Annotated in this window: 420 protein-coding genes, 16 pseudogenes and 1 riboswitch (1 of these 437 cut by a window edge); of the genes and pseudogenes, 225 read left to right on the forward strand and 211 right to left on the reverse strand. The window is 69.1% G+C overall.

The window, feature by feature from the left end; translation table 11 throughout:
• The 4 genes from OG587_RS29180 to OG587_RS29195 form a co-directional block, all read right to left on the reverse strand.
• On the reverse strand, positions 1-436 hold the 5' portion of the coding sequence (locus OG587_RS29180; protein ID WP_329080758.1) for a carbohydrate ABC transporter permease. It extends 404 nt beyond the left edge of the window; 436 of the gene's 840 nt are visible here — the first part of the coding sequence; it begins with the start codon at positions 434-436; the stop codon falls past the left edge of the window.
• The gene (locus tag OG587_RS29185) at positions 433-1,341 is read right to left on the reverse strand and encodes a carbohydrate ABC transporter permease (RefSeq protein WP_329080759.1); all 909 of its coding nucleotides are present in this window, start codon (positions 1,339-1,341) and stop codon (positions 433-435) included. The genes OG587_RS29180 and OG587_RS29185 overlap by 4 nt, the downstream gene beginning before the upstream one ends.
• Positions 1,338-1,511: a hypothetical protein gene (locus tag OG587_RS29190; protein ID WP_329080761.1), complete on the reverse strand. Its 174-nt coding sequence runs from the start codon at positions 1,509-1,511 to the stop codon at positions 1,338-1,340. The genes OG587_RS29185 and OG587_RS29190 overlap by 4 nt, the downstream gene beginning before the upstream one ends.
• A 365-nt stretch (positions 1,512-1,876) precedes the next feature.
• Positions 1,877-2,629 carry a hypothetical protein gene (locus OG587_RS29195; RefSeq protein ID WP_329080762.1) on the reverse strand — a complete coding sequence of 251 codons (753 nt, stop codon included), beginning with the start codon at positions 2,627-2,629 and terminating at the stop codon, positions 1,877-1,879.
• 133 nt (positions 2,630-2,762) lie between these two features.
• Here OG587_RS29195 and OG587_RS29200 point away from each other — a divergent pair, with 133 nt between their 5' ends.
• Entirely contained in the window at positions 2,763-2,900 is a 138-nt protein-coding gene (locus OG587_RS29200) for a hypothetical protein (protein ID WP_329080763.1), read from the forward strand.
• 3 nt (positions 2,901-2,903) lie between these two features.
• On the opposite strand, the pseudogene OG587_RS29205 reads toward OG587_RS29200, so the two are convergent.
• From OG587_RS29205 to OG587_RS29240, 8 genes and pseudogenes are all read right to left on the reverse strand, one after another.
• Positions 2,904-3,038: pseudogene (locus OG587_RS29205) on the reverse strand (IS982 family transposase); the annotation flags it as partial.
• Positions 3,039-3,374: 336 nt separating this feature from the next.
• On the reverse strand, positions 3,375-4,382 hold the full coding sequence (locus OG587_RS29210) for a small ribosomal subunit Rsm22 family protein (protein ID WP_329080764.1): 1,008 nt from the start codon (positions 4,380-4,382) through the stop codon (positions 3,375-3,377).
• Positions 4,383-4,446: 64 nt separating this feature from the next.
• A complete protein-coding gene (locus tag OG587_RS29215) occupies positions 4,447-5,451 on the reverse strand; it encodes a CPBP family intramembrane glutamic endopeptidase (protein WP_329080766.1) in 1,005 nt (334 codons plus the stop codon).
• Between the two features lie 281 nt (positions 5,452-5,732).
• Entirely contained in the window at positions 5,733-6,338 is a 606-nt protein-coding gene (locus OG587_RS29220; protein WP_329080767.1) for a response regulator transcription factor, read from the reverse strand.
• Complete coding sequence (locus tag OG587_RS29225; RefSeq protein WP_329080769.1) at positions 6,335-7,540, reverse strand: sensor histidine kinase; 1,206 nt, start codon at positions 7,538-7,540, stop codon at positions 6,335-6,337. The genes OG587_RS29220 and OG587_RS29225 overlap by 4 nt, the downstream gene beginning before the upstream one ends.
• A 498-nt stretch (positions 7,541-8,038) precedes the next feature.
• Entirely contained in the window at positions 8,039-8,884 is an 846-nt protein-coding gene (locus OG587_RS29230) for a cupin domain-containing protein (protein WP_329080771.1), read from the reverse strand.
• A 30-nt stretch (positions 8,885-8,914) separates the two neighbouring features.
• Positions 8,915-9,163, reverse strand: a complete 249-nt coding sequence (locus tag OG587_RS29235) for a hypothetical protein (protein ID WP_329080772.1) — start codon at positions 9,161-9,163, stop codon at positions 8,915-8,917.
• Between the two features lie 746 nt (positions 9,164-9,909).
• Positions 9,910-11,037 (reverse strand): serine/threonine protein phosphatase, encoded by a 1,128-nt coding sequence (locus OG587_RS29240; protein ID WP_329080773.1) that lies wholly within the window; start codon positions 11,035-11,037, stop codon positions 9,910-9,912.
• Positions 11,038-11,568: 531 nt separating this feature from the next.
• Here OG587_RS29240 and OG587_RS29245 point away from each other — a divergent pair.
• The 5 genes from OG587_RS29245 (at position 11,569) to OG587_RS29265 (ending at position 15,678) form a co-directional block, all read left to right on the forward strand.
• Complete coding sequence (locus tag OG587_RS29245) at positions 11,569-12,018, forward strand: HAD-IA family hydrolase (RefSeq protein WP_329080774.1); 450 nt, start codon at positions 11,569-11,571, stop codon at positions 12,016-12,018.
• Positions 12,019-12,294: 276 nt separating this feature from the next.
• Positions 12,295-12,795, forward strand: coding sequence for a hypothetical protein (locus OG587_RS29250; RefSeq protein WP_329080776.1), 501 nt, complete (start codon positions 12,295-12,297; stop codon positions 12,793-12,795).
• A complete protein-coding gene (locus OG587_RS29255) occupies positions 12,792-13,814 on the forward strand; it encodes a peptidoglycan-binding domain-containing protein (protein WP_329080777.1) in 1,023 nt (340 codons plus the stop codon). Before OG587_RS29250 ends, OG587_RS29255 begins: the two co-directional genes overlap by 4 nt.
• Complete coding sequence (locus tag OG587_RS29260; RefSeq protein WP_329080779.1) at positions 13,811-14,476, forward strand: ABC transporter ATP-binding protein; 666 nt, start codon at positions 13,811-13,813, stop codon at positions 14,474-14,476. The genes OG587_RS29255 and OG587_RS29260 overlap by 4 nt, the downstream gene beginning before the upstream one ends.
• Positions 14,473-15,678, forward strand: a complete 1,206-nt coding sequence (locus OG587_RS29265; RefSeq protein WP_329080781.1) for an ABC transporter permease — start codon at positions 14,473-14,475, stop codon at positions 15,676-15,678. The genes OG587_RS29260 and OG587_RS29265 overlap by 4 nt, the downstream gene beginning before the upstream one ends.
• Here the strand turns inward: OG587_RS29265 and OG587_RS29270 are convergent.
• Both OG587_RS29270 and OG587_RS29275 read right to left on the reverse strand, forming a co-directional pair.
• Positions 15,675-16,319 (reverse strand): response regulator transcription factor, encoded by a 645-nt coding sequence (locus tag OG587_RS29270; RefSeq protein WP_329080783.1) that lies wholly within the window; start codon positions 16,317-16,319, stop codon positions 15,675-15,677. The two genes, OG587_RS29265 and OG587_RS29270, sit on opposite strands and share 4 nt — an antisense overlap.
• Positions 16,316-17,782, reverse strand: coding sequence for a HAMP domain-containing sensor histidine kinase (locus OG587_RS29275; RefSeq protein ID WP_329080785.1), 1,467 nt, complete (start codon positions 17,780-17,782; stop codon positions 16,316-16,318). The genes OG587_RS29270 and OG587_RS29275 overlap by 4 nt, the downstream gene beginning before the upstream one ends.
• A gap of 328 nt (positions 17,783-18,110) precedes the next feature.
• Here OG587_RS29275 and OG587_RS29280 point away from each other — a divergent pair, with 328 nt between their 5' ends.
• Both OG587_RS29280 and OG587_RS29285 read left to right on the forward strand, forming a co-directional pair.
• Entirely contained in the window at positions 18,111-18,518 is a 408-nt protein-coding gene (locus OG587_RS29280) for a YciI family protein (RefSeq protein WP_329080787.1), read from the forward strand.
• Positions 18,515-19,660 carry an RNA polymerase sigma factor gene (locus OG587_RS29285; protein ID WP_329080789.1) on the forward strand — a complete coding sequence of 382 codons (1,146 nt, stop codon included), beginning with the start codon at positions 18,515-18,517 and terminating at the stop codon, positions 19,658-19,660. The genes OG587_RS29280 and OG587_RS29285 overlap by 4 nt, the downstream gene beginning before the upstream one ends.
• A 127-nt stretch (positions 19,661-19,787) precedes the next feature.
• Here the strand turns inward: OG587_RS29285 and OG587_RS29290 are convergent, their stop codons facing one another.
• From OG587_RS29290 to OG587_RS29320, 7 genes are all read right to left on the reverse strand, one after another.
• Positions 19,788-20,693 (reverse strand): NADP-dependent oxidoreductase, encoded by a 906-nt coding sequence (locus tag OG587_RS29290; RefSeq protein ID WP_329080790.1) that lies wholly within the window; start codon positions 20,691-20,693, stop codon positions 19,788-19,790.
• 256 nt (positions 20,694-20,949) lie between these two features.
• Entirely contained in the window at positions 20,950-22,017 is a 1,068-nt protein-coding gene (locus OG587_RS29295; RefSeq protein WP_329080792.1) for an ABC transporter ATP-binding protein, read from the reverse strand.
• Positions 22,014-23,504 (reverse strand): ABC transporter permease, encoded by a 1,491-nt coding sequence (locus tag OG587_RS29300; protein ID WP_329080793.1) that lies wholly within the window; start codon positions 23,502-23,504, stop codon positions 22,014-22,016. Before OG587_RS29300 ends, OG587_RS29295 begins: the two co-directional genes overlap by 4 nt.
• A gap of 149 nt (positions 23,505-23,653) precedes the next feature.
• Entirely contained in the window at positions 23,654-24,718 is a 1,065-nt protein-coding gene (locus tag OG587_RS29305; protein WP_329080795.1) for an extracellular solute-binding protein, read from the reverse strand.
• Between the two features lie 143 nt (positions 24,719-24,861).
• Positions 24,862-25,758: a M56 family metallopeptidase gene (locus OG587_RS29310; RefSeq protein WP_329080796.1), complete on the reverse strand. Its 897-nt coding sequence runs from the start codon at positions 25,756-25,758 to the stop codon at positions 24,862-24,864.
• The gene (locus OG587_RS29315; protein ID WP_329080797.1) at positions 25,755-26,138 is read right to left on the reverse strand and encodes a BlaI/MecI/CopY family transcriptional regulator; all 384 of its coding nucleotides are present in this window, start codon (positions 26,136-26,138) and stop codon (positions 25,755-25,757) included. Before OG587_RS29315 ends, OG587_RS29310 begins: the two co-directional genes overlap by 4 nt.
• Positions 26,139-26,230: 92 nt before the next feature.
• Positions 26,231-26,356 (reverse strand): FTR1 family protein, encoded by a 126-nt coding sequence (locus tag OG587_RS29320; protein WP_329080799.1) that lies wholly within the window; start codon positions 26,354-26,356, stop codon positions 26,231-26,233.
• Positions 26,357-26,615: 259 nt separating this feature from the next.
• Between OG587_RS29320 and OG587_RS47275 the strand changes: the two are divergent.
• A pseudogene (locus OG587_RS47275) lies at positions 26,616-26,861 on the forward strand (sensor histidine kinase); the annotation flags it as partial.
• A gap of 168 nt (positions 26,862-27,029) precedes the next feature.
• Here OG587_RS47275 and OG587_RS29325 read toward each other — a convergent pair.
• Both OG587_RS29325 and OG587_RS29330 read right to left on the reverse strand, forming a co-directional pair.
• Positions 27,030-28,349 (reverse strand): sensor histidine kinase, encoded by a 1,320-nt coding sequence (locus OG587_RS29325; RefSeq protein ID WP_329080801.1) that lies wholly within the window; start codon positions 28,347-28,349, stop codon positions 27,030-27,032.
• Entirely contained in the window at positions 28,346-29,011 is a 666-nt protein-coding gene (locus tag OG587_RS29330; protein WP_329080802.1) for a response regulator transcription factor, read from the reverse strand. Before OG587_RS29330 ends, OG587_RS29325 begins: the two co-directional genes overlap by 4 nt.
• 163 nt (positions 29,012-29,174) lie before the next feature.
• On the opposite strand from OG587_RS29330, the gene OG587_RS29335 reads away from it, so the two are divergent.
• Together OG587_RS29335 and OG587_RS29340 are read left to right on the forward strand one after the other, a co-directional pair.
• Positions 29,175-29,990, forward strand: a complete 816-nt coding sequence (locus tag OG587_RS29335; RefSeq protein ID WP_329080804.1) for a COG4705 family protein — start codon at positions 29,175-29,177, stop codon at positions 29,988-29,990.
• Positions 29,987-31,111 (forward strand): AbrB family transcriptional regulator, encoded by a 1,125-nt coding sequence (locus OG587_RS29340; RefSeq protein WP_329080806.1) that lies wholly within the window; start codon positions 29,987-29,989, stop codon positions 31,109-31,111. Before OG587_RS29335 ends, OG587_RS29340 begins: the two co-directional genes overlap by 4 nt.
• A gap of 364 nt (positions 31,112-31,475) precedes the next feature.
• Here the strand turns inward: OG587_RS29340 and OG587_RS29345 are convergent, their stop codons facing one another.
• The 4 genes from OG587_RS29345 to OG587_RS29360 form a co-directional block, all read right to left on the reverse strand.
• Complete coding sequence (locus tag OG587_RS29345) at positions 31,476-31,802, reverse strand: hypothetical protein (protein WP_329080808.1); 327 nt, start codon at positions 31,800-31,802, stop codon at positions 31,476-31,478.
• Between the two features lie 321 nt (positions 31,803-32,123).
• Positions 32,124-33,518 (reverse strand): serine hydrolase domain-containing protein, encoded by a 1,395-nt coding sequence (locus tag OG587_RS29350; RefSeq protein WP_329080810.1) that lies wholly within the window; start codon positions 33,516-33,518, stop codon positions 32,124-32,126.
• Positions 33,519-33,706: 188 nt separating this feature from the next.
• Entirely contained in the window at positions 33,707-34,855 is a 1,149-nt protein-coding gene (locus OG587_RS29355; protein WP_329080813.1) for a serine hydrolase domain-containing protein, read from the reverse strand.
• Positions 34,856-35,149: 294 nt separating this feature from the next.
• Positions 35,150-38,239 carry a BTAD domain-containing putative transcriptional regulator gene (locus OG587_RS29360; protein ID WP_329080815.1) on the reverse strand — a complete coding sequence of 1,030 codons (3,090 nt, stop codon included), beginning with the start codon at positions 38,237-38,239 and terminating at the stop codon, positions 35,150-35,152.
• Positions 38,240-38,844: 605 nt separating this feature from the next.
• Here OG587_RS29360 and rph point away from each other — a divergent pair.
• Positions 38,845-41,472 (forward strand): rifamycin-inactivating phosphotransferase, encoded by a 2,628-nt coding sequence (gene rph, locus OG587_RS29365; protein ID WP_329080817.1) that lies wholly within the window; start codon positions 38,845-38,847, stop codon positions 41,470-41,472.
• An 83-nt stretch (positions 41,473-41,555) separates the two neighbouring features.
• Here the strand turns inward: rph and OG587_RS29370 are convergent, their stop codons facing one another.
• The 3 genes from OG587_RS29370 to OG587_RS29380 form a co-directional block, all read right to left on the reverse strand.
• Complete coding sequence (locus OG587_RS29370) at positions 41,556-42,560, reverse strand: HEAT repeat domain-containing protein (RefSeq protein WP_329080819.1); 1,005 nt, start codon at positions 42,558-42,560, stop codon at positions 41,556-41,558.
• Between the two features lie 6 nt (positions 42,561-42,566).
• Complete coding sequence (locus OG587_RS29375) at positions 42,567-43,229, reverse strand: HEAT repeat domain-containing protein (protein WP_329080821.1); 663 nt, start codon at positions 43,227-43,229, stop codon at positions 42,567-42,569.
• Positions 43,230-43,583: 354 nt separating this feature from the next.
• Complete coding sequence (locus OG587_RS29380) at positions 43,584-45,506, reverse strand: hypothetical protein (protein WP_329080823.1); 1,923 nt, start codon at positions 45,504-45,506, stop codon at positions 43,584-43,586.
• A gap of 992 nt (positions 45,507-46,498) precedes the next feature.
• Between OG587_RS29380 and OG587_RS29385 the strand changes: the two genes are divergently transcribed.
• The 3 genes from OG587_RS29385 (at position 46,499) to OG587_RS29395 (ending at position 50,388) form a co-directional block, all read left to right on the forward strand.
• Complete coding sequence (locus tag OG587_RS29385; RefSeq protein WP_329080825.1) at positions 46,499-46,678, forward strand: hypothetical protein; 180 nt, start codon at positions 46,499-46,501, stop codon at positions 46,676-46,678.
• A 192-nt stretch (positions 46,679-46,870) separates the two neighbouring features.
• The gene (locus OG587_RS29390) at positions 46,871-49,351 is read left to right on the forward strand and encodes a hypothetical protein (protein WP_329080827.1); all 2,481 of its coding nucleotides are present in this window, start codon (positions 46,871-46,873) and stop codon (positions 49,349-49,351) included.
• A gap of 77 nt (positions 49,352-49,428) precedes the next feature.
• Positions 49,429-50,388, forward strand: coding sequence for a C39 family peptidase (locus OG587_RS29395; RefSeq protein WP_329094052.1), 960 nt, complete (start codon positions 49,429-49,431; stop codon positions 50,386-50,388).
• A gap of 162 nt (positions 50,389-50,550) precedes the next feature.
• On the opposite strand, the gene OG587_RS29400 is transcribed toward OG587_RS29395, so the two are convergent.
• Positions 50,551-52,593 (reverse strand): hypothetical protein, encoded by a 2,043-nt coding sequence (locus OG587_RS29400; RefSeq protein WP_329080830.1) that lies wholly within the window; start codon positions 52,591-52,593, stop codon positions 50,551-50,553.
• A gap of 173 nt (positions 52,594-52,766) precedes the next feature.
• Here OG587_RS29400 and OG587_RS29405 point away from each other — a divergent pair, with 173 nt between their 5' ends.
• Positions 52,767-53,573 (forward strand): amidohydrolase family protein, encoded by an 807-nt coding sequence (locus OG587_RS29405; protein ID WP_329080831.1) that lies wholly within the window; start codon positions 52,767-52,769, stop codon positions 53,571-53,573.
• Entirely contained in the window at positions 53,570-54,304 is a 735-nt protein-coding gene (locus tag OG587_RS29410; RefSeq protein ID WP_329080832.1) for an amidohydrolase family protein, read from the forward strand. The genes OG587_RS29405 and OG587_RS29410 overlap by 4 nt, the downstream gene beginning before the upstream one ends.
• Before the next feature lie 21 nt (positions 54,305-54,325).
• Here the strand turns inward: OG587_RS29410 and OG587_RS29415 are convergent, their stop codons facing one another.
• From OG587_RS29415 to OG587_RS29435, 5 genes are all read right to left on the reverse strand, one after another.
• On the reverse strand, positions 54,326-55,306 hold the full coding sequence (locus OG587_RS29415; protein WP_329080834.1) for a dihydrodipicolinate synthase family protein: 981 nt from the start codon (positions 55,304-55,306) through the stop codon (positions 54,326-54,328).
• Between the two features lie 10 nt (positions 55,307-55,316).
• On the reverse strand, positions 55,317-56,180 hold the full coding sequence (locus tag OG587_RS29420; protein WP_329080836.1) for a carbohydrate ABC transporter permease: 864 nt from the start codon (positions 56,178-56,180) through the stop codon (positions 55,317-55,319).
• Entirely contained in the window at positions 56,177-57,043 is an 867-nt protein-coding gene (locus tag OG587_RS29425) for a carbohydrate ABC transporter permease (protein ID WP_329080838.1), read from the reverse strand. The genes OG587_RS29420 and OG587_RS29425 overlap by 4 nt, the downstream gene beginning before the upstream one ends.
• A gap of 55 nt (positions 57,044-57,098) precedes the next feature.
• On the reverse strand, positions 57,099-58,346 hold the full coding sequence (locus OG587_RS29430) for an extracellular solute-binding protein (RefSeq protein ID WP_329080840.1): 1,248 nt from the start codon (positions 58,344-58,346) through the stop codon (positions 57,099-57,101).
• Positions 58,347-58,416: 70 nt separating this feature from the next.
• On the reverse strand, positions 58,417-59,586 hold the full coding sequence (locus OG587_RS29435) for a DegT/DnrJ/EryC1/StrS family aminotransferase (protein WP_329080842.1): 1,170 nt from the start codon (positions 59,584-59,586) through the stop codon (positions 58,417-58,419).
• Positions 59,587-59,648: 62 nt separating this feature from the next.
• On the opposite strand from OG587_RS29435, the gene OG587_RS29440 reads away from it, so the two are divergent.
• Positions 59,649-60,854 (forward strand): hypothetical protein, encoded by a 1,206-nt coding sequence (locus OG587_RS29440; RefSeq protein ID WP_329080843.1) that lies wholly within the window; start codon positions 59,649-59,651, stop codon positions 60,852-60,854.
• Here OG587_RS29440 and OG587_RS29445 read toward each other — a convergent pair.
• From OG587_RS29445 to OG587_RS29460, 4 genes are all read right to left on the reverse strand, one after another.
• Positions 60,851-61,906, reverse strand: coding sequence for a dihydrodipicolinate synthase family protein (locus OG587_RS29445; protein WP_329080845.1), 1,056 nt, complete (start codon positions 61,904-61,906; stop codon positions 60,851-60,853). The two genes, OG587_RS29440 and OG587_RS29445, sit on opposite strands and share 4 nt — an antisense overlap.
• 31 nt (positions 61,907-61,937) lie before the next feature.
• Positions 61,938-62,954 (reverse strand): NAD-dependent epimerase/dehydratase family protein, encoded by a 1,017-nt coding sequence (locus tag OG587_RS29450; protein ID WP_329080846.1) that lies wholly within the window; start codon positions 62,952-62,954, stop codon positions 61,938-61,940.
• Between the two features lie 234 nt (positions 62,955-63,188).
• The gene (locus OG587_RS29455; RefSeq protein ID WP_329080848.1) at positions 63,189-64,103 is read right to left on the reverse strand and encodes a Gfo/Idh/MocA family protein; all 915 of its coding nucleotides are present in this window, start codon (positions 64,101-64,103) and stop codon (positions 63,189-63,191) included.
• 142 nt (positions 64,104-64,245) lie between these two features.
• Complete coding sequence (locus OG587_RS29460) at positions 64,246-65,016, reverse strand: GntR family transcriptional regulator (RefSeq protein ID WP_329080850.1); 771 nt, start codon at positions 65,014-65,016, stop codon at positions 64,246-64,248.
• Between the two features lie 122 nt (positions 65,017-65,138).
• On the opposite strand from OG587_RS29460, the gene OG587_RS29465 reads away from it, so the two are divergent.
• Entirely contained in the window at positions 65,139-66,434 is a 1,296-nt protein-coding gene (locus OG587_RS29465) for a D-tagatose-bisphosphate aldolase, class II, non-catalytic subunit (protein ID WP_329080851.1), read from the forward strand.
• Positions 66,431-67,585, forward strand: a complete 1,155-nt coding sequence (locus OG587_RS29470; RefSeq protein WP_329080853.1) for an SIS domain-containing protein — start codon at positions 66,431-66,433, stop codon at positions 67,583-67,585. The genes OG587_RS29465 and OG587_RS29470 overlap by 4 nt, the downstream gene beginning before the upstream one ends.
• 109 nt (positions 67,586-67,694) lie before the next feature.
• On the opposite strand, the gene OG587_RS47280 is transcribed toward OG587_RS29470, so the two are convergent.
• The 9 genes and pseudogenes from OG587_RS47280 to OG587_RS29510 form a co-directional block, all read right to left on the reverse strand.
• Positions 67,695-68,087 carry an AMP-binding enzyme gene (locus OG587_RS47280; protein ID WP_443075636.1) on the reverse strand — a complete coding sequence of 131 codons (393 nt, stop codon included), beginning with the start codon at positions 68,085-68,087 and terminating at the stop codon, positions 67,695-67,697.
• Positions 68,070-69,461, reverse strand: a pseudogene (locus tag OG587_RS29475) (amino acid adenylation domain-containing protein); the annotation flags it as partial. The gene OG587_RS47280 and the pseudogene OG587_RS29475, both read right to left, overlap by 18 nt.
• A 56-nt stretch (positions 69,462-69,517) precedes the next feature.
• Positions 69,518-70,909, reverse strand: a complete 1,392-nt coding sequence (locus OG587_RS29480) for a class I adenylate-forming enzyme family protein (protein ID WP_329080856.1) — start codon at positions 70,907-70,909, stop codon at positions 69,518-69,520.
• Positions 70,910-70,914: 5 nt separating this feature from the next.
• Positions 70,915-71,493: a hypothetical protein gene (locus OG587_RS29485; RefSeq protein ID WP_329080857.1), complete on the reverse strand. Its 579-nt coding sequence runs from the start codon at positions 71,491-71,493 to the stop codon at positions 70,915-70,917.
• Complete coding sequence (locus OG587_RS29490; RefSeq protein WP_329080859.1) at positions 71,490-72,692, reverse strand: beta-ketoacyl-[acyl-carrier-protein] synthase family protein; 1,203 nt, start codon at positions 72,690-72,692, stop codon at positions 71,490-71,492. The genes OG587_RS29485 and OG587_RS29490 overlap by 4 nt, the downstream gene beginning before the upstream one ends.
• On the reverse strand, positions 72,689-73,255 hold the full coding sequence (locus OG587_RS29495; protein ID WP_329080860.1) for a 3-hydroxyacyl-ACP dehydratase FabZ family protein: 567 nt from the start codon (positions 73,253-73,255) through the stop codon (positions 72,689-72,691). Before OG587_RS29495 ends, OG587_RS29490 begins: the two co-directional genes overlap by 4 nt.
• Positions 73,242-73,706, reverse strand: coding sequence for an acyl-CoA thioesterase (locus OG587_RS29500; protein ID WP_329080862.1), 465 nt, complete (start codon positions 73,704-73,706; stop codon positions 73,242-73,244). The genes OG587_RS29495 and OG587_RS29500 overlap by 14 nt, the downstream gene beginning before the upstream one ends.
• Entirely contained in the window at positions 73,703-75,091 is a 1,389-nt protein-coding gene (locus OG587_RS29505) for an aminotransferase class III-fold pyridoxal phosphate-dependent enzyme (RefSeq protein ID WP_329080864.1), read from the reverse strand. The genes OG587_RS29500 and OG587_RS29505 overlap by 4 nt, the downstream gene beginning before the upstream one ends.
• Complete coding sequence (locus OG587_RS29510; RefSeq protein ID WP_329080866.1) at positions 75,081-75,413, reverse strand: acyl carrier protein; 333 nt, start codon at positions 75,411-75,413, stop codon at positions 75,081-75,083. The genes OG587_RS29505 and OG587_RS29510 overlap by 11 nt, the downstream gene beginning before the upstream one ends.
• 950 nt (positions 75,414-76,363) lie before the next feature.
• Between OG587_RS29510 and OG587_RS29515 the strand changes: the two genes are divergently transcribed.
• From OG587_RS29515 to OG587_RS29540, 6 genes are all read left to right on the forward strand, one after another.
• Positions 76,364-79,948, forward strand: a complete 3,585-nt coding sequence (locus tag OG587_RS29515; RefSeq protein ID WP_329080868.1) for a non-ribosomal peptide synthetase — start codon at positions 76,364-76,366, stop codon at positions 79,946-79,948.
• A 187-nt stretch (positions 79,949-80,135) separates the two neighbouring features.
• The gene (locus OG587_RS29520; protein ID WP_329080870.1) at positions 80,136-81,434 is read left to right on the forward strand and encodes an MFS transporter; all 1,299 of its coding nucleotides are present in this window, start codon (positions 80,136-80,138) and stop codon (positions 81,432-81,434) included.
• Positions 81,431-84,409 carry a type I polyketide synthase gene (locus OG587_RS29525; protein ID WP_329080871.1) on the forward strand — a complete coding sequence of 993 codons (2,979 nt, stop codon included), beginning with the start codon at positions 81,431-81,433 and terminating at the stop codon, positions 84,407-84,409. Before OG587_RS29520 ends, OG587_RS29525 begins: the two co-directional genes overlap by 4 nt.
• Entirely contained in the window at positions 84,406-85,200 is a 795-nt protein-coding gene (locus tag OG587_RS29530) for a thioesterase II family protein (protein WP_329080873.1), read from the forward strand. Before OG587_RS29525 ends, OG587_RS29530 begins: the two co-directional genes overlap by 4 nt.
• On the forward strand, positions 85,103-86,920 hold the full coding sequence (locus OG587_RS29535) for an acyl-CoA dehydrogenase family protein (protein ID WP_329080875.1): 1,818 nt from the start codon (positions 85,103-85,105) through the stop codon (positions 86,918-86,920). Before OG587_RS29530 ends, OG587_RS29535 begins: the two co-directional genes overlap by 98 nt.
• Positions 86,921-86,972: 52 nt before the next feature.
• The gene (locus tag OG587_RS29540) at positions 86,973-87,224 is read left to right on the forward strand and encodes a phosphopantetheine-binding protein (protein ID WP_329080876.1); all 252 of its coding nucleotides are present in this window, start codon (positions 86,973-86,975) and stop codon (positions 87,222-87,224) included.
• A gap of 177 nt (positions 87,225-87,401) precedes the next feature.
• Here the strand turns inward: OG587_RS29540 and OG587_RS29545 are convergent, their stop codons facing one another.
• Positions 87,402-88,307 (reverse strand): LysR family transcriptional regulator, encoded by a 906-nt coding sequence (locus OG587_RS29545; RefSeq protein ID WP_329080877.1) that lies wholly within the window; start codon positions 88,305-88,307, stop codon positions 87,402-87,404.
• Between the two features lie 252 nt (positions 88,308-88,559).
• Between OG587_RS29545 and OG587_RS29550 the strand changes: the two genes are divergently transcribed.
• The 4 genes from OG587_RS29550 (at position 88,560) to OG587_RS29565 (ending at position 92,625) form a co-directional block, all read left to right on the forward strand.
• On the forward strand, positions 88,560-89,090 hold the full coding sequence (locus OG587_RS29550) for a hypothetical protein (RefSeq protein WP_329080878.1): 531 nt from the start codon (positions 88,560-88,562) through the stop codon (positions 89,088-89,090).
• A 191-nt stretch (positions 89,091-89,281) separates the two neighbouring features.
• Positions 89,282-90,100, forward strand: coding sequence for a helix-turn-helix transcriptional regulator (locus tag OG587_RS29555; RefSeq protein ID WP_329080880.1), 819 nt, complete (start codon positions 89,282-89,284; stop codon positions 90,098-90,100).
• A 26-nt stretch (positions 90,101-90,126) separates the two neighbouring features.
• Positions 90,127-90,879, forward strand: coding sequence for an SDR family NAD(P)-dependent oxidoreductase (locus OG587_RS29560; RefSeq protein WP_329080882.1), 753 nt, complete (start codon positions 90,127-90,129; stop codon positions 90,877-90,879).
• 756 nt (positions 90,880-91,635) lie between these two features.
• Positions 91,636-92,625 carry a hypothetical protein gene (locus OG587_RS29565; RefSeq protein WP_329080883.1) on the forward strand — a complete coding sequence of 330 codons (990 nt, stop codon included), beginning with the start codon at positions 91,636-91,638 and terminating at the stop codon, positions 92,623-92,625.
• Between the two features lie 193 nt (positions 92,626-92,818).
• Here OG587_RS29565 and OG587_RS29570 read toward each other — a convergent pair whose 3' ends face one another.
• Positions 92,819-93,661 carry a LysR family transcriptional regulator gene (locus tag OG587_RS29570; protein WP_329080884.1) on the reverse strand — a complete coding sequence of 281 codons (843 nt, stop codon included), beginning with the start codon at positions 93,659-93,661 and terminating at the stop codon, positions 92,819-92,821.
• 72 nt (positions 93,662-93,733) lie between these two features.
• Between OG587_RS29570 and OG587_RS29575 the strand changes: the two genes are divergently transcribed.
• The 14 genes and pseudogenes from OG587_RS29575 (at position 93,734) to OG587_RS29645 (ending at position 110,044) form a co-directional block, all read left to right on the forward strand.
• Positions 93,734-94,912 carry an MFS transporter gene (locus OG587_RS29575; RefSeq protein ID WP_329080885.1) on the forward strand — a complete coding sequence of 393 codons (1,179 nt, stop codon included), beginning with the start codon at positions 93,734-93,736 and terminating at the stop codon, positions 94,910-94,912.
• Positions 94,913-94,958: 46 nt separating this feature from the next.
• Positions 94,959-95,153: riboswitch (cobalamin riboswitch) on the forward strand.
• 131 nt (positions 95,154-95,284) lie between these two features.
• Entirely contained in the window at positions 95,285-96,280 is a 996-nt protein-coding gene (locus OG587_RS29580) for an ABC transporter substrate-binding protein (RefSeq protein ID WP_329080887.1), read from the forward strand.
• Positions 96,277-97,338, forward strand: coding sequence for a FecCD family ABC transporter permease (locus OG587_RS29585; RefSeq protein ID WP_329080889.1), 1,062 nt, complete (start codon positions 96,277-96,279; stop codon positions 97,336-97,338). Before OG587_RS29580 ends, OG587_RS29585 begins: the two co-directional genes overlap by 4 nt.
• Complete coding sequence (locus tag OG587_RS29590) at positions 97,335-98,117, forward strand: ABC transporter ATP-binding protein (RefSeq protein ID WP_329080890.1); 783 nt, start codon at positions 97,335-97,337, stop codon at positions 98,115-98,117. The genes OG587_RS29585 and OG587_RS29590 overlap by 4 nt, the downstream gene beginning before the upstream one ends.
• Before the next feature lie 186 nt (positions 98,118-98,303).
• A complete protein-coding gene (locus tag OG587_RS29595) occupies positions 98,304-98,867 on the forward strand; it encodes a (2Fe-2S)-binding protein (protein WP_329080893.1) in 564 nt (187 codons plus the stop codon).
• 251 nt (positions 98,868-99,118) lie between these two features.
• On the forward strand, positions 99,119-100,321 hold the full coding sequence (locus OG587_RS29600; protein WP_329080895.1) for a YcaO-like family protein: 1,203 nt from the start codon (positions 99,119-99,121) through the stop codon (positions 100,319-100,321).
• Between the two features lie 55 nt (positions 100,322-100,376).
• A pseudogene (locus OG587_RS47285) lies at positions 100,377-101,358 on the forward strand (LLM class flavin-dependent oxidoreductase).
• Positions 101,359-101,363: 5 nt separating this feature from the next.
• Positions 101,364-102,665 carry an MATE family efflux transporter gene (locus OG587_RS29615; RefSeq protein WP_329080900.1) on the forward strand — a complete coding sequence of 434 codons (1,302 nt, stop codon included), beginning with the start codon at positions 101,364-101,366 and terminating at the stop codon, positions 102,663-102,665.
• 377 nt (positions 102,666-103,042) lie between these two features.
• Complete coding sequence (locus tag OG587_RS29620) at positions 103,043-104,608, forward strand: ABC transporter substrate-binding protein (protein WP_329080902.1); 1,566 nt, start codon at positions 103,043-103,045, stop codon at positions 104,606-104,608.
• Entirely contained in the window at positions 104,605-105,669 is a 1,065-nt protein-coding gene (locus OG587_RS29625) for an ABC transporter permease (protein ID WP_329080904.1), read from the forward strand. The genes OG587_RS29620 and OG587_RS29625 overlap by 4 nt, the downstream gene beginning before the upstream one ends.
• Positions 105,666-107,639, forward strand: a complete 1,974-nt coding sequence (locus tag OG587_RS29630) for a dipeptide/oligopeptide/nickel ABC transporter permease/ATP-binding protein (RefSeq protein WP_329080906.1) — start codon at positions 105,666-105,668, stop codon at positions 107,637-107,639. Before OG587_RS29625 ends, OG587_RS29630 begins: the two co-directional genes overlap by 4 nt.
• On the forward strand, positions 107,633-108,433 hold the full coding sequence (locus OG587_RS29635) for an ATP-binding cassette domain-containing protein (protein ID WP_329080908.1): 801 nt from the start codon (positions 107,633-107,635) through the stop codon (positions 108,431-108,433). The genes OG587_RS29630 and OG587_RS29635 overlap by 7 nt, the downstream gene beginning before the upstream one ends.
• Entirely contained in the window at positions 108,417-108,830 is a 414-nt protein-coding gene (locus tag OG587_RS29640) for a hypothetical protein (protein ID WP_329080910.1), read from the forward strand. The genes OG587_RS29635 and OG587_RS29640 overlap by 17 nt, the downstream gene beginning before the upstream one ends.
• Entirely contained in the window at positions 108,827-110,044 is a 1,218-nt protein-coding gene (locus OG587_RS29645) for an MFS transporter (protein ID WP_329080912.1), read from the forward strand. The genes OG587_RS29640 and OG587_RS29645 overlap by 4 nt, the downstream gene beginning before the upstream one ends.
• Positions 110,045-110,121: 77 nt before the next feature.
• Here the strand turns inward: OG587_RS29645 and OG587_RS29650 are convergent, their stop codons facing one another.
• The 3 genes from OG587_RS29650 to OG587_RS29660 all read right to left on the reverse strand — a co-directional run bounded on the left by OG587_RS29650 (position 110,122) and on the right by OG587_RS29660 (position 112,612).
• The gene (locus OG587_RS29650) at positions 110,122-110,871 is read right to left on the reverse strand and encodes a helical backbone metal receptor (protein WP_329080913.1); all 750 of its coding nucleotides are present in this window, start codon (positions 110,869-110,871) and stop codon (positions 110,122-110,124) included.
• On the reverse strand, positions 110,864-111,079 hold the full coding sequence (locus OG587_RS29655; RefSeq protein WP_329080915.1) for a hypothetical protein: 216 nt from the start codon (positions 111,077-111,079) through the stop codon (positions 110,864-110,866). The genes OG587_RS29650 and OG587_RS29655 overlap by 8 nt, the downstream gene beginning before the upstream one ends.
• A 297-nt stretch (positions 111,080-111,376) precedes the next feature.
• A complete protein-coding gene (locus OG587_RS29660) occupies positions 111,377-112,612 on the reverse strand; it encodes a hypothetical protein (RefSeq protein WP_329080916.1) in 1,236 nt (411 codons plus the stop codon).
• Between the two features lie 128 nt (positions 112,613-112,740).
• Here OG587_RS29660 and OG587_RS29665 point away from each other — a divergent pair, with 128 nt between their 5' ends.
• On the forward strand, positions 112,741-113,253 hold the full coding sequence (locus OG587_RS29665; RefSeq protein ID WP_329080918.1) for a hypothetical protein: 513 nt from the start codon (positions 112,741-112,743) through the stop codon (positions 113,251-113,253).
• 129 nt (positions 113,254-113,382) lie between these two features.
• On the opposite strand, the gene def is transcribed toward OG587_RS29665, so the two are convergent.
• From def to OG587_RS29680, 3 genes are all read right to left on the reverse strand, one after another.
• Positions 113,383-113,919, reverse strand: a complete 537-nt coding sequence (gene def / locus OG587_RS29670; protein WP_329080919.1) for a peptide deformylase — start codon at positions 113,917-113,919, stop codon at positions 113,383-113,385.
• Positions 113,920-113,983: 64 nt separating this feature from the next.
• Entirely contained in the window at positions 113,984-114,520 is a 537-nt protein-coding gene (locus OG587_RS29675) for a GNAT family N-acetyltransferase (protein ID WP_329080921.1), read from the reverse strand.
• Between the two features lie 4 nt (positions 114,521-114,524).
• The gene (locus OG587_RS29680) at positions 114,525-115,058 is read right to left on the reverse strand and encodes a Fe-Mn family superoxide dismutase (RefSeq protein ID WP_329080923.1); all 534 of its coding nucleotides are present in this window, start codon (positions 115,056-115,058) and stop codon (positions 114,525-114,527) included.
• A 472-nt stretch (positions 115,059-115,530) separates the two neighbouring features.
• Here OG587_RS29680 and OG587_RS29685 point away from each other — a divergent pair, with 472 nt between their 5' ends.
• From OG587_RS29685 to OG587_RS29715, 7 genes are all read left to right on the forward strand, one after another.
• Positions 115,531-116,550, forward strand: coding sequence for an ABC transporter substrate-binding protein (locus tag OG587_RS29685; protein ID WP_329080925.1), 1,020 nt, complete (start codon positions 115,531-115,533; stop codon positions 116,548-116,550).
• A gap of 38 nt (positions 116,551-116,588) precedes the next feature.
• Positions 116,589-117,653 carry a FecCD family ABC transporter permease gene (locus OG587_RS29690; RefSeq protein WP_329080927.1) on the forward strand — a complete coding sequence of 355 codons (1,065 nt, stop codon included), beginning with the start codon at positions 116,589-116,591 and terminating at the stop codon, positions 117,651-117,653.
• The gene (locus OG587_RS29695) at positions 117,650-118,393 is read left to right on the forward strand and encodes an ABC transporter ATP-binding protein (RefSeq protein WP_329080929.1); all 744 of its coding nucleotides are present in this window, start codon (positions 117,650-117,652) and stop codon (positions 118,391-118,393) included. The genes OG587_RS29690 and OG587_RS29695 overlap by 4 nt, the downstream gene beginning before the upstream one ends.
• Entirely contained in the window at positions 118,390-120,117 is a 1,728-nt protein-coding gene (locus OG587_RS29700) for an ABC transporter ATP-binding protein/permease (protein WP_329080931.1), read from the forward strand. The genes OG587_RS29695 and OG587_RS29700 overlap by 4 nt, the downstream gene beginning before the upstream one ends.
• Positions 120,114-121,883, forward strand: a complete 1,770-nt coding sequence (cydC, locus tag OG587_RS29705; protein WP_329080933.1) for a thiol reductant ABC exporter subunit CydC — start codon at positions 120,114-120,116, stop codon at positions 121,881-121,883. The genes OG587_RS29700 and cydC overlap by 4 nt, the downstream gene beginning before the upstream one ends.
• Before the next feature lie 476 nt (positions 121,884-122,359).
• A complete protein-coding gene (locus OG587_RS29710) occupies positions 122,360-122,878 on the forward strand; it encodes a hypothetical protein (protein ID WP_329080935.1) in 519 nt (172 codons plus the stop codon).
• Positions 122,802-123,110 (forward strand): hypothetical protein, encoded by a 309-nt coding sequence (locus OG587_RS29715; protein ID WP_329080937.1) that lies wholly within the window; start codon positions 122,802-122,804, stop codon positions 123,108-123,110. The genes OG587_RS29710 and OG587_RS29715 overlap by 77 nt, the downstream gene beginning before the upstream one ends.
• Positions 123,111-123,306: 196 nt before the next feature.
• Here OG587_RS29715 and OG587_RS29720 read toward each other — a convergent pair whose 3' ends face one another.
• Entirely contained in the window at positions 123,307-124,542 is a 1,236-nt protein-coding gene (locus OG587_RS29720) for a beta-ketoacyl-[acyl-carrier-protein] synthase family protein (RefSeq protein WP_329080938.1), read from the reverse strand.
• A gap of 69 nt (positions 124,543-124,611) precedes the next feature.
• On the opposite strand from OG587_RS29720, the gene OG587_RS29725 reads away from it, so the two are divergent.
• Positions 124,612-125,205, forward strand: coding sequence for a TetR/AcrR family transcriptional regulator C-terminal domain-containing protein (locus tag OG587_RS29725; RefSeq protein WP_329080940.1), 594 nt, complete (start codon positions 124,612-124,614; stop codon positions 125,203-125,205).
• A 228-nt stretch (positions 125,206-125,433) separates the two neighbouring features.
• Here the strand turns inward: OG587_RS29725 and OG587_RS47290 are convergent.
• Positions 125,434-125,577, reverse strand: a pseudogene (locus OG587_RS47290) (Tn3 family transposase); the annotation flags it as partial.
• Positions 125,578-125,643: 66 nt separating this feature from the next.
• A pseudogene (locus tag OG587_RS29730) lies at positions 125,644-126,282 on the reverse strand (DUF4158 domain-containing protein); the annotation flags it as partial.
• A 195-nt stretch (positions 126,283-126,477) separates the two neighbouring features.
• Between OG587_RS29730 and OG587_RS29735 the strand changes: the two are divergent.
• On the forward strand, positions 126,478-126,846 hold the full coding sequence (locus OG587_RS29735; RefSeq protein ID WP_329080942.1) for a nuclear transport factor 2 family protein: 369 nt from the start codon (positions 126,478-126,480) through the stop codon (positions 126,844-126,846).
• A gap of 55 nt (positions 126,847-126,901) precedes the next feature.
• Complete coding sequence (locus OG587_RS29740; RefSeq protein WP_329080945.1) at positions 126,902-127,249, forward strand: DUF1330 domain-containing protein; 348 nt, start codon at positions 126,902-126,904, stop codon at positions 127,247-127,249.
• An 8-nt stretch (positions 127,250-127,257) separates the two neighbouring features.
• Here the strand turns inward: OG587_RS29740 and OG587_RS29745 are convergent, their stop codons facing one another.
• From OG587_RS29745 to OG587_RS29765, 5 genes are all read right to left on the reverse strand, one after another.
• A complete protein-coding gene (locus OG587_RS29745; protein WP_329080946.1) occupies positions 127,258-127,557 on the reverse strand; it encodes a cupin domain-containing protein in 300 nt (99 codons plus the stop codon).
• Positions 127,558-127,605: 48 nt separating this feature from the next.
• Positions 127,606-130,344, reverse strand: a complete 2,739-nt coding sequence (locus tag OG587_RS29750) for a helix-turn-helix transcriptional regulator (protein WP_329080947.1) — start codon at positions 130,342-130,344, stop codon at positions 127,606-127,608.
• 795 nt (positions 130,345-131,139) lie between these two features.
• Positions 131,140-131,955: a MerR family transcriptional regulator gene (locus OG587_RS29755; protein WP_329080948.1), complete on the reverse strand. Its 816-nt coding sequence runs from the start codon at positions 131,953-131,955 to the stop codon at positions 131,140-131,142.
• Between the two features lie 164 nt (positions 131,956-132,119).
• Entirely contained in the window at positions 132,120-133,685 is a 1,566-nt protein-coding gene (locus tag OG587_RS29760; RefSeq protein WP_329080950.1) for a serine hydrolase domain-containing protein, read from the reverse strand.
• A 918-nt stretch (positions 133,686-134,603) separates the two neighbouring features.
• Positions 134,604-134,987 carry a MerR family transcriptional regulator gene (locus OG587_RS29765; protein ID WP_329080951.1) on the reverse strand — a complete coding sequence of 128 codons (384 nt, stop codon included), beginning with the start codon at positions 134,985-134,987 and terminating at the stop codon, positions 134,604-134,606.
• Positions 134,988-135,057: 70 nt separating this feature from the next.
• Here OG587_RS29765 and OG587_RS29770 point away from each other — a divergent pair, with 70 nt between their 5' ends.
• The 3 genes from OG587_RS29770 to OG587_RS29780 all read left to right on the forward strand — a co-directional run bounded on the left by OG587_RS29770 (position 135,058) and on the right by OG587_RS29780 (position 139,729).
• A complete protein-coding gene (locus OG587_RS29770; protein WP_329094053.1) occupies positions 135,058-135,867 on the forward strand; it encodes an alpha/beta fold hydrolase in 810 nt (269 codons plus the stop codon).
• Between the two features lie 643 nt (positions 135,868-136,510).
• Positions 136,511-137,038 carry a pyridoxamine 5'-phosphate oxidase family protein gene (locus OG587_RS29775; RefSeq protein ID WP_329080953.1) on the forward strand — a complete coding sequence of 176 codons (528 nt, stop codon included), beginning with the start codon at positions 136,511-136,513 and terminating at the stop codon, positions 137,036-137,038.
• 171 nt (positions 137,039-137,209) lie between these two features.
• On the forward strand, positions 137,210-139,729 hold the full coding sequence (locus OG587_RS29780; RefSeq protein WP_329080955.1) for an excinuclease ABC subunit UvrA: 2,520 nt from the start codon (positions 137,210-137,212) through the stop codon (positions 139,727-139,729).
• Between the two features lie 179 nt (positions 139,730-139,908).
• Here OG587_RS29780 and OG587_RS29785 read toward each other — a convergent pair whose 3' ends face one another.
• From OG587_RS29785 to OG587_RS29795, 3 genes are all read right to left on the reverse strand, one after another.
• Positions 139,909-140,862 carry a hypothetical protein gene (locus OG587_RS29785; protein ID WP_329080957.1) on the reverse strand — a complete coding sequence of 318 codons (954 nt, stop codon included), beginning with the start codon at positions 140,860-140,862 and terminating at the stop codon, positions 139,909-139,911.
• The gene (locus OG587_RS29790; protein ID WP_329080959.1) at positions 140,859-141,191 is read right to left on the reverse strand and encodes a PadR family transcriptional regulator; all 333 of its coding nucleotides are present in this window, start codon (positions 141,189-141,191) and stop codon (positions 140,859-140,861) included. The genes OG587_RS29785 and OG587_RS29790 overlap by 4 nt, the downstream gene beginning before the upstream one ends.
• A 406-nt stretch (positions 141,192-141,597) precedes the next feature.
• Entirely contained in the window at positions 141,598-141,969 is a 372-nt protein-coding gene (locus OG587_RS29795; RefSeq protein ID WP_329094054.1) for a VOC family protein, read from the reverse strand.
• A 455-nt stretch (positions 141,970-142,424) separates the two neighbouring features.
• On the opposite strand from OG587_RS29795, the gene OG587_RS29800 reads away from it, so the two are divergent.
• Positions 142,425-143,324, forward strand: coding sequence for a tetratricopeptide repeat protein (locus OG587_RS29800; protein ID WP_329080961.1), 900 nt, complete (start codon positions 142,425-142,427; stop codon positions 143,322-143,324).
• Positions 143,325-143,656: 332 nt separating this feature from the next.
• Here OG587_RS29800 and OG587_RS29805 read toward each other — a convergent pair whose 3' ends face one another.
• Positions 143,657-145,219: an FAD-dependent oxidoreductase gene (locus OG587_RS29805; RefSeq protein ID WP_329080963.1), complete on the reverse strand. Its 1,563-nt coding sequence runs from the start codon at positions 145,217-145,219 to the stop codon at positions 143,657-143,659.
• A 106-nt stretch (positions 145,220-145,325) separates the two neighbouring features.
• Positions 145,326-146,348 (reverse strand): hypothetical protein, encoded by a 1,023-nt coding sequence (locus tag OG587_RS29810; protein ID WP_329080965.1) that lies wholly within the window; start codon positions 146,346-146,348, stop codon positions 145,326-145,328.
• A 48-nt stretch (positions 146,349-146,396) separates the two neighbouring features.
• Between OG587_RS29810 and OG587_RS29815 the strand changes: the two genes are divergently transcribed.
• Positions 146,397-147,101, forward strand: a complete 705-nt coding sequence (locus OG587_RS29815) for a TetR/AcrR family transcriptional regulator (protein ID WP_329080966.1) — start codon at positions 146,397-146,399, stop codon at positions 147,099-147,101.
• Positions 147,102-147,690: 589 nt separating this feature from the next.
• Here the strand turns inward: OG587_RS29815 and OG587_RS29820 are convergent.
• On the reverse strand, positions 147,691-148,305 hold the full coding sequence (locus OG587_RS29820; protein ID WP_329080968.1) for a histidine phosphatase family protein: 615 nt from the start codon (positions 148,303-148,305) through the stop codon (positions 147,691-147,693).
• Here OG587_RS29820 and OG587_RS29825 point away from each other — a divergent pair.
• Together OG587_RS29825 and OG587_RS29830 are read left to right on the forward strand one after the other, a co-directional pair.
• Positions 148,304-148,756, forward strand: a complete 453-nt coding sequence (locus OG587_RS29825) for a DNA-binding protein (protein WP_329080970.1) — start codon at positions 148,304-148,306, stop codon at positions 148,754-148,756. The two genes, OG587_RS29820 and OG587_RS29825, sit on opposite strands and share 2 nt — an antisense overlap.
• Before the next feature lie 5 nt (positions 148,757-148,761).
• Complete coding sequence (locus OG587_RS29830) at positions 148,762-148,926, forward strand: hypothetical protein (RefSeq protein WP_329080972.1); 165 nt, start codon at positions 148,762-148,764, stop codon at positions 148,924-148,926.
• Positions 148,927-149,061: 135 nt separating this feature from the next.
• On the opposite strand, the gene OG587_RS29835 is transcribed toward OG587_RS29830, so the two are convergent.
• Positions 149,062-149,976 carry a LysR family transcriptional regulator gene (locus OG587_RS29835; RefSeq protein ID WP_329080973.1) on the reverse strand — a complete coding sequence of 305 codons (915 nt, stop codon included), beginning with the start codon at positions 149,974-149,976 and terminating at the stop codon, positions 149,062-149,064.
• A gap of 111 nt (positions 149,977-150,087) precedes the next feature.
• Here OG587_RS29835 and OG587_RS29840 point away from each other — a divergent pair, with 111 nt between their 5' ends.
• From OG587_RS29840 to OG587_RS47300, 6 genes and pseudogenes are all read left to right on the forward strand, one after another.
• A complete protein-coding gene (locus OG587_RS29840) occupies positions 150,088-150,264 on the forward strand; it encodes a hypothetical protein (RefSeq protein WP_329080974.1) in 177 nt (58 codons plus the stop codon).
• A 32-nt stretch (positions 150,265-150,296) separates the two neighbouring features.
• Positions 150,297-150,995 (forward strand): alpha/beta hydrolase, encoded by a 699-nt coding sequence (locus OG587_RS29845; RefSeq protein ID WP_329080976.1) that lies wholly within the window; start codon positions 150,297-150,299, stop codon positions 150,993-150,995.
• Between the two features lie 106 nt (positions 150,996-151,101).
• Positions 151,102-151,695, forward strand: a complete 594-nt coding sequence (locus OG587_RS29850; protein WP_329080978.1) for a hypothetical protein — start codon at positions 151,102-151,104, stop codon at positions 151,693-151,695.
• Positions 151,696-151,764: 69 nt separating this feature from the next.
• Positions 151,765-152,847 carry a ribosome small subunit-dependent GTPase A gene (gene rsgA / locus OG587_RS29855; protein WP_329080980.1) on the forward strand — a complete coding sequence of 361 codons (1,083 nt, stop codon included), beginning with the start codon at positions 151,765-151,767 and terminating at the stop codon, positions 152,845-152,847.
• A pseudogene (locus OG587_RS47295) lies at positions 152,844-153,494 on the forward strand (class I SAM-dependent methyltransferase); the annotation flags it as partial. The gene rsgA and the pseudogene OG587_RS47295, both read left to right, overlap by 4 nt.
• Positions 153,495-153,728: 234 nt before the next feature.
• A complete protein-coding gene (locus OG587_RS47300) occupies positions 153,729-154,241 on the forward strand; it encodes a GNAT family N-acetyltransferase (RefSeq protein WP_443075637.1) in 513 nt (170 codons plus the stop codon).
• A 454-nt stretch (positions 154,242-154,695) separates the two neighbouring features.
• Here OG587_RS47300 and OG587_RS29865 read toward each other — a convergent pair whose 3' ends face one another.
• The 6 genes from OG587_RS29865 to OG587_RS29890 all read right to left on the reverse strand — a co-directional run bounded on the left by OG587_RS29865 (position 154,696) and on the right by OG587_RS29890 (position 157,973).
• Positions 154,696-155,301 (reverse strand): ABC transporter permease, encoded by a 606-nt coding sequence (locus OG587_RS29865; RefSeq protein ID WP_329080984.1) that lies wholly within the window; start codon positions 155,299-155,301, stop codon positions 154,696-154,698.
• A gap of 179 nt (positions 155,302-155,480) precedes the next feature.
• Positions 155,481-155,807: a DUF1048 domain-containing protein gene (locus OG587_RS29870; protein WP_329080986.1), complete on the reverse strand. Its 327-nt coding sequence runs from the start codon at positions 155,805-155,807 to the stop codon at positions 155,481-155,483.
• 1 nt (position 155,808) lies between these two features.
• Positions 155,809-156,165 carry a DUF1048 domain-containing protein gene (locus OG587_RS29875; protein ID WP_329080988.1) on the reverse strand — a complete coding sequence of 119 codons (357 nt, stop codon included), beginning with the start codon at positions 156,163-156,165 and terminating at the stop codon, positions 155,809-155,811.
• Positions 156,162-156,488: a PadR family transcriptional regulator gene (locus tag OG587_RS29880; protein ID WP_329080990.1), complete on the reverse strand. Its 327-nt coding sequence runs from the start codon at positions 156,486-156,488 to the stop codon at positions 156,162-156,164. The genes OG587_RS29875 and OG587_RS29880 overlap by 4 nt, the downstream gene beginning before the upstream one ends.
• A gap of 205 nt (positions 156,489-156,693) precedes the next feature.
• Positions 156,694-157,464: a hypothetical protein gene (locus tag OG587_RS29885; protein WP_329080992.1), complete on the reverse strand. Its 771-nt coding sequence runs from the start codon at positions 157,462-157,464 to the stop codon at positions 156,694-156,696.
• Positions 157,464-157,973 carry a SigE family RNA polymerase sigma factor gene (locus OG587_RS29890; RefSeq protein WP_329080993.1) on the reverse strand — a complete coding sequence of 170 codons (510 nt, stop codon included), beginning with the start codon at positions 157,971-157,973 and terminating at the stop codon, positions 157,464-157,466. Before OG587_RS29890 ends, OG587_RS29885 begins: the two co-directional genes overlap by 1 nt.
• Positions 157,974-158,153: 180 nt before the next feature.
• Here OG587_RS29890 and OG587_RS29895 point away from each other — a divergent pair, with 180 nt between their 5' ends.
• From OG587_RS29895 to OG587_RS29915, 5 genes are all read left to right on the forward strand, one after another.
• A complete protein-coding gene (locus tag OG587_RS29895) occupies positions 158,154-158,642 on the forward strand; it encodes a transposase (protein ID WP_329080994.1) in 489 nt (162 codons plus the stop codon).
• 282 nt (positions 158,643-158,924) lie between these two features.
• On the forward strand, positions 158,925-160,472 hold the full coding sequence (rox, locus tag OG587_RS29900; RefSeq protein WP_329080995.1) for a rifampin monooxygenase: 1,548 nt from the start codon (positions 158,925-158,927) through the stop codon (positions 160,470-160,472).
• 870 nt (positions 160,473-161,342) lie between these two features.
• On the forward strand, positions 161,343-161,912 hold the full coding sequence (locus tag OG587_RS29905; RefSeq protein ID WP_329080996.1) for a methyltransferase domain-containing protein: 570 nt from the start codon (positions 161,343-161,345) through the stop codon (positions 161,910-161,912).
• Positions 161,909-163,096, forward strand: a complete 1,188-nt coding sequence (locus OG587_RS29910; RefSeq protein ID WP_329080998.1) for a molybdopterin-dependent oxidoreductase — start codon at positions 161,909-161,911, stop codon at positions 163,094-163,096. Before OG587_RS29905 ends, OG587_RS29910 begins: the two co-directional genes overlap by 4 nt.
• Positions 163,093-163,740 (forward strand): hypothetical protein, encoded by a 648-nt coding sequence (locus tag OG587_RS29915; protein ID WP_329080999.1) that lies wholly within the window; start codon positions 163,093-163,095, stop codon positions 163,738-163,740. The genes OG587_RS29910 and OG587_RS29915 overlap by 4 nt, the downstream gene beginning before the upstream one ends.
• An 8-nt stretch (positions 163,741-163,748) precedes the next feature.
• Here OG587_RS29915 and OG587_RS29920 read toward each other — a convergent pair whose 3' ends face one another.
• Positions 163,749-164,711: a CU044_5270 family protein gene (locus OG587_RS29920; RefSeq protein ID WP_329081002.1), complete on the reverse strand. Its 963-nt coding sequence runs from the start codon at positions 164,709-164,711 to the stop codon at positions 163,749-163,751.
• A complete protein-coding gene (locus OG587_RS29925; RefSeq protein WP_184753533.1) occupies positions 164,708-165,286 on the reverse strand; it encodes an RNA polymerase sigma factor in 579 nt (192 codons plus the stop codon). The genes OG587_RS29920 and OG587_RS29925 overlap by 4 nt, the downstream gene beginning before the upstream one ends.
• Before the next feature lie 285 nt (positions 165,287-165,571).
• Here OG587_RS29925 and OG587_RS47305 point away from each other — a divergent pair.
• A pseudogene (locus OG587_RS47305) lies at positions 165,572-165,799 on the forward strand (hypothetical protein); the annotation flags it as partial.
• On the opposite strand, the gene OG587_RS29930 reads toward OG587_RS47305, so the two are convergent.
• The gene (locus tag OG587_RS29930; RefSeq protein ID WP_329081007.1) at positions 165,780-166,643 is read right to left on the reverse strand and encodes a TIGR04282 family arsenosugar biosynthesis glycosyltransferase; all 864 of its coding nucleotides are present in this window, start codon (positions 166,641-166,643) and stop codon (positions 165,780-165,782) included. The pseudogene OG587_RS47305 and the gene OG587_RS29930 overlap by 20 nt on opposite strands.
• Positions 166,640-167,305 (reverse strand): glycosyltransferase family 2 protein, encoded by a 666-nt coding sequence (locus tag OG587_RS29935; protein ID WP_329081008.1) that lies wholly within the window; start codon positions 167,303-167,305, stop codon positions 166,640-166,642. The genes OG587_RS29930 and OG587_RS29935 overlap by 4 nt, the downstream gene beginning before the upstream one ends.
• 91 nt (positions 167,306-167,396) lie before the next feature.
• Here OG587_RS29935 and OG587_RS29940 point away from each other — a divergent pair, with 91 nt between their 5' ends.
• Positions 167,397-168,824: a hypothetical protein gene (locus OG587_RS29940; RefSeq protein ID WP_329081009.1), complete on the forward strand. Its 1,428-nt coding sequence runs from the start codon at positions 167,397-167,399 to the stop codon at positions 168,822-168,824.
• A gap of 125 nt (positions 168,825-168,949) precedes the next feature.
• Here the strand turns inward: OG587_RS29940 and OG587_RS29945 are convergent, their stop codons facing one another.
• On the reverse strand, positions 168,950-169,954 hold the full coding sequence (locus tag OG587_RS29945) for an NAD-dependent epimerase/dehydratase family protein (protein WP_329081010.1): 1,005 nt from the start codon (positions 169,952-169,954) through the stop codon (positions 168,950-168,952).
• 362 nt (positions 169,955-170,316) lie between these two features.
• Here OG587_RS29945 and OG587_RS29950 point away from each other — a divergent pair, with 362 nt between their 5' ends.
• Together OG587_RS29950 and OG587_RS29955 are read left to right on the forward strand one after the other, a co-directional pair.
• Positions 170,317-171,672, forward strand: coding sequence for a molybdopterin-dependent oxidoreductase (locus OG587_RS29950; protein WP_329081011.1), 1,356 nt, complete (start codon positions 170,317-170,319; stop codon positions 171,670-171,672).
• On the forward strand, positions 171,669-172,286 hold the full coding sequence (locus OG587_RS29955; protein ID WP_329081012.1) for a hypothetical protein: 618 nt from the start codon (positions 171,669-171,671) through the stop codon (positions 172,284-172,286). The genes OG587_RS29950 and OG587_RS29955 overlap by 4 nt, the downstream gene beginning before the upstream one ends.
• A 70-nt stretch (positions 172,287-172,356) precedes the next feature.
• Here OG587_RS29955 and OG587_RS29960 read toward each other — a convergent pair whose 3' ends face one another.
• Positions 172,357-172,545 (reverse strand): hypothetical protein, encoded by a 189-nt coding sequence (locus tag OG587_RS29960; RefSeq protein ID WP_329081014.1) that lies wholly within the window; start codon positions 172,543-172,545, stop codon positions 172,357-172,359.
• A gap of 109 nt (positions 172,546-172,654) precedes the next feature.
• Between OG587_RS29960 and OG587_RS29965 the strand changes: the two genes are divergently transcribed.
• The 4 genes from OG587_RS29965 to OG587_RS29980 all read left to right on the forward strand — a co-directional run bounded on the left by OG587_RS29965 (position 172,655) and on the right by OG587_RS29980 (position 183,683).
• Complete coding sequence (locus tag OG587_RS29965; protein ID WP_329081015.1) at positions 172,655-175,492, forward strand: ATP-binding protein; 2,838 nt, start codon at positions 172,655-172,657, stop codon at positions 175,490-175,492.
• Between the two features lie 245 nt (positions 175,493-175,737).
• Complete coding sequence (locus OG587_RS29970) at positions 175,738-176,457, forward strand: hypothetical protein (protein WP_329081017.1); 720 nt, start codon at positions 175,738-175,740, stop codon at positions 176,455-176,457.
• A 133-nt stretch (positions 176,458-176,590) separates the two neighbouring features.
• On the forward strand, positions 176,591-182,920 hold the full coding sequence (locus OG587_RS29975; protein ID WP_329081019.1) for a LamG domain-containing protein: 6,330 nt from the start codon (positions 176,591-176,593) through the stop codon (positions 182,918-182,920).
• A 502-nt stretch (positions 182,921-183,422) separates the two neighbouring features.
• A complete protein-coding gene (locus OG587_RS29980) occupies positions 183,423-183,683 on the forward strand; it encodes a hypothetical protein (RefSeq protein ID WP_329081021.1) in 261 nt (86 codons plus the stop codon).
• Positions 183,684-184,241: 558 nt separating this feature from the next.
• Here the strand turns inward: OG587_RS29980 and OG587_RS29985 are convergent.
• Positions 184,242-184,646 carry a RidA family protein gene (locus OG587_RS29985; RefSeq protein ID WP_329081023.1) on the reverse strand — a complete coding sequence of 135 codons (405 nt, stop codon included), beginning with the start codon at positions 184,644-184,646 and terminating at the stop codon, positions 184,242-184,244.
• 130 nt (positions 184,647-184,776) lie between these two features.
• Here OG587_RS29985 and OG587_RS29990 point away from each other — a divergent pair, with 130 nt between their 5' ends.
• Positions 184,777-185,157, forward strand: a complete 381-nt coding sequence (locus tag OG587_RS29990; RefSeq protein WP_329081024.1) for a winged helix-turn-helix transcriptional regulator — start codon at positions 184,777-184,779, stop codon at positions 185,155-185,157.
• Between the two features lie 4 nt (positions 185,158-185,161).
• On the opposite strand, the gene OG587_RS29995 is transcribed toward OG587_RS29990, so the two are convergent.
• Positions 185,162-185,392 (reverse strand): hypothetical protein, encoded by a 231-nt coding sequence (locus OG587_RS29995; RefSeq protein WP_329081026.1) that lies wholly within the window; start codon positions 185,390-185,392, stop codon positions 185,162-185,164.
• Positions 185,393-185,572: 180 nt separating this feature from the next.
• Between OG587_RS29995 and OG587_RS30000 the strand changes: the two genes are divergently transcribed.
• A complete protein-coding gene (locus OG587_RS30000; protein ID WP_329081028.1) occupies positions 185,573-186,745 on the forward strand; it encodes an AAA family ATPase in 1,173 nt (390 codons plus the stop codon).
• On the opposite strand, the gene OG587_RS47310 is transcribed toward OG587_RS30000, so the two are convergent.
• Positions 186,716-187,021, reverse strand: coding sequence for a hypothetical protein (locus tag OG587_RS47310; RefSeq protein ID WP_443075260.1), 306 nt, complete (start codon positions 187,019-187,021; stop codon positions 186,716-186,718). The genes OG587_RS30000 and OG587_RS47310 overlap by 30 nt on opposite strands.
• Positions 187,022-187,133: 112 nt before the next feature.
• On the opposite strand from OG587_RS47310, the gene OG587_RS30010 reads away from it, so the two are divergent.
• From OG587_RS30010 to OG587_RS30040, 7 genes are all read left to right on the forward strand, one after another.
• On the forward strand, positions 187,134-187,742 hold the full coding sequence (locus tag OG587_RS30010; protein ID WP_329081029.1) for a TetR/AcrR family transcriptional regulator: 609 nt from the start codon (positions 187,134-187,136) through the stop codon (positions 187,740-187,742).
• Between the two features lie 408 nt (positions 187,743-188,150).
• Entirely contained in the window at positions 188,151-188,543 is a 393-nt protein-coding gene (locus tag OG587_RS30015; protein ID WP_329081031.1) for an ester cyclase, read from the forward strand.
• Positions 188,544-188,624: 81 nt separating this feature from the next.
• The gene (locus OG587_RS30020) at positions 188,625-189,311 is read left to right on the forward strand and encodes an SDR family NAD(P)-dependent oxidoreductase (protein ID WP_329081033.1); all 687 of its coding nucleotides are present in this window, start codon (positions 188,625-188,627) and stop codon (positions 189,309-189,311) included.
• Positions 189,312-189,652: 341 nt separating this feature from the next.
• Entirely contained in the window at positions 189,653-190,405 is a 753-nt protein-coding gene (locus OG587_RS30025) for a MerR family transcriptional regulator (protein WP_329081035.1), read from the forward strand.
• An 85-nt stretch (positions 190,406-190,490) separates the two neighbouring features.
• Positions 190,491-190,640 carry a hypothetical protein gene (locus tag OG587_RS30030; RefSeq protein WP_329081036.1) on the forward strand — a complete coding sequence of 50 codons (150 nt, stop codon included), beginning with the start codon at positions 190,491-190,493 and terminating at the stop codon, positions 190,638-190,640.
• Complete coding sequence (locus OG587_RS30035; RefSeq protein ID WP_329081038.1) at positions 190,637-191,359, forward strand: GOLPH3/VPS74 family protein; 723 nt, start codon at positions 190,637-190,639, stop codon at positions 191,357-191,359. The genes OG587_RS30030 and OG587_RS30035 overlap by 4 nt, the downstream gene beginning before the upstream one ends.
• Positions 191,360-191,384: 25 nt before the next feature.
• The gene (locus OG587_RS30040) at positions 191,385-192,308 is read left to right on the forward strand and encodes an SDR family oxidoreductase (protein ID WP_329081040.1); all 924 of its coding nucleotides are present in this window, start codon (positions 191,385-191,387) and stop codon (positions 192,306-192,308) included.
• A 272-nt stretch (positions 192,309-192,580) separates the two neighbouring features.
• Here the strand turns inward: OG587_RS30040 and OG587_RS30045 are convergent, their stop codons facing one another.
• Positions 192,581-193,252 (reverse strand): response regulator transcription factor, encoded by a 672-nt coding sequence (locus OG587_RS30045; RefSeq protein WP_329081042.1) that lies wholly within the window; start codon positions 193,250-193,252, stop codon positions 192,581-192,583.
• A gap of 22 nt (positions 193,253-193,274) precedes the next feature.
• Complete coding sequence (locus OG587_RS30050; RefSeq protein WP_329081044.1) at positions 193,275-194,474, reverse strand: sensor histidine kinase; 1,200 nt, start codon at positions 194,472-194,474, stop codon at positions 193,275-193,277.
• A 414-nt stretch (positions 194,475-194,888) separates the two neighbouring features.
• Between OG587_RS30050 and OG587_RS30055 the strand changes: the two genes are divergently transcribed.
• From OG587_RS30055 to OG587_RS30070, 4 genes are all read left to right on the forward strand, one after another.
• On the forward strand, positions 194,889-196,325 hold the full coding sequence (locus OG587_RS30055) for an alpha/beta fold hydrolase (protein ID WP_329081046.1): 1,437 nt from the start codon (positions 194,889-194,891) through the stop codon (positions 196,323-196,325).
• A gap of 135 nt (positions 196,326-196,460) precedes the next feature.
• Complete coding sequence (locus OG587_RS30060) at positions 196,461-196,943, forward strand: SigE family RNA polymerase sigma factor (RefSeq protein ID WP_329081048.1); 483 nt, start codon at positions 196,461-196,463, stop codon at positions 196,941-196,943.
• The gene (locus OG587_RS30065) at positions 196,940-197,956 is read left to right on the forward strand and encodes a hypothetical protein (protein ID WP_329081050.1); all 1,017 of its coding nucleotides are present in this window, start codon (positions 196,940-196,942) and stop codon (positions 197,954-197,956) included. Before OG587_RS30060 ends, OG587_RS30065 begins: the two co-directional genes overlap by 4 nt.
• Positions 197,957-198,401: 445 nt before the next feature.
• Entirely contained in the window at positions 198,402-199,754 is a 1,353-nt protein-coding gene (locus OG587_RS30070) for a serine hydrolase domain-containing protein (protein ID WP_329081052.1), read from the forward strand.
• Positions 199,755-200,018: 264 nt separating this feature from the next.
• On the opposite strand, the gene OG587_RS30075 is transcribed toward OG587_RS30070, so the two are convergent.
• Positions 200,019-200,501, reverse strand: a complete 483-nt coding sequence (locus tag OG587_RS30075; RefSeq protein ID WP_329081054.1) for a hypothetical protein — start codon at positions 200,499-200,501, stop codon at positions 200,019-200,021.
• Positions 200,502-200,669: 168 nt separating this feature from the next.
• Between OG587_RS30075 and OG587_RS30080 the strand changes: the two genes are divergently transcribed.
• Positions 200,670-203,903, forward strand: coding sequence for an ATP-binding protein (locus OG587_RS30080; protein ID WP_329081056.1), 3,234 nt, complete (start codon positions 200,670-200,672; stop codon positions 203,901-203,903).
• Between the two features lie 662 nt (positions 203,904-204,565).
• On the opposite strand, the gene OG587_RS30085 is transcribed toward OG587_RS30080, so the two are convergent.
• Positions 204,566-205,710 (reverse strand): IS3 family transposase gene (locus OG587_RS30085; protein WP_329083762.1). Its coding sequence is split into 2 segments (ribosomal slippage): positions 204,566-205,497 and positions 205,497-205,710, totalling 1,146 coding nucleotides; the frame shifts between segments, so codons are not numbered across the junction.
• Positions 205,711-205,817: 107 nt separating this feature from the next.
• On the opposite strand from OG587_RS30085, the gene OG587_RS30090 reads away from it, so the two are divergent.
• The 4 genes from OG587_RS30090 to OG587_RS30105 all read left to right on the forward strand — a co-directional run bounded on the left by OG587_RS30090 (position 205,818) and on the right by OG587_RS30105 (position 210,265).
• Positions 205,818-206,177, forward strand: coding sequence for a hypothetical protein (locus tag OG587_RS30090; protein WP_329081058.1), 360 nt, complete (start codon positions 205,818-205,820; stop codon positions 206,175-206,177).
• A 158-nt stretch (positions 206,178-206,335) separates the two neighbouring features.
• Positions 206,336-207,754 carry a xylulokinase gene (locus tag OG587_RS30095; protein WP_329081060.1) on the forward strand — a complete coding sequence of 473 codons (1,419 nt, stop codon included), beginning with the start codon at positions 206,336-206,338 and terminating at the stop codon, positions 207,752-207,754.
• A gap of 592 nt (positions 207,755-208,346) precedes the next feature.
• Positions 208,347-209,408, forward strand: coding sequence for a sensor histidine kinase (locus OG587_RS30100; RefSeq protein WP_329081062.1), 1,062 nt, complete (start codon positions 208,347-208,349; stop codon positions 209,406-209,408).
• A 164-nt stretch (positions 209,409-209,572) separates the two neighbouring features.
• A complete protein-coding gene (locus OG587_RS30105) occupies positions 209,573-210,265 on the forward strand; it encodes a DUF2306 domain-containing protein (RefSeq protein ID WP_329081064.1) in 693 nt (230 codons plus the stop codon).
• On the opposite strand, the gene OG587_RS30110 is transcribed toward OG587_RS30105, so the two are convergent.
• Genes OG587_RS30110 through OG587_RS30120 form a run of 3 tightly spaced genes read right to left on the reverse strand, consistent with a single transcriptional unit; the run spans position 210,223 to position 212,649 of the window.
• Positions 210,223-210,597 carry a hypothetical protein gene (locus OG587_RS30110; RefSeq protein WP_329081066.1) on the reverse strand — a complete coding sequence of 125 codons (375 nt, stop codon included), beginning with the start codon at positions 210,595-210,597 and terminating at the stop codon, positions 210,223-210,225. The two genes, OG587_RS30105 and OG587_RS30110, sit on opposite strands and share 43 nt — an antisense overlap.
• The gene (locus OG587_RS30115) at positions 210,572-210,949 is read right to left on the reverse strand and encodes a hypothetical protein (protein WP_329081068.1); all 378 of its coding nucleotides are present in this window, start codon (positions 210,947-210,949) and stop codon (positions 210,572-210,574) included. Before OG587_RS30115 ends, OG587_RS30110 begins: the two co-directional genes overlap by 26 nt.
• A 35-nt stretch (positions 210,950-210,984) precedes the next feature.
• Positions 210,985-212,649, reverse strand: a complete 1,665-nt coding sequence (locus OG587_RS30120) for a hypothetical protein (protein WP_329081070.1) — start codon at positions 212,647-212,649, stop codon at positions 210,985-210,987.
• Positions 212,650-213,224: 575 nt separating this feature from the next.
• Here OG587_RS30120 and OG587_RS30125 point away from each other — a divergent pair.
• Positions 213,225-214,529 (forward strand): M50 family metallopeptidase, encoded by a 1,305-nt coding sequence (locus tag OG587_RS30125; RefSeq protein WP_329081072.1) that lies wholly within the window; start codon positions 213,225-213,227, stop codon positions 214,527-214,529.
• Positions 214,530-215,177: 648 nt separating this feature from the next.
• Positions 215,178-215,576: a recombinase family protein gene (locus OG587_RS30130; protein WP_329081073.1), complete on the forward strand. Its 399-nt coding sequence runs from the start codon at positions 215,178-215,180 to the stop codon at positions 215,574-215,576.
• 212 nt (positions 215,577-215,788) lie between these two features.
• Here OG587_RS30130 and OG587_RS30135 read toward each other — a convergent pair whose 3' ends face one another.
• The 8 genes from OG587_RS30135 to OG587_RS30170 all read right to left on the reverse strand — a co-directional run bounded on the left by OG587_RS30135 (position 215,789) and on the right by OG587_RS30170 (position 221,437).
• Positions 215,789-216,727: a cyclase family protein gene (locus OG587_RS30135; RefSeq protein ID WP_329081074.1), complete on the reverse strand. Its 939-nt coding sequence runs from the start codon at positions 216,725-216,727 to the stop codon at positions 215,789-215,791.
• Positions 216,728-216,914: 187 nt separating this feature from the next.
• Positions 216,915-217,049 carry a hypothetical protein gene (locus OG587_RS30140; protein WP_329081076.1) on the reverse strand — a complete coding sequence of 45 codons (135 nt, stop codon included), beginning with the start codon at positions 217,047-217,049 and terminating at the stop codon, positions 216,915-216,917.
• A gap of 312 nt (positions 217,050-217,361) precedes the next feature.
• The gene (locus OG587_RS30145; protein ID WP_329081078.1) at positions 217,362-218,570 is read right to left on the reverse strand and encodes a cytochrome P450; all 1,209 of its coding nucleotides are present in this window, start codon (positions 218,568-218,570) and stop codon (positions 217,362-217,364) included.
• A 126-nt stretch (positions 218,571-218,696) separates the two neighbouring features.
• The gene (locus OG587_RS30150) at positions 218,697-219,458 is read right to left on the reverse strand and encodes an ABC transporter permease (protein ID WP_329081080.1); all 762 of its coding nucleotides are present in this window, start codon (positions 219,456-219,458) and stop codon (positions 218,697-218,699) included.
• A gap of 9 nt (positions 219,459-219,467) precedes the next feature.
• A complete protein-coding gene (locus OG587_RS30155) occupies positions 219,468-220,232 on the reverse strand; it encodes an ABC transporter ATP-binding protein (RefSeq protein WP_329081083.1) in 765 nt (254 codons plus the stop codon).
• Complete coding sequence (locus OG587_RS30160; RefSeq protein ID WP_329081084.1) at positions 220,232-220,645, reverse strand: DUF1048 domain-containing protein; 414 nt, start codon at positions 220,643-220,645, stop codon at positions 220,232-220,234. Before OG587_RS30160 ends, OG587_RS30155 begins: the two co-directional genes overlap by 1 nt.
• Positions 220,646-220,647: 2 nt before the next feature.
• Positions 220,648-220,977: a PadR family transcriptional regulator gene (locus OG587_RS30165; protein ID WP_329081086.1), complete on the reverse strand. Its 330-nt coding sequence runs from the start codon at positions 220,975-220,977 to the stop codon at positions 220,648-220,650.
• A gap of 16 nt (positions 220,978-220,993) precedes the next feature.
• Entirely contained in the window at positions 220,994-221,437 is a 444-nt protein-coding gene (locus OG587_RS30170; protein WP_329081088.1) for a recombinase family protein, read from the reverse strand.
• Between the two features lie 322 nt (positions 221,438-221,759).
• Here OG587_RS30170 and OG587_RS30175 point away from each other — a divergent pair, with 322 nt between their 5' ends.
• Together OG587_RS30175 and OG587_RS30180 are read left to right on the forward strand one after the other, a co-directional pair.
• Positions 221,760-222,395, forward strand: coding sequence for an RNA polymerase sigma factor (locus OG587_RS30175; protein WP_329081090.1), 636 nt, complete (start codon positions 221,760-221,762; stop codon positions 222,393-222,395).
• Positions 222,392-223,408: a CU044_5270 family protein gene (locus OG587_RS30180; RefSeq protein ID WP_329081092.1), complete on the forward strand. Its 1,017-nt coding sequence runs from the start codon at positions 222,392-222,394 to the stop codon at positions 223,406-223,408. The genes OG587_RS30175 and OG587_RS30180 overlap by 4 nt, the downstream gene beginning before the upstream one ends.
• Positions 223,409-224,213: 805 nt before the next feature.
• On the opposite strand, the gene OG587_RS30185 is transcribed toward OG587_RS30180, so the two are convergent.
• Together OG587_RS30185 and OG587_RS30190 are read right to left on the reverse strand one after the other, a co-directional pair.
• Positions 224,214-224,846, reverse strand: a complete 633-nt coding sequence (locus OG587_RS30185; protein WP_329081094.1) for a LysE family translocator — start codon at positions 224,844-224,846, stop codon at positions 224,214-224,216.
• A gap of 127 nt (positions 224,847-224,973) precedes the next feature.
• A pseudogene (locus tag OG587_RS30190) lies at positions 224,974-225,160 on the reverse strand (transposase); the annotation flags it as partial.
• Positions 225,161-225,479: 319 nt separating this feature from the next.
• Here OG587_RS30190 and OG587_RS30195 point away from each other — a divergent pair.
• From OG587_RS30195 to OG587_RS30235, 9 genes are all read left to right on the forward strand, one after another.
• Entirely contained in the window at positions 225,480-225,884 is a 405-nt protein-coding gene (locus OG587_RS30195) for a RidA family protein (RefSeq protein ID WP_329081096.1), read from the forward strand.
• 463 nt (positions 225,885-226,347) lie between these two features.
• Positions 226,348-226,812 (forward strand): RidA family protein, encoded by a 465-nt coding sequence (locus tag OG587_RS30200; RefSeq protein WP_329081097.1) that lies wholly within the window; start codon positions 226,348-226,350, stop codon positions 226,810-226,812.
• Positions 226,813-226,855: 43 nt separating this feature from the next.
• On the forward strand, positions 226,856-227,950 hold the full coding sequence (locus tag OG587_RS30205) for an ABC transporter permease (protein WP_329081099.1): 1,095 nt from the start codon (positions 226,856-226,858) through the stop codon (positions 227,948-227,950).
• Positions 227,947-229,116, forward strand: coding sequence for a substrate-binding domain-containing protein (locus OG587_RS30210; protein ID WP_329081102.1), 1,170 nt, complete (start codon positions 227,947-227,949; stop codon positions 229,114-229,116). Before OG587_RS30205 ends, OG587_RS30210 begins: the two co-directional genes overlap by 4 nt.
• Before the next feature lies 1 nt (position 229,117).
• Entirely contained in the window at positions 229,118-231,661 is a 2,544-nt protein-coding gene (locus OG587_RS30215; RefSeq protein ID WP_329081104.1) for an ATP-binding cassette domain-containing protein, read from the forward strand.
• A gap of 61 nt (positions 231,662-231,722) precedes the next feature.
• Positions 231,723-233,516 carry an adenine deaminase C-terminal domain-containing protein gene (locus OG587_RS30220; RefSeq protein ID WP_329081106.1) on the forward strand — a complete coding sequence of 598 codons (1,794 nt, stop codon included), beginning with the start codon at positions 231,723-231,725 and terminating at the stop codon, positions 233,514-233,516.
• Positions 233,517-233,586: 70 nt separating this feature from the next.
• Positions 233,587-234,549: an NAD(P)-dependent oxidoreductase gene (locus OG587_RS30225; RefSeq protein WP_329081107.1), complete on the forward strand. Its 963-nt coding sequence runs from the start codon at positions 233,587-233,589 to the stop codon at positions 234,547-234,549.
• The gene (locus tag OG587_RS30230) at positions 234,546-235,787 is read left to right on the forward strand and encodes a M24 family metallopeptidase (RefSeq protein WP_329081109.1); all 1,242 of its coding nucleotides are present in this window, start codon (positions 234,546-234,548) and stop codon (positions 235,785-235,787) included. The genes OG587_RS30225 and OG587_RS30230 overlap by 4 nt, the downstream gene beginning before the upstream one ends.
• A gap of 34 nt (positions 235,788-235,821) precedes the next feature.
• A complete protein-coding gene (locus OG587_RS30235) occupies positions 235,822-237,282 on the forward strand; it encodes an NAD-dependent succinate-semialdehyde dehydrogenase (protein WP_329081111.1) in 1,461 nt (486 codons plus the stop codon).
• A 26-nt stretch (positions 237,283-237,308) separates the two neighbouring features.
• Here OG587_RS30235 and OG587_RS30240 read toward each other — a convergent pair whose 3' ends face one another.
• Positions 237,309-238,040, reverse strand: a complete 732-nt coding sequence (locus tag OG587_RS30240; RefSeq protein WP_329081113.1) for a GntR family transcriptional regulator — start codon at positions 238,038-238,040, stop codon at positions 237,309-237,311.
• Entirely contained in the window at positions 238,037-238,540 is a 504-nt protein-coding gene (locus tag OG587_RS30245; RefSeq protein ID WP_329081115.1) for a VOC family protein, read from the reverse strand. Before OG587_RS30245 ends, OG587_RS30240 begins: the two co-directional genes overlap by 4 nt.
• A gap of 138 nt (positions 238,541-238,678) precedes the next feature.
• Here OG587_RS30245 and OG587_RS30250 point away from each other — a divergent pair, with 138 nt between their 5' ends.
• Complete coding sequence (locus OG587_RS30250; protein ID WP_329081117.1) at positions 238,679-240,859, forward strand: alpha-ketoacid dehydrogenase subunit alpha/beta; 2,181 nt, start codon at positions 238,679-238,681, stop codon at positions 240,857-240,859.
• Between the two features lies 1 nt (position 240,860).
• A complete protein-coding gene (locus OG587_RS30255; RefSeq protein ID WP_329081119.1) occupies positions 240,861-242,126 on the forward strand; it encodes a 2-oxo acid dehydrogenase subunit E2 in 1,266 nt (421 codons plus the stop codon).
• A gap of 111 nt (positions 242,127-242,237) precedes the next feature.
• Here the strand turns inward: OG587_RS30255 and OG587_RS30260 are convergent, their stop codons facing one another.
• Together OG587_RS30260 and OG587_RS30265 are read right to left on the reverse strand one after the other, a co-directional pair.
• Positions 242,238-243,278, reverse strand: coding sequence for a LacI family DNA-binding transcriptional regulator (locus tag OG587_RS30260; RefSeq protein ID WP_329081121.1), 1,041 nt, complete (start codon positions 243,276-243,278; stop codon positions 242,238-242,240).
• Positions 243,279-243,618: 340 nt separating this feature from the next.
• A complete protein-coding gene (locus tag OG587_RS30265; protein ID WP_329081123.1) occupies positions 243,619-244,434 on the reverse strand; it encodes an isocitrate lyase/PEP mutase family protein in 816 nt (271 codons plus the stop codon).
• Positions 244,435-244,611: 177 nt separating this feature from the next.
• Here OG587_RS30265 and OG587_RS30270 point away from each other — a divergent pair, with 177 nt between their 5' ends.
• Positions 244,612-245,259, forward strand: coding sequence for a TetR/AcrR family transcriptional regulator (locus tag OG587_RS30270; RefSeq protein ID WP_329081125.1), 648 nt, complete (start codon positions 244,612-244,614; stop codon positions 245,257-245,259).
• A 285-nt stretch (positions 245,260-245,544) separates the two neighbouring features.
• Here OG587_RS30270 and OG587_RS30275 read toward each other — a convergent pair whose 3' ends face one another.
• Both OG587_RS30275 and OG587_RS30280 read right to left on the reverse strand, forming a co-directional pair.
• Positions 245,545-245,691: a hypothetical protein gene (locus OG587_RS30275; protein WP_329081127.1), complete on the reverse strand. Its 147-nt coding sequence runs from the start codon at positions 245,689-245,691 to the stop codon at positions 245,545-245,547.
• A gap of 93 nt (positions 245,692-245,784) precedes the next feature.
• Complete coding sequence (locus OG587_RS30280; protein ID WP_329081129.1) at positions 245,785-246,024, reverse strand: hypothetical protein; 240 nt, start codon at positions 246,022-246,024, stop codon at positions 245,785-245,787.
• Between the two features lie 166 nt (positions 246,025-246,190).
• On the opposite strand from OG587_RS30280, the gene OG587_RS30285 reads away from it, so the two are divergent.
• The 5 genes from OG587_RS30285 (at position 246,191) to OG587_RS30305 (ending at position 254,074) form a co-directional block, all read left to right on the forward strand.
• Entirely contained in the window at positions 246,191-251,572 is a 5,382-nt protein-coding gene (locus tag OG587_RS30285) for an NB-ARC domain-containing protein (RefSeq protein WP_329081131.1), read from the forward strand.
• 299 nt (positions 251,573-251,871) lie between these two features.
• Entirely contained in the window at positions 251,872-252,429 is a 558-nt protein-coding gene (locus OG587_RS30290) for a hypothetical protein (RefSeq protein ID WP_329081133.1), read from the forward strand.
• A complete protein-coding gene (locus OG587_RS30295) occupies positions 252,324-252,593 on the forward strand; it encodes a helix-turn-helix domain-containing protein (protein WP_443075263.1) in 270 nt (89 codons plus the stop codon). Before OG587_RS30290 ends, OG587_RS30295 begins: the two co-directional genes overlap by 106 nt.
• Positions 252,594-252,670: 77 nt before the next feature.
• A complete protein-coding gene (locus OG587_RS30300) occupies positions 252,671-253,387 on the forward strand; it encodes a hypothetical protein (RefSeq protein WP_329081137.1) in 717 nt (238 codons plus the stop codon).
• Positions 253,388-253,411: 24 nt separating this feature from the next.
• Positions 253,412-254,074, forward strand: coding sequence for a class I SAM-dependent methyltransferase (locus tag OG587_RS30305; RefSeq protein WP_329081139.1), 663 nt, complete (start codon positions 253,412-253,414; stop codon positions 254,072-254,074).
• Positions 254,075-254,501: 427 nt separating this feature from the next.
• Here OG587_RS30305 and OG587_RS30310 read toward each other — a convergent pair whose 3' ends face one another.
• Genes OG587_RS30310 through OG587_RS30320 form a run of 3 tightly spaced genes read right to left on the reverse strand, consistent with a single transcriptional unit; the run spans position 254,502 to position 256,869 of the window.
• The gene (locus OG587_RS30310) at positions 254,502-255,800 is read right to left on the reverse strand and encodes an RNA polymerase sigma factor (protein WP_329081140.1); all 1,299 of its coding nucleotides are present in this window, start codon (positions 255,798-255,800) and stop codon (positions 254,502-254,504) included.
• Positions 255,797-256,168, reverse strand: coding sequence for a YciI family protein (locus OG587_RS30315; protein ID WP_110697474.1), 372 nt, complete (start codon positions 256,166-256,168; stop codon positions 255,797-255,799). Before OG587_RS30315 ends, OG587_RS30310 begins: the two co-directional genes overlap by 4 nt.
• A 41-nt stretch (positions 256,169-256,209) precedes the next feature.
• A complete protein-coding gene (locus OG587_RS30320; protein WP_329081146.1) occupies positions 256,210-256,869 on the reverse strand; it encodes a DUF998 domain-containing protein in 660 nt (219 codons plus the stop codon).
• 162 nt (positions 256,870-257,031) lie between these two features.
• Between OG587_RS30320 and OG587_RS30325 the strand changes: the two genes are divergently transcribed.
• Positions 257,032-257,466, forward strand: a complete 435-nt coding sequence (locus OG587_RS30325; protein WP_329081148.1) for a hypothetical protein — start codon at positions 257,032-257,034, stop codon at positions 257,464-257,466.
• A gap of 288 nt (positions 257,467-257,754) precedes the next feature.
• A complete protein-coding gene (locus OG587_RS30330; RefSeq protein WP_329081150.1) occupies positions 257,755-259,254 on the forward strand; it encodes an ISL3 family transposase in 1,500 nt (499 codons plus the stop codon).
• Positions 259,255-259,321: 67 nt separating this feature from the next.
• On the opposite strand, the gene OG587_RS30335 is transcribed toward OG587_RS30330, so the two are convergent.
• The 3 genes from OG587_RS30335 to OG587_RS30345 form a co-directional block, all read right to left on the reverse strand.
• Positions 259,322-260,626, reverse strand: a complete 1,305-nt coding sequence (locus OG587_RS30335; RefSeq protein ID WP_329081152.1) for an IS256 family transposase — start codon at positions 260,624-260,626, stop codon at positions 259,322-259,324.
• Positions 260,627-260,701: 75 nt separating this feature from the next.
• Positions 260,702-262,201 carry an ISL3 family transposase gene (locus tag OG587_RS30340; RefSeq protein WP_329081154.1) on the reverse strand — a complete coding sequence of 500 codons (1,500 nt, stop codon included), beginning with the start codon at positions 262,199-262,201 and terminating at the stop codon, positions 260,702-260,704.
• Between the two features lie 232 nt (positions 262,202-262,433).
• Positions 262,434-263,390, reverse strand: a complete 957-nt coding sequence (locus OG587_RS30345; protein WP_329081156.1) for a recombinase family protein — start codon at positions 263,388-263,390, stop codon at positions 262,434-262,436.
• Between the two features lie 312 nt (positions 263,391-263,702).
• Here OG587_RS30345 and OG587_RS30350 point away from each other — a divergent pair, with 312 nt between their 5' ends.
• Genes OG587_RS30350 through OG587_RS30360 form a run of 3 tightly spaced genes read left to right on the forward strand, consistent with a single transcriptional unit; the run spans position 263,703 to position 266,038 of the window.
• Positions 263,703-264,095: a GntR family transcriptional regulator gene (locus OG587_RS30350; protein WP_329081158.1), complete on the forward strand. Its 393-nt coding sequence runs from the start codon at positions 263,703-263,705 to the stop codon at positions 264,093-264,095.
• On the forward strand, positions 264,092-265,060 hold the full coding sequence (locus tag OG587_RS30355) for an ABC transporter ATP-binding protein (RefSeq protein WP_329081160.1): 969 nt from the start codon (positions 264,092-264,094) through the stop codon (positions 265,058-265,060). Before OG587_RS30350 ends, OG587_RS30355 begins: the two co-directional genes overlap by 4 nt.
• A 6-nt stretch (positions 265,061-265,066) precedes the next feature.
• Positions 265,067-266,038 (forward strand): ABC transporter permease, encoded by a 972-nt coding sequence (locus tag OG587_RS30360; RefSeq protein ID WP_329081162.1) that lies wholly within the window; start codon positions 265,067-265,069, stop codon positions 266,036-266,038.
• A gap of 227 nt (positions 266,039-266,265) precedes the next feature.
• On the opposite strand, the gene OG587_RS30365 is transcribed toward OG587_RS30360, so the two are convergent.
• Both OG587_RS30365 and OG587_RS30370 read right to left on the reverse strand, forming a co-directional pair.
• Positions 266,266-266,511: a hypothetical protein gene (locus tag OG587_RS30365; RefSeq protein WP_329081164.1), complete on the reverse strand. Its 246-nt coding sequence runs from the start codon at positions 266,509-266,511 to the stop codon at positions 266,266-266,268.
• A 63-nt stretch (positions 266,512-266,574) separates the two neighbouring features.
• Positions 266,575-267,462, reverse strand: a complete 888-nt coding sequence (locus OG587_RS30370) for a helix-turn-helix transcriptional regulator (RefSeq protein WP_329081166.1) — start codon at positions 267,460-267,462, stop codon at positions 266,575-266,577.
• A 223-nt stretch (positions 267,463-267,685) separates the two neighbouring features.
• Here OG587_RS30370 and OG587_RS30375 point away from each other — a divergent pair, with 223 nt between their 5' ends.
• From OG587_RS30375 to OG587_RS30385, 3 genes are all read left to right on the forward strand, one after another.
• Positions 267,686-268,606 carry an SDR family NAD(P)-dependent oxidoreductase gene (locus tag OG587_RS30375; protein ID WP_329081168.1) on the forward strand — a complete coding sequence of 307 codons (921 nt, stop codon included), beginning with the start codon at positions 267,686-267,688 and terminating at the stop codon, positions 268,604-268,606.
• A gap of 441 nt (positions 268,607-269,047) precedes the next feature.
• The gene (locus OG587_RS30380) at positions 269,048-270,259 is read left to right on the forward strand and encodes an IS110 family transposase (RefSeq protein WP_329081171.1); all 1,212 of its coding nucleotides are present in this window, start codon (positions 269,048-269,050) and stop codon (positions 270,257-270,259) included.
• Positions 270,260-270,358: 99 nt separating this feature from the next.
• The gene (locus tag OG587_RS30385; RefSeq protein ID WP_329081173.1) at positions 270,359-270,799 is read left to right on the forward strand and encodes a hypothetical protein; all 441 of its coding nucleotides are present in this window, start codon (positions 270,359-270,361) and stop codon (positions 270,797-270,799) included.
• A gap of 2 nt (positions 270,800-270,801) precedes the next feature.
• Here OG587_RS30385 and OG587_RS30390 read toward each other — a convergent pair whose 3' ends face one another.
• The gene (locus OG587_RS30390) at positions 270,802-272,145 is read right to left on the reverse strand and encodes a hypothetical protein (protein ID WP_329081174.1); all 1,344 of its coding nucleotides are present in this window, start codon (positions 272,143-272,145) and stop codon (positions 270,802-270,804) included.
• A 367-nt stretch (positions 272,146-272,512) separates the two neighbouring features.
• Here OG587_RS30390 and OG587_RS30395 point away from each other — a divergent pair, with 367 nt between their 5' ends.
• A complete protein-coding gene (locus tag OG587_RS30395) occupies positions 272,513-274,624 on the forward strand; it encodes a TerD family protein (RefSeq protein ID WP_329081176.1) in 2,112 nt (703 codons plus the stop codon).
• Between the two features lie 297 nt (positions 274,625-274,921).
• Here OG587_RS30395 and OG587_RS30400 read toward each other — a convergent pair whose 3' ends face one another.
• The gene (locus OG587_RS30400) at positions 274,922-275,239 is read right to left on the reverse strand and encodes a hypothetical protein (RefSeq protein WP_329081177.1); all 318 of its coding nucleotides are present in this window, start codon (positions 275,237-275,239) and stop codon (positions 274,922-274,924) included.
• Positions 275,240-275,436: 197 nt separating this feature from the next.
• Between OG587_RS30400 and OG587_RS30405 the strand changes: the two genes are divergently transcribed.
• Positions 275,437-275,679: a hypothetical protein gene (locus OG587_RS30405; RefSeq protein ID WP_329081178.1), complete on the forward strand. Its 243-nt coding sequence runs from the start codon at positions 275,437-275,439 to the stop codon at positions 275,677-275,679.
• On the opposite strand, the gene OG587_RS30410 is transcribed toward OG587_RS30405, so the two are convergent.
• Complete coding sequence (locus tag OG587_RS30410) at positions 275,616-276,176, reverse strand: hypothetical protein (protein ID WP_329081180.1); 561 nt, start codon at positions 276,174-276,176, stop codon at positions 275,616-275,618. The genes OG587_RS30405 and OG587_RS30410 overlap by 64 nt on opposite strands.
• 126 nt (positions 276,177-276,302) lie before the next feature.
• On the opposite strand from OG587_RS30410, the pseudogene OG587_RS30415 reads away from it, so the two are divergent.
• Positions 276,303-276,389, forward strand: a pseudogene (locus tag OG587_RS30415) (hypothetical protein); the annotation flags it as partial.
• Between the two features lie 291 nt (positions 276,390-276,680).
• Here the strand turns inward: OG587_RS30415 and OG587_RS30420 are convergent.
• A complete protein-coding gene (locus OG587_RS30420; RefSeq protein WP_329081181.1) occupies positions 276,681-277,325 on the reverse strand; it encodes a response regulator transcription factor in 645 nt (214 codons plus the stop codon).
• Entirely contained in the window at positions 277,313-278,557 is a 1,245-nt protein-coding gene (locus OG587_RS30425; RefSeq protein WP_329081183.1) for a sensor histidine kinase, read from the reverse strand. The genes OG587_RS30420 and OG587_RS30425 overlap by 13 nt, the downstream gene beginning before the upstream one ends.
• A 112-nt stretch (positions 278,558-278,669) precedes the next feature.
• On the opposite strand from OG587_RS30425, the gene OG587_RS30430 reads away from it, so the two are divergent.
• Positions 278,670-279,089, forward strand: a complete 420-nt coding sequence (locus OG587_RS30430; protein ID WP_329081185.1) for a hypothetical protein — start codon at positions 278,670-278,672, stop codon at positions 279,087-279,089.
• Positions 279,068-279,538: a CPBP family intramembrane glutamic endopeptidase gene (locus OG587_RS30435; protein ID WP_329081187.1), complete on the forward strand. Its 471-nt coding sequence runs from the start codon at positions 279,068-279,070 to the stop codon at positions 279,536-279,538. The genes OG587_RS30430 and OG587_RS30435 overlap by 22 nt, the downstream gene beginning before the upstream one ends.
• Positions 279,539-280,462: 924 nt before the next feature.
• On the opposite strand, the gene OG587_RS30440 is transcribed toward OG587_RS30435, so the two are convergent.
• From OG587_RS30440 to OG587_RS30450, 3 genes and pseudogenes are all read right to left on the reverse strand, one after another.
• Positions 280,463-284,059 (reverse strand): CHAT domain-containing protein, encoded by a 3,597-nt coding sequence (locus OG587_RS30440; RefSeq protein ID WP_329081189.1) that lies wholly within the window; start codon positions 284,057-284,059, stop codon positions 280,463-280,465.
• The gene (locus OG587_RS30445) at positions 284,049-286,319 is read right to left on the reverse strand and encodes a S1 family peptidase (RefSeq protein ID WP_329081191.1); all 2,271 of its coding nucleotides are present in this window, start codon (positions 286,317-286,319) and stop codon (positions 284,049-284,051) included. The genes OG587_RS30440 and OG587_RS30445 overlap by 11 nt, the downstream gene beginning before the upstream one ends.
• 168 nt (positions 286,320-286,487) lie before the next feature.
• Positions 286,488-286,973 (reverse strand): annotated as a pseudogene (locus tag OG587_RS30450) (tyrosine-type recombinase/integrase); the annotation flags it as partial.
• Between the two features lie 183 nt (positions 286,974-287,156).
• Between OG587_RS30450 and OG587_RS30455 the strand changes: the two are divergent.
• Positions 287,157-287,408, forward strand: a complete 252-nt coding sequence (locus tag OG587_RS30455) for a hypothetical protein (RefSeq protein ID WP_329081193.1) — start codon at positions 287,157-287,159, stop codon at positions 287,406-287,408.
• A 632-nt stretch (positions 287,409-288,040) separates the two neighbouring features.
• A complete protein-coding gene (locus OG587_RS30460) occupies positions 288,041-289,813 on the forward strand; it encodes a DUF4132 domain-containing protein (RefSeq protein ID WP_329081195.1) in 1,773 nt (590 codons plus the stop codon).
• On the opposite strand, the gene OG587_RS30465 is transcribed toward OG587_RS30460, so the two are convergent.
• Positions 289,810-289,956 carry a hypothetical protein gene (locus OG587_RS30465; protein WP_329081197.1) on the reverse strand — a complete coding sequence of 49 codons (147 nt, stop codon included), beginning with the start codon at positions 289,954-289,956 and terminating at the stop codon, positions 289,810-289,812. The genes OG587_RS30460 and OG587_RS30465 overlap by 4 nt on opposite strands.
• A 1,386-nt stretch (positions 289,957-291,342) precedes the next feature.
• On the opposite strand from OG587_RS30465, the gene OG587_RS30470 reads away from it, so the two are divergent.
• Complete coding sequence (locus OG587_RS30470) at positions 291,343-293,151, forward strand: condensation domain-containing protein (RefSeq protein WP_329081199.1); 1,809 nt, start codon at positions 291,343-291,345, stop codon at positions 293,149-293,151.
• Positions 293,152-293,709: 558 nt separating this feature from the next.
• On the opposite strand, the gene OG587_RS30475 is transcribed toward OG587_RS30470, so the two are convergent.
• Positions 293,710-294,948 carry an MFS transporter gene (locus OG587_RS30475; protein WP_329081201.1) on the reverse strand — a complete coding sequence of 413 codons (1,239 nt, stop codon included), beginning with the start codon at positions 294,946-294,948 and terminating at the stop codon, positions 293,710-293,712.
• Positions 294,949-295,236: 288 nt separating this feature from the next.
• Positions 295,237-295,920, reverse strand: a complete 684-nt coding sequence (locus tag OG587_RS30480) for a helix-turn-helix domain-containing protein (RefSeq protein ID WP_329081203.1) — start codon at positions 295,918-295,920, stop codon at positions 295,237-295,239.
• A gap of 358 nt (positions 295,921-296,278) precedes the next feature.
• Here OG587_RS30480 and OG587_RS47315 point away from each other — a divergent pair, with 358 nt between their 5' ends.
• Positions 296,279-297,037: a helix-turn-helix domain-containing protein gene (locus OG587_RS47315; protein WP_443075265.1), complete on the forward strand. Its 759-nt coding sequence runs from the start codon at positions 296,279-296,281 to the stop codon at positions 297,035-297,037.
• An 8-nt stretch (positions 297,038-297,045) separates the two neighbouring features.
• Positions 297,046-297,456 carry an RICIN domain-containing protein gene (locus OG587_RS30490; protein WP_329094055.1) on the forward strand — a complete coding sequence of 137 codons (411 nt, stop codon included), beginning with the start codon at positions 297,046-297,048 and terminating at the stop codon, positions 297,454-297,456.
• 575 nt (positions 297,457-298,031) lie between these two features.
• On the opposite strand, the gene OG587_RS30495 is transcribed toward OG587_RS30490, so the two are convergent.
• Together OG587_RS30495 and OG587_RS30500 are read right to left on the reverse strand one after the other, a co-directional pair.
• Complete coding sequence (locus OG587_RS30495) at positions 298,032-299,480, reverse strand: Ig-like domain-containing protein (RefSeq protein WP_329081206.1); 1,449 nt, start codon at positions 299,478-299,480, stop codon at positions 298,032-298,034.
• 768 nt (positions 299,481-300,248) lie between these two features.
• Positions 300,249-300,650, reverse strand: coding sequence for a profilin (locus tag OG587_RS30500; protein ID WP_329081208.1), 402 nt, complete (start codon positions 300,648-300,650; stop codon positions 300,249-300,251).
• Between the two features lie 365 nt (positions 300,651-301,015).
• On the opposite strand from OG587_RS30500, the gene OG587_RS30505 reads away from it, so the two are divergent.
• The 6 genes from OG587_RS30505 to OG587_RS30530 all read left to right on the forward strand — a co-directional run bounded on the left by OG587_RS30505 (position 301,016) and on the right by OG587_RS30530 (position 305,523).
• Positions 301,016-301,180, forward strand: coding sequence for a transposase (locus OG587_RS30505; RefSeq protein WP_329081210.1), 165 nt, complete (start codon positions 301,016-301,018; stop codon positions 301,178-301,180).
• Between the two features lie 100 nt (positions 301,181-301,280).
• Positions 301,281-302,177: an RNA polymerase sigma-70 factor gene (locus tag OG587_RS30510; protein WP_329081211.1), complete on the forward strand. Its 897-nt coding sequence runs from the start codon at positions 301,281-301,283 to the stop codon at positions 302,175-302,177.
• 100 nt (positions 302,178-302,277) lie between these two features.
• On the forward strand, positions 302,278-303,021 hold the full coding sequence (locus OG587_RS30515; RefSeq protein WP_329081213.1) for an SDR family oxidoreductase: 744 nt from the start codon (positions 302,278-302,280) through the stop codon (positions 303,019-303,021).
• Positions 303,018-303,416: a hypothetical protein gene (locus tag OG587_RS30520; RefSeq protein WP_329081214.1), complete on the forward strand. Its 399-nt coding sequence runs from the start codon at positions 303,018-303,020 to the stop codon at positions 303,414-303,416. Before OG587_RS30515 ends, OG587_RS30520 begins: the two co-directional genes overlap by 4 nt.
• 632 nt (positions 303,417-304,048) lie before the next feature.
• Entirely contained in the window at positions 304,049-304,600 is a 552-nt protein-coding gene (locus tag OG587_RS30525) for an RNA polymerase sigma factor (RefSeq protein WP_329081215.1), read from the forward strand.
• Positions 304,597-305,523, forward strand: a complete 927-nt coding sequence (locus tag OG587_RS30530) for a hypothetical protein (RefSeq protein ID WP_329081218.1) — start codon at positions 304,597-304,599, stop codon at positions 305,521-305,523. Before OG587_RS30525 ends, OG587_RS30530 begins: the two co-directional genes overlap by 4 nt.
• Before the next feature lie 115 nt (positions 305,524-305,638).
• Here OG587_RS30530 and OG587_RS47320 read toward each other — a convergent pair.
• Positions 305,639-306,334, reverse strand: a pseudogene (locus OG587_RS47320) (Tn3 family transposase); the annotation flags it as partial.
• 264 nt (positions 306,335-306,598) lie between these two features.
• On the opposite strand from OG587_RS47320, the gene OG587_RS30540 reads away from it, so the two are divergent.
• The 3 genes from OG587_RS30540 (at position 306,599) to OG587_RS30550 (ending at position 308,673) form a co-directional block, all read left to right on the forward strand.
• Positions 306,599-307,054, forward strand: a complete 456-nt coding sequence (locus tag OG587_RS30540) for a hypothetical protein (protein WP_443075266.1) — start codon at positions 306,599-306,601, stop codon at positions 307,052-307,054.
• Between the two features lie 462 nt (positions 307,055-307,516).
• Positions 307,517-308,218, forward strand: a complete 702-nt coding sequence (locus OG587_RS30545) for a hypothetical protein (RefSeq protein WP_329081223.1) — start codon at positions 307,517-307,519, stop codon at positions 308,216-308,218.
• 65 nt (positions 308,219-308,283) lie between these two features.
• Positions 308,284-308,673: a hypothetical protein gene (locus OG587_RS30550; RefSeq protein ID WP_329081225.1), complete on the forward strand. Its 390-nt coding sequence runs from the start codon at positions 308,284-308,286 to the stop codon at positions 308,671-308,673.
• A 184-nt stretch (positions 308,674-308,857) separates the two neighbouring features.
• On the opposite strand, the gene OG587_RS30555 is transcribed toward OG587_RS30550, so the two are convergent.
• From OG587_RS30555 to OG587_RS30565, 3 genes are all read right to left on the reverse strand, one after another.
• Positions 308,858-309,649: an ISKra4 family transposase gene (locus tag OG587_RS30555; protein ID WP_329081227.1), complete on the reverse strand. Its 792-nt coding sequence runs from the start codon at positions 309,647-309,649 to the stop codon at positions 308,858-308,860.
• Positions 309,650-309,668: 19 nt separating this feature from the next.
• Positions 309,669-309,974: a hypothetical protein gene (locus OG587_RS30560; RefSeq protein WP_329081229.1), complete on the reverse strand. Its 306-nt coding sequence runs from the start codon at positions 309,972-309,974 to the stop codon at positions 309,669-309,671.
• Positions 309,975-310,044: 70 nt separating this feature from the next.
• Positions 310,045-310,446, reverse strand: coding sequence for a hypothetical protein (locus OG587_RS30565; protein WP_329081231.1), 402 nt, complete (start codon positions 310,444-310,446; stop codon positions 310,045-310,047).
• 544 nt (positions 310,447-310,990) lie between these two features.
• On the opposite strand from OG587_RS30565, the gene OG587_RS30570 reads away from it, so the two are divergent.
• From OG587_RS30570 to OG587_RS30580, 3 genes are all read left to right on the forward strand, one after another.
• On the forward strand, positions 310,991-311,347 hold the full coding sequence (locus OG587_RS30570) for an ArsR/SmtB family transcription factor (RefSeq protein ID WP_329081233.1): 357 nt from the start codon (positions 310,991-310,993) through the stop codon (positions 311,345-311,347).
• Positions 311,347-312,246, forward strand: a complete 900-nt coding sequence (locus OG587_RS30575; protein WP_329081235.1) for a cation diffusion facilitator family transporter — start codon at positions 311,347-311,349, stop codon at positions 312,244-312,246. The genes OG587_RS30570 and OG587_RS30575 overlap by 1 nt, the downstream gene beginning before the upstream one ends.
• Before the next feature lie 155 nt (positions 312,247-312,401).
• A complete protein-coding gene (locus tag OG587_RS30580; protein WP_329081236.1) occupies positions 312,402-312,887 on the forward strand; it encodes an HXXEE domain-containing protein in 486 nt (161 codons plus the stop codon).
• Positions 312,888-313,177: 290 nt separating this feature from the next.
• Here OG587_RS30580 and OG587_RS30585 read toward each other — a convergent pair whose 3' ends face one another.
• The 4 genes from OG587_RS30585 to OG587_RS30600 all read right to left on the reverse strand — a co-directional run bounded on the left by OG587_RS30585 (position 313,178) and on the right by OG587_RS30600 (position 315,889).
• Positions 313,178-313,753 carry a hypothetical protein gene (locus OG587_RS30585; protein ID WP_329081238.1) on the reverse strand — a complete coding sequence of 192 codons (576 nt, stop codon included), beginning with the start codon at positions 313,751-313,753 and terminating at the stop codon, positions 313,178-313,180.
• A gap of 13 nt (positions 313,754-313,766) precedes the next feature.
• On the reverse strand, positions 313,767-314,312 hold the full coding sequence (locus tag OG587_RS30590) for a hypothetical protein (RefSeq protein WP_329081239.1): 546 nt from the start codon (positions 314,310-314,312) through the stop codon (positions 313,767-313,769).
• Positions 314,293-314,763 (reverse strand): hypothetical protein, encoded by a 471-nt coding sequence (locus OG587_RS30595; protein ID WP_329081241.1) that lies wholly within the window; start codon positions 314,761-314,763, stop codon positions 314,293-314,295. The genes OG587_RS30590 and OG587_RS30595 overlap by 20 nt, the downstream gene beginning before the upstream one ends.
• Before the next feature lie 169 nt (positions 314,764-314,932).
• Positions 314,933-315,889: a coiled-coil domain-containing protein gene (locus OG587_RS30600; protein ID WP_329081243.1), complete on the reverse strand. Its 957-nt coding sequence runs from the start codon at positions 315,887-315,889 to the stop codon at positions 314,933-314,935.
• Between the two features lie 560 nt (positions 315,890-316,449).
• On the opposite strand from OG587_RS30600, the gene OG587_RS30605 reads away from it, so the two are divergent.
• Positions 316,450-317,073, forward strand: coding sequence for a methyltransferase family protein (locus tag OG587_RS30605; RefSeq protein ID WP_329081245.1), 624 nt, complete (start codon positions 316,450-316,452; stop codon positions 317,071-317,073).
• A 32-nt stretch (positions 317,074-317,105) separates the two neighbouring features.
• Here OG587_RS30605 and OG587_RS30610 read toward each other — a convergent pair whose 3' ends face one another.
• Complete coding sequence (locus OG587_RS30610; RefSeq protein ID WP_329081247.1) at positions 317,106-318,050, reverse strand: M56 family metallopeptidase; 945 nt, start codon at positions 318,048-318,050, stop codon at positions 317,106-317,108.
• Positions 318,047-318,406 carry a BlaI/MecI/CopY family transcriptional regulator gene (locus OG587_RS30615; RefSeq protein WP_329081249.1) on the reverse strand — a complete coding sequence of 120 codons (360 nt, stop codon included), beginning with the start codon at positions 318,404-318,406 and terminating at the stop codon, positions 318,047-318,049. Before OG587_RS30615 ends, OG587_RS30610 begins: the two co-directional genes overlap by 4 nt.
• 258 nt (positions 318,407-318,664) lie before the next feature.
• Between OG587_RS30615 and OG587_RS30620 the strand changes: the two genes are divergently transcribed.
• From OG587_RS30620 to OG587_RS30630, 3 genes are all read left to right on the forward strand, one after another.
• Positions 318,665-319,000 (forward strand): ArsR/SmtB family transcription factor, encoded by a 336-nt coding sequence (locus OG587_RS30620; protein WP_329081251.1) that lies wholly within the window; start codon positions 318,665-318,667, stop codon positions 318,998-319,000.
• Between the two features lie 33 nt (positions 319,001-319,033).
• Positions 319,034-319,183 (forward strand): hypothetical protein, encoded by a 150-nt coding sequence (locus tag OG587_RS30625; protein ID WP_329081253.1) that lies wholly within the window; start codon positions 319,034-319,036, stop codon positions 319,181-319,183.
• 451 nt (positions 319,184-319,634) lie between these two features.
• Complete coding sequence (locus OG587_RS30630) at positions 319,635-320,081, forward strand: alpha/beta fold hydrolase (protein WP_329081254.1); 447 nt, start codon at positions 319,635-319,637, stop codon at positions 320,079-320,081.
• 2 nt (positions 320,082-320,083) lie between these two features.
• Here OG587_RS30630 and OG587_RS30635 read toward each other — a convergent pair whose 3' ends face one another.
• The 5 genes and pseudogenes from OG587_RS30635 to OG587_RS30650 all read right to left on the reverse strand — a co-directional run bounded on the left by OG587_RS30635 (position 320,084) and on the right by OG587_RS30650 (position 322,799).
• Positions 320,084-320,641: a GNAT family N-acetyltransferase gene (locus OG587_RS30635; RefSeq protein WP_329081256.1), complete on the reverse strand. Its 558-nt coding sequence runs from the start codon at positions 320,639-320,641 to the stop codon at positions 320,084-320,086.
• Positions 320,638-321,057: an arsenate reductase ArsC gene (locus OG587_RS47325; protein ID WP_443075638.1), complete on the reverse strand. Its 420-nt coding sequence runs from the start codon at positions 321,055-321,057 to the stop codon at positions 320,638-320,640. Before OG587_RS47325 ends, OG587_RS30635 begins: the two co-directional genes overlap by 4 nt.
• A gap of 30 nt (positions 321,058-321,087) precedes the next feature.
• Positions 321,088-321,309: pseudogene (locus OG587_RS47330) on the reverse strand (three-helix bundle dimerization domain-containing protein); the annotation flags it as partial.
• A 15-nt stretch (positions 321,310-321,324) separates the two neighbouring features.
• Entirely contained in the window at positions 321,325-322,350 is a 1,026-nt protein-coding gene (gene arsB, locus OG587_RS30645) for an ACR3 family arsenite efflux transporter (RefSeq protein ID WP_329094056.1), read from the reverse strand.
• A gap of 65 nt (positions 322,351-322,415) precedes the next feature.
• Positions 322,416-322,799 carry a metalloregulator ArsR/SmtB family transcription factor gene (locus tag OG587_RS30650; RefSeq protein ID WP_329081260.1) on the reverse strand — a complete coding sequence of 128 codons (384 nt, stop codon included), beginning with the start codon at positions 322,797-322,799 and terminating at the stop codon, positions 322,416-322,418.
• A 126-nt stretch (positions 322,800-322,925) separates the two neighbouring features.
• On the opposite strand from OG587_RS30650, the gene OG587_RS30655 reads away from it, so the two are divergent.
• The 5 genes from OG587_RS30655 to OG587_RS30675 all read left to right on the forward strand — a co-directional run bounded on the left by OG587_RS30655 (position 322,926) and on the right by OG587_RS30675 (position 324,990).
• Entirely contained in the window at positions 322,926-323,420 is a 495-nt protein-coding gene (locus OG587_RS30655) for an ArsI/CadI family heavy metal resistance metalloenzyme (protein ID WP_329081262.1), read from the forward strand.
• A gap of 161 nt (positions 323,421-323,581) precedes the next feature.
• Positions 323,582-323,959: a hypothetical protein gene (locus OG587_RS30660; RefSeq protein ID WP_329081264.1), complete on the forward strand. Its 378-nt coding sequence runs from the start codon at positions 323,582-323,584 to the stop codon at positions 323,957-323,959.
• Positions 323,956-324,231 carry a MerR family DNA-binding protein gene (locus OG587_RS30665; RefSeq protein ID WP_329081265.1) on the forward strand — a complete coding sequence of 92 codons (276 nt, stop codon included), beginning with the start codon at positions 323,956-323,958 and terminating at the stop codon, positions 324,229-324,231. Before OG587_RS30660 ends, OG587_RS30665 begins: the two co-directional genes overlap by 4 nt.
• A 5-nt stretch (positions 324,232-324,236) precedes the next feature.
• Complete coding sequence (locus OG587_RS30670; RefSeq protein WP_329081267.1) at positions 324,237-324,581, forward strand: hypothetical protein; 345 nt, start codon at positions 324,237-324,239, stop codon at positions 324,579-324,581.
• A 76-nt stretch (positions 324,582-324,657) separates the two neighbouring features.
• Positions 324,658-324,990, forward strand: coding sequence for a YnfA family protein (locus OG587_RS30675; protein WP_329081269.1), 333 nt, complete (start codon positions 324,658-324,660; stop codon positions 324,988-324,990).
• 161 nt (positions 324,991-325,151) lie between these two features.
• On the opposite strand, the gene OG587_RS30680 is transcribed toward OG587_RS30675, so the two are convergent.
• Together OG587_RS30680 and OG587_RS30685 are read right to left on the reverse strand one after the other, a co-directional pair.
• Positions 325,152-326,219: a cation diffusion facilitator family transporter gene (locus OG587_RS30680; protein WP_329081271.1), complete on the reverse strand. Its 1,068-nt coding sequence runs from the start codon at positions 326,217-326,219 to the stop codon at positions 325,152-325,154.
• A 5-nt stretch (positions 326,220-326,224) separates the two neighbouring features.
• Positions 326,225-326,668, reverse strand: a complete 444-nt coding sequence (locus OG587_RS30685) for an ArsR/SmtB family transcription factor (protein WP_329081273.1) — start codon at positions 326,666-326,668, stop codon at positions 326,225-326,227.
• A gap of 193 nt (positions 326,669-326,861) precedes the next feature.
• Here OG587_RS30685 and OG587_RS30690 point away from each other — a divergent pair, with 193 nt between their 5' ends.
• The 4 genes from OG587_RS30690 (at position 326,862) to OG587_RS30705 (ending at position 330,752) form a co-directional block, all read left to right on the forward strand.
• Positions 326,862-327,710 carry an SH3 domain-containing protein gene (locus OG587_RS30690; RefSeq protein ID WP_329081275.1) on the forward strand — a complete coding sequence of 283 codons (849 nt, stop codon included), beginning with the start codon at positions 326,862-326,864 and terminating at the stop codon, positions 327,708-327,710.
• Between the two features lie 115 nt (positions 327,711-327,825).
• Positions 327,826-328,596, forward strand: coding sequence for a glycerophosphodiester phosphodiesterase (locus OG587_RS30695; RefSeq protein ID WP_329081276.1), 771 nt, complete (start codon positions 327,826-327,828; stop codon positions 328,594-328,596).
• Positions 328,597-328,780: 184 nt separating this feature from the next.
• Positions 328,781-329,506 (forward strand): DivIVA domain-containing protein, encoded by a 726-nt coding sequence (locus tag OG587_RS30700; protein WP_329081278.1) that lies wholly within the window; start codon positions 328,781-328,783, stop codon positions 329,504-329,506.
• A gap of 61 nt (positions 329,507-329,567) precedes the next feature.
• Positions 329,568-330,752 carry a hypothetical protein gene (locus OG587_RS30705; protein ID WP_329081279.1) on the forward strand — a complete coding sequence of 395 codons (1,185 nt, stop codon included), beginning with the start codon at positions 329,568-329,570 and terminating at the stop codon, positions 330,750-330,752.
• 246 nt (positions 330,753-330,998) lie between these two features.
• Here the strand turns inward: OG587_RS30705 and OG587_RS30710 are convergent, their stop codons facing one another.
• Entirely contained in the window at positions 330,999-331,361 is a 363-nt protein-coding gene (locus OG587_RS30710; RefSeq protein WP_329081281.1) for an ArsR/SmtB family transcription factor, read from the reverse strand.
• 147 nt (positions 331,362-331,508) lie between these two features.
• Between OG587_RS30710 and OG587_RS30715 the strand changes: the two genes are divergently transcribed.
• The 4 genes from OG587_RS30715 to OG587_RS30730 are packed head-to-tail and all read left to right on the forward strand — an operon-like array spanning position 331,509 to position 333,840.
• Positions 331,509-332,243 carry a thioredoxin domain-containing protein gene (locus tag OG587_RS30715; RefSeq protein ID WP_329081282.1) on the forward strand — a complete coding sequence of 245 codons (735 nt, stop codon included), beginning with the start codon at positions 331,509-331,511 and terminating at the stop codon, positions 332,241-332,243.
• The gene (locus OG587_RS30720; RefSeq protein ID WP_329081284.1) at positions 332,224-332,913 is read left to right on the forward strand and encodes a vitamin K epoxide reductase family protein; all 690 of its coding nucleotides are present in this window, start codon (positions 332,224-332,226) and stop codon (positions 332,911-332,913) included. Before OG587_RS30715 ends, OG587_RS30720 begins: the two co-directional genes overlap by 20 nt.
• Before the next feature lie 57 nt (positions 332,914-332,970).
• Positions 332,971-333,096 (forward strand): hypothetical protein, encoded by a 126-nt coding sequence (locus OG587_RS30725; RefSeq protein ID WP_329081286.1) that lies wholly within the window; start codon positions 332,971-332,973, stop codon positions 333,094-333,096.
• A gap of 39 nt (positions 333,097-333,135) precedes the next feature.
• Positions 333,136-333,840 carry a cytochrome c biogenesis CcdA family protein gene (locus OG587_RS30730; RefSeq protein ID WP_329081288.1) on the forward strand — a complete coding sequence of 235 codons (705 nt, stop codon included), beginning with the start codon at positions 333,136-333,138 and terminating at the stop codon, positions 333,838-333,840.
• Between the two features lie 1,269 nt (positions 333,841-335,109).
• Here OG587_RS30730 and OG587_RS30735 read toward each other — a convergent pair.
• Complete coding sequence (locus OG587_RS30735; protein ID WP_329081290.1) at positions 335,110-335,361, reverse strand: hypothetical protein; 252 nt, start codon at positions 335,359-335,361, stop codon at positions 335,110-335,112.
• Positions 335,362-335,771: 410 nt separating this feature from the next.
• On the opposite strand from OG587_RS30735, the gene OG587_RS30740 reads away from it, so the two are divergent.
• Complete coding sequence (locus OG587_RS30740) at positions 335,772-336,194, forward strand: hypothetical protein (RefSeq protein WP_329081293.1); 423 nt, start codon at positions 335,772-335,774, stop codon at positions 336,192-336,194.
• A 307-nt stretch (positions 336,195-336,501) separates the two neighbouring features.
• On the opposite strand, the gene OG587_RS30745 is transcribed toward OG587_RS30740, so the two are convergent.
• The 3 genes from OG587_RS30745 to OG587_RS30755 are packed head-to-tail and all read right to left on the reverse strand — an operon-like array spanning position 336,502 to position 337,653.
• A complete protein-coding gene (locus OG587_RS30745) occupies positions 336,502-336,648 on the reverse strand; it encodes a hypothetical protein (RefSeq protein WP_329081295.1) in 147 nt (48 codons plus the stop codon).
• 34 nt (positions 336,649-336,682) lie between these two features.
• Positions 336,683-337,012, reverse strand: a complete 330-nt coding sequence (locus OG587_RS30750; protein WP_329081297.1) for a hypothetical protein — start codon at positions 337,010-337,012, stop codon at positions 336,683-336,685.
• Positions 337,009-337,653 carry a hypothetical protein gene (locus OG587_RS30755; RefSeq protein ID WP_329081298.1) on the reverse strand — a complete coding sequence of 215 codons (645 nt, stop codon included), beginning with the start codon at positions 337,651-337,653 and terminating at the stop codon, positions 337,009-337,011. The genes OG587_RS30750 and OG587_RS30755 overlap by 4 nt, the downstream gene beginning before the upstream one ends.
• Positions 337,654-337,965: 312 nt before the next feature.
• Between OG587_RS30755 and OG587_RS30760 the strand changes: the two genes are divergently transcribed.
• From OG587_RS30760 to OG587_RS30770, 3 genes are all read left to right on the forward strand, one after another.
• The gene (locus OG587_RS30760) at positions 337,966-339,834 is read left to right on the forward strand and encodes a hypothetical protein (protein WP_329081299.1); all 1,869 of its coding nucleotides are present in this window, start codon (positions 337,966-337,968) and stop codon (positions 339,832-339,834) included.
• 231 nt (positions 339,835-340,065) lie between these two features.
• A complete protein-coding gene (locus tag OG587_RS30765; RefSeq protein ID WP_329081300.1) occupies positions 340,066-341,010 on the forward strand; it encodes a hypothetical protein in 945 nt (314 codons plus the stop codon).
• A 17-nt stretch (positions 341,011-341,027) separates the two neighbouring features.
• Positions 341,028-341,702 carry a hypothetical protein gene (locus OG587_RS30770; RefSeq protein ID WP_329081301.1) on the forward strand — a complete coding sequence of 225 codons (675 nt, stop codon included), beginning with the start codon at positions 341,028-341,030 and terminating at the stop codon, positions 341,700-341,702.
• Positions 341,703-342,208: 506 nt separating this feature from the next.
• On the opposite strand, the gene OG587_RS30775 is transcribed toward OG587_RS30770, so the two are convergent.
• Genes OG587_RS30775 through OG587_RS30785 form a run of 3 tightly spaced genes read right to left on the reverse strand, consistent with a single transcriptional unit; the run spans position 342,209 to position 343,056 of the window.
• A complete protein-coding gene (locus OG587_RS30775) occupies positions 342,209-342,439 on the reverse strand; it encodes a helix-turn-helix domain-containing protein (RefSeq protein ID WP_329081303.1) in 231 nt (76 codons plus the stop codon).
• Positions 342,411-342,803, reverse strand: coding sequence for a recombinase family protein (locus OG587_RS30780; RefSeq protein ID WP_329081304.1), 393 nt, complete (start codon positions 342,801-342,803; stop codon positions 342,411-342,413). Before OG587_RS30780 ends, OG587_RS30775 begins: the two co-directional genes overlap by 29 nt.
• Before the next feature lie 28 nt (positions 342,804-342,831).
• Entirely contained in the window at positions 342,832-343,056 is a 225-nt protein-coding gene (locus OG587_RS30785) for a hypothetical protein (protein WP_329081306.1), read from the reverse strand.
• 458 nt (positions 343,057-343,514) lie between these two features.
• On the opposite strand from OG587_RS30785, the gene OG587_RS30790 reads away from it, so the two are divergent.
• A complete protein-coding gene (locus OG587_RS30790; RefSeq protein ID WP_329081308.1) occupies positions 343,515-344,336 on the forward strand; it encodes an alpha/beta fold hydrolase in 822 nt (273 codons plus the stop codon).
• A gap of 28 nt (positions 344,337-344,364) precedes the next feature.
• On the forward strand, positions 344,365-345,192 hold the full coding sequence (locus tag OG587_RS30795) for a MerR family transcriptional regulator (RefSeq protein ID WP_329081310.1): 828 nt from the start codon (positions 344,365-344,367) through the stop codon (positions 345,190-345,192).
• 213 nt (positions 345,193-345,405) lie between these two features.
• Here OG587_RS30795 and OG587_RS30800 read toward each other — a convergent pair whose 3' ends face one another.
• The 7 genes and pseudogenes from OG587_RS30800 to OG587_RS30830 form a co-directional block, all read right to left on the reverse strand.
• On the reverse strand, positions 345,406-345,747 hold the full coding sequence (locus tag OG587_RS30800; protein WP_329081312.1) for a hypothetical protein: 342 nt from the start codon (positions 345,745-345,747) through the stop codon (positions 345,406-345,408).
• A gap of 21 nt (positions 345,748-345,768) precedes the next feature.
• A pseudogene (locus tag OG587_RS30805) lies at positions 345,769-346,832 on the reverse strand (transposase).
• On the reverse strand, positions 346,727-348,679 hold the full coding sequence (locus OG587_RS30810; RefSeq protein WP_329094057.1) for a DUF4158 domain-containing protein: 1,953 nt from the start codon (positions 348,677-348,679) through the stop codon (positions 346,727-346,729). The pseudogene OG587_RS30805 and the gene OG587_RS30810 overlap by 106 nt, the downstream one beginning before the upstream one ends.
• A 1,002-nt stretch (positions 348,680-349,681) precedes the next feature.
• On the reverse strand, positions 349,682-350,410 hold the full coding sequence (locus OG587_RS30815) for a hypothetical protein (RefSeq protein ID WP_329081314.1): 729 nt from the start codon (positions 350,408-350,410) through the stop codon (positions 349,682-349,684).
• Positions 350,407-350,685 (reverse strand): hypothetical protein, encoded by a 279-nt coding sequence (locus OG587_RS30820; RefSeq protein WP_329081316.1) that lies wholly within the window; start codon positions 350,683-350,685, stop codon positions 350,407-350,409. Before OG587_RS30820 ends, OG587_RS30815 begins: the two co-directional genes overlap by 4 nt.
• Before the next feature lie 291 nt (positions 350,686-350,976).
• Entirely contained in the window at positions 350,977-351,435 is a 459-nt protein-coding gene (locus OG587_RS30825) for a Clp protease N-terminal domain-containing protein (RefSeq protein ID WP_329081319.1), read from the reverse strand.
• Positions 351,436-351,441: 6 nt separating this feature from the next.
• Positions 351,442-351,645, reverse strand: coding sequence for a helix-turn-helix domain-containing protein (locus tag OG587_RS30830; RefSeq protein WP_329081321.1), 204 nt, complete (start codon positions 351,643-351,645; stop codon positions 351,442-351,444).
• A 74-nt stretch (positions 351,646-351,719) separates the two neighbouring features.
• Between OG587_RS30830 and OG587_RS30835 the strand changes: the two genes are divergently transcribed.
• From OG587_RS30835 to OG587_RS30845, 3 genes are all read left to right on the forward strand, one after another.
• A complete protein-coding gene (locus tag OG587_RS30835; protein WP_329081323.1) occupies positions 351,720-352,388 on the forward strand; it encodes a DUF998 domain-containing protein in 669 nt (222 codons plus the stop codon).
• A gap of 1,514 nt (positions 352,389-353,902) precedes the next feature.
• Entirely contained in the window at positions 353,903-354,082 is a 180-nt protein-coding gene (locus OG587_RS30840; RefSeq protein ID WP_329081324.1) for a hypothetical protein, read from the forward strand.
• Positions 354,079-354,300, forward strand: a complete 222-nt coding sequence (locus tag OG587_RS30845; protein ID WP_329081327.1) for a hypothetical protein — start codon at positions 354,079-354,081, stop codon at positions 354,298-354,300. The genes OG587_RS30840 and OG587_RS30845 overlap by 4 nt, the downstream gene beginning before the upstream one ends.
• Here the strand turns inward: OG587_RS30845 and OG587_RS30850 are convergent.
• Together OG587_RS30850 and OG587_RS30855 are read right to left on the reverse strand one after the other, a co-directional pair.
• Positions 354,245-355,462 carry a S1 family peptidase gene (locus tag OG587_RS30850; RefSeq protein ID WP_329081328.1) on the reverse strand — a complete coding sequence of 406 codons (1,218 nt, stop codon included), beginning with the start codon at positions 355,460-355,462 and terminating at the stop codon, positions 354,245-354,247. The genes OG587_RS30845 and OG587_RS30850 overlap by 56 nt on opposite strands.
• A 245-nt stretch (positions 355,463-355,707) precedes the next feature.
• Positions 355,708-356,166 (reverse strand): STAS domain-containing protein, encoded by a 459-nt coding sequence (locus tag OG587_RS30855; RefSeq protein ID WP_329081329.1) that lies wholly within the window; start codon positions 356,164-356,166, stop codon positions 355,708-355,710.
• 168 nt (positions 356,167-356,334) lie between these two features.
• On the opposite strand from OG587_RS30855, the gene OG587_RS30860 reads away from it, so the two are divergent.
• The 4 genes from OG587_RS30860 to OG587_RS30875 all read left to right on the forward strand — a co-directional run bounded on the left by OG587_RS30860 (position 356,335) and on the right by OG587_RS30875 (position 359,746).
• Positions 356,335-356,631 carry a Tn3 family transposase gene (locus OG587_RS30860; RefSeq protein WP_329094058.1) on the forward strand — a complete coding sequence of 99 codons (297 nt, stop codon included), beginning with the start codon at positions 356,335-356,337 and terminating at the stop codon, positions 356,629-356,631.
• Between the two features lie 645 nt (positions 356,632-357,276).
• Positions 357,277-357,834, forward strand: coding sequence for a chemotaxis protein CheB (locus OG587_RS30865; protein ID WP_329081330.1), 558 nt, complete (start codon positions 357,277-357,279; stop codon positions 357,832-357,834).
• 242 nt (positions 357,835-358,076) lie between these two features.
• Positions 358,077-358,448 (forward strand): STAS domain-containing protein, encoded by a 372-nt coding sequence (locus tag OG587_RS30870; RefSeq protein ID WP_329081331.1) that lies wholly within the window; start codon positions 358,077-358,079, stop codon positions 358,446-358,448.
• Between the two features lie 1,004 nt (positions 358,449-359,452).
• Positions 359,453-359,746 carry a helix-turn-helix domain-containing protein gene (locus tag OG587_RS30875; RefSeq protein WP_329094059.1) on the forward strand — a complete coding sequence of 98 codons (294 nt, stop codon included), beginning with the start codon at positions 359,453-359,455 and terminating at the stop codon, positions 359,744-359,746.
• A gap of 217 nt (positions 359,747-359,963) precedes the next feature.
• Here the strand turns inward: OG587_RS30875 and OG587_RS30880 are convergent, their stop codons facing one another.
• On the reverse strand, positions 359,964-360,182 hold the full coding sequence (locus tag OG587_RS30880; protein ID WP_329081333.1) for a hypothetical protein: 219 nt from the start codon (positions 360,180-360,182) through the stop codon (positions 359,964-359,966).
• 97 nt (positions 360,183-360,279) lie between these two features.
• Positions 360,280-361,260 carry a recombinase family protein gene (locus OG587_RS30885; protein WP_329081335.1) on the reverse strand — a complete coding sequence of 327 codons (981 nt, stop codon included), beginning with the start codon at positions 361,258-361,260 and terminating at the stop codon, positions 360,280-360,282.
• 68 nt (positions 361,261-361,328) lie between these two features.
• Here OG587_RS30885 and OG587_RS30890 point away from each other — a divergent pair, with 68 nt between their 5' ends.
• Positions 361,329-361,700, forward strand: coding sequence for a hypothetical protein (locus tag OG587_RS30890; RefSeq protein ID WP_329081337.1), 372 nt, complete (start codon positions 361,329-361,331; stop codon positions 361,698-361,700).
• Positions 361,701-362,022: 322 nt separating this feature from the next.
• On the opposite strand, the gene OG587_RS30895 is transcribed toward OG587_RS30890, so the two are convergent.
• Positions 362,023-362,379 carry an STAS domain-containing protein gene (locus OG587_RS30895; protein ID WP_329081338.1) on the reverse strand — a complete coding sequence of 119 codons (357 nt, stop codon included), beginning with the start codon at positions 362,377-362,379 and terminating at the stop codon, positions 362,023-362,025.
• 274 nt (positions 362,380-362,653) lie between these two features.
• On the opposite strand from OG587_RS30895, the gene OG587_RS30900 reads away from it, so the two are divergent.
• Both OG587_RS30900 and OG587_RS30905 read left to right on the forward strand, forming a co-directional pair.
• A complete protein-coding gene (locus OG587_RS30900; protein WP_329081340.1) occupies positions 362,654-362,995 on the forward strand; it encodes a helix-turn-helix transcriptional regulator in 342 nt (113 codons plus the stop codon).
• Positions 362,996-363,149: 154 nt separating this feature from the next.
• A complete protein-coding gene (locus OG587_RS30905; protein ID WP_329081342.1) occupies positions 363,150-364,733 on the forward strand; it encodes a hypothetical protein in 1,584 nt (527 codons plus the stop codon).
• A 1,443-nt stretch (positions 364,734-366,176) separates the two neighbouring features.
• Here the strand turns inward: OG587_RS30905 and OG587_RS30910 are convergent.
• A complete protein-coding gene (locus tag OG587_RS30910; protein ID WP_329081343.1) occupies positions 366,177-366,548 on the reverse strand; it encodes a hypothetical protein in 372 nt (123 codons plus the stop codon).
• Between the two features lie 498 nt (positions 366,549-367,046).
• Here OG587_RS30910 and OG587_RS30915 point away from each other — a divergent pair, with 498 nt between their 5' ends.
• The 3 genes from OG587_RS30915 to OG587_RS30925 all read left to right on the forward strand — a co-directional run bounded on the left by OG587_RS30915 (position 367,047) and on the right by OG587_RS30925 (position 369,316).
• On the forward strand, positions 367,047-367,229 hold the full coding sequence (locus OG587_RS30915) for a hypothetical protein (RefSeq protein ID WP_329081346.1): 183 nt from the start codon (positions 367,047-367,049) through the stop codon (positions 367,227-367,229).
• 433 nt (positions 367,230-367,662) lie between these two features.
• Positions 367,663-368,547: a DUF2268 domain-containing protein gene (locus OG587_RS30920; RefSeq protein WP_329081348.1), complete on the forward strand. Its 885-nt coding sequence runs from the start codon at positions 367,663-367,665 to the stop codon at positions 368,545-368,547.
• A 10-nt stretch (positions 368,548-368,557) separates the two neighbouring features.
• A complete protein-coding gene (locus OG587_RS30925) occupies positions 368,558-369,316 on the forward strand; it encodes a MerR family transcriptional regulator (protein WP_329081350.1) in 759 nt (252 codons plus the stop codon).
• Between the two features lie 230 nt (positions 369,317-369,546).
• On the opposite strand, the gene OG587_RS30930 is transcribed toward OG587_RS30925, so the two are convergent.
• From OG587_RS30930 to OG587_RS30960, 7 genes are all read right to left on the reverse strand, one after another.
• A complete protein-coding gene (locus OG587_RS30930; protein ID WP_329081351.1) occupies positions 369,547-369,891 on the reverse strand; it encodes a hypothetical protein in 345 nt (114 codons plus the stop codon).
• Between the two features lie 184 nt (positions 369,892-370,075).
• On the reverse strand, positions 370,076-370,909 hold the full coding sequence (locus OG587_RS30935; protein WP_329081352.1) for an ABC transporter permease: 834 nt from the start codon (positions 370,907-370,909) through the stop codon (positions 370,076-370,078).
• Positions 370,906-371,799: an ABC transporter ATP-binding protein gene (locus OG587_RS30940; RefSeq protein WP_329081353.1), complete on the reverse strand. Its 894-nt coding sequence runs from the start codon at positions 371,797-371,799 to the stop codon at positions 370,906-370,908. The genes OG587_RS30935 and OG587_RS30940 overlap by 4 nt, the downstream gene beginning before the upstream one ends.
• 122 nt (positions 371,800-371,921) lie before the next feature.
• Positions 371,922-372,404, reverse strand: coding sequence for a Clp protease N-terminal domain-containing protein (locus OG587_RS30945; protein ID WP_329081354.1), 483 nt, complete (start codon positions 372,402-372,404; stop codon positions 371,922-371,924).
• Positions 372,401-372,634 carry a hypothetical protein gene (locus tag OG587_RS30950; protein WP_279779539.1) on the reverse strand — a complete coding sequence of 78 codons (234 nt, stop codon included), beginning with the start codon at positions 372,632-372,634 and terminating at the stop codon, positions 372,401-372,403. The genes OG587_RS30945 and OG587_RS30950 overlap by 4 nt, the downstream gene beginning before the upstream one ends.
• Positions 372,635-372,743: 109 nt before the next feature.
• Positions 372,744-373,361 (reverse strand): Tn3 family transposase, encoded by a 618-nt coding sequence (locus OG587_RS30955; RefSeq protein ID WP_329081361.1) that lies wholly within the window; start codon positions 373,359-373,361, stop codon positions 372,744-372,746.
• Positions 373,340-375,472 (reverse strand): Tn3 family transposase, encoded by a 2,133-nt coding sequence (locus OG587_RS30960; protein ID WP_329094061.1) that lies wholly within the window; start codon positions 375,470-375,472, stop codon positions 373,340-373,342. Before OG587_RS30960 ends, OG587_RS30955 begins: the two co-directional genes overlap by 22 nt.
• Before the next feature lie 156 nt (positions 375,473-375,628).
• On the opposite strand from OG587_RS30960, the pseudogene OG587_RS30965 reads away from it, so the two are divergent.
• Positions 375,629-378,631: pseudogene (locus tag OG587_RS30965) on the forward strand (Tn3 family transposase).
• A gap of 332 nt (positions 378,632-378,963) precedes the next feature.
• On the opposite strand, the gene OG587_RS30970 reads toward OG587_RS30965, so the two are convergent.
• The gene (locus OG587_RS30970) at positions 378,964-380,160 is read right to left on the reverse strand and encodes an NAD(P)/FAD-dependent oxidoreductase (RefSeq protein WP_329081362.1); all 1,197 of its coding nucleotides are present in this window, start codon (positions 380,158-380,160) and stop codon (positions 378,964-378,966) included.
• Between the two features lie 51 nt (positions 380,161-380,211).
• Positions 380,212-381,063, reverse strand: a complete 852-nt coding sequence (locus OG587_RS30975) for an SDR family NAD(P)-dependent oxidoreductase (RefSeq protein ID WP_329081364.1) — start codon at positions 381,061-381,063, stop codon at positions 380,212-380,214.
• 297 nt (positions 381,064-381,360) lie between these two features.
• On the opposite strand from OG587_RS30975, the gene OG587_RS30980 reads away from it, so the two are divergent.
• From OG587_RS30980 to OG587_RS30990, 3 genes are all read left to right on the forward strand, one after another.
• On the forward strand, positions 381,361-382,269 hold the full coding sequence (locus tag OG587_RS30980) for an RNA polymerase sigma-70 factor (RefSeq protein WP_443075639.1): 909 nt from the start codon (positions 381,361-381,363) through the stop codon (positions 382,267-382,269).
• A gap of 150 nt (positions 382,270-382,419) precedes the next feature.
• Entirely contained in the window at positions 382,420-383,643 is a 1,224-nt protein-coding gene (locus OG587_RS30985; protein WP_329081366.1) for a cytochrome P450, read from the forward strand.
• Between the two features lie 7 nt (positions 383,644-383,650).
• A complete protein-coding gene (locus tag OG587_RS30990; protein WP_329081368.1) occupies positions 383,651-383,848 on the forward strand; it encodes a ferredoxin in 198 nt (65 codons plus the stop codon).
• Between the two features lie 173 nt (positions 383,849-384,021).
• Here the strand turns inward: OG587_RS30990 and OG587_RS30995 are convergent, their stop codons facing one another.
• A complete protein-coding gene (locus OG587_RS30995) occupies positions 384,022-384,486 on the reverse strand; it encodes a type II toxin-antitoxin system PemK/MazF family toxin (RefSeq protein WP_329081369.1) in 465 nt (154 codons plus the stop codon).
• A gap of 336 nt (positions 384,487-384,822) precedes the next feature.
• Here OG587_RS30995 and OG587_RS31000 point away from each other — a divergent pair, with 336 nt between their 5' ends.
• Together OG587_RS31000 and OG587_RS31005 are read left to right on the forward strand one after the other, a co-directional pair.
• On the forward strand, positions 384,823-385,551 hold the full coding sequence (locus OG587_RS31000) for an SDR family NAD(P)-dependent oxidoreductase (RefSeq protein WP_329081371.1): 729 nt from the start codon (positions 384,823-384,825) through the stop codon (positions 385,549-385,551).
• A gap of 94 nt (positions 385,552-385,645) precedes the next feature.
• Positions 385,646-386,125: a hypothetical protein gene (locus tag OG587_RS31005; protein ID WP_329081373.1), complete on the forward strand. Its 480-nt coding sequence runs from the start codon at positions 385,646-385,648 to the stop codon at positions 386,123-386,125.
• A 44-nt stretch (positions 386,126-386,169) separates the two neighbouring features.
• On the opposite strand, the gene OG587_RS31010 is transcribed toward OG587_RS31005, so the two are convergent.
• Complete coding sequence (locus tag OG587_RS31010) at positions 386,170-387,030, reverse strand: recombinase family protein (RefSeq protein ID WP_329081375.1); 861 nt, start codon at positions 387,028-387,030, stop codon at positions 386,170-386,172.
• 337 nt (positions 387,031-387,367) lie between these two features.
• The gene (locus OG587_RS31015) at positions 387,368-388,525 is read right to left on the reverse strand and encodes a hypothetical protein (RefSeq protein ID WP_329081377.1); all 1,158 of its coding nucleotides are present in this window, start codon (positions 388,523-388,525) and stop codon (positions 387,368-387,370) included.
• A 437-nt stretch (positions 388,526-388,962) separates the two neighbouring features.
• On the opposite strand from OG587_RS31015, the gene OG587_RS31020 reads away from it, so the two are divergent.
• The 4 genes from OG587_RS31020 (at position 388,963) to OG587_RS31035 (ending at position 394,243) form a co-directional block, all read left to right on the forward strand.
• A complete protein-coding gene (locus tag OG587_RS31020) occupies positions 388,963-389,856 on the forward strand; it encodes a hypothetical protein (protein WP_329081379.1) in 894 nt (297 codons plus the stop codon).
• Positions 389,857-390,076: 220 nt separating this feature from the next.
• Entirely contained in the window at positions 390,077-391,147 is a 1,071-nt protein-coding gene (locus OG587_RS31025) for a TniQ family protein (RefSeq protein ID WP_329081381.1), read from the forward strand.
• A gap of 89 nt (positions 391,148-391,236) precedes the next feature.
• On the forward strand, positions 391,237-392,283 hold the full coding sequence (locus OG587_RS31030) for a tyrosine-type recombinase/integrase (RefSeq protein WP_329081383.1): 1,047 nt from the start codon (positions 391,237-391,239) through the stop codon (positions 392,281-392,283).
• Positions 392,284-393,190: 907 nt separating this feature from the next.
• Positions 393,191-394,243, forward strand: a complete 1,053-nt coding sequence (locus OG587_RS31035; RefSeq protein WP_329081386.1) for a hypothetical protein — start codon at positions 393,191-393,193, stop codon at positions 394,241-394,243.
• Between the two features lie 309 nt (positions 394,244-394,552).
• On the opposite strand, the gene OG587_RS31040 is transcribed toward OG587_RS31035, so the two are convergent.
• The 4 genes from OG587_RS31040 to OG587_RS31055 all read right to left on the reverse strand — a co-directional run bounded on the left by OG587_RS31040 (position 394,553) and on the right by OG587_RS31055 (position 398,601).
• Positions 394,553-395,881: an IS630 family transposase gene (locus OG587_RS31040; protein WP_329081388.1), complete on the reverse strand. Its 1,329-nt coding sequence runs from the start codon at positions 395,879-395,881 to the stop codon at positions 394,553-394,555.
• A gap of 155 nt (positions 395,882-396,036) precedes the next feature.
• On the reverse strand, positions 396,037-396,231 hold the full coding sequence (locus OG587_RS31045; protein WP_329081390.1) for a ferredoxin: 195 nt from the start codon (positions 396,229-396,231) through the stop codon (positions 396,037-396,039).
• Positions 396,232-396,269: 38 nt separating this feature from the next.
• Positions 396,270-397,475, reverse strand: coding sequence for a cytochrome P450 (locus tag OG587_RS31050; protein WP_329081392.1), 1,206 nt, complete (start codon positions 397,473-397,475; stop codon positions 396,270-396,272).
• Between the two features lie 160 nt (positions 397,476-397,635).
• Complete coding sequence (locus tag OG587_RS31055) at positions 397,636-398,601, reverse strand: ketopantoate reductase family protein (protein WP_329081393.1); 966 nt, start codon at positions 398,599-398,601, stop codon at positions 397,636-397,638.
• 90 nt (positions 398,602-398,691) lie between these two features.
• Here OG587_RS31055 and OG587_RS31060 point away from each other — a divergent pair, with 90 nt between their 5' ends.
• Positions 398,692-399,336, forward strand: a complete 645-nt coding sequence (locus tag OG587_RS31060; RefSeq protein ID WP_329081395.1) for a TetR/AcrR family transcriptional regulator — start codon at positions 398,692-398,694, stop codon at positions 399,334-399,336.
• Positions 399,337-399,668: 332 nt separating this feature from the next.
• Here the strand turns inward: OG587_RS31060 and OG587_RS31065 are convergent, their stop codons facing one another.
• Positions 399,669-400,088, reverse strand: coding sequence for a DUF4158 domain-containing protein (locus OG587_RS31065; RefSeq protein ID WP_329081397.1), 420 nt, complete (start codon positions 400,086-400,088; stop codon positions 399,669-399,671).
• Between the two features lie 367 nt (positions 400,089-400,455).
• On the reverse strand, positions 400,456-401,124 hold the full coding sequence (locus OG587_RS31070; protein WP_329081399.1) for a class I SAM-dependent methyltransferase: 669 nt from the start codon (positions 401,122-401,124) through the stop codon (positions 400,456-400,458).
• Between the two features lie 61 nt (positions 401,125-401,185).
• Here OG587_RS31070 and OG587_RS31075 point away from each other — a divergent pair, with 61 nt between their 5' ends.
• The 4 genes from OG587_RS31075 (at position 401,186) to OG587_RS31090 (ending at position 405,877) form a co-directional block, all read left to right on the forward strand.
• The gene (locus OG587_RS31075; RefSeq protein WP_329081400.1) at positions 401,186-401,824 is read left to right on the forward strand and encodes a TetR/AcrR family transcriptional regulator; all 639 of its coding nucleotides are present in this window, start codon (positions 401,186-401,188) and stop codon (positions 401,822-401,824) included.
• A gap of 546 nt (positions 401,825-402,370) precedes the next feature.
• Positions 402,371-403,390 carry a recombinase family protein gene (locus OG587_RS31080; protein WP_443075640.1) on the forward strand — a complete coding sequence of 340 codons (1,020 nt, stop codon included), beginning with the start codon at positions 402,371-402,373 and terminating at the stop codon, positions 403,388-403,390.
• 742 nt (positions 403,391-404,132) lie between these two features.
• Positions 404,133-404,717: a helix-turn-helix domain-containing protein gene (locus OG587_RS31085; RefSeq protein ID WP_329081404.1), complete on the forward strand. Its 585-nt coding sequence runs from the start codon at positions 404,133-404,135 to the stop codon at positions 404,715-404,717.
• Entirely contained in the window at positions 404,663-405,877 is a 1,215-nt protein-coding gene (locus OG587_RS31090; RefSeq protein ID WP_329094065.1) for an RNA-guided endonuclease InsQ/TnpB family protein, read from the forward strand. The genes OG587_RS31085 and OG587_RS31090 overlap by 55 nt, the downstream gene beginning before the upstream one ends.
• Positions 405,878-406,131: 254 nt before the next feature.
• On the opposite strand, the gene OG587_RS31095 is transcribed toward OG587_RS31090, so the two are convergent.
• A complete protein-coding gene (locus OG587_RS31095) occupies positions 406,132-407,703 on the reverse strand; it encodes an amidohydrolase family protein (RefSeq protein ID WP_329081406.1) in 1,572 nt (523 codons plus the stop codon).
• A 463-nt stretch (positions 407,704-408,166) separates the two neighbouring features.
• Here OG587_RS31095 and OG587_RS31100 point away from each other — a divergent pair, with 463 nt between their 5' ends.
• Complete coding sequence (locus OG587_RS31100; protein ID WP_329081408.1) at positions 408,167-408,313, forward strand: hypothetical protein; 147 nt, start codon at positions 408,167-408,169, stop codon at positions 408,311-408,313.
• A gap of 18 nt (positions 408,314-408,331) precedes the next feature.
• On the opposite strand, the gene OG587_RS31105 is transcribed toward OG587_RS31100, so the two are convergent.
• From OG587_RS31105 to OG587_RS31130, 6 genes are all read right to left on the reverse strand, one after another.
• Positions 408,332-408,505 (reverse strand): hypothetical protein, encoded by a 174-nt coding sequence (locus OG587_RS31105; RefSeq protein WP_329081410.1) that lies wholly within the window; start codon positions 408,503-408,505, stop codon positions 408,332-408,334.
• 116 nt (positions 408,506-408,621) lie between these two features.
• Positions 408,622-409,281: a response regulator transcription factor gene (locus OG587_RS31110; RefSeq protein WP_329081413.1), complete on the reverse strand. Its 660-nt coding sequence runs from the start codon at positions 409,279-409,281 to the stop codon at positions 408,622-408,624.
• Positions 409,278-409,634, reverse strand: a complete 357-nt coding sequence (locus OG587_RS31115; RefSeq protein ID WP_329081415.1) for a sensor histidine kinase — start codon at positions 409,632-409,634, stop codon at positions 409,278-409,280. The genes OG587_RS31110 and OG587_RS31115 overlap by 4 nt, the downstream gene beginning before the upstream one ends.
• Entirely contained in the window at positions 409,610-410,374 is a 765-nt protein-coding gene (locus OG587_RS31120; RefSeq protein ID WP_329081417.1) for a sensor histidine kinase, read from the reverse strand. Before OG587_RS31120 ends, OG587_RS31115 begins: the two co-directional genes overlap by 25 nt.
• A 20-nt stretch (positions 410,375-410,394) precedes the next feature.
• A complete protein-coding gene (locus OG587_RS31125) occupies positions 410,395-411,141 on the reverse strand; it encodes a hypothetical protein (protein WP_329081419.1) in 747 nt (248 codons plus the stop codon).
• Positions 411,142-411,254: 113 nt separating this feature from the next.
• Complete coding sequence (locus OG587_RS31130) at positions 411,255-412,649, reverse strand: alpha/beta fold hydrolase (RefSeq protein WP_329081421.1); 1,395 nt, start codon at positions 412,647-412,649, stop codon at positions 411,255-411,257.
• A 750-nt stretch (positions 412,650-413,399) separates the two neighbouring features.
• Between OG587_RS31130 and OG587_RS31135 the strand changes: the two genes are divergently transcribed.
• A complete protein-coding gene (locus tag OG587_RS31135) occupies positions 413,400-415,193 on the forward strand; it encodes an RICIN domain-containing protein (RefSeq protein WP_329081422.1) in 1,794 nt (597 codons plus the stop codon).
• A 174-nt stretch (positions 415,194-415,367) separates the two neighbouring features.
• Here OG587_RS31135 and OG587_RS31140 read toward each other — a convergent pair whose 3' ends face one another.
• Complete coding sequence (locus OG587_RS31140) at positions 415,368-415,853, reverse strand: MarR family winged helix-turn-helix transcriptional regulator (RefSeq protein WP_329081424.1); 486 nt, start codon at positions 415,851-415,853, stop codon at positions 415,368-415,370.
• A gap of 146 nt (positions 415,854-415,999) precedes the next feature.
• Between OG587_RS31140 and OG587_RS31145 the strand changes: the two genes are divergently transcribed.
• The 10 genes and pseudogenes from OG587_RS31145 (at position 416,000) to OG587_RS31185 (ending at position 429,903) form a co-directional block, all read left to right on the forward strand.
• On the forward strand, positions 416,000-417,415 hold the full coding sequence (locus tag OG587_RS31145; RefSeq protein ID WP_329081426.1) for a DHA2 family efflux MFS transporter permease subunit: 1,416 nt from the start codon (positions 416,000-416,002) through the stop codon (positions 417,413-417,415).
• A gap of 360 nt (positions 417,416-417,775) precedes the next feature.
• Positions 417,776-418,219: pseudogene (locus OG587_RS47335) on the forward strand (AAA family ATPase); the annotation flags it as partial.
• Between the two features lie 2,026 nt (positions 418,220-420,245).
• Entirely contained in the window at positions 420,246-420,512 is a 267-nt protein-coding gene (locus OG587_RS47340; RefSeq protein WP_443075641.1) for a helix-turn-helix domain-containing protein, read from the forward strand.
• Between the two features lie 97 nt (positions 420,513-420,609).
• Positions 420,610-421,434, forward strand: coding sequence for an alpha/beta fold hydrolase (locus tag OG587_RS31155; RefSeq protein ID WP_329081429.1), 825 nt, complete (start codon positions 420,610-420,612; stop codon positions 421,432-421,434).
• A 256-nt stretch (positions 421,435-421,690) separates the two neighbouring features.
• Positions 421,691-423,220, forward strand: a complete 1,530-nt coding sequence (locus tag OG587_RS31160; RefSeq protein ID WP_329081431.1) for a recombinase family protein — start codon at positions 421,691-421,693, stop codon at positions 423,218-423,220.
• A gap of 701 nt (positions 423,221-423,921) precedes the next feature.
• Complete coding sequence (locus tag OG587_RS31165; RefSeq protein ID WP_329081433.1) at positions 423,922-425,337, forward strand: replication initiator; 1,416 nt, start codon at positions 423,922-423,924, stop codon at positions 425,335-425,337.
• A gap of 68 nt (positions 425,338-425,405) precedes the next feature.
• On the forward strand, positions 425,406-426,638 hold the full coding sequence (locus OG587_RS31170; protein WP_329081434.1) for a helix-turn-helix domain-containing protein: 1,233 nt from the start codon (positions 425,406-425,408) through the stop codon (positions 426,636-426,638).
• A gap of 506 nt (positions 426,639-427,144) precedes the next feature.
• Complete coding sequence (locus OG587_RS31175) at positions 427,145-427,360, forward strand: hypothetical protein (protein WP_329081436.1); 216 nt, start codon at positions 427,145-427,147, stop codon at positions 427,358-427,360.
• Between the two features lie 1,001 nt (positions 427,361-428,361).
• The gene (locus tag OG587_RS31180) at positions 428,362-429,087 is read left to right on the forward strand and encodes an alpha/beta hydrolase (RefSeq protein ID WP_329094067.1); all 726 of its coding nucleotides are present in this window, start codon (positions 428,362-428,364) and stop codon (positions 429,085-429,087) included.
• A 24-nt stretch (positions 429,088-429,111) separates the two neighbouring features.
• Entirely contained in the window at positions 429,112-429,903 is a 792-nt protein-coding gene (locus tag OG587_RS31185) for an MBL fold metallo-hydrolase (protein WP_329081438.1), read from the forward strand.
• Positions 429,904-430,140: 237 nt separating this feature from the next.
• Here OG587_RS31185 and rox (OG587_RS31190) read toward each other — a convergent pair whose 3' ends face one another.
• The 4 genes from rox (OG587_RS31190) to sigJ (OG587_RS31205) all read right to left on the reverse strand — a co-directional run bounded on the left by rox (OG587_RS31190) (position 430,141) and on the right by sigJ (OG587_RS31205) (position 434,517).
• Positions 430,141-431,571 carry a rifampin monooxygenase gene (gene rox / locus OG587_RS31190; protein WP_329081440.1) on the reverse strand — a complete coding sequence of 477 codons (1,431 nt, stop codon included), beginning with the start codon at positions 431,569-431,571 and terminating at the stop codon, positions 430,141-430,143.
• 343 nt (positions 431,572-431,914) lie between these two features.
• Positions 431,915-432,973 (reverse strand): hypothetical protein, encoded by a 1,059-nt coding sequence (locus OG587_RS31195; protein WP_329081441.1) that lies wholly within the window; start codon positions 432,971-432,973, stop codon positions 431,915-431,917.
• On the reverse strand, positions 432,925-433,296 hold the full coding sequence (locus OG587_RS31200; protein ID WP_329081443.1) for a transposase domain-containing protein: 372 nt from the start codon (positions 433,294-433,296) through the stop codon (positions 432,925-432,927). Before OG587_RS31200 ends, OG587_RS31195 begins: the two co-directional genes overlap by 49 nt.
• Before the next feature lie 264 nt (positions 433,297-433,560).
• Complete coding sequence (sigJ, locus tag OG587_RS31205; protein WP_329081445.1) at positions 433,561-434,517, reverse strand: RNA polymerase sigma factor SigJ; 957 nt, start codon at positions 434,515-434,517, stop codon at positions 433,561-433,563.
• A gap of 326 nt (positions 434,518-434,843) precedes the next feature.
• Between sigJ (OG587_RS31205) and OG587_RS31210 the strand changes: the two genes are divergently transcribed.
• Positions 434,844-435,197, forward strand: a complete 354-nt coding sequence (locus tag OG587_RS31210; protein WP_329081447.1) for a DoxX family protein — start codon at positions 434,844-434,846, stop codon at positions 435,195-435,197.
• A gap of 268 nt (positions 435,198-435,465) precedes the next feature.
• Positions 435,466-435,972: a carboxymuconolactone decarboxylase family protein gene (locus tag OG587_RS31215; RefSeq protein ID WP_329081450.1), complete on the forward strand. Its 507-nt coding sequence runs from the start codon at positions 435,466-435,468 to the stop codon at positions 435,970-435,972.
• A gap of 265 nt (positions 435,973-436,237) precedes the next feature.
• On the opposite strand, the gene OG587_RS31220 is transcribed toward OG587_RS31215, so the two are convergent.
• Both OG587_RS31220 and OG587_RS31225 read right to left on the reverse strand, forming a co-directional pair.
• A protein-coding gene (locus tag OG587_RS31220) for an IS5 family transposase (RefSeq protein WP_443075268.1) occupies positions 436,238-437,070 on the reverse strand; the annotation gives its coding sequence in 2 pieces (ribosomal slippage) (positions 436,238-436,722 and positions 436,722-437,070; 834 coding nt in all).
• Positions 437,071-437,925: 855 nt separating this feature from the next.
• The gene (locus tag OG587_RS31225; RefSeq protein ID WP_329081453.1) at positions 437,926-438,564 is read right to left on the reverse strand and encodes a TetR/AcrR family transcriptional regulator; all 639 of its coding nucleotides are present in this window, start codon (positions 438,562-438,564) and stop codon (positions 437,926-437,928) included.
• Between the two features lie 108 nt (positions 438,565-438,672).
• Between OG587_RS31225 and OG587_RS31230 the strand changes: the two genes are divergently transcribed.
• Positions 438,673-439,578, forward strand: coding sequence for an oxidoreductase (locus OG587_RS31230; protein WP_329081455.1), 906 nt, complete (start codon positions 438,673-438,675; stop codon positions 439,576-439,578).
• Between the two features lie 295 nt (positions 439,579-439,873).
• Here the strand turns inward: OG587_RS31230 and OG587_RS31235 are convergent, their stop codons facing one another.
• Complete coding sequence (locus OG587_RS31235; protein WP_329081457.1) at positions 439,874-440,287, reverse strand: GOLPH3/VPS74 family protein; 414 nt, start codon at positions 440,285-440,287, stop codon at positions 439,874-439,876.
• Here OG587_RS31235 and OG587_RS31240 point away from each other — a divergent pair.
• The 5 genes from OG587_RS31240 to OG587_RS31260 all read left to right on the forward strand — a co-directional run bounded on the left by OG587_RS31240 (position 440,286) and on the right by OG587_RS31260 (position 445,622).
• Positions 440,286-440,891, forward strand: a complete 606-nt coding sequence (locus tag OG587_RS31240) for a TetR/AcrR family transcriptional regulator (RefSeq protein WP_329081459.1) — start codon at positions 440,286-440,288, stop codon at positions 440,889-440,891. The two genes, OG587_RS31235 and OG587_RS31240, sit on opposite strands and share 2 nt — an antisense overlap.
• A 464-nt stretch (positions 440,892-441,355) precedes the next feature.
• On the forward strand, positions 441,356-442,159 hold the full coding sequence (locus OG587_RS31245; protein WP_329081461.1) for a CPBP family intramembrane glutamic endopeptidase: 804 nt from the start codon (positions 441,356-441,358) through the stop codon (positions 442,157-442,159).
• A 13-nt stretch (positions 442,160-442,172) separates the two neighbouring features.
• Entirely contained in the window at positions 442,173-442,973 is an 801-nt protein-coding gene (locus tag OG587_RS31250) for an SDR family oxidoreductase (protein WP_329081463.1), read from the forward strand.
• A 304-nt stretch (positions 442,974-443,277) separates the two neighbouring features.
• A complete protein-coding gene (locus tag OG587_RS31255) occupies positions 443,278-443,670 on the forward strand; it encodes an ester cyclase (RefSeq protein ID WP_329081465.1) in 393 nt (130 codons plus the stop codon).
• A gap of 386 nt (positions 443,671-444,056) precedes the next feature.
• Positions 444,057-445,622 (forward strand): alpha/beta hydrolase, encoded by a 1,566-nt coding sequence (locus OG587_RS31260; RefSeq protein WP_329081467.1) that lies wholly within the window; start codon positions 444,057-444,059, stop codon positions 445,620-445,622.
• A gap of 564 nt (positions 445,623-446,186) precedes the next feature.
• Here OG587_RS31260 and OG587_RS31265 read toward each other — a convergent pair.
• The 4 genes from OG587_RS31265 to OG587_RS31280 form a co-directional block, all read right to left on the reverse strand.
• Positions 446,187-447,059, reverse strand: a complete 873-nt coding sequence (locus OG587_RS31265; protein WP_329081469.1) for an IS3 family transposase — start codon at positions 447,057-447,059, stop codon at positions 446,187-446,189.
• A gap of 26 nt (positions 447,060-447,085) precedes the next feature.
• A complete protein-coding gene (locus OG587_RS31270; protein ID WP_329081471.1) occupies positions 447,086-448,288 on the reverse strand; it encodes an IS110 family transposase in 1,203 nt (400 codons plus the stop codon).
• Between the two features lie 51 nt (positions 448,289-448,339).
• Positions 448,340-448,627 (reverse strand): transposase, encoded by a 288-nt coding sequence (locus tag OG587_RS31275; RefSeq protein ID WP_443075269.1) that lies wholly within the window; start codon positions 448,625-448,627, stop codon positions 448,340-448,342.
• 758 nt (positions 448,628-449,385) lie between these two features.
• Positions 449,386-450,771, reverse strand: coding sequence for a sensor histidine kinase (locus tag OG587_RS31280; RefSeq protein WP_329081472.1), 1,386 nt, complete (start codon positions 450,769-450,771; stop codon positions 449,386-449,388).
• A gap of 721 nt (positions 450,772-451,492) precedes the next feature.
• Here OG587_RS31280 and OG587_RS31285 point away from each other — a divergent pair.
• Positions 451,493-451,630, forward strand: coding sequence for an excalibur calcium-binding domain-containing protein (locus OG587_RS31285; RefSeq protein WP_329081474.1), 138 nt, complete (start codon positions 451,493-451,495; stop codon positions 451,628-451,630).
• Between the two features lie 626 nt (positions 451,631-452,256).
• Positions 452,257-452,418, forward strand: a complete 162-nt coding sequence (locus tag OG587_RS47345) for a DUF4158 domain-containing protein (protein WP_443075270.1) — start codon at positions 452,257-452,259, stop codon at positions 452,416-452,418.
• Positions 452,419-452,566: 148 nt separating this feature from the next.
• On the opposite strand, the gene OG587_RS31290 is transcribed toward OG587_RS47345, so the two are convergent.
• A complete protein-coding gene (locus tag OG587_RS31290; protein ID WP_329081476.1) occupies positions 452,567-453,730 on the reverse strand; it encodes an amidohydrolase family protein in 1,164 nt (387 codons plus the stop codon).
• A gap of 127 nt (positions 453,731-453,857) precedes the next feature.
• Here OG587_RS31290 and sigJ (OG587_RS31295) point away from each other — a divergent pair, with 127 nt between their 5' ends.
• Both sigJ (OG587_RS31295) and OG587_RS31300 read left to right on the forward strand, forming a co-directional pair.
• A complete protein-coding gene (gene sigJ, locus OG587_RS31295) occupies positions 453,858-454,754 on the forward strand; it encodes an RNA polymerase sigma factor SigJ (protein WP_329094069.1) in 897 nt (298 codons plus the stop codon).
• A 432-nt stretch (positions 454,755-455,186) separates the two neighbouring features.
• Positions 455,187-455,447 carry a hypothetical protein gene (locus OG587_RS31300; protein ID WP_329081478.1) on the forward strand — a complete coding sequence of 87 codons (261 nt, stop codon included), beginning with the start codon at positions 455,187-455,189 and terminating at the stop codon, positions 455,445-455,447.
• Here the strand turns inward: OG587_RS31300 and OG587_RS31305 are convergent.
• From OG587_RS31305 to OG587_RS31320, 4 genes are all read right to left on the reverse strand, one after another.
• Positions 455,426-455,710 carry a hypothetical protein gene (locus tag OG587_RS31305; RefSeq protein ID WP_329081480.1) on the reverse strand — a complete coding sequence of 95 codons (285 nt, stop codon included), beginning with the start codon at positions 455,708-455,710 and terminating at the stop codon, positions 455,426-455,428. The genes OG587_RS31300 and OG587_RS31305 overlap by 22 nt on opposite strands.
• On the reverse strand, positions 455,707-455,898 hold the full coding sequence (locus tag OG587_RS31310; protein WP_329081482.1) for a hypothetical protein: 192 nt from the start codon (positions 455,896-455,898) through the stop codon (positions 455,707-455,709). Before OG587_RS31310 ends, OG587_RS31305 begins: the two co-directional genes overlap by 4 nt.
• A gap of 245 nt (positions 455,899-456,143) precedes the next feature.
• On the reverse strand, positions 456,144-456,893 hold the full coding sequence (locus tag OG587_RS31315) for an IS3 family transposase (RefSeq protein ID WP_329094070.1): 750 nt from the start codon (positions 456,891-456,893) through the stop codon (positions 456,144-456,146).
• Between the two features lie 7 nt (positions 456,894-456,900).
• The gene (locus OG587_RS31320) at positions 456,901-458,400 is read right to left on the reverse strand and encodes an ISL3 family transposase (protein ID WP_329081154.1); all 1,500 of its coding nucleotides are present in this window, start codon (positions 458,398-458,400) and stop codon (positions 456,901-456,903) included.
• Positions 458,401-458,849 lie beyond the last annotated feature (449 nt).

The raw sequence follows: 458,849 nt of genomic DNA on the forward strand, positions 1-458,849 counted from the left end.
TGATCAGGCCGAACAGGCTGTCGATCAGGGACAGGTTCGACCACAGGAAGAACAGCGGCACGATGAACATCTGCACCGGCAGCGAGATCACCACGAACAGGTAGTTCTCCATGCCCCGCTTGAACGGCAGGTCGAGCCGTGCCATCGAGTAGGCCGCCGCGCCCGCGAACACGCAGGTGCCGATCACGGTGCCGCCCACCAGGATGACGCTGTTCCACATGCCCCGGCCGATGCTGCCCCGCGTCCAGGCCTCGGTGTAGTTGTCGAACTCCAGGCCCGAGGGCAGGCCCAGCGGGTTCTGGCCGAGTTCCAGGTCCGACTTGAACGAGTTGAACACCAGGATCAGCAGGGGCAGCCCGGCGAACAGCGTCAGCAGGATCAGCACGAAGTAGGAGATGGGGGTCCGCCGGACCCCGCCCGACGTCCTGGAGGTCACCGCGAGTCCTCGTTTCTGCGGATGAAGTGGAAGATCACCAGGAGGACGCCGCCGAGCAGCGAGATCGCCAGCGCCATGAACGAGGCGTAGCCGGGCTCGAGCGCGGTGAACGCGGTCCGGTTGACCAGCAGCGACACCAGGTCACTGGATCCGGCCGGGCCGCCGCCGGTGAGGGCGAAGGAGTAGTCGAAGGCGAGCAGCGAACCGAGCGAGATGATCATGATGGCGAACATCAGGGTCGCCCGGATGCCGGGCAGCGTGATGTGCCAGAACTCGCGGAGCGGACCGGCCCCGTCGATCCGGGCCGCCTCGAACAACGACGGGTCGACACCCTGCATGGCGGCCAGGAACAGCACCACCAGGAAGCCCCAGAAGTGCCAGTTGTCGACGAACGCGACGCTGTAGAGCGACAGGTTCGAGTCGCCGAAGAAGTAGACGTCGTTGAGCCAGGTGATGCCCATCCTGTCGAGCTGCGCGGCGATCCCGGTGGCCGGGTCGAGCAGGCTCTTCCAGATCTGCGCGTTGACGACGCTGGCGATCACGTACGGGATGAAGAAGACCACCCGGAACAGGGAGGCGCCGCGGCGGACGCGCGACAACATGAACGCCCCGACCAGGCCCATGGCCATCGGCACGGTCAGGAACAGCACCAGCCAGATGAAGTTGTGGCCGAGGGCGTTCCAGAAGGCCGGGTCCTCGATCAGCCGTCTGGCGTTCTCCAGGCCGGTGAAGTTGGGGGCGGAGAAGCCGTTCCAGTCGGTCCAGGCGTAGTAGAGGCCGCTCACCGCCGGACCGGCGATGACCAGCAGGTTGATCGCCAGCGCCGGGAGGACGAAGGCGACGGCGATCAGCCGCCGCCTGCGCAGCCGGCGGCGGCCCTCGTCCGGGAGGATCGTCGTGGTCACCCTCGACCACCCGCGCCGGTCTCGAACGCCGGCGGCGCCGGCTTGGCCGCGACGTCGGCCTTGGACTCCTCGTCGACGCCCGCGCCGAACGCCTCGGGGCGGGCGGCCGGTCCCACGGCGCCCCTGGGCGCCGTGGCCGGCCGTGCTTTCCGGGGGGACCGATGGATCATCGCCGGCTCCCTTTTCCTTGCGGCATTTCTGCCATGTTGCGCTATATGCACCTTTGCTCCCGTTTAGTACGGGAAAGACACGCAAATGGTTACGGTGCCGTATCAACAGCGTGTCCTTTGCTGGAGCAACGTACGAAGCCCGCGCCCGCAGGGCCATGCAATATCCCGCTGGCATCCTTCGATTTCTTACACGCGCGTTTCGTCGGAGGACCAGATGGCTCGCCCATGTGGACGGGGGTGCTCGGCCCGCTCACCCTCACGGCCGACGGGACCGGTCCGGAGGCCTTGGCACGCCGGGTGAAGGCCCGGGGGGGGATTACACCCCGTGACCGCAGTGGATCAGTGTTCCGGTCGGTGGGACGCGGTCATGGGCGGTCATCCCCGCGAAAGGGCTTGAGCTCTCCAAGGGGACGCTCGGCGTCGAAGCGCGTCCGCTCGTGGGAGGGGAAGCGCATCTGGTCAGGATCAAGAAGGCCGACCAGCTCGATCAGTTGATGCTGGAGCCTGATCAGCGGTTCGGTCGCACCGTCGAGATCGTGTGCGGTCGTGTCGACCTGGTCGAGAAGGGGCTGCATCCACTGCTGGAACTCCCCGCCCTCCAGGACCTTGCGGGTGAACTCGGCATAGCCACGGCACCAGCGTTGTCCGGGTTCGCTGTCATCGGCGATCATCAGTTCGCCGATGGCTCGCTGGTCGGCTCGAAAAAGCATGAAGCCTGTTCCGCCGACACGAACCGAGCTGAGCGTGCGGCTGATGTTCGCCAAGCAGAGCATCACCTTGTGGTTGCTACCGCTTTTGCCCAGATCCAGGAACTGGATGTCGCGCCGGAAGATCTCAGCCCATCCAAGATATTCGGCGAAGAGAAATGCCGTACTGAAGCGGACGTACGTCGCCTCCCGTTCGCTTCCCTCAAGCAAGAACGCCTGTATGAAGCCACGTCTCGTGCCCTCGCGGGTGACCTGATGGCCGTAGAGAATGTTGTAGATCCGGCTCTGAAGATCAAAGGCCGCCCACAGCAGGGAGTCGCGGTATCGGCCCATGTAGTCCTGTTGTTCGACGTTCTTCAGCCGGGCCTGCCACCAGTAGCCGATGCCTGCCGTGGTGATCGCCCCCAACACGGCTATAACCGCAGATATCACCGCAACCATGCGCCATCAGCCTCCGTACCGCCGGAACCGGGACGTCCTTCGGACAGTCGACGCCACGTTCGCAGCATTCCTTCGATGTGGCGAGTTCGGCCACATCGGAGAAATGCTCACCTTGGACGCCATCACCACGATCATTTCTATCGAGGGGGTTCTCGCCGGGGCGGCCAATCCCAACATGACGCGGGTCTACGCCACGGCGTTGCGTGCTCTGATCGAGAAGTTCGGTTCCCGCACCCCGTGACTGTGTTCGAGGGGGAACCTCACCGGTCTTGCTGTCGCGCCAGATCGCCGCGGCCATCGCGAGGATGCGCTGGGCGACGCGGACGGCGACGCCCTCGAAGGTCCGCCCACCATGTTGTTCCAGGTCAAGCTGGCTTTTTGAGGGTGTCGTCGATCTTCACGTGGAGTGCGGTCACAAGGGTGTCCAGGTCGGTCGTCACAAACTGATCTTCGACACCCTCGTCTTGTTCGGTGGCCGGTTTTGCGATGTCCGGGGGGACGCGGCAGGTCGGGCCGGGGTGGGCTTCAGGCGCACCACCGAAGCGTCCGCTTCACGGGCGGGCCGCAAGCGGCCAACCCGGCGCAGCCGACCATCAGCCGCGCCGCTACTTCGGAACGTCTCGTCTAAGGAATCAAAGCGGCCAGGCAAAACCAGGCGCGCGCCCACGCCGCTGCCCAGTAAGAGCCGAAGGATGCGAGAGCTGATCGAGTGAGGTCACTCTCCCGGACCGTCGGCGTCGCTGCCCGGCGGCGGCCATTCGTCCCCCCAGGAGATGTCGCGCGCCTCCCGGTAGGTGTCGCCCTGGCGCTTGGAGACGATCTCGTCGGCCAGTCCGTTCTCGCCGGTGCACAGCCGCATCGACACCAGTCCCTTGCGCTTGAGCGGATGACGTAGGACCCGGTTGGCCGCCTGGGACCACGGCCGAGGCGAGGCCGCGACGTAGGAGAACTTCTCGTCCTCGAAGCTCAGCGTGCCGACTTTGATCTGCCGGTGCAGCGCGCTCCGGTTCAGCCGGACCGAGAAGTGGCACCAGTCCCGGCCTCGGGGGATGGGGCACGCGCGATCGTGGGGGCACGGCGCCACCACCGACAGGCCCTGGTCGATCAGCACGTCACGGGCGGCAACGATTCGGGCGTACCCGGCCGGCGTGCCCGGCTCGATCAGCACGACCATGGCCGCCTCCGCCGCCAGAGACCGGACGACGCTTTCCTGCGCGGCGGGAGACAGCTCGTTGAGAACGTAGGACATGGTGACCAGATCGGCGGGCGGTTTGGTCACGGCCGTGCGAACAACGGCCTGCTCCCAAAGGGCGTTCCGCACCGCATCCGACTCGGCCCGCCTGGCCAGCTGTTTTCCGAGGGCTATGGCTTTGGGCGCCTGTTCCAGCACGGTGAGGTTCGTCAGCGACGGCCAGATCTCGGTGGCCGCCCATATCGCGGTCCCGGTGCCGCCGCCGACGTCCACCTGCGTGCGGGGGGCGAATCCCGGCGCCAGGTTCGCGATATGTCGCAGCGCCGTGAAGACGGCCGCGAAGGTCGCCGGCATGCGGTAGCCGGCGTAAGCCGCCACGTCGACGTCGGAGCCGAGTACGGTGTCGGAGGGGTCGAAGCCCTCCCGGTACTGCTGTATCAGGTTCTGCACAGAGCGCGTCATGTCCGCCGGAGAGAAGCCGCCGAGAGCGCCGTCCAGTGCGTCGCTGAGATCTTTGGGCAAGCTGGCCATGCCGGTCATGATTCCCGCTGGGGATCCGTCTGTCGAAACGACATCCTCAACGTCGGGTCGACGATCACCGGGCGGGCGGACTGCTCTGCGGTGTCAGGGGCGGACCGGTCCGTCGCGTGCGCGCCCAGATGACGGCGGTGATCGCAACAAGCAGGACGCAGGGCATGAGGAACACGGCCGACCCGGTCCCCGCCGAGCGATCGGAGCCCGCGAGGGGGTCGGCGTGCGTGACGATCATCAGAAGGTACGCGAGCGCGTTGTTGGCCGCGTGGATGACGATCGACGTCTCCAGACCGCCCGTCCGCCACGTGATCAGGCCGAAGGTGACGCCGAGGGTGAGGTAGTAGACGTTCAGCCACGGGTCGGTGGACAGGTGGATGGCCGCGAACAGGATGCTCGACACGGCCAGGCCGAGGACCAGCGCCGTCCGGGGCCCGCGGCCCCAGCTCGCGGCCACCCGGAACGCCAGTCCGCGGTAGCCGTACTCCTCGCCCGCCGACTGCAGGGGCGCCAGCAGGAGCGTGATGACGAACAGGGCGACCAGGTCGGAGAATCGCCACGACCCTTCCGTGTACGGCGCGAGGAGGAAGAAGGCGGTCATGTAGAGCACCCAGATCGGCACGAGCGTCAGCACCGCACGACCGAACACGGCGGGCCGGAACGCCGACAGCACGGAATGCAGCGACGCCCCCTTCACCCCGTACAGCCGGCGCTGGACGAACATGCTCCACGGGATCATCAGCGCGATCGAGATGAGGTTCGCGGCGTGGAAGATCGGCGTGAACTCCGTGCCGCCCGCGATCGGGTTGACCCTGCCCAGCGACTGGTCGATGGCGGAGCCGAGGGCGGTGAGGACACCGCCGAAGCCGAACAGCCCGACAAGGAGCAGCACGAGCGCCAAAACGCCGCGTCCGACACGGCGCTTCTCACCGGCCAGCACGAGGTGGTAGGGAACATCCGGCGGGATCGGTCGCGTACCGTGGCGGTGCGGTGACGTACCGTGGGGGACGATCGGCGCGGTGCCGGGCGGAAGGGAGCCAGGGCCGGATATGGGGGAGTTCGAGTACATGCCTCCACCATTCTCCGAGACTCGTCGCGGCAGCAGTGCCGCCGTTCATGAGTTCGTATGCGATCTGCCCGGCATGGGCATGACATTTGCCATACGGGCAGGGGGCCGGGCGGTCTGGTGCGAGCCCCGGCGGCGGCACTCCAGCGGCCGCTCAGGAAAGCACGAGCCTCGGCGCGGCCCGGGATGGCGAGCTCAACGGTTCCGTCGCGCGTCCGGTAGCCGTTCCTCGTGGACACGGCCCCGATGGATTCAGACGCCGATGCGGCGTCGCCCAACGTCGCCTAGATCCAGCCGCGCCTGGCGGCGATGCGCGTGGCCTCGTGCCGGTTCGCGGCGCCGAGCTTCGCGATGGCGGCCGCGAGGTAGTTGCGTACGGTCCCGCGGGAGAGCGAGACGCGTTGCGCGATCTCGTCGACGGGCGCGCCGTCGCGCGCGAAGGCGAGAACATCGGTCTCGCGCGGAGTGAGCGGGGAGTCGCCCGCGCCGATCGCCTCGGCCGCGAGCTCGGGGTCGACGTACCGGCCGCCACTCGCGACCTTTCGTACGACGTGTGCGAGGGTGCGAGAGGAGACGGTCTTCGGCAGGAAGCCGCGCACGCCCGCGGCGAGTGCCGACTTCAGATAGCCGGGCCGACCGTGCGAGGTCACGATGACGCATCGGCAGTCCGGCAGCTCGGTCGCGAGCCGCCGGGCCACTTCGATGCCGTCGGGCTCGGGCATCTGCAGGTCGAGCAGGGCCACGTCGGGACGGAGTCCGAGGGCCGTCGCGATCGCCTCGTCGCCCGACGCCGCCTGCCCGACGACCTCGAAGTCGTCATTGAGGTCGAGCAGTCCGGCGATGGCGTCGCGGATGAGATGTTCGTCGTCGGCGACGAGGATGCGGATCATACGCTGCCTTTCTCCGGGAGCGGGATCGTGGCCTTGAGCAGGAACCGGTCTCCGTCGCGGCGCGTTGTGACGTGCCCTCCGAGCGCTCGGATCCTCTCGGACATCGCACGCAGTCCCGTGCCGGAGCCGGGGGACGCCTCCGCGGATCCGCCGGCCGCGTCGGTCTCCACGGAGTCGGCGGGATCGGCGGGGTCGGCCCCGTCGTTCGCGATCGTGAGGAGAACCTCCCCGTCCTCGTTCGCCGTCGCGAGCGTGACCTGCGTCGCCGCCGAGTGGCGCAGCACGTTCGTGACGCCCTCGCGGACGACCCACGCGAGCGCCTCGGCGCACTCCTCGGGCACGGGGTCGCCGGTCACCGTGCAGCGGATGCCGGCGGAGTCGAGCAGCGAACGCGCGCCCGACACCTCTCCGTCCCAGGTCGCGCGGAGCTCGCCGCGCACGACGCGACGGACCTCGCTTCCCGCCGCCTCGGCGAGCCGCCGGACGCCGGTGATCTCGTCGGCGGCCTGTTCGTCGCTGCCGCGGCGAATGAGTTCCGACGCGAGTTCGCTCTTGACCGCGATCGTCGCGAGGGTGCGGCCGAACACGTCGTGGAGGTCGCGCGAGATGCGCAGGCGCTCGTTCGCGAGCGCGAGGGCGGCGCGATCCTCGTGCGCCCTCTGCAGCTCGCGCAGGACCCGCAGCATCCACGCGCTCGACCAGCAGGCCCACAGGATGACGCTGATCACCGCCGCCCCGACAATGAGGAGCGGGATGTCCGCGACGGCCGCGAGCGGGACGGCCAGGACGAGAATCGCCACGTTGAGGTGAAGCGTCCGCCGCGCGTCGAGCGCGGGCACGAAGCTCGCGGCGACCGATCCGATCGCCGCCGCGACCGTCATGCCCATCGCGGGGACCGGAGTCGTGAGGGCCGCGGCGACGAGCGCCACGAGGGCGAGCCCCCAGGCGATGACACCGCCGACCGCGAGCCGCCGGGGTCTGCCGCCGAGGACATCGAAACTCCACCGGCTGACGAGGATGTTCCCGGTGACGAGGACGAGCGTGACGGCCACGAAGAACACGGTGAGAGGCGTCCCGATGAGCCGGTCGGCGCTTGTCACTCCGGCGGGGAGGGTGACGATCGGGGTCGAAACGGCGCCGTATGTGGACCAGCGCACGTAGATCTCGAAGCGACGTGCGCTGACCGCCGACCAATCACCCATGAATCTCACTCTGCCGTCAGTGATCTAGGCGGATCACTTCTATCCGAGGGGGTGAGGGCCGGTCCCGTCCGACGCGTGCGCAGCCACGATACCACCGTGATTGTGATGAGGAAGACGCGGGGAATCGGCATGATCATCGGCCCGGCACCCGCTCGCCGGCCGGGAGGCCCGCCGGTGGCCACCGGCAGGCCCGGGGGCGGTGCTCGACGGGTGGAGAAGCATCTTGACACCGGTGCGAACCTGTACCCGGCTCTCGCGTCGCGATAGCCAAGCGGCAGCCCGGTGTGGTCGTGAGCGTCATGGCGATCACACCGGGTGCCGGATGGAGCCCTTGGAGGTCCTCACAAAAACGATCCCCCGTGTGTCCGCCGGGCAGCCGACCCGGGCCTGCCGCTTTCCCCGGTGCTGATCGCCGCGGTGAGTGGTCAGTCGCGGGCGTGCGCGTCGAGGATGTGCGCGACGGCCTCGGTCACCTGCTCGGCGAATTGCGAGGACTTCTCACAAGCGAGACGTCACTAATTCGAACCCGGTAAGGCCGCCTGGCTCGACCTCCACCAGCGCGGCGGCGATCGTGGTGGCCGCCTTGAAATTCGTGGAGTCGACGACCCGGACGGACCCGCCCGAAAAACGCTCCGGCTGCTGCGCGAGCATCCTGTGCTTGAACGTACGGGGCACGTCGCCCGTGGGGCTGACGATCCGGTCGGAGTCCAGGGGAGGGGGAACCTGCCCCTGGAAGATGTACTTCTCCTTCTCCGGCATGTGCGCCATCTGCTCCGGTGTCCAGTCGAAGTTCTTCGCCAGCACGCTTTTTGGGGTGTGGGCGAAGAAGTCGCTGATCATGAAGGTGGAGTTCTCCGAGAACGCGCCGTCGTCGAAGACGAGCAGGAACTCCACCCCTTCCTCCAGCGCCTGGATGTAGTGCGGCACGCCTTTGGGGAAGAACCACAGATCGCCCTTCTCCACGTCTTCGAGGAAGTTGCGGCCTTCCTGGTCGACGGCGCCGATCCGGCAGCCGCCCTCCAGCACATAGCCCCACTCGGCCTCCTTGTGCCAGTGCAGCTCGCGGTAGGCGCCAGGGTTGAGTTTCATGTCGACACCGGCGAGCGTGGTGGCGATCGGCAGCTCGCGCTGGGTGATCTCACGGGTCCAGCCGCCCTCCTCTATCCGGGTGTGGGCCATGCCGAAGGAAAACTTCATGTTCGGGATGGTGCCGCGGTCGGTTTCCGGCGGAGTGAGCATGTCGGGGTTCTGCAGGTCCAGGTCGATGTTCCGCGGGCCTGTGTCGATGCCACCTTTGCCGTTGCGTTGCGGCTGTGGAATCCTCGACTGCGTGGATTCGGTCATATGAGATCATCCTTTCGGATCATATTGTGATCACTGCTTCGGTGAAATAAGGAGAAGGGAGTGAATCAATTTCCTTCCCCCTGTGGCCGCCACGGCGAGGAGAATCGCGACGCATGTGAGCATCAGTGTCAGGGTGAGCCGGGCAGATGTGCCGGAAAACGCGCAGCCGACGGCCAGGAGAGCGAAGGCGAAAAACCTGACCCGTATCCTGGACAGGGAAATAGGAATAACCATTTCATACGGGGGCCGGTCGGTGTCGGCCCCGGTGTCGTCGCGCATCGCAAAGGCCCTCATTCGCATGTCGGAACAGCAGGAGGATCGGCGGTGAACAGCCGAGGAGGGCGACCACCGCTGCGGCGGGCGGCCTCTGTCGTTGTGCCGCGTCCCTGCACCGGGACCGAGCGCAGGTAGACCGCGTGCGGCATGACCGTGGCGCCGACGACCGGTGAGATCGGTGGCGACTTTCCCGGGATCCACGTATGCGATCGCCACCACGAGGGCCGGCCAGGCATGGGGCACGCGAGGGGCCCACTTCCCTCCCGGGCTCGCGGTGGTGGCCTCGCGGAGATGCGAGGCCACGTTGTCGAGGTGCTCGGTGGGGATGATCCACGGCGATGCGCGCTTCACCCGTCAGCCCGCTCGAACCCGCCGGTTTGCTCCGAACAATCACCGAGCTTCCTTTAATCGTCATGTAGGTGGAATTTTCCTACTTGCGTCGCCAGAATGGGAATACGCGATCAGGAATACCCCGCGAAGAGATCTGCAAAACGGTGCTGCTCCATGAAAAAGGCAGGTAGACGGCATTTTAATAAAAATGCCGATTAGCCCCTTCGAGGTAGTTTTATTTTATTTTTTCCCGCAAATCTGCACGAGCAGCGCCAGGCGGTAACGCCCCGCTCGCCCTGGTCGTCTGGCCATCCAGGTGTGCACGCCGGACAGCAGCAGGTACGCGGCCATCCTCCCGGCGAACGCCCTTCGAAGGTTTTTGACGGCCTCGGCGCCGGTTCCGGGGCCGAGGCCATGATCTACAACGAACGAAGGTTTCCCGAGGGGCAGCGCGCCGCGCCCAGGGCACGTTTGATCTCCTCGGCGGGGTAGGGCGTTGCCCGATCGACACCGAACAGGTCCCAGTAGAAGTCGTTCATGGCCGCCGCCACGGGCGCGTACCGGCGGATCATCGCTGCGGCAGCCGGTGGAGCACCGACGGGGTCCGCGCCGGCCGCGCACGCGCGGATGTAGTCGTTGCGTTGTGCCGGCCCGCCCTCTTGCGGGACCGCCGCTCCGCAGACGCTGGTGACGAGCCAGTTGACCAGCCGCATCAGCGCGTATCCGATGTCGTGGGTCCGGTTGTGCTCCAGGAACTCGATCTCCTGTGTGGACAGGTCGAACCGAGAGGAGGTCGCCAGTCCGAGGTCGGCGATGTACAGGCGTTCACCATCGGTGAGGATGTTGCCGAAGTGGCCGTCGAAGTGCATCAACTCCTGGCCGTTCATGAAGGCCACGTCGGTGAGCAGGCACGACTCGACCATGGCGCTCGCCGCTGTCGCAGCGTCCTGGCCGGCGGTGAGCCGAGCGGCGAGCCAGTCGTCGAGGTTGTAGGGGATGAACTCCTGAAACAGCACGATGCCGGCCGAGGCGCGGGCAAGGGCGTGGAGACGATCACGTACCGCTGGTGATCCATCCCAGTACCGCACGACCGCCTCGACGTCGGCGTGCTCATCGCCGGGTGGCGGCGCTCCCGGCAGCACCCGCCAGTGGTACAGCAGCGGAAAGGCCGCACTGCGCCCGGCCAGAACCCAGTTCGTCGTCATGACGTTGGCCGCGAGTTCACGCCATGCACCGAAGCCCGGCCCGCCGACCTCGACAAGTCCGTACTGGCAGAACGCAGGAACCCCGAACAGGTTCGCCGTGGACATCACGTTGCCCGCGCGGCGCTCCAGGTCGGTCAGGGGGATTCGCTTGGCGAAGACCGGCACGCCGTCGACGGCCAACAGTACCGAGGTGCCACCGATCCCCGAGCCCAGGATCTGCGCCTGCTCCAGCGACTCGGCGAGTTGCCGGTCGCTGCGCAACGCCAGCGCGCTCGCCACATCGCTGTATCTGCTGACACGCCCAGTTTGGGACATGTCCAATGCGTTCGGCAGCTTCAACACCCGACATCCTTCATGATCGAATTGTCTGGTGAGACGCTACACCTACACTCGCGCGCTGACCGATCGGCCCGTCACGGATCAGAGCGCGCCTATCACCGCGATGTCCGTGTCTCCGCCTGCCCGGAGCCCATGTGCCGAATGTCCTGTATCTCCAGATTGAGCCTGTCTATATTCGGCGGTCATCGAAGCGTTTCGCCGTTAGTGCCGGGGTATGACGCCTCTTGCGAAGGCTGAGCACCGCGTGAGGGGAAGGGATCACGACTGGCCCGTTGCCTGGGCCGCGGGTATCCGTTCGCGCCGGTAGGCGTGCGAGTTCGTACAGATCGAAAATGCGGCGTCGACGATAGCGACCGCCGCGTCGCGACCCTTCGAGGTGCGACGGTGACGAACAGGGTCACATGCCGACCGCTCGTTCTCAGAGGTGTGTGCGGGGCCCGGGACGCGGACCGTACGACAGCCGATCCGGCCCATCAGGCAACCGGGAACGGGCGGTTGACCGCCTGAAGATCATTCAACGGGGGGAGCGAGACCATGAACCACAACCTGGCAACGTCCGCGACCCAGCACAGGCCGAACGGCGCCGAGTGGATCGGCGGGGAGCCGTCGGTGCTCGTGTTCGACGTCAACGAGACGCTGACGAACTCCCCGTCCAACCCGCACGGCGAGAGCCCGCTGGAGCACGCCGGCCTCGCGCACTTCTTCGAGCGGCGGTTCACCATCGAGACCGTCCGCGCCTACAAACCCGCCCAGCAGGTCTACCACCTGGTCGCCCAGGAACTGGACGTGCCGCCGTCCACCTGCTTCATGGTCGCCGCCCACGTCTGGGACACGGTGGGAGCCCAAAGCGCCGGCTACACCGCGGGTCTGGTCACCCGGCCGGGCAACGCGCCGCTGCCGGTGGCCTCCCTGCCGCAGCCCAACCTCGTCGCGCCCGACCTGCCGGCCCTGGCCGGGCAACTGATCCAGCGGTGGCGCTCATAAGCCGCACGACGGCACCGATGCGGCCACCGGTGAAGATCACACGGATCCGCGCCCGATCCGCGGCCGATCACCAGGGTGCGTCGTCCGGCGCCGGTGAGCGCGCCGATGCCCCCCGCGGCGGCTCGCGCCGGAGTCCAGTACCCCGGCCGGGGAACCACCTTCACCCCGCACCTGCCCGCAGATCGGGATCGAGCCGCGCGGGCTCCCCCGGATGGGGGAGCGGCGGCTCCGCCGGGGCGGGAGGTCGCGGGCCCGGGAGGTCGCGAGTGTGGGCTCATGCAGATTCGTGTGGTGCTTCTGTCCCTGGTCGTGCCGGTTCTCGCCGCGTGCGGGGCCGCGGGAACGCCCTCCGCGTCCGGCAGTCCGGGGCCGCCGTCGGAGTCGGCGGTCTACCGGGAGCTCATCGCCTGCCTGCGCCGGAACGGCGTGCCGAACTTCCCCGATCCGGTCGTGAACGACGACGGGAGCATCGAGGTCAGCTCCGCGGTGCCGATCCCCGAGAGCGCGGAGAAGGCGTGTGAAGCCGTCGCGGCCAGGCTCCCTGGGACCGAGGCTCCCGAGTACACGGCCGCCGACCTGGAGAAACTCCGGAGACTCGCGCGGTGTTTCCGGGACGAGGGCATCCCCGACTGGCCCGACCCGAACGCCCGGGGCGAGTTCCCGTTGCCCAGACGGCTCCTGGACCTGGGTAAACCCGGCTGGCGGGACCAGCTCCCCAAATGCCGGCAGTACTTCGTGGGCAGGGGCATCGCGATCGTCGAAGGGCCGGACTCGTGAGAAGGCGGACAGTCGTCTTCCTGACCGGGGTCGTCCTGGTGGCCGGGGCGGGGGGCGCGTGGGCGGTCCTGCGGGACGAGCCCGTACCCGTCTCCACGGAAGGACCCGCCACGGCCACCGCAGCGGTGATCCGCACCGACATCGCCCACCGACGACAGGTCAACGGCACCCTGACCTACGCGGGCCGCTACCAGGTCCTCGGCACCGGCGCGACGATCACTCGGCTGCCCGCCATCGGCTCCACCGTCACCCGGGGCCGCACCCTGTACGAGGCCGCCGGACGCCGCGTCCCCCTCCTGTACGGAGACCGCCCCGCCTGGCGGACCCTCGCCCTCGGCGTCTCCGACGGCCCGGACGTCCACCAGCTCGAACGCAACCTGCGGGTCCTCGGCTACCGGGGCGTCACCGTGGACCGCCACTTCTCCCTCGCGACCTACCACGCGGTCCGCCGATGGCAGCACGACACCCGCCTGCCCGTGACCGGGTCCGTCCCGCTGGGCCAGGCCGTCTTCCTGCCGGTCGCGCTCCGGGTCACCGGCCACGACGCGACCGTCGGCGGCGCCACCGGCGGGCCGGTGCTGCACGGCACCAGCGCCACCCCGATCGTTGAGGTGCGACTCGACCCGGCCCAGGTCGTCAACGCGAAGAAGGGCGCCAGGGTGGTCGTCACGTTGCCCGACGGCGGCCGGAAGAACGGCCGGATCGCGGAAGTGAGCCCGGTCGCGACTACCGCCCAAGGCGAGGAACGCCCGTCGGTGACGGTCGCCATCCGCCTCCCCGGACGTCCGGGTAAGGCTCTCGACCGGGCGTTGGTGCAGGTCACGCTCACCAGCGAGGAACGGAAGGGCGTGCTGGCCGTCCCCATCGTCGCCCTGCTGGCCCGGCCGGGCGGCACGTTCGCCGTGACCGCGAACGGACGTCTGGCCCCGGTCGAGGTCGGCCTGTTCGACGAGCTGGCGGGCCTGGTCGAGGTCACCGGCGTGGCCGAGGGCGACCGGGTCGAGGTGCCTGCCGGATGAGCGCCGTCCTGGAACTGCGCGACGTGTGGAAGGTCTATCCGGGAGAACCCCCGGTCGAGTCGGTGCGGGGCATCGGGCTGACCATCGAGAAGGGGGCGATGGTGGCGATCCTCGGCCCCTCCGGGTCGGGGAAAACCACATTGCTGCACCTCATGGCCGCGCTCGACCGGCCCACGTCCGGTTCGATACGGCTGGCCGGACATTCCGTACCCGAACTGACGGAACGGCGACTGGCCGGACTCCGGGCCCATCACATCGGCGTGGTCTTCCAGCGGTTCTTCCTGCTGGACAGCCTGACCGCGCTGGAGAACGTCGCCACCGGCCTGCTCTACCGGGGCGTCCCGGCGGGAGAGCGGCGGCGGCGGGCGGCCCTCGCGCTCGACCGGGTCGGCCTCGGCCACCGGGCCGGGCATCGCGGCGGGCGGCTGTCGGGCGGGGAACGCCAACGGGTCGCCGTCGCCCGCGCCCTGGTCGGCGACCCGGCCATCGTCTTCGCCGACGAACCGACCGGCAACCTGGACTCCGCCACCGGCGCGGAGATCATCACACTCCTGCGGGAGCTCAACGCCGAAGGGACCACTCTGGTGATCGTCACCCATGACCCGAACGTGGCCGCCGCCTGCCCGCGCCGCGTCGAAGTGCGTGACGGACGGGTGCGATGACCCGCCCCGATCCGCCCGCGTCCCGGCTGCGTCCGGCCGACCTGCTGGCCACCGGGATGCTGGGGCTGCGGAGCAGACGCAGCCGGGCCGTGCTCTCCGGGCTCGGCATCGCGATCGGCATCGCCGCGATCGTCGCCGTGGCCGGGGTGACCCGGTCGAGCCAGGCCGCGCTGCTGGCCCAGATCGACAGGCTCGGCACCAACCTGCTCACCGTGGCGAGCGGCACCGGCCTCTCCGGCGGCGAGCGCGAACTGCCCGCGTCGGCGACCCCCATGTCGCGCCGGGTCGACGGGGTGCTCGCCGTCGCGCCGACCGCCCACCTGCCCACCGTGAACGTCTACCGCAACCCACTCGTCCCGTCCGGTCAGACCGGCGGCCTGGCCGTGCGGGCCGCCGACGCCACGTTGCTGACCGCGCTCGACGGAAGGGTGGGTCAGGGCCGTTTCCTCGACGCGGCCACGGCCGCCTACCCGGTCACGGTGCTCGGCCACGTCGCCGCCGGCACGCTCGGCATCACCACCCTCGATCCCGGCATCCGCGTCTGGATCGGCGGGCGCTGGTTCACGGTGGCGGGCATCCTCGATCCGTTCCCGTTCGCGCCGGAGGTCGATGGGTCCGCGCTGGTCGGGTTCCCGGTGGCGCGCTCCGTGTTCGGGTACGAAGGCAGGCCGAGCCGCCTCTACGTACGCGCCCGGCAGGAGCGCGTGACACAGGTGTCGGAGCTGCTGGGCGCGACGGCCAATCCGGCCAACCCCGACCAGGTGGAGGTGACCCGCCCGTCCGACGCGCTCACCGCGCGAGTTGCCGTGGCCGAGTCGGCCGCCACCCTGTTCCTCGGGCTCGGCGCGATCGCGTTGCTGGTCGGAGGCATCGGGATCGGCAACATCATGGTGATCTCGGTGCTGGAGCGGCGCGGGGAGATCGGGTTGCGCCGGGCACTCGGGGCGACCCGGGGGCATGTCGCGGGCCAGTTCCTCGCCGAGTCGGCGGTGCTCGGCACCCTCGGCGGGACCGGGGGAGTGCTGATCGGATACCTGACCACGGCGGCGGTGGCGCGAAGCCGGGGCTGGGCGACGCAGATCCCCGTCGAGGCGCTGTGGGGAGGCCTGCTCGTCGCGGTGGTCGTCGGCGGGCTGGCCGGGCTCTACCCCGCGCTGCGCGCCGCCCGGCTCACCCCGTCGGACGCGCTGCGCGCCGATTAGCCGTCCAGGGCCTCGTCCAGCCGGACGAGGCCCTGCTGCAGCCCGAAGATGGCCGCCTGGGTGCGGTCGGTCAGGCCGAGTTTGGCCAGGACGCTCGACACGTGGGTCTTCACCGTCTCCCGGCCGAGGGCCAGCACCCGGGCGATCTCCGCGTTGGAGCGCCCTCGGGTGATCTCGGCGAGCACCTGGAGTTCACGTGGGGTGAGCAGGTCGATCGGCCGGGGGCGGCGGCTCTGCCGTACCCGCTGAACGAGGAGCGCGGCCGTGTCGGCCTCCAGCACACTGCCGCCCACCGCGGCGGCCCGTACCGCCTCGACCACCCGATCCACGGCCGTGGTCTTCGACAGGTACGACAACGCGCCCAGCCGGATGGCCTCGATCACCTGCTCGTCGGCGACGAAGGAGGCCAGTACGACGAAGGCCGGGCCCCCGGCCAGTTCCCTGAGCACGGCCAGGCCGTCCAGTCCCGGCATCAGCATGTCCAGCAGCACCACGTCGGGACGCAGCGCCGGGATCACGGCCAGCGCGCGGGCGCCGTCGGCGCATTCGCCGACCACCTCGATGTCGTCCTCCTGGCCGAGCACGAACCGCAGCCCCTGCCGCACGACGTCGTGGTCGTCCACGATCACGACCCGGATCATGACGGCACCAGGGCGGAGGGGAGCGTGACCACGACCGTCGTGCCGTGGCCGGGGGCCGTCGTCAGCGTGAAGGCACCGCCCAGTTCCTCGACGCGTTCGCGCATGAGGCGCAGGCCGATGCCGTGGCCGGCGGTCGCCGTGGCCGGGTCGAAGCCGGTTCCGTCGTCGTGGATCTCCACCCTGGCGGTCTCGCCGTCCCGCGTGAGCCGGATCTCGACCAGCCCGGGATCGGCGTGTCTGACCGCGTTGCCGAGTGCCTCCTGGACCAGGCGCAGCACGGCGTGTTCGGTGGCGGGGCCGAGCGCGACGTCGTCGAGCCGGGTGTGCACGCGCAGGCCGAGCCGGGTCTCGTAGGCCCGGCAGAGTTCCTCGATGGCGGGTGACAGGCCCGCGTCCTCCAGGGCGACCGGGCGCAGTTCGAGCAGGAGCGCCTGCATCTCGCGCATCGCCCTGGTCGCCGTGCGTTCCATCGACTCGGCCTCGCGCCGGAGCCGGTCGGGGGCCGCGCGGCGCATCCCGGCGGCCAGCAGGCTGAGCGAGAACAGGTCCTGAGAGATCGAGTCGTGCAGCTCACGGGCGATCCTGACCCGCTCGGCCTGCCGCGCTTCAACCTGGCCCGCCGCGCGTTCGGCGTTGAGAGCCGATTCGAGGCGTTCGGTCATCCGGTTGAACGACTCCTCCAGGCGGCCGACCTCGTCGCCCTCCAGCACCGGGACCCGTGGGCGGAAGTCGCCCCGGGCGACCTTCTCCGTGACGTTCGCCAGGTGCCGTACGCGGCCGATCAGGCGACGGGTGCTGAGCAGGCCGAAGACCAGCCCCACGGGCACGACCAGGATCAGGACCAGGCCGCCGGGGGTGAGCAGGTTCTCCACGTAGTCCGCCGGGTATCCGGAATCACCGTAGCCGACGGGGGCTTGGACGTAGACGTATCCGGCGATCTCGTACTCCGGCGCCGCGGCGGGGCCGGCGGTCGCCCGTATCCGGTCGGGTGGAGGGATCAGCACCGGGCTCAGCCACCAGGTCACCGGGCCTGTCCGGGTCTTCCCGCTTCCTCCGCCGCCCTGCGGGGGGATGGTGACGTCGAGGCGGGAGCCCGGCGGGAACACGCCGGGGGCGGAGCCGGTGATCACTGCTCCGGTGCGGTCCGTCAGCACCTCGACGGGCAGATCGGTCACCGGGCCGTCGGTGGCGATGATCCCCAGCTCCCCGGACGTGGAGCCGTGCAGGGCGGTCTGTCGCCGCGTCGCCTCCTGGACCACGTTGAGCAGGTCGGTCATGTGCTCGTGGGGGACAGTTACGTCGCTGACGGCGAGACTGAGGATCTTCGCGTCCTTGCCGGCCTGTTCCTGGACCCGGTTGCGGAGGTCGGAACCCGAGGTGATCGTCGGCACGTAGATCCCGAGCAGCACCGCCTCGACGACGAGAACGGCCGTCGCCGTCACCAGGACATACGAAGCGGCCATTCGTCGTCTCAGTCCCATGTCGGCAGATTAACGCCCCGACACGGGGGTGTTCCTCCCCCAAGAGGGGGAGCCGCTCCCATCATCAAGCGATCACCGCGGGCGCTCCGCTGATCGGCTCCGCGAGGGCGTTGGGTCCGGCTCACCGCCGCGCCCTTCGCGCCTCGGACGCGAAGCCGCTCCCCGTGCCCATCTGCGGCGCCTCGAGGTGCGCGGAGTCCTTGAAGTCCGCCAGGAAAATGTCGCGGTGGGATGTCGAGAACCCGCGCGCGGCTTCGTCCCCGGAGTGAAACACGGCCACAATGGGCCGTACCTCACCAAGGAGAACACGATGGCCAAGTACCTGCTGCTCAAGCACTACCGGGGCGCGCCGGCATCGGTCAACGACGTGCCGATCGAGCAGTGGACGCCGGAGGAGGTTTCGGCCCACGTGCAGTACATGCGTGACTTCGCCGCTCGGCTCGAGGGCACCGGCGAGTTCGTCGACGGTCAGGCGCTCTCCCCGGAGGGCACGTTCGTCCGCTACGACGGCGAGGGGCGGCCGCCGGTCACCGACGGCCCGTTCGCGGAGACCAAGGACCTGATCGCCGGCTGGATGGTGATCGACGTCGAGACCTACGAGCGGGCGCTCGAGCTGGCCGGCGAGTTGTCCGCGGCTCCGGGTGCGGGTGGGAAGCCGATCCACGAGTGGCTCGAGGTACGCCCGTTCTACGCAGAGCCGCCTACGGTGACCGAGTGAACGAGTCGCTGCTGCGGGAGCTGGTGCCCGCGGTGATCGGTGTCCTCGTCCGTCGCGGAGCCGACTTCGCGGCGGCCGAGGACGCCGTGCAGGAGGCCCTGGTCGAGGCCGTGCGGGTGTGGCCGGACGACCCGCCGCGAGACCCCAAGGGCTGGCTGGTCACCGTGGCCTGGCGTAAGTTCCTCGACGCCGCCCGCGCCGACACCTCCCGGCGGCACCGCGAGGTACGCGTCGAGACCGAGCCCGTGCCCGGCCCGGGCGAGGCGGTGGACGACACGCTCCGGCTGTACTTCCTGTGCGCGCACCCGTCCCTGACACCGGCCTCGGCCGTCGCGCTCACGCTGCGCGCGGTCGGCGGCCTGACCACGCGTCAGATCGCGCGGGCCTACCTCGTGCCGGAGGCGACCATAGCCCAGCGGATCAGCAGGGCCAAGCGGACCGTCTCGGGCGTCCGGTTCAACCAGCCCGGTGACGTCGCCACGGTGCTGCGCGTGCTCTACCTGGTCTTCAACGAGGGCTACTCCGGCGACGTAGACCTCGTCGGCGAGGCGATCCGGCTCGCTCGCGGGCTGGCGGCCAAGATCAGCCATGAGGAGGTCGCGGGCCTGCTCGCGCTCATGCTGCTGCACCACGCGCGGCGCCCGGCACGGACCGGCCCCGACGGCAGGCTCGTGCCTCTCGCCGAGCAGGACCGCGGCCTGTGGGACACCCGCCTGATCGCCGAGGGCGTCGACGTGCTCCAGACGGCCCTCACCCGCGACCGCCTGGGCGAGTTCAAGGCCCAAGCCGCCATCGCCGCGCTGCACGCCGACGCCCGGACGGCCGAGGAGACCGACTGGGTGCAGATCGTCGAGTGGTACGACGAACTGGTGCGCCTCACCGACAGCCCGGTGGCCCGCCTCAACCGGGCCGTCGCGGTCGGCGAGGCCGACGGCCCGCGGGCCGGCCTCGCCGCCCTGGCGGGGCTCGACCCCGCCCTGCCCCGCCACACCGCCGTCGCGGCGTACCTCCACGAGCGTGACGGCGACCCGGTGACCGCGGCACGGCTCTACGCCGAAGCCGCCCGATCGGCGCCCAGCCTCCCCGAACGCGAGCACCTCACGCGACAGGCCGCACGGCTCAACGCACGGCTGAGCGGTTGAGCGGCGGGCATTCACCTTGGTCGGCCGGCCCCCTGTCGATGACCTTCCATCATGGAAAGTACCTTGCCCTGAAATGAGCCCTGCCCCTCCGGCCCGGTGCGAGCGCCGGAGGGGTCAGGGTCATGCCTCAGAAGGTCACGGTGATCTTTCCGGCCAAGCCGCCCTGGAGGAAGCGTTCGTGTGCGGCCTGGATTTCGTGAAGGCCGAAGGTGGAGTGCACACGCAGCCGCAGGGAGCCGCGATCAACCAGTTCGGTGAGCTCGTTCAGTCCCGCGCCGTCCTCGCGCACCTGGTTGACGGTGGTACGGACACCGCGTGAGGACAGGTCGGGGACCGGACCGGCCTGGGTGGCGATCGACGCGTACCGGCCACCGTCGGCCACCGCCTCGGTCACGAAGGCCCCGAAGGTGTCGAAGACCGCGTCGTAGCCGCGGTCTTGAAGAGTGCGGTGGTCAGTGGTGACGAGATCGGCGCCGTGGTCGCGGGCGAAGGCGACCTGCGCGTCCCGGGAGACCAGAGCGTCGACTTTGACGCCTCGCGCTCGGGCGATCTGCAGTGCCAATCCTCCGACCGCACCTGCGGCGCCGGCGATCAGCAACCGCTCTCCGGCGGACAGCGCGAGCCAGTCCAGTGTCTGCCAGGCCGTCAGCCCGGGAAGTGGCAGGGTGGCGGCCTCGACCAGGCTGACCGCCCGTGGCGCGGCGGCCACCGCCCGCGCCGGAAGCGCGACCAGATCGGCCCAGGTGCCCCGGGCGGAGCCGAGTTGATGCGACATCGCGATGACGCGCTCCCCGGTGCGCAGGTCGCTGCCGCCGCCGTCGACCACGATGCCGGCCAGGTCCCAGCCGAGCGTCATCGGCAGCGGCGGTGTTCCCTCACCGATGGCCCCCTCCCGCGTCTTGTCGTCGACGGGATTGATACTGGTCGCAACGGTCCGGATCAGCACATCCCCAGGACCCGGTTCGGGCCGGGGAATCTCGACGAGGCCGAGAACACCGGGTGTGCCGAACCGATCGATCTGTATGGCGCGCACAAAGAGCCCTTCACACGACTGCTACCGACCCGCGCTGTAACGCCCGAGATGATCACGAGATTCCCCGCGCCGAAGGACTCCGCCCCCAACCGGCCATCACCGCCGGTGGCCACGCCCCGTCCTGCCCCACTGACCGGCCGCACGGGAAGGTCGCTGCTGGCCGTCCTGGGAGTTTCCGCAGGTCGCGATGCCTGATGCGCTACCGGCTTGCGGCGCAGGGCGAACACGTGCACGTCGTTGTCGGGAAGGCCGAGGTTCACCCGGTGCCGTGCTGGTCTCGCCAGGCCCGGCCGCCCCCCTCCACCTGGACGCCGACTCTGGTACCGGTGGTCATCGGGCCGGTCGGAGCCGGTATCCGCGCGGTGACGTGCGTGCCGTCGGGCAGTTCCAGGGTGACGAGCGCGTCGTGGCCGTGGAAGTCGTCGCCGATCACGGTCGCGATCACGGCCTGCGGCGCCGGCGGCGTGGTGATCTTGACCTGTTCGGGCCGCACCAGCACGGTGAGCGGCCCGTGGCCCGCGGGAAGGTCGGCCACCGTGACCGGGCCGAGCGCGGTGCGCACCGTCGCCGGATCGCCGCGGTGCCCGGTCCCGGCCTGCGCGGGCAGCACGATCGCGTCGCCGACGAAGGCGGCCACCCAGGCGTCGGCGGGCCGGTGGTAGACGCCCGTGGGGGAGTCGTCCTGAACGATGACGCCCTCGCGCATGACCGCGATCCGGTCGGCGGTCGACAGTGCCTCGCCCTGGTCGTGGGTGACGAGGATGCCGGTCGCCCCGTCGGCGCGCAGCGCGGCCCGCACGTCGTGCCGCAGCTCGGCGCGCAGTCCGGAGTCGAGCGCGCTGAACGGCTCGTCCAGCAGGATGAGGGAGGGGCGTGGCGCCAGGGCGCGGGCGACCGCGACCCGCTGTTGCTGGCCTCCCGACATCTGGTGGGGCATCCGCTCGCCGTACCCGGCCAGGCCGACCAGGCTCAGCGCCTCGTCGATCCGGCCGCGACGGCGTTCGGCCCGGCTCAGCCCGTAGGCCACGTTGTCGCGTACCGACAGGTGGGGGAAGAGCGCGCCCTCCTGCGGCACGATCACGATCTGGCGCCGCTGGGGCGGCGTGTGGGCGGCGGGGCCGGCGATCATGCGCCCGTCGACGGTGATCTCGCCCGCGCCGATCCGCTCGAAGCCCGCCACGCACCGCAGCAGAGTCGTCTTGCCGCAGCCGGAGGGGCCGAGCACCGCGGTCAGGCTGCCGCTGGGCACGGTCAGGTCCACACCGCCGAGGGCGGCGACGGGCCCGTAGTGCCGGGTGACCCCGCGCAGTTCCAGCCTGCTCATGTCTGGGCCTCCTTGCTGAGAATCCCGGTGCGTGCGGCCAGCAGCCAGGTGGGTACCGACGACAACGCCACGAGCAGCACCGCGTAGGGCGCCGCGCCGGCGTAGGCGGCCACCGCCGTGTTCGACCACAGTTCGGTGGCGAGGGTGTCGACGCCGGTCGGGCGCAGCAGCAACGTCGCCGGCAGTTCCTTCATGCAGGTGAGAAAGACCAGTGCCGCGCCGGCGCCGATGCCCGGCAGGGTGAGCGGCAGGGTCACGGTGCCCAGCACCGCCAGCGGTCCGCGGCCCAGGGAGCGGGCGACCTCTTCGAGGACGGGCGGCGCCTGGGCGGTGGCCGCGGCGACGGCGGCGACGGCCAGCGGGAGGAAGAGGGCGCCGTAGGCGAGCGCGAGCAGCCAGGTCGTCTGGTAGAGCGGGTAGGCGACGTTGATGCCGAAGAACACCAGGGACAGGCCGATCACCACGCCGGGCAGGGCGTGGCTGAGGTAGCCGAGCCGCTCCAGCGCCCGGCTCAGGCGGCCGGGCACCCGGGCGCTCAACACCCCCAGCGGTAGCGCGAGCAGCATGGTCAGTGCCGTCCCGGCCAGCGAAAGCCACAGGGAGGTGCCCGCGGCCGCCATCACCTCCGGCCAGGTTCCCGGCCGGGAGACGCCTTCGGCCATCCGCCGGGCGAGGCTGAACGCGGTGACGCCGAGAGCCGCTACCGCGACGGCCAGCAGGGCGGCCGCGGCGAGCCCGCGCGCCCGGCCCAGGGCGATCCTCGCCGGTGGGCGGCGGGTGCCGCCCAGCCGCGCGTAGCGGGCTCCGCGCCGCCGGGTCGCGCCCTCCGCGGCCAGGATCAGCACGGTCAGTGCCACGAGTACGGTCGACAGCACCAGCGCGCCGGTCCGGTCGAAGCCGAGGTCGAGGGCGAGGAAGATGGCGCGGGTGAAGGTGTCGGCCCGCAGGATCGAGACCGCGCCGAAGTCCGACAGCACGTACAGCGCCACCAGAAGCCCGCCCCCGGCTATCGCGGGGCGGATCTGGCGCAGTGTCACCCGCGTGAAGGTGTGCCAGCCGCCGTGGCCCAGCGAGTGCGACACCTCCTCCTGGGCCGGGTCGCCACCGGCCAGGGCCGCGGCCACCGGCAGCAGGACGTAGGGATAGGAGCACAGTGTCAGCACCAGCGCCGCCGCCCAGAATCCCTCGAAGCCGTCCACCGCCGACACCCAGGCGAAGCCGGCGATGTAGGTCGGCACCGCGAGGGGCAGGACGGCCAGGACCGCGAAGAGGCGGCGGCCCGGCAGGTCGGTGCGCACGATCAGGAAGGCCGAGCCGACCCCGAGCACCAGGCAGGCGGTGGTCACCACGGCCGCCAGGGCGAGGGTGCCCGCCGCCAGCGCCGCGACCCGCCCGGTGAACAGTTCCCCGGCGATCCGGGCCCAGCCCGCCTCGGCGGTCCGGACGGCCAGGTAGGCCAGCGGGATCAGGGCGACCGCCACAGCCACCACGGACAACGTGAGGATCACGGGCCGTGACGGCCGCGGCGGACGGCCGCGGGTCCTCGGCCGGCTCGCGCTGCGCGCCGGGTGTCCGGGCCGGCCGGAAGGCGCGGATCCGGCGTGGTCCGGCCGCGCGGCGAAGGGCGGTGACGTTCTCAGGGGACCAGTCCTGATTCCTTGATGAGCGCGATCGTCGCCTCAAGCTGGTCGAGGTCGTTGAGGTCGACCGCGGGAGCCTTCAGCTCGTTCAGGGCGGGCACTCCCGCGGGCGGCGCGGCGTCGGCCAGGACCGGGTACTCGAAGGTCTCCTCGGCGAAGTACTTCTGCGCCTCGTCGCTGAGCAGATAGGTGACGAAGGCCTGCACATCGGGGTTCTGGGCGGCCTTCTTCAGCACGCCGACGCCAGCCACGTTGACCAGGGCGCCGCTGTCGCCGTCGGGGAAGAAGTGCAGCTTGGCGGTGAGCGTGTCGGGCGTCGTGCCCTTCTCCTTGGCCAGCTCGCCCAGGTAGTAGTGGTTGATCAGGCCGACGGCGAGCTTGCCGGAGTCGACCTCCTCCAGGATCGGGCCGTTGCCCTCGCGGATCTGCGGGTCGTTGGCCTTGAGCCCGGCCAGGAACTCCTTGGCCTTGTCCTGGCCGTGCTGCACCGTCACGGCGGTGACGAACGCCTGGAAGGACGCGTTGGTCGGGGCCACCCCGATCTTGCCCTTCCAGGCCGGATCGGTGAGGTCGAACACCGAGGCGGGCAACTGGGCGGCGGGGACCAGATCGGGGTTGTAGACCAGCACCCGCGAGCGGGCGGTGACGCCGACCCATTCGCCGCTCTTGGCGCGGTAGGTCGCGGGCACCTTGTCGAGCACGGTGGCCGGGAGGGGGGCGAACATGCCCTTCTTGGCGACGGCGCCGAGCGCGCCGGCGTCCTGGGCGAAGAAGGCGTCCGCGGGCGACTTCTCGCCTTCTTCGAGAAGCTGGGTGGCCATGGCCGCCGTGGCGGCATAGCGGGCCTCGACGGCGATGCCGCTCTGCGCGGTGAACTTCTCCAGCAGGGGCTTGACCAGTGACTCGCTGCGCCCGCTGTAGACGGTGATCTTCTTGTCGGCCGCCGGGCTCGCGGCGGCTCCGGTGGTGTCGGTGGCTTCGCCGCCACACGCGGCCAGGCCGAGAACGAGGAGGCCGGCCGTGGCCAGGGTGAGCACGGTTCTGGGGAGGGAAAGCGGCACTGCGGTGCTCCTTCGGTCATGCGGGACTGCCTCGATGAACAACTACATCGCTGTAGAAGTTAGCAGAGGCTAACCTAAGGTCGCGTGGCAGGGGCGGAGGCGGTGTCGTGAAGGTCCTGATCGGTCACGCGGCGATGAGGCGCTCAGCGCTGAGGCTCTCGCTGGCACGGGCGGCCGAACTCCGCCAGGTCGACGATGGCCTCCCCGGTCCAGACCACCGATCCCAGTGCCACCAGGGCGGGGACCGCGAGCAGGAACGCGCGGCGCGGGCCGGGCAGCGGTCTGAGCAGGGCGGCGATCCGGCGCGGCACGGGTCCGGGAGCTCGCCGGCCCGCGAACGGCACCGCTCCCGACGGCGTCGCGCCGTCCGGGGACAGCAGGGCCGCCACGCCGATCGCCCGGGCCGTCGCCCTGCGGTCACCGGTCTGCTCGGCGGCCTGCTCATCGGCCCAGCGCTCGATCATGTATCCCACCAGGTGGCGAACCCGCCACAGCAGGGGGTGCGCCGCGACGGCCAGCCGGCTGGCCAGCAGCCAACGGTGGTGATGACCGCTCAGATGGGCGTGCTCGTGCGCCATGAGGACCGCGTGGCTCTCCTCGCCGAGAGCGTCCAGCATGCCCTGGGTCACCACGATTCGTCCCGGCTGTCCCGGCCGTCCGGGAAGGGTGAAGGCGGCCGGTCGTCGCTCGGCCACCACCACGACGACGTCGCCGTCGGGAAGGGCCGCGGCCTGGGCGCGGGCGGCGCACAGCGACCGCCGTTCTCGCCGGGCGCCGCCGACGAAGGTGGCGACGGCGGTCGCGAGGAAGGTCAGGGCGGCCCAGTACGGCCATTGCGGCGCATCCCCCTGCGCGAGGGTCAGGACGGCGTGGGCCGAGACGGCCGCCACGCTCACCGAGCTCGCGGCCGCGACCACGACGGCGCAGGAGATGAAGACCATCGTCGCCGGCGCCGGCTGTTGCCGGTCGGCCAGCACCGCCATCGAGACGACCAGGGCCGCGGGGGCGACGAGCGTCGACAGGACGAAATGGTCGATCATCGGGTTTCGCTCTCGTCATCGCCCAGCAGCAGCCGCCGGACCAGCTCCTCATCCCCGGCCGAGAGCCCGGAGATGAAGTGCGTCAGGACGGGCGCGTGGTCGGCCTCGGCGTCGAGCAGTCGTCTCATCCGCCAGGCGATCAGTCTCGAGGGGGCGGCGGGCGCGGCATAGCGATAGGCCCGCCCGGATCGCTCCCGCGTCACGACGCCCTTCTCGTGCAGCCTGGTCAGGGTGGTCACCACGGCGCTGTAGGAGAGCTCGCCACCCCCCTTGTCGCTGAGCAGGGCCCGTACCTCGCCGGGCGACAGGGGGCCGGACGCCTCGTGCAGTACGGCGAGGATCTCCGTTTCCAGGGCCCCGGGGGATCGGCGAGCGCTCATCAGACGACCATAGCGGCCCTGCCCACCGGCCCGGAAACCGTCTGTGAAGGTCAAAAGCGCGCCGAACCCGACGGACAGGACGGCGGCGGCGATCACCCCGTCCACACGAGGGGCAGGCGGTCCTTGCGGTCGCTCTTGACCAGGAAGGCGACCAGCACGGAGACCACGAGGGTGCCCTCCAGCCCTTCGCGCAGACCGATGAGATAACTGGCGAACACGTCACTCCTAGACGATGGAAAAACCTGTGCAGGGTGATGACCAGGAGTGCCGACAGCGCGAACATCACCCCGACGCCCAGCTCCCGCCGCGCGCCCAGCGCCTGGCCCATGGCCAGGGGAAGCGTCAGGTAGACCTGGAAGGACAGCAGGTACGCCCCCGACATCGCCGGCGAGAAGCGCCGGAAGGACCGGTTGCCCAGCACGATCCGCCGCCCAGGGCCGCCGGTTGACCATCACCCTGCCGGCGGAGCTGCCATCGGTGGTCGCCTCGCTTCCCGCCGTACGGCAGATCCTGCGGGTGCTCGTCGACAACGCGCTCGTCCACGGGGCGGGAGAGGTCCGCGTCGACGTCACCGAGGTCGGGGACGCGCTCGCCATCGAGGTCTCCGACCAGGGGCCCGGTGTCCCGGAGGAGGCCGCCCCGTTCACGCGCCGCTCCTCCGCGGGTGACGGGCACGGCATCGGCCTGGCGCTCGCCCGCTCCCTGGCCGAGGCCGAGGCGGGACGGCTGGTCCTGCGCCGCGCCGCCGATCTTCAGCCTGCTGCTGTCGCCGTCGACGGAGACCTGACGCACCCGGCGGGTGCGCGCCGCATCGGAGCAGGACGGGCGGGAACAGGAGGCATGGTGATCGCCCCTGACCTTCTCGCCGGCTTATCGACGCCGGGTGCGGGCTCAGGCCACCGGAAGGCGCAGCTCGATCAGGCCGCCGCCCTCGGGCGTCACCCTGGGCGTCAGGGTGCCGCCGCCGGCCTCCGCCAGCCTGCGAGCCAGCGCGAGACCCAGCCCGGCGCCCTGGCCGGGCGCGGTCGCCCGCCCTTGGGCGCCGGGAGCGAGGACGGCCTCAAGCTCGTCGGCATCGAACCCGGGGCCGTCGTCGCCGACGGCGAACACCACGTCGTTCCCGGATCGCCGGACGCGCAGCAGCACCGCCGAACGACCGTAGCGCAGCGCGTTGTCCAGAAGCGGCTGGAGTATCCGCTCGACCACCTCGCGATCACAGCCGACGACCAGGCCGGCGGCGCGTTCGGTATCGAGCTGGATCTCCCGGCCCCGGGCCCGGCAGGCCCGCAGCACGTCCGCCGTCACCTCGGCGACCGTGGCCGTACCGGCGGAGGGGTCGATGCTGCGCTGCGCCAGACCGATCAGGGTGTCGAGGGCGGCGGCCATCCGGTCGGTCCCGTCGAGGACATGCCGCAGCACATCCTGGAGCTCGGCGGCCGAACGATTCCGGCGCAAAGCCACCTCTGTCTCCAGGCGTAGCCGGGCGAGCGGGGTGCGCAGCTCGTGGGCGATCTCGGCGGTGACCCGCTGCTCGTGGCGGAGCGCCGCGGAAAGCCGGCCGAGCAGGCCGTCCAGAGTCGAGGCGAGGCCCGTCAGCTCGTCGCGGGAGGGGCCGAGGCCGAATCTGCGGTCGAGGTCGCGTTCGGACCACTGGGCCGCCTGGGCGGTCATCCGGGCGACGGGCCGTAGGGCCTGGGTCACCGAGCGCCGCACAAGCAGGGCGCTGAGGCCGAGAACCAGCACGTCGAAGACGAGCGCGCCGATCAGCGCGGTCCGCTCGGCGTTCTCGTACGGGACCAGGGAAAGAGCGACCACCACGACCGCGTCAGGCGCGGGAGGCTCGTGCAGCGGGATCGCCAGCATCCTCAGATCATGGTCGATGTCACGGAAGGTGGGACGCGAGACCGTGCCGAGTTCGCGGGCCGGCGAGTCCAGGGGGCCGGGGACGGGCGGGGTGCTGACCGGGGTGCCGGCGGCGTCGAACACCCACACCCCGCTGTCGAGAACCTCGTCGAAGGGCGTATCACTGACCTTCAGCCGCCCCTGGAGGGTCGTCACGGTGGCCGCCGCCGCCTCGGCCCGTGCCCGCAGGACACCGTCGGCGCCGCTTTCCAACTGCTGGGAGAGCACCATGTAAAAACCCGCGGTCAGAGCGACGAGGGCGGCGGCGAGGGCCGCGGTCGCGGTGACGACGAGCCTGCGGCGGATCACACGACCGAGTATCCGACGCCGCGGACCGTCGTGATCACCGACGCCTGGCCGATGCCGTCGAGCTTGCGGCGAAGCCGTACGACATAGGCGTCCAGGGTGTTGTCGTGGACGATCGCCCCCGACGGCCAGGCCGCCGCGATCAGCGAATGACGGCGGACGACCTCCCCGCGGCGTGCCAGCAAGGCCGCGAGCAGCCGGAACTCCGTCGGGGTGAGGCCAACCCCCCTGTCCCCACAGCGCGCCTCATGCGCCGCGGGGTTCAGACGCAGGCCCGGCGGCGGCTCCGCGGCCTGGCCCGAACGCCGCAGCAGGGCCCGCAGCCGCAGCACCAGCTCCTCGAAGTGGAACGGCTTGGGCAGATAGTCGTCGGCGCCCGCGTGAAAGCCCGACAGCCGGTCGGTGATGCCCGCCCGCGCCGTGAGCAGCAGGACCGGCGCGTGCACGCCGCGTGCGCGCAGGGCCAGGCAGAGATCACGGCCGTCGACGTCGGGAAGGCCGATGTCGATGACGAACACATCGGGGGAAGGGTCCTTGAGACCACGCAGCAGGGCGGTCCCGCTGGTCACCGAGAGGCAGACCTCGAACTCCTCCTCCCGCAGGCCGCGGCTCAGACCGCTACGCAGGGCCAGATCGTCCTCGACGATGGCGACGCTCGGAGCCAAAAGATCGTTTCCCCTTCCCGTGGCCGGTGGGTTCCATCCATTCATCAGGGTATGCGGCGCGGGAGACAGCGGGCGAGGCCGCCCTCCGGCCTGCTCTCGTGCAGGTGAGAGGCCTGGAAGCGCAGTCAGGTTGCGTTCAGGTGAACCATGTCAGCCTGGCGCGATGACAACCCACACAGGACGGCCCAAGGCCATGCCGCGAGGCCGTCAGATGCTGAACAAGGTCCCGGAAGTGACGATCTACTTCTGGATCATCAAAATCCTGTGCACCACGGTGGGCGAGACGGCGGCGGACTTCCTGAACGCGAACCTGGGCCTGGGCCTGACCAACACCACCTACGTCATGGGCGGCCTGTTGATCATCGCGCTGGGCTTCCAGTTCGGGGCGAGGAGGTACGTACCGGGGATCTACTGGCTCGCGGTGATCCTGATCAGTGTCGTCGGCACGCTGATCACCGACAATCTCGTCGACAATCTCGGGGTCTCCCTGGAGGCGACCACCGTTGTCTTCGGCATCGCTCTGGCTGTGAGCTTCGTGGCGTGGTACGCCAGCGAGAGGACCCTGTCCATCCACACCATCTCCACGATCCGGCGCGAGGCCTTCTACTGGTCGGCCATCCTGTTCACCTTCGCCCTGGGCACCGCGTCGGGTGACCTGGCGGCGGAAGGGCTGAGCCTGGGGTACGGGGTGTCGGCGCTCGCCTTCGGCGCGCTGATCGCGATCGTCGCGCTCGCCCACTTCGGCGCCAGGCTGAACGCGGTTCTCACCTTCTGGATCGCCTACGTCCTGACCCGGCCTCTGGGCGCCTCGATCGGCGACTACCTGTCCCAGCCCCGCGTCGACGGCGGCATCGGCCTGGGGACCATCGTGACCAGCGCGCTCTTCCTCGTCACGATCGTGAGCTTCGTGACCTACCTGACCGCCGCCGGAAAAGATGATGTCGCTCCCATGACCGCCGTGGAGGGCGGCAGGGCTTGAACGCGCCGCGCGCGGCCCCCGGTAGCGGCATCACCCGCCGGGCTGTCAGGCTCATCGCGTGGGCGGCGGTCTTGGCGATCACCGTGGCGGCCGGTGAACTGGGCGAACCGGCCCTGCCCTCCCCGCACATCCTGATACCGCTGCTCCTCGGGCTGGCGGCCGCGCTGACCGGCCTGGTGCGTGATCGCGCTCCCGCCGTGCTCAACCGCGCCTCGCAGGTGCTGCTCGGCGTGCTGATGGGAACCTACCTGGACCTGCCGGCACTGGGCCAGACGGCCGGATTGATCGCGCCCCTGGCCGCGGTGACCGTGGTGACACTCCTGCTCTGCCAGGCGGCCGCGTTCGCCATGGTTCGCTTCAGCGGGGTGGACCGGGCCACCGCCACCCTCGGCATGATCGCCGGAGGGTCGGCCGCCGCGGTCGCCTCCGCCGAAGACCTCGACGCCGACGGCCGCCTGGTGGCGTTCATGCAGTATCTGCGGCTGGGCCTCGTCGTGGCGAGCACGCCGGTCCTGCTGAGCTGGATCTCTCCCCAGCCGCAGGAGGGGGGCGCCGGCGCTGGAGGCGGTGCCGGCGGTCCCTGGCACCTGGTCAACGGCCACGACCAGGCATGTGGCCTGGCCGTGCTCGCGGTCATCGCGCCGCTCGGTGTGCTGCTGGGCTCCCGTCTGAGACTGCCCAGCCCGGCCACGATGGGCCCCATGCTGGTGTCCGCCGTTCTCACCGTGAGCGGCCTCGCGCACGGCTTCGCCCCCAGCGGGATGCTGCGGACCCTGCTGTTCACCATGATCGGGCTCGATGTCGGCCTGCGGTTCTCCCGGCGGACCGTGCGGCACCTGCGCCGGATCCTGCCCGCCGCGCTGGCCTGCACGCTGGCCGTCAGCGCCGCGTGCGGAGCCCTGGCCTGGACAGTCTCCGCTCTCACCCACATTCCGTTCGGCGACACCTATCTCGCCACGACGCCGGGCGGGATCAACGCGGTCCTGGCGACTGCCTCCTCCGCGCACGCGAACCTGCCACTGATCTCCAGCGTGCAGAGCCTCCGGCTCTTCGTGATGGCCTTCCTGGCACCGCTTCTGATCCGCCTGACCGTCCGCGGGTCCCGGACCGGCGGACCGTGAAGCGGGGCCGACGGCCTCCCGAGGAGAGGTGACACATGACGGTGCGGAGTCGCCTCCGTCCCGCGGGGGAAGCTCAACCCGCCGGCGGCCCATGTGACAGATGATTCGAATTCCGTGTCGCATCGTTGGCGCGTGCGGCCGGGGCGGCAACTCTGTCATGAGCCCCAAATGACGTTGATCTTGTTCCGGCAGGCGGCCCGCCCATCGCTCAGCTGCTCGTCAGCGGCGTGATGTGGCGACGGTGCGCATCTCGTCGCCCTTGCCGTGCGGGCGGACGCGGCCGGTGCGGGCGGTCGGCACGACGCCGCCCGCGTCCAGTCGCCCGTACAACGAGCGAGGGGCCGAGAGGCCCCTCGCTCAGATATCAGTCGCGCCTTTCATAGGCAGCGGAATCGACGGTGCTCTGTCCGCCGTGCCCGGATTGTTTGGGACAGTACGCCGTCGAATACGAACTGGACGGCCTGGTCACCCAGTTGCCGTACGCCGAGGTGAACCAGCCGTCGGGATAATTGCAGAAAGCGATCGCCCGATAGGAGCCCGTCCCGCTGTTGCAGACCGCGATGGTGGCGGTTCGCGAGGCGGCCCCCGCAGAACAATTGGTCGGATAAGCATGGGCAGGAGCGGCCGCGAACGAGGTTGCGGCGATCCCCGCCGCGCAGGCCAGTGAGAGACGCGCGATTCGTAGACGCATTGCTTTCCTTTCCCTTGTGAGAGGTCTGCCGCCCAGCAGCGAACGGCGACGATGTTGCGTGCCCGGCCGGCGGCCAACGGGGCTCTTAACGCTTGTGGCGCCGATCCCGGTCGGTAGACCGCTCACCTCTTTTTCTTTTACCGTGCGAATACGTGCTGTGATGTGGGCATCCAGCTATGAACCCTGCGCATAAGTATTGGCCGGTTTCCCATCCACGTGCTTGCCTGGAAGCGCCAACCGCTTGCATGAGAGTGCCAACCTTGCCGGGAGGCCGTCGGAGTCGAGGCGCGGCGGAACAGCCGTTCGCTGTCAGGCCGTCCGTCACCTCACCGTCGAACTCGAAGACGCCGAGGCCGTAGCGGACCGCCGGGGTAGGGCGCGGCCGTCGTGCAGGAAACGTGCCCTGCCGTGGCCGTCGTCGCCGACGAAGTTCTGCATGCGGTGGATGCCCTGGTTCGGCTGGGCGGTGATCAGGGTGTCGCCGTGATAGGGCAGGAGCTGGAAGCGTTGCGGTGGGGCGGAACCGGTGTACTCGCCGGTGGGGGCCTGTTCGGCCCAGATGGTGCCGTCGTCGTCTTGGCTGATGGTGATGTCCGTGATCGAGTTGCCGTAGCTGCCGAGGTAGCGGCTCGCGTCGATGGTGCCGGGGCTCGGGACCGGCAGCGCGGGCAGCCCGATACCGGCGAGTTCGCGCAGCACGTGGCCGAAGAGTTTGTGATGCAGGGGTACGCCCTGGCCGCCGTTGGTGAGCAGCGCGACCGCGATGTCCCGTTCGGGGAGGAGTCGCAGGAACGCCGATTGGCCGATGGTGTCGCCGTTGTGGCCGTAGATGGTGTGCCCGTCGACGTGGAAGATTTCCCAGCCGAGCGCCCACGCGTCGCCGTGTGCGGTGACCGGGGACACTCGCACGTGCTCGGTCCGCATGGCGCGGATGGTCTCGGCGCCGAGCACGCCGCCGCCGTCGGAAAGCCGGCCGCGGGCGAAGATGAGCAGGTCGCGTGCGCTCATCGTCAGCGCGGAGCCCGCGGGCGAGAGGGAGCGGGGCAGTGCCCAGAGTCCGGCCGGATGGGGGGAACCTTCCGGTCCTGACGGGAAGTGGCCGACCGCGGCCCGGTGCAGGATGGCCTCCTCCGCGTCGGTGGCGGTGTGCGCGAGTCCCAGTGGCCGGATGAGGTGCTCGCGCAGGCACTGGATGTACGGTTTGCCGCGGAGGATTTCGATGATCCGGCCGATCACGACGTATCCGGCGTTGTTGTAGGAGAACAGTTCGCCCGGTTCGAAGAGTTGGGGTGCCCCGCTGAGCAGTTCGACGTACCGGGCGATGGCGTCGTCGCCGCGACCGGTGTCGGTGAATCGGTCTCCCTCGAACCCCGCGGTGTGGCACAGCAGCCGGCGGGTGGTGATCAGCGCGGACTCGTCCGCCGACCGGAATTCCGGCAGGTAGGCGCGGACGGGCAGGTCGAGGTCGAGTTTCCCGTCCTCGACCAGTTGCAGTGCCAGGGTGGCCGTCCAGACCTTGGAGACGGAACCGATCTGGAACAGCGAATCGGTGGTTACCGGAACACCGGTGCGGGTGTTGAGCACGCCCGCGGCGCGTTCCAGGTGTTCCCCGTTCGCGTACACGCCGATGACCGCTCCTGGCACCCGGTGCTCGGCGATCAGTTCGGGAAGCCGTTCGCCGAGCCAGTCCGCCAGTGTGTTGAGTTTCTTGATCATTGTCCTTTTCTGGGTGATTGATGCGCTTCGCAGCGAAGGCGTGGTTGAGCGTGGGTTCGGCGGGACCGCCTGCGGGCCGAGGCGTCACCGTTCGGCGAAGCGCCGCGCGGGCACGTCGACCTGCGGGGTCCGCATGGCCGCGGCGCCCCGCGCGGGAACACGCGGACGGCAGACTGCCCGGTGAGCCGTCAGGTCATGAGGAGGGATGAGCCGAACGCCGCCTCGACGATCTGGTCGCAGGCCAGGTACCAGTTCCAGTCACCGTTGAGATGCGTGGAGACGATGAGCCCGCCGTCGGGGGTGCCGAGGGTCACACTTACGGTGCCTCCCTCCACTCCGGCCACGACGTGGAGCATGCGGCCGTCGGCCAGCGCCCATTGGGACACCCCGGTGCCGTACCGGGCGTTGGGGATCCAGTCCCTGGTGGGGACGGTGCTCCACATCTCGCGATGCTGCGCGGGCGGGAGCAGGGAGCCGGTGATCAGCGCGCGCGTGAGCCGGAGCAGGTCGCCGGTGGTCGAGACGACGCCACCGGCGGCCCACACGAAGAAGGTCCTGTCCGTGACGTCGATCGGATCGGAGTCGGGGCCCAGCAGAAGCGACGCGTAGTTGTCGGGCGTGAGGCTGTCCGGATCGACGCCGTCCCTGATGACCATTCTCGAATACGCCTTGGCGTGCGGCCCCCGGAACCGCCGTTCGGCGAAGGTCCGCGCATAGGTGCCGGTCAGCCCGAGCGGCTGGATGACCGTCCGGTCGACCTCGTCCTCATAGCTCCGGCCGGTCACCTTCTCGATGATCGCTCCGGCGATGTGGTAGCCGCCGTTGGAGTAGGCGAAGTCCTCACCCGGTTGGTACATCGGCGGAATGGACATCTGGAGTTCCAACAGCTCGTCGACGGTCCAGACGTCGTAGCGGTGCTCGGCGAACCCGGACCGGGTGTGATACCTGCGCACGAACTCGGCACTCAGACCGGTGATCCCCAGGCCGCCGGTGTGGGTGAGCAACTGCCTGATGGTGATCTTGCTGCCGTCGTTGCCGTTGGCGCCGACCACGCCGGGCAGCCAGGTGTCCACCGTGTCGTCGAGGCTCAGCCTGCCTTCGGCCTCCAGAGTCAGCATCGCGGCGGCGGTGAACGCCTTGCCGCTGCTGCCGGCGTGGAACTGCTCCCCGGGTTCGCGGCGGCGGCCGGTCTCGAGGTCGGCCACCCCGGCCGAGCCGAACCAGACGCCGTTCTCGTCCTGGATCTCGGCGACGACGCCGGGAGCGCTCTGCTCGGCCACCACCCGGTCCATCACCTCCTGCACTCGCTCGTACCCGGCGCTCGCGGAACTGGTCATGGTGCACTCCTGATAGATGAGAACCGCCCGGTCCCCGGACCGAGCGGTTCGCCCGTCGCCGTGTACGCCCGCGACGAGGGAAGGCTCGGAAAGGACCGGGATTTCGCCTCCCACGATGGGGCGCGGTTCTGACAAACGGGTGACAGCGCGGTGATAGACCGCGCCTACCAGCGGTGATCACTCCCCGGACCGGGCGGTGCGCCGAACCTCGCCCTGGGGATCCCACCCCGGAAGGGGAACGTCCTTTGGCCGTTGCCGGCGTGGGTGCGGCCGCCGCGTGACATCACGGTCGCGTCATTCCGTCAGCCGGTCGATGACATCCTGTCTGGGCATCTGCGCGCCCCTTCGATATGCCGTGTCGTATTCGGCCGGGCCGAGTTTTTCGGCCAGGGAGGCGGCGAGCTCGCGAAGCTCAGGGTCGCCGTGGTCGAAGGCGCCACGGATCGCCTGGCTCATGCCGAGCGCGGTGGCGGCGCCGCCCGGGTCGCCCTCCAGATGGAGCAACCTGGCCAGCTGCTGGGCCGCGACGGCCAGGTCACGCAGCGCAGCCGGGATACGGGCGATGTCGGGCAGGAGCTCGCGGGCCCGTTTCGCGTCTCCGCTCGTCAGCAGGTTCGCCATCCGGGCGGCCAACACGAAACCGTTGATCGCGTCGACGGAGGCAGGAGCGCTCTCAAAGGCGATTCTCTTCATCCGGTCGAGTTCTCGATCGGCCCGTTCCACCTCGCCGGAGCGGCGGTACAGCTCCATCAGGGCGGCCATGACCTCGAGCTGCTGCGGTTGCCGTCCCCTCTCCCAAGCCGCCCGTTCGGCGATCTCGATGTCCCGCCGGGCACCGGCCAGATCTCCCGCCCGCATCCGCTCCACGGCGAGCCCGACCCGATGGGTGATCCCGTGATGGGAGGTCAGCGCGACGCCGCGCTCGTAGGCGGCGATCGCTCCGTCGTGGTCGCCACGAACCGAGCGCGTCTGCGCCACCAGCGTCAGTACCAGCGCCGTCGACAACCGGTCGCCGGTCTCCTCGAACAAGTGGAATGCCCTCTTCAGGGCCGTCGCGGCGGCTTCCCAGTCGCCGCGGTGGTTACCGATGATCGCCTCCACGAAGAAGGTGCAGGCGATGGCCCAGGAGTCGGAGCGGCTCCGCGCTCGGGCCATCTCGCGTTCGGCCAGCCCGTCCAGGCCGACGCCGTACCCCATGAAGAGCGTCCCCATCAACAGGGTGGGGTAGCGCTCCAGGGCGCCGGTACGCGCGCACTCCTCGATCAGGGCCCCCACCCGGTCGGGCGTGACGGCCGGACCGTCGTCCCTCGTCGCGCGCAGGATGTCGAAGGCGGCTCGGGCGTCGGGGGGAAGCTCTTCGCCGAACTCCAGCACCCTGGCCACGAACGCCTCGGCCCGCGGCTCGTAGCGCACCGTCATCCAGTACCAGTGCAGCGTGGCGAGGATCCGGGCCGCGGTCATGGCGTCGTGATCGTCGATGGCCGTGCGCAGTGCGTAGACGAGATTGTCGTATTCGGTGTCGAACAGCCGCAGCGACTCCTCCTGCCGGTGGGAGCGCAGCAGCGGCTCGTGTTCCTCGGCGAGGTCGGCGAAATGACGCGTCAACCGCTCCCGCGTCGTCTCCCGTTCGCCGGCGACGTCGAGCTTTCCGGCGGCGTAGGCGCGGATGGTCTCCAGCATCCGGTAGCCGTCCGCGGCCCGCTCCACGATGGACTTGTCGACCAGGGAGTCGAGCACGTCGGCGATCTCCCCGGGCGGGAACGTCCGGCCGGAGCAGATCGCCTCGATGGCGGCGGCGCCGGTAACGGCGGGGAACACCGAGATACGGCGGGCGAGGGTCCTCTCCCTGTCGGAGAGGAGGTCCCAGCTCCAGTCGATGACGGCGTGCAGGGTCTGCTGGCGGGGCTGGGCGGACCGATTGCCCGAGGTCAGGAGGCGGAACCGGTCGTCCAGCCGCCGCGCGAGCCGATCGGCGTCCATCGTGCGGAGCCGGGCGGCGGCCAGCTCCAGGGCGAGAGGGAGCCCGTCGAGGCGCCGCACGATGTCGAGGACGGGCTCATCGTCAAGGACGACGCCGGGCCGTACGGCCGTCGCCCGGTCGGTGAAGAGCCGTATGGCGGCCGGTCGGGGGAGCGGACCGAGCCGGCAGATCGCCTCGCCGATGACGCTGAGCGGTTCTCTGCTGGTGGCCAGGATCGTCAGGGACGGCCGGCGCTCCAGCAAACGGCCGGTGAACTCGGCCGCCGCCGCCACGAGATGCTCGCAGTTGTCCAGCACCAGTACCGCCTCGTCGCCGCCGAGCAGCTCGGCCACCCGATCCACCGGCTTCGCCGACACGCCGCCGACCGGCCTCGCGCCCGGGGAGCTCAGCGCGCCCAGGACGGCCTCGGTCACGATGTCGGCCCCGGCCAGGGAAACGAGCCAGACGCGGCCACGGCGGTGGGTGCGGTGGCGGGACGCGGCTTCGAGAGCGAGCCTGGTCTTGCCGACACCGCCGGGGCCGACAACGGTGACCAGGCGGGAGGTCTCCAGCAATCCGCCGAGCAACGTGAGCTCGTCGTCGCGGCCGACGAAGCTGGTCAGCGGGGCGGGGAGCCGGCCGGGCTCCGGCTCCGCCCGCACCTGAGGCACCTCTCGCTCACCGCGCAGCACCGCCAGATGGGCGGTCCGCAGCTCTTGCGAGGGGTCGATGCCGAGCTGGTCGGCGAGGGTGTTGCGAACCCGCTCGAACACCTTCAGGGCATCGGACTGGCGGCCCGCGGCGTGGAGGGCGCGCATGCGCAGGGCGGCCAGCCGTTCGCGCAGCGGGTGCTCGGCGGACGCCGCCTCCAGGTCGGCGAGGATGTCGGCGTGGTGGCCCAGCCGCAGTCCGGCGTCGAACCGGTCCTCCGCCGCCGCGACGCGCAGTTCCTCCAGCCGGGCGGCGGCCGTACCGGAGAACGGGGCGTCGAGCACGTCCGCCAGCGCCGGCCCCCGCCACAGCGCGAGCGCCTCACCGAGATGCGCGGCGGCCCGGTCCGGGCGGCCGGCCGCCAGCTCCCGACGGCCGCGGGCGGCGAGATCCGCGAACCGGTTGGCGTCCACGTCCTCGGCCCGCACCCGCAGCCGATAGCCGGTGGCCACGGACTCGACCGCCACGCTGCCCAGAGCCTTGCGCAGCCGGTACACCAGGGCGTGCAGCGCCTTGGCGGCCCCCGCGGGCGGGTGCTCCCCCCACAGGGCATCGACCAGCGACTCCGCCTGCACGACCTGGCCGGCGGAAAGGGCCAGCCGCGCGAGTAGCCCCCGGAGCCTGGCGCCGCCGACATCGATCGGGATCCCGTCGTCGGCGCATACATGAATCGGCCCAAGCACCGCCACCCGCACGGCTGCCCCCTTCCCCAAACCCGTATCAGACTAGGCCCGTTGGCATCCGCGGCGTTCTCGCCGGTGGGGCGGCCGAGCGCTGAGCGGCAAGCTCCTGCCGGCCCCGCCGGCGGCCGAGATTCCGGGCAGCGGGCGAGGACCTGGGCGGGGTGGCGTGGGGCCGTTCGCCTGGGTGCCGGAAATTTGAGCCACGGCGACCGTCAAGCGTCCATTTGGCGAGCTTGGCCCGGCGCTCGTGTGGCGCGACGGCCGAGAGGCTTGTCGGTTCCGGCGGACGGCAAAAGACAAAGGCAAGGAGATCCCTCTCTCCTTGCCACTCTTAACCTATAGCGCACCGGGGGGCTTGCGGCAAGCCCCAGGTCGTACCGCAGAATCGTCGGCCGAGGCCACAACCTACTGAAATGAGGGCACGACGTGCGGGTGTTGTCGTCGATGTACGGGGGACGCGGTGACGTCGAACCACCGGTGGGACCGGCAGCGCGGTTGCGGCCGGCCGACTCGTCGGAGGGAAGGCGACGAGAGGCGGGGATGTGCCCGACAGGAGGTTCGACAGAGCGTGAGGCGCCGGTGATTCGCTCGGCCGGTGCCATGCGATGGAGCATGGCCGTCCCGGAGGTGTCGCGATGATCGGGCAACACGTGTTGGATCTTCAAGAGGTCGACGAGACGCAGGTCGCGATCGTTGGCGGCAAGGGCGCGCACCTGGGGGAGTTGTCGCGGATCGAAGGCATCCGGGTGCCGGCCGGCTTCTGCGTGACGACGGACGCCTTCCGGCGGATCATGGCGGAAGCGCCGTCGATCGACGATCGGCTCGATCGGCTGTCGCGCCTGAACCCGGATGACCGGGAGGTGATCCGCACGCTCAGCGCGGAGATCCGCCAAACCATCGAAGGGATCGCCATCCCCGACGATCTCGCGGCGGAGATCACCCACGCGCTCGCGCGGCTCGGCGAGCACGCCGCCTACGCCGTGCGATCCAGCGCGACGGCGGAGGACCTGCCGACGGCATCCTTCGCCGGCCAGCAGGACACCTACCTGAACGTCGTGGGTCCGGCGGCGATCCTCCGGCACGTCGGCCGGTGCTGGGCATCGCTGTTCACCGAACGGGCCGTGACCTACCGCCTGCGCAACGGCTTCGACCACCGGAAGGTCCACATGGCCGTGGTCGTGCAGCGGATGGTCTTCCCGCATGCGGCCGGCATCGTGTTCACGGCCGACCCCGTCACGGGCAACCGGAAGGTCTCCACCGTGGACGCCGGCTTCGGCCTCGGCGAGGCCCTGGTCTCCGGCCTGGTGAACCCGGACGTCTACAAGGTGCGAGACGGCGAGATCGTCACCAAGGCGGTCGCCGCCAAGAAGCGTGCCGTCCACGCCTCGCCGGCCGGCGGGACGCGGGTACTGCCGATCGACCCGCAGCGGCAGGAGCTGCCGGCGCTGACGGATGCGCAGGTCGTGCGGCTCGTGCGGCTCGGCCGGCGGATCGAAGCGCACTTCGGCCGCCCGCAGGACATCGAATGGTGCCTGGTGGATGATGGCTTCCAGATCGTTCAGAGCCGGCCGATCACCACGCTGTTCCCCATCCCCGCCGCCCGCGACCGGGAGAACCACGTCTACCTCTCCGTCGGTCATCAGCAGATGATGACCGACCCCATGAAGCCGCTGGGGCTCTCCATGTGGCGGCTGACGGCCATGGCGCCGATGCACGAGGCCGGTGGGCGGCTGTTCGTCGACGCCACCCGGCGCCTGGCCTCGCCCGCGAGCCGCGCCGCCTTCCTGGAGATGGTGGGGAGGTCCGATCCGCTGACCAGGGACGCGCTGGAGACTGTCCTCGACCGCGGCGACTTCGTCCCGGCGCTCCCGGACGCGGGTCCCGGCGGGCCGCCGGCCGGCGGCGCGTCCGCCCCGATCGAGACCGATCCGGCCATCGTCACCGAGCTGATCGAGCGCAGCCAGGCGTCCATCGCCACCCTGCGGCGCGACATCCGGACGAAGACCGGACCGGCGCTGTTCGACTTCCTGCTGGAGGCCTTCCAGGAGCACAAGCGAGTCCTCGGTGATCCGCTGAGCATGCAGGCGATCATGGCGGGGATGGAGGCCACGTGGTGGCTCAACGACCGGCTGAGGGAATGGCTGGGCGAGAAGAACGCGGCCGACACGCTCACGCTGTCCGCCCCCGGCAACGTCACGTCAGAGATGGGACTGGCGCTGCTCGACGTCGCGGACGTGATCCGTCCGCATCCGCAGGTGGTCGCGTTCCTGCAGGGCATCGAGGGCGAGAACTTCCTGGACGAGCTGCCGAAACTCGCGGGCGGGACCGAAGCGCGCGACGCCGTCGAGGCCTACCTCGACCGGTACGGCATGCGCTGCGTCGGCGAGATCGACATCACGAGGCCGCGCTGGAGCGAACGCCTCACCACGCTCGTGCCCCTGATCCTCGACAACATCAAGCTCTTCGAGCCGGGTGCCGCCGAGCGGCGCTTCCACCGGGGGCGGCAGGAGGCCGAGAAGAAGCGACAGGACCTGCTGGAACGCCTGCGGGCCCTGCCGGACGGGGAGCGGAAAGCCGACGAGGCCAAGCGGATGATCGACCGGGTCCGGACCTTCATCGGGTACCGGGAGTACCCGAAGTACAACATCGTCAGCCGCTACTTCGTCTACAAGCAGGCCTTGCTGGAGGAGGCCGAGCGCCTCGTGCGGGCCGACGTGCTTCTTGAGAAGGAGGACATCTTCTACCTCACGTTCCAGGAGCTCCACGACGTCGTGCGTTCGAAGCAGGTGGATGACCGGCTCATCCAGCGGCGCAAGGACGCGTTCCGGTCGTATCACGCGCTCACACCGCCCCGGGTGCTCACATCGGATGGCGAGGCCGTCGCCGGGGCGTACCGGCGCGACGACGTGCCGGCCGGCGCCCTGATCGGCTTGCCGGTTTCCGCCGGGACCGTAGAGGGAAGGGCCCGTGTCATCCTCGACATGGCGGAGGCCGATCTGGAGGCGGGCGACATCCTGGTCACGGTCCACACGGATCCCAGCTGGTCGCCCCTCTTCGTGGGAATCGCGGGCCTGGTGACGGAGGTGGGCGGCCTGATGACCCATGGCGCGGTGATCGCCCGGGAGTACGGCTTGCCGGCCGTCGTGGGCGTGGAGCGGGCCACCGGGCTGATCCGGGACGGGCAGCGGATCCGCGTGCACGGAACCGACGGGTACGTCGAGATCCTGCGCGGTAATACACGTGACCGACGTACCGGCGGATGAGTGGGGCGTCGCGTAGGAGCCCACCGTGTCCTGCGCCCGCTCGGTGCCGCTGTACCGCGAGGAGCGCGTCGCACAGGGATCCGTCATCGTGCGTCGCGTATGCCGAGAATGTATGTCGCGGTAAGCGCGACGGCACGGTCTTCGTCATGTGACAGATCCGCGAGGGCACGTGACGCCGTGGTTCCCGGGATGTCCGCGAGCGCCTGTGTCAGCCGTCGACGTGCGGACGATTCGACGCCGCCGTGGGCGAGGCGATCGACGAGCCCGGTGGCGATCCGATCCGCAGACGCGGGACGACTCGCCAGCGCGCTCAGGGCGTCGGCCGCGTCGACGTCGTTCGTCCCCTCGACGACGATGTCGATGAGCGTCGGGATCGCGTCGGTCGCTCCACGTGCCCCGAGTGCCAGGGCCGCGTACCTGCGGACCACGATGTCGGGGTTCGCGAGGGCGTCCCGCAGCAGCGCGGTCGCCTCACCGTCCGGAATCTCGGTGATGGACTGGACGGCACGTTTGCGCACCTCGGCGACCGGTGAGCCGAGGCCCTCCGCCAGCAACGCCAAGCCGTCATCGCCCGATTGCGCCAAAGCCCAGCGAAGGGCTCCGGCGACGTGCGGGTCCGTCTCGCTCAGCGCCGCCTCGACGAGTGCCTCCACCGGCACCGGAACCTCTTCGACCGAGGACAAGGCCGCGCGCTGGCGCTTGCCGGCGCTCTTCGACCCCAGCGCCTGCAGGAGCGCGACGACCTGGAGAACGCCCTCCCAGCCCGCGGGTTCCAAGGCGTCGATCCGGCGCAGTCGCGTGAGCAATTCCGTCTCAGCCGCGATGCGTTCCCGCGTCTGGCGGATGAGGTCGTCGACGAGCTCCGAGGGCGTGAAGTCGGGATCGTCGAGGGCGCGCCCGACGTCACGCAGCGACAACCCCAAGGACCGCAGGCTCTCGATATGGAAGATCCGCCGAATGTCCTCGCTGGAGTACTGGCGATAGCCCGCGTCGCTACGACCCGTTGGCCGCACCAGGCCAAGCGAGTCGTAATGCCTGAGCATACGGGCGCTGACCCCGGACCGTTGTGCCACCTCGCCGATCAACACTGCCTGTCACTCCTCCTCGCCGGTGCCTCCGAGGGCCACGACGCGCTTGGCCTCCTCGATCGCGAACTCGAATCCGGCGTCCGGGTCGAGCAACAGCCGTTCCGTGGCGATCGCGTGCGCGCGCACGCGCGGGTCGGGATCCTTCATCGCGGCGCGCAGCGTGGGCACGATCACCTCACCGAGCGCGACCAGCGCCCGGCTGAGGCTCAGCCGCGTCTCACGTTCGCCGCGCCCGAGCTGTCTCGACAACACCGTGGCCAACCCGGACTCCTCGCCTTCGGGCACGAGCACGACCGCCGTCCGCCAAGCGCTCCGCGCCACCTCGTCGTCGGCGTCGGACAGAAGCGCCCAAGTGATCGCCGGCCAGGCCTGCCGATCCCCGATCTTGGACAGCGTGTGCAGCGCCTGGCTTCGTGCCTGCGCACGCTCCGAGCGGAGTTCCTTGAGAAGCTCAGGAACCGTCACGGACGCCGGGTGGCGGGTGAGTGCCCAGGTCAGCATATCGCGCACATAGAATTCGGGTTCGATCGCGCATCGCTCGACGAGCTTGTCGACGAACCGCGGGTCAGGGGCCGTACCGATCGCCATCGCCGCCCGTAGCCGCACCGACGAGCGGCTGTCCTCCAGCCCCTGGAGAGCTCGAGTCGTATCCGTGTCCTGTTTCCGCATGGTCATCGGGACCACCTCCTCGGCAACAGTGAAGACCTTGTCACGGTGTCAAGGTCAAGCGGGGGGCGCCGCGAGATCACGCATCAGGCACGCGCGGGCAAGAGGAGGGGCGCACGGGTAAGCCACCTCGGCCACATCTGTGTCGTTTTTCTCAGGCACATCCCTTCGGGTCGTCGTTGCCGCGCCCAGGCCGCGCGGGCGGGGTCGCCTTCGAGCCGGCGGATCGCCCGGATGAGCCGGACGAGCTGTGAGTGGCGTTCGACGGCGGCCCCGCCCGCGCGGCCGATGTGAGCGAGGCGCCGGCCAAGGTGCTCGCGGCCCGGGGATGACCGGCGCGGGGATGACCGGCCGTGGTCAGCGCCGCCCGGTGACGGCGATCCGGACCAGGTCACGGCCGCGCACGCCGTACAGTGCCCTGCGCGAGGGGTCGAGGGCCAGCTTCGGCTCGCCGCCGAACCACTCGCCCGCCAGGCCGGAGGCGATGGTCTTCACGGTGAACGTCACGAGGTCGACCTTGTAGATCGCGTCACCGTCGGTGGTGTAGGCGACCAGGCCGGACACGTGCAGGTCGCTCCCCTTCGCGCCGACCTGCACGGTGCGGGTGACCTTGCGGCGCGACAGGTCGTACTCGAACAGGATCCCGGTGTTCGTCACGCCGTACACGGCCAGGGGCGTGTGCGCCAGGCCCGGGACGACCTTCGCACCCGGCACGGGTTCGAGCTGCCACAGCAGCCTGCGCGTGCGCAGGTCGAAGGCGGCCAGCCGGGCGGTCGTGGTGACCGGCGGAAGCCCGAGGCCCTCCTGGATGTTGGTGCCGAGGTAGGCGACTCCGGCCCGGCAGGTGACGGCGTACAGGCTCTGCCGCTCGACGACCGGCCGGTAGGTGTCCAGTTTCCCCGTGCGCGGGGAGTAGAGCGACAGCGCGCCGTTGAGCCGGCCGGGCTCGGGCTGGGTGGTCATCGCGATCAGCCCGGTCAGCGCGTCGTGGGCGAGGTCGCGGGGGCGGTCCTGCTGGTTGCCCGTCTTGGCGAGCAACGTGGCCGCCGGCTCGCCGGCCCGGTGCGCGTACAGCAGGCCCTGGGTGTAGACGCCGAGATAGGTGACGTCCCGCACGGTGAGCGCGATCTTGGGCTCGCCGGGGATGCCGAGGCGGGTGCTGGTGCCCGCCTTCAGGTCGTGGATGTCGGCGCCGCCCTTGCCGCCGACGTAGACCCGCCGCCCGTCGGAGTGCACGGACATGGGCTGCTCCGGCGCGGCCCTGAACCCCCGCTGGACGAGGTTGACGTAGTCGAGCGAGCCGTCGGCCGGGTCGTAGACGAAGACCGCGCCGTCCTGGACGCCGTAGACGCGGCCTTCGTGCGAGAGGAGCCGGTGGGTGGCCGCCTCGGGAAGCGCCACGCCGAGCGTCTGCACCGCGCCGCCGTCCAGCCGGCAGCGGTAGAGCGTGCCGGTGGGCCGCCCGGTGAAGTAGACATGGCCGTCGTGCAGCAGGACCGAGGGAATGTACTTCTCGCCGGTGGCGAGCACGCGGTGGTCGGACGGGTCCGACTTCGACATCACCAGCACCTCGCCGTTGGAGGAGATGCCTCCCGCGAGGTGGGTGTCGGAGATCGTCAGGCTCGCGACGAAGTCGCGGGAGGCCAGCTCTGCGGGCAGGATGTCGCGCTTGGCACCCGTGGCCCGGTCGATCGCGATCAGGTGGGCGTGCGCGCCGACACCCGCGTAGACGGTGGTGGCGTCGGCGGCGATGCTCCGCACGTACGCCTCACCCTCGACGATGACGCCCAGGTCGCGGCTCGTTCCCGTGGCCGGGTCGTACTCCACGACCCGGCCCGGTTCGGAGATCGCCAGGTGGACCTTGCCTTCGGGGGAGGAGGCCAGGTTCCAGATGTAGGCGTGGCTGTAGGCGCCCACCTTGGACAGCGCGCCGGTGAGCGTGTCGAGCCGGTAGAGGTCGGAGCGGCTGTGGGTGCCGATGTAGACATCGGTGCCGACCGCGCACATCGCCCACACGCCGATGCCCGTGGGGATGTCGGTGTGCCCGGTCACCGTGTCGCGGGCCAGGTCGTACGCGCCCACGACGTTGGGTGACAGCCCACGGGTGCCGGCGTAGAGCACGCCGCCGACGAACTCGCCGTTGCCGAGGGCACTGGTGACGCTGGCCGGGCCCAGGACGGTCACCTCGCCTTCGGCGGCGGCGTGGGCGGGGGCGGCGGGCAGCAGTGCGGAGCCGCCCGCGACGGCGGTGAGCTGCAGGAATCTGCGACGGTGGATCACGTGGGGGGAACCTTTCCGGTCGTCGTGGACGGGAGTGGGTGATGGGGAGGACGCCGAGTGCGTCGTAGGACACTGCTCCGATGGGGGAGGGGGTCTCGGCGCGGACCCGGTCGTCCGTCCCGAAGGTGTGGCCGCCCGGATCGACCCGGTTCGAGGGCGAGGGTGCGCGGACGGCCTTGCGTGACGACGGAGCAGACCTTGCCACCGGGCGGCGTGGGGGCGTGGGCGGGGGTGGTGGGGAGCGGGGATAGACACATGAGTCTTCCCAATTCGGTCGTTGCCGAAATCAACCTTCGACGGAAAGGTTAGCGGTCTTTGTGTTTTCGGTCAGGACCCTAATAAGAAAATTATTGGTGATCGTCGTCGCGGCATCCGCAGTGCCGGGCTCCGGGGATCCGCGTCATCCGGGCCGAGCCGGGCCTGTCCGGCTGTCCCGGCGGGAGCGTCGTCGGGATGCTCCGGCGTGGTCCGAGGGTCCCGCCGCCCCCCGTGGGCCGCCGCCAGGTCGTTCGTGCGGATCGCCGTGCGCGGCGAGCCGATCGGCATCATCGCATGTACGCCGGAGGCCTCCTCGGCGGAGGCTTCGCCGCGATCGACCCCACGACCGAGCAGGCGCGGGAGCTCCACACCCTCTCCCGGAGCGAGGGCGTGGTCTCGCGCAAGCGGTGGGTCAAGGTGATCTTCCCGAGTCGAACCGCGGGGATTCGGCCGGTGTCCACCTTGATCCCGTCTCATGTATTTGGGTCTTGACCGTAATCGGCGCAGCATGCAAACTAACGATCATGCCCAGCCCGCCGTCCGCGGGTTGGCCCTAACTCGAGGAGCAGAACTTGACACGTCCGATGACCCGCTTGACGACTGCCGGGCTGGCCGTCATCGCCGCCACCGGCCTGCTCGCCGCGACGGCGCGGTCCGCCCACGCCGACCGGCGATGAGGTGCGAGCAGCAAGATTCTGATCAACGACGGTGGTGGGGGCGAGGCTCCGTCGACGGTGTGGGGGCACGAGCACGCCGCCGGTTCTCACTACATCCACCACATCACCCGCAGTCTGGCGAACAAGACCAAGACCTATTACTGGTACGCCGACAACGACAACCAGCTGCTGCCGAATCGCGACTACGCGGACACGCCCTACGGCCACATCACCTGCCCCGACACGTCCAAGCCGTGAGAGATCCCCGCGCCCGCCGGTTCATACCGGTGGGCGCGGGACGCTACATGAGATTACGGTCCTGGTCGAAATCAAACACAAACGAACGCGTCGTGGAGGTCGCGCTGTGCAGATCCGCGTGGAGGGCCCATTGACGGGGCCGATCCGGCCACACGCTCGACGACCGCCTGGCCGCAGGAGAGGGGCAGGAGCGTGAGGAGCCGCGCCCTGCGCGGGGCGGTGGCGACGGTGTTCCTGGCGGCGCTGCTCGCGGTGCCGTCCACGTCGGCGTCCGCGGCCGACCTGCGGATCGTCAACGGAGGCTTCGACGAGGGGCTGACCGGATGGAGCGGTTCGCACAGCCCGGGCGGCGTCGACGCCGTGGCCTGGGACGGGCGCACCACCGCGCGCGTCGCCGACACGGACCCGGGGGCCGCGTACGGCAGGGAGAGCATGCCGGGCCTGCCCGCCACGGCGGGGACTCGCTACACACTGAACGCCGGGGTCTGGGCCGAGAGCGGCACCGCACATCTGTATCTGCGCTTCAGGGATGCCTCCGGACGTCTTCTCGGCGGCGGCGCGAACGCCTCGGCGACGGGCAGACGGTGGAACCGCGTCACGGTCTCGGGCGTCGCGCCCACCGGAACGGCCACCGTCGCGGCCCTCGTCTACTCGGGTGTGGCCGACGTGGGCACCGCCTACTGGGACGAGGTGCTGATCACCGGGGACGTGACCGATCTGGGCGTGCAGATCGAGAGCAGCGTGCCCAACGCCACCACCTTCGCGGGCGGCAGCGCCTACGCCCTGTACACCGGCACCGCCGACGCCAACCCGCAGCTCGCCGTGATCGACGTGGCCGGCGAGAAGGTGACCCGGAAGATCACCATTCCCGACACCGCGGCCACGCCCACCGTCGGCGGCTGGGCGGCGGCCACGGCCACCGACGGCAGCGTCTACCTCGGCACCTATCCCAACTCCAAGCTCTACCGGTACGTCCCCGGCCAGTCCACGATCACCGACCTCGGGCGGGCGGAGGGCGGTCACTCGTTCATCTGGGACCTGGAGCCGGGAGCGGGCGGGAAGGTGTACGGCGGCACCTACAACGACGGCCGCTACTTCAAGTACGACGGCGGCGCCTTCACCACGATCGGGAACGTGCCCATCGCGGCCGGTGCCCAGTACGTGCGCAGCCTCGCCCACGACCCGGCCGCCAACGCCACGTACCTGGGCACCGGTACGAACGCCGCGCTGACCAGGTTCGACAACGTCACGGGGCGCGTGGACAGTCTCCTTCCGACGGCCTACGCGCACAACTCCATGGTGGGCGGGCTCACCTGGACAGGGGACAGGCTGTTCGCCTGGATCGACCGCACACTGCTCGTCCTGCGCGTCGTCCGCGACGCCGACGGCTCGCACGCCGCCGTCACCGACGCCGCGATCACCGACGTGGACCTGCACCACTCACCGGCTCGCGACGGCAAGGTCTGGTTCGTCAAGGAGGGCCTGCTGCACTCCTACGACGTGGGCACCAGGTCCGTGCGGGCGACCTCCGTCCGGCCCGGACTCGACGTCACCGGGTACACCTGGGCCGGCGGCACGCTGGTCGGCCTCGGCGCGGCCCCTGACGGCACCAGGATCTTCAAGTACGACCCCGCGAGCGGTAACTGGAGCAGCAGGGTCGTCTCCGGCGCACCCGTCCTGCCCGCCGCGATCAACGCGCTCGGCGCGGGGCCCGGCGGCGACATCTACACCGGCGGCTACCTGACCGGCGGCATCGGTGTCTACGATCCGCTGCGGGGCGACGGTGACGACGGCCGGCCGGACACGCCGACCCTCAACGGGCTCAGCCAGACCGACAGCCTGCTGGCACACAACGGACTGCTCTACCTGGGCGTCTACCCGTCGGCCAAGCTCTACGGCCACAACCCCGCGAGCTCCCGGCCGCCCACGCTCAGGTACACCGGCGGCGAGGCGGGAGACAAGGCCGATGACTGCGAGCCGGGCAAGGGCCCGCCGCCGCAGGACCGGCCGTACGCTCTCGCCGGCGGGCCGGACGGCACCGTCTACATGGGCACGGTGCCGAAGTACGGCAAGCGCAGCGGCGCCCTCACCGTCTGGAAGGAGGGCACGGCCGGGCGGACCCTCTGCGTGGTGCCGAACCAGTCCGTCGTCTCGCTGGCCTACGCGGGAGGCAGGTTGTTCGGCGGCACCTCCACGCGCGGCGCTCTGGGCGTCGACCCCGTCTACGCGCCGGGGGCGTCGGCCACACTGTTCTCCTTCGACCCCGCCACCGGTGCCGTGCGCCCGCATCCGCTCCCGCTGACGGCGCCCAAGGCCGTCACGGCCCTCGCGGAGGTGGACGGTGAGCTGTGGGGCCTGGCGGGCGGCTCGCTGTTCACCCTCGATCCGGCGCGGCCCACGGCGATCACGGCGAGACGGCTGTTCCCCGACCCCGACTATGCCGGTAAGCCCAGTCTGGCCTGGCGCGACGGGGTGCTGCTGACCGTGCCCCAGGATCCCCGCCACGTGTACGGCACGGCGGGCGACCAGATCTTCAAGATCGACAAGTCGACGAAGGCGCTGACCGTGCTGCTGACGAGCCCGGGGATGGAAGGCCTGACGGCCGACGGCCTCGGCAATCTCTACTACAAGATCAACGAGCGGCTGTACCGGCTCGCCGTCCCTCAGGCGTGAGGACAGCCCTCCTTGTTCGGACCTGAATCCTCGACCAACCACGCCCTCGACACAAAGGAAGCACATTCGTGCGAAGAATGATCAGAGCGTTACTCGCGGTCCTGAGCGGGACGGTGCTCGCGGTCGTCGCCGTTCCCGCGCTCCCCGCGCAGGCCGGCACCTGGGGGGCGTACCCCCCGAGTAGCGGGAACAGGACCTGTTCCAGTTCCGAGACTTACAACGGGACCGCCTATCAGGTGTGCCTGGAGTTCAACTCGGCACGCACGGAAGTGCGGGCCATCTCCTTCATCAACCCCGGCGCGTACACCAATTTCCAGGTCAACATGAGGCTCTGGGTCGGCGGCAACGGCGTCAGCGTCCCCCAGTCGTGCCCGACGATGACGACCAACGGCAGCCGCGCGTGCTGGACCGGATGGACCGCGCTCAGGCGGCCCTATGTGGTGGCCGACGCCACCTTCGGTATCGCCGGCGCGTGGATGAGGCCCGTGCGTGCCCTGGACATGACTCTCTCCGCCAAGCACCAGGAAAGGTCGAACTGGTGCGGTCCCGGAGCGGCGCAGACGATGATCGCCACGATGGGCATCTCGGCTCCCCCGCAGTCCAGCCTGGCCGATGCCTCGGAGACGACCGCCCTCGGAACGATGCCGTGGATGATGAAACTCGGCCTCAACGCGTACGTACCCCAGGACTTCCCCTACAAGGACTACGACATCCCTCCCAGCGGGATCGCCCGCGAGATCGGACTCAACACGATCGTGACGTCGCTGTCGAGGGGCAGGCCGGTCGCCGTTCTCGTCAAGCCCGGCCAGCTGCCCTGGTCTCCGAACGCGTCCGGGAGTCTCCGGCACTACATCGTCATCCACGGCTACGGCGGCTACGAGACGACCAACGCGAGCCACATCCCGTGGATGCCCAAGAACTTCAAGGTCTGGGATCCGGGTGCCGGGCGGGAGGAGTCGATCACGCAGGACGAGCTCTTCTTCGCGGCCAGGGGAGCGCAGGGGGTGGACGACAACCTCTGGGCCATCGCGACATGACGTTCGTCTGATCCGGCTGTGCACCAGGTTCACGAGGGTCTCGTGAACCTGGTCACCCGATGCCGGGATCGGCCGGGGGAGGACCTCGGCACCGGCCAGAAGGGCCGGTGCGCGTCGACCCGTCCGACCGATTCACATGTCGGTACGGACCGAGGCCCGATCTCAGGTCGGAGGGGTCGGAGGGGTCGGAGGGATCGTCAGGGTCGGGCAGCGGGGGTCGAGCCGGATCAGCGCCAGGTCACGCCCGGCCAGGGCCCAGGCTTTCCAGGAGCCGCGCTCGAAGTGAAGCTGCGGGTTGGTGTACCACTCGTTTCCCAGGCCGGTCGCCACGAGCCTGGCCTCGGTGCCCAGTTCGTAGACGTTGCCGCCGCCGAAGAAGACGGAGGTGAAGACGCGGCCCCGGTGGACGGTCAGCTCGCCGTACCCGGGCAGCGGGCCCCGGTGGGTGATCGTGCGGGTGGCCAGGTCCATCGCGAACCAGCTCGCGTCGCGCTTGTAGACCCCGTAGAGCACGCCGTCGTGCACCTTGACGTCCTGGAAGGTCCGGTGGCCGGCGACCGGGTCCACCTGCCAGAGCACCTTGCGGCTGCGCAGGTCGAACGCCGCGACGGACGCCGACGTCTTCACCGGCGGGGCGCCGCCGCCGCCGAGCACGTCGCCGCCGAGGTAGACGACGCCCTTGCGGGAGTCGAGCGAGAGGCTCATGAGGCTCTGGTCGGGGATGACGTCCACGTAGACGTCCATCTCGCCGGTGTCGGGGTCGACGACCGACAGGGCCCCCTTGAGGCCGGCACCCAGCGGGGCCGAGGCGACGAGCAGCTTGTCGGTGCGGGGATCGTACTCCAGGTCCCAGGGCCGCTGCTGGCCGTGGCCGAGGTAGCCGAGGCTGCGGACGCGGTCGCGCCGGTCGATCTCGATGATCTGCCCGCTGGGGTAGATCGCGGAGTAGATCTTGTCACCGCGGCGGACCAGGTCCTTCGGCTCTCCCGGCAGCCAGATCCGGCGCTGGTCGCCGCCGCGCAGGTCGCGGATGGTGAGGGAGAAGTGGCCGCCGACGTACAGCGTCCGGTCGCGGTCGAGCAGCATCGACTGCGGGCGCTCCGAGCCGGTCGGCAGGCCCGCCTCGATCAGGTCGGTGAACGCGGCCTGGCCGGTGCGCACGTCCATCGTCCACATGCCCCCGCTACCGGAGAAGCCGAGCAGCGTGTCGCCCTCGGGCACCAACCGGCGGGTCTCCTCGCCGGTCCTGGGGGTGCCGACCTCGGTGAGCGCGGTGTCGCCCGTGCGATAGCGGTAGATCGTGCCCCGCGGCCTGGACGACACGTACGCGGTGCCGTCGCCGGCGAAACCGATCATGTCGAGGGTGAGGTCGCCGAGGTCGACCCGCCTGGCGTCCGTGCCGTCCTTGCGCACGTCGAAGAGGGTGTTCCCGCTGGCCCCGAGCACCCGGTCACCGTGCTCGGCGACCGCGCCGAACCCGGTGCCGCCCGCCGCCAGCTCGCGCACCGCGCCGCTCACGCGGTCGATCGCGACCAGCTTGGCCTTGTCGAGCAGCCCGGCGTAGACGGTGTGGTCGTCGACGGTGAGGCTGCGCACGTAGCGCTCGCCCGCGGCCAGGACCCCGAAGACACGCACCGCGCCGGTGGCCGGGTCGTACTCGCGGACCCTGCCGTCGGGATAGGTCCCGGCGTAGATCTTCCCGTCGGGGGAGGCGGCCAGGCTCCAGATGTACCCGCCGCTGCCGCCGAAGGAGGCCAGATGCTCGACCTCGCCCGTCGCCGGGTCGAACCTGTACAGGTCCGGCACCGGGTAGGTGCCGGCGTAGATCTTGCCGCCCGCGACCGCCATGGCCCAGGCTCCCTCGGCCTCACCGGCGGCGGGCGCGTCGGGCAGCCGCACCGAGCGGAGCGTCTTGCGGGTGGCCAGGTCGATCTCGGCGAGCACGGGCGGCTTCAGGCCGCGTGTGACGACGTATCCGCGCCCCTCGTGGGTGACGGCGCCGACGATGGCGCCGGTCACGGACGCGGGGCCGAACCTCTGCACCCCGGTCCCCTCGCACCGCGCCTCCTGAACCCGCGAGCTCTGTACGGCGGGACTCCGTTCGGCGGGCGGACCCTGCGCGGCGGCGGCGATCGAGGGTACGAGCAGGACGGGTAGCGCGGCGACGGTGACGAGGCCGGCTCGCGGCGATCGACTGGGAGGCATGGACCACTCCTTGCGAGGATATATTGGTCCAGACCGTAATCAAGTGAGCGAGAGCCGTCAACACTCTCGCCCGCACAGCCCCTTCAGTCGGGAGCCGTCGACGCTCCCGCCCTTGCGGTCATCGGGATCGATGATTATGGTCATGACCGGTATGCGAACGGAAGGATGCCCGGATGACACCCTTCGACACCCGGCGCCTGATCGGCGACCTGGTGGTGACGCTCGACGCCGACGTGCTCGGCGGCGCCTACCCCGACCGCGACCTCCCGCCGGAGCCCGCCCCGCGTGTCCTGGCCCGCCACGGCATCACCGCGGGCGCGGTGGCCAGCCTGCGGGCCGCGCTCTTCGACATGGCGTCGGGCAACGACGAGACCCTCGCCTCGGCGGCCGGCGGCACCGCACTCCCGGCCGCGGAGTCCTCCGCCCACGGCGAGCCACCGGCCGCGGGCGACGCGGCGGTCGTGCCCGTCGGGACCCTCGACCTGCGCGACCCCCTGGGCGCGGTGCGCGAGATGGAGCGGCTGGCCGTCCTGGGCGTGCGGGCGGTCCGGCTCTTCCCCGACGAGCAGGGCGTCGAGGCGGGCTTCCCCTCGGTGCGGCACGTCGCCGGACGGGCCGCCGCGCTCGGCCTGACCGTGCTGACCGGAGGCGACGTGCGCCGGTTCTGGCAGCCGTTCGCCGGTCTCGGCCTGCGGGTCGTCTTCCTCGACACGCACTTCTACCACCTGGGCGACTTCCTCGTGGCGGCCGCCGGCGAGCCGGGCTTCCACACCTCGACCCGGCTGCTCAACTCTCCCGACGCGCTGGAGACCGTCGCCGGCGAGATCGGCGCGGACCGCCTGCTGTTCGGCTCCCGCACGCCCTACTACGAGCCGCTCGTTCCCCTGCTCCGCCTGGCCACCGGCGACCTGAAGCCCGACGAGGTCGCGCTCGTCGCCGGAGGCAACGCCCGCCGCCTGCTCCTCGGGGAACCCTCATGATCATAGATGTCCACGCGCACTGGGGTCCGTGGTTCTTCACCATGGACGTCTCGGCGCTGACGATCCGAGCCATGGACCGCTACGGGATCGACCTGGCCGTCGTGTCGGGCACCGAGGCCGTCATCTACGACGCCCCGGCGGGTAACCGCGCCCTGGCCGCCCACCTGGACTCCGTGCCCGGCCCCGCCCGCCTGTACGGCTACGTGACCGTCAACCCGCGCCGCCTGGCCGAGGCCGAGCGCGACCTGAACACCTACCTGCCCACCGGCCGGTTCGTCGGCGTGAAGATCCACACCGACTACACCGGTTCCCCCGCCACCTCCCCGCAACTGCGCGACGCGCTGGCTCTGGTGGCGGCGGCGGGTGTCCCGGCGCTGGTGCACACGTGGGGCACCTCCGTGCTCGACCTGGCCCAGGTCTGTCTCGACACCCCGGGCCTGCGCGTGATCGCCGGGCACATGGGCGCGGACGGCTACCGGCACGCCATCGAGGCCGCCCGCGCCTGCGACCGCCTCTACCTGGAGCCGTGCTGGTCGCACTTCCCCGCCGGGCGCATCGCGGAGGTCGCCGCCGCCGTGGACCCGGAACGGCTGCTGTTCGGCACCGACTCCACGCTCATCGACCCGGCCTCCGCCTTCGGCTCCGTGGCGGCGGCGGGACTGACCGGCGACACGGCCGACCGCCTGGCCTGGCGCAACGCGGCCTCCCTCTTCCGCCTCCCGATCGGCTGACCGGCCCGGGCGCGAGGTGGGTCAGACCTCGGTGAGGAGGGCCCTTTCCAGAGTCCGCCCGTCCTCCTCCAGCGCCGGGCCGTACAGGTCGAAGGCGTGCGAGCGAGGAATGCGCCCCTCGGCGGCGGCCAGCCACAGCATGCGCTGGACGTAACCCTCCATCGGCGCGGTGAACGTCGCGGCGGCCAGCCGGTCGAGCCGCGCCGACGCCCGCTCGAACTCCCGCAGGTCGTTCCCGGCGAAGGCACGCATCACCTCGCGGGTGACGCCCACCCGCGCGGCCGCGAGGCCGACCAGCGCCGCCCCGGCGCCCCACAGCAGCGACGGGCCGAACATCCGGTCCTCGCCGGTGATCGCCAGCCGTCCCGCCTCGTGGGTGATCCGTATCGCCTCCTGGCATCCCATCGCGTCCGACAGCAGCGCCGTCTTCAGTCCCGCCACCCCGGGGTGGCGGACGATCTCCCTCAGTACGGCGGGCGGGCAGGGCAGCGTGTAGAGATCGAAGGCGATCATGGGCAGCCCCGCGCCCCGCCAGACGGCGTCGTGCAGGGCGAGCCGGTCCTCGGCGGAGGGGAACACCAGCACGCCGGCGGCCCCGAGCCCGGCGGCGACCCGCGCTTCCTCGACGACCCGCTCCGCCGAACCCGGGGGCGCGTCCGAAGAAGCCGCCGGGCCGTCCGGTCGCGCCGTGCTCAACGTGACCGTGACCCCGCCCGTCCGCGCCTCATCGGAGGCGCCGCCGACGCCGACCAGCACCGGCACTCCCAGGGAGACCGCGCGCTCGATCACGGCGGACCGCACCGGCGGGGGCAGGAAGGGGCCACGGCCGGTGTGGGCGAGCACCGCGAGCCCGTCGGCGCCGTCGGCGAGCAGGCCACGGAAATAGGCCGTCACCAGGTCGAGGTCCACCTCGCCCGAGGCCGTCATGGGGGTGGCCGCCGCCGCGAGCAGCGTGCCGCGCAGCTGCTCGCGCAGCCGCGCGGCCTGTGGCGATATATCCATCTAAGAGACTTTATTTGAGTCCGGTCATCGCGATGCTGTTGACCAGGTACCGCTGCAGGAGCGCGAACACCAGCAGGCACGGCAGCACCGACAGCGCGGCGGAGGCCATCAGCACGGCCAGCGACGACCCCTCCGTGCGCATCGACGCCAGCCCCACGGTGAGCGTGCGCATCTCGTCCGACTGCGCCATGACGAGCGGCCACAGGAAGTCGTTCCAGTGCCACAGGAACACGAACACCCCGAGCGTGGCCAGGATCGGCCTGGTCAGCGGGATCACGATCTGCCAGTAGACGCGCCACTCGGAGGCCCCGTCGACCTTGGCCGCCTCGAACAGCTCGTCGGGCAGGTCGCGGATGAACTGCCGCATGAGGAAGACCGCCTGCGAGTTGGCCAGCGTCGGCACGATCAGTCCCCAGAACGTGTCCACCCCGCCGAGCCCGGAGACGAGCACGAACATCGGGATCAGCGTCGCCTGGGACGGCACCATGAGCGTCGCGAGGAACGCCCACATCATCGTGTCGCGCCCGGGGAAGCGCTTCTTGGCGAAGGCGTACCCGGCCATCGACGCGGTCAGCAGGGTGATCACCACGGACACCAGCGCGTAGATCACCGTGTTGACCGTCCAGCCGGCGAACCCCGAGGACGACAGCAGGTCCACGATGGTGTCCAGGGACAGCGACTCCGGCCACCGGGCGGGCAGGGTGGGCTCGCCCGGCGGCGACAGCGCCACCACGAACATCACGAAGAACGGGCTGACCGTGATCACCGACGCGAGCGCGAGCAGCACCCACAGCGGCCATCGGAAGGACCCGCGCCGTGCCCTGACCGGAGGCTTCACGACCGCGGTGGCGGGCCGGGTGGCGGTGAGCGTCATGCGTTTCCCCGATCGAGCAGGCGGCGCTGGGCCAGCGACACGACGAGCACCAGCGCGAAGAGCACGATGCCGATCGTGGCCGCGTAGCCGAGGTTGGAGAATTTGAAACCCTGGTCGTACAGGCCGTAGATGAGCGTGTAGCTCGCCCTGGCAGGTCCGCCGCCGGTCATCACGTAGATGGTGTCGAACGTCTGGAAGGCGCCGATGGTCTCGATGACGACGACGAAGAACAGGGCGGGCCTGAGCAGTGGCAGCGTGATCCGGCGGAACCGCTGCCACGGCCCGGCCCCGTCGACCGTCGCCGCCTCCAGGTAGGAGGCCGGGATCGACTTGAGACCGGCGAGCAGGATCAGCATGGAGTAGCCGAAGCCCTTCCACGCCGACACCACCGCCAGCGCGGGCAGCACGAGGGCGGCCTCCTCGAGGAAGCCGACGGGGCCGAGGTCGAGCTTGCCCAGCAGCCCGTTGATCACCCCGTCGAACTCGTAGATCCACCGCCAGATCACCCCCGCCAGCACGAAACTGGTGACGTACGGCAGGAAGAGCATGCCCCGGAACAGGCCGCGCATGAAGACGACCGCGTTGAGCAGCAGCGCGGTGCCGAGCGCGACGAGGACGGTCAGGGGCACGTAGATCGCGACATAGACCAGCGTGATCCGCAGGCTGTCCCAGAACTTCGGGTCGTCGAGCAACCGGGCGTAGTTGTCGACGCCGACGAAGTTCCACTCCCCGCCGAGGTTCAGGTCGGTCAGGCTCATGCCCCCCGCCCCCAGGATGGGCACGAACCTGAAGACCAGGAAGAGCACCAGCATGGGGAGGACGAACAGCAGGCCCGCCATGGGGTCCCGCAAGCGCTGTCGCATCAGGTTCTCGCCTTTCGCACGTGACGGCCCCCACCGCGATGGGGGGCGAACCGCATCAGCCGCCGCTGGCCAGCAGCGTGTTGGCCTCCTTGGCCGCGTCGTCCAGGGCCGCCTTGGCGTCCTTCTGGCCGAGCAGGGCCGCCTGGATCTCCGGCGCGATCAGCGCCATCACCTGGCGGGCCATCGGGTGGGCGTCGCCGGGGAAGGCGTACTCCAGCGACTTGGCGAACTCCTGCACGACCGGAGAGGTGCCGGGCACGGTCACGTCGGTACGGGCGGAGAAGAAGCCCGACTCCTTGGCCAGCGCCGCCGAGGCCTCCGGCGCGGACAGGAAGGCGGCGAACCTCTTGGCGGCCTCGGCGTTCGGCGAGTGCTTGGCCAGCGCGAGCCCGCCGGGGATGCCGAACGCGACCTTCTTCGCGTTCTCCAGCGGCAGCCCGACGCCGACGTTGTCGTCGCCGATCGCCGCGCCGAGCTGGGTGACCTGCAGCGCGGTGGCCGCGTGGTAGACGGCCGTCCTGCCCCCGGCCAGGGCGCCGCCCTCGATGTCGTTCTTCTTGGTCGCCGCGTTCTCCGGCAGGCCGCCCAGCTTCTGCAGGTCGAGCAGGAACTGCAGGGCCCCGACGCCCTCGGGACCGTTGAAGACGACGCTCTTGCCGTCGGCGGCGAACACGCCGCCGCCGTTGCCCCACAGCAGCGGGTAGAAGCTCTGGTTCAGGCTGATCTCGGGGGCGCCGGGGTAGTCGAGGATCGCGACCTTCTTGGCGGCGAGCTTGGGCGCGGCGGCCTTGAACGCCTCCCAGGTCTGGGGGAACTCGGTCACGCCCGCGTCGGTGAACGCCTTCTTGTTGTAGATCGGCGCGGTGATGGTCTGGTAGATCGGCACGCCGTAGAGGCTGCCCTCCACGCTCAGCGCGCTGAGGGCGTTGGGCAGGAAGGAGGTCTTGGCGGCGGCCACCACGTCGTCCACCGGGGCCAGGGCGCCCTGCCGGGCGTACTGCGGGATCTGGTCGGGGGTGAGCACGACCAGGTCGAAGCCCTTCTTCGAGGCGAGCGCCGTGGTGATCTTCTCCTGGCGGCCCTCCCAGGGCTGATGGTCGACCTTGAGATCGATCGTGGCGTTCCCGGCCTCGAAGTCCTTCTCGATCTTGGCCCAGAACGCCTGGTTCTTGGCCTGGTCCCCGATCACGGGGTACATCCAGAGTGTCACCGTGCTCTTGTCCGACCCCGAGCCGGAGCCGCCGCATCCGGCGAGCACGACTCCCAGGGCGGCCGCGAGGCCGGCGAGTGCGACCTTCCTCATCGGGCCTTCCTTTCATTGGAAACACCGGTTATTGGCAATACCGGTCCAGGCCGAAATGTAGCGACCACCCTCATGAGGGGTCAATGCCCGACATCTGAACGTAACGCCGGAATCCATCGCTGATCGCCGCGACGTGGTCGGCGGTGTAGTTCTCGTTCAGGTCCACGATCAGCAACGTCTCGCCGACCAGGCGGTCCGCCTCGGGGCAGGCGGCCGGCTGCCCCGACAGCGGAAACCTGGACGTACCGTACATCGGCCCGTCCCACAGCGGTGCCCGGTTGAGCGGCTCGGCAAGATACCCGGACCGGGCCGGAATCCCGTCGGCGGCCAGCCTGGCGGCGAGCTCCGGCGCCCCTCCGCCCGGCAGCACGACCGGGAAGTACCACCACGCGTGCCCGCGCGGATCGGGCAGCGCGAGGCCCGGCAGCCCCGCCAGCTCCCGCAGCAACCGCGTGGCCCAGTGCCGCCGGGCGGCCACCACGCCCGGCAGTTTGGCCAGCTGCGCGCGGGCCACCGCGGCCTGCAGCTCGGTCATCCGGTAGTTGAGCCCGAAGCTCAGGTGGTGCCGCCCGCCGGCCCGGTCCCAGCCCTTGTCGGAGAACAGCCGCATCGTCTGTGCCAGCGCGTCGTCGTCGGTGACCACGAGACCGCCGTCGCCGCAGGTGACGTGCTTCCACTGCTGCAGGCTGAAGCAGCCGACCTCGCCGGCGGCGCCCACCGGCCGGCCGCCGGGCAGCTCGCCCAGCCACGCCTGCGCGCAGTCCTCGATCAGCATGATCCCGTGCTCGTCGGCGATCGCCCGCAACTCGTCCACGGCGGCGGGCGCGCCGAAGAGGTGCACGGCCATGATCGCCCTGGTGCGCGGGGTGATCGCGGCCCGCACCGCGGCCGGATCGAGATTCCCCGACAGCGGATCGACGTCGGCGAAGACAGGGACCGCGTTCTGCGCCAGGATGGGGGCCACGGTTCCGAAGTCGGTCATGGGCGTCGTTATGATCTCGTCGGCCGGGTTCGGGGCGGCCGCCACGACCGCGAGATGCAGGGCAGCGGTGCCCGAGCTGCACGCCACGGCGTGCCGGGCGCCGCACAGCTCGGCCATCTCGCGTTCGAGCGCCCTGGCCTCGGTGCCCCACACGGAGTTGAGCATTCCCGAGCGGATCACCCGCTCGGCGGCGGCCACCTCCTCGTCGCCGAGAGTCCTGCCGGCCGCTTCCGCGGCGCTGGGGAATTTCGGAGTCACACAACACCTCGCACGAGATAAAGTCATAGCGGTCTTGACCGTAATTTAGCCAGGAGGTCTCAGTGGGGATCCTCATCGGGGTGGTCGGCCCCCACGACCTGGTCGACGACGTGGCGGCCACCTGTGAGGAACAACCGGGTGTGAGCACGCTGCGGCTCGACTACGACCACGAGTCGCAGGCGCCCACGATCGTCGAGGCGCACGCCGGCGCGGTGGAGGGCTGGCTGTTCACCGGCATAGTGCCGTACATGCTCTCGCATGAGGCCGACGTCCTCACGCGTCCCGCCGCGTTCGTCGACTACTCGGGCGCGACCCTGCTCAGCGCCCTCGTACGGCTCCAGCACCAGGGCCACGACGTCACCCGCCTGTCCATCGACACCCTGTCGGGTGCCGACGTGACCGCCACGTTCACCGAGGCCGGCCTGCCCACCGACAGGCTGCGGGTGCTCCCCTGGCGCAGTGGCCTGACCTCGCGGTCGGCCATCGCCTTCCACCGCCGCGGCGGCGAGCACACCGTGATCACCTGCCTCAGCTCGGTGCACGAGGCGTTGCGCGGCAAACTCCCGGTGCTGCGCCTGGCGCCGTCGACGCACTCGGTCCGCGTCGCCCTGCGCCGGCTCCTGCTGTCGGCGGAGGGCCAGGCGCAGGAGGACGCGCAGATCGCACTGGGCCTGATCGAGCTCGACGGCGAGGAGGGCCTGCTGCGCGAGGCGACCGCGCTCGGCGGCACGCTCGCGGCCTTCCGGGGCGGTGTCCACCTGCTGGTCACCACCCGCGGCCCGCTGCACGACGCGACGGGCGGCTTCTCCTCCCTGCCGATGCTGTCGCGGCTGGCCGCCTACAGCCGGGTTGTGCGGGCCGGGTTCGGCCTGGGCCGCAGCGCCGCCGAGGCCGAGAGCCTGGCCCGCAGGGCGCTGGCCAGGGCCCGGCGCATCGGCGACGTGGCCGCGGTGCTGTCGCTGCGAGCCGACACCGACGTCGTGCTGGAGTCGGTCGCCCCGCCTCCGGCCAGCGAGACGAACCTGCCGCTCCTGGCCCACCGGGTGGGCCTGTCGGTGGCGACGCTGGAGAAGCTGCTGGAGGCGCGGGCGACCGTGGGCGATCAGCCGCTGACCACCCGCGAGATCGCCGAGCGGCTCGCGGTGCAGCAGCGCACGGCCCGCCGGATGCTGCACCGCCTGGAGCTGGCCGGGCTGGCCGAACGCACCGGCAACCTTTCCAGCGGCTCCAGCGGCCGCCCGCTGACGCTTTACCGCCTGACCCTTTAGCGCAGCCACCGGTCCAGGCCCTCGGCGACGAACTCGTCGTCGCGTAGCCACGGATAGGCCGCCCAGATCCGGTCGATCTCGGCGAGCTGCCCGGGGGAGAGCTCCTCCTCCGGATCCAGGCACCAGCGCCCGGCCAGCAGGCCCTGGCGACGCAGCACCTCGTGGATACCGGGAAGGCAGCCGCGGAAGCCGTGCTCGGCGTCGAAGATGGCGGCGTTGGCGTCGGTCAGGTGCCCGTCGAGGGTGAGCAGCCTGCGCACGGCGGCGTCGTCGCCGTCACGGGCGCGCCGCGCCTCGTCGAGCAGCTCGACCGCCCGCCTCACCCACACCGCCCACTGGCCGAGGAGACCGCCGACGAACTCGACGTCGACCTCCTCGCCGTCCACGACGACGCGATGCGAAGTGATCAGGTCCGACAGGATGTGGTCGTCGTTGCCGGTGTAGAGCGCCACCTGGCGGGTGCGCCCGGCCCTGACCACGCCATGGAGCACGTCCAGTGTCCGGTAGCGGTTGAACGGGGCGACCTTGATGCCGACGACCGCGTCGATCGACGCCAGACGCGTCCAGTAGTCGCGGGTCAGCGCCCGGCCGCCGACGGCGGGCTGCAGGTAGAAGCCGATCACCGGCAGCACCTCCCCGACCGCGCGGGTCCGCTCGATGAGCTGATCCTCGTCCAGCTCGCGATGCGGGCTCAGCAGCATCATGTGGTAACCGAGCGAGGCCGCCAACTCCGCCTCCGCCACCGCCCGTGCGGTGCTCCCGGTAGCGCCCGCCACCAGCACCACCTCGCGCTCGTAGCCACGGACGGTCTCGGCGGCGAGCTCCAGCACGGGGGGCAGCAGGTCCGTGCCGTGGATCGCGAACTGGGTGGTGTGTACCCCGACGGCCAGACCGCCCGCCCCCGCTTCGACGTAGTAACGGGTCAGCGCCCGCTGCCGCCGCTCGTCGAGCCGCCGGTCCTCGGTCAGTGCCAGCGGGTGCGCCGGGATGACCATGCCCTTGCGGAACAGGTCGTGGACGGAACCATGTCTCTCGGGTGCCGTGCTGAGCACGTACGTTCCCCTTTCACCCTCGCCGATGCGGTCAGAACGCGCCGTCGCGGCGCTCGAACTTGGTGGGCTTGCCCAGCAGCGCCCCTCCGTCACCCACCCAGCGGGCGGTGTGCTCGACCAGTTCGGCGAGCGTGAGATCGGGGTAGCCGAACAGGCCGTGGCAGCGCGAGGCGTTGGACAACAGCGCCGTGGAGGCCTCCGCGCCGACGAGGACCGGCTCCCTGCCCAGCAGGCGGCCGAGGTCGGTGGCGACCTGCCGTACCGAGACCAGCTCGGGGCCGGTCACGTTGAGCACGTACGGCGGGACGGAGGCCAGCAGCAGCGAGCGAAGCGTCACCTCGTTGGCGTAGCCCTGCCAGACCACGTTCGCCTGGCCGGTGGTCACGTCTATGGCCTGTCCGGCGACGATCTTCTGCGCGAGGTCGACCAGCACGCCGTAGCGCATCTCGACGGCGTAGTTGAGCCGGATCAGCGCCGTCGGCGTGCCGCGCTCCTCGGCGAAATGGGTGAGCACACGCTCGCGGCCCAGGCAGCTCATGGCGTAGTCGCCGACCGGCCCGGTGGGCGAGTCCTCGGTGGAACCGCCGGAGGTGATCGGAACGAGCGGGTAGACGTTGCCCGTCGACAGCGCGGCGATCCTGCTGCCCGCGAACCGGTCGGCCACGCGGCCGGGCAGGTAGGCGTTGGTGAACCAGGTGGCGTGCTCGCGCCCCCGGGTGCCGAACTTGGCGCCGACGAGGAAGACCACGTTGGGCACGTCGGGCAGCTCCCGCAGCGCGTTCTCGTCGGCGATGTCGGCCGCGACGACCGTGGCGCCCTCGTCGCCGAGCGCCCGCGCCAGGCCGGGCTCGGAGAAACGCGACACCGCGATGACGCGCTTGCCGCTCCCGGCCGCCCTGACCCCGTTCAGCGCCAGGCGGACGAGGCTGGGGCCAAGTTTGCCTCCGGCGCCGAGCACCATGATGTCGCCGTCGAGCTTGCCCAGATCCTCGACCAGCCCGTCACGGGGGCGTGACAGGCGTTCTTCCAGCTCTGCGATGGTCCGCACGCGGAACTCCTCACTCTTATTTACGGTCCAGACCGTAACTGGGGGAGAGTTCGGCTGTCAACGCCCGCCCGGCGTGGCGGACGGGACCCCTGGGCGTGTGTCAACGTCCGCCGTGGGGCCGAGCCGGCTTCAACCGGCTCAAACGCCGTCGCGCCGCCGCCACCCGGTATGACAGGCTCGCCGTCCGCTACGAAGCCGCCATCCTCGTCACCGCGATCAGCGGAACGGCTCTGATCAGCTTTGGTACACGCCCTGGGCGCAGGCCTCGCGGGCGGACACCAGCATGCCGAGTACGGCCCTGGTCTGCTCCCAGGGCACCGGGCTCGGGGCACCGCCCACCATGGCGAGGAACGCCTCCACGGTCCCCCGGTAGCCCAGGCCGGAGAGGGGGTCGGCGCCGGGCTCCACCACGACCTCGCGGGTGCCGGCGCGGGTGTGGACGCTGACCGTGTAAGACTCCTCATCGGTGACCCCGATGACCTCCACGGCGCCGACGACGCCGTTCTCCCAGGCCAGCGCCATGACGCCGGTGTCCTCCGACTTCAGAGCGGTGTAGGAGCGGGTGGCGGCCGCCGCCCCGGCCAGCCTCACGGCGGGGCCGAGAAGGGCGACCAGCAGCTCCACGCCGTGCACGCCCATCGTCACCATCGTGCCGCCGCCCACGGCCGGATCGTCCTGCCACGGGTTGTGGCCGCCCGCCCACAGGCCCACGTCGTGCCGTACGGTGGCCCGCACCGAGAGCACCTCCCCGAGGTCCTCGGCCACCAGGGCGGTGAAGGCGGGCGCGAAACGCAGCACCGAGGTGGACAGCACCAGCTCGGGCCGGGAGGAGGCCGCCGCGTCGACGGCGGCGAGCTGGGCGGCGGTCGCGGCGGCCGGCTTGTTGACGAAGCACGGCAGGTCCGCCGCCAGCACCCGGGCGAGCGCGGGAGCCACCCCCGGGTTCGGCACGGTCAGCACCACCCCGCCGGGGCGAGCGGCGAGCAGATCGTCCAGCCCGCCGGCGACCTCGGCCGCGGGGTGTTCCTCCGTGAAGCGGGCCAGCCGGGCCCGGTCCTCCTCCCACACGATGAGGCCGGCGCGGGAGGCGAGGGTGCGGGCGTCGGTGTAGGGGTGGCTGGTGGCCAGTCCGGCGATGGCGATGCGCACGACGTCCTCCTGGTCGGTGAGAGAATTACCGACCGTACCTCACGGGCCGAGCGGCGCTCCTCCTGCGCGGCCGGCCGCCCGAACGCCCCGCCCGGTGTCGGGACGGGCCGATCGGCGGCGTCGCCACGGCACACCCTCCCCGTCAGTCGGTGATGGAGGCCCGGAAGCGGTAGCGGTCTCCTCGGTAGACCTGCACCGTCAGCTCGAGTGGCCGCCCGTCCTGGTTGAAGGAGAGCTGCTCGGCGACCAGCACCGGAGTCCCGTCCTTGATCTCCAGCAGATCCCGCTCCCGAGTCTCGGGCTGCCGTGCCTCCACCGAGTAGTCCGCGACCCGGGGGAGCTGTGCCGGATCGGCGCTTCGCAGGGTCGCGTAGAGCGACGCGGCGGTGAAGTCGGTGTCGGCCAGCGCGGGACAGAGCGTCAGGGGCACCCGGTTGTGCTCCAGCACGACGACGAGGTCGTCGAGGAAACGCAGTCGCCGCATCTCGAACAGCGTGGCTCCCGGGCCGATGCGCAGCGTCTCGGCCTCATTCACGGTCGCCGGCCTGGTTCCCGATTCCAGCACCTGGCTGCGGGTGGCCAGACCGTGCTTCAGGGCGTAGTCGGCGAACCCCTCCACCGTGTGCCCGCCCGCCGGTGTGACGGTCCGGCCCCCGCCGGTGACGAACCAGCCGCGGGCCGCGGCGGACTCGAGCAGGCCCCGGCCCGCCAGTTCGGCCAGAGCGGCGCGCAGCGTTTCCCGCGACACCTCGTATCGCGTGGCCAGGCTCCGCTCCGAGGGCAGCCGGTCTCCCGTCCTGGCGCCGCGGGCCGAGATGTCATCCCAGAGCCGTGCGGCGACCTGGACGTAGCGGGGCAGGGCGTCATCGCTCAGCAGGCCTTGGGGGAAGGAGGGGACATCCGAGGGAGTCATACCAGAACCATACCAGTTTCCGACCATTGACGACCAGAAATCAGACCAGTACTGTTCCGGCTTGTCGCCGGCTGTAAGAACGCGCCGCGCCCCGGAACACAGGGCAGGAACAGGAGCGGATCATGTGGAGCTTGTTGGACGAGGTGGTCCGGCGTCAGAAGGCAGGTGAGCCCAGGGGCATCGCCTCCGTCTGTTCGGCGCATCCGCTGGTGATCGAGGCGGCCGTGCTCCAGGCGCGCGAAACCGGGAGGCAAGTCCTGGTGGAGGCGACCTCCAACCAGGTCGACCAGTACGGCGGTTACACGGGCATGCGGCCCGGCGACTTCCGTGACCTGGTGTACGCCATCGCCGCCGAACAGGATCTGCCGCTGGACCGCGTCATCCTCGGCGGTGACCACCTTGGCCCCAACCGGTGGCGCGCACTGCCACCGGACCAGGCGATGGAGCGGGCCGAAGCCCTTGTCGCCGCCTACGTCGCGGCCGGTTTCACCAAAATCCACCTGGACTGCAGCTTCCCCTGCGCGGGCGATCCCACGCCGCTCACCGACGACGTGGTCGCCGAGCGCGCCGCCCGGCTGATACGTGTGGCCGAGGACACGGCGGGGGAGCGCGGCGCCGCCCGGATCCGCTACGTGATCGGAACGGAGGTGCCGACGCCCGGTGGCGCCCACGAAACGCTGAACGAACTCGTGCCCACCTCGGCGCGGGCCGCACGGGCGACCCTGGAACGTCACCGCGAGGCGTTCGCCGGGCACGGACTCGAGGACGTCTGGCCCCGCGTCATGGCACTCGTCGTCCAGCCGGGTGTGGAGTTCGACCATCAGCGGGTGGTCGACTACCGGCCGGAGAGGACCGCGGAGCTCGGAGCGGTCCTCAACGAGGAGCCCACCATGGCGTTCGAGGCGCACTCGACCGACTACCAACTGGCCGAAGCGCTCACAGCACTGGTCAAGGACCACTGGGCCGTCCTCAAGGTCGGTCCCGGTCTGACCTTCGCGCTCCGTGAGGCGCTGTTCGCTCTCGCGGCCATCGAGGACGAACTGGTGCCCGTGGGCGAACGGTCCCGGCTGCCCGAGGCCGTCGAACAGCGGATGCTCGCAGAGCCCGACCGCTGGGAGGACTACTACCCGAGCGACGACACCGAGCGGCGCCTCGCCCGGCGCTACAGCTACAGCGACCGGATGCGCTACTACTGGCCCGATCCCGAGGTGACCGAAGCGCAGGAGCGGCTTTTCGGCAACCTCGCGGCACGGGACATCCCCCTGCCGCTCCTCAGCGCCTATCTGCCCGGTCAGTACGCGCGCGTTCGCCGCGGGGAACTCGCCGCGACGCCGCGGGCGTTGGTGATCGACCACATCCGCGATGTGCTGCGCGGCTACGACCGCGCGTGCGATCCCCACCACAGGGAGTATTCGTGACCGGTCTTCTCGGCGCCCTGGCTCGCAACGCCGGGGCCGATGACACTGTCCGCGAGATCATGCAGCAGCCCGGCATCTGGCGGGATGTCGACGGTATCGTCACCGCCTCCCGGGCCGCGCTCGACGGCTTCCTCCAGCCGCTGGTGGCCCGCGACCACCTGCGCGTGGTGCTCACCGGCGCCGGTACCTCGGGCTTCGCGGGGCAGGTGCCGGCCACGACACTGGCTCGGCGGCTCGGGCGACGAGTCGACGCCGTGTCCACCACGGACATCGTCGCCGACCCGCGAGGCTGCTTCGCCGAGGATCCGCCGACCCTTCTCGTCTCCTTCGCCCGGTCCGGGGACAGCCCGGAGAGCCTCGCGGCCACCGAACTCGCCGAACAGTGCCTGTCGGAGGTGCACCACCTCGTGATCACCTGCAATGAGGAGGGGCGGCTGGCTCGGGAACATTCCGGGAGGACCACCTCGTGTGTGCTCCTGATGCCGCCCGCCTCCAACGACCGTGGCTTCGCGATGACATCGAGTTTCACCGGGATGACGCTCGCCGCCCTGCTCACCCTCGGCGGAACCGCCTACGCCGGTGTCGCGGAGCGGCTGGCCCGGACAGCCGAGCGGATCACGCGGGACGGCGTCTTCGACGAGGACATCGGCGCGCTGCTGGCCCGCGAGCCCGAACGGATCGTCTACCTGGGCAGCGGGGCGCTCAGGGGGCTGGCCGCGGAGTCGGCGCTGAAGGCGCTCGAACTGACCGGCGGGGCGATCGTCGCGACCTCGGACTCCGCCCTGGGATTCCGCCACGGCCCCAAGGCCGTGCTGAACGAGCGCACCGTCGTGATCGTGTACGTGTCGAACGACCCGTACACCCGCCGGTACGACCTGGACATCATCGCGGAACTGCGCTCGACCATGGCGCCCGGCAGTGTCATCGCGATCGGAGCCGGGATCGACGGCGCGCCGGGCGAGGGGAACTGGCCGCTCCACGGTGCCGAGGACATCGAGGACGCGGCGCTGGCCCTGCCCGCCGTCGTGTGCGCCCAGCTCATCGGCCTCAACGCCGCCGTGCTCCGGGGAACCCGGCCCGACAACCCGTTCCCCTCGGGCGAGGTCAACCGAGTGGTGCGAGGTGTCACCCTGCACCGGTTGCGGCACTGACATCACAGCGGCACGGCGTTGACAGGATATTTGCGGGTGTCGACGGCGGTGGTACCGAAACCGCCTTCTGCCTGGTCGTCGGCGGGTCGCGGCCGAAGGGCCTGTCCGATCACTGGTCGATGGCCCCCGTCTCCGTTCCTTGTACGGGGCCGGAGCCGGATGGTGGCGGGGAGCCGGGCATGGGGCCGGAGCCGGGTGATGGCGCGGAACCTGGCACGGTCGCCGGGGTGGCGACGGCCAGCCGGTCCAGCTTGCCGCTCGGGGTCCTGGGGAACGAGGAGACCACCTCGATGTGCGACGGCACCATGTGGGCGGGAACCTTGTCGCGGAGCATGGCCAGCACCTCGGCACGGTCGAACGGCAGCGACGTGGCCACCACGAACGCCCGCAGGCGCTGGTCCTCCGCGTCCTCGCCCACCACCGCGACCACCGCCTCGGCGACGGAGGGCATCGAGGTGAGCAGGGTCTCGATCTCCCCGAGTTCGACCCGGAAACCGCGCAGCTTGACCTGGCTGTCCCGCCGGCCGAGGCATTCGAGGTCCCCGTCCTCGCCCACCCGTCCGAGATCTCCGGTGCGGTAGGCGCGGACGGCCGGGTCCAGGGGATCGGGCACGTAGCTCCGCGCGGTGCGGTCCGGCAGGTTCACGAACCCCGGCCCGACGCCCTCCCCGGCGATCCACAGCTCTCCGGTCTCTCCCGGGGGCAGCGGCCTGCCGTCCTCGTCGCACACGTGGATTCGCGTGCCGCGGATCGGCTGCCCGATCGACGGGAGCGGCGGCCACTCCGCCACGTCCTCGGGCAACCACCGGCAGGTCGCGACGTGTGTCTCCGTCGTTCCCCACTGGTTGGCCAGGCGGCAGCCGGGCAGCCTGCCGAACATGGCGCGGAGCCTGTCGCCGCACTGCATCTGCTCGCCCGTCGAGTAGATCTCGCGGAGCGGGTGGAGGCCGGGGGTGACGTCGTCCGCGAAGAGCGCGAGCGACTGGAGCATGGCGAACGGCACGAACAGCCGGTTGACCCGCTCGCGGGCGATCAGCTCCCACAGGAACTGCGGGTCGAGCCGCTCGTCCTCGGTGCAGCACACGACGGTGCCGCCCTCCCCGAGTGTGGTGAGAACCTCCTGGTATATGACGTCGAAGGCCGCCGGGGAGAACTGCAGCGTCCGGTCTCCCTCGGCGCAGCCGCTCGCGGCCGTTTGCCAGGCGATGAGGTTGGCCAGGTTCCGGTGCTCGAACAGGACGCCCTTGGGCCGTCCGGTGGAGCCGGAGGTGTACATGATGTAGGCGAGATCCTCACCGGAGACGGGGGGGAGCGGGCCGTCCGTCTCGGTGCCTCGCGGCGCGTGATGTCCCGCACCGTCGTCCTCCGCCCACCGGGTGGCGTGGACCGGCGAGGCATCCGGCTCGGCGCTCTGTGGCGCGCGATGTCCCGCGCCCTCGTCCTCCGCCCGCCGGGTCGCGTAGACCAGCGGGCCGTCCGCGACGAGCGGCCGGAGGCCGCCCAGCCGTTCGAGGTGATCCGCGTGCCCGATCACCAGATCGGCGCCGGCGTCCGCGCACATGTACCGCAGCCGGTCCACGGGGTAGGCCGGGTCGAGAGGGACGGCGACGCAGCCGGCCCGCATGACGCCGACGAGGGCCGTCACGAGTTCGATCGATCGGTCGAGGTGGAGCCCGACCCTGGTACCGACGCCGGCACCGAAACCCGCGAGTCGGCGGGCCACGAGCTCCGATCGGGTCCAGAGTTCGCGATATGTCACGGAGCTTCCGCGGAACGTGACCGCCTCGGCGTCCGGGGTGAGGCGGACCCGGTCCGCGACGGCCCGCAGCACGGGTGGCGGCCGGTCCGTCCCGGCCCCCCGCTCAAGATCGTTCATCGTCTCTCCCCGCTTCCTCGCCGTGAGGGCCGCGGCCGGCCCGGTCGATGCGGTACTCACTTGTGCCAGCCCGCGTCCGAGATCGGGCGGAGCGTGATCCGGGCGGGTCTCTCCGCCCGTAGCAGCAGGCGCCCGAGGGCCCGTTCGATCTCGGTGGCCTGCGCCTGATCCGGGTGGTCCACGTAGACGTCGAGGTCGTACCGGCGCTCGTCGTCGCTCTGGTACACCCGGGTGGTCGCCCGCAGCACGCCGGGGATCGACGCCGCGATCTCCCGGACGGAGGGCAGCCACACCTTCTCGTCGTTGACGACCACCGAGTCGGACAGCCGTCCCCTGTAGTAGTGGTAGCCGTCGTCGTCGATCTCGAAGAGGTCGCCGGTGGCGATCGTCCGGGGTGCCACCAGCGGGTCGGCGCGGTCGTCCGGCACCCGGCGGCGCAGCACCGTGTCGGACTCCACCAGCAGTTCCCGGGAGCCGTCGCCGAGGGCGGACGGGCGCAGGCCGGTGCGGACGCCGGGCAGCGGCAGCCCCACCGAGCCGTGCCGGTGGGACGGTTCCAGGTGGGCCGCCAGGGTGGAGACCCGGGGACCCGCCTCGGTGAGGCCGTACGTCAGGTACAGCTCCAGCCCCGGATGCCCGGCGAGCAGCCGCTCGACGTACCGGGGGTGGAGATGGTCGCCGCCGACGGTGAGGACCCGCAGGGTCCGCGACCAGGCGGCGTCGCCCGCCGCCAGCCGGGCGACCAGCGCCGGCGTCAGCGACGAGAACGTGACGCGCTGTTCGCGCAGCGTCCCCGCGTACGCGGAAGGCGTGAACGGCGGTCCGCAGACGACCAGGCGCGAGCCCGTGACCAGCGACGCGAGCGCCTGGGCGACGAGACCGTAGGAGTAGTGGAGCGGGAGATTGAGCAGCACCGTGTCGGTGTCCCGCTGGCCGACCGCGTGCGCGTGCATGCCGGCGTTGCGCAGCAGGGAGCCGATGCCGTGCAGGCAACCGCTGAAGATGCCCGACGTGCCGGACGTCATCAGGATCACCTCGCCGGCGGCGTAGTGCCGCCGCTCCGGCCAGGGAAAGAACACGATCTCGGCGTCCCCGAGCCCGTGCTTGGCCGGCGCGCCGTACCGTTCGGCGTTCACCATGGGCGCGATCAGGGCGTCGGCGCCGAACCGGCGTCCGATCGCCCCGATCCGCGCCGCGCTCGCCGACGGGGGCACGAGGACCGGCACCCCGCCGGCGAGCAGCACCGCGAAGAAGAGGGCGAGCAGCGGCCTTCCGTTGGGCATCGCGATCACGACCGCCGCGCCGGGCTTCACACCGCGGCCCGCCAGCTCGTCGGCGACGGCGGCCGGTGACACGCCGGAGCCGGGCGGGTCGGCGTCGGTCACGTTCGCCAGGAAGGCGTCGATCACGTCCTGGCCGGGGACGCCGTCCGCGCTCACAGTGCTCACCGTGCTCACCGGCCCGGCGCCGGGAGGGCGCGGCGAAGGTCCGGTCCGGGCCCGAGTACCGTGCTGCGCACCCGGTGGCCGCCGTCCTCCTCCACGTGGTGGACGCTCACCACGGCGTACTCGGCCGCCCCGGAGCGCAGCCACGAGCGGGCCAGGGTACGGGCCACCGGGACCCCTTTCCCCGGGTGGGTCGCGAGCGTCAGCGAGGGCCCCTTGAACCCCCGCACGACGCAGGCGAGACTTCCCGCGCCACCGGGGCTCGCCCCGGCGAACCGCAGCGGGGACACCCGGCCGTTCCGTACGGACCGCTCGATCGCCTCCATCGTCTGGAGCGTGCACAGCGCGCTGACCAGGATGACGGCGACCTCGTCCCGCACCGCGTCCAGCTCGTCCGAGCAGGTGGACAGGGCGTCGTCGACCGAGTCGACCACGAGCCAGGCGAGGGGATCGGCATAGAGGGAGGGGATCCTGCTGCGCACCGGGCCCAATTCAGCCCGGGTGGCCTCACCCCGCGCCACCACGACGACGCCCTCGCCCGCGACCTCCTCGGGAACCTCGGACCGCTCGGCGGCCATGCCGGTCATCTCGTCCCCTCGAACGCCAGGCAGGTGTTGAACCCGCCGAACCCGAGCGTCACGCTCAGCCCGATCCGGTCGATCCTGTCGATCCGGCCGTCGAACGCCGCCGGACCGCCCATCGGCAGGGGGAGCGGAAAGCCGGGCATGACGGTCGTCAGGCCGTGAACCGGTGGCACCACCCCGTCCCGCAGGGCCAGCAGGACGGTGACCGCCTCCAGGGCGCCGGTGGCGCCGAGCGTGTGGCCGAACGCGCCCTTGGTCGCGAAGACCGTGGGGGAGGTCGCGGTGGAGCCCGCCGTGGAGAACACGCGTTCGTAGCTGCGGCACTCCACCAGGTCGTTGACCGGTGTGCCCGACCCGTGCGCATTCACCACGACCACGTCCTCGGCGTGGCGGCCGGCCGCGAGCAGTGCCCTGCCCACGGCGCGTACGACGCTGTCACCGGACAGGTCGGGGGCCGCGGTGTTCACCGCGTCGTTCGCCGAGCCGGCGCCCAGCAGGTACCCGCGGGGCCGCGCGCCGCGCGCCGTCGCCGAGCGGGCGGACTCCAGCACGAGGAAGGCGGCCCCCTCGCCGAGGATCGTCCCGTCGTGGGCCTCGTCGAACGCGCGCAGCGAGGTCGGCGACATGGTGCCCAGCGCCGAGTGCCCCAGTCTCTTGGCCGGGGTGAGGATGTCCGCCGCGCCGCAGACGCAGATCTCCGCGTCGCCGTTCCTGATCAGCTCGGCGCCGACCAGGAGGCTGTCCGAACCCGAGGAGCACGCGGTGGTGAGCGACACCGGCGCCTGGGGCATGTTCAGCTCGCCGGTCACGTCCGCGCACCAGTCGTCCAGGGCGGTCACACCCGTGGTGTCCAGATGGGGGCCGTAGCTGGTTCCGAAGACCGCCCGCAGGCGCGGATCGGTGACGTCCAGCCCCGCGTCCGCCACCGCGTCCGCCAGCGTGTCGCGGCTCAGGATGTGCAGCCGCTCGCCCGGGTCCTTGTCCAGCGAGAGACCCGGAAGGACGGCGGCGCTCTCGTTGCGCAAAGGGTGCGCCGAGGGTGCTGAGGGCACGGCCTGGATGCCGCTCCCGCCGTCCAGCAGGGAGCGCCACACCTCGTCGAGGCCGGTGCCGAGAGGGGTGGACCATGCCATTCCGGTGACCCAGACCTCCGGCGGCCCGTCCGCCGCGCGTCCGCCGCGTGTGGTGTCCAGGTCGCTCACCACAGCATCCGCCCCATGTCGGCGACCTTGACGCGCACGAGCGTGCCCTTGAACGCGGCCACGGTACGGTCCTCGACCACCGCGCGCCCGGAGAAGAAGAAGGTGGAATCCTGGATCAGCTCGCTCTTCACCGTGAAGACCACCTGGTCGCCGGGGACCACGATGCGCGTGAACCTCGACTTCATCGAGCCGATGAGCGTCAGCTCGTCGTCCGCGATGGGAGACGTGCTGAGCTGGTACAGGATGATTCCCGACTGCGCGAAGGCCTGGGTGAGGTGGCTCGCCGGGAAGATCGCGCGTTCCGGGAAGTGGCCGGCGATGACGTCCATCGTGCCGGAGACGAGAAGGGTGCTGGTGAGACGCGCGCCCGGCTCGTAGTCCAGCACGCGATCGATGTAGATCATGGGGTGCCGGTGGCGGAGCCACCGCTTGATCTCGGTGAATCCGAGCATTCTGTCGCCGGCGGCCACCGGGGCCGTGCCGTCCGGGATCGTGCCGTTCGTGGTCAGGCCGTCCGGGGTCGCGGTGACCGGGGTCGTGACGACCGGCTCAGATGTCTGCATCGTGGCGGCACTCCTTCAGCGATTTCCTGAGTTGTTCGGGAAGCGCGCACGCCGCACCCGTCGTCCTGTCGACCACGCCGAAGACGAGGACGCCGGTGGACAGTCGCCGCGGCTCCTCCTCCCGCTCGGGCCGGACGCACAGCACCGTGCCGGAGAGCCGGAAGCTCGCGGCCCCGACGTGCAGGACGGAGATCTCCAGGTCCAGCTGGTCGAGGAAGCGGGCGGACGCGTGATAGCGCATGCTCAGTTCCGTCACGACGAGGTCGAGACCGTCGCGTGCGAGGGCGTCGATCCCGACGCCGAGGCGGTCCAGGTTCTCCAGGGCCGCGGTTTCGAGCAGGGACGGATAGCGTGCGAAGTGCACCACGCCGGACGCGTCGGTGTCGACGTGCTCGACCCGGCGCCGGACAGTGGTCAGCGGGGGACGGCCGGTCGTCGCGGCGGCGGTCACAGCGACTCCTTGCGGAACGCCAGCGAGCCGTCGACGAGCCGCTCCACTATCGAGTCCACCTCGGCGGCGGTGACGACGAGCGGCGGAGCGACCCGCATCGTGGGAAAGACATAGCGCAGGCCGTGCGAACGCCGCCCGGCACCCGCCATGAACTCCACGTACACACCGCTTCGGATCATGCTTTCCCTGAACGCGCCGAGGTGCGCGGACGCGGCCTCGGTGAGCTCCACCCCGTGCATGACGCCCACCCCCCTGGCCTCCCGGTAGAGAGTGGGGAACCGGTCCACCAGATCGCGCCGCAGCAACGTCCCCAGGTGGTCTCCCAACGTCCGCGATCTTTCGAGCAGACCTTCGGCGTGGACGTGTTCGATGCCCGCCCCCATCACGGCGCAGGTGATCGGGCGCAGGTCCGAGGTGGCGACCGCGCCGGACTCCCGTACGGTCAGGCTCCGGCGGGCGACGACCATGGACGTGGACAGCACCCCCATGCCGAGGCTCTTGCCCAGCACGGTGACATCGGTGGGGATCGGGCCTTCCTCGTCCGTCATCCCGAAGAACTCGCCGGTCTTGGCGAAGGTGAGGACCTCGTCCGCCACGAGCAGCGCGCCGCTCTCCCGGCACAGGCGCGCCATCTCGCGCAGGTAGCCGGGGGGCGGGGTCAGGATCCCGGCGTCTCCCTGGACGGGCTCGATCACCACGGCCAGCACCCGGTGCCCGTTGCGGGCGAAGTACTCCCGGGCTATCTCGGCCTCGCCGAACGGGATGTGCTCGGTCGTGAAGCCGAACGGCTCCGCCGCCACGGCGGGCAGGCCGACCCGGTAGTGCCGCCTGTTCAGGAGCGGGAGCAGCCCACCGGTCCAGCCGTGCCAGGCTCCCTCGAAGGTGAGGACGACATCACGGCCCTCCTTGCCCTTCGCGGCGCGCAGGTCGCGGCGGTCGAAGCGGGACTCCAGCGCCAGGCGCAGCGCGAGCTCCATCCCCTCGGAACCGGAGTTGCGGCCGGTGACGTGGTAGTCGGCGGCGGGGAACCGCCCGGCCCACAGTCCGCCGGCGCCGAACAGGCGCCTCAGCAGCCGGGTCCGCTCCAGCGACGCGATCTCGTCGGTCACGTAGCCGCTCTCCTCGACGGCGCGCGTCAGGGCCGGGACGACCACCGGCGACCCCGCCCCGAGGCACGCGGACGCGTAGCCCCCGCTGGCGTCCAGCACATCCATCGACCGCCCCGCCCGCGGGCCGTCGAGCTCGACGAATCGCTGGACGATCCCCTTCGCCCCCACGCAGCCGAAAGGCAGCTTCGTCCCGTAGTGGTTCATGTGCGTCGTCCGGTCGAACCAGACATCGCCGGGTCCGTGCGGGGCGACACCGGTGCCGTTCTCATCCGGCATCGGAGCGCTCCCCTCCCGGCGTCCGATCCGCGGTCACGTCGCGCTCGCCGGACGCGGCCGGGCCGGTCTGCAGCCTGCGAACCAGCTCGGAGATCGAGCGGATGCTGACGAAGTTCTCCGGGCTGAACTCCTTCTCCGAGATGCGGACGCCGAACCTGTCCTCGCACTGGACACGCAGTTCGACGAAGCCCAGCGAGTCGAGCCCGACGATGCCCCGAAGGCCGTCGTCGAGCCCTATCTCCGGCACCTCGACGAACAGGTCCGTCACCAGAATCGACCTGACCGTCTGCTCAATCTCAGTTGTCTCCTGGATTCCGGGCATGGGAGAACGCTCCTTCACTGGTACAGGGTCTACACATCGAATGGCGGGGCTGAGATGGGCAGCCTTAAAGGGCGCGAGAAAGGGGAGGGGGTCGCGGGACGACGCGCCGTCTTCGGCACGGTTCTTCCTACGGGCGGGGGCGGCCGGGAAGGTGCCGGCCGGTAGACCGGATAAGTTGTGTCTTCGCCCGAACGGACAATACATACCGGGTCAGCCGGTGGCAATACGCCGGGATCACGACGTTTGACAGCTTTTGTGGACCTAACTGAAATATTGACTAAGAGTAATGTATACAGCACCCCACCCGCGAAATGGCCACCGCCGCGTTCCCGATCACACCTTCATCGGCAACCCTTCGTTAACCTGACCAACTCAGCATTGGGGCGACCGAGCACAGGTGCGAGAAATGTGAAAGATGTTCATATCCTGCGGGAACATCCACACAACCTCCTTGACTACTGCCCGCAACTCACCGATGGCCCATAACATCACTAATGCGCCGCCGTGTGAAGTTCCGCGCCGGCGGGGAGGCGCCGCCGGAGGATTCCGTGTGACATCAGCCCGTGAACGAGTGCCACACCGAGCAGACATCTGAACGAACCGGTTATCTTCACTTCTCAGTGTTATGCGAAATGCCACGGGAAGCTCCGGCCTTTTCGAGATTCCCCATTGGGTGATCTCTGTGGCGTTTTTCTACTTTGTTTACCGAGCCGTCTTTTTCGCGGTTGAGCAGGGCGAGCGCGACCTGATCGATCCGCGCGATTCCCAGGGGCCGGACCCGCTGGAGTCGGGCCGAGCCACCCGAAATCACAAAGCCCGCGAAAGCGGACCGGCCCAGGTTCGGGATCGGCCGGGGCCGTCGTATCCGGCACCGGAAACCGATTCACCCCGTGCAGGACCCCGGTACTTTCCAGCACCCACCCACGACCGCGAGGCGGTGGATCCACAGCATGGACAGAAAGATCATGCCCGTGCGGCGGCAGACGATACCGTCCCGCGGAGGCGTCGGAGAACCGGTTCCGCTCACCGTCGCACAGCGAGCGCTGTGGATCATCGAGCAGGTCCACCCCGGCGACTCCGCCTACAACGTGCCCGTGGCCGTACGCCTGGACGGACCGCTCGACCTCGGGGCGCTGAGGCGCGCGGTCGAGCGGGTCCTCGCCCGGCACGACATCCTGCGCACGACGTTCCCGATGGGCAGGGACGAGCCGTACCAGCGGATCGCACCGTCGCCGCCCTTCGGCCCGAGACTGGTCGACCTGACGACGGAGTCGCCCGACCGCCGTGACGACCTCGCCGGCGAGTTGTTGCGGCGGTGGGCCGACGAACCCTTCGACGTGACGACCGGACCGCTCGTTCGCAAGAGGCTGATCCGCCTCGACGCCGACCGGCACATACTCGGCGTGTTCCTGCACCAGCTGGTCTGCGACGGGCCGTCGCTCCATCTCCTCTTCGACGAACTCGCCGACGGGTACGCGGGCGCACCGGAGCCCCCGCCGCTCCCCGTCCAGTTCGGCGACTACGCGGCCTGGCAGCGACGGCAGCCCGTGGACGCCGCCGACCTCGCCTGGTGGCACGAGCGGCTGGCGGGCGCCCCGACCACGCTGGAGCTTCCCGCCGATCACCTGCACCCGGCACGGAACGGCGCGGGTGGAGCGAACGGCGCGGACGGCACGGGCGGCGCAGGCGGCACGACTTGCATGGACAGCGCGGGCGGCACTGGCGGAGCGAACGACGCCAATGGTTTTGACCGGCCCCGCCGGAGGGGCGGCGCCAACCACCACATCACCCTTCCCGGACCGCTCATGGCGGAGGTCCTCGCCCTGGCCCGGCGGATGCGCGTGACGCCGTTCGTACCGATGATCGCGGCCTACGCGGCGCTGCTGGGCCGCCTCACCGGCGCACGCGACCTGCTGATCGGCACTCCGGCCAACGACCGGCTGCTCTCGGAGCTCGAACCCGTGATCGGCTTCTTCGTGAACACGCTGCCGGTGCGGTTCGACCTGTCCGGTGACCCCTCGTTCGCCGAGGTCGTGCGGCGGACCCGGGAGACCGTGATGGACATGCTGAGCTACCAGCGGGTTCCGTTCCAGCGGCTGGTGGAGGAGCTCGCGCCGCAGCGCGATCTCGACCGCAACCCGCTGGTGCAGGCCCTCTTCAGCTTCGAGCCGACCCCGATGGCCGAGCCGCGTTTCGGTGACCTCACCGCGTCGCTGATCGATCTCATGCCCACCGGCGCCAAGGCCGGCCTCGACTTCACCGTCTTCCGGGCCGCCACCGGCGACGCCTTCGACCTGACGATCACCTACAGCACCGATCTGTTCGATCCCGGCACGGTCCGGTCGATCGGCGACCGTTTCCACCGGCTGCTCGCCGCCGTCGTGGCCGCCCCCGAGGCTCCCCTGTGGACGTTGCCTCCGCTCGCCGGCGCCGGGCCGCGAGACACGGCCAACGCCACGGCAGGCGTCACGGCCGACGCCTCAACCGACAGCACGGCAGGCGTCACAGCCGAGACCGCGGCCGGGAGCGTCGCGGAAAGGCCCGTAGTCCCCGCGGTCTTCACCTCGGTCGGCCGGACACCGGCCCCCCGAACCCTGCTCGACGTGCTCGACGAGACGACCGCCCGCTTCCCCGAGGCCGCCGCGCTCGACGACGGGCGCGTACGGCTCGACTACGCCTCCCTGCGGGCCGAGGTCGAGGCCCTGGCCGAGAGGCTGCGGGCGACCGGCGTGCGGCGCGGCGACCGGGTGGGGGTGTGCGTGCCCTCCGGCACCGCCGACCTTTACGTCTCGATCCTCGCCGTCCTCGCCGCGGGCGCGGCCTACGTACCGGTCGACGCCGACGATCCCGCCGAACGCAGGGAACTCGTCTTCGGCGAGGCCGGAGTCCGCGCCGTCGTGGGGGAGAACCGCCACATCGCGCTCACCTCCGCGGCACGCGTACCTGACGGGCCTCGGGAACCGGCGGGGCCGGGGGAGACCGCCCGGCCGGGGGTGGACGACGACGCCTGGATCATCTTCACCTCCGGCTCGTCCGGGACCCCCAAGGGCGTCGTGGCCACCCATCGCGGCGCGGCGGCGTTCGTGGACGCCGAGGCCGGGCTGTTCCTGCGGGACAGGCCGATCGGGCCGGGCGACCGCGTGCAGGCCCTGCTCTCGGCGGCCTTCGACGCCTCCTGCGAGGAGATGTGGCTGGCCTGGCGGAACGGCGCCTGCCTGGTGCCCGCCCCGCGCGCCCTCGTCCGTACCGGCACCGACCTCGGCCCGTGGATCAGGGCGAACGGCATCACCATCATCTCGACGTTGCCCACGCTGGCCTCGCGCTGGCCGTCCGAGGTGTTCGACGGCGTGCGGCTGCTGATCCTGGGAGGTGAGACGTGTCCCCGGGAGCTGATCGAGCGGCTCACCGCCCCCGGACGCGAGGTGTGGAACAGCTACGGCCCCACCGAGGCGACCGTCACCTCGTCGGCGACCCTCTTCTCGCCCGGGGACCCGGTGCGGATCGGGCTCCCCCTCGACGGCTGGGATCTGGCTGTGGTGGGTCCGGACGGCGACCCCGTGGGCATGGGCGAGACCGGCGAGCTCGTGATCGGCGGGGTCGGCCTGGCCCGCTACCTGGACCCCGCGAAGGACGCCGAGAAGTACGCTCCGCTGCCGTCCCTCGGCTGGAGGCGGGCCTACCGCAGCGGGGACCTGGTCAGGGCCGAACCGGAGGGCCTGGTCTTCGTCGGGCGAATCGACGAGCAGGTCAAACTCGGGGGCCGCCGCGTCGAGCTCGGCGAGGTGGAGGCGGCCCTGCTGCGGCTGCCGGGCGTCAGCGCCGCCGCCGCCGCGGTTCGCACGACACGCCTGGGCCACCAGATCCTCGTCGGCTACGTCGTGCCGGGCGGCGGTTTCGACGAGGGCGGCGCGCGGGCCCTGCTGCGCCGGACGATGCCCGCCGCGCTCGTACCGCGCCTCGCGGTCGTCGGCGACCTGCCGATCCGGACGTCGGGCAAGGTCGACAGGGACGCCCTTCCGTGGCCGCTCCCCGTCGGCGGCTCCCCGGCGTCCGGCACCCCCTGGGCGTCCGCCGGCTCCCCGGCGCCCACCGATCCGGTGTCCGGCGACTCCCAGGCGTCCTCCGACTCCCGGGTGTCCACCGGCCCCCCGGCGCCCGACGGCTCCCGGGCGTCCACCGGCTTCCCGGCGTCCGGCGGCGGTGGACGGGAGCTCACGCTGAGGCGGATCTGGCAGGAGGTCCTGGAGCTGGACCACGTCGGCCCGCACGACAACTTCTTCGATCTCGGCGGCAACTCGTTCAGCCTCGCCGCCGTCCACGCCCGGCTCACCGAGGTCCTGGGCCGGCGGATACCGATGGTGGCGCTGTTCGAGTTCCCCACGATCGCGGCCCTCTCCCGGCACCTCGACGAGCAGGCCGCGCCGGGGGCCGGCCACCCCCCGGGCACCGGTTCCGCGCCCGGCGCCGGTTCCCCGCCGACGCCCCCCGCCGACGCCCCACGCCGACGCCGACGCCGACGACGAGCAGGCGAGTAAGCGAGCGGCGGGCCGGGCCCGCCTCGGACTCCGGCGCCGCCGCACCGATGACCACCGCGCCACCTGATGAGGAGACCACTCGTGTTCCACGACAACGCCGAACGGCGACGCGCCGTCACCGTCACCGTCGCCAGGAAAACACGGCTCGGCGTTCCGCCGTCGGGCCCGCGCGACACGGAGGCATGAGGTGGTGGGAAAGAGCCTCTGGCGCGTCGCCGGTTTCCGCAATCTCTGGGCCGCCCAGACCGTCAGCCTGTTCGGCACGCAGATCACCCTGCTGGCCCTGCCGCTCGCGGCGCTGCTCCTGCTCGACGCCTCGGCGCTGGAGGTCAGCCTGGTGTGGGCGGTGGAGTACGTGCCCATCCTCCTGGTCGGCCTGCCCGCCGGGGTCTGGCTCGAACGGCTGCCCCGGCGGCCGGTGCTGATCCTCACCGATCTCCTGCGGGGCGTGGCCCTGCTGGCCGTCCCGGTCGCCGTGTGGCTGGACGTGCTCAGCATGCCGCTGATCTACGCCGTGGCGTTCGCCATCGGGCTGGGCACGCTCTTCTTCGACGTGGCGCAACTGTCCTACCTCCCCGAGCTGGTGGAGGAGAACAAGCTCGTCGACGCCAACGGCAAGCTGGAGCTGTCCCGCTCGGTCGCGCAACTCGGAGGTCCGGGGGTCGGCGGTTTCCTCGTCGAGGTGCTCACCGCGCCCCTGGCGCTCCTGGCCGACGCGATCACCTACCTGGTCTCGGCGGTCTTCCTGCTCTTCATCAAGGTCGAGGAGCGAAAACCCGCTCCGGCGGAACGGCTCGGCCTGCGCCGGGAGATCGCCGAAGGCATCCGCTTCGTGTTCTCCCATCCATTGCTCCGCCCGCTGATCCTCTGCGCCACCCTCGCCGAACTCGCGTTCGCGGCCGTGCTCGCCCTCCAGATCGTCTACGCGGCGGACGAGTTGCACCTGAGCGCCGGCGTGATCGGCGTCGTCCTCGCGGTCGGCAACGCCGGTGGCCTCGTCGGCGCGCTCGCGGCGGAACCCTTCTCCAAACGCTTCGGCACCGGGGCCGCCTTCATCACGTCGATCGTCCTGTTCAGCGGCGGCACGATCCTCCTGCCGCTGTCCACCGGCCCGGTGCTCTTCGCCGCCGGCCTGTTCGTCATCTACGTCGGGGCGTACATCTTCAATGTCCTGCAGGTCAGCCTGTGCCAGCTCGTGACGCCCCCGCAGCTGCTCGGCCGGATGAACTCCGTCTTCCGCTTCGTCACCTGGGGCATGATCCCCCTCGGCGCCACCGTCGGTGGGCTGCTCGTGGCCCCGGTCGGGCTGCGCGGGGTCTTCTGGATCGCCGCGGTCCTCACCGTCCTGTCGATGCTGCCTCCCCTCTTCTCCCCGATACGTGGGCTGCGCGACGGCCAGGCCCCGGACGAGGGACCGCGCGACGGCCAGGTCTCGGACGAGCCCGAGGACAGCGCGGAGCCCGCGCGGACGGGAGACCTCGCATGACCGCTCCGCACGTCGAGCAGACGTTCATCGCGATCATCGGGATGGCGGGCCGGTTCCCCGGCGCGCCGGACGTCGACGCGTTCTGGGAGGGGCTCGCCGCCGGAACCGAGTTCGTCACGCGGTCGCCCGAGGAGGAGAACACCGGCAGGAGCTCCGCCTACGGCGTCGTGCCGGACGCCGACCTCTTCGACGCGGGCTTCTTCGGCTTCTCACCGCGCGAGGCCCTGATGCTCGACCCCCAGCACCGGGTCTTCCTGGAGTGCGCGTGGGAGGCCCTGGAGAACGCCGGCTGCGATCCGGGCGCCTACCCCGGCGTGATCGGCGTGTACGGCGGCTGCGGGGACACCGATCACCTGACGCTGCTGCGGGCGCGTCGCGAGCTGTTCCCCGGCGTCACGGACTGGCAGTTCCGGCTCGCCTGTGGCATGGACTTCCTGACGAGCCGGGTGGCGTACAAGCTGGACCTGAACGGCCCGGCCGTGACCGTGCAGACGGCGTGCTCCACCTCGCTCGTCGCCGTCCACCAGGCCGCGCAGGCGCTGCTCGCCGGCGAGTGCGACGTCGCACTCGCCGGCGGGGCGACGATCCGGGTCCCGCATCCGATGGAGAGCCAGGGCGACGACGACGTCCTCGCGTCCGACGGGCGCTGCCGCCCGTTCGACGCCGACGCGAGCGGCACCGTGTCCGGTGACGGCGCGGGGATCGTCGTGCTCAAGCGGCTGGAGGACGCGCTCGCGGACGGCGATCTCGTCCACGCCGTCATCCGCGGGTCCGCGGTCAACAACGACGGCGCAGGCAAGGTGGGGTTCACGGCGCCGAGCGTCGACGGGCAGGCCGCCGCGGTGCGCGCGGCGCATCTGCTCGCCGAGGTGTCCCCCGCCACCATCGGATACGTCGAGGCGCACGGCACCGCCACGCCGGTCGGCGACCCCATCGAGGTACGGGCGCTGTCCAAGGCGTTCGGGTTCGGCACGGACGAGAAGGGGTTCTGCCTGCTCGGCTCCGTCAAGTCGAACATCGGGCACACCGACGCCGCGGCCGGGGTGATCGGGCTGATCAAGGTCGTCCTGTCGCTCCGGCACGAGCTCGTCCCCGGCACGGTGCACTTCCGCCGCGCGAACCCCGAGATCGACCTCGACACCGGCCCCTTCGTGGTGCGGGGGGAGGCGACGCCCTGGCCGAGGACGGCCACTCCCCGCAGGGCGGGGGTCAACTCCCTGGGGATCGGCGGCACCAACGCCCATGTCGTCGTCGAGGAATGGCGGGACCCGGCGCCGCCGGAACACCCGGACGGGCCCGGCGCCCGGTACCAGCTGCTGGTGCTGTCCGCGCGTACCGGCCGCGCGCTCGCGGAGACGGCGACCCGGCTGGGCGAGCGGCTGAAGCACGGCGACACGCCGCTCGCGGACGTCGCCTGGACGCTCCAGACCGGCCGCAGGGGGTTCACGCACCGGGCCTTCGCGGTCTGCGCCGACGGTGGCGACGGCAACGACGCTGTGAGCGTGCTGACCGGCGTCGAGCCTCACCGCCTGGTGACCGGCCGCGCCGCCGCCCGCGCCGTCGGCGTCGCCTTCCTCTTCCCCGGGCAGGGCGGCCAGCACCTCGGGATGGCGCGGGACCTGTACGAGCGGGAACCGGTGTTCCGCGAGGCGGTCGACACCTGTGCCGAGCTGGCCGCGCCGGAGCTGGGCCTGGACCTGCGGGACGTGCTGTATCCCGGCGCGGACGCCGAGTCCTGGGCGGAGGCGCGGCTCGGCACGATGACGGTGTGCCAGCCGGCGCTGTTCGCGATCCAGCACGGGCTCGCCCTGCTGTGGCGGGCACGCGGCGTCACGCCGGACGTCGTGCTCGGCCACAGCCTCGGCGCGTACGCCGCCGCGTCGGCGGCGGGGGTGCTCGCGCCGGCCGACGCGCTCACGCTGGTGCTCGCGCGGGGACGGATCCTCGACGGCCTGCCCTCCGGCTCGATGCTGGCCGTACCGCTCGGCGAGGCGGCGCTCCTGCCCTCGCTGGACGGCGGCCTGTCGATCGCCGCGATCAACGGCCCGGCGCAGTGCGTCGTCACCGGACCCGCCGCCGACGTGGACCGCCTGCGGGACCGCCTCGCCGGAGAGGGCGTGGACGCGCGTCCGCTGCGCATCAGCGCGGCCGCGCACTCCCCCCTCGTAGAGCCCGCCCTCGCCGGGTACGCCGAGCTGGTCGCGAAGGTGCCCCTCCGGCCACCGGCGATTCGCTGGATCTCCGACAGGACCGGGGTGCCCGTCACCGCGGAGGAGGCGTGCGACCCGGCCTCCTGGGCGGCCCACCTGCGCCACACCGTGCGGTTCTCGGACGCGTTGGGGACGCTGCTCACCACCGGCGAGCACGCGCTGCTCGAGCTGGGCCCCGGCCGTACCCTCGGTGGCCTCGCCCGGCAGCACCCCGGATACCGGGCGGACCGCCCGGTGGCGCAGAGCCTCCCGCACGCCGCCGACGCCGGGGGTGGGGCGGCGGAGCTGCTCCACGCCACCGGTCTGCTGTGGCAGGCGGGTGTGCCCGTCGAATGGTCCGCGCTCCACCACGGGCGAAGGCCCCGGCGCGCCCCGCTCCCGGCCTACCCGTTCCAGCGCCGGCGGTTCCGGCTCGACGGGCGGGATCCGGCGTGGGACGAGACCTCGGCCGAGGAACCCCTCGGGTTCGAGCGGCCGGAGCTCGACGCGGACTACGTCCAGCCGGAGACCCGCACAGAGAAGATCATCGCCGCCGCCTTCCGCGAGGCGCTCGGCCTGGCGTCACTGGGCGTCCACGACAACTTCTTCGACCTGGGCGGCGACTCCCTGATCGCGACCCGCCTCGTGGCCCGCGTCCGGGCGGAGCTGGACGTCGAGCTCGGCGTCCGCACGTTCTTCCGCGCGCCCACCGTGGCCGCGCTCGCGACCCGCCTCGACGCGTCCCTCCCCGACGCGTCCCACCTCGACGAACAGGAGCGACCGTGACCGGCTCCCGCCCCCGCTGGCTGCTGTGCCGCGAACGCCGGCCGCGGGCCCGCCTGCGGATGTACTGCTTCCCGCACAGCGGCGGCTCGCCGGGCGAGTACATGCGATGGTCCGACGCGCTGCCGGACGTCGAGGTCTGGGCGGTGCAGCTCGCCGGGCGCGGGAGCCGGCGGGAGGAGGCGCCGTCGACGAGCATGCCGGAGCTGGTCGACGCCCTGGTGTCCGAGGTGGACTTCGTCGCCCCCTACGTCCTCTTCGGCCACAGTCTCGGCGCCCTCGTCGCGTACGAGACCGCCCTGGCGCTGCGCGAACAGGGCTCGCCCGGCCCGGCCGCGCTGTACCTCTCCGGCTACCGTGCGCCCCACCTGCACGAGCCCGGACCGGACCTCCCGAAGCTCGAGGACCGGGACCTGATCGCCGCGATCGAGAGCGAGCACGGCCCCCTCCCCGAGGAGGTCAAGGCCGACCCGGATGTCCTGGCGGCGACGCTGGAGGTCGTCCGCGCCGACCTGACGATCGTCGCCACCTACCGGCCCGTGCGCGGCGAGCCGCTGACCTGCCCGCTCGTGATCCTCGGCGGCGACCGGGACGAGGAGAGCGGCGAGTCGCCGACCGCGTGGAGCCGGTACACCACCGGGCCGTGCGACGTGTGGACCTTCCCAGGCGACCACTTCTATTTCCGGGAGCGGACCGATGACTTCCTCCGACACCTCGCCACCGGCCTCGACGAGCTTTCTGCAGGAGCTGTACCTGGGCCGCGTGCGCTGGGATCTGCTCCGCCCCTTCCCTGAACAGGACCCGGGGGACCGCCTCGCCGGGGACGAGGCCGTCGCCCGTCTCAGCCGTCTCCTGCTCGACCGCGTCGATCCGGCGGCGGTCGAGGCCGACGGGCGCCTGCCCGAGGGGTTCCTCGGCGCCCTCCGGGACTCCGGCCTGCTCAGCCTGATGATCGATCCCTCGCTCGGCGGGCTCGGCCTCTCCTGGCTCAACGCCTGCCGGGTCGTCGAGACGGCGGCGAGCTGGTCCATGCCCGTGGCGTTCGCCCTCGCCGTCCACAACGGGTTCGGCTCCGGTGTGTACCTGCGGGCTCTCCCACCGGGCCCGCTCCGCGACCTCATCGCCGGGCGGATCGCCGCCGGCGTCGTCTCCGGCACGGCCGACGCCGAGGTCGCCGGTGCCGGGAACCGCGGCCGCACCACGGTGGCCGTACCCGTCGAAGGGGGCGACGCCTACCTGATCAGCGGGGAGAAGGTGTTCATCGGCAACGGCTCCGTCGCGGAACTGGTCGACGTCTCCGCGACCGTCGTCGGTGACGACGGCACCGAGGAGGTCAGGCTCTTCTTCGTCGACACCCGCAGCCCCGGCTTCGAGGTCGTCGGCACACACGAGTTCATGGGACTGCGCGGCGCGGCCTTCGGCATGCTGCGCCTCGACCGGGTGCGCGTGCCGGCCGAGCAGCTCATGCCCGAGGAGTCCGGTGGCTGGCGCATGCGACCGGAGCCCTCCGAGGGCGGGACCGTCACCGAGGAGGCGTCCGGCGAGGCGTCTGTCGATCTTGGGGAGCTCGCCCTCTTCGGACGGCACCTCGTCATCGCGCCCCCGGCCCTCGCCGTCGCGCGCGCGTCGCTGCTCTGGTCGCGGGACTTCGTCAACAGGCGGAGGATCAACGACCGCGCGCTCGGCGAGTACGAGGAGATCCGGCGGCGGGTGGCGGAGAACGCGGCCGAGGTCCTCCTCGTCGAGAGCCTGCTCATCTGGTGCCTGCTCGGGGCGGAGCGCGCGGACACCCGCCCCGACCTGACCGCCGCGAAGAATCTCATGGCCCTGGCGAGCTGGCGCGCGGTGGACGGGACGATGGCGCTGCTGGGCGGGGAGGGGTACGAGACCGCCCGCAGCAAGGCCGCGAGGGGGGCTCCGCCGCTGCCGGTGGAGCGCTGCTTCCGGGACGCCCGCGGGCTGCGGGTGGCGGGCGGTGTCGAGTTCATGCTCGACCTGTGGTCGGCGGAGGCGAACCTGCGGCCGTACTACGAGCCCGGCGGACCGCCCGAGGGGGGACCGGAGCCGGTCGGCTCCGGCGGCTTCCCCCCGAGACACCACGACCACCTGCGTCGCCTCACGTCACAGGCCGAGACGCTCGCCGAACACTGCCGGGCCATGACCCGTGACGTCCCGATGGACGAACTGCTGACCAGGCAGCGCTCCCTCGCCCTCATCGGCAGGATCGCGGCCGAACTGTTCGGTCTCTCCGTGGTGCTCGCCCGTTCGGCCGACCTCGCGGAACAGGGCAACACGGCGGTGCTCGACCTGGCCGACGTCGCCTGCGCGGCGTCCGAACACCGGCTGGACGGGCTCTGGTCGCAGCTCGCCCGGGAGACCGGCCGCTCGGGAGCCGACCCGGCGACGCTCGGCGACACATGGCTGCGCGGCACCGGTCTCGACTTCCTCATCAGCGGCACCGGCGCCGCGGACCCTTCCACCACCGGCCTCTACGATCACCGGAGCCAAACATGATCATCTTTAAACACGTCAACCGGGGGTACGCCGTACCCGGACGGTCGGCGAGATGAGCGACGCGCCCGACGCCCTGCCGCGAGGAGAGGCCGAGGAACTGGTCGCCGCGATCTGGTGCGACGTGTTCAACCTGGAGCGGATCGGGCGGCACGACGACTTCTACGAGCTCGGCGGTCACTCCCTGCTCGCGATCCGGATGGCCTCTCGCCTGCGCGACACCGTGGGGCTGAAGGTGCCTCTGCGCCTCATTCTCGACAATCCCACGGTCGCCGAGATGGCCCGGCTCATCCAGAGACCCACCTGAGCTGGAACGGAGAGGCTTCGGCCGGGGTGCCGGCCGAACGACGGTCGGGTACCGGACGTCGGGATCCTGGCTCCACGACCACGACCACGGCGCGGTCGAGTCGTGGTCGACGACCAGCAGCCGGCCGCCCAGGCGCGGCGCGTGCACGGCCGAGCGCGCCCCGGCTCTCGTCCGCCACTACAGCAGGCGGGGGCCGAGAGCCTGGAAGGCTTTCAAGAGGGCGTGAACGGCGCCACGCCGGTCGGTGCGTCGGCATGCGACATGGAAGGCCACGGGGGCGGCGCCGGTCAGCGTCACCGCGCGGAAGGCGGAGCCCAGGAGCGGGGCGATCTCCGAGACGGTGGCTATCACGGCTGTGCCGTCGGCGGTCCGGCGCAGGACGCCGGTGAAGCTCCCGGCGTCGGTCTCGATCAGGCGCGCCTCGTGGCGTGGCCGCACGTCCCCGAGCCAGAACTGGCTCATCCACTCCTCGGGGCAGACCGGGTTGTACAGGATCGGCTGCTCACTGAAGTCCTCCACGTTCATCGCCTCGGCGTCGGCGAGGGAATGCCGGGCGGCGACCACGCCGATACGCGCACTGACGACGGCCAGGGGGAAGGAGTCCACGATGGGATGCCGCACGGGCGCGAAGGTCCACAGGAGGTCCACCTGACGTTCGGGCAGGCAGCGGGTGAGCGAGGGGAAGGCGATGTCCTGGCGCACCAGCCGTGTCTCGGGGAAGCTGCTGCGGACTTCCCGCGCGATGCCGCTCATGTCGATTTGTCCAAGGATCGCGCCAGTACCGGCGGGGACACCGATCCGCACCGTGTACCGGGCAGGCGTGGCCCGGGCACTCTCGCGAGCGGCGCCGGCCTGGGCGATCAGGGGTACGGCGGCGGTCGCGAATCGCCGGCCCGCGGAGGTCACGGTGAGCACACCCGCAGGGTCCCGCTCGACGAGGGCGACCCCGACCTGTCGTTCCAGACGTTGGATGCGCTTGGTCAACGCCGATGAGGTCAGGTGCAGCCGCACGGCCGCCCGCCCGTAGTGCCTCTCCTGCACCAGCACCAAGAAGTCGGCGACCAGGCCGAGATCCAGATCCATGCGCACCCCTGCGTGGCGAATGAGCCGGGCGACCCATCCAGGACGCCGGGTCAAGGACATCGATCAATGGTCGCTGCTTTAAGTCTCCAGCAGATGTCAAGACCCGATTCCTCATTGGAACGAGGGGGGTGTCACATTCCACCGACGCGCGTAGAAAAAAGCCACCGGTACGGCAATTCAGACCCGCCCGCGTGCGGGCCCCATGTTCGCAGACCCCGGTACCCGCCACACCCCAATCACCAAGGAGACATCATGCCGAGGCGACGGGCCTTGAATATCGGGCTGTCATCCATCTTCGCGCTGTTGCTGACGGTGGCGATGCCTCAGTCGGCCAACGCGTACACCCAGAACCTCTGGGCCACCATGGCCGCGAACTCGAACTACTGCGTCAGGGGTTCCGTGGGCATCGACCATGTCGTCCCCGGCACCTGGTCCAGCAACCAGGCGTGGGTCCATTCGTACGTGTACATGGGGGACTGCCAGACCCCGCGAACGAGCGACCAGATCAGGGTGAAACTGCAGATACAGAAATGGGACGGTACCAAGTGGGTGACCTTCGCCAGCACTAACTGGGCGTATGGTTATATGACAAGAAATGGCGACCTCCCCTTTGCGGGACCCGGGGCGACCGCGGGCTATGGCGGATCAGCTCAATGGGGGGCAGGTTGGTACCAAACGCTGGGGTCCGTCGAGGTCTATCGAACGGATGTCTTGTGCCTCCCGGGAAACGCCTGCAAGTGGTGGGGAGGCACGGCCTCGTCAGGTGCCGAGTTCGTGCCGTAGCCGCATCCGAACGGCCAGTGGCGACGGGAATGCGGCTTCCGGCACACACGAGGCGGCCCGGCCGGCAGTACCTCCGGGCGCCGGCCCGCGTGGGGGCGTCTTACCGACGAGGTCTATTAATAACGACATAGCATGACCTAGTGGACATTTCCCGACTCTCTGTAGATGCGCGGCAACGGCGCAGTTCCGAGATGCGCGAGTTCCTCCGGTCGCGGCGAGCCCGGGTGACGCCCGCTGACGTGGGCATGCCGGCAGGCGAGCGCCGCCGTACCCCCGGGCTGCGGCGGGAGGAGGTGGCGGTGCTCGCCGGTCTTGGAGTGTCCTGGTACACCTGGCTCGAGCAGGGACGCGACATCAACGTCTCCGCCGACGTCCTGGACGCCATCGCCAGGGTGCTGCGCCTGGAGCCCGCCGAGCGCGAGCACCTGTACCTCCTCGCCGGCCTCAATCCGCCGCAGGTGGCGCCGTCCGAAGGCCGGGTCCCCGATGCCGTGCGGCGGCTGCTGGAGGGCTGGCTGCCGCTGCCCGCGTACGTCATCGACCGGCACTGGAACGTCCTCGCGGTCAACCGCGCGGTGGAGATCGTCTTCCAGTGCAACGAGTACGACCACAACTGCCTGGTCAGCTTCTTCACCAACGCCCGCTACCGTGCGGCGGTCGTGGACTGGCACGACGCGGCGCGAGCGATGATCGGCCTGTTCCGGGCGGATGCCGCCCGCTACCCGGACGATCCCGAATTCGGCCGCCTGGCCGCGGACATGTGCGCCGCGAGCCCCGCCTTCGCCGAGATCTGGGCGGAATTCCCCGTGGGCGGCCCCACCCATGGCACCAAGGCCCTGGAGATCCCCGGCCTGGGGACGCTCACCTTCGAGGCCACCACCCTGCCGCTGCCCGAACTGCCCGGCCACCGCCTGTCGCTGCACACCCCCGCACCCGGGACGGGAACCGAGGCCCTGCTGGAACGCTTGCTGGTGGTGTCAGACCCAGGTTCAGCCAACACTGCCGCGTAGGCTCGCGCCGCTCGATGATCGTCGGCATGAAGCGATTCACGAACAAAACAGTTTTGATCACCGGCGGCACCAGCGGCATCGGCTTCGCGACCGCGCGCAGACTCCTCGACGAGGGCGCGTACGTCGTCATCACCGGCCGCGACCAGGCCCGCCTCGACGCCGCGGCAGAACGCCTGGACTCCGAGCGGGTCCTGCCCGTCCGCGCGGACGTCAGCGTTGACGCCGACCTCGATCTCCTCGTGCGACGCATCGAGACCTGGCGCGGCGCCCTCGACGCGGTCTTCGCCAATGCCGGAATCGCGGACTTCAGGCCAGAGTTCACACCGAAGGACTTCGACCACACCATCGGAATCAACTTCAAGGGAGTTTTCTTCACGATCCAGACGGCGCTGCCGCTGATGGGCGACGGAGGCGCCATCGTCATCAACGCCTCCTGGACCCTGCACCGAGGCCTCCCGGTGGCCTCGATCTACGCCGCCAGCAAGGCTGCCGTGCACAATCTCGCACGCACGCTCGGCACCGACCTCGCGTCGCGCGGTATCCGCGTCAACTCCGTCAGCCCCGGCTACATCGAGACCGAGATGTACCGGTCCGCCATCGACCCCGCCGCGGAGATCCGCATCACGGCGGAGGTGCCGCTCGGCTCGCTCGGCCACCCGGACGATGTCGCCGCCGCCGTCGCCTTCCTGGCCTCGGACGACGCGTCGTACATCACCGGTCAGGACCTCGTCATCGACGGCGGCCTCGTGGGAGCCGCGCCCCTCGGGCTGCGCATTTGACGGCCATACGGTAGGCATCTGTCCTGTACCGGGCAGGTCTGGGCCAGATCCGGACGGCGGGGGAAGTCCGCGATCACGGGCAGCGCGCTACGCCGAGATCACTCCAGTGGGCGAGCTCACCGGTACCGGGGCCGTAAGGAGGCGTTTTCTGGTGTCGACGGCCGTTACGGCGGAAGCATGCGAACCATGTCGTTCCACGACGAACATAGAACAAAATAGACATAAATCTATAAAATTGGTATTTTCTGGGCGCTGCTGAGTGTCGCTCACACTGGGCGTGCACGCTCATCCTGAACGGCTATTAATCGCATCAGGTCACTGTTTGCCGACATATGCCGCAAGGCCGGTGGCCAATGCGAGAAGATGCGGCGGTGAACTTACCCAGATATGTGACCTTCCTGAGCCTTGTCCCGGAGTGTGTGGGAACGGAGGCCATGCCATGACGTCCCGGTGGCGTACCGGCGCCTGGATGGCCTGCCTGGTGACAGGTGGGGGGATGGCAGTGCTTGGGACGTTGTTTGTCTGGGTCGGCCTTGATGATGCGGACAAGTACGCGAGCGTGGTCGGCGGGTTGGGCGCCGTAGCGGGTCTTGGCCTATCGGTGTTCGCACTGACATGTCGTTCTCCGGCCGGGCAGGATTCTGCTGAGATGCCCTCGTCCCCCGCCGGCCAATGGGTGCGTGCTTCCGCCGTTGACGGAGACGTCGTTCAAATTGACCAGGTCACCGGCGACGTCGACATCACAACGAGGTGTCGATGAGCGCCACCCGCCCGCCGGGCCACGACGCTCACGATAGTGAAGCTCCTCGCGCAGAGGCGCTCTACGACGAAGGATCGCCGGAACGCCGCGCATCGAGCGAAGGCCAGGAAGTCTCACACTCCGGGGTGAGAGGCGACCTGATTCAAGTTCACGGAGTCGGCGGAAACGTCACAATCGCCAGGCCGGTGCCGCCCACCGACTGGAAGACGACCGGCTTGTGGGCAGTGGCGATCATCGTGGTCGTGACACTACTGGCCGGGATCGCGATATGGGCCGGACGCGACTCCCCTCGGGACAGGGCGTCGCCTGCCGCGAGCCCGTCCAGTCGGCCGCCGCTTTCGGTCGTTGTGGCCGCCAAACCGCTTAAGCGAGTCAGTACCTTCAACAACCTCGATACCTACATATTTTCCCCGCCCGCATCGGCGCTGTCACCGCTGCCGCCGGAATACAGAGACGACCAGCAGGTCATCGAGCGATGGGCGTACGACAACGGGGCCGTCGACGCCAATTACACGAACGTCCGACTCGTGATTCAGGGAAATTTCGCCAGGTCCGTCGTGCTGACTGATATGCGGATCAAAGTGCTCAAACGTGATGCGCCGCCGCACAGCATTTACTTCAAGCCGTATCCCGGAGCTGACGGAGTCGACGGGCGAGGCGCCTCAGTGGACCTGGACAAGTGGGCTCCCCAGCTCGAAGACATGACGAACTTCACCGATTACGGCAATGAGCCGTGGTCGTTCCCTCTGCGGGTCTCGGAGACCGAGGTAGAAGTCATCTACCTGTGGGCGATGGCCCTGGACCATGACATTCAATGGACGGTGGAACTCAGCTTCGTCGCCGACGGCAAGGCCGAGGTGCTCTCAATCGACAACAACGGAAAACCGTTCCGGACCGCGAGTTCAAAGAACTCCACCGCATACACCCTCAAGAACGGCAAGGTCGTCCCAGGTAATGCAGACATACCCATGTCCTCAGCGGGCTGAAGCTGCGGACAACCTGGTCATCTCATCAGCGCGCCGGGCCCTGTGTCCGTAGGCTGAAACGGGCCCTTCCTCATCCTGCTGGAGCATGCCGTGGCCGCCGATGAGTGAGACCGCGGAGAAAAAGACCGCAGACGCTGTGGCCGCCCCACAGGAGGCGATGCAGGCAACCCGCGCAGACCCTCGTGCGGCGGGCTCAGATCATCCGCCGCAGGGCGGTCTCCACAGCGTCGATGAGCGCATCGCCTTCGGTAGCGGGGTGGCGGGCGAGGCCGAGTTCGACGTCCGGCAGAGCAGGCAACGCCGCCGCGTCGTGGCAGGCCATGGCCGGCTCGAGGTTGGCGGGCAGGAGCGCCGCGACTCCGAGCCCGGCCCGTAGCGCGGCGAGCACTCCGGCGAGACTGTTGCTTTCGAACGCCACCCGCCAGCGGCGCCCTGTGCCTTCCATCGTTTCCAGCACCGAGGTTCGCCAGGCGCACGTGTTCGAGAACAGCACCACCGGCAGCGGGTCGGCGTCGGTGGCGACACCCTGCCCGACCGCCCAGACCAGCGGCAGACGCACCGTCCAGCGCGGCGGCCAGGGAAGATCCGAAACCTCGTCGAGTACGAGTTGGACACGGCCCGTGTCGTAGGCCTCCCGCATCGCCGCGTTGGAAAGACTGAGCACCTCCAGCGTCGCGTCGGGGTGCAGCCGCGCGAGGTCGGCGAGTGCCTGAGAAAGGCGGGAAGCGGCGAGATCTTCGAGGAGTCCCACCCCGCAATGCCCGGTGAGCGCACGTCCTGTTTCGGCGAGCGCCTGTGCCGACAGCGCGAGAATGCGCTCGGCGTAGGGCAGCAGCTCCTCGCCCGCCCGGGTCGGCGAGACGCCGGACGGCGCCCGGTGCAGCAGCGGACTGCCGACGGCCCTCTCGAGCTTGCGCAACTGCTGGCTGAGCGCGGGCTGGGTACGGCCGAGCGCCGCCGCCGCACGGCTGATGCTGCCCGCGCGCACGGCGGTGACGAACGACCTCAGCAGTGCGGTCTCGAGATCATGTGCCATAAGTATTCATTATGCCTGGTCCAATGAATTGACGGCTTCCTATGGCATTCCGGCTGATCTAGCGTTAAACCGGTGATTAGATTTCGACAGGTGCTCGCGGTGCCGGGGATGACGCCACTGCTGGGCATTTCGCTGCTCGCTCGTGCCGCGATCACGGCGGACGCGATGGCGTTGACGATGTACGTCGTCGTCGCCCTCGACATGAGTTACGTGGCGGCCGGAGCCGTGGTGGCGGCGCTCACCGCCGGTGTCGCGCTGGGCGGGCCGCTGCTGGGCCGGATGATCGACCGGCGGGGCCTGCGTACCGTGCTGCTGGCCACGGTTGTGTCGCAGCTCGTGTTCTGGTTGACCGTGCCTGTGCTGCCATACGTGATCTTGCTGGGTGCCTCCTTCGCCGCCGGTCTGCTGATGGTGCCGATCCAGTCGATCACCAGGCAGGCGATCGCCGCGATGACGACGGCAGGGCAGCGGCGGGCGGCGTTCGCGCTGGAGTCGGTGGTGGGCGAGCTGTCGTACATAGTGGGGCCGCCGGTGGTGATCTTGTGCGCGGCGAAGGTGTCTCCCGGCGCGGTGGCATGGGGAGTGGGCGCCGCGATCGTTGTCGGCGGGGCAGGGGTCGCCCTGCTCAACCCGCCGTTGCGGGCCGAGGACGAGGCGGACGGCGAGGCGGCGGGCCGGCCCCGGCGCCGGGAGTGGCTGGGAGCGCGCATGGTCGCTGTCCTGACGATGGGAGTCGGCGTCGCGATGCTGCTCAGCGGCGTCGACCTGGCCATCGTCGCGACTCTTCAAGAAGCCGGTCAGGTCTCGTGGGCGGCCGTGGTCGTCGCCGTGTTCGGGGTGACGTCCGTCGTGGGCGGTCTGGTGTACGGAGTGCTGCCCCGGTCGATGCCCACCTGGCTGCTGCTCGGCCTGCTCGGGCTGGTGACGATTCCGGCCGGACTCGCCCATGACTGGCCTTGGCTGTGTGTGGCGGTCATCGGCGCCGGGCTGCTCACCGCGCCGACCCTTTCCACGGTCTCCGACGCGGTGAGCCGGCTGACGCCGGCCAGTGTGCGAGGTGAGGCGACCGGCCTGCAGTCCTCGGCGGCGAGCGCGGGGTTCGCGCTCGGCTCCCCGGTCGTGGGAGTGGCGATCGACGCGTCCGCGCCGGCGGGCGGCTTCGCGGCGGCCGGTCTGGTCGGCCTGCTCGCCGCACTGACGGGATACCTGCTCTCGCGCCGGTCACCCAAGATGACCATCGCTTTGACGTGAGCCTGTGAGGGAAGCTCGCCGGGGCTGACGGGTGGTGCGCGCTTTGTCGTTGATGAGTGGTGTGCGAGCATGGTCGGCGTAGGCGAGCGCGGAACGAGGAAGCCGGTGTGAATCCGGCGCGGTCCCGCCACTGTGATCGGCGAGCGAATCCCGACGAAGCCACTGCCCGGACAACGGGTGGGAAGGCCGGGACGAGCATCGACCCGAGAGCCAGGAGACTCCCGCGGTCGCCTCCTCGATGAACTGGGGCGGATTTCCCCGGAGAGGAGTGGGCTCTCGTGCCCGTCGAGCCGGTGGCCGCGCCGAGAAGCCCTGTGGCATTCCCTCTTTCAGATCCGCCCCGTTGTGCAGATTCCGTGAGAGGAACACTTCATGACGGGCAGACGCCCCACCACCCTCCTGCTCGCCCTCCTGGTGTCCGGAGTGCTGGCCGCCTGCGGCGGCGCCCCGGCTGAGAACGTCTCGGCCCCCGCTCCGGCGGCCTCCGCGCCCGCGGGCTTCCCGGTCACCCTCGACAACTGCGGCGTGACGAGCACGTACGAGCAGCCGCCGCAGCGGGCGATATCGATGAACCAGCACGCCACCGAGGTGATGCTGGCGCTCGGCCTGGAGAAGTCGATGATCGGCACCGCCTACCTCGACGACAAGGTGCTGCCGGAGTATCAGGCGGCCTATGACGCAATCAAGGTCGTCTCGAAGGAGTACCCGGCCTACGAGGCGCTCCTGGCCGAGGAGCCCGACTTCGTCTACGGCGGCTTCGCCAGCACCTTCGACGAGAAGGAGGGCCGCAGCCGGGACGCCCTGCGAAAGGCCGGCATCAAGACATATCTGAACGTCGAGGAGTGCGCCAAGGGCGCGGTGTCCGTGGGCCTGATCGACACCGAGATCCGCAACGTCGCGAAGATCTTCGGCGTCTCCGACCGGGCCGAACCGTTGATCACCACATTGCGGGCGACCCTCGACGGTGTGAGGACCAAACTCGGCGACGCCGCCCCGGTCAAGCTGTTCGTCTACGACAGCGGCGACAAGACCGCCTTCACCGCCGGCGGCAAGGGCGTCGGCAACGAGATCATCAAGCTGGCCGGGGCGGAGAACGTGTTCGCCGACGTCGACAAGGTGTGGGGCGACGTGTCGTTCGAGCAGGTCGCCGAGCGCGCGCCCGACTGGATCGTCATCTACGACTACGGCGACCAGCCGGTGGCCGACAAGGAGAAGTTCCTGCTGGCCAACCCGGCGCTGAAGGACGTGCCGGCCATCAAGGAGAAGCGGTTCGCGGTGCTGCCGCTGTCGTCGGTGGTGCTCGGCGTACGGGCGCCGGGGGCCGTCGAGGCGCTGGCCCGGCAGCTGCACGCCGACCGGTTCAAGTGAGTGAACCGACCACGGGTGTCGTGCTGTTGGCGCGGCGCCCGGGACCGCCGTACCCGGTCGTGATCGGCCTGCTCGTGCTCCTGCTCGGCGGGGCGGTCACCGTGGCCGTCGCGGCCGGGTCGGTGGCCCTGCCGGTAGGGCAGGTGTGGGGCATCCTGCTCCATCACCTCCATCCCGCCCTGGCCGAACCGACCTGGACACCCGTGCGGGAGACCATCGTGATGGACGTACGGCTGCCGCGGGTCGTCCTGGCGGGGGCGATCGGTGCGGGCCTGTCGGTCTGCGGCATGGCCCTGCAGGCACTGGTGCGCAACCCGCTGGCCGACCCGATGCTGCTGGGGGTCTCCTCCGGCGCCGGCGTCGGGGCGGTCACCGTGGTGGTGTTCGGCCTGAGCGTGTTCGGCGCGTTCAGCCTGCCGATCGCGGCCTTCCTCGGGGCGCTGGCCGCATTGGTGGCGGTCTACTTCCTGGCCCGCTCGGGCGGGCGCATGACGACGGTGCGGCTGGTGCTGGCCGGGGTGGCCATGGCCGAGGTGCTGTCGGCCGTGGCCAGCTTCCTGGTGGTGACCTCCAACGACCCGCACAAGACGCAGGCGGCGGTGCGCTGGATGCTGGGCGGCCTGGCCGGGACCACCTGGACGGTGGTGTGGATCCCGGTGGTGGCCGTCTTGGCGGGGACCGTCGCGCTGGTCGGGGTGTCTCGGCCGCTGAACCTGCTGCTGGCGGGGGAGGAGGCCGCGGCCTCGCTCGGGCTGGACGTGCATCGCTTCCGGGCGGCGCTGTTCGTGCTGGTCGCCATGATGATCGGCACGATCGTCGCGGTCAGCGGAGCCATCGGCTTCGTGGGACTGATCATGCCGCACGTCGTCCGGCTGCTGATCGGCGCCGACCACCGCCGGGCACTCCCGGCGACGGCGCTGCTCGGCGCGGCCTTCCTCATCGTGGCCGACCTGACCGCCCGCACCCTGATCGCGCCGGAGGAGATCCCGGTGGGCATCATCACCGCGCTGGTCGGCGGGCCGTTCTTCCTGTGGTTGATGCGGAGGCGCTCCAAATGACACTGACCGTGGAGGAGGTGTCGGTCCGCATCGGCGGCCGCGACCTGGTCCGCCAGGTCTCGCTGGAGGTCGCCGAGGGGGAGATGCTCGCCCTGGCCGGCCCCAACGGCGCGGGCAAATCAACGCTGCTGCGCACCCTCTACCGGGCGCGGAGGCCGACCAACGGCCGGGTGCTGCTCGACGGCGAGGACGTGTGGCGCATGCCGGTCGGCTGGCTGGCCCGACGGCTGGCCGCAGTCCTCCAGGAGAGCGGCGGCGACTTCGAGCTGTCGGTGTACGACGTCGTCGCCATGGGCCGCACCCCGCACAAACGGGCCTTCGACGGCGACAACGCGGCGGACAAGGCGATCATCGCCGACGCGCTGGGGCGGCTCGACGTGGCCGATCTGGCGCACGCGCCCTTCGACCGGCTGTCGGGCGGGGAGAAGCAGCGGGTGCTGATCGCGCGGGCGCTGGCCCAGCGGCCGACCACGATGGTGCTGGACGAGCCGACCAACCACCTGGACCTGCGCCACCAGCTCGACGCGCTGAACCTGGTGCGCGGCCTCGGCGTCACCGCGGTGGTCGCCCTGCACGACCTCAACATGGCCGCCGCGTTCTGCGACCGCATCTGCGTCATGGACGCCGGCCGCGTCGTCGCTCTCGGCGCCCCCGCCGACGTGCTGACCCCCGCTCTGCTCGCCGAGGTCTACCGGGTCGACGCCGAGGTGGCGATCCACCCGGAGACAGGGGTGCCGCAGGTGAGTCTCCGAGCCGGAGGGAGCCGCGTCACGAACTGAATCTCTCTTTGTATGAAAAGCCGGATCCGCCATCCGGCGTATTCACCGTGCGACTTTAACGAATGGAGCTTCAGCGTAATGGAATCGGCGTCGACCGAATCGATTCTGACGGCCCTCGGAGCGGTCGCCGGATTCGGCTCGTTCTTTTCTTTGCACATCGGCGGCGACCCAGCCGGGTGGCACGACGTGAAATCCGACTACGAGCGCGGTTTCGCCGACCTGGTGGAGGCGACGGCCGCCAGATACGGCACCCGCGAACTACGCATCGGCGCCTCGATCACCCAGCTCGGCCACGCCGCACGGCTCTGGTCGCCGCTCCTGGGCGCCGTGCTCACCCATGACGTGGTGCCCGACCTGACCCGCCTGGACCGCGCCGACGACGGCCCGCGCCTGCGCCTGCCCGCCCCCGCGGGATGGCACTACGAATCACCGGATCAGCTTTACGACCTGGTGATTCTCCATCACCTGGAACCGCTGGCGGCCAGCCTGCGGGTGAAGGTCGCCCCCGGCCTGCTGTACGGCAACGCCGCCTCCGCCCTGGCCGAGGCCGGCCGCGCGATAGCGGCCACCCGCCCGGACCTGGCCAAGCCCGCAGGCGACCTGGTCGCCGACCTGCTGACCCGCGGCCACCTGGCGGGAAAGGGGACGCTCATCTCCCCTGAACTGGCCTTCCGGCGCACCACGTGCTGCCTTTATTACCGGGTGCCGGACGGCTCCAAATGCGACGACTGCTCATTGGCAGAAAAATGAATTCTTGAATTCACCGCGACCTTATGCCTATGGTGTTGCATGTAGTTGGCACGTGCAAATCACATGCAGAAGGAGGAAGCGCATGGCACACCACGGATTCGCCGAGCCCGAGGGCCCGCAGGACTGCCTGAAGTCCCACACCCCGGCGGTGGACTCGCCGTTCGAGTGGCGCCAGGACGACGACGAGTAGATCGCCCCACGCCGGGGCCCCTCACCGGGCCCCGGTCCCGGCCCCGCCAAGAGGAGCACTCGTGATCGCACAGGTCCGCCGCGACGCACCCGGCGACCCCGCCGTGCCCAGCCTGGTCTCCTACTCCGCCTTCTTCCCCGCCGAGGGCACGGAGGTGACCGGCGGCGCGGCCCTCGGCGACGAGGAGGCGGCGCGGGCCGCCGCGCTCGGAGAGGCGATCGAACGCCACTGCGCCAACCAGGTGCCCGCCGGGCTGCGCCGGGCCGCCTACCGCGACCTGGCCGAACCCGCCGTCGACCCGCGCGCGTTCGCCCTCTACTCAGCCGGCCAGTACCAGGCGCGCGGGTTCCCGTTCGTCGCGATGACCCCCGAGCTGGAGATCGCCTGGGCACCCGCCGAGGACCTGGTCTCCGCAGAGCGGGTCCTGGTGCCCGCCTCGCTGGTGTACGTGAACTACTTCACCGGCCCCCGCCGCGCCGAGCCGCTCACCAACTACCCCGTCCTCGCCGGGACCGCCGCCGCCACGACCCCGCAGCGGGCCAGGCAGGCGGCGCTGCGCGAGGTGCTGGAACGCGACGCCGTGACCACGTGGTGGGCGGGCGCCACCGCGGCCTCACCGCTACCCAGGCCCGCGAGCGGCCCGCTGGCCACGGCGCTGGCCCAGGCCGAGGAAGCGGGGTTGACGGTGTCGCTGCTGCGGGTGCCCTCGACGTTCGACGCGACCGTGGCGGCGGTGTTCGTCGAGGACCGCGCACACCGCGTCGTAGGGTTCGGCAGCGCCTGCCGGGCAGGCGAGCAGGAGGCCGCGGCCAAGGCGTTCACCGAGGCCGTCGGCACCTACGAGACCGGCCGCGTCCTGCTGCGCCGCGACATCGCACAGCCGCCCTACCTGCGGCGGCGCGCCGACCGGCGCTACCTCGACGCCTTGGCGCGCGGCTGGCGCGACGTCAACGACGTCCGCCTGCACGTCCAGGTCTACCTCAACGAGCGCCTGCAGGGCGAGGCCCTGGACCGGCTGCGCTTCCCCGGCGGCCCACCGCTGCCGCCGGAGACCACCGGGCCGCTGCGCTCGCTCACCGAGCGGGGTTTCCGCGCCTACGCGGCCGACCTGACCACCTCGGGCGCCGAGGACGCCGGGCTGCACGTCGCCCGGGTGCTGGTGCCCGGCCTGTACTGCGACGCCCCGGCGGCCTTCCCGTTCCTCGGCGGGACCCGGCTGCCCGCCTCATCGGACCTCACACGACAACCCCTGCCATTCGCCTGACCTCGAAGGAGAACGCATGCGGCTCGGACTGGCCATGGGCTACGGCGGCGAACCCATGCAGGAGGTGCTCCCGGTGATCAAACGCGCCGAGAGCATCGGCGTCGACTCGGTGTGGAGCGTCGAGGAGTACGGTCCCGACGCCGTCAGCGTGCTCGGATATCTGGCCGCCGTGACCGAGCGCATCGAGCTGGGCACCGCGATCATGCAGATCCCGGCCCGCACCCCCGCCGCCACGGCGATGACCGCGATGACCCTCGACATCCTGTCCCATGGCCGTTTCCAGCTCGGGTTGGGCCTGTCGGTGCCGTGGATCGTGGAGGGCTGGCACGGCCTGCCGTACGAGCGCCCGCTGCGCCGCACCCGCGAGTACGTCGAGATCGTGCGCCGGGCCATCGCCCACGAGGACCGGCTGCACTACGAGGGCGAGCTGTACACGCTGCCCTACACCGGCCCCGGGTCGACCGGCCGGGCCCGCGCGATCCGCTCGGAGATGACCCCGCTGCGCCCGCGCATCCCCATCTACCTGGCCGCCATCGGCCCCGGCAACCTCGCGCTCACCGGCGAGCTGGCCGACGGCTGGCTGTCGGGCATGTACGCCCCCGAACATGAACCCGCCATCCTCGCCCCGCTCGACGAAGGACTGGCGCGCCGGTCGGCAACCGGCGGACGTGCGGATCTGCCCCATCCTGTACGTCGCCCACGCCCCCACGATCGAGGAGGGCCGGGAAAAGCTACGCCCCCTCTACGCCCACCTCATCGGCGCCTCCTCCCCGGGCGTGCGCAACACCTACGCCGACGTGGTCGTCCAGATGGGCTACGAGGGCCCCGCCCACGACATCCGCAAACACTTCACCGACGGCGACCGGGCCGCCGCCACCAAAGCCGTCCCCGACCGGCTGCTGGAGGAGGTGGCCCTGCTCGGTCCCATCGAGGCGATGACCGAACGGCTGGCGGTGTGGCGCACGTCCAGAGTGGACACCGTCATCCTGCTCGACCGCGACACCGGCCTGCTGGAAGCGGCGCGGGCCGTCCTGTGAGACGCATGTGGGCGCTGACCGTGCCCTTACTCGTGGCCGGGCTCACCCAGATCATCGTCAACATCGTCGACACGATCATGCTGGCCCGCCACTCCACCACGGCACTGGGCGCCTTCGCCCTAGCCGCTCCCGTCTACCTGATCGCCCTGGTCATCGTGCGCGGCTGGGCGACCGCCGTGCAGATCAGGGTCGCCCAGGCGCACGGGGCGGGCGACGCGGGCGCGGTGATCCAGGCGGTGCGCGTGGGCCTGGTCACCTCGGCCCTGGCCGGCCTCGCCATCGGCATCATGCTGTACGCCGCCGCCGAACCGGTGCTCACATTGCTGGGAGCACCTGCCGAGCTGATCGGCCCCGGCGGCGCCTACCTGCGGATCCTGGCCTTCGCGGTGCCGTTCGCCGCCGCGTCCTTCACCCTGCAGAGCGCCTGCTCGGGCGTCGGGGTGACCCGCGCCGCCATGTACAACGCCCTGCTGGTCAACGCGGTGAACCTGCCCCTGGGCCTGTTGCTGATCTTCAACGCCGGGCTCGGTATCGAAGGCGCCGCCTTCGCGACCCTGGCCGCCACGGCCGCCGGAACCGCCGTCTTGCTCGGATACGCCCGCGCCAAGCTGCCCCAGGTCCCCGGTGACGGCCGGCCCGTGGCCCGCACGCTGTGGACCCTCGGCTGGCCGGAGATGAGCGCGATGGGCGTCGGCTACCTCAACGAGGCGCTCATCGCGGGCTTCGCGGCCCGGATGGGCACCCCCGAGCTGGCCGCCTACCGGATCACCGACAACCTGCTGCTCATCGTCTTCACCGTGATGGCCTCGGCGTCCTCGTCCATCGCCATCCTCGCCGGACACGAGGCCGGCGCCGGCCACCGGGCCGCCGCCGAACGGTGGCGCAGCATCGGAATCCGGCTGCTGCTGATCGTGTACGCGGTCCCGGCCGCGCTGGTCCTCCTCGGCGGAACGGCCCTGCTGGGATTGTTCACCGCCTCCGCCGAGGTCGTCGCGCTGGCCTGGCAGGTGGCGCCCCTGGCGCTGCTCAGCCTGGCGCCGATGGTGTGGGCGATGGCGTACGGCAGCTTCCTGCGCGCCCACGGCGACACTCGGTCGGTGATGGTCGCGAACGTCGTCGGCGACTACCTGGTCCTGATCCCGCTGAGCTGGCTCCTCGGGCTGACCCTCGGCCTCGGCCTGCCCGGGATCTACGTGGCGTGGACCGCCTTCACCGTCATGCTGGCCCTGCTGCTGTGGATCCGCGCCCGCCGCACGGCGTCCCCGGCCGCTCAGGGATCTGTGGAATTGACATCCGCTCAGCCCTAGGTTCGTCCGGGATTCGCTGTGGGACGTTATGAGATAGGCCACGCAGAAGGCGATCAGAGCGCCGAGAACGGCCAGGTGCGGCGGGATCAGGCCGTCCCCTGCCAGGGCGTGGCCGCCCGCGGAGGCCACGAGGCACATCGTCGCGAAGACGACGGCTCGCGGCACGCGCAGCGCCGACGCCGTAGGGGTCACGAACGACATCCCGGCAGCCGGACGGCCCACCGAGAAGGCCGGGACGGCGGAGACGGTCGATAAGCCCCAGGCGGCGTGAATCGATCGCGAACTCGGGGAACCAACCGTGCGACGCCTCCGACTACCTGAGGAGGGGAGCGATCGATCGCCCCCTTGTCGACGGCTATCACCTGCCCGGAGTGTTCGTGTCAAGATTGCGCCTCTCTACCATCCTCGTCGCCTCGATCATGCTGATCGGTGCGTGCGCCTCCGACGCCTCCGATACCAATGAGAAAGCCCCCGCCACCCCGGTGCTGCGTATCGGCCTGAGCGAGGAGTCCGGTGCCCTGGACCCGCACGCCTTCACCGGCAACTTCCTGCTGCTCGACGCGATCTACGAGCCGCTTGTCACCTACACCAAGGGCGGCAAGCTGGAGCCGGGTCTCGCGGAGTCGTGGACCGTCGCCGAGGACGGCCGGCAGGTCACCTTCGACCTGCGCGACGGCGTCCGCTTCACCGACGGGACACCGCTGGACTCCGCCGCCGTCAAGTGGAACTTCGAGCGGTGGGTGGGCAACAAGAAGTTCACCTTTTTCCGGGCCTCGCAGGTCATCTCCGCCGTGGACACCCCGGACTCCGATACCGTCCGGCTGACGCTGTCGGAGCCGTACGAGCCGCTGCTGCAGGAGATGTCGATCGTGCGGCCGGTGCGGCTGCTCAGCCCGAAGTCCGCGGCCACCGGAGGCGAGTTCACGACCCCCGTCGGCACCGGGCCGTGGAAGCTGGTGTCGAACTCCGCCACCGGTGCGGCGCTGGCCCGCAACGACGGCTACTGGGGGACCAAGCCTCAGCTGGAGCGGCTTGAGTTCAAGGTCATCCCCGATTCCCAGGCGCGCGTCGACGCGCTCGCCAACGGCGAGATCGACCTCATCGGTGGCTCGTACCTGGCCCCGATCACCCCGTTGGAGGCCAGGTCGCTGAGCGAGCGCGGTGACGTCAGGTTGCTCACCGGCGCCTCAGACGTCTCGATCATGCTCGGGTTCAACCCCGAGGGGCCGGCCGGTGACCGGGCCGTGCGCGAGGCGGTGCGTCAGGCCATCGACACCACGTCCCTGGTCGGCGCGCTGTTCCAGGGCTATGGCGAGCTGGCGCGGCGGGTGTTCCCCCCGGAGGTGCCCGACTCCGGAGCCGACCTGCCGCTGTACTTCGACCAGGCGGGCGCCCGCAGCACGCTGGAGGCCGCCGGGTACACGCTCGACGGCGACAGCCGGGTCAAGAACGGCAAGAAGCTCTCCCTCAAGCTGCTCGTCCCCGCCAAGCCGGCCGCGGGACAACTCGACCCCCGCACGATGGCCGAGGCGATCGCCGCGGCACTCAAGGAGGTCGGTATCGCCGTCGAGATCTCCCCGGTCGACGCCGCCGCGTACTACGACGAGCGGGCGGAGGGCACCTACGACCTGACCTTCTTCGAAGGCCTCGGCGCGCCGTACGACCCCTCCAGCTCGATCGTGTCCCTGTTCACCTCCGAAGCGCGCGCCCCGCTCTGGGCGACCCCGGCCGTCGAGAAGTCGGTCGACAAGGCGCTGTTCGCCCGCGACTCCGCCGCCCGTGCCGCGGCCTACCAGGAGCTCTACGACGCGGTGGCTGCCGACGCCGGCTTCGTGCCGCTGGCCTACCGGCCGCGGATGTGGGCCGTCCGCGCCGCGGTGAAGGGCTTCACGATGCCGCCCACCGATGTCGATCTGGAGCTCACCGGGGTCACCGTCGAATGAGGTCACCCGGCAGGCTCGCCGCCGCGGGCGGTTACCTCGCGCGGTGGGCCGTCGACGTCTTCGGCGTGTTACTGGCGATGTCACTCGGCGTCTTCGCGCTGGTCCTGCTCGCGCGCGGTGACGCCGCAGCGATGCTGGCGGCGACCCGGGCGGGCCGGCCGGCCACGCCCGAGCAGATCGAGGCCGTCCGCGTCGAGCTCGGCCTCGACGATCCCGCTCCGGTGCGGTATCTGCGGTGGCTCGCTGACGCGTGCACCGGCGACTTCGGGCTGTCGTTGCGGACGAACACCCCCGTCGGACCCGAGGTCGCCGACCGGCTGGGCGTCACGCTGGGGCTGGTGGCCGGTTCCGCCGTGGTCGCCCTCGTGATCGGGGTGAGCGTCGGCGTCGCCGGCGCGGTGCTGCGGCGTGGCGTGCTGCGCGGGACCCTGCGGGTCGCGGCACTGCTCGTCACCTCGGTGCCGGCGTTCTGGCTGAGCTACCTCCTGGTGCTGATCCTGGCCCTTCGGCTGCGTGTGGTACCGACGTCGGGGATGGCCGGGTTCTCGACGTGGCTGATGCCGATGGCGGTGCTCGGCCTGCCGGTCGCCGGCGTGCTCAGCCGGGTGGTGGCCGTCACGCTGCGCGAGGCCCTTGACCGGCCCTACGTACGCGCGGCGCAGGCCAGGGGCAGCGGACCACTGTCGATCGTGCTGCGCGACGGCCTGCCCAACGCCGCCGGGCCGATCCTGTCGGTCGCCGGGTTCGGCGTCGGGAGCCTCCTGGTGGGCGCCGTCGTGGTGGAGCAGATCTTCGGCTGGCCCGGTGTCGGGGCCTACTTCGTGCACGCGGCCGGGGCGCGGGACGTCCCGGCGCTGCAGGCCTGCACGCTCGTCATGGGAGGCGGGTTCATCCTGGCCAACCGCTGCGCCGATGTCCTGCAGGGGCTCATCGACCCCCGCTCCCGGCGAGGCCGGGGCACCCGCGCCACGCCCTCCGGGAAGGGCCCATCGGGCCGGGGCATACCGGTCCGGGACCAGGCCGACGGGCTCGCCGCCCGGTTGCGGCGGGGGACGACGTGACCGGCCGGGCGTGGGTGCGGACGCTGCTGGTCGCGGTGCCCCTGATCCTCTTCGTGATCGCGGGGGTGCTGGCGCCGGTCATCGCTCCGGCCGATCCCTCCGCCAACGACCTGGCCTCCGGGCTGCTGCCGCCGTCGCCGGAGCACCTGCTCGGCACCGACCAGCTCGGCCGTGACCAGCTCAGCCGGATGCTCTACGGCGCGCGGATCTCGCTCACGGTCACGGCGGCCGTGCTGGCGCTCTCGCTGACGGCCGGCACGGTCATCGGCGCCGTCGCCGGTTACCTGGGCGGATGGGTCGACCGGGCCGTCTCCCGGGTGATCGACGTGGTCGTCTCGCTGCCCGGGATGCTGGTGGCGCTCGCGGTGATCGGGGTGCGGGGGCCCGGTGTGGAGAACCTCGTCCTCGCGCTCTCGCTGTGGTCGTGGGCGCCGTACGCCCGGATCGCGCGCGCCCGCGTCGCCGGCATGCGAAGCAGCCCCCACCTGGACGCCCTGCGCCTGCTGGGCGCGGGCCGCGGGCGCATCATCGGCCGGCACCTGCTGCCTCCGGCGCTGGCGCCCTGCCTGGTCTACGCCAGCACGGATGTCGGCACGATCGTCCTCGGTGTCGCCACGTTGAGTTTTCTCGGCCTGGGCGTCGCCCCGCCGCACGCCGAGTGGGGCCAGATGCTCATCGAGGGACGGCCGTTCCTGGCTTCGGCGTGGTGGCTGGCGTACCCGCCCGGCATCGCCATCACGGCCGTGGTGTTCGCCGGCAACCTGCTCGGTGAGCGGCTGGCGGCGGGCGAGGAACGGCCGTCGATCCTGCGCCTGGTCCGCCCGCGGTGGATCCGCCCGGGACGGGCCCCGCGGCCCGTCATGGAACACCCTGCGGCGCCCACCCCGCCGGACGCGGCGCAGAGCTCTCCCGAGCACGACACGGTGCTGCGCGTGCGGGATCTGTCCGTCTCCTACCCGGACGGTGGCGGGCGCCGTCGCGTCGTCGCCGGGATGTCCTACGAGGTACGGCGCGGGCAGATCCTCGCCATCGTCGGCGAGAGCGGAAGCGGCAAGACCACGGCCGCGCTGGCTCCGTTCGGCCTGCTGGACCCGGACGCGGTGGTCACCGGCTCCGCGGTGCTGGGCGCCGGTGCCGGGGCCCGGCAACTGGCGGATCTCTCCCCGGGCGAGCGGCGCCAGATCAACGGGCGCCGGGTGGGCGTCGTCTTCCAGGACAGCGGCGCCGTCCTCAACCCGTTGCGGACGATCGGCGCGCACGTCGACGAGGCGGCCCGCAACGTGGGCCGGGGCGGCCGGCGCGCCGCGACCCGCCGGGTCACCGAGGAACTGCTGCGCCTGGCCGGTCTGCCGGACCCCGTGGCGGTCGCCCGCGAGTTCCCGCACCAGCTGTCGGGCGGGATGCGCCAGCGGGCACAGATCGCCATCGCCCTCGCCGGCGAGCCGGAGCTCCTCGTCGCCGACGAACCCACCTCGGCCCTCGACGTGACCGTGCAGGCGCAGTTGCTCGCGCTGTTGGCACGCCTGCGTGACGAGCTGGCCATGTCCATGGTCATCGTCAGCCATGACCTGGCGGTGGTGGCGCGCCTGGCCGACAGCGTGGCCGTCGTGTACGGCGGCCGGATCGTGGAGTCGGGCCCGCTCGCCACGGTGATCACCGATCCCGATCACCCGTACACACGTGGCCTGCTGGACGCCGTACCGCGCCCCGGGACGGCACCGGGCACCCGGTTCCGTACCATGCCCGGCCGGGCGGGCATCGGCCCGGACGAGGCCGAGGGCTGTGGATTCGCCCCCCGGTGCCCGCTCGTGGCGGCGGCCTGTGTGTCCGGGCCACCGGCCCTGGAGACGCTGACCTTGAAGACGCCGCTTCCGGAGGCGTCGGCCCGCGGCGCCGCGCACCGGTCGGCCTGCCTGCGCCACTCCGGCCGCCCCGCGACAACAGGGGAAAGGGGTACCGGCCCGTGCTAGAGATCGTTGGGGTGACCGCCGGTTACGGTGACGGTGGTCGCGGCGGCCGGGACGTCACGACGGTGATCGAGGACGTCACGATGCGCGTGGCGGCGGGCGAGATCGTCGGGCTGGCCGGCGAGTCGGGCTGCGGCAAGACGACGCTGGCGCGGGTCGTGACCGGGCTGCACCGGCCCAGCGCGGGAGTGGTGCGCGTCGCCGGGGTGGACGTGCACGCGCTCCGGGGCCGGGCCCTGCGGGCGCATCGGCGACAGGTCCAGATGGTGTTCCAGGACCCCTACCTCACGCTCAGCCCACGGCAGACGGTCGGGCAGGCCCTCACCGAGCCGCTGCGCATTCACCGGGTCGGCGACGCCCGGTCCCGGTCCGCGCGGGTGCGGGAACTGCTGGACCTCGTCGGGCTCGACCTTCAGGTCGGCGCCCGCCGTCCCGGGCAGCTGTCGGGAGGGCAGCGGCAGCGGGTGGCGATCGCCCGGGCGCTGGCTCTGGAGCCACGCCTGCTGATCTGCGACGAGCCGGTCACCGCGCTCGACGTGTCGGTCCAGGCGACGGTGCTCAACCTGCTCTGCGATCTGCGTGACCGGCTGGAGTTCGGCTGCCTGTTCATCACCCACGACCTCGCCGTCCTCTCCCAGCTCGCGGACCGGATCGCCGTCATGCGAGGAGGCAGGATCGTCGAGCAGGGCCCGACCGGGGACGTCACCACCCACCCCAGCCATCCCTACACCCGCACCCTGCTCGCGGCCACCCCCACCATGGACATCGCGATGAGTGCCGATGGCCCTGAAGACTAACCGTCGCCGTCGGCCCGCCCGGGTGTTCCCTGTCGAGGCGACACCGGACGGTAACGTGTTTCCTCGTGATGGGAACCCTCTGGCCTGTCCGGCCGACATCTTGATCATGACCATCGCACGTCTGGAGACGCTCTTTCTCAGGCTCACCTCCCTCGCCCGTGCCTTTCGCGAATCGGGCGAGCGTCCGTCCGACTCCGCGAGAGGCCGGCGGAATCGCGTACTTCCCTGGTCCGCGCCTCAGATCGGGCACCGCGGCGCCGATCGATCCGTGCGACAACGGCGACGAAGCGCCCCCAGCTTCGGCAAGGTCACGCTTCTCGGCGGCCTGAACGACGGCCCGCACGACGGCGCGGCCACGCGCCCGATCGTCAGGGAAACCAAGGCACGATCGGCATGACACCCACCGAACGGGAGGCGTCGGGTGCCCCCGCGCGATCCGGCGTCCGCTCGTTCACCGGCACACAGTTCGCCCTGCTCGGGAGCGGGTTCCTCGTCAATCTCGTCAGCTTCTCCGTATACCCCTACCTGGCGGTCCTGCTGCGCGACCGGATGGCCCTGGGTATGGATCAGGTGGGCATCATCCTCGGGCTGGCGACGTTCGTGCAGTTCGCCGGAGGAGTGCCGGGCGCGGCCCTCGCCGAACGGCTCGGGCTCCAACGGTGCCTGGTGATCGCGATGGTCCTGCAGACCCTCGGATCGCTGGGGTTCCTCGCCGGCGGGGCCTGGCCGGCGCTGACGATCGCCGCGCTGTTCCTGCGATCGGCGGCCACCGGCCTCTACTCACCCAGCGTCCGGGGTTACACGGTGCACGGGACGAACCCGGACGATCGACCGCGGCTGATGTCCGCGAGCTACGCCACGGGCAACGTCGGCATCGCGATCGGACCGGTAGTAGGGGCGCTGTTCATCCACGACCCGGGCGCGATGTTCGTCGCCGCCACGGTGCTGCACGCGGCGATGGCGATCGGCCACGCCCTCCTGCCCCGAGAGCGACGGGACGAGGGCGAGGTGATCGAGCCACTGCGCCGGGCACTGCACGGCCTGGCGGTTCTACCGTTCGTCGTAACCGCTCTGACCCTCTATCTGTACATGCACTTCTACCAGTTCCTGTCGTCCTACGCCGAGGGCAGGCTGCCCACCGTGTTCTACGGAGCAGCCATGATGGGCTACTCGCTGTTGCTGGCCGTGCTGCAGCCCCTCCTCACGCGACGGGTCGAGCGGATGCGCTACGCGCACGCGATGGTGGTCGGTTTCGGGTGCCTCGCCGTCGGCATGATCGCGTTCACCGGCGGGAACGAGATCACGGTCGCCGCCGGGATCCTCGTCATCGGCGTGGGCAACTCGGTGCTCTTCCTCAAGAACGTCCTTGAGACGCTCAGCCGTACGAAACGGTCGCCGACGGTCGTCTTCGGCCACCAGCGGCTGGCCGAAGGGGTCGGCGCGTCCTTGAGCGGCCTCGTCGGCGGGGGCCTCTACCATCTGTTCGAGACCGCCGGGAACCTTCCCGGCTTCTGGCTGGCCATCGCCACCCAGTGCCTGCTGTTGCCGGTGATCATGCTGCTTGTGGGCCGCCGGCTCCGGCGCCCCGCGCCCGAAGTGGCCGGTTCGTGACGAACCTGGCAGACGCGATTACCGCCGCCCGGTGGAGGTCCGGGCGGCCAGGTGAGCACGTCGGCGCGAGCGCGGTCTCATCCCAGGGCGGACCGCAGGACATCGGGCGCCTCGGCGAGGGAGGGGCCGTACCAGGTCAGGTGCCGACCGCTGACCAGGGCAGCGGATGTCTCGGGGAAGAATCCGGGGCCGTCCTGGGCGGTGAACCGGTAGGGCTCGTCGGGCAGGACGACGAGGTCGGCGCCCGACGCCAGCAGGTCGGGCAGAGCGATCCTCGGATAGCGCTCGGGGTGGTCGGCGTAGAGGTTGCGGACACCGAGCCGGAGCAGGAGGTCACCGGCGAAGGTGTCGCGCCCGAGGACCATCCAGGGTTTGCGCCAGATGGGAATCACCGCCCGCCGCACCCCGGTGACCGGAGAGGTCGGCCATGCCCGTTCGGCGGCGGCGAGCCAGTCGGGCTCGGGCAGGCCGCAGGCCAGCGTGAGCGTCCGTCGCAGGGAGGTGAAGGCCTCCTGCAATGTGTGAATCTTTGTCACCCACACCGGTATCCCGGCCGACCGCAGCGCCTCCAGGTCGGCCGGGCGGTTCTCCTCCTCGTTGGCCAGCACCAGGTCCGGCTCAAGGGCGACGATCGCGGCCAGGTCGGGGTTCTTGGTGCCGCCGATCCGCCGCACCGGCAGCCCCGCCGGGTGGGTACACCAGTCGGTCGCGCCGACCAGCAGGTGCGGGGCGGTCTCGGCGAGCGACTCGGTGAGCGAGGGAACGAGGGAGACCACCCGGCGTACGGCACCGTGCGGCGTGAAGGGAGTACCGAGGTCGTCAAGCATCGTCGATGTCCCCTCCGGCGCGGCCGGTCACAGCCTCGACGCGGGCGGCCACGGCATTCAGCCTCTCACCGTGCCGGGCGGGCACATTGATCTCCAACGACAGGTGACCTTCGATCAGCACGGCATCCAGCCTCAGCCACAACCTGAGCGGATCGATCCGCTCGACACCATGCACGGCCTTGGTGAACAACGCGTCGAACTCGGCCACTCGTAACGGATGTCCGGCTGTCGGCAGCGTGCACGACGGCGGCCCCAATTCGCCTCGGCCTCGATCCGATGAATGCTCATATTCCGACGGTAGACCCGCTTCCAGACATCGGGCGCAGGCCCCTGGCCTCGGCCCCCTGGGATGGGCTCGATCGGCCAGGGCAGGCAGCCCGCCGACGGCGCAGCCGCCATGGACCACCTCGCCCGGCTTCTGACCCAGAATCCGGGTTCACCTTAGTGAGTGGCACGCTCGGGAGAGCGTCGACGTCGCCGAACACAGACGCCCAGCGGATCTCCGTCAGTGCCCCGGCGTCAGCAGCCCGCTCAACGGTGGCCGGTCGCTCCCGGTAGAGGTCCAGCAAGGGCCATCCGGGGTGTCCGCGACCAGCACCCCGCCGCGCAGCAGTGCCGCGCGCAGCGCGTCCGCGACGTCGTAGCGTCCCTGGCGGCGCAGTTCACCGCGCAGCACGAGCACGGACTCGACCAGGGAGGCGACCAGATCCCCCGGACTCGGGGTGCCCGCTCGGGCGCCCAGCTTCGCGATCAGCAGTCGCAGGCTCTCCCTGGCGTGCTCGACACCACCCTCGTCCTCCTCGGTGTCGGCGCCCCAGCGGGCGACCTCGGCCTCCAGATCGAGCACGGCCCGGACCGCGTCGGCGTCGTCGTACCCGGTTAGCGCGGCGGCGAAGCGCTCCTCACAGGAGCGGGTCGCCTCTCCCAGACTGACTTGGTGGGGCGCCGGTGAGATGACCGGCAGCGCAGTGCCGCTCACCGTTGTCTCGCCGCGAGCCAGGCGGCGGATCTCCTCCAGGTTCGTGCTTGTCCCCGCGGGCAGGACGGCCTGGGAGCCGGGCCGGCGGATCGTCACGCGGCCCCGCCCGGCCGCCAGCGCCTCCTCGGTGTTCAGGTCGACGACCAGCGCGGTGTGCTCGTCGATCCCCAGGACGGCGGCGCCCGGCGGCAGGTCGGGCTCCATCCGGGCCAGCCGCCGCTCGCCCAGATAGCAGTAGCGGGTGTCGTGAGTACCGCCCTCGGTGTTGTCGTAGTGCGGGACGACCGCCACCCTGAGGCCGAGGACGCCCAGCAGGTCCAGGCCCGGCCGCCAATGGGGGGCGGCGCCCACCTTGTAGATCTCATACACCGGTACCGTCGCCACACCCGCCGTGCAGGCGGCGGCCGAGGCCAGCACCGTCGCCCCCTCCCGCGCCCGGAGGCGGGCGCGCAGATCACCGGCGACGTGCGTCGCCGTCCACCGCTCCAGGGCGAAGGTGGGGCTGCCGGGGCCGGAGAACACCCAGTCGGCCCCGGCCACCTCGTCGCCGACCTCCACCTCCAGCCCGACGCTGCGCGCGAAGTATCCCCGGGCCCGGGCGGAGATGTCAGCGGCGTTCTCCTGGAACGCGTACGGGGTGTCGAGCAGTACCGCCTGTGGCCGATTATCCAGCCTGCGGATCACCGAGCGATGGACCTCGACCATCGTCGGGCTCGTCTCGCCCGAGCCCATGAGCACCAGCACCCCCGGCCGTCCCGGCATCGAACTCCGCCTCTCCGTCGTCCTGCGCCAAGCCACGCACGGGAACACCCCGGCGGCAATAGCATCTCTGCGACAAAGACGTTGTTGCATAATCAGCGCAACAATGTGGCCGGACGACGGGACACCATGTGAACGAGCAGCTCAGCCACCTCGTACCGGTATCGGTCGAGATCCTGTTGCTGCGGGCCGACCCGGCGGGCGCATGGCACTACCGGCGGGTCGTGACGTCCCTGGACAGGGGAGAAAGCCCGGACCAGGCGGTCCGCCGCGTCAGTGGGATCACCGCCGAGGCGGCGTCCACCGTGGTGCACTCCACGAGCTGGCGTTACCAACCCGAAGGCCAGGTCGTCCTGACCTACGCCGTCTGTCCCGATCCCGCCGCTCACCTGCCGGCGATCGCGCTGACGAATTTCCAGCTCGCCACAGGAGCCGCGCCTTCGGCACCGTCACCCGAGCATCTGCAGGTCGAGAACGTGGTCGCCCACGCCCTGCGGCACCTGGCTTTCCTCGTGCTGATCGACCCGATCGTGGGCGAGGCCCTCATCCGCGACCCTGCCCTGGCCGCCGGCTTCGACGCCCTCCAGCGCGACGCCGTACCGCTTGGCCTCGCCGGAGGACTACGACCGGCGGGAGAGCAATGAAGACGTTCGTGTAAGTGCGCGAGCCCGTTCGCGGGCACGGAGATTCGAAGGAGAAGACGTAGGTGCCGGGCATGACACGTGGGAACACAATCGCTGCATAGTTCGCAGGTGTGGGCGGAAGGTGCCGCGTCAGTTTGTAGTGCTCTCCTGCTGGTAGCCCTTCAGGACTTCCTTGCGTCGCTTGGCCGGTAGGCGGTCGATGTAGAGGCGGCCCTCCAGATGGTCGCTCTCGTGTTGCAGGCAGCGAGACAGCAGGCCGGTGCCCTCGACGGTGATCGGGGCGCCGGTGACGTCGAAGCCGTGCACGGTGGCGCGATCGGGCCTGGCCAGGAGGGCTCGCCGGCCGGGTACCGACAGGCAGCCCTCTTCCTCCTCGTGCAGCCTGCGGTGTCCCACCTCGGGCACGATCAAGGTTGGATTCACCACGACGCCCTTGCGGAACTCCTCGCTGTCGTCGGGGCAGTCGTAGACGAACACCCGCAGGCCGACACCGATCTGGTTGGCCGCCAGCCCGACGCCCCGCGCGGCGTACATGCTGGCGAACATGTCCTGCACCAGTCTGGCGAGGTCGGCGTCGAAGACGGTCACCGGCGCGCACGCGCGGTGCAGGACCGGGTCGCCGACATGACGAACGGGCAATGCGGAGTCCTGGTCGACGGCGTGCACGTTACGAACCCTCCTGGGCGATGAACATTGCGCGAATCGGATGCATCTGCATGTCAGGGGCCCGTCAACGGGTGTCCCGGCGCGACATGATCAGTCGCTCGTTGCCCGCCAAGGCGACCGCGCGCCACCCTCGGGCGCGGTAGAGGCCCAGGGCCGCGGCGGCGCATGTGTGAGTGGTCAGCCAGCGCGTTCCCGGCACGGCGCGGGCGAGCACGGCGTCATGGAGTGCGGCTCCGAGCCCCAGCCCGCGCCGCTGCGGCACGACGCCCAGCTCCTTGAGCGTGAAGTCTGGGCCCGGCTCATGACAGGTGAGCCTGGCCAGGCGCGAGCAGCGCACGCCGTAGGCGAAGCCGTACAGCTCCTCGCCGTCCAGAGCGAGGGCGAGCACGAACCCGGGCCGCTTGCTGTCGGCGAGCAGCCGCGCGGCCACGCCCCGCGCGGCGGCGTACGGCTCGCGCCAGGGCGGCAGGGTGAAGACGTCCCCACCGACATCGGCGATGGCCGGCAGGTGACAGGCGGCGGCCTTCGGGCCGACCACCTGGATACGGACGGCGGCGCCCGCCCATCGGGCCCGGTCGTACGGGAGGTGCGCCGCCGTCATCGGCTCAGGCGCCCTTGGCCGCGTCGAAGCGGGCGATGACGTCGTTCCAGTTGATCAGCGACCACAGCTTCTCGACGTAATCGGGGCGCACGTTGCGGTACTGCAGGTAGTAGGCGTGCTCCCAGGCGTCGAAGACCAGCAGCGGCGTGGTGTTGAGACCGACGTTGCCGTGGTGGTCGTACACCTGCTCCACCACCAGGCGCCGGCTCAGCGGCTCCCACGCCAGGATGCCCCAGCCGGAGCCCTGCACGCTCGCGGTGGCGGTGGTGAGCTGCTTCTGGAAGGCCTCGAACGAGCCGAAGTTCTCCGTGATCGCCTCACCGAGCGCTCCGTCGGGACGGTCGCCGCCGTCGGGGGAGACGTTGATCGTCGGCTGGGCCGCCGTCACCAGGTGATGCAGCCTGGAGGCGCTGAGATGGGCCGAGGCCTCCACCAGGATGGACAGGATCGTCATCCGGGGGACGGTCCGGCGCAGACCCTTGCCGCGCAGGATCTCCTCGAACTCGGCGACCGTGTGCTTCACGTCGACGTCTTTCATCTCGATGCCCTTCACCTCGATCGCGTCCGTACGGCGAACACGATCAGAGTGCCGCCGTTCACCCATAGGAGCGCACAACCCGGCCGCCAGCGCCGGCAACCGCCGATGAGGCGCGACGGGCACCTCGACGCGGACCGCCTTTCCCGAGCTCCAGGACAGTCCGAGGCCGCTGCCCCCTTGACCGTCCCGCGATGATGATGCAAGCAGTCCGCTATTGCAAGATATATGCAATTAGATGGATCGGTGAGAGATGCGTTCATCTGGGACCGGCCCTGAGGTGACCCGTCAGGCATCACCGATCTAATGCCACTTGATCGCAATTGCAATCTATGTGCAGAATGTGATGCTTTCGTACACAATGATCATTTGGCCTCGCACCTCCGGAGACTCACCACATGAGCCGCCCGCCCCGTATCACTCCAGCCATGCCGACCATTGGCGACAACGCGCCGCCGAAGGCGGTAACCCGATCATGAGAAAGCTGCTCGTCCTGGCAGTGGCTCTGACGCTGACCGCCTGCTCAACGGCTCCCGCCACACAGGAGATCGGCCAGAAGGCCGAGCAGTCGGCGGCGCCGCAGGCCGGCTTCCCGGTCACGATGGACAACTGCGGGCGCAAGCTCACGTTCGACAAGCCGCCCGCCAAGGTGGTGACCGGCTACCACCCCGCCCTGGAGACCCTGCTCGCCCTCGGCCTGGACGACCGGATCGCCGGGCGCACGAACTTCTCCGAGAGCCCGTTCCTGCCGGGGCAGAAGGAGCGGTACGCCAAGATCCCGGAGATCTCCGACACGATCATGCTGCCGCAAAAAGAGGTCATGCTCGCCCAGGGCGCGGACTTCGTCCTGGACAACGCGATGGCCGGCCTCGACGCCGCCGGCGGTTACGCCACCGTGGAGGAGCTGGACGCGGCCGGCTCCCCGGTGTACATCCTGGGCGGCTGGTGCAGCCCCGAAGAGGTTCTCGAGTTCACCATCGACGACACCTACGCCGACCTGCGCAATCTTGGCGCGATCTTCGGCGTCCCCGACCGTGCCGACACGCTGATCGGCGAACTTCAGGGCAGGCTCGCCGACGTCACGAAGCGCGTCGCCGGCCGTACCCCGGTCAAGGTGCTGGCCACCGACGGCGGCAAGGGCCCGGTCAACGCCTACGGCGGCGCGGGCATCACCAACCAGATGATCACCTCCGCCGGAGGGACGAACGTGCTGGCCGACGTCAAGGGCGACTACACCGAGGTCAGCGCCGAGAAGGTCAGCGCGGCCCAACCCGAGGCCGTCCTGATCAGCGACTACGCCACCCTGCGCGGCGAGGACATGCCGAGCTCGCAGGCCAAGGCCGCCGAAGCCTTCGCCATCGCCAAGAACAGCCCGGCCGCCGAGGAGCAGCGCTATCTCGCGCTTCCCGTGGCGGCCCAGCACCCCGGCTACCGCAACATCCTGGCCATCGCCGACATCGCCCGCTTCCTGCACCCCGACGCCTTCACCCCGTGACCAGCGCGACCCGCCAAAGCCCGGCACAGACCGGGCCCGTGCCGAAGAAACGCCGCGCGAGCAGGTTCTCCCTGCTCGTCGCCGCGCTCACCGTCGCCGTCGTCGCCTCGACCTGGCTGGCGGTGAGCATCGGCGCGGTGCACGTCGCCCTGCCCCAGGCCTGGGGCATCGTCGCCGACCGCCTCATCCCCGGCGCCTTGTCCAATGGGATGCCGACCTGGACGCCGGTGCAGGAGCAGATCGTGTGGGAGTTCCGGCTGCCCCGCGCGCTGCTGGCGCTCCTGGTCGGGGCCGGGCTGGCGGTGGTCGGGGCGGTGCTGCAGGCCCTGGTGCGCAACCCGCTGGCCGACCCGTTCCTGCTCGGCGTCTCCTCCGGCGCCTCGTTCGGCGCGGTGCTCGTGCTGGTCCTGGGCGCCTCGGCGCTGGGCGGGCTGTCCCTGTCGGCCGCCGCCTTCGCCGGATCCCTGCTCGCCCTCGCCCTGGTGTACGCGCTGGCGCAGCGGTCGGGCCGTCTCACCCCGTCCCGGCTCGTGCTGGCCGGGGTGGCGCTGGCGTACCTGTTCCAGGCCGCCTACAGCTTCGTCCTGCAACTGGCCCAAAGCGGCCGGGCCGCCCAGCAGGTGCTGTTCTGGCTGATGGGCAGCCTCGGCGGCGCCCGCTGGCACATGCTGCCGCTGCCGGCCGTCGTCCTGGCCGCCGGGGTGGCGTACCTGCTGCTGCAACACCGCCCGCTGAACGCGATCGCCGCCGGAGAGGAGACGGCCATCTCGCTCGGCGTGAACGTGCATCGCTTCCGCCTGACCCTGTTCGTGCTGACCTCACTGCTGGTCGGCGTGATGGTGGCCACCAGCGGCGCGATCGCGTTCGTCGGATTGATCGTGCCGCACGCCGCCCGGCTGATGGTGGGCGCCGACCACCGCCGCGTGCTGCCCGTCACCGCCCTGCTCGGTGCCGTGTTCCTGCAGCTCGTGGACATCGCCGCCCGCACCGTCAACGCGCCGCAGGAGCTGGCGCTCAGTATCGTCACCGCCCTGTTCGGCGTGCCGTGCTTCCTGTGGCTGCTGCGCCGCCGCTCGGTGGACCGGGCGGTGAGCCTCACGTGAGGCTCGACGTGTGCGGCGTGTCCGTCACGCTCGACGGCCACCCGATCGTGCACGAGGCCGACCTGGTGGTGGACGAGGGTGAGTTCGTCGGCCTGGTCGGGCCGAACGGCTGCGGCAAGTCCACCCTGCTGCGTTCGATCTACCGGGCGCTGCGCCCCACCGCCGGGCTCATCACCGTCGACGGTGACGACGTGCACCGGCTGCCCGCCCGCCAGGCCGCCCGGCGCACCGCCGTGGTCGCCCAGGAGAGCCCGGCCGACCTCGACTTCACGGTGACCGAGATCGTCTTCATGGGCCGCACCCCGTACAAGGCCGACGCCGCCGCCGACGAGGAGCTGTGCGCGCGGGCGCTGGAGCGCGTCGGCCTGGCCGGCGCCACTGAGCGGATCTTCGCCACCCTGTCCGGGGGAGAGAAACAACGCGTCCTTCTCGCCCGCGCCCTGGCCCAGCAGACCCGCCTGCTCCTGCTGGACGAGCCCACCTCCCACCTCGACATCCGCCACCAGCTGGAGATCCTGCACCTGGTACGAGAGCTGGGCATCACCACCCTGGCCGTGCTGCACGACCTCAACCAGGCCGCCGCCTTCTGCGACCGCCTATACGTGATGAACGCCGGCCGCATCGTGGCCGGCGGATCGCCCGACCAGGTCCTCACCCAAGATCTGATCTGCCAGGTGTACGGCGTGCGCGCCATACACCGCACCCAGCTCGTCTTCGAGCGGCTCAAGGAGGAGCGATGATCCCCCGACTACTGGCCCTGTCCTCGTCGTCCCCGTCCATCCGGTGGCGCCTGACAGGGCTCGTACTGTTGCTGCTGTCCATCACGGCCACCTACGTCGGCCAGGGCGTGCTCGTCGCCCAGGCCCTGGCTCGCGTCTTCGCCGGGCACGGCGCGGGCTCGATCACCTGGCTCGTCGCCGGGGTCGTCGCCCTGCAGCTCCTCCGTAGCGCCGCGCTGGCCGTGCGCGAGCCGGTCGCGTTGCGGGTCTCGGGCGCCGTCAAGGCCGAGCTGCGCCGCCGCCTGACCACCAAGCTGCTGCGGCTCGGCCCCGCCCACGCCCAGCGCGGACGCACCGGCTCCGCGCAGACCACTCTGGTGGACGGCATCGAGACCGCCGACGCCTACATCGGCAGGTTCCTGCCCCAGGTGATCGCCGCCGTCCTCGGCGCGGTCGCGGTGACCGCGTACCTGTTCACCCTGGACCCGCTGGTTGGCGCCGTCGTCTTAGCCTGCGCGCTGCTCATGCCGGTGCTGCCGCTGGTGTCGGACCGCGTGCTGCGAGATCGCAACGCGGCCTGGTTTCGCGGATACAAGGGCCTGTACGCCGAGAACCTGGACGCGCTGCAGGGCATGGCCACGCTCAAGGCGTTCAACGCCAGCGGCCGGCGCGGAGCCGAGCTGGCCTTGCTGGCCGAGCGGTTCTGCCGCGACTCGATCCGGCTGATGGCCATCGTCATCGGCTACGTCGGCGGCGTGGCGTTCATCACCGGCCTGGGCACCGCCGTGGCGCTCGGCACCGGCGCGCTGCGGCTGGCCGACGGCGAGCTGACCGTCACCGAACTGCTGCTCATCCTGCTGCTCACCGCCGAGAGCTTCCGGCCGCTGAAGGACCTGGAGGCGGCCTACCACTCCAGCTACAACGCCGTCCCCTCCCTCAAGGCCGTCTTGGAGATCCTCGACATCCCCGAACCCGTACAAGGCACCACCCCGCTCGGCCTGACCGGACCACCCTCGCTCACCTTCGACGACGTCGTGTTCGGTTACCCCGGCCGGGAGCGCCCCGCCCTCGACCGGTTCACCCTCGACATCGCACCGGGTGAACGCGTCGCCCTCGTCGGCCGCTCGGGGGCGGGCAAGACCACCGTCGCCTCCCTGCTGCTGCGCTTCTTCGACCCCGGCGCGGGGCGCGTGAGCGTCAACGGCGTCGATGTCCGCGACCTGTCCCTTGACCGGCTGCGCGCCCTGGTCGCCGTGGTGTCCCAGGACACCTACCTTTTCCACGGCACCGTCCGCCGAAACCTCGCCCTCGCCCGCCCCGAGGCCACCGCCGACCAGCTCGAAGCCGCCGCCCGCGCCGCCCAGGCCCATGACTTCATCGCCGCCCTGCCCGACGGCTACGACACCGTCGTGGGGGAGCGCGGCCTGAAGCTGTCCGGCGGCGAACGCCAGCGCATCGCCATCGCCCGCGCCCTGCTCAAGGACGCCCCCATCCTCGTCCTGGACGAGGCCACCTCCGCCGTGGACGCCGCCAACGAGGCCGCCATCCAGCACGCGCTGGACACCCTGTCCGGCGGCCGGACCACGCTGATGATCGCCCACCGGCTGTCCACCGTCCAGGGCGCCGACCGCGTCATCGTCATGGCTGAGGGCCGCATCCAGGAGGCCGGGCCACCCGGCGAACTCCTCGCCGGTCAGGGCGCCTACGCCCGCCTGGTCGCCGCGCAGAACGGAGCCACCCGATGACCGCCGCCGCTACCACCGCCGTCGCGCCCGACCGGCCCGGCGGGTCCCGGTTCCGGCCCCTGCTGGCCCTGTTCGGCCCGCACCGGCCCCTGCTGCTGACCGCGATCATCAGTGGCATCGCCCACCATCTGGTCGTCCTGGCCTCCGCCGGCGTCGGCGCGTGGGTGGTCAGCCGCGCCATCACCGGCGCCACACCCGAGGACCTGGGCGGCGGCCTGATCGTTCTCGGCCTCCTGCTGCCCTTCCTCGCCCTCACCCCGTGGCTGGAGTCCTACCTCGCGCACGTGGCCGCCTTCCGCGTGCTGGCCGATGTCCGCGGCCGCGTCTACGCCGCCTTCGAACGCCTCGCCCCCGGCTACCTCCTCCAGCGCCGCTCCGGCGACCTCGGCGCCGCCGCCATCTCCGACGTCGAGCAACTGGAGCTCTGGTTCGCCCACACCCTCAGCCCGCTGACCAGCGCCGCCACCGTCCCCGTCGCCGCACTCAGCACCCTGGCCGTCTTCCACCCCGCCCTCGCCGCAGCCCTCGCCCCGGCCCTGATCCTGCTCGCCCTCCTGCCCGCCTGGCTGCGCAAACGAGCCGCCGCCCAAGGCGTGAGGCTGCGCGCCGAACTCGGCGAGTTCAACGCCGAAGCCGTCGACACCCTTCAGGGCCTGCGGGAACTGCTCACCTCCGGTGCCGGAGCCCGCCAGATCGACCGCCTCGGCGAACAGAACCAGCGGCTCCTGGAGGCCAAACTCGCCCACGGCCGCCGCTCCGGCCTCGAACACGCCGCCACCAACGCCGCCACCACGCTCGGCATGCTCGCCGTGCTCGTCACCGCCGCCCTGCTGACCTCGGCGGGCAGCCTGCAACCGGCGTTGTTCCCCGTCGCCGTCGTCCTGGCCGCCACCACCTTCGCCCCGGTCGTCGCCGTCACCGACGTGGCCCGCGACCTCAACCTCGTCGTCGCCGCCGGGGACCGCATCATGACCATCCTGAACACCCCCGCCCCGGTCACCGACCGCGTCACCGCCCCACCCTCCGGCCCCGTCGATCCGCACATCCGCTTCGAGGCGGTCCGTTTCCGCTACGCTCCCGACCTGCCCGAGGCGCTCGCCGACGGCACCTTCGAAATCGCCCCCGGCGAGACCGTCGCCCTGGTCGGCCACTCCGGAGCGGGCAAGTCCACCTGCGCCAGCCTCCTCATGCGCATGTGGGACGTCACCACCGGCAGGATCACCGTCGGCGGCCACGACATCCGGGACTTCCCCCAGGACGACCTGCGCCGCCTGATCACCCTCGTCCCCCAGGACGTCTACCTGTTCAACATCCCGCTGCGCGACAACATCCGCCTCGGCCGCCCCGAGGCCACCGACGAAGAGGTGGAGGCCGCCGCCCGTGCCGCCCACGCCCACGAGTTCGTCACCGGCCTGCCCGACGGCTACGACACCCTGCCCGGTGAACTCGGCGCCCGTCTGTCCGGCGGCCAGCGTCAGCGCATCGCCATCGCCCGTGCCCTCCTCAAGGACGCCCCCATCCTGATCATGGACGAGGCCGTCTCCAACCTCGACGCCGAGAGCGAGCAGGAGGTCGCCGCCGCCATGACCGCGGCCCGGCGCGACCGCACCACCCTGGTCATCGCCCACCGCCTGTCCACCATCCGCACCGCCGACCGCGTCATCGTCCTGGACGACGGCCGGGTCGCCGAAGCCGGCACGCACGCCGAACTCCTCCTCACCCATGGCGCCTACACGCGGCTCCTCGCCACCCAGCTCACCGGCTGATCACATCAGGCATCGTCGGGCGTTCGGGTGACGGCGTCGCGGGGGAGCAGTTCCTGACTGACGATCTCCGTATGCCTTCCAGAAGAACGCCGCCGACATCTCCTCGCGGGCCCGGGTCACCTCACCGGCTCCGTGTCAGAGCAGTCTGATGATGATCGCGCTTGTTAATCTACATTGTAAAGGCGCTCGGTTGAGTTCAAGATCATTTACAACGGACTAAAGGCTCATCACCCACAGAAGAGCTGAGCGTGACCCTCGTAGTGTGTACGGGGGTTGAGGAACATCGAAACGAAAACTGGCGCTAAGCCCTCGGCGCCCCTGGTGAGCGGTTGATGGCTCATCGGCGGCGAAGACGGCCTGAAGTCTTCCTACAGATAACACCCGATTATCTGCAGTATTGCTGATCGTGACGTGGAGCGATGGCTGCCGACCGCTACGCGAAGCGGCCCTGTTATCTGTAGCAAGGGGGGGAAGCGGTGCCCGCCGTGGTGCGTCTGTCGACCGGGAAGGCGCTGACCGTTCGGGCGGCGGCCGACGCCTTCCTGGACTCGCTCGGCAATCCCAACACCGTCCGCAACTATGCGATCGGGGTGGGCAAGACCGCCGAGCGGCTCGGTGAGATGCGGCCGCTGGCATCGGTGGCCGATGAGGAGATCGGCGAGGCCCTGGAGACGATATGGGGCACCACGGCGGTCAATACCTGGAACGCGCGGCGGGCGTCGGTGCTGTCCTGGCTCGCCTGGTGCCGCGAGCGTGGTCATGAGGCCCCGGCCGTCCCGGTGTGGGCCAAGCGACTGGCGGTGCCCGACAGTCAGACCCCGGCGCATCCGAAGATGGCGGTCGACCGGCTGATCGCCCGCCGCGAGGTCGGTCTGCGGGAGAAGACCCTCTACCGGATGCTGTATGAGACGGCAGGACGTGCCGAGGAGATCCTGGGCGTCAACATCGAGGACCTGGACCTGGACCTGGCGGCAGGCCCGCGCGCTGCTCGATGAACACACCGCGCTCGGCGGGCCGGGCACCGGGTGGGACCTGCACGAGTTCCGCCACTCCTCGCTGACCCACTCCTTGCTGACCCACTTCGGCGAGAGCGGGGCAAGCCTGCTCATGTTGATGGCCAAGTCCCGGCACAAGAAGCCAGAGAACCTCCGGCGGTACTTCAAGCCTTCCCCCGAGGCGATCGCGGAGGTCACCAGCCTGCTCGCCCCTGGCGACAGCAGGCGCTGAAGGGTTCTGCGACTTGCGCAGCTGCTCGGTGTCGCCCGCTCGACGGTCTATCAAGCGGGCGAGCGTCGCCGCGGTGTCCACGCTCGCCCGGCGAAGTCGACGGGCTGAACGCCGCCGGCGGTCACATGTGGCGCGGCCGCTTGACGTGCCAGGTCAAGGAACAACTGGCCGCAAGGCTTGCCGTTGTTCAGGGAGATCAGGGGGCGGTGAAGAGCAGGGAGACGTTCTGCCCGCCGAACCCGAAGGAGTTGCAGAGCGCTGCCCCGAGGCGCTGCTTACGAGGTTCGCCGCTGACGATGTCCAGCTCGATCTCGGGGGCCTTCTGTTCGAGGTTGAGGGTGGGCGGGATGACACCATTGATGACCGACAGAAGGGTGATGATCGCCTCGACCGTGCCGGCGGCGCCGACGAGGTGGCCGATGCTGGATTTGGGTGCGGTGAGAACGACGTCGTTTCCGAGTGCCCGCTGGATGGCCACTGCTTCCCCTACGTCGCCCACGACGGTGGACGTCGCGTGGCAGTTGACGTGACCGACGTCCGCAGTCTGGAGTTCTGCGGCCGAGACGGCCTTGAGGATCGCCCGGATCTGGCCGGCCCCCGTCGGGTCGGGGCCGGTGATGTGGTGGGCGTCGGAGGTGATGCCGAAGCCAGCCAGCCGGCCGATCGGGCGAGCGCCCCGCCCGGCCGCGAAGTCCGCACGCTCCAAGATCATGGCGCCGGCGCCCTCGCCGAGCACGAAGCCGTCACGGCCGACGTCGAACGGCCGCGAGGCGCGTTCGGGGTCGTCGTTACGCTTTGACAACGTGCGTGCCTGGGTGAACCCGGCGATGGTCAGCGGCGCGATCGCGGCCTCTGAGCCGCCGGCGATGACGACGTCGGCCTCACCGGATCGGATCAACTGGGCGGCGAGAGCGAGGGCCTCGGCTCCCGATGCGCACGCGGAGACTGGCGTGTAGACACCGGCGCGGGCGCCGTACTCCAGGCTGACCCAGGCGGCCGGCCCGTTGGGCATCAGCATGGGGACGGCAAGAGGAGAGATCCGGCTGGGCCCCTTCTCCTCGATCAGGTCATCCTGGTCCAGGAGGGTGTTGATGCCGCCGATGCCGGTACCGATCACCACCGCGAGGCGGACCGGATCGACTTCGGGTGCGGCGGCATCGGCCCAGGCCTGCTGGGCGGCGACGAGCGCGGCCTGCTGACAGCGGTCCATGCGCCGGGCCTGGACGCGGGACAGTACGTCGTTGGGGGAGACGGCCATGGGGGCGGCGATCTTCGTGGGCAGCTCGTCGGCGTGGCGGAACGACGACATCAACTCGTCGATCCTGCGTACGCCGGAGCGCCCCGCGAGCAGACCCTCCCATAGGGAGGCGACGTCCCCGCCGAGCGGTGTGGTCGCGCCCAGTCCGGTGACGACGACGTCGTGCGCGCTCATGCTGACCTCCTCAGGTGAGAGCTGTACTGGGGTTTGCGTGAACCTAGTTGTATCGCATACAAATATCTGGTGTCCACGAGCGAACCACCCCGCAGCCGCGGCCGACGCACCCGTACGCGACTCCTGGAGCGGGCCGTGGTGCTCTTCACCGAGCGTGACTTCGGCTCTGTGAGCGTGGCCGAGATCGCGGCCACGGCCGACGCCCATCCGAACCAGATCACCTACTACTTCGGATCCAAGGACGCGTTGTTCGTTCACGCGGCGTTCCTGATGCTGCTTCGCGACGCCGAGCGGCTGGAACCGATCGGCCACCGGCAGCGCACGCCCAAGGCGTTCCGCGAGGCACTGGCGCGCACGGCGCTGGCACTACCGGCGGTGCCGATCGCCGTCCAGGCAATGTCGATCACGCGTCACCGGCCCGAACTGCAGCCGTTGGCGCAGCAGAACCTCGGCCTGCTGTTCCGTCAGGCCCAGCGATACCTCACCGCGGTCCTCGAATGCCACGACTGGGTCATCGACCGGCCCGCCGACACCGAGGCGCGAACCTTCTGGAGCGCCGTCCTGGGAGCGCGACTGATCTCAGAGTCCGGTTTCGACGGCCGCTCCAGCGACATCGACCTCGCCGGGGTGCTCACGGTCCGTGCACGGTCGATGCATGAATGAGCGGCACCAGGACCGGACCGTCCGGTGAGGCGTCGGTGCTGGGGTCCGCACCTGTGCGTCGAGTCGGTGGAGTGACGTTCGGGTCCCGGTAGTAATCGCGAAAAATCCAACGAACCGTGTGTCACGAACACCGAGAGGGGCTGTCATGTAGTCCCGGCACAAGAAACCGGAGAACCTGCGCCGGTACTTCAAGCCCTCCCCGGAGTCCATCGCCGAGGCAATCAGCCTGAGGAGGTTGAGCCAGGTGGCGCCGGCGCGGCGGCCGAAGTACTTGGGGTTGGGCCGGGCGTAGATGGAGGGGACCGGGACGACGAAGCGCATCCCGTCGACCGAGGCGACCAGCCCTCCGCCCCAGGCCTGGGCCAGGCCGATGCCGGCAGCCGGGCGGCGACCTCGCGATAGGTGCCATCCAGCAGCGCGGCGCGATCGGCCAGGTGATCACCCGCTTCGACGGGCAGCTTCAAGGGGAGGACAGCACCAGGCGCCGCCAGGACCCGGCCAGCAGATCGGTGTCGATCTCGGCCGGGGTGACCTTTTGCGTCCCAACAGGCCCGGTAGGCTGCGCAGCGCGGCCAGCACCTGGCTGCCCTGAGGGGTGGCGCCGAAGTCCACCACTTGCGTCAGCGCCGGCAAAAACGGCCGCACCGTCGGAAAGCGGGTGACCAACTGAGCCCGCCAGGCTTCTTCGGCATCCGAATCCAGCGGCGGCGCCAACTCCAGCACCGCCGCGATCGCCGCGGCCAGCTCCCGGCGCGGCACCACCGCCTCGATGTGCTCCCAGATCGCCTCCACACTGGCCGCCGCCGGCGGCGCCAGAATCTCCCCGGTCTCGTAGTCGACCAGCAAGCCCACGTCGGTGATATCGAGTTGGGCGGCCAGGTACTCCGCCACCGCCCCGGGCACCTGGGTCACATCGTCGGGGAAGACGCCCAGGTAGCGCACCGCCGTCAGCTGCAGGGCATAACCCAGCCGGTTGTGCGGTCGCCGCTTGGCCTCCACCAGAGCGCGATCGGCGTCATCGAGGAAGAAGTAACGCTCCAGCTCCGCGCGTGAGGGAACCTCGGCGAACGCCCCAACGGCCTGCCGCGTCCCGGTCGCTCGCCGATCTTTTGACCACCGAGTCCGGCGCGATCTGTCTGATCTACGACCGGATCAGTAAGGCAGGCGAACTCCCTTCGGAGGACGGAAGTACCTAAGCGTGTCAGATTCCCCGTCGTTCCTATCTGCGTAATTTGGTGGTCACAAGAGAGAACGACTACTGAGGAGACAGACATGAGCGACATGAACGAGCTGGTCCAGCGCTACCTCACCGCGTGGAACGAGACCGACGCCGCCGCGCGGCAGGCCGTGCTGGCGGAGGTCTTCGCCGAGGACGCGGTGTACACCGACCCGCTGGTCTCCGTCAAGGGCAGGGATGGGCTCGACGCCACCATCGCGGCTGTCCAGGGGCAGTTCGGCGGGCTGGTTTTCAGCCTCGGCGACGCGGTGGACGCCCACCACGACATCGCGCGGTTCACCTGGCACCTGGGACCTGAGGGCGCCGAGCCGATCGTCGTCGGCTTCGACGTCGTGGTGATCGGTGACGACGGGCGGATCAGCCAGGTGCTCGGCTTCCTCGACAAGGTGCCGGCCGGAGTCTGAACATCTCGGGGAGACGGCCGGTTTGTACCGCTCATTCAGGAACAGAGGAGGAACCATGACCGCCTATGTCATCGCTCACCTGCAGGACGCCGCTCCGCACTCGGAGATCGCCGAGTACATCGAGCGTCTGCCCGGGACCTTCGAGCCGTACGGCGGCCGCTACCTCGTGCACGCCACGCAACACGAGGTGAAGGAGGGCAGCTGGCCCGGGAGCGTCGTGATGATCGGTTTTCCTGGGATCGCCGAGGCGCGGGCCTGGTGGGAGTCACCCGCGTACCGGGAGATCGCACCGCTGCGCTCGCGGCACATCGAGGGCGACATCATTCTGGTAGGAGGCGTCCCTGAGGGCTATGACCCGGCTGCCACCGTAAAGGCGATGCGAGAGGCGCTGTCTGCCGAGTAGCGGTCAGGTCAGTCGGTGACGTCGTAATTGAAGCCGAAGGCGCGCACACCGGTCTCTGTACGGGGCCGGTGGCTCGTCTTGGGGCCGAAGGCGACGTAGGTGCCCGGTCCGTGGGTGTGGTTGCCCTCGCTGAGCTCGCCGCTTACGACGAAGTACGCCTCGCCGTAGGTGTCGTGGACGTCGAGGTCGGGCCATTCGACGCCCGGAGCGAGGTCGATCACCCACGTCCTGATTCCCGGCATGCCTGGGAGCATCCGTACGTGGACGCCGGGGCCCAGCTCGATCGGCGTGACTTCATCGACGTTCACGGGGAGGATTTGCCCAGGTAGCACCTGCTTTGTCATTGAGGCAGGATCTCACAGCCCCAGTTGATCGGCGAAATCCTTGAGCTCGCTCCGGGATGCGACGCCGAGCTTGGGATAGGCCTTGTAGAGGTGGTAGCCGACCGTCCGGTGGCTGAGGAAGAGCTGTGCCGCGATGTCGCGGTTGGACAGGCCCTGCGCGGCGAGCCTGGCGATCTGTAGTTCCTGCGGAGTAAGGCCGGCCGCCGCGCCTTCGGCGGGTCTGAGGCCTTGGTCCTGGGCGCCGGTCGCGGTGAGTTCGCCGCGGGTGCGTTCGGCCCACGGCCGCATGCCGAGCCGGTCGAAGATCTCCAGGGCTTCGTTGAGCGGCCCGCGCGCCTCGGCCTTCCGCCGAGCCCTGCGCAGCCATTCGCCGTAGAGCAGCGCGGTCCTGGCGTATTCCAGCGCGCGGCCGTCCTGGTCGTGCAGTTCGAGGGCCGCGGTGTAGAACGTTTCGGCTTGGTCATCGGCGGTGAGCAGCCCACGGCAGCGCATCACGAGCGCGTCGGCCCACGGCTGCCTGACCGACGCGGCCCACCGCTCGAAGCGCGCCAGAGGCTCGGCGGCGCGTTCCTGCGCCCCTACTCGTACGGCCGACTCCACCAGGTCGGGAGTGGAGCGGGTGGCGCAGATGTGATGGCGCATCGGCTCGCGGGTCAGGCGCTCGAAGCGGGCGAGTGCCGCCTCGGCGCGGCCGAGGCCGAGGTCCAGCAGGCCGAGCGACCAGTGCGCCCACGGCGCACCGGGGGAGATGGTTCCGGCGGTGGCCCCCGCCAGCCCCTTCTCGGCGTTGTGCCGGCAGGCGGTCTCCTCTCCCTTGGCTGCGGCGAGGTAGGCGAGCACGCTGCTGAACTGGCTGACCCACTGCTGCTGTCCGGTGTCGCGGGCGAGGCTCAGCGCCTCGGTCGCCGTGGCGAGTGCGTCCAGGTGTCGTCCGGTGAACACCTCGCCCTCGACCACGAAGAACAGCACCGTCGGCAGCCGTCCGGCGCCGCCCCTGGCGCGGTGCCCGGCGGCGAGCGAGGTTGCCAGCTCGTAGGCGTCGGCGTCCTGGCCCAGCGCGAGTGCCGCGCCGCAGAGGATCATCAACACCTGGTCGGGGGTACGGCCTCGCCGCCGCACCGCCGCGAGGGTGTCGCCCAGCGGCGGCGGCCTATCGGACCGGTTGCGGTCGAGGTGGGCGAGGTAGGGCCTCACCGGCGCGAGTGGATCCGCGTCGTCCAGCGGCAGCGCGATCAGTCGTTCCAGCGTTGCTGCGAGCTGCTGTTCCCCCAGGTACCAGGAGGTGTGCACGGCCTGGGTCAGCAGTACGGCGGCCTGGCCTGGATCGGTGTCGCGGATGAGCCCGGCGCCGTCGAGCAGCAACCGGTGGGCGGCGGAGTAGGAGCCCTGCCAGAAGTCCGCGAGCGCGCGTACGTGCGCGATCCGCGCATTTACCGCTGGGGCCCCGTTCAATCGCCGGGCCGCGCGGCCGCCGAGGGTTCTGGCTCGCTCCAGATCGCCGGCCTCCAGTGCCGCTTCCGCCGCCAGGGCTTCGCGGTGAGCCCTGGCGCCGGGCTCGACGCTCAGGCGGGCGGCTCGTTCGTACGCCGCGGCGGCTGCCTCGTGGCCGCCGCGTTCGCGGGCGCGGGCGGCGGTGCGTTCCAGTGCGGCGGCGGCCTCCTCGTCGGTGCCGGCGGCGGCGGCGGCCAGATGCCAGGCCCGGCGGTCTGCGTGCTCGGGCGAGCCGAGGGCGGCGGCGAGTGCGCGGTGGGCGGCGAGGCGTTGCCCGAGCGGCGCTCGCTGGTAGACGGCGGCGCGGATCAGCGGATGGCGGAAGCGGATCGTGGTGCCGTCGGCGTCGCCGCGGAGCACCAGGCCGGCCTGCTCGGCGGGGGACAGGTCCTCGACGGCCGCTCCCAGTGCGGCGGCGGCACGCAGGATCACGGTGAGCTCGCCGGTCTCGTCGGCCGCCGCCACCAGGAGCAGGTTCTGGCAGGCCTCGGACATCCGGCTTACCTGGCCGTGGAAGGCCAGTTGCAGGCGGCTGGTGAGGGGGAGCGCTCCTGGCGAGAACGCGCTGCCGCCTTCGGCGGCCAGGGCGACCGGTAGCTCCAGCAGGGCCAGCGGGTTGCCGCCTGCCTCGGTGAGCAGGCGGTAGCGTACGGCGGGCGCGAGTGAATGCTGGTCGAGCAGGGCCGCGGCCGCCTCAGGGGTCAGCCCGGACAGGCGTGACTCCGGAAGGCCTGGGGTGGGGAAGGATCCCTCGCCGTCCCTGGCTGCGAAGATCATGACCACGCCCTCGGCGTGCAGGCGCCGGGCGGCGAACAGAAGCGCGTCCCGCGACGCCCGGTCGAGCCACTGCGCGTCGTCGACGAGGCAGAGTAGCCCCGTCTCGTTCGCGTGTTCCGCCAGTAGGGAGAGCACCGCCAGTCCCACCAGCATCGGCTCTGAGCCGGCCGCCGGCCCGAGTCCGAACGCCGCCTCCAGCGCCTCGCGCTGTGGGCCGGGCAGCGCGGGGAGGGATCCGAGGGCCGGGCGCAGCAATAACTGCAGCCCTGAGAACGGCAATTCCGCCTCGAACTCGACCCCTGTAGCGCGTACCAGCCGCATGCCGTCGGCCGTCGCGGCGGCGTGGTCGAGTAACGCTGTCTTGCCGATGCCCGGCTCGCCGCGCAGTACCAGTGACGAGCTGGTGCCCGTCCGGGCTCCTGCCAGGAGTTCGGCGATCGTGTCCTCTTCGGTCTTTCGCCCGTGCAGTTTCCCCGCGCCCATGACCCCATCTTGGCATTCGTCCGGGATTGTCCCGTACGGGCCGGTCGGCACCTGGTTATGTGCGGGATCGCCGCCGGGTCGGAAGGATGCCCACGTCAGCCTTGGTCCACCAGGGCGGCCGGCTCGCGCCGCCCAGATGCGTCAGGGCCGAGTGGCGCATCTGGGCCAAGACTTCAAGATTCTTCGCGGGCTGTACCCTCGCTCCCGCCTGACCGGGTACGACGGGGCTTGGCGCGCGATCTCGCAGAGATGTTCCTCAAGCCCCTTCTCCTCGGCCAAAGGCCGGCGTTTCCGCCATCAGCCGCGTGCAGGCGAGACCGTATCCGTCCCATCGACCTCGTCGGCGGCGGCGGGGTCGCGGGTGGTCAGGGGAGCAGGAAGAAGCACGGCTCGTCGGCGGCGGCGCCGTTGGCTCCGGTCAGCACCGCGACGGTGGAGGCGTCGACGACCTTGGCGTAGATCTCGCCCTTCCAGTCGGCCGCCTGGTCCAGCGTCCCCTACGGGACCGATGCCAGCGTGTTGATGCCCGGTGCCAGGGTGATGGTGTAATGGCCGGCGCTGTTGCGCTGCGGCGAGACGATGCCTTTGGCGCGGAGGAACGTCGATAGCTCCCCGGTTCTGACCTGGAGATCTTCGGGTTGGAGGCGCTGCGGGGTTCCCGGAGATCGGCAGGGAGGAGCAGGTCAACGCCGTCCAGCTCGGCGGCATGTACCGGACAAGGGAATGTTGTCCGGTACATGCGCCCGGCGCGTTCTCAGCAGACTGTGCCTGGCCGCGACCAGGGGAAAGACCGGTTCATGATCCACTGAATGTGGGTTTTGACCTTATGTGGGCTGGACCCCGTCTGGGGATGTGGATGCCGGCGGCGCGGAGCTTGGTCTCGAAAAGCGCGGCCAGCCGCGCCGCGGCCGGCGTCTGCTCTTCGCCGTGTTGGGCGATCAGCGTGTACCGGGTCGCGGCCTCGGTGCGGGCTTGCAGGCCGGTCACGGTCTTCAGCAGTGCGGGGTTGGCGAGGTAGTGGTCGGCCGCGGCGGTGGCGAGCTCGGCGATGCGGGGGTCGTCCGGTTCCCAGGCCGCGGCTTCGGCTACGCGCTTGCCCAAGGCGACGAGCCGGGTGTCTTGCAGGGCGTGCTCGAAATGGGTGAGGTAGTCGTCGAAGCCTTCTGGGACCAGGGCCTTGGCCAGCACCCAGCCCTCCCTGGTGGCCGCCACCTCGTCCGCGGGGAATCCGAGGCCGGGCATCCGCTCCAGCAGTGCCACAGCGCGGTCGCCCAGCAGAGCTCGGTCACCATCGGCGAGCCGGTGCAGCGTGTCACGCCGCGCGATCAACTCCTCGATCCGTTCGGTGAGTTGCCGCTCGACGTCGGCGAGCGCGGCGGCGAACAGCGCGGCATCGGCGTCGAGCAGGGGTCCGATCTCGGCCAGCGGCACCCCGGCGGTGGCCAGCGTCCGGGCCTGCACCAGCCGCAACAGATCGGCCGATCCGTACCGCCGGTAGCCGGAGCTGTCGCGTTCCGGCTCCTTCACCAGGCCAAGCTTGTGGTAGTGCCGCACCGTCTTCACGGTGACGCCCACGAATGCCGCCGCCTGCCCGATCGTGACTCCGTTCATCTGCAAAATCATGCCTTGTGCTCAAGCTCGGCGACCAGGCAGACCGTAACCGAGCGTATGGACGGGCCAGGCCGAGCTCGTTGAGCTCGGCCAGGCCCCGGTTCGCGTTTTCCCTGATGCACGATCGGCAGGGCCGTCCTTCGAGGCGTACGGGCTACAGGTGTTCAGTTCGTGGGCTGAGCCGGATCGGCCTGCCCGCCGCCGAACACCTCGTTGAGGAGCCTTTGCTGGGCGTTCTGGAATGCTGCTGCGATGGACAGGTCGGCGTCGTCCACGCAGTTCAGCGCGGCGGTCAGGGTCTTGCTGCCGTCGGGTGTGCCGTACATCAGCGCCGCGTGGCCCACGGCGGCGCCGTTGTGGGAGATGAGGGTGCCGCCGCCGTCCGTGGTCAGCACGAACACTCCCAGGCCGTAGGCCATGTTCGGGATGCCCGTCGGGTGCGGGGCGCACATCTCGGCCAGTAGCGGGGCCGGCAGGAGCTTGCCGCCCAGCAGCGCGGAGATGAACGTGTGCAGGTCCTGGGTGGTCGAGATCATGTCGCCGCCGCTGGAGATCCAGGAGGGGTTCTGGCGGGTGATGTCGATCGTCTTGTGCTCGCCGGCGTTCTCATAGCGGTAGTAGGCGTGGGCGTGCGGGCCGGGGATCTCCGGACCGTCGGGCACCATGGTGCCCGACAGCCCGAGCGGCCCCAGGATCAGCCGCCGCATCTCCTCGGCGAGCGAGTGGCCGGTGACCTTCTCGATCAGCAGCCTGGCCAGCACGTAGTTGGTGTTGGAATAGCTCCAGCCCGTTCCCGGCTCGAACCGCGGCGGCTTGGACAACGCCAGCTCCACCAGCTCCTGCGGCAGGTAGGTCTTGAACCGGTTGTCCATCCACTCTTTGCCGGTGGTGCTGTAGGGGATGGGGATGCCCGGCGCGATCGTCCCGTCGGCGTTGACCTCGCCGCTGAAGTTGAACACCCCGCTGGTGTGCTGCAACAGCATCCGCACCGTGATCCGCTCGTCCAGCCCGAACTCCGGCAGATAGGCCCCCGCCGGGGTGTCCAGCCCGATCTTGCCCTCGGCTACCAGTTGCAGCACCAGGGTCGCGGTGAAGGTCTTGGTGTTGCTGCCGATCCGGACGTGTCCGTTGATCGGCGGCTTGGCGGTCCCGCCCAGTTCGGCCGCCCCGGCGCTGCCGACCCACTCGCCCCGCTCATCGTTCACGCGCATCGTCACCCCGACGAAACCGGAATCGACGATCTCCTCGATGGCCTTCTGCAGCTCCGGGCGATCCTTCCCGGCAGCAGCCGCCGGCGCAGCCCCGCTGTCCGCAGTGGTCACCCCGGCGGCGTCGAGGGCGGCGGTGATTTTGCGGGCCATCTCGGCCAGGGCGGGGTTGGGTGCCCCCTGGCGGAGCTGGGTGGCTGCGTCGATGGCGATGAGGACGATGCCGCGGAAGTTGTCGGCCTCGACCGGATCCTGCTTCTCCAGCAGGCTCATGGCCACGGTCAGGGCCGGAAGCACCTGGTCGGCGAGTTCGGCGGCGGACCTGCTCTTCAGGTCGATGTCCTTCGACTTCGCGGCGAGCACGTGCCCGATCGGGCCGGTCGCCGAGGCCAGGGCGACGGAACCGTTCATGGCGGTCTTGTGGGGCTTGCCAATGGCGTCCGCGGCGGCCATCAGCGACACGGCGCCGTACGCGGCGGTCCGCAGGGTGCTCTTGTCCTGGTCGGAAAGGGTGATGGACATGGTGGTGTACTCCTTCAAGTCTGTTATGTCCGGTCGGCGTTGTGCCGCTGCGCCGAGCTTTCACCTTGACCCAAGGTCAACCTCAACCGTGATCTAGCTCACAGCCGCTTTCAGTGGTGTTCCGCAAGGCGATCGGCCACCGGAACAGCCGAAGAAGGAACCGAATACCTCGGCGGGCAACGTGGCGCGCCGGGCGTCCGTGTGGCCGGACGGGTTGCGAAAATGCGCGGTGCTGCAGGCGTAGCCGGTGATGAGCACCGGGTACCCGCCCCGGCCGGGGGCGAGTCGGCGACGGTCCGGAGATCGAGGTCTTCACCGGGTCCCGGTAGTAATCGCCGCAAACCAACGAGTTTCGCTGATCAGTAATGATGCGGTCTATTACTACCGGGACCCTGGTCCGGTCGGGCTGACGAGCCCGGTTCACGGGTGAGACCGGGTCCGGGTTCCGTTGGCCCAGGGGGCGAGCCCGGGTGCGTGCTCGGCGATTTGGGTGAACGGCACCAGGTAATGCGGCAACCACACCCAGGGTTACCGCAGTATCTGCCGCGAATCCAACACATTTTCCTGACCAGCGAATATGTGGTATTCGTGCTGTTCGGGGGGGCGACGGCGACTGTGTGGGTCATGTTCGGCGGTGACGGGCGTGAGTAGCAGCGGGGCAGCCGTTGGCGGCGATAATGATCTTGATGGTTAACGGTCGTCTGTCGACACTCGCCGGTTCGATCACCGAACCGCAGGTGAGTGCTGTCGATAACCGGTTGCGGACATTTGGGAGCTGGGAGAGGAGCGCCAGGATGGTGAAGTAGCGGGTGATGTCGCGGTCGGCCGGTTCTCGTAGTCGCCGCAGCAACCCCGTCGCGACCGACTTCGGTGAGGCTCAGCACCTGTCGCTGGGCAGCACGAGCGTCATCGGAGAGCTCAACCAGTAAGGGGAGTGTCCGGTTGCCTCTCCGTCTGGTGTGGTGCGGCGGTGATGACGACGTCCAGCATGTTGCGCGACGTCTGCAGCTCTTGGATGGCCATGGTGATGCGTTGCCGTTCCTGCTGCAGCTGGGCGACCAGGTCGGGGCAGGCGGGGACGAGCCGCTCCTCCTCCGCACGGATGCAGGGCAGGACCCGGCCGATCAGGGTAGTGGTGAGTCCAGCGGTCAGGAGGCAGCGGATGCGGCGCACCGTTTCCACGTCGGAGTCGCTGTAGACCCGATAGCCACTTGGCAGTCTTTCGGGGGTGAGTAGTCCTTGCTGCTCGTAGTAGCGCAGCAGCCGCTCGTGGACTCCGGTGCGCCGGACCATCTCCTTCATGCGCATGTGTTTTGCCTCACACCAATCGGGCTTGACTCTGACATCGGTGTCGGAGTTTAGCGTGGCCGGCATGATGAACGAATACGCGCTTCCTCAGCCTCGCTTCGACGTTCTGGTACAGGGCGACGGCCCCGCGCTCCTGCTCGCCCACGGTGCCGGCGGTGGGATTCACGGCAACTTCGGCCTGGTCCTCGACGATCTCTCACGTGACCACACCGTCATCGGCCCGCATTACCCGGGCGTCGGCGCCACACCCGTCGCCACGGAACCGCTGCAGCTCGATGAGCTGGCCGACCAGTTGGTGACGTCCGCCATCGCGCAGGGACACGGCTCCTTCGCCGTCCTGGGTGAGTCGCTGGGCAGTGCCGTGGCGGTCCGGATCGCCAGACGGCATCCCCAGCGGGTCACAGCACTCGTGCTCACCGCGGGGTTCCCCATCGCGGACCCGGTCCTGGCGCTGGCCGCCCAGCTCGTCAAGACGCTGGCCCGTGCGGGTGAGTGGAGCGCCGTGGCTCGGCTGGCTTGCTTGTCGTGCCTGTCGCCGGCGCGTCTGGCGGAGATTTCCCAGGCCGACCTTGACGCCATGGTGGCGCAGACCCAGGAGGGGATGCCACCGGGAACGGTGGATCACTTCGATCTGGTGTCGCGGGTGGATGTGCGCGAGGACCTCGCGCGAGTGACCGTACCCACCCTGGTCGTGGTGCCGACCGGTGACCGTCTGGTCCTGCCCGACAGTTCCCACCGCCTGGCCGCTGGTATCCCTGAAGCCAAGCTCGTCGAGCTTCCCGGCGCCGCGCACGTTCTGGAGGAACCCGACCGCGCGACCTGGCTGCGGCTTGTTCGCGAGTTCCTCGCGACGATCGTCCCGCGCTCGGCGTGACGGCTCTTCCTGATACCGAGCAGGCCGGCGCGTCCGCTGCGGCTTCCTCGCGCCGACGCGCCGGCCTGGTCGTGCTCGCGATCAGCACAGCGGAATGCTCGTGGACCGGCGACCACGGCTGGTCATGTCCGGTGCCGCCGCATTGATGGCCATCGCACTGGCCGCGCTGGGCCTTGGCGCCCATCTGTCACCGATCGCTACGACGGCCATTGCTTTGTGGGGGTTCGCATTGGCGTCCCTGCCGGTGAGCCCGCAGACAGCCGTACTCCGGCTGGGTGCAACCGCCCCGACGCGGCCTCATCCTGGTACGTTGCCGCGTTCAACCTGGGCATCGGTGGTGGTGCGCTGATCGGCGGGCTGCTGCTGGCCACCGCAGGAGTGACCATACTGCCCTGGACGGCCTTGACCGTGGTAGGGCTCGCCGGTGCCGTCACATGGGGCGCACGGGCGGCGTTCTCACAGAACAGCAGGCCAAGCGATCCGGCAACGTAGCTGCACGCCCTACCTCAAGATCGATCCGGCGGCGTCCGCAGAACAGATAAAAAACATGACACAAGACGTCAAGTTTTAGGGCGATCATGGATTCACCGGTCGGCACCGATGTGGGTGCGGACCGGGGCCTCACGGATAGACAAGGACTTCAATGCGCGAAACACCCGAGGAGCTCAAGGAGCTTCAGGCTCTCCTGGAAGCCTCCCTTTCCCGCTCCACCTCGCACCTCCGTTCGATCGTCACCGAGAACACCCTGACAGCGGAGCACGTCACCCGGATCCTGACCGGCATGTGCACCCTGGCCCTGTCCACGGTGACGGCGAAGGGCGAGCCGCGGATCAGCGGTGTGGACGGGCACTTCCTGCACGGCAGGTGGCTCTTCGGCACGGCGCGCGGCGCCGCCAAGGCCCGCCATCTCGCCGTCCGCCCCGCCGTCAGCGCCGCGCACATGCGCGGGGAGGATCTGGGCGTGTTCACGCACGGCACGGTGGAGATCCTCAACCCCCAGCACGGCGAGCCGGCCGCGGACTGGCCGTACCTGCTCGCCTACCTCAAGGACTTCTACGGTGACGACTTCTTCGACTGGGACAACGATGTGGTCTACTACCGGCTGCGTCCGCACTGGATGACCGCCTACGCCCCCGGCGTCGACAAGCTCACCGAGGTGTCTCGGCCCTGATCGGCGGCACGGGCCGCATCGAGACCGGCCACGTGCTGAGAGATCTGGCGAAGCGGCCGCTCAGCGCCATTGTGACGAGCGGCCGCCGCGTAGTGGCGTGATCGGTTTGTTCGGCATGGGTGGGCGCCTGTCCGCCCATGTTCTGCTGTGTTGCGAGAGGATGGACGAAGGTTGACCGCGTTCGTAAGGAACGTTGAGATCATGGGGTGCGAGACCATCGATGTGGTGGGGGCTCGTACCAACAACCTGCGGGATGTGACGGTGAGCATTCCCAAGGGGCGGCTCATCGCCTTCACCGGAGTGAGCGGCAGCGGCAAGACCTCGCTGGCCATCGACACCCTGCACAATGAGGCCCAACTGCGGTATCTGGAGGGGCTTTCGCCGTTCGTGCGGCAGTACATCACCCAGCGCAATCGGCCGAAGGTCGACCGCATCCTGGGACTCGGCGCGACGCTCGCGGTCGACCAGCGCCGTCTGAACCGCAACCCCCGGTCCACGGTCGCGACGATCACCGGCATCGACGGGCATCTGGGGCTGCTGTACTCGCGCCTTCCGGGGATCGGCGCGGATCCGGCGGCGGAGAGTGGGGACGGATATCTGACGACCGCTCATTTCGACCGCAACACGCCGGAAGGGAGCTGCGCGGACTGCCACGGGGTGGGCGGGCGCTGGCAGGCGCAGGAGGACCTGGTCATCACCCATCCGGAGCTTCCGCTCTTCGAGGGGGCCTCGCCCTGGTACGCGAAGTGGCGGTCGGGGGAGCACGCGTTCATACCGGCGCTTGCCGAGAAGCGGGGGGTGGACCTCGGCCGGCCGTGGCAGTCGCTGCCTGAGGAGTTCCGTCACCGTGTGCTGTACGGCACGGGGGAGGAGAAGATCGAGGCGACCGTCGACATGTCGAACAAGAAGGAGACGGTCTCGGTGACCTACACCTCGAGCCAGCCGCTGCGGGGCGCGCTCGCCGAGGTGGAGCGGGTGTTCGTGAACGCCCAGACCTCCAGCGCCAAGCAGCGCTACCTGCCGTACATGCGCAAGCAGCCGTGCGGCACCTGCGGCGGCAGCGGGTACGACCAGGTGGCCCGATCCGTGCGGCTCGGCGGGCTGACCTATCCCGACCTGCTCGAGGTGGAAGTACGGGAGGTGCGCAGCTGGGCGAAGCGCGTGGCGGACGACCTGGACGCCCGGCAGCGCGAGGTGGGGGAGCCGCTGCTACAGGACCTGGGCCGCAGGCTCGGGATCCTCGACCGGCTCGGTCTTGCCCATCTCCAGCTGTCTCGGAGCGCGGCGACGCTGTCCGGGGGGGAGTTGCAGCGAACCCGGCTCGCCGCGCAGCTCAGCACCGAGCTGAGCGGCATCGTCTTCGTCCTGGACGAGCCCGGGACCGGGCTGCATCCGGCGGACAAGGCGCACCTGCTCGACATCGCCCTGGAGCTGCGCAAGGCCGGTAACACGGTGCTGCTGGTCGAGCACGACCCTGAGCTGATCGCCCGGGCCGACTGGGTGATCGATATGGGGCCCGGCGCGGGCCGCCTCGGCGGTGAGATCCTGGTGTCGGGTCCTCCCGCCGACGTGGCCGCCCACCCGACGTCGCTGACCGGGCGCTATCTGGCCGGTAAGGGGCCGCGGCTGCGCCGGACCCGCCGTCCGGCCGGGGGTGACACCGGCTGGGTGGAGCTGCACGGCCTGCGTGCGCACAACGTGACCGCGGACCTGGTGCGTTTCCCCGCCGGTCGGCTCACCTGCCTGACCGGGGTGAGCGGCAGCGGCAAGAGCAGCCTGCTCGGCGCGCTCGCGGCGGGCGTGGAGGCCGCCCTGAACGGGACGACGACCGACACGGTGCGACAGGTGACCGGCCTCGAGGGGTTCGACTGGGTCGCCGTCGTCGATCAGGAACCGCTCGGGCGGACGCCGCGGTCCAACCCGGCCACCTACAGCAAGGCGTTCGACGTTGTCCGCAAGCTGTTCGCCGAAACCGACGTGGCGCGCGGACGCGGGGTCAACGCCTCCTGGTTCAGCTTCAACACCGCAGGTGGCGGCCGCTGCGAAACCTGCACCGGTTATGGCCGCAAGCTGGTCGACATGCACTTCCTGCCGGATGTGTGGGTGGTCTGCGACGCGTGCGAGGGGCGGCGCTACAGGCCGGAGGCTTTGGAAATCAGGTATCAGGGGTTGGCCATCGACCAGGTGCTGGAGTTGACCGTCGCCGAGGCTGTGGAGCAGTTCTCCGAACCCCGGCAACTCGCGGAAACCCTGGGAGCCTTGAACCAGGTCGGGCTTGGCTATCTCCAGCTCGGCCAGAGCGCCACAGAGTTGTCCGGCGGCGAGGCGCAGCGGCTGAAGCTGGCGTCCGCGATCCAGCGCGGTGCCGCGGGCCGCAAGGCCGGCCTCGTCGTTCTCGACGAACCCGTCTCGGGCCTGCACCCGTCCGACATCCAGCGTGTGGTGGACGCGCTCGATGTGTTGCTCGACTCGGGCAACACCGTTGTCGTGGCCGAACATGACATCCCCGTCGCCGCGTCCGCGGACTGGGTGATCGACCTGGGGCCGGGAGCCGGTCCGGCCGGGGGTGCGGTGGTCGCGGAGGGCACCCCGGACGTCGTCGCGGACGCGGACACCCCGACCGCCGGTTTCTTCCGGCGGTACGCGGCGGGCCTGCCGCTCCTGGAAGTGCGAGAAGGCGCGCGCCGCTGAGGGGGCGGGGCGCGGTCTTGCATCACGTCCCGCACTGTCGTCCGCGCCCTCTCCGCGGACGAGCGCCCGCCCCTTGAGTCGGTGACGGACTGGTACGGGATCCGGGGCCCGAGCCGCGCGGCTCCCACGTCGTCCTGAAGGATGTCGGTGGCATCCGATGTGCGTAGCCGATCACAAGGTCAGTGCCTACGAGCGGCAGGATCACGTCCGACCGGCCGGCGCGCGAGCATCGTCCCCATGGCGAAAGCGCTGAGCACGCAGCCGATCTGCACAAGGGCCACCGAGGCGGGCAGGGAAGGGAGTTTTCCGAGGTCACCCAGCGCCGCTACGGGCAGCAACAGCAGCAGTGCCGCGCGCCGTCCCACCACGGATCCTGCCGCGTATCCCGCTGCCGCTGCCATGATGATGAGCCAGGGCACAGGTTTCCAGAGTGCGATCTCATGGTTGGTGGCCGCATCGAGCACGTGCCTGCCGACCTTGCCGGCGGCCAACCCGATCAGGCCGAACGGCATCCAGAGCATGAGTGTGCGCCGGGAGATGAGCGACATCCCGGTGCGGGCCGGACGGGTGAAAGCGACGGCGACCGCCACCACTTGCGACAGGAGAGGCAGGCCGACGTTCGGCATTAACAGTCTGTCCGGTTCGCCAAGGGCCAGGGTGAAGTGCAAGCTGTCCGATAGATACAGCATGAAAGCAAGCGCGCCCAGTGTGGCGATCCCCCGGTGGCGGAGCGCGACCGCGAGCACGGGCAGGGCGAAGACGATGATCGGTTCGGCCCAGCGCAGGAGCGACCACGGCTCTTGCATCCAGTAGTGAAGCAGGCCAGGGCCGCTTTGTGCCAGCGACAGGACCTGGCGGGCCAGCGTGTCGGTCAGGATGAGAACAGGCCACAGCGCCATGCCCACGGCCACGGCGTCCCGCCAGGCGGGCGCCGACACCGTGCCGAAGGCCCGCCGGTAGTGCATGCGAACCGCGCCTGCCAGCAGATCGGCCATGTCGACGAGGTGCGGGCGGGTCTGGCCGGGCCGTGATCCGGCCAGCAGTACGCCGATCATGTCTTCCTCGTGCCGCGTGCGGTGATCATAGGGATAGCAGGCCAGGAGCCGCCGGTATCGGGCTTCGAGGGAGCTCACGCCATTCCTCCAAGACCGGCGGCGCGCAGCCGCGTGGAAGCCGCTCGCACGTGACGGCGCATCCGCTCGGCCTCCGCCGCCAGCCGGGTCGCCCCGTCATCGGTCAGCCTGTAGTACCGCCGGACCCTGCCGTCCACGATCTCCTCGCGATCCTCGACGATGAGGCCCTCTTCCTGCAGCCGGTCGAAGGCGGCGTAGAGGGTTCCGGCGCGCAACCGTACCCGGCCCGCGGAGATCTGTTCGACGTCGGTGATGACGCCATACCCATGTTGAGGACCGGCGACGAGCGCGGTAAGGATCAGGAAAGTGGGTTCCTGCATCGATCTCATTCGATCATCATATACCGATGATCTTTCTATTGATGGTGACCCCTGATCGACAAGACCCCTGCACCCGCTGTCGGCGCTGGACCCGATCGGCATCAGGTGGGAGAGGGCGGGAACAGCGCGCGTGGTTCCGGGTTAAGACGGCTGGTCGGGGTCCGCTCGGGCCGGGGTGAGGTTCAACGTCCAGTTCCCGAACAGCCGCCCACGGTGCGGGACCGAGCGACGGGCAAGCAGGCAGCCGTCGTTCCTGGCCGCTGACGTGTTTCATAGGTGAACACCTATGAAACAGCTCGCCCGACCTCGATCATCCAGGGCGACAATCGTTTCAAAGGTGTCAGGTCTAAAGAGCAGGCGGCGTCATGCGCGCGAAGTCCTCACATAGGGGTTGTTTGCCGGTGCGGGCCGACGTTCAGCTCAGGCGGGCTCGCAGAAGGCAGAATTCGTTGCCTTCGGGGTCGGCCAGGCAGTGCCAGGGCTCCTCGCCGGTCTGGCCGACGTCGGCCGGGCGCGCCCCGAGCTTCAGGAGACGTTCGAGTTCGGCGTCCTGATCACGGTCGGTGGCGTTGACATCGAAGTGCAGCCGCAGCTTGCCCGACTTGGGCTCGGTGGTGGGGCTGAAGATCAGAGTCGGCTGCAATCCGCCGAACCCTTCCCGCGGTCCGATCTCCACCGCGCCGTCGTCGGTGTCGAGCACGATGAAGCCCAGCACCTCGCACCAGAACGCCGCCAGCCGTTGCGGATCCCGGCAAGGGATTATCAGTTCGGAAATGCGGCAAGCCATGGTCGGCACCCTACCGGGCATCAGTCGCACGCAGCCGTTCCTTCGTGGCTCACCTCGTCCTTGGCCATCTCCGGTGGCGGGCCCTCCCCGGACGACACGCCGACACGCCGGTCCCGGATCACGACGAGGCCGTCCCTCTCGGCGATCCCCGCAGCCTGTACCGTTACGAACCTGAAGAGATCAACAGCGGTGTGGTGCCAGAAGTGCGGGGCTGTCTCACTCGGCGGAGCGCGTCCAGCGCAGTGCTTCCGCACGTGCCCTTCGTGCCGTCAGCGGGGGACTGGCCGAGCACGGTGACCACGTCGTCGAAGAGCGCGTCGTCGTATCGCCAGCCGTCCAGACGGCACAGACCGATCCCGGGTTTCGGCGGGTCTTCCACCGTTTGCGGTTGAGCGGTTCGGTCTGCATCCGTCGGGGTCCCGGTAGTAATGAAGAAATTTCCAACGAAGTAGCCTTTGACCTGCGGTGATCCCGGGCTCTATGACCAAGGTCTCGATTCGCTGTCGGCGGCCGCGGGCGTACGCGGGCCGGAGGCGGGGGCGCGCCGGTCCGAACCCGACCGGCTGGGCCGGGCCGGGATGGCATTGGCACGGAGTCTGTACTGGCTCCTGGAGCGGGAACGCCACCTGATGGAGGACTCCGCGGCCATGCACCGCCTCGCGGTCCAGGTCGCCAGGCAGCTCGGCGATCCCTCGTCGGAAAGCTATGCCCTGGACCACTTGGCGATAGCGCTCAGCCACCTGGGACGGCTGGACGAAGCGCACGACCTCTATGAGCAGGCCCTGGCACTGACCCGTCGGCTGGCAGACGAGCGCGGCGAAATCCGAGTCCTGGGAAACCTCGCCAGAGTGCAGGTGCTATCGAATCGATGGGCCGAAGCGCTACTCACCGCGCAACGGCAATTACACCTGGCCCGCCGAGCGCGATGGAGGGCGGCCGAGACCCATGCCCACTGCATGCTCGGCGTCACCTACCAGGAGCTCAGCCAACTGGATGACGCGGCCGAGCACCTGGCGACGGCGATGACCCAGGCCCACGCCGCAGGCGACGCCTACCAGGAGTCCCGCATCGTTGACTATCTGGCTCAGGTCTATGTTGCCAAAGGTCGGCGGGAAGAGGCCCGTGTTTTGCTCCGCCAGGCGCTGTCCCAGACGCAACAGGGTGACGATCGATGCCAGGAGGCATTCATGCTCGTCACCCTTGCCAGGACATACCACCTGGCCGGAGACACACCGGCCGCCCGAGCCGTGATGAGCGAGGCAGCAACCCTCGTCAAAGAGGTACCCGAACCACATCACGAAGAGTTTTCGTCCTACTACGCCACGTCATACGCCGACATCTGCAGGCCGGAGTAGAAGGTCGTAGGCGATCAGCGATCGGATGATGGGCTGGCCGGTGGCCCGGTCTGCGTGGCCACGACGATGAGGTGCAGCATGCCATAGGGGCCCGAGAAGTTATCCGAAGTCCGAACGAAGCCTCAGTGAAGCAAGTGGACTTCGGCGAACATGCCCGAAGGATTACCTGGGGTTGTAAGGCAATTAAGCGGAGGCTTCGCGCCGCACGAAGACAAGCGTTGAATTGCCCATGTACGTGCCCGGGTCAACGCTTACGACTTGCGACCCAGCCGTCCCCGCGGGACCGTCGCGGGCGCCTTCATCCACTCCGTCGGCGTCTCCAGTGCTTCCTTTTAGGTGTGGGCGGGTTCGGCGACACCAAACCACCGCTGCAAGGCTGCCCGGAGTGTTTCGATCTCCATGGGATCTGGTTGGGGTGATGCGGATGCCCAGGCCACATAGCAGTCCGGTCGAAGGAGCAGGGCGGTGGGCGCGGGGGCCTGGGAGCGCGCGGCGACGATATCGACCTGGTCGTGGCGCAGGGCAAGTGTTTTTGCTAGCGATGCTCTTTCGGTCAGGTCGAGCAGCAGGGGACGTGCGGTTCTGGTCAGCTCGGCCAGCCGGACCGGCCCGGTCGGGGTGTGCAGTTCCATGTCCGGGGCGAACTGGCCGATCAGCGGGTGCGCCTCGCGTTCGCCCATGTCGTAGCGGACGTCGGCGCCCGCGGTGAGTTCGGCCAGACGCTGCACGGTGCTCGGGTCGCGGAGCAGTTCGGTGAACACCTCGCGCAGTCCGGTGACATCGCTGCCGGGGGCGATCAGGGCCGCCTGTGCCTGCGCGTTCAGCACCATGCGCTGAGCGGCCGATCGCCGCTCTGTCTCGTAACTGTTCAGCAGTCCGGACGGGGCACTTCCCCGGATCTCGGCGGCGAGTTTCCAGCCGAGATTGACCGCGTCCTGCAGGCCGAGGTTGAGCCCTGGACCGCCCCCCGTGGCGGCGTACACGTGGGCGGCGTCACCGATCAGGAACACCCGGCCGTCGGCGAACCGTTCGGCGACCCGAGTGTTACCGCCGGTCAGCCGGCGCAGCGCGTGCGGTCCTTGGCCGTCGGGCGGACCAAGCGGCACGTCGACGCCGAGCACGCGGCGGATGCTCGCCCGCAACTCGTCGAGGCTCATCGGGGCGTCCGTCGTGGGCTGGTCCCACTCTGTGGTGCTGACCAGCGGCGGGTGGCCAGGCATCGGCGCGTAGGAGAACCCTCCGCGCTCGGTGCGATGGGGCATGAACGGGGAAACAGCGCCGTAGCCGGGCACGTTCAGCGCACCGGTCGCAGCATCGACCCAGTCCGCCGGGACCGTCGCATGCGCTGAGCGCACAGTCATCCGGTCGTAGGTGATGCCGGGGAATCCGATGCCGGAGAGCTTGCGCGTGGTGCTGTGGGCTCCATCCGCGCCGACAAGGTGCCGAGCCCGCAGGTGGTACGCCCCACCCGGACTCGTGACGTCGATGGTGACCGCGTCGTCGTCCTGCGACAGGCCGACGACCTCATGTCCCCGCCGGATCTCCACGCCCAGTTCGATGGCACGCTCCTGCAGAACCTGCACGATGCGTCGCTGCGGCACCGGCAGGGCATAGATGGGGCTGTCCTCCAGCAGGCTCAGGTCCAGGCCCATCGCGCCGAACATGAAGTACGCGGAGTTCGGCTGCGGCGGTTCTGGGCTACCACTGAGACGTTCACACAGCCCCCGGCGGTCGAGCATTTTCACGACCTGGCCGAGCAATCCGTTCGCCTTCGGTTCCTCGCTCGGCTCCGGCAGCCGCTCCAGCACGACCGGCCGGATCCCTGCCAGGCTCAGTTCGCAGGCCAGCATCAGCCCGTTCGGACCGCCGCCAGCGATGACGACATCTGTGATCATGTGTACTCCTTTGTTCGCCCGCAAAAGGGGTAGGACGGATGAAGCGCTGAAGCGCCCGGGCGGTGGCCGGTGCGGCTCGCTGGGGGGCGCGGTCTTTGCGACGTGGTCAGCCGCAGTAGTAGTCGGCGAGGGCGGCGAAGGCAGCCTTGGGTTCCCAGGGCATGTCGGGGTAGGTGTCCCCGCGGCGGTCATCGAGGACTTTGACGATGCCAGGGCTGGCCAGGTCAAGGTCGTCGCGGGGATCGCCGTCGGGGCGGTGCGGAAAGTTGTCGAGCGCGAAGACGAAGACGAAGGCACTGTCGACCCCCGCGGCGTCGTAGATCTCCAGCAGTTCGCGCACGTACGTGGCCTGGCCGACCTCGTCGCGCACGTACTCGCTGTTCAAACGGATCGGCGCGCCGGTCTCCTGATCGAATTCGAGGACCTCCAGAACGCGGCCGCCCCTGTCGCCCGCGCCGCGGTAGGCGGCGGTGCCGAACTCGGTGATCGCGACCGGCTTTCCCTGCGCGACGAGCGTACGAACGCCCTCGATGAACTGGCCGGCGACCTCGGCCGACCGGTAGAGATCCACGCCCACGATGTCGAAGGGCGCCCAGTCAACGCGCTCGAGTGGTACGGCGGCGTACGTGATCCGGCCACCGAATCGCTCGCGAACGAGGGCCACGGCGTCGGCGAGGAAGTCGTTGACCCGTGCGCTGAGCTCGCCGACCCGCTCGGCCAGGCGATCTCGCTGAGTCAGCAGTCCGAGCCTGTCCTCCTGGGTGTCGCCCGGCAGGAATCCCTTGTTCATCAGGCTCAGCTCGGCGCCGGCGACGAACACGACCTCGGCGCCCCGCCGCCGGATCCGTTCCGCCCTCTCAGCGCAGTCGGCGAACAGCGACAGCGTCTCCTCGGCGGTCAGTTCGAGAGGGTAGGGCGAGAACCAGACCTCCAGGCCGAGGTCGGCGGCGTACGTCGCGGCCAGTTCCAGCCGCTCGGGATCACCGCCGATGACGCGGACCGCGGTGCAGTGCAGGTCGTCCCGGATGATCTCCAGCTCGCGCTTGACCACGTCCGGGTTGAAGCGCTCGCGGGAGAACCCGCCATTGCGGACGAAACCGGTGTCGTAGCTGATGCCCTTGGCCCTCATTGCACTGGTCCTTCCTGTGGGATGAGGACGCCCAGGCTAAGAAAAAAAATGCGTGTACGCAAATTTGCGTACACGCATTCAAACTGGAATACTGAGACGGTGACGACGAGACGGACGGGGCTGCGCGAGCAGAAGAAGCAGGCCACCCGAGAGGCCTTGCGCGCGGCGGCCCTGCGGCTGGCTCTTGAGCGTGGACCGGACAACGTGCGCGTCGATGACATCGCCGAGGCCGCCGGCGTCTCACCGAGGACGTACAACAACTACTTCTCCAGCCGCGAACAGGCGATCGTCGCCGCCGTCGCCGGCGAACGGGAAACGCGAGTCGCGGCGGCGGTGGCCGACCGGCCCGCCGGCGTCGGCCTCGCCGACGCCGTCATCGAGGCGATCGTGGATCAGTACACCACCCCGGTCGAATCCGGCCGGGACGCACTACTGCTGATCACCACCCGCCCCGCGTTGCGCGACGCATTCGTCGAAACCGCTACCACGATCGAACATCCCCTCACCGACGCCATCGCCGAACGTCTCGGCGATGGCGATCCACACACCGCACGGGTGCTCGCCGCGAGCGTGGCCGCCGCAGTTCGCGTGGCGATCGAGCAGTGGCTGCAGACGACTGCCTCGTCCTTCACAACCAGTGGGCTCGTCGTGCCGTCTGGCTCGCTACCGGACCTCCTTCGCACCACGCTCGCACCCCTCACACCCGCACTCGACGCCGCCGAGCAACGAGCACTCCGCCGCCGGCATCAGTGAACTCCCTGCCTCAAGGAAACGGCGCCCTAACACCTGCCGCTGAACCGCCGAAGCCGACCCCGTCCAGCGCCGGCGTCCCCGCTGAACTCAAGCCCCAACCGGATGACCTCACAAGGTCACGCGATCAGCCACACCCGAATTGAGGGTCATCGTCGCCCATGGTCCACACCATAAGCGAATCGAGACCTTAGTCATAAAGCCCGGGATCACCGCGGGTCAAAAGCTACTTCGTTGGAAATTTCTTCATTGCTACCGGGACCCCCGTCCCCGGAACGACTCGATGACGGCGCCTGCGAACTCGCCAGGCGGCCGGTCGGGTCGCCCTGGGCGTCTCCGCCCGGGGCTCCCGTTACCCGGCCCTTGTCGTTTCGGTCACTGGGCTGCCAGGACCGCGTTCACCCAGACCAAGGCACGGGCGCGGCAGCATTACCAAGGGCGTCTACGGCACCTACTCAGGCCCGTGATCATCAAGGCTGCCCGGACCATGAACACCGCCTTCGGTGACCGCCGCTCCCATCGACTCTCAGACATGGGAGAAGGGGGCGTCGGAGCCCGGCCGGCAGACGTGTACGGGCCTTGGGGAGCCGCCTCATGGCCTCGTGCCGTCGGGGAACCCGGTCCAGCGCAGGTCGGCCGGGAGGTGGCTCATGTCGTTGAACATCACGAGCGTCGGTGGCAGGCCGGTGCGGTAGTCGATGACCGTCAGTGCGGCGTTGGCACTGTTCAGGCCGAGCCACCGGGATGGCGGCGCGTCCAGGGCGTGCCGCACCAGCCACGCGATCTGGTAGGCGTGCGTCACCAGAACCTCGTGAGTGTCGCGCCGGGTTCCTGCCGCGGTTGTGTCGGGGGACTTCGCGAACCGGGCGAGCAGGGCCTCGGCGAGCTTCTGACCCGAGGCCGCCTCGGCGTCATCGTAGCCGTCGAAGAAGCCGGTCCAGGATGGGGGTGTTTCGGCCGCTTGGGGAACGTAGGGCACATGGTCGATAAGTTCGGCGGCCTCGGCGGCGGGCGCGTTCTGCAGGTGCCGGGCGAGTTCGTGCGCGCTGGCTGCGGCACGCGGTAGCGGAGAGTGCCACACGGCGTCGACCGGTAGGCCGGCGAGCCGTTCGCCCAGCAGGCCCGCCTGCCGGCGACCGATGTCGGTGAGGTTCCCGAACGCGTCGGCCGCGCCGTGGCGTGCCAGATAGAGGTGTCGCGTGGTCATGGGCGGTTGGGGTGCGGTGCCCGCGTGGGCCCGTTTCCCGTCTCCCTTCGGTCCGTGGGTGATGGGGGTGTGGGTACGGCTGTTCGGCGCGGCGGAGGGCGAGGGGGCTGTGCGCGGCCGGGCGGCGGCGCGATCATCGCCGGCCGGATGGGTGAGGTCCAGGCCGTGGCGCCCCTCGCCGACCCCGCTGTCGGCGGTCGACCTCGGCCAGTTCGCCGTCTGGCACAACGCCGACTTGGACCCCGAGCACGTCCTGAGCACGCTGGCCCTCCTGCCCGCCACACGCGCCGAAGTCGAAGGACTCGAATCCGCCCTGCTGTTCACCGCCCGCAGCGCCGGACGGACCTGGGCGCAGATAGCGAACGCGATGGGATTCAACTCCCCCCAGGCGTGCCAGCAGCACTACACCCGCCTGACAGCGCGACAGGACGCCGGCTCGGGAGCGTCCTGACGCGGTTGCGCGGATACGACACCCGATTCACCGCGGCCCTGGCGCGCGCCCGAGCCGGGAAAAGCGCCTGGGTGGACCGCACCGACGTCGACTCCTGCCATCGCGTCTGGTTCCAGTTCCACGAAGACCTCATCGCCACGCTCGGCCTCGACCGGCACACGCAACCTTGACCGGTCGCAGGCGTACGTCCGCCCGGTCTCGGGCCTGAGAAACCGGAGTCGGGCGCACTTCGCCGGCCCGCGCATCTCTGAATTCGTCATTGGTTCTACGGGCACGCTCGTTTGGGGCTCACGACACGTTTCCTATCAGCACCCCTGCTCCAGGGCCGGCTCGCCGGCCAGGTCGGACGCAACTTCGATGGCGATCTCGATCGCTCGGGCCGCCAGGGGAGAGTGGGTACGGCCGGCCCGCCAGTGCAGGCAGATCTCGCGTGGGGGGATGGCCGGTCGCAGCTCGTGGACGCGGAGCCGGTCGTCGGACTCGGCGTCGGCGGCGTGGATGGCGAGCCACGGCAGCACCGCCGATCCCATCCCGGCTCGCACCATCGACAGCAGCGTCTCGTTGCCTGCCGTACGGAAGACGATCTTCGGGTTCACGCCGGCGCGGGTGAATGCCTCCTCCATCCTGGGCTGGTCGCAGGTGGACGGCCAGGCCACCAGCGGTGCACCGTCGAGCTGGTCCAGCGGGACAGAGTGCTCGGAGAAGGCGCCGCTCCTGGCCACCAGCAGGTACGGATCGTCGAGCAGCTTGACATGCTCGACGTCGCCGCTGAGGAGGCCGTCGTAGAACAGCAGGTCGAGATCGCCGATCTGAGGCGCCTCCGGCTCTTCCTCGGACAGCCGGATGTCGCAGCCGGGGTGCTCGTCGCGCAGCCGACGTACGACGACCGGCAAGATCGCCGTGGATACGCTCTGGAGGGTGCCGATGTCGATCCGGCCGTCGCCGGCCTGGAACCGGTCCACGGCCTCGGCCAGGGCTGCCGCCTTCGCCAGCAGCTCGCGCCCGTGCTCGAGGACGACGGCGCCGAGCGGTGTGATCCGTACCGGTCTGGGCCCACCCGGTCGATCGAACACCGGGCCGCCGACAGACCTCTCCAACGCGGCGATCTGCTGGCTCACGGTCGACTGGGTGTAGCCGAGGCGGGCCGCCGCCCGGCCGAACGAGCCCTCCTCGGCGACGGCGGCCATCGCGGCCAGGTGCCTCAGTTCGAGATCGGTCACGGGTCCCAACGTACTCCCAGCCATCGCTCCTGGCGATCGATTTGATCGGAAACAATCGCTTTTCACGATGGTGCCTGGCTCCTAGCGTGGCTGGCATGACGGTAACCACCGGTGCACCGACATCGCCGGCATGGTCGTGGTGGTCACCGCGAACGGTTTCGGCGGCGCCTGGCCGTTTGCCTGGGATGGCTGATCCTCGCCGAACCGGTGACGGTGCCGACCCTCGTCGGCGGCGTGATCGTGGTGCTCGCGGTCGCCGTCGTCGTGCGCTCCGAGTTCCAACGATGAATCCGGGTTCCGACAATCAGGGGAGAGGTCCAATGAGCACATTCGTGTTGATCCACGGCGGGGGAGACGTCGGATGGTCCTGGCACCTGGTGGAGGCCGAGCTACGAGCGCGTGGGCACGAGGTGCTGGCTCCCGACCTTCCGGGTGATGACGAGTCGAAGACCCTGGCGGACTACGCCGACGCCGTGGTCGAGGCCGTCGGTGACAAGCGGGACCTGGTCGTCGTGGGCCACTCGTTCGGTGCGTTCACCGCCCCGTTGGTCGCCGATCGGCTGCCCGTCGATGTGCTGGTCCTCCTGGCCGGCATGATCCCGTCGCCGGGTGAGTCGCCGGACGAGTGGTGGGCCAACACCGGCTGCCAGAGCGCGGTGGGGGAGCAGGCCAGGCGCGATGGCGGTTTGACCGGCAACGCGGATCCATTCGTGAGCTTCTACCACGATGTCCCCCGGGAGCTGGCCGAGGAGGCGGTGGGCAAGGAGCGCGACCATCCGTCCAGGGCCGCATCGGCCGCTCCGTGGCCGCTGGACGCGTGGCCGAACGTGCCGACGAGGTTCGTGCTCTGCAGCGAGGACCGATTCTTCCCGCCCGACTTCTTTCGCCGGCTGGTGCCCGAGCGCCTGGGTATCGTCCCCGACGAGATCGCGGGCGGCCACTGCGTCGCACTCAGCCGCCCCAAAGAGGTGGCGGACATGTTGGCGGGCTACGCGTCTGCCACGAGGATCGAGCAGTGAACCGTTCCTCGGCGGCCGGCTCGCCGGGTGTCGAGGAACGGACACGGCCCGCGCAGACCGTCGCCAATCGACGCATTTCGACCTTTGCATCAGCAGGTTCGGAGCGATGTTCTTCGCCGACCCAGTCGCCGCGTTCACCAATATCGGGCGCGCTCTGCGCCCCGGAGCGCGCCTCGTGCTGCTGGTCTGGCAAGATCGCGACCGCGATGAATGGGCCTCCGCGATCCGCCGGAACCTCACCGCCGCAACGGCCACACCCGCCCCTCCCACCGGTGGTCCAGGCCCGTTCTCACTCGCCGACCCGGCCATCGCACAAGGCATCCTGGCGGCGGCAGGCTTCATCCAAGTCAGCTTCACCGACGTGCACGAGCCCGTCTACTACGGCCAGGACACCGCCACCGCCTTCGACAACGTGCTTCGCCTACGGGAATACAAAGACCTGCTCGCCAACCTCGACACCGCGACAGCCGAGCAAGCACGCACGCGGCTACGCGCCACTCTCGCCGCCCACAACACCGACAAGGGACCCGTGACAGGCATCCTGTCGGGAATGCTAGGCTGCCGGTCGTTTGGTGTTGGATTTCCGGATGAGAGGGAGGTGAGGTTTGATGACCGCGGTGAAGACCGCTGCCGTGTGCAGCGCCCGGACATTCCTCACGTCCCGGGCCCCGGTCTGACCCACTTCTTCCCCTCGCCGTAGCCGTCCGGCTTAGGAGGCGGGGGTGATGTCTGCGTCTCGTCGGGGCCCCTTCCCGCAAGGTGTCTCACGTTGCCAAACCTCTTCACGGATCCATCCGACGTCGGCCTGACCCGGTACGGATGGACGGAAACACTCGACAACGCCTTCGCCGAACACCGCGAGGCCGGCCTGGTACCGGCCCGGATCGCACGGGTGGATCGCGGCCTGTGTGACGCGGTCACCGAGTCCGGCCCGGTGCGGGCCGCCCTCACGGCGCTGTATTCCCCCGACCCGCTCCTGGCGCCCTGCACCGGCGACTGGGCCGCGCTGCGTCCGGGACGCGAACCGGAGCTGGTGGCCCTGCTGCCGCGTCGTAGCGCGATCGTGCGCTCGTCGGCGTCACGCACCTCCCACGGGCAGGTGCTGGCCGCCAACATCGACACCGTCGTCGTCGCCGTCTCACTGGCCGCCGCGCTGGACGCGGCCCGGCTGGAGCGGCTGCTGGCCCTGGCGTGGGACAGCGGCGCCAGGCCGCTGATCGTCTTGACCAAGGCGGATCTGGCCGCCGACGCCGCCGCCGTGCACGCCGAAGCGGGCGAGCTGGCGCCAGGTGTGGACATCCTGGTCACCAGCGTGACCACCGGTCAGAACATCGATGTGCTGACCGCGTCGCTGAGTGGAACCACGGTCCTGCTCGGATCCTCGGGCGCGGGCAAGTCCAGCCTCGGCAACGCGCTGCTCGGCGACGAGCTTCTGGCCACCGGCGAGGTACGGGCGCAGGACGGCAAGGGCCGCCACACCACCGTCCGCCGCGAACTGGTCCCCCTTCCCGGTGGCGGTGTCCTCATCGACACGCCCGGCCTGCGCGGGATCAGCCTGTACGACGCCGCCGACGGCCTGGAACAGGTCTTCGCCGAGATCGAACGCCTCGCCCTGGACTGCCGCTTCGGCGACTGCGCCCACGACACCGAACCGGGTTGCGCGGTCCAGGCCGCCATCCAGGCGGGCGAGCTGACCGAGCGCCGCCTGGGCAGCTACCGCAAGCTACAACGCGAGAACGTATGGGCGGCCTCGCGCACCGATGCCCGGCTGCGCGGCGAGCGCGCCAACCAGCAGAAGGCCATCACCAGCCATCTTCGCGCGACCTACAAGTTCAGGGACCAGCAGTCATGACCGGCCACATCCCATCGCCGTCGCAGACCCACCCGCCGGCCGAGTACGGCCCCGGGCCGGATCATTCCCCGCGAGGAACAGCCACCGCCGCGAGCGACACCCCGCACGACGCGATCGGCGACCCCGTCGTGACGGCGTTCTTCGCCCTGCACCACGGCCTGCCTCGCCAGGGGCCCGGCTCCGACGCGACCACCCGCCGCCTGCTGGCCCTGGCCGGACCGCTTCCGCCGCGTCCGCGCGTGCTGGACATCGGCTGCGGGCCAGGCCGCGCCTCGCTGCTACTGGCCCTGGAGGCCGCCGCCGAGGTCACCGCGCTCGACCTGCACCAGCCCTTCCTCGACGAGCTGACGCGAGCCGCCGCCACCCGCGGCGTCGGCCACGCCATCCGCACGATCCGGGCGTCGATGGCGGACCTGCCCTTCCCCGGTGAGAGCTTCGACCTGATCTGGGCTGAAGGATCCGCCTACCACATCGGCTTCGACGCCGCGCTGCACTCCTGGCGGCGGCTGCTCGCCCCCGGCGGCACGCTGGTCGTCACCGAATGCGAATGGACCACCGATTCCCCGTCCGCCGAAGCTCGGGCGTTCTGGGACCGGCACTATCGGCTGCGCACCCAAGACCAGAACGCCGCCGCGGCGCGCGCTGCCGGATATGCCGTCGCCGCACGGCACTCGCTCCCCGACAGCGACTGGTTCGAGGAGTACTACACGCCGCTGTCGGAACGAGTCCACGCGGCCGACCTGACCGTGACCGGGATGCGCGAAGCGGTCGCGGCCACCCTGCGAGAGATCACCATGCGCCACGAGCACGGCACTGACTACCAGTACACCGGCTACGTCCTGCGCCCCCAGGCAAGCACAGAAACGGACTCGAACCCCTCCATGACCACTTCCTGGATCACCCGCCCCGAGACCGCCACCGACCTCACCCAGATCCGCGAGGTCAACCTCGCCGCCTTCCCCACCCCTCACGAGGCCGACCTGGTCGAGGCGCTGCGCGCCGACCGGCAGGCGTGGATCCCCGGCCTGTCCTGGGTCACCGAGGCACCCGACGGCTCCATCGCCGGATTCGCGCTGCTCACCCGCTGCCACGTCAACGGCTCTCCGGCGCTCACCCTGGGCCCGTGCGCCGTACGGCCCGAGCACCAGCGGCGCGGCGCCGGTTCCGCCGCCATCCACGCCGCCCTCGACGCCGCCCGTGAGCAAGGCGAGAACCTGGTGCTCGTGCTCGGCCACGCCGACTACTACCCGCGCTTCGGCTTCACCCCGGCCTCCAGCCACTCCATCCGGCCGCCCTTCGACGTCGAGGACAAGTACATGATGGCGCTCGTCTTCGACCCCACCCCGCCCGTGCCGTCCGGCACCATCCGCTACCCGGCCGCGTTCGGAGTCTGACCCAGGCCCTCCGGGACGAGACCACGGCCATCCATAGGTTCGGCGCTCTCGGCCGCTCCTGGGCCACAGCCGCTCCGTCCTTGTGACGCACATACCCGGATGACCCCTGAGGCGGCGGCCTGCCAACGATGGAAACCCGATCGCTGGCAGGCCGCCCGCCACCGGCCCTGAAGGCACGCACCGGCCGCGAGCAGCGTGTTCTGCCGGCAACCGGGTTCCCATGGCCCGCGCCCCTGCAAGGGCCCGTGCACTCGGCTTCGGAAATGAAAGGAGCCGCGCGGCGCCATCGCGACGGACACGTCCTGTTGGAAGGACTCCGCCCCCGCGGACGATGACCGTGCCGCCGCAGGTTGGCGATGCGCCGCGCTTGGGCACGATGCCGGCGATGAATGCTGGTCAGCCCGCACCACGCGCGAGATGTCAGGCGCGAGGATCAACTCCACGTCGCCGCCGCTCACCCGCAGCTCGATGACTCGGTGCCGACCGGCTGCTGGGTGAACAGGTCGCGGATGGCGTTGACGATGGAGGTCACCGGCTGGTGCTCGGCGAAGAAACGCACCGGGCCGGGCATGGTGTCGGTGGGCACGAACGCCGAGCTGAGGAACGACAGGAAGACGAGCGGGTAGGAGAACGCGCTCGCGCCTTCCATGGTCTTGGCCGACAGGCCGGGGATGACCGCGATCCACGTCAGTGCCAGGGTGAACAGGATCAGGATGCCGGCGACCGCGAGCCACGCCGGCGCTCCCGCCGACGAGCGGAAGCCCATCAGCAGAGCGACGAGCACGACCACCACGAGCGAGATCGAATTGGCGACCAGCGAGGTCAGCACGTGCGCCCACAGCACCGACGAGCGCGCGATCGGCATGGACTGGAATCGCTCGAAGATGCCGCCCTTCATGTCCATGAACAGCCGGAACGCGGTGTAGGCGATGCCCGAGGCCACCGTGATGAGCAGGATGCCGGGCAGCATGTAGTTCACATACGAGTCCGACCCTGTTTTGATCGCGCCGCCGAAGACGTAGACGACTCTGGTGACGCCGCTGCGCGGAGTAAAGGCCAAGGGGTCTTCGTACCGGCAGCACAAGCAGCGCGTGCTCGAGACCTCCCGCACCAACCACTACCGCACGGGCTTGATTCAGATCATCGAGGCGCTGGAGTTCGGGTCGACCAACACCGTGCGTGCGCCGATGATGCGGGCGCCGGCGCTGATCAAGCGGTATGGGGCCGGGTCGACAGGTGTTACTTCTCGGCCGTGCCGGGTTCACCTCTGATGGACTCCTGATAGATGTCCGCGTAGGTGCGTGATTCCTTGACCAGGTCGTCGCAGAAGGCGGCGACGTCGTTGCCGATGAGTTCCAGGACTCCCTTGCGGGCCGCGACGCCCTCCTCGAAGAAATCGACGATCCCTGAGAGCAGGGACCCGTCAAGCAAGTCGGTCGGTCCGACCTTGAAGAAGTACCGCTGAATCTCCTTGTAGACGATCTGGTAATCCGACGGGAGCGCCTTGATGCGCGCCATGTGCGCCCGCCACTGCTTCTTGCCCTCGATGATGTCTTGGATGCCCACGTCAGCCTCCTAGCCGGCCCAGTTTCCTTGCGACGTTCCTGTTCAACTGCTCGCGCCAGCGGTCGCGAAAGCTCCGAGCCCCTTCTCCGCCGGCCAGCGCCGCGCAGAAGCCCCCGATGTCGTCACCCAGCACCTCGTGAATGCTCCGCCCATCGGCCGCTGTCTCTTCGAGCAGCCCCAGAGCACCGTCGAGAATCGGCATCAGGTTTCGACCTGTGAAGTCCCCGTAGGGAAAAAGATGACCTATGATCTCTCCCCACGCCGCCCGGTGGTCGGCCGGCAATGCCTCGGCCCGAACTTCGAACGCCTTCCATTCCCTGGTGAGATCGCTGCCTGTCATGGTCTCCCAGAAGCTCATCTCCCGCCCTCCTTGAGCTTGTCGATCCGTGATGTGATGTACTCCCATTTCGCCCAGAACGTCGCGAGCTCTTCGCGCCCCGCGTCGTTGAGCGCATAGAACTTGCGCGGCGGACCCATCCCGGACGGTCGTTTCGTCACCTGGACGAGCCCGTTCTTCTCCAGTCGCAGCAGGATGGTGTAAACCGTCCCCTCGACGACGTCGGCGAAGCCGAGTTCGTTCAGCCGACGCGTGATGGCGTACCCGTAGGTCTCCTCGCTGCCGATGATTTCAAGCACGCAGCCCTCAAGCGTGCCCTTCAGCATCTCCGTCAGGTCGTCCATCGTGGGTCCTCTTCCGTCCCTCTTGGTACTCCGTGGCACCGAGTACCACTACACGGTACCACGGAGTAGTGGATCGTGTCCGGCAGGCGGCGAGCACAGTGCCGCGCGGTACGCCGGAAGTAGAAGATCGCCGGCCACAGGCGCAGCATCGCCCGCCGACACGCTGCCCTCGGGGGCCTGACACCGAGGGCACAGCGTCTGAGCGTCAGCCGCCCTTGATCCGCTGCAGGGTCCTACCGTTCGCGTCGGTGAAGACCAGCGTCGCCGCTGTGACGCCGGGAGGGTATTTCACGGCCCACACCCCGAGCCCCGCTCCGACGCTCCGCTCGACGCCTCCGGAAACCTCCCGCCCGTCCGGAGTGACCGCCTTCATCGCGTGAACCGCACCCCTGGCGATGCCGAAGAAGATTTTCTCGGAATCGCTCTCACGCGCCTGTTCTTGGATCAGCCCGCGCAGTTCCTTCTCGGTGGCGTCAGGATGGAGGGCTCGCATCTGCTCCGCGTTCATGACGCCGAGCGTCGCCCCCTGCGTGCGGGCGAACTCCTTGGCGGTGAGCGGAGGAAAACCCGCGCAGGCAGCGAGCGACTCGCACAGGACAAGGCTTTTCCTGTCGGAGGCTGGCCTGCTCAGCCACATCCAGATCGGTATCTCCGGAATGGAGGCGATCCTTCCGACGGGCGGGTACTTCTTCTTCATCGCCTTGAATCTCGCGCTGGAGGGCTCCGTCGTGGCCGTGGCCGTGGCGGATGGCCCGGTGGGCGCAGCGACGGTGACGCCGTCCCACTGTCTCGGCTGCGGGAGACCGAGCCAGGCCACCGTGACGGACAGGCAGGCCGACAGCGCCGAGACCGCGACGACGGTGATCCGGTGGCGCCTGCGTATCGCGCCGCCGGCCGCAACGGCCCGGTTCACGTCCACCGAGGTGGGCGGCTGCTCCTGGTGTGCCAGCGTGTCGAACAGGGATCTGGTGTCCATCAGCGCTCCTCCGTATGCGACAGGCGCGAGTCCGGTGCGCCGAGTATCGAGCGCAGGTTGGCCAGGCCACGGGCGGTCTGGCTCTTGACGGTTCCGGTGGAGCAGCCGAGCGTCCGGGCGGTCTGCTCGACGCTCAGATCGCAGTGAAAGCGCAGCACGAGGGTGGCGCGCTGGCGCGGCGGCACCGCGGCGAGGGCTCGGCGCATGTCCATGGCCGTGTCGCGGTCGGTGCCTTCGATCGGGGGGCTGGGTGGCATGGGCGTCAGCCGTACCCGCGAGAACCAGCCTCCTCGCTGCTCGGCGAGGAAAACCCGGACGAGGATCGTCCGGACGTAGGCGTCAAGGTTGTCGGCGGCGCGCGCCTGACGCCACTTGACATAGAGCCTCGTTATCGCTGTCTGCACCAGATCGTCGGCACGGTGCCAGTCCTGGCACAGCGGGTAGGCGATCTGCCGCAACCATGGCAACCGCCCGCTCACATAGGCGGTGTACTCCTCATCGAGGCTCATCGGTCTCCAAGAAAAATAGCTTCACGCCAGGTAGATGCGCCGAACCCGCTCAGAGGTTGCATCGGACGGCCGACGGGCAACTTCGTGACACCTGGAGCAATGCATCTTGAGCTTCCCCCCCCCCGCAGGACGGACACGTCGTCTGAGTCGACCTTGTGTCGGCTGGGAAGGAAGAGACCCGTGCCCGCACCTCACCCGCCTGAGTTTCGTGAGCGCGCCGTCGCGCTGGCCCGACTCGGTGACAAACCGATCATCACCCTGGCCCAAGAGCTGGGGATCAGCCGCTCCTGCCTGCGAAATTGGCTGGCCCAGGCCGACGCCGACAAGGAAGGCGGAACATCGGGCCGGCTGACGACGGCCGAGAAAGCCGAACTCGCGCGGTCCTGGGCGGCCGGTCAGGCCGTGACCGCGAGCGTCACCACGGCGACGGCGAGCGCACCCAGCGGGGTGCCGATCGCCGGCCCCCGGCCCAGGCGCGAGCGGCGCCGGGCGCAGGTGCGGGAGGCGCTGGGGTTTCGGGAGCCGACCCGGGCGGACAAGATCTGCCCGGTGGTGTTCACGGACGAGGGGCTGCGGGCGGCGCGGCCGAGGCGTTGCCGGACGTTGAAGATCGAGCCGCCGGGCCGGGTGGCCCGGATCGTGGGCGCGGGCCGGGCGCGGTTCGAGTAACGGGTTGTCGGCGGACTCGGCGCGGTCGCTGTGGGAACTGGGCCGGATTCGCCCTGCGGCCGCACGGGCCCGTTTGGAGTCGTGATCACGTGGCCGGGAAAGGATTGGACGGGATGATGCCCGGGCTTGTAGCTTGCAGTTGACCGCGACACCGCCCGAGGAGGTGAGACCCATGAACGCTGTATCGATGTGGGTGCTCCCCCTTCCCGTCACGGTCGGGCGATTGACGTAGGTGTCGCCGGGAGCGCCTCGCCAACAAGGCACTCCCGAAAGGCAACACCCATGCACTCTCAGCAGATCACCGCCGAGCCGCCGTCGAACGACAGGGCCGAGCGTGACTCCACGGTGGGCGACGTCCCCGGAGTTCGCTGGTCGCCGGCCTCCGGCGCCAATCGCGCGCCCCTCGTCTTCGATGTGATCATTGCCGGGTGCGGGCCGACCGGTGCGATGCTGGCCGCCGAACTGCGGCTGCACGATGTGCGGGTACTCGTCCTGGAGAAGGAAACCGAGCCCGCGTCGTTCGTCCGCATAGTCGGTCTGCATATTCGCAGTCTCGAGCTGATGGCGATGCGCGGACTGCTCGAGCGCATTCTCGAACACGGAAGACAGCGTCCGGCCGGCGGTTTCTTCGCCGCCATCCCCAAACCCGCGCCCAAGGGCCTGGATTCCGCGCACGCCTATTTCCTGGGCATCCCGCAGCCGGTCATCAATCACCTGCTCGAAGAACATGCGATCGAACTGGGTGCGCAGGTCCGGCGCGGTTGCGCGGTCGCCGGTTTCGAGCAGGACGACGAGGGCGTGACCGTCGAGCTGGCCGACGGGGAACAGCTGCGTTCGCGCTACCTCGTCGGCTGTGACGGCGGGCGCAGTACGGTGCGTAAACTGCTCGGCGTCGGCTTTCCCGGCGAGCCCTCACGGACCGAGACGCTGATGGGCGAGATGCAAGTGGGCGTGCCGCAGGAGGAGATCGCCGCCAAGGTGACCGAAATCGGCGAGACCCATCGGCGATTCTGGCTCCGGCCCTTCGGTGAAGGGGTCTACAGCGTCGTGGTTCCCGCCGCGGGAGTCAGCGACCGCGCGGAACCGCCCACCCTCGAGGATTTCAAACAACAGTTGCGCAGCATCGCCGGAACCGATTTCGGCGTGCACTCCCCGCGCTGGATGTCCCGCTTCGGGGATGCCACCCGGCTAGCCGAACGTTATCGGGTCGGGCGGGTGCTGCTGGCCGGCGATGCGGCGCACATCCATCCACCCATCGGCGGTCAAGGCCTCAACCTGGGCGTTCAGGACGCATTCAACCTCGGCTGGAAACTGGCCGCACAGATCCGCGGCTGGGCGCCGGAAACACTGCTGGACACCTACCAGGCCGAACGTCATCCGGTCGCCGAGGACGTGCTGGACAACACCCGCGCCCAGATGGAACTGCTGTCCACCGAACCGGGTCCGCAGGCCGTGCGCAGGCTGCTCACCGAACTGATGGGCTTCGACGAGGTGAATCGCCATCTGATCGAGAAGATCACCGCGATCGGCATCCGCTACGACTTCGGCGAGGGCCCCGCCCTGCTCGGCCGCCGCCTGCGCGACATCGACGTGAAACAGGGCCACCTCTACGGTCTGCTGCATCGCGGCCGCGGCCTGCTGCTGGACCGCACCGAACGCCTGACCGTCGGCGGCTGGTCAGACCGGGTCGATTACCTCGCGGATCCCACCGCGGAACTGGATGTCCCGTGCGTCCTGCTACGCCCCGACGGCCACGTCTCCTGGATCGGCGACGATCAACAGGACCTGGACGGCCACCTCTCCCGCTGGTTCGGCAAGCCCGCCGACTGATTTCGCCTGGGCAACCGAAAAGGCCCGTGAGAAGGATCGGAACGGCCAGTAGCGACTGACATCGGAAAGGCTGGAAGCAGCATCTGCCGTGGTGCTCTGGCGCCAGGGTCGGCCCGCCAGGAGGGTTGGCCTCCGAGTGACGACCGGAAGAGGGACTGGTTTCTGGCTCTGGCTTACTTTCGGTGGTGACCGAGCGTGGTCACAGGTGACGAAAGCGGGCTGGGGCCGAATCGGCCCGCCGGACGGCCCGCGGAGATCGTCTGGCGGCCGGGGTGGGCGCTCTTCGCCGCGGTGGTTTCGGAGTTGGGTGAACCGCCGAGCGGCTGCGGGGCATACCTGGTGGTGATCGGCGGCTTCGTGGTGGCGGCGACGGGGCTGCTCGCCCGGCTCATCTTCCGTATGTGCTCACCTCTTACGTGGCCGAAGAGGGCTACGACAACACCTCCGCGGCCAACCGTTATACGGTATTGCACCTTTTCCTGCCAAATTTATGGGTACTTCTGGCGATGCCTGCTCTCATTGGGGGAGCGGCTTTTTTCGTGTTGCGTTACGGCGGCCCAGCACGACCCTGACGAGGCGCGTTGCCGGTGGTCAGCGCGCCTTTCCTGACTTCGTGGCGCTTTCGGTGTGCGCGCATAGCGGAGAGAAGAGGGTCCGTCATGGGTTTGTAAGAGTTTACGGCGTCCTGGCACGGTAACGTCAGACCGTGATCGCCGAAAGTCGCCCTAACAATTCACCGGAATTGCATTACGGGAATGCAGTGTTCAGGGGAAATGTCGTACAACTCAATGATTTTTCCAGTGTTTTCCGCGAGGGTGGGAAAGTCGCGTGATCGGCGCCTTCTATGAGGATTCCCTGAGAGGAGGGAGCGTGCACATCGAGTATGCCGACGGCCGCGTCCGGCCGCTCGCCTCCGAGCGCTGGCTGCGACCGATCGAGGGCGATGAGCACATCCTGGCCCGATGCGGCGGGCCCACCCTTGACGTCGGTTCGGGGCCCGGAAGACTGACCGTGGCGCTCACCCGGATGGGCGTTCCCGCCCTGGGCATCGACGTCACTCCGCTGGCCGTCAGCCTGACGCGGCGCGCCGGCGGCCTGGCCCTGCGCGGCAGCGTCTTCGACCCCCTTCCCGGTACCGGCCGGTGGTCCGAGGCGCTGCTGGCCGACGGCAACATCGGCATCGGCGGTGACCCGAAGGCCCTGCTGCGGCGCCTGCGGGAGCTGCTCAGGCCAGGCGGCGCGGTGATCGCCGAGCTCTCCCCACCGGGGTCGCGCAGCATGGTGGAACGCGTACGGCTGCGCCAGGACGAGCGGGCGGAGGAGTGGTTCGCCTGGGCGACCGTCTCCGCCGACGACATCGGCTCGCTCGCCCGGCGCTGTGGATTCCCCGCCGCCGAGCGCTGGGAGGGGGCCGGGCGATGGTTCGCGGCCCTGTCATGAACGACCCCGTCACGAACGACCCTCCCGCGAGAAGAAGGCCCGTCGAGGCGGCCACCGCGCTCGTGCGGAGCCTGCCCGGGCGCTTCACCAGCCCCCTGCACTCCGAACGCGTGGCCGCCCAGCTCGGCATATGGCTCGGCATCAGCTTCACCGTCGCCCTGGTGACGGGTCTGATCAGCCACTTCATGCAGCATCCGCCGTCGTGGATGCTGTGGCCCTCGCGGCCGGTCAACCTGTACCGGGTCACACAGGGGGTGCACGTCATTGGCGGGCTGGCCACGATCCCGCTGCTCCTGGCCAAGCTGTGGAGCGTCTACCCCAGGCTGTGGCAGTGGCCGCCCTTGCGGTCCCTCTCGCACGCCGTGGAGCGGGGGCTGGTGCTCCTGCTCGTCGGCGGCGCGTTGTTCCAGCTCATCACCGGCCTGCTGAACATCTCCTACGCCTACCTGTGGCCGTTCTCCTTCCCCGCGGCGCACTACTGGACGTCGTACGTGCTCTACGGCGCCCTCCTCATCCACGTCGTCAACGAGTGGGCGAAGGTCCGCGCGAACCTGTGGACCCGCGAGCGCGTCGAGGCACCGGAGGTGACCCGGTCGCGGCGCCGTTTCCTGGGTACGGTCGCCGCCGCCTGCGGGCTCACCGTCCTGGTCACCGTCGGCGAGACGTTCGCGCCGCTGTCGAAGCTGGCGGTTCTGGCGCCGCGGGCCCCGGACGTGGGCCCGCAGGGCATCCCGGTGAACAGGACGGCTCTCGCGGCCGGGGTGACCGAGACGATCCGCCGCCCGGACTTCCGGCTCACGGTGACCGGGGCGGTGCGCGCCGAACTGTCGCTGACCCTCGCCGAGCTGACGGCGATGCCGCAGCACACCGTCCGGCTGCCGATCTCGTGCGTGGAGGGGTGGAGCGCCGAGGCCGACTGGACGGGGGTGCGGCTGCGCGACCTCGCCGAGCGCGCCGGCGCCGCGCCGGAGGCCGTCCTGGTGGTCGAGTCGCTCGAGCGGTCCGGCGCCTACAACTCCAGCGAGGTGCGGGCGCCGCACTGGAACGACCCGCTCACCCTGCTGGCCCTGCGGATCAACGGTAGCCCCCTGGACCCCGACCACGGCTACCCGCTCCGGCTGATCGCGCCCAACCGGCCGGGAGTTCTGCAGACCAAGTGGGTCACCAGGGTGGTGGTGTCATGACCGGGAGGATCCGCCGCCGGGCCGCGTACGGCGTGGGCGCCGCACTGATCATCACGGGATTCACCGGCCTGCTGCTGGAGGCCGACCGGACCGATCCGCTCGGCTGGGCCCTGTGGTTCGGCGGCCTGATCGTGGCCCACGACGCGCTCGTCGTGCCGCTGGTCCTGCTGGCCGGTGCGGCCACCGCCTGGCTGCGCGAGCCCTTCCTGTCACCGGTGCGCGCCGCGCTGGTCACCGCGGGAATCCTCTGCCTGGTGGCCCTTCCCGCGGTCCTCGGCATCGGCCGGAGGGCCGACAACCCCTCGCTGCTGCCCCTGGACTACGGCCGCAATCTGGCCGCCGTCCTGGCCGTGATCGCGCTCGCCGCCGCCTGCGCGATGGTCGTGTCCCGCCTGCGCGCCCGGCGGCGGCTTCGGCGGGGTGAGCACGGCCCGCAGGCTGGACCGCCACGCCGCCCGGGGGCTGCGGGCACACCTCGGTCGCCTCACCGGCCCGCTACGCCCGAGTCTCCGGGGAAGCACTCGCACGCCGGCAATCGGGACGTGATCCCGCCGCCCGCAGGCGCTGAGGAAAACGATGGAGGCCAGAGAGCGTTCATCCCCCTCGTGTCCTCCTCGGATAACGATCGGCCTGCCGTCCGGTGAGCGCAGGCTTAGGCGCAGCCGCGCGGCTTCAAGGACTTGGACCAGGCCGGGAGTACGTCGGTGATCTGTGGACGGGTGATGGACCAGAGTTCACGCCCTTGCCCCGGCACGAGTTCCTGGCCGCCCAGGAGAACGTAGGAGGTCTTGTCGAAGATGAAGGATTCGCGGGAGATGGCGCCCCCGGGGCCTCGGTTGTCCACCCGGGTCACGGCGATGCCCGATTTGCCAGTGGCGTCCTTGAGCTCTTCCGTCTCGATGCCCGGCAGGGTCGCGGCGATCTTGAAGATGGCCGCCTGCTGCTTGGGCGGGATCGGGCTGCCGAGGACGCTGACGACGGCGCGCCAGATCTGGGTCGCGGTGTCCTTTTTGAGGACCATCTTGTTACCGCGTTCGGCAAGTTTGTGCCGGAGCTGCTCCTGGTCGGTCGGCCACCCACGGAGGTCAGCGTAGGCGGGGCGCCCCGCGCCAGGTCCGCTGGGGCACCGGGTCAGGAGTTCCTTGTACTCGCGGCCCTGGGGGTGGGACTTCGACGGCTTGTGCCACCACAGTTCTGGGCGGGAGCCGTCGACGGACTCCCAGACCTCGCCCGTGATGTGGCGCGGACCGACGTTGGGAACCCCGTTCTCGCTGCGCGTCTCCGCGATCCGCTCGTAGTGGAGGTACTGGTCGTCGCGGGGTTCCGGCCACGGGGTGGCGCTCGCGGCCTCGGCCGCCAGCCTCAGGACCTCAGCGGCGCTCGCGGGCGCGGCGGGCTTGAACGTCTGGACGGCGATCACTCCTGCGGTCATCGCCGCGACCAGGCCGCCTGCCAGCATCAGACGCCGCAGGCCGGCCGGCCGGGCCCGGGGCCGGCGTTTCGTGCGGGCCTCGGCCAGAAGGGCGGTACGGGCGGGGACGAGGCGGTCCGCAGTGGGGTGCGCCTTGTCGGCGAACAGATCGCGCAGTTCGGTCAGGTCGGTCAGGTCGTTCATGAGGTCTGCTCCGTCGTGGGGTCGGTGCTGCCGAGGGCATCGCGGACGATGGCCCGCGCGCGGTTGAGGCGGGAACGGACTGTTCCAATCGGGATGGACAGGGCGTTGGCGACCCCCTCGTAGGTGAGGTCGGCCCAGGCCACGAGCAAGAGGACGTCGCGGTCGCGGGCCTTCAGTGAGGCGAGCGCCTGGGCGAGAGGACGGCGTACGGCATGCGCGCTCGCCCGCTCAAGAGCTTGTTCCGCGGCGTCGTCGGCGTCGGGAAGCACGCCCATTTTCGAGTACGCCTTATATCGGTGTATCTCGGCGCGCTGATGCCGGCGGATGAAGTTGGTCGCGAAGCCGTACAACCAGGGGAGGGCCTCCGGACGGGCGGTGTCGTAGTCGCGGCGCTGCCTGAACGCGGCGAGGAACGTCTCGGAGACGACGTCGTCGGCCGTGTCATCGCCGAGCCGGCGGGCCACATAACGGTGGATGTGTCCTGCGTGCCTGTCGAACAGCAAGGCGAAATCCTCGGGATCTCGCCACGACCGTTCGATCAGGGCGGCGTCAGACAGGGTCGTACTGAGGGGCATGGGGGTGGGCCTTTTCAAGGAAGTAGTGTCGCCTGCCTTTCACACAAGTCAGGAAACGAGTTCACGGGACGCTGCCGACCGCCCGGCAGGCTCGGGTGAAGGCCACGAGCGCGCGCCAAGATCCGCCGCCGCGGCCAGGCGCGGGAGGACTTCGTGCTGGAGACCGTCTACTGGGTGCCGACCGTCGCCGGCCGGTGATCGGGAGGAGTGTCGCCGCCGCCGAGACGCCGTTCTGACTGGGTGCGGGGCCTACTGGTGGGGCCCCGCGCCGACACCCTGGTCAGGATGGGTGTCGGCGGACTCACGGGGTCCCTGGGGTCCTGGCCGAAAATCCAACGGATAGTGCGTCACGAACGCGGAATCGCCGCCGTACTCCGTGGCCGCCCGCCCGCGGAGTCCCGCTTCCGGGGCCTAGGCATCCTGGTGGCGCTGGGGAACCGCACCGCCGTGGCCGAGATCCGCGGCCGCAGGCTGTCAGGGCTGCTCGCCTGGATCATGTGGCGGGCGATCTATCTGGCCAAGCTTCCCGGAGGGGAGAGGAAGGTGCGTGTCCTGGCCGACGGGTTGATCGACCTGGCCTTTCCCCGCCTCCCGTCCCGAGCGCGGCGAGGGCGGCGAGGGCGGCGGCGAAGCGGGACGAGGGCGCCTGGGCCGCCACCGCCTCGGCGTCGCCGGCGGTGTCGACGTCCCGCAGCAGGGGCAGCATCCCCACCGACAGGCCCGCCGCGCGCAGCCGCGACAGCTGGGCTGCGCCCGTCGTGGGCTTCGACATCGGCACGCCGAGCAGGAGCGCGGGGTCGGGCCGGCGCAGGCCGAGCAACCAGAACCCGCCGTCGGCCGCGGGGCCGAACACGGCGTCGCGGGTGGCCAGCCCGGCCATCGCGTCGGCCAGGAGCGCGGGGGTGACCTGCGGGGTGTCCATGCCGATCAGGACCACGGGTAGCGGGCGGGCCCGGTGGGCGTCCTCGAAGGCGGCGGCGAGCCGCTCGTCCAGCCCGGTGCCCCGCTGCGGCAGGACGGCGAAGCCCGGCGGCAGCCAGGGGCCGGTGCCGCCGCGCAGTGCCAGCACCCGGTGGCGTGCCGGGGCGCCGGCCACCGCGTCCAGGGTGTCGGCCAGCGCGGCGGTGGCCAGGGCGGCGGCCTCGGCGGGGCTGAACGGAGGGGTGAGCCTGGTCTTGACCCGCCCTGCCACCGGTTCCTTGGCGATGACGACGATCTGGCCTCCACCGTCGATGTCGTCGACGACCCGGCACGAGAGCGGGTCACGCCGTCCGTCTCCCGCCGCGCGGGGCGCGCCGGGCCGCCCGTGCTCCCGGGCGTGCGCGCTCTGCCGTGTCTCGCTGCGATCGCCGGTCATCTCGCGCCGTCCGGCTCGCTCAGGACCTTGCGCATGTCGCCGACCGCGCGCAGCGTGCCGCGTACGGTGCCGGTGACCTTGGACCGCCCGGTGCGAGGCAGGTAGTCCACCCCGGTCTCGGCGATCCGCCAACCCCGGTTGGCCGCCCGCAGCACCATCTCCAGCGGGTAACCGAAGCGCCGGTCGGCCAGGTTCAGGGCCAGAAGGTCCGCGCGGCGGCAGGCACGCATCGGGCCGATGTCGCGGAGCCTCGTGCCGGTACGGCCGGCCAGCCGCCGGCCGAGGAAGGCGTTGCCCAGCCGCGCGTGCAGCGGCCAGGCCGCTCCCGGCACGGGGATCCGCCTGCCGAGCATCAGGTCGGCGTGACCCGAGACGACCGGCTCGGTCACCCGTGGAAGCTGGCCCGGGTCCAGCGACGCGTCGGCGTCCATGAAGCACACCACCTCGCCGGTCGAGGCCAGCAGTCCCGCGTGACAGGCGGCGCCGAACCCGCGTCTGGGCTCGCTCACCACCAGCGCTCCCAGCTCGGCCGCGACCCGCGCCGATCCGTCCGTGGAACCGTTGTCCACCACGATCGGCCGGTAACCGTCAGGCATCCGCTCCAGCACCCACGGCAGGGCCGTCTCCTCGTCCAGGCACGGGAGCACCACATCGATCTCCATGCTTGAGACGCTAAGGTCGACAGGGTCCCTCAACCCTTACGGAGCAGTGACGTGTTCCGGAAAAAACGCGGCTCATACCTAATCTAGAAGGGTGATCAAACACTCCCGGCAGCAGGTCAGGGACCCGCGCGCGGCATATGGGCCGTTGCGGAAGGCTTTCGGTCCCGGCGGTCCCGGCGGTCCCGGCGGTCCCGGCGGTCCCGGCGGTCCCGGCGGTCCCGGCGGTCCCGGCGGTCCCGGCGGTCCCGGCGGTCGCCGGAGCGGGCCGGCGCTCGCAGTCTGGGCCTCGCTCGTCGTCGTGGCGTTCGCCGCCGGGGCCGTCCTGCACGCGCTGGGCCTGCTGCCCATCGACCATCTGTCGCCCCTGCACGGGCACTTCCGCACGCCGTCGGTCTCGCTTCTGCCGCCCCTGCTCCTCGGCGTTCTCGCGGTCGCCGTGCTGCCCGCCCTGACCGCGCGGCTGCGTTTCGGGGCGGCCCTGCTCGTCGCGTACGGCACGGCTCTGGCGTGGACGGTGCTGCTGGCCGTCTCCGGCGAAGGGCTGGCCCACCCGTTCACCAGCCGGTACGAGTACCTGGCCGTGCTGCCCGCGGTGGGGGACGACCCGCTGGGGTGGCTGGCCTCTTTCACCGAGCGGCTTCCCGGCTATCCCACCCATGTGCGGGGGCACCCGCCGTTGCCCGTGCTGGTGCTCTGGTCCCTGGCGAGGGTGGGGCTGCCCGGGCCGTTCTGGGCGGCGGTGCTGGTCGTGGTGGTCGGCTGCTCGGCGGTCGTGGCCGTCGCGCTCACCGTCCGGCGACTCGCCGGGGAGGAGAGCGCCCGGCTCGCGCTGCCCTGCCTCGCGCTGAGCCCGGCCGCGGTGTGGATCGCCACGAGCATGGACGCCTTCTTCGCGGGGGTGGGCGCCTGGGGAGTGGCCCTGCTGGTGTGCGGGGGTGCCGGGGGCAGGATTCGCGTTCTCACGGGGGTGGCGGCCGGAGTGTCGCTGGGGGCCCTGCCGTACCTCAGCTACGGCCTGGTGCCCTACCTGCTGATCCCGGTGGTCGCCGCCCTCGCCGCGAGGATCTCCCGCGCGACCGCGGTCGCCTGCCTGGCGGGGGCGGCGGCGGTCACGGCCGCCTTCGCCGCGGGCGGCTTCCTGTGGCCGTCGGGGGTGCTCGCCACCCACGCGGAGTGGGCCGCCGACCCCGGCGCGGCCCGGCCCTACCTCTACTTCCTGATCGCCAACCTGGCCGTGCTGGCCCTGCTGACCGGCCCGGCGACCGCCGCGGGCCTGGTACGGATGACGTCCGGCGGCGCGCGCGCCCTGGTCGCGGCGGCGATCGTGGCCGTGCTCGCCCTGGACGTCAGCGGGGTGACCAGAGGAGAGGTCGAGCGCATCTGGCTGCCCTACGCCACCTGGATCGTCCTGGCCGCAGCCTGGGCGCCGAGGTCGCCGGAGGCGCCGGACCGCCGGTGGCTCGCCGTCCAGGCCCTGACCGGACTCCTGCTGCAGGGCCTCGTCATCTCCCCTTGGTGATCCACCGGACTCGTGTGCCGCTACCCACCGTGGCAGCCCGGTGAGCCCGGGAGCGTCCGGGACGGGTATGGCCGCCGAGGGGCGGAGCGCGGACCCGGCATATGCGATGTCGACGCGGTGGAGGGTCAGCCCAGGGGCGCCCCGGCGAACTCCCGCATCCCCTCGGCGAACCCGATCTCCGCGCGGAACCCGAGATCACGTGCGGCGCGGTCGGGGGCGGCGACGATGTGCCGCACGTCGCCGAGACGATACTCGCCGGTGGTGACCGGTTCGGGACCCCCGTGCTCGGCCGCGAGAGCGGAGGCCATCTCCCCGATCGTGCGCGGTTCGCCGCTGGCCACGTTGCAGGCCGTCAGCGCCCCCCGGGGGGAAACGGCTCCGAGGGCCGCGAGATTGGCGCGGGCCACGTCCCCGACGTGCACGAAGTCACGCCGCTGGCGGCCGTCCTCGAACACCCGGGGGGCCCTGCCCGCCTCCAGCGCGGATCGGAAGATTGCTGCCACCCCGGAGTAGGGGGTGTCCCTGGGCATCCTCGGCCCGTAGACGTTGTGGTAGCGCAGCGCGACCACCGTGCCGCCGACCTCCCGCGCCCAGTTGGCGGCCAGGTGCTCCTGGGCGAGCTTGGTCGTGGCGTAGGCGTTGCGGGGGTCCGGGGGCGCGTCCTCGTTGATCACGGCCGGGGTCAGCTCCGCTCCGCACCGCGAGCAGCGGGGCTCGAACGCGCCGCGGGCGAGATCCTCCCGCGAACGCGGGCCGGGCCGGACCCTGCCGTGTCCCGGGCAGTCGTAGGCGCCCTCGCCGTACACCACCATCGACGAGGCCAGGACCAGCCGTCCCACATCGCGTTCCGCCATGGCCGCGAGCAGTACGGCAGTGCCGTACACGTTGACCGACGCGTAGTCCGGCAGATCGGAGACATCGACTCCGAGGCCGACCTTCGCCGCCTGGTGGACCACCGCGTCCACTCCACGCAACGACCGGGTGAGCAGCTCGGTGTCGCGCACGTCGCCGACCAGGTGCCCGCCCCGGGGCCGGAGGTCGAGACCGGCGACCTCGTGGCCGGCCGCCTCCAGCAGCTCGGTCACATGACTTCCGATGAAACCGGCCGCACCGGTTACCAGTACCCTCATCCCGCCGACGCTATTGCCTGATCCGGTGGCGGCCGGAGAACGGCGCGAAAAGTTCGCGGCCCGTAAGAACTTCGCCTCGGCTCCGCGGCGGACGCGCATCGACCGGTTACCCGCCCCGTACGCCGGTTCGGCCGCCTGCCCCCTCCCCGCGCCGTCGCTCACCCAGCCGCCCCGGTCGTCCTCGGTATCGGGCACCCGTCCGGGCGAGAACACCCCGATGACTGTCAGATCAAGATTTATAACGGTAAGTTACAATGCTCAGAAGGGCCTTTCTATCGGAAACGGAACTTATGGGCCCATGCTGGGCTGCTTATATGAGTGTTCCTCAGTTTCGCGTCAGGCACTGACTCCGGGGGTGATCCGTGTCAGATCGACCATCGCCAGGACCCGCCCAGCACGACGGCGAGCCCGCTCCGGACCCCGGCCGAGGCCTCAGCGGGTGGTTGCGCGAACATCCGCCGCCCGGCCCGTTCCGGCAGGAGTTCTGGCGCAGCCCGCTGCGCGGCCCGTGGCTGACCTCGGTGTTCGGCCTCGTGCTGCTGATCGGCATCCCCATCCTGGCGATCACCGGGCTGCTGTCGTACGCCGCTTACAATCCCCGGCTGCCGGGCAACGACATAACCCCCGGCAAGGGGCTGCTGGGTTTCTATCTCTTCGACTGGCCCACGCGTCCGGTGTGGCTGTACCGGTTCACCCAGGGGACGCACGTCATCCTCGGGCTGACGCTGGTGCCGGTGCTGCTGGCCAAGCTGTGGTCGGTCATCCACAAACTGTTCGCCTGGCCGCCCGCCCGTTCCCCGGCCGAGGCGGTGGAACGGGCCAGCCTGCTGCTCCTGGTCGGCGGAGCGGTGTTCGAGTTCGTCACCGGCATCCTCAACATCCAGCTCTTCTACGTGTTCCCGTTCTCCTTCTACCCGGCGCACCTGTACGGCGCCTGGATCTTCCTGGCGGCGTTCGTGGTCCACGTCGCCTTCAAACTGCCGCGGATGATCAGTGCGCTGCGATCACGCGACATCCGCCGTGAGCTGCGCACCGGCCTGGCCGACACCCACCCCGAACCACCCGATCCCGATGGTCTGGTCGCCGCCGACCCGGCGCCGCCCACCGTGTCCCGGCGCGGCCTGCTCGCCTTCGTCGGCGGCGGCTCGATGCTGATGTTCGGCCTGTCCGTCGGCCAGACCATCGACGGGCCACTGCGGCGCACCGCGCTGCTGGCCCCCCACGGGCGCGTCTACGGCACGGGACCGAACGACTTCCAGGTGAACAAAACAGCGGCCGACGTGGGCGTCGACATGGCGGGGATGGGCCCGCAGTGGCGGCTCACACTGATCGGGCCACACCCGGCGCGACTGTCCCGCGCCGATCTGCTGGCGATGCCGCTGTACACCTACCGGCTGCCGATCGCCTGCGTGGAGGGGTGGTCGACCGAGCAGACGTGGACCGGCGTGCGCCTGGCAGATCTGGCGCGGCTGGCCGGAGCGGCGGTGGGCGGGTCCGACGTCTTCGTCCGGTCCCTGCAGATGGGGGGCGTGTTCAGCCACGCGTCGCTGAGCGCCCGGCAGGTGGCCGATCCCCGTTCCCTGCTGGCGTTGCGGGTCAACGGCGCCGACCTCTCCCTCAACCACGGGTTCCCGGCCCGGATCATGGTCCCGAACGCCCCCGGCGTGCACAACACCAAGTGGGTGCGCCGGCTCGACTTCCTGCCGGCCGTTTCATGAGATCCCGGATCCGTGACCTGCGCCGGCGGGCGACCACCCGCTACGGCGCCGACCCGTTGCATCTGCTCGCGCTGCTCGCCTGCTTCGCACTGGCCGGGTACGCCGCCAGCCGCGTCGTTGTCGCGGGCATCTGGGTGGGATTCCTGCTGTGGTTCGTCGGCGCCGCGATCGTCCACGACCTCGTGCTGTTCCCCCTCTACTCCCTCGCCGACGTCGCCGCGCGGTCGAACCGGTGGCGCCCCCGGCCACGGCCCGGCGTCCGGTGGCCGCCGATGACCAACTACCTGCGCGTACCGGCCGGCCTGTCCGGACTGCTGCTGATCGTCTGGTTCCCCCTCATCCTCGGGGGATCCTCGCGCACCTATCGGGGGGCGACGACATTGGACACGAGCCCCTACCTGGGACGATGGCTGCTGGTGACCGGCGTGCTCTTCGCCGGATCGGCGATCGCCTACGCCGTCCGGCTGCGACGAGACAGAGCACCCTCCGCACCACGCGGCAATATCTCCCCGGGGCCGTCGGGCCCTCCCAGACCATCGGGCACCCCCGGCCCGCCCGGACCATCCGAACCACGTGCTCCTCCCGAGCCGCCTGGGCCGGGGGCTGTCCGGTGAACGGTATGAACGGAACGGGCTTCGGCCGGTGCGGGGATCGGCACGCCCTGAGCCCGCAGCTGGTCCACGATCACCGACGGATACTTCGGATCGCCGCGCACATGGTTCTGATCCATGTGCGAGAGTCGCCCCGGGTCAGCACCTCATCCCCGGCCTTGATCACGGGCGTCAGCCCGACGTTGCAGGCCTCGCCGATCAGCAGCGCCACCAGCGTCTTGGGCAGGTCGTCCATGCGGGTGGAGATATCGGCCAGGTGCACGCAGGCGTCCAGGAACCCGGTTCAGGCGTGCACCTCCAGCAGGAGCGCGGGACCTGGGCGTCGTGCTCGTGTGAGGTAAGATCCGGAGCGTGAGGCGCGGAGTGCTCTCTTGACGGGCGGCCTGGTGGAGCGCGACCTGGAGATCCGCGCGCTGGAGCGTTCGCTCATCCGCTCACGGGCCGGAATGGGAAGCGTCGTCGTCCTGGACGCCGCGCCCGGCCTCGGCAAGACGGCCCTGCTGCGTCACGCCCGCGACTTCGCCGCCGCGTCCGGCGCCACGGTCCTGTCCGCACGCGGGGCCCAACTGGAGCGTGACTTCACCTTCGGGGTGGTGCGCCAGCTCTTCGAACCCGCGCTGCCACGGGACGCGACGGAGCGGGCCGTGTTCTTCACCGGAGCGGCCCAGGCGACGGAGGGCCTGTTCGCCGAGACCGCCGTGGCGCCCGGCGCGGAGGCGGCCACACTGTTCCCACTGCTCAACGGCCTGTACTGGCTCCTGGTGAGCCTGTCGGAACGCGCGCCTGTGGTCGTCCTGGTGGACGACGCTCAGTGGGCCGATCAGCCGTCCCTGCGGTTCCTCGGCTTTCTCGCCCGCCGGGTCGAGTCGGTGGCCGTGACCGTGGTCGTCACTACGCGGGCCGCCGAGCAGGGCGACGACGGCCACCTGGACGACATCATGGCCGCCGGTGAGGTGACGCTGCTGGAGCCGCGGCACCTGACCCTCCAAGGGGCAGCGCAACTGATCCGGCGCGAGTTCGGTCCCGGGGCCGACGACGCTTTCTGCGCCGCCTGCCACGCCACCACCTCCGGCAACCCGCTCTTCCTGCGCGAGCTGCTGCGCGTCCTGGTGAGCGACGCCGTGCGGCCCGACGCGGCGGCGGTCACCGCCGTCCACGACGCCGGTCCCGACGCCGTGCGCCGGTATGTCACCGCACGGCTGCGCCGCCAGCCGGAGGAAGCGCAGCGGGTGGCGCGCGCCGTCGCGATCCTCGGCGACGACGTCACCCTGGCGCTGGTCGCCCGGCAGGCGGGCCTGCCGCCGGCGGTGACCTCCGCGGCGGCCGAGCGTCTCGTCCAGCACGGTGTCTTCGAACGGCACGACCCGCCCGCGTTCACCCACGCCGTCGTCCGCGACGTGGTGCTCGGCCTGGTGCCGCCCGCGAGGCGCGGTGCCGAGCACGAGCGCGCCGCGGCGGTGCTGCGCGCGGCCGATGAGCCTGTCGAGCGTGTCGCCTCGCACCTGCTGCGTACCGTCCCGGCCGGTGACGCCGGGCACGTCACGCTGCTGCTGGCCGCCGCCGAGCAAGCCCGGCAGCGCGGCGCCACCGGCATCGCCGCCGTCTACCTCGCACGGGCCCGCGCCGAGCCGCCCGAGCCCGGTCTGCGATCGGAGGTGAGCCGGCGCCTGGGCAACTGCCAAGTGCACGAACTGGCCCTGGCCGAGGCCGAGGCGAACCTGTCGGAGGCGCTGAATCTCGCCGAGGACCCGCGGCAGGGCGCCCTGTGCGCCTACAGCCTCGCCCGGTTCCGCAACGCCTGCGGCGAGCCGGGCAAGGCCGTCGTCCTGCTGACCCAAGCCGCCGCCGAGCTGCCTCCCAAGGAGGACCCGGTGCTGGCGGCCGAACTCGCGGCCGAGCTGATCGGCATCGCCCGTATCGACCTGCCGTCACGCGCGATGCTGACCGAACGGCTCACGGCCTTCCGCGACCTCCCGGGGCGGTCCGACGCGGTGCTGAACGCCCAGCTCTCCATGGAGGCGCTGTTCGCGGGCGGGCCGTCGGAGGAGGCCGTCGCTCCGGCGCGGGCGGCACTGGCGGGCGACCGGCTGACCCCCGAGCGTCCGTCCATCTGGGCCGCGCTGCACACCATGATCGTGGCCGACCGGCTCGACGAGGCCGAGCAGCGCCTGCACCAGGCGCTGCGCACGGCCGTGGACCGCGGCATCCTCTTCCCGATGGGAATGATCCACGCCTACCTGGCCCGCATCTCCCTGCTCCGCGGCGACCTGGCGCAGGCTGAGGATCACGTGGAGCAGGGTACGCGCGCGGCGCCGGCGCCGAACTTCGCGCTGCCGTCCCTGCAGTCCACGGCCGTGCACCTGCTCATCGAGCAGGACCGACCGGCCGAGGCCGAGCAGCTCCTGGAATCCAGCGTGCTGGCCGGCGGCGGCGGGCCGCGTACCGCCCTGCAGCTGTGGTTGCTCGACGCGCGTACCCGGCTGCGTGCCGAGCAGGGCGACGACGAGGCCGCGCTCGCCGACGCGCTGACCTGCGCCCGCGTCTACCAGCAGTGGGGTGCCTCCAAGATCATGGAGGTCCCGTGGCGGCTGCACGCCGCGCGCGCCTGCCTGCGGACCCGCGACCGCGCCCGAGCCGCCGAACTGGTCGAGGCTCAGCTCCGCCGCGCCCGGTCGTTCGGCGTGCCCCGGCACATCGCGGTGGCGCTGCGCGCCGCGGCGGACCTGGCCACCGACGAGGCGGACGCCCGGCGCCTGCTGTCGGAGGCGGTCAGCCTGCTCGACGGCGGCCCCGCCCGTCTGGAGCTGGCGCGGACGCAGGCCACCCTCGGCGAGCGCCTGCTCGCGGGCGGCGACCGGCAGGCCGCCGGAGAGACGATCCAGCGCGCCGCCGAACTCGCGCTGGAGTGCCACGCCCCAGCGCTGGCCGAGCGGCTCGGCGCACTCCTCACCGAAACCGCCGGCGGGCGCGCCCCCCGGCTGCGGGTCGGCGGCGCGCACGCGCTGACGCCCTCCGAGCGGCAGGTCGCCCAGCTCGCCGCGACCGCGCTCACCAACCGCCAGATCGCCGAGCGGCTGTTCGTCAGCGAGAAGACCGTCGAGGCCCACCTCAGCCGTACCTACCGCAAGCTCGGTGTGAGGACCCGCACGCAGCTCGCGCTGCAGCTGGCGCCCCTGCCGGCGGCGCCGCCGGCAGGCGCCCTGGTTTGAAACCGACATATGGCGCGGGCCCCTATAAGGGGAGCCCCGCACCCCTGACATGCCCGGAGTGGCGCGTCGGGGGGTGAACATTGGGGTCGAGTGTAGGGATTTCCCGGACGATTCATCACAGGTCGCCGACCTAGCGTTGCCGACGTGTTCAACCGGGCCTGCCGACGAGGCGGCCCGGACCGAGGCCCCTCTCACGAAGCGCGAGAGGCCGTCCACGCAAGCGACCCATCCGTCGGGAGACGACCATGTCCAGCGAGACCATCACCTTCCACAACGTCGAGCGCCCCGCGTTCGAGGCCCTGCGACGCCACCTGCTCAACGGCCTCGGCGCCGAGCGCGTCGGCGGCGACGAGCTGCGCTGCCTCGGTGTGCGCGGCACCCTGAAGTACGACGAGAAGCGCGACGCCACCACTGTCAGCCTGCGCCACGTGCCGTCGGTGTTCAACGCGGCCCAGGTCTTCACCTGGCTGCACGAGACGCTCGCCGACGCTCGCGACGGCCGCGTCGACGGCCACGTCGGCAGCACCGAGCCCGAGGGCGACCTCTACTGGGACCAGCTCACCCTGAAGATCACCAACAGCAGTGGCCTGACGCTCAACGTCAGCAACGTCCCCACCCTGAGCCACGGCGAGTACTCCACCTACCCTGTCTCGGTGCCGAGCGGGCCGCAGGAGACCGCGTTCGTCGCCAGCAGCAAGCTGGCGTCGGAGATCGGCCCGGCCGGGAGCATGACCTACAACCTGGCCGACGGCACCGTGCTGAACATCAACTTCGACATGCAGTTCCCGGTGGGCCAGAAGTCCACCTTCACCGCGTCGCTGTCGGGCGCCCGTAACGGCAGCTACGGCCTGGCCATCAGCGACAGCCACAGCGACTGGGAGGGGCAGGGCACACGGTGGGCGGTGGACCTCACGCTGAACCCCAACCCCGGCTCCACCACGGTGGAGGCCAGCTACACCCGATGAGGGGCTGACCCTCTTCACGAGAGCGCGCCGGGGGCGGCGGACGAACCCGTCCGCCGCCCCCGGCATGCCACCGCCCTCATTGATCACGAAGCGTGACGAATATGTCACCGTCTGCCGATAAGGAGCTATGAAGATGAGCACTGATACCCCCGTCGTCCAGCTGACCTGGCCGTCGACCGACTGCAACGGCATCCCCCTGCTCGACCCCGTGACCGTCACCGTCCAGGGCAACGTCGTGCTGTTCGCCCGCGAGGCCGGCAAGCCCGTGGACACCCTCTACTACAACGTCCGTCCGACCAGCGGCGAGGTGGGCGTGCCCGGCGAGTGGATCGGCTGGCAGCCGCTGCCGCTGGCCGAACCCTCGCAGGCCACGACCCCCGGCACCCCGAGCGCCGACCCGCAGCCGCTGTTGCGCCTGGCCGGATCCACGCTGATCACCGTCGGCCCCGGCGGCACCGTCCCCGACGCGGCCGACGCGCCGTTCCGCGTCGTGGCCGACGACCGTTACGTCTCCTGCTTCCGCCAGTCGGCGGCCGGCAGCCTCTACATCGACCGGTTCGTGTTCGTGCAGAACTCGTTGGACGGCGCCCCCGCGCGCGACGGCGACGCCCCCGTGTACGTCCTCCAGCGCGTCTGGGAGACGCGGTACCGGCGCAGCGGCGACCGCGACGTACCCGCCGCCCCCGGCGACGCGCTCGGCTCGACCGACATGGTGAACCGGCCCTTCCTGGAGCCCACGGTCGAACTGCCGCTCCCCGCGACCGTGACGGACGGCCGGTTCGACGTCGCGCTCGTCCCCGCCGGGGCCACCGGCTCGCGCTGGCATATCGTCGCCGTCACCGACACCCAGGTCGTCTGCCTGTCCTACCCGCGCGACTCCACCGGCCGCGTCGACGTCTCGCCGTGGTCCTCCACGTCGTTCGCCATCACACCCGCCCTCGCCATGACGCCCGGCCCGGCCCGGTCACTCACCCCCACGGCGGGGCCCGCGCTGTCCTGTTACGAGGAGCAGGAGCAGGTCACCATGCCCGACGACACCGACGGCACCCTGCGCCGGAGCATCCGGCTCGCCGTCACGGTGCCGGTGGGCACAGCCGGCCTGCCGGCGGCGCTGGCCGTCTACGACTTCCCCCTGCAGCCGGACGGCACCGTCCCCGCGCCGCCGACCGGCACGGCGTGCGTGCTCGTCGACGGCACCTTCGACGGCGGCGCCTTCACCCCCGCCCACGACCCGGCGGGCTACCCGGTGCCCGCCGAGGCCATCCGGCCGGCCGGCACCGGCACGCTGAGCGCGGTCCTGCTCGGCCGGCCCGCGCCCACCGGACCGCCCAGCCTGCTGAGCGGCGCGGACGGTCTTCTGCACTGCTACTTCGCCGGCCAACCGGACGACGAGGGCGACGCGCCGTTCCTGGTCGCGCAGTTCGACCCGACCGTCACCCGGGCCACGGTGGCGGTGCCCTGGACCACGCCGTCCAGTCGAGAGGGCAGCCTGCGCCTGGTCGCGCGGCGCGCCGGCACGACCATGAACGGTGTCGGCGTCACGGTGGGTGACTGCCCCGGCCAGCCCGACCTGTGCACGGTCACGATCGACTACGGCCAGGCGTCCGGGCTGCCCGCCGAGACCTGGAACGGCGTACCGCGCGACGTCGCCGCCCTGATCCGGATACTCAACGGCGCGTCATCGGCTGACCCCACCGACACCGACGTCCGCTCGGGGGCCGTCCCCTTCTACGACGCCGCCGGCCGGCTCGCCATGGCGCGGTTCACGGTGGGCCAGAGCGCGACCCCGCTGACTCTCGTCTCGCACCGCGACGACGTCCCGCTCGCCTCGGTCACCGTCGGTGCCGCGGACGGCGACCTGCTCGGCCTCACCATGACCTACTCCCTGCCGGGCGGGGCCACGGCTACCCAGACCTGGGCGTCCGTGCCGGCCGACGTCACCTCCCTGCTGCCCGTCCTCGGCGGGAACGCCGGCACGGCCGTCTACCCCTACCGGCCCGGGGCCGGTGACACCCCGGTGTACGCTCTGGCCACCGGCGGCGGCGTGATCCTGGCGTTCGCGGCGTCCACGGCCCCGCTCACGCTCACGGTGGCCGCGTCCGGCGACGGCGACCCGTCGCACTGCGACCTCACCGTGCTCAAGGAGGGTTCCACCCCCGTGGTACTGCGGGCGATCGGGCGCGACCAGACCAGCCTGGTCGCCGCGATGCGCGGCTCAGCCGACGTCGCCGCCCTGTTCACCTACATCTCCCCGGACGCCCTGCCCGGCGAAGTCGCCGACCAGGTCATCTCCGCCCCGGTGGACCTGCGCGCGGGCTCGACCCTGATCGACGTCGCCTGGCCCGCGCCCGACGGCTCCCTCACCGCCGGGACCTTCCAGGCCGCCCGCCTACAGGGTCGTACCCTGGCCGGACCGGTCCCCGGCGGCGCCGACGACGGCATGCTGGGGCTGTCCGCGACCGGGGTCACCGTCCCCCTGTTCGGCGAGACCGCCTCGGCCGTGAACGGCACCGGCACGCTCACCGAGCAGGGCGCCAACGGGCGATGGGTGTCCGCACACCAACCGCGGGCCCTGTCGCTCGGCGGCGGCGACGCGATGACCGTCCCCTCGCCCGGCGCGCAGCTCGCTCCCACCTACCGCACCACCGTGGAGGCGTGGGCCTGCCCGGTGGACGGCCTGCCGGCGCCGGTGGTCTGCTACAACGGCGGGCCGGTCGCTCTCGGGGTGGTCACCCCGTCGTACGTGCTCGGCACCGTCGGCATGTCCACCCTCCAGTACGCCGCGTTCAACCCGGGCCAGCAGAGCTATGCGGGCTCGTACATCAACGTGCCCGCCCAGTCGGTCTTCGCGCCCGCCTCGCCGACCGGGTTCACCTGGGAGGCGTGGATTCGTCCCGACGCCGCTCCGGCTCCCGGCGGCCAGCGCTACGGGTGCGTGTTCCAGCTGCAGGACAGCGTCTACCCCGACAGCGCCCAGGCACAGCTCTACGTGGACGCCGGCCGCGCGCTGACCTTCGCCTACCGCACCGGCCGGCCAGGCGTGCCGTCCGAGTCGAGCCTCACCGTCCCCGAGCCGCTGCCGGCCGCCGCCTGGACGCACGTCGCCGTCACCGCCACCCCCGGCGCCACGCCGGGCACGTACACGCTGCGGATCTACGTCGGCGGCGCGCTCGCCGCCACCGGGGACGCCCCGTTCTACCCGGCGGCGACAGAGGCGCCGTTCCTGTGCATCGGCGCCAGCGACATCCGCAACGTCAGCATGTTCGGTGCCCTGGCCGAGGTCCGCTTCTGGTCGGGGCCGTGCACGGAGGCCGAACTGCTGCGCACGATGGACGCCTCCCTGCACGGCACCGAGCCCGGCCTGGTCGGCTACTGGCCGCTGACCGAGGACCCGGCGGGAAACGCGTTCCCCAACCACGCCGCGGCGACGGGCGCGGCCCTGAACGGCACGCTGCGCCCGACCCAGGCGCAGCCGGTGACCTCCTCCAGCGACGGCGAGTTCGTCAACATGGTCGCCGCGGTCGGCGGGGGGAGCCCGGTGCTCGCCAGGAGCTTCATGCGGGCGAACAGCTGGCATCACCTGGCCGTCGTCCACGAGGTCGCCGGCGGCCTGCGCCTCAACCCGGGCGGCCTGTCGGGCACCCGGCTGGACTACGGCACCTGTGACACCTCGGTGCTCTCCTTCGGGGATCAGGCCACCGTCGAAGCGTGGATCCAGTTGGACGCGCCGGCCTCCCTGTCGCGGACCATCCTGTCCCAGTGGGGGGAGACCCAGGACGACCAGGCGTTCCAGCTCGCCGTCGGCCCCGACGGCAGGGCGTACTGCGCGGTCAACGTCTCCAACCCGTCCACCGGGGAGTTGTCCGCGCTGAAGGGTACGCACACCGCGAACGTCGCAGACGGGACGGCCCACCACGTCGCCGTCGCGTACGGCGTGACCACGTCGACCGACAAGGACACCAACAAGGTGAGCAGCACCTGTACGCTCACCGTCTACGTCGACGGGGTCGCCGGCACGGCGGCGACCGTCGTGCTGTCCGACACGGCCACCTCAAGCGTCGTCACGTCCGGCGAACCCCTCAGCCTGGGCATCAGCACCCTCCCGGCGTCGGGCGGCACGGTCGCGCTGGAGTCGCAGGCGCCCTTCCAGGGCCTGCTCACCGGGGTGCGCTTCTCCTCGGTGACCTTCACCGCCGCCCAGGTGGTGGCCGCCATGGAGGCCGGCCAGGGCTACGACGGCGCCGACGGCGTCGAGGCGGCGTGGTGGTTCGGCGAGCGGATCGGCACGACGGCCGCCGACGGCGTGGGCGGCAACGACTTCCTGCTCAGCGACACCGACATGTGGGCGTCGTTCTCGACGATCTCCACCACCACCTGCTACGGCGACGGCGTGCTGATCGCCCAGATGACCCCCGCGGACGCGTCCATGGTGCCGGGCTACCTCGGCGCGAGGCAGGCCACGGTCGGCGGCTGCCTGGACACGTCCGGCACGGTGGTCACCGGGTTCAAGGGCCAGGTGGCCGAGGTGCGGCTGTGGTCGCGGGCGCTGTCGCAGGACCAGATCCTCGACACGATGTACCGCCCGCTCTCCGGGTCCGAGGCCGACCTGTCCGCGTACTGGCCGCTGGACGGCAACTGCGACGACCTGACCGGCCGCAGCGCGCAGGGCAAGCTCGTCGGAAGCCCGGCCTTCGTCGCCTCGACGGCGCCGGTCGCCAACGAGGGCCCGCAGGTGCGCAACGTCTACGACGGGCCGGTCACCGGCTTCCAGGAGCCGCTCTCCGGCCGGGCCGCCGTCGTCGAGTACGCCGACAGCGACGTGCACGCCGACGGCACGCCGACCGCGGTGATGCGGCGCGCCTACGCCGTCTGCGACCCCGCGCTCGCGGTCTTCTCCGGGTTCGGGCTCGGGGAAATGATCCTCACCTACCTCGGCCAGGTGCAGACCCGGCCCACCCTCATCGGCTACATCGAGGGCGCGCCGCCGGTGCCGAGCGAGAACCTCTCGCGCCCGCTGTACCTCAGCCCGTTCGGGTACAACTCCTACCTGGACGCGACGACCGTCGCGTTGGACCAGACCGACACCCGGTCGTTCACATTCTCCAGCAGCGACTACCGCACCTCGATCAAGATGGACCTCGACTTCAAGATCGGTGTGGTCATCAACAACGAGATGTGGGCCAACCTGGGGCCGATCTCCTTCAAAAGCGCCGAGTTCAAGTCCAAGATCCTCGCGCACCACAAGTCGTCCCTCAGCCGGGCCAGGCAGGAGGACGAGAACTACGTCTCCGCGTGGACCCGCACGGTGACCGACACCATCGGCCTGCGCGGCGCCTGGGAACCGAAGCCGGCGTTCCTCAACACCGACGTCGGACGCCGCTACCAGCCGCACAACTACGGCTACGCCATCGTGGAGTCGCTCACCGCCGACCTGTACGCCATGCGGCTGCGCTCGAACGGCGCGATGGTCGGCAAGATCGTGCTGCCCAACCTGGAGACGCCGCCCGACCGCAACGTGCTGATGTTCCGCATCGACCCGAGCTACGTGAAGAACGGCACGCTCGACGGCAAGGTCGGCCTGGTCGACGACCCGGACTACCCCCAGGCCGACCTGACGCGCGGCAGCTACTTCAAACCCGGCGAGGCCTACCGGCTGGCCGCCGACATCGAGAAGGCCGATCAGAACCTGCGGACGTATTTCGACCGGTTCGACGCCCAGTCGCTCGGCCAGAACGAGGACGACTCGCTCGACGGCCCGGCCGGCAAGCAGTTCTACGACTACACGGACGACGTCGCCACCCGGGGCATCGCCAACCGCTACGTGTGGACCGCTGCCGGCGGCCTGCACACCGAGACGGAAAGCTTCTCCGCCACGCACGAGAACTCCTACGCGGGCCTGTACTCCTACAGCCACGGCACCGGCTTTCAGTGGAGCACCGAGTTCAACGTCCCGGTGGGCATGGCGAGCGATCTCGACCTGCTCCTCGGCGGCGAGATCAAGCTTCAGGTGGGCAAGAAGCGCAACGAGGGGCACGCGGTGGCCCTGCGGGTGACCAACGCCTGCGACCCCATGCTCCAGGGGTACGATCCGACGGCCAACGCGGGCGCGGGCGACTACACCGACGAGCCGTGCCCGGGCAAGGTGGACGCCTACCGGTTCATGACGTTCTACCTTCCCCAGTCGGCCGACAACGGCCAGGCGTTCCTGTCGCAGGTCGTGGATCCGCAGTGGCTGAGATTCAGCAACGATCCGAACGCCGTCGCCCTGCGGGGGCTGCGGTTCGGCGGCATCGTCCCGTGGTGGGCCACGTTCCTTTCCCAGACCCGTGGCGCGAACCCCGATCCGGAGGCCGTGGCCCTGCTCAACGCACTCCTGATCTCCACCGTCCGCTACTTCCAGTCGGGCTACGCGGGGGGCGCGCTACCCCTGCCGCCCCCGGTGCCCGCCCTGACCCGTCTGTGACCCCGCACGCATGCGCCCGGCCGGCACCGCCCGGCCGGGCGCACGCCGGGGGATCGGCGCCGGGGAGGCGGGGGTCGTACGCCCCCCTGCGCGCCCCTGTGGACGGGGGTGAATTACCTGCGGGAATCTGATTTCCCGCACGTTACTGATTGGTAGAGCGCCCTGCCGCCGATCGGAGGAACCTTCGAACCTCGACACCGCCATGAGCGCCATGACATCCCCTTCCTGGCCCGGGCTGGCTCAGTGAGCCAGGGCGCGGGCCCCCAGACTTGACGCGGATAGGCAAGGACAGGGCGCGGATGGGCAAGGGCAGGGACGTACTTCTTGGTTAGATTCTCCGCATATCGGGATGATCACGGACGGCAGGGGAGAAGAGATGCACGTGTTAAGCATTAGAAATAGCGCCAGGAGCTCCGTCCGGACAGGGCTCAGATCGGTATCAGTACTCGCAAGTGCCGGCGCGCTCGTGCTGGCTGCGGCGCTTCCTGCATATGCTCATTACGTGCGCGGCTACGAGGGAAGCGACTACGTGGGCGTCGGCGCCGACCACCGATGGGTCGAAGTCTGCGACAAGGAGCAGGATGGAAATGGCGTTTACGGCCAGTTCTATTACAAAGGCAGTGCCCTTCTGCACACAGTAGGGGATTCCAACGGGTCCGCAGCTGGATGCGGCAATCGCACCTTCCCCGGCGACGTCACGGTCGCATCGGTCTGTGAAGACGTCGCGGGAAATGACTCGTGCCGCGCCCTGCCGCCGATCTGACCCTCTCTACCAGATCCTGCGCCGGGCCATGACCGACGCCGTGGAGGTCCCGACCAGGCACCTATCTGGACCGGGCCTGATTCACCACCGGCCTTTGAAACACGCCCGCGAACAGGTCATCGCCCACCATGTCCTGCCGCCCGACGGCCTCGCCTCAGGCACCGTAACCTGACCAGGCTTGAGCCCGAGTGGGCAAGGCTGTAGGTTGCCGCGAACCATTCGCGTAAGGCGCCCGCCAGCGCGAGGGGCGGCTCCTGCGGGAGCCGCCCCTCGCGCTCGTGCCAGGGAGGGCCCGCGCCCAGCCAAGACCGTCACCCAGCCGGTTCCGCTCGGTCGCGCCATAGACCCCTCCCCAAAGACCTCATCCCTGCGCTTGGGCAGAGGTGTTGGTGGGGTGGTCCCTCGGACCTTTACCGACTCAGCGCCAACGGCTGTCCGCCGGTTCCTCGCCCCTGTGCTCGGCGAAGTAGTCTCCGAGCGCGTCGTGATAGGCGGTCTTCGGGGGCATCGGCACATCATCGCGGCGCTTGCGGTTTACCGCGACCTGGTGTGACCGCTTCAATCGATGATCGCGGTGACTTCGGCCTCGATGAGGATGCCGGGCTCGAAAAGCACGTCCACCCCGATCAGCGCGGCCGGTGGCGTGGCGATGTCGAACTCGCGGGCCGCCTGTTCGATGCCGGCATTGAAGGCGTCGTACATCTCTCTCTTCCAGCCTGCGGCGTACCACGTGACGCGGACGACGTCGTGAAACGTCGCTCCGGCAGCGTCCAGCGCTTTGGCGACGTTGCGGTAGACCTGGGTGACCTGCCCGGCGAGGTCGCCCGGTGCCACGAGCTCGCCGCTCTCGTCCCAGGCGACCTGTCCCGCGATATGGACCTGCCTGCTTCCCCTCGCCACCGCGACGTGGTGGTAGAGCGGGACTTGGATATGCCTGTCAGGGTTGATGAGCGAAACAGCCACGAGATCTCCTGATCGGTTATGTGAGATCGAGGCGCCGGAGGACGCCCATGCTCTCTTGCGGTTACTCAGAAACCATAGGAGAGTGTTCGCTGATGTGGAAGAACGCACTTTTTAGAGACTGGGGAACCTCATGGTGACCAAGCAGTTCGCAGGCACGGCTGACGAAGCGGACCTGAGGCGCGCGGACTCCCTGGCACGGGAGATCTTCTCGGATGTCGCCAACAAGTGGGCGCTGCTCATCATCGAGGCTCTCGGTGAGCGCACCCTCCGCTTCAGCGAACTGCGCGACGAGGTCGAGGGCATCAGCCACAAGATGCTCACCCAGAATCTGCGCATGCTGGAGCGCAACGGCCTGGCCGAGCGGAAGGTGTATCCCACTGTGCCGCCGCGAGTCGAGTACACCCTCACCGGGCCGGGCCAGGCCCTGCGCGCGACGGTTGATCTCATCTGCGGCTGGACCCACCAGTACTTCGGCCACATCGAGACCGCCCGCCAGCGCTTCAACGCCTGACAGCTCAGTTCAAGTGGACGCTCCTTGGAGACAGGGAAGAATCGGTGACCAGGTCGACTCGCCGTAGATGGAGCGGCTCCAACCGTCGCGCCCTGGCGAGGTCGGTGATCAGTTCGTCACGGGTCTGGTACTGGAGCGCGTCCCAGGCAGGTTGGCCGGGAGTGCTGCGCCACGATTCGCGCAGCGGGCTGTTGTCGACTGTGTCGAACCCGAACCGGTCGTACAGTCGCGTCACGAGTTCCACGGCCTCGGGGAAGTCACTTGAGACCGGCAGCGCCAGACGGCTGGGGGTGCCCGCTGCCGTGCCCGCGGTGGTAACGCGGGGAGCTTGGATGTGGGTGAAGGCCTGGACGACCTTGGCTCTGCGCAGGGCTTGGTGGCGGGGAGGAGCCGCGCGGGCGGTAGCTTCTGGAACATGCTGCTGAGGCGGGATTCAGAACAGGCCGCGATCGCGCGGCTTATCGCGGAGGCCAGGTCAGGCCGGAGCGGGGTCTTGGTGGTACGCGGAGAGGCGGGCATCGGCAAGTCGGCCTTGCTCGATCAGGCCGTACGCGAGGCGGCGGAGCTGCGTGTGCTGCGCGCCGTCGGGGTCGAGGCCGAGTCGGCGCTGCCGTTCGCCTCCCTGCAGATGCTGCTGCGCCCGGCGCTGAGCCGGCTGGACGGACTGCCCGGCCCGCAGGCGACCGCACTGCGAGGCGCGCTGGGGCTGTCGGACGCCGGGGGCGAGGATCGGTTCCTCGTTGGGCTGGCCGTGCTCACTCTTCTGTCGGACCTCGCCGAGGAACGTCCGATGCTTTGCCTGATCGACGATGCCCACTGGCTCGATCCGGCCTCCGCCGAGGCCCTGTTGTTCACCGCTCGCCGTCTCGACGCTGAGGGCATCGCGCTGCTGTTCGCGGCCCGGGACGGATCCGGCGTCCTCTTCGACGCCCCTGGCCTGCCCGAGCTGGTGCTGGACGGGCTGGACCAGGACGCCGCCGCCGATCTCCTCGCGGAGCACGCCCCCGGCCTGGCCACGACGGTACGGGACCGGATCATCGAGGAGTCTGCCGGGAACCCCTTGGCGCTGATCGAGCTACCGGCCGGGCTCAGCGCCGAGCAGCGTGCCGGGCGGGCGGCCGCGCCGGCCGCGCTCCCCGTCACCGGCAGGGTCCTTTCCGCTTTCGGCGACCAGATCAGCCGGTTGCCGGACAAGACCCGGCTTCTCCTGCTGGTCGCCGCCGCCGAGGGCACCGGCGACCTGGGGACCGTGCTCCACGCGGGCCGAGCCCTTGATACCTCTGTGGCGGACCTTGAGGTCGCCGAGCAGGCTGGGCTGCTGCGGGTCACGGGCGTATCGGTCACCTTCCGGCATCCACTGATCCGCTCGGCCGCCTATCAGAACGCCGCTCTCACCGCTCGTCTCGCCGTACACGACGCCCTGGCGAACGTGCTCGACGGTGACCGGAGGGTATGGACCCCCGCCTGGCAGCGCCGGTCCTTGAGGGCATGTCTAGCGCAATCAGCACCGCCTTCCTCATCGTCGGGTTCGTCACCGCGATCGCCGCCCTGCTCCCGTTCACCATCCGTGAGGGCCCGGAGATCCTGAAGCTACGGCGAGCCGCAAGGTGGATCCGTCAACGGGGGCGGCGTCCGGTGAGGCCGTCGTGTTCGTCAGTGATGCGGGCGGAGGACTCTTCGCCGCGTACACACCGAGCGCCTCATCGCCGACGTCCATGTTGGTAGAGCCGTTCAGGATTACCGAGGCGCCTTCGTTGAGCAGTGGCAGCGCCTTCTGAACGGTGAACAGCGTGCCCCGAACGTTGATGCCGAAGAGGATGCCGAAGTGCTCCTCGGTGACCTGCTCAAGTGGCACGAGAGGCATGCGCGAACAGTCCCACGTGGAGTACCCTTCTTCTATTTTTTGTATCGATCGATGCAGAAGTAGAGGGTAGCATGTTCTGCATCGATCGCTACAGAAGGGTTAAACTGCTGGGGTGGAGACAAGACAGCGCCGCCCAACCGGCCGACCGCGGGGATTCGACGCCGACGAGGCACTCGAGCGTGCCCTGCTGGTGTTCTGGGAGCAGGGCTACGAGGGGGCCAGTCTGGCCAACCTGACCGACGCGATGGGCATCTCCACCACCAGCATGTACGCTGCCTTCGGCAACAAGGAGGAGCTCTTCCGTAAAGCCTTGGAGCGCTACACCGAGGGCCCGAGCGCCTACCTGGCCCGAGCCCTGGACGAACCGACCGCCCTCGGCGTCGTCACCGCGATCTTTGCCGGCACCGTCCGAACCACCACCCGCCCGACCGGCCCCAACGGGTGCCTGGGTGTCCAGGGCGCCCTGGCCGTCGGCGACTCCAGCCGTGGAGCCCGCGACCTCCTCGTCGCGTGGCGCGACAGCGGCTACTCCTGCATCCGAGAACGGTTCGAACGAGCCGTCGACGACGGCGACCTGCCGCCGGAGACCAACCCGGCACTGCTCGCCCGCTACGTCACCGCCTTGGCCTACGGCATCGCCGTGCAAGCCGCCGGCGGCGTCGGCCGCGACGAACTCCAGGACATGGCCGACGCCGCCCTGCGCAACTGGCCACCCTGCTGAGAACCGCCCGGTGTTCGTCTTCGCGAACAACCGTGTCTTTGTCGACCTGGTTTGGCGCCAAGAGCATCAGATGCTGCCGGTGGAGAGTCCCTTGCCGCATCTCGACCAGGTGTCCGGCTGATCTCTGAAGCAACGACTCCTGCGTTCTGCGCGGCCTGGCCGGGCTGTGACGCCGCCTGACGTTCACGAGCCGTCCCGGCCGGTTTCGCATGACAGTTGATCGCAGTCACCCGTCTCCGCCCCGCAGGTCCAAACCCTTCCGAAGTGATCGATGCGGAACGTGCTACGGTGGACTTCCGTATCGATCGATGCGGAAGTCGGCGTAGGTCGACTCCCGTGGGACTTCTCGAGGGCACCGGGATCGCATTACCCGGTGCCGTACGACTGCCATGCAGAAAGGGACATCTGATGTCCGACAGTGATCTGCGCGGGTTCTACCTGCGCTACATCGGTGAGCTCAACGCCCACAGGTTCGATCAGATGGACGAGTTCATCGACGACCGGACCACATTGAACGGTGAGCCTGCCACCCGGGACGACCTCATCGCCGTGCAGAAGGCTGACGTGGACGCGGTTCCGGACCTGCACTGGGAGCTCGAGGAACTGCTCTTCGACGGTGATCGCCTGGCCGCGCGGCTGGTCAACACGGGCACGCCGGTGAAGGAGTGGCTCGGTGTGGCACCCACCGGCGCCTCGTTCGCGATCACCGAGTACGCCATCTACCAGGTGCGCAACGGGCGGTTCGTGCACATGACGGCCCTGCACGACGCCGGTGAACTACTCCGGCAGCTTACCGGCTGACCCTTCGGGGCCGGCGCCGGCGACGTGGAGAGCAGTTGCACCCAACGGTCCACTCGGGCCACACACTTCGAGAGGAAACGCATGACCGTCACACTGATCACCGGGGCCAACAAGGGCATCGGTCTCGAGACAGCCAGACAACTTCTGGAACTGGGGCACACCGTCTACATCGGTGCGCGCGACATCGAGCGAGGTGAGAAGGCCGCCGCCGCCATCGGCGCACGGTTCGTGCAGCTCGACGTGACCGACGACGCCTCGGTGAGCAACGCGCTGGCGACGATCAGTGCGGTCGAGGGGCAGCTCGACGTCCTGGTGCACAACGCGGGCATCCTCGGGAACGAACTCCTCGACGGTCCCACGGCCCTGCGGGTGTTCGACACCAACGCGGTGGGAATCGTACGCGTCACAGAAGCAGCACTCCCCTTGCTGCGCAAGTCCTCGAACCCCACCGTGGTCACCGTATCGAGCAGCGTCGGATCGTTCTGGGCGGTGAACAACCCTGACCGGCCCGAGTTCCACCTGCCGCTGGCGCTCTACTCCGCGTCCAAGGCGGCGGCAACCATGCTGACGGTGCAGTACGCCAAGTCCCAGCCCGGCATCAAGTTCAACGCACTGGAGCCCGGCACCACAGCCACCGACATGACCGCGGCCTTCGGGATCGGAAGATCGCCGGAGGAGAGCGCCAGAGCTGTCGTACACCTGGCCACTCTCGACGTGGACGGCCCGACAGGAACCTTCCAAGACGAGACCGGGGAACTGCCCTGGTAGTCGCCACGCGGGCGTAGTCCGGTGGTGGCGAGGAGTCGGTGGAGCGAGCCGGTTGCGACATCGCAGCCCTGGACAGACGCGGGGGTGACCGGGGCCACGAGCAGCCGCCCTTGGGTGTCGACATCGACGAGGCGCTCGAGCGCGCCATGCGGGTGTTTTGGGCGCGGGGATATGAAGCCGCGCCACTTCGTCGTCGCCGCGGGGCTCGGCCTGGCCGACAGCGGGCGCCTCGATCGAGTCGACGGCGCGCATCACCGCCGGGCTCCTGCGAGCGGCAGGCTTCCGTTCCTGGCATCTTTGACGAAAACCCGCACTCCGTGAGCGCGTGGGAAGGAGACGACGTGACCTGGAGCACACGCGAACTCGCGCAACTCGCCGGCACGACGGTGAACACCATCCGGCACTACCACCGGCTCGGCCTGCTCGACGAGCCGGAACGCCGATACAACGGCTACAAACAGTACGGCGTGAAGGATCTCGTATGCCTTTTGCGCATTCGGCGCCTCGCCGAGCTGGGAGTGCCGCTCTCCCGGATCGGCGAGACCGGCGCGGACGGGGACGTCACCCCCGAAGCCCTGCGCCAGGTCGACGCCGAACTCGCGGCCGACATCGAGCGTCTGCAGCGAGCCCGGTCCGGCATCGCGGCCATCCTGCGCGACAGCGCGCCGGCCGACACACCCGCGGGGTTCGAGTCCGTCGCCGGGCGCCTGTCCGGCTCCGACAGCTCGATCATCCACATCTACAGGCAGCTGTACGACGAGGATGCGATGACGGATCTGCGGCGCATGGTGGAGGCCGACACCGACCCCATCGGCGACGACATCGACTCCTTGCCGCCCGACGCGGACGAAGCGACCAGGCTGCGCCTCGCCGAGAAACTCGCGCCGACCCTCGCCCAGTACCTCGTCGACTACCCCTGGTTAAGCGATCCGGCAGCGCATCTGTCGAAGAGCGAGCACGTCACGCGGCAGACCTTCATCGACGCGGTGGTCGGGCTCTACAACACCGCTCAGATCGACGTGCTGCAGCGCGCAAGCGTTCTCGCCCACGAACAACTGCGCATCGCGCGCGAGGCGGACGACGACCACGTTTGACCCTGTTCCCAGAACACGGTTTCTACTTGGGGGCACGTCGAGACAGTCCTCGGCCTTCGTGTCCCGTCCCTTTGAGGAGCCCGCCGTGGATCCCGTCGAGACCCTTGTTCGCAATCTCCAGGATCTCGTGGCTCAGGTGTCCGACACCGTCCAGCCCCTCATCGTCATGCTGGCCGGCGCGATCCCCTTCGTCGAAAGGCAGGACCGATGGCCGAGCAACCCGAAGAACCCGTGACCGACAACAGAAGCGAGGCCAAACCGCTCGGGGCCCCGACCCTGGCGGAGGATCTTCTGCTGCTTTTGTTCCAGCCGGACGCCGGGCTGCAGGGCACCGGGGTCATCGCGGGCGAGAACACGCTCTTCTACATTCTCGCGGGAGCGGTGCTCGCCGATCTCGGGCTCGGCGAGCATGTGCGAACCGTTCCCGGCCGGGGCGGATCGACGCGGGTGGAGGCCGTCGCGGATCACCCGCCGTCGGACGACATCCTGCGATCCGCGTGGGACTACCTCGCCGAAAAACCCCGAGGTGTCCAGACGGCGCTCGCGGCGATCGGGCCGACCTTGCGTGGCCCGCTGCTCGACCGGCTCGTCGAACGCGGCGACATCCGGCGCGCGAGCCGCAAGACGCTCGGCCTGTTCAACACGAAGGTCCTCGAGGACGGCGGAACCGGTCGCCGGGCGCGCCTCCTCTCCGACGTACGGGACGTACTCGTCGACGGCGCGGAACCGCAGCGCCGGGTCGCCGTCCTCGGGGCGCTGCTTTCGGGAAGCGGGACCCTGCCCCAGTTCCATCGCGAGATCCCCTGGACCTCTCCCGTGATCACCCGCGCCAAGCAACTCGAGCAAGGCAACTGGGGAGCCGGAGCCGCCGCCGAAGCGGTCGCGCGCACCGTCACCGCGACCATCGTCAGCAACGTCATCGTCGCGGCGGCCGTCCTCCCGAGTGGTGATTGACATCTCAGCAAGGACAGGGATTCGAATGGGCACCTATGCAGTGACGGGTTCGGCCTCGGGGATGGGCGCCGCGGTGACCGAGCGGCTCCGCGCCGCCGGACATTCCGTGATCGGCGTGGATCTGCGCGACGCCGACATCATCGCCGACCTCGCGACACCGGAGGGCCGCTCGGCGGCGGCTGCCGGGATAATCGAGCGGTCCGGTGGTGTGCTCGACGGCGCGGTCGTCGCCGCCGGGATCGGGCCCCTGCCCGGTCCCGACCGCGTACGGAGGATCGCGCAGACCAATTATCTGGGCTCGGTCGAGCTGCTGACCGCCCTGCGGCCGGCGCTCGCGGTGAGCGGCGACGCCCGGGCCGTGGTGTTCGGCAGCAACTCGCCGACCGTCATGCCCGCAGTGCCCCGGCACGTGTTCCGCGCCATTCGCGCCGGCAACATCGACCGAGCGGTGCGGAGGGCGCGGATATACGGGCAGGCCGCCCCCAACTTCGTCTATGCGGCGTCGAAGCTCGCGGTGACCGACTGGGCACGACGGGCGGCGGTGACTCCGGCGTGGGCCGGCGCCGGGATCAGGCTCAACGTGATCGCCCCGGGACCGGTGAAGACCCCCCTGCTCGACGAGGAACTGGCGAACCCGCTCGCGGCCAAGGCGTTCCGCTCATTCCCCAACCCGATCGGCGAAATGGGTGACCCCGGGCACCTCGCCGACTGGGTGATCATGATGCTCTCGCCCGCGGCGACGTTCATGAGCGGCAGCGTCGTCGTCGTCGACGGCGGCGCCGAAGCGTGGTTCCGTGCCGGCGACTGGCCCCGGCCCGTCACCCTCCTGCGGCTGCCCCGCTATCTGTGGCGCTGGCGAGCCTTCTCCCGGTTTTCGTCCCCCCATCACGCCGAGCCGTCGAGCGGGCCTCTTCGCGGTCCTTCCGGTGACCTGTCCGAACCTGCGTGACGGCTGCAGGAACCAACAACCAGTTCTTCTCCCGCGTGTTGCGGGGTGCTCGAGGGGTGGCGAATCGTGAACGCGAAATCGCGGGTGACAGTCGTCTTCGGTGGACGTGGCGGCGAACACGACGTCTCCTGCGCCAGTACCCCCGGCTCTTCGGCCCACTGGGCATGGACCGCCTGTTACTGGTGATCAGGATGACAAGAGCGGAGTGACGGGAGACTGTCACGTTCCGTTCTGTGGGAGCCCGGGGGTCGATTCCCTCGGGCGACCCGACCTTAAGGAATGTCCGGCCGGGTTGTCTGGAGGTAGGTGAGGACGGCCAGGACGCGCCGGTTGCCGTCTTGGGCTTGGAGGCCGAGCTTGGCGAAGATGTTGCCGATGTGCTTGACGACCGCCCCGTTGGTGATGTGCAGGGCCGCGGCGATGTGGGCGTTGCTCTCTCCGGTCGCCATCCGGCCCATGACCTCGCGTTCGCGCTCGCTGAGCGTGTCGAGCGCGTGAGGGCGCTTGGAGGACATGAGGTGCCCGACGACCTTGGGGTCGATGACGATACCGCCGCCCGCGATGACGTCGAGGGAGTGCATGAAGTCGGTGACCCGGCCGACGCGGTCCTTGAGGAGATAGCCGGCACCGCCGCCGCGAGGCCCGTTCGCGGGCTCGGCGATCAGTTTGGCCGCGTAGGCGTCACCGAGATACTGCGACAGCACCAGGATGCCGATGTCCGGATGTTCGGCGCGGATCGTCAGTGCGGCCCTCAGACCGTCGTCGAGGTTGCGCGGCGGCATTCGCACATCGGTGATCACGATGTCGGGGCGGTGGTCGGAGACGGCCTCCAGTAGTTCGTCGGCGTCTTCGGCCGCGTGCACGAGCTGGTGGCCGAAGCGTTGCAGCAGGGCGACCAGGCCTTCTCGCATCAGGGCCGCGTCTTCGGCTATCACTACACGCATGGTGCCATTGTGCGGCATGTGATCAGTACGGGCGCGGGATGTCGGCGATGATCCCGGTCGGTCCGCCCGGTGGGCTGTCGACGATGAGCTCGCCAGACAGCAGGGCGGCCCGCTCGTACATGCCGACCATCCCGGTGCCGTGCGCCGAGTTCGCGCCGCCGAGGCCGTTGTCGGACACCGTCAGCGTGATCCTGTCGTGTGACTGTGCCAGCTCGATGTGAATGTGGTCCGGCGTCGCGTGCTTGATCGCGTTGGTGACCGCCTCGCTGGCGATGTAGTACAGCGACGACTCCACCGGCAGGGCAAAGCGCCCGACGCCCTCGGCGTCGACCGTGGTGTTGATGGGTACGCGCCGTGCCAGTTCGCGCAGGGCGGCGCCGAGCCCGTCGTCGATCAGCGTGCGCGGCCGCAGCCCGTGTACGACGTCGCGCAAGGTGTCCAGCGCCAGTTCGTTCTCCCGCCGGACCGCCTCCAGCGACTCCAGTGCCGAGTCCTGCTCCGGCCCGGGCGGGAATGTCTCGCGTACCTCCAGTTCGAGCATGCCCAGGCGCATCGCCGAGGTGGCCAGGTGCTGCTGGGTGCCGTCGTGCAGGTCGCGTTCGATCCGCTGCCGCTCGCCCTCGAACCGGTCCAGCTCGGCGATGTTGGCCCTGGCCAGCGACGCCACCTGCGTCTGCAGTTCCTCAACTCGGGGCGAGAGCAACGCCGTGGCCAGCGCCCCCTGTACGTAGGCCGCCAGCGTCACGGCGTACGGCGAGGCGACCACGATCAGCAGCCCCACCAGCGCCAGGAACGGCGCTTGTGAGGGGTTCGGTAACAGCGGCGTATCCACGCCCGCCAGCACGAACACCGCCACGATCGCCGCGAAGACCATGGCGGTGCCTGTGATCAGGGCGACGGAGGAGAACGCGCCGATCAGCATGTGCGCCAGCGCGAACGCGATCTCACGCCACAGCACCGGCTCCTGCAGGTCGGGGACCCCGGCTCCCGGCGGGCGTCCGGGGATCGGCCGGAACCCGGCCAGCCGCACCCAGCGGCGCTCGACGGTGGCGATCCAGCGCGCCCAGTAGGGGATGGTGCCGATGAGCGCGAAGGCCATCAAGGTGAAGACCCAGAGCATGGCACCGATCGCCAGATACGCCAGAGACGTCCAGGGCCAGCGCGTGAACCAGAACCGGACAGGAGAGTTTCGCAACGCGGCCAGTGCCGCAGAGTGGTACATGCCTGAAAACGCTACGCACTTCGGGATCTTCGGGCAGTGAGGGAACCCGGACTCTTCCGAGTGGGCTTTCGCCTACCTCGGCCCTCGACGTACCTGTAGTGACCGCGGGCGGGGCCGTACGGTGCGATGAAACCCATGACATCCACCTCTGCGGTCACACCAGTACGGTCACCGTGCCCGGCGACGATCTCGGCAAGGCCTCTGCCGGGACCGAATCGGTTTCGCGTTCCAGACCGACAACCTGATCTCGCCCCTGACCGCCCGCGAGAACGCGGTGCTGCCGCAACGGCTCACCAGCAGGGACACGATCTTCCATTCGGCCTCGATGTCCAGGAACCGACCGTGTTCACCTGCCGCGGCCATCATCCAGGAGCCTGCCGGACGGCTTGCTCCCAGAACCGATGAGGAACCTTCATGCGAAAACCCGCTTCGATCACTGTCCTGCTCTCATTCCTCCCCCTTCTGCTCGTCACGCCACCTGTGCAGGCGGCCTCGGCAAGCGCGGCTCCCGCCGCGATCGCGTGGACTCCGTGCGCGGAGGATTCCGTGGTCGAGTGCGGCACGCTGACCGTGCCACTCGACCACACCCGACCGGACGGTCGTACGCTGAGCATCGCCGTAAGCCGGCTGCCGGCCGCGGACCCGGACCGACGCCGGGGCGTCCTCCTGCTGAACTGGGGCGGTCCGGGCTGGAGCGGTCGACAGCTACCCAGCTATCTGGCCGGCAGCCGAGCCGCCGAACTCGCCAAGCATTTCGACCTGATCGGCTTCGACCCGCGTGGCACCGGCTCGAGCACCGGCTTTGCCTGCGACTCGCCCGAATCGATTCCGCCCGACCCGGACCTGTCCGACAAGGAGCGGGCAGCCCGCGAGGCTGCGGCGCACGGGGCGGCCATCAGCCGGTGCGGCAACCAGGACCCGACGTTCGCCCGCTCCCTCACCACCCAGAACATCGCCCGCGACATGGACCGAATCAGAACAGCGCTGGGCGAGTCCCGCATCAGCTACCTGGGCGTGTCCTGGGGCACAGCTCTGGGCGCCACCTTCCGCACCATGTTCGCCGACCGGGTGGATCGGATGTTGCTGGACAGCGTGGCGGACCCGACGCTCTCGCGCAACGGAGCGGACCTGGTCCCTGGAATGGAGCAGTCCTTCCACACATACAGCGCCTGGCTGGCCCGACGCAACGATGCCTACCACTTGGGCGACCAACCGGCACAGGTACGATCACGGCTTCTGGCCCTGCGCGACAAACTCCAAAGTGAACCCTTCGAGATCGACGGCGGCAAGATCACTGGCGGCGACTTCACCGCCCTCGCCATCCAGTCCTCCGACATCTGGCCGCTCACGGCACGGCTGATCGCCGGCATCGCCGCAGGTGACCGGTCGGCCGTCACCGACGCAATCCCCGATTTCTCCAACGCGACGCGTTGGCCGTCGGCTGAGTTCGGCGAGCGTTACAACGCCAAGATGGGCCTGGCCACCTCCTGCAACTTGGACATGACGCCGCGAGACTTCGAGCAGGTCTGGGCGATCCATGAGCGCCTCGTACGCCAGTTTCCGATGGCCGGGCCGACGAGCCCCCGATACAGCGAGTGCACCGGCTGGCCGCACCAGGCACAGCCCTTGGTGCAGAAGCGTCGGCCCGGGTCTCTCCAGTTGGTGGCGCACACCTTCGAATGGAATACTCCGGCCCGCTGGGGCGGCGAGATGCAACAGGCGATCGGCGGGACCCTCGGATACGTCGATGATGACGTGCATGGGTCATTGGTGGAGACCAGTTGCGCCAAATACGCTGTTCGCTACCTCGTGTCAGGCAAGACCTTTTTCAGGCCCTGCCAGCCCGACTGAACACGAGGACACTGTGCAGGTCGTCCTGCTTGCACGGCTGCCACCGAATTTCCCTGGATTGCACCCCACCGTCGGGCAACCGGCCGCCGTGACCGATGCGTCTGTACCGTCAGCGGACCAACGGAAGGCAACCAGGTGGCCGATAGAGCGATATTTCAGGACTTCGTGGTGACGCGGTCCGACCGGCTCCTGCGCTTCGCGTACCTCCTCACCCACAACTGGGCCACAGCCGAGGACCTCCTGCAGGAATCTCTGGCCAAGGCGTGGTTCGCCTGGCCGGGCATCGACGAGCCGGAGGCGTATGTGCGGCGCGTGCTCGTCACGACCTACACCTCATGGTGGCGCAGACGGTGGCGCCGGGAACTGCCCAGCGACGGCCTGCCGGAGAAGCCGGTGCACGACCAGATGGCGGACGAGCGGGCGACGCTCTGGCAGGCGGTGGGCCGACTTCCCGCCCGGCAGCGCGCGGTGATCGTGCTGCGCTTCTACGAGGACCTCCCGGTGGCCGAGGTGGCCCAGCTCATCGGCTGCAATCCCGGGACGGTCAAGAGCCAGACGGCCAAGGCGCTGGCCAAGCTGAGAATCGACGAGTCGGTGGTTATGGAGCTGCAAAGGTGACCGTAGAGAATCTCCGCGACGTACTGCGCGAGCACGCCGACCCGCTGCCGCCGCCGAACCCGTCGCGCGACGAACAGGTACGCGACCGCGTGCGAAGGACCCGGGCGCGCAGGCGGATCGCGGTGGGCGCGGTGGGCACGGCCGTGGTGGCTGCGGCGGTGGCGCTGGCCGCGCCGTTCCTGCCCGCCACGCCGCGACCCGACACCACCACGACGGTCTCGGGCAGGCCCATGCCCGTGCTGCCGGAGCGGTTCACCTCGGCGGACGGCACAGGCTACCGGCTCGTGGCCAGGACCGCGATCGAGAAGACGGGGGACGCCAAGGCCACCCTCAAGGTCCCCTACACCGGCAAGCCGCTGGACGTCGGCGGCATGTGCGTGGGGCCGGACGACAGCCCGCCGCGAATCGAGGTCGAGGGGTCTCGGCTGCGCATACCGGTCTCGTTCATGAACTGTGATCGGGAGCTGCGGCTGCAGCCGCTGGACGTCCCCGAAGGCGCCACGGAGGTGACGGTCACTTTCAACACGGTGACCACCGGTCAGGGCTGCACTCAGGAGAAGCCGGGTGGCCCGTGCGTCACCCAGGCGCGCGCGCATGGCTCGTGGGTGCTGGGCGTATACGAGTGGACCCCGCCCGCACGACCGGTCACGCCCGAACCACTGCGAAACATCCCCGAGAAGATAGGCAAGTGGCAACTCACCGAAACGAAAGGCGGCCTCTGGCCGCAGGACACCACGGCCACCTTCAAGGTCGGCGGTAAGGCGGGCAGGGTCGCCCTCGACCAGCTCTGCTCGGGCGAGCTGGCCACGCGGCTGCGGTTCAGCTTCAGGGCGAACGGTCAGAGCGGGGGCTCCATCAGTAGTTGCGGTGTCTGGACCTCAGGCAAGTTCCCGATGGCGATGAACGAGCTCTACCTGACCGAACCCACCACCATCACCGTGGAGCTCTCCATGGTCGGTCAGTCCACCAACCGCCCGATCCGGTGGTCGGCCGGCCTCTTCGAGCGATCGTAGGAACATGTCCACCGCCCTGCGGGCATAGTGCAGGTCCCGGCGCAGTGCGTGCAGGCTCTTCCTCTTGTTCAACTGTCGGGAGATCTTCCTGCGGAAGGCCGGGTCTGACCGGAGTGGGAGGACGTCCTCACCGACATCGACCGGCGTGGGCTCACACCGCTGTTCCACACCAACATGACGCCGTATGGGGAGATGCAGCTGTGCACCGACCGGCGCCTGGACCTCACCGATCTGCCGACGGCAGCCGCCCGCGCCCGGGCCATGTTGCCGCCGCTGACGGTCGACAACGAGGCCGCGCTCGCCTGGCGGCCCGACGGTGCCCCGCTCTCGGGCCCGTCGGGCGCCGCGGAGCGCCTCGCCGCGGTGGCCGGGGTGCTCCGCGGCGAGGGGCGGGGCGTCCCCAGAGTGGCCTCGGGGAGGAGGGTCCGCGGGTACGGTCCTCGATATGACGCTTCTTCCGGATCTTCAGGGATGGATCGATCGGGCCGCTGGGCGGCATGGGGTGCCAGGGGCTGCGGTGGCCGTCGGGATGGGGGATCAGCTGGCTGAGGCGGCCACCGGGGTGATCAATCTGGACACCGGGGTGGAGGCTACCGCCGACAGCCTGTTCCAGATCGGGTCGGTTACCAAAGTCTGGACGACCGCCCTGGTGATGCAGCTTGTCGGGGAAGGGCTGGTCGATCTCGATGAGCCGGTCCGAGAGTATCTTCCTGAGTTCGGGGTGCTGGACGCCGCCGCCTCGGAGAGCATCACCGTGCGGCAACTGCTGTCGCACACCGGTGGGTTCGACGGGGATCTGTTCGAGGACACCGGACGCGGGGACGACGCGGTGGCCAAGCTTGTTGCGTTCATGCGTAGCAACGCCCGGCAGGTCAGCGGGCCGGGGGAGCTGTTCTCGTACTGCAATGCCGGCTATTGCGCGCTCGGTGCCCTCGTCGCCAGGCTGCGCGAACGTACGTGGGAGGCCGCCATGCGGGAGCTGCTGATCGAGCCTCTCGGGGCGCGGCACATGGCGCTCTACGCCGAGGAAGCAATCATGTTCCGGGCCGCGGTCGGACACGTCGGCGAGCCGCTGCGGGTGTCGCCCCGGAGGCAGCTGCCGCAGTCGAACGCGCCGGCTGGGTCCACGCCGAGCGCCGCGCCGCGCGACCTCGTGCGGTTCGGGCGGATGCTGCTGGCCGACGGCGTGGCGGCCGACGGGACGCGGGTGCTGCCCGCGGGAACCTTCGCCGAGATGTGCCGGCCGCAGGTCACGCTGCCGCGGCTGGGGGAGCGATACACGACCGCCTGGGGCCTCGGGCTGATGCTCTTCGACTGGGACGGCAAGCTTGTGGTCGGCCACGACGGCAGCGCCCCGGGCCAGACCACGACCTGGCGCATCGTGCCCGACCGCGGCCTGGTGCTCGCCGTCCACGCGAACGGCGGCCACGCCTCGGCCTTCATCGACGAGGTGCTGGCGGAGATCCTCTCGTCCGCGGCCGGGATTCGCCTGCCGTCGCGGGTGCTGCCGCCGGACACCCCGGCGCCGTTCCGGCCGGAGACCTACGCCGGGAGTTACTCCGCACCGCCGGTCACCTACGAGGTGAAGGCCGACGCCGACGGGCTGGAGATCACCGACATCCCGCACGGCCTCGCGGCGCAGTTCGGGGAGGGTGGCACGACCGCCCGCTACGTCCACGTCGGCGACAACCGCTTCGTCGGCGTCGAGCCGGACAAGGGGCTGCACCCACTGATCGCCTTCCTCCAGGACGGGCGCTTCCTCTACAACATGCGCGCCGTGCCACGTGTCACGGACTAGGGTCGAGGCGGCGCCGACCGGGCCCGCTACCCGCGTGACCACCGCGGCCGCGCCGACCACCAAGCCGCCCGCGCTCACCTGCGCATGCAGCGCGACGCGGCCGCCACCCGAGCCACCACCCGCCCGGCGGCCGCCGCGTGAGAGCGACCGCGCCGACCGCGCAGGTGCAGGGCCATCGACAGCATGGCCTCGTCGACGGCGGCGTCGCCGATGCTCTTGCCGCGCTGCCCCGCGGTGGCAGCGCGGCCTCAGCTTCGAGGGCGGTTACAGAGCGGTCATCTCAAGGCTGACCACGTACGAGTACGCCGTCTGCTGGGTTCCGGTGAGGGTCCTCGTGATGGTCCTGGTGGCGCCCGTGGCGAGCCCGGCGCACGTGCTGCCGAGGGCGGTCACCGTGCCGAGCCGGTCGCCCTGTCCCCAGACCGGGCCGTCGGTCTCGCGCAGGACGAAGGCCACGTCCTGGGTGTTCAGGATGATCGAGGTCGGGTCTTCGAAGTCGCCGGGATTCCCGTCGTCACCGGCGTTCATGCCGAAGTAGTTGGCGTTGATTCTGGGGAACAGGTTCCCATCGACCAGGAACCGGAGCTCGTCCCGGCCGTCCTGGTCGGCCACGTTGCCGGCGTCGATGTCCTCCAGTTCCACGCGGCACGAGCCTGCCATGGCGGCCGCCGGGGTCGCGGCCAACGCCATCGGCGCCACCAGACCTCCGGCCAGGGCGAGTGCGGCGATCACCTTACGAGAATGCATGCTGCTCCTCCTGGAGACGCTGACGTTTCGCGACCGTCGCGAAACGCGGCATCAGAGTCGCGGACGCAGCGTGAGCACATCGTTAGATCACAGGTCAATGGCATAGGGCACACGATCTCCGTGCCTTCTGACACAGCCGGGCGGCAGGCACGCGCCTACTGTCTTCGCATGGGAGACTCCTTCAGCCTGCTGCTGCTCGGCACGCCCGAGCTGGCTGTCGGGGGAAGGCTGGTGCGGATCCGTTCCGCTAAGACCCGGGCACTCCTCTGCTACCTCGCCACCACGCCGGGGGCGCGCTCGCGGGCCGAGCTCGCGGGGCTGCTGTGGGGCGAGCGTCCCGACGCCAACGCCAGGGGCAGCCTGCGGCTGGCGCTGTCGGAGCTGCGCAAGGACGTGGGCGGCTGGCTCGACATCACCCGCGACCACGTCGGCTTCCGCGCCGACGACGGTTGCTTCGTGGACTACCGGCAGCTCACCCGGGACCCGACGGTGGCGGGGGCGCTCCGGTTGTGGCGCGGAGAGTTCCTCGACGGTCTCTCCTTCGGGGACGCGCCCGCGTTCGCCGGGTGGCTGGAGTGCGAGCGGCGGCGGGCCCGGCTGGTGCTGCGCGAGCTGCTCGTACGCGCCGGGCCCGCCGCCTCCGAACACGTCGTACGGCTGGCCAGGATCGTGACGGAGCTGGACCCCTACGACGAGGAGGCCCACCGGGTGCTGATCGCCTCCCTGGCCAGGGCCGGGAACCGGGCCGCGGCCCTGGCCTGCTACGAGGAGCTGCGCCTGCGACTGGCGCGCGAGCTGGGCGTCGGTCCCGCACCCGAGACCCGCGCGCTCCGCCAGGACCTCACGCCCCGGCCCGCGACCGCCCGCCGGGCTGCCCTGCCGGTCCCCGGGTCGGAGCTGGTCGGCCGCGAGCCCGACATTCGCCGCCTACGTGCCCTGCTGTCCCGGGAACGCCTGATCACCCTGTCGGGCCCGGGCGGCATCGGCAAGACCCGCCTGGCCATCGCCGCGGCGGAGGCCGGGGACCGGGATGCCGCGTCCCTCTCCTCCACGGGGACCGGGAAGCACGACACCGCCTCCCCCTCCTCCGTGAAGCCCGGTGAGCACGACGCCGCGTCCCTCTCCTCGGCGGATGTCGCGTTCGTGTCTTTTGTCGGGGTGCGGGCGGAGGCGGCTGTGACGACGCTCGCGCGCCGACTCGGCGTGGACCTCTCGCCGCCGCGGCCGGCCGCCGAGCTGCTGCTCGCCGCCCTCGCCGGTCGCTCGACGCTGCTGGTGCTCGACAATCTCGAACATCTGCCGTCCTTCGACGGGGTGATCGCGGAGATCCTGCGGGTGGCGCCGGGCCTGCGAGTGCTGGCGACCAGCCGGCGGCGGCTGAACGTGCCTGGGCAGGTGATCGTCTCGGTGGAGGGGCTTGCCGAGTCGGCCGCCGAGGCGTTGTTCGTCGCGCGGGCGCTCAAGGCCCGGCCGGGGTTCGACCCCGAGCGCGAGGCCCCGCTGGTGGCCGCGATCTGCGCCGCGACCGGCGGGCTGCCGTTGGCGATCGAACTGGCGGCCGGCCTGCTGCGTGCCGTACCGTGCGCCGACCTGGCCGAACGCCTCGGAGTGGACACGGGGCTGCTCTCCACGGCCGGGCCCGCCGCACGGTCCAGGCACGCGAGCATGCGTACGGTCTTCGATACGTCCTGGCGGCTGCTCGACCCGGCGAGGCGGGCGGCGCTGGCGGCGTTGTCGGTGTTCGGTGGCGGCTGCACCCTGCGCGCGGCCCTGGAAGTCGCCGGAACCAGTCCTGAGGTGCTGGTCCACCTGGTCGACCACAGCGTGCTGCGGCTCACCCCGTCCGGCCGGTACACCCTCCACCCTCTCATCCAGCAGCTCGCCGCCGCCCATTTGGAGGACCCGGGGGTACGCGAACGGCACGCCCGCCATTACGCCGGTCTCCTCGACCGGCACGCCACCGCGCTCCAGGACGGCTCGGACGCCGAGGTCGTCCGCGTGCTCGGCGCCGAGATGGACAACATCCGCCTGGCCTGGCGGGTGTCCGGGCAGCCGCGCTTCCTGGACCACTACTGGACGTTGTGCCTGCGATTGCGCCTGTACGAGGAGTCGGTGGCGATCGTCCGTGAGCACCTCGACCGCCCTCCGGAAGACCTGCGCCTACGAGCCCGCCTGCTTCGGATGGCCGCGGTGAGCTCCCACCAGCTCGCCAGGGAACGCGCCGCCACCCGCCTGGCCCGCGCCGCCCTCGACACGCTCGGCGAGCCACTCCCCACCACCCGCACCGGCCTCGCGACCGCTCTCCTGACCGCCGCCACCCGCCAGGCCGCCCACCGTCTCCTCCCCGTACCCCGTACGGACGAGGCCGAGGCCGCGCAGGCGCTGACCTTGCTCGCCCGGCTCGCCTACCACCAGCAGGACCTCCCCGTGATGCTGGTGACCTCGCTGCGCCAGCTCAACGCCGCCGACCGCGGCACCGACCCCGCCCTGCGCGCCGAGTCCTACGCGAACTTCGCCGCCATCGCCCGCCTCGCCGGTCGCCACCGGATCGCCACCCGTTACGGCAGCCTCGCCGACCAGGCACTTTCCGGCATCGACCACCCGGACGAGGCCGTGCACCGGGCCCGGCTGGCCCGCGGGATCGACCTGCTCCACGCGGGCCGTTTCGAGGACGCCAGGCGGTCGTTCACGGAGGGACGATTGCGGACGATCGACCCGCGGGTGGCCGAGAACTGCGCCGGCATGCTCGCCGAGACCGCACTGTGGCAGGGCGAGTTCGCCGCGGCGGCCACCGGGTACGCGGAGACGGAGGAGCTGGCGGTCGCGCGGGTGGGCGGGGACGACATCGGCCGCCACTGGTGCCTGACCGGCCAGGCGGAAGCGCTGTTGCGCCTGGACGGGGTGCCGGTGGAGCGGATCCGGGAGCTGCTGGCGGCCGCCCGCGCCTCGCACGAGCGGCGGCGTACGCACGCGAAGGAGATCGGCCTGCGCGACAGCCCGGCGAGCCGCACGATCCAGGAGCTGCGCCTGCTCACCATCGCGGCCCGCCTGGACCCGGCGCGGGCGCCCGCGGCGCTGGCCGAGGCGCTGACGCTGGCCAAGCGGCTGCCAACGGTGCAGCCCGGCATGCTGGAGTGCTGGACCGGCCTCGCCGAACTGCTCAGGGACGCGGGGCAGCACCGGACCGTGGCCCCCCTCCTGCTCGGGCACCTCTCCCGGTACGCCGCCCGCAACCCCGGCGCCGCCGCCCGGATCGGCTGGGCCCTCGCGCTGATCATGGTCGCCCTGGGCGGGCGAAGGCAGGCCAGGCGGGCAGCCGAGCAGGCGATGGCGACCGCCGAACGCCTGACCGCACCGTACGACCACCGCAGAGCCGAGTCCCTGGCCCGCGCCCTTGGATGATCATCAAGGACGGATGGTGCGCATGCGGCCAATTCAGAACATCGGCCACCAGCCGGAGACGCCCGACAGAAGCGGGTGCGCCATCGGGTCTGGCACCTGGAACACCGCAGGTAGCGGCTGCTACCGCTAATTTCTGCACCGATCCTCCCAACCCCCGCTACTGCGGAACGCCGTGTCGTCAGGCTGCGCACCGGGCCCGGCGCCGTGCTGAGGCCGCCCTGCAGCAGGCCGCGTGGCAGCGCCGCCAGCTGAGGCGCACCGTCCAGCGCTTGGCCGTGGATGGCCGTGCCCGGCATGGGGCCGGATTGGCTCCGTAGCGGTCTCACCGTGTTGACCTGGGCAGACGCTGTTCCGGGAACCGGACAGTACTTAGGTTATCCGCCAGACGATCACGAAATGAGGGCATCAGGACAGGTCGGAATGTTGATGCGATCGCAGGAGCGTTATCTTGTCGCGTCACGCAGTACTCCTGGATGTTGCTACGGGAATGTTACGATCTCGCGATGCGATCATCTGCGTTAGTCGTCAGATGGAAGGCGGCCCTATCGGGCCGGAACTGGCCATGGACCGTCGGTCAGATCGTCGGAGTGGGGCTCGTGGGATCGCTGCTGAGCCTCTGTTTTGGAGTTGCCCCGGTTCAGTAGACACGTCAGGGCTTTCGGCTACGCGGCAGCATAGCCGTCTTCTTGAATGCTCTTAAGGGCGTGTCGGCGTTCGTACTCGGTGGGGCTGAGCTGGCCGTTCGCGGAGTGGCGGCGGCGTGGGTTGTAGAAGCCCTCGATGTAGGCGAACACGGCCCGTTCGGCTTCTGACCTGGTACGGAAGGTCCGCCGGTCGATCAGCTCACACTCCAGCGAGGCGAAGAAACTCTCCGTGATCGCATTGTCGAAGCACGTCCCGGTCCTACCCGTCGAGGGGCGAACTCCTGCCTGCTCGCATCGCTGGCCGAAGGCGATCGAGGTGTACTGGCTGCCCTTGTCGCTGTGATGGATCACCCCGGCGCTGGGGCGGCGCTGATGGATCGCCATCGCCAGCGCGTCGGTCACCAGCTCAGTCCGCATATGGTCGGCCATCGCCCAGCCGACGATCCGCCTGGAGAACACGTCCAAGACCACAGCGAGATAAACGAAACCCTGCCAGGTCGGCACATACGTGATGTCGGCCGTCCAGATCCGGTTCGGCTCGTCCGCTTCGAACTTCCGCTTCACCAGGTCCGACGCGGCTGCAGCCCGCCGATCCGCGATCGTCGTGCGGCAGCCCTTACGCCGGGAGACACCGGCCAGCCCGGCCGCACGCATCAGCCGGGCCACTCGCTTGCGGCCCACCTTCTCCCCGTCGATCTCACGCAGGTCGGCGTGGATGCGCGGCGCCCCATACACCTCATCAGAGGCCGTATGGTGCCGGTGGATCTTCTCAGTCAGCTCGGCATCACGACAGGCGCGAGTGGACGGGCCGCGCTTGGCCCAGGCGTAGTAGCCCTGGCGCGACACACCCAGCACCCGGGCCAGCAGGGAGACATCGTGGTGGTCTTTCTCCGCATCGATCAGCCGGTACTTCATCTCGGCCGATCCGTCTCCCGCGCGAAGAAAACCGCGGCCTTACGCAAGATCTCCTTCTCCTCGCGGAGGATCTTGTTCTCACGGCGCAGCCGGACCAGCTCGTCCTTCTCAGCGCTGGTCAGGCCGTCTTGGCGGCGGCCATCATCGAGGTCGACCTGGCGCACCCAGGTACGGATCGACTGCGCGGAGGGCTCGAACTCCTTGGCGAGTTCCTCCGGCGACCGTCCCGCGCGCACCAGCTCCACCATCTGCCGGCGAAACTCCGGCGGATAGTTGTTCGGCACAGTGAACTCCTTCTTTCGGGAACCAGGGTTCCCCAGAGGTCAGGTGTCCACCAAACCGGGCCAACTCCAGTTTGTATGTCCTCGCGGTCTTTGTTCTCGGGCTGGGCCCGATCATCTTGGTCTTCGCCGCGCTCTTCGCGATGGCTGCTTTGTATGTCGTGGCGCTCATGACACCAGGCGGTTCGCCGCTGACGGCGACCCCGGGCGGCAGAGTGCTATGGGCGGGCGCGGTCTTGATTGCCGGGGTGATCGGCTGGATCGCCGGGGCGTCAGCCCTCGGCAAGTTGGGACCATCCACAACGGACCCGCTGTGGTGGTCGTTGCTCAGCGCAGTCCCGTTCGCCCTGGCGGCAGCCCTCTGCGTGGGAGGGTGGACCTCGCTCGTCTCGATCATCTTGACCACGGCGCTGATCCTGACGGGCTGTTCCTAGTAACAGCCCGCTGCTCCAGGGCCGGGGTGCTGCTCAACGGTCGGCGCCGAGGGCTTCGGATTCATCCGCTCAACCAGCTCGCCGTCGACCACCTGGTCCGCGCCCCCCGCTGACCAACCGCGCCACCTGACCCGCACCCGACAACCCCTGGAGGACCGGTGCCCCTCGTCGCCGGGGTCGACTCGTCGACCCAGTCGTGCAAAGTCGTCATCCGCGACGCCGAGACTGGGAAGCTGGTGCGCGAAGGTCGCGCACCACACCCCGTCGGCACCGCCGTGCCGCCGGCCGCGTGGGAGGCCGCACTGTCCGACGCGGTCGCACAGGCCGGCGGACTGGACGATGTAGCGGCTGCCTCGATCGCCGGGCAGCAACAGGGCATGGTGTGCCTGGACGAAGGCGGCGCGGTGATCCGGGACGCCGTGCTGTGGAACGACACCCGCTCGGCCGGCGCCGCCGCCGACCTGATCTCGGATCTCGGCGGCGGCGAGGCGGGACAGCGAGCATGGGCGGAAGCGGTCGGCCTGGTACCGGTGGCCAGTTTCACCGTCACCAAGCTGCGCTGGCTGGCCTCGGCGGAGCCGGACAACGCCGCCCGTACAGCCGCGGTGTGTCTGCCGCACGACTGGCTGACCTGGCGACTGTCCGGCGCACCGGGGCTCGATGCGCTGCGCACCGACCGCAGTGAGGCCAGCGGGACCGGATACTGGTCGGCCGCGACCGGTGAGTACCGCCTGGACCTGCTCCGGTTGGCGTTCGGTCGCGACGATGTGCTGCTGCCGCAGGTGCTCGCGCCGACCCATCGGGCCGGGCACCTGCGCACCGGCGCGCCGCTGGGCCCCGGCGCCGGCGACTGCGCCGCAGCGGCGCTGGGTGTCGGCGCCGAGTCGGGCGACGTGATCGTGTCGATCGGCACCTCCGGCATAGTGTCCACCGTTTCCGACGAGGTGCCGGCCGCAGACCCGAGCGGGATCGTGGCCGGGTACGCCGATATGACCGGCCGGTTCCTGCCGCTGGTGTGCACGCTCAATGCCGCCCGGGTGCTGGACGCGGCCGCGACCATGCTGCGAGTGGACCACGCGGAGCTGTCGGCGCTGGCGCTGTCCGCACCGCCGGGCGCCGACGGACTGGCCCTGGTGCCCTACCTGGAGGGCGAGCGCACACCGAACCGCCCGCACGCCACCGGAGCCGTGCACGGCCTGACCCTGCGGACCTCGACCCCCGCACACCTGGCCCGCGCGGCGGTGGAGGGCATGCTGTGCGCACTCGCCGACGGGCTGGACGCAATGATCGCGCAGGGCACGACGGTCAACCGGGTCATCCTGGTCGGCGGCGGCGCCCGCTCGGAGGCGGTGCGCCGGATCGCTCCTACAGTCTTCGGCCGCCCCGTGCTCGTCCCACCACTGGGGGAGTACGTCGCCGACGGCGCCGCCCGTCAGGCGGCCTGGGTGTTGTCGGGTGGGCAGCGGCCGCCGTCGTGGACGGTCGGGCAGGTTGAGATGCACGAGGCGGACGCCGTGCCGGCGATCCGAGAACGGTACGCCGTGGCCCGCGCGAACGTCCTCGACCGCGCTGGCTGACGGCGGCAGAGCCGGTCAGCGAACCGGCGCCACGAGCCGCGCGCCACGCCGAGGCATTCACCGAAAGACCCGAGTTCGTCACCTCACCGAAGGTCGTGGTGCTCAGCAGCCGGGACCTGTTCACCTGGTGGGCCGCAAGCGATTGGCCGGCGATCCGGGACGCCGTACCTGGCACGACTCGGGGTGTCGTGTTGGTCCACGACCTGGCTCGTGAGAAGGTGCGGCGGGTCACCCGGCGGGAATGGCTGACCGGCATCACCGATGCCGAACGCGAGCAGCCGCGCCGCCGGTGGGGCGTTCGTCTTGGAGGTAGTCGGCCAGCGCGGTGCGAGCGTCGGCGGAGAGGAACACGTTGCGCTGGGTGCCGCCCTTGCCGCGCCCCCGGTGATCGGGAGCGGGACAACCTTTCGTGAAGGCAATCTGCGGCGATCCGGCCGGGGTGCGGGCGCGGCGGGCTGGGGGATCGTGCCATCAGGCTACCGGTTGCCTTCACAGAAGGTTCGTTTCCTGAAGGGAATCAGGTCGCACGTCGGCACCTCCAACGATCTTCGAAGGCTCATGGCTGCTCGTCGGCGTGCCCTACTCTCTGGTCATGAGAAGTCTGCGGGTGGCGTGGCGGACGCTCTGTCGGCCACGCGTCGCCGACTCTCTGCTGGCGCTGCTCATCTGGACGTTCCAGGCGGTGCTCGCCTTCTCCATCGGTGTGGGGGTGCCTCCGCCCGTGGTGGTGCTGCTCGACACCGTTGCCTCGGTCGCGCTGTTCTGGCGTCGTGATCGGCCGTTCACCGTCCTGACGCTCATCGTGGCCTGTCATCTGGTGACCGTCGTGATCGGCCAGAACGTCTGGCTCGGCGGGGCGGCGATGTGCGCGCTGTATTCCGCCGGCCGGTACGGCGTGCCGCGGTGTGCCTGGATCGCGGCCGTGGCGGTGAACCTATCCGGCGCCGTCACCGTCCAGGTGCTCTACCTCGTCCGGGGCGAGAAACCGTCGGTGACGGGGGCGCTCGGGGCGCTGTTCGTGGTCGGGTTCGGCCAATTGCTGCGGTTTCGCCGGGAGCTGGCCGAGCGGGCGAGGGCCGAACTCGCCGAGGCGGCGGTGCGGGCCGAGCGCCGCCGCCTCGCGCGGGAGTTGCACGATGTGGTGGCCCACCACATCAGCACGATGAACGTGCTGGTCGGCGCGGCCCGCACCACCATGACCCGCCACCCGGGACAGGCCCAGGCCACCTTGCTCACCGCGGAGCGGGCCGGGCGTGAGGCCATGGCGGAGATGCGGCAGTTGCTGCACGTGCTGCGCGCCGACGACGCCTCCGACGCGAAATTCGCCGGATTCGCCGGGTACGGCGCGGCCGCGCTGCCCGCGCTGGTCGCCAGGGCCGCAGACGCCGGCTTGGCGGTCGGGCTGGAGGTGGCCGGTGATCGCGTCGAGCTGAGCACGGCGGTGGATCACACGCTCTACCGGATCGTCCAAGAGGCGCTGACCAACATCCGCAAGCACGCCGGCGGCGCGCGGGCGAGCGTCCGGCTCACCTACGTGCCCGGGGCGGTGGAAGTGGAGGTGCTCGATGACGGCCTCGCCGCAGGCGCCGGAGAGATGCCGTACTCCTATGGCGTGACTGCACGCTCGCAGGCTGCTCCTGACAGTGGTACCTGACCCGCTTCATGCAACGTATGGCTGACGGTCTCGCCGCATACGCGAACGCCACCGACGGGTGATCCGCACCTCCTCATGGCGGCGGCGGGATCCGGGGCACAACGCGTCCCCCGCCGCGGCCGACAGCCGTTCCTTGACCATTTGCGACAGTGAAGGGACGCACGATGTCCACGACGAGAGCACGCTCCATCCGCAGCCGGAAGTGGTGGGCGCTGTGGGGGCTGATGGCAGTGTCCGCGGTCGGCTTCGCCGTCGGGTCGGTGCCGCCGTACCTGACCGGAGACGCGGCCGACGCCCCATTGCCGCTCAACCCGGATGTGGCGCTGCACTACCTGTCCCTGATGGTGCACGCCGTCCCAGGTGGCCTCGCCCTGGCCCTCGGGCCGTTGCAGTTCGTCAACCGCCTCCGCGTCCGCCGGCCCACGCTGCACCGCGTCGTCGGCCGGATATACATGATCTCCGTCGTGATCGCGTCCATCGCGGCCGCGGTCAATGCCGCGGTCACGATCAGCGGCTTCGCGGTCCAGGTCGCGTTCTTCATCCTCGTGATGGCGTGGCTGTACACCCTGGCCATGGCTTACCGGAGCATCCGCTGCGGCGAGGTGCAACTGCACCGGATCTGGATGATCCGCAACTACGCTCTGACGTTCGCCGCGGTCACCCTGCGCGTCTACCTGCTCCTCGGCCTGCAACTGTCCCCCTCGATGGGGTTCGAGGCGATCTACACCGCCGCCGTATGGGCGTCTATCCTGGGCAACGTCCTCGTGACCGAGTACTTCATCGTCCAGCGCATGCTGGCCCCCTTGGCCCGTCGTCAGCAGCGCCGGGACGCCCCACTGATCTCCACACCGGTATGACGGCCTCGCCGGGCGGTTCGTGCGGTCCCCGCCGGTGGCGGGGACGGCATCGCACCGGCGACGGCGAGCAGATCCAGGTTGTCCACCCGGCGCCCGGTCCGCTCCTCCAGGGCGCGCAAGAACGGCGGATTCAGCGGTGCGGACACATCGTCGGCGGGCAGCAGAGCGCGCATCCATTCACGATCGACATCGGCGAACACCACGCTGTGCGCGGTGAACGCGATGACCCCACAATCGCGCGGGCTGGGCTGGTCCACGAACTCCACCACGCCATCGGCATCGGGAAAGACCCCGCGGGCGACACCCTCAAACAACCTTCTCAGCTCGTGCACGCCTCACTTCCCTTCGCCATGATCCTTCAGTCAAGCCGTCGGCGAAGTCCTCATCGCCTTCCGCGGCGACGCGCTCGGCGTGCGCCGGCAGTTGGTGGGCGGCGGCGAGCAGGCGTTTGCCGTGCTCAGTCAGCCAGCGGTCGCCGCGTTGCTGGGCGCGCAGCGCTTTCTCGTTGGAGGTCAGCCCGGCCTGGCGGGCGCGGCCGCGCAGCAGTCGGTTGTGCATGGTGGACTTGCCCAGCCCGCCGGCGGGGACGCCGAGTTCGGTCAGTGACAAGCCCGCTGTGATGCCTTGTTGCAGAAGGCGCCCGCCGTGGCGGGCGCCCTTGAGAAGCGTGAAGAAAAGTTTCATCTTGCCCAGGGCCCGATGACTCGGGCCGGGGTTGGTCAGGGGCAGGTGACCAAGACGATGGAGACGGCGTTGCAGCTGGCTGAGGCGTTGTCGTTGGCCGGGTTGAGGTCGGCCGGAGCGCTGGTGGTGCGGGTTGCGCTGACGGTGACGTTACCGAGCGACAGCAGTGACAGCGGCACTCGGAACGTCTTGTCCACCGAGGTCCCGTGGGCGATGGCGCCATAAGTACAGGTGATCGTGGATCCTGCGGCGGTGCAGCCGGTCGGCAGGTTCGTGGCGGACGCGCCGGGGGGCAGAGTGGCCTTCACGGTGGCGGAGATGACCGCGTTGGGACCGTTGTTGTGGGCGGTCAGGGTGTAGCGCAGGTAGGGGACCAGGATGCCGAGGTGAGGCTGGGCGTCCAGGTCGACGTCGATGTCGGCGGCGGGCGGGGTGGTGACGGTGGTGTTCTCGGCGTCGCTGTTGTCGGCCGGGGTGGGGTCGGTTTCGGTACCGGTGACGGTGGAGGTGGCGGTCAGGGTGCCGGTCGCGGTCGAAGTGACGTTGATCGTGACGGTGGCGTCGGCGGCACCTGCCAGGTTGCCCAGGGTGCAGGTGATGGTCGGCGCGGCGATCGCGCACGAGCCCTGCGACGGTGTGGCGGAGGTGATGGTGCGGGCCGCGCCGGACAGGGTGGTGGCCAGGCTGACGCCGGTGGCGTTGGCCGGCCCGTTGTTGGCGACGGTCACCGTGTAGGCGAACGGGGTACCGGAGGCGACGGGGTCGGCGGAGTCGACGGCCGTGACGTGGAGGTCGGCTCCCGGCGGGGCGCCGGCGGGGGCCCAGTCGGTGGCGAACTGGAAGCCGGCCACACCCGACAGCAGGGTCTTGCCGGTGCCGTCGGCGTTCATCGTGTAGATGTTCTGGTTGGAGTTGTAGGCGATCTTGGTGCCGTCGGGTGACCACTGCGGGGTGTCGGCGCTGACGGCGTCGTTGGAGATGTTGGTCAGCCCGCTGCCGTCGGCGTTGATCGTGTGGATCTGCTCGCCGCCTCCCATGATCGGTCCCAGCCCGAAGGCGATCTTGGCGCCGTCCGGGGACCAGTCGGGCCCGAACGCGTCGCTACCGGAGGGCACGTTCGTCAGCTGGGTCACGCCGGTGCCGTCGAGGTTGACGGTGTACAGGTTTCTGTTCGAACCGTAGGCGATCTTGGTGCCGTCGGGGGACCAGGCGGGGAACGAGCCACTGACGCCCAGGGCGGTCGCGCCGGTCCCGTCGGCGTCGATCACCTTCAGCCCGCCGAGGGTGCTGTACACGATCCTGGTGCCGTCCGGGGACCAGTCGATCCTGCTGTCGATGATGCCCTCGGTGCTGATCTGAACCTCTCCGGTGCCGTCGACGTTCATCGTCCACAGGTGCTGGGTGTCGGTGAACCGGGTGAAGGCGATCTTGGTGTTGGTGGCGTTCACGACCGCGTTGCCGTCATCGTCGGCGTTGTCGATGACCTTGGTCAGGCCGGTCCCGTCAGGGTTGATCGAGTAGATCTCCTTGTCCGGTTCGGTGGCCTGATCGGTGATGTAGATCTTGCCGTTGACACCGGGGAACGCGGCATGAGCCGCCGGCGGGGTGATGACCTGCAGACCCAGCACGGGCAGCACGAGCGCGGCCAGGAGCACGCACACACGGCGGACGCGCGATGACAGGGGGGGACGGGAACTCACGAAAGAGGTCTCCAGTTCGCTCTCTCCACACCGCCACGGCCGGGACCCCGGCCGGGCCCCTGTCCATCCGCAAGCGACGCGGCCCTACCGGACCACGCTCGCCACGACACCACGAGCACCGGCCGAGGGCGGGCACTTCCCGGGGACCGCCGCCCCGGCCGAGTCCTGGATCAGCGTCCACTCACCACACGAATACTGCCAGTAGTACATATGACACCTAAACGTCACACAACAAGATCTAACAGGGGAATTGCAATATCAGCTGGCACAACCGGCACGCCCAGCCCAAGGTCAGCTTCGCGGCCAGCTCCCCGATCCGCTCATGGACCAGTTATCCCACCAAGGTTGCGTGACGCGCCAGTAGATGGTCGAGCGGCTGACACCGAGGAGCCGGGCGGTGGAGGAGACGGTATTCTCCGGCCGGGTGAGCAGGTCGCAGGCTGAATGCATGAGCTGTCAATGCTCGGGAAATACGGTCAGCCTTGTGGTGTGGCGAGTTCGACTACATTGGAGCTTCGCACCTTTCGTCTCGTCCTTCACATCTGTCCTTGTCGCCTGCCGAGGAGCACCTCTAGATGAACTGGCTCTACGTCGTGGGGATCGTCCTTTTCCTCCTCGGGTTGATGATCTCCATCGCGCTGCACGAGCTCGGCCACCTGGTGCCGGCCAAGCTCTTCGGCGTCAAGGTGACCCAGTACATGGTGGGTTTCGGCTCCACGGTCTGGTCCCGGCGCAAAGGCGAGACCGAATACGGCATCAAGTGGATCCCGTTCGGCGGGTACATCCGCATGATTGGAATGCTGCCGCCGCGCCCCGGAGAGGATCCCACCAAGGTCAGGAGCACGGCGACAGGACCTTTCCAGGGGCTGATCGAGTCCGCCCGCGAGGCCGCGCTGGAAGAGGTACGTCCAGGCGACGAGAACCGCAGCTTCTACCGCAAGAAGTGGTGGCAGAAGGTCATCATCATGTCCGGCGGGCCGTTGATGAACTTCGTGCTGGCGTTCGTCTTCTTCGCCATCCTGCTGGTCGGCATTGGTCTGCCCGCCGATGCCCCGATCGTCTCGTCCGCCACCGAAACATGCGTAATCCCCAGTTCCGAGCAGCGCGCCGCCTGCGAGCCCGGCGACCAGCTCACCCCGGCCGCGCAGGCGGGCCTCAAGCCGGGCGACCGCATGGTCTCCTTGAACGGTCAGAAGATCGGCTCCTGGGACGACGCCATCCGCCTGGTCCGCTCCCATGGCCCCGGCCCGGTCAAGCTTGACATCGTGCGTGACGGCAAGCCGATGACGTTCGACGTCACGCTCATCGCCCAAGACCGGCCCAATCTCGACGACCCCGAGAAGATCGACAAGAATGTCGGTTTCCTCGGCGTGCGGCCCACCGAGGTGATGGAGCAGCAGAGCTTTGGCCAGGTGATCGGCTACATGGGCGGGCTGACGGCCAGGGTGGCGGGCTCGATCTTCAACTTGCCGGAGAAGATGGTCGGCGTCTGGCGCGCGGCCTTCTCCGGCGAGGAGCGCGACCCCGAGGGCCCGGTGGGCATGGTCGGCGCGGGCCGCTTGGGCGGCGAGATCCTGACCTCCGACTTGTCCAAAGAGGAGAAGATCGCCACCTTCGTCAGCCTGCTGGCAGGCTTCAACCTGGCGATCGGCATGTTCAACCTGATCCCGCTGCTGCCACTGGACGGCGGACACATCGCGGGCGGCCTATGGGAGGGGCTCAAGTGGGCCTACGCCAAGGTCATGCGGCGGCCGAAGCCCAAGTACGTCGACATGGCCAAGGTGCTGCCGCTGACGTACGCGGCTGCACTGGTGATGATGATCATGGCAGGCCTGCTCGTCTACGCCGACCTGGTCAACCCGCTCACACTGACGAACTGACGGACTGGTTCGTGATGTTCTCCGACCGCCTGCCACGACATGCTGCGCGCAGGGCACGATGAGCCTCGCGGCCGCTCGGGTAAAGATCACGTTTTCGAAGCTGAAGTCGGTCAACAGCAGAGGCGGAGTTGGTCGATTACGCCCCCATGGCCAGATCCAGTCCGACCGCTCTGTCACCTGCGGAAACGGCACGCCAATCCAATAGAGTCCGACCCCGGATTCCGCCTCCCCCTTTCGCCCCCTTCCCTGAGGGGCGAAGACGCCCACCGGCCACCACCTGGCCGGCCCTCGGGAAGGGGACATGATGGCCTTGTTCAAGCAGGCTGACTGGAACGGCACGGAGATCCCCACACCGCGGCGGACATCACCCGCTACGAAACGCGGGGTGCGCGCGTCCGCGGGGAGGTCGGCGAGATCCGCGCAGCCGTGCACGCGATGCGCGAGGAGGGCGGCTGTTCCTGGAGGAGGTCGCTGCCTTCCTCGATCGCGAGGTCCTGCTGCTCGACCGCGCCAACGAGGCGGACGGCGCGGTCGAGCCGGACTGGCAGGTCGATACCCGGAAGCGGAGTGACTACGTCCCGACCAGGGCGCGCAGCGCCCTACTCATCGTCCGCGCCTTCACCCGCACCCACCCCGCGGATGCCGGACGTGGCTGACCAGGTCTACCTGCGGCACTCCACCGACAAGCACACCGACGCTCGCCAGCGGCACGCCCTCGCCACCCTGCTGGCCGCAGGCGCCCCCGTCTACGAAGACCCCGCCATCTCCAGCCGCCAGCTCTCCCTCGACCGCGCGGGCTTCACCACGCTGCACGAGGCGGCCGTGGGCGACACGATCCGCATTGCCGACGCTGCCCGGCTGTTCCGCTCCGTCGCCGACATCCTCGCCCTCCGCCCCGTGCTCATCCGTCGTAGCCTGCACCTGCGCGTTGAATCCGGGCTGCTGTCCGGCATCGACCTGGCCAGCGATCCCGGCAAGCCGCTCAACTCCGCTCTGCTAACGGGACTTTTCGTTCGGATGCTCGTCATGCCCCGAGTCCTGGCTTAAGGACCGCAGCCGACCACCGCCGTCTGCACCTCCACCGCCCAGGTCGGCGCGCCCCCGAGCGTGGCCGCCCTGCGCCGGCGGCTCGGCCGCTCCGGGCGACGTGGTGGCCCCGCCGTCCTGCGGCTCTACATCAGCGAACCCGAACCGACCAGGACCGCGTTCCAGGTGCGGGCCGGGTCCTTCATGGCATCGCACCTCCTCGTGAACCGCGGTCAGAATGTGGCGATCGGGTTGACCGGGCTGCCGGACGTACCGGCGAAGCGGACCGGCGCGACTGCGAGGTGGAAGTCCCACTGGCCGAGCTCGGCAGCCGTCGTCGCGCACGCCTCCAGGTCGCAGTTGTCGAGCATCCACAGACCCATAGCGACGAGGCTCACGGCGTGAACCGGCATCAACACGTCTTCGTACCCCGATGGCTGAACGTCCTGGGGGGTGTCGGCGCCGATCAGCGCGACCTCCCGTTCATGCAGCCACGGCAGGCAGGACGCGTGCCACCCGGCCTGCGTGAAACCGCTGGCCGCACCGGTTTCGTGCCGGACGCGGCCATAGCCGGTCCGCAGGAGTACCGCATCGCCGGATCGCACCCGCACACCCTGGCGACGCTCGGCCTCCTCGAGATCGTCGGGAAACACACCCTGCCCCGGTTCCAACCACGGCACGTCCCGCACGCTCGCAATGTCCAGCAGGACACCACGCGTGATGATCCCGTTCGCCGCCGCCGTGACGGACGCCCACGCCGATCCCGTTGCGGCGTCGACCAGTGAGTGCGACCGCCCGTTGTACATCGTGCCGTCCCAGAAGATGTGGCACGGCGAGTCGACGTGGGTGAGGGTGTTGCCGTGGAACGTGACGCCGAGTCGCTCGGACGAAAAGCCCCAGCGCCGGTCGTTGTGGAATCCGGGCACCGGCATGTTCTCGGCGCCCGGCATGTCGGCGGCGCACGGGCACGTCGTCGTCGACCGCTCCATGTCTTCCGGTACGGCAACCTCCCATGCGCACGACACGCTCCTGCCGTGGCGCACGGCCCGCGCCGCCGCCAGCCGGACGTCGTCGGTGATGTGGTTCAGAGTGCCGAGCTCGTCGTCGTCGCCCCACCGTCCCCAGTTCGACAGCGTGTTGAAGTACCCGAGCACGTCGTCCTGTGTGGGCATCGGTCGCCCTGCCGTCATCCCAGCATCGACTCCTCCGGTCACGTGGTTCGAGGCACCGCAGGCAGGGTATCCCGCCCTCTCCTTTGATATGACCTCGCCGGGGCCGGAGAGACGGTGCGGCAACCTCGATCCAACCTCCGGCGAGGCCCATGCCAATCCCCATCCGCCTCGGTGATCTCACCACCCGTTAGGCGCAGAACTGCAGAACTTCTGGTGGAGTTGACCCGGCCAGCAGCGTGGCCGCCAGCGCCGTGATCGCCACTGGCCGGAAGACCCGCGGCATCCAGGCCCTGGTGTTGGCGGCGTGGAGGGATGCATTCATGGTCGTTCCTCGTTTCGCGATAGTACGTGTTTGGAGAGGGCGGTGGAGCCCCTCGGCGGCGACCGTGTGGGGCGAGCCTGCGACAACGGAGGCGTGGCTCAGTAGGGTCGGGAGTGTTCCGGTGTTGGCGCCGTTCTCGGCAGGGTGGGGGAGCGACGGAGGGCGGCGGGGAAACGATCGCCGCCGTCGGCAGGGTGCTGCGGCGTGGGCTGGACGAGGTCGCATTTCGCCAGGACGGCTCGTATGCCGCGGGGGCGATCGCCGCCGGTGAGCGGCCACAGCGGTGGCGGGCGGCTGTACGCGCGCTTGCGGTCAGGCGTCCCAGGTGATCGGAAGGCTCTTGACCCCGTAGATGTCCGCGGTCTCCGGGCGCAGGGCGACCTCTTCGGCCGGTACGGCCAGGCGCAGCGTGGGGAAGCGGTTGAGTAGCGCGGGGAGCGCGACGCGCAGCTCGACGCGGGCCAGCTGCTGGCCCAGGCACTGGTGGATGCCGTGGCTGAAGGCCAGGTGCCCGCCCTCCTGCCTGCGCACGTCGAGCACGTGGGGGTCGGTGAAGCGCTCGGGGTCGCGGTTGGCGGTGTGGAGAGACAGGATGACCGTCGTGCCGGCCTTGATGGTCTGGCCGCCCAGCTCGACGTCCTCCAGCGCGACCCTCGCGAACTGCTTGGCGACGCTCAGATACCGCAGCAGCTCCTCCACGGCCCCGTCGGTGAGCGCGGGCTCGGCGCGCAGCGCGGCCAGCTGCCCGGGGTTCTGCAACAGCGCGAAGGTGCCCAGCGCGAGCATGTTCGCGGTGGTGTCGAACCCGGCCGACAGCAGGATCAGGGCCATCCCCCGCAGTTCCTCATCGGTCAGGTCGCTGTCGAGCAGGTCGCTGAGCAGGTCGTCGGCGGGGTTGGCGCGCTTGGCGGCCACCAACTCGGCGAGGTACTGCTGGGTCGCGGTATAGGCCGCGATCAGTTCCTCGTCGCTGACCTCGCCGCCGAGGAACTTGTCGATGTTGTCCTGGAAGGAGCCCCGGTCCTCGTACGGCACGCCGAGCAGCTCACAGATGATGATGGCGGAGATGGGTTTGGCGAACGCGGTCACCAGGTCCGCCGGCGGCCCGGCCTTCTCCATGGCGTCCAGGTGGTCGGCGGTGACCTGCTCGACGCGCTCGGTGAGCAGCCGCATCCGCCGGACGGTGAACTTGCCCACCAGCGGTTTGCGGTAGCGGCCGTGCTGGGGCTCGTCCATGAGCAGGAACTCCCCGGGCGGCGCCGGAGGGACCTCGATGTCACCGTAGTCGACCAGCGGGTGGTGGCCCATGAGTTCCTTGCGCGAGCTGAAGCGCGGGTCGGCCAGGATCGACCGGATCAGGTCGTAGCCGGTGACCAGCCAGCCCTGGTGTCCGTCAGGGAAGGGGAAGCGGCTGATCGGGCTGTGCTCGCGGGCGTCGATCAGCTCTTTGGGCGGGTCGAAGGGACAGCCGGACTGACGCGCGGTCGGCATCGTCTCGACGGTGTGAAGGGATTCGTTCATGACTTTCCTCATTTCGCTGGGGTAGGTGCTCTCCTGAGGCTGCGGTGAATGGCGGCGCGGCCGCCGCGCCGCGATCTACCTGTCCGGCGCGCTGATCTGGGCCAGGACAGGCTCGTCCAGCAAAGGTCAGGAAATCTTGCGGCGGTAGGTGTTCATGGCGAATACGTAGGCGACGACGAGGATGCCGACGCACCAGGCGAGGGCGATCCAGATGTCGGTGCCGACCGGCTGCTGGGTGAACAGGTCGCGGATGGCGTTGACGATGGAGGTCACCGGCTGGTGCTCGGCGAAGAAACGCACCGGGCCGGGCATGGTGTCGGTGGGCACGAACGCCGAGCTGAGGAACGGCAGGAAGACGAGCGGGTAGGAGAACGCGCTCGCGCCTTCCATGGTCTTGGCCGACAGGCCGGGGATGACCGCGATCCACGTCAGTGCCAGGGTGAACAGGATCAGGATGCCGGCGACCGCGAGCCACGCCGGCGCTCCCGCCGACGAGCGGAAGCCCATCAGCAGGGCGACGAGCACGACCACCACGAGCGAGATCGAATTGGCGACCAGCGAGGTCAGCACGTGCGCCCACAGCACCGACGAGCGCGCGATCGGCATGGACTGGAATCGCTCGAAGATGCCGCCCTTCATGTCCATGAACAGCCGGAACGCGGTGTAGGCGATGCCCGAGGCCACCGTGATGAGCAGGATGCCGGGCAGCATGTAGTTCACATACGAGTCCGACCCTGTTTTGATCGCGCCGCCGAAGACGTAGACGAACATCAGCATCATGGCGATCGGCATGATCGCGGTCGTGATGATGGTGTCCGGGCTGCGCGCGATGTGGCGCAGGGATCGTCCTAACAGGGTGGCGGTGTCGCCGAGGAAGTGCTTGGTCATCGTGGTTCCTTATGCCTTCGTGCCGACGAGGGTGAGGAAGACGTCCTCGAGGGTCGGCTGTTTTTCGACGTACTCGACCTTGGCGGGCGGGAGCAGTTGCTTGAGCTCGGCCAGGGTGCCGTTCACGATGATCCGGCCCTGGTGCAGGATCGCGATCCGGTCGGCGAGCTGTTCGGCCTCGTCCAGATACTGCGTGGTGAGCAGCACCGTCGTCCCCTGGTCGGCGAGGTCCTTGACGGTCTGCCACACCTCGATGCGCGCCTGGGGGTCGAGCCCGGTGGTCGGTTCGTCGAGGAAGATGACCGGCGGATCGCCGATGAGGCTCATCGCGATGTCGAGGCGGCGGCGCATGCCGCCGGAATACGTGGACGCCTTTCGCGCGCCGGCGTCGGTCAGCGAGAAACGCCTCAGCAGGTCATCGGCGATCTTGCCGGGATCCTTGAGGTGCCGCAGCCGGGCGACCAGCATGAGGTTCTCCCGCCCGCTGAGGATCTCGTCGACGGCGGCGAACTGCCCGGTGAGACTGATCGACTCCCGCACGTTCGCCGGTTGCGTGGCGACGTCGAAGCCGTTGACACCGGCCGTCCCCGCGTCGGCCTTGAGCAGCGTGGACAGGATTCTCACGACCGTGGTCTTGCCCGCCCCGTTGGAGCCGAGCAGGGCGAAGATGCTGCCCCGCGCCACGTCGAAGTCCACGCCGCGCAGCACCTGCAGTTCCTTGTACGACTTCTCCAGGCCCTGCACGTGGATCGCCGGGGTTTGCTGTGTCGTCATCAAAGTGTCCTGTCTTCTTTCCCGGTGTTCTCGCCGGCGGCGTGCGCGATGGCGCTGGTGAAGCGTTCTCGCTCCCGGCGGATGTAGCTCCCCATGGAGTAGCTCTGCATGAACGCCTCGACGAATTCCACGGGGTCTTCTCCGAAGATCTCGCGGATCGGAGTTCCGTCCGCCGCGCTCTGCTCGAACAGATCGGCGAGGTCCTCGAACATCGACGCCGCGTCGGCGCCGTCCCCCGGCCCGAAGTGCATCAGGTACCGCTCCAGCGCTTCGACCGCCGTGCGATAGTTCTCGGGAAGCGCTTTGACGCGCGCCTTGTACTGCCGCCAGCGCCTCTTGTCCTCCAGCGGCCCGGTGACCACCTCCAGGTACTGCCGGGCGCGGCTCTTCGGCTGGTTCGACCCTGTGTCCATGGCTATTTACCTCCTTCGCGGAGCTGTTGGAGCCGTTCAGTGAGGAAGCTCCAGGTCCTCCAGAACTCGTCGAGGTACTCGTGTCCCTGAGCGTTCAGGGAGTACACCTTGCGCGGCGGCCCCTTCTCGGACGGGACCTTTTCCACGTCGACCAGACCGCGCCGCTCGAACCTGACGAGCAGTGCGTAGATGGTGCCCTCGGCGATGTCGGAGAAGCCCTGATCCCGCAGCCACGCCGTGATCTCGTAGCCGTATGCGGGCCGGCCGGACAGGATCGCGAGGACGATGCCCTCCAGCGTTCCCTTGAGCATCTCCGTCACCAGCTTGCCCATGGAACACCCCCTTCAGCTACCTAGTCTTGATGACTACTGCTATAAAGTAGCACTGACTACCGGTATGTAGCAACACTGAATAGCTGAAGTGGGCGGCCAAGCCGTCGTAGGTGTTGGAGACGATGAGCTCGCGCTGCAACTCGGCCAGGACCGCCAGCATGCCGAACATCGCGCGGCCCTCCATCGTCTCGGTGTCGATGCCCTGCTCGATGACGTGCAGGCCGACTCCGCGGGTCCGCAGATCGGCGCCGAGGTTGATGAGGTGCTGGACCGAGCGTGACAGCCGGTCCAGCCGGGTGATCTTGAGCATGTCGCCGTCGCCCAGCGCTGCCATGAGGCGGTCGAGCTCGGGCCGGGAGGCCCGGGCGCCGCTGGCCCGGTCGAGGAAGATGTTCTCCCGTGCCACCCCGGCGCGCAGGAGCGCGTCGATCTGGTGGGGCCCCACTCGGGTCGCCGTCACCAAGGGCAAAGTAACCCTGTGTGACTGTTGTGACGCTGCGTGGTTTGCAGAAATATTCATTGGCCCTCAGGGCTGGCCGGGGTGGCGGCTCACCGTAGCTATAGGAGATCCAGGCCGTACCGAAGGCCAGTAGACACCGAACACGCTCACCGTAGCGAGCATCGACGTCCACCGCTCTCAGGTGCGCCGGATCCTAGTTGAGGAACATGTGCGTCGGCGGCACACCCGTTCGCAGACTGCCTCCACCGTCCCGGACTTTGCCTTAACTGAGAGAAGGTTCAAAAAAGGTGGAAGAGAAAGCGGGCGCGGCACCAAGTACCGGATGACCGATGCGGTGCGATTAGAGGAGAAAATGCTGGTGGCGATCACAAGACCGCCGAAGGTTGGAGAGATAGGCGACGATGAGGCGATTGGCGCATCGCTCGCTGAGCCGGAGAGGTTCGCCGAGATCTTCCAGCGGCACTGGGACGAGATCTACCGCTACATCGCCCATCGACTGGGTCCCGACATCGCCGAAGACGTCGGCGCGGACACCTTCGCCGTCGCTTTTCGCAGTCGGCGACGTTACGACCCGACACGGGAGGACGCCCGGCCGTGGCTATACGGCATCGCGACCAACCTCATCCGGCAGCACTGGCGGATGGAACGCCGTCGCCACCGGCTGCTCGCCCGGGCGGACTTCGAATGGTCCAGCGAGTCATTCGACCAGACCAGCGACGAACGACTAACAGCCCAGCGGCTCGCTCCCCGAATCGCGTCGGCACTGGCCAGGCTGTCGCCCGCCGAACGTGATCTGCTGCTTCTGATCGCCTGGGCCGATTTGACGTACGAAGAGGTCGCGCAGGCGCTGGATGTGCCGCTGGGCACTGTCGGGTCGCGGCTACATCGCGTTCGCAAAAAGCTCCGCCGGACGTTCGGCGATATTAACCCCCTGCAACTCCCGGAGGTGGATGCATGAATGACCAGGAGATCGCCCTCATCCGCCGGTTTCGTCCGGCCGGCCCGCCAGACGATCCCGCGGTAAAGGCTCGGGCGTGGGCCCGCCTGCAACGCGAGTTCGACTCGGGCCTAGTGCGGCGCCGTTCGTTGCAGGTCCGTATCGGCCGGCGTGTGGCGATCGCCGGCGTGATGGTGGTCGCCGCCTCAGTGATCTTCGTCGGGGCCGAGATTGGCGGCGTACTGCCCTACACCACGCCGCGATCCGGCCCGCACGCCGTGGTCTCCGACGGTCCGCCGCGATCCATGGCGAATGCCACCTTGAAAACCCTGGAGCTGGCGGCCGCCACCGTGGAGCACGAAACCGCGCCTTCGCGGCCCGGCCCCCGTCAGTGGGTCTACACCCAGAAGATGACCGACTTCGCCTACAAATCCGACGATGCGGGCGGACTGTCGACGATGCTGAGAGGGAAGGTGAAGGTAGAGGAGTGGTGGAGGTTTGACGGCAAGGAGATGGCAAAGTCCGTCCAGGACGGGCAGCTCTTGTTGACCCGCATTCTGCGCCCAGGAGAGCGGCCTCGCCCCGGCCGCGTTGACCCGCGATACAACGGGGGCTTTGTCGGTGGTCCGGCGTTCGTGAACAACACTCCGAACAAGCTCTACGACTACGTGGCCGGATTGCCCACCGACCCGGACGCCCTGCTCGCGCGAATCAGGAAGGACTATCGCGACAACGGCCGCGACGTGACTACCTTCGGAGTGATCGCCAAGCTCTTTCGAGACAATCAACTCATCCCACCCAAGACCAACGCCGCGCTGTACCGGGCTTTGGCGAAGATCCCCGGCGTGCGGGTGATCGAGAACGCCATGGACTACGCCGGACGGCAGGGCATCGGGGTGGCCTTCGACCGCGGGAGCAGGAAGGGCAATGGCCAACTGATCGTATTGAACCCTAAGACGTACCGCTACATGGGCGACACCCACCGGGCAATTCTCGGCTTCGCTGTGGTCGATAAGCCGGGACAGCGTCAGTGACGAAGCCCAACAGTGCAAGATCCATCTCACCAGGTGATGTGGCAAGTCGCGGCCACCCTGACTGACCCGATCACAGGGCTACGCTGGCGGGCCGATGCGCAGGCATGCCTCCCCCTTTCCAGCAGAGGTGTTGGGGAACGTAGGAGATTGCCCACGACGGATTGTGATCCTGCGCGGCTATAAAGGGGCCCCGCTCGGGTCGGTGTCACCAGGGGCAAAGTAGAGCGTTCGCGCAGGTCGTGGATGTCTCAGAACCGTCTCTCAGAACGTTCCAGTTGTGAGAGGAGTTCTGCGAGCGGCGACCTGCGCGAACGCCCCGCTGAATAAGGTCGGCGCCGACCTCGCACAATCAACCGTTTGTGAGAGCCTTCGGCACTGCTCAGGGGTCCGCGCTGACGGAGGACGCCTGTTCCCTCGCGCGCGGCGCTGCGTCAACAAGCTCAAGAGCTTTCGGGCCGTGGCCACCAGATAGGGGTATCGCCGAGGTGGGCCCAAAAGGGCCCATGGGGTGATCTTGTAGTCCTGACCGCCCTGCCCGTCACCCGTTCGGCTCAACATCGTTGGTCGTGATGTTGTGCTGTCGTCTCCCCGGGGGTGGGCTGTGACCTCGATCGAGCGGACCGCGTATCCGCTCAGGCAGACCTGGTGCACATCGGCATGACGTAGGACCTGGAGGTTGACACCACCCGCACCGCATCTCAGGAGTGCGCCCGCACGATCGCCGCCCACGCAGAGGTCGGCCACCGCTTCCTCATCCAGGCAGCAACCGACAACCTGCGCAGCATGAACAGACTCTGCGCGGAAGCTAAAGCGTCTCCGCCGCCGTGCCGACGCCCAGAGCCACCAGAACGCCAGCGGCGGTTCGCTCCAGTGCCGTGTTCACGCGGGGGCGACGCAGCCAGGTCAGCATCCGAGCCGCGAACGCCGCCACCAATGTCAGCCACAAAGCGGCGATCACGGCGTCGATGACACCCAGGACCAAGGTCGCGGACAGCACCGAGTAACCGTCGGGCAGGAACTGCGGGACCACAGCCACGAAGAAGATGCCGACCTTGGGGTTCAGCAAGCAGCTCAGCAGCCCCTGACGGAAGGCCTGTCCGGTGGTCGGGATGGGGCCGGCCAGCCCCCCGGAAACCTCGGGTCGGCTCCCCGCGCCTCGACGGTGAGCCCACAGGCTCTGGACACCGAGGAAGATCAGATACGCGGCACCCGCCAGACGGATCGCGGCAAACGCCGCATCCCACTGCTGCAGAACCGCTGCCAGGCCGACGGCCGCACCCAGCGCCCAGGCGAGTGAGCCTGCTCCAGCACCGAGCGCGGTCGCGATGCCCGTGAAACGACCGCCGCGCACGCAGTTGCGCAGCACCAGGACGGTGTCCGGCCCTGGAGCCATCGTCACCAGCAGGGCGAAGAGTGAAAAGCCGACAACGGCAGTCATCACGACAGGCTCCTGTCCCGGCAATGTCCAGCGGAACGGAGCCCGGGCCCCGCCCTGACAGTTTAGACGTCGCTTTGTTTGGTGAGACCGCGGTGGCAGATGAGGGTTGCGGCTATGCCGACGAAGGCCACTGGGCGAACCGCCGGTACACCCCTCTGCCAGCTCGGACCGAACACCGGCGGCAACTGCCGCCAGGTGCAGCCCGAGGTAGCCACGAAAATAATCGCGGCCAAGGCCTCGCGGTCACCCGCCCGCCGCCGCCCTCCACCTTGGGGGCGGTTCACTTCCGTGGGAGGAACCACACGGCGAAACAACTCTCACAACTCATCCGGCACCAACCGCTCAACCAGATCTGCCATGACCCGTTCACCGAACGACTCCGCCATAAGAAACGACGTCTTAAAGAGCGTTTTGCCTGGGAGGTTATGCCCCCTCTTCCTATCGCATAAGGCGAGTCCTTCGGGAGTGATCGACCTCTCCCAGGTAGGTAAAGGCCCTTCACCTGTGGAGCTTCTCCAGGACTCCGGAAACCTCCGGCGGTCCCGTAGCCGCACAGATGGGTCGCTGCTGCCCGCTCCCAGCCGACCTGGCACAGTCTCCTGTGATCCGACGTTCCTCACAGAAGGGCCACTCATGACGCACCTCGAGTTCAGCACTCCCTCGACGCTGCCGGCGACCAACGGCTACAGCCATGTCGCCGGCATCGCGCCGGGCAGCCGGCTCGTCTGGACCTCGGGTCAGGTCCCGATCACCGCAGAGGGCGTGCCGGCCGCCGCAGGCGACTGGGAGGCCCAGACACGCCTGGTCATGCGGAACGTCGAGGCCGCGCTCAAGGCCGGGGGCGCGACCTGGAACGACGTGTTCAAGCTCACGATCTTTGTTGTCGACACCTCGGCGCTGTCCGTCGTCCGGGCCGTGCGGGACGAGTTCATCAACCTGGAGCGGCCGCCCACAAGCTCGCTCGTACAGGTCGCGGGCCTCTTCCGCCCTGACATCCTGATCGAGATCGAGGCGGTCGCCGCGGTTCCCGCAACCTGACGGCCGGCGCAGTCGCCACAGTAGGCGGCAACAAGATCGACGGGACAGCGCCTAACACGGGTACCGCACACAACTGTCACACTTCCTCCGATAGCGGTCATGTTGGGTGTTCGACATGACCGCTGGTACGAGGCGCCTTCATCCCTTCCCGGGGTGGGGGCGCCGACTGTTGCCGCGGCCGTGGTCCGGTGCGCGGTAGAACCCGGAGGGGCGCAGTTCCGACCAACTTCCTCACCTTGGCCCCGTCCGCAGGGCTGGGGTCACGTTCGGAAAAACACCCCCAGACAGAACCTCGCCATGGCCAAGGGGCCGGCATCCGCCATGAGGCGGGTCGATCGTCGCTGCAGAGGGTTGTCGCCCCGTCTAGTGACTGTTAGTAAAGCCGCAGGTCATTCGTTGACAATCGATTGCCATCGCCGCTAGCGTCACATCCTGAAACGCAACACGATGCTGAGGAGAAGCCGTGAGCGACATTCCCGAGATCGTTTCCGTCGGTCAGTCGGAGATCATTCACCACGAGGGCTACGACCCGGACATCGTCAGCCCCTTCGTCCCGGCCATCCGCGTCGTGTCGTCGGCGCGTCTGGTCTTTATCTCAGGGGTCACCGGGGCGCCGGTCTACCACGACCATCCGCATCGGCCCGAGGTCTTCGACGCCATCCCCGCAGACGGCGCCGCACAGGCCCGCACCGCCTTCGAGCACTTGGACCAGGCCCTGCGCGCCGCGGGAGCCGAACGCCGTGACGTGGTGAACCTGATGCGGTTCTTCACCAACGTCGCCGAGGACCAGGACGCGGTGAACCGGATCCAGGCGGAGTGGTTCGGCGGCCACATCCCCACCAGCACCACCGTGGAGGTGACGCGGCTGGCGACGGATCCTCGGCTGCGCCTGGAGATCCACGTTGTCGCCGCCGCGCCGCCCGCCTGATCCGACCGTCACGTTCCGTGACCGTGTGCATCGAGAAGTGGACATGAACGCATCCCAGGCCTCCGAGGGCACGGTCATGCCGGCCCCGCCGGTCGCTGCCGGGACCGCCGCCGGCCGGGCCCTGGCCGGGTCGGCCCGCCTCACGGTCCCGTCGGCCGTGGTGATGACCGCGTTGCTCTTCGCCGGTAGCGCGCTGTTCGTCCCCGGAGTGCTGGCGACAGACTCGCTCCTGTCGATGGCGCCCTTCGCGGCGCTGCTGGCCGTCACGGCCATCGGCCAGATGCTCGTGGTCCAGCAGGGCGGGCTGGATCTTTCGGTCGCGGGCGTCATCTCGATGTCCGCGGTGATCGTGACCAAGTACCCCGACGGCGCCGACTCCCGGCTGGCGCCCGCGCTGCTGCTGGTCGCCCTGCTCGCCCTTGCGGTGGGCCTCGTGCACGGCTACCTGGTCACCGTGGTGGGGGTTACGCCGCTGGTGGCGACGTTGGGGGGCAACGCGCTGCTGCTGGGCGGAGTCCAGCACTTCACCAACGGCTCGCCGGGCGCGGTGCCCGCCGGACTGCAGAGGTTCGCTCTGGCCAAGACCTTCGGGGTGCCCAACACGGTGCTGATCGCGCTGTCGGTCGCGGTGATCGTGGCGCTCGTCCTCCACCGCACCGTGCTCGGCAGGCGGTTCCAGGCGGTCGGCGCCAATCCGGCCGCGGCGCGGGCGGCCGCCGTCTCGCTCATACGGTACGGCACGGGCACGTACGTCTGCGCCGCGCTCTGTCACGCTGCGGCGGGCGTCCTGCTGGCCGGCTTCATCCGGACACCGGCTCTGAACATCGGCGACAGCTATCTGCTCGCCGGCATCGCCGCCGTGGTGGTGGGCGGCACCGCGCTCGCCGGAGGCCGTGGAACCGTCCTCGGCACCGTGTTGGGAGCCCTCTTTCTTACCCAGCTCAACCAGATTGTCCTGTCCCTGGGAGCCGGGACGGCGGTGCAGTACCTGATCCAGGGCCTGATCATCGCGCTCGGCGTGATCCTTTACCGAGTCCGTCGGCGCTCGGCCACGGCCCCCGGCCGTACCGGCCGGGGCGGACGGCGAGGTGAGCAGGCCGTCCAGGGGCCCATGACTCCCAGGAGGGCAGATAGATGAACAGATCTCCCGCACGGCGCGTCCGGTCGCGTACCACGACGCTGTGCAGCGCAGCGGCCATCGTGGCGCTCACACTGAGCGCCTGCGGCACCAACGGCACCGGCGACTCCAGCAACGGCACCGGCGGTGTTGGCAAGGTCAGGGCGGGCGAGCGTGGCACCGTGGCCGAGCTGAAGACCATGGCGGAGGTGTGCGGCGGCAAACCCATCACGGTGGCGCACATCGACGGCGCGCAGAACTCCTGGCGCCGGGTCGCCCACGCCGAACTGCTGGACGAGGCCGCCAAATGCCCCAACATCACCAAGGTCACCTACCACAACGCGCAGGGCGATCCCTCCAAGATGATCTCTGAGATCAACGCGGCCGTGGCGAAGGGCGTCGACGTGATCGTCACCTTGCCGGACTCAGGTGACGCGCTGCTGCCCACCCTGCGCCGGGCCATGCAGCGCGGAGTGGCGGTCGTGCCGTGGGCTGTGGGCACTCTGGGCGGCACGCCCGGTGTGGACTACGTGGACGCGCCGACCTTCGACGGCGTGGCGATGGGCCGGGCGTGGGCCGAATGGATGGTCAAGCGGCTCGACGGGAAGGGCGACATCGTCTTCCTGGGAGGCACGCCCGGAAACCCGGCGAGCCTGAGCGAGGCCGAGGGCATCAAGCAGGTGCTGGCCCGCCATCCAGCGATGAGGCTGCTCGGTGATGGTCCCATCGACACGAACTGGGACCAGGCGCAGGCGCAGAAGGTGATGTCGGGGCTGCTGTCGAAGCACGCGAAGATCGACGGTGTCATCGCCGACTCGGGGCTGGTCTCCGCAGGAGCGATCCGGGCGTTCGTGAACGCCGGCCGTCCGCTCGTGCCGTGGAGCGCGGGCGACATCAACGAGCTGGCCTGTCTGTACCAGGAACACAAGCCGAAGAACGAGAACTTCGAGCTGAGCACCATCTCCTCCTACACGTGGATCATCCGGCTCGCACTGCGTAAGGGCGTGGCCGCGGCTAGCGGCAAGCCGAACGACGAGCCGTCCGTCATCGAAGTCCCGTTCACGGAGGATTCGACAGCAGGAGGCGACCTGGCGCCGAAGTGCAAGCCGGACCTGCCGCCGGACGCCACGCTGTCCGCGCAACTCCCCACGGAGAAGCTCGCCCAGTTGTTCACCAGCGGAGGATGACATGGCAAGTGCCGGCCCCGTGCTGCGCCTGACCGGAGTGACCAAACGCTACCCCGGGGTCGTGGCCCTGCGCTCCGCCGAGCTTGAGGTGCTCCCGGGTGAGGTGCACGCGATCGTCGGAGAGAACGGCGCGGGTAAGTCGACGCTGATGTCCATCGCCGCGGGATCGCTGCTCGCCGACAGCGGCACCGTGGAGATCTGTCACCAGGTCATGCGGTATCCGTCGCCGTCGTCCGCGCAGGAACTCGGCCTGGCCGTCGTCTACCAGCAGCCCGCCCTGCTGCCCGACCTGACGGTGATGGAGAACCTGGTGTTCGCGATGCTCCCCGCCTGGCGTCCGCCGATGAGCCGGGCCGCGGCGTGGGCGCGGGAGCGGCTGGACCTCGTCGGCGCGGACGTGGGCCTGCACGAGCGGATTTCCGGCCTCTCGGTCGCCGACCGCCAGCTCGTCGAGATCGCCAAGGCACTGGCCATGGAACCGCGCGTGCTCATCCTCGACGAGCCAACCGAGGCCCTCGTCGCCGAGGATGTGGAGCGGCTGTTCGAGCAAGTGCGCCGCTTCGCCGGGACCGGCACCGCCATCGTCTACATCTCACACCGCCTCCCCGAGGTACGGCGCATCGCCGACCGGATCACCGTGCTCCGCGACGGGGAGACGTGCGGGACCTTCCACATGGCCGACGTGACGGAGGAGGACGTGCTGCGCCTCATCGTGGGCCGTCCCATCGACTCCACCTTTCCCGGTAAGGCGACCGGCCAGGGAACGGATCCCGGCGCGGCGCCGGTCCTTGACCTGCACGCGGCCTCCGGGCCCCGGTTCGCCGACGTCGACCTGCGGATCCGTCCGGGTGAGGTGGTAGGTCTGGCCGGCATGCCGGGCAACGGGCACCACGACCTCGCCCGGTCCATCGCGGGGTTGCAGCGGCTCGACGGCGAGGTCTCGGTCTGCGGGGTGCCTGTCCGGCCCACCACGCCCCGGCGCGCGCTCGACGCCGGGATCGTGTACGTTCCCGGCGATCGGCCGCGTGAAGGGCTCTTCAAGACCCTGTCGGTGCGGGAGAACACGGCCGTGCTCACCCTCGCCGACCGGGCCACGGCGGGCTTCGTACGGCAGCGCCGGGAGCGGTCGGTGACGGCGGCGCAGGTCAGCGCGCTGGCGGTGAAGGCCCCGTCGCTGGAGACCCCCGCGGGCACACTTTCCGGCGGTAACCAGCAGAAGGTCGTCCTGGCCCGCTCGCTACTGGCCCGGCCGCGTCTGCTCATCGCGGAGGAGCCGACCCAGGGTGTGGACGTCGGGACGCGCCTGGAGATCTACCGGATCCTGCGTGAGCTGGCGGACGAGGGTAACGCCGTGCTCGTCGTCTCCTCCGACACGCACGAGCTGCAGGGCCTCTGCGACCGGGTGATGATCTTCTCAAGAGGGCGGGTATGCGCCGAGCTGGAGGCTTCCGAGGTGACGGAGGAGGCGATCACCGGAGCGATCCTGACCGGCTCTCCGTCCAGCGCCGCGGCGGTGCCGGGGACCACCGGCCGCCCCGCCCCGCCCGCCCCGCGGTGGTCGCCGTCCATGCCGTGGGTGAGAGGACTGATGAGCGGCGACCACGCCCCGGGAATCGTGCTCGCGGTCGCGGCACTGCTGCTCGTCGGCTTCGCCGCCACACGGAACGGTCAACTACTGAGCCCGCAGAACCTCGAGGGCCTGCTGTACACGATGAGCGCGCTCATCTTCGTCTCCCTGGGGCAGATGATCGCTGTCGTCCTGGGCGGGATCGATCTGTCCATCGGTCCGCTGACGGGCTTTCTGGTGGTCGTCGCGTCATTCCTGGCCACCTCCGGCAGCGTCACCGGCACGGTCATCGCGATCGTCGCCATGATCGTGCTCGCCGGGGCCGTCGGGGTGCTCAACGGATCCATGATCCGGTTGGCCGGCATGTCGCCGGTGGTCGCCACGCTGGTCACCTTCACCGTCCTGCAGGGCGTGTCGCTGCTGCTGCGGCCCCTTCCCGGCGGATTCATCCATGACAGCGTCATCACCGCGCTGCATGTCACCGTCGGGTTCGTGCCGTGGGTGTTCGTCGCCGCGGTCGTCGTCGCGGTGGCCGCCGAGTGGGTGCTGCGCCGTACCCGCTGGGGGTTGCAGTTGCGCGCGGTGGGCTCCGACGAGCCCGCGGCGCACCGGCTGGCCGCGAAGGTCACGCTGACGCACGTCCTTGGGTACGGCGCCTGCTCGGTGCTCGCCGCCCTGGGCGCGATCGTGCTGATGGGTCAGAACGGCATCGGCGACGCGACCGCGGGGCTGACGTACACCTTCAGCAGCATCACCGTGGTCATCCTGGCCGGAGCCAGCATCTACGGCGGCCGGGGTTCCTTCCTAAGCGCCGCCTTGGGCGCGGTGCTGATCGAGGTGACGATCAACGTGAGCGCGTTCCTGGACCTGAACGAGGCCTGGCGGCATTGGCTGCTCGGCATCTTGACACTGGTCGCCGCGGCGTTGTTCTGCGGGTTCAGGGGTGTGCGCCTGTTCGGGAAGGCCGCAGGCACATGAGCGCGAGCGAGGCGGCGGACATCACAACAGACGATCGAACTACGAGGAGCATGTGAACACCATGGATCCCTCTGCAACGGAGACCTCGGCCGCCGGGCGGCGGCACGCCGCCGACGTGGCCGCGGGCCGTGCGCCGGCCGACCTCGTCATCACCGGTGGCCGCATCGTCGACGTCCTGTCGGGCCGCGTCTACCGAGGCGATGTGGCGGTGGCCGGAGCCCGGATCGCGGCGGTCGGCGACGTTGAGCACTGCGTCGGCGACGGTACGGCGGGCATCGACGGTACGGGCCTGTTCGTACTGCCAGGGTTCATCGACCCGCACTTCCACGTGGGCTTCTCGCAGGTGACCGTCGAGCGGCTGGCCGAGTTGCTCCTGCCCATGGGAACGGTCGCGCTGAGTAGTTGCTTCTCCGAGTCCGCCTACATCGCGGGCCGCCGCGCGGTGGAGGCGCAGCTTGGGAGGGCAGCGGGCACGGGCCTCGACGCCCTGCTCTCGCCCTTCCACGCCGCGGCCCTGGGGCTTGGTGAGTTCGGCTGCCTGAACCGGTTCTCCGTCGACGACCTGCGAGCGCTGGTCGAGCACGAGCAGTGCGTCGAGCTGCGTGAGTGGAACGACGACGTGAGCCGGCTGCCGGTACCCGGGCTGGCCGGGGTGTGGGCCGAGGCGGTCAAGCGCGGCCGGGTGATCGGCGGGCATATGGAGGGTCTGTCCGGCCCGGCCGTACAGGCCGCAGTGGCGCAGGGCGTGGCCTCCGACCATGAGGTCACCACGGTGGAGGAAGCGCTGGAGCGCGTCCGGCTCGGCGTGATCGTCCAGTTGCGCGAGGGATCCTCGACCCAGGACCTGCTCAACGTCCTGCCCGCCATCACCGAATTCGGCGCCGACCCCTCGATGTTCAGCGCGTGCAGCGACGAGCAGGAACTGCACAGCCTCGCCGAACTCGGGCACCAGGATCACAAGCTGCGCATGCTGGTCCGCAACGGGGTCGCCCCGGTGGACGCCGTCCGCATGGTGACGCTGAACGCGGCCCGGTCCCTGGGGCTGGAGCGGCACTACGGCGCGGTGCTGCCCGGCCGGCTGGCCTCGCTCGCGCTGGTCGAGGACCTGGCCTCGTTCAGGGTCGTGCGCACCCTCAGCCGCGGCCGGCTCTGCGCGGAGAACGGCGAGTACCTGCTGCCCAGCAGGCTGAAGGACTACCCGGCCGAGTGGAACCACATGGTGCGGGTGGGCCGCACCTTCACGCGGGACGACTTCCGGCTGCCCGTGGCGGACGGAACCCCAACCCTCAGGGTGATCGGGATAACCCCCGGCTCGCTGCGTACGGACGAGCGGTTGCTTGATCTGCCGGTCCACGACGGTGGGCCGGTGGCGGGCGACGGGCGGGACATCGCCAAGATCGCCGTCGCGGACCGGCACGAGGCCACCGGCCGCCTCGCGACGGCGCTGATCAGCGGGCTGGGCGTACGGCGGGGCGCGATCGCGGCGACCGTCAACGCCGGGGTCATGAACCTCATGGTGGTGGGGGTGGATGACGCGGACATGGCGCTCGCGGCCAACCGCTGTGCCGAGTTGGAGGGCGGGATCGTGGTGGTCCGTGACGGCGTGGTCCGGGCCGAGGTGGCGTTGCCGACCTTCGGCATCGTCTCGCACGCGCCCCTCGCCCAGACGCTCGCGAGCTCCCGGCGTGTCGCACAGGCCATCAGGGACGAGCTCGGCTCGCCGCTGCCCGGTCTGGTGCCCAGTGCGGGGTTCGCCTGCCTGGCCGTGAGCATCCCCGGACTCAAGATGACCGAGTACGGGCTGGTGCGGGTCGCACGCGGTGGTCTCCGGGAAAGGGTCTCCATCACCGTGTGACCGCCCGCACCGATGAACAGCACTCTCTTTTCACTTTCGATGGCAAACGATTGCATAGAATGGAACAACGATGACCGAGACGATTACCGGAGCCGCTCTCAGGGTCGGCTGGATCGGCACCGGCCGTATGGGCGCCGCGATGGCCGAGCGCCTGGCGAAGGCGGGCGTGGACCTGGCCGTGTGGAACCGCACGATCGCCAAGGCCGCGCCGCTCAGGGAGCACGGCGCCACCGTGAGCGAGAGCATCGCCGGTCTGCGCGACCGAGATGTGGTGTTCACCATGGTCTCCACCTCTGAGGACCTGGAGCGGGTGCTCCTGGGCCGGGACGGCCTGCTCGACGGCGAACGGCGGCCCGCCGTCGTCGTCGACTGCTCGACGGTCTCCACCGACGCCTCCGAGGCGCTGCGACGGCAGTGCGCGGAGCGTGGCGTCGACTTCCTCGCCGCGCCCGTCAGCGGCAACGGCAAGGTCGTCAAGGCCGGTGCCCTCAGCATCGTGGTGTCCGGGCCGGAGGAGACGTACGCCAGGGTCGCGCCCCTGCTCGGGTACATCGGCGCGTCGGTCACCTACGTGGGGGAAGGCGACATCGCGCGGCTGGTGAAGATCGCGCACAACCTGCTGCTCGGGGTGGTGACCCAGTCGCTGGCCGAGATCACTGTGCTGGCCGAGAAGGGCGGGGTCTCCCGCCACGCCTTCCTGTCCTTCCTGAACGACAGCGTCATGGGCTCGGTTTTCACCCGCTACAAGTCGCCCGCCTTCGTCAACCTCGACTACACGCCGACCTTCACCCCGATCCTGCTCCGCAAGGACTTCGACCTCGGGCTCGCCGCGGCACGCCGCCTTGGTGTGCCCATGCCCGTCACCGCCGCCACCGCCCAGCTCGTGCAGGCCAGCGTCGGCAGCGGCCGGGTGGACGAGGACTTCGCGATCCTGCTCGATCTGCAGGCCGCCGCCTCCGGGATCACGCTCAAGCCGGAGGACGTGGTCGTGGACGACGGCCTCGGAACCGCCGACGAAGCGGCGCGGTCATGACCGGGGCACCGCTGCCCGCGCCGGGGCACATGGGAGTCGACTACGAACAGCGCGTCGACTTCGACCGGCTGCGGCGCTATCGGTTGGAGCGGGCGCTCGCCTCGCTGGAGGCGAGCGAGTGCGGGGCCTTCCTGCTGTTTGACTTCTACAACATCCGCTACACCACCCAGACGTGGATCGGCGGGGCCCTCGGCGACAAGATGACCCGGTACGCCCTGCTTACCCGGGGCGGCGAGCCGATGCTGTGGGACTTCGGGTCCGCGGCTCGCCACCACCGGCTGTTCAGCCCGTGGCTCGACCCGGCCAACTGTCACGCCGGGATGCTCGGCCTGAGGGGCGCCATCGCTCCCACGGTCGGCCTCATGCAGGACGCGGTACGCCAGATCAAGGGCCTGCTGGAGGACGCGGGGGTGGCGGACGCCCCCGTGGGCGTGGACATCGTCGAGCCGCCGTTCCTCTTCGAGATGCAGCGCCAGGGGCTGACGGTGGTGGACGCCCAGCAGGCCATGCTCGACGCCAGGCAGATCAAGTCGGGCGACGAGATCATGCTACTCACCCAGGCCGCGGCGATGGTCGACGGTGTGTACCAGGACATCCTGGAGGCGCTCAAGCCGGGGATCAGGGAGAACGAGATCGTCGCGCTCGCCAGCAAACGCCTGTACGAGATGGGCTCCGAGCAGGTCGAGGCCATCAACGCCGTCAGCGGCGAGCGGTGCAACCCGCACCCGCACAACTTCTCCGATCGGTTGATCAGGCCGGGTGACCAGGCGTTCTTCGACATCATTCACTCCTTCAACGGTTACCGGACGTGCTACTACCGGACGTTCAGCGTGGGTAGCGCGACGCCGTCCCAGCGCGATGCCTACACCCGGGCACGGGAATGGATGGACGCCGCCATCGACGCCGTCAAGCCGGGCGCGAGCACGGCAGACGTGGCATCCGTGTGGCCGGCGGCCACCGAGTTCGGTTTCGAGAACGAGATGGCCGCCTTCGGCCTTCAGTTCGGCCACGGCCTCGGGCTCGGCCTGCACGAACGGCCGATCATCTCGCGGCTCAACAGCATGCGGGAACCGGTCGAACTACAGGCCGGGATGGTGTTCGCGCTGGAGACCTACTGCCCCGCCGGCGACGGCTTCTCCGCCGCCCGGATCGAGGAGGAGGTCGTCGTCACCGATGACGGCGCCCGCGTTCTCACGCTTTTCCCCGCCCGTGAACTCGTCATCGCCAACCCCTACTGAACCCGTTGAGCACTGTGACCGAAAGGCAGATGCCATGGCAGACAACACCCTGACAGCCGGGCTCCACCTGCTCACCGAGCTCTATCTCGGTGGCAAGGCGGTACAGGCCGCCGACGGCGCGCGCTTCCCCGTGGTGGATCCCGCGACCGGCGAGGTGATCGCCTCGGTGGCGAACGGCGGCATCGGCGACGCGATCGTCGCCGTCGACGCGGCGGAACGCGCGGCGGCGTCGTGGGCGGCGACGCCACCCCGGAGCCGGGCGGAGATCCTGCGCACGGCGTTCGAGCTGACGGTCGAGCGTGCGGCCGACCTCGCCCGGGTGATCTCGCTGGAGAACGGCAAGTCCCGGAGAGACGCGCTGGCCGAGGTGGCCTACGCTGCGGAGTTCTTCCGCTGGTACTCCGAGGAGGCCGTACGGGGGACCGGCATCGTGACCACGGCTCCTGGAGGGACGAACCGGATCCTGGTGCAGCGTCGGCCGGTCGGCATCTGTGTGCTGGTCACCCCGTGGAACTTCCCCGCCGCGATGGCCACCAGGAAGATCGGCCCGGCATTGGCGGCGGGCTGCACCATGATCCTCAAACCGGCTAGCGACACGCCGCTCACCGCGCTGGCGATCGCCCAGATTCTGGAGGCCGCGGGCGTGCCCGACGGGGTGGTCAGCGTACTGCCGAGCCGCCGCTCCGGCGCGGTGGTGTCGGCGATGCTGCACGACCCCCGGGTGCGGAAGCTGTCCTTCACCGGCTCCACCGAGGTCGGCCGTGCCCTGCTGCGCGAAGCCGCGGACCAGGTGATCAACACGTCGATGGAGCTGGGCGGGAACGCGCCGTTCATCGTGTTCGCCGACGCCGATCTCGACGCGGCGGTTGACGGCGCGATGGTGGCGAAGATGCGCAACGCGGGAGAGGCGTGCACCGCCGCCAACCGGTTCTACGTCGAGTCGTCGATCGCCGGCGAGTTCGGCAGGCGGCTGGCGGAGCGGATGGCGGCGCTGGTGGTCGGCCCCCCCGATGCCGAGGACACCGAGGTCGGGCCGCTGGTCAACCGGGACGCGGTCGACAAGGTCGACGACCTGGTGCGTGGCGCCGTCGCCGAGGGCGCCACGGTGCTCACCGGGGGCGGCCGGCCCGACCGGGCGGGCTTCTACTACGTCCCGACCGTGCTGGCGGACGTCCATCCGGGCGCGGCCATTCTGACCGAGGAGATCTTCGGCCCGGTGGCTCCCATCGTCACGTTCGACGGGGAGGCCGAGGCGATCCGGCTCGCCAACGCGACGGAGTACGGGCTGGCCGCCTACGTCTACACCGGTGACCTGGCTCGGGGGCTGCGCGTGAGCGAGCGGATCGAGTCGGGCATGGTTGCCGTCAACCGGGGCCTGGTCAGTGATCCGGCGGCGCCGTTCGGGGGGGTGAAGCAGAGCGGCCTCGGTCGCGAGGGCGGCCACGAGGGCCTGCTCGACTACATGGAGGAACAGTACATCGCGGTTCAGTGGTGACCTGACGACCGGCGTCGTGCCCCGGCCTACCCGCCGTCCGGCGGGTAGGCCGGGGCGGCCGGCACCGGGCCGAACACCTCGGGGTGGTGGGCCAGCTCGATGCGGGTCCGCCGGATGTGCCCGCCGAGGTGCATTTCCGCGTCGACGGCGTCGCGCCGTTCGATCGCGTCGAGGAGCAGGCGGTGCTCGGCGTTGACCACCCATCGCCTCCCGGAGCCGCTCAGGCGCATGAACTCCCTGCGGTAATGCTGGGTGGCGTTCCACAACCGGACCACCATCGTGGAGAGCCACTCGACCTGGCATCCGGTGTACGTCAGCAGGTGGAACTCCCGGTCGAGGGTGAGAAACTCGGCGATGTCGGTGTTCGCCTCGATGCGGTCCTGGATCCGGCCGAGCCTGAGGAGGTCGTCATCCGTGAGATGCGGCAGGCTCTCGGCCAGTGCCAGCGGTTCGATCCGCTGGCGCATCTCGTAGATCACCTGTACCTCGTGCGCGTCCAGGCGGAGGACCCTGGCACCCTTGTGGGCCCGCTGCTCAATGAGCCCTTCCGCCTCCAGGATCCGCAGCGCCTCCCGTACCGGCAGCCTGCTGGCGCCCAGCCGCGCGGCGACGTGCTCCTGCCGGATGTGCTCGCCGGGGCCGATCTCACCGCGGAGGATCGCCTTGCGCAGGTGGTCGGCGACGCGCCGGCTCACCGCGTCGCCGGGGCCGGCGTCGGTGGTCGCCGGTGCTGGGTCCCTGGGGAACGACGAGGTCATCCGGCCGGTGTCCATCGGTCGAAGGCCTTGCCCTGGGGGTAGGACACCAGCTCGAACTGCATGCCCCACGGGGCGAGGAAGTAGATCCAGCGCTGCCCCTCGCTGGGTCCGCTGCTGGTGGTCGGGCCGCTCAGGACCGTGAGCCCCCGCTCCCGCAGGTAGGTGATCGCGGTGTCCAGGTCCTCGACGTACAGGGCGATGTGGTGGCCGCCGATGTCGCTGTTCTTCGGCGCCGAGCGGTCCTGGTCGGGGGCGGTGTACTGGAAGACCTCGAAGATGGCCTGCTCGCCGCAGCGGAAGAAGTGCAGCCGCTCCATGACGGCGCGCGGGTGGACGTTGAGGTGCTCGGACATCCAGTCGCCGTCGTCGTGGAACGGGCCCAGCGAGTACATGTACTCGCAGCCGAGCACGTCGACGAGGAAGTGACGGGCCTGTTCGAGATCGGGAACCGTGAAGCCGATGTGGTCCACACGGGTCAGCCCGGGGAGTCCAGCCTTCATCCTTGCCCTCCGCTGTAGCCGAATGGATCCAAAAGTAGCAGATTGCTGCCAATTTGGCCGGATTATCCACCTCATATCTATGGATTGGATCCACATTGTGCCACACTGAAGTTCGGCAAACGATTGTACGGAGATGACATGACCCAGGAAAACCGGCTCGAACCTGCGGCTCCGTGGGTGGAGGTAGTGGCCACCGACGCCGACTGGGACGCCGCCGACCCGGCACTGCTCACGAACATGCTCAGCCACCTCGTCCTCATCCGGACCTTCGAGGAGTACGTCCTGGAGCTCGCACGCGACGGGCTGGTCCACGGGCCGGCGCATTCCAGCATCGGGCAGGAGGGCGGAGCCGTCGGCTCGGTCCTCGCCCTCACCTCGACGGACACCGTCAACGGCTCACACCGGGGACATCACCAGTTCCTGGCCAAAGTGCTCGCACACGTCGCACCCGAGGGGATCGACCCCACCCTGGATCTCCCCGCCGAGGTGCGCGCAGTACTACTACGCGGCCTGGCCGAGATATGCGGCCTCGACCGAGGCTTCAGCCACGGCCGAGGTGGCTCCATGCACCTGCAGTGGAAGGAGGCCGGAGCCATCGGCACGAACGCCATCGTCGGCGGTGGCGTACCGCTCGCCGCAGGATCCGCGTGGGCGCACCGGCAGGCCGGAACCGACGCGGTGGCCGTGACGTACTTCGGCGACGGTGCGATCAACATCGGCTCCACGCTTGAGACCTTCAACCTGGCGGCCGCCTGGCACCTGCCGTTGTGCTTCTTCGTGGAGAACAACCTGTACGCGGTCTCAACACACGTGGCGGAGGTGACCGGCGAGCCACGACTGTCCGCCCGAGGGCCGGGCTTCGGGATCCCGAGCTGGAAGGTCGACGGCATGGACCCGCTGGCCGTCCACCTCACCATGCGGCGTGCCCTGACCCACCTGCGATCCGGCGGAGGGCCCGCGCTGATCGAAGCTGACGTCTACCGCTACTTCCACCAGAACGGCCCGTTCCCCGGCAGCGCCTTCGGCTACCGCACCAAGGAGGAGGAGAAGGCATGGCGCGACCGGGATCCGATCAGACGGGTCTCGGCCCACCTCACCCGCCGCGGCATCCTCACCGAGGAGCAGATCGAGGCGGCGACCGGCCGCGCCGCGAAACTCATGACGAGTCTGGGCGAGGAACTTCTCGAACCGCTGCCCGGCGGCAAGTCCGGACAACGACGGATCAGGCCGCAGGAGTGGCCCGACCCCACCTTCGCCGACGTCGGGGTGCGCGGCGACCTCAGCGAGTTCGCCGACGCCCGGATCGAGGACCGCGAGTCCTTCTCCGGCGCGCTGGCCGAGCAGAAGTTCATCGACGCGGTCACCGGGGTGATGACCCGCCGGATGGAGACCGACGACACCATCGTCGTGATGGGGGAGGATGTGCACCGCCTCAACGGCGGCACCAACGGCGCCACCCGGGGGCTGACGGAGAGGTTCCCCGGACGGATCCTCGCGACCCCGATCAGCGAGAACGCCTTCACCGGGCTCGGTGGCGGCATCGCGCTCGACGGCCGCTTCCTGCCCGTGGTCGAGTTCATGTACGCCGACTTCATGTGGGTCGCCGCCGACCAGCTCTTCAACCAGATCGGCAAGGCCAGGCACATGTTCGGCGGCGACGGCGATGTGCCGTTCGTGCTGCGCAGCAAGGTCGCGATGGGCACTGGGTACGGTTCCCAGCACTCCATGGATCCCGCGGGCGTCTTCGCGACCGCCCCCGGCTGGCGGATCGTCGCGCCCTCCACGCCGTTCGACTACGTCGGTCTGATGAACAGCGCTCTTCGCTGCAAGGACCCCGTGGTCGTGCTCGAACACGTGGATCTCTACACCTCGGTCGGGGAGGGACCGGTCGACGACCTGGACTACTGCATCCCGGTCGGCAAGGCCGCCGTACGGCGCAGCGGATCGAAGCTCACCGTCATCTCCTACCTGGCCATGACCAACTACGTGCTTGAGGCGATCGACTCCCTCGGAGACGTCGACGCCGAGGTTATCGACCTGCGCTGGCTGGACCGGGCGAGCATCGACTGGGACACCATCGGCGCGAGCATCAAAAAGACGAACGTGGCGCTCATCGCCGAACAGGGTCCCGTGGGCACCTCGTACGGTGGCTGGCTGGCCGACGAGATCAACCGCCGTTTCTTCGACTGGCTGGACCACCCGGTGGAGCGGGTGACGGGCGGCGAGGCGTCCCCGAGCATCTCAAAGGTCCTGGAGCGCGCGGCCATCGCCAGAAGCGAGGAAGTGGCCGTCAAACTCACCGAGATCGCGGGGTACTGACATGGCGAGACTGCTGCACATGCCGGAGGTGTCCACGAGCTCGGCCGAGGCCGTTCTCCAGGGCTGGCCCGTCCCGGAGAACACCTCTTACACCGCCCAGGACGTGATCGCCACCATCGAGACCGAGAAGGCCGTGGTGGATGTGGAGGCCGACAGCGACGGCGTCATCCTCAAGACGCTGGTGCCCGAAGGCGCCCGTGTCGACGTGGGCGCGCCCATAGCGCTCATCGGCGCCCCCGGGGAGCGGGTGGCGGACCTCGAGGCCCTGCTGGCCCGGCTCGGTGTGGCGACTCCCCGGCCACGGGACGCCGTCGTCCCCGACACGGCGGCCGTCTCCCCGACACCGATCGGTGCCGTCCCGGAAGGATTCGGCCACCGTACCTTCACCAGCCCGCTCGCACGCCGGATGGCCGCCGAGGCCGGCATCCCCGTCGAGAAGATCACCGGCACGGGCCCGCACGGCCGGATCGTCCGTAGGGACGTGGAGGCGGCCGTCGTCACCCGTGACACGCACCCCCGCGACGTGCCGGAACCTCCCCGGCCCCCCGCGGATGCGCCCGTCGCGCCACAGGTTCCCGCTCAGGCACGGGCGTTCACCGACGTCCCGCACGCGCGCATGCGCCGTGCCATCGCCACGCGCACAGCGGAGAGCAAACGCTCCATCCCGCACTTCTACCTGCGCGGTACGGCCCGAGCCGACGCCCTGCTGGAGGTGCGCCGCCAGCTCAACGACGACGGCCCGGTCCGCATCTCGGTCAACGACCTGGTGGTCAAGGCCGTGGCCCGCGCCCACACGCTGGTTCCGGCGATGAACGTGATCTGGACTGAGGACGCGGTGCGCTCGTTCTCCTCAGTGGACGTCTCGGTCGCGGTCGCCACCGAACGAGGGCTCGCCACACCCGTGGTGAGGTCGGCCGAGCAGTTGAGCGTGTCATCCGTCGCCTCGACGGTGCGGGACTTCGTGGAGCGGGCGAAGAACGGCAGGCTCGGGCAGGCCGAGCTGGAGGGTGGCACGATCACCGTCTCCAACCTCGGGATGTACGGAACGGAGGAGTTCGCCGCGATCATCAACCCGCCGCAGTCGGCCATCCTCGCGGTCGGCGCCGCCCGCCGGGAGCCGGTGGTGGGGAAAGACACGATCGAGGTGGGGACGGTGATGAGGGTGACGCTGTCGGTCGACCACCGGCCCGTCGACGGAGCGGTCGCAGCCGAGTGGATGAGGGCGTTTCTGACCCTCATCGAGAACCCGCTCCGCATCCTGGCCTGACGGCGAGAGCACGGTGAACGTGAGCGGCCACGGTGTCTTCCCGGGATCCGCCACCCTGCCCGGGAGCCCGGCATCACACGGGTTCCCGGGCTCTAGGCGGACGACGGGCGCTCACAGACCGAACAGACCGGTGCCCGGAAGCGGTGGGGGGGCCGTGGAATCGCGGATCATCAAGGTGACGGGCAGGGTCACCGTCGAGATCTCCCGCCCGGGATAGATCATGTCGAGGAGCAGCTCGGCCCCCCGCGCGCCCAGCTCATACGTCGGCACCCGGACTGTGGTGAGGGCCGGCGACATCCGCTCGGCGAAGTCGATGTCGTTGAAACCGACCACCGAGACCCGTTCGGGACAGGGAATCCGGTTCTCCTTCAGCGCGTCGAGCACACCCAGCGCCAGCAGGTCGTTCCCGGCCACCACGGCCGTGAACGGCTTGCCGCGCTTGAACAGGTCCCGCATGCACCGGGTACCGGCCGCGATGCTGTAGGCCTCCGCCCGCACGACGAGCTCGGGGTGGTGCTGCAATCCGTACCGGTCCAGTGCCGCTTCGAACGCCTTCAGGCGCGCCTGTCCGGTGCTGGTGTCACCGGGGCCGGCCACATGCGCGATGCGCTCGTGCCCCAGCGCCACCAGGTGTGCCATCACATCGGCGATTCCCTGTGGATCGTCGGCGATCACGGCCGAAGTCCGGACGTTGGCGCTCGTCCGGTTGAGCACCACTATGGGGACGCCCTCCTCCGTGATCTCTTTCAGCGCCTGGTCCTCCAGGCGGGCACTCGCGATCAGGAAGCCGTCGACCTGCCGGCTGAGCAGCGCCGCGATCATCCTGCGCTCGCGCTGCGCGTCGTTGTCCGTGCTCGTGATCAGCGCGGTGTATCCGGCCTTCTCCAGGCTGTCCTCGACGCCCCGGACGATGCGTGGGAAGAGGGGGTTGGTGAGGTCGGGAATCAGCGCGCCGATGGTCTGGGTGCGCTGGGTGCGCAACGCGCGACCGGCGATGTTCACCTCGTAGCCGAGTTGCCGCGCCACCTCGATGATGCGGGCGGCCGTCTCTGCGTTGACGCGTGACCGGGTGGCGGGGTTGAGCGCCCGCGACACAGTCCCTATGTGTACGCCGGCTTCCCGCGCCACGTCCACCAATCTCGTCCCACCCATAGTGCAAACGATAGCACTTTTAAGGCAAACGATCTTGCCCGTTGGCCGATCACGCTGAGCCGTACTTCTGCGCCTGCCGATAATGTCATCCACTCAGGTCATGGCCTGCAGGGTTTCGCCTAGTGTCCTGCGTCAGAAATTCGTCGGCAATATCGGGCGAGTGATTCGAGGATCTCTTCGGCGGTCTTCTTCCACAACTGTCGACAGCGGCAGGCGGTGGATGTTTCCTTGATGCCCGTGCTCTTCGAAAATCCTGTCGCGTCGTACGGCCTTCTCGACGGGCGAGCTCGGACTCCCCTGGGACCGGGGTGAGCGGCTCGCCCGTCGAGTCGAACTACAGCTACAGCGCTTGGAGCAGCTCGAAGCCCATCGTGGTGGGGAGGGCGGCGAGGTCTCCTGCGGCGAGTTTGCCGGCGGCGGTGCGCAGGGCGCTGAGGCTGTGCAGGTAGGGGTCGGCCCCCAGGCTGATGCGGCGGGCGCCGGCCCGCTGGACGTCGTCGAGGGTGAAGGTGCCCGATGACCATCCCATGAGCACGTTGACGGGCTTGGGCGCGACCGCCTTGACGACGGTGGCGATGGCGTCCAGATCCGGCAGGTAGGGGGCGAACAGCACGTCGGCACCGGCCTCGGCGAAGGCGGTCAGGCGGCGGACGGTGTCGTCGAGGTCGGGCCGGCCCTGGATGAAGTTGTCGGTGCGGCCGGTCAGCACGATCTGTCCCCGGGCCGCGGCGGCGGCGTGGCGGACGCGCTCCACGGCCTCGTCGAAGTCGCGGATGGGCTGGTCGGGGTTGGCGGAGGTGTCCTCGATGCCGATGCCGGACAGGCCCGCGGCGATGGCGGCCCTGACGGTCGCGGCGACGTCGTCGGGGGCCTCGCCGTAGCCGTCCTCGAAGTCGCCGTTGACGGGGAGCCCGCTTGTCCGGCTGAGCAGTTGGGCGTGTGCGAGATGCTCGTCGCGGCTGATCGCGTGGCGGCCGTCAAGACGGCCGAGAGTGGCGGCGAACGCGGCCGAGGAGGTGGCGACGGCCTTGAAGCCCGCCTCGGCGAACACCGCGGCCGACAATCCGTCGAAGGCGTTGGGCATGACGAAGACGTTGTTCTGCTCGTGCAGGGCGGCGAAGGCTTCGTAGCGCTCGCGCGAGGTGTTACCGGACATGGCTCTGTCCTCTCGAGATGGATGATGTCGTGCTGACCAGCCGAGGGTCCACCCGTCAAGATCGCTCAGCATTTACACAGGTCAGGAGTACGAACTTCCGATTTTTTGGGCTGCGCAGCCCAGTAAACCGGACGCAGATTGGGCTGTCAAACCCAATCTTGGAGTACGCTCTGTGTCATGGGCGTTAAAAGGGCCGATGCGAAGTTCACGGCCAAGGGGCTCGCGGCCAGGGCGCGCATCATCGAGCACGCGGCGGAGTTGATCTACACCCAGGGCGTGCACGGCACGAGCAACGAGCTGCTGCGCAAGGCCTCAGGCGTCAGTGGATCACAGCTCACCCACTACTTCCCGGACAAGGAAAGTCTCGTGCTCGCGGTGATCGAGTGGCAGACCGAGAGAATCCTCGCCCTGCACGCCGGGTCGAGCTTCGCGGGGTTCGACACCATCGACGCCCTACGACAGTGGGCCGCGTTCTACGTCTCCCATGAGCGTGTGTGCCAGGAGGGCTGCACGCTGGGTTCGCTCGCGGCCGAGATCGTCAAGGCCGATCTCGATGTCCGCGACCGGCTCGCCGCCGACTTCGACCGCTGGAAGGACGTCCTGCGCACCGGACTCGACCGCATGCGCGATCGCGGCCGGATTCGCCTCGACGCCGACCCTGAGCGGCTGGCGAACCTGCTGCTGGCCGCCATGCAGGGGGGCATGCTGCTCGCTCAGATCGCCCGCGACGTCACCCCGCTGCGTGACGCCCTGACCGCCGCCATCGATCATGTGCAGTCCTTCGAAACGCCGCAGACGCAGACGCAGGCGCCGCCCCCCGCATGATCCTTCCGAAAGAGGGTCTCTGGGGTCCTGGCCGAAAATCCAACGGATATAGCTCTGGCCTGCGGTGATGTAGGCAGGGGTCTGCTTTGAACTCGGCGGACTCTGCGTGGGCCTCGGGGTGGGCCTGGGCCTCGTCGTGTTCGGCGAGGGTGCGGTAAATACTGGCCAGGCTCGGGCTGTGGCCTTTGCGTTTACCGGTTGCGATGATCAGGTCGGGTTGGATGGATTCGACAGACTCGCCCGCAGCCTTGCGGCGCAGCACGGTGTGGAGCATGTCGTCGGTGATCACCGCAGGGCGGCGCTCTTGCGGGAGGCGGCGTCCAGGCCTTCCGGGGTGGCTTCGCGGATGTTCTCGCGTTCGATCTCGGCCATCGCTGCGAAGAAGGAGGACAGGATGCAGCCGGGCCCGGTCGGGTCGTAGAGGCCGGACACACGACCGCGTCTCAGGCCTGCTTTGAATTCGCAGGAAACGCGAAGGGGCGCCCGGGGGAGCCCTGCCTGGACGCCCCCCGAGGAAGGCCCATGCTACGAGTCATTCGCCGCGACCACCTCGGTGGGATGATCGGCGGATGTGCCCGGGTCGAGTGCGGTGTCGCCTGCTCGCCGGCCGCTGGTCTCCGCTATCGCCGTACGCAACTCTCCGATCGCCTTGGCGAGCGGGATGCAGGACCGCACGAATAGGGCGAGGGCTTTGGGGACACGTGCGGCGGCGCCGATCGCCAGGCTTATCGCGCCGATGATCGCCAGGATGATGGTAATCGTCATTGGGGCCTTTCACGCCGAGTTATGAGGGACGCAACTAACACCTGGTTATTACGCCATCCCTGCAATGAGCGAGGCCACTCCGGTGCGCCGGGAAAGCGGGAAAAGCCATTGCCGGTCGGCTAGTGTGAATATTCCGGTCCGGATCCGGTGTTCTGCGGAGGCGCGGATGACTGACAATGTCCGAGGCATTTTTGCGGCCCGGCTCGACGAGCTGATCAACATTTCCGAGCTGCCGCCGGACACGATTGTGCGGGAGGTCTCCCGGCGCCGGCCGGCGGGCGAGTCGTGGCGGCTGACCGTTCAGCGGCTCAGCGACTGGAGACATGGCAAGAACGTGCCCAACGAGAAGCCGCTGCGTCTGCTGGTACGGGTTCTGATCGAGCATGCGCGAGCTCGCGGTGTCGTTCCCGATCCCGTCACGAGGGATCTCTTGAACGAACGGAACTGGCCACACTGGCGTGAGGAGGCACGGGCGGAGACCGTCAAGGACGGCACGGCGCCCGTCATCGGGCTGGCGCCGGCCACCGATTTCGTGCCGCGCGCCGGCCTTCACGAACAGGTGCTCGCGGCGGTCCTGGCGGAGCCGAGCCGGCAGGAATCCTCGATGGTGTTCGTCTGGGGACCGGGGGGATTCGGAAAGACGACGCTGGCCCAGATGGTGAGCAGGGACGAACGCGTCAGGAGGCGGTTTGCCGACGGTGTCCTGTGGATCGTCCTGGGCATGCGCACGACGGATCAGGAGCTAGCCGCGAAGATCAACGATCTGTCGGGGCAGTTAACGGGTAACCGCCCGACCTTCGTCGATCCCCAGCAGGCCGGATACTTCCTCGGCGCGCTGCTGAGCAGACGGAGCATGCTGGTCGTCATCGACGACGTCTGGTCGGCTGAGCAACTCGCCCCCTTCCTGGGCTCCTGGCAGCGATCGGCGCGGCTGGTGACTTCTCGGGTGTCCGCGCTGGCCCCGGATGAGGGAGTGACGGCCATCGAGGTAGGTCCGATGACGGCTGCGGAATCCGCGGAGATGGTCCGTCCGGTCATTTCGACGGACGTGCCGGGGTTGCCGGCCCTGTTGGAGCACTCGGCGGGATGGCCGGTGCTGTTGGCTCTTGTTCGCGGCGCGTTGCGCAAGATCCTCGCCATGGGAATGTCGGCCGAGGAGGCCGTGGCGCAGATCGAGGGCATGATCGCGGTGGCCGGCCCCGCGGCGCTCGATCCGCCGGGCGGCGAACCCGACGTGAACGATCCACGCCGCCGCAACCGGGCGGCGGCCGCCACGATAGAGGTGAGTCTGTCGCTTCTCGCCACTACGGGCGGGGATGGCTGGCTCGATCGTTACGTGGACTTGGCGGTGTTTCCTCGCGAGACCGAGATACCGCTGTACGCGTTGGAGCACTACTGGGCGGCGCGTGGCGCGATGAGCCGCCCGCAGGCGTACTTGCTGTGCGCGGCACTGGCTGATCTGTCATTGCTCACGGTGCGGCGGGTTGGATCCGAAACCAGGGTGACCTTGCACCAGGTGATATACGACTACCTCTGGCACCGCGTCGGCGATGGCCTCCCTGACTTGCACGCCGACCTGGTTTCCGCCATTTCCTCGCAGGTCCCGTCGGCGGAGGACGGGGGACCGCATTGGCCGTCGCTCTCCAGTGAGCTGCCTTTTTACTGGCGCTGGCTACCACACCACATAAGAGAGGCACACGGGGACGGCACGGCGCTGGTCGCTGTCCTCGCCGACCTGGATTGGACCGTGGGAAAGCTAAACCTGACGGGCCCGGCCGAGGTAGAGGCCGACTTGCTGCTGTCCGTATCCGAAACCGCCCGGCTGCTGCGTAACTTCATCACGCAGAACGCCCATCTGCTCGCACCGACGGATCCCGTTGAGGCGCTCGGTGCCGTGCTGCTCTGTCGCCTGCCCCTGTTGCCTGAACTTGCCACCGGACGGGTGGCACTCGAATCCACGCTGCCTTGCTACTGGCTCAAATCGGAGGTCACCAGCGGGCTGCCTGACCGGCCGGACCCGGCCCTCACCCGGGTGATCATCCACGGCGATTGGCTGACCACCGTCTCTGTGACAGCAGACGATCGCTGGCTGGTGACCGGAGCCGATGACGGCAAGATCCGGATCTTGAGCTCCGAGAGCGGCAAAGTGACGGCGATCTGGGAACCGGCCAGGGAAATGCTGGGAGAGATCTCCTACGACGAGATGATGCCCATCCAATGGGAGAACGCCCAGGGAAACAGCTTTATCGCGCTGGCGACCAAGTACGCGGTGCACTCGCATGTGCTGTCTCCCGATGAGACCTGGCTGGCCGCGGGGTGCCTCGGCGCGGGAATCGCCATCTGGGATCTGCGGAGGCAGCGGTTGCGTGCCGTCATCGAGGACGGCGAGATGCTGCCGTACATGATGACCTCGACCTCCGACGGCAGGCTCATGGTGACCTGCGACAACCGGAACCTGGTTCGAAGCTGGAACAGCCGCGACGGGCGGCCGCACGCGACGATGGCGGGTCATAACGGCGCGGTCTATGCGATGACATCGCTCGGTGATGACATCGTGGCCAGCGGCGGCGAAGACGGGTACGTCCGGATTTGGAATGTCCGGGAGGGGAGCGAGCAGGCCTGTTGGGGCCCCGTCGCCGGGCAAATCCGGTCGATCACGTATGACGCTCGCGCGAATCTGATCGCCGTGGGGGTTTTAGATGGGCCTGTCACGCTTATTGACGCCGCCGACGGCTCGCAGCGTACGTCTGCGGGGAACGCCTTCACGGAGTCGGTCGTGTTCTCGCGTGACGGGAAGGAGTTGTTCGCCGGCCTGATGTCAGGAGAGATCGTGGTGCTCACGACGCCCGACATCACGCCGGTCCGGCTGCTGCTAGGCCACGACGAGGCGGTGGAATGCCTGATGCCCGCCGTCGGCGACCGTTGGATAGCCTCCGCGAGCAGGGACGGTTCCTTGCGCATCTGGTCGAAGGAATCCGAGGCGCCCCAACCTGTCGCCGCCCCCAGTCGCCTGAGCACGCCACCAACGGGGGGATTGTGGCGTGCTCCAAGCGGACCGGCCGACCATGCGCCTCAGTCGGTCAACCCCCTGACGCGGCTGCTCCGCGTGTCCAGTGTGCATTCCTGGAAGAAGGCGGCCGAACGACACACTTTCTGGCAGTGGGTACATCGGATCAACGCCGCACTGTTGTGGGGTGAGAACGACGAGGAGGCGCGGAAGGCGATCATCGCTCGGCTGGAGTCCGTCTCCCGGCTGTCGGAATCCCGCGGCGAGGTGGAAGACGAGGTCAGTAGCCGGGCAACGTTCGCCGCGTATCAGAAGGAAGGAACGGTGACCGTCGTCGAGGTGCCGACGGGCTTGGAAATCACCACGATGACAGGCTTGTCCGGTACGGCATCCGTTCGTTTCGCGCCGCAAGAGGACTATGTGGTGATGTCGGCCGACGGTCGTGCCCAGATCTGGTCGCTCACCGAGCCCGGGACGGTCGTCGATCTCGACGTACCGGAGGGCACCCGGGGTGAGTTCGCCTGGTGGCTCCTGGTGAGCCCGCTCGGTGACTGGACAGCCATCGCCTCCGAGACGCATGTGTGGGTCTGCGACTCCAGAAGCGGCCGGATACGGGGGTACGCGGAAACGGACTCCGCGAGCCTGGTCGGGGTGGACGGCAAGGAGGGAAGCTGGTTCGCCAGTTACTCCGACGGCTTGGACTTCTGGTCCGCGGAGGACTGCACGCGGCTCTTCTCCGGAGGCGAACTGCCGGGTGGTTTCAGCACGCTCGCGCAGCATCCCAACGGACGCTGGATCTGCGCCGCCGACAACTACGGTGGTGTCAACATCATGAGGTACGGCGACGGCGCCGCCATCGGACGCCTCGATGGCCACAAATCCGCCGTCAACGACATCGCGTTCAGTTCCGACGGTCAATGGATCGCCACGGTCGACCTTGACGGGCAGCTGCGCGTCTGGGAGGCGCTGACCAAGACGTGCGTGACTGTGGCGCGCGCCGACGGCGCGCTCGTGAGATGCCAGTGGCAGGGCGTTCTCGCCCTGAGCCTGGTCGGGCGGAGAGGGCTCTACAGCCTGGCGCTACGTCAGCCCGGAGAGGTTGGAGCCCGGCGCATGCTCCAAAAGGCCGAGAGCGCTGACCCGTACTCGTTCGAGACGGCGGTCGCCTTGCTGGCCCTGGGCCGTGTGCTGGGGAACTCGGAGAAAGACGCGGAAGGTCTGGCGGCCTATGAGCGAGCTTTCGAGATCTACCATCGGCACGGGCTGGATCAGACGCCTGAGGCCGCCCCGCTGCTGCGCGAACTGTCCATTCTTACCCATCGAGTTCACGGTTCAGCCGCCGCTGAGGCCATCGCCCTGCGTGTGCTCGGCGTCATACCGCCGGACGTTCACAATTCCTGGGAACGAGGCCAGGCTCTCCATCTGATCGCCGGGCACGTATACGCGCAGGGCAGGGTGCAGGAAGCCGCGCGGTTGCTCGTCGAGGCGTGCGACGCGGCGGAAGCGGTAGGGGTGTCGAATCGCCGGGGTGAATACGCCTCCTTGCTGTCGGACTGCGCGAGGATCTGCTATCAGGCCGGTGACCGCCCCGCCACCGAGCTGACGCTGCTCCGGCGGATCGCCGTGCTGAAAACGATGGATCAGACCCTCCCGATCGGCGCGGCGCTTTTCGACCTCGCCCGATTCAAGGTCGAGTCGGGCCGTGCCGATCAGGCGGTAGCGGACTATCGGGCGGCCGTCACGGCTCTCGAAGGGGCCGACGGGGAGTACTCCTCCGTCCGGGAGTCCGCGTTCGACGAGCTCGTGGGCACACTGATCGGCCTTGGCGATCTGGCGGAAGTGGAGGAGGCTCTCAGCTCGGGGGGCGGGAAAGCCGAGCACTTTCTCGGTATGGCCCGCATGCTGAGCGGGCAAAAGCGCTACGCCGAGGCGGTGGAGCCGTACGAGCGTGCGATGGCCGCCTTTTACAGCGCTGAGAATATGACCGGGGTCAAATTCACCGTTAGAGAACTGGGTCTCACCTATTACGAATTAGAAGAGTTCGGAAAATCCGAGCCCCTTCTGGCCAGAAGCCTGGAGCTGTACGAGGCGGCGGACCCCGCCGGCGCGGAGACCGGAACGGCGCTGATCGAACTCGCCCGAGTCGTCGGCGAACTCGGCGGTGCGGAGGCCAATGCCTACTACGAACGAGCGATCGCCCTCCTCGACGCGCTCGGCGACGAACACCTGTACGCACTGGGAATGGCGTTGCGAGAATTGGCCAGCAGGATTTTCTCCGCCGGGCTCCTGACCGAAGCCGAACCGTGGTATCGGCGCGCCATCGAGAACGAGGAGACCCGTAATCCCGGTTCACCGTTCGGCGGAATGCTGATGTTCGATCTCGGTCGTATCCTCCTCGATCTGGGGCGTCCCGAGGAGGCCTGCGAACTGATGGCCCAGGCACTGCGCCACTGGGCCGCTCCCGGCTCCATCTCCGATGAGATCAGAAGCTTCGCTCGCGAGGCCTACGCCGACGCGGTCGAGGCGGCATCGCGACACTGACCTTCTGGATCAGCTGCCATCTGTCGCCGGCGGGCGATCCGGACCATCTGAAACTGGTCACCTTCCACCAGACCGCGCCGGCCAGGACGTCGACTGGACCGATTGAGCAACGCCGGCTGACAGCACAGGGTCCCGCCGGGAACTCTTCCGGCGGGACCCGTCTCGGGGCTTGAGCAGCAACCGAACGGCCAGTCACGTTAAGGAGCCCGGCGGGCGCTTCTTATCGTGACTGGCCGTTCGGATGCGGGTGGTCGCAGGAGTGACGAGACGGCGGCGCCGGTGAAGTCGGGAGGTGTGGGTTGACGCTGGGAGTCGTACGAGATCTACGCGAGCACCGAGCCCCTAACAGCGAAGAAGATCTTGCCGCCTTCGAGATCGACGTCCTGGCGGGGTTCGTGCTGGCTCGCGCGTCAGCCGGGCTGACCGACAGCACCATCCGCAACGACGCCAATCACCTGGAGCTGATCCGAGACTGGTTCGGCCGACCGCTGTGGGAGATGCAGCCTGAAGACGCCGATGTCTACTTCGGCAAGGTGCTGCGGGATGCCAAGCCCTCCACCCGCACCGGGCGGGCTGCGGCTCTGACGGTGTTCTTCCGGTTTCTGGAGCTCAGGCACAAGGTTGAGCTGCATAACCTCACCGGCCGGGTTGTCGAGTGCCCGCTCGATGGGGTCAACCGTCCACGATTGTCAGTGGATCCGCAGCTGCGCGTCCCACCGACCGCCGAGGAGATCGAGCAGCTGTTCGCAGGGTGGCGCGAAGAGCTGCTGAGCTGCCGCAAGTTCTGTCGGGCCTGTGGTCGGGAAGCCCCAACGTGGTCAAGATCGACGAGCTCGACGTCATCTGCACCGTGCTGAGCTGCGGCGTCGAGGAACTGCTGATCCCCGAACCCGAGAGCGTGGCCGAGCCGCGGCACCACAACGATGATGAAACTGCGACGGTCGGCCAAACCATGGCGGTCGGCCAAACTCGGTCAGTCACCCCGCGCACCGGCGCCGGACGGTCCCTACCGCCTCGATGAACTGCCCACACTGCGCCACCCCGTTGCCGGAGAAGCGACGCCGAGACCAGATCTACTGCAGCCACTCCTGCTCAGCGTTGGCCTCCTACTACCGGCGCAAGAACGGCCAGCCGGTCCTGCCTCGCTGGCAGCATCCGGCGTTGACCGCAACTGATCCGGTGCTGCGCGCAGCGGCACGTCACGCTCAGGAACTCGACCAAGCCCACGATTGGAACCCCTCGACCACCAGATGTGTGCTGGATGGGCTGATCATGGTGCTGACCGGCCTTCCCGCAGGTGAGCGCGTCCCGCTCAGCGAGGTCCGAGCCCGGCCGCACCGCTGGGTGTCGCGTCCTCGGCTCGTCGAAGTGCTCACCGACCTGGACCTGCTCCACGACGACTCCATTCCGGCGATCAGATCCTGGGTCGATCACGTCACCAGCCATCTCACCCCCGGCTTCATCAATCCCGTCCGGCAGTGGCTGCTGGTCCTGCTCGATGGCGACACCAGGTCGCGCCCCCGGTCCGCGTCCAGCATCCATGTCTACTTCAGTTGCGTTCGACCGTTCCTCGACGACTGGGTGGCGCGCTACGACCATCTGCGGGAGGTCACCCGCTCCGACATCGGCGCAGCGCTCGGACCGCTCAGCGGCTCACGACGCGCCACCACGACCAACGCGATGCGATCGCTGTACCGCCATCAGATACACCGCCGTCGCCGAGCACCTGCTCGCCGACGAACTCGACCAGGCACCCAGCCACGATCCCGTTTGAAGAGCAGCCGGAACCCGCCGGAAAAGGGGACCGGAGCGTGAGTGGTGATCGCTAAGGTGATCGTCATGGCACTGCTGTCTCGCCTCGACCGTTTCAACCGGCGGCACCCTTGGAGCCACAACGACCACTACGGCCGCTGGGTCGCCGACCGAGTGGCCGCGTCCGGGGCCCGCCACGTCCTCGACGTCGGGTGCGGCACGGGTAACCTCGCCGCTCTGCTTCGCCGACGCGCCGCTACCGTCACCGGGCTCGAACCCGATCCCGCGACCGCCCGCGCCGCGGCGGAGCGCTTCGCCGACGACCCCGCGGTCACCATCGTCCAAGCCGACTTCGCCGGGCGCGACCCGCAGCGGCGATGGGACGCCATCACCCTCGTCGCTGTCTTGCACCACCTCTCGCTGGCGCCCACCCTGCGTGAACTGCGCGGCTGTCTCACCCCGGGCGGGCGTCTCGTGGTCATCGGCTGCTACCGGGAGGCCGGGCCCGCCGACTTGCTCGCCGCCCTGCCTGCCATGGTTGCCAACCCGATCATGGGAATGATCAAGCACCCGGCCCGCGCCGATGAACCGCCCTTGCACATGACGGCGCCCACCACCGATCCGCAGGAGACCCTGGCCGACATCCGGGCCTCGGCCGCACGGGAACTGCCCGGCGCCCGGATCCGACGTCGCCTGTTCTGGCGATACACCTTGGTCTATGACGCCCCCAACGGACGGAACGGGGCCTAACGCCCCGCCGCAGAGAAGCCACTAACCAGCCCAAACATACCTCCAGGACCCCTTACCGCCATATTCCGGATTCCGGCTTGACTGCGAAGCCTCGGTGCTGGTCGAACTCTCCACGTTTTCGGCTCCCACAAACCGAACCGACGTCGGTTCCCGATGAAAGTCCTTCAGGTCGTGCGTCGCGCTGGAGCCGCGAGCTATCGCCGCTGCGTCAGGCGCGGCTGGCGCGTAACTGGATGCTAGAGAACGTGGTCGAGGAGATCGACTTGCGGACGCCGGGCGGCCAGCGGGGGTGACGCCGAGCACGGTCACGGGCTGAAAACTGGGCCGGCACACCACCGGAACCGGCCATCGCGAGACGTCGTGTGAGATCCACGGGCGGGCGCCGCGCGAGCTGGGGTGCCGGTAAGAGCGCACCACGCCCACGTTCTCAGCCCAGGTGGCCGGCCTGGTCGAGCAGATATCGCTGCTCGACCAGGTTGCCGGTCAGGGAAGCCGCCTCACGATACAGCCTCGCCGCGCCGGCCGCGTCGCCGGTCATCTGGAGCAGGTGGGCGCGCACCGCGCGTTCGCGTTGCCGGATCAGCGGGTCCTGGCCGAGCTGGAAGCGGCGGTTGAGGTCGTCGAGCAGGGCCAGTCCTCGAACCGGCCCGTACGCTTTGGCCACGGCCACCACCCGGCTCAGCCGTACCGGCGGGATGGGGTTGAGCCGTTCGAGCCACAGGTAGAGCGCCGCGATCTGCGGCCAGTCGGTCTGCTGCGGCGAGGTCGCCGCGGCGTGCACGGCCGCGATCGCCGCCTGCAGCTGGTAGGGGCCGACCTCGCGGCGGTCCCAGACGCTGTCGATCAGCTCGGTGCCCTCGCGGGTGAGGTCGCCGTCCCATCGCGTCCGGTCCTGCTCGTCCAAGGGCACCAGCTCGTCGTGGCCACTGGTGCGGGCGGGACGACGGGCCTCGGTGAGCAGCATCAGCGCGAGCAGGCCGGTGACCTCGGCGTCGGCGGGCACGGAGGCGTGGAGCATGCGGGTCAGCCGGATGGCCTCGCTGGTCAGGTCGACGCGGGCGAGTCGGTCGCCGGTGGAGGCGGTGTAGCCCTCGTTGAAGATCAGGTAGAGCACCTGCATCGCGGCGGCCATCCGGCTGTCGCGGTCGGTGTCGGTCGGCGGGGTGAAGCGGGCGCCGGCGCGGGCCAGCCGCTGCTTGGCGCGGCTGATCCGGGTGCCCATGGTGTTCTCCGGGGTTCCATGGGCATGCGCGATCTCGGCGGTCGTGAGGCCGCCCACGGCCCGCAGCGTGAGCGCCACCTGGGAGGCGGCGCTCAGCGCCGGGTGACAGCAGAGCAGCAGCAGGGCGAGGCTGTCGTCGGTCTCCCGCGCGGCGCCCGGCTGGCGGTCCGGTTCCCGCATGGCCAGCTCGGCGACGCCGGCCTCCTGCTCACGTCGGCGCCGGGACTGGTCGGCGCGGAGCAGATCGACCATCCGCCGATAGCCGATGCGAATCAGCCAGCTGCGTGGGTTGTCCGGCACGCCGTCGGCCGGCCAGATGCGGCTCGCGGTGAGCACTGCCTCCTGCACCGCGTCCTCGGCGACGTCGAAGCGGCCGAAACGCCGCACCAGCGCGCCGAGCACCTGTGGCGCCTCGACGCGCAGCAGGTGCTCGATGCCGGCGTTCATGCTCGCGTGCGCCTTTCCCGCCGCCCGGCCGGCCGCCGGTTCGGCATGATCGGTCACGCCGTGAAGTCCTCGCCCATGATCGGCCGGATCTCGATCGGCTCACCCAGCACCTCGACGATCCGCGAGACGATCTCCACGGCTCGTTCCTGGCCGGCCACGTCGATGACGGCGAAGCTGGCCAAGACCTCCTTCAGTTCGGCGAACGGCCCGTCGGTCGCCACCACGCCGTCAGCGGTCTTGCGGACCGTGGTGCTGACCGCGGGATGACCGAGACCCTCGCTGCTGACGAACTCGCCGGTGGCGATCAGTTCCTGCTCGAACTTCTGGTAGGCGGCGAACGCCGCCAGCGCCTCCTCCGACGGGGTGTCAGCGGTCGCGGCGTCCCAGGCCGCGGCCGGGGTGTGGCTGAGCAGCAAGTACTTCATGGTGGATCCTCTTTCGAACGTTCCGGAAAGCGTACGCGAGGTCAGGCGGAGCGGCGCAGGGACAGGGCCAGGACGGTCGTCCAGGTGAAGGCGACCAGGCCGTTGACGGCGATCTGGACGCTCATGTGATCGGGCGACATGGGCAGCAGCAGGACGAGCGCGGCGGCGCCGTTGCCGATGGCCGCCGGCACGGCCCGGCGGCGGGCGTATCGGACGACCAGCACGATGGCGGCGATGGCCAGCGCGGTGAAGGAGACGGCGGCCGCGGCCGAGTGCGTGATGCTCTGCCAGGACATCTGAGCCACCGGCCCGTCGGGAGTCCCGGCGGGAAAGCCGTTTTCCGGGTCCATGATGAACATACCCGCGGCGATCATCCCGGCCCCGAAGATCCCAACGAGGATGGGCAGCGCCCGCCGGCCGATCCCCTCGGTGACGGTACGCCTGACACCGCCGGCCAATGCCAGGCCGCCCAGGCCGGCGAGCACGAACGTGGCGATCTGGATCCAGCCGAGGCCGCCGGTGGAGAGCTGGCTGATCGGATGGCGGGTGATGTCGAAGCCCTCGCGGGTGAGCATCTGGATGGTCGCCGAGGTGAAGAACACCGGCCCGGCCAGAGCGCCGACGAGCAGCAGGTGGCCGGTCGAGCGGCGGACGGCGGGGACGCCGGTGGTGGCCGGGGTGGTGGCTGCGGTGGTGGCCATGACTTCCTCCTTGAGGGGTGGGTTCCTGCCGCTACCTCGGAGCCGAATCTGGGCTCTCGACACGGCCGCGATGTGATCTGAAACACACCCGGATCGTGTCGAAGCTCGTAAGCGGGCTCCGAGGTACCGGCAAGCAGTCACCCAAGCCACCAGGAGAATGAGATGTCCGAGATGACGGAGACCTACCAGCCGAGCGCCGATGTGAAGGCCCTGGATCGCCTGGTCGGTACCTGGGCGGTCACCGGCGGCGCTGCGGGAACCGTGCGGTACGAGTGGATGCCCGGCGGCTTCTTCCTGCTCCAGCATGTCGATCTCACCCAGTTCGGCCAGCCTGTCACCGGTCTGGAAGTGATCGGAAACCTGCGCCCGTTCGGCGAGCCGGCCGGCACGGACGTGGTGTCGCGCTTCTACGACTCGACCGGAAACACCCTCGACTACGTGTACGAGCTGACCGGCGACAAGCTGACCATCTGGGGCGGCGCGAAGGGCAGCCCCGCCTACTACGAAGGCATGTTCAGCGCCGACGGCACCGCCGTCACCGGCGCCTGGGTCTACCCCGGCGGAGGCGGATACGAATCCATCATGACCCGGATCTGACCTCGGCTCACGTCGCCGATCTGATCGGCCGGGACGAACTGGGAGCGCCTGGTCGGCGGTTCGGTGCCGGAGCACGGGCATCGAACCGCCGGCCGGCGGCCAGGTGGAACGGAAAAGTCGATCCGGTACGCCGCCGTTTCGAAGGACGCCCACACCACGGGGTGCCGTTAACGAGCGTGCTACCAGTCCCAACCGGGTCTGTCAATTAAACGGCTCTGGCACGAATCCGGTGGTGACGGAGTGTACGGGCTGGCAAGGTGACCTTGGTGTGCCTCGAAAGTCTTGAAGATGCTGTTCCCGCAGTTGGCCGACGTGGTCCTCGAGCAGGTGATCACAGAGCAGCAGATCGTGCGGGTACGAGCCCGAACACGATCGGTAGCAGCATCCTGCCCCGCCTGTGGAGTCCCGGCCCGGCGAGTGCACGCCTACCACACGCGGCGTCTGGCGGATGTGCCGGTCGGCAGCCACACCGTGGTCGTTGACCTGCGCGTACGCCGACTGGTGTGCGAGGCCCGCGGTTGTGTGCGGCAGACGTTTCGTGAACAGGTTCGGCAGGTGGCGGCTCGTTATGCGCGTCGTACTGTGGGGTTGGCCGCGCTGATCGTGGACCTGGCAGTGGTGCTGGCCGGTCGCGCCGGCGTGGCTGTGCTGGCCCGGCTGGCGGTGAAGGTCTCGCGGACCACGGTGCTGCGCTTGTTGATGAGCGTTCCCGCCCCCGCCGGGCCGGTGCCCGCAGTGCTGAGCGTGGACGACTTCGCGCTGCGACGAGGCAACAGCTACGCGACCTTGCTCATCGACGCGGTCACTCACCGCCGCATCGATGTGCTGCCTGACCGCAAGGCCGCCACATTGACCGCATGGTTACGCGAGCATCCCGGCGCCCAGGTCGTGTGCCGTGACGGCTCAGCCGCCTACGCCGAAGCCATCCGCCAGGGAGCACCGGACGCGGTACAGGTCAGCGACCGCTGGCATCTGTGGCACGGCCTGGCCGCCGCAGTGGAGAAGACCGTGGTCGCCCACAGCCGCTGCTGGCACACCGCAGGGCCCCGCCGCACCGGCGCGCTCACCGAACGGACCCGCCGCAAGCATGCGCAGGTCCACACCCTCCTCGACCAGGGCCTCGGGCTGGGCGAATGCGCCCGACACCTGGGCTGGGGATTCAACACGGTCAAACGCTACGCCCGCGCCGCCTCGGCCAACGACCTCCTGCGCCCGCCCAAGTACGGCGCCACTCTGGTTGATCATCACCGCGAGCATCTGCGACGCCGCTTGGCCGAAGAGCCCGGCGTGGCGGTCACCCATCTGCTGGCCGAGATCCGCGAGCGCGGCTACACCGGCAGCGCCAACCTGCTGGTGCGCTACCTCAACCAAGGGCGCGCCGACCCCGACCGCACCCCGCCCTCACCACGCCGGCTGGTCTCCTGGCTGATGAGCCGTCCCGACGACCTGCCACCGCATCGCCGCCGCCACCTGGAGGAACTGATCCCCGCATGCCCACACCTAACGGCCCTGGCCGCGCGGGTGCGCGAGTTCGCCGCCATCCTCACCCAGCGTCGCGGTCACGACCTTGACGACTGGATCAGCACAGTACGCGCCGATGACCTGCCCGCCCTGCACAGCTTCACCCTCGGCCTGGAAAAGGACAAACAAGCCGTCATCGCCGGACTGACCCTGCCCTACAGCAACGGCCCCATGGAAGGCACCAACACCAAGGTCAAGCTCCTGAAACGCCAAATGTACGGCCGAGCCGGCTTCGCCCTACTCCGACAGCGGATCCTGCTCTCCTAGCAACGCTCTGTCACCACCGGATTCGTGCCAGAGCCAATTAAACGGTGTAACTGATCGTTTTGGTTGTCTACTTCTGGCCGGCTGATAGGCGTCCGTCGAAGGTGATGGCGAAAGCGTTCAGCGCGGCCTTCCACCGAGTGACCCAGCGCTTGCGGCCCTTGCCGGTGGGATCCAGGCTCATGATGGCCATGTAGACGCACTTCAGCGCGGCCTGCTCGTTCGGGAAGTGGCCGCGGGCCTTGACCGCTCGACGGATTCGGGCGTTGACCGACTCGATCGCGTTGGTGGAGCAGATCACCCGGCGGATCTCGGCGTCGAAGTTGAGGAAGGGCACGAACTCGGCCCAGGCGTCCTCCCACAGCTTGACGATCGCCGGGTACTTGCCGCCCCAGACCTCGGCGAACTCATAAAACCGCTCCAAAGCGGCGGCCTCGGTCGGCGCGGTGTAGATCGGCCGCAGTGCTTTGGCGATGGCGTCCCAGTGCTGGCGGGCGGCGTAGCGGAAGGAGGCGCGCAGCAGGTGCACCACACAGGTCTGCACGACGGCCTGCGGCCAGACGGTCTCGATCGCCTGTGGCAGGCCCTTGAGCCCGTCGCAGACCACCATCAGCGCATCCATCACGCCGCGATTCTTGATCTCGGTCAGCACATGCAGCCAGAACTTGGCACCCTCGCCACCGTCGCCGGCCCACAGACCGAGGATGTCGCGCTCGCCGTCGACGGTGACCGCCAACGCCACGTAGATGGGCCGGTTGGCGACCTGACCGTCACGGATCTTGACGTGGATGGCATCGATGAAGATCACCGGGTAGACCGCATCGAGTGGCCGGTTCTGCCATTCGGCCATCCCTTCCAGCACCTTGTCGGTGATGGTGGAGATGGTCTGCTTGGAGACCTCGGCGCCGTAGACCTCGGCCAGGTGCGCGGAGATCTCCCCGGTGGTCAGCCCCTTGGCCGACAGGGAGATGACCATCTCATCAACGCCCGACAGCCGCCGTTGCCGCTTGCGCACGATCTTCGGCTCGAAGCTGGCGTCCCGATCCCGCGGGACGGTGATCTCCACCGGGCCGACATCGGTCAGCACCGTCTTGGACCGGGTGCCGTTGCGGGAGTTACCTGCTCCGCGACCGGCCGGATCGTGCTTGTCGTAGCCGAGATGGTCGGTGATCTCGCCTTCCAGCGCCGACTCCAGTACCAGTTTGGTCAGCCGGCCCAGCAGTCCGTTCTCTCCGACCAGCTCCACTCCGTCGGCTCGGGCCTGGTCGACCAGTTTGGCCACCAGCTCGCGATCCGACGTTTCGTGATTGTCTCGCCGCGCCACCGCGATCTCCTCCAGGTCCGTGTCTGCGGATGCCTGGATCACAGTACTCATCAGGTGTTTCCTCCTTGATCAGGAGTTACACCGTTTTTTAGGCTCTGGCACGAATCCGGTGGTGACAGAGCGTTGCTAGGAGAGCAGGATCCGCTGTCGGAGTAGGGCGAAGCCGGCTCGGCCGTACATTTGGCGTTTCAGGAGCTTGACCTTGGTGTTGGTGCCTTCCATGGGGCCGTTGCTGTAGGGCAGGGTCAGTCCGGCGATGACGGCTTGTTTGTCCTTTTCCAGGCCGAGGGTGAAGCTGTGCAGGGCGGGCAGGTCATCGGCGCGTACTGTGCTGATCCAGTCGTCAAGGTCGTGACCGCGACGCTGGGTGAGGATGGCGGCGAACTCGCGCACCCGCGCGGCCAGGGCCGTTAGGTGTGGGCATGCGGGGATCAGTTCCTCCAGGTGGCGGCGGCGATGCGGTGGCAGGTCGTCGGGACGGCTCATCAGCCAGGAGACCAGCCGGCGTGGTGAGGGCGGGGTGCGGTCGGGGTCGGCGCGCCCTTGGTTGAGGTAGCGCACCAGCAGGTTGGCGCTGCCGGTGTAGCCGCGCTCGCGGATCTCGGCCAGCAGATGGGTGACCGCCACGCCGGGCTCTTCGGCCAAGCGGCGTCGCAGATGCTCGCGGTGATGATCAACCAGAGTGGCGCCGTACTTGGGCGGGCGCAGGAGGTCGTTGGCCGAGGCGGCGCGGGCGTAGCGTTTGACCGTGTTGAATCCCCAGCCCAGGTGTCGGGCGCATTCGCCCAGCCCGAGGCCCAGCCCGAGGAGGGTGTGGACCTGCGCATGCTTGCGGCGGGTCCGTTCGGTGAGCGCGCCGGTGCGGCGGGGCCCTGCGGTGTGCCAGCAGCGGCTGTGGGCGACCACGGTCTTCTCCACTGCGGCGGCCAGGCCGTGCCACAGATGCCAGCGGTCGCTGACCTGTACCGCGTCCGGTGCTCCCTGGCGGATGGCTTCGGCGTAGGCGGCTGAGCCGTCACGGCACACGACCTGGGCGCCGGGATGCTCGCGTAACCATGCGGTCAATGTGGCGGCCTTGCGGTCAGGCAGCACATCGATGCGGCGGTGAGTGACCGCGTCGATGAGCAAGGTCGCGTAGCTGTTGCCTCGTCGCAGCGCGAAGTCGTCCACGCTCAGCACTGCGGGCACCGGCCCGGCGGGGGCGGGAACGCTCATCAACAAGCGCAGCACCGTGGTCCGCGAGACCTTCACCGCCAGCCGGGCCAGCACAGCCACGCCGGCGCGACCGGCCAGCACCACTGCCAGGTCCACGATCAGCGCGGCCAACCCCACAGTACGACGCGCATAACGAGCCGCCACCTGCCGAACCTGTTCACGAAACGTCTGCCGCACACAACCGCGGGCCTCGCACACCAGTCGGCGTACGCGCAGGTCAACGACCACGGTGTGGCTGCCGACCGGCACATCCGCCAGACGCCGCGTGTGGTAGGCGTGCACTCGCCGGGCCGGGACTCCACAGGCGGGGCAGGATGCTGCTACCGATCGTGTTCGGGCTCGTACCCGCACGATCTGCTGCTCTGTGATCACCTGCTCGAGGACCACGTCGGCCAACTGCGGGAACAGCATCTTCAAGACTTTCGAGGCACACCAAGGTCACCTTGCCAGCCCGTACACTCCGTCACCACCGGATTCGTGCCAGAGCCGTTTTTTATACAGTCCCTGATCTATCCCAGAGCTACTTTGGGGCTGGGGTCATGTTCGGGAGAAGACGCCCGTCATATCGGGGTAGCCGTAGTTGCCGCCGAAAATCGGGCGGATATCGCTGGCCAGCGATGATGCGGCCGGTTGGCCGTGCCGATCAGGTGCTCGCCTGGAGCATGGCGAAGTCGGCGTGGGCCTGCTCCACGGCTTTGGGATACGCCTGCCGCTTCTCATGCTCGGCCAGCGCCCGGTAGATGCTCGCCAGGCTCGGGTGTTGTCCCTTGCGCTTGCCGGTGGGGATGATCAGGTCCGGGCGGATGTCCTCCACCGACTCGCCGTTCGCGCGGCGGCGGAGCACGGTGTGCAGCATGTCGTCGGTGATCACCGGCGGGCGTCCGCCATGGTTTCCCTTGCGGGCTGCGGCATTCAAGCCTTCCAGGGTGGCCTCGCGGATGTTCTCGCGTTCGGTCTCGGCCATCGCGGCAAAGAACGTGAACAGCACCCGCCCGGTACCGGACGGGTCGTAGATCCCGGTCAGCGGCCCGGCGAGCATCTCCAGGGCGATGCCGTGCGCGGTGAGGTGGTCGGCCAGCGCGGTCAGCTCGGCCGAGTCCCGGCCCAGCCGCTTCATCTCGTACACGGTGAGGATGACTCGGCAGTGCGGGGCGTGCGCCTTGATCTCGCGGCAGGCCTCCAGGGCGGCTTCGAACTTCGGGCGGACCCGCACGCGGGTGGATAACTTCTCGGCGAAGATCTTCTCGCGCGGGATACCGTGTGCGGCCAGCGCGTCCAGCTGGGACTGAAGTTCCTGGGTGAGGTGGGAGCAGCGGGCGTAGGCGACGCGGATGTCCGTGGCCGGGGTGTCGGCGGGGATCGGCGCCGGCGGCGGAGTGCCTGGCCGCCACAGCCGCCCCGGCCCGCGGTCGGTCGGGGTCGACACGCGCAGCAGCTTCGCCAGCCGAGGGACTTTGGTGAACCGCCCGGTGTGGTAGGTCCCGGCGACGGTGCCGGAGCGCGACCGACACGGCGAGCCGGGCTCGACCAGGCAGCGCGGGCACGGGTGCCGCTCGATCTCATCAGCGTCGGACACGGCGGTGATTTCCGGCTTACTCACCCTGGAATCGTCTCACAAACATCTCGCAAAACACCCCGCCCCAGTTCACGTGAGAACGGGTTCTGAGATGAAATCGGGCCTCCGTCGTTCCCTGCCAACGCCTTGTCGATCTTGATCTCAGAATGGATCGTTTCTGCGAACCGCGAACCGTCACCACTGTCACGCAGAGCTGCTTTGTGGGCTGGCAGTGCGGACTGAATCTGGGGCTCTTGGGAAGTGGCGACGACCCGCGCGAGAGGTCAGGAGGCCGAGTTGACGAAGATCGTGGTCGTTAATACCCTTTTACTAATCTAATAGGAAAAGGGTATTGCGGTGATCAAGCTTCGCCTCGACCCAAGCTCTGGTGTGGCGACATATCTGCAGCTGGTGCATCAGGTCAAACACGCCTTGCGGCTCGGCGCGCTCATGCCGGGTGATCGGCTGCCGACGATCAAAGAGGTTGTCAGCGACCTCGCGATCAATCCGAACACAGTGGCCAAGGCCTACCGCGAACTGGAACACGAGGGCCTCGTCGTCGGTCGGCCCGGGTTGGGCACGTTCGTGCAGCGGTCCCTGGGCGGCGGATCCACGGCCGATCACACCCGGTTCCGCCGCGACCTCGCCCGGTGGGTGCGCGGCTGCCGTGAAGCGGGGCTCGACCAGGGGGATATGGAGGCGCTGTTCGCCTCGGTGCTCGCTGACTCCCCCCAGGAGGGGATCGCATGACGGCGGATCGGACAGTGGGGATGTTCGGCGGCGGATCCGGTGAGCTCACCGCCCCCGCACAGAGCCCGACGGCTCTGGAGGCCATGAGGCTCGCCAAGCGGTATCGGGGCACGTGGGCGTTGCGCGACTGCACGCTGTCCGTCCCCGCCGGCCGGGTGGTCGCGCTCGTCGGACCGAACGGCGCGGGCAAGTCCACGTTCCTGCACCTGGTCGCCGGGCTGATCGCCCCCACCCGGGGCAGCGTGCGTGTCTTCGGCGAACCGGTCGGGCAGCGGGCGGCCGCCCTCGCGCGAGTGGCGTTCCTGGCCCAGGACAAACCCCTCTACGACGGCTTCACCGTCGCTGAGATGCTCCGCTTCGGACACCATCTCAATCCGGGGTGGGACGACGCCCTGGCCCGGCAACGGCTGGCGGAACTGGACATCCCGTTGAACCGCAAGGTCGGCAAGCTTTCCGGAGGTCAGCAGGCACAGGTCGCGCTGACCATCGCCGTGGCCAAGCGGCCGGATCTGCTGGTCATGGACGAGCCGCTGGCCAACCTCGACCCAGTGGCCCGGCACGATGTCATGCGCTCCCTGATGGCGGCGGTGGCCGAGACGCAGATGACCGTCGTGCTGTCCTCCCACGTGGTGGCCGACCTGACCAACGCCTGCGACTGGCTGGTGGTGCTCAACCGCGGCCAGGTCCAGATCAGCGGCGAGGTCGACGAGCTGCTCGCCACCCATCGGATGCTGTCCGGTCCGGCCGAGCTGGCCGACGGGGTGGCGGCCCGGATGCCGGTGATCAGCGACAGCCGCAGCGAACGGCAGGCCGACCTGCTGGTGCGCACCGGCCCGGGAACGCCATTGCACGACCCGCGATGGAGAACGTCCAGCGTGAGCCTGGAGGAGCTGGTGCTGGCCTACCTGCGCCGCCCCGACACCACCTCACTGCCTCGTCCGACCCTGACCATTTCTGACCGTTAAGGAGACATGGAAGTGTTGTGGCTTACCTGGCGGCAGCACCGCATGCAGGTGCTCCTCACCACGGCGCTGCTGGCCGTCCTCGGCGCGGTTCTGCTCATCAGCGCTCTGGGCGCCGCCGACTTTGCCGCCCAGAACGCTCCGGCGACCGACTGCGTGACGGACACGCCCACATGCGGCGCTTACCTCGTGGAGATGAACGAGCGCACACGGCCGGTGGGTGAACTCCTCGGATGGCTTCCGCTGCTGGCCCCGGCGATGATCGGCGCCTTCTGGGGCGCTCCGCTGCTGGCCCGGGAGTTCGAGCACGGCACGCACCAACTGACCTGGACCCAGTCGGTGACGCGACGCCGCTGGCTGGCGACCAAGATCGTCGGGCTCGGTGCCACGGTCACGCTCGGCGGGCTGGCGCTGGGCGGCATCGTGGAGCCGTGGCTGGCCGCCTTCGACGTTCCGCCCTACAACGTCGACCGCTTCGACTTGAGATGGTTCCGCCTTGTCGGCATCGTGCCGGCGGCGTGGTGGCTGTCCGCGTTCGTGCTCGGCATGGCCACGGGCGCGCTGTTCCGGCGAACCATGCCGGCGATGGCGGTGACCCTGGCGGTGTGCGCGTTGGCATTCTTCGGACTCCTTAGGGCGCCGTCCTTCTACGCGACACCGGAGCGAGCCGTACAGGCCAAGGTCATGGACGATCCCACACCGAATGACTCCCTTTACGTGAGCGGCTACTGGATCGACAGAAGCGGCGTGAAGTTCACCTCTCAGGAGAGAGCGCTCGCGCTCGCCGGCCCCTGTGGGACAGACGAGACGACCAAGAAGTACGCCAAGTGCTCATTCAGCCACGGCTATCGACAGGTCACCGAATTTCACCCCACGAACAGGTTCTGGCAGTTCCAATGGACCGAAGCGGGAATCTTGCTCATCCCCGCTCTCACATTGGGCGGCGTCGCCGTCCGGCGCACCCTTCGGCCCCGCATCTGAAACCAATTATCGCCTCATCACGGTGACGGGACGGCCTGGCGCAGGACCGTCACCGCCTTCTGTAAGGCGTCCAGCGGAGGGCGAGCAGTGGATCATGCAGGACCCTGAGAACAACGAGTTCTGCGTGGCGTAGGTCGGCCCGCTGCGGACTTGCCCGTCCTGATCAAACTGCTCGACTCTTCCTTAAGCAGATGCCCGAACGACAGCGCCCTTGCCGACTCGGCAGGTCAGAAGAGGGTGTCGCGCACCCGCAGCGGCCGGTAGCCAGTGGGGCCAAGCTGAGCCAGCTCGCCCTCGATGTCGACGTCGATGGGCCCGAAGAAGTTGATGTTCTCGCTGTGCGCCGGGGATATGTGGGCCAGCACCTCATCGTCGACGCGCCGCCCGGTGGCGCGCGGCTGCTGCCCCTTCATCTTCACCGTGACCATCGCCAGCGGTGGCCTGACGCTGAACGTGGCGGCCCTGGCCGACACACCCGGGTGCCGGACGCGTTGCGGGCCCGTGCCGAGGCCGCCGTCACACCGGCCGCGCCGATCTCAGGTGTCGAGCCGGACGGCGTCCGGCCGGGCCGACTCACCGGTCCAGCTCGACAGCAGGCGCAGGGCGTGCTCGGAGGGGGAGCCGGGTTCGGCGGTGTGGACGGCGAGGGTCTGGTCGGGGTCGCCGTCGGGGGTGAGGGCCTCGTAGTCCAGGGTGAGCTCGCCGACCAGGGGATGGTGGTAGCGCTTGGTACCGAAGGTCCGGCGGTGCACGTCGTGCTCGGCCCACCAGCGGCGAAAGTCTCCGTCCCGCAGGGACAGCTCGCCGATCAGCTCGGCGAGGCGGGGGTCACGGGGGTGGCGCCCGGCGTAGAGGTGCAGCGCCGCGACGGTGCCGCGGGCGGAGGCCTGCCAGTCGGCGTACAGGGCACGGGCGGTCTCGTCGAGGAAGATGAAGCGGGCCATGTTGCGCTCCCGGTGCGGCAGCGCGTCGAAGTCGGTGTACAGGGCGCGGGCCATCCGGTTGGCGGCCAGCACGTCCGTACGGTGGCCGAGGATCAGGGCCGGGGCGTCGCCGAGGGTCTCCAGCACCCGGTACAGGCCCGGCCGCACCCGCTGCGGCGGCATCGGCCTGCTCCGCCCGCGGACGGGCCTGGCCACGGTGAACAGGTGCTCACGCTCCGTCTCATCCAGGCGCAGCGCGCGGGCCAGAGCCTCCAGCACCGCCTCGGACACGTTGACGTCGCGGCCGCGCTCCAGGCGGATGTAGTAGTCCACGCTCACCCCGGCGAGCAGGGCGACCTCTTCTCGGCGCAGGCCCGGAACCCGGCGAGCTCCCGGCTGCGGGGCCAAGCCCGCCTCCCGCGGGCCGACCCGGGCCCGGCGCGAACGCAGGAACTCCCGCAGCTCGGCGTTGCCTCCGGAGGAGGGAGAGTGGTCGCTCATATCCCCAGGTTAAGTGAGGTGTGATGGTGCGCCGCCGCCCGTGGGGGGTACCGCCGGACCCCCGGTCGGCCAGACCCCGGGTGGGAAGGGGCCCCTTCCCCGTACCGGGGCCAGGGGCCGCCGGTGGTTGGTTGAAAAGGGGACACCAGGACTGCGGCCGTTGCGGGCCCGCCGGTGCCCCCCTCCCGGCGCCTGGGCCGGGACACGACAGAAAGGCAGTCCCATGATCGAACCAACGTTCCCCGTCACGCCGTTCACCGCCCAGTCGACCGCCGCCGAGGTCGCATCCGGCGTCGACCTCACCGGCCGCCGCGCCGTCGTCACCGGCGGGGCGTCCGGCATCGGGATCGAGACCGCCCGCGCGCTCGCCGGCGCGGGCGCGGAGGTTACCCTGGCGGTACGCGATCTCCAGGCCGGTGAGCGCGTCGCCGTGGAGATCGGCGGACGGGTCCGCGTCGCGCCGCTCGACCTCGCCGACCAGAGGTCCGTCGCGGCCTTCACCGCCGCCTGGGACGGCCCCCTGCACATCCTGGTCAACAACGCCGGGGTGATGATGACCCCCGAGCTGCGCACACCGCAGGGCTGGGAGTTGCAGTTCGCCACCAACCACCTCGGCCACTTCGCGCTGGCCACCGGACTGCACCGGGCACTCGCGGCGGCCGGGCGGGCCCGCGTCGTGGCGCTCAGCTCGGTCGCGCACCTGCGCGAGCCGGTGGACTTCGACGACCTGCACTTCCGGGTGCGCGCCTATGACCCCGAGGCCGCCTACGCCCAGTCCAAGACGGCCAACGCGCTGTTCGCGGTCGAGGCGAACCGGCGCTGGGCCGTTGACGGCATCACCGTCAACGCGGTGCACCCCGGGGCGATCCTCACCAACCTCACCCGGCACATGGATCAGGAGGACCTCGACGCCTCCATCGCCGGCGGCGGTTACACCTTCAAGACGCCCGAGCAGGGCGCGGCCACCTCAGTGCTGGTCGCGGCCTCGCCGCTGCTGGAGGGCGTGGGCGGCCGCTACTTCGAAGACTGCGCCCCGGCCCGGCGCCACGTGCCGGGGACCTCCGGCGGCGTCGCCGACCACGCCCTCGACCCCGGCGCGGCCGACCGGCTCTGGCGGGTCTCCCTCGATGCGCTCGGCGCGTGACGCGGTGACGCCGACGTGGGCGAGTACAGGCAGGCCGATTGGTGACAACGAGTCCGCGTCCCACCCTTTGACGGCGCCGCCCCCTGCGGTGGCGAGAACGTCGCCGCCGGGCGCGGCCACGATCGCGGCCCCATACAACCGGGTGACCAAGCTGAAAAGGTGCCCGGCTCCAGCCGATCAAGTCGCCGCCATCCATCCCTATGGGTCACTCTATACTTACTCTTGGTAGTTGCCCGAGCCTTCGTCTGGCTCTGGAAACTCCAGGGTGCCGGGTATGGCTTCCGTCCATCAGCCGCATGTGAGGCTTCTACTGATTGGCCGCCCGGCGCCCACCGGCGACTCGACTGCTAATTGAGAAATGCGAAAGATCGCTGAAATAGGGATGAGCCAGCGAGGTTGCCTGCACGACCCCCCGAAAACTTCAGGACGACAGGAGACGGCGTGCGGCACGCCTGGGCAGGAATCGACATCGGAAAAGGCCACCACCATGTGGTGGTTATCGATTCCGAAGGAGAGCAGCTGCTGTCACAGAAGGTGATCAACGACGAGCCGGAACTCCTCGCCGTGCTCGACAAGGCCCTCGGCCTGGCCGAGAAGATCACCTGGGCGGTGGACATCCGCACGGGCGGCGCGGCCCTGGTGCTCGCGCTGCTGGCCGCGCAGGACCAGGAGGTCCTCTACATCTCCAGCACCATGGTCAACCGAGCCGCCGGCGGCTACCGGGGCGCCGCCAAGACCGACGCCCGCGACGCCGCGATCATCGCCGACCAAGCCCGCATGCGCCGCGGCCTGACGGTCATCCGGCCCCACGAGGAGGACGTCGTCGAGCTGCGGCTGCTGGTCGCCCGCCGCCTTGACCTCGTCGCCGACCGCACCAGAATGATCAACCGGCTGCGCGAGATCCTGCTGGAGCTATGGCCAGCCTTGGAGCGCACGCTGGACCTGACCAACCACGGCCCCTTGGTGCTGCTTGTCGGTTACCAGCGGCCCGCCGAGGTTCGCCGCCTGGGCGTCGCCCGGCTGGCCGCCTGGCTGAAGGCGCGCGGCGTTCGGCGCTTCAATGTGCTGGCCGCCACGGCTGTCGAGGCAGCCAAGGCGCAGACCGTCGCGCTGCCCGGCGAGCGGATGGCGTCGCAGCTGGTCGCCCAGCTCGCGCAGGACCTGATCGCCCTGGAGGAGCGAATCGACGCCGTCGTGCAGATGATCGAGGAGCGGTTCCACCAGCACGAGCTGGCCGAGATCGTCCAGAGCCTGCCCGGCGTGGGCCCCATCCTCGGCGCGGAGTTCCTCGCCGCCATCGGCGGGAACCTGCGCGACTTCGCCCACGCGGGCCACCTGGCGGCCCACGCCGGCATGTCTCCCGTCCCGCGCGACTCCGGGCGCATCAGCGGCAATATGCACCGGCCCCACCGCTATAGCCGCCCCCTCAACAGGGTGTTCTATATGTCGGCGCTACTCAGCATTCGAAGCGATCCAGAATCCCGCCGCTTCTATGATCGCAAGCGCGCCGAGGGGAAGGGACACATTCAGGCCGTTATCGCTTTGGGCAGGCGCCGCGTTAATGTCCTCTGGGCTCTTATCCGCGACGGACGTTGCTACGACCCAACGCGCTCAGCCCAGAATCGAATGGTCATGACCACACAGGCCGCATAACAGGACATACCGCTCGAAAAACACCAAGACCTCTTTGGCTCAACCCATTGAGAATCAGTAATAGGTGAAAGAAGAAAATTTCTCACGGAGGGGATCAACATGATCACCTTGACCCGTGAGGGGAAGGCCCCGGTCCTCTTGGGGGAGACCCTGCAGAAGGCGGCCCGCACGGCCATGGATCTGAGGTACAAGCCGGTGCAGGGCTCAAACGAGGTGCGCGACCCTCAGCACCGGGTGTGGCAGATCGAAGGCGCCTACGCGTGGGACGTGCTGAGGCACCTCGCGGCCGAAGAGATTCGCCGCACACCGTACCCGCAGCACCCGAGCATCGCCCGCCCCTGGACCACCCGGCGTGAGCCCATCTGGGAGCCCGTGCAGTACGGGCAGCTCCCCCGGGGCGGCTGGGTCAAGGCTCATTACCAGCGCGTCGGCCACACCACCGCCGTGCCCAACCGGTTCGGCACGCGTAGCCGGCCGTCGGTGAGCAGCCGGCCCGGCCGATTCCGCGTGCGTGAAGAGTCCGCCGCCGGTCGCTGGTAGGGCTATCTCGGCTGGATGCCCACAGTCGTCTCTCCGGTGCCGGCCCGGGTCGGATCGGCCATGACCGTGTATGTACCGGTCATCGGTAGCGAACGGAGGCCGTAGGAGGTGTCGTAGGTCACTACTTGATTGGCGAGAACGCCGCCGTCGGGCCTGAGGACGCGGACCTTCAACGCACGTTCGGGGAAGGAGGTCACGCCGGAGATGGGGACGCGGACGCTCTCGCCCGCCGTAGCAGTGAAGGTGTACACGCTGTCTTGGCCCGGGCGGTCGATGGCGAGGGTGGCGCTGTCGCCGGTGGTCGTGATCGTGCCGGCGTCGCTGACGTGGGACAGGGTGAGGGTCAGCGAGCCGGTGCCCGCGCGTTGCGGGTCCACTATGACGCGGTACGCCGATGCGGACGGAGACATCGTGTCGAGCTCGGCGCTTTGGCCGGCGGCGATGTCAACGGGGGCCGTGATGCCGAGGTCGGCTCCCGCAAAAAGCATGATGCGCACGGGAGTGGTGAACGTGTTGTCGGTCACGCCGAGGGAGAAGTGTCCGGAGACGGGGAAGGTGAAGTCGGCGATCTGCCCGGTGCGCGCGACGGTGACCGTTTCCCCAGGGCCGGTGGACGCGAGGGTTCCGGTGACCGGCACGGACAGGGTCGCGGTGGCCGAGCCGCCGGCTCCCTGCTTGGGGTCGAAGACGACCTGGTATGTGCCCGTCTGGGGGAGTTTGAAGATGTCGGCGCCGTCGGTGCTCCCGGCGCCGACCGGGTGGTTGACGATGATCGTGTTGCTGGGAGTGAGGACTTTGATGTTTGTCGTCTCGGGGAAGGTGTTGTCGCTGAGGGCGAGCGAGACGGTGTCGCCTGCGGTGCCGGTGAACGTGGCGATGGCGCTCTGGCCGGGTCTGGTGGCAGTGAAGGGAAGTTCGCCGGTCGTGGTGAGTGCACCCAGTTCCAGTGGTGTGGACGCCGTAACGGTGACCGAGCCGGTGGTGGTCCCGATGGGGCGGATCTCCATCTGGTAGGTCCCGACGATGAGGGGGGTCTTCAGGGTGAGGTCTCGGTCGTAGCCGGCAGGCAGGTAGAGGCCGCTGCCGCCGCTGTTCGTGGCGTCCCGTCCTGCTGGATCGAGGACAGTCACCTGGGCGCGGTCCGTCAGGCTGTTGGTGGTGAAGCCGATCTCGATCTGCTGGCCTTCGGTGACCTCGAAGCTGAGTCTGGCCGGGGCGCCGGACTCGGTGAGCGTCGCCACGGCGCTCGTGCCGTCGACCTGGATGGCGACCGGGTCGGGTGGTTCGGAGGCGATGGTGGTGGCCTGGAAGAGCAAGACCACCACACTGAGTAAGGAGGACAGCATGGAGCGCTCCAAAGCTTGGGGGAGGGGCGATGGGTCTCCGCTCAAGCTAGGCTCCGATGATCTTCCAGACAAGCGGCCTGCGAGATGGGCCCGGCCCAGGCGGTCGGCTGCGCCGACCAATCCGAACACTGGGCAGTGGCCTTCCTGTATACGTGCTCAGCCCACCAGGTCGACCTGATGGGAGAACACGCCCGTGATTGCGCCGACGACGGGCAGGCGGTTTCTGGCGCGGCCGGGGAACGCCTGCGGGGCGTGAAGGTGGCTTTCAGTTCAAACACCCAAGAATATTCCAGAGGTCCGGATGCTTGATCACGCAAGCACGGAAAACCCGCAGAGCACGGACGCGTCTCGCCGATAAGGTGCACCTGTGGACACTCTGGAAAGCCTCGTCATCGCCAGGCGGCTTCGAGTCCCCATCGACGCCCCCGCGGCCCCTACCTCGGGCTGGGGAGAGGTGGCCGCCCGCCAACTTGACGCTGCGCTGCTGAGCGTTGGCTTTAAGTGTTCGGCGGCTTTGCTTGAACGCTTGGCGGGACTGCCGGGGGAGACGGTGGTCGATCTCGGCGTGCGGGTCTTGGCGGCCGTCCGCCACCTCGTTGGTGATCACATCCAGCACAACGTGTATTTCGTCGAATTTCCGAAGAACGTCCCCGATAATGTGGAGTTCTGGGTTGGGCTGCTGCGCCAGGCCATGCTCGACCCGGTCGCCGCCGCCTCCGTCCAGCCGGCCACGCTCAATCTGCTCGCGCTGCCCGGTTACGGCCGCTACCAGCACACCTACGCCGACCTGTTGGCCGCACATGCCGAGCTGATTCCGCTGGCCGGTGACCGGGTGACCGTGCTGGAGCTGGGCGCGAGCCTGGAGGCGGAGGCGCGTGAGCTGTACTTCTCGCTGGCGGGCTCGGAAGTGCCGCTGTCGGCCGAGGACCTGGTGGCGCTACGGTCGCTGGCCGCGTTCTGCGCCGAGGAGCCCGAACGCATCCCGATGCGTGAAAGCCGCGCCGTCGTCAACGAGGTGCGCCTGGCCGCGGGGCGGCCGCTGCTCGTGGACACGGTGACCGATGTGCTGCGGCTCGCCTGCGGCTGTTCCGGCGGTGACGTCACGCTGGCCACCCCCACCAGGTTCCGCTCGTTCTCCCGATCCGAGCGCCGGGCTCTGCTGCGGGCCCTGGACGCGGTCGCCTCCCCGGCCAAGCTCGGCGACGTCTCAAAGCACCGGGAGCGGTGGAAGCGGCTCGGCGAACGGCTCCACCCCGGCGAGCATCCGCAGTTCCCGCGCGCCGCGCACGTCTTCGAGGTTGCCCGGGGCGTACGCCAGGCGCGCGGCCTCGACAGCCGGGTGGAGGCGGCGCTGTCGGCCGGCCGCACCGGCGAGGCGGTCGAACTGCTGGAGAAGACGCCCGGCGCGCTGCTGCGCCGTCTCGATCACCTGCTGCGGAGCGGCACTTCGGCCTCAGCGGTGCTGGAGGCCGCCGAGAAGGCGGCGGCGGGCGCCTCGGGCCGGGTTCTGCTGTCGTTGCGCGAGCACCTGCAGAACCGGTTCACCCCCGCGGCCGGACGGGTCTTCGCCAACCGGCACGGCAGGGCGTGGACGACGGCCGATACTCGCTCTCCAATTGAGGAGAACGTCGTGTCGCGGGCGGTGGCCATCCTGGACGAGGAGATCACCCGGCGGCTTCCCGACCCCGGCACGCTGATCGTCGCCCCCGAGGCGCTCGACATCGCCCTGCCTTTGTCGGGCAAGGCCGTCGCGCCCGGGCTGGGCATGTTGCCGCGCGGCTCGCTGTCGGCGGTGGACGGGGAGCTGCTGCGATTCTTCGTCCACTGGCGACAGGCTGAGCGGCGCACCGACTACGACCTGTCGGCCCTGATGCTGGACGCCTCCTACGGCAATCCTCAGCACATCTCGTGGACGAGCTACCACAACGCCTTCGCAGAATACTCCGGCGACCTTGTCGACGCCGCCGACGGCGCGAGCGAGTTCATCGACATCCGCCTCGCGCAGGCGAAGCGGTCGATCATCATCCCGCAGGTGAACATCTACGCCGGTGAGGCGTTCGACGAGGCCGCCGAGGCGTTCTTCGGCTACATGACCAGGGACGCCGAGCAGGAGGGCATGCCGTTCGAGCCGCGCACCGTGCGGATGAAGTCCGACCTGCGCGGCGCGGGGCGGGTCGCCCTGCCGCTCGTCTTCCTGCGCGGCGACGATGGCGCCTGGCGGGTGAAGTGGCTGCACCTCTATCTGAAGGGGCACCCCGGGTTCAACCAGGTGGAGGGCAACCGCGTCACAGCCTCCCTCCTGGTGCGCTCGATCGTCGAACGTGACCACCTGCGCGTCCGCTATCTGGCCGACCTGCTGCGGCGCAAGGGCTCGCCGGGCGAGCACACCACCTACATCGGTTTGCAGGCACCGGCCGATCTGCCGGAGGGCGCGCGGGTGTATACGCCCGGGACGCTGCACGAGCTGATCCCCGCCTGATAACGTGGAGACCGCGAGGCCATGGGAGGGCTTCCTTCTCACCTTTCTTTGGAAAAGATATCCAGCCTTCCCGCCTTCCTCGCGCTCCGGCCGTAAGGCCACTCGAAAGCTTTCTGCCTGCCTGGATCGAAGCCCAACTAGGCCCAGGGGCCACCGCGGGTGCGCGCCTGCTTCAGGGAATCGTGGGCATCGAAAGGCCCTCGCACGGTCGGGTGGGTTGAGCGTTGAGCTCGGGATCCGCACGCCCTTCTTCCCCGCGGGGGAAGGAAGCTGGGCTTTCGATCGCTGGGACGCCGACTATTCGCCTACCTCTCCTTCAGGTGGTGGGTACAGCTTGTCGAACGCCTTGCCCACCACGATGGAGCAGATCCAGGCGGCTTGAAGCGCGGACCCGCCGATGAACAAGGTGGCCTTGTCTACGGCGTCCTCATGCTCGAGGAATACCGAGCCCAGCTCGACGAACACGACCAGGAACACCTGGAATTGCACAAGGCATCGCATGGTGGCACGGGGCATCAGGCTGGTGGTGCTCACCGAATCCGCGTCAACCGCTGCGGGCACTGTCGCGGCGGGTGTAATCGGCAGAGCAATGTCGATTTCGAGCGCAGGCGCCACGGGAAGGGGCTGTGGGGCGGCGAGGAGGTTGGCCGGGGCTTGGCTGGGGTGTCGCCCTACTCGGCCGGATTGCTGGTCCAGCTGAGGTTCAAGGACCTTGCCCGGCCTGGCAGCGCGCCGTACGGGCTGCCCAGCCGGTTCGTCTCCTGCAGGGCTCCCACGACCCCGCCGGCGTGGTGTTCACTGTGCTCGCGGCCTTGTCCAAGATGGAACGCGAATGCATCCGCTACCGCACCCTGGAAGACCACGAATTCGCCCGCGCCCGCGGCAAGGCGATCGGCGGCGCCGTCACCGACGAGAACATGCTGTCCATGGCTCTCCACCTGCGCGACATCGCCGCCCGGCTCGTCATCACCAGCGGCGCGAAGAAGAGCCGTCACCCATCGGCCGCGACCGTCCTGCGCATGCTGCGCGACCACGACCAGCAGACCGCGATCTGACGGGCACGGCCCGTCAAGGCCCCTGAGGGAACGGCTGAACGGGGGAGCCATCGCAGGCGGATCGCCTCGGCCGCGCGGCGGCAGACCGGGTAGACCGGCACCCCGTCGGCGTACAACCCTTCCACCAAGCGGTCATCGATCACCACGATGTCCCACTGGCCCGGGGCGATCATGCCCACCACCAGGCCCGGCAGCCACGGCCACGACGTCTCATCGGTGTTGTCGGCCGTGAGCGGGTGGCGGACCTGCACCGGCGACGCGTCCGGGAACGGGTTTGCCTGCCGGGTCAGCGTCCCCGCCAATGTCTCGATGCCCAGCTCCAGGTCCGACGTGGCCAGCGTCGCCTCGATCGTGCCCACGGCCAGCTCATCGGCCAGCTCCAGGATGACCGTGTTGCTCGCCGCGAACGCCTCCACCGCCGCCACGTACTGGTCGACCCTCGCGGCCTCGGCCGCAGTCAGGTCCGGGCCTGCCAGCGCTCGCCGGTCTCGACCCACAGCCACATGTCATCGCGCCGCACGCCGAACACCTGCTTGATCCGCTCAACGGTGTGGTCGTCCAACAGATGCGGGGAGCGCCGTGCCGGCTGGTCCATCGCCAAGACCAGCGAGGCCCGGGCGACTATGACCGCACTCCTCAGCCAACTCGCACGCGCCGTCCTGACCGGCCACACCGACTCGGTGTCCTCGGTGGCGTTCAGCCCGGACGGCACCCGGCTGGCCTCCGCGGCGGGCGACGACACGGTGCGCATCTGGGATGCGGCCACACACCAGCAGATCGGTGCCCCGCTGACCGGGATGCTTTCGCGCGACCTGAACCCAGCAGCCCCGCGACAAAGGCCGCAGATGACGACACACCTCGACCGGCCGACAATCCCCAGCGCACCTCGGGCCCCTCTCCCACGAAGGCCCGTCATCTCCGCCTCACCGACGCCCAACCGTCCGCCCCCGAACCGGCCTCTTCAACCGTTCCCCTCATGCCCTACCTCGGGGCAGGCGGCTTCACATGCTTTCCAGGAAGGCGAGTACGGCGAGGACCCGGCGGTGGCCTCCGTCGGTGGGAGGCAGGCCGAGTTTGGTGAAGATGTTGCCGATGTGCTTGTGAACGGCGTTGTCCGTGATGAACAGCCGCTTGCCGATGTCGTTGTTGCCGAGGCCCTGGGCCATCAGGGTAAGGACCTCGCGTTCCCGCTTCGTGAGCCTGTCGACGGCGCTCGTGCCGCCGCCCGCCAGGAGCTGGGCGATGACCTCGGGATCCATGACGGTGCCACCGTCGGCCACCCGGCGCAGGCCGTCGACGAACTCGCTGACCCGGCTCACCCGGTCCTTGAGGAGGTAGCCGACGCCCCCTCGGCCGTCGGAGAGGAGTTCTCTCGCGTAGACATTTTCGACGTACTGCGACAGGACGAGCACCGGCATGCCGGGATGCGCGCGCCGGATCTCCAGGGCGGCTCTGATGCCCTCGTCGCGGAAGGACGGAGGTAGCCTGACGTCGACGATCAGCACGTCCGGCCGGTGCCGATCCACGGCGTCGACGAGGCCGGGACGGTCGGTGACGACGGCGGAGACCTCGATGCCCTTGGTGCCCAGGAGGGCTTCGAGACCCGCGGAGAGCAGGACGTTGTCCTCGGCGATCACGACTCGCACGGCAACTCCACGGATACCGAGGTCGGGCCTCCTGGCGGGCTGGCGACGATCATGACACCGTCGAGCGCGGCGACCCGGCGACGGATGCCGCTGACGCCGGTACCACGGCCCTCGTCGACGCCGCCGATGCCGTTGTCGGTGACCTCGACCAGCAGCCGTCCGCGATCGCGGGTGATCCGCACCTGCAGCCGGGTGGCGCCGCTGTGCTTGGCGGCGTTGGTGAGCGTCTCGGCCACGACGAAGTAGGCGGCCGCCTCCACGGCCGCGGGCAGTCCGCCGAGATCGCCGAGGTCGATCTCGGCGGGCACACCTGACCGCGTGACGAGCGCCGCCAGCGCTCCTTGGAGTCCTCGGTCGGCGAGGATCGGCGGATATATCGTGCGTACCACGTCACGGAGTTCCGCCATGGCCTCCTCCGTGCCTTCGTGGGCCTCCCGCAGCAGGTCGGCCACGTCGGCGGACCCATCGGTGAGCGACTCCCTGGCCACTCCCAGCCGCATGGCGATGGCGACCAGCCTGGCCTGCGTACCGTCATGCAGATCCCGCTCGATGCGGCGCAACTCCGCGCTGTGGGCGTCGAGCACGCCCGCGCGGCTCTGCGTCAGCTCGCCGACCCGCTCGGTGAGCCGGTCCCGCGCCGAGGGTTCGAGCGCGGCCAGACAGCTGTCGGCGTGGAAGGCCGCGAGCTTGGGCATTGCCCAGTACGCCAGGGCCGCGAAGCCCGTGATCTGGACGACTCCCAGGGCCAGCGCGCCGCCCCAGCCGGTTACGGGGAAGACGCCCAGCAGCCGCAGCGGCGCGTCGGCGGGGAACAGCCACCACAGCGGAGTTGCGAACGCGGTGAACACCACCGTGCCGACGCAGGCCAGCGCGGCCAGCCCCGCCGGTACGCCGGTCACGATGTGCCGGAACACCCAGCGGACGTCACGCCTGGTCTCCCCGTCGTCGAGCACCTGACGCCACCGCGCGCGAATCCCCTTGGCCGGCGCCATGCCGCGCCGGGGGGACACCTGCCTGTCCAGTAGCGCGGCGGCGCGACGGCGATGCCACTCGGCCCACCGCCGCAGGCCGGCCACCGCCCGTGGGAACAGGACAAGCCCGACGCCACCGAGCCCGGTCGACAACACCGCGGCGGCAAGGAGCGGTGGCACCAGCATCGTGGCCATCGCGGCCGGCAGGCCGAGCAGGAGATATCGGCTGCCTCGCCACGTCTTCCGCCACCTCTCACGCATGGCGTCCAGTCTGCTGTACCGCGGCAGGCGGGGCACTACAGCGGACTGTAGTGCCAACCGGGCACCCCGCTCCATCGTCTGCGGATCCGAGTAATACCTACCGTTCGTGGTCATGACCACACAAACGCTCCTCCGCCCCGCCGTGCCATGGTTCAAGGTAACGCTGTTCCTCACCATCACCTTTGGCGCCATCTGGGCCGCCGGGGCCGCCGTCCGGTCCGGCGGCGGTGACGTCCACGCTGACGCCGCCGCGCCCATCCTCATGATCGCGATGTATACGCCGACGCTGGGAGTGCTCCTCACGGCGATGGTGACGGGAGAACTGCGCCGTCCACGCGACCTGCTGAGGGAGACGGGCGTCCTGCCGTCGCGGTCGCTGTCGCGGCTGGCCGGCTACACCGCGGTCGGCCTGCTCCTCGCGCCGCTCCTGGCGCTCGCCGCGCTGGGTGTCAGCTCCGTCGCCGGCGGCTTCGCCTTCCACAATCCCTGCCGTTCGAGAGCCTGGCGAGCATGCTGGCCTCCCAGCTGCTGATCTTCCCGCTCGGGATGCTCCTGACGTTCGGTGAGGAGTTCGGGTGGAGCTACCTGCTGCCCAAACTGCTCCCGCTCGGGCTCTGGCGCGGTCTGCTGATCAGCGGGGTGATCTGGGGAGTGTTCCACGCCCCTTTCACGCTGCAGGGGTACCACTATCCCGGCATGCCGGGCGGCCTGGCCGTCCTCGCCTTCACCATCGCGTCGGTGTTGTTCGGCGCACTGTTGGGCTGGCTGCGCCTCACCGCCGGGAGCATATGGCCGGCGGTCGTCGCTCACGGTGCGGCGAACCTGATCGCCTCCGCGATTCCCACGGTCCTCGGAAAGCCGGTGGGCGTCGCCGACGCCGCCTTCCACGCATCGCTCTCCGGCTGGCCGGGCTGGGTCGTGATGGCCGCCGTTCTCGCCGTGCTCATCGTGACGGGACAGTTCAGGAAACTCGCGGTGTAGGGGTGCCGCAGGATCATCGCCACCGGCTCAGGGCGCTGGCCGTCGAACGCGATGGATCATCGGAACGCGGCCAGCGCGAGCGGCTGCCACTTTCGCCACGTAGCGAGTCGTTCCTCGTACTCGGCCGCGACCGGCTCGAACGACGTGCCGAAGAAGACCCGGACCGGCGCCGTCCTCGATGTCGTGGGCGAGTGGATGCACGCCCTCGACGAACGCGGCGCCGACCAGGGCCGCAAGCCGGGCGAGACCTGGTCCCTGCGCGTCAAACGCGCCACCCTCACAGCCGAACGCCCACGCCCATCCCTGGATCTGGGGGCGACCACCCCCGCAGCCCCGAGCCCTGCGCCGCAAGTTCGTCTACTTGCTATGAGGAACGCAGCACTAGGCACGGTTCGGCGAGCGGGGGGATGGGCGACCGCCCAGCTTCTTGATGATGTACCCCGAGTTTGGTGGAGGCCCACGGGCCCGCGCCCGTGATTCGGTCATCGACGCACGAACCTGCGCCTACCTGCTGCGCCCGTACCTCAAGCGTGTGGCAGCTCAGAACCTGCGCCTGCGGGACAGGCGTCGCTGTGCAACATGAATAAATCTACATTGTAAAGGCGCTGGCCCAAAGTTCAAGATCATTTACAATGGACTAAAGACGCATCAACTACAAACAGAAGGCCGTCCTTCCCTGGAGTGGAAGAGTGGTGGCAGTGGTCGGCCCCTTGGCCGCGGGCGGCTCCGGTGACCACGATGACCTGTCGTGGAGGCGGTCCATCATTGTTCTTCCTGGCATAGTGAAGCCCCGTCGCCGCAATGCCGGGAAGCGGGGCTTCGGGGACAGCTGGAGGCGCTGGTCAGGTGAGCTCCCGCCTGATCTGCCTGATGGTGGCGCTGAGGTCGGCGAACTGGTCGTCGGTCATGAGGCTCCAATCGTGGTCAGCGGCCGACATGGATATGTGCGGCCCACAGCGAGGGGATGTGCGGGTAACGCTCACGGAGTCGGCGGGCGGCGGCGTTCAGGGCCCGCGCCGAGTGGTTCACGTCAATGGTCCCGTCTGTGGCCGCGAGCTCCTCGTAGAAGGCCTGCGCGAGGTCGGCGTACGCGCGGTCGTTGACCTCCCACAGCGTGGCGATTGCCTGTTGGGAGCCGCTGAGCTGGGCCGCTATTGCCAGGTTGATGGGCTCGCCCGCGGCGCCCGGCGCCGCCGTGGCGCAGGCGGACAGGTACATCAGGTGGGTGGGCGCGGCCATGTCTCGCAGGCGCAGTGGCCCGTCCGACAGCAAGAGCGAGCCGGCTGTGGCGTCGTCGGCGTCCGTGCTGCTGTGGCCAGCGAAGTGCAGGACGTTGGCGCCTGGCAGCTCTCGCAGGAGGTGTTGCCTGGTGGCCTGCTCTCCCTCGAGGACGACGGCAGGGGCGAGGAGACGGGCGATGGTGAGCGCCTCCCGCTCGGCCCCCGGCATCCGCATCGGGCTCTCTGCGTGCCGCGGCAGCACGATCAGAGCCGAGTCCGGTCCGTCCACGGGCGTGGCCGAACGGGCACGCGTTAGCGCGCCGATCGTCGCCGTGTATGAGGAGACGACCGAGTTGATGGCGGAAATTTCCGGGAGCCATCCCGCCGCATGCAACGGCAGCACGCTCAAGGGCCCCGTCGGCATCCACCATACGCGCGGCATGCCCCCGGTGGCGCTCAGGTGCGGCCGCAGCGCCTCCAGCACCGGGCCGACCACGACCTCCCACAACCAGCCCAGCGTCTCGGCCAGCGACTGCTCCCGGCCCAGCCGGTCACGTAGCGGTCGGTAGGCGGTGGTGAGCTCGGTCAGGAAACGGCGTGCGCGCTCGGTGGCCGCCGCACGGTCGAGGCCGGGCAGGCGGATGACGAGCAGCCCGTCCGTTGTCACGGCAATCGCGTCGCAGCGGTGCCCGCTCACGTTCAGGACCACGACGGGTCCCTCGGTCGCGGCCGTGAGAAGATCGCCGACCGCCGGCGGGCGCAGGAAACCCGCCATGTCAGGCAGGGCGCGTACCTCCTCGACCAGCCGCTCGAACTCCTCCGCCTCCTGGACTCTGGGTTCGCGCGACGACGGCTCGTCCACTGCGATCCGCAGCGCCGACAGCCGCTCCGCCAGCTCAGGTGTGTGCGCGCGCAGCGTGCGAAGATCCTCCTGTACGCCCAGGGCCTGCGAGAGCAGCAGCCCGCGTCCCTGCTCCAGCAGCGTGAGCGCCTCCTCCGGCCGTCCCATCTCCAGAGCGCACGCGGCGGCGTCGCCGGCCAGCTCCGTCAGGCTGTCCTCGCGTTGTCCTCTTCCGTGCCAGAGCCTGTCCGACATGGCCAGCGGGACTAGCTCGATCGCGGCGCGGAACGCGCCGAGCGCGCGCTCGTAGGCCCCGCCCGCCATGGCGAGCCACCCGTACTCCTGCCAGGCCAGCACGCGCTCCGCGATCGGCTTGTCGAGCCGTCCGGCGATCGTGGCGAACGCCTCCAGCGCGCCTTCGAAGGCCGCGGGATCTCCCGAGCGCTCCCAGTGCCCGCGGTGTTGCGCGGCGAGGTCGGCGAGGTCGCGGGTGAGCTGGAACCGGGCTTCGCGCAGCGTGTCGAGGAACTCCTCGTGCTGTCGGCGCGCCTGCTGAGGGGCGATGGCCGCCGCCAGCCGGATCAGCGCGTCGGCCTCGTCCAGGTCGCGCGCGATCCCGGCGGTCCACGAGCGCCGCAGCAGGACCTTCGCGAGCAGGGCGAGGGCCCAGTGCCGGTCCGGGTCGCCCTCTGGCATCGCGCCGACCGCCCTGCGGCCCACCTCGACGGCCTCCTCGAGGTCGCTGGGGTCATCGAAACGCTCGAAGCGTTCCTCCAGGGCGTGGCCGAGCTGCACGAGGGCGAGGGCTCCGTAGGTGCCCGGCGTGTCCAGGCCGACGAGCCGGCGCGTCAGGTCGAGCAGGCGGTCCAGGACGGCGGGTTCCCTGGTCGCCTCGTACGTCCGGGACACGGCGTGACGGAGCCGATCGAGCGCTACGGGATATTCGGGCGCGTCGGCAGAGGTGCCGAACAGGACCTCCTCGGCAGCCGTCAGGTAGGCGCGCAGGTCATCGGGCTCGCCCGACCGCTCGAAGCGGGCTTCCAGCATGTCGGCCAGGCGGTCGGCAATCAGCGGGGCGTCTGCGGAGTCCTCGGGTATCGCCGACGCCACCCCCCGCATGAGCTCGATCGCGGCATCGAGGTCGGACTGCTCGCCGACTGCCAGGAACCGGTGGAAGAGCAGCAGGCCGAGTTCGGCGGGGGCGGTCGCGCCGCCGGACAGGTCCAGGTTCGCTCTGACGAGGCTGATGGATTCGTCCAGGTCGGCGAGCGACTTCGATCGCTCGTACCTGAGCCGCAGCGCCCCGCTCAGGCTGATCCACAGGACGCCGCGCTCCGGCTCGCTCTCGGGCACGACTGCGAGCCCTTCGCGCAGCACCCCGATGGCCCTCTCGAGGTCTTCCGCCGTGCCGAGACGCTGGGAGCGGTCGACGAGGAGATCGCCGAGCGTTGCGTAGACGAACAGCGAGTGGGTCGCGCGGCCGTCTTGTTCGCTCATGAGCCGGGCGAGGACGGAGATCGCGGTGTCCGGTGACTGCTCGACGGCCGCCGCCACCAGGAACTTGGCGCGGTCCTTGTGGTCGATCGGCAGTAGTTCGGCGGCCTCGAGCAGGAGGGCGGTGACTCGGTCGAGCCCGTCCTCGTCGTCGTCCGCGACGACCCCCCGCTCGATCTCCGCCTGTGCGGCCAGAGCGTAGGCGAGATGGATTCGGTAGGAGTCCGGTTCCGCTTCGGCGAGCCGCCGATGGACGGCCACGATCTCGCGGGCCGTCGTGAGAGCGCCCTTGTCGTCGCTCTGGCTCCGCTGCCTGGTGCGGCGTTCGGCGAGCGCCGCGGCGAGCGCTGGCAGGGCCGACTCCGGGGTGTGTTCGGCGAGGCCGCGATAGAAAGCGACCGCCTCGTCGGGGGATTCGCGGGAGAAGACGGCCTCATCGGGGGAACGGCGCGAGTCGTCCAGTTCCTCGATGACCTCCGTTGCCTCGCCGTCGCGCCCGAGCCGACGCAGCGCCTCCGCCTTCAGCGCGGCGAACCTCGCCTCGCTGGCCCTCCTGCGGCTCCTGGATCTGGCGAGCAGCTCGATGCCGGCCTCGGCTGTAGTCAGCGCCTCCGCGGCCAGGCCCGCGCGGAGCTGGACGTCGGCGAGGAGGAGGAGCGCGCGCAGCCGGGCATCGCGCAGGACGGGTGTGCTGCCCGTCTCGGCGACCGCGTCCCGCAGGATGAGCAGGGCGGACGGCGCGTCCGCCATGGCGTCGCGGAACCGCCCGAGCGTGGCGGCCGACTCCGCCCGCACGGTCAGCGCGCGAGCGAGCTCGAGCGGTTCGCCGCGCAGCTGTTCGTAGACCTCGACAGCCTCCTGGGCCGCGGCGAACGCGCCCGCGTGATCCTCGACCTCCATGAGCTGCTCGGCGTAGCTCACGAGGTTGGCGGCGTAGTCGGGGAGGTAACCGTGGTCAGGACGCATGAAAGGCCCCTCCCGCCGCGGCACTGCCCCGGCCGGTCAGCTCGCGGTACAGCTCCAGCGCCACGGCTCTCGCGGCGAGCGCCTCCTCGTGGCGCTGGGCCTCTCGCATGTGATCGCTCAGGTTCTGCCAGGCCCTGGCCAGTTCCGGGCGGTAGTTCGTCCTGCCCTCACCTGTCAGCCTGCCGTACACCGATATGGCCAGCCGGGTCAGTGGCTCGACCAGCAGGTTAAGCGCGGGCGCGCCGGTGGGGAAGGAACCGGCCAGCGCGACCAGCGTGGCCTCGTCCGAGGCGGAGGCTCCGGCCACCCCGTCCTCCAGCGCCGAGATCAGGTAGCCGGGCTGCTCGGTCTCGATGACGACCTGCAGGGCGATGGGACCGTATCTCGCCAGCTGCCCGACCACCTGCTCCTTGAGCAGCCGCCCGACGTGGGGGTGGTCGCCGCTTGCCCGGGCCAGCACGTGGAAGGCCTGGTGGAGCTGGGTGGGGGAGGCGGCGGCCAGCGGTTCGTTGATCAGGTCGGGCCACTCGCGCAGATGGGTTCCTACCAGGTACTCACCCAGGCGGTCCGGCTCCAGGGGGCCCCACTCGCCTTCTTGGGACGGATAGAGCGTGCTCAGCCATTGGTGGACGACGAGGAGCTCGTTCTCTCCGAGATCGCGTAGGCCGAGCACGTGGCTGAGCAGGGCCACGGCCTGGGACTTGCTCGATGCCCCAAACAGGGTAGCGATCGTCACCGTGTTGCGCAGCGTGTCGTCCGAGAGGAAGGCGAGGCCCACCGTGTCCGCCGTACGCCGCCAGTAGCGGTTCTCGTGGACCATGAGGACCTTCTCGTGCGGCGTACGGCTGCGCGCGGCGGCCGGTGCGGGACCCGCCTGCAGCAACCCGACCAGGGCGCTCAGATGAAGGCGCATCAACGATCCATAGCCGGGGCCGCCGAGATCGGGAGGCGCCACCTGGGCGGCCAGGTCGGGCCAGCGCGTCTCCTGCAGCCCAGACACCCGATGGAGCTGGGCGGCGATGTCGACCACCGCCTCCCTGAACGCCGTCTCGCGCGCTCCCGTCCGCGTCGGCAGGGCGGTGAGCGGGTGGAGTTCGGCGAGTTCGAGGGCGTACTCCATCAGGTCGGACTTCGCGGTCAGCCGCTGCCACCACTGCCCGGCCGAGCGCGCCAGCATCAGCACGCGCACGGCGCCGCCGTCGTCGATCCCGACGTTCTCAATCAACCGGCGGACGACGTCAGGCCGTGTTTCGGCGTAGTCGACCACGAGCAGCAGGGGCCGGTCGCACGCGCGCAACCGGCTCAGGGGCTCCTCCGGCAGCGTTGCCGCGTTCTCGGCCACCACCTGCCCGGTCACCCAGCCCTCGCGGCGCAGATGGGCGACGAGCTGGCGCGCGAGCCGCGTCTTGCCCAGCCCTCCGGCACCGAAGACGAGCCGGGCGTCGAAGATCTCGTCCGTGGAGCACCAGCCGACGAGCCTGGCGAGCTCGTTGTCCCTCGGGGTGAACCACCGCACCGCCTCGGCGTCGGCACGCAGGAGCGCCGCGGGGGAGCGGGGGCGGCGCCGGTCGGCCGGAGGGGAGAACAACCTGGCCAGATCGGCTGGTTCGAGGACCGCCGGCGCTGTGATCGCGTCGAGGAAACCGGGCTCGGCGAACAGGGCCTCGGCCCGCGTGGCGAGCAGCCTGGCCCCGCCGTACCCTTGATGGTCGGCGACCACCACGCCGAGCAGCAAGTCGTCGGCGAACAGCGCGGCGCCGGACATCCCCGCCCAGGGCGACCCGGCACCTCTGCGCTTCGGCGGGTTGAGCACCTGGAGGTGATAGCGGCGCTGTTTGGCGCCCGCCTCCGGGTTCACTCGGCCGCCAGCCTGATCGCGCTCGCGCACGCCGTCCGGCTGGGCCAGCACCTCGGGGAAGCCGGAGGCCTGGCAGACCACCTCGGCTCGGCGGCTGGCCAGGCGTCCCCAGCGGACGGGAGCGACGGGGGGATCGGCCCAGTCGTCGTCGGTGATCTCCAGGACAGCGACGTCCACCGTGGGGTCGGCCGACGACCAGGTGCACGCGGCGGACCACAGGCGCGTCCTGCTGGCGGTCCTGACCTTGATCTCGGCCCCAGGTTCGGGCCGGCCCGTCGCGGACAGCACGTGCGTGGAGGTGATGAGCAGGCGCGGGGCGATCAGGTAGCCGGAGCCGGACGACCAGGACGCGTCGGCCTGCCGAGCCCATACTTCGGCGACGCGTTCGACCGTGGTCGGCATCTACTCTCCGGCTGCGGGGGGAAGCTGACAGTAGGATACGCGCGACCGTGTCAGGGCCGGTAGGTCAGGACTCCTGCCAGAAGATCCGCGCATCTGCGGCGACGCGGCATCCAGGCGGTCATTCCCGAGTGGGTCGACCAGGCGGCGTTCAATCCAGGAACACCTCGATTATGCGGGTGAAGGCGTCCGGGGAGACAGGGGGAATGCCGAGGCCGTGTCGTGCGAGCTTTGCCGGACGAAGTGCTGGGTGTGGCGTTCGACGGCGGTGGCCAGGCGTTGGTCGATGCGTTGGGTGGGGGAGAGGTTGAGCGACTTGGGGTGGGCGTATATCTGTGTGGTGTCAGGAGAGGCGTGGCCGAGCAGGGCTTGTACCGCTGACAGCTCTTCGCCTGCCTCCAGCAGGGCGGTGGCTACGCTGTGGCGGATGCCGTGGATGGAGAGTTTGCCGTGGTCGGCGACTCCGATCGCCTTGGCGATGCGCTGGATGAGTTCGCGAACGTAGGTGCGCTGCAGTGGCCGTTCGTTGCGTGATCGGAACAGGGGGCCGGGTGAGCTTCCGCGTTCGGTCAGGTAGCCGTCGAGGATTTTGCCGATGAAGGGGCGCACGTCGACCGGGTGGGTGCGGTTGCCCTTGACCGGCAGGTTCACGACTCTGAGGCGGCCCTGGTTCGATCGCCACCGCGATCATCAAGAGTGAGCCAGAGCCCTTTTCTGTCACCGCGGCGCAGAGTTGATGTCACTGGAGCCAGTGCGGCACCTGACAGGTGAGCTGGGGCACCGACGGCGTTCTAACTGAGGCGGATCCTTGCGGAAGAGTCGACCGCTCCGCTGATCATCGTGACCGAGGCACAACGCCTGCTGCGCGGACCAGGCAGTCGCACACTCTACGGACTGCGGCACGACCTGATCCGATGGGAGCCTGGCCTTCACGTCCTGGTCGGCGACGGCCTTGTCCCGGGCCTGTTCAGGGGCGAAGCCAATCGTTCGCTGAAGCCCTACATGACCACCGTTCACTGGGAACGCCTCCCCGGCGAGTGGGGACGCACCTACCATCTGCCGAGCACTCGTCGCGGCTTCATGGGAGCGTGATCACCGAGTTCCGTCGCCCCGGGTCTCCGCAGCCAGTCATCGAGGGGGTTGGTGATGCGCTCGGGGTGGGTGGTCGCGGTGTAGCGCAGCGCGCCGTCTGCTCCGTGAGGCCGAACAGCCGAGTCGGAGAGGTGGCTTCGGTGTTTCGCTGGGGTCGACTCGGCCTTCATCGCGGGTGGTCCGGACGGAGATGTCGCACGCTGCCAGGAGCGCGGTGGCCGTCGCCTGGCGTGAACCGGTCGAGGAACATCACGTCCGGGTTGGCCGGCCGCCGGAGAGTTGTCGCCACGGTGTCATCCGCCACGGTGTCGGCTGCGGTCTCTTCCGGTTGCGGATCCCCGCTTTCCTGACTCACAGCGAGTGGCACAGCCGAAGGGGTCTGACCTAAGCGCGTATAACTCTTACCGACCCGGTTCGGGTTGATCGGCTCAGTGAATCTGGCACCTATGGAACCTCATGTGAGGTGCGGCGACGGGAGCGTGGCCGTATGCCGCGTTTGCTGAGCCGGTTCCATATCTACTGAGCCGTCGTGCCAACTTCACTGAGCCGGGACACCCAGGTCTCGAGCGACCCGCTGGTAGTCGTCCAGAACGACGATCTTCATTCGGACATCGTGCGACTACGATCACCTGGTGACGTTCGCGGGCAATTGGGATCATCTGGAACCGGCTACCAGGGAGGCCTACCGGCGCTTCGACGCCCTCACCGAGCAGGGCCTCGACCTCGGCCCTGGCACCGACTGGCGCCTCTACGGCACCTACGCCCACACCAAGCTCTGGCTCGGCCCGCAGGGCGGCCACGACTACGACGAGCGCGTCCTGCGCCTGGTCCGCACCGTGGCCGGGCGCGCCGTCGACTGGACGCCCGCCGACGCCTGGAACCTGGCCGAACGCGCCGGCTACTGGGCCCGCCAGGGCCACACCCGCCACGAGGAGCTCTATCGGATCCCGCTGTCGGCCGCCCACCTGCTCCATCCGCAACAGCGCCGCGACCTGTTCGGCCACCTGACGGACCTCGGAGAGCTCCAGCCGCTCCTGGAGAGCCTGCTCACCGAGGAGGGCCCAGCCGGTGCGGTCAGGAACGTGATCGGGGAGGCCGACCCCTTCGCCACGATGCTGGCCGAGGAGTACGGCCCCCGCCTGGCCGGAATGCTGCCGCTGCTGCGCCACTGGGCCACCGCCGACACACCGGCCCCAGGCGACGGCTGGTTGCCGGCCGTCTGCGACCTGCTCACCCCTGAGGCCATCGCCCTGGTCACCCGCCTGGCCGCCTACCGGGGCGGCCCGTTCGTCTGCCACCACGCCGACATCAGCTGGAGCGAGGACCGCTTCCTGAAGGGCCGGACCGTCTCGGTGGCGCGCGGCCTGATCTGGACCTGCGAGGTCATTGACGAACCTTGGGTCCCGTCGCTGCTCGCCGACGCCGCCGTCACCTGCGGCACCGGCCACGATGGCCCCAGCTCCACCTGCCGCAGCGAGACCGTCGCCGACGGGGCCGTCGGCGTGCTGGCCCGCCGGGGCGGACCCGAGACAGTCACCCCACTGGCGCTCATTCAGACGCGGGTGCGGGCGGCGTCCGTACAGGAGAATGTCACTCGCGCGCTCGACGCGCTCGCCGACGTGGCCGCGCTGACCCGCGACCAGTTCCTCGACCGCACTCTGCCCGCCGCCGACGCCACGCCCAGAGAGGTCGAGCAGGCGCGCACGGCCGCGCGCTACCGCCTGGAACAGGCGCTCATCCACCAGCGCGAATGGACCTGGCGTGAGGTCGGCGAGCACCTCCTCGACCACCCCGTCACTGGCCCCGACGCCCGCGCCCTGGTGTGGCGGATCCCCGGCGGCCCCTCAGGCCTGCCAGTCAGAACCGTCGACGGCTGGGAACTGGCCGGGCACCGCCCCGAGGGCCCGGTCGCCTTGTGGCACCCGGCCGACGCAAGCGCCGAGGAGGTGGGCGCGTGGCGCGAGAGGGGTCTGGCGCAGCCGTTCGAACAAGTCCTCCGCGAGGTGTACGCGGAAGAGCCGGACCGCGTCGCCGGTCACGTCGTGCGCTACGACCTGACCCGGACGGAGCTGATCCGGCACGGCTGGACCGGCGTGTCGATCGGCTACTGGGAGCACGACTGTCACGAGGGGCAGGGCGAGGTGGTGCGCGACCTTGCGGACTGGCAGGCCCGCTGGCTCCTGCGCGTCGTCGAGGGCATGTCCGACGAGGGCTGGGACCTGGACGCGCTGTGCGCGACCAACCCGATGACCTTCCACCGCGACGGCCAGGAGGTGCCGGCGGCGTCGGTGCCGCCGCTGGTGCGGTCGGAGATCCTCCGAGAGGCCGACCTCACAGTCGCCGCCGCCTCGGCCGGCCCAGACGCCCAGCACCTGGTCGACTACTACGACGGATATTGGCACTAGAAGTTATGCAGTACCGACACGACGATGCCCAGGATGACGGCCTCGTCGCCGTCGGTGTCGCCGCGGGCGGGGTTGCGTGGTTTGGGGACGACGTCGCCGCTCCGTCGCCGGAACTCCTCGACGGTCGCCTCGCCATCGATCATCGCGCCACGATCTGCTTCCAATGGGCCTCGGGCTGCTGGCCGACCACGACAGTGTCCCGGACGTGCAAGGAAAGCCGCTACTCTCGGCCGAGTACCCGGCCCCCGTGGACAGGCAGGACTCGTGCCCATCATTCGTTACGGCTCGCCATGGAGCTCGCTCGGAGTCGTCACCATCACCGAACCTGGCACCTACCAAGGCTGCTGGTCTGCACGAGCTCACTAGTCGGTTCGGTAGCGGCTCGTGGAGCCCGCGCAGCCGCCCGCGCTCAGATGCTGGCACCGACCCCGGCAGGGGAGGCAGTCGGGAACGCGGTCGAGCAAAGGATCAACGTGCACTTCGGAGCGCTTCAAAGTCTCTACGAAACCCGGCGCGGTTCATAGCGCGCACGTCTGAGCCATCACGATCGAGACGATCGTGACCACTGCCGTAGCCGTGTCCATGTATCTCCTCATAGGGGGCCCGCTGATCAAGCCCTTCATGAAGTAAGAGCTTGAATCGGCTGTCTATATGAACCTCACCGCCAAGATCTTTCTGCGTGGACCTCCGCGTCCTGACGCTGTCCGACGACGGACATCATCTGGCGTTCACCGGCGGCGGCTATCCGTCCGAAAAGGGGCCTGGTCTGCTCTGCTCATCGACATGCGCGCCGGAACGCCCCCTCGTTGCCGAAAGGGTGAAACCTCCCTTTTCCTGTTACTTACTGGCTCCTGGGGCGGACTTGTGTTCTTTGGGTCCAGGAGCCGGAGGCGCACCTGACTGATTGCTGCGGAGTGGGAGGCGAAACAGCTCGGCCACAGCAAGAACTAGTTCAGCCCGCTGATGCGGCCGTGTCCCGCGTAAGACGATCAGGAGGGCAAGGATGCGCGTTATCGAATAGATTGCGGCGCAAACGACGGTGGTCAATACAAAATGGTTGGCGACCAGCCCCATGGGCACTCTCCGGCAGGCGTGATTGATCGGCCGGAGGTCTCTCCATCGCAAGGGGGCTGGTCAAAGTCCTTCTCGCGACCGGGGCGCCGGGGGCCTCCTGGGTTGAGGCAGCACCGTGATGACGACGCTCTACCGTGGGGATACTCCCCTCCTAGTCGCGATGGTCGCATACGGGGGGCGTGCCGAAAAGCCCTTCTCGCTGTCTGGTCCCGATTGGTACTTGCAATCCGTCGTCACTCATAGTGAGGCTCGGCTGACCGGACCTTGTAGGCCCAGGACTCCTAAAGCTACGCCCAGCCGCAAGGTAGCGGTGAGCTATCTATCGAACCCATTCCGTAATGATTGCAGGTTGGTCAAGTGAGCACATGTCGGGTGGATCTTCTCGATCGTGGTGTCCGTTCGGTCGGAGACCGCGCTTGGGAGGAGCGTCCAGATGTGTGTGCAGTGGGAACCGGATGAACTCATCGGCTCGTGGACGCTGGTCGAAACCTGCCGGCAGCGACTGGGCGCTCTGGCCAGCACCAGCCCGCCACGACAACCCGGAAGGAGCCTACCTGCCGCCCCCGCCGCCGTTCCGCGGCTACCTGGCCTGGCTGGGCGCCCAGGACCGCACGCGCGCCCAGATGCGCTGGCGCACCGAACTGGCGGGACTCCAAGCACCGACCATCCTGGCCGAGAAGGCCGGGCGATCCCCAATCGCCCACGCCGACCAGGAGATGACGTCCGCCGGACTGACCCAGGAGCTGACCGAATCCCTCACCGCCCGCGCCCGCGAGTGCGGAGTCACCGTGAACTCCGCCGTGCAGGCTGCCTGGGCGGTACTGCTCAGCCACCTCGCCGGCCAGCCCGACGTCGTCTTCGGCAGCACGGTCAGCGGCCGGCCGGCGGACCTGCCGGGCGCGTCGGACATGATCGGCATGCTGGTCAACACCGTCCCCGTCCGGGTACGGCTGAACGCCGGCGACACCTTCCGGCAGGTAGCGCAGGAGGTCCAGCGGCAGCGCCTCCGGTTGATGGAGCACGACCACCTGGGCCTGCCCGACATCAACCGGGCGATCGGCCTGAACGGCATCCTGTTCGACACTACGGTCGTGCTGGACAACTTCCCGATGAGTGACTACGCCTTCGGCGCGCCCGAGGACGGGCTGAGCGTGGGCGCGGTCGCCCTGCGGGAGAGCTCGCACTATCCGGTCACGCTCGTCGCCGTACCAGGAAAGAAAATAGAACTGCGGCTGCACTTCCGGCCCGACGTCTTCGACCCCGAACAGGCCCGCGACTGGGTGCGGCGGCTGGCCGCCCTGCTCGAAACGCTCGCCACCGAACCCGAGACGCAGGTCCGCGACCTGACCGCCCCGGCGGCGGCCGAACGCGAACGCCTGCTGGCCGCCTGGACCGGGCCGCCGCTCGCCGAACCCGCCGGAACCTGCGTGCACCAGGCCTTCACCGACCAGGCGGCCCGCACCCCCGACGCCACCGCGCTGATCTACCAGGACCAGCGGATCAGCTACGCCGAACTCGACGAACGGTCCGACCGCCTGGCCTGGCGGCTGACCGCGCGCGGCGTGCGCCGGGGCACCTGGGTGGGCCTGCACCTGGAGCGCTCACCCGGACTCGTCACCGCGATCCTCGCGGTGCTGAAGGCGGGCGGCGCCTACCTGGTGCTGGATCCCGCCTTCCCCGACGAACGGCTCCGGCAAGGCCTGACCGGAACGGGCGCGCCCCTCGTGATCACCGACTCGGCGCTGGACGCGCCCGGAGTCGAGATTCTGGGCCTGGACGGTGACCAGGAGCCCGTCGCCCTGGCCGAGCACCGCGTCACCACCGCGCACTTCTCCGCGAGCCTGCTCAACTTCCTGGTCGACGAGCACCCCCACCTGCTCGACGGGCTGACCCAGCTCCTCACCGGCGGCGAGGCGGCGTCCGTCCCGCACATGCGGCGGATCACCCGCGACCATCCCGGGCTGCGGCTGGTCAACGCGTACTCGCCGCTGGAGTGCATGATGGTGTCGGTCTGGCATCCGATCACCGCCGAGGACGCCGAGCGCGCGGTGATCCCGCTGGGCCAGCCGGTGGCGGGCAAGGGCATGTACGTCCTGGACGACGACCTCCGCCTGGCCCCGCCGGAGCCGAATTCGTGCGCGACGTCGAACCCGGCGAGTTGCTGGTCGCCGACCAGGACGGCCTGCGCTCCGAACGCTTCGCCACCGGCCCCCGGGCGAGCTGCCTGTTCGAGCACGTCTACATCGCCCGCCCCGACTCCCTGATCGGCGGGCAGCGGGTCCAGCAGGTACGGCAGGCGTTCGGCGCCCTCCTGGCCCGCCAGTCACCGGTCCCCGCGGACGTGGTCGTCGCCGTCCCCGACACCGCCAGGGCCGCCGCCCTCGGCTACGCGCAGGCCGCGGGCATCGACTACGGCGAGGGCCTGATCCGCAACCACTACCTGGGCCGCACCTTCCTGCGCCCCACTGACGAACGCCGCCGCGACGACGTACGCCTGAAACTCAACCCCGTCCCCGAAGTGGTCCGCGGCCGCCGGGTGGTCCTGGTGGACGATTCCCTGGTACGGGCCACCTCGATGCGCCACGCCGTGGGGCTGCTGCGCAAGGCGGGCGCGGCCGAAGTGCACGTGCGGATCGCCTCGGCGACGATCTCCTGGCCGTGCTACTTCGGCGTCGACATCAGCTCGCAGGACGAGCTGGCCGGCCACCACATGACCACCGGCGAGATCGCTGTGCACGTCGGGGCCGACTCGCTGGCGTTCCTGTCCACCGAGGGGATGCGCGAGGCGGTCGGCGGCGAGCCCACGCTCTGCATGGGCTGCTTCACCGGCTTGTATCCGACGAGCGTGCCAGCCGGGGCTCCGGCACCGCCAGCATCCGCCAGAACAGCAACGCCGCCAGGAAGAACACCACCGCCTGCCCGTTGAGCAGCACCGGCATCGGCAGCAGCCCCGCCAGCACACCCGCCAGCATCAGCCCGAGCGCCTGCAACCCGTCCGACAGCGCGAACATCGCGCTCATCACTCGCCCGCGCAACTCATCCGGGGTCGCCTGCTGCGCCACCGACAGCCACCCGGCCATCACCCAGACCGAGGGCGCCCCGCTCAGTGTGAACAGCCCCGCGTAGAACCAGATCGCGGTCGTCAGCGCCGGGGAGTTCCAGATGGCCAGGCTGACCAGCCCGAACGCGAGCAGGCTGAAGGCCGTCAGACGGCGCACGTCGAGTTTTCGGGCCAGATATCCGGTCAGCGCACCACCGAGCAGCCCGCCCACCGCCTGCACCCCGCGCAGCAGCCCCGCCTCCGACTCACCCGCGCCGAGCGGCCCGGTGACGAACAGCAGGAACAGGATCACGAACAGCCCTTGCGCGAGCGCCAGCAATCCCAGCACCACCGCGACGGCCTGCAACGCCGGGCTGCGCCGGATCAGCCGCAACCCCGCCGACGCACCTTGCCAGAACACCACCGGATCCTCCGCCCGGACCGTCCGGATCTTCGCGCCCGGCAGCGCGAGCACCAGCAGCACGGTCACGACCAGCGGCGCGACCGACGCGACGACCACCCCCGGCAGCCCCGCCCAGGCCAGGACGACCCCGCCGACCGGGCTGCCGACCAGGCGGCCCAGGTTGCTGTTGAGGCTGATGGCCGCGTTCGCGGTGACGAGCTGATCCTCGTCGACCACGGACGGCACCATGGCGTTCTTCACCGACTCGAACATCGCGGTGAGCCCCGCTTCGGCGGCCACGACGACATAGACGATCCAGAGGCGGTCGCCGTTGTGGACGAGCAGCAGGGGGAGGAGCAGGAGCGCTCGGGCGATCGTCAGGCTCGCCATGAAGCGGGAGCGGTTCCAGCGGTCGGCCAGGATGCCGGCCAGCGGGGTGAGCAGCAGACTCGGCAGCAGCCCGACCACGGCGACCGTGGAGGTGACGAGCGCCGACCCGGTGATCGACAACGCGTACAGGGGGAGGGCGATGAGCAGGGCCCACCGTGTGGCCTCGGTGCAGAAACTCGCCAGCCAGAGCAGGAAGAGCGCCCGGCCGCGTAACGGATGGGGCTTCATAACGCGCCTCCGGCCGTCTTGTATCCGACCTTCATGACGTATCTCCAGCTGACTGATCACCGGCCGACCTGTGGTGGTGCTTCACGACTACCTCCGGCCGAGCCCGCACGATCCCGCGCTCGTCAGCGCATTGGGCGCGGACCGGTGCCGAAGCGTTGAGATCGCTCAGCAGGACAAGATGTGCGTCTACCCAGAACCGGCGCCGGCTCGCGTGCCGGCACCGAACACTCGACCTCGTCGCGGTCTTTCCGTACCTTGCGGGGCGTTCCACCTGGTCGCCGTAAGGGCTCATGACCTGCCACCAGCTGTTTTGTCGCCCGTCGGACTGTTTCCGGCCCATGAGTCACTAGCTGATCCGTCGCCCTTTTCGGCCGTGCTGTCCGGGCGCTGGACGGGGAACCCGTGCATGATGACCATCACCCGTTCCACCTCGGGCGGCATGGGCTGGCCGGCGGCCCTCAGCCGGGACAGGGCCGTGTACCGCTCGACCACGGCCATCAGCTCCTTGTGCATCTCGGCGACTTCGGCGCGGGTGAGGTCGACGGCGGCGTCCACCATGTACGCGGCGTCGAGCCAGCCGATATCCCATTCGTTGTTTTCGTTGAACTCCTGAATGAGCCGGTACTGCTCCCGCACCGTGCTGTTCTTGATCATCGTCGCGACACTGGTGGCTTCTGGTTCGTCCAGAAAGGTCGAGGCGTCCCAGCGGAGGCGCTGGCTGCTCAGTTGCCACCAGCGCTCGCGGGCGTCCCGCGCGTACTGCGGAGCGGGCTCGATGAAGCCGTGCCGGCTGAGCTGGCGCAGGTGATAACTGGCCTGAGCGATGGGGATCTCCACCGAATTCGCCAAATAGGACACGGTGGCCGCCCGCGCATTGCGGAGGGCGTAATAAAGGCGAATGCGAAGCGGATGGGCGAAGGCCTTCAAGGCGGTAACGCTCTCGACTCCCTTGGTCGTTTTCCAGTCGCTCATGAAATTACCTCGGGCAGTTTCGTTCACTTACCATGGGACCCTAAAATGCTACGATGAGTTACGCAACATTTCTTGCTCAACGGTTGCCGACTTGTTATAAGCAATGCTGATACCAGTTTCCGCCAGGCCTGACCGGCTGATTTCTCCCGGTCAAGACCAGATCGCCTGTTCGCCAACCTGCGAAAGGTCACGCTGGGTAGCGTCCCGTTGGGCGCATCTCCTTGCGCAAGGTCTCTTGCGCAAGTCCGCGAACGTATTCCATCATGGTTTTCCGACATTCGTTGAGAACCGGAATCGCGTTTCGGTCCAGCTCCAACCAGAAGAAAGTTGGCTCCTTAATCCGGAGAAATGGAGGACGATGAGCACCGTCCAATTCGCCGCCTTGCTCCTGCGCTACCGAAGGCGGACGGGGATCACCCAGCAGCAACTCGCCGATCTCTCCACAGTCAGCGCGCGCGCCATCCGCGACCTCGAGAAGGGCCGCGCCCGGCACCCGCGCCGCACCACCGTACGACTCCTTGCAGACGCGCTGCGGATCGACGACCACGAACGCGACATCCTGGAACGGTCGGCCGACGACCGCCCAGACGACCCTGATTTTCTCGACCCCGTCCACGATTTCGGCCGGGAGCACCTTTTCGAGTACAAAACCCTGTGTCTACAAGACCGCGCTCCGACCATCCTGGACGACGACCACGGCGCCGACGCCCTGAACGACGCGGCGAAGGAGGGCTGGCGCCTGATCGCCGTGGACCACAGCGTGGCATTCCTCGAACGCGACTACTCCGACGCGTACACCGAATCCGCCTCCTATCGGGAGCCCTCATCCCGGTCTTGCACCGGCTCAGGCTCCCGTCCCTATCCAGAGCCCCCATCCCGCTCTTACACCGACTCGGGCTCCGGTTCTATCCAGAGCCCTCCTCCCGCTCGTACAGCGGCCCGACCTCCCGCTCCTACACCGACCCACGCTCCTACGCGGACTCACCCGCACGCGCCGCCATGGCGAACGGCTTCCCCGCCCACCGCTTCACCCGAGGCCCGAACGCCTGATCGGCCCTTGCTGAAGCGCAATGGGACGGCAGCCTCTTCCCGTCGAAGCTGGCCTCCGGCAACCTGAGCCTGCGGCTGGCCGTCGACCCCACCCAGGTCGCGCAGGTCGACAGGGCATCACAGGATGATGGCGCCACGCTTTCCCAGCAGCCCTGGTCAGGCGCGGAGAATGAGCGATGGACCGCTGAGCCCGCTGGCAACGGCTACTACCGGTTCCGTTCCGGCAACAGCGGTAAGTGCCTCAACGTCCAGGGCGGCTCCACCGTGGACAACGCCGCGGTCATCCAGACCGCCTGCGGGACCGCGAACGACCTGTGGAAATTCGCCTCCAAGGGCATCGGCTACCAGGTCGTGTCCGCGAGCGGCAAGTGCCTGAACGTCTCCGGCGGTACCGAGGTGGGGAACCCGCTCATCCAGTACACCTGCAGCGCCAACGGCGCGACCAACGACACCTGGCTGGCGGTCTGGGAGCCTGTGACCACCTGATCAATCCCCCCTCTGAGGGGGCCACCGGTCGGGTCGCCCTGAGCGTCTCAGCCCGGGACGATCCGACCGGCCGTGCCCGCAGATGATCCCCCGGACGAACAGCCGCAGGCCTCGCCGCGGCGGCTCATCCGCGCCCGTGTCTTGGCCCGGGCCGCCGTCGACCGCGCCGCTCGCGGCCAGGCCGAGCCCGTCCCGCGACCGCAGCTTGGCCCAGTCGACGGTGAACTCGCCGAGCGCCTGGCCGCTCTGGCCGCCGGCGCTGCCCCGCCCCTAGACCTCAGGCTTCACCGGCCGCCAGGGCCGCGCCGGTCAAGCGCACTGCCTTGCAGATCCGGCTGGCAGCCCTTGCCGCCGGGCCCGCTGAGGTTCTGCCCTTCGCCTGTCCTCTGCTGGTGCCGTGCGCTGGCCGAGGACCTGAGCGGTTGCCGGTCACCGGTCGAGGGGTGTCTGTGAGGCTGGCGTCACCCGGTACACGGAATTGCGCTCGCCCAGGCCAGAGCGGGCCACCTGACTATTCAGGGGATCTTTGGACGGTCTCAGGACGTGACTGATCGATCCTTACCGGCCCCCGTCGATCAGTTCGCGGTGTGCACACCCAGGGGTGCGGCCGCTTTCACGGCGCTCGTGGTGGCGTTCGGGCAGCGCGGGGTCTCGAAGACCACATCGTCCAGAAGGTTGCCGGTCGTCGGGTTACCGCCCGCGGTCGACACCGACTGGAAGGAGAACCGGGTGGTGGTCTGTCCCGGCGGGACGATGTAGGTCCCGGTGTAGCGGCGCCAGGCGGTGTTGCCGTCGGTGATGTCGGGGGAGGAGGCTCCGGCGGGGGTCTGGGCCACGGTCGCGCCGGGGGCGCCGATGAGTACGTGCATCGTGTCGGCACCCACAACGCCCCGGTGGTACAGCGACCAGGTCATGACGGATCCGGGAACGGTGGGCAGGTCCTGATACAGCGTGGAGAACTGGGTGGCGTTGAGTTCGGCGAACTGCTGCCCGTCAGCCGATGGAACCCCGCCGTATCCGGTACGCCAGAACTCCACCAGCTGGTCGGTGGCGGTGGTGCGCCAGCCGATACCGGGGTTGGTCGAGGCGTCGGGGAGATACTGGTACCCGGTGACAGGTGGCGCCTCGAAACTGCCGTTGGCCAAGGTGACGGGCGTATCGGTGCACGGGACGACGACCGTCACCTTGGCGGTGGCGGTTCCGCAGGCGGTGGTGAGGGCGTAGGTGAAGGTGTCGGTGCCGACGAAGCCCGCGGCGGGTGTGTAGACCACGTTGCCGCCGGAGATCGTCGCGGTGCCGTTGGCGGGCTGGGTGACGGTGCTGATCGTCGGTGCGGTCGCGGTGTCGTTGGTCAGGACGGGCACGCTGACGGCCCTGCCCTGGGTGGTGGCGGTGTCGTCGGCGGCCCTGGTGGGCGAGATGGACTGCCCGTCGGCGATCTGGATCGGCGGGGCGGGCGTGTTGTTTCCCAGCTGGCCCGGGGCGGCGATGACGCTGCTGATCCCGGTCGGCCGGATGGTCATGCTGCGCCCGACGGTGCCTTGCCTCACCTGGAAGGTGATGACCTTCTGGGGTGGGTCGGTCTTGCTGCCCGTCGAGCTGATCGTCAAGGTGTTGCCGTTGATGTTGCCGGCCCCCGACTGGCCGACGACGTCGGCGTGGGCCAGCAGCGACGACAGGTCCCAGGTGGTGGTGTAGCTCCTGACCAGCAGCGGCCACTGGGCCGTGCGGTGTGCCAGCGTGAGGGTGAAGGTGCCGCCCGGGGCGATCTGCCCGCCCCACAGAGACGGGGCGGTGTTGACCGAGACCGCCCCGCTGCCCAGCCGCATGCCGAACGCGTTCTTCCAGTAGTACTCGACGGGGTAGGCCGCCGTCCCCGGCCGGACACACGGCGCGGCGGCGGTTCGCACGCCGCCGGTGGCCTGCACCCGGGTATCGGCCGCCGCCTGAGTCCCAGGTGCGGCCAGTAGCGTGGACAGGGCGCAGGCCAGCGCGGTGAGCGCGTATTTAGATCGTTGTGACATCAACACTGAACTCCACTCGTTGGTCGAGGGGTACGTAGATCAACTCCACTGCGACGTTACTGCACGCATTCGATCTACTGCTGTCAGTGATGAAGACTGTGGTCTCTGTGTCGCAGGGGCGCCAGCTCGCGTAGGGCACGGGTGCCGAGCCCGCAGAACTGCCACTCCAGTGAGAAGCTGATCTTTCTCAGCAGCCGACGCAGCAAGGCTCGCAGAGCGCGTAGTGGACGTGCCCGGGTATCGGGTGCTCGTCCCTGGCGGTGATCGAGAACACGTACCAGAAGGCGCCGTTGGCCCGTGCATACCTTAGGGACGAGCGTGGCCACCCGCGCCATGACCGGGGCCTGTCCCCTGGGTGGTTCCGAGCCTCTAAAGCTTGACGGTAGACCTGTACCCGGGTACCGGATGCAAGCCCTGCGGCGGATCTGTTTCTCGCGCGGGAGGCTTCGACCATCCTGTCCAGCGGACGTGCGGCCGCACGTCCGCCTTGGTCTGCCGTCGGGTCCTGGATGGCGCTCGCGCACTGACACTCTCATGGCAAATCCGCTGACACTCTCATGGCAGTTGGCAGTTCCGTCCCTGACCAGTCCGTCCTTCTGCACCGCTCGTAAGGTGGGAGCAGGGGGACATCATGACGAACGAACAGGACTTCGAGGCCTTGTGGGCGGCTAGTAGCCGTACGGCAAGCGGAAGGGAGGGGGTTCAGGCCCTTCGGCGTGCAGGTCGGAGACGCGCCCGGTCGTGCGGGGGCGCCAGTCTGCCGATCCCTCAGTAGCCCTGGCCGATGAGGTAGTCGGTGAGATTCTCGACCGCGCTGTTGGCATTCCCTGCTGCCGCCGTCTCGGGGTGGTGGCCCACGATGACGGTCCTGTTGGCCTTCGCGACGGCGATGCCGGTCCTTCCGGATCTGGCGTAGATGCTTCTGAATTCGGCTCTCGTGAGGATGTACCTGTTTCCGGCGACGTAAAGGCCATCGCTAAACGCGCGGTCCTTCACGGCCTCGTCGCCCTTGACGATGCCGACGATTACCCCCATCTCCTCGGGTGATGGGTTGAACCCAGCGCTGAGGGCCCAGAACACCTCGTCGGTAAGGCTGTAGATCCCCGCGTGGTCAATGTGACCACTGCCTATCAGGCTGTCATTCACGTACGTCTGAAAGTCGGTATCCATGCTGTCGCTCCTTGTGCATTCGTGGTCTCACGCCTGCTGCCCGTGAGGGGCGCCTTTGTCATCGTCGAGCAGTGGGAACGTGTCATCAAGGGAGTCGGGCGGCCGAGCTGAGCCCAGCACTATCGACATGACGAAGGGCCCGACCCCTGGGTGTCGGGCCCTTCGTCGTCGTGTCTACGCCGTGGCGCGTCGTGTACGGCGGCCGAGCATGCGCGCCTTACGCACCTCGTCCGGCCTCGGTACTGCATCCGAACGGAAAGTCACGGTAAGCCGCTCAACTCTGCTCTGCTAGAGGGTGTCTGAAAAGTCTGTTTATGGGCATATTGACCATGTAATGACCCGTGTCGGAGCGCGGGAGGTCGTCGATGATCGAGAAGCGTGTCGCATATCCGACCGACCTGAGTGACGTCGAGTGGGAGGCTCTTGCTCCGTCGATCCCGCCGGTCAAGCTGGGTGGGCGTCCGGCGGTGCATGAGCGGCGTGAGATCGTCAACGCACTGGCGTACTGGCTTCGGGCCGGGTGCGCCTGACCGCACGACTCGCTCCGCGCGTCCCCGATCGCTGCGGCAGGGCGAGCGGCACCGGTCATGGCCTCCAGGCGACCGGGCACGTAAGGGGGCTGAGAGTCTGGTGCGCGTGACAGTTGATGCGGTTGAGGAGTTCGAGCGGCATCGTTCGAAGCTGTTCGGGTTGGCCTATCGGATGCTGGGTTCGGCTGAGGAGGCCGAGGACGTCGTCCAGGACGCCTTCCTGCGTTGGCATCAGGCGAGCGCTGTCGCGTCGCCGTGGGCGTGGCTGGCCAAGGTCGCCACCAACCTGTGTGTGAACCGGTTGACGTCCGCGCGTGCGCGCCGGGAGAGCTATGTCGGTTCTTGGCTGCCGGAGCCGGTGTTGACCGCGGGCGGCGCTTTGGGCCCGCTGGACAGCGCCGAGCAGCGGGAGTTCGTCTCGCTGGCCTTCCTGGTGCTGCTGGAAAGGCTCAACCCGGTGGAGCGCGCGGTGTTTGTCCTGCGTGAAGCCTTCGACTACAGCCATCGGGAGGTGGCCGAGGTCATCAACTCCTCCGAGGCGAACTCCCGGCAGCTGTACACCCGAGCTCGCCGGCGCCTGACCGAGGCGCGTGGTCGCTCCGATCGCCGGTTGGACCAGGCCCGCCGCCGCGACCTGGTGGAGAGCTTCCTGAAAGCCGCGAAACAAGGAGACCTGCCGGGGTTGGAGAAGGTGCTGGCCGAGGACGTGACCGTGTGGGTGGACGGTGGCGGCAGGGTCGGCGCCGCTCGGCGGCCCATCTCCGGTGTCTCCAAGGTGGCGCGCTACTTGGTGGGGTCGTTGAGCATCGCCGGTGAGGGGGTGCGGCTGTCGGCTACGGAGGTGAACGGCGCACTGGGGCTGCTGGCCCGGGCCGGCGGGGAGCTGGTCGGCGTGCTGGTGCCGGAGACGTCGAACGGCCGGATCAGCGGGATTCGCATCATCGCCAACCCCGACAAGCTGCGGTTGTCACATTCCGGAGGCCTATCCGGTTCTTAACGGGTGACCGCCTCACGCCGGACCCGGCGTGAGGCGGTGACCTGACAGCCGCGCGAGGCCGGAACACCGGCATCGCGCTCTCCGCGGAGGATTCCTACCCGTGACGAACCCGATCCTGGTGACGGGCGGTACCGGCCGGCTCGGCCGCGCGCTCGTGCCACAGCTTCTGTCGGACGGTCATGCCGTCCGCGTGCTGAGCCGCAAGCCGCCATCGGATGAGCAGACGTGGCGCGGTGACCTGCTCACCGGTGAGGGCCTGGAGGAGGCGGTCGACGGCGTCGGTGTGATTGCCCACTGCGCGACCGGTAACGGCCGTGCGGACATCGCTGGCACGCGCAACCTCATCCGGACGGCGGTGCGAGCCGGGCGCCCGCATCTGATGTACGTGTCCATCGTCGGCGTCGGCCAGGTGGACATGGCCTACTACCGGGCGAAGCTGGCCTGCGAGCAGCTCGTGGAACGCTCCGCCCTGCCGTGGACGATCCAGCGTACGACCCAGTTCCACGAGCTCATCGTCTGGATGTGCACGAGCCAGCGCTGGCTGCCGATGATCGTGATGCCCAGCGGGGTCAGCTTCCAGCCCGTCGACGCCGGCGAGGTGGCCGCCCGCCTGGTCACGCTGGCCGGCGCGCCACCGGCCGGCCGGTCGCCGGATATGGGCGGGCCCGAGGTGCGCCCCGCCGCCGATCTGGCCCGCGCTTACGCCCGCTCGCGCCCCAGCCGCCGGCCGGTGGTGTCGGTGCCGATGCCCGGGGCCGGCATCCGCGGCTACCGCGAAGGGGGACATCTCACCCCTGAGCACGCCGACGGCCGCATCACCTTCGAGCAGTTCCTCGCCGCATGAGTGCCCTCACCTGGCTGCGGGCGGGCCTGGCCTTCCTCGCCGTGGAGCAGTTCGCCGTGGGGAGTTGGGCGCTGTTGTTGCCCCGCTCGTTCTTCGACATTCCGTGGGTGGGGATGCGCATGCCGTACAACGCGCATCTGATGATGGACTACGGCGCGATGAGCCTGGCCACGTCGGTGGTGCTGGGCGTGAGCTTTTTCATCGTACGGCGGAGCATGGCCCGTACGGCGCTCGCCGTGTACCTGGTGTTCGCCGCGCCGCACCTAGTGATCCACATCCAGCTGCTGCACCATCTCACGCCTGGCGAACGCGTGCCGTTGCTGGCCGCACTCACGGCGGCCATCGTGATCCCGCTGGTGCTGCTTCCACTCACCAGCCGGCTCGAAAAGGCGTAATTCCTCCACTTGTTGACTCGTTGCCCCGGCCGGAGCGGAGCGGCAGGTCTCCGGCTCGCCGGTCATGGTCCGTTGAGCACGTCGGGCTCGACCACGTCCGCCAACCACTGGCGGACAGTGGCCGCCGGCTCCCGATCTCACCGACATTTCTGAACGAGGAAGATCACCAAGTGGCTCTCAAAGTCGTCGACATCTGGCTCTCGAAGTCAGTGACGTAGCCACCGCGCCGATCTGCGACACCTGCTTGGGCGCCGGCGGCGAATGGGGGTCCGGTGGGAACGGAACGGTGAGCCCGGGTTGGTGTCACATCCGTTGACGCTCAAAGCATGATCGCCGGTTATGAAGGCGTCGTCAGCACGTCAGGACTTACTTCCGGAATCACTCAATTCCGGAAGTAGGTCAGCCACCGGCTTCCGGAAACGCGCCCGAGGGCGTAGCGCAGGACCCGCGAAGAGCTTTCGTTGGAAATTTCTTCATTACTACCGGGACCCCATAGAAGTTCCGGGCCGAAACAGCCGGGCAACCACGCTGCTAATGTCACCGCCGGTGCACCTAACCAGGGGATGAAACACTTCTGGGGGTGCTGGACACCTAATGAGGTGTTCCAGCACCTTTTCGGTTAGGAGACACCTGTGCAGGATCCACGCGTGCCCCCCGGCGCGCGAGATCGTTTCGAGGCGCTCTACCTCGCCTGCTATCCAGCGGTCCATCGCTATGCGCTGCGCCGCACTGACTCGGCCGACGACGTCGCCGATGTGATCGCGGAAACCTTCCTCACCGCGTGGCGACGGCTGGATGACGTTCCCGAAGGGGATGCCACCGTGCTGTGGCTGTACGGCGCGGCACGGCGCGTCCTGGCCAATCACCGGCGCGGGCAGTCGCGCCGCACCGCGCTGGCCTCACGGCTCCGCGACGAACTGGCCGCCGGTCGGGAGATGGCGCCCGCCGACCCGCGGGCTGACGCCGTTCGCGTGGCTTTCGCCATGCTGGCCCCGGCGGATCGAGAAGTGCTCGCGCTGGCCTGCTGGGAGGAACTGACCGGCCCGCAGATCGCCACGGTGCTGGGCTGTAGCAGCACCGCCGCCCGGCTACGCCTGCATCGGGCCCGCAAGCGACTGGCCCGGCTGCTCGACACGACAGACGAGGTCCCCATGATGGCCGCGCTGAGGGGAGAGAACCGATGAGCAAGATCGACCGTATGGTGTCCGCCATCGATCCGGCCGCAGGATCCGCCGAGCCCGCCGTGAGCCAGGGGGTCTATGACCTGCTTGAGGAGATCGTGGCGACCCCGCCTCCGCACCGTCGGCTGTCCTGGCTCCCCGGAGGGGTAACCCTTACGTTAGGGCGCGCCCGCTGGCCCGTCCTGATCTCGGCGGTCACCACCCTGGCCGTGGCCGTAGCGATCGGCGTCGGCCTGCCGTCAGGTGGTCCGGCTATCGACTACGCCAACGCGGCCGTGTCCATCAAGAAGGCCAACGACTATTTCAGCGTCACCATCACCGATCCCGCGGCCGACTACCGGCGCTTCGAGGAGGCCTTCGACGCGGTCGGGCTGAACGTCACGGTGAAAGTCGTCCCGGTGGCGCCGGCCGACGTAGGCAAGCTGATCGGCCCGATCATCCCCGAGGGCTTCCAGGGGCCCGGAACTATCGGGGTACAGTCCATAGAGCCCTGCGCGTCGGCGTTCTGCGGCAAGGTCTGGATGCCCGCGAACCTCTCGCAGCGGGTCGTTTTCGGGGTGGGCCGCCCCGCCGAGCCAGGCGAGCCCTACGTCGAAGGTGTCGACAACGCCCACGACGAGGAACTCCTGAACGGCTACGCGGTTCGCGGTAAGACGGTCGCGGCCGTGCGCGCCGAGCTGCACCGGCGCGGGTTGAAGATCGGCTACCGCCTGCTGTGGATCACTGCGAGGACCCCCGCCCAGACCAATTGGTTCGACCAGACCGTTCCCGCGGACCGGATCGAGGACGACTGGATCGTCGAGCGCTCCCGCGACCACAGCTCCGACACCGTCGACCTCTTCGTCATCCCTGGCCCCGGCGCCGGTCCCGCCCCCGACCCGCGGAAGGTCGCCACTCCCCAGTGGTACGACGACCTCACCGACTGAACGTGGGCCGGTAGACACAGCGACCCTGAGGGGCGTCGCTCCCTGCCGGCCGAACTCCACGTCGATGCCCCGCGGGATTGATTCCGCGGGGCATCGACGTTGATAAAGGTGATGGTCAGTAGCTCTCGGCGTTGGCAGCCTGTTCATGGAAGGGACGCAGTCCTGTGGTCAGGTCGGTGCGGGTGAAGGCGTAACGGCCCAGGAAGTTGATGTGGTCGTACCGGATGGGTGACAGCCGGGCGCACATGTCCTCGGTGGCGGGAAAGCCCTGCTCGCGCAACTGCTTGACGGCGGCGTCCAGATACAGGGTGTTCCACCACACCACGGCGTTGAGCGCCAGACCCAGGGTGCCGAGCTGGTTTTCCATGCCTTCGCGGTAGCGCTGGCGCAGCTGGCCGCGGTTGCCGAAGCAGATTTTTCGGGCCAGGCGGTGGCGGCCTTCCTGGACGTTGAGCTGGGTGCCGATCATGCGGCGGTAGCCGGAGTCGGAGATGAACTGCAGTAGGTGCAATGTCTTGAAGATGCGGCCGTAGTGGGCGAAGGCATCCCCCAGACCGGTAGTGCGGCCGTCGGCCGACAGCATCCGGATCAGGTCGTAGGCGCGGACGGTGCCCATGGTGAGCGAGCCAGCCACGCGCAGCATGTCACACCAGTGCGCGCGGATGCGGTCCAGGCGGATGGTGTGGCGGGACATGGCATCCAGCGGGCCATAGACGGCGCGGGTGTTGGTGCGCCACAGTCGGGTGTCGCCGAGGTCGGCGATGCGCGGGGAGAACTGGTAGCCGCAGATCGCGAACAGGCCGAACACGATGGTGAGGATCTTCGGTCGGGCCGCCTCCCATGCCGCGCCTTCCAGCAGCCGGGCCCGCGGTCGCTCCATCGATCGGCGCCTTCGGCGAACACATCGCGCCGGCGCAGCGCCTGGTGCAGGTGCATTACTGCGCACAGCATGAACGCCGCCTTGTCGATCTGTCCTTCGGGTAGGTCGGGGTTGCGGTAGACCAACGGCCGCCACGATCCGGTGATCAAAGGTTCGTGCGCGGCGATGTCGCCGGGCCCGTGGCGGCGGCGGCTCTTGGCCATCGCCGCAGCGGTCCGCACCATCGCCAGCACCGGCCTGCCGGCCGCCACCGCCCGGAAACGGATCACCTCCAGTAGCAGCTCGATGAAACCCTGCACGGTGCGGTATCGCTTGACCAGCTCCGCTCGCCATTCGGCGGCCGCGTCATCGTCGGTGACCGGCACGAATGCCGCCACCGTCTCCACCGCCGCCGCCAGGCGTTCGCGCGGCACGACCTCCTCGATCGCCTTCCAAACCTCCACCAGCGACACCAGCCGATCCGCCGTTGCCTCCGGCGCCGACATCAGCACCTCCATCGCCGATGCCATCGTGCGTGCGGCGCTGCGCAGCTTGGGGAAGGTTCGCAACTGCTCGGCCTTGCCCGCCCGCTCCGCGCGGGCCAGCAGATTGGAGGTGATCAGCAGGTCCAGCACGTCCAGGGCGTCATCAACGGAGGAGGTCTCCAGGTGACGCACCGTGGCCAGCAATGTCGCCGCTTTGCGGTCGTCTTCCAAATCCCGCAGAGTCGGGGCCTTGGACGCCAGCCCGTAGCGGGCCAGGGCCGTCATCTTCACCATCGGCACCGGCTCCACCCGTACCGCCCCAGCGTGCAGGGCTCCGATCTCGGCGATCCGGCGCAACTCCGCGGTCATCACCCGGCCCGAGGCCCGAGTCGGCGGGGTACGAAGGCGCTCCAGCTCCGAGACTCGCCTGCCCTCGGGCACCAGGAGCAGCCCGGCCAGCATCGAACGCAGCTCAGGTCCGGTGCGCTCGGCCAGCGTGCGATGCAGCCGCACATTCTCTTCGGGTGTAGCTCCAACGTAGTGAGTCTGTGAGCTGGCTTGTTGTGGACTGGGCTGCTCTTCGTGGTACCGGGGCGCCGATGCCCGAAAGCAACTTGTTTGTCGGATCGGATGTCTAGGATGCTGCCCCATGACCGAAGATCACATGATGCATTGCTTCGCGGGCGACGAACAGCGGTATATCACCGGCGTGGCCGTGACGGAGCTGGACGGTGTCCCACACGTGGTGGGGCTGAACGACCGGGGAGTCGTTCAGAAGTGGGCCCTCCCGGACGGGGAAAGTGCCGTGGTCCCGTTGGATTTGCCGGCCGCGGCTCCTGAGGACGAGTGGTACCACGAGCAGGGCTGGGAGGAGGGCGATGACTTCGGGGACCCGAATGCCAAGGTTCCCGCAGGCCACATCGTCGCGGTCATGACGGTGACGCGACTTGACGGCCGTCCGGTCGTCGTCACCGGCGGCAACGAGCATGACCTGTCCAGTCACACTGGCGACGCCGACATGTACGCGGGCGCGGTACGGGTCTGGGACCTGCGGACGGGCCGCAAGGTCGGGAAAGTGATGGCGGGGGACGACCCCGCCGACGGGGCTGTCGGGGCCGTCTGCTCGCTGGCGGTCGTCTCGTCCAAGGCTGGGCCCATCGCGGTGAGCAGCAGCGAGTCCGGCCTGTTGCAGGCCTGGAACCTCCTGACCAATGAACTGGGCGCCTACGCCGTGACCACCGGGGAAAACGGGGTGATGGGAGCCGCGACGATCGGGGGGCGTCCGATCGCCGTGACCGGTGGCGAGAGCCGCACGCTTGAGGCCTGGGACCTTCTAATCCGATCGCCGTGACCGGTGGCGAGAGCCGCACGCTTGAGGCCTGGGACCTTCTAAGTGGTGAACGTTTTGGAGCGCTCATGCAAGGCGTCAGGCCCGCGGCCCAGGCTATCGCCGTCATCGAACTGGAGGGCCGTGCGGTCGCCGTGGTCGGTGGCGACGACCCGACGATCCAGGTCTGGGAGGTTGGCCAGGAGGAGCCCATCGGGCTTGCTCTGGCTGGTCACACCTCCGGAGTCACCGACCTGGCGACCGCCTGGGTGAGGGGACGCGCGATCGTCGTCAGTGGAAGCGACGACGACACCACCCGCGTCTGGGATCTGGCGAGCGGGGAGCAGATCGGCGAACCGCTGATGTCGGCGATGTCGCTGACAGTGGCGGAGGTCGGTGGCGTGCCCGTCCTGGTGACAGGCCATGCCGACACCACCGTCCGGGTGTGGGATCTATCGTTCGCCGGAGCCCAGAGGTAAGGCTTGGAGCTCGGATGTCGCCTGGCCTGGGAACTTGAACAGGTCGGCCATAGTCGCTGATCGTCGTGGGATGCCCCGCAGACGTCAAGTCCTGCGGACGCCCAGTCGCCCTGACATTTCCAGGCAGGGCAGAGCCAGGGTGCGAATCGAGATGGGTGTAGCTCTTCCTCAGTGACTGGAGCGATCAAGCCGTGAGGGAGTATCCGTCCTGGTAGTCGTTCTGGTGGACACGTTCGTGTTGCCGGGCGCGGTGAAAACGCCAGTATTCGTCGAGATCACCGTTGGCGATCAGGGCGCGGAGTTTCAGGACGGCTTCGGCTCCGGCCAGGCCCCAGCGTGCTCCGGCGAGGTCGAATCTATCGGTGATCAGATGGCGGCAGGCGCCTTCGATCACGCCGGTCGCGATCGGCCATCCCGCCTCCAGCGCCTGGTCATAGCGCAGATACTCGAGGTTGTTGGTGAGGTAGCGGATGCACGCGTCGATACCGTCGCGGCGGTGGGCGGCCGTGGTGGCCGCCTGGCCGGACAGCGCGGTGATGACGTGGCCGGTGTGCCCGGCCAGCAGGGCCAGAGCGTGACCGGCGACCCAGTCCTCGGCGGCCGGTGCCGCGGGAGGATGCAGGCTCCAGGCGGCAGCCCATAATCTCTCCAGCACGTGAACGAAGTCGATGACGATGTGGACGCCGACGCCGCGGCGGGCGGCCTCCGCCGTGATCAGATCGAGCTGGTGGCGGGCTCCGTCGACGAGCACGACCCAGGGACGGACATGGCCGGGATCACGGGCTTCGGCATGGTCGAAGACCTTGGCGATCACTGCGGCGGGGCCGGTGATGATCGAGCCGCACAGCCATTTGCGCATCGCGGACGGTCTGGCGCGCGGCAGGCGCTGCCCGGCCCGGCCGCCGGGGACGGCGATCACATCGTGCGGCCGGCGGGGCGCGGGCTTGGCGTCGTAGACCACCCCGAGGGTGGCCATCCGTTTGCGGGCCGGTTTCTCACCCGCCGTCAGCCGGGTCCGGAAGGTGGCGCGGGCGCGGGCGGCGGCCTTGGCGGTCGCGGCACGCCGTCGGACCCCACCACCTGTGCGCCTGCTGCCGCTCGCGCAGCGCCCGCAGATCAAGGTGTGCTTGCAGCAGCTGGCGTTGCAGCTCACGGCCCTGCTCGACGATCGTCTCTTCCAGCCGGTCATGGGTCAGCATGCCGGACGCCGCGTCGGTGAGCTGTCCGATGAGCCAGTTGAAGGTGTTCTTCGCCTCCGCAAAGACGTCAGCGGCCAGGCCGGTGTCGTACGGTGCCTGCATAGGGCTCTTCTCCCGCCGGGGACATGTGGTTGGCACCTTTGAACCTGACGGCGGAAGAGCCCTGCCGCAATCACCCGCCCGGTGACGAAGCAGATGACGGCGCGATGCCGTCCCGTGACCCTCCGTCGCCCTGCCCGGACACCTCACGCGCCACCGGCTCGGTCACCATGAACAACCCCGGCCCTTCTTCCCGCGCCCAGCCGCGTTCCACCCGCCGCTTCAGCTTCGAGCGCAGCCCTTCCCGCTTGGCGGCCTCATCCGGCAGCCCCATCGCCACCGCGATCTGCCCGGCCCGCATCGCCCGGCCCGCATCGACCATGATCTCCACCGCGTCCCGGTACGCGCGCGGCAGCATCGCCGCCTTCATGCCCGGCCGCCACGGCGGCACCGTCACCACACCGAGCACCGGCGGCCGTACCGAAACCGCACCGACCCCGTCGATGCCCCCGCCTGCGATTTCGGCCGTTTCCATGGACTCACCGACCAACTCGGCCGCCTCGCCCAGGACCTCCTCCAGCGCAAATGCCTGCCGTCACCGAATTGTCGTCAAGATCGCGTTTCTAGCGCCAAAATCCGGTCCGATCCTCCCCGGAGGCCCATCGGCGCGTTCGGCTTGCGTACGAGCGAGGCGCGCCCGGCTCCCGCCCACCTTCGCCGGCCGCCGTGGCGGCCCGTACCCGCGCCGAGGTCCGGCCCTTCCCCCGACTTCCGGATCGAGCCCCGCTCGGACTCGACCATCCCCGCGAAGAACGCGAACAGCGCCGCTGCGTGACCGCTGGGATCGTCAAGGTCATTTCTCAGACTCCTCGCAGGCCTGATGGCGCGCATCGCAGCACGGCGGGCACCTCACCCGCGGCGCTCGGACCAACCACTGCCTGCGGCGCCCCGAGCGGCGAAACCGCAGGAAAAGTCGGGGCTCCGGTTGACAGGCCGCCTCCGGCGACCGCTAATCTTTATGTATGAATAGTTCTTCAGATGAGCGATTAGTGGCGATTGATGGGTGTACCGCCCGGATCGTGGATGCGCCGCGGGTGGCGGCGGTGCGTGAGCGGATGCCTGCGGCGCAGGATCTGACCGACACCGCGGAGGTGTTCGGGCTGCTGGCCGATCCGGGCCGCCTGCGGCTGCTGCTGGCCCTGCTGGAGGGCGAGATGTGCGTGTGCGATCTGGCCGCGGTGAGCGGCCAGAGCGAGTCGGCCGTCTCCCACGCACTGCGGCTGTTGCGGGCGCACCGCATCGTCTCAGCTCGCCGGGCCGGACGGATGGCCTTCTACCGGCTGGAGGACGCGCACGTGCGGATGCTGCTCGACCTCGCCCTCGCCCACACCGAGCACACCCAGGCCATCCACCCCGAACGCGACGGAAACCGCTGATGGGCACCGGGCACGGACACGGGCACGCCGCAGGCCGTCACCGCTGGCGGCTGGCGCTCTCCTTCGCGTTGATCGGCTCCTACTTCGTGGTCGAGCTGGTCTACGGGCTGATATCAGGTTCGCTGGCGTTGCTGTCGGATGCCGGGCACATGGCCGCCGACGTGGTGACGCTGGGCGCCGCCCTGGTGGCCACCCGGATCGCCACCCGCCCCGACACCACGGGGCGCCGTAGCTACGGCTCCTACCGCGCCGAGGTGTTCGCCTCCTTGCTGGCCGTGCTGCTGATGCTCGGCGTGGCGGTGTACGTGGTGGTCGAGGCGGTGGGCCGGATCGGCGCCACCGCTGAGGTCTCTTTTGGGCCGATGCTCATCGTGGGAGCCATCGGCCTGGTCATCAACGTGATCGTGTTGTTGCTGCTGCGCGCGGGCGCGGCTGAGAGCCTGAACGTCAAGGGCGCCTACCTTGAGGTGGTGGCCGACACCGCCGGATCGGTCGGCGTCATCGCCGCCGGCTGGCTGGTCGCGGCGACCGGCCAGCCGTTCTGGGACACGCTGGTCGCGCTGGCCATCGGTGTCTTCGTCGCGGTGCGCGCCATCTCCCTGGGGAGGCAGGTGTTCGCGGTCTTGGGCCAGCACGTCCCGGCCGAGATGGACGCCTTCGCCGTCGCCGGGGATCTGGCGGCCGTCGAGGGCGTGCGCGACGTCCACGACCTGCACCTGTGGACGTTGACCTCCGGCATGAACGTGGCCACCGCCCATCTGGTCACCGCCGAGGGCGCCGACAGCCACGCGGTCTTGGACCAGGCCCGTGACCTGCTGCGCCGACACCACAACGTGGCCCACGCCACCTTGCAGGTCGAACCGGCCGACCACCTGGGCTGCGACGAACTGGGCTGGTGAACACCTTCGCTGTCATGCGGCCCGCACGCGGCGGCGATGGTGGCGGGGCGCTACCCCGATGCGCGCGGCTCCGCCCCGGCACCCCTCACGTTTTCGTGCCTGCCTTAGACACAGTCCCCGTTGGAGACTTCCATGACCACCCCCTCAGCTCCGGCGTGCCCGACGGCTGCCCCGACGGCTACGTCGCACCGCTGCGCCTCAGCCTGCCGTTCATGCTGCCTTTCGTCGTGTACGTGCTGCACACCCTGGAAGAACTGCCAGGCTTCGCCGCCTGGGCCAGCCGGCACTTCGGCCCGGAAAGCACGAACGCGTTCGCCGCCTACCACATCCCGCTCATGCTGGTGGTCCTGCTGTGCTCCTGGCGAGCCTCCCTGGCCGGCCGACACGGCGCCTGGGTGGTGATGGCCACCGCCTTCCAATGGCAGTTCGCCCTCAACGCCGTCTTCCACCTGAGCACCTGGGCCGCCTTCGGCGAGTATTCCCCCGGCGCCGTCACCGCCGCTGTGGTGTCCATCCCGGCAACGGCCTTCTACCTGTCCTGGATCAGGCGGCAGGCGCGGGCGAGTACGAGGGAGATCACCCTCGCGATCGCGGTGGGCACCCTCATCGCGGCGCTGGCGATCGGCTTTCTGTTCTTGTGAGCCCGCGAGCGGCAGGCGGGCCGCTCACCACCTGCGACCCGCTTGTCGAACGCATCCAATCGGTGATGTGGAGCGCGCCGGTGAGGCGGCCAACGTCCTTTCAGTCATCTCGACGACGAAGGAGCCGTTTCGCTCGATCACGGGCGCACCGTCGGCACCGACCGTGCCCTCACACGAGCACCAGTGTCGCCGGCGATCGCATCGACGTGTGCTACCCGGTCGCCCCGATGTCCACCGGTTCGGTGCAGGCTCTGCGGTGAAAGCCAGGGGCGATTACTGCCGGGCGGCGATCAGGTGGTTGGTGAGCTCCACGGTGGCCAGGTACCACCAGAAGATCCAGTCCAAGAACGCGGCGTCGTAGTCGCCGCGCTGGTCGGCTCTGCGGTGACGCAGGGCGTCACGTCGCGGGCGAACAGGGCCAGGCTTATGGCGAACAGCATGACCAGGACCAGGGCGTTGCCTTGCGGGGTGGAGGTGATGAAGCTGAGCGCTTCTGTGCCCGGCAACTGGCCGGGCGCGACCGCGAGAACATCGGACACGGTGAGCAGGAGGGTTATCGCGGTTGCGATCGCCCAGCTCAGCGCCGCCCAGGACGCGGCTCGCACGTACGACAACCCCTGTGGCGACACCATTCCCCTGTCGGAGGGCAGTAGGAGGGCGACGACTACGGCGCCGGCCGTGGCCGTGGCGGCGAGATCGGCCAGCAGCTTGGCCAGAGGCAGTCCCCATCGGGTGATGGCGGCCGTGTCGGCAAGACCTGCAATCACCGTCGAGGACGCCGCCGAGCCCACCATCATGCCGATGGCCAGGGCCGCGAGCGCGGCACCCGCGACGCTGAGAAGGTAGCGGGCCATACGCGAGGACACGACCGCGGCTCCTTTAGTCGTTTCGGGGCTTTTGGGCGACGCCCATGAGCAGCTGGCCGCGTTCTCGCGTTGCCCGCCACACGAGGGGCAGTCCGTTGAGATCAAGCTCGCGCAGGAAGTCCTCGCTGGTGAAGTGCTCGGCCCCGCAGCGCTCGAAGAGAAGCCGCACCGCCGGGCGCTCCAGCGCCCGAGGGGTGAACACCTCGAAATGGAACAGACCGCCGGGGCGAAGAATTCTCGCCACCTGTGCCACGGCGACGCGCCAGCGGCTGAGGAACTGGATGACGGCGAAGTCGCCCACGATGTCATAGCCGGCCTCCAGACAGGCCAAAGGAGCGCGCCGATCAGCGGGTTTCAGATCGATGACGTCGACCGCGGCCGCGCCGGCGCGCTCCAGGCACGTGGTGATCCTGTAGTCCTGGCCGCGGCCGATTCCTAAAGCGTGCCCGCCGCGCACGCTGTCGTGCAGCCCGATCAACGTCGCGGAGGTGTGAAAGGCACGCATCCTTCGTCGCAGGGCGCCGTTGACCAGCGCTCCTTCAGCCAGCCGGGAGTACATCGGCGACGCCTTCAGGAGGGAGCATGCGCTTCATCAAGCCGACCTCACTGCTGGGGGCGGCCGCAAGGGAGGTGGTCAGGTGCCAGGCCTGCGGCTGATCGCTGTCCTTCAGCGCGGCCTGCGCCATCGGCGCACCACCGTGCTGATGAGCGATCTCCAGGCGGAACAACACCTGCGTGCCGCGGAGAAATCCGGTCTTCACCGATGCCTTGGCGGGCGGCCAGGTACAGCACGCGCCGAAGCAGGCATCGTTCGCCGCGGCTAGGGCGACGTGCCCCCGGTTCCGGGCGGGGATCCAGGTCATGTGGAGGGCTCTCCGATGCCGCCGGAGCAGGAGGCGCCGAGCTCGGGAGTGGACGATGGCGATCGTGCGCAGGCGCTCAGCCCGGCGTTGCCGGGCCTGCAGGGCGGAAAGCCGTTCCTTGATCGCCGGGCGCGTGTCGTCACTCATCAGACTCCTTTATTTCTACATAGCGTAGAAGTTTTACAGTATGGCAAATATGGGAGCCGTAAAGAGCGCGCGCTTCGTCGTCTCGGCGGCACCGGGCGCCGCCGCGATCGCCGCGACCAGCCGCCCCTCACCCGTCCACCTCGGCGGCCACCGGTGGCGCGATATCACCTCATTGCATCGAGACGTGAACATGATCTTGGTGATTCTCGGTGATGCTGCCGCGATCAGACATAGTCCGCCAGCCGCCGCCCTGCCAGATACGTTGCTTGTAGATCACATACTTGACTCCCAGCCGCCGGGCGTTCGCGATCGCCCAGGCCGCCAGCCGGTCGCCCAATGCCGACTGCGCGGGCGAGGGCCATGTCCCGCCGCGGGTGATCATGAAGTCGCAGGCGCGGCCCTGGGGGTGCTCGCCGCCGTCCTGGCGCGTGCGGTAGCAGCCGACGCCGCTGGGGAAGCTGAACCGGCTCTCGGCTTGGGTGCGAAGCAGACGCGTGCGGGGAGTGACGTTGTCGGGCCCTGTCGGGATCTGCGGCGCCCAGGTGCCATCGGATCGGCGCAGCCCGGGGGTGGGAACGATCTCTTCGAGGGTGTCCTTGATCCGCGCGATCAGCTTTTCGGCCGTTCGCTTCTCCTGGCCGAGCTTCGCGGCTTTCTCCTGCAGTTCACGCGCCCGGCGCGCCGCGGACTCTCGAGCCAGGCGACGACCCTCGCGCGTGATGGCGAACTGCTTGAGACCCTCGGCCTGCTCGTCCGTCCTTTGCTGCAAAAGCGCCGCGGCGTGAATGGAGGCATGCGGATCACCTGCCCCGAGCAGGGGCATCGCGGTGTCGAGTGAAGATCCTTGATATCTCAGCTGCGTCATCTGCACGACCTGCTCCCGCGCCAGGTCGTAGGCGCGTTGCACCTGCTCCCAGCGGGTAGCGGCGACTTTCTCGATACGCCGGGCATCGCTCAGCGCGACACGGTTGGCGTTGTAGTCGGCGATGAAGGTGTCGTACTCCTTTTGCAGGGCGCTCAGCTGGCTGCGCAACCGCTTGGCGTCCGGTTTCGGTTCGGCGCTGCCCGCTCCGGGGCCCCCCAGGCACAAGATGATCGCGATCGACGCCGCGGTGATGATGCGCATGAGGTGAACCTGCCGCGATCCGGGCGACCACGTTGCCACGCCTCCTCCTTTTTCTCGTCGCCTCCCGGCGCCTGCTGGGCCTTCGACTCCTGCAGACCGAAAGGCCCGATCGCGGCTCGAGCGCGCAGGCCCACCCCGTACCGGGCGCAAGGTCTCAGGTCCCGGCGCGGTGCCAAGGGAAGACGTTTCGGTGAGACGGTAGTAAACAAACTTCTATGGTGTGTAGAAGTTAGCGGAAGTTCGCGACCACTCCGACCCAGGGGCGGGCCACATCGCCCGCCACCGCCCCCTGTGGCCGGGTTCTGCGGCAGCCCTGCGGGCGGTCTCGTGGGTGGCGGTCCACTGAGTACGGCGCGGCCTTCCCGATGATCGGCGAGAGCCCGGGCGAGGCGCCGTCCCTATAGTTCAGCTTGTACTGAATCCACTGGTAGCTGTACTGTCGATGTGATGTGGGCGCATGCCGCCCCTGCGGCAAGGGCGCGAAGCTCAGCAGCGCCGCCTTCGGCTGCCGCCCGGCACAACGACGCACCCTCTAGCGCTGCCAGAAGGAAGGCCCGGCCATGCTCGCTTCGTGGTTTTACATGATCAGCTACCTGGTGGTGGGAACGTTCGCTTTCGGAATCCGGGCGCTGATCCATCGCCGCCGCACCGGCAGCAGCGGCATGAACGGCATCAGCGGCCCCGCCTTCTCCGCCGCGTGGTGGGCCGGAGTCCTGTTCGCCGTCGCGATCGCCCTCGGGCTGCTGGCGCCGATCGCGGCACTGGTAGGCGTCGTCGAACCGATCGGCGCCATGGTGGCCGTCCCGCTCCAACTCGTCGCAGCGGTCCTCATCCTGGCCGGAGGCACCGCCACCGTGCTGGCGCAGGCGGCGATGGGCGCATCCTGGCGGGTGGGCGTCGACGAGGGCGAAATCACCACCCTGGTCACCGGCGGGCCGTTCCGGCTGGTGCGCAACCCCATCTTCACCGCCATGGCCACCACCTCGATCGGCTGGACCTTGCTGGTGCCCTCAGCGCTGTCCCTGGCCGCCCTGGCCGCGCTCATCACCGCGATCGAGCTGCAGGTCCGCGTGATCGAGGAGCCCTACCTGATCCGCACCCACGGCTCGGACTACCTCACCTACGCCTCCAGCGCGGGCCGCTTCGTTCCGGCGCTGGGGCGCCTGTCGGCGGCGGCCTCCTGATGCTTTTCCGCGGTATGCGGCGCTGCGGCGCCTTACATTCGCCAGACGGTGATGCACAGCACGGGCGCGACCAGCACGGCCACGGGCCCGCTCAGCAGCAGGCCGGCGGCGCAGTAGGCGGCGGCCGACATCCAGCCCGGCTGCGGGTGGCCCCGCAACAATCGCTCCACCCGGTCAACGACCGCGGTGTCGGCCAGCGCCAGCGTGCCCGCGGCGGCGGGGCCGGCTTTCGGGGCGGCCATCCGCACCAGCGCGCGGGCCAGCGGCAGCTCTCCATGAACGCGGCGGGCCCGGTCATCGGCCAGCATCTCCAGCAGCACTGGGACGACCTGGCGGGCCGTTGTGGCGGCGGGAAGCCCGGGGAAGGCCTGCGCGAGCGCCAGAAACGGAAGCAGCAAAAGGTCGTGGCGCCCGGCGGCGTGTGCCCGCTCATGGCCGAGCACCGCCTCGACCTCCTCACCGTCAAGGAGGTCGAGCGTTCCGGTGCTGAGCACGACGCGGGCCCGGCGGCCGGGAATGCAGTAGGCCACCGGCTGGGCATCAGGCAGTACATAGGCGTCGGGCAGCAGCGAGGGGTCGGCCACGACGTCCACCAGCAGCCGCTGCCTGCGCTGGGCTCGGAGCGTGCGCACCGCGGCCCGCACGGTGTGCAGCGACAGCCAGCCGATCAGGCCGGCGCTCCAGGCCAATGCGCCGATGTGCGCCCCTCCCAGACCGTCCAGCCCTCGGCCATCAAGGATCTGACGGATCAGGGTGTGCGCGCCGTGCGGGAACACCGCTGCCAACGGCGCCACCGCAGCCACCAGGCCGATGCCGATCGCGCCCATTCCGCCGGCCAGCCCGATCGCCTGCCACATGACCAGGGCGGCCCGCGGGCAGCGATGCGTCCACCCGGCGCCGGCGAGCCGCTCGGCGGCCCGGCCTCCGGCCAGCAACGGCACCAGCGCCACGGCCGCGGCGATCAGCCAGACGATCACGGCGCGTTGCCCAGATCCCGGTTGTCGAGCGCCTCGCGCAGCGCGGCGGCCACCTGCGGCGACACGCTGCCGACGAAACGGCTGACCGCGGCCTCCACATCACCGGCGCCGTCCAGCACCTGGCGCATGGCCTCAGCGACGAAGACGTCCTTGCCGCCCGCGGCGCGATACAGGTGGGCCCGGCCGGTGCGCTCCCGGGTGACCAAGCCCTTACGCGACAGCCGCACCAGCACCGTCAACACGGTCGTGACCGCGGGCGTCGAGGGCAGAGCGTCGGCCAGGTCCTGGGCGAACAGGCCCTCGGGATGGCTCCACAACGCCTCCATGATCGAACGTTCCAGGTTGCCGAGCCGCACCTGTCAGCCCCTTCGCCTCTGCCGCGGGTGTCGTCCGCAAGGCTACCGGCCCGCACCCGGCCGACCCGCGCGGACGAAGAGCCCCCGCTCACGAGCGCTGCACCATGCATCGTCGCCTCTGGGGGAAACAGTGCGCGGGGGAAAGGGCGGTGGCGGCCAGCCCGCCTTCCGAAGGACGGCAGGCGGGCTGAGCCTGGTATCACCCACCAACAAGGATTCACGTTTCTCTGAATTCAGGACTCCATGTACTATACGGGTATGTTGACGATCGCCCCCGAGATCGAGGTACTCACCCGGTTCGGCCGCGCTCTGGCCGATCCGATTCGCTGCCAGTTGCTGCTCTCACTCCGCCAGGCTCCGGCCCACCCCGCCGATCTGGCCGAGTCGCTGGGCATCTCCCGCACCCGGCTGAGCAACCATCTGGCCTGCCTGCGTGACTGCGGCTTGATCGTCGCCGTCCCGGTCGGCCGCCGCACCCGCTATGAACTGGCCGACCCCCGCTTGGCCCACGCACTGGATGACCTGCGCACCGCCGTGGTGACGGTGGCCGCCGACCGCACCTGCGCCGAGGCGACCGAGAAGGGCTGCTGCTGATGGGTACGCATCCGGGCGAGGGGTCCAACTGCTGTGAGCGTCGCCATCACCGGCCCCGTGATCGAACCCGCCGTCTCGTCGGCACTGGCCTGCTCGATGCTCGACGGCGCCTTCGCCCCGCAGCGGACCGACTCGATCGCCGGCCGCGCCCATATCAGCCTGCCCCCTGCCCGTCCCCGGTGACGGGGCCGCCACGCGATCGGCTATCTGCCACTGGACAGGCACGTACCGAGGGCGGCAGCACTACGCCAGCCGCGTGGGCCGCTTCCTGCCGGGCCTGGGACGCATCCCGGCAAGGACCACCGAGCTGTAGCAGGCCTCGCCCGGGCGGCCCGCGCCGTCCGGGCCGCCGAAGACCGCCTCTCCACCGGCTCACCCCTGCTGTTCGCCGAGCAAATGCCCAGGCTCATCACGTCGCCTCAGGCCATGTCAGCGCCGACCAGCAGACCCCACCATGGGCTGAACCGTGAACCTCAACGAATCCTTCCTTGCCTGGAGTAGGTGCTGTTGGAACCTTCTACCTGTAAGGCAGGAAAAGGATGTCCACTTCCTGTGCCCTTTCCCCGGCGGCGACGCACGGCATCGAGGCGTATCGTTCGGGGAGCCAGTGATCGTTAACCACATGGGGAAGTCAATGACGGTTGCGCAGATCGGCGACATCAGCATGGGGTATGAGCTGCACGGCCCCGAAGACGGGCAGCCGGTGCTGTTGCTGGGGGGCACCAGCATGCCACGCGGCGTGTGGGCGTTGATGCAGCTACCAGCGCTGGTGGAGGCTGGCTATCGGGTGGCGGCGCTGGATGCGCGCGGCAGCGGCGAATCATCGGCGCCCCAGGGCCCCTACACCATCGCCCAGCTCGCCGACGACGCGGCCGCCCTCATGGCTCACCTCGGCTGGAGCGAGGCCCGGATGATGGGCTTGTCTCAAGGCGGATTCGTCGTGGAAGAGCTGATGGCCCAGCGGCCCGAACTGGTGCACCAAGACGCCGGTTTCGGTCGTCTCCGCCACGCTTTCCTCCTCGTGCTGATTCTCGCATTCATCTTCCTCAGAGGCCGACCCGCGGGTGAGATTGGCGTGTGATGTCAGGAGATGGCCGGGCTGCGGCGTTCGATCAGCACGACGTCGCGCCAGAGGCCGTGGTGGCGGCCGATCCGTTCCCGGGTGCCGATCACCCGGAATCCGGCGCGTGCGTGCAGGGCGAGACTGGCGGTGTTCTCGGGGAAGACGCCGGCCTGGATCGTCCAGATCCCGGCGGCCTCGGTGGAGGCGATCAGGGCCGCGAGCAGCGCGGAGCCGACGCCACGGCCTCGGGCGGCGGGATGGACGTAGACCGAGTGCTCCACCACTCCGGCATAAGCGCACCGGTCGGAGACCGCGACCGCCGCGACCCAGCCCAGCACCCGGCCACCGTCGATGCTACCGTTCTGGCCGACGTCGGTGGCGACGTCCTGGTCGACGGCGACGTGGCGGTGAGCGGGCAGCTTGGCCGCCGCGAACTGCTCCCAGGTGGGGGCGGTGGTCTCAAAGGTGGCCTGGCCTTCGTCGATGCCAAACCGGTAGATGGCCAGCACCTGGGCGGCATGCCCCGCGGTCATGGCCGTGATGCGCGGCCCCGTCATGGCGGCGGGGGTCGTGTTCATGTCCGGTCCGCTGGTTCGGTGAGCAGTTCGGTGAGCAGTGCGCGGACGCGGGCGTCGATCTCGTCGCGGATGCGGCGTACCTTCTCAATGCCTTGACCGGCAGGGTCGGCCAGCTGCCAGTCCTCATAGCGCTTGCCGGGGAAGATAGGGCAGGCGTCGCCGCAGCCCATGGTGATGACCACGTCGGCGGCCTGGACGGCCTCGCTGGTGAGCGGCTTGGGGAACGCGCGCGTCAGGTCCAGGCCGAGCTCGTCCATGACCGTGACGGCGGCCGGGTTGATGGAGTCGGCGGGAGCCGATCCGGCCGAGCGGACGATGACCCGGCCGCCACCATGGTGCTCCAGCAGCGCGGCGGCCATCTGGGAGCGTCCGGCGTTGTGCACGCACACGAACAACACCTCGGGGATGGTGGACACGATGGCTCCTTGAACGAGGGCGGCGGCCCGCAGCCGCTCGGCGGCGAAACGGACGGCCAGGGTGGGCAGGTGAGCCTGGACGCGGGCGCCGCGGCTCAGCAGGTCATAGGAGTCGCCGACCAGCTCGGCGACGGTCTCGGGAGCGAATATGCCGGTGTAGCCGGTGGCGAGTTCGCTGGCGGCGCGCTCCAGGACGGCGTGGGGCCGGCCGATGCCGGGTCCGGAGCCGGGCCGCTCGAAGGGCAGGGACATGCGGAGCCTTTCGGATCACGCGGGCACGGGGCGGGTGAGGCGGCGGCGCAGGGCCAGGGAGAGGTAGACCAGCGCGAGCAGGACGGGCACCTCGATGAGCGGGCCGACCACCCCGGCCAGGGCCTGGCCGGAGGTGACGCCGAAGGTGGCGATCGCGACCGCGATGGCGAGTTCGAAGTTGTTGCCCGCCGCGGTGAACGCCAGCGTCGCGGTGCGCGCGTACCCCAGGCCGACCAGGTGGCCCAGGGCGAAGGCGCCGGCCCACATGAGGGCGAAGTAGATCAGCAGCGGCAGCGCGATCCGAGCGACGTCGAGCGGCTTGGAGACGATCGCGTCGCCTTGCAGGGCGAACAGGATCACGATGGTGAACAACAACCCCCACAAGGCTGCTGGGCCGATCTTCGGCAGGAAGCGCTTCTCGTACCAGGTGCGGCCTTTGGCCTTTTCCCCGAGGTGGCGGGTGAGGTATCCGGCGGCCAGCGGGAGGCCGAGGAAGATGAGCACGGAGCGGGCGATGTCCCACATCGACACGTCCAGCCCGGTGGCGGGCAGACCGAGCCAGCCGGGCAGCACCTCCAGGTAGAACCAGCCGAGCACGGCGAAGGTGATGATCTGGAAGGCGCTGTTGAGGGCAACTAGGACGGCGGCGGCCTCCCGGTCACCGCACGCCAGGTCGTTCCAGATGATGACCATGGCGATGCATCGGGCCAGGCCGACGATGATCAGGCCGGTGCGGTAGGCGGGCAGATCCGGCAGCAACAGCCAGGCCAGGGCGAACATCAGCGCCGGTCCGGCCACCCAGTTCAGCACCAGCGAGGTGGCCAGCAGCCGCCGGTCGCCGGTGACCGTCTCCAGCCGGTCGTAGCGGACCTTGGCCAGCACCGGGTACATCATCACCAGCAGGCCCAGCGCGATCGGTAGCGAGATGCCGTCGACCTGGACGACCTCCAGCGTCGCGCCCAGGCCGGGGATCATCCGGCCCGCCAGCAGTCCGGCGGCCATCGCGGCGGCGATCCACACCGGCAGCAACCGGTCCAACATCGACAACCGCCCCGCCGTCGGCGCCGCCTCGGCCGCCGGCACGGGCGGTGCCTGCGTGATGCCGCTCACGCCATCGCCGTGACGCGCGGCCCCAAGATCGCCGAAAGCCGCTCCAGCACGCCGGGGTTGACCCAGTAGTAGACCCAGGTGCCGCGCCGTTCGCAGTCGATCAGCCCCGCGGTGCGCAGCACCTTCAAATGGTGGCTGATCGTCGGGCCGGTCACCTCGAAGGCACCTGTCAGATCGCACACACACGCCTCACCGCCCTCGTGGCAGGCGATCAGCGACAACAGGCGCAGCCGCACCGGGTCGGCGATCGCCTTGAACAACGGCGCCAGCTCCTCGGCCTCGGCCGCGTTCAGCGGCTCGCACACCAGCGGCGCGCAGCACGCCTGCCCCGCCTCATCGGCCCCGGCCAGATTCACGATCGGCAACGCTTGTTTCGACATACCTCTAAGTTGACAGGTCTCTAAGCAGCATTGCAAGCTGAGGGCGCCCGCTATCTAGATATTCATCTAAATAGCGGGTGGGGGCGGTGATGGTCACCGCCCTGCCGTCGATCGTGGAGGATCACCATGTCCCGTGTTCAGCTCGCCCTGCGCGTCTCCGACCTGGAAGGCTCGATCGCCTTCTACTCCAAGCTGTTCGGCGTCGAGCCCGCCAAGCGCCGCCCCGGATATGCCAACTTCGCCATCGCCGAGCCGCCGCTGAAGCTGGTGCTCCTGGAAGGTGAGGAAGGCCACGACACCCGCCTGGACCACCTGGGCGTCGAGGTCACCGACACCGCCCAGGTGCAGGCGGCCACCCAGCGGCTCAAGGACGCCGGACTGGCCACCTTCGAGGAGAACGACACCTCCTGCTGCTACGCCCTGCAGGACAAGGTGTGGGTGAGTGGCCCCGGCGCCGAGCCGTGGGAGGTCTACGTGGTCAAGGCCGACGCCGACGTCCTGGGCAAGTCCGCGAGCGCCACCCAGGACCCCGCAGCCCCGTGTGCCTGCGGCCCGAGCGCGGAGAAGACCGACGAGCAGCCTCAGACGGCCGGCGCCGCGGCGAGCAGCGGCTGCTGCTGAAAGACCGACCGCGGGCCACCCTTGCCCCGCCGCGGCGTGCGGTCCGGCGGACGTGCGACCGCACGTCCGCCGGAGGGGAGGGCCGAGGCCTCCCCGCAGGGGGAAACAGGTTCGCCGCAGGGGTTGCATCCGGTACCTGGGTACAGGCCTACCGTCGAGACATGACACACAACATCGCCCTTGAGCAGGGATGGGTGCCCTCGGCGTGCACGCTGCCCACCGCCGAGCGGCCACTGCGGGTAGCCGAGTTCGACGCCTTGTTCGCTGAGGCGGTGCAGGCCGTCACGCGCCCGCAGCGGACGCGGTTGCGGCTGGAGCTCGTCTTCAGCCCCGAGCACGCCGCGCGGGCCGCCGAACTGGCCGCGCGGGAGAACGGCTGCTGCTCCTTCTTCACCTTCACCCTGACCATCACGGGCGGCCACCTGGCGCTGGAGGTGGCGGTGCCGGCCGAGCAGGCCGAGGTGCTGGACGCGCTGCAGGCCCGCGCCGCGGCGGGCACCGCGCCTACCCGCCCGAAACCGTCACCCTGCTCGCGGTGATCAAAGCCGCCCAGCGGCTCGGTTTCACCCTGGAGGAGGTCGCCGAGCTGATCGACACCGGACGGCGCGGCCACCCCACCCCCGATCTGCGCGCCCACGCCCAGGCGAAGATCACCGAAGTGGACGCGAAGATCGCCGACCTGACCACCATCCGGGCGGCGCTTGCCGCGGTGGTCTTGGCCGGATGCGACAGCCTGACCCACTGCACCTGCCCCGACTGCCCCCTGCCGTTCGCCGACCTGGCCGCGGGCCGCACCCCTGAGGAGAGCTGACCGACGTGAGCACCCACCACGACCACCGCACGCCCCCCACCGTGCCCCTCACCGAATCCGGCGCACCGGGCGAGCGCGTCCGAGACGGTGGCGGTCCGCCGCTGCGCAGCAAGGTCACCGCCGCCCTGGCGGTGGCGGCGTGCGCGGCCTGCTGCGCGCTGCCGCTGCTGATCGCCGCCGGGCTGCTCACCGGCGCCGGCGCCGCGCTGGCCGAACAGACCTTGCTGGCCCTCGCCGGGCTGCTGATCGCGGCCGCGGCGGCCATGTGGTGGCTGCACCGCCGCACCGCCCGCCCGGCGGCCGCCGTGAAAGGGGTCTGCGGGTGCGGCGGAAACGGCTGCGGATGTTGAGCACCCGCCCCGCTGGAGCACGCCCGGCGCCCACCCGGCGAAGGGCCGGCTGCCGGGATGCGCTGTACTGCCTGCCATGACGATCATCCGTTCCCTGCTGCTGTTCGCCCTGGCCGCGCTCGCCGAGATCGGCGGAGCGTGGCTGGTCTGGCAAGGGGTGCGCGAGCAGCGCGGCCTGGCCTGGATCGGCGTCGGCGTCATCGCGCTGGGCCTGTACGGATTCGTCGCCACCTTGCAGCCGGATGCGAACTTCGGCCGCATCCTGGCCGCCTACGGCGGCATCTTCGTCGCCGGATCCCTGGCCTGGGGCATGGTCGTCGACGGTTTTCGCCCCGACCGCTGGGACATCATCGGCGCTGCGGTCTGCCTGGCCGGCGTCGCGGTGATCATGTACGCGCCGCGCGGCTGAGAACAAGACACCAGCACGCACGAATCCTCGTGTTCGCAGCCCAGCCCTCCCTCTCCCGTGACGTGGCGCGCAGGGTGACGAATCCATCGAGGTCTTGTAGCTCATCAAGGAGTGATAAAAACCCTGCGTTCGGTGATCGCCGCCAAGGTGGGTGCCGTGCTCTACTCCGAGGCCGGGGACAGACGGGCCGTACCTCCCTGATCGCCGGGATCGGTGTCGTCGGGCGAGGGCGTGGTGGCGGCGCCGTCGTGCCGAGGAGGGCTGCGATGGGTGGGGCCGTGCGGTGCGGCGCAGTGGGGGGCGGCGTCGCCGATGGTCAGCAGCCCCGGCGGGGCGTGGTCGACCTGCAGGGTGACGTGCTCGATGCCGTAGGTGTCATGGAATAACCGTTCAGCGGCCAGGCGCACGGTGTGGCAGTCGGCGCCGGGGGTGACCAGGATGTGCGCCGACAAGGCGGCGTAGCCGGAGGTGACCTCCCAGATGTGCAGGTCGTGCACCTCGACGACGTGCTCCAGGGCGGCGGTCCTGGTGCCGACCTCGGCGGGATCCATGCCCACGGGGGCGGCCTCCATGAAAACCCGGCCCGCGTCGCGGACCAGGCCCCAGCCCGCCTTGAGCATCAGAGCGGCGACGACGAGGGCGGCGATCGCGTCGGCCCGGGTCCAGCCGGTGAGCCAGACGACGGCTCCGGCGACCGTGGTGGCGACGAAGGCGAACAGGTCGTTGAGGATGTGCTGGTAGGCGCCCTCGACGTTGAGACTGGAGCGGTCGGCCCGAGACAGCAGCCAGGTGGCGGCCAGGTTGACGACGATTCCGGCCAGGCCGGTCACCACCACGTACAGGCCCTCGACGTCGGGAGGGGCGATCAGGCGGCGGACGCCTTCGAAGACGAACCAGGCGGCCAGCAGCAACAGGGTGATGCCGTTGACCTGCGCGGAGACGATCTCGGCACGTTTGAGCCCGTAGGTGAAGCCGCCCCGGGGCGGCCGGGCGGCGATCCGCATGGCGACCAGTGCGAAGACGATGGCGACGGCATCGGTGAGCATGTGCCCGGCATCGGAGATCAGGGCCAGGGAACGGGCGAGGAGGCCGACGACGACCTCGACCGTCATGAATCCGGTGATCAGCGCCAGCGCTCCGGTCAGGTAGCGGCGATCGGCCTCCGCGCTCACCCCGTGCCCATGCCCGTGCCCAGTACCGCGCCCACCCGCGTGTCCATACTCAGGCATCGCTATCACTCCCCATGGCGGGTGTCTGTTTCATGTCCGATGTGGGTGATCGCCTGGGCGAACAGCATCCGCATGTGGGAGTCGGCCAGCCGGTAGTGCGCCAGCCGCCCGGCGCGGCGGACCTGCACCACGTGGTGGGCGCGCAGCAGCCGCAGCGCGCACGAGGTGGCCGACATGCTCTGGCCGGTGACCGCCGCCAGGTCGCGTACGCACATCTCTCCGGCGTGCAGCAGGGCGGCCGTCAGCCGCAGCCTTCCGGGGTCGGCCAGCAGCGCGAAGACCTGCGCGAGTTCCTGCACCACCTGTTCGGTCGGCAGCGCCCGCCGGATGCTCTGCACCCGTTCAGCGGCGAGAAACGGACTGCAGGGGGCGTTGGGACACGCGGTCACCTTCGTGGAGGAGTGGCTGGTCAGGTCCGCATGGGCGCAGACCGTAGATCGGGGGGTCACGGCGCCTACCTCTTTTCCTCGTCGGGGTAAGGGATGCAGGTCGCAATGGATGTATGTTCAGTTGCTCACATGTTTAAGCATTTAGTAATGAGGAAATTACTCTTCGTGAGCATCGCAGGTCAAGTGCCCTCAGCTTGACCAGGCCGCCGGCTCCGCGCCGGCGACCAGATGCCGATCGAAGGGAAACACCGCGATGACCGCGAAGCGAACCACCGTCACCCTGACCGCCCTGACCGCCCTGACCGCGTGCGCCGCCGCGGGCGGGCTCATCTGGACCGCCCTACCCGTCCACGCGACCGCCCGCCTCACCGAGACGACCCCCACTCCCGCCCTGGCCTGCACCTACCAGGTCACCAACGTGTACTCCGACACCGTGCTGACCGTCCGCTCCCAAGCCGGCCAGACCTTCAGCCCGGTCGGCACCCTACGTGCGGACGAGACGCCGGTCGCCGGCGCCTGTGAGAGCGTCAACGGCTGGGTGCAGGTCAAGACCACCGCCGCCGTCACCGGCTGGGTCCCGTCCAGCAACCTGCGCAAACTCACCTCATCTCCCGCCGCGACCGGCCAGCCGACGCCGGCCTGCGCCTACCGCGTCAACCACACCGGCCGGAGCCGGTATGTCACCTTGCGCTCCGGCACCGACAAGACTTCCCGCTCGGTCGGCACGCTTCGCGTGGCCGACGGCCGGTTCACCGGCGCCTGTGAGAGCGTCAACGGCTGGGTACGGGTCACGACCGCCACCGGCGTCACCGGCTGGGTCCTGGCCCGTCAGGTGCGCAAGGTGCGTAATGCCGGTTCAGCCCGCGTGCCCGGCCGGGCGGCACTGGCCTGCGTCTACCGGGTCACCCACGTGCGGCGCGTCAGCTTCCTCAACGTCCGCTCCGGCGCCGGGCTGCGCTTTCGCTCCGTCGCCAAGCTGCGGGTGGCCGATGGCCGACTCACCGGCGCCTGCAAGGCGACCCGAGGCTGGATCAAGGTGAGGGCGGCCAACGGCAAGCGCGGCTGGGCCTCGGCCGGCTACCTGCGCAAGGTCACCAAGTAGCGGCCGCGAGCAGCCGCTCATGGTGAAAACCTCCCGTCCCCGGCGACGCTCGTCGACCGGGGAGGGAAACCTTCGACGGCGTGGTGCGCCCCGGATCTCGCGGGGAGAGCTGCTGATGATCGTGTTGCTGACAGTCCTCACCGTGGCTGAGATCATCCGCGCCACCACCGCCACTGCGGCGGCGGTGAGGTGTTCGGCGCCCGGTGTGCTCTCCCACCGGGGGGATCAAAGCGCTGGGCCGGAAAACACCCTCATCGCGTTGGGTCACGCGCTGGGCGCGGGCTCGACCGGCGTTGAACTCGACGTCCGTTTCACCAAGGACCACCATCCGGTGCTGATGCACGACGCCACGGTGGATCGGACCACCACCGGCAGCGGCCGCGTCGAGGCCATGACCCTGACTCGGTTTCGCGCGCTGCGGACCGGTGACGGGCAGCCCCCGCCGACGCTGGACCAGGCACTGGCGCTGCTACGTGGCCGAGTCGGCGAGGTGCTCGTCGAGCTCAAACAGATTCCTGACACCGCGGACGTGCGCGCCCTGCGCACCACCTACCGGCGCCAGGGTGCCTTCCCGTGGGCGAACCTCGCCTCGTTCTCCGCGGTGGCGCTGCGGGCGGCGGATTCCCTCCCGGCCCGTAAAGGCCTGGTGACCAGGTCCGCACCGTCGGCCGCGCTAGCCGGGAGGTACGCCTTCGTCGCGGTGCGCCACGACCGGCTGACCCGCGCCCGGGTCCGCGCCTACCGTGACGCGGGCGCGGCCATCTACGCCTGGACCCCCAACAACCGTGACGCCTGGCGGCGCCTGGCCAGCTATGGCGTCACTGGCATTCTCACCGACCAAAGCGCCGACTACCTGGCCTGGGCCCGAGAGACATGCCGGTCGTGAGGCCGCCCGCACTCACCCGGCACCCCGCGGCCAGGCCAGGCGCGAGAAGCCGACCTTGGTGCGTGCCGCACGGTCAGGCATCTCCCCAAAGCCCGGGACCGCGACGGTCGGACGCCACCGATACCCGATCTCGCCGGTCCCGCTCACGCTTCGAAAACCATGGTGAAAGGTCACGTGAAAGGCCATGCACGACGAGCCCGGGCACGCCCCTGCCCCCCTCGACGAGATCGACCACACCCCTACCTCTCCGCTCGGCCCCGGCCTCTCCGCCGGTGTGAGCCGGCTAAGTCCCGCCGCCGTGCGCAACCAGGTGTTCACCGTGGTCCGGCTGCGCGAAGGCTACGACCTGGCCGAGGTGGACACCTTCCTCGGCCAGGTCGAGACCACCTTCACCGTGCTCGTACAGGAGAACGCGGAGTTGTATGCCCGGGTGAGCGCCGCCGAGCGCGCCGCCAGGCAGGCCAGACCGGCGGAGGAGCGCGTGACGCGGATCATGGCGATGGCCCAGGACAGCGCCGACCGGATGCTGGCCGCCGCCGAACAGCAAGCCGAGGCGATCGTGGCGCAAGCCCGCGACCGTGCCGCCGCCCTGCGGAAGGAGGTCCATGCCTCCTGCGGGCAAGAACTGGAACGCCGCACCGAGGAGTTCAACACTTTTGCCGCCGACTACGGCGACCGGCTCAAGCGCAGCCTGCAAGCGCAAGCCGACCAGCTGCAGAGCCTGCTCGGTGAACTCACCAATTTCAGCGAGCTGGTGCTGATATCGCCGCCCCCACCCATGGCCGTCGGCCGGCAGCCGACGCCGAGACAACCAGCATCGCAACGGACAACGTCACAACAGGCATCGCCGCCGGGCGGAGACACGTCGGCGAGCATGCCCGCAGGTGATGCCGTCGCCGAGGAGCGCTGAACGACCTATCAGCCGGTTCGGAACTTTCCCGCGATCCGATCCCGATAAGAGGTGGTGAGACATGGTGATGGTCGAAGGGACCTCGGTGCTGGGACCGGCGCTGGAGGGAGCCTCTCCCGGTGTCGGCGCGTGGGCCGCGGTGCTGCTGGTGTCGCTGTCCACGCTCGCCGGGGCGTGGCTGGCCCGGCGTGACTCCGCGCGGGTGACGGTGTGGCTGGCGATCGCCTCGGCGATGATGCTGATCACCGCCCTGGTCGACCTGCTGCCCGACGCCTGGCGAGACGCGGCCGAGACGGGAGTACCCCTGTGGGCGGTCGGGCTGGCCATCGTGTTCGGCTTCCTGGTGATCACCTACTTCACCCGCAAAGGCTGCGGACACGGACACGGACATGGAGGTTCTCAACCGGTCGGCGGCAGGCACGCGCCCGGCCTGCACCGCCGCGTCAAGGAAGCCGTCGACGCCGCCCTGTTCGGCGGCATGGGCACCGCGGCCGCCCTTACCCTGCACCGGGCGATCGAAGGCGCGACGCTGGCACTGACCGCCTCCGCCGTGGTCGTCATCGCCCTCATGGTTCACTCGGCCAGTGAAGGGCTGGCACTGGCCGCCCTGCTGGACATGGCCCGCCAGCGGCTGGCTCCGTGGCTGGTCGTCTCCTGCCTCAGCCCGGCCGCCGGCATTCTGATCGCCACCATCGCCCCGCTGCCCGGCCAACTCGTGCCGCTCCTGCTCGGCATGGTCACCGGTGTGCTGCTGCGCACCGCGATCGTCGGACTCAGACTCGCCGCCGCCAGCCAAGAGAGCGGCCGGCTGTCCAGACGCCACCTGACCATCGCCGCGGGCGTCGCCGTCACCGGGGGCGCCCTCCTGATCGCCACGCACGGCGTACTGGGTGAAGACCACCCGCAAACCGGGCACCGACCCCACGTCGCCGACCATGCGGCACCCGCCTCCTCTGCCCCTACGCCTGCTGTCCGGCCACCAACCCGGCCAGCGCAGACCCCGCTGACCCATGCTCAGTTGCGTGAAGCGGTGAGTACCGGGCGGATGTCACTGAGCGAGGTGCTGGCCCGCACCGACGACGTCGTCAAGAACGCCTGGGTCGGCTGGCTGCTGTCGCTCCTTCCCGGCCACAATCCCGCCGAGATCACCAGAGTCCTGACGGCGGGCGGGATCGATGCCAGCCGTCACATCGGTGACTTAACCGAGCAGCAACGCCGCTACCTGCTCACCACGATCACCAAGTAACCGCCGACCCCGGCCCTCCAAGACCATGCCGCCGAAGCCTTCGCCCAGAGCGCCTTTCCTGATCCGCCCTGCGATCGAGCCGCTCCCCGCAAAGCTGGGAGCACACCACCTTGCGGGCGCCTGCTGTTGAACACACAGACCTGAGGAGACGCAGCCCAGGTGCCTAACTCAGATGCAGGACGCGGGACTGCCCGCTTTCGGGGGCGAGGAGCCGGGCCATTGTCTCGTCGCTAACGACGCCGGTGTTCAGATCGCCTCGGTGAGATCTTCCGCGCCGATCAGGGCGGTCAGCAGAGCACGGCCGGTCGCGGTCAAGTGGTACATCACCAGTTTGCCGTCGCGGCGGGAGGCGGCCAGATCGGCGTTGCGCAGGACACGAAGGTGGTGGGAGACCAGATTCTGGGCGAAGCCGCACACCCAGGCCAGGTCACAGACGCACATCTCGCCACCGCCGGCCAGGGCCAGGGCCACCCGCAGCCGGGAAGGGTCGGCCAGGGCCTTGGCGCGCTCGGCCGCCGAGGTCAGGCTCGGCGCGGCCGGCAGACGGGCGCGGACTTCTTCGGCGTGGGGAAGGTCGAGGCAGAGAAGGTCGCAGTGCTCATCACTCACCCGATCACGCTAACAGCCGGCCTGTGATGGCGGTTCCGCGCCCGCCCGGGGCTGCGATGTCGGGCTGCATCTTTACCTCAAACACATATCAACATCCATTAGGTTGATTCGGTGTCGGCGGCATCCCCTGACCCAAGGAGTGTGGACGTGTCGAAGACACCGGCCCGAGCCAAGGCCCGGCGAGACAAGATCGAAGCCATGCGCGCCGAGGAGCAGCGCCAAGGCAGGCGCAAGAAGAACACCATGATCTCGCTGTCGGTGATCGGGGTGTTCGTGGTGGTGCTGGGCGCGGTGTTCGCGATCAACCGATTCACCTCCGGGTCCGACACCGCCGCCGTGGCCGCCGGCGAATCCCAGCTGGTGCGGGCCGACAGCCACAAGGTGCAGACCACCGCTGACGGCAAGGTGACCTTGGTGGAGTTCCTCGACTTCGAATGCGAGGCCTGCCGGGCCGCCTTCCCCATCGTGGAGAAGCTGCGCAAGCAATACGCCGGGAAGGTGACCTTCGTGGTGCGCTACTTCCCCGTTCCCAGCCACTTCAACGCCGAGCGCTCCGCCCGTGCCGTCGAGGCCGCCGCCGGGCAGGGCAAGTTCGAGGCGATGTACCAGCGGATGTACGAGACCCAGACCCAGTGGGGCGAGAAGCAGGTTCCCGCCGACGCCCTCTTCCGCACGTTCGCCCAGGATCTGGGCCTGGACATGGCCGCCTGGGACAAGGCCTACAGCGACCCGGCCACCCTGGTCCGGATCAAGAAGGACATGGCCGACGGCCAGGCGCTGGGCGTGCAGGGGACACCGACGTTCTTCCTCAACGGCAAGAAGCTCGAACCCGAATCCTCCGACGACATCAAGGCGGCCATCGATGCAGCGCTCGCCGGCTGAGGCCACGGCGGAACCCGCTGACGACCAGCCCTCCACGGCGCATGATCGTCTGGATGCGGCCGAACCCGTCGGCCCTGACGCAGGGCCGTTTCCCCGGCTGCTGCCTTGGCTTTTGCTGATCGGCGGGGCGATCGGGCTGGGCGCGGCGTTCACGCTCGCCGTCGAGAAGATCGCGCTGCTCAAGGATCCCACCTACGTGCCCAGCTGCAGCATCAACCCGGTGCTCTCGTGCGGGTCGGTGATGACCACGCCGCAGGCCGAGGTGTTCGGTTTTCCCAACCCGCTGCTGGGCATCGCCGCCTTCGCCCTCGTCGCCACCATCGGCGCCGCCTTGTTGTCCGGCGCCCGTCTGGGCCGCTGGTTCTGGCTCGGCCTGCAGGCCGGCGTCACCTTCGGGGTGGTGTTCGTCCACTGGCTGATCGTCCAGAGCCTGTACGTGATCGGCGCGCTGTGCCCCTACTGCATGCTGGTGTGGGCGGTCACCATCCCGAGCTTCCTCTACGTCACCCTGCACAACCTGCACCGGCGCCACCTGCCGGCGCCCGCCGGTGGGCAGCGCGTCGTCGAGGCGCTGGTGGGCTATCACGCGGTGGCGCTCACCGTCTGGTTCCTGGCCCTCCTCACCATGATCGGTGTGCGGTTCTGGTCCTACTGGAGCACCCTGCTGTGATGCCTGACCGGCGGTTCGCGAAACGTTCCCGGCCGATCAGGCACACATCAGGGCAAGGTGGCGCTCGCCTTCCAGACCACCGCGCCCCCTGCCGCGACCCCCGCCGCGCTGACCATCGACCGCCAGGGCCGACTCGCCGCGCGAGCACTGGGCGCGGTCACGAAGGTGAGCGATGAGAAGTAACCCCGGGCCGGGCTCGCAGCGAGATACCCAAGGAGCATCGTGAGCGCCGATCTGGCGGCCATCGTCGCGACCGGCTCGCTCATACTGGCGTTGCCCATCGCGATCGCCGCCGGCCTGGTGTCTTTTCTGTCGCCATGTGTGTTGCCGCTGGTGCCCGGCTACCTGTCGTATGTGACCGGGATGAGTGCCGACCCGCGGCGTGGGCGGCTGCTGGCCGGCAGTGTGCTGTTCGTGCTGGGTTTTGCCGTCGTGTTCGTCGCCGCCGGAGCAGTGGTCGGCACCCTCGGGGCCGTGATCCTGAACAACTCCGAGGTCATCACCCGCGTACTCGGTGCTTTGACCGTCGCGCTCGGACTCACCTTCCTCGGGGTACTGCCCGGCATGCAACGTGATGTGCGCATTCACCGGATGCCTGCGGCCGGGCTGGCGGGAGCGCCGGTCCTGGGCATGGTGTTCGGGCGCGGCTGGACACCATGCATCGGCCCCACGCTCGCCGTCGTGCTCACCTTGGGCCTGAACGAGGGCAGCGCCGGGCGTGGCGCGCTGCTGGCCTTCGCCTACGCGCTCGGCCTGGGCCTGCCGTTCGTCGCCGCCGGGCTGGCCTACCGCAGGGCGCTGCGGACGTTCAAAGCCATCCGCCGCCACTCCCAGCTGATCACCCGCATCGGTGGCGGCATGCTGATCATTGATCATCGACCGCCGGGGGCGGATCACCGCGTGGACACTGGGCGCGGTCACCTGTAACGACCTGCTGAATGGTGTTACCCAGATCAGCGACGGCCGGGCCCACAGCGAAGGCACAAAAAGCATCGCGAGCACCGGTAGTCGTCGTCGTTGTCGCTGTAGGCGCAGTCACCAGCCGCGGCGGTAAAGGTGATCTCGGATCCAGTGCCTCGGCTACCAGGCGCGCGGTGACGCGCCGTGATGGCGAACGCCAGATCGTCGGCGCCGTTGGGCAGGCGGCAGGCCGCTGTGGAGGGCCGGGTACGCAACGGCAGATATACCGTCGCTCATCGGTCCACAGCATGCTCACGGTGACGAGCGGGTTGCCGGGTTGCCGAGTCGGCCCCGCCTCTGGTGAGGCGCGTGATCAGTGGCGTGTTCGTCTGCACGACTCGCCGTTGTCATCGATCATCAGCCTCCTGCCCGAATGCGGCACGGTCGCCGGGGCAGCCGGCAGCAACCTCACCTGCGGGTCGTCGACCGCCTCGAGGTTCACACCGATTCGGGCAGGAAGTGCTGCAGCCGCCGCACGGCCGTGGCCGATCCCTGACCATCGGCTCGGCCAGGGCCAGACTGATCAGCATGTCGTCCTGCTCGCGCGGCAGCAGCAAGTCCACCAGATATTCGCCTGAACCGCTGCCAAGCACGGAATGCCGGTAATGACAAGGACATGCGGAGGCCATACGAGGCCGAGCCGCCCGACCACTGTTTGCCCACCTATAAGCGTTTAGGTCAGATTTGTCGTTGAGGCCGGACCCATGATCTCTGCTCTTGTGTGACTTTCGGCTTTCTTTTCGACGATGATCCCGGACCAAGGCTTTGTCTTACTGGGGTGAACGTGCAGATACCTCTGAAGTAGCGTCTTATGTAATGTCGATTCGACATATTCCTGGAAACTGAATTGGCGCCCTGTAGGCCCAGAAAGCACACCGGGCTCAAATATCAGACACGGAGTGATCTTTCATGTTCAAGCACGTTTTCGCCGCTAGTACATTGATGGCTTCCAGCTTCGTCGTCGCCATGACGATGTCGGCTCAGCTCGCCGAGGCAAGCGCGATACCCCAGGAAGCCGCTTCGGTATCTCTACTTCTGAATGATCCTCCCCCTGGCGACTACCATCACCCTTGGCCCGGTCATCATCATCACTCATGGCCTGGCGGTCACCAGCCCTGGCCCGGCCATCATCACCACCCCTGGCCTGGTGGCCATAACCCCTGGCCCGGTCACCACCAGCCCTGGCCCGGCGGTCACCACCACCATTGGCCTCATGGCCACCATTAGAGTCCCTTCCTAGGCTGCCGCGTCTTTTTTGCGGGTGCTCGTCGGTCCGGCCGGTTCGGTGTGGCAGATGCCCGAGGATCGGAAGGGTTCGGCGAGCTGGGCCAAATAGGTGCGAGGGTAATTCGGTTTCGCGGCCATGCCGAGCTGCTCGGAGGTGAAGCGGCGCTGGGGGTCATAGGAGAAGGTGCCCAGCAGATGATCCCAGATGAGAGTGAAAAGGCCGAAGTCTGGACCTGGGCCTTTTCCTGTTCCGCTCTCCAACGCAGGCGCAACCATAAGCCCAGCAGGGCACCCGTTTGAGCGAGGATGATCGAGGCGATGCTAACCGCCGCCGTGACCGTGTCCATGCGTGTCATCTCCTAGAGGGGGTGGGCTGACGATGAGCCCTTCAGGAGTAAGAGGCCGAACGCACCGTTCACATGAACTCCAAAACCAAGATCTTTTCAGACAGATCAAAAAATTAAGGGGAGCCGCCGGTGTTCAACGAATAATCACAGTTATCTGCTGAGGCCTGAGTGCATGGTCAGGGACAGCAAAGGGGCCCGGAGCGCGGCCGCCATGACGTAAACCCGCAGGGTTGCCTCGCTTGCCGGACGGCACCGACCGTGATGCGGTTAGCTCGATGTCGGAGGTGATCGCAACCGTCATCTTGTCGCGAAGGGGAGTCCCCGATGAGTGAGACGTCGCCGATCGAGTCGAAGTGGCTCCGGCGGGTGCGGCTGACCGCTCAGGGGGCAGTCCTCGTGCTGGGAGCGGTGCTGATGGTGTGGCTCTCGCTCACCGGCCTGCTGGCGTGGGCAAAGTCACCACAAGGGCTCGACCAGTCGGGGTTCTGGGCGTGGCTGGTGGCGCTCTGGCTGACCGTCTCCCCTGTCGTGCTGGCGCTGCAGGCCGGAGTGGACTGGAAACGCGGCTACAGCGCGCGCCCAATACTTATCGCCGCATGGGCTCTGATCGCTCTTTCCACCGTCATCCAATGGGATGCCGACAGCTCCTGGTTCGAGATCATCTCCAGGCCCATCGTGCTGGCCATCATGCTTTTGATGCTGCGGCCCGTCGAGGCTGGCCTCGAACAAGGCAGCAGCGATGGATGAGTAAGGAGTTGGCGTGGCGTCGATCGCCGTCGACCGTCACAGCGAGCACCGAAGTGGCGATCGCAGACGGTTCCACCCTCTACGCGCTCGCCGGCAGATCCCCGGACGTTCGGCACCTACAGGGCACCACCACCAGCGTGCGGGTGTTCTCGTCCAGGTGCGCCACGGTCTTGGAGCCCAGGCAGTAGCGGCATCCCAGGGCGGCGGCGGCCGCGGAGTCGGACCAGATGCGGTGCTCCCACGCCGGCGGCGGCTCGGCTCAGAACGTCGAAACCGGTGGCTCGGCCAGCCAGTGGCGGGTGATGGTCTACGCGTCGACGGCGGCCTGCACGGGGTCGGTGAGCTCCAGCAGCCGCTGGGCCTGCTGGAGCAGGCGCCGGGCTTTCTGCTGGAGCTCTTCACGCACAGAGCTGCCGCGGACCGCCCGCAGGGCCCCTGCCTCTCGCGCGATCAAGCGCGGTCATGGCTTGGGAGCCGTGGCAGCACACTCAGTCGATGGGGGCTTTCTCATACGGAGTACGTGCCTCAACGAGCGGCAAGATGTCCCGCAGCCCTTGATTGTCCGCCGGGTTAATAAAAAGGGTTGTCCTCAAGACCGTGCCAGCGTTGTCGAAGTCGCCCAAGCGCCACCAAGCGAGCGCGAGGCCGTGACGGGCGCGCAGGAAGGGCCGGTTACGAGTCGATGACCAGATCGTGACGCCCGTGAAGCGGAGTGGAAGGCTCAACTCGCCAACGGCGACCCCGGTTTGGTAGTACCCCAGTGCTTCGGTGATCGCGGCGGAACGCCGACGCGTGGCCATCGGGGATTTGCCGGTCACAGCGTCCGCTCGCGCGAGCGCCTCGTGGCCGGAATGCGCCCAGGCGTCGATGTCCCGGAATTCGCGTTGCGGATCCGCTTCAGGGCCATCCGGTATGCGGCCTCGTCGCCGGTACGGTTGCGCTCGTCCAGGGCCCGATCCAGCGGGACATCGCTGTCTGCTCCGACGTAGGGATCTGGCATCTGCCAGATCTCGCGCACACCGGCGGCCTTCACCCGCTGCCACCAGGTCCACTGCTGGGCGGCCCGGACGAGTTCGTCGTCATAGTCTTCCGGGTCCAGGTCCCAGCCGTCGGTTAGCGGGTTGTAGCCCTCGCCTGGTGATCGCCGGGCCAGCATCTCACCGGCGCTGTCGACGCGGATGACGACCATGCGCGTCTCCGCCGAGACGTAGTGTGCTGTCATCTCGTGCAGCCACACATACCGCGATGCCGGATCGACCTCGGCGGGAAGCCCGATAGGGATCACCCGGGTCATGGCCGCGATGATCCCGCGTACGGTGTCGTCGGCCTCCTCGTCGGACAGGGGATAGGAAAATGCCCCCTGAATGCGGGCTCCCACCACATGCCCGAACAGTGCCTCGCGGGTGAGCCCGGTGCGCTCGGCAACCACGCTGATCAGTTGGTCATCCGCTGTGATCATGACGGGGCTCTTCTTTCCGGCGCGGCCGCTGTTCGTGACGAACCTACGGGCCCAAAGGGCCGGGCCGGCATCGAACGCACGATGAGGTCGTATGCTCTCGCAAGTTTCCAGCTGCCCAGCCTGAGCTGAACTTTAAGATAGGCACAGGGCAAGCCGCGCGCGCCCCCGGGCCGTCGATGAGGTCCCACGCCTTCGCCGACACCGTTTCCCGGTTTTAAGGGCTTTCGAGTCCCGCGCAGGTTGGTGCTGCCCGGATTCGGACCTGATGAACCGGCGGTCGGCGTGGGGGACCGCCGGGGACCTGAGCCGATCATGCCCAAGAACCAGTCCACCGCCGCGCAGAAAGCCCGTCGACTGCAAGCCGCGAACGGCGGCGCGTACACCGATGTTCTGCACGGGCTCGCCAACCCGGCCGCCGCGAGCGCAACGCTGCGCGCGGACGCCTGGCTGAAGACCATCCTGAACCACCTACAGGAGCTGGGGTGGCCTGCCTCTTCGTTCGCCCTGGAAGAAGGCCGCTACCACGCCTACAGCGGCCCCGTGTCGCTGGACGCCGGGCGCGACGTCGATGATGTCGACGCCGAGGCCGATGACGCCGACCCCGACGACCCTCGCTGGGCGGGCGCGCCCCTGTGGCTAAGTGTGATCGTGCCGTTCGAGGCTGGCATCGGTGATCTGGAGACAGTGGCCCGCGCCGGCGCCGAGACGCCGAAAGAGATCGCCGTGCGCGTGGACGCCGAACTCGCCGAGGCACGCCGGCGACGGGTCCAAGCCGCGGAGCCGAAATCGACGACGCCGTGCGCCATCTGCGGCGACCGCTACCCCGAGCACCATCTGCTGGCCATCAGAGCCCAGGCGGATCCGGTTTGTCCGGCGTGTGTCTGGGATGGTGATCAGCGCTACCGTGCCGACCTGCCGTATCTGGCAGTGCAGATCGATCAGTTGCTGAACCAGGACTCGTCGGCGCCGGCTGGCTGGGCCGCGGTCGCCGCGGTGCTCGCCCTGACCTGCGGGGCGAACCTGGGTCGCCGGTTGGAGCGCGAATTGAAGCGGCGCCGCGGCTGGCCGCTGGTCATGCCCCGGGGGGACCAGCCGCTGGTCATGCCCCGGTGGGACCAGCCACTGGACCAATCCTGGATCTGGCTGCCGCCCCGCGAGGGGCGCCATCCGGCCTTCGCTCGCCTGGGCGCCGGGGCGAGCCTGGCCGCGATCACCGAAGCGCTGGAGCGCCACGACCCCACCGTGCGCGAGCAGGCCCGGCGGTTGTGCCGGGAGGCGCAGGTGCGCTGGCGTCCAGCCCTGTGGCCCGCAGCTATCGGTTACGCGGTGGCGTTTGCCACTCAGGCCGTTGAACGAGACCGGCACCGCAAGCCGGTGCATGTCGTGGAGTCCACCAGCGATGGCTTGTCGCAGATCCGCGCGCCGTTCGCGGTCACCGGTGAGGCGAGCAACGTCGAAGGCGGGCTCAAGGAGCTCCTGGAATACCTGCTGTTCCCGCTGCTGCTGGGCCACGGTCTGCGCGACGAGCTGTACGAGCCGCACCGCATCTACGGCGCCGAGCCCACCGACGACCGCCCCACGCGGGCGCAGTCAGATGCGCGCATCATGCACGAGGTGGACCGGGCCACCCAAGTCGCCGTCGTGCTCGGCCAGATCCCCGGCGTCCCGGACGCCAAGGTGATCTGGGACGGCAGCGCCAGACCAGCTCAAGACGGCGCGCCGCTGGGGACGACCTACCCGGTCAACGAAAACATCGACGAGCTACGACAGGCGGCGCGCATCCAGGTCGCCGCACAGCTATACGACGAAGCTGGACCAGCGGCGATGGGAGCCGACGAGGCCTGGGCGCGTGCGGGTTGGTGGATCCCTTCGGATGATGCGGCGCATGCCGTACGCCAGGCTCACGACTTCCTCGGGGACCAGCCGCATGTCGACGTGCTGTGGGCCGGCCACGGCGGTGGCTTCCCCGCGCCGACGTGGGTCGGTGTGCAGGTGATCGAGATTTTCGAGCACAGCACCGGCCCCGAAGACGTGCCGTGGATGCGCGTGTTCGACGGGAAGTCCCTCTTCGGGATGGGATTCTCCGATGTTGCGCTGGTGCGGCGCGCCGAACCTGCCGTGATCAACGCCGGATCCGCGCTGACGGACGCCGAAGCGTCCACCGAGGCCGGCACCGCGTAAGCGAACGCGCCCCAACCTCAAAGCCGCTGGTGTGCGAGGTGCGCCTTCAGCGGCCCGACAATCGGTGGGCGAGCGATAGACGATGGATCATGACATCCCATAGAGAAACACAATTCACCTAATTTTGTGAGGGCCGAAACGCAGATTCAGCCATTTCGTCGATGAAGCCACTTTTGCCCTGTCGCTACGGGAGTATCTCCTGCGTTCAACGTCGTCAACTGGAGATTGAAAGTGGTTGAATCAGGAAAGAAACGCCGCAAGAAGGCAAAAAAGCCCCAGAAGGCTACTAGCAGCACCACATCGGCGCAGGCAGCACGGGATGAGGTAGCGGAAAGCGGATCGGGAGGCCGAAGCCGCAGAGAGCTGATCAAGAACGCTGGCCTGGCTGTCGGCGGGGCAGCCGCAGGGTGGGGACTCGCGTACGTGTTCGCCCCGCAACAAGAGGTTCGAGCGCAGCAGGCCGTGCAAGAAGCTCAGGAGAAGGAGGCGCGGGCTAAAGGACCTATCGCCGCGGCCGCTGTTTACCGCTGGGTGCCTGACGACGCGTTCGGGTGGGCTTTTCCTGGCCAGTTATCCGCCGAGTCGATACGCCGACTACAGAGCGACGATGATGCCTATGCTCCAGGAAAGTGGGCGCAAAATGCCACCGGGGTACGTTTCGCAATGAGCTCGGACCCGGAGACTTTCGGATTCTCCCGGATACGAATGACGCTGCGCGGTCAGTGGGTCAGACCCGTTCAGGTGACGGAGATCCGAGCCAAGGTCAAACGATTCGCCCCGCTTGAAGGAACACTCATACGGGCTGGCGCCCAGGGTGGTGGTCCCATCATCGATATTGGATTCGACCTCGACGCGAACGACGTCGTGGCCCGACTGCGCACAGACGAGCTCACCCTTGGCAAGCCCTACACCGACGACCATCAGCTCACTGTGGAGCCGGGCGAGATAGTCACACTCGACATCGTGGCCCAAACCCGACGCCATTACTGTGAATGGGAAATTCATCTGGACGTGGAAGTAGACGGGGTGCGAGAACCGCAACCTCTCGTGGTCAGGGACGGCGACAGGTCGTTCCAGACCACTGCGCCGGCGGCGAGCTATTCCGCGCGGTACTTCTATGATCTCGATCCACTCTCAGGAGGCTGGAAACCCACCGGCCCGGGCGGGATGGAATGACCACAATGATCACACGAGTGACGATCATGACCGTGTCTGCCGTCCTGGCCTTCGCTGTCTCCTGGGTTCTCCTAGCATCGCCCGCGCCGAGCCCGACCCCGTCCACGCCTGACCAGGTGCGTGTGGTGGCCTCTGCATGGAAGAAAGTTCCGAGGGAATCCTGGATCGCAGTGGACGAACGGGCATGGAACCGTTTCAGGGACGCTAACCCATTAAGAAAGCTTCCCGACGACTGTGCCAGACTGTTCACATGGGCGCAGCAACATGAGCTAAACCCTTCCGTCCCACTCCAGTATCTCCTCACCATCACAGCCGACGATCGCGTGCATGTTCGTCTCCACAACGCTTACGCGGTGCAAAGCAACAAAAAACTGACACCACAGCGACCGCCTATTGCGCGAATGCATGTGAATTGTGAAAACGACTCCGGTACAGAGGATTCCCCAGGATCCGCGGCAACGAGGGTCGACGGCAGGACTTTCTCGGCTAGCGAGAAAGTCAAACCTGAAGGATTTTACGAGAGTTATGTGTTCGACATGGGCAAGGAGACAGAGACGACTCTGCAGCTCGCTATTGATTCACTGACCGGAATTTCCCCTTACGACTATGAGGTGATTGTCGGCATGGAGGTCGACGGCTCGCTACGGAAATTCACCCTCAACGACGAAGGGCGTCCTTTTCATCGTCGTTGACCCCTGATAATTGCTGTGCGCGGGGATTCTCCATCGCACGTCACACGGCCGCTGCAAGCGAGACCCGCAGCCCGTCGCGCTGGTCCCCGACGGCATGACCATCAGTGAACGCCCCAGTTCTCGAACCCCGCTCCGGCCTGTGATGTCGAGGTCAATCGCGGCACGGCGACGCGCGCCCAACGTCAGCCATGAGAAGTCCATGATCATATGTCGTGCCGGCACGAAAACGGCCTCCGAGAGAGCCGCTGGCGGACAACCAGCGCAGTGCCGGTATGGGGGTCTTCTCCCGAACGTGACCCCAGCCCCAAAGTAGCTCTGGGTAATAGTCACCGACGTCGGGCAGGCGGATCCCGGCCTTCTTGCCAGCGGGCCAGGGCCTCAGAAGAGACGCGCGTGTAGTCAGCGAGGGACGCTGGGGGTGAGGAACCGGCACAGCCATTCTCGATGAGAACGATCTTGCTGGGGGCCAACGGGCAGAAACGGGATGCGGGCGGGACAACTGCTCGTCAGTATCGCGCGAGTGCTTCGTAGGCGGTGGAGCGGCCGATTTTGAGAGTGCGGGCGGCTTCGGTGACCGAGACGCCGTCGTCGATCAGGCGGCGCAGCGTGGCCACTTCGGCAGGGCCGATAGCGCGTGGCCGGCCGGTCTTCTTCTTGCCCGGCAGCATGGCGCCGGTGGCTTCGCGGCGTTTGGCGGCGGCGATCCCCTCAGCCTGGCGCTCGGCGCGCAGCTCCATGGGCCACCAGTTCGTACTCGGCGGCCGCAGCCAGGACCGCGAACATGAAGCGGCCTTCCTTGGTGTCCAGGTCGAAGTTCTCGGCCAGGGACACGACCTTGACGCCGCGCTCGCGCAGCTCGGTCACCACGGTCAACACATGTGCGGCTGAGCGGCCCCACCGGTCGGACTTCCAGAACTTCAACGTGTCGCCGGGGCGCAGCGAGGCCAGGGCGGCGGCGAATTCGGGTCGGTCCCCGCGCAGACGGCTGGAGATCTTCTCCTGAACCAGGACGTCGTAGCCGTCCTCGGCGAGGGCGTCGAGCTGGAGCTGGGGGTTCTGGTCGCGGGTAGACACCCGCGCGTAGGCGATCGTGCGGCGCATGGGTCCTCGTGTTGCCGTGGGCAGGGGGTCAAGGAGCCTGGAGGTATTCGTCGAGGGGCGGCAGATTGTCCTGCGGGCTCTGGCCGATGATGAGGGACAGTTCCGACACCCACCTGGTGAGGCCACCCTGCCAGGAGGAGAAGTAGATCGCCCCTTCGGGGTCGTCCTGATTGGGAAGCCGGACGTATCCGTCCTTCCCGTCGACCTGCGCTCGCAAGACCTTCGGCCGCTCGCCTTCGTAGATGAACGTCATGAGGTCCCCCGTCCGGAAACGTATATCTTTCTGGACACCGTAGCGACCAGGCGTTACACCGTCCAGAAACCTCTATCCAGAAAATCGCTGCGGCGGAGCTACTCGCGGCCCGTTTCTGTCAGGTGGGGCCTGACAGTCGCGATCACGGGGTGAGGGGAAACGAGCTTGAGAGGAACAGGTCCGCGCCCTGTCAGTCCTGCGGGATGGCCTCGATCGCCGCCATGTGCTTCTCACCCCACTGCCCGAGCGGGATGAGCGCGGAACTGGTGGAGGGCGAAGCCGCGCTTGTGGTGGTCGTGCTTCCTTGGTGGCCTGCTTTGAACACGTACTCGGTGCGCTCGCAAGACAGTCGGCCGCGGCCGCTGTGAGGGGCAGAGGCCGACGGCCTCGGGTGTGCGGAGGTCATGTCGCCGCGACGGTTGACCCTGACGCAGGGTCAACCCCTCAGCATGGTTGGCATGACTACGAAAACCAGTGCGATGCGGCACTTCACGGTCCACCACGACGGTGTCACGATCCCGGTGTCTCGCGGTGGCCGGGGACGACCGCTGGTCCTGTGCCCTGGATTGAGCTCGACACAGGCCGATCTGCACGAGCTGGCCGAACTGCTGCGCCGCGACCACGACGTGGTGACCTTCGACCTCAGGGGCCATGGCCTCGCCTCGGCCGCCGACCGGTACTCCTTCGAGGCGTTCCTCAGCGATCTCGTCGCCGTGCTGGCGGAGCTGGGACGCCTCGACCTGCCCGCGGCGCCCGTGCTCGTCGGCTACTCGATGGGCGCGGACCTGGCCGTGCACTACGCCTCCGAGCATCCTGGCACCGTCGCCGAGCTTGTTCTCATCGACGGGGCGAACCCGGTGCCCGAACCGTTCCTCACGGAGGCCGATCTGCCGGAGTTCCGCGCGATGTGGGAGGACATGGCGACGCAGCAGGAGGCCGGGCGGGGCACCGCGCGTCAGGTGTTGCTCACCGCCCAGGAAATTGTCGACCTGAATGTCGAGATCGATATGATCCGGTCCGGAATCCTCGACCGGTACCGGAAGATCGACCGACCCATCAGCATGATCATGTCGACTTCGATGGCCGGCGACAGCGGCGAAGGACATGCGCCGCGGTTCAATCAGAACTGGCGTGCCGGTGTTGAGCGACTGGTCCGCGAGCAGCCGCACATCTCCACGTCCTGGCTCGACGCCGATCACCGGCTGGTCTTCACCCACGCCCCGGAAATCACCCAGATCATCCGAAGTGCGCTAGGTCCGGCGGCCAGGCCGACTTCTTAAACACCTCCTGCAGTAGGAGACTGGTTCGATGCTGACCATCGGCGAGCTGGCGTCGTACGCCGGAGTGACGGTACGCGCGGTGAGGCACTATCACGCCAAGGGGCTGCTGCCGGAGCCGGAACGGGACCACTCCGGCTATCGCAGGTACGACGCCGGCGCCATGGTCGAGTTGATCAGGATCCGGACCCTCGCCGAGGCCGGGGTTCCCCTGGCGCGGGTACGGGAGCTGCTACAGGCCGGCGAGGAGGAGTTCGCCGCGGCGGTCGCAGACATCGACAAGCGTCTGCGGGTGGAGATCCGGGAGCGGCAGTGGCACCGCGAGCGGATCGCCCGCCTCTCCGCCGGGGACAACCTGGCGCTGCCCCCGGAGGTGGTCGAGTTTCTCGACCGGCTGCGGGCGCTCGGGGTCGACGAGCGGATCGTCCAGGTCGAACGCGACGGCTGGATCCCGCTGGCCGCGCACTCACCCGAGCGAGTCCCGGAGTGGATGGCACGCAAGCGGGAACAGGTCGCCGACCCGCAGCTCATCGATCTCTATCTCACCCTGGGCCAGGCTCTCGACCGGACCGACGAAGACCCACGACTGGTCGAACTGGCCGACAAGCTGGCCGCCTACATCACGCAGATGGCCGACGAGCAGGGCGAGGACTACGTCGGCGATGTCGACGTTGAGCCACCGTTCGTCAAGCTGATGGACACGCTGGCGTTCGACACCGCGCCGCCCGCCCGCCGACTGATCGAGCTGCTGAAGGAGCGAGGCTGGACCGGCTGGACCAAACTTGAGCGCGTGGACCCAACCCGGGGTGCGGCCGGAACACGGCAGGAAGATACCGCGGTGCGGCGTTCCCGGCGTTAGCGGTGACGGCGGGCGGAGTCCTGCTGGGCGAGGGCGACGGCTTCGGCGCTGAGGTTGACGTAGATGGCCAGGTCGCGGATGTTCTCGTGGCCGCTCAGCGCGTAAACACAACCCAAGAGCCACGCGTGCGAGGAAGGCTCGTTGAGCCGGGCATCGCCGCCATAAGAGGGGTCTCCCGAACTGCTATCGCAGATAATGCGCCCCTATCTGCGATTACTCCACCCGAGAGTACGACTTGTTGATCTGCACGCTGGTGACCGGCGCCGGACCGCTGGTCGTGCTCAACCAGACGTAGGACACATCGGAGCTGTGGTAGATGGCTTTGCAGATCATCTGGGTGATGGCGTTCAGCAGCTCAGCCGCGGCTATACCGGTGAACCCGTCGATACGGACCGGTTCGTGGTGGCCCATCACACGGGCCCACAGCACGCCGCTGTTGTTACTCTCCCCGGCCCGGTTGTCGGGCTGTCCGTCGGAGACGAAGAAGGAGGTCACGCAATCGGCGCGGACGACCTCGGAGTACGCGCCGATCCAGATGTGGGGGAAGTCAGCCATGGTTTGATCTTCCCCGCCACCTCAGACGGCCAAGTCCAGATCCAGGTGGGTGTCCATATCGATCTGGATGGTGCCGTACAGGTTGGCGTGCGACCAGAAGAGTGGACTGAGTGCGCGCCGGTCGGCGTCGGTGAGCCGGTCGGCCCAGGCCGGGTCCTTGAGCAGCGACTGGACCAGGATGGTGTTTACGAAGACCAGGGCCGATTGCAGCAGGTGCAGGGCGAGCATGGAGACTTCCTGGTTCTCCCGGTCGGTACCGCCGATGGTGCCGGCCTTGCCGTAGAACAGGTCTGCGTTAGCGGAGTTCCAGTTCTCCACCACCTGTAGGCCCTCGTGGATCTCTCGGCGTAGCCCTTCGGAGGCCATGTAGTCGGCGATGAAGATCGACTTGACCGCCCGGCCGACCTCCTCGATGGCGCGGTAGGTGGGGTGCTTGGGGCCGCCGCGGGTGAAGCGGCGCAGTACCTGTTCGGCCTCGCCGGTGCGCAGCTTCAGCGCGGTGGCGTACTTGACCATCTGGTCGTACTGCTGGGCGATCAGCTCCCAGTCGATCGTGCGCTCGCTCACCATGCCAGCCAGGCACGCGAGTACGGGCTGCTCGGTGTCGACGCGGACGAGTTTTTGGTGGGAGACGTTCTTCATGCGCGGCAGCAGCTTGAAGCCCAGCAGGTGACTGAACGCGAACCCGACCAGGTTCTGGCCGTGGGTGTCGGTGTACTGCCGGTCGATGGTGGCATCCGTGCAGTGCCGCAGCACGCCCTCGATCATCGCCGACACCTCGGAGGCCGAACAGGACTTGAGCTGGGAGTACACGCACACCGACTTGCGTTCGACGTGCCAGTAGATCATCACGCCGTTCCGTAACGGACGTGGTACTCCGTCATCAGGTTGGAGGACCAGGACCCGAACTTCTTGGCATCACTCGCGCAGGCGGTGCCGGCGCCCCACCAGGCCTCATCACGCGCCCGCAGAGTCGCGTTCACCAGCGTCGCGATCGCGTTGCGCAGGTTGTCGCGGTTGACGAACAGGTAGCGGGTGGCGCGCAGCGCGGCCTCGCTCTCGCCGTGCTTGCCGCCGTCGGCCACCCCTTGATCCCGATGTTGGTGCCCAGCGCGTAGAGCACCAGCAGCAGGCGTTTGCGGATCACCTCCCGCGGGGTGTTCTCGCGGGTGGCGATGGTGGCGAAGTCGTCGGTGAACTGGGTGACGAAGTCGGATTCCTTGAGGAAGTCGAGCAGGTCGATGACGCCCCAGCGGGCCGCGACCGCGGCGTGCAGCGCCCGCAGGTTTTCAGGTGTCTTCAGTTTGCCCAGGTCGGGCACATGCCACATCGGCTCACCGCGGTGGGTCTTGACCTTGGTGCCGCCTGAGCGTTTCTTGGTGACCGCGGTCGCGCAGTCGGCCATGGAGGTGCGCATCGCCTCCTTCAAGGTGGCGATGAACTCGGCTGCGTCCAGGGGCTGGCGCAGGTTCTCGTAGTGCACGTCGCGGTTGTCCTCAAAATCGGCCGGCAGGTCCTCTTCGGGGTTGCGCCAGCGGGCGGCGCCCTCGACGTAAATCTCCCGGCGGCGCAGCGCGTCCTTCACCGCCACCAGCACGCACAGCTCGTAGGAGACCCGCTCGATCACCCCGTCGCCGTCGACCACCGCCTCCCGCCACCCGTCGGGGACCACGCTGGTGATCGGCACCTTGTCGACGCCGTCGTAGTGGCGGACTTTGCTCGGCACGTCGGCGTAGCGGCCCAGCAGGTCCAGGGCGTCCATCACCGGCCGGTAGGCGGTGTTGTTGCACTTGAACTCGATCGCGGCCAGCAGCTTGGGCAGCATCCGCCGGTAGTAGCTGGAATATGAGCTGGTCAGCACGGTGCGCACCCGCGCCCGGTAGGTCTTGGCGTCAGCCTTGGCTTCGGCCACCAGCGCCCGCAGCGTGCTCTCGCCGACGGCGGGGAAGACCACCTGCCGCACCGGCTTGTCAGGGGCGGCAAGGGAGGCCTCGGCGATCGAGTACAGCTTGGCGGTCTTGCCGTGCACCTTCTTGGCCTCGGCGTACATCGCCTGCTCGACCCGCCGCTCAGCCTTCGTGTTGACCTTCGAGACCAGGCCGATCAACAGGTTCACCAGGGCGTCGGTGATCTCGGCGGTGCGGCACCAGGCCAACGCGGCCAGCAGTGTCAGGCGCACCGGCTCGGGGTTGGCGGCGAAATCAGAAGGGTGTGAAGCCATCGCCCGCGCCCGCCAGGAGGCCACCAGCTTGTCGGAGAACCCGCCGAACAAGTCCGCCGGCAGCCCCAGCGCCTTGCTACGCCGCAGCTTGACGATCTCCTCCAGCAACGTTTCCAGTCCCAGCCGACCCGGGTCGGCCTTCAGCTCGGCCAAGAACCCGTCCGCACCAGTGGCCAACTCCAGCAGCGCGGCGGTCGAGTCGGCCGACAGACACCCGGTCACCCGCTCACAGAACGCCCGCTCGAACCGGGCCCGGCAGCCGCGCACGATGCGCTCGGTCCGCCCGGGCGGCTCAATCTTCAGGTTCCGGCAACGCGACAACATCGCCGCCCGAATCCCCTCATCCGTCAGCACCATCGGACAGATGTCACTGGCCAGCCACTCGATCAGCGCGTCCTCATCGGCCCGGGTCGACTCGCGAAATCCCAGCGCCTTGCGAATCTGGGAGCGGTGGTACTCGATCGTGCTGCCCGTCCACTGGTAGTCGGCCAGCAGGCCCGGCTCGACCTTCACCTGTCCGGCCACGTAGTCCACCGCGGCCTTGGGGAACTCCCCGCCATGCCGCGGGAAACGGGCTTCAAGCTCGAAGAACTTCAGCATCAGGCCGAAGCCCAGCCGCGTCGCGCCCGACTTGTTCGACACCAACTCCCAGTCGTCATCCAGCAACGTCCACGCAGCGATCAGCTCTTCCGGTTCCCACTCCCGACGCATCAGCACACCGCCACTCGTCGAACGATCCCCGAGGTCGAGAACACAGTCGAAGGCCGCAGCACCGCTACCGGACGGTATGCCCGACTCGTGACGATCACGAACCGCAACCGTGATCTACCCCAGAGCTACTTTGGGGCTGGGGTCACGTTCGGGAGAAGATCCCCGGTATCAGAGGCTGTCGGTGGCTGTGCGGCCTGGAGGACGCCGCCCAGCGCTCCGGCTGTCCGCGATCCGGATATCCGGGGAAGGACTTGGACAGTCGTCGACCCTACGAGTCCGGCGCTGGACAGCAGGTGGCTGTTCAGCGCCGATGACGGCACCCCGGGGCGAGCGGCGCGGCTATGGGCTCTCGGCCGCGGCGCCGCCGGGCGGCCGAACGTCGAAACGGCGGTCCGCTCAATGTGCAGGCCAACAGCCTGCAGGGCGGCGCTCAGGGCTCGGGTCATGGACGGAGGGCTCTGCTCAGGAACACTATTGGGCAAGACGACTATGCCCGTCCTGGCCAGGACCGGGAGGCGGCCGTCGACCAGGATGCCCGGGGTGCCGTCCAGGTCCTCCAGCGGCGGCAGCGGGGCGAGCGGCTGGTCGACCCAGCCGGGCACGGTGAGTCAGCGCCGCTCCCCGGTGTCGCCCACCGTGAACGCCACGCAGGTCAGGCGCAGCTCACCAGCCGCAGGCGGGGGTGTTGGTTATCGTGGTGATGTTCTCCTCCGACTTGGAGAACCACCTGTGGGCGGCCGGCGTGCGATCGATTGTTCGTCAGGTGTCGGCCGCCCTTGGTGCCCAGACGAAAGCCGATGTGCCCCCAAGGGCAACGCATTGGAGAAGAACCTCGGCAGAGGCACGCTTCTGTCGAGCGCGTCGCGCTCGATCTGAAACAGCAGGAACTGCCCCAGCTGGGGAGTGGGGTTGTCATCGCCCCCTTCCAGTGCCCTGTGTCGGCCGTCTCTTCCTGCCCGTCGTGGCGGCAGGGTCACGGCCACGCCTGCGGCGAAGATCGTGCTAATCAGCGCCGCCACCTTGGGTTCCGCGTGGTCGGCCAGCCAGCTCATGCGGCCCGCACGGCTCACCCGGGCGGCGCCTTCTCCCCTGCGGGGTGAAGGCGAAGGTGCCGCTGAGCGCTCCTGTTCCGTGACGGATCGCAAGCAGAACGGGCTCGTCGTAGACCAGCGGACCAGCCGACTCAGCACCGGCGCCCGGGGCGGAGTCGGTGCCGTTCCACAGGTGGAAGAAGACCATCGGCGCGCCGGCCCGCTTGGTGAGGTAGCCGAGGGTTTTGCCGTAGCGGGGATTGGTGGCACCGAAAGGCACCGAAGGCGGACCGAAGGCCTCCAGCACCTCGCTGAGCGTCCGATCCCTACCACCCCAGCCGCTCAGCTGTCGATGCATCGCCTCGTATTCGGTGGCACTGAGTACCCGGTCGGCGTGCAACCACCCGCGCGCGTGGACGAACTCGGCGTACAGCGACGCCACGGCGCCCTCCTCCTCACCGGGCAGCAGGGTGTGGAGCGCTCCTCGCGCCCCGAGCGCGTTGAGAGCTCCGCGAGCTCGCATGCTCTGCTGCTCGGTGGCCCAGACCTGCTCCTGGCGTTCGGCGTAAGCCAAAAGATCAAGCAGCAGCCGCAGTGCGATCTCCCCGCCGTACATGCCTGGGCGGCGAAGCGCCGCGTTGAGCTCACCGACGAGGTGGGCACGAATCTCGACGCTGGAGCGTGGCCCGGATGCCGTCATGCCTCTATCTTCGCCGCGGCAGGGGAAGCGGGGGCGGCGGGTGGGCGGCGCAGCAGCAGGGTGAGGGTCGCGCGGGCGTCACGGCGCCGAGCCGGGGTGCGGGCGAACACCGACGCGATGGCCAAGGCGGTGATGGTGAGGCCGTACAGCAGGCCTCCGGCGCCAAGCGCGATCGCGGCGGGCAGCAGGCCGGCTACCTCTTCGACGAGCCGGGCGGGTAGGTGGCCAACCGGCGCCGCTCCGCCGAGGACTGGATCAACGGCAGCGGCTCTCATTGACTCACAACCGGCTTCCAAGGGTAGGGGTGTTCACGAGTGGATCTGGCCTGGGACGGAGGAGGGGGCAAGAAGATCGTTTCCCGGCATGAAGGTGATCGTTTCCCAGCTCCGAATGGATGCCCAGGATCCTGGAGTACAGGACAGCGGCGTAAGGGTTCCTTATTCCGCAGTGACCTGGCGGTGGATGCTGCGGCGGCTGGCTCGTCGACGTCGAAGTCCTGGGGCACACATGGCCCGCTCACCACGAGAACGTGCACGCCCACGGCACTCACTTCGTCGCGCCATCGGCTACGGCGCAAGACGGGCGCGGGCAGTCACCCGGTCCACGCCGAGTTCGGTCAGCACGTCAGACGCGGGATCGGTGCGATCACCGTCCAGGAGCCCGACCAGCAGGTGGACCGCGGTGACCCGGCGTGCGGGGCTGCGCCTAGCCACGGCGATAGCCCGGGACAGCGCGGCCTTCGCACCGGAGGTGAAGGGCATCCGTTTCGACGGTGCCGAAATCATGGCCCGCTCGACGCCATGCGCGTCTACGCCGACTGCGGCAAGGGCGGCATCATCCAGGACAGCGAGCGCGGACCGCGCCGATTCGACGTCCGCCCCGAGTGCCTGTGCCGCCTCTGCTTCATGGAGCACGCCGAGGAGTAGATGTTCTGTGCCAATGCGCCGGTCGCCGCGCCGCCGCGCCTCCGCCGGTGCGTGCGCCACGACCGCGGCTCGGGCACCGGCCGTGAACCGTTCGAACATCGCAACTCACCTCCCGTGCTTGGCGTGGGCGGACTGGCGCGAGACGCCGAGCGCGTCGCCGATCTGCTCCCAGGACCAGCCTTCGGCTCGAGCGCGGGCCACTGCGGCGGCCTCGACCTGCTCCGCGAGCCGGTGCAGGGCACCGACGGCGCGCAGCCCCACCGCCGGGTCGTGCGACCGCAGCCGGGCGACCAATTCGGGCTCCTCCATGCCTGTCAGTTTGGGTTGACAAGTGACGCTTGTCAACCCAAACTGACAGGCCTCAAATGCTTGAGGAGGGTCCAATGTCCAAGGCCACGTTCATCTGCGGCATCACCGCCGGTCCGCTGTTCGTACTCAGCTTCCTGATTCAGGGCGCCGTTCGGAACGACTACGATCCGCTGCGCCATCCGGTCAGTTCCCTCGCCCTCGGCGACCATGGCTGGGTGCAGAGCGCCACATTCCTCGTCGCCGGCGCGTTGACCACCGTCTTCGCCGTCGGGCTCCGACGGAATCTGCGCCCAGGGCCCGGCAGGCTATGGGGCCCATTACTCGTCGGCGTATGGGCACTCGGCCTCGTCGGCGCCGGCCTGTTCACCACGGACCCGGTGAGCGGATACCCGGCTGGCAGCCCGGATCTGCTGCCTGCCTACGGCAGCACCCAGGCGGCCCTGCACGACGCCGTGTCACTGGTCGCCTTCGTCGCATTCCTGGGGGCCTGCATCGTGTTCGCCCGCCGGTTCGCCGCCGACAACCGGCAGGGCTGGGCACTGTACTCGACCGCGACCGCCGTCATCGTCCTCGTCGCCCTCGGACTCTCAAACGCGGCCTTCGCCCAATCGCCGAACCTCGTGACCTTCGGCGGCCTGTTCCAGCGAATCATGATCGTCGCAGCCTGGTCATGGCTGACCCTGCTGGCCCAGGACATATATGGCAACGGTGAACGACCAAGGCCGAGCGCCCGCATCCGTTAGCCGATCGCGCAACGGACACCGGGCTGGACGAACCGGAGATGACGCCGACCGACATCGGGGTTGAGGAACAGGTGGCAGCCGTTATGTGCGCGGCCGCCCCCGATGCTCCGCCACCGGCACTTCCTGCTCTTCGCCCACCTTCGGCGACGCGCCAGCGGCGACATCCGGGATGAGCTTCCCCCATAGGACGGACACCTCGTGCCGTCATAGCCGCCGGTGACGGCGACTGGTCGAGCGTTCACCTCCCCGACCGCCGCCGCCAGAACACCGTGGGGATGTCCGCTCATCGGTTCGCCGATGGGTTGGCGCGTGACCAGGTCCCACACCCGCACAGTGCCGTCATCCACGCTGTTACCACCGGTGACGGCGATCGGCCGACCGTTCACCTGTCCGACCGCCACCGCCGAGACGACGTCATTCTGAAACAACAAGATCCCGCCTGATCGCGATGATCAGACGGGATCCCGTCAACTACAGCCCAGCCGTTTCAAGAACGGCCCCAAGGGTAACCGGAGATGTCTTTCGTGTGTCTGACAACGAAAGGAGATGACCGTATGAACAAGAAGCGCAAGGCCGTACTGGTCATGGCCGCGTTCTTCTCGGTCGGCGCCGCGAGCTTGATCAGCACGGGTCCCGCCGCGGCCATGCCACCGAACTGCGACTTTTTTGTGTGCGAGGAGCAGGATGGCGGCGGCGGAGGCGGCGGCACCCCCACCGGCGGCGGTGGTGGCGGCGGCGGCGGTGGCAGTGCGCCGCAGCCGCCGACGCCACCACCCCCACCGGCGGCGGTGGTGGCGGCGGCGGCGGTGGCAGTGCGCCGCAGCCGCCGACGCCCCCCGGTGGCGGGAGCCCCGACAGTGGGACGGGCGGTGGGACGGGTACCGGCTCCGGCTACCCCGGACCGAACCCACCCGTGGACATCTGCGATGAACCAAGAGTGCCCGGCGAGCCCCGGAACCCGGACTGTCACTGGCAACCAAGAGAATTCGGGGCTGCCAACAACGGCCTCGCCTAACCGATGTGTCACGAACACTGCCCGACCGTGACGGAATGTGCGTGAAAGCACGCGACGCATTCATCATTGCGGACAAGGGATGACCGGAGAGCGCGGACGCCCTGCGCCAAAGGGCAGTCCGCGCTCTGCGTGACATCTGCCGAACACGGCCCCCCTGACGATCCGTCCTCGTCAACGCGACCCGTGCCAGCGCCGGCCGAACTCGCTCAGGCTGCGTCCACGGAGGGTGCGGGCCCTCTTCAGGGGACTTTGGGGGTCCGCACTCGCTCGGGTCAAGGTCCAGGTCACCGAGGTCTTCGGCTGACCGCCTCCACCGGGTGATTCACCCCCGCGCGCAGGAGCGCGCGGCGCGCTCCCCTGGCCAGGCTCCCCGCCCAGGTCACGGACGATTTCAGCGGTGGCCACCACGAGGTAACCGGTCTGGGAAGCTGAGGAGCTTTCGGAGGGGTCTACCCGCGGGTGCGCGAGGAGCCTCAAGGGCGGGACGGGTTCCTGGTCGATGAGCGCGGAGGGCGCGCCGGGCCTGTACGAGGCGCTGGCCACGATCGCCGCCGCGGCACGGTCGGCCTACGCCGACGGCTCCAACCTTCGGGTGCGCTCCTCAGGCATCGTGCACGCGGTCGTGATGACCCGCTGGCTGGGCAGCGCATGCCAGGCCCGGCGTGCATGGTCGGGGTGAGCGGGTGGGACCCGGGCGCGGCCCATCCGGACCGGGGCGCGGTCACCTGCCGCCGCTGCCTGAAGCTGACGACGCAGGAGCCTGCCGACGAGCAGCTGGAGCTGTTCGGCGTGGCCGCCCCGAGCCGGGCGGTCGACTCGGCGGCCCCGGCGACTGAGCCGCTCAGGATGCGGTGGCTGTGGTGGTGGCCGACGGCCGCGGTGTGCGAGCGGTGGTGAGCAGGGTCAGGCCGTAGGTGGTGAGGATCGGGCCGATCGGCTGGAAGTAGGAGATGCCGCCGGTACTGCAGTCTCCCGAGCCGCCGGAGGTGATGCCCTGGGCCTGGTCGATGGCGATGAAGGGGCCGCCCGAATCTCCGGGCTCGGCGCAAACGGTGGTGCGGGTCAATCCGAAGACGGCGCCCTGGGGGTAGATGATGGTGGTCTCGCGCTGCTGGATGAGGCCGCAGTGGAAGTAGGTGGTGGAGCCAGATCGGCAGACCGAGGCGCCCTCGATCGCCGGCCGGGCGCCGGTGATGGGTGCGGCGCCGTCGGCGTCGGTGCCGTAGATGTTCACCGCCGGGGTGAGCGTCCAGGTGGGGTTCACCGCGATCCAGGCGTGGTCGTCGCCGGGGAAGGTCGATTCCTGGACGACGCCCAGGGCGATCCGGTTGGCGCCGGTGGCGGAGGCACCCGACCCGCCGCAGTGACCGGCGCTGGTGAACCCCTCGCGGTTTCCTCTGGTCACGGCGAACCCGACCGAGCAGCGGCCGACGGGGTCGAGATAGTAGGCCTCACCGCCGCCCACCTTGGTCAGGGGCTGCGGGGACTCCAGGGTGGGCATCACCTGCACCCCCTCCTTGTCGACTCCGAGCGTGTGGATGATCGTCTTGGCTTGCTCGGGTGCCGCCGCCAAGAGCACGACCTTGTTGGTGCGCACGTCGATGTAGCGCACCCGGCCCGCCTGTGGATGGGCGAGCGGAGCCGCGTCGAGCGTTCGCTTGATCGACCTCAACTGGGCCAGGGAGCGAGTGACGAGCTTGGGCCGGGCGCCCGCGGCGAGGATCGCGGGGATGTCATCGGTGCTGGTGGTGGCGACGGTCAGGGTTTGGGCGACGGTTCCCGACAGCCAGGAGCCGGCGAAGCGGTCCGCGAGCATGTTTCGGAGCCTGTCTCGGATGGGAATCAGGCGAGCCTCGTTGCGCAGCCGGGTTTCGACCTGCTCCTTGCTGAGCCCGAGGTCACGCTGGAGTGCCTGGACCATGCCCGGCGGTGGTTGCCGGACAGGTGAAGCAGCCGTGGCAGCGGCCGGCGGGCGGCCGGCGGCAACCGGATCGGCCGCCAGGCTGAACCCGGCGACCGTCAGGACGCATCCAATGGTCACGATGTGTCGACGCACCATAGCCTCTCCTCGACCTCGTCGTGAGGGGGGCAGGCCTCATACCGCAGGCTGATCACGCGATACGGGCATCGTCACCTTAATCCGGCCCGTACCGCCCTGCGGCGCCGAAGGCGTCCGTCGCGCGCGGTATTGGTAAGAACCTTGCGATCAGGAGACGAAGGGGCGATCTCCCCTGCGGGCCCGTGGCGGGGCCGAGGATCATGTTCCGCCGACCATGCCGTGCTCGCCTGCCGATCACCCCTCACCTAACGATCGGCAGGACCTCCCGGAATCGGCGTCGGCGGCGGTGTCGGCTCCGGACTCGGTCTGATCTGCTCGGGGAGAAAGGGGCGCGGCTCCTGCCCTCGCAGCGCACTGACCGCCTCAGGCAGCGTCAGGCGCACCTCGAAGTGATCCACCATGCGGGTCAGCTCGAACAGACGACGCGCCCGCCCCTGCGGGGCAAGGACCACGATCAAGCGCCCGTGGCGCCGCTGGACGTCCTGGCGCATCCGCACCAGGGCACCCACCCCGGCCGAGGCGATGAAGGTCACCTGGGTCAGGTCGACGACCAGCAGCAGGTCCTCGAAGGTGAGCAGCGCCTCATCCAGCGTCACCGCCACCTCCGGAACCGTCACCGCGTCCAGCTCCCCGATCAGGCGAAGCACCCGCACCGGTCCCACACGCCAGCTCTGCACCTGCGGCGCGGCCCGATCACCTGGCATGACGCCACCCCCTCACGGTCGCGTCCTGCGCCAACGGGGCCGTTGTCCCGGTTGCTGTACGCGCCGTCCATTTCACGAGCGCGACGTAGAGGGCCGCAAAAGACCTGGCGTGCATGGTCGCAGTGAACGGTTTGAACCGAGCAGGTCCACGCCGAGTTCGCCGAGCAGCTGCGGAGGTCTGCTGGAGGTGCGGGCCATGAGAACGGCTGGAAGGCCCTCACTCGCCCGCATCTGGAGCAGCAAACCGAGCAGGCGTGGTGCCTGACCCTGCTGACCAACTCGGTGGTCGCCTGGACGACGGAATATTATTCTCGGGCGGTGCTGGAGCTGCGCTCCCAGGGCCGGGAGGTACCGGACCAGATCCTGTCGCATATCTCGCCCGGCCACAGCGACAACATCAACTTCTTCGGCGTCATCAATGTCGACGTCGAGGCGGAACTGGCCAAGCTCGACACCAGCGGCTGACGGCCATTGCGGCCCGCGCAACTACGCGAGCTGGGGTTGACGCCCTGAGTGGTCCTGCGCCGCGCTCGGCGCTGGAGGAGGTGTAGGGGGTCCAGCCAAGGTGAGCCCAAAAGCCGCAAAACAAGATCAACAGTGTACGACTCGGGCGGATTCATGAACTCCTCGGCAGGGGTGGGCGGCCCGGCGGTTTCCCTGTACGCGGTCAACGCGGGCTGGACGGTACGGGAGTTCGTGCCGAACGCGCCGTTCTATGGGCTCATGGTGAACGCGCTCTCCGTCGTGGCCAAGGGCTCACCGCAGCTCACCGCGCCGATCTGGCTGCTGGTCGCGGCCGCGATCGCGGCAGGATCGGTGATCGGCACAGCACTCGCCCAGCGGGTACCGAAAAGGACGGATATGACGCTGAACTGGGGGGATTGCGCGGGTTCTGTGACTGAGGTGTTGGTTCACCAACGGTATGGCCGTGAGTGGAGGGCCTGTCGCGGATCAGCCGGTAGGGGGTGTGGTTGGCTGGCCGATGTGAGCATCCTTCGCCCCGAGACGATCCTCCCGTCCGGGGGCGAGCCCGTCGCCGATGACGCGACTGCCCTGAGCCGGGCCAACGACGGTCGACCAGAAGGGGCAGAAGGGGCAGAAGGGTTGGCGGTGGTGGCGTTGATCGCCTCGGCCGGTGGGCTGGAGGCGTTGTCGCGGGTGCTGGCTCCGCTGCCGGCCGATCTGCCCGCCGCGCTGTTGGTCGCCTTGCATCAAGACCCCGCCCATAACAGCATGCTGGCGGCCATCTTGGCGCGGCGGACCGCTCTGGAGGTGCGGGTCGCCGTCGATGGCGCCGCCCTGCAGGCCGGTTTGGTGCTGGTCGTGCCGCCAGGCCATCACCTGCTGGTCGCCTCCCCCGAGCGCGTCGCGTTCATCGCCACCGGGGGGCTGCCCCCGCCCCGCCCTTCGGCGGACCTGCTGCTGGCCACCTTGGCCGTCACCTGCGGGCCGCGCGCGCTGGCGGTCATCCTCACCGGCACCGGCCACGACGGCCAGGCCGGGGTGCGCGCCGTCGTCCACCGCGGCGGCGCCGTCTTCGCTCAGGACGAGTCCAGCTCGGCGTTCTTCGCGATGCCCGCGGCCGCCATCGCCACCGGCCAGGTCAGCCGGGTACTGGCCCTCGACGACATCGCCGCGGCGATCACCACCCACATCACGCCGACCTGACGCCTCCGGGGTGGCGCCCGCTGGCGGTGACGCGGGCGGGCGTTGCGGTGAGGGGGTGGTTCGCGCTGCCGGGAGTGTCCGCGGCGGCCGAGCCGCGGCGGGTGACGGCGGGCCTCGACGGAGCCGCGTTGCGTTTCGTCGGCGCCATGGGCATCTGTGCCCTTCCTCGGGGTATCGCGGGGGGGCGTCCACCGGCCGCTACCCTCACCCGTCGCGGCCAGTCGTGACCAGGGGAGGCTGAGGTGACCGATCGCGGGCAGGCGTTGCGGGTGCGGGTGACCCATTACGGGCATTGCAGCGTGCTGGAGGTCGGCGGGCACCTGGACTTCATCACCGCACCCACGCTCACCGGCCGCATCGAGGCGGTCTGGGAACTGAGCGAGGGACCCCGGCTGGTGTTGGAGGTCTCCCAGCTGACCTTTTACGACTCCACCGCCCTGGCGGTGCTGGCCCACACCCGCCAACGCATCCACGCCACCGCCACCGGCCGGCTGGTGTTCGTGGGTCTGCCGACCGGGCTGCGGCAGTTGCTGCGGCGCACCGGCCTGCTGTCGCGCTTCGAGTTGCGCGACAGCGTCGACCACGCCGTCGCCGAGCTGCTTCCTGAGGCGTGAAGCTCAGCCTTTACGTCTCCGGCACCGAAAATCTGTAGTGGCTGAAGTAGACATCCGTGGTGGGTGGGGGTAGAGTTCCTGACATCGCAAGGAACGGATCCACGAGGGCAGAGCAGGACGTAGGCATCACGACGAACTGTCCGGACGAGCGTGGATAGCTGGATACAAAGACGACGCAGTGAAGAGGGGCAGAAGGTCGGACGTGCCAGGACCGAGCGGTTGAAGGGTCCCGGCCGTGGACGCGCTGCCACAGCAACAGCAGTGAAACCAGAAACACCGTCGGACGCGCCAGGACCGGCAGTAGGTGAAGGGTCCCGGCCGTGGACGAAGCAGCTGCGGCAAGAAATGAACGGGCAGAAGGTCGGACGTGCCAGGACCGGCAGTGGTTGAAGGGTTCTGGCCGTGGACGCGCTGCCACAGCAGTCAGGCAGTGAACGAGTGACGAGTACCACCGTCGGACGCGCCAGGACCAGGTGTAGGTGAAGGGTCCCGGCCGTGGACGGCGCAGCTGCGGTACGCACGTGATGCATGAAGGTGAAGGAAATAGCGCCAGCGAAGAGTGAAAGGAGTGTTGAACGCCATCAGGATCGCCCGTTGCCGGTTGATGTTCGCCGCACGGGTACCGCAGTCCCACGGATTGGAAGGTGGTCTACGGTCACGCACACGCGATCCCCGCATCCCTGCCCCCATCGGGCGGCCAATGCGGAACAGACAGATCGGCCTTCGGGCCGGTAGATGGTGTTGAACCTCGTGGGCCCCGGCGCATCATGGCGCCGGGGCCCTGTCGGCATTTTCCAGAAGGTTGTCAGGAAGGTTATATGGACCAAGCACCGATAGCGTCGGCCGTCCGCGCGCAGCCCAGGCTCCGCGCCAGCGCCGATACGGCTGAACCGGCCCACCGGGCCGACACCGCGGGCAGCGCCGATGAGGCTGACGGGCTCCCCGCCACGCCGAGTGACCTCTCCGGTCACCGGTTCGACGATGAGGACTACCCCGCCTACAGCATGGGCCGGGCCGCCGAGATCCTCGGCGTCACCCCCGCGTTCCTGCGCAACCTCGGCGCCGCCAAGCTGATCGAGCCGCAGCGCTCAGAGGGCGGCCACCGCCGTTACTCGCGCTACCAGCTTCGCCTGGCCGCCCGCGCCCGCGAACTCCTCGACCAGGGCACCGCCCTGGAGGCCGCCTGCCGCATCATCATCCTGGAAGACCAGCTCGCCGAAGCCCTGCGCATCAACACCGAACTCCAACACCACCGCGACCGCCACCAGCCCGGCAACGCGAGCCGCCGCTCGGCCTGAGGGCCGGCGTCCTCACCCGCGATCGCCCGCGCTGCCGCCCGACAGCACCGGTCTCGCCCCGACACCCTCACCTCACCAGCCCAAGGGCGCCCTGCCTCGCAGCGGCAGGGCGGTCCGGCCTGGTGAGGGCGCACAGCTCTCACGCGTCGACGGCGATGCCGGTGAGGGGCGGGACGCCACGCCGACGGAGCCGGTACCTGTGCCCGGGACGCCGCGCCTACGGCGAAGGGGTACCGGCCCTGGCCTCACGGATCAGAACCTTCGCGACGGCCCGGACCTGCTGCAGCCGCTCCGCGCTCTTACGCATCCGCTCAGCCAGCTCCGCTCCCCTCAAAGAGGAACCCTCCACCTGTTGTCCCGACTCCGGGAGCCGGCCGGTCAGCGGCCGCACCACCGCCCGCCCGCCGCCGAGACGAGAAGGAGCCCGACCGTTCATCGGCCCCCCTTTCTCCTTGCTTGTCGTCGATCATCGATCCATTACCCGGTTTCCTGCGCCGTTGCCACCGAGATACCAACCGCTCGACCTGCGAAGGCTAACCCGCGGTTGAGGTCGTCGCATGCAGGGTGGGGACGCCGGTGGGGCGCAAGGCGGCGAAGTCGGCGCGGGCCTGAACGATGGCCTCGGGGTAGGCCTGGGTCTTGTCGTGCTCGGCGAGGGCGCGGTAGATGCTGGCGACGGACGGGTTGTGCCCCTTGCGTCTGCCGGTTCCGATGATCAGGTCCGGCTGGATCTGCTCGACGGACTCGCCCATCGCGCGGCGCCGCAGCACGGTGTGCAGCATGTCTGCGGTGATGACCGGGGGCCGGCCGCCGTGCTTGCCCTTGCGGGCGGCGGTGTCGAGTCCTTCGAGGGTCGATTCGCGGATGTTTTCTCGTTCGGTCTCGGCCATCGCGGCGAAGAAGGCGAACAGCAGCCGGCCGTGCCCGCTGGGGTCGTAGGTTCCGGCCAGGGGCCCGGCGAGCATCTCCAGGACCAGGCCGTGGGCGGACAGGTGGTCGGCCAAAGCGGTGAGCTCGGCGGCGTCGCGTCCCAGGCGCTTCATCTCGCACACCGTGAGGATCACCCGGCAGTGCGGGGCGTGAGCCTTGATCTCGCGGGCGGCGGTCAGGGCGGCCTCGAACTGGGGGCGAACCCGCACCCGGGTGCTGATCTTCTCGGCGAAGATCTTGTCTCGGGGGATGTTCTTGGCGGTGAGCGCGTCGAGTTCCTGGCCGAGGGTCGAGCAACGGGCGTAGCCGATACGGATGTCGGCGGTGGGCATGTCGGGGTCGACGGGCGCCGGGGGCGGCGTGCCGGGCCGCCACGGCTGGCCGGGGCCGCGGTCGGCGGGGGTGGCCACTCGCAGCAGCTTCGCGAGCCGGCCCACCTTTGTGAAGCGGCCGGTGTGGTAGGTGCCGGCGACCGCGCCGCCGCGCGAGCGGCACGGCGAGCCGGGCTCGGCCGCGCACCGCGGGCACGGGTGGCGCTCGATGTCGTCGGCGTCGAACACCGACGCGGTGTGAGGGGCGGTCATGGGTCCGGATTTTCGCACAATGCAACTCTCAGAAGGGGGTCGATCCCGCTTTTGAGTGAGAACGAGTTGTGCGAACCGATCCGAGGCGTGGAGGGACCTCCCACCCTTTCGGTAATCTTGCTCTGACAAAGGAACGTTTCTGCGAATCACCCACCGTCACCGCCGTCACACAGAGCTACTTTGCCCCTGGTGACGCCGACCAGAGTGGGACCCTCACCGACGCGGCCGAATTAAAACAGTGCAGCGGCTGGTCCCTGCACCAGCTACGCCACAGCGCACTGACCCACGAAGCCGAAGACGGCACCAACACCCCGACCCTGCTCGCCCGCTCCCGGTACGCCTCGGTCCGCTCCCTGGAGCGCTACGCCCGCCCCGGCGTCGACGCCGTCGCCGACCACGTGGCCAGCCGCGACCCGGCCGCCCGCCGTCGGATCCGGTAAGCCGGTCGGCTACCGCGAGCGCCCTTGACCGGTCGCCGGTCAGCGATCCCCACGGCGGATTTCCGGCGTACCTTGGCCAGCCCCATCCGGGTCGCCCTTCGGACACTTACAGCGCCTCTGACCTGCGCCCTGCCCCTTTGACGCTTGTTTTTCCTGCTCCCTGCGCCGTACCCGAACTGAGGATCGTCGCTCATGGCTCACACCGTAAGCGGATCGAGACCTTAGTCATAGGGGTCCGGGGTCGCAGCAGGTCAGAGGCTACTTCGTTGGAAATTTCTTCATTACTACCGGGACCCCGCCTCGGCGCGCCGGCCGGGCGCCGTCATGCGCACTCGTCGAGGACGTCCGCCCGGCCCAGCAGGCCGAGCAGGCGGCGCATGCCGGGCGGCACGTTGATCAGGTGGGCCACGCCGTCGCGGCACAGGCCGGTCAGCATGCGCAGGCCCGCGAGGTCGACGAACTTCAGGCGGCCGACGTCGATGATGAGGATGCCCTCGGCCGCCCGCGCCTGGGCCAGGGTTCGGGCGGCCGCCCGGGTGTTGGTGACGTCGAGCTCGCCGATCAGCCGGACCGCGCCTCCGGGCGGGGCCGGGCTGTAGGTGATGCGCAGCGTGCGATCGAGATAGAGCACGGCGTCGACCCATCGCTCACCGGGTACGACCTGCTCCTGGATGGTCACGGCTTCACCGTCAGGCGTTCGTCGTAGGTCGGCTGATGGAGCCGGTAGCCGGTGTTGCCGGGCGCGGGAGCCGGCCGGTGCGGGCCGGTGCTGCACGACAGCCATGTGATCGATCCCCTTCTTGCCCCGGTGCATGCCGACGGGCCTGGACGCCTCCACCTTACGTCGGAACAAAGATACACGAAAGATATTTCCGGTATGCTTCTTCCTATGGTGGTGCCTGAACCTGCCCGTTCCGTAGCGACCCGCTCTGGCGATGCCGGGAGAATGTGACGTGGCCGAAAACAGTTCCGATCAGCCTTCGTCCTCGTGGACCTTCCTGACCCATCACGCCCGGGTCCTGCTGGAGATCGCCCGTGACCCGCGGGCGCGGCTGCGCGACATCGCGGCCGCCATCGGCATCACCGAGCGCGCGGCGCAGGGCATCGTGACCGACCTGCACCAGGCGGGCTACCTCACCCGCTCCAAGGTGGGCCGCCGCAACCACTACACGATCAACCCCGAGCAGCGTTTCCGCTACCCGACCGAGGCGGGTGTGCCCATCGGCGTGCTGCTGGACATCTTCGCCGGCCACGACCAGGCCCACCAGGCCCTCCACGTAGGCCAGCGCCGCTAAACTCCTGGCCACGGCAGCCAGAGCGTGCGCTACCCTCACCTGCTCATCGTGATCTCCCCGCTCATAGGTGAGGTGGCGAGAAAGGCGGTGTCCGAGGTGATCGGCGATCGCGAACTGCACCCGCACGACAAGCTGGGTGCACTAGGTTCTGTGCATGTCGCCGTTCCTGCTCTCCGTGGATGAGCTGATCGAGCTGCGGGCCGGGTACGCCCATGAGCTTCCTGCCGATCTTCGCTCCTACCAGGAACACCTCGCGCACGGCACACCGGTTGTCCTGGCCCCCAGCTCAGGCTCCATCGGACGAGACGGCCTGAGGCATGCGTACCGCATCGCGACCACCGACTGGGGTGGCGAGCTCCGAACCCCGCTCTACACCCGCCAGCGGGCCCAACGCCAACGGCTTCGCCCTCAGCAGGCAGACGCCGACATGCTGGCCGGTGAGACCGCCGATCGCCTGCGCGACGAGTTCCGCGATGACGATGCCTCCATCGCGTTCCTGGCCGGTCGGACCGCGCACTGCTGTGGCCGGATCAGTGAACTCGCCATCTTCGACAGCGCCGGTGAGCCGATCTTCGATCAACCCTTGGCACCGCACAACGGCGAACGCTGGAATGCCCGCGGGGTGAAGGAGTTCTGGCCGTGCGCGCGCGAGCACCAACCTCCGGAAGGCTCCTGGGTACCGTTCTCGCATTGGGCCGGTCAACTCGCCCTGGTCCTGCAGTACTACAACCGCAACCACGCGCTGGAGAACTCGAGGCTGACGGCCCAGGGCGGTCGAGCCCGCTTACACGTCGTGGTGTGGGGAACAGATCTGCTGCAGGCGCTGCATCGCGAGTACGCCTTCGCGCACGGCCACCCCCGCAACGGCAAGATCCAGAAGGTCAAGGACGAGCTTGTCGCCGTGAGTTTCTGTGACCTGCAGATGGCGGATCTGCTGTGGCGAGGCGCCTGGCTGGGCGGCGTCGCCGAGCTCGCGCACCTCACCGGCGCCACCGCCGGCGATGACTGCCGCCTGATGCACCAGCACCTGCGTCGTCTCACTCAGCACCCCCGGCGCGCTGCGGCAGGGGCCGATCGGCTGCCTCGGGCCTCTGCCTTCCCCGTCGGTCCGCCGTCGTCCTTCGTCATGGCCGCCGCGCCGTCGGCGGACACCCTCGCCGAGCGCGAAGGCTGGACGTTCAACCGCGGCCGTTTCACCCCGGCCGACGCCTCCCGGCGCCTCCGCAGGGCTGTCTTTCCGGTCCAGGAGCCGGTCGCCGATCCCGAAGCCTTGAGCGCGGTCACCGGGTTGGACCTGGAAGGCGCCACCGATGTCGTCCGGGTGGCCACGCAGCGGCGGGAACAGGGCAAGCTGCGCCGCTTCCTGCTGGGGCACCGCACGAGCGCCGAATGTGACCTGTGCGGCAGGACGCTTCCGGTCTCCTACCTGCACGTGGCCCATATCAAGCGGCGCGAAGACGCCGACGAGGCCGAGCGCCGCGACCTGGCGATCGTGATGCTCGCCTGCGCCCTGGGCTGTGACGCGCTCTTCGAGCAGGGCGAGGTGTATGTGGACGGGCACGGGACGATTCGTGCTCGCCCTGCCCCGGCCGGATCGTCGACCGATCTTCCTGCCGCGCTCAAAGCGGTGGAGGGCCTGCGCTGCGCGGCGCATTCACCGCTCTCGGAGCGCTACTTCCACGCTCATCGGCAACGTCACGGACACAGCGCCGATCACAGCGTCGATCTCGGACAATGACCCTCTCGTCGAAGCCGGGGCACGACCGCCCGGCTATAAGCGATGGCCGAAGCGGGCTCCGGACCTTCCGCCTGAGGGGTGACCGCCGAGTGACGGTCACCCCGGCAACAGAGCGCTTGTACCGCGGGGTTCTACCCGCCCCGGCTAGAGCTGGATGCTCTGCCGTGCGAGCACGATGACGACGAGCACGACGAACAGGAAGCCTATGGAGCGCCGGACGCTCTCAGGAACCTGCACGCTGATCGAAAACGCGACGTCTGCCATGAAGATCCTTTTCCCGGTGTGAACAATCTGGAAGGACATGCCGAATGCCCTGGACCTTGAGAAAGACGGGTGGCGACGCGCTACACTGACCATGCGATTAGGACAGGTACTTAGCGCTTCGGGCTCCACCCGCGGTCCAGGTACCGCGCGGGCCCGGGCCCCTGGAGTGGGGTTCGGGCACCTCGCGGTACCGGCTAAACATTAGCGGGAATCCGTCGAGCGTGTGGCTATACGCGCGAAAGTCGGCTCGATTCTGCACCTGCCCTTCCCCGCTCCCGGCGCAGATGTCCGCGTTACCTCGCTGTGACCGCCTCTTCCTTCAGCTCTGCCGCCCTGACCTGTGCTTTGTTCCCGCAGCTTGCGATAAACCAGGCGATAACGACAGTCAGAAGTAATCACAGTTAAAAACTGTCGCGAACTTATTACTCCCACCAAAAAATTCGCAGTTAATTACTGCGCAGACTGTCTCACTAGTACTACATCTCTGCTTGTCGATAATCCACGATAATAAACTTCGTTTAATCCTCCAGTGACTACACCGTCGTCCGTAGCATCTGGAGTCTTCTTCGTATCGTGTGATGGACTCCTGCCTCACGGTCTGAAGTGAGAGGAGACTCTCGAAGTTGCGAAAAGCGGATCGGCGACTGCACTACCGACTGTGGGGTGGTGGAGTCCTTGGCGACGCGACTGTCGGCGAACACCGCAACGCGGACCGGACGTCAAGGCGAGAAATCCATGATCACATGTCGTGTCGCCGCGAAACGGCGCCCCGAGAAGGCCGCTGGTGGACGAACAGCGCAGCACTGGCGTCAGAGGCTGTTCGTGGCAAAGCGGCCCAGATGGCGCCGCTCAGCGCTCCGACTGCCCGTGAACAGACGGGCGACCGCCGGCTCGCTCGGCGGCACACGGCCAGCGCCGCACCCCCGAGGCGAGCCGCTCGACGGCTCCGGAGCGGAGCTCGGGCAACCGGGTCGCCGGACGTCCCGGCCACACGCGCTGACCGCAGGCGGGGTGGGGCCGGGCGATGTCTCGGCGGCGGGCCGCCGCGCCGGGAGGTGGCCGGTGCTCACTGCTGCTCCGTGCCCGGCTCCGCCGCGGGCAGCGGCTCCACAACGTCGCCGCCCAGGTGGGCGCGGGCGGCGACGGCGTGCTCGGCACAGACTGGCGGCGGGCCCACCATCAGGTCCTTCGCCGGTCGTTGAGTCGCACGGCCATCTCCCGGGCCAGCTGGCCGAGGCGCTCGCCTGGACACTTAGCCGCGAGTTCGTCGAGCAGGGTGGCCACCATGAGTGCCTCCCCCGCGTCGAGTAGCGGGAGCCGCTCGGTGTGCTCCTGGTCCGTCTCCTGGCGCAGGAAGTCCTCGTAGTCCTCGAGGGAGATGGGGCGTCCGCTGGGGTTGGTCGCTGTAGGGAGGTACAGTCCGGCTCGGCGCCCGGCCCGCAGGAACTCCACGGCGAGCCACATGGCTTCACTGCGATGCTCGTCGCTCAGCTCCCGCCAGGGCAGCGCTTTGGAGTAGATGTCTTCGGCGGTGAGCTGGTGACGGGCCATGACGAGTCGCTAGGCCTCCTTGCGCTCGGCGTCGGGGGTTGAGCAGCATCCGAACCGTCAGTGGCGTTAGCGAGCCGTTGGGACGCGCGTTACCGCCACTGGTCCTGTCGGAAAATACTGTAGTCAATTCCGGCCCCAAACCGGCCGTCCGACATCATGCTTCGTCACTCAATGTCCGATTTTCCGGAGGGTCCGCGGCGCTGGTTGAGTGCCTGTCGGGAAATGGTCTATTGCCGACACCCACCCACCAGCGGCGACTCCCATCCGAACCGTCAGTGGCGGTAACGCGCACTGCGAGAACTCGCTAACGCCACTGACGGTTCGGTTGCTGCTCAACCCCCGCCTACAGCGTCGAGCGCGACGCTTATGCCTGGTGGCTGGCTGAGCATGAGCGGATGTGCACCCGGGGCAAACGCCGACGGGACGTTGCGGTCGCCGGCCAGGGCCGCCTGATCCTGGCCGGGGCACCTTCGCATGCGAACCGGGCACGCTACCCGCGTGACCACCGTGGCCGCGCCGACCACCAGGCCGCCCGCGCTCACCTGCGCATGCAGCGCGACGCGGCCGCCACCCGAACCGCGCCCCGTCCGGCGGCCGCCGCGTGACGAGCGACCGCGCCGACCGCGCCAGATCTCCTGCTTCGCGATGGTGGTGGACAGGATCGGCCCGAAGGCGCTGTAGGGGATCAGCCCACATAAGCCCAAAACCCACATTGGGATGATCTTGAAGGGTTGAGCGGTAGGCCTTCTTACTGGCCCCCCCACTCGGGTCGGCGTCACCACGGGCAAAGTAGCTCCGTGTGATGGGTCAGGTCGGCGATCGCCGGTCATCGCGGTCGCGGTGCTGAGTCTGTCGGGTCGCGCCGACAGGCCTCCGAGGAGGCTCTCTGGCGCAGTTGGCGACGGCGGAGGTGCAGCGGTGGATGCTGTTCACCGCGGACCGCAAGACCGAGGAGCCGCGCACACTGAAACAGCGGCTGACCAAGTTGCGTGAGTCCATCGCAGCGGCGAACCGCCGGTCATGACGGGACTGGGTGACGGCATGCTGGCCGTACCTCGACAAAGAGCGCCGCCGATTTGACCTTGACGCTGCGTCAACTTCTAGCATCGGGACCATGTCGATCACTGTTCTTGACACCTACTCCGCCATGAGGCGGATCCTGCTGGCCCCGGTCGCGGACCGCGTTGACCTGCTGCGTTCGATGCTGGAGCCCACCAGGGGCATGTACCGCTACTACCCCGGCGAGGTCGACCTGGTGGCCATGCACCTCGAAGCGTCCGGGTTCCCCATCGAGCGCGACGAGGGGCGTTGCCTCGACGCGCTCGAAACCCTGGCGGCGGCCGGAGCCTGGGAGCGGATGCAACGCGCCCTCGACGACGCTCTCACCGTACTGCTGGAGGCGACGCCGGGGCTGGAGGCCCCGGACATCACCGTGCTGTTCGTGCTCGGCGATCCGGGTGACGAGCACTTCATGGGTCCCTGCCAAGGAATGACCGGGTTCGGCGGCATCTCGGGCCACATCGTGATCACGCTCTGGCCCTTCCCCGAGAACGTGGAGCGGCTGGAGGCCACCGCTGTGCACGAACTCAACCACAACCTGCGGTTCGGCCCGGGCGGGGTTGTGTGGGACCCGATGACCGTCACGGTCGGCGACCACATCGTCTCCGAGGGCCTGGCCGACGCCTTCGCCCGCCAGCTCTACGGCGACGAGCTCGGCCCCACCCGCATCGGCGTGCCGCACCTGCACGACGACGAGATCTTCGGCAAGGTACTCACCGGGCTCGACGTGACAGGCATGCAGAACTTCACTGCCTGGGTGCACGGCGACCCCAGCGCCGAGCGCTTCGGCCTCACTCCGGTGGGACTGCCGATGGGCGCCGGGTATGCCGCGGGCAACCGGCTGGTCGACACCTACCTGGCGGCGACCGGGCAGACGGCGGCGCAGGCCCTGCACGCCGAAAGCTCGGAGATCATCGCAACCACGCTCCGCCGCGGGTAACACTGGAACGATGGAGTGGACGATCCAGGAACTCGCGACGAGGGCTGGCATCACCAGCCGCACCCTGCGTCACTACGACCGCTTCGGGCTCTTGGCCCCGTCCCGGGTCGGCGAGAACGGGTACCGCTACTACAACCCCACCGCCGTCGCCCGGCTACAGCGGATCCTGCTCATGCGCCGGCTCGGCATGGGCTTGCCGGCCATCGCCGAGGTCCTGGCCGACGATGTGGACACGTGCGACGGGCTCCGCGCCCACATCGCCGCACTGGAAGAGGAACGAGACCGCATCGAACGGCAGATCCGGTCTGTGCGTCACACGCTCGATGCCCTGCAGGCGGGGGCGGAACCGCGAATGGACGTCATGCTGTCGGGGTTCAACGACCGCCACAAGGACGAGGTGATCTCACGCTGGGGCGAGCGCGCGTTCCGCGTGAGCAACGACTGGTGGCACGGCAAGACCCTTGACCAGCAGCGGGCCTGGAAGCAGGCCACCGAAGACCTCGTCGCCGCATGGGTCGCCGCAGCGAAGGCCGGGGTTTCTCCGATATCGGAACACGCTCAGTCACTGGCCGCCCAGCACGTCCAGTGGCTGAGCCAGATCCCGGGCACCCCCACGGCCGACGGCGACCGGGAGCGTTCGATCGCGATGGTGCAAGGCATGGGGGACATGTACGTCGACGACCCCCGCTTCGCCGGCATGTACGACGACGCCGCAGGGGCGACGTTCGTCCGCGACGCACTGCAGGCGTACGCGCGGACTCGGATGTAGCTCGTGTGATTCGCAGAAATGGTCGATTGTGCGAGGTCAGCGCTGTCCTCGTTCGGTGAGGCATTCACCCAGGTCACCATTCGCAGAACTCCTCTCACAACCGGAACGTTCTGAGAGATGGTTCTGAGACGCCCACAGCCTGGGCGAACGCTTCACTTTGCCCCTGGTGACGGCGACCCGAGCGGGGAGCCACCACCGTCGCGGGGCTTGAGCAGCAACCAAGCGGCCAGTCACGATAAGGAGCCCGACGGGCGACTCTTACCGTGACTGGCCGCTGCTGCGGGATCGGATGAGGCCTTGGCCTCTGCGAGGGTCTTGTGGACGACCCCGACGGAGAGCTTCACTCCGGCAGCGATGGTGCGGATGGATTCCCCGCGCCGGCGGCGGTCGAGTATCGCGGCGCGCCTGTCGTCGTCGACCACGGGTCGGCGGCCGCCGACCTTGCCTTGCTTGCGGGCGGTCTCCAGGCCGTTCTTGGTCTTGCGGACGATGTCCCGGCGGCGGTCCTCGGCCAGGGCGAGGGCCAGGTCGAGGATGAAGGAGCGTTCGGTGTGCTCGCCGACGGCTCGGGGCATTCATTCTTTCCCCAGGAGAAGCACCGCCTGGTCTGGGTGATCGACTCGGTTGACGGCTGGTGACACGTTCGTTGACGGAACCTCAACACCGGCGCGTGCGCCACCGCGATCGCCAGTAACATCACGTCCTGGGCCAGGTCCGGAGCCAGGGATCGGCTGGTCACCGTCGTGACGGTCATGGCCTTCACCCGATCCGCTGCAGGGCACGCTCACGGCGTGCCGCCACTGTCGAGCCGGATTCCCCGCGTGCCATCCGCCGCAGCACGACCGGCGCCATGAGCAGGCCGAGCAGCGCCCAGGCGCCCAGCACTCCGGCGGTCTCCAGGTGTCGCCAGGATGCGCCGATCTCGACGACGACCGCCGCGTCCGGCAACAGGGCCGAGCGCATGCCGAGCCCCATCCAGTAGATGGGGAAGATCTGGGCGATCCACTGCAGCCACTCGGGCAGTGCGGTGATCGGGTAGAAGATGCCGGAGATGCCGATCACCGCGAGGAATGGTAGCTGGACCAGCCCTTGGGCGCGGGCGGTGGTGAACATCGAGCCCAGGACCGCGCCGATGGGCAGGGTCGCGACCAGGCCGAGCGCCAGTACCCAGGCCAGGCCGGGCCAGGATTCCGGGCCGATCCGCAGGCCCTCGACGAGGAGTACGCCGGGCACGAGGAAGATCACCAGGTCGGCGAGCAGGCCGCCGGACACCGAGATCACCTTGCCGATCAGGTAGGCGGGCATCCCGTGCGGGGTCGCCTTGGCACGCAGCAGCGTGCCGTCCTCGCGGTCGGCGGTGAGCTGCTGGCTTATGCCGATCATGCCGGTCGCGGCGTTCATGCCGAGGATGCCGGGTAAGGCCACGGCGCCGAGCAGGAGAGCGCCGACCGGCAGGTCCCGGATGAAGAACAGCGTGGCCACCATCAGGGCGGGCCACAGGAAGTGGGAGAACAGCTCGGCGCCGTTGGTGAACGACTGCCGCAGCTCGATCAGGCCCCGGGACCAGCCCGCGCGCAGTACGGTCGCGTTCATCGGGCCACCTCCTCGGCCTCGCGCACCAGCGCCAGGTACGTCTGCTCCAGCGAGGCCCGGTGGACCTCCAGCTCCTGGACGTCGTCGCCGTAGCGGGCGAACAGCTCGCGGGCGAACGTGGTCGAGTCGGGCGTCCGCTCGACGTACCGCCGCCTATCGCGCACCCAGCGCACCTCGTCCTCGCCGGCGATCCGCCGTGCCAGCTCGGCGGCGGTGCCGTCGGCGACGATCCGGCCGCCGTTCAGTACGAGGATGCGGTCGGCCAGCTTCTCGGCCTCGTCCAGGTCGTGGGTGGTGAGCAGGACGGTGGTCTCGCGGGCATCGGCCAGGTCGCGTATGAGAGCGTGGAAGTCGGACCTGGCCTGCGGGTCGAAGCCGGTGGTCGGCTCATCGAGGAACAGCACCTCGGGGCGCCCCACGAGGCCGATCGCCACGTCCAGCCTGCGCCGCTGGCCGCCCGACAGTGTCTTGAGCTTCTTGCCGGCGTGCTCGGTCAGGCCGACTCTCTCGATCAGCTCGTCGGGGTCCCAGGGCCGCGAGATCCCGGGGACGGTGTAGGGGGCGTAGTAGGTGCCAAGGTGGGCGAGGAACTCGCGTACCCGCCATTTGCCGTGGTCGCGCCAGGACTGCAGCACGATCCCGAGCCTGGCCCGCCACTGCTCGTCGCCATGCGCGGGATCGGCGCCGAGCACCGAGACCCGGCCCTGTGACCGGACGCGGAAGCCCTCCAGTATCTCGATCGTGGTGGTCTTGCCCGCGCCGTTCGGCCCCAGCAAGGCCAGAACCTCGCCGTGACGGGCCTGGAATGTGACGTCGTGCAGGACGTCGAGCGAGCCGTAGCGCATGCGCAGCCCGTCGACGTTGAGCACGATGCCGTTGCTCTTCGTCATGAAACGACCTCTCTTCGTGATCAGATGACCTCGTGCCGGCGCACATGCCGGCGCAAGCCCGGCACGAGGGCATGGCGCATCGCGGCCCGAACCGGGCCGGAGCGTGGGGACAGGGGTGCTGGTTACCAGTTTTCGCGCGCGAGCGTCTCCTGGAGGAGATCCATCAGGCCGGCCCGGTCGAGGCCGGCCAGGGCGAGCGCGCGCGGCACGGTACCGACGTCGGCGCTCAGGACGCCGAGCAGCAGATGGGCAGGACGCAGGTCCTTCTTGCCCTTGGCGGCGGCGAAGCCGCGTTCGAGCGCGAGCCGGGCGGAGGCGCCGGGCTTCGGATGATCCTTGGGATCACGGAAGGGTTTCGGAAGGTCGTAGGAGGCGAGGGACACCCCGACCGCGTCGAGGCTGTGCTCGAACTCCCGGTCCAGCGCATCCCTGATCGCCTGCCGCCCGAGCCCCGCCGCCGTCAGCACGCGGTGCGCGGCGGTGCCCTCGACGGCGGCGATGGCTAGCAGGAGGTGGTGGGCCTCGGTGGTGGCAGAGCTTTCCTCCCGCGCCTCGGCCGCTCCCCGCACGATGATGTCGTTGATGTAGTGGTCGATCGTGCTCACTGTCGTCTCCTCAGCGTCACACCGGCGGCGATGAGCCGCTTGGCGTGCTTCTTGTGGACCGCCTGGCGGGTGACGCCGAGCGCCTCGGCGACCTCCGGCCAGCCCCACCCGGCGCGCATGGCCTGCTCCACGGCGGCGTCCTCGATCTGGTCGGCCAGGCGCCGCAGCGCTGCGACCGCCGCGAGCGCGTCGGCGGGATCCTGGGGTACGGGTGCGTCTTGTGCCGGCATACAAGCAACCTTAGTTGCCTATTTCGAGAATAGTCAACTGTGGTTGCTTGAGTGCCCGAGGCTCGGGGCAGGGCGCCCCGGTCCGACCCAACACGGCACCCCGTGTTGGTCAGATCTCGTCGTCGTCCTCGGTGGCGTCCGGGTCACGCAGGTCGCGGATGGCGCCGGGCGCAAGGTCGGGCAGGGCGAAGGTGTAGGTGCCGTGGACTCCGAGGTGGGAGTGGACGAACGGTGACAGCCGAGCCATGTCCTCCTCACGGACGGGGTAGCCCTGGGCTTTGAGCTGGCGGACGGCGGCGTCCAGGTAGACGGTCGTCCAGAGCGTGGCGCAGTTCAAAACGAGGCCGAGGGCGCCGAGCTGGTTTTCAAGTCCGCGTTCGTACCGGTGGTAGAGCTCGCCCTTCTTGCCGTGGCAGATCTTCCGGGCGAGGGAGTGGCGGTTCTCCTGGAGGTTGCGGATGTCCTTGATGTCGCGGCGGTAGGTCTCGTCAACGTCGATGAACTGGAGGATGTGCAGGGTCTTGAAGATCCGGCCGTAGGAGGCGATGGCCTCGCCGAGGGCGGTGGGGTGGCCGTCGCGCTGGAGCATGGTGACGACGTCGTAGGCGCGGACGGTCCCGGTGTAGATCGAGGCAACCACGCGGAGGATGTCCTCCCAGTTCCGGCGGATCTTCCGCAGCTCGATCTTTCCCCGGGCGAATGTGTTCAGCGGTCCGTAGTCGGCCAAGGCGCTGATCCGCCAGCCCTTCTGGTCGGGCAGGTCACAGCCAGGGCCGGCCGGTAGGAGATGCCCAGCAGCTCCAGGAGGCCGAAGACGACGTCTGAGTAAGACCCTGTGTCCGAGACGACGATCTCCGGCAGGTCGCCGCCGTCCAAGCCGAAGATGACGTCGACCATGTGCAGGGAGTCTCGGATCGTCCCGGACACGACCTTCGCGCCGCGCCCCATGCCGCGGTCGTTCATGGCGTTCAGCCAGGTCATGCCGCGTTTGGAGCCGAAGTACTTGCGGTTGGGGCGGGCGAACGCGGCCGGGACCGGAACGACGAACCGCATCCCGTCGACCGCAGCGACCAGGCCACCGCCCCACGCCTGGGCCAGCGGCAGCCCGGCCTGCTTGTCGACCAGCGGCACGTTCGCCAAGCTGAGCGTTTCGGGCCGGAAGTAGTTCTGGTAGACGTGCGATAACCGCGACCGCTCCAAGGCTTCGACGCCCTTCTTGGCGATCGGCCGGTACCCGACGTTCAGCGAGTGCGCGGTCAGGCACGCGGCGACCGAGACCGGCAGGTCCTTCAGCCGGGACCGGCCTCCCGACACCGCGGTGAACGCCTCGGCGAGTTCGGGCACCCACGACATGACCTCCAGGATCGCCTCGGGCAGCTCCACGCGCGGCAGCATCGCCGTGGTGCGGGCCCGCAGGTCGACCAGGGACGGCGGCTCCTCGATCGCCTTCACCCCGGTCAGGTGGATCTTCCCCTCCCCGTCCACCCAGACGTCGGGGTTGGCGACCAAGCGCCCGCCAACTTCGCGGAGGGCGGCGTCCAGGGTACGGGAGTGCTCGGCCAGCAGCACGTCAGGGTCGGCGGGGAGGCTGAGCGCGGTCAGCGCGTCGGGCCGGATCGCCGCCCACTGAGCGCCTTCCAGCAGCTCGGCCTGGGGGTTGCGCCACTTGGTGGAGGCGTCAGCGTAGATCTCGCGGCGCTTCAGACCGCGCCAGAACCGCTCCAGCACGCAGAAGGCGTAGGCGTGCCGGTTCACCGCGCCACCCTCGTGGGCGGGGTGGCCGAACACCAGGCGCTTCCACGGGCCGGTGACCACACCGGCGTCGATCAGGCGGCCGGGGATCAGCGGGGCGGCCAGGCGGCTGCGGTGGGCCAGTACCTCCGGCAGCGCCTTCATCGCCTCCAGCACGGGCGTGCCCTCGGCGTTCGCGCCGAAGGCGATCGTCTCGGGCAGGACCTTCAAGAACCCGGACACGGTGGTGTACCGGCCGACCAGCTCGGTCCGCCAGTCATCGGGATCAGTGGCATCGGCCGACGGCACGTTCTCGTTCACCAGCACCAGCGCGGCCCGCAAGTCGGCGCGGGAGATAACCGTCTCGATCGCCTCCCACACCTCCGCCACACGAACCTCCTCGTCCTCGCCGCCCCACCCGTCGGACTCGAACAGCGCCTGCACCGCGACCGCCAGCCGGGCGGAGGCCTTGGCGAGCTTGGGGTGCTTGCGGACCTTCTCCTTGTTCGCCGCCATCTGCGCCTTGTTCAACAGCTCGGTCGCCATCAACAGGTCCAGCAGTTCCAGGGTGTCGTCGATCGACTTACCCTCCAGATGCCGGACCGTGGCCAGCAGAGTCGCCAGCCGGCGGCCGTCACCGTGCCGACGCAGCGCCGAGGCGTCCGCCCGCATCCCGTACTTGGCCAGCTCACCCAACCGGCGCTGCGGCACCAGAGCCTCCGCGCCCAGGTCCGCGAGCTCCAGCCCCAGGATCTCCGCCACCTGGTCGAGAGCTTTGATGATCGTCGGGCCGGACGCTCGCGGTGGCACGCCCTTGCGCCATCGCTCCAGATCCGACACCCGCGACCCCAGCGGTACTTCCAGCAGCTGGTCCAGGACGTAACGCTGGCCGATGGTCAACAGGCCTTCCAGCACGCCCCACAACCGCTTGGTCGTGTCGTCGCGGATCTTCGCGACCAGCCGCGCCAGCGTCGTCACGCCCGGCAGCAACACCTTCCGCTCGCGCAGCCACCTCACTCCGTCGGTAAAGATCGCTTTTGGGCCGTCCCCGGATGTCCAGGACCGGGCCGCCACCCACGCCACAAACTCGCCCTCGACGGCCCCCACTCGGGTCCGCGCGACCAGCCCCAAAGTAACGCTCTGTAATGTCTCAGAAGCGGTACGTAGTGATCACAGATGGGCGGTACCGGACCGTAGCGACATCTGTGCGGAGCAGGGTGCTTTGCGCATCTATAGCGATCGGGGGAGAAAGGATCCCTGCCGATGCGCAGAGAGTGGGAGCTGGAGGACCTCATCGAGTGCTGGACACTGGATGAGGCCGAGGCCGAGTTACTGGCGAACAAGAGCGGTGCCACCCGTCTCGGGTTCGCGCTGATGCTGAAATTCTTCGAGCTGGAGGGCCGCTTTCCGCGCCGGGAGGACGTGCCGAAGGCCGCGGTGGACTACGTGGCGGGGCAGGTGAAGGTCGACGCGGCGCTGTTCGCCGAGTACCGCTGGTCGGGCAGCACGATCGAGTATCACCGGGCGCAGATCCGCCGGTTCCATGGCTTTCGCGAGCCGACGGTCGCCGATGAGGACAAGCTGACGTTCTGGCTGGCCGACAAGATCTGCCCGGTGGAGACCTCGCGGGAGCGGCTGCGCGCCGCGCTGCTGGCCCGCTGCCGGGAGGAACGTACCGAGCCTCCCACGCCCAAGCAGATCGAGCGGCTGGCCGGCGCGGCCGAGGCGTTGTTCGAGCGGGAGTTCACCGCCACCACAACCCAGCGGTTGCCGGTCTCGGCGGTGGTCGCCCTGGAGGATTTGATCGCGGTTCCCGACCCCGACCCGGAGGGAGAGGGCGAGGCCGGGGGCGCCGGAGCGCGCAGCTTTCTGCAGGAGCTGAAGGAGGACCCGGGTCCGCTGCAGTTGGAGACGCTGCTGGCCGAGATCGTCAAGCTGGAGCGGGTCAAGGCCATCGGGTTACCGGAGGGCCTGTTCGAGGGGGTGTCGGAGAAGGTGGTGGAGGTGTGGCGGGCACGGGCGATGCGCATGTACCCGTCCGATTTCGCCGCCGCGCCTGAGCCGATCCGGCTGACCTTGCTGGCGGCGCTGTGCTGGGTGCGCAAGGCCGAGATGATCGACGGCCTGGTGGAGCTGCTGATCCAGCTCGTGCACAAGATCAGCGTGCGGGCCGAGAAGAAGGTCGAAAACGAGCTGAGCAGCGAGTTCCGGCGGGTGCAGGGCAAACACGGCATCTTGGCCCGGCTCGCCCAGGCGGCCCTGGACTTGCCCGAGGAACTCGTCCGCAAGGCGATCTACCCGGTGGTGGGCACGGCCACGCTGGCCGACATCATCGCCGAGGCCAAGGCGAATGAGAAAGAGCTCCGCACCCGGGTACGGGTCAAGCTGCGCGGCTCCTACTCACGCCACTACCGGCGCGGCCTGCCCAAGCTGCTGCGCGCACTGGACTTCCACTGCAACAACACCACCTTCCAGCCGGTGATGGACGCACTGAAGCTGCTGGACCGCTACGCCGACTCCGAGGCCGTCTTCTACGACCGCGCCGAGATCGTGCCGATCGAGCACGTGGTGCCCGAGGACTGGCAGGAGGCGGTGGCCGATGAACGCGGTCGTATCGAGCGCATCCCGTACGAGCTGTGCGTTCTGGTGGCGCTGCGCAAGGCGATCCGCCGGCGGGAAATCTGGGTCGAGGGCGGCAAGATCTGGCGCAACCCCGAGGCGGACTTGCCAGCCGACTTTGACGACAACCGGGACGTGCACTACGAGGCCCTGAAGAAGCCCCGTGATTCGGCGGCGTTCATCGCCGACCTGCAGCGCCGCCACACCGCAGCCCTCGATCGGCTGGACAAGGCGATGCGCAAAGGCACCACCGGCGACGTGAGGATCACCCGGAAGAAGGGTGAGCCGTGGATCAGTGTCCCGCCGCTGGGCAAGCAGGAGGAGCCGACGGGCCTGAAGGCGCTTAAGGCGGAGATATCCCGCCGGTGGGGCGTGATCGACCTGCTGGACGTGCTCAAGGACGTGGCCCACGTCACCGACTACACCGACGCTTTCACCTCGGTGGCCTCGCGGATCGTCATCGACCCGGCGGTGCTGCAGAGACGGCTGTTGCTCTGCCTGTACGGGCTGGGGACGAACGTCGGGATCAAGCGGGTGGCCGACGGCGTGGCCGCGGCCGCGCTACCGCCCGGGTAGATCGACAACGAGGCGGCGCTGCGGCGCACCCGCCGGTTGTTCATCAACCGGGACAACCTGCGCGAGGCGATCCGCCTCATCGTCAACGCCACCCTGAAGGCGCGCGACACGGTGCTGTGGGGCGAGGGCACCTCGTGCGCGTCCGATTCGCGAAAGTTCGGGTCGTGGTCGGCTAATTTCATGACCGAGTGGCATGAGCGCTACCACGGGCCGGGGATCATGGTGTACTGGCACGTCGAACGGCGCTCGGTGTGCATCTACAGCCAGGTGACCAGCACGACCGCCTCCGAGGTGGCTTCGATGATCGAGGGCCTGCTACGGCACCTGACCGATGCGGAGATCGATCGCCAGTACACAGATACCCGCGGCGCCTCGATCGTCGGGTTTGCCTTCTCCGAACTGCTGAGCTTCAAGCTGCTGCCACGGCTGAAGAACATCGGCTCTGCGCGGCTGTACCGGCCGGGGACCGGCGAGGATGAGGCGTGGCCGCGCCTGGAGGCGGTGCTGTCGAACAAGACCATCGACTGGGATGTGATCGCCCGCCACTACGATCAGATGATCAAGTACGCGACCGCGCTGCGGCTGCGCACCGCCGAGTCCCACCAGATGCTGCGGCGCTTCACCCGCGGCGGCCCCAAGCACCCCACCTACCAGGCGATCGAGGAGCTGGGCCGCGTCATCAGGACGATCTTCATCTGTGAGTATCTGGCGGATGAGGAACTCAGGAGGGAGATCAACGAGGGCCTGAACGTGGTGGAGAACTTCAACTCGGCCAGCAAGGACCTGTTCTACGGCAAGGCCGGCGACCTGACCGGCGACGACCGCGAGAACGTCGAGGTCTCCGCGCTGGCGCTGCACCTCCTCGCCGCGGCCATCACCTACCTCAACACGCACCTGATCCAGATCGTGCTGCGCGACCCGGCCTGGCGAAAACGGCTGAGCCCGGCCGACCGGCGCGGGCTGACGGCTCTGTTCTGGTCCCATCTGAACCTGTATGGCCGCTTCGAGCTCGACATGAGTCGCCACCTGGAGCTGGACGGCGTTGCGCTCGGACGGCCCAGCGCCCCGTGACGCACGGGGCCGACAGGGCGGCGCCGCTCAGCCCTGTCAGCCCCGCCGTGTACTGCCGGATCGCTACTACCGGATCGGCAGGCCCGGTGGCGGGGTCGAACGGCTCCCACCGTTGCACGACGGTCTGCCGCACCCCCTGGTCGAGCTGCGCCGCCACACGGTGTTGCCCCTCGTAGTAGCGCTAGCGGAGCCGGTCGAGGCACAGGTTGGTGATGGCCTTGGTCAGCCATGCCAGTGAGGCCAGCCGGTTTCGGCCTGGCCTCACTGGCCTATGGGCTGGTGGTGTCGAAGCGATCAGTGGCGGTGCTGTCCACGCGGACCACGTGAGGCGGTTACGCGAGCGCCTTCTCGGCGGACGCATCCGGCGCGGCGGCCAGGCGGCGCTTGCGCTTGGGCAGGCCAAAGGTCGGGTGCGAGATGCCCCACAGCGAGATCTGGAGGATGCCCGACTTGATCCGCGCGGCCTTCCGGCCGCCCACGTACTTTGGCTTTGCTTGCGCTTCGTCGTCGACCATCTGCAGGATCCCGTCCCGCCGTCCGAGGCTGATGTGGTTGCCCGGGTAATCCAGCCTGCTCTTCGCAATCTTGCGGCCGGTCAGACGTCCCACGATCGCGTCCGTGGCCTGCCGGCCGGTGGAGCCGGCCGAAGCGCAGGACATCGGCAGCGGCCGGCCGTTGCCGCCGATGGCGTAGGCGCTATCGCCGGCGGCGTAGACGTTCGGGTGCGAGACCGACCGCATGGTGCCATCGACGACGATCTGACCGTTCTCGGTGACCTCCAGCCCGCTGGCGGCGGCGATCGGGGTGACCGCGAACCCAGCCGTCCACACGGTCGCGTCGGACGCCAAGGCGGTGCCGTCGGCGCACAGCACCCGCGTCGCTTCGACGGCTTCGACGCTGGTGTGCTCCAGCACGGTAATGCCCAGCCGGTCACAGGCCTGGCGCAGATGGCTGCGGGCTCCGGCGGACAGCCGGGCGCCCAGCTCGCCGCGGGCGATGAGCGCCACCGACAGGCCGGGCCGGGATTCGGCGAACTCGGTGGCGGTCTCAATGCCGGTCAACCCGTCGCCGACGACCAGCACACGCCCGCCCTCGCCCCGCCTGTCCAGGCTGTCCAGGCGTTCGCGCAGGCGCAGCGCCGCGGGCCGGGCGGTGACGTGGAAGGCGTGCTCGGCCACGCCGGGGACGCCGCAGTCGGCGACGTGGCTGCCGAGCGCGCAGACAAGCGTGTCGTAGCCGAGTTCGCCGCCGTCGGCGTCCGTGACGGCGACGACCTGGCGCTCGGGGTCGACGGCGGTGACACGGGCCAGGCGCAGCCGTATCCCCGTGCCCGCGAAGACGTCGGCGAGCCTTTGAGCCTCGATGTCCTGGCCTGCCGCGAGCTGGTGCAGCCGCAGCCGCTCGACGAAGTCCGGCTCAGCGTTGACCACGGTGATCTCGGTGTCCGCCGGAGACAGCCGGCGGGCCAGGTTCCCGGCCACGTAGGCCCCGGCATAGCCGGCGCCGAGGACGACGATGCGGTGCTTCATGTGTTGCTCCTGTCGGTTCGCTTGCTCCCGGTGAGTTGACTCGGCCCGGGGTCACCGATTTTCTTGATCGAGGTTGCCGTGAGCCTGCGCCGAAAGGTCTTGCCAGTCGGCCCAGGTCTTGACGCGGTCGGCGTAGACCTGCTGGAGCATCGGGTAGAAGCCCTGCCCGAAGAGCACCCGCAGGGGCGGCTCGTCCAAGTCGACGATCTTGAGGAGCGCCTGAGCCGCGGCGGCCGGGTCGCCGGCGGGCTGCTTGCCCGCGAACGCGGCAATGCGCTGGCGAAGGCCGTCGTAGACCGGGTTGGGCTCGGCCAGGTGGCCGTTGTTGAGGGGATCGGGGTTCTTGCCGGACCGCGTGGCGAAGCCGCCGGGCTCGATCACAGTCACCTTGACGCCGAAGTCGGCGACCTCTTGGGCGAGGGATTCGTTCAGAGCTTCCAGGGCCCACTTGGAGGCGCTGTAGGCGCCGCTGAGCGGCATCGCCATGAGCCCGGCCGCCGAGGACAGCTGAATGATGTGCCCCGCGCCCTGCTCGCGCAGGTAGGGCAGCGCGGCCTGGATCACCCACAACGCGCCGAACAGGTTGGTCTCCAGCTGGTCGCGCAACTGCTGCTCGGCCAGCTCCTCGACCGCGCCGACCTGGGCATAGCCGGCGTTGTTCACGATGACGTCGAGACGGCCGAAGTGCTCCCTGGCCCGCTTCACACTCTCGAAGACGGCGGCCTTGTCGGTCACGTCCAGCTCCAGCGGAAGCACCGCCTCGCCGTAGGCGGCGACCAGCTCATCAAGGCTCGCGGCGTTCCGGGCGGCCGCGGCCACCCGGTCGCCGCGCGACAGGGCGGCCTCGACGAAGTTACGGCCGAGGCCGCGCGACGAACCGGTGACGAACCAGACCTTGCTCATGATGTCTTTCCGTTCTTTCTGCGGTGGCGGTCGCGCGGCGGTCACCACGCAACCGGCCAAGGCGATCAACTCGCGGGGAGTTGTGTGCCGCGCGAATCGTTCGCGCGGCGTCCTGACGACCATGAGGCGCCGGCGATCCGATCCCTGTGACAGAGCGGTCATGTGACGTGTGTCACCGATCACGGGTGTCACACAGCGGTGGGCGCCGGCGCCTAGTGCATGGAGCAGGATTTGCGGGTCTGGGAGGAGCCAGGTATGAACGAGTGCAGGGATGCAACGACGGGCACAGTCGAGCCGATGGCTGGTGGCGGCCGGATGGCCTGCGTTTCCGAGGCGACCGAGGCCTTCCTCGCCCACCGCAACCTGCTGTTCACCGTCGCCTACGAGATGCTCGGCTCGGCCGCCGACGCCGAGGACGTCCTGCAGGAGACCTGGCTGCGGTGGATGAAGGTCGACATGGATCAGGTGCTCGACCAGCGCGCCTACCTGGTGCAGATCGCCACCCGGCGCTCGCTCGACCGGCTGCGCACCATGAGGCGCCGCAAGGAGGCCTACGTCGGCCCCTGGCTGCCCGAGCCGCTGCTCACCGCGCCGGACGTGGCCGAGGACGTCGAACTCGCCGAGAGTGTGTCGATGGCGCTGATGCTCGTCCTGGAGACGCTGTCGCCGACCGAGCGCGCCGTCTTCGTGCTGCGCGAGGTCTTCGACGTCGGCTACGACGAGATCGCGGCCGCGGTCGGCAAGACCCCGGCGACCGTGCGCCAGATCGCGCACCGCGCCCGGCGGCACGTCGACGCCCGCCGCCCGCGCGAGGTGGTCTCCGCGAGCCAGACCCGGGCGGTACTGGAGTCGTTTCAGCGCGCGGTCGAAACCAGGGACCTGCAGGGCCTGCTCGACGTGCTCGCCCCGGAGGTCGTCCTGATCAGCGACGGTGGCGGCGTCAAGCAGGCCGCGCCGCGGCCGATCATCGGCGCCGACAAGGTGGCCCGCATGATCGTCAGCGGCCTCGGCAAGGCCCAGATCGCGCTCGCCGGCGAACCCATCGTGGTCAACGGTAACCCGGCACTCCTGCTGCGCGTGGACGGCGACATCGACGGCGTCATAGCAGCCCGGGTCGAGGACGCCCGCATCACCGGCCTCTACTACGTCCGCAACCCGCAGAAGCTGACCCGCATCGCATCCGAGACCCCGCTCACCCTGCGATGAACACCGGTGACGAGCCGGCCCACAGCCTCGGAGCGATATGGACCTGACGGTGGCGCAACAGGCGACTCTCGTCCTACGCGGAACCGGCGATGTCGATCACGCTCCGAGGCCGCCACAAGCAGAACAAATTCCCCCACTGGGAGGTCATTCATGACAAAGAGCGTTACCGGCGAACTCGCCGGTCTGGAACTGCCGGTCGAGCGGGGTTGCCCGTTCGCCCCGCCCACCGCCTACGAGCAACTGCGCGAGCAGGCGCCGATCAACAAGGTCCGCCTGGCCAGCGGCGGCGAGGCGTGGTGGGTGTCCGGGCATGAGGAGGCCCGTACCGTCCTCGTCGACGGCCGCTTCTCCTCCGACAAGCGCAAGGACGGCTTCCCGCTCTTCACCCTCGACGCGGCGACCCTGCAGCAGCTCCGCAGCCAGCCGCCGTTGATGCTCGGCATGGACGGCGCGGAACACTCCGCAGCCCGACGCCCGGTGATCGGCGAGTTCACCGTCAAGCGCCTCGCCGCGCTGCGCCCGCGCATCCAGGCCATCGTCGACCACTTCATCGACGACCTGCTCGCCGCCGACCAGCGACCGGTCGACCTGGTGCAGGCGCTGTCGCTGCCGGTGCCCTCCCTGGTGATCTGCGAACTGCTCGGCGTCCCCTACACCGACCACGACTTCTTCCAAAGCCGCACCACCATGATGGTGCGCCGGACTTCGCTGGAGGACCGCCGGCGAGCCTTCGCCGAACTGCGCGCCTACATCGACGACCTGATCACCCGCAAGGAGTCCGAACCCAGCGACGACCTGTTCGGCCGGCAAATCGCCCGGCAGCGCCAGGAGGGCACCCTCGACCACGCGGGCTTGGTGAGCCTGGCCTTCCTTCTGCTGACCGCAGGCCACGAGACCACCGCGAACATGATCTCGCTCGGCGTGGTCGGGCTCCTCACCCACCCGGAGCAACTGGCCCTGATCAAGGCCGACCCGGACAGGACGCCCATGGCCGTGGAGGAACTGCTGCGCTACTTCACCATCGCCGACGGGGTCACCTCCCGGCTGGCCACCGACGACGTGGAGATCGGCGGGGTGAGCATCAAGGCCGGCGAGGGCGTCATCGTCTCGGCCCTGTCGGCAAACTGGGACCCGGCGGCGTTCAAGGACCCGACCGACCTGGACGTCGAGCGCGGGGCCCGCCACCACCTCGCCTTCGGCTTCGGCCCGCACCAGTGCCTCGGCCAGAACCTGGCCCGGATGGAACTGCAGATCGTCTTCGACACGCTGTTCCGCCGCATCCCTGCCCTGCGGCTCGCCGTACCGGTCGATGACCTGCCGTTCAAGTCCGACGCCGTCATCTACGGCGCCCACGAACTCCCGGTCACCTGGTGAGCAGGACATGATGCGGATCAAAGCGGACACCCGTCTCTGCGTCGGCTCCGGCCAGTGCGTCCTGACCGAACCGGCCGTCTTCGACCAAGACGACGACGGCATCGTGGCCCTGCTGACCGACCACCCCGACGACCAGAGCGCCGCACAGGCACACCACGCCGCCACCCTGTGCCCATCCCGAGCCCTATCCATCCTGCAGGAGTAAGCCCTCCCCGGGTGGACTACGCATCCGTCCGTACCCGTAGCGGGCGGGTAGGTCAGACCTTGCCTCCAGCGCATCCGCGCTGGAGGCAAGGTGCCGAATCCGGGTTGATACTCCAGCCGTAGATGGTGATCTCGATGGGGAGGGGCGCCGAGGAGACAGGTGGTCAGCGTCGATCATCTGGACGAGATCGACCACGCCACCGGGGGTGTCCGTTCCTTCTCCGCCTGCCCGACTACTCGAGTCCACCGAGACGGAGGGCGTCCCTTATCTCGCGGAGCTTCGTCGGTCGTCGCCGGGGTCCGCTCCTTCGCCTGTCCAGCGAGTCGGAGGGCATCCTCAATCTCGTTGAGTTTCGCGTAGGGCAGGGCGCCCGCCCGCTCGAGCAGGTCGTCCCGGGACACGGTAGTCAGCCACGTGCAAGGGGTAAATCCCGGACACGGGAACGCGAACCGCAGCACGCCTTCAAAGGGCAGTCCTTCCATGGCGCCTACTGCCACTTCGACGCCCAGACCGCTGATGTCGACGCCCGCCGGAGCCACGACCTGCATCACCCGGATCCCGGACGCGTCGCCTTCCGACAGCAGTACGACCGGCCGCCGCTCGTCGAACTCGACCCACCAGACTTCGCCACGTTGCACATGTCCTCCTGACACAGGACGGCAGGCGGACGCTGTGCGACCCTGACGCGCTGTGGAGACGGGTGCGGCCACCGTTGATCATCGATGTGTGAAGACAAACGATCACGTGGTGGCCGCAGGTCACAGCATAGACCCTGCCCGTTGGCGGGAGGCGTTCGAGGCGGCCATGGACCGGATCGCTGGTCGGTTCGCGCGGGTCGAACCCCGCACACAAGACGCCGATCCCGCCGGTTTGTGACAACCGCCGCTGGTGTCCTCCATCACACCTCGGCAGTGTCACAGGAATCGGGTCGGCACCGTCACATGGTCGCAAGTACAACGACGTCAGGAGGGAACATGAACTCAGTATTGATCACTGGAGCGAACAAAGGCCTGGGCTACGAGACGGCGCGTAGGCTCGGAGGGCTGGGTTGGAGGGTCTTCCTCGGCTCACGTGACGAGGGCAGGGGAAGCGCCGCCGCGCAGAAGCTGGCCGCCGACGGCGCACACGTCATCATGGTCCCATTGGACGTGACCTCGGAGGAGTCGGTGGCCGGGGCTGTGCGGCTAGTCCGGGAGCACACCGACCGAATGGACGTGCTGATCAACAACGCCGGCACGCCGGGCGGCGGTGTCAACCCGGCGGACGCGACGGCCAAGGACATCCACGCCGTCTACGACACCAATGTGTACGGGCCGGTCCGGGTCACGCACGCGTTCCTGCCGCTGTTGCAGGCGGCCGACAACCCGCGGGTGGTGATGGTCACCGGCGCCGGGGGATCTATCGTCGTCGTGACTGACCCCAGGCAAGCCGTCTCGACGATGTACGAACTCGCCTACACCTCGTCGAAGGCGGCACTGAACATGATCACCGTCCGATACGCCCAGGCGCTGCCGGCCATCAAGTTCAACGCCGTGACCCCCGGCGAGGTCGCCAACGGCAGGTTCACCGCCACCGACATGAACATCCACACGGGCGAGCTGACGGTCACCGAGGGCAGTGATCCGATCATCGAGCTCGCGACGCTCGCCTCTGACGGGCCAACCGGGATCTTCATCGATCGCCTCGGCCCCATCGCCTGGTAAACATCCCAGAACGGAGAGACAGATGAGCAAAGATTGGTTCGTCACAGGCTCCTGATCGACCGGATCCCCATCGAAACCCCGCGCGCAGCGGCAGGTGTTCGGGGAGCAGCCCGATGACCTGTGGCTGTGGGCCGAGACCGGCGACCGCCGGCAGGCCAAGGACCTGAACACGGCCACGGCCGCGAAGGTCGACCAGTACGTGGCGGCGGTGGAGGCGTTTGCGGCAAGCAACACGGTCATCCTGGCGCTGGCCGATGAGCTGGCCGCGGGCACAATCGAGGCGACGCTGGCCAATTCGGACCTGGAGCTGGGCGTGGAGACCTTGGCGGAGGCACTGGCCCGGCAGGCGAACCCGTTCCCGGACGCGTCGCCGGTACAGGTCCGCCACCCGCTGACGGCCGACGACAAGGATGAGACGTCGTGGCCGTGGCTGCCGGGGCTGGTGGTGGGCATGGTCGCCCCGGGCCAGTGGCAGATCATGGTGACCGACGACCGCCTGGTGGAGGGCTGGACGCCGGCGGGGTTCCGGTCTACCTGGTCTGCCGCCGCGGCCGAGGCGATCCGCCTGCGATAGCTCGCGCGTCCAGCCGTCCCCCGGGCCTTGACGGGCCCGGCCGGTCAGATCGCGGTCTGCTGGTCGTGGTCGCGCAGCATACGCAGGACGGTCGCGGCCGAGGGATGACGGCCTTTCCTGGCACCGCTGGTGATGACGAGGCGGGCGGCGATGTCGCGCAGGCTGAGGTTCTGGCCGCGCAGGTGCAGGGCCATGGACAGCATGTTCTCGTCGGCGACGGCGGCGCCGCCGATGGCCTTGCCGCGGGCGCGGGCGGATTCGTGGCCTTCCAGGGTGCGGTCGCGGATGTACTCGCGTTCCATCCCGGATAGCGCCGCGAGGACGGTGAACACCACGCCGGAGGGATCATGGGAGCCCTGCAGCTCCCCGGTGAGGAACTCCAGGCCGATGCCGGCGGCGCGCAGCTGCTCGGCGAGGGCGGCCAGGTCGAGGCCGCGGCCGAGCCGTTTGTGCTCGTGCACCACGAGCGTGACCGCCACCCCGGCCGCGCGCAGTTCCCGGGCCAGGGTGATGGCCTTGTCGAGCTCGGGGCGGGTGATGGCGCGGGTGGAGATCTTCTCGGCGAAGACGCGGGTGACGCCGGTGGCCTTGAGCGCGTCGAGCTGGGTGTCGAGGGACTGGCGGAGGGTGGAGGCGCGGGCGTAGCCGATCCGCGCGTGCCCGGCCGGCTCGGCGTCGGCCGCGGCGGGGCGAGGTAGCTGGGCCCAGGCCGTGCCTGGCTTGCGGAGGGCCGGGGTGGGGACGTTGAGCGCCTTGGCGAGCGCGGGCACGAGCCGGAAGCGGGCGGTGTGGTACTGGACGGCCACCTTGCCCCGGCCGGTGCGACACGGCGAGCCGGCGGGGGCGGCGCAGGAGGTCATCGGGCAGTCGTGGGCCTCCACGCGGAGGAAGTCGTCGTCGTGCACCCCGGAAGTGTTTCATAGGAGCGTTTCAGGGGGCCACGCGTTTGCACCGACTCATGAAACAGCGTTTGCCCTGGACGCGCCCAGCCGGAGGTGGTGTTTCATAGGTGTCTGCTTATGAAACACCTCGCCGCCCACACGGCCGAGAGTGTGGGCATTTTCCGCGAGCCAGGCGAGCGCTAACGGCCGCTTCAGCGCCGCACTGCTGACAGAACGTAGCGGCGATTACAGAGAGCTACTTTGGGGCTGGTTGCGCGGACCCGAGTGGGGGGCCATGACCGGACGTTCCTCAGGATCAGCGGGACCATCAGAGCGTCCATAAAAGCCGAGGCGGTTCAGCCTATCCCTGGGGTACGGGCGTTGTCTGGCTCTGCTGTGGTGGATGGGTTTCGCTGGCCTGGCTGGCGAGGAGCTGGCTGATTGTCTGCTGCGCGGTGGCCTCGCGTTGTTCGGCGGCTGTGGCGCGGTGGCCGGCCTGCTCCAGCGCCTGCTGCAAGGTCCTCAATTGAGCGGTGGCCACCGCCGCGGCGGTCCGGGCCTCATCGCGTTGGTCGCGGATCTGCTGCAGAGCCTGAGCTTGGGCGGTGAGTTCCTCACGGACCTGGCCGGTCTCGGCGCGAGCCGCCTCAGCTTCCTGATACGCCTGCTCACGGGTGGCCTCAGCGCGTTCGGCGCGGCTACCAACGGCTTTCAGGTCGGTACGCGCTTGATCAAGAGTAGTAGCCTGCTCGGCCAGCGTTGATTTCAACGTGGTGGTCTGCCGATCGTGTTCGGCGGCCGCGGCGATGGCTTGTCGGCGTTCGGCGTCCAGGACTCCCTGCAGGGCCTCGCGCTCAGAGGTGGTCCGCCGGGCCGCGCGTTCGGCGGTGGCAACGCGCTCAGCGGCTGCCGTGGCGTCTTGTTGGGCGCGGGCGCGTTCGGATTCGTGCTCGCCGGCCGCGCGCCAAGCCGCCCGTTCGGACTCCTCGGCACGTTGTTGCGCTGCGGCGGCCTGCTGAATGGCCTTTTCGCTTGCAGCGATCGCAGCTTCGGCCTTCTCCTGGGCGGTGGCGGCGCATCGTTCGGCAGCGGTGATGCGTTCGGTGGCACGCTGTTCGGCGGCCGCCGCGGCGGCACGGGCTTCTTCGGCGGCCTGTTCGGCAGCATCGATCTGGGTGAGCGCGCCAGTAGTCGCAGCGGTCAACGCTTCGGTGAAAGCGGCCAGTTGGGCCGTCCACTGTTCACCTGCGCTCAACAGGTCACTGCTCAACGCACCGGTTCGCCGTAGTGCTTCAGTGACCAGCGGGGTGTGGGTGGCGGTGCGGGCGCGGTGCGCAGCGGCGCGGCAGGCGTCCCCGCAATACAGAGCCGGACGGCCACTGCGGCGGCCACTGCGGCTGGAAGGCTCCAGCTGGTTGACGCACCCAGAACGGGCGCACATCCGTCTGGTATCGGAGGTGTCGCTACTCATGTCGAGGTTCACGGGATGCTCAGGCGCGCCGGAAGGGTCATCGATCACTCGATGAGATTATCAGCGTACCGTTCGCGAACGATTGATTTTCGTACGCGAAAAAATGAAAACCTAAGGACGGTGCGAGTTTAGGCTGACCCGCGATAACATCACTTATCGCGGGTCAGAGCGGCCCGGGGGAGAGGCCGACACCGAAGGGGGAATCGTCGTGTTTCACCCACCTGAGGCGCCCCCACCGCGCAGGGAGCCCGTACCGCCCACCGTGGGGGCGGTGCAGGCGGCAGACGGCGCCGGCGCGATCCCGCCGGGGCCTGCCCATCCGCAGGCTCAGCTGCCGAAGGCGTCGCTGCAACCGCTCCCGCGTCCCGTCACCCCCTACCCCGACGAGACCCTCGCCTCCTACCTGCACCGGCTCGCCCGAGCCAACCGGCTCGGCCGGGTGGCTGCGCAGCCATCTCGCCAACGACCACCGCAAGGTGGCGAAAGTGCCCGCCGACCGGCTGGCCGCCCTCAGTGGCATACCGGAGCGCACCCTTCGCTACGCCATTCTGGAGTTGTGCTCCGCCGAGGAACTGGCCGATATGAAGATCGCCGGGCGTCCTGCGCCCATGTATGGCGTCGCCGTGGCCTGCCATTTGTGCACGCTCGCCCGCGGCTGCCAGCAGGAGGTGATCTACCGGCGACAGCGCGAGAACGTGATCTGTTTGCGCCACCGCCGCTGGATCGGCACCGCAACCTTCGGACCCAGCTCCTCGCAACTCGACCTGAGCCGCCAGCCCGAAATCCTGCACGCCGCCAAGCGGCACCGGCGCCTTATCCGGCGACACGGCCAAGAACGCGTTAACTACTACGCTTACTACGACGCGGAACGCATCTGGCAACAATGGCCCAATAAGATTGCCTGGGACGAGGGCTTCTATCGCAGGATGCGCATCTTCCACGGGGACGGATGGAGTGTCGCCAAGGATGGCGCAACAATCCACGCCGCAGCATATCCGCAAATCATCGCCCTCACTCGCCTCCTGGCCTCACCGTATTGGCGCGCTGCGGCGCCGGAGAGTCTTCTCCGCCCTCGTCGCTTCGTCGCAGAACTACGCCGCACTGTCGCCCCGGCATATTTTTGGTTCCCTGAGCGCCCGTACGGGCACTACGAGCCGCTCGCCGCTTGGATCAATCAAGAGCTGCAAGAACAAAACGGCCCCGATCTGGCCGACTACCGCGACGCAGAGATTATTTATCGCTCAGGCGATCTAGACGGCCTGGACCTACATGCCTACCCGCTCGAGCAAGTAATGCGGCGGATAGGTGCTTCCGAGGATCGCTCCCGCCGACTGGCCGCCGCCATTCGGTCTATGGCCACCACCCAGCCCCGCCCGTGAACCCGCAGCTGATGCGCCATGATCGAGGAAATGGCCGCCCGCTGATTCGGTCCGGCCATGCTCCGGCTGGGCAGGTGACAGTCCGCACCGAGAACGGGACATATGAGCGCGATCTGTCGCCGTCACGGTGCCCCATCCAACCGCTGGGAGGCATCGCCGATATGATCCAGCCGATGGGGGTCCGTCCACAGCGCCAGGCGCTGACCGCCCGAGGCCATCGGTGAAAACGGCGCTGCGTCCACTGCCACGCACCGTTGCCCCGTTCCCCAATGAGACGCTCACCTCCTACCTGAACCGGCTTTCCCGGGCCAACCGGCTCGACGACCGAGCACTGCGCAGCTATCTCGCCGAAAGTCACCGCGAATCGGCGAACGTCCCCGTCGAACGGCTGGCCGCCCTCAGTGGCATACCGGCACGCACGCTCCGCTACGCCATTGTTGAACTGTGCTCCGCAGACGAGCTGGATATCCTCGGACGCTCTGCGGCCACGGTCAACAACACAATGGCCTGCTGGCAGTGCACACTCACCCGGGGACACCGGGAGGCCGTGTGGTGCTGGCAACGCTATGAGGAGGCCGTCTGCCTGCGGCACCGCCGGTGGACCGGCCCCGGAACCATCAGGTCCGGCTCCTCCCAGCCCGATCTGACCTACCAGCCCGAAATCCTGCAAGCTGCCAAACGCCATCGGCGTCTCATTCGGCGCCACGGCAAGAAGCGCGTTGACTATGCCTATAGAGAAGCGGAAACGATCTGCACGCAATGGCATAAACGCTTTTCTCATGACGATGGCTTCTCTCGCCGGATGACCATCTTCCACGGAGAGAAAGAGGTTTTCCGACGGCACGATCCAACGATCTACGCTGCGACATACCCTCAGGTCATCGCTTTGACCAGAATCCTAGCCTCGCCCTACTGGCAGGCCATGACCCTTGAAAACCTTCCTTTTCCCCATCGCTTCATCGCGGAGGTCCAGCGCACCGTCGCCTCGGATTACATCTGGCCAACCGAGTCCTACTATGGTCACTTCGAACCTCTCGCCGATTGGATCAACGAACAACTACGGAAGGCCGACGGTCCAAACCTTTTCGACTACTGGATCACAGAGCGTCTTCGGCGCTCAAATGCCCTAGACGATGAGGATCCTCGCACCGATGTGCTCGAGCAAAAGCTCTTGCGTGCCGGGGTCCTCGATGGCCCGAGCCGCCATGCTTACCAGCTTGCCGAAATCATCCAGGCCAGAGCGAGAACACAATCACCCCGTGAATCCGTTGACATGCCCCAGGATCAATGAAGCATTTTCTTGCTGATTCGTTTCATGCCATACAAGTCGCCGCAGATCAAGTAAACATCCGGCCGCACGCTGAACGAGACGGAACAACAGTGGTGATCTACGACGGGCACATCGTCCCCACAGGACAGCAGGCCCTCGACGGCCTGGTCACACCCGCCGACGGCAGTACGGGACACACCGCGGCGGACTACACGCTCAGTGCCGCGGCCCGCACTCGCATCGCCGATGGTGTACCCGCCAACACCCGGCGCGCGTACGAACGCCAATGGGCGGCCTTCGCCCTCTGGTGCACCAACCACGGCCGCCTCTCACTGCCCGCCACCGGCCACACACTGGCCGAATACGTCGAGACGCTGTGCGCGGCCGACCAGGCCCCAGCCAGTATTGAGCAGGCCCTCGCTTGCGTGCGCACCATGCACCGCCTGGCCGGCCACACCAACCAGCCACCTACCGACGCCGCCCGCCTGGCCCTGCGCGCCTACAAACGCGCCCGCGCCGAGGCTGGCACCCGCGGCCAGCGCGAAGCCCCACCGGTGAGCATCGACGCCCTGCGCGCCATGGTCAGCGCCTGCGACCTGCGCACACGCATCGGCGTCCGCGACCGGCTACTGCTGGTGCTCGGCCTGGCCCTGATGGGCCGCCGCTCCGAACTGGTCGCCCTGACCTGCGAGGATATCCGGGAAGTCCACGACGGGCTGGAGGTCACCATCCGCACCTCCAAAACCGACAAAGACAGCCACGGTGAGACCATCGCCATCCCGCGCGGTAGCCACCCGCTGACCGATCCCGTCGCCGCCTGGGCCGACTGGATCGCCGTGCTCACCGACGCCGAAGCCGCCTCCGGGCGGCTGTTGCGCCGCATTGACCGCCACGGCAACCTCGGCTCCCGCCTGGGGGCCGACGCCGTCAACGTCATCATCCGCGCCCTGGCCATCCGCGCCGGCGTGCCCAGTGCAGAGACCTTCACCGCGCACAGCCTGCGCGCCGGCGGCGCCACCGTCGCCTACGCCGCAGGCGTCCCCGTCTCCGTCATCGCCAAGCACGGCCGCTGGGCTCCCACCTCCCCGGTCGTGCTGCGCTACATTCGCGCCGTCGACCGCTGGCGCGACAACGCCATGCGAAACGTCGGCCTGTAAACCCACCCCAAAAACACACGACACCAGCACAGACCAACCCAGTGACAACGCTCTGAGCAGCGTTGATGCCTCTACACAGGCCGCTCACCGCGAAGCAAAAACGACGATCATGCCTCAGATAGCTGAGACAAAACACCAGATACCTCAGATTGGATGAGACGCTCAGGCCGATACGGAGGGCGGAGAGGGCCACCGCAGGAACGGCCACAGAGAAGCCGCAACCCCAGCTTGGCCCTTCGCGGGCCGTCCACCTGCCAAGAAAACCCCTTCTGAAGTGGGGCGATGCTGCACACGGTACGGCGACCGTAAGCGATCATGCCTCAGATAGCTGAGACAAAACACCAGATACCTCAGATTGGATGAGACGAGTCTCGGCTCGATGCAGGAGGACGCTATTTTTTGTCCGGCCGCAGAGCCATCTACGAGACCTAACGGATCTTCGGGAAGTGCCTTCACGGAAGTCTCGCTTCGGTTTGGCCCCCCATCCGGTTGCCATCGTTGCCTAAAACCCCTCTGAGCTGGGCTTTTGGCTCGTCATGCGAGGCCAACGGCACGGTTGAGCCCATGATGATCATGCCTCAGATAGGTGAGACAAAACGCCGAATACCTCAGGTTGAGTGAGACTGCCTCAGATTGAGTGAGACGGGACAAGTGAGACGGGACACCCGTTCGTCCACCTGGCTTGTAACTTGCGGGAATTTACATTCCCGGTAGTTACTGTAGTCGGGGTTAGACGCAACAGATCTTGTTTATTGATTTTTGATTTCTGGAAAATCGGAGATGCTAGGCTCCTGCCATGCAGGAGCCGGGCGCGATGACGCCGTGCAAACACTGTGGGACGCCGATCGAGCAGCGGCCTGGGCGCGGGCGGCCGAGAGCGTACTGCGCACAGGGAGACTGCCAGGCTGTGGCCAAGCGCGAACGCGAGATGCGGCGGGCGACGCCGGGGCTTGAGGGGGCGCTGGCCAGGGCCGAGGAGTTCTACGAGCGCATGGAGAAGGGGATGATCGCGGCGATCGCGCCGCTGGCGCAGGTGTTGTCGGAGGAGCTGAGCCCGGCGGGGGTGGAGGCCAAGGTGAGCGCGGTGCAGGCCGAGGCGCACACCCGGGTGGCGATCGCGCGCACCGAGCGGGAACAGGCCTTCGAGCAGGTACGGCTGGCGCGGGAGGCTTCCGAGCACGCCCGGCGTGAGCGGGACGCGATGACGCGCCGCGTGGAGGAGGCCAACGTCGAACGCGACACCGCGCTGGCCGACGCGGAGACCGCCAGGGAGCAGGCGCTGGCCGCGTTGCACGAGGCGGCCAGCACCGAACGCCGGGCCAGGCAGGCCGAGCAGGAGGCCACCCGCAGGGCCCAGCGGGCCGAGGCGGCCCGGGACGCGGCGCTGCGGGAGATGGCCGAGCGGGTCGAGGCCGCCGAGACCGAGGCGCGCCGGGCCGGGGCGCGGGCCGTCCACGACCAGGAGCAGGCCGAGCAGGCGCGCGCCGAGCGGGACCGGGCGCTGGAGGAGACCAGGAGCGCGCAGGGGGCCAGAGGCCAGGCCGAGCGTGTCGCTTCGGCCGCGTCGGCGCGCGCCGACGCGGCCGAAGCGGAGCGGGACCGGGCATTGGCGCGCGCCGACGCCGAGGCGACCGCGCGCGCTCAGGCTCTGGCCGAGGCGGCCGAGGCGCGCACGCGGGCGGAACGAGTGGACAAGCAGGCGGCCGAGCTGGAGAAGCGGGCGGCGCGCCGGGTGGTCAAAGCCGAGGAACGGGCCGCCGAGAAGATCACCGAAGCGGGGGAGCGCGCGGCGGCCAAGGCCGCCGAGGCACTCGCCGAACGTGACGAGGCGCGCATGCGGCTGGCCATGGAACAGATGCGCCTGTCGGATCTGCGCGACCAGATGGAGGCGCTGCGCGCCGAGTCCGCCCAGCTCAGGGAACGCGCGATCACCGCGGAGCTGCGGGCTGGGCCCGGCTGAGCCCGGCCGGGCCCAGCCGGGTCACCAGGTCGCGGGCGTGGGAGATCGACTCGGCGGTCATCGCCGGAGACCCGACCGAGTCGCTGTTGGCCTTCGGGGAGGATCGGTCCGGATTTTGGCGCTACGAACGCGATCTTGACGACGATTCGGTGACGGCGGGCAGGGTGGCGCGCCCTTCCTGATCGCCTGTGCCGACAACACCGGCATCTCCGCGCAGGAGCTGGCACGATATGAGGCCGCGCTGCTGGTGGCTGGCTACCGGGTCGAGCTCGATCCCGACGACGATCAAACGCTGCGGGTGTGGCTGATCTAGTGTCCTGCGTCAGAAATTCGTCGGCAATATCGGGCGAGTGATTCGAGGATCTCTTCGGCGGTCTTCTTCCACACGAATGGCCGGGGGTTGTCGTTCCACTGGCTGATCCAGTCGCGGATGTCCTTTTCCAGGGCTTGGACGCTTTTGTGGACTCCGCGCCTGATCAGCTGGTCGGTCAGGAAGCCGAACCAGCGCTCGACCTGGTTGATCCATGAGGAGCCGGTCGGGGTGAGGTGCATGTGGAAGCGGGGATGGCGGGCCAGCCACGCCTTGATCGCCGGGGTTTTGTGGGTGCCGTAGTTATCGCAGATCAGGTGGATGTCCAGCTCCACCGGGACGGTCTTGTCGATGGTGATCAGGAACTTCTTGAACTCGGCGGCGCGGTGCTGGCGGTGCAGTTCGCCGATGACGGTCCCATCAGCGATGTTGAACGCGGCGAACAGGCTGGTGATGCCGTTGCGTACGTAGTCGTGGGTGCGGCGCTCGGGCATGCCCGGCATCATCGGCAGCACCGGTTGCGAGCGGTCCAGGGCTTGGATCTGGGACTTCTCATCCACGCACAACACCACCGCCCGCTCGGGCGGGTTGTGATAGAGCCCGACGACATCGACGACCTTCTCCATGAACAGCGGGTCGGTCGACAGCTTGAAGGTGTCGGCCAGGTGCGGCTTGAGTCCGAAATCGCGCCAGATCCGCCCGATGGTCGACTTCGACAACCCGCTGCGCTGGGCCATCGAAGCCCGTGACCAGTGCGTGGCGCCCTTGGGCGTCTGCTCCAGCGTGGCCACCACGACCTGTTCGACCCGATCCAGCGAAACCGACGACGGCCGGCCGGGCCGCTGCTCGTCGACCAGCCCCTCCAGACGCAGCCGTAAGAACCGTGACCGCCACTTGGAGACCGTGTCGGGGTGCACCCGCAACCGCTCGGCGATCTGCTGGTTGTCCTCACCGTCGGCACACCCCAACACGATCTTCGACCGCATCGCCAGGACCTGCGCCGACGTCGTCCGCCGCGCCCATCGTTGCAGTGTCGCACGTTCCTCGGCGCTCAGTGTCAGCTCTGCCTTCGGCCGCCCGCTTCGGGGCCGGTCGGACAATGCGTCCATGCCCTCGCGGGCAAAGGTGGCCCGCCACCGGCGGACGGTGGCCACGGCCACGCCCAGGCTCCGGGCCACCTGCGCATTACTGGCGCCAGGTTCCGCGCAGGCCAAAACGATCCTCGCCCGACCGGCCGCCGCACCGGCCTGCGCCGTCAGCCCCTGAAGCCGCGCACGCTCGATCTCGGTCAATACAATCTGCACCGCCGACGGCCCTGGATGTCCCATACACATCAGGATACTGATTTACCCACCGCATTTCAGACGCAGGACACTAGTGCCGCATCGTGCGAGTTCGCCCTGTTCGAGCGAAGACGCGCCGTTTGGCGCCCCACACCGACCAGCATGATCGTTTCAGGCTGGTCGGCCATCCACGGATTGACTCACTCCTCCAGGGAGAGGGCCTGGCTAGGGCACACGTGCGCCGCTTCGCGTGCCTTCTCGACCAGCTCGCCCTCCGGCGTCTCGTTCAGCACGATGATTGTGCCGTCGTCCTCGCTCTGGTCGAACAGCGCGGGCTCAGTGAGCAAACACTGTCCGGCACCGACGCACTTGCTGGTGTCCACGATGATCTTCATGGCCTTCTCCTCCTGAGGTGGGGATGGCAGTTCGTCCTCTACCAGGTCACCGGGAGCTGGTAGAGGCCGTAGATGTTCGCGTCGTCCTTGAACGGCAGCTCGTCGACATCCACCGCGAGCTCCAGGCTGGGGACGCGGCGGAACAGCGTGTCGAACACGATCTGGAGCTCCATCCGAGCCAAGTTCTGGCCCAGGCACTGGTGCGGCCCGAACCCGAACGCGACGTGGTGGCGCGCGCCGCGTTCGATGTCGAGCTCGTCCGGGTTCTCGAATGCCCGCGGGTCCCGGTTGGCCGAATAACCGAGCGCCAGCACTCCTTCGCCGGCGCGGATCAGCTGCCCGCCGACCTTGATGTCCTCGACGCACAGCCGGGCCGTCGCCACGTCGATGATCGTGAAGTATCGCAGCATCTCCTCGACTGCGTTGAGCGTTTTGCCGGGGTCGGCCTTGATCATCGCGAGCTGCTCCGGGTTGCGCAGGAACGCCATGGTCGACAGCGAGATCATGTTCGCCGTCGTCTCGTGGCCGGCCACGAGCAGCAGCAAGCCCATGCCGGCCAGTGCCGTCCGCCGGTAGGTGCCGTCCGCGCGCAGCTTGACGATCTGCCGCCCGAGCAGGTCGTCCGGCGGGTTATGTTCCTTCTCCGCGATGAGGTCGGCCATATAGCCCTGGATGGCCTCCATCGCCGCCCACCGCTCCTCGGGCGGCGTCGACTGCTTGATCACCTTCACCGTGTTCTCCTGGAAGAACTCATGGTCGGCGTAGGGCACACCCAGCATCTCGCAGATCACCAGTGACGGAACCGGCAGCGACAGCGAGTCCACCAGGTCACCGGGCCGCGGCCCGGCCAGCAGCGCGTCGATCTGCCCGTCGACGATCTCCTGGATCCGCGGCCGCAGCGCCTCCAACCGGCGCACCGTGAACTCGCCGAGTACGGCCCTGCGCGCCGGCCCGTGCTCGGGCGGGTCCATGGCGATCAGGAAGCGCTCCTCGTCCGGCCGCCGAGACGCCGCCTCGCCCTCGACCAGCGCTGGGAAGTCCGGATGCTGCCGGTCGGCGCTGAACCTCCGGTCGTTCAACACGGTTCGCATGTCTTCGTGGCGGCTGACCACCCAGGCCCACCCGCTGTCGGGCAGACGAACCCGCGAGACCGGCTCTTGTTCGCGGATCTCCTCGTACGCCGGCGGCGGCGCGAACGGGCACGTACGGGCCATGGGGAACTCGTGCTTCTCGGCGGTAGTCATGACTTTTCCTTCCACGACGTCACGGACAGGCGATAGAGGCTGGACAGCGAAAAGCCGTGTGTGAACGGCAATTGGTCGACCGGTGCGACCGGGTTTGGCTCTGGGACGCGGCGGACCAAGGAGCGGCAACGGACCACCGGGACCGACAACATCGGTGGATTCAGACCCGACCCGTCCCCTCACGGGCGAAGTGCGGTTCCGCCGCTTCCAGTCGTGGTACCGAGATGCCCAGCCGTCGTGCTTCGGCCAGGGTGTCCCGGCAGACCTCACGCGGCTCCTCGGCGTCGGGGTCGGAGTGCGCCGTGAGGCTCACGCGCGCGGGCGCGACATGAGCGGTCAGCCAGGCGAGCACGGGTGCCGTCAGCCAGGTGGGCGCCCGGAACGGCAGCACACCGCCCCGGTGCCGTCGCAGGTCGAGGCCGCGCGCTTGGAGGAGCGGCAGCAGTTCGCGGCCGGCCAGCAGCGCCTCGCGCAGGTCGCCCGTTGCCCCGGCCAGTTGGGACAGGGATCCCAGCCGCAGGCCCTGCGAGAACATGCCGGCATCCGACGCGAAATGGACCCACAGCCAGCCACGGAAGTCAGGCCGCTCCTTGATCCGGAGCCCGGCCTCGCGAAACGCCTGGCGCACGGCCCGTTCCCGGTTGGTCGGGGGCCGGTCGAGTGTGCCGAAGATGACCGACGGCAGCAGTGCCCCGTGGAGTACGCCGTCCGCGCCGAAACCGCCACCGGCCTGGGGAAAGCCCCAGGCGATCTGGTCGGCGGGGAGTGCGCCGATGGCGGCGAGCGGCTCGGTCCAGAGGTTGCCGAAGATCAGCACCGTGGCCTGGCCGACACGCGGGGCCAGGAAGGCCGTCGCGCCCGCGAGGCGATGGTGGGGCACGCTGAGCACGATCAGGTCGAAGTCGTGGTCCGGCTCCAGCGCCTCGCGGTAGCGCACCGGCCACTTCTCGGCGACGCGCTGCCCCCACACTCGGCGCCGCATATCGAACAGGTCGAGGTCCACCGCGTCCCCGTACGTCTCCGCGCGACCCGGCCGGACGTAGAACTCGACGTCATGTCCCGCCTGTCGCAGGGCCCAGCCGTAGATGGTGGCGATCACGCCTCGGCCGAACATCAGGATCTTCACGCTGCACCTCGTGGGGTACGATCGATTTGGAGGCAATCTCCACTTTCCAAAATATGGAGGTCATCTCCATTTGTCAACGCGAGGGAGCGCATGACCGCCGACAAGCCCCTGCGGGCCGATGCCCAGCGCAAGCGCGACGCCCTGCTCGCCACCGCCCGGGAGGTCTTCGACGCCGGCGGTTTCTTCGACCTGCGCTTCGATGACTTCGCCCGTCTGGCCGGGGTGGGCACGGGCACGCTGTATCGCCACTTCCCCACCCGGGAGGCGCTGGCCGAGGCGGTCTACCACGGAGAGATCGCCGCGCTGTGCGACCGTGTCCGCCAGTTGCGGGCCGCGCTGCCCGCGGCGGAGGCTTTGGCGACCTTCCTACGCGGCATGGTCGACCACATAGCTGCCCACGAGGGCCTGGCCCGGACGCTGTCCACGCTCATGGCCACCCGCTCGGGCGCCCTCGCCGAGGGCAGCCGGGCGCTGGAGCAGGCTGTCACCGACCTGGTGGCCGCCGCCGTGCGGGAGGGCACCGTTCGCGACGACGTGGACGCCGGTGCCGTGATGATGGCGCTGCACGGCATCGGTGCGGCCCATGACCGCCCCGGTTGGCGGGCCGAGGCCGACGGTGTCATCACCCTCGTGCTGGACGGGCTTCGCAGCTCGCACTCAGCCCAGGTGGCCATCCGTACGCCTTCCGGAAGGAGAGGTGCACGAGGTGCAAACAGCGGCACGGCATCGAGTTGAACCCAGGAACAGCCGTTGGCGATGAGAATGATTTTGAGCGAAGAGTGACGCCCAACGCCGGTGTGTGATCGCTTGGGGGGCGATGATCCTGTGTTCTACGTGAGGGTTTCTGGACGCTCCCGAGAGGGTCGGCGACCACCTTCACAGCCAATTTTTGATCTTGTCCGTTACTGTAGGACTTCGGACACGAAGATCACCATCACCAGGCGTCACCCCACCAGCCGATCCACCCCGAAACCATGATCACAGGCGAGCTGCGCCGGAACCGGAACGTACGCTAACGACCCCGCACGGGCCCTGTTCGGACCCCGCCCTGGCCTGCGGGAAGGCGCTTACCGTACGAAACGGTTCCACTGCAGGTCCACCCCCGCCTCCACCAGGCGGTGGGTGGCCAGGTCGAACAGCACGATCGGGCGCTCGCCTGTGGTCCAGGCCCGTTTGTAGAGCCAGCAGGCCAGCGCGAACCACTGCTCGCCTTCAAAGGCGGTGAAGCCGTAGCTGCTGCGGATCTGCTTCTGATGATCCCAGCGGGCCTCCTTCTCGCCGTACCCCTTCAAATCGGCGGCCTGCAGGCCGAGCTGCTCGGCGACGTAGTCGACCACCGCGGCGGGAACGTCCTCGGGATCGTCCAGGAAGCAGTTCAAGAACCGTGCGGTGCCCAGTTGCAGGGACCAGCCGAGCTGGTTGCGGGCGCCGTTGGCGGCCATCGCCCGGCGCCGGTCGTCGGCATCCAGGTGGAAGAAGGCGCCCATCTGGGCGATGTCGGGGACGGCGTTGAAGACGCCGTATCAGCTGCGTTGCTCGGCGGTGAGGAAACTGACCGGCATGGGAGCCTCCAGGCATGCGAGGGCGCCCCCACCGCGCACGGCGCGGCGGGGGCGCCCTCGGATATCAGCAGCGGTCAGATCAGATGATCGACGTGACCGATTGCGTGCTGAATTGTGTCAGTCTCGCGCCAGCCATGATCATCGTCGTCAGGCTCATGACGGTCGCCTTGCACGCGTGTCCGAAGTGCGCGCCTGTGCTCTGGCTCCATGCAGAGCCACCTGGCTCTGCACGTGCCTGTCCTGCGGGGAGTGGGTGGGAAACAGGAGCCCGTTCAGCTACATGACCGACTCTCTAGGCGTCGCGGCGCAGCGTGAACCAGAAGGTCGGCACCGAGTTGGTGCCCGGTGTGACGTCGAGTAGTTCCCAGCCGGCGAACCTGGCGCGAAGTTCGTCGGCTGTGACGCCCGCCGCCCACGAAGTGACCTCGGGGATCGGATTGCCGAGCGGCTCGGGACCGTACCCGAACATCAGCAGCCGTGCTCCGGGAGCGGCGCGGTGGGTGAGCCCGGCGGCGTAGGCGTCGCGGCGGTGCAGCGGGATCCCGCAGTAGCAGCTCAGGTCGAAGAACAGGTCGAAGGGGCCGGGCGCGTCCAGCTCGTCGAGGCGGGTGGCGTCTCCGTGCAGCAGCCGTACCGCCGCTCCCGCCGCCTCGGCCTTCTCCCTGGCCTGGTCGACGGCGCGGTCGATCAGGTCGACGGCCGCCACCTCCCAGCCGTGCCGTGCGAGGTAGATGGCGTTGGTTCCCGTGCCGCAGCCGAGTTCGAGGGCGCGGCCGGGCGGCAGCGCGCCGTGTCCCTCAACCAGGGCGACCAGCTCGGGCGGTGTCACGCCGGTGTCCCACGGCGGCTTGCCGGCGTGATAGTAGCCCTCCAGTGCGCGGTGGACGGACTCCTCCTCCTGGTCTCGCTGCGGTGAGGTCAGGTCCGGGCCTGGCTTCTGGGTGGTGATGGGCTGGTCCATCGTCTCCTCCAAGAACTTAGAGTTGAACTCTAGTGGCATACTCTAGAGATATACTCGCAATATGGATCGAGTCAAGCGGCCGGACAAGCGAGCCGAGCGCTCACGCCGTACCCGTGAAAAGGTCGTCGAGGCGGCTCGCGAGCTGTTCGTCGCGCGGGGTTACGGAGCGACGAGCCTGCAGGAGGTCGCGGACCGGGCGGGCGTGGCCGTCCAGACGGTCTACTTCGTCTTCCGCAACAAGCGCACGCTGTTCAAGGACGTCGTCGACACGTCCATCGCCGGGGACGCCGAGCCTGTCGCCACCATGGATCGTGAGTGGTTTCGCGCCGCGTGCGCCGAGCCCACCGCGGCCGGGCAACTGCGCGCGCACGTCCGCGGCACCCGCGAGATCCTGGGCCGAGTCGCCCCGATCATGCCGCTGATCGCGGCTGCCGCGGCCACCGACCCCGAGATTGCCGCGCAATGGCCGGACGGTCCCGACCCGCGTTACACCGTGCAGTACGCAGCGGCCGAAGCCCTGGCCGGCAAGCCCGACGCCCGTCCCGGCCTCTCCGTCGAGATGGCGGCGGACCTGCTGTTCGGCCTGCTCAGCCCGCAGCTCTACCTGATCTTCGTCCGCGACCGCGACTGGTCACCGGACACGTGGGAAGCATGGGCCCGCGCCGCCTTGATCTCCCAGCTCTGCGCCGACCCTGGGTAGGCGGACGGACGTCACCCCAACGGCCGGGGAAGGGGCCTCGGCCCACGGGCAGGCGCGTGGAACACGGTGGTTCTACGGATGCCCGCCGCCGGGGTCTCGATACGTCGACACCGACCGGCATCAGCCAGCCAGGAGCGCGCGGCGAGATACAACCGACGTCACCCGGCAAGGCCCACCGCGCCCCAGCCCTGTCATACGGCTGACGCACCCCGCGGGTTCCGAGGAAGTGCCGTCGGCGAGGTCCGCCGCCTACCGTTCCGATGCGGGTCAGAGGGTTCGCGCGCTGCGGGGTCCGAGGCTTGCCCATGAAATGCCCAGTCTGATGCCCAGAAAAAGACCAGGCTTGATTCTCAGAAACCCTCGATTGCCAGAGAAGATCACCAGGAGGCTTCGCAGGGCCGGTTGTGATCGCCAGAGAAGCTGATTTCTTCTCAGAACTCGTTCTCATGCAAGTCGGCGGATCATCGTATTCTGGGAAATGTTTGTGAGAGCATCTGGGGTATGGCTCAGGCCCCGGAATCCCGCGAACACACCGAATCCGCCCCGATGTCCGCCATCGGCGAGGAATACACCTGTGACGCTGATGAGGTCGAGCGTCACCCGTGCCCGCGATGCGCCGTAGCACCCGGTTCACCGTGCCGGTCGCGTTCGGGCGCGGTGGCCGGCACCTACCACACCGGCCGGTTCGCCAAGGTGCCCCGGCTGGCCAAACTGCTGCGGGTGATCACCCCCTCCGACCGGAACCCGGGCCAGCCCTGGCGGCCGGGTACGCCGCCGCCCGCACCGCTGCGTGACGACCGGCCGACGGCGGACATCCGGATCGGCTACGCCCGCTGCTCCGCTCTCACCCAGGAACTGCAGTCACAACTGGACGCGCTGGCCGCGCACGGGATTCCGCGCGAGAAGATCTTCTCCGAGAAGATCTCGACCCGGATGAAGGTGCGCCCCCAGTTCGAGGCGGCGCTCGCACTGGCCCGGCAGATCAAGGCGCACGCCCCGCACTGCCGGGTCATCCTGACGGTGTATGAGATGAAGCGGCTGGGCCGCGATGCCGCCGAACTCACCGCGCTGGCCGACCACCTGACCGCGCACGGCCTGGTCCTGGAGATGCTCGCCGGACCGCTCGCCGGGATTTACGATCCGTCCGGGCCGGGCCGGATGCTGTTCGCCTTCTTCGCCGCGATGGCCGAGACCGAACGCGAGGCCATCCGCGAGTCCACCCTGGAGGGCCTGGACGCCGCCGCCCGCAAGGGCAAGCACGGCGGCCGCCCCCCTGTGATCCTCGACGACATGCTGCACACCGTGCTACGCCGCAAGGCCGCCGGGGAACGCGTCGAAGACATCCGCAAAGACCTGATCATCCCCACCGGCAAACGCAAAGGCGAGAACCCGTCCCTGGCCAGCATCTACCGGGCCCTCGCCGAGCATGAGAAGACACAGGCCTACCCCGAAGCCGTCGAGGCGGCTCACGCCGACTTCGCCCTCCTGCAAGGGGTCCCGGTAGTAATGGCGCAGGATCCAACGGATATGCCTTTCACCTGTGCTTATGCAGAGGTCTCAGCCTGATAGGCCAGACCTGAGCCCTGTTGTCTATGCAGGCCAAAGGCATATCTGTTGGATTTCCGGCCGAAGCTACAGGGACCCCTTCGGGGGCGGCGGTGATCTAGTCGGCGTCGACGGTGGTCTCGAGGCGGCCGATCTCGGCGGGCGTGACGCGGTAGCCGGTCGGGGCGTTCGCCCAGGTCTCCACCGGGCATCGGTGACGACGGCCAGGCCGCCGTCGGCCAGGTACACCAGGGTGCCGGGGACGTACCCGCCGCAGGGGTCGGCCAGGACGGCATCCAGCGCCTGGCGGGCTCTGGTGACCCCGGCGAAGGTGGCCGGTTGCTCCAGGGTTGAGGAACAGCGGAGGCAGATCGTGCGCTAAGCCCTGCCCGGAGAGGTCAGGGCTTAGTGGTCCCGGGCGTAAGTTCCTCGGGGGTTGACGTTGGTTCCGTGGCCGAGGTAAAGGCCGCAGGCGCAGCCGAGAGCTTCTTGGGGACTGCCTGCGGTGAAGCCGGTGGGCAGGATCTGGTTTTCGTATTTGCCGCTACTGGCGAGGTAGAGGCCGAATCCCCAGGTGGAAGCCGAGCCGCCGTAGCGAAGGCGGATGAGGGGTAGCCGCTGTCCATCGGCGAGTTCGCCTTCGACGTAAGCGAACTGGCCGTGGTAGCGGACGTGCAGGCCGGTGAGCTGGGGTCAGTTCTGGCAGGCGTGCCGACGCAGGCGCTGGGCCAGCGAGGTCTTGGTAGAGGCAGGAATGGCGGGCATGCAGGTCATCCTGCCCTGTCTCGGCGTGTCGATCAGGCGCAGCCGCCAGGTCCGGGAAGATCCTCAACAGGTCCCCTCGGATCGACGTGGAAGTCCCCGCGTGCCTGTTCTCCGTGCCCGTCAGATCGTGCTCACCGCTGCCGAGCGCAGGCGGCTCAAGCAGCTGTCCCACTCTCGTACCGCACCGTTCCAGCAGGTCGTTCGCGTGAGGATCGTGCTCGACGCCGCGCTCGGCTATTCCAACAACACGATCGCCCGTCGGCAGGGGGTGAGGGTGGACACCGTCCGGTTGTGGCGTGGCCGCTACGCCGAGGAGGGCTTGGCGGGATTGGCCGACCGGCCGCGTTCCGGCCGTCCACGAACCTTTACCCCCGTGCAGATCGCCGAGGTCAAAGCTCTGGCATGCCAACTGCCTGCCGAAACCGGTACAGCCCTGTCCCGGTGGAGCCGCAGCGAACTCGCAGCCGAGGTGACCGGCCGCGGCATTGCTGAGACCATGTCCGCCCGTCGCCGGGTCAGCGTCAAGCGCTGGCGCGGGCGTTCGGGTGCGCGCGGACGGTGTTCAACGACGGGCTGCGCCTGAGGCAGGACGCCCGGATGCGGGGCCTGCCGTACATCTCGGACGGGGAGTTGTCCAAACACGTCATCACGCGGGCCACGGCGACGCCGCAGCGGGCATGGCTGGGCGAGGTGTCGGCCGTGCTCTTGCAGCAGGCGCTCGCGGATCTGAACACCGCCTACCGCAACTTTTTCGCCTCCCTGTCCGGCAAACGCAGGGGCCGCACGATTGCCCCACCCCGGTTCCGATCCCGCAAGGACTCCCGCCAAGCGATCCGGTTCACGAAGAATGCCCGATTCACGGTCACGGCGGGCGGGAGACTCCGGCTGCCGAAGATCGGTGAGGTGGAGGTGCGCTGGTCGCGGACCCTGCCCTCGGACCCGTCATCGGTGACGGTGGTCAAGGACTCGGCGGGCCGGTACTTCGCGTCGTTCGTCGTCGAGACCTCAAACGAACCGTTGCCCGAGACGGGTCCCGAGATCGGTATCGACCTGGGTCTCACCCATTTTGCGATCACCTCCGATGGCCGGAAGGTCGCCAACCCGCGCTTTCTGCGTCGGGCGGCCAAGCAGCTCCGCAAGGCACAGAAGGCGTTGAGCCGCACGCGGAAGGGGTCGGCGAACCGGGCCAAGGCCAGGCTGAAGGTCGCCAGGGCGCACGCCAAGGTGACCGACACGCGCCGCGACTGGGCACACAAGCTCTCCACCACGTTGATCCGCGACAACCAAGCGGTGTATGTGGAGGATCTCGCCGTGTCCGGTCTCGCGCGCACGAGGCTGGCCAAGAGTGTGCATGATGCGGGCTGGTCGCAGTTCGTCGCCATGCTGGAGTACAAGGCGAAGCGATACGGCCGCCACTTCGGCAAGATCAACCGCTGGTTTCCGTCGTCGAAGCTGTGCTCGGCCTGCGAGACCATCACCGATTCGATGCCGTTGAACGTCCGGTCGTGGACCTGCCCCTGCGGGGCCGGCCACGACCGGGACGTCAACGCGGCGGTCAACATTCTCGCCGCCGGGCAGGCGGAGAGACTAAACGACTGTGGAGCGCGGGTAGGACCGGGAGCGATCCCGGCACCGCGCGAAGAAGCAGTAACCCGCCAGGAGCCGCACACGCGGCAGACCGGAATCTCCGTCCCTTTAGGGCGGAGTGGATGTCAATCGGTCTCCGAGGACCGTAGGACCTGATCCCGGAGACGTTGCCGAAGGTCGATTTCCTCTGGGGTGAGTAGATCGGCTGGGCGCCGGATGCGGGTGCGGCGGGGGCGGGGGATGTCGTCGGTGATGACCGGCGGCCGGCCGCCGTGCTTGCCCTTAGGTCGTATCCGGTATCGATCACGATGCCGCTGACGGCCGAGAACGTGTTGACGACTTTGAGCGTGTGCGTTCCGGCGGCGACACTCGCCTGCCAGGTAGCTTGTCTCGTGAGTTCTGGGGTTACGTCAGCGGCTGTCCTGGTGCCGTGGTCGAGTTCTCGTTCGGGCCGCGTGGTCGTCATGGCGACCCGCAAAGGCTATTGGCGATTGCAGCATGTCCCCGGCCGCCGCGGCCACGTCCTGAAGCATGCGTTCGCGTTGCCCCGCCGAGATCAGGCGGCCGGCGGCCAGTACGGCATGGACCCGCCGCGTGTTGCGGATGTCGGTGAGTGGGTCGGCGTCCAGCAGTACCAGGTCCGCGACCTTGCCCTCTCGGATCGTGCCCGCCCAGTCCTGCCGGCCGAGGAATCTGGCCGGCTCGACGGTGGCAGACTGCAATGCCCGCATCGGGGTGAGCCCGGCACGCACGAGCAGCTCCAGTTCGTCGTGCAGCGCGAATCCTGGATAGGTATACGCGGCGGCGGTGTCGGTACCGGCCATGATCGGCACGCCCGCGCGATGCATCGCCCCGACCACCCGGAGCCGGTGCTCGAACAGCTGCCGATGCTGGGAGGCGATCTGCGGTGTGCGGCCTGCCTTGTAGAGTTCCTCAACCATGAAGATCCAGGTCTCTGCGGTCGAACGAGGCACATACCGCAGTCGTTCGTCGGCGCCCGAGAAGTCATCGGGCATCGCGATGACCTGATTCGCCATCAAAGTGGGCACCTGCCAGGTCCGGTTGGCCGCCAGTTGTGCGTACGCGGCGGCGGCCTTGCCCGGGTCGTGACTGTTGACGGCCATCCAGTCCAGCGGGTGGATCTGGTTGAACCAGCCGTTGTAGTCGCCCCCGCCGACCCTGATCTCCGCGAGCGCTCGGTAGATTTCGGCCTCCCGGCTCGATGTGGCGTACCAAACCCCCCAGGTGTGCTCGACCGAGCGCATCCCGGCCTGGGAGGCTTCCCGCAGCGGCACGACGTCCGGCAGATGCCCGGCGAAAGGGATACGCTGCCGCCGCGCCTCGTCGGCGATGAAGAGGAAGGCGTCGCGGGACAGTCGCGAGTAGACCTTGACGAAGTCAGCGCCGTCCCGTTTGACCTGCCGCACGGCCTGACGTGCCTGCGCCTCGTTCGTCACCTCGAAATACCTGGCGCCGCCGGGAATGCCTTCCCACAATGACGGCTTTCCGTCCAGCAGCGGGCTGCCGATGACGGACCGCGGCCCGAGCACCTCACCGCGCTCCACCCGCCGTCGCCAGGCATGCAGGAACGGCGTTCCGGCCATCTCCCGGACCGTGGTGACCCCATTGGCGAGGAAGAGCGGCGCGAACACCTGCTCCACCTCCGCATCGACGCTGTGGACGTGCATGTCGCACAATCCCGGGATCAGGAATTTGCCCGTGCCGTCGACTACCCGCGCCCCGCGCGGAATTCGGAGATCACGCGCCCGGCCCAGAGCAGTGATCCACCCATCCTTGACGATCACTGTCAGCCCCGGACGTGGTGGTGACCCGGTCGCGTCGATCGCCGTGACGTTGCGTAAGGCGATCGTGCCGCCGCCGTTCCCTCCGGCTTCGGCGGCTGCCGACCGGCCGAGACCGGCGACTGCCCCCACGGCGATCCCGGCGGTCAGCAAGGCGCGACGAGAGATTTCCTGGGACATGATGACCAACTTTCGGTACGGACGAGTTGACGCTCTCGACTCTGTACCGTCGCCATGCTCCGCTCCATCCCGTCCTCCCCCGTTCTTCGGTAGGGCATGCCCCCACCACAAACGAAGCCACCGAAGCCGGGTCAGGAGCCCTCGACCTGATGCGCCGGCAGGAGGCCGCGTGTCCTCCGGGCGGTCGAGTCGCTCTCGTCGTTTGAGCGTGCCATGGCCGGGACCGGGGGTGTCGGGTTGGGGCGGGCCGGGGAAACCCACCGTGAGCAATCACGGCAGGGCGCCCCGGTCCGCCCCAACCCGACACCCGGTCGCCAGTCGCCGATCACCTGACCCCTCAGGTAGTGCTCCGGGACCGGCCTGCCGCGATCCACACCGAGCTTCTCGCCGAGGTGAAGTTCGGCAAGACGAGCGTGGCCGAGGTGTTCGGTCGTAGCGGCGAGGACATCGTGAAAAAACGCGCGTGGTTCAGGTCCTTCGCGCGGTCCCTGGGTACGGGCCGGCGAAGGTCGCGGCGTTGATGGCCACGTCCGGGGTGGATGAGAAGCGCAGGGTCGGCGGGCTGGCCGAACAGCAGCGAGACCGGCTTCTGACGGCGTTGGCCGACTGATCTGCCGGGCCGCGGGGTTCACAGGATGAGGTACTCGCGGAGCTTGCCGCGCACGTGCGGTCGTGGGGCACCGATCCGGATGCTCAGGGGGAGCAGGTCGGTCAGGGGTGGGCTGACGGGGACGTCGGCGTAGCCGCGGTCGTCGTGCTGCCATCGGGTGAGGTCGCCGTCGACGGCGCGGACCCGTGCCACGGTGCCGCCGGCGACGTAGACGATCGATTTGACCTTGGACCGGCGGGCGGGGGCGATGAGTCTCTTTTCGCGCGACCAGGGATCCTGTCTTCACTTCTGGCCGGGAACCGACCAGTTCATGCTTTTTTCCCGCGAGGTGCCAGCCCGTGTTCGTATGCGTAAATGACAGCATGCACGCGGGTACGGAGCCCGAGTTTGCTGAGGATACGGGCGACGTGGGTCTTGACGGTGCCCTCCTCAATGGTCAGGGCGGCGGCGATCTCAGTGTTGCTCAAGCCCTGAGTGATCTGCCAGAGGACCTCGTGTTCGCGTGGAGTGAGGCGGTCGAGCGCGCTGGTGACCGGTTTCGGTGCTAGTTCCGCGAAGCGGTGGATCAGCCTCTTGGCGACATGGGGGTCGACCAGCCCGTGGCCACGATGGAGCGCCCGTACGGCGTCGAGCAGCAGCTCGGGATCACTGTCCTTGAGCAGAAACCCCGCAGCCCCCGCCTGTAGTGCACCGAACAGATACTCGTCGAGGTCGAAGGTGGTCAGCGCCAGCACCTTCGGCGGTGCTTCGGTTTCCATGACCTGTCGGATGGCGGTGATCCCATCCATGTACGGCATCCGCAGGTCCATCACCACCACGTCGGGTCGTCGCCACAGCGTCTGGTGTACCGCTTCGGCGCCGTTGACCGCTTGGCCGACGACCTTGATGTCCGGCTCGCCGTCAAGCGTCAGGCACAACGCCTCCCGTACCGCGGCCTGGTCGTCAGCGATCACCACACGGATCGTCATCCTGGCTCCTCCGTGATCGGCAGTACGGCTTCGGTCAGCCAGCCGTGCGGCTCGCGAGGGCCCGCCGCCAGCGTGCCGCCGCAGGCGAGCACGCGTTCCCGCATGCCCCGGATGCCCTGTCCCTCCGCGGGGCGTCTCGCCGACGGCTGGATTGGACCGTTGTCGGCGATCGAGATCACCATCCGTTTGCGATCTTGTCGTATGTGCAGATCGACCTCGGTGGCGCCGGAATGCCTGACGGCGTTGGTCAGCGCCTCCTGAGCCACCCGATAGGCGGTGTGGCTGAGTGCCGGCGCCAGGGGCAGTGACCTGCCCGAGCGCCGGAAGGCTATCCGCAGGTGGGGGGCGGGCAACCGTCGGACCAGGTGTTCGACGTCCTCCACCCCGGCCCCCGGTCCGGGAACTCCTCAGCCAGGGTTTTCAGCAGCGTGCGTACCTCGCTCAGGGCGGAGGAGGACAGGTCGGCGATCGTGCCGAGCGCGCGATCGCCGGTCGGCGTGAGATCACGCAGCGCCCGGCGGGTGGCCGTCGCCTGCATGTGGATCGCCGTGAGGTAGTGGCCGACGCTGTCGTGCACGTCTTGAGCCAGCCTGGCGCGTTTCTCCGCGATGTCGCGCCGGGCTTCCGCCTGATGGAGTCGTATCGCTTCCTGGGCCCGGTCGCCATGCAGGCGCAGTGTGTAGCCGATGGCCACGGGAGCGGTCCCCATGATGATCAAGTCGGTGATCACCGAGAGCCCGAGCATCTTGGGGAGCAGCAATCCGTAGCCGATCGCCCACAGTACGGAGACGAGCAGCACCGGCCACGGCAGGCGCCGACTCCGGTACGCGGCCACGCCGAACATGGCCATCGCCAACAGCCGCCCAGGCCAGCTGGGAAAGGGTAAGCCGAACAGCACCAGTCCGGCCGAGCACGCGGCGGCCGTCAGCGGCAGCTTTCTCCGCATCAGCACAGGCAGGGCGACGGCGATGCTGAGGCCGATCAGGGCGGGCAGCCCCGGCGGTAGCGGGGGCTGCCCCTCCAGCAGAGTGAGTCCGGTGAGCACGGCGGCGGCCGCGGCCACGAGCAGAGCGTCCTGGAGGATTCCCTTCAAGACAGGCGACTTCCGTACGGTCACGAAGGAGTTCCACGCGACGCGGCTGCCAGGGAGGCGGGCAGCTCACCACCGCCGTTCATGTGCTCAATCAGTTCGAGGACGGCCTTGGAACCGCCGTTCGCCTCGAGCCACTGGCTCGCCCGGCATGCGGCCTTGGCATACGTGTCCTGGTCGGCTTTCGCCATACGCAGCCAGTCGTCGAGCGTCTGCGGCAGCGCCTCCTGCGTGGACACCCGGCATCGGTCGCCGGACGTCTCGGGCTTCAGGTACCGCGGGTCGCCGGAGACCACGACGGCCAGTCCTTCGTCGAACCATTGCGGGATCGGCCCCGCACCGGACCCGAAGCGGGTGTGTAGCTCGACGTGTGACATCTCGTGTGCGGCGATCACCGGGTCAACGCCGTTCGGTGACAGCATGACCGCGCGGTTCAGCACGGCGATCCCGCGCTCTCCGCCACCGCCGATCTTCTGATAGCACGTGGCGGTCAAGCAGGCCAGGATGTCGGGCGAACTCCGGCGGCCGCCGTAGAAGCCGGCCACCCGGCGGTTGGCCGCATCGACCACCTCGGCCACCTGCCGCTCCCGTGCCGCCGGCAGTCCGGGCTCCAGATACAGGCCGGTCCTGACCTGTTTCATGCCGTAACAGCCGGGACAGGTCGTGGCGGCGACCGATGGGAAGGCCACCGCGACACCGGCCACCGCGGCCACGACCAGCCCCGCGACCATGGCCGGCAGCCACCGCCACATCCTGCGCCTTCGACTCATCACACCGCTCCACATGTTGGCATTCCGTACCATCCTGTCCCGCCGAACGGGTCTCCGATGCTGTCGATCTTGCTGTTGTCCGTCACGCACACCACGGCCGCTCCGGTACCGGGTCAGGACGCGGCCGGGCCGCACGCCGCTCCAGCCGGCGGAATCGTCCCTGTGGTCAGGTAGCGGTGCGCGTGCTTACGAACACAGGGATGACCGCCCAGGTAGAGGGCGTGGCCGCCCACGGCGGGCAGGTAGCGGGCGCCGGGCAGCAGGGCAGTCAGGCGGCGGCTGTCCTGGGGTGGGGTGTTGTCGTCATACTCGCCGCTGGTGATCAGGACGGGCGGCAGACCGGGGGCGCGGAAGGGATGCGGGGCGAAGGCCTTGACCGAGGGCAGCCCCGCGCAGTGATTGGCCATCGGCCACACGGCCCGCCAACCGACATGCGGAGAGGCACGCCGCAGGTCCTTCTCCAGCGCCTTGAGGTCGCGGTAGCTGGAGGGATAGGGAAAGTCGGCACACAACATGATGCGGGACAGATCAGGATCGGGGGCCCCGGGCGTCTGGAGGAAGAGCGAGGCGTCGCCCGCGCGCGCCTGCGCCAGGGCCGTTGCCAGACGCGGCCAGCTCCGCTCCTGGGTGAAGGAGGCACGTGCGACGATCAGGGCAGCGCTGACCTTGGAGCCGGTTCCACCGGCCGGGGCTGGGATCGGCTGGCGCCGGGCCTTGCTGATGACCTCGTCCCATACGGCGACGGCGTTTTGCCCGTACAAGGAGCAGGTGGAGGTCTTCGCGCACCATTCTGCGAAGCGATGCAAACTCCGCTCAAGCGTGTTCGCGCGGGGCTTGAGCCAGTCGCCGATGGAGCGGTTGGTGTGGTCGACGACACTGTCCAGGAACATCCTGCCCACGTTGCCGGGAAAGAACTCGGCGTAGGCCTGGCCGATGACAGTGCCGTGGGAGTTGCCGTAGTAGTTCAGCTTGTTCTGGCCCAGCGCGGTTCTGATGGCGTCCAGGTCGCGGGCCATCTGCCAGGAGTTCAGATTGCCCGCCAGCGGCCCGGCCGCTTTGCGGCATGCCTGCCCGAACCGGTGGTTCTTCGCCGCATAGGCGTTGTAGGCGGACTTACTCGGGAAGACCCATTCGGCCTCGAAGGAAGCGGGGGTCGGGCACGAGACTCCGCTGCTCTTCCCGAACCCCCGAGGATCGAAGATCACCACGTCGAACCACCGGGTCAGGTCAGCGAGGGCGTCCTTACCGCCCTGGCGCAGCATCGCGATCTGCGGACCGGGGCCACCGAGGTTGACCACGAGGGCACCCTTCTTCGCCGCCTGATCGCGGGCGGGCAGCAGGGCCAGGTCGAGGCTGATGCGTTCGCCCGTAGGACGAGCCCAATCGGCGGGCACTTCCATCCGGCCGCATCGTAGGCCGTCACCGCAGTCCTGCCACGACAGCGGTGTGGTCGTGACCGGGGCGACGGCGGTGACCGCGCCGATGACGAATGATGCAACGATGTTCATGCTTGAAGGGTCGCCGGGCCCGTACTGCCCGCGCGTCCCTCTTTCTGCATATCTTTCACTGGAGGTGGACCCGAGCGGAGGGCCTGGAACAGCACGGCCTGCTGCCGGGGACGATCAAGAGTCTGCTGACCAATGCGGCCCGGGGCTGCACGACACTCTACGAACAGGTGTGGGACTCCACCGGGCCCGAGCCGGACCTGCCCGCCCCGTCAGAGAACGACCTGACCGCGCTCGATGAGATGAAGAGGTCGGCGACCCGCTGTCGGCGAGAGACACCAACACCGGCACTGCACACAACTGTCACATTTCCTCCGATAGTGGTCATGTTGGGTGTTCGGCGTGCCCGCTGGTACATCCGAGGCGCCTTCATCCCTTCCCGGGGTGGGGGCGCCGACTGTCGCCGTGGCCGTGGTCCGGTGCGCGGTGGACCCGGGGGCTGAGGGGCTGAGATCATTCCGGACAGCGGAACCGGAATCTCTGGAGCACCTCACTCCCTCGGGGGCCGACGCTTCGTGTGCCGTTCCGCAGGTGGCCGGCTACCTCCACGGTACGGAGAGCCATCGGACGGCTCCCATGCACCACACCGCTGGACCGCACTAATTGATCACTTTTATGTCCCCATATAGGTTGATCTGCGCCATCGCTAGGGGAGCGATGCGTGCAATCGGAGGTCAACCGGTGTTAGTCAGACGAATTTCACTTCTTCTCACGGCAGGGCTGCTAGCCGCCACGGGGCTCGTCGGCGGTGGGGTGGCTGCCGCCCCCGTGGAAGCGGCGGCGATCGCCCCGTGTCCCGACATCAAGGGCCTGCCCGATCCGGCGCTCTGCAGCACCCATGAGGACATGTTCCCCGGCGCGCGGACCGGGGTACGGACCGGCCCGGAGGCGGCCGGGCCCCGGCTCACCGCGAGGCAGGCCGACGCGGCAGCCGACGCGGCGCCCGCCCAGATCGCCTGTGAGGGCGACGGGGTGAGTGGCAAGCGCGTCCAGATGCTGTACGTCCGCGAGCCGAGCATGCCCGACCGCTACAACCAGTTCATGCCCATGTTCCAGGCGTGGCTCGCCAGCGCCGACGACGTGTTCAACGACGCCGCCGCCGAAAAGGGCCAGAGCCGGCACATCCGCTTCGTCACGAAGACGGTCCCCGGAGGGTGCCAGATCGTGATCCAGCCGGTCGTGGTGCCCGCGGGCTCGCTGGCCACCCTGGCGAGCAGCATCGCCGCGCTGCGGGGCCTGGGGTACGAGCTCCCGGATCGCAAGTACTTCATGTTCACCGAGTCGACCGCCCTCTGCGGAACGGCCCAGCTCTACAAGGACGACCGGCCCGGCCCGGAGAACTACAACAACTTCGCCACCACCTATGGGCGCGTTGACGCGACCCCCAACTGCTTCGGAGCCAACGCCTTCACCCACGAGCTGGGCCACGCGCTGGGCGCGGTGCAGACGAGCGCTCCGAACAGCGACGGCAAGGGGCACTGCTCGGACCTGTACAGCACGATGTGTTACGGCGGAACCCCGACCTGGTCGTGCCCGGAGTGGAAGAGCAACCTGGTCCCCGACTGCAACCATGACGACTACTTCAACATGGCCCCGGAGCCCGGCAGCTATCTCGACACTCACTGGAACATCGCGAACAACGACTTCCTGATCAAGGGAAACACCGCCGCGTCCGCCCCGCACCCCACGATCGGCCTCACCTACGTGATCACGAACGTGTCGACCGGGGGGGCCATGGAGCCGGTCGGCGGCTCCGCCGCCAGCATGGCCAGGCTCAGCCAGCGGGCCCGGACCAACAAGCCGAGCCAGAAATGGCTGATGGGCTACAAGACCGGTCTCCAGTTCGTCAACATGAACAGCCGGATGTGCGTGGACAGCGCCTACGAGGGAACCGTCCCCGGGACCCAGGCGGTGCAGTACGGCTGCAAGGGCTCGGACGCCATGCGATGGACGTACCTGTCGCAGACGGACGGCAGCCACGCCATCATCAACTGGAAGTCCGGGCTGGCCCTGACGGCCGTGGCCGCCTACCCGGCCCCCCTGCAGCAGCAGCCCTACACCGGTGCGGCCAACCAGCGGTGGAAATTCAACCGGATGACCGACGCGGGTCTGGTCAACGGCGCGACCCACTACCTGACGGGCATCGGCACCCGTGAGAACGCGGAGGTCCTCAAGGCCTCGAAGACGTCCGGAGCGGCGATCACGCACGCGGCGGCCGCCGGTACGAAGAACCAGCAGTGGAAGTTGCGCAAGCTCACCTCACCCGCCTCCTCCTGGCAGCTGGTCAACGCCAACAGCGGCATGTGCATGGGCCTGAAGACGGCGAACGCCACCGCCGGCACCCAGATCGTCCAGTCGGCGTGCTCCACCGCGACGTCCAGCAGGCAGGCATGGCTGCTACGCCGCGTGGCGGACGGGACCTACCTCGTCGTCAACGCCCACAGCCAGCGGGTGCTCAACATGACCGCCGGTTCGCTGTCCGTCCTGACCCAGCAGGTCCTCGCGGCCGACCAGAGCAGCCAGATCTGGGCGCTCAAGCCGCTGTAGTATCCGGCCCCCTTCTCCGACGCCGTCCCTACGGTCATGACCTCAGCGGCTTCGCCTCCGGGAGGCACAGCCGGTCAGCACCGCCACGAATCAGACACTGGATGAGGATGGCGGCGAACTCGCGCAGGCTGGGTGTTGAGAATCGTTCGATAGATGGACGGTGCGAGGGCGGGATCATCGTCCTCGCTGCCGGACCAGGTGATCACACTCTTCGGTGGCGTCTTCGTAGCCGCTCAGGAGGAAGGTGTGGATCGTCGCCAGTTGGTCGTCGGAGAAGGTGGCCATCAACCGGCGGCTGCGGGCATCGATCCCCTCGTAGAACGAAGCGATCCGTTCGAGACCTGAGGTCGAAGCCTCGACGAGTACGCGGCGGCGGTCCCGCGGGTCAGGTTGACGCCGGACGTATCCCGCCTTCTCCAGGCGGTCGATCATGTGCGTGACCGCGCCGGTGGTGCGCCCGAGCTGGGAACTGAGTGCACCTGCGGTGGAGGCTCCCGCGCGGTTGAGTGCGTGCAGGCAGAGCAGATCGGTCTGGGCGATGCCGAGGTGCTGGGCGATCAGATCGTTCAGACGCCCCAGAGCTCCGGCGAAGTCCGTCATGGACGCAACGATCCGGTCGGCGAGTTCGTCCATGTTGTCGTCATGCGGTTTGACGGGCATGCGAGGCTCCATTTATCTTCGCCGTTCAGATACTTAGTGATGAAGCTAGTGTATCGGATGCCTCATTTCTGCGAACTGGAGAGCCCTCGGTGTCTACCGACGCATCAGCCCCAGCCACCACACCTGTCACCACCAGAGCGCGAACAGTGGCGCTTGCCGTCATCCTGCTGGCGAGCTTCATGGACCTGCTCGACGTCACCATCGTGAACATCACTCTGCCCTCCGTCAGAGCGGAGCTCGACGCCTCGCCCGCGCACCTGCAGTGGATGCTCGCCGGCTACACGCTCACGTTCGCCCTGGGCATCATCACCGGGGCCAGGCTCGGCGATCTGTACGGCTACAAACGCGTCTTCCTCGTAGGAATCGCGGGCTTTACCGCTGCTTCCGCCCTGTGCGGCGCCGCCCCCACCGCCGAGGTGCTGGTAGGCGCCCGCATCGTCCAGGGCCTCCTCGCCGCGGTGATGGTTCCCCAGGTGCTCTCGCAGATCCAGCTCATGTACGCCCCGCACGAGCGCGGCGGAGCCATGGCGGCCTTCTCCTCCCTGTCCGGGCTGGCCGCCGCCACCGGGCCGATCCTCGGCGCGGCCCTGCTGGAGGCCGACTGGTTCGGCCAGGGCTGGCGAAGCGTGTTCTGGATCAACATCCCCGTCGGCATCCTGGCATTCCTCACAGCCGCCGCCGTCCTGCCGGAGGGACGGAGCACCACACGGCCACGCCTTGACATCGCCGGTGTCCTCATCTCATCAGCAGGTCTGGTCCTGGTTCTCTACCCGCTCATCCAGGGCAGCGAGGAACGCCCCTGGCCCCTATGGGCATACGTGAGCATAATCCTTGGCGTCACGGTTCTGGTCGGCTTCGTCCGGCATCAGCGACACCTCTCTGGCCGAGGGAAGTCACCTCTGATCGAGGTTGGGCTCTTTCGAGTGCGCTCAGTCGGCGGCGGCCTCCTGATCCAATTCCTCTTCTTTCTCCCGGTGATGGGCTTCTTCCTCACCTTCATGCAACTCCTGCAGCCCGGACTTGGCATGACACCCATGAGCGCCGGCCTGACGATCCTGCCGTGGCCGATCGCCACCACTATCGCGGCCGGACTCGGAGCAGCGGTGCTGCTTCCGCGCCTCGGGCGCACCACGGTGCAGATCGGGCTCGTTGTGCTGGCTGTCGGCTTTGTTCTCCTCGCTGTGGCCGCAGGCTCCACCACCCCCGCCACGAACTGGCTCGACTTTCTGCCCGGTGTCGTCGTCGGCGGCCTGGGGATGGGGCTGACCGTGGCGCCGCTGGCCCAACTGACTCTGGAGAAGGTCCCCGCCAGGCACGCGGCTTCCGGATCCGGCCTGTTCAACACCGTCGCTCAGCTCGCCGCGTCCGTGGGAGTAGCCCTCTTCGGCACTTTCTTCTTCGCCCAGCTGTCCGCACACGGCGGCGAGCCGACCGGCGGATACACAACCGCCTTCACCGCCACCATCTGGGGCAGTCTCCTCCTGCTCGCCATCACCTTCGCCGTCAGTTTCCTGCTGCCACGCAAAGGGGCTGTATCCACACCGGCATCCTCACCGGCGTAGGTGCTGAGTCCGCGAAACCTTGATGAAGGCGGCCGGACCCGCGTCCAGCGGGTCCGGCCGCCTTCATCAAGCCCACGGACTCAGCGTGTCAGTGTCCCGATGCCGTCGGAATCGTCATCCGCGGGTCTGTCATTCAAACGGCGGTGACTCCGCCTGCCACGGCTCGCCAACGCCACTGGCCGTTCCGTCGTCGCTCAAGCCCCGTCACGAGGAAGAAGGGCCGGGACGAGGGATCGCCTGCTCGTTCGTGATCGTCCACAGGACAATGGGCCGTTGTCACGTGTCTCAGCCGGACCGTGGTCTTCGGGTTCTCCGATCTGCGGGTGATCCACGCACCGACCTCTCCTGGAAGGCGTACACATGGTCCTGAAGGGGCGGGGCAGGGAGCGTGGGGCGCTCGACCACCTCGTGGCGACGTTGCGCGAGGGTTTGAGCGGTGTGCTGGTGCTCCGGGGGGAGGCCGGCGTCGGCAAGAGCGCTCTGCTCGACTACGTCGCCGCCGAGGCCGCGGACCTGCGCGTCGTCCGGGTGGCCGGGGTCGAGTCGGAGGCCGATTTCCCCTTCGCCGGGCTGCACCGGCTGCTCATCCCCTTTCTGAAGGCTCCGAACGGGCTTCCGGCCACCCAGCACCAGGCCCTGCTGGTCGCCTGCGGGCTCGCCGACGGGCCGCCCGCCGATCGGTTCCTGGTCGGGCTGGCAGCGCTGACCCTGCTCGCGGAGGTCGCCGAGCGAGGACCGGTGCTGTGCTGCGTGGACGACGCCCAGTGGCTGGATCGCGAGTCGCTGGGCGTGTTGACCTTCGTCGGACGCCGGGTGCACGCCGAAGGGGTCGGCCTGGTGTTCGCCGCCCGCAGCGGCATCACCGGACTGGAAGGCATCCCGATCACCGAGGTCACCGGCCTGGGGGAGCGGCACGCGCTCGACCTGCTCCACTCGGTGGTGGCCGGGCCGCTGGACGCGCGCGTCGCGGCGCGCATCGTGGCGGCGACGGCCGGGAACCCGCTCGCCCTGATCGATCTCGGGCAGGAGCTGTCGGCCGAGCAGCTCGTGGGTGGCATCGCACTGCCCGACCCGCTGCCCGTGGGCGGCTTGCTGGAGAAGCACTACCTGCGGCAGGTGCGCGAGTTTCCCCGGCCCACGCAGTCCTGGCTGCTGCTGGCCTCAGCCGAGCCGGGCGGGGACATCGGCTACATCAGGCAGGCGGCCGCGCTGCTGGGCATCGGCCCCGACGCCACCGGTCCGGCGGAGGCCGAACGGCTGCTGATCCTGCGCGCCACCGCGGACTTCCGGCATCCGCTGATCCGCTCCGCGATCTACGGGGGCGCCACGAGCGTGGAGCGGCGGCGTGCGCACGGCGCGCTGGCGACGGCCACCACCCGACCCGCCGACGCCGACCGGCGGGCCTGGCACCTGGCCGCCGCGGCGCTCGGGCCTGACGAGTCCGTCGCCGCCGAGCTCGAACGCTCCGCCGACCGGGCGAGCGGACGCGGCGGCTACGCGGCGCGCGCCACGTTCCTCGCGCGGGCGGCCGAGCTGAGCCCGGACGGTCACCGCCGGGGCGGGCGGCTGCTGGCGGCGGCCGAGGCGGCCTTGGCCGCCGGGGCGCCGGTGCAGGCGCAGGCGCTGCTGGACGGTCTCGACATCGGCCTGGTCGACGGCATCGGCCGGGGCAGGGCGCTGATGGTGCGCGCCGGCGCGCTCATCGCACTGGGCGCCGCCGGGGCCTTCACACAGGCGCCGGTCCTGGCACTGAGCGCCGCACGGGCCTTCGAGGGACAGGCGCCGGAGCTGGCCCGTGACGCCCTGCTGTACGCCATCGAGCGTGCGATACCCGCCGAACACCTCCTGCGTGACACGACGCCCGCCGAGCTCGGACGGGCCTGCGAGGCACTGCTGGCGCGCACCGGCGTGTCGGCCGCGCCCGACCTCATCCTGTACGGCTACGCCACGCTGATCCGCGACGGCCATGAGCGAGCCGTCCCGCACCTGCGGCGCGCGGTCGACGCGATGCTGGACCCGGGCACCTCCGCCGAACACGTCTTGCGCGCATATCAGACAAGCGTCACGTTCTGCATGATGACCTGGGAGGCGGACAAGCGGGCGGCCGTCACCAGCCGCGCCTCCGACATCGCCCGTAAGAGCGGCGCCCTGTGGCCCCTGGACTCCGCGCTGTTCATCGCCTCGATGAACGAGACCATCCTCGGCAACCTGGCGGCGGCCGACACCCTGCTGGTCGAGGGCCACCAGATCCGATCGGCGATCGGCGCGACGGCCGACACCTGGGAGATCTACCGGCATCCCGAGCTCCTGGCCTGGCACGCCGACGACGAGGACCTGGATACGACGTTACACGGATCGGCGCAGGCGGCGATCACGCTCGGCGTCGGCGCGGTGGAGGCGATCACCCGTATCGCCCTGGTCATCCTCGCCCTCGGCCGGGGCGACTACAACCAGGCCCGCGCACTCGCCCACCACCTGATCGGCGCCGACGCGGTGGGGGTGCACACCAGGGTGCTGCCCGACCTGGTCGAGGCGGCGGTCCGCTCCGGTGATCGGGTGCTGGCGACCGAGACTCTGCGCACACTGGCGTCCCGGGCGGAGGCGAGCGACACCCCGTGGGCGCTCGGCGTGCTGGCGCGCTCGCGGGCGCTGCTGGCCTCCACCGCCGACGCCGAGCCGTACTATCTGCGGGCGCTCAGCCTGCTCACCCCGACCAGGGCGCGCACCGACCTCGCGCGCGCATCTGCTGTACGGCGAGTGGTTGCGCAGGCGAAGGCGCCGCAGGGACGCCCGCGACCAGCTGCGCGCGGCCGTGGAGATGTTCCAGGAGATGCGGGCCGCCGGATTCGCCGCCCGGGCCGAGCAGGAACTGGCCGCCACCGGCGAGACCGCCCGCCGCAGGGCCGTCGAGACGGCGACCGGCCTGACCCCGCAGGAGCTCGCGGTCGCCAAGCTCGCCGGAGGCGGCGCGACCAACGCCGAGGTCGCCGCCCAGCTGTTCATCAGCGCCAGCACCGTCGACTACCACCTGCGCAAGATCTTCCGCAAGCTCGACGTGACCTCCCGGCGGCAGCTCTCCCAGGCACTGCGGGACTGACCCGCGCTCACGACTACGCGCTTCACGTGATTCGAACGTCACCGCCCTGATCGAGGATCAAGCGGTCGGACGATCCACCTACACAGGGAGCGCTGCGATGGGATTCGTCACCGCCGCTGACGGAGCGCAGATCTACTACAAGGACTGGGGGGAAGGGCGGCCCGTCGTGCTCAGCCACGGCTGGCCGCTGAACGCCGACAGCTGGGAGGCCCAGATGCTCTTCCTGGCCGCCAACGGCTACCGCGTCATCGCCCACGACCGCCGCGGCCACGGACGCTCCACCCAGACCTGGCACGGCAACGAGATGGACACCTACGCCGACGACCTCGCCACGCTCATCGAGACGCTCGACCTGCGCGAGGCCGCCCTCGTCGGATTCTCCACCGGTGGCGGCGAGGTCGCCCGCTACGTCGGCCGGCACGGCACCGCACGCGTCTCCCAGATCGTGCTGGTATCCGCCGTGCCGCCGTTCATGCTCCAGACCCACGACAATCCCGGCGGGGTGCCGATCGAGGTGTTCGACGCCATCCGCGCCGGGTCCATCGCCGACCGCTCCCAGCTCTACCGCGACCTGGCCGACGGGCCGTTCTTCGGCGGCAACCGCCCCGGCGCCGACCCCTCGCAGGGCATGCGCGACGCGTTCTGGCTGCAGGGCCTGCAGGCCGGGCACCGCAACGCCTACGAGTGCGTCGCGGCCTTCTCGGCCACCGACTTCCGCGCCGACCTGGACGCCTTCGACGTACCGACTCTCGTCATCCACGGCGACGACGACCAGGTCGTGCCGTTCGAGGTCGGCGGCAAAGCCTCAGCCGACCGGATCAAGGACGCGACACTCAAGGTCTACCCCGGCGCGCCACACGGCATCACCGACACCCACAAGCAGCAGCTCGGCACCGACCTGCTGGACTTCCTCAACTCCTGAACCCCCAGGACCGGGCGAATCTCCCGCATGCGTCCCGCCGGCCGCCCGGCGCTTCATGGCCAAGCGGGCCGGCAGCAAGATCACCGAGATTCGCTCATCCCACGTCGTCATGATCTCCCACCCCGTGGCCGCCACGGCCGTCACCCGCTGAAGGACAACTCCCATGAAACCCAATACCATCGTCTTGATCCACGGCTTCTGGGTCACCCCGCGCAGCTGGGAGAAGGTAACCTCATGACCCAATAAAGGAGTGCCCATGCCGAAGCTCGCCGCCCTGGAACCCGGCTACGTGCCTGTCGTCTCTTACGCACGCATCTCCTCCGACAAGGCTGGGGACAAGCACGGGGTCAAGGACCAACACAAGATCAATCGCCGGACGGCGGCCAAGCATGGGTGGACGGTAGTTCACGAGTTCACCGACAACGATAAGTCAGCAGCTAGGGCTGACGTCTTTCGCGACGATTTCGAAGCGATGCTAAAAGCGCTCTGGGTGGGCGAACTGAGTGACGGAACACCGGTTCGGGGCGTTGTCGTCTGGCTAGAAGATCGGCTTGTCCGGCGCCCTGGGGATTACGAACGTTTCGTTGATTCGATCACATACAACGAGGGGTTCGTTTACGCGGACGTAGACAGAATCCTCGACCTGTACAACGAGGACGTTGAAGCGGCTGGGCTCGCTGCCGCAGTACAGGCGAAGAAGGAAGTTCGGAAGATCCAGCGCCGCGTTCGGCAGTCCCATCGGCGTCGCGCCGAAGAGGGAATTCCCGTCGGAGCTGACAGGGCGTTCGGCTGGAAAGACGACAAACGGACTCTCAACCCCATTGAGGCCAGTCTAGTTGCGGATGGTGTGGACAAGCGGATCGCGGGCCAGTCTCGATCATCGATCGCAACCGCATGGAACCGTGCAGGAATATTCACACCCAAAGGCAATCCGTGGAAAACAAACAGCGTGGGAGTCGTCCTTTCCAATGCCCGTATTTGCGGCTGGCGCGAACTGGACGGGGAGTTGGTGCGTGATGAGAACGGTGATCCCGTAATCGGCCAGTGGGAAAGAATTGTTTCCCCGGAGAAGTGGCTAGCCGTGCGCGCGATCGATGACGCACGTCGGGGTAAGCTCGTTGATCAGAAGGGCAACATAGTCGGGGATCTGCCTCACGACTTCCGTGATCCCTCGCACCTGCTTACCGGGATCGTGCGGTGCGGGAGGCTCAAAGAAAACGGGCAAGCATGCAATAAGCCTTTGCGGGTGAAGACCGATCCCGATGGAAAGGTTTACCGATACTCCTGTAAGCCCCCATCCCAGGGCGGATGCTCTGGTGTAACACGACGGGGAGACCTGGTCGATTACTTCATATCGGAACTCGTTCTTAGCAAGCTGGAAGAGGCGCAATTCGTTCTACCAGAAGAGGTGGAATGGTCGGGCGAGTCGGAGCTCAAAGAAACGGTTGAGCAAATAGACGAACTGACGGACAGGTGGATGGAGAAGGGGGTGTCGAACGATCGCTACTTCCGAATCCTCGCGAAGCTGGAAGCGGAAGTTAAGCGTCTGAGGTTTGAGAAAGAAAGGTTCACGACAGGAAAGGAACGACGACAGAACAAGGCCGCCATTGACGTTGCCGAAATGCGGCGTCGCTGGTACCTGCCGGAAAGTGACGGTGGGCTTGCGCTCTCGTTGAAGCGCGCACACATCCGCGAAGCGCTGCACGCGGTGATCATCCTCCCCAGCGTGAGACGGGGCAGGGCGCCGTTCGACCCCGATCTACTCGTGCCCATCTGGCGTGAGTGATCGCAAGACGTCCTGGACGTCTTCGGATCGTCAAGGGATCTGTACCCCTTACCTTGGGGATACAGGTCCCTTACTTATTGTGGCAGCACAGCGAACATCGACGGACTTCTATGGACTTCCATGGACGCCTACGGACGTTCAGGGACGGGCCTAGAAGGTCGCGGAAAGGAACTTTGAGCTGCCCTTATCCGTTGTGCATCTGATAGACCTAGGAGAGAGTCAACAGCCCCCCGATCACTCCGAAGCAAGCGAGAAACCGGCCGCGACCCATTCGAGCGCAAGAAAGCCACCGGGCAAAAAATAATGATAAGCCGTTCCGCTGGAGTGCCCCGGCCCAGCGGTAGGCCGCAAGACCTGGCAGCGCTCACCGGTTGTTAGACGTCGCATAAAAACACTCCAAGATTTTCTCTCGCTGAAGGCACCATCGCTCCACAAGTCGTGACCTGATCTCGGCTTGCCCTGCGCTGGTGCTTTTGCTGTCTCCGGATGTGGTGGGTGGCTTCCATCGAGGAAAGGAGGCCCCTGCTGGTACCCGAGGAAATGGGACCGTACGCCGCGCTTGCTGAGGAGTGGTGCAAGCGCAAAATCGCTGAATCGCCCCGGTGGTCTGCCGAAAAATGGCAGCGCATCGCCGCTATCCACAGTCTTGAATACACGGACAACGCGCCTGATCTTGCCGCCGAGAGCGGGAGGCCTGCTGCGTGATCCCCCACCTGTCACCCGAGACCAGAGCCGTGCTCGAACGGGCGGCCATGCCGGACTTCGCCCGGTGGCAACGCATGGTCTACGCCACCGGTGGCTGTGCCCAACCGGTCCGCCTGCACGGTGAACGCCTGACCTTCGACGGCACGACCGGTGAGATCCTCGACGTCTACCGGACGGCTGACGAACCTACCGGGTTCCTGCTGACGGCCTGCGGCAACCGGCGTGCATCGCGCTGTGCGGCCTGCTCGGCAACGTATAAGGATGACACCTATCACCTCATCATCTCCGGCCTACGCGGCGGCAAGGGCGTCCCTGAGGACGTAGGCGGCCATCCTCGGGTGTTCGCCACCTTCACCGCTCCCTCCTTCGGCGCGGTCCACGCTCACCGCACGGGCAGAGACGGCAAGACCCTGCCGTGCCGTCCCCGGCGAGATTCCCCGACCTGCCAGCATGGCCGCTATGAGGGCTGCGGCAGACGCCATGACCGTGATGACCCGCAAGTAGGGCAACCGCTCTGCGTGGACTGCTACGACTACCGGGGCGCGGTGCTGTGGAACGCTCACGCGGGGGAGTTGTGGCGCCGCTTCACCCAAGCACTCCCGGCTGTCCTGGCTCGGCTGCTCGGCGTGTCTCGTGCTCACCTGCGTGAGACGTTGCGGCTGTCGTATGCCAAGGTCGCCGAGTACCAAGCGCGCGGCCTGGTCCACTTCCACGCGGTGATCCGCCTCGACGGCCCAGACGGTCCCGCCTCACCTCCGCCGGACTGGGCAACCGTTCCGCTGCTGGACACCGCGATCCGGCAAGCAGCATCACAGGTCGTGGTGCCTGCCTCGAAGCAATCGCCGGACGCTCCTCCTCCGGTCCTGCTGCGCTGGGGTGATCAGCTCGACGTGCGACCGGTCTACCTCTCTACCGACCTTAACGGCGTAAGTGATCAACGCGTGGCGTCGTACGTGGCCAAGTACGCGACCAAGGGCGCCGAGTCGGCGGGCACGGTGGACCGACGCATCCGTGACGCCGGGGATATCGCCCGACTGGACGTGACCGAACACGCCCGGCGCATGATCTACACCTGCTTCGCCCTGAACCGTCAGCCTCAATACCGGCTGCTCCCACTGCGGCACTGGGCTCACATGCTGGGCTACCGGGGCCACTTCTCCACCAAGAGCCGTTACTACTCCACGACCCTCGGTGCACTCCGCCGGACCCGTGCCGACTACCGCGCCGCGCAAGCTCGAACGCTCCTCGGGCTGCCCGACCCTGCCGAAGGGAACATGCTCACCCTGGCTGAGTGGCGCTACGCCGGAAGCGGTCTACGCAACGGTGAACCCTTCTGGGCTGAGGTGGCTCGGGAACGCATCGCTACTGCCCGCACAGTCGCGCGTGAACGAAAAGACAGGCAATCCGCTTGACCTGTCGTCGCTTCAGACGAGAGGCGTACCCTGAGAGGAGAGCTGGCCTTCTACGTCTGGTGGTGGCTGTGTCCGAGAATATTCCCTCTGACCTGACCGCTGGCGAGCGCATCCAGCTTCTTCGCGAACGACGAGGTATGTCCCGGCCGGTTCTCGCCGGGCTCGTGGGACGAGGGCCGTCCTGGTTGAAGAAGATCGAACGTGGCGAGCGAGAGCTGAGAAGCTACGAACTGCTCTCCCGCGTGGCGACTGCGCTCGGTATCAATGATCTTTCCTTGCTGACCGGTGGTGGTTCGCCCGTGCCAATCAACAACGTCGGCCGGATGACGGTCCCCTTCGTTACCGAGGTTCGCGACGCTGTTCGTGGGCGACTGTGGGCCTCCGAAACCGACGAGGAACTTCCGTCCGTCGATGTACTCAGAGGACGTGTCGCCGAAGCATGGCGGCTGTGGCATGCCTCGCGCTTCCAGCGTACGGAGGTCGGCGCGCTGCTTCCCGACCTGCTCACCGATGGGCATCGGCTCACTCGATCTCTGGACGGTCCGGAGCGTCGTCAAGCCTCTGCGGTGCTGGCTGACATCTACCGGTTGACCCAACAGGCGATGGCCTACGGGTGCGAGCCGGAACTGTACTGGACCATTGCCGACCGGGCTCGGCAGGCATCCCAAGACGCCGATGACCCGCTGTCGCTCGCTGGCGCGGCCTGGTCCTACGCCAACGGCCTACGGGAGACCGGTTACGCCGACGAGGCACTCAGAGCGGTGAACGAAGCGGTTGACGTGCTGCGGCCTCGCCTGGAAGACGGCTCCAACGACATGCGGGGCATGTACGGGGCGCTCAACCTGCACGCCGCGATCACGCACGCCAGAGAGGGCAGGGACGGGGATGCCTGGCGTCACTGGGACGAGGCCAACGCGGTAGCCGGGCAACTCCCTAAGGGCTACACCCACGCCTGGACGGTCTTCAGCCAGGGCAACACCGACATTCACGCGGTCTCTGTCGGGGTCGATCTCCGTACACCTGGTGTCGCTCTCCAGCGTGCCGAGTCCATTGACCTCAATCAGGTGCCCTCAGTCGAGCGTCGCGCGCGGGTGCTTGTGGAGTTCGCTCGTGCGTACGATCAGCGTGACGACAAGGCCGGGGCGCTGCACTTCATGAACCGGGCATGTGAGTCCTCTCCCGAGACGGTTCGCTTCACCCCCTCGGCGCGGTCGCTGGTCGCCGAGTTGGCCACGAGCACGCGCGGGCCTCTCAAGACTGACGCGATGGCGCTCGCCGAGTCCGTAGGGGTACCCATGTAGGAGGGGCCCATTCTGGGGCCCTTGCCCTTGTGAGCTGCGCTTACGGTCCTCTGCATGGCACTCAGGGACGAGAGCGATCCGCAGCAGCGGGACGCAGGCGACGAGGAAACCGCGCGTCGTCTGCGTGCCCACTTTCAAAGCGCACTTGAAGAGACAATCGACGAGAGCACAGCGGCAAGCCATGACCAGGCACTATGCGCTGTGCAACGACTTCTCACGGAGCGGGGCATCCGTGCCCACCGTCACACCACGATCAGTCTCGGACTCTACGGTGATCACCTAACCCCCCCGAACTGGCCCAACCGACCTGACTCCCGGTCGTGGATGAACCGACATCCACCTGAGCTTGCCGTAACCGGCCCTCAGGGTTGGCGCGACGTCACGGTGACCGTGGGACCTCGCTCGGGCTGCTACCTGGTGTCCATCCGCAACGGTCCTGACCTCCAAACCATCGGACGGGACTATCCGGAAAAGGTCGTTGACCTGATCTTGGCTGCCCGGAAGTCGTGACCATGCACGGCTGGGTCATCCTGGGCGATGCGGCCACGAAGCGCGTCAACGGCCAAGAGATCATCATCACTGCCGGTAGGTCGGGCAACCTGGGGGCGGCCATCAGGGCTTGGGAAGACAGCGAGCGTCACCGGATGGTGCATGAACTGGGAAACCTCGGTCGCCTGGTCAACGAAGCGTTGGACCGGCTGCGGCAGGCCGGGAACACCTGACGGTAACCATGTCGTCCGGTGGCAAGTCCCGACGAAGGAGGGGCGCGGCAGCCGATCGCCCCGACCATGAACAGCGAAGCTCGAAGTGAGCGATCGTCCCGGCCTCCAGCTTCAAACAGGTAGCGCCGTTGCGGGTGGTCGCCTGACCGGTAGCTGATCCCCAGAACTGGTGCGGCGGTGCGTCATCCCCACATGAATACGCCGTCGCACCTTGGCCGGGGGCTCTGCGTAGAGGGTCGTAGGGCCTCCCGGTTCACCAATAGGGGCGGTGGCGCGGTGTCTTCCTCTCCCGCGCTGTCGCCCCGTTCATCCAACAGGTAAGGAGATCATTTTGGCGTGGGTTAATGACCCGAACTGCACATCGTGTAACGGGTTGGGGTACATCATGGATCCATCAGGAGTGATGCAGCTGTGCCCGCGTTCCTCGCACATTCGACCGTAGTTCTGTGATCAAGGCCGGGCCTTCCGCATGGGTGGAGGGTCCGGCTTTGTCGTGTCTGCGGACGGCGAGCAAGATCATTTCCGTGAGGTCCGCGGGGCCTTTCAAGATCACGGAGCGGAGCGGCCTATCAGCGGGTGAACGTCAACGGTTCGATTGGTACGTCACCGATTAGACGTACTGCACGTGTGGACGTCATCGCGGAGTCCTGGGGCTGGGGCGTGGAGCGCCAGCGCGTTCACGGTCGGCGGGAGAGGGCTGGTGCGGCGGATGGGCTGTGCGGCGGGCGGCGGGGTCCGGCCGTCCGCGCCGGGCGGGCGCGGGACGGGACCGGCGCCCACGCCGCATGCCCGGTCCCGATGTCCGGGCGGCGCGGGCGGGCGTGCCCCGCCGTGCGACGGCGCGGAGCGCTGGCGCCTTGACCATGTAATGAAAATCCTCGCCGATCACTCCGGCTGTGGACCTGCCAGAGACCCTTAGTGGAGTGTTTCAGCAGGTCAGAGCGATATACGCGGCCCGTTGCCTAATAGGGCCTGAGCGAATACGCTAGTGGGAGCACTGGATCACCCGTTACCAGGCCAAGGGGTTCACCGTCCTGGCCCCGGCCTATCCCGGCTTCGAGGTGGAGGTGGAGGCGCTGAACGCCGACCCCACCCCGATCGAGCAGGTCACCGTCCCGCAGATCATCGAGTCCCTGGAGACGCTGATCGGCGGCCTGGAGACGCCACCCATCATCATGGGGCACTCCGCAGGTGGGGTGTTCACCCAGATCCTGCTCGACCACGGGTACGGCGCCGCCGGAGTGGCGATCAACTCCGCGCCCACCGAAGGCGTCCAGGTGATCCCGCTGTCGCAGATCCGCGCCACCTTCCCGGTGCTGAAGAACCCCGCCAACCGGCACAGGGCGGTCGGCTTCACCTACGACCAGTGGAAGTACGCCTTCACCAACACCTTCCCCGAGGACCAGGCACGGGCGACCTACGAGCGCTACCACATCCCCGCCTCCGGCAACATCTTCTGGGGCAGCGCGCTGGCCAACATCCACCCCGGCAAGGACGACAACTACGTCGACTACCACAACGATGACCGCAAGCCGCTGCTGTTCGTCGCCGGCGAGCACGACCACCTCATGCCGCCCAAGATTCAGCGCTCCAACGCCAGGCACTACAAGTCCGCCACCGTCACCGAGGTGGTCGAATACCCCGGCCGCTCCCACCTGATGCCCGCCGAGCAGGGCTGGGAGGAGATCGCCGACCACGCCCTCGCCTGGGCCCTCGACCACAGCTGACATCTTCGGAAAAGAGCGCGTCCCATGTCGGAAGTCAGGTTCACTCACATCGGCGGCCCCACCGTCCTCATCGAGTTCGAAGGCTGGCGACTGCTGACGGATCCGACTTTCGACGCCCCCGGCCGAACCTACGCGTTCGGCTGGGGGACCTCCTCCCGCAAGCTCACCGGCCCCGCCCTGCCGCCGGACGCCCTGCCGCCGCTGGACGCCGTCCTGCTCACCCACGACCACCACGGCGACAACCTCGACGACGCCGGACGCGCCCTGCTGGCCACCGCCGGAGTCACGGTCACCACCCGCTCGGGCGCCCGCCGCCTCGGCGGAGCCACCCGCGGGCTCGAGGCCGGGCAGAGCACCCGGCTGGAGGCGCCCGGCCGCCCGTCGATCGAGATCACCGCCACCCCGTGCCGGCACGGGCCGCCGCTCAGCCATCCCATCGTCGGCGACGTCATCGGCTTCGCCCTGACCTGGCCGGACCAGGACCACGGGCCGTTGTGGATCACCGGCGACACCGTGCTGCACTCCGCGCTCCGCAAGACGGCCGCCGACCTCGCCCCGGGCACCGTCCTGCTGCACCTCGGCGGCGTCCGGTTCCCCCTCACCGGCCCGCTCCGTTACACCATGACCGCCGCCGACGCCCTCGACCTCGGCGCGGCCATCGCCCCGGTCACCGTCCTCCCCGTCCACTACGAGGGCTGGCAGCACTTCCAGGAGGGCAGGGAGGCCATCACCGCCTCCTGGGCCGACGCCCCCACCGCCTTCACCGGGGCCGTCACCTGGCTGACGCCGGGCACGCCCCGCGCCATCAAGGTGTGACGGGCCCCGGCACGTCTCCGATCGGCCATCCCGCCCGTACTCGCCGACGACCGAACGGCCGGCGGACCGATCCTGACGCACCTGCGCAGAACCAAAGGACCGTTCTCGCGGGAGGCCTTCCGTGTCGTAGCCGCCCGCACCTCGAGAAGACGCCGCCGGCCGCTGTCACGGCCCGGCCCCGTCCTCAGGTTCGGTCGTCACCTCGCGCGTGCGCCCGGTCGAGCCACAACCGCTCGCTCAGCCGACGGCGGCGCCGAACCACCTGGGCAGCCGGCCGAGCAGTTCCCGCTGGTCCTCACCGACCCACGCCACGTGGCCGTCCGGCCGCAGCAGCGCCGCGGGCACGTCCAGTTCCTCGCTGCCGTCGACGACGTGGTCGACCCGATCCGCCCAGCCCGCCACCGAGAGCCGGCCGGTCCGGTCGAGCAGCAGCCCGCGGCCGCCGCGCATCAGCTCGTAGAGGCGGCTGTGCTTCAGCCCCACGTCCCGCATCCGCCGGCCGAGCAGCTCGTGCCCCTCGCCGAAGTCGTAGCGCACCCCGATCGCAGTGATCTTCTCGATCAGGTACCGGTTCACCTCCTCGAAGTCCATCAGTTCCGACACCAGCCGGCGCACCGACCGGGGGCCCGGCTCGAGGGACAGCAGCTCCATCTGCGCGCGGGTGTTGTCCAGCACGTCTGCGGCCACCGAGTGCCGTTCGGTGTGGTAGCTGTCCAGCAGCCCCTCCGGCGCCCAGCCGCCGACTTCGGCGGCCAGTTTCCAGCCGAGGTTGAACGCGTCCTGGATGCCGAGGTTGAGCCCCTGCCCGCCGGTCGGCGGGTGGATGTGCGCCGCGTCGCCGGCCAGCAGCACCCGGCCGGTCCGGTAGCGCTCGGCCAGCCGGGTGGCGTCGCCGAACCGAGACAGCCAGCGCGGCGAGTGCGCGCCGAAGTCGGTACCCGCGGTCACCCGCAGCCGCTGCCTGAACTCCTCTAGGACCGGCGGGACCGTGCGGTCCTCGGCCACCCCTTCGGCGGGCACGACGACGCGGTACGCCGCCCCGTCCCCGAGGGGGATGGCGCCGAACCGCAGTTGGGTCTTGCGGACCTCCGCGACGACGGCGGCGACCGTCGCCGGATCCTCGGTCAGCTCCATCTCGCCCAGCAGCGTCTCGACCCTGGCGGGCTCGCCGGGGAAGCCGACGCCGAGCAGCCTGCGCACCGTGCTGCGGCCGCCGTCGCAGCCGACGAGGTAGCGCGAGCGCAGCCGCGTGCCGTCGGCCAGCTCGACGGTCACCCCGTACTCGTCCTGGCTCAGCCCGACCAGCTCGCGACCGCGCCGGATCTCGGCGCCGAGCTCGGTGGCGTGCTCGGTCAGCAGGCGCTCGGTGATGGTCTGCGGGATGCCGAGGATGTACGAATGCGCGGTGTCCAGCCGGTCGGGCCACGACTTGGTGATGCCGGCGAAGAAACCACCGACCGTGAACTGCCGGCCGCTCGCGAGGAACCGCTCCAGCAGGCCACGCTGGTCCATCACCTCGATGCTGCGCACGTGCAGGCCGAGCGCGCGGACATGCCCGGTCGGCTCCGGCTCCTTCTCCAGTACGAGCACGTGCACGCCGTGCAGCCGCAACTCGCCGGCCAGCATCAAGCCGGTCGGTCCGCCACCGGCGATGATCACGTCGATCATGAACCCCCCATTCGACAAGATTGCTTTTCGGCCGGCCGCTCCGCGCGGTCGGGCGGCGGGCACACCCGTACCCCCGCACCTCCGCACCTCCGCGCCGAGTTCCCGCGACCGCACCGCGAGCCTCACCGGCGGTTAGGCGTCCCGCGTGACCCATACGTCGATTGACAAAGGAACACGTGCTTCGTGAACCCCTGATTTCCGCAGGTTCTGGCCTCGGCCGACGATTCTGCAGCACGACCCGGGTCTTGCCGCAAGACCCCCGGTGCGCTATACGTTGAAAGTGGCAGGGAGTGGATAACGGGGGTTCACCCAAGGCCAGGTAGTTAGCATTTTCGGGTGCCTGTCAAGGGGGCGGCGAGTCGGGTAGGGCAGTGTAGAGACCCGGGCCGATCTTGTGGATGAGTCCGGTTGTGGCCCATCGAGATAGTTGCCGATACATGGTGCCCAGGGTGATGTCGCCGAGGTGGAGGGCGATGTCGCGGGCGTTCCAGTGCCGGTCGGGCTCGGTGTGGAGCAGGGCTAGGACCTGTGTGCTGCGGTGCTCTGCCACGCTGGTGTGCCGGTCGTCGCGGGAGGTGGCCGGGAGGGGCGGGTTGGGCACAGGCTCCAGAATGGCGATGTCGAGGTTGGTGATGGCGCGGCTGGTGTTGGGCCTGCCGTCGTCCAGCCGTTCGCCGTAGCGGGAGATCGGTGACTTGACTTTTCGGGTGCTGAGGCGCGGGCGTCGTGGTGGGAGCAACCTGGCCAGCACCCGGCGTCCGATCCCTCCGATGGGGTCGGAAGCTTCGGGCAGGATGCCTTCGGCTTGGATGACCAGGTCACGAGCGGCGTGGAAGGCGATGGTGAACCCGCAGCGGTCGGGATCGGTCCCGGGGCGGGACTGGGCGGCGTCGACCATGACGATACGCAGCAGTTGGTAGAGCGTGAGCAGCGCCCACATCTCCTGCTCGACGCCAGCTGGGTCGCCCGACCTCAGCACGCGCCCCCGCAGGAGGGTATGCCGGAGCGCGTAGTACGCCGATTCGTGCTCCCAGCGCTGGTGATACAGGGAGATCAGGGCGCCGGCCGGATGGCGGCGGGCGTTGGTCAGCGTGGTGACCAGCCGGTGGGAGGCCTCAAGGACGGTGCCGTCGGTGCAGGTCACGGTGATCTGGGCGTTGACGATCCGCACCGGGACCGAGCCGATCATCGCCCGGGTGCCGGTCTCCACGAGGGTCATCAGCTCCAGTTGGGGATAGCCGCCATGGGCCAGCCGATCGAGCCAGGCCCGGTTCCGGCCGGTATCGGGGACCTTCAGCGAGCTGCAGCCGTCGAAGGAGACCATCCGATAGCGGCCGAAGCGCATCCCGGGCGTCACCGGCCGCGCCAGCGGGCCGCACAACACCTCAAACAGTGCCTGCATCGGCGCACCGCCCACCCGGCGGGCAGGTCACGTAACGCCTTCGCGGTCGGTGAGACAACCGCGGGCAACCCAGCCAGGCCGCCTGTCATCTTGTCCCAGACAAGCCGGTAGCCGACCTCCGGAAACAGGCACATCGCCAGCAGGAAATACACCCCAACCCGGGAGGGAAGCTCCCGGAGCCGGTGCTGCACCCGGCCCGTCTCCGCCAACACCGCATCCACCAGCTCGAACGGCACGATCTGCGTGAGCTCTCCCAGATGCCCCGGTGCGAACACCCCCGCGGCCACCCGCACCACCCGCGAAATGACAGACTGATCCCGCAACGGGACTCCACTCTTCAGATGATCTTCGCCGATATCTGATCTACAGGAGTCCCGTTGCCCGTCTCAGCCGATTGACAAGAACCAAATCCCCTTAACTACCCGGCCTTGGGGGAGGGCCCCTTCTCGGAAACCGGCTGCAACAGGGCCCTAATGCGTCCGCAAGCGGCTCCGGTGTGCAGTGCGTCCGTTGCCTACGATCGCCACCGGCCGCGAGGACGAACAGAGCCGGCGCGCCGGAGATGCGGCTGGCCGATCGCCAGGCCTTCATGAGTTGTCCTGGTGCTGCGGCCCCACCGTCCACGGCCGGAGCTTGTCGGGATTGCGTACCCCCCAGATGCGCTTGATCTGGTCGCCCTCGACGTCGAACGCCGCCACCGTCTCAGTGACACCGTCTTGCTGAACCACCAGACCGGGCTGACCGTTGACCGTACGCTCCAGAATCGCCAGGTTGGATCGCCTGCCGACGAGTTTGATCAGTGAGCGCACGATCCGCTCGGCGCCTTCGATCGGGCGGCGCGTGGTGTTGACCAGGCCGCCGCCGTCGGCGACGAGGGTGGCGTCTGGGGCGAGCAGGCCGATGAGGGCGTCGATGTCCATGGCTTGCCATGCATGTTTGAATTCCCTGACGATGCCGGCCTGTCGGGCTGTCGAGGTGGTGGTGGGCCGCACGGCGCGGAGGCGGTGGCGGGCCGAATAGGCCAGTTGGCGGCAGGCCGCCGGGGTCCGGCCGACGATGTCGGCCACTTCGGCGAAGGAGTAGCGGAAGACGTCGTGCAGGATGAACGCGACCCGCTCGGCCGGGGTCATCGAGTCGAGCACGACGAGGAAGGCCATGTTGATCGACTCGTCGAGAGTGACCTTGTCGGCAGGGTCGGCGGTAGTGCCGCCGCCCCTGCTGCTGATCCACTCCGTTTGATCGGGCAGTGGCTCGGGGATCCATTCGCCCACGTAGCTCTCGCGCCGGGCCCGAGCCGAACCGAGCAGGTCCAGGCAGATGCGACTGGCGACCTTCGTCAGCCAACTGCCGGGGGACTCGATGGCCCCCTGCTGCTCCGTGGACATGGCGTACCAGCGGGCGTAGGCCTCTTGGACGACATCTTCGGCATCGGCCAGGGAGCCGAGGAGTCGATAGGCGAGATTGATCAGCTGACGCCGCTCGCTCATGATCGCGCTCAGGCTCGGATCGAGCCAGCCGTCTCTTGGCTCGGATGGGGTGGTCATGGTGTCGCAGCTCCTTGCAGGCATCTGCCCTCACCAGTTCGACGAGACAGCGCACCGGATTGTCAGGTTAGCGCGTCGCCTGACATTTCAAGTAGTTGTTTCGTCGGACTACTGGGACACCGGGTCGCAAGACTCAACACCGTTGAGATCGAGAAGGGAGACCTCGCCGTGCCCAGGCGCACGCCGTCTCCTCACCCACGCTCAGGTGGTCGCTATATTTCGCGCCGACCATCACACGATGCCTACCGAAGACGCCCAGCGATCAACGATGCACTGCCGACTTCTCAACGGAAGTTCTTGCAGCAAACAACCACAAGGGAGAGCTCATGTTCGCCGCTTATGCGACGATCACCATCTTCGCCTCGCTACTGTTCGGCAGCGCCGCAGTCGTCTACCTTATCGGCCACGAATTTCCAAAGGTCCAGGCGGACATAAAGCGTTTGCCGCGGTCGTGGGTACCGGTGTTGGGCATGATGCTGGCGGCGGGCTCTTTGGGGCTGTTGGGTGGGTTCGCCCTGCCAATGCTGGGGACTCTCGCTGCCGCCGGCCTCGTCCTGTACTTCATCGGCGCGCTCCTTGCGCACCTGCGAGTGGGTTCCCGCAAACTCGGGAATTGGGCCCTATTCTTCGCCACCGCAGTGGCCGCACTAACCGTTAACCTGCTCTACCACTGGTGGTGATCCGTGGAGGCAGGTTCACTCACCTGGCCGCCGCAGTATGACGATCGACGCGTCGCCTCGCCTTCCCAGCGGTTGTGTCGTCCGACCACTCAGACGCCATTCGGTACGCAGGAAAGCTCGGCGACCTCCGGCAGGTATACGGATAGCCGTCAAACCCGCGTCGGAACGCGTGATCGTCTCCGTGGCCTGCCACTTCGTGATGGAAGACCAATCCCACCAGGTTGCAAGCCCTAAGACCACCGCAGAGATTGAGAAGGGAAACCTCGCCATGTCCATGCCCACGACCATCGAGCAAGACAACCTACGGTCGCGTCTGCCCGACCCCGCTCAGTTCTTCCCCGAGCTGGGACAAATCGCCGGAGCCATGCTCAAGGCCACCCTGAACGGTGCGATCCCGCAGACCACCGTCAACCTGGTGCAGCTCCGCGCTGGGCAGATCGTCGGCAGCACGTACCACACCGTCCGGCAAACCGGCCTCCTCCGCAAGGCCGGGGAGACAGAGGAACGCATCACCGCCGTGGCATCCTGGCAGGATGCCCCCTACTTCACCGATGCCGAACGGGTCGCGCTGGAGCTCGTGGAGGCCGCCCTCACCCCGAACCCGTCCGGGGAACGCGTCCCCGACGAGCTGTATGCCAAGGCATCCTTCCACTACGACGACAAGGCGCTGTGGACGCTTACCCTGGCGATGAGCCAGATCTTCTTCTTCATCCCTGTCGCCCTCATCGCCAAGCCTGTCCCCGGTAAGCCCCCCGGGAAGAATTACAGCAGGTAGCGCCCGTCCCGCACCAGCGGGTGATCTTGTCCGTGTACGAGATGAAGCGCCTGGGCCGCGGTGGCGCCGAGCTGCTCACCATCGCTGAGAAACTGCGTCATCACGATATCGAGCTGGAGCTGCTGACCGGTCCGCTGTAGAGCATCTACAACCCCTCCGGGCACGGCGCGGCGTTGTTCGCCTTTCTCGACCATGGGGCCCTTCGGGACGGGGACGGTAAGCCCGAGGATCGGTGGCCAGCCTTAGAACTCCTAGCAAAATGCGGTCAGCGGGCGAGGCGGCGCCAGCAGATGATTGCCAGAGCGAGGATCAGGAAGGCCTCGTGAATGTCGTCGCGGATCTCCCAGCGGATGCGTAGTCGGCGAAACCAGTGCAGCAGGGCGATCGTCTGTTCGACGACCCAGCGGTGGACGCCGAGGCCAGAACCGTGCGCGGTGCCGCGGCGGGCGATGACCGGTGTGACGTGTTTCTCGCGCACCGAGCGGCGGTGGCAATCGTGGTCGTAGGCCCGGTCGGCATACAGCGCCGCAGGGCGTCGACGGGGCTTGCCCACCTTGCCCACCTTGCCCACCTTGCCGCGCACCGGTGGAACCGCCTCGAGCAGCGGCATCAACCGCAGCACGTCGTTGCGGTTGCCGCCGGTCAGGCTCACGGCCAGTGGAATGCCGTTGCCATCGGTGATCACATGGTGTTTCGAGCCCGTTTTGGCGCGGTCGACCGGGCTCGGACCGGTTGTGGGCCCCCCTTGAGCGCCCGCACGTGGGAGCTGTCGATCACCGCCTTGGACCAGTCCAGCTGCTCGCCGGCCTGCAACTCGGCCAGCAACGTCTGATGCAACCGGTCCCAGACCCCGGCCTGATGCCAGTCACGCAACCGACGCCAGCACGTCATCCCCGAGCCAAAACCCAGTTCCTGCGGCAGGAACTCCCACGGGATCGCGGTGTAGAGCACGAACAAGATCCCGCATAGCGCCTTACGGTCGTCCAGCCGCTTACGCCCAGGGTGCCGGTAGCGGCGCTCCGCTCTCGGCAACAATGGTTCGATCCGCGCCCACAGCTCGTCCGAGACGATCCAGGGCAGCTGCTCACCCTTCCTCATACCAGGTACAACAACCGATGACCTGCAAAGATGCCGCTCAGATCATTCTGTTAGGACTTCTAAGGCGCGCTGACCTCCGCAGTTGCAACACGGCTGAACCAGGGAGAGAACGTGCCCGCTCTGGGCATCATCACCGCGCCTTCGCGCAGGCCGCGCAGTGCGATGGGTCGCGCAGCAGTTCTGGCGTGGCCTCGACGGAGTCCACTCCACCGCCGAGCCCGACGACGATCGGCATCTGCATCGGTGATCCGTCCCGTCTGTGGACGTGAGGATCCCGCCGGCCGTTCATGGCCGACGGGATCGGATGAGGGATCCGCCGTTGGGTGAACCCCGATCATGGGCTGGGCATCGGCCGTTTCACGGTCGGTGTCAAGCAGCCGCAGCATGCGCGTGAGCTGGGCCCGGTGGCCGACGAGCTCGTGCTGGAGCTGTGCGAGGTTGCCTTCGATGCGGGTGATGGCCTCACGCTTGCGATTTCCACCAGTGATCCGCTCACACGCCCGGCAACACCGAATTCAGAACAGGACCGCGCAACGGGCCAGCAGGCCGATCGCCTTCACCCGCTCCAACTTCACGATCTCCGCCAGCAACGTGTCCAGCTGAAACAATCCCAGATCCTCCTTCAACTCCTGCAAGAACGCGCGCCGGCCGCCACCGGCCACCGGAGGCTGCCCGTCCCCTGCAGGGGCATCCTCTCCGGCGACCGGGACGGCCAGCCGGGGGAACGTCGGCGACGATCAACTCCTGGCCATCGCCGTGCTGCTCGCCGCTCACGCCTACCGCCGTCGCCACCAGGCGCACGAGGGGTCACCTCCCCGCCCCTGGCCGCGCTGCAAGGCCGAACGCCGCTCGCGATTAGATCCCGCATCTCAACAACGTCATCAGCTGATCCGCCGCGGTGTGGGCACGGTCGATGATCTCCGTCTCAGTTGGCTCCCGGACGCCGTGCAACGCGTCCTCGAACAGATCCCTGCCCAGCATCGCGACGAACGTCGCAGCTGCCGAGCGCGGGTCACCGATCTTCCAGCCCTGGCTTGGAGCCCAGTGGTCGAGATATTGCCCCAGCACGCGCACCCGCACTTCCATGACCTGCCGATAACGATGCCCCAGCTCGGGGAATCGAGGGGTGTCCCGCGTCACCACCCGGTAGAGCGCCAGCTCGGTCGATGACAGCACCCGTCGCAGGTAGTCCACGCCCGCCAGCGGCAGCGCCACCTGCGGCGGTTCGGTGAACCACGGCAGATCCGCATGCTCGTCCCGCAGGCCCTCGGGCGTTGCGCACGCGTCCTGCATGACGGCGCTGAACAGGTCGTCCTTGCCGTCGAAATGCCGGTAGACCGTCTTGATCGAGACACCCGCCGCCGCGGCGATGCGGTGCACCGAGGTCTCGGCGTAGCCCGTGTCCAGGAACGCCTCGCGGGCGGCGTCCACGATCGCCGTCCGCTTTCGCTGCATGAGCTGCGCTTTGGGGTTGTCGTCCGACCAGCTTCGCATGGGCCTCTCCGTCAGGGGCGCGTTTGACATCAGCATACGACAACGATCATTGTTGCACTCGCGACAACGATCGTTGTCGCAATATCTTTCGGAGAGGAAGGCCGAACCATGAGCTGGACTGCCGAGCAGATCCCCGACCAGACCGGCAGGACCTTCGTCGTCACCGGCGCTAACAGCGGCCTCGGCCTGGCAACCACCCGGGCGCTCGCCCACAAGGGCGCACACGTGATCCTTGCCGTGCGCGACCAGACCAGAGGCCGCCGCGCCGTCGAGGACATCAGCATCACCTGGCCCGGTGCCCACCTTGAAGTGCGCCGCCTCGACCTGGCCGATCCGCAGTCGGTTCACGCCTTCGCCGACCGGTTGTGCTCCGACCTCGGACGCCTGGACGTATTGGTCAACAACGCCGGCGTGATGGCACCGCCCCGAACGCTCACCCCGCAGGGCCACGAACTGCAGTTCGCCGCCAACCACCTCGGCCACTTCGCGCTCACCGGCCTGCTCCTCGACCTGCTGGCCAAGGGGAACGACCCCCGCGTGGTAACGGTAACCTCACCCAACCACCGGAAGGCGCAGATCTTCTTCGACGACCTCACCGGCGAGCGCAACTACTCGCCCATGAAGTTCTACAACCAGTCCAAGCTCGCCAACGCGATCTCCGGCTGGGAACTCCACCGGCGGCTCACCGCAGCGGGCAGCCCGGTGCGCAGCGTGCTGGCCCATCCCGGCTACACCTCCACCAACCTGCAGACGAGCGCGCCCAGCGGCATGGTGAAACTCCTGTACGGCCACGTCCTCGCCCCACTCGCCCAGACTCCGGACCGAGGCGCACTACCCCAGCTGTACGCAGCCGTCGCCCCTAACCTGGACAGCGGACACTTCTTCGGCCCCGATGGCATCGCCGAACTACGCGGCGCGCCCACGCGACTCCAGCTGGCTCCCACTGCCACCAACCCCGAGACCGGCCGCCGGCTGTGGGAGCTGTCGGAGCAACTGACCGACTATCATTCGTGATCGCAGCCTGAGTTATCTTGGGTGACTCTCAGTAGTCAGACATGTATGGCAAGTAGCCTCAGCACGTACTTGCCTTATCAGTATCTGGGGGTCGTCAGGCACGTTGGCCACGTCAGGTGCACTGCCTCGGTACTACCGGCCTGAGCGGGCGATCTCGATCACGGCGTGTCCGGCGGCACGGAGGCGCCTGGTCACCGCGGCGCCGATCCCCGATGCCGATCTCGGCGGCGGGTCCGGAATCGGTCTGGGTGTCATCCTTGGCCAATCGTTGTGAGGCCGACGCCGGGTCGCTTCTTTAGTTTTGGGGAAGCACGGCCGCCGCGACGATGACGTTGCTGACGATGGTGGCGGTGACGGAGCGCGCGATCGCTTCGGCGACGGCTCCCCAGTTGCCTCGCTCGAACTCCTTGGCGCGGGTGATCACGGGGGAGGTCCAGGGAATCTCGCGATGGAACTGGGGAAGCGTCCCGCTTCCCGACAGCAGTGCCGCCAGCGCGGCGATACGGGGCTGCGGTTCCGTGCCCTCGACGAGCACGTCGCGAATATCATCAAGGAGCCGGGACCGGCGCCCGCTTCCGCCGTCCTCGAGGACCGTCGTGTCGAACAGGCCGAGCGCCTTGCGGCTTCCGCGGCGGATGTCGCCGCGTTCGACGAGCCTGTCCAGCAGCATCTCAGTACCGATCAGTACCGAGGAGTACAATTGTGGCATGGGTGATTCCCGGAGTACTGTCATGGGCCGGCCCAGGGAATTCGACATCGACGAGGCGCTGGAGCGCGCCATGCAGGTGTTCTGGGAGCGGGGGTACGAGGGGGCGACCCTCTCCGATCTGACCGGGGCCATGGGGATCACCAAGCCGAGCATGTACGCGGCCTTCGGCAACAAGGAGCAGCTGTTCCGCAGGGCATTGGAGCGCTACATCGAGGGGCCGGCCTCCTACGCGACGCGTGCCCTGGAGGAGCCGACCGCACGAGGGGTGGCCGAGGCGCTCCTGCGTGGAGCGGTTCGGACCACGACCCTTTCCGAAGGCCATCCTGGATGCCTGACAGTGCAGGGCGCGCTGGCGGCAAGCGACGGAGGGCGACCCGCGCACGATCTGCTCGTCGGCTGGCGGAACGATGCGGGTCTACGCCTTGAGGAGCGCTTCCAGCGCGCCGTCGACGAGGGTGACCTCCCGTGCGACGCCGACCCAGGGCGACTCGCCCGATACATCATGACGGTGGCGTTCGGCATCGCTGTCCAGGCCGCCGGCGGCCTCGGTCACGACGAACTCCAGGAGATCGCCGACACGGCGCTGCGTAGCTGGCAGCCATAGCGGGCGTGCGACTCCAGAGTCTCTACACCGGGGCTGAGTCAGCTCACAGCGGTGGCAGGCGGTCCCGCCACGGTCGAACGGCAGCCGAAACACGACGGCGGTCAGCGAATGGCCGGCCAGTACGAGGTCGATGGCCCCGGACCGGATCCGGCGCAGACGCCCGCCAGGCGGGCCGTTGACGCGCTCACGCTGAACTCGCCATGCGAGCGAAGGTTTGACCGTGTTCCGACAACATGGTTTCTCCTGTCGAACGACCAACGCGGGAACGACAGAGGAGAGGCCGTGACCGTCGACACATCTGACGAAACCTCGACGGGACGCACCCGGCCGAAGGCGCCAGGATGGCCCGAGATCCTGGCTGGTGGCGGCGTTTACGTGGTGTCCTCCGTCTTCGTGGCCGTGCTGCTGCCACTCATCGAAAACGCTGCCGTGGCCGGTGTCGTGGGCTTGTCGTATCGGGTGCGATGGGCCTCATCGCCTTCGCGGCCGCCGTGCTCATCCGCATCCGCGCGCTCGCGGCCTTCGCTGTCCGCCGTGCGAAGCCGCGCCACTTCATGGTCGCCGCGGTGCTCGGCCTGGTCGCCTACGTGCTCGGCACGATCGTCGCGGTCGTATACATGCTCGTGAGCGGCGACACGCAGAACGTGCAGACGAGCTACCAGGCCGCTGCCGCGGCCGGCTGGTGGTCGCTCGTCCTCGCGCTCGTCGCGGGAGCGATCATCACCCCACTCGGCGAGGAGGGGTTCTTCCGAGGGGTTCTCGCGAACCCCCTTTTCGCCCGCTACCAAGCCTGGATCGCGGTCTTCGCTGTCGCCCACGGTATCAACCCCATTCTGCCTGTAGCGTTCGTCGTCGGCGTGCTCGCCGCCCTGCTGTTCCGCTGGTCGGGTTCGATCTGGCCGGGCGTCGTGTTGCACGGCGTCAACAACGCGACCGCTTTGCTCGCCCCGCGTTCTTCGCCCTCGCCGGGGCGTGAGGAGACCCGCCGACGCGTGCGCGTCGGCGGTGCAGCGCGTGAGGACTGCGGGGCCCATTCCTTCCGGGTCACGGAGCCCTGCGCATGTCCGTGCGACGCCGGGCGAGCGAACCGGCGCGCTGCACTGACGCTGCTGCGATGCCGCGTCCCGGAGCGGCATGCCGACTTACGTACCGCTCGGAATAGAAGTTGCGGGGCCGAAGTTGTCTCCTTCGCCGATGGCCGCCGCGACCAGAGCGCGGAAAGGCGTCGCGAGCCATCAACGCCCGAATACAGCCCCGACCCGGGGTGACAGAAAGGCCATCATGTCTGACGCTGACCTGCGCAACCTCGAGGCGCTCAACACTCATGAGTCCGACCGCATCGCAGTCGTCACCGGCGCCAGCCGTGGCATCGGCGCGGCCATCGCCGGCCGTTTCGCCGCCGACGGGTACACCGTCGCCGTTCACTACCGCCAGGACTCGGCCGCCGCGGCCGGCGTCGTCGAAAAGATCATCGCGGCCGGCGGCACGGCGTTCTCCTTCGCCGCCGACCTGGCCGCACCCGAAACCGGAACCGCGTTCTGGGCCGCCTACGACGCGGCTGCGGGCCCGCTGCACGACGCTCCCGTGCAGGTGCTGGTGAACAACGCCGGGGTCGCCCTGCACGGCGCCATCGAGGAGTTCGATGCCGGGGACTTCATCCGCCAGCAGCAGATCAACACCACCGCGCCGTTCCTGATCATTCAGGCTGCCCTGCCTCGCCTGGCCGACGGCGGGCGCATCGTGAACATCTCCTCCGCCGCCACCCGCGTCGCCCTCCCCGACATCATCGGCTACACCATGACAAAGGGCGCCATCGAAGCCCTCACCTTCCCCCTCGCCCAGCACCTCGGCCCCCGCCGCATCACCGTCAACGCCGTCGTCCCCGCCACCACCGACACCGACATGAACGCCTCCTGGTTGCGCGGCAACCCCGACCTCATCGCCGCCGTCGCCGCGCAGAACGCCCTCGGCCGCATCGGCGAACCCGACGACGTCGCCGACGTCGTCGCCCTCCTCGCCTCCCATGACGCCCGGTGGATCACAGGACAGGTCATCGACGCCACCGGTGGCTACCGCTTGTAGGGGACGTCCCTCCGGCGCCAACAACGCAACCGCGTTGCTCGCCCCACTCCTCATCACGCTCGCGGGGGACGTGACGAGAGCTGACGGGTGTGCGACCCAGAGGTGTAGTTGCGCTGCTTCAGACGCTTGTGTCCATGACGGGACATCACCGCGCCCCGTCGAATTCTGTACCGATTAGAATAGAAGTACCTGCAGTCGAGTTCCTACCTTTGGCGACGGCCGCCACGGCGAGATCGTGGGAGGGCGTCGCACATCATCACCATCCGAGTACACAACCCCGATCCGGGGCGACAGAGAGGCAATCATGTCCGACACCGAACTGCGCGAACTTTTCCAGCGCTACATCGATGCGCTCAACGCTCATGAGTTTCACCGCATGACCGAGTTCATTCACGACGAGGTCGTCGAGAACGGCCAGCCGGTCACGCGGGACGACGTGATCGCGGAGCTGAAGGGGCACGGCGATGCCGTGCCGGACTTCACTTGGCGGGTCAAGGACGTCGCCATCGACGGTGATCGCGTGGCGGCCCGTCTGTTCAACAAGGGCACGCCCGCGAAGGAGTGGTTCGGCGTGACCCCTACCGGCGCCACGGTCGAGTATGCCGAGTACGCCTTCCACAAGGTCCGCGATGGGCGCTTCTATGAGATGAACTATCTGATCGACGCCCAGGCAGTGCAGCGTCAGCTGGGCTCCTGACGTCCAGGGCCGGCCCTCGGTCGCACGCTCCGAGAACGGCCCGCGTGCCGCGCACAGTCGGGCGGGCCCGCCCGTTCCCGAGGGGGGCGCCGGCCACGGCCAGAGACGCAATAGCACGCGATCATGGGCGCGACTCGGGCCAAGGTCCTGATCGCGTTCGACTTCCCGGGCCGGCGACGGAGGCTCGGGAAGTCGAACGCGAGCGTGCCCGCCGCCAGTTCGGCGGCTCCCGACGGCACCATGCTCGTCGGCATTCGGGCGGTACGCGGCAGCTCGACGTGCTCTAACGCATCACGTCCATGCCCTGGGCGGTGCCACGCACCGGACGTGAGCCCGCCCGGCCCTCATCCCCAGTTGACCATCACTCCGACGATGGGACAAAGCGCATGCCATATCGCAAGACACCGGCCGCCGTCATGGGCGCCGCGGCGCTGACGCTGCTGCTCAGTGCCTGCGCGGGCGGCCAGGCCGGCGGGCAGGCCGACACTCTCCAGGCCGGTCGGCAACCAGCCTCCCCCGGCACCGGCCTGGACCGCTTCCACGGGCAGAAGCTGGCGTTCAAGCCCTGCGATCCGCAGATGCCGTCGGGCGCGCCGGCCGTCAAAGCCGAGTGCGCGCGGCTCAAGGTGCCACTCGACTACCGGAATCCGGAGGGTAAGCAGGCAGAGCTGGCAGTGCTGCGCGTGCCCGCGCGCGGCCAGGATCCGATCGGGGCGCTCGTGCTGAACCCCGGCGGTCCCGGATTCGCGGGTACGAGCCACGCGCTCCTGGCAGCCAAGGCGTGGGCGTCGTCGCCGATCACCGAGCGCTTCCACCTGGTCGGGTTCGACCCGCGCGGCGTCGGCGCCTCGACCCCGGCGCTCGACTGCTACACCGACGCAGAGCGCGAGCGCGACGCGAAGTTCGCCTCGTTCCCCGCCGGCGTGGACGACTGGACCAACCAGGAGACCCGCCGGCTCCTCCAGCAGTGCGCCGAGCGCTCCGGCGGCAAGCAGGTGCTCGCGCACGTCGGCACCCGCGACGTCGCGCGGGACATGGACGTGCTGCGCCAGGCCCTGGGCGATGAAAAGCTCTCCTTCGCGGGCGCCAGCTACGGCACCCGGCTGGGCGCCGTGTACGCGGAGATGTTCCCGAAGAAGGTCCGCGCGCTGGTGCTCGACGGGGCGATGGACCCGCTGAAGGGCAGCCACGAGCGACGTGTCCAGCAGTACACCGGGATGCAGCGCTCGTTCGAGCGCATGGCCGCGTCGTGCGCCACCAAGCCGGACTGCCCGCTCGGCACCGACCCCGACCGTGCAACCAAGGTCTTCCAGAAACTCGTCCGACCGCTGATCGACAAGCCGGCACCGACGTCCGACGGGCTCCGGCTGACGTTCGTGCAGGCGATCGAGGGGGTAACGGCCGCGATGTACGGCGAGGTGATCTGGCCCGCCGCGATCGCGGGCATCGCCGAGCTGAAGGCCGGCAAGGGCGACACCCTGCGGAAGCTGCGCGACCTCTACCACGAGCGGACCGCCGACGGCGTCTACCCCAACTCGCTCGAGGCCACGATGACGATCAACTGCCTGGACGAAGAGCGCCACACGCCGAAGCAGGAGACCGCGATGAACCGGGCGATATTCAACGTGGCGCCGTTCACCGACCCCGGCCGTCCGATCAAGCAGGCGCGCGACGGCTGCGAGCACTGGCCCGTCAAGCCGACGCTCGGCTACCCATATGCCACGGACATCCAGGGCCTGCCCGACACGCTGACGGTCTCCGTCACGGGCGACGCCATGACGCCGCACGAGGGCGGCATCAACCTGGCCAACGCGCTGGGCGGCAGCCTGCTCACCGTCGAGGGCGAGCAGCACGGCACTCTCCAAGCCGGCAACGCCTGCATCAACGAGGCCGTGGCCACCTACCTCATCGACCTCAAGTCCCCGGCAGAAGGGGCCCGGTGCAAGCTTTGAGCGGCGAGATGGAAGACCCCGACGACTGATTGGCCAGTGGGGTGGTGGCGGGTACCAGGTCCACTGCGCTCCGTCATCATGTATGCCTCGTACCCATCGAAGACCGGTGATGGCCGTACGGCGGCCGGACGCAACAGCAGAGGCCCGCCACCGCGTTTGCGCTGGTGACGGGCCTCTTCCCATACGAGTGGTCGGGACGAGGCCCGGACTGGTGATCGGCTGCGCCGACGGTTTCACGCTCCCGTCGCGATCACGTGCTGACCTGTATGTCCTCGCCTGGCGATGGTGATGCGCTCCCTATGGGCGGTCATGGAGGAAAGTGCGAGCGGCTGTCGCCCCGCCTGAGGTCATCGCCGTCTGCGGGCGACGGTAGCGGTGGTTGCTTGGCGGCGGCCACCCGCTGACCAGGACGGTGCGGGCCAACCTGCAGGGTCTGGGCCGGTTGTGAGAGAGAATTCGTATTACCTGTCACACTGGCCCTCTCGGCCGAGAAGACGCCCAGTTCGCCGCCACGCGAGCCTGACTGAGCTTGCTCCGCTTTGACGGACACCGGTGGTGTGGTGTTCAGGCGGCTGCGGCGGCTTCGAAGTCGGCGGGACTACGGTAGCCAAGACTGCTGTGCAGCCGGTGCAGGTTGTACCAGCTTTCGATGAACTCGAAGATCGCGGTGCGAGCGACAGCGCGGCTGGGCCAGGAACGATCACCCAGCATCTCGCCCTTGAGGGTGGAGAAGAATGATTCGGCCAGTGCGTTGTCCCAGCACTGCCCGGTCCGTCCCACCGACAGCCGGACACCGAGCCGCTCGGCCAGCGCCGCGTAGGCGCTGCTGGTGTATTGGCAGCCGCGATCCGAGTGGAAGATCACCGGGCTGGTGGGGCGGCGGTTGTGGCAGGCCGCCTGCAGGGCGTCGGCGACCAGCTCGGTGCGCAGGTGATCGGCGGTGGCCCACCCCACCACCCGCCGGGAGGCGATGTCGATGACGGTGGCCAGATACAGCCGGCCCTCCTGCGTCGGGATATACGTGATGTCGCCGCACCAGCGGGTGTCGATCGCGCTGGGATCAGCAGCGAAGTCCCGGCCGATCAGGTCAGGCCGCAGATGCGCGTGCGGATCGGCGATCGTGGTCAGCTGCCGTCGCCGGCGATGACGGCCGGCCAGACCGGCCTGGCGCATCAGCCGGGCCACCCGCCGCCGCCCGCAACCGTCGCTCTGGTGTTGCAGCACCGCGTGGATACGCGGGGCGCCGTAGGTGCCCTTCGATCGCCGATGGGCCTCGGTGATGCGCGCGGTCAGGGCCGCGTCGCGCACCGCGCGAGGGCCGGGAGCGGGAGCGCGGCGGGCGTAGAAGGCGGCACGGGAGACCTCCAGCAGCTCACACGCCCGCTTGACGTTGTGACCGCCCTGCTTCTCCGCCTCGATGAACGGGTGCACGCTCACGGGGTCTCCTTGATGCTCCTATGTCGTCAAGCCGCCGCTACCAGCATCTGCTCAGCGGTATCGGAGATCGAGGCATCGATGGCCTTGAGGGTCCGATAGACCACGTCGGACAGGCGGCGACGCAGCAGGCGGATGGCCTCGGTGCGGGTCTTGCCCTCGGCCATCAGCTTGTCGAGGTAGGCCTTACCCGGACCGATACCCCGGGCCTGGGTAACGGCGATCATGTGCAGGGCGCAGTTCATGCGCCGGTTGCCGCCGCGGTTGAGGCGCACCCGGCTGCTGTTGCCCGACCAGACGGGGATGGGGGCGGTGCCGGTGAAGCGGGCGAAGGCCGCCTTGGAGCGGAACCGGTGCACTCCGGCGGTCTCGCCGATGATCGTGGCCGCGCCCAGCACGCCGCAGCCGGGGATGTCCAGCAACTGCGGGGCCATGGCTCGCACGAGTTGTCTCAGCTGACCTTCCAGCTGGTTGATGCGCACCGTTGACTGCCTGCAGCGCTCGCGCAGTTCGCGGGCGATCTGCGCGACGACCCCTAACATGTCGGCCAGACGCTGAGACAGCTCGTCTTGGACGCGGCGACGGCGAATTCCGCGGGAGGGGATCTCCAGCTCGGGGTCGAGTTCGTGCAGGTGCCAGCGCAGCTGGCTGCAGATCCGGGTCCGCTGAACAACCAGGTCATCGCGGTAGTCGGCCAGCAGCTTCACCTCCCGAGACGGACCGTCCAGGTGAGCTACCGGCAGGTCCGGCTCGCGCAACGCGACCCGGGCGACCGCCAGCGCGTCAATGGGGTCGGATTTGCCGCGTTCCCGGCCTGAGCGGCGCTGGCCGGACATCAGCTGGGTGGTGACGCGCACGACCCGGTGGCCGGCGCGCAGCAAATCGGCCTCCAGCCGGCGGGTCACGTGCCGGCAGTCCTCGATCGCGAAGGTGACCTCGGGCCACCGGGCGGCCCAGGTCGCAGCGTCGGCATTGCCGTCGGGGGTCCGCGAACAGTGCGTTCGGCGAGTTTGCGGCCGACCTGGTCGACGGCGACCAGGGTGTGGGTGCGTTTGTGGGCATCGACGCCGATGACGATCAACCGTTCCTCCTGAACAGTCACCTACCAGCAACTTCGAGGTCCGAGCCGGTCCGGCGGGCACGCCTAAATCGAGCCGGTGCACGCTCCTATCAAGCCACACCGGGCGGCCGGTTCCCGACGGGCCGCACATCAGGACAAGCCACCGGAACATGCCGGGACAGCGAAGAAACGAGCGAACCCGCCGGGACGCCACCCATGGTATTTACGCGAAGAAAGCCGTGGCCCGCTTGAGGACGTCGACGTCCTCACGCAGCCGGCGATTCTCCCGCCGCAGCGCCGCCAACTCTTCGCGCTCGCTGCTGGTCAGCCCGTCTCGCTCACCGGCGTCGACCTCGGCCTGGCGCACCCAGGCGCGTACCGCGGTCTCGGTCAGATCGAAGTCCGCGGCCACCTGCCTGATCGACCGGTCACCCCGCCGGCACAACTCGACGATCTCAGCCTTGAACTCCGGCGTGAACGAACGGCGAGGCCGAGGCTTCCTCTTCCCCATGCTCTCCATGATGGACATCCTTCCGGGGACGAACCCCTGATCTCGGATGTCCGTCAAACCGGACCAAGCTCAGACTCACCACCGCCGCGGGATGCGGACAGGGCACCCGAACCGAGGGAGCCCGATCCCGGGATGGATCGTTCCTGGATGGGGGAGGTGGCGCGGACGGTCCGAGACATTGTCGACAACAACGCCCGGACCGCCCGCACCTGCATCTTGATCGCGGCGGCAACCGCGGCCTGGGCCTTCTTCCGATAGTCCCGATGCATTCTTGAAACAGGGCCTCAGGGTAAAGCGGTCTTCGACGCCCGACCGTCCGGTCTAGCAAGATCTCCGACGGTACGCGGCCGATGATCCCGATTTATCCTGAGGCCTTCACAGCCTGTTCACCCTCCCCATAACCGCGAGAAGCGAAACAGACGATCACTCGGCCGCCGTCCAGCGCCGCCGCGGCGGCCACGAAAGCCGTCCCGGGTGAGACGCATGGACCCCGGCAAGCGTTGACGGGACAGCGTAAGCCCTCCCATCCCCTGCCATGCAACCCCATCGCGAGATCCACATCCGGTGGATCGACCAACCGGAACATCTGTGCGAGCGCCTCGGTCGTGACCTTCTCGCCCGCTCCTTCCCTCGGCGGGTGTATGCGCGTCCGTTTTTCTGCTGCCGCTCAAGGCGGAACGGCCAGCGGCGTGACAGGTTTCCGGCATACCTTGGCCGGCCCCTTCACTGGGTGCGTTGTCGGCCGCCGCTTTTTGAGGTCATACCTTCGTCGGCGTGCGAGCGTGGTCCGCGGGGGGTGCGGCACGGCCGGGCAGGCGCAGGACGAACCGTGCGCCGCGGGGGCTGTCTTCGAGGGTGAGGGTGCCGTTGTGGGTTTCGGCGATCTGCCGGGCGATCGGCAGGCCGAGCCCCGTGCCGCCGGCGTCCCTTCTGCGGGAGGCCTCCAGGCGGGCGAACCGCTGGAAGATGACCTCCTGCTGGTCGGGGGCGATGCCCTCGCCGTCGTCACACACCTCCAGCACCGCCGTGTCCGCCTCCAGTGTGAGAGTGACCGTGATGGCGGAATCGGCGTGGCGTTCGGCGTTGTCCAGGAGATTGTTCAGCAACCGGACCAGGCCGATCCGCTCTCCGTCGATCACCACGCCGGGGGTGAGGCGGCGGATCACCGCCACCCGGCGTGGCCGCCGGTCCAGCTCGGCCGTCACCAGGCCGGTCAGGTCGACGGGATCGTGCCGGCTGCTGATGCCCGCGTCCAGCCGGGCGATCTGCAACAGGTCGGTGACCAGGTCCTGAAGCCGTTCCATACTGTCCAACAGCGCGTTCGCCGTTTGCGGCCAGTCGGTCTCCTTCGGGTACATGAGCGCCTCATCGATCTGCACGCGCATGGCGGCCAGCGGGTTGCGCAGATCATGGGAGGCGTCCGAGGCGAACCGCAGCTGCTGCTCAACCGCCGTCTGGGCCCGGTCCAGGGTCTTGTTCGCGATCTCGGCGAGGTCGCGCAGCTCGTCTCGGTACTTCGGTACCGGCACCCGGTGGCCGAGATCACTCGCGGTGATCTGGGCGAGCTTGCCGCTGATCGCGCCCACCGGCTCCAGGGTCTTGCTCACGGTCCGGTAGGTGCCCGCCGCGGTCATCCCGACCAGCAAGAGCCAGCCGGCGGCGAGCGAGGCCAGCAGCCGAGGGCCCACGTACCAGGGAACATCGGCAACAGCCATGTTGAGCAACCAGACGCCGTCGGCCCTGTGCAGGGGGTAAGAGATCACAATCTTGCACTGGCCGGGGAACGCGTGCAGGTCACACAATCGCACAACCGTATAGGCGTCGACGTCGGGGCGAAGGTTGGTTATCGGCGGCTCGCGCGCCGAGAAGCCCGGGGTGGCGGCGACCGGCGTGTCGGCCGGGTCGAACACCTGAACCGCCTCGTTGTGCCCGTCCGACAGCATGCGGGGGGATACGCCGCTCTGGCGTATCTGTCTGGCCATATCCACGGCGTGGATAACAAGCCGTTGCGTCCGATCCTCGACGACGGCCTTCCGCACCGCCACCAGGGCGAACACCGCGGCAACAGTGCAGATCAGCGCCATGACGGTGCTGGCCACCACGGTGAAGCGGGTCCTGATGGAGCACCGATGCCACGTGCTCACCTTGATCCTTCCCTCAAGAGCAGATGCGCACCCCATGACGACTCCTTGCCACTCCCGGGAAGATTCACGACCAAAACCGCGTAAATGTCAGCTGGAACGCACGGAATGCCCATGTCGTGGCGAAAGAAGCAAACGGCTGGTTCTGTAGGTCAGAACGAGAGCCAAATGTTGGTCGGTGGCTCTCCTGGCCGTCGCGGCCGATGGGCAGGGTCGGTGAGTTCGGAAGCTACGGCGGCGTACCGGCTGACGCGATGGCGGTCCGCTTTTTACCGGAAGCGGCGACATCGGCGGAGCCGACGCCGACCACATCCTCGACGGTCTACTGGCTGGGCTGCTTTGCCTCCGCCCGAGCTGGCTCGTTAACGTCACTGGCCGTTCCGTTGTCGATCAAGCTCGGAGACGTGCACGTTCAGCAGGAACATCGCCGTTGACCACTACTCTGTTGCTCCTCATGCCGAGCCGATCGTCTACCACCGCTGTGATTTCGGCGGGCCAGCCTCGCCGACTCGCCCGCGCTGATCGCCGCGGTCGCACCCTCTTCGATGACTCCGATGTGGTTTGACGACGCACCTGTCGTCTAGTGGTCGACCTGGACGAGATCTTTCAAGGTGTGGCGGCCATCAACGTGAAGGATTTTCACGAATTCCAAGTTGCTCACTATCTGTGCCGAATTGAATCCATAAGGCTACGGTCGAGGCTCTGTCCTGCGCAAAGGAGCCCCGTGAGCCTAAGCATCAGCGCTCCCTGCTCGCCGTCGTTCTCGCCGCTCCTCCGGATACGGGCCTACCGGCGCGGAACCGATCCCGAGTACGCCTGGTACCAAGACCGTGACGGTGACGGCGTCGTCTGCGAACGCTGACCTCACCACTTGAAAGCTCCCGCCCTCGGAGGGCGGGAGCTTTCATCAGTCTCAGGTGAGGCGCCGCATGACCGCTTTGTGGTGACCTGAATGCTCTTGCCGAGCAGCCGGGTCACGGCCCTTGACCAACAACCGAACGGCCAACGGCGTTAGCGAGCCGGAGCGGGCCGAGTTATCGCCGTCCACCGTTCCGATGTGGGCCATGTCACGGAGGGGTCGATCTTGTAGGCCCGGCGCTCGGATAGAAGCCACCGGCCGCAAAGTAGCGCTCTGTAACCGGGAACTCCCGGCCAGGTGGACATAAGAGTAGTTAGCAAGCAACCCGACCTGGGCAAACGCGGCTCTCGCTCGTTATCACCCAGCGAACGCCGGACTCATCCCCGAACGCCCAGACCGAAACCCCATGCCGAAGTTGTCGCAGGTCACTAATCGTGACCTGCGACAACGCACTAGTTGGCGGCCCATGACACGGACCCGAGTGTCGGGCCTTGGCGTACGTTCCCGTTCCATCGCACAGGCCGCAGTTCATTCTCCGACTGCGGGACCCTCCGTACGTTGGGTGATCATAATGTAACTGTTTGATCACTTCGATGACGGTGTGTAGAGGTTGGTCCTACTTTCCGTGGATGCCTGTTGATTTCTTAAGTGATGACGAGACTGCGCGGTATGGGCAGTACTGCGGGCCGCCGTCGCAGGTGGAGCTGGAGAGGATGTTCTTCCTCGACGACGCGGACAGGAGGCTGATCAGGGCGTGCCGCGGGTCGCGGGGACGGATGAGGACGAAGTGAGCGACGAGAGGACCCATCCCGGCGGCGGCGACGCGTCCGCCGACGACACGGCCGAAGAGATCGGGACCTCCCCTGTTGTTTGGACACGCTGATACTGGATCTTGATTGATTCAGAGGAAGCGAGAAGACCGCCGATGGCGTTGAAGGACTACTCGGCGGCGTTCTGAGAAAGGCCGTGGCCGGGTTGGCGGGTGCCGCGGCGCCAGACGTCGGCGGTGTTGGCCATGGCGGTGATGTCCCGGGTCGGGTCGCCGTGCACCAACAGCAGATCGGCACGCAAGCCGACTGCCACCCTGCCTCGATCGGTCAAGCCGAAGTGTTGGGCGGGCCGGCTGGTCGCTGCGGCCAGGACTTCCTCGGGGCCGAGGCCGGCCTCGGTGAGCAACTGGAGTTCACGGTGCATCCCGGCGCCATGGGCGGGGACGAACGGTGTGGCATCGGTGCCGGCCAGCAAGGCGACACCCGCCTCGCGCAAAGCCTGCAATGAGCCGACGGCGTTGGTCGAGCTGCCGGGGCGGGCACAGTCGGCGGTCTCGACGTGGTGGGCGCTGATCGCCTCGAAGTAGGCGAGGGTGGTGACGGCGAAGACTCCCTGGGTGGCTACCCGCTCGGCCAGGCGGAGTGAGGCCGGATCTCCGGGTGCGAGGTCGGTCCATACGTGGGCAAGGCCGTCCACCCCGGCATCAAGGGCGATCTCCACTTCGCCGGCGGTGATGGCATGGGCGACAACCCGCAGTCCGGCAGCGTGAGCGGCTTCGGTGAGGGCGGTGGCGCACTCGGGGGTCATCACCGGCAGGTTGGCTCCGTGCACCGTGCCGTCGTCGATGACGATTTTGAGGTAGTCGGCTCCCTCGGCCAGCCGGGCACGGATGAAGGCCGGGGCCTGGGTGGGATCGGAGATGAAGTCGAGCGCCTGAGGGCCGAGCGCGTCCAGGAGGGGGCTGGCCAGCAGTTGGGTGGGATGGCCGCCGGGAGCGGTGGCCAGGGTGCCCGCACTGCGGAAATCGGCCACGTCGTCGTTCTCGGCGGCCAGTCGGCGCTGTTCCGCGAGGATCTGCGGGAGGCAGAACATGTCGAGTTCGGTGGTCACCCCGTATCGCAGGGCCTGGGCAAGGCTGCCGTCGAAGACGTGGGTGTGCGCGTCGATCAGGCCGGGCAGCAGGGTCTGGCCCAAACCGTTGATCGACACTTCGGGCTGGACATCGAGAGAAGGGCCGACCAGGGAGATCTGGTCGTTCTCGATCAGAACATCGGTCTTCGGGATGGTGAGTTCGCCGTCGAACAGGCGGACATCGTGGATCAGCGTACGCATCAGGCTCTCCTCGGGGTGGATAACGCCAACAAAGAGGAGGATCGACCGACAAGTGTGACATGGAACCAAATGTCACACTCAACACGTGCCAGGACTCCTAGGTGGTGAACAAGCGAGGAGACAGGCCATGACAACAACCCCACGTGACGACACCGTAACCGAGCAGTTCCTCGGTTACCGCGAACTACTCTTCTCGGTGGTCTACAACATGCTCGGCAGCGTCGCCGACACCGAGGACGCCCTGCAGGAGGTATGGCTGAACTGGGAAGCCCGGCACAGCAAACCCGGTACCCAGCCGGTCGACAATCCCCGCGCCTATCTCGTGCGGATCGCGGTGAACCAGTCGCTGGCCCGGCGGGCGGACCTCACCCGGCGGAAGGAGACCTACGTGGGGCCATGGCTCCCTGAACCAGTGGTCATCCCTGAGGACGACCCCGTCGTGCGCGCCGAAACCCTGTCCATGGCGCTTCTGGTGGTCCTGGAAACCCTGTCGCCCCTGGAACGGGCGGTCTTCGTCCTGTATGAGGTGTTCGGCTTCGGCCATCCGGAAATCGCGGTGATCCTCGACCGTTCCCCGGCTGCGGTGCGTCAGTTGGCCGCTCGGGCGCGGCGGCATGTGCATGCGCGTCGGCCCCGGCATCGGGCTGAGCCGGATGCCCACGCCCAGGTCGCCGAACGGTTCGTAGCAGCGGCGCTGGGTGGTGACCTTCCGGCGCTGTTGGAGGTGCTGGCCCCGGAGGTGACCCTGTGGACCGACGGCGGAGGTAAGGGTCCAGCGACCAGCCTGCGTCCCGTTCACGGCCGTGACGCGGTTGCCGCGTTGTTCATGGATGTGGCCACGACGTTGCCCGCCACCGGGCTCGACATCCGCTTCCGGCAGGTGGCGGGGGACTCGTGCGCGCTGGTCTTCTCCGGTGACAGCCCGCTCGCCGCGGTGGTGGTGGACCTCACGCCCGACGGCGACCGGATTGTCGGCATCTACTCGATCACGAACCCGGACAAACTCACCGGGATCTCGGCATGAGAAGGGCCTCGAAGCCATGGCTTCGAGGCCCACACCCCAACAGGGCGGATAGAACAGCAGGTAAACGTCCTGAACCGTCCGGACGACCTTGCCGCCCTTGTGGTCCTCGCCCGTCACCCTGAGGAAAACCGACGTCCCGGCAGCCGGGTTGGTGATCTTCCCGTCCAGGCCCATCGCGATCACCCAACGTACGGAGGAGCCCGCCACTGAAGAGCGAACACAGCCGGTGCGATGGAACGGGAACGTACGCCAAGCCTCTCCGGACCTGTGTCCAGCCGTCACGGCCGACCCGCACGAACGGGCTTAGCGTACGTTGGCCGCCCCGTCCCGGCGAGGGGCCGCGCCGCGGCGTCGGCCGGATGGTCACGGCCTCGGCGCGCCTGACCAGCCCGCCCTCCCGCACCGCTCGTAAGGTGGGAGAAGGAGGACATCATGACGAACGAGCAGGACTCCGAGGCCTTATGGGCGGCTGGCATACCGCCCGATCTCAGTGCGCACATCGACGCCATCGCAGCCGATCCCGCCCGGCGAAACGTCGCGCTGGCCCTGGGCGAAACCGATCCGGCGGTGCTGGACGACATCCTGGCCGACCTGCGCGAGCGTGAGGGATTGAGCGACACGGCGATTGCGGGCTTGCCCCCGAATGTGCTGGACATACTGGATGACCGCTATCACTGGCTGGACGACACCTGAGGGCTGACAGCCGCCGGCCAGGGCCACCAGGCGGTCGTCGGGGTCCAGTGTCCCAGCGCCTCCTGGAGTCGGGCGTAGCCAGGGGCGCGGCGACCGGGGAAGGCCAGCGCGGCCGCGCCCATGGCACGACGCACCTCCGGGTCGACGTCCCCGGCGGGCGCGCGAGGCGGAACGGGCTTCGGGGTGTCGACCGACGCGCCGAGCCGGGCCACATCGCCGGCGGCCAGCTGCGCCAGGTGGCCATCGTGGGTGGGGGTGGTCATGGGGTCTGGGTCTCCTCGTGGCGTCGGGCGGCCATCAGCTCGACCAGCCGGGCACGGTCGGCGGCGAAGTCGATGTCGGGCAGGTGCTCGGGCTCGGGCTCGCTGGCCCAGCGCGCAGGAGCCGGGGCGGGCGGCGCGTAACGGTCCAGGACCTCGCGCCGGAAGATCTCCTCAGGCTCGACCAGCACGGGGGACGGCCGCTGAGCGGCGATCTGCCCGCCCGGAACCCCAGCTGCGCATCCGCCGACAACTCGGGGGCGCCGCAGCCGACGCCTTCCTGGAGGCGGTAGTCGACCTGCACCTGGTCGGGGCCCAGGGTGCTCACCCACGCCACTAAACCCACCCCTTCGCATCCGCCCAGCTCAGCGCCGGTCTTCCGGCCGAAGGCCGCCCGTATCGAGAGTGGCAATCCCCTCAAAGCGTGGAGACTTTTCTATGCGGCGATGAGCTGCTGACGCCTCGCCGTGCTGGCCGCTCTGGCGGCGGTGATCTGCTGTTCGTAGACGATCGGTGGTAGCCCGTCGGCGGCGCTGTGGCGTCGTTGGGTGTTGTAGAAATCGGCGATCCAGGTGGCGATCCTCAGCCGGGCCTCGGCCCGGGTGGCGAACCGGTGGCGGTAGACGAACTCGACCTTGAGCGTGGAATTCAGCGATTCGGCGGCGGCGTTGTCCAGCGCGCAGCCGACCCGGCCCATCGACTGGGTCACGCCCCAGTGCCGGCAGGCGGCCTGGAAACGGGCGGCACTGTATTCACTGCCACGATCGGAGTGAAAGATCACCCCGTCGACGTCGCCGCCCCGGGTCACCGCGGCCATCTGCAACGAGGCAACCGTCAGGGCGCCATCATGATGTTCCGACATGGCGTAGCCCAGTAGCCGCCGCGAAAACAGATCTTCGACCGTGGCCAGATACAGCTTGCCCTCATCGGTGACGATCTCGGTGACATCACCGCACCACAACACATCCGGCGCCACGGCGCTGAACTGGCGGCCGACCAGATCCGGCGCCGCCGACCGCCGCCCTTGACGGGTCAGCGATCGGGGTTTTCTGCGCACCCGGGCGACCAGGCCAAGCTCGGCCATCCGGGCCGCGACCGTGTTCGCCGACACCCGCCAGCCCTTCTCGTGCAGATCCGGGTGGGGTCTGTCAATTAAACGGCTCTGGCACGAATCCGGTGGTGACAGAGCGTTGCTAGGAGAGCAGGATCCGCTGTCGGAGTAGGGCGAAGCCGGCTCGGCCGTACATTTGGCGTTTCAGGAGCTTGACCTTGGTGTTGGTGCCTTCCATGGGGCCGTTGCTGTAGGGCAGGGTCAGTCCGGCGATGACGGCTTGTTTGTCCTTTTCCAGGCCGAGGGTGAAGCTGTGCAGGGCGGGCAGGTCATCGGCGCGTACTGTGCTGATCCAGTCGTCAAGGTCGTGACCGCGACGCTGGGTGAGGATGGCGGCGAACTCGCGCACCCGCGCGGCCAGGGCCGTTAGGTGTGGGCATGCGGGGATCAGTTCCTCCAGGTGGCGGCGGCGATGCGGTGGCAGGTCGTCGGGACGGCTCATCAGCCAGGAGACCAGCCGGCGTGGTGAGGGCGGGGTGCGGTCGGGGTCGGCGCGCCCTTGGTTGAGGTAGCGCACCAGCAGGTTGGCGCTGCCGGTGTAGCCGCGCTCGCGGATCTCGGCCAGCAGATGGGTGACCGCCACGCCGGGCTCTTCGGCCAAGCGGCGTCGCAGATGCTCGCGGTGATGATCAACCAGAGTGGCGCCGTACTTGGGCGGGCGCAGGAGGTCGTTGGCCGAGGCGGCGCGGGCGTAGCGTTTGACCGTGTTGAATCCCCAGCCCAGGTGTCGGGCGCATTCGCCCAGCCCGAGGCCCAGCCCGAGGAGGGTGTGGACCTGCGCATGCTTGCGGCGGGTCCGTTCGGTGAGCGCGCCGGTGCGGCGGGGCCCTGCGGTGTGCCAGCAGCGGCTGTGGGCGACCACGGTCTTCTCCACTGCGGCGGCCAGGCCGTGCCACAGATGCCAGCGGTCGCTGACCTGTACCGCGTCCGGTGCTCCCTGGCGGATGGCTTCGGCGTAGGCGGCTGAGCCGTCACGGCACACGACCTGGGCGCCGGGATGCTCGCGTAACCATGCGGTCAATGTGGCGGCCTTGCGGTCAGGCAGCACATCGATGCGGCGGTGAGTGACCGCGTCGATGAGCAAGGTCGCGTAGCTGTTGCCTCGTCGCAGCGCGAAGTCGTCCACGCTCAGCACTGCGGGCACCGGCCCGGCGGGGGCGGGAACGCTCATCAACAAGCGCAGCACCGTGGTCCGCGAGACCTTCACCGCCAGCCGGGCCAGCACAGCCACGCCGGCGCGACCGGCCAGCACCACTGCCAGGTCCACGATCAGCGCGGCCAACCCCACAGTACGACGCGCATAACGAGCCGCCACCTGCCGAACCTGTTCACGAAACGTCTGCCGCACACAACCGCGGGCCTCGCACACCAGTCGGCGTACGCGCAGGTCAACGACCACGGTGTGGCTGCCGACCGGCACATCCGCCAGACGCCGCGTGTGGTAGGCGTGCACTCGCCGGGCCGGGACTCCACAGGCGGGGCAGGATGCTGCTACCGATCGTGTTCGGGCTCGTACCCGCACGATCTGCTGCTCTGTGATCACCTGCTCGAGGACCACGTCGGCCAACTGCGGGAACAGCATCTTCAAGACTTTCGAGGCACACCAAGGTCACCTTGCCAGCCCGTACACTCCGTCACCACCGGATTCGTGCCAGAGCCGTTTTTTATACAGTCCCTTGGCCCACGAGATGTCAGCGACCTGGCCGCGAGGTCGGCGCGTAGACGTGCTGGAAGGCGCTCGGAGTCGAATGCGGAAATATGGCTACTGTGCAGGTAGTGGCCAGATGAGGCCACTTGGTAGCGGTGTTTACGGCGGTCTTGATCGTGACCGGTGGGGCGGAAGTGGCGCGGCAGGTCTGAGGCACCCGGTGGCGGCCGAGATGGGACGGCGGTTTCAGTATTTTTGAGGATTGACCTGCGGTTTCGCACCGGCCGAAGGAGGTCGTGGGGGCCGCCTGATCCTGGCCGGGCGATAGCGGATGAGTATGGAGCGGTCCGTAATCAAATGAGAACTTCGTTCGGTTTGTTTCG

The organism is Streptosporangium sp. NBC_01469, assembly GCF_036227305.1.
Taxonomy (GTDB): Bacteria; Actinomycetota; Actinomycetes; order Streptosporangiales; family Streptosporangiaceae; genus Streptosporangium.

Coding starts and splice junctions, on each gene's coding strand:
- OG587_RS29190 (WP_329080761.1), bottom strand. CDS start 1,511: ATGATCCATCGGTCCCCCCGGAAAGCACGGCCGGCCACGGCGCCCAGG.
- OG587_RS29200 (WP_329080763.1), top strand. CDS start 2,763: ATGCTCACCTTGGACGCCATCACCACGATCATTTCTATCGAGGGGGTT.
- OG587_RS29210 (WP_329080764.1), bottom strand. CDS start 4,382: ATGGCCAGCTTGCCCAAAGATCTCAGCGACGCACTGGACGGCGCTCTC.
- OG587_RS29215 (WP_329080766.1), bottom strand. CDS start 5,451: ATGTACTCGAACTCCCCCATATCCGGCCCTGGCTCCCTTCCGCCCGGC.
- OG587_RS29220 (WP_329080767.1), bottom strand. CDS start 6,338: ATGATCCGCATCCTCGTCGCCGACGACGAACATCTCATCCGCGACGCC.
- OG587_RS29225 (WP_329080769.1), bottom strand. CDS start 7,540: ATGGGTGATTGGTCGGCGGTCAGCGCACGTCGCTTCGAGATCTACGTG.
- OG587_RS29230 (WP_329080771.1), bottom strand. CDS start 8,884: ATGACCGAATCCACGCAGTCGAGGATTCCACAGCCGCAACGCAACGGC.
- OG587_RS29235 (WP_329080772.1), bottom strand. CDS start 9,163: ATGCGCGACGACACCGGGGCCGACACCGACCGGCCCCCGTATGAAATG.
- OG587_RS29245 (WP_329080774.1), top strand. CDS start 11,569: ATGAACCACAACCTGGCAACGTCCGCGACCCAGCACAGGCCGAACGGC.
- OG587_RS29250 (WP_329080776.1), top strand. CDS start 12,295: ATGCAGATTCGTGTGGTGCTTCTGTCCCTGGTCGTGCCGGTTCTCGCC.
- OG587_RS29260 (WP_329080779.1), top strand. CDS start 13,811: ATGAGCGCCGTCCTGGAACTGCGCGACGTGTGGAAGGTCTATCCGGGA.
- OG587_RS29265 (WP_329080781.1), top strand. CDS start 14,473: ATGACCCGCCCCGATCCGCCCGCGTCCCGGCTGCGTCCGGCCGACCTG.
- OG587_RS29270 (WP_329080783.1), bottom strand. CDS start 16,319: ATGATCCGGGTCGTGATCGTGGACGACCACGACGTCGTGCGGCAGGGG.
- OG587_RS29275 (WP_329080785.1), bottom strand. CDS start 17,782: ATGGCCGCTTCGTATGTCCTGGTGACGGCGACGGCCGTTCTCGTCGTC.
- OG587_RS29280 (WP_329080787.1), top strand. CDS start 18,111: ATGGCCAAGTACCTGCTGCTCAAGCACTACCGGGGCGCGCCGGCATCG.
- OG587_RS29295 (WP_329080792.1), bottom strand. CDS start 22,017: ATGAGCAGGCTGGAACTGCGCGGGGTCACCCGGCACTACGGGCCCGTC.
- OG587_RS29310 (WP_329080796.1), bottom strand. CDS start 25,758: ATGATCGACCATTTCGTCCTGTCGACGCTCGTCGCCCCCGCGGCCCTG.
- OG587_RS29315 (WP_329080797.1), bottom strand. CDS start 26,138: ATGAGCGCTCGCCGATCCCCCGGGGCCCTGGAAACGGAGATCCTCGCC.
- OG587_RS29335 (WP_329080804.1), top strand. CDS start 29,175: ATGACAACCCACACAGGACGGCCCAAGGCCATGCCGCGAGGCCGTCAG.
- OG587_RS29345 (WP_329080808.1), bottom strand. CDS start 31,802: ATGCGTCTACGAATCGCGCGTCTCTCACTGGCCTGCGCGGCGGGGATC.
- OG587_RS29350 (WP_329080810.1), bottom strand. CDS start 33,518: ATGATCAAGAAACTCAACACACTGGCGGACTGGCTCGGCGAACGGCTT.
- OG587_RS29355 (WP_329080813.1), bottom strand. CDS start 34,855: ATGACCAGTTCCGCGAGCGCCGGGTACGAGCGAGTGCAGGAGGTGATG.
- rph (WP_329080817.1), top strand. CDS start 38,845: ATGATCGGGCAACACGTGTTGGATCTTCAAGAGGTCGACGAGACGCAG.
- OG587_RS29375 (WP_329080821.1), bottom strand. CDS start 43,229: ATGCGGAAACAGGACACGGATACGACTCGAGCTCTCCAGGGGCTGGAG.
- OG587_RS29395 (WP_329094052.1), top strand. CDS start 49,429: ATGATCAGAGCGTTACTCGCGGTCCTGAGCGGGACGGTGCTCGCGGTC.
- OG587_RS29400 (WP_329080830.1), bottom strand. CDS start 52,593: ATGCCTCCCAGTCGATCGCCGCGAGCCGGCCTCGTCACCGTCGCCGCG.
- OG587_RS29405 (WP_329080831.1), top strand. CDS start 52,767: ATGACACCCTTCGACACCCGGCGCCTGATCGGCGACCTGGTGGTGACG.
- OG587_RS29410 (WP_329080832.1), top strand. CDS start 53,570: ATGATCATAGATGTCCACGCGCACTGGGGTCCGTGGTTCTTCACCATG.
- OG587_RS29415 (WP_329080834.1), bottom strand. CDS start 55,306: ATGGATATATCGCCACAGGCCGCGCGGCTGCGCGAGCAGCTGCGCGGC.
- OG587_RS29420 (WP_329080836.1), bottom strand. CDS start 56,180: ATGACGCTCACCGCCACCCGGCCCGCCACCGCGGTCGTGAAGCCTCCG.
- OG587_RS29425 (WP_329080838.1), bottom strand. CDS start 57,043: ATGCGACAGCGCTTGCGGGACCCCATGGCGGGCCTGCTGTTCGTCCTC.
- OG587_RS29430 (WP_329080840.1), bottom strand. CDS start 58,346: ATGAGGAAGGTCGCACTCGCCGGCCTCGCGGCCGCCCTGGGAGTCGTG.
- OG587_RS29460 (WP_329080850.1), bottom strand. CDS start 65,016: ATGACTCCCTCGGATGTCCCCTCCTTCCCCCAAGGCCTGCTGAGCGAT.
- OG587_RS29465 (WP_329080851.1), top strand. CDS start 65,139: ATGTGGAGCTTGTTGGACGAGGTGGTCCGGCGTCAGAAGGCAGGTGAG.
- OG587_RS29485 (WP_329080857.1), bottom strand. CDS start 71,493: ATGACCGGCATGGCCGCCGAGCGGTCCGAGGTTCCCGAGGAGGTCGCG.
- OG587_RS29495 (WP_329080860.1), bottom strand. CDS start 73,255: ATGCAGACATCTGAGCCGGTCGTCACGACCCCGGTCACCGCGACCCCG.
- OG587_RS29505 (WP_329080864.1), bottom strand. CDS start 75,091: ATGCCGGATGAGAACGGCACCGGTGTCGCCCCGCACGGACCCGGCGAT.
- OG587_RS29510 (WP_329080866.1), bottom strand. CDS start 75,413: ATGCCCGGAATCCAGGAGACAACTGAGATTGAGCAGACGGTCAGGTCG.
- OG587_RS29515 (WP_329080868.1), top strand. CDS start 76,364: ATGGACAGAAAGATCATGCCCGTGCGGCGGCAGACGATACCGTCCCGC.
- OG587_RS29525 (WP_329080871.1), top strand. CDS start 81,431: ATGACCGCTCCGCACGTCGAGCAGACGTTCATCGCGATCATCGGGATG.
- OG587_RS29535 (WP_329080875.1), top strand. CDS start 85,103: ATGACTTCCTCCGACACCTCGCCACCGGCCTCGACGAGCTTTCTGCAG.
- OG587_RS29540 (WP_329080876.1), top strand. CDS start 86,973: ATGAGCGACGCGCCCGACGCCCTGCCGCGAGGAGAGGCCGAGGAACTG.
- OG587_RS29545 (WP_329080877.1), bottom strand. CDS start 88,307: ATGGATCTGGATCTCGGCCTGGTCGCCGACTTCTTGGTGCTGGTGCAG.
- OG587_RS29550 (WP_329080878.1), top strand. CDS start 88,560: ATGCCGAGGCGACGGGCCTTGAATATCGGGCTGTCATCCATCTTCGCG.
- OG587_RS29555 (WP_329080880.1), top strand. CDS start 89,282: ATGCGCGAGTTCCTCCGGTCGCGGCGAGCCCGGGTGACGCCCGCTGAC.
- OG587_RS29560 (WP_329080882.1), top strand. CDS start 90,127: ATGAAGCGATTCACGAACAAAACAGTTTTGATCACCGGCGGCACCAGC.
- OG587_RS29565 (WP_329080883.1), top strand. CDS start 91,636: ATGAGCGCCACCCGCCCGCCGGGCCACGACGCTCACGATAGTGAAGCT.
- OG587_RS29570 (WP_329080884.1), bottom strand. CDS start 93,661: ATGGCACATGATCTCGAGACCGCACTGCTGAGGTCGTTCGTCACCGCC.
- OG587_RS29580 (WP_329080887.1), top strand. CDS start 95,285: ATGACGGGCAGACGCCCCACCACCCTCCTGCTCGCCCTCCTGGTGTCC.
- OG587_RS29590 (WP_329080890.1), top strand. CDS start 97,335: ATGACACTGACCGTGGAGGAGGTGTCGGTCCGCATCGGCGGCCGCGAC.
- OG587_RS29615 (WP_329080900.1), top strand. CDS start 101,364: ATGTGGGCGCTGACCGTGCCCTTACTCGTGGCCGGGCTCACCCAGATC.
- OG587_RS29625 (WP_329080904.1), top strand. CDS start 104,605: ATGAGGTCACCCGGCAGGCTCGCCGCCGCGGGCGGTTACCTCGCGCGG.
- OG587_RS29640 (WP_329080910.1), top strand. CDS start 108,417: ATGGCCCTGAAGACTAACCGTCGCCGTCGGCCCGCCCGGGTGTTCCCT.
- OG587_RS29645 (WP_329080912.1), top strand. CDS start 108,827: ATGACACCCACCGAACGGGAGGCGTCGGGTGCCCCCGCGCGATCCGGC.
- OG587_RS29650 (WP_329080913.1), bottom strand. CDS start 110,871: ATGCTTGACGACCTCGGTACTCCCTTCACGCCGCACGGTGCCGTACGC.
- OG587_RS29660 (WP_329080916.1), bottom strand. CDS start 112,612: ATGCCGGGACGGCCGGGGGTGCTGGTGCTCATGGGCTCGGGCGAGACG.
- OG587_RS29675 (WP_329080921.1), bottom strand. CDS start 114,520: ATGACGGCGGCGCACCTCCCGTACGACCGGGCCCGATGGGCGGGCGCC.
- OG587_RS29680 (WP_329080923.1), bottom strand. CDS start 115,058: ATGAAAGACGTCGACGTGAAGCACACGGTCGCCGAGTTCGAGGAGATC.
- OG587_RS29685 (WP_329080925.1), top strand. CDS start 115,531: ATGAGAAAGCTGCTCGTCCTGGCAGTGGCTCTGACGCTGACCGCCTGC.
- OG587_RS29700 (WP_329080931.1), top strand. CDS start 118,390: ATGATCCCCCGACTACTGGCCCTGTCCTCGTCGTCCCCGTCCATCCGG.
- cydC (WP_329080933.1), top strand. CDS start 120,114: ATGACCGCCGCCGCTACCACCGCCGTCGCGCCCGACCGGCCCGGCGGG.
- OG587_RS29720 (WP_329080938.1), bottom strand. CDS start 124,542: ATGAGCGCGCACGACGTCGTCGTCACCGGACTGGGCGCGACCACACCG.
- OG587_RS29735 (WP_329080942.1), top strand. CDS start 126,478: ATGAGCGACATGAACGAGCTGGTCCAGCGCTACCTCACCGCGTGGAAC.
- OG587_RS29740 (WP_329080945.1), top strand. CDS start 126,902: ATGACCGCCTATGTCATCGCTCACCTGCAGGACGCCGCTCCGCACTCG.
- OG587_RS29750 (WP_329080947.1), bottom strand. CDS start 130,344: ATGGGCGCGGGGAAACTGCACGGGCGAAAGACCGAAGAGGACACGATC.
- OG587_RS29755 (WP_329080948.1), bottom strand. CDS start 131,955: ATGAACGGAGTCACGATCGGGCAGGCGGCGGCATTCGTGGGCGTCACC.
- OG587_RS29760 (WP_329080950.1), bottom strand. CDS start 133,685: ATGTCCATCACCCTTTCCGACCAGGACAAGAGCACCCTGCGGACCGCC.
- OG587_RS29765 (WP_329080951.1), bottom strand. CDS start 134,987: ATGAAGGAGATGGTCCGGCGCACCGGAGTCCACGAGCGGCTGCTGCGC.
- OG587_RS29770 (WP_329094053.1), top strand. CDS start 135,058: ATGATGAACGAATACGCGCTTCCTCAGCCTCGCTTCGACGTTCTGGTA.
- OG587_RS29775 (WP_329080953.1), top strand. CDS start 136,511: ATGCGCGAAACACCCGAGGAGCTCAAGGAGCTTCAGGCTCTCCTGGAA.
- OG587_RS29790 (WP_329080959.1), bottom strand. CDS start 141,191: ATGAGATCGATGCAGGAACCCACTTTCCTGATCCTTACCGCGCTCGTC.
- OG587_RS29795 (WP_329094054.1), bottom strand. CDS start 141,969: ATGGCTTGCCGCATTTCCGAACTGATAATCCCTTGCCGGGATCCGCAA.
- OG587_RS29805 (WP_329080963.1), bottom strand. CDS start 145,219: ATGATCACAGATGTCGTCATCGCTGGCGGCGGTCCGAACGGGCTGATG.
- OG587_RS29810 (WP_329080965.1), bottom strand. CDS start 146,348: ATGAGGGCCAAGGGCATCAGCTACGACACCGGTTTCGTCCGCAATGGC.
- OG587_RS29815 (WP_329080966.1), top strand. CDS start 146,397: ATGCGTGTACGCAAATTTGCGTACACGCATTCAAACTGGAATACTGAG.
- OG587_RS29825 (WP_329080970.1), top strand. CDS start 148,304: ATGGGCGGTTGGGGTGCGGTGCCCGCGTGGGCCCGTTTCCCGTCTCCC.
- OG587_RS29820 (WP_329080968.1), bottom strand. CDS start 148,305: ATGACCACGCGACACCTCTATCTGGCACGCCACGGCGCGGCCGACGCG.
- OG587_RS29845 (WP_329080976.1), top strand. CDS start 150,297: ATGAGCACATTCGTGTTGATCCACGGCGGGGGAGACGTCGGATGGTCC.
- OG587_RS29850 (WP_329080978.1), top strand. CDS start 151,102: ATGTTCTTCGCCGACCCAGTCGCCGCGTTCACCAATATCGGGCGCGCT.
- OG587_RS47300 (WP_443075637.1), top strand. CDS start 153,729: ATGACCACTTCCTGGATCACCCGCCCCGAGACCGCCACCGACCTCACC.
- OG587_RS29875 (WP_329080988.1), bottom strand. CDS start 156,165: ATGAGCTTCTGGGAGACCATGACAGGCAGCGATCTCACCAGGGAATGG.
- OG587_RS29880 (WP_329080990.1), bottom strand. CDS start 156,488: ATGGACGACCTGACGGAGATGCTGAAGGGCACGCTTGAGGGCTGCGTG.
- OG587_RS29885 (WP_329080992.1), bottom strand. CDS start 157,464: ATGGACACCAGATCCCTGTTCGACACGCTGGCACACCAGGAGCAGCCG.
- OG587_RS29890 (WP_329080993.1), bottom strand. CDS start 157,973: ATGAGCCTCGATGAGGAGTACACCGCCTATGTGAGCGGGCGGTTGCCA.
- rox (WP_329080995.1), top strand. CDS start 158,925: ATGCACTCTCAGCAGATCACCGCCGAGCCGCCGTCGAACGACAGGGCC.
- OG587_RS29910 (WP_329080998.1), top strand. CDS start 161,909: ATGAACGACCCCGTCACGAACGACCCTCCCGCGAGAAGAAGGCCCGTC.
- OG587_RS29915 (WP_329080999.1), top strand. CDS start 163,093: ATGACCGGGAGGATCCGCCGCCGGGCCGCGTACGGCGTGGGCGCCGCA.
- OG587_RS29920 (WP_329081002.1), bottom strand. CDS start 164,711: ATGAACGACCTGACCGACCTGACCGAACTGCGCGATCTGTTCGCCGAC.
- OG587_RS29925 (WP_184753533.1), bottom strand. CDS start 165,286: ATGCCCCTCAGTACGACCCTGTCTGACGCCGCCCTGATCGAACGGTCG.
- OG587_RS29930 (WP_329081007.1), bottom strand. CDS start 166,643: ATGACCGGCGATCGCAGCGAGACACGGCAGAGCGCGCACGCCCGGGAG.
- OG587_RS29935 (WP_329081008.1), bottom strand. CDS start 167,305: ATGGAGATCGATGTGGTGCTCCCGTGCCTGGACGAGGAGACGGCCCTG.
- OG587_RS29945 (WP_329081010.1), bottom strand. CDS start 169,954: ATGAGGGTACTGGTAACCGGTGCGGCCGGTTTCATCGGAAGTCATGTG.
- OG587_RS29955 (WP_329081012.1), top strand. CDS start 171,669: ATGAGATCCCGGATCCGTGACCTGCGCCGGCGGGCGACCACCCGCTAC.
- OG587_RS29970 (WP_329081017.1), top strand. CDS start 175,738: ATGTCCAGCGAGACCATCACCTTCCACAACGTCGAGCGCCCCGCGTTC.
- OG587_RS29975 (WP_329081019.1), top strand. CDS start 176,591: ATGAGCACTGATACCCCCGTCGTCCAGCTGACCTGGCCGTCGACCGAC.
- OG587_RS29990 (WP_329081024.1), top strand. CDS start 184,777: ATGGTGACCAAGCAGTTCGCAGGCACGGCTGACGAAGCGGACCTGAGG.
- OG587_RS30000 (WP_329081028.1), top strand. CDS start 185,573: ATGCTGCTGAGGCGGGATTCAGAACAGGCCGCGATCGCGCGGCTTATC.
- OG587_RS47310 (WP_443075260.1), bottom strand. CDS start 187,021: ATGCCTCTCGTGCCACTTGAGCAGGTCACCGAGGAGCACTTCGGCATC.
- OG587_RS30015 (WP_329081031.1), top strand. CDS start 188,151: ATGTCCGACAGTGATCTGCGCGGGTTCTACCTGCGCTACATCGGTGAG.
- OG587_RS30020 (WP_329081033.1), top strand. CDS start 188,625: ATGACCGTCACACTGATCACCGGGGCCAACAAGGGCATCGGTCTCGAG.
- OG587_RS30040 (WP_329081040.1), top strand. CDS start 191,385: ATGGGCACCTATGCAGTGACGGGTTCGGCCTCGGGGATGGGCGCCGCG.
- OG587_RS30045 (WP_329081042.1), bottom strand. CDS start 193,252: ATGCGTGTAGTGATAGCCGAAGACGCGGCCCTGATGCGAGAAGGCCTG.
- OG587_RS30050 (WP_329081044.1), bottom strand. CDS start 194,474: ATGTACCACTCTGCGGCACTGGCCGCGTTGCGAAACTCTCCTGTCCGG.
- OG587_RS30055 (WP_329081046.1), top strand. CDS start 194,889: ATGCGAAAACCCGCTTCGATCACTGTCCTGCTCTCATTCCTCCCCCTT.
- OG587_RS30070 (WP_329081052.1), top strand. CDS start 198,402: ATGACGCTTCTTCCGGATCTTCAGGGATGGATCGATCGGGCCGCTGGG.
- OG587_RS30075 (WP_329081054.1), bottom strand. CDS start 200,501: ATGCATTCTCGTAAGGTGATCGCCGCACTCGCCCTGGCCGGAGGTCTG.
- OG587_RS30080 (WP_329081056.1), top strand. CDS start 200,670: ATGGGAGACTCCTTCAGCCTGCTGCTGCTCGGCACGCCCGAGCTGGCT.
- OG587_RS30100 (WP_329081062.1), top strand. CDS start 208,347: ATGAGAAGTCTGCGGGTGGCGTGGCGGACGCTCTGTCGGCCACGCGTC.
- OG587_RS30105 (WP_329081064.1), top strand. CDS start 209,573: ATGTCCACGACGAGAGCACGCTCCATCCGCAGCCGGAAGTGGTGGGCG.
- OG587_RS30115 (WP_329081068.1), bottom strand. CDS start 210,949: ATGAAACTTTTCTTCACGCTTCTCAAGGGCGCCCGCCACGGCGGGCGC.
- OG587_RS30125 (WP_329081072.1), top strand. CDS start 213,225: ATGAACTGGCTCTACGTCGTGGGGATCGTCCTTTTCCTCCTCGGGTTG.
- OG587_RS30135 (WP_329081074.1), bottom strand. CDS start 216,727: ATGCCCACACAGGACGACGTGCTCGGGTACTTCAACACGCTGTCGAAC.
- OG587_RS30140 (WP_329081076.1), bottom strand. CDS start 217,049: ATGAATGCATCCCTCCACGCCGCCAACACCAGGGCCTGGATGCCGCGG.
- OG587_RS30145 (WP_329081078.1), bottom strand. CDS start 218,570: ATGAACGAATCCCTTCACACCGTCGAGACGATGCCGACCGCGCGTCAG.
- OG587_RS30150 (WP_329081080.1), bottom strand. CDS start 219,458: ATGACCAAGCACTTCCTCGGCGACACCGCCACCCTGTTAGGACGATCC.
- OG587_RS30155 (WP_329081083.1), bottom strand. CDS start 220,232: ATGACGACACAGCAAACCCCGGCGATCCACGTGCAGGGCCTGGAGAAG.
- OG587_RS30160 (WP_329081084.1), bottom strand. CDS start 220,645: ATGGACACAGGGTCGAACCAGCCGAAGAGCCGCGCCCGGCAGTACCTG.
- OG587_RS30165 (WP_329081086.1), bottom strand. CDS start 220,977: ATGGGCAAGCTGGTGACGGAGATGCTCAAGGGAACGCTGGAGGGCATC.
- OG587_RS30175 (WP_329081090.1), top strand. CDS start 221,760: ATGACCGATGCGGTGCGATTAGAGGAGAAAATGCTGGTGGCGATCACA.
- OG587_RS30180 (WP_329081092.1), top strand. CDS start 222,392: ATGAATGACCAGGAGATCGCCCTCATCCGCCGGTTTCGTCCGGCCGGC.
- OG587_RS30185 (WP_329081094.1), bottom strand. CDS start 224,846: ATGACTGCCGTTGTCGGCTTTTCACTCTTCGCCCTGCTGGTGACGATG.
- OG587_RS30195 (WP_329081096.1), top strand. CDS start 225,480: ATGACGCACCTCGAGTTCAGCACTCCCTCGACGCTGCCGGCGACCAAC.
- OG587_RS30205 (WP_329081099.1), top strand. CDS start 226,856: ATGAACGCATCCCAGGCCTCCGAGGGCACGGTCATGCCGGCCCCGCCG.
- OG587_RS30210 (WP_329081102.1), top strand. CDS start 227,947: ATGAACAGATCTCCCGCACGGCGCGTCCGGTCGCGTACCACGACGCTG.
- OG587_RS30215 (WP_329081104.1), top strand. CDS start 229,118: ATGGCAAGTGCCGGCCCCGTGCTGCGCCTGACCGGAGTGACCAAACGC.
- OG587_RS30220 (WP_329081106.1), top strand. CDS start 231,723: ATGGATCCCTCTGCAACGGAGACCTCGGCCGCCGGGCGGCGGCACGCC.
- OG587_RS30225 (WP_329081107.1), top strand. CDS start 233,587: ATGACCGAGACGATTACCGGAGCCGCTCTCAGGGTCGGCTGGATCGGC.
- OG587_RS30230 (WP_329081109.1), top strand. CDS start 234,546: ATGACCGGGGCACCGCTGCCCGCGCCGGGGCACATGGGAGTCGACTAC.
- OG587_RS30235 (WP_329081111.1), top strand. CDS start 235,822: ATGGCAGACAACACCCTGACAGCCGGGCTCCACCTGCTCACCGAGCTC.
- OG587_RS30240 (WP_329081113.1), bottom strand. CDS start 238,040: ATGACCTCGTCGTTCCCCAGGGACCCAGCACCGGCGACCACCGACGCC.
- OG587_RS30245 (WP_329081115.1), bottom strand. CDS start 238,540: ATGAAGGCTGGACTCCCCGGGCTGACCCGTGTGGACCACATCGGCTTC.
- OG587_RS30250 (WP_329081117.1), top strand. CDS start 238,679: ATGACCCAGGAAAACCGGCTCGAACCTGCGGCTCCGTGGGTGGAGGTA.
- OG587_RS30255 (WP_329081119.1), top strand. CDS start 240,861: ATGGCGAGACTGCTGCACATGCCGGAGGTGTCCACGAGCTCGGCCGAG.
- OG587_RS30260 (WP_329081121.1), bottom strand. CDS start 243,278: ATGGGTGGGACGAGATTGGTGGACGTGGCGCGGGAAGCCGGCGTACAC.
- OG587_RS30265 (WP_329081123.1), bottom strand. CDS start 244,434: ATGTCCGGTAACACCTCGCGCGAGCGCTACGAAGCCTTCGCCGCCCTG.
- OG587_RS30270 (WP_329081125.1), top strand. CDS start 244,612: ATGGGCGTTAAAAGGGCCGATGCGAAGTTCACGGCCAAGGGGCTCGCG.
- OG587_RS30280 (WP_329081129.1), bottom strand. CDS start 246,024: ATGACGATTACCATCATCCTGGCGATCATCGGCGCGATAAGCCTGGCG.
- OG587_RS30285 (WP_329081131.1), top strand. CDS start 246,191: ATGACTGACAATGTCCGAGGCATTTTTGCGGCCCGGCTCGACGAGCTG.
- OG587_RS30305 (WP_329081139.1), top strand. CDS start 253,412: ATGGCACTGCTGTCTCGCCTCGACCGTTTCAACCGGCGGCACCCTTGG.
- OG587_RS30315 (WP_110697474.1), bottom strand. CDS start 256,168: ATGAAGTACTTGCTGCTCAGCCACACCCCGGCCGCGGCCTGGGACGCC.
- OG587_RS30320 (WP_329081146.1), bottom strand. CDS start 256,869: ATGGCCACCACCGCAGCCACCACCCCGGCCACCACCGGCGTCCCCGCC.
- OG587_RS30325 (WP_329081148.1), top strand. CDS start 257,032: ATGTCCGAGATGACGGAGACCTACCAGCCGAGCGCCGATGTGAAGGCC.
- OG587_RS30330 (WP_329081150.1), top strand. CDS start 257,755: ATGCTGTTCCCGCAGTTGGCCGACGTGGTCCTCGAGCAGGTGATCACA.
- OG587_RS30335 (WP_329081152.1), bottom strand. CDS start 260,626: ATGAGTACTGTGATCCAGGCATCCGCAGACACGGACCTGGAGGAGATC.
- OG587_RS30340 (WP_329081154.1), bottom strand. CDS start 262,201: ATGCTGTTCCCGCAGTTGGCCGACGTGGTCCTCGAGCAGGTGATCACA.
- OG587_RS30355 (WP_329081160.1), top strand. CDS start 264,092: ATGACGGCGGATCGGACAGTGGGGATGTTCGGCGGCGGATCCGGTGAG.
- OG587_RS30360 (WP_329081162.1), top strand. CDS start 265,067: ATGGAAGTGTTGTGGCTTACCTGGCGGCAGCACCGCATGCAGGTGCTC.
- OG587_RS30370 (WP_329081166.1), bottom strand. CDS start 267,462: ATGAGCGACCACTCTCCCTCCTCCGGAGGCAACGCCGAGCTGCGGGAG.
- OG587_RS30375 (WP_329081168.1), top strand. CDS start 267,686: ATGATCGAACCAACGTTCCCCGTCACGCCGTTCACCGCCCAGTCGACC.
- OG587_RS30385 (WP_329081173.1), top strand. CDS start 270,359: ATGATCACCTTGACCCGTGAGGGGAAGGCCCCGGTCCTCTTGGGGGAG.
- OG587_RS30390 (WP_329081174.1), bottom strand. CDS start 272,145: ATGCTGTCCTCCTTACTCAGTGTGGTGGTCTTGCTCTTCCAGGCCACC.
- OG587_RS30425 (WP_329081183.1), bottom strand. CDS start 278,557: ATGCGTGAGAGGTGGCGGAAGACGTGGCGAGGCAGCCGATATCTCCTG.
- OG587_RS30430 (WP_329081185.1), top strand. CDS start 278,670: ATGACCACACAAACGCTCCTCCGCCCCGCCGTGCCATGGTTCAAGGTA.
- OG587_RS30435 (WP_329081187.1), top strand. CDS start 279,068: ATGCTGGCCTCCCAGCTGCTGATCTTCCCGCTCGGGATGCTCCTGACG.
- OG587_RS30440 (WP_329081189.1), bottom strand. CDS start 284,059: ATGCGTCCTGACCACGGTTACCTCCCCGACTACGCCGCCAACCTCGTG.
- OG587_RS30445 (WP_329081191.1), bottom strand. CDS start 286,319: ATGCCGACCACGGTCGAACGCGTCGCCGAAGTATGGGCTCGGCAGGCC.
- OG587_RS30465 (WP_329081197.1), bottom strand. CDS start 289,956: ATGATCGATGGCGAGGCGACCGTCGAGGAGTTCCGGCGACGGAGCGGC.
- OG587_RS30470 (WP_329081199.1), top strand. CDS start 291,343: ATGAACTCATCGGCTCGTGGACGCTGGTCGAAACCTGCCGGCAGCGAC.
- OG587_RS30475 (WP_329081201.1), bottom strand. CDS start 294,948: ATGAAGCCCCATCCGTTACGCGGCCGGGCGCTCTTCCTGCTCTGGCTG.
- OG587_RS30480 (WP_329081203.1), bottom strand. CDS start 295,920: ATGAGCGACTGGAAAACGACCAAGGGAGTCGAGAGCGTTACCGCCTTG.
- OG587_RS47315 (WP_443075265.1), top strand. CDS start 296,279: ATGAGCACCGTCCAATTCGCCGCCTTGCTCCTGCGCTACCGAAGGCGG.
- OG587_RS30495 (WP_329081206.1), bottom strand. CDS start 299,480: ATGTCACAACGATCTAAATACGCGCTCACCGCGCTGGCCTGCGCCCTG.
- OG587_RS30500 (WP_329081208.1), bottom strand. CDS start 300,650: ATGGATACCGACTTTCAGACGTACGTGAATGACAGCCTGATAGGCAGT.
- OG587_RS30505 (WP_329081210.1), top strand. CDS start 301,016: ATGATCGAGAAGCGTGTCGCATATCCGACCGACCTGAGTGACGTCGAG.
- OG587_RS30520 (WP_329081214.1), top strand. CDS start 303,018: ATGAGTGCCCTCACCTGGCTGCGGGCGGGCCTGGCCTTCCTCGCCGTG.
- OG587_RS30530 (WP_329081218.1), top strand. CDS start 304,597: ATGAGCAAGATCGACCGTATGGTGTCCGCCATCGATCCGGCCGCAGGA.
- OG587_RS30545 (WP_329081223.1), top strand. CDS start 307,517: ATGACCGAAGATCACATGATGCATTGCTTCGCGGGCGACGAACAGCGG.
- OG587_RS30550 (WP_329081225.1), top strand. CDS start 308,284: ATGCAAGGCGTCAGGCCCGCGGCCCAGGCTATCGCCGTCATCGAACTG.
- OG587_RS30555 (WP_329081227.1), bottom strand. CDS start 309,649: ATGGCCACCCTCGGGGTGGTCTACGACGCCAAGCCCGCGCCCCGCCGG.
- OG587_RS30560 (WP_329081229.1), bottom strand. CDS start 309,974: ATGCAGGCACCGTACGACACCGGCCTGGCCGCTGACGTCTTTGCGGAG.
- OG587_RS30565 (WP_329081231.1), bottom strand. CDS start 310,446: ATGGAAACGGCCGAAATCGCAGGCGGGGGCATCGACGGGGTCGGTGCG.
- OG587_RS30575 (WP_329081235.1), top strand. CDS start 311,347: ATGGGCACCGGGCACGGACACGGGCACGCCGCAGGCCGTCACCGCTGG.
- OG587_RS30590 (WP_329081239.1), bottom strand. CDS start 314,312: ATGTACTCCCGGCTGGCTGAAGGAGCGCTGGTCAACGGCGCCCTGCGA.
- OG587_RS30595 (WP_329081241.1), bottom strand. CDS start 314,763: ATGAGTGACGACACGCGCCCGGCGATCAAGGAACGGCTTTCCGCCCTG.
- OG587_RS30600 (WP_329081243.1), bottom strand. CDS start 315,889: ATGCGCATCATCACCGCGGCGTCGATCGCGATCATCTTGTGCCTGGGG.
- OG587_RS30605 (WP_329081245.1), top strand. CDS start 316,450: ATGCTCGCTTCGTGGTTTTACATGATCAGCTACCTGGTGGTGGGAACG.
- OG587_RS30620 (WP_329081251.1), top strand. CDS start 318,665: ATGTTGACGATCGCCCCCGAGATCGAGGTACTCACCCGGTTCGGCCGC.
- OG587_RS30630 (WP_329081254.1), top strand. CDS start 319,635: ATGACGGTTGCGCAGATCGGCGACATCAGCATGGGGTATGAGCTGCAC.
- OG587_RS30635 (WP_329081256.1), bottom strand. CDS start 320,641: ATGAACACGACCCCCGCCGCCATGACGGGGCCGCGCATCACGGCCATG.
- arsB (WP_329094056.1), bottom strand. CDS start 322,350: ATGTTGGACCGGTTGCTGCCGGTGTGGATCGCCGCCGCGATGGCCGCC.
- OG587_RS30650 (WP_329081260.1), bottom strand. CDS start 322,799: ATGTCGAAACAAGCGTTGCCGATCGTGAATCTGGCCGGGGCCGATGAG.
- OG587_RS30655 (WP_329081262.1), top strand. CDS start 322,926: ATGTCCCGTGTTCAGCTCGCCCTGCGCGTCTCCGACCTGGAAGGCTCG.
- OG587_RS30660 (WP_329081264.1), top strand. CDS start 323,582: ATGACACACAACATCGCCCTTGAGCAGGGATGGGTGCCCTCGGCGTGC.
- OG587_RS30675 (WP_329081269.1), top strand. CDS start 324,658: ATGACGATCATCCGTTCCCTGCTGCTGTTCGCCCTGGCCGCGCTCGCC.
- OG587_RS30680 (WP_329081271.1), bottom strand. CDS start 326,219: ATGCCTGAGTATGGACACGCGGGTGGGCGCGGTACTGGGCACGGGCAT.
- OG587_RS30690 (WP_329081275.1), top strand. CDS start 326,862: ATGACCGCGAAGCGAACCACCGTCACCCTGACCGCCCTGACCGCCCTG.
- OG587_RS30695 (WP_329081276.1), top strand. CDS start 327,826: ATGATCGTGTTGCTGACAGTCCTCACCGTGGCTGAGATCATCCGCGCC.
- OG587_RS30700 (WP_329081278.1), top strand. CDS start 328,781: ATGCACGACGAGCCCGGGCACGCCCCTGCCCCCCTCGACGAGATCGAC.
- OG587_RS30705 (WP_329081279.1), top strand. CDS start 329,568: ATGGTGATGGTCGAAGGGACCTCGGTGCTGGGACCGGCGCTGGAGGGA.
- OG587_RS30720 (WP_329081284.1), top strand. CDS start 332,224: ATGCAGCGCTCGCCGGCTGAGGCCACGGCGGAACCCGCTGACGACCAG.
- OG587_RS30740 (WP_329081293.1), top strand. CDS start 335,772: ATGAGTGAGACGTCGCCGATCGAGTCGAAGTGGCTCCGGCGGGTGCGG.
- OG587_RS30755 (WP_329081298.1), bottom strand. CDS start 337,653: ATGATCACAGCGGATGACCAACTGATCAGCGTGGTTGCCGAGCGCACC.
- OG587_RS30760 (WP_329081299.1), top strand. CDS start 337,966: ATGCCCAAGAACCAGTCCACCGCCGCGCAGAAAGCCCGTCGACTGCAA.
- OG587_RS30775 (WP_329081303.1), bottom strand. CDS start 342,439: ATGGAGCTGCGCGCCGAGCGCCAGGCTGAGGGGATCGCCGCCGCCAAA.
- OG587_RS30780 (WP_329081304.1), bottom strand. CDS start 342,803: ATGCGCCGCACGATCGCCTACGCGCGGGTGTCTACCCGCGACCAGAAC.
- OG587_RS30785 (WP_329081306.1), bottom strand. CDS start 343,056: ATGACGTTCATCTACGAAGGCGAGCGGCCGAAGGTCTTGCGAGCGCAG.
- OG587_RS30790 (WP_329081308.1), top strand. CDS start 343,515: ATGACTACGAAAACCAGTGCGATGCGGCACTTCACGGTCCACCACGAC.
- OG587_RS30795 (WP_329081310.1), top strand. CDS start 344,365: ATGCTGACCATCGGCGAGCTGGCGTCGTACGCCGGAGTGACGGTACGC.
- OG587_RS30800 (WP_329081312.1), bottom strand. CDS start 345,747: ATGGCTGACTTCCCCCACATCTGGATCGGCGCGTACTCCGAGGTCGTC.
- OG587_RS30810 (WP_329094057.1), bottom strand. CDS start 348,679: ATGCGTCGGGAGTGGGAACCGGAAGAGCTGATCGCTGCGTGGACGTTG.
- OG587_RS30815 (WP_329081314.1), bottom strand. CDS start 350,410: ATGACGGCATCCGGGCCACGCTCCAGCGTCGAGATTCGTGCCCACCTC.
- OG587_RS30820 (WP_329081316.1), bottom strand. CDS start 350,685: ATGAGAGCCGCTGCCGTTGATCCAGTCCTCGGCGGAGCGGCGCCGGTT.
- OG587_RS30825 (WP_329081319.1), bottom strand. CDS start 351,435: ATGTTCGAACGGTTCACGGCCGGTGCCCGAGCCGCGGTCGTGGCGCAC.
- OG587_RS30830 (WP_329081321.1), bottom strand. CDS start 351,645: ATGGAGGAGCCCGAATTGGTCGCCCGGCTGCGGTCGCACGACCCGGCG.
- OG587_RS30835 (WP_329081323.1), top strand. CDS start 351,720: ATGTCCAAGGCCACGTTCATCTGCGGCATCACCGCCGGTCCGCTGTTC.
- OG587_RS30840 (WP_329081324.1), top strand. CDS start 353,903: ATGAGCGCGGAGGGCGCGCCGGGCCTGTACGAGGCGCTGGCCACGATC.
- OG587_RS30850 (WP_329081328.1), bottom strand. CDS start 355,462: ATGGTGCGTCGACACATCGTGACCATTGGATGCGTCCTGACGGTCGCC.
- OG587_RS30855 (WP_329081329.1), bottom strand. CDS start 356,166: ATGCCAGGTGATCGGGCCGCGCCGCAGGTGCAGAGCTGGCGTGTGGGA.
- OG587_RS30875 (WP_329094059.1), top strand. CDS start 359,453: ATGGGCCGGGCCGCCGAGATCCTCGGCGTCACCCCCGCGTTCCTGCGC.
- OG587_RS30880 (WP_329081333.1), bottom strand. CDS start 360,182: ATGAACGGTCGGGCTCCTTCTCGTCTCGGCGGCGGGCGGGCGGTGGTG.
- OG587_RS30885 (WP_329081335.1), bottom strand. CDS start 361,260: ATGACCGCCCCTCACACCGCGTCGGTGTTCGACGCCGACGACATCGAG.
- OG587_RS30905 (WP_329081342.1), top strand. CDS start 363,150: ATGTCGCCGTTCCTGCTCTCCGTGGATGAGCTGATCGAGCTGCGGGCC.
- OG587_RS30910 (WP_329081343.1), bottom strand. CDS start 366,548: ATGGCCCGTCACCAGCTCACCGCCGAAGACATCTACTCCAAAGCGCTG.
- OG587_RS30920 (WP_329081348.1), top strand. CDS start 367,663: ATGTCGATCACTGTTCTTGACACCTACTCCGCCATGAGGCGGATCCTG.
- OG587_RS30925 (WP_329081350.1), top strand. CDS start 368,558: ATGGAGTGGACGATCCAGGAACTCGCGACGAGGGCTGGCATCACCAGC.
- OG587_RS30930 (WP_329081351.1), bottom strand. CDS start 369,891: ATGCCCCGAGCCGTCGGCGAGCACACCGAACGCTCCTTCATCCTCGAC.
- OG587_RS30935 (WP_329081352.1), bottom strand. CDS start 370,909: ATGAACGCGACCGTACTGCGCGCGGGCTGGTCCCGGGGCCTGATCGAG.
- OG587_RS30940 (WP_329081353.1), bottom strand. CDS start 371,799: ATGACGAAGAGCAACGGCATCGTGCTCAACGTCGACGGGCTGCGCATG.
- OG587_RS30950 (WP_279779539.1), bottom strand. CDS start 372,634: ATGCCGGCACAAGACGCACCCGTACCCCAGGATCCCGCCGACGCGCTC.
- OG587_RS30970 (WP_329081362.1), bottom strand. CDS start 380,160: ATGAAGCACCGCATCGTCGTCCTCGGCGCCGGCTATGCCGGGGCCTAC.
- OG587_RS30975 (WP_329081364.1), bottom strand. CDS start 381,063: ATGAGCAAGGTCTGGTTCGTCACCGGTTCGTCGCGCGGCCTCGGCCGT.
- OG587_RS30980 (WP_443075639.1), top strand. CDS start 381,361: ATGGCTGGTGGCGGCCGGATGGCCTGCGTTTCCGAGGCGACCGAGGCC.
- OG587_RS30985 (WP_329081366.1), top strand. CDS start 382,420: ATGACAAAGAGCGTTACCGGCGAACTCGCCGGTCTGGAACTGCCGGTC.
- OG587_RS30990 (WP_329081368.1), top strand. CDS start 383,651: ATGATGCGGATCAAAGCGGACACCCGTCTCTGCGTCGGCTCCGGCCAG.
- OG587_RS31000 (WP_329081371.1), top strand. CDS start 384,823: ATGAACTCAGTATTGATCACTGGAGCGAACAAAGGCCTGGGCTACGAG.
- OG587_RS31040 (WP_329081388.1), bottom strand. CDS start 395,881: ATGGGACATCCAGGGCCGTCGGCGGTGCAGATTGTATTGACCGAGATC.
- OG587_RS31045 (WP_329081390.1), bottom strand. CDS start 396,231: ATGAAGATCATCGTGGACACCAGCAAGTGCGTCGGTGCCGGACAGTGT.
- OG587_RS31050 (WP_329081392.1), bottom strand. CDS start 397,475: ATGACTACCGCCGAGAAGCACGAGTTCCCCATGGCCCGTACGTGCCCG.
- OG587_RS31060 (WP_329081395.1), top strand. CDS start 398,692: ATGACCGCCGACAAGCCCCTGCGGGCCGATGCCCAGCGCAAGCGCGAC.
- OG587_RS31065 (WP_329081397.1), bottom strand. CDS start 400,088: ATGGGCGCCTTCTTCCACCTGGATGCCGACGACCGGCGCCGGGCGATG.
- OG587_RS31070 (WP_329081399.1), bottom strand. CDS start 401,124: ATGGACCAGCCCATCACCACCCAGAAGCCAGGCCCGGACCTGACCTCA.
- OG587_RS31075 (WP_329081400.1), top strand. CDS start 401,186: ATGGATCGAGTCAAGCGGCCGGACAAGCGAGCCGAGCGCTCACGCCGT.
- OG587_RS31080 (WP_443075640.1), top strand. CDS start 402,371: ATGTCCGCCATCGGCGAGGAATACACCTGTGACGCTGATGAGGTCGAG.
- OG587_RS31085 (WP_329081404.1), top strand. CDS start 404,133: ATGCAGGTCATCCTGCCCTGTCTCGGCGTGTCGATCAGGCGCAGCCGC.
- OG587_RS31095 (WP_329081406.1), bottom strand. CDS start 407,703: ATGTCCCAGGAAATCTCTCGTCGCGCCTTGCTGACCGCCGGGATCGCC.
- OG587_RS31110 (WP_329081413.1), bottom strand. CDS start 409,281: ATGACGATCCGTGTGGTGATCGCTGACGACCAGGCCGCGGTACGGGAG.
- OG587_RS31125 (WP_329081419.1), bottom strand. CDS start 411,141: ATGAGTCGAAGGCGCAGGATGTGGCGGTGGCTGCCGGCCATGGTCGCG.
- OG587_RS31130 (WP_329081421.1), bottom strand. CDS start 412,649: ATGAACATCGTTGCATCATTCGTCATCGGCGCGGTCACCGCCGTCGCC.
- OG587_RS31140 (WP_329081424.1), bottom strand. CDS start 415,853: ATGCCCGTCAAACCGCATGACGACAACATGGACGAACTCGCCGACCGG.
- OG587_RS47340 (WP_443075641.1), top strand. CDS start 420,246: ATGCGGGCCGCCGGATTCGCCGCCCGGGCCGAGCAGGAACTGGCCGCC.
- OG587_RS31155 (WP_329081429.1), top strand. CDS start 420,610: ATGGGATTCGTCACCGCCGCTGACGGAGCGCAGATCTACTACAAGGAC.
- OG587_RS31160 (WP_329081431.1), top strand. CDS start 421,691: ATGCCGAAGCTCGCCGCCCTGGAACCCGGCTACGTGCCTGTCGTCTCT.
- OG587_RS31185 (WP_329081438.1), top strand. CDS start 429,112: ATGTCGGAAGTCAGGTTCACTCACATCGGCGGCCCCACCGTCCTCATC.
- rox (WP_329081440.1), bottom strand. CDS start 431,571: ATGATCGACGTGATCATCGCCGGTGGCGGACCGACCGGCTTGATGCTG.
- OG587_RS31195 (WP_329081441.1), bottom strand. CDS start 432,973: ATGCAGGCACTGTTTGAGGTGTTGTGCGGCCCGCTGGCGCGGCCGGTG.
- sigJ (WP_329081445.1), bottom strand. CDS start 434,517: ATGACCACCCCATCCGAGCCAAGAGACGGCTGGCTCGATCCGAGCCTG.
- OG587_RS31210 (WP_329081447.1), top strand. CDS start 434,844: ATGTTCGCCGCTTATGCGACGATCACCATCTTCGCCTCGCTACTGTTC.
- OG587_RS31215 (WP_329081450.1), top strand. CDS start 435,466: ATGTCCATGCCCACGACCATCGAGCAAGACAACCTACGGTCGCGTCTG.
- OG587_RS31225 (WP_329081453.1), bottom strand. CDS start 438,564: ATGCGAAGCTGGTCGGACGACAACCCCAAAGCGCAGCTCATGCAGCGA.
- OG587_RS31230 (WP_329081455.1), top strand. CDS start 438,673: ATGAGCTGGACTGCCGAGCAGATCCCCGACCAGACCGGCAGGACCTTC.
- OG587_RS31240 (WP_329081459.1), top strand. CDS start 440,286: ATGGGTGATTCCCGGAGTACTGTCATGGGCCGGCCCAGGGAATTCGAC.
- OG587_RS31235 (WP_329081457.1), bottom strand. CDS start 440,287: ATGCCACAATTGTACTCCTCGGTACTGATCGGTACTGAGATGCTGCTG.
- OG587_RS31245 (WP_329081461.1), top strand. CDS start 441,356: ATGGGCCTCATCGCCTTCGCGGCCGCCGTGCTCATCCGCATCCGCGCG.
- OG587_RS31250 (WP_329081463.1), top strand. CDS start 442,173: ATGTCTGACGCTGACCTGCGCAACCTCGAGGCGCTCAACACTCATGAG.
- OG587_RS31255 (WP_329081465.1), top strand. CDS start 443,278: ATGTCCGACACCGAACTGCGCGAACTTTTCCAGCGCTACATCGATGCG.
- OG587_RS31260 (WP_329081467.1), top strand. CDS start 444,057: ATGCCATATCGCAAGACACCGGCCGCCGTCATGGGCGCCGCGGCGCTG.
- OG587_RS31270 (WP_329081471.1), bottom strand. CDS start 448,288: ATGTTCCGGTGGCTTGTCCTGATGTGCGGCCCGTCGGGAACCGGCCGC.
- OG587_RS31275 (WP_443075269.1), bottom strand. CDS start 448,627: ATGGGGAAGAGGAAGCCTCGGCCTCGCCGTTCGTTCACGCCGGAGTTC.
- OG587_RS47345 (WP_443075270.1), top strand. CDS start 452,257: ATGCCTGTTGATTTCTTAAGTGATGACGAGACTGCGCGGTATGGGCAG.
- OG587_RS31290 (WP_329081476.1), bottom strand. CDS start 453,730: ATGCGTACGCTGATCCACGATGTCCGCCTGTTCGACGGCGAACTCACC.
- sigJ (WP_329094069.1), top strand. CDS start 453,858: ATGACAACAACCCCACGTGACGACACCGTAACCGAGCAGTTCCTCGGT.
- OG587_RS31300 (WP_329081478.1), top strand. CDS start 455,187: ATGACGAACGAGCAGGACTCCGAGGCCTTATGGGCGGCTGGCATACCG.
- OG587_RS31305 (WP_329081480.1), bottom strand. CDS start 455,710: ATGACCACCCCCACCCACGATGGCCACCTGGCGCAGCTGGCCGCCGGC.
- OG587_RS31320 (WP_329081154.1), bottom strand. CDS start 458,400: ATGCTGTTCCCGCAGTTGGCCGACGTGGTCCTCGAGCAGGTGATCACA.